The organism is Demequina sediminicola (assembly GCF_000975055.1).
Lineage (GTDB): Bacteria > Actinomycetota > Actinomycetes > Actinomycetales > Demequinaceae > Demequina > Demequina sediminicola.
Window position 1 is genome coordinate 114,082 of record NZ_BBRB01000001.1, and the last position, 389,096, is coordinate 503,177.

Genomic DNA, 389,096 nt, shown 5'->3' on the forward strand with positions numbered 1-389,096 from the left:
CTTCACACCCAACACCTACACGGTGACCTACGACTCAACGCACGGCAGCGCAGTTCCCAGCGAGGACGTCACGTACCCCGCGACAGCGGCAGCGCCCACCGATCCCTCAAGCGAGCACTACACGTTCGCCGGATGGCTGGACAGCGCCGGTCAGCCATGGAGTTTCAGCACCACCGTCACATCGAACATGACCCTCACGGCGGCATGGGCTCCGTTGACGTACACCGTCACCTTTGACCCAGCCAACGGCGATGCCGTGGAAAGCGTCGAGGCGACGTACCCGTCGCCGGCCGCTCCGGCATCGGCGCCCTTCAAAAGCGGGTACACCTTCTCGCACTGGACGGACAACGCGGACTCCACGTGGGACACCACTGCGACGGTGACGGCCGATGCGGCACTGACCGCCGTGTACACCGAGAACGAGCGTATGGTCGCTGGCCCGCAAAGCGCACTGCCAGGAGAGACCATCACCATTGCAGGGCGCGGCTTCGACCCCGGCGAGTCCGTGGAGGTTGAGTTGCACTCGACGCCCGTCCTACTCGCCAGCACTACGGCCGATGCCTCGGGCGCCTTCTCGATAGAGGTCACCATCCCAGAGGACATCTCCCCCGGCGAGCACACATTGGTCTTGGCCGCAGGTACGGGAACGGCGGAAATGCCATTCACCGTGACCGCACCGACCGTGATGGCACAGGCAGGTGAGATGCTCGCGGCCACCGGTGCGCAGGCCTGGCGCTCCACCGCTGTTGTAGCGTTCGCCGTGTTCCTTCTGGGCCTGGCGCTGGCATGGCGTGGACGCCGCATCGCAGGTATTTGAGTGATTGCGGCACGCCCGCGAAAAAGGGGTGACAACTAACCTACGGTCGCGTAGGGTGTAGTTATCCGCGTGAGTTCTGCTGACGCATACAGCGGCTGGGAAGTCGATACGCCCCCATGATTTTCGGAGACGCATGACTCGATCGCCCAACGTTGGCAACGTCATACCCCTCAACCACGTGACGCACCGCTTTGCGGAGCTTGCGGCAACCATCCGCGACACCGGGTTGTTGCACCGCGCCTACGGCTTCTACGCCGGGTTCGGCGGCGCACTGGTTCTTGCGATGGCTGGAGTCATCACTGGGTTCATCTTGCTGGGCGACTCGTGGTTCCAGCTCCTCATTGCCGCAGCGTTGGGCATCGTGCTCACTCAGGTCGCATTCCTGGGCCACGAAGCCTCCCACCGCACCGTATTTAAGTCAGGCCCCGCCAACGACCGCCTGGGCCGCGTGCTGAGCGCCCTCGTCGTGGGCATCAGCCACCAGTGGTGGATGAACAAGCACTCCCGCCACCACGCCAACCCCAACAAGCTTGGCGCCGACCCCGACATCGAGAAGGACACCATCTCCTTTGTCGAGGAAGACGCCCGTGAGGCCCGCGGCATCGTCCGCTGGATCACGCAACGCCAGGGATGGCTGTTCTTCCCCCTCCTCACCTTCGAGGGCCTCAACCTTCACTACCGTTCCGTGGCTTCGCTGTTCGCCTTCGGCACCCGCAAGCAGCGCTGGACCGAACTCCCGCTGATTGCCGGCCACTTTGTGCTGTACCTCGTACCGGTGTTCATGTTCCTGCCACTCGGACTCGCCTTCGCCTTCATTGGCGTGCAGATGGCCGTATTTGGCGTCTACATGGGCGCCTCCTTTGCCCCCAACCACAAGGGCATGGGCATTGTGGCCGAGGACGCCAAGATGGACTTCCTGTCCAAGCAGGTCCTGACCAGCCGCAACATCAGCGGCGGCTGGGGAATGAGCATCCTCACCGGTGGCCTCAACTTCCAGATCGAGCACCACCTGTTCCCCAACATGGCGCGCCCACACCTAATCCGCACCCGCGAGATTGTGCGCGAATACTGCGAACAGCACTCCGTGCCTTACACGGAGACCACGCTCTTCGAGTCCTACGCGATCGTCATCGAATACCTCAACCAGGTAGGCCTCGCAGCACGAGACCCCTTCGACTGCCCCGAGCGGGTGTCAATGGGGCGTTAAGCCTCCACGCCTCCACCAAAGACCCCTGGTGCACCTGCTGGTGCGCTGGGGGTCTTTGCGTTTCTGGGGCCTTCGGACACACGTGGGCCTTTTGTGTGCACTCAGGGACTCCGAGGGCAAAGGGGATCGACTGTTCGAGCCGATGACGCCACCTATCGAGTGCCCCAAGGCGGCCGGCGCGACTCCGAGATTGGCCTGACGAGGGAAAGGGTTTCGACCATGTCTGGCATACAGTCGCGGTCGACGTCCGCGAGCAACGCGTCGCAGTGCATCACCTGCAAGCAAAGTTGGGCTGCGATCACAATCTCATCGGCAAGACGAGGTCTGTCGATACTTTTTGGGACGCTAAGGGTCCCGTCGTCTTGCAAATCTACGTAGAACCCGCGTTGCTTGTCAGCGTCGGCCGCGCGAGCGAACCTTCGGTAGAGGTCTCTCACCTCACCGTCGCTTAGAGCGACAGTTTCGCCGAAGTTCTCGTCAGGAGGAACCGTCCAGAAGAACCGAACGATCTCCGACGCCTCGTGCGCGGTTGCAAACTTTTCTATGTGGCTTCGCCCGTGGTCGCGCAGCCGGGGCACGTTCACGGGCTCGCCTGACCCAGACTTCCACCCCTCCCAGCACGCGTCGAAGACCCATTCGGACTTACCGAGCTCCTCCTGCGCAAGCACTATGAGCGACTGAGCGCGAGCAGGCGAGGTTGGGTACAGCACGTAGGCATCAACGATGAGGCCAGCAGCGTTGTCCACGAGCGACCGCCACAACGCGCGCCCTCGCTCTGGAGTAAACATCGTCATATCGCCAGGCTAAGGGGTCAACTGGCCAGGTTCGTAGGAGGACTGCCCAGGAGGGTGCAATCTCGAGCCACTCCGGCACCACGGGGCCACGGGGCCACGGGGCCACGGGGCCACGGGGCCTCAACACGGACATACCGGACATCGCTTGATTAGATACATGGGCGTATGTAATGTATTGCCTGCATCCGCACATGCCCACGTCTGACCGCAATACACCTGAGGACCACACCTATGCGCACCGCCGCCAAGGCCCTATCCGCCCTCGCCGCCTCCGCCCTCGCCGGAGCCGCACTCATCGCCTCCGCTGCGCCAGCATCGGCCTCCCTTCGTGATGACGACAGCGAACTCGTTTTCACCGACAACGGCGACGGGACCGCCACCATCATTGGCTGCGCCAGTTGGTGCCCCGCAAACCTCACCATCTCTGAGGAAGTAAGCGTTGGCGGATCAACGTGGCAAGTCACCCACATTGGAGACGACGCGTTCGAAGACGAGTACATGGATTCCGTGGACCTCCCCGAAGGCATCATCTCCATCGGCAACAATGCCTTCGACGGCAACAGCTTCACCGAGATCGACCTCCCCAGCACCCTCACCTCAGTGGGTTCCAACGCATTCTCATGGAGCGAGCTCGGGGACCTCACTATCCCCGCTGCACTCACCAACATGGGCACCGATGCGTTCAACTTCGCAGGAATCACCAGCATCACCTGGGAGGGCTCACCCACCACGATTCCCGCGGGCGCCTTCAGCTACAACGCGCTGGACACGCTCACCCTGCCAGCAACCGTGACAAGCATCGGCGACTCGGCCTTTGCGGGCGACGGCCGCCTTTCGACAGTCACGCTCCCTGCTGGACTCCAAAGCATCGGCAACGGTGCCTTCTCAGGAACGTACGGGCTGACCACCGTCACCTACCCCGGCGCACCCGCCGGCATCGCGTTCCCTCCCAACCTCACCAGCATCGGCGACTATGCATTTGAGTACAGCAGCCTCGCTGGTCGACTCACCCTCCCCACAGGGCTCACGACGTTGGGCCAAGGCGCCTTCTCCGACAACTACCTCACTCATGTCACTCTCCCCGAGACCCTGACCGTGCTACGTAACGGCATTTTCTCCAGCAATGAGCTGATGTCAGTAACGATTCCAGCAACTGTGACGAGCATCGAACCGTTCGTGTTCGAAGGCAACCCCCTCGAAATCATCACCTTTGAAGGGTCACAACCGACCATCGGGCAACAGGCACTCGGCACATACTCATTCAGCAACAACGGCTACTCCCCCGCCACAATCATCTACAACCTCGCGAACTCCGGCTTCGGCCACCCCACCTGGAAGCCCTACAACACCGGATGGCCGCAGTACGACGACATCGAGCACCCCACAACCCCGTATGTCACCGTGGCCTTCATCACGGACGGACACCCCTATGGGCCCGACCCGCAGACAGTCCAGCTAGGCGGGACCCTCATGGAGCCCACACCCCTGACCGCGGCGGGCAAGACGTTCCTTGGCTGGTCCACCACTGAAGATGGGCCTGTCCTGTGGGACTTTGACGCGAACGCCGTCGATAGGGTGATGAGCCTCTACGCGCAGTGGGACGTTGAGACGTACGACGTCACTTTCGACTTCGGTCACGGCAACTCCCCCACCGCTATCGAAGTCGAGCACGGCTCCACAGTCACGGCACCCGAGGCTCCGTTCGTGCCAGGCCACCGCTTCTCCGAGTGGCTCCACGCCGGATTACCCGCCGACCTCGACGCAGCAATCACCGGGCCCATGACCTTCACTGCCGCCTACGACGCCAGCGTCTACACACTCACCGGTCCCGCCAGCGCCGAGCCCGGGGACACCATCACCGTCTCAGGCACCGGATTCGACCCACTCGAGCCCGTGGAGCTGGAACTGCACTCCACCCCACAAACGCTCGGCACAGTCAATGCGGACGCCAACGGTGACTTCACTACGGCCGTCACGGTGCCCACAGACGCTACGGCAGGGCAGCACACCGTGGTCGCCATCGGCGCTGCGGGCCAAGCCGAGAGTGCCCTAGACGTCACCGTCCCGGCTACCGATACAGCCGACGACAGCGATACGGATACGGCCGATGCCGGTACAGGTGAGACGACACCCACCGGCAGCTCGCTGGCCGCCACAGGACCAGAGAACCTTGCTGGACTGGCTACGGCCGCAGGAGTTCTGCTTCTGCTCGGGCTCGCTTTGGTTCAGCGACCGCTACGCAGGAAATAGCGACTCAATGAGCCCCACCTGATCCGGGGTGGGACGCCAGTGAGACGATGCCGCATTCTGGGCTACCTGCTCAGGCTTCGTGGCACCAGCAATGACCGATGACACCCCAGGACGCGACAGGAACCATCCGAGCGTGGCCTGCAGCATCGTCACATCCCAGTCATCACAGAGTGCTTGGAAGGCTTCCATAGCGTCCCAGTCAGCATTCTGAGCAATGTGTGGGCGCTGGCGGGCAATGCGGGAGTCCTCGGGCATGTCAGTGCGCGTGAACTTACCGGTGAAGAGGCCGTTGGCCAGCGGGAAGAACGGCAGGAAGCCTGCCCCGGCATCCTCGGCCGCGGCGAAGCGTCCATCATTCTCGACCGCCCGGGCAATGAGACTGAGCTCATCCTGACTCGATGCCAACCCCGGGAATCCGTGGGCGCTTACCGCCGCTGCGGCCTCTCGCAACTGCGCCGCCGTGAACTGGGAGACGCCGTACGCACGGATCTTCCCCGCCTCGACGAGTTCCGCGAGCGCACCCAAGGTGTCCTCGACGGGCACCGAGGGGTCGGGCTGGTGCTGCTGGAACAAATCGATGCAGTCGGTCTGCAAACGCTCAAGAGACGCGTCGAGCGCGGCACGCAGGTACTCGGGGGAACCCTTGGGGCCTAGGCCATCCAAGGGGGTCTCCACTTCCGTGAAACCAAACTTTGTAGCAAGAACCACCTCGTCGCGGCGCCCGCGGAGCGCGTTGCCCATCAGCGTCTCACTGAGGCCCCACTCGCCTCCGTAGAGGTCCGCGGTGTCAAGGAAGGTCACGCCAGCATCGATAGCGGCATCGAGCACCGCAGTGGTGCCTTCCTGGGTGACTGACACCGTTCCGGTGCGGCCAAAGTTGTTGCACCCCAGACCCATCGCGGAGACGGTGAACGGGGCGTGTCCTAAGCGTCGCTGTTCCATACGCCCACGGTAACTGCTGCGCCCACTGTGCGCTTGTACCGTCCCTGACATCGGCAGGACTGGATGTGGCGCCGCACGTGCGTACTCTGGCGCCGTGCCCAGACTGAACAGGTCAGGGGCGGTTCTGCGCTTGCTTGTCAGGCTGCTCGTTTCAGGCCTGGCCCACCTGGACGACTGCAGATCAGGCTCGAGCGGCCTCTTCTGTCAGAGAAACCCGCGCTCCCAACGCATATGCAAGTTTTTCCACTGTGGAGAATGTGGGATTGCTCGCACCGCTCTCGATTCGGCTGATCTCAGCTTGCTGTACTCCGGAAAGTGCCTGCAGCTCGGGTTGAGTCAGTTCTTTCGCTCGGCGCAAACGGGCGATCTCAGCACCAAACTCAGCTCGCTGATTGATCTCTGCGCTAAAGACTTGGCGCGCCGCGGTGTTAACGCTGCGAGCCTCATCCGACCAGCCCGCGCGCGACTCTTCCGCGATGTCGCTGAATTTTCTCCCCACGATGACCACCTCCTCGATCGACTTACTCAGTATGTGTCAAAAGACATAACCGTGTCAATGCTCAGCAATCGGCCTCGATCTCCACCGGGCTAGTCGCTTGCGCGCACGTTGAATCTCACGCTGCTGTCGCTTTGAAGACGCATCGCGCCGCTTGTCATACCCGCCGAGCAAAAGGATGACCTTCGCGCCGTAGAAGGTGCAAAAGACACGGAGGAGTACCTGACGGCCTGCGTCCACAGTGATGAAGGAATCGCTGGTGCCGTATGCGCGAAGGATTGCCGTGAGGGAGCGTCGGACTCGAAACTCATACAGTCCGCCGCCAAGCGATTTGCCCCATTCAGTTGTGCATATGTCGATACCCAGCCGCTCCAGTACATGAGTGACGGCTGCCTCGAGAACAGCTTGCTCATACTCGGGCAGCTTCTTGAAGAACCTCTCAAAGTCACCGTCATCGGTGTCCTGTGCCGACCACTCGCCCATAGTCCCCCTTCTGAACTGCCACCGTCGCCCGTGGACGACACATCGCAGAGGCCCAACGCTGGCAACATCGGGACCCTGACGTCCCTCGACTTGCCAACGGGTATCTAGTGGGCACGTTACCGAGCAGGTCTGACAAGCCCACCGGGCTAGCCCAAGACTAGGAAAATGGAGCACCACGCAGAAACACCTCGGTCGCCACACCCAGCGAGGGGCGTGGCGGCCGAGGGTCACTCAACAGGGATGAATACGTGGAGATGGCGGGAATCGAACCCGCGTCCGCATGTACGACGACAGATCTTCTCCGGGCGCAGTCTGAATAATCAGTGTCTCGGACCCGCACGACCTTCAGACAAGCTGTGCGATAGCCCCAGCCACCTAAGAGTCCCGAGCCGCCCGGTGACGAGGCGACTCAGCAAGTTCCCTAGATGACGCCAGGAACCAGGTCGGGAACTACCCTGGGCTGACGGACTTCGAGGCTCGCTTAAGCAGCGAGGGCGAAGTCGGTGCGCTTGGAATCGGCACCTATTGGTTTGCCACGAGCGTTAACGAGATAACGTGACGTCCTCGGCCCGCTTCCTCTGAGGAAAGCACACACGTCGAAACCGATCATCCCCTGTGCAGTTGTGCTTCTAGTCTACGCGAGGATCCGGTACCGGCGATAGCCCTCTCGGGCACCTCACGCAGGTTCGGGTGCCGTGTCCACACCACCGGGTCCCACGAGGACGTGCCACATCCATTGCGAGGCCACGCCCGCGTCTTCTCTGGGCTCGCGCACCAGCCATGTACCGACAACTCCCACAACTGCTCCGGCCACTCCCGCAGCCATCACCTCGGCTGGCACTTCTGTGCGTCCGGGTTCGCCGCTCTGCTCTGTTCTGAGCACCGCATCGTGAATGTGACCACGAAGGCGTGCAAGGACGATGCCGTAGCCGGGTTCGGTGAAAACGCGACGGTAGAGATCGGCGTGCTCGTCGATGTGGCCCAGGAAGGTCACGAGCGCCTGCGGCGGCTCATCCGTCAGTTCGGAAAGTTCTGGGAGTTGGGCGCCTGCTTCTTCGGCCACGAGGTCGAGGGCGTCTGCGAGAAGCACTTCTTTGTCGGAGTAGTGCTGGTAGAACGTTGAGCGATTCACTCCAGCGGCCGCGGCGATGTCGCCCACGGTGACGTTGTCGAGACCGTGCTCGCGCGCCAGCTCAAACAAGGCACTCTGCAGGCTGCGGCGGGTCCTGGCGACTCTTGCGTCCATCGCACCATTGTGCCTCACCGATGGTCGGTCGAGGCTCCCAAACGCCCCGTTATCCAACACTTGTCGGTTTACTCACATGACCTGGTCTACACTGGACGCCGAGCAACACGCTCCCTGAGTTTTTCCTGTCACTCACCGTGAAAGGTCCCCTTCGTGGCCAACTTCCTCTTTAACCTCGGACGGTCCTCCGCCCGTCGTCCCTTTGTCGCGATCATCGCGTGGGCTGTCGCCCTCATCGCATCGGCAGGGTCGTTCCTCGCCTTCGGCGGTACCCTCACCGATTCGTTCTCCATCCCAGGCACGGAGACGCAACGAGTCACCGATCAGCTCTCCGAAGAGATCGAAGGACTGGACGGCGCCACTGGGCGTGTGGTCTTCCAAAGCACGGACGATGCCGAACTCACCGCCGAGCAGCAGTCACAGATCAGCGCGGCACTGGCTGACGCGGCTGACGTGGACGGCGTCGCTGCAGTGATTGACCCATTCGAGACCGAGGCACAGCTCGAGGAGCAGACCGCACAGCTGGAATCCGGTGCAACTCAAATCGACGAGGGCCGTGCGGAACTCGACGCCGGGCAGGAACAGCTCGATGCTGGCCTCACCGAGGCACAGAGTGGTCAGGAACAGCTTGACGCCGCCCAGGCCGAGCTCACAGCCCAGCAGGAAACGCTCGACGCAGGCCAAGCAGAACTCGACGCCGCCATTGAGCAGGCGCAGGACGCAGGTGTCTACGAAGCAGGCAAGGCACAGTTCGATGCGCAGCAAGCCGAGATCGATGCCGGCCAGGCTCAGATTGACGCGGCCCAGGCTGAGATCGACGCTCAGCAGGAGACACTGACCGAAGCCCTGAACACCGCAGCCGAGCAACAGTCCCAGATCGACGAGGGCTACGCAGAACTCGAAGAACAGGCCACGCAGCTCGACCTCGCCCAGCAGTTGGCAGACAATGCCTCAGAGATCCGCGCCGTGTCCGCCGACGGCACCACTGCGCTGGGTGCTGTGAGCTTCACGGACGACTTGCTGACGCTCCCCCAGGAAGAAAAGGACGCCGTCATGGCGGCCATCGAAGGCGCAGACATCGACGGTGTCGACGTGTTCTTCTCCTCCGAACTGTCGCAGGAAGTTGCCGGAATCCTCGGCCCAGGTGAGATTGTCGGCGTGCTGCTGGCGCTCGTCGTCCTCTTCGTCATGATGCGCGTCGTCTGGCCTGCCCTCACCCCGATCATCACGTCGGTCGTGGGCGTCGGTGTGGGTGTCGCCGCATCGCTGTCGCTGTCCGGCAGCATCACCATGTCCTCAGTGACCCCGGTCCTTGGCGTGATGCTCGCACTCGCAGTCGGCATTGACTACGCGCTGTTCATCATCAACCGCCACCGCCTCAACCTGAAGCGCGGCATGGACGTGTACGAGTCGATCGGGCTCGCCAACGGCACCGCGGGCAACGCGGTGGTGTTCGCCGGCTCCACCGTGTTGATTGCGCTGCTCGCACTCAACGTGACGGGCATCCCGTTCATCGGCGTCATGGGCAACGTGGCAGCGTTCTGCGTGTTCATCGCTGTCCTCGTCGCCGTCACCTTGGTGCCCGCGGTCATGGGCCTGGTGGGCATGCGCGCCATCTCCAAGAAGTCACGCGGCCGCGTTGGTGAAGCAGCAGAGCCCGAGGCCCCCTACACACCGATCAAGACCGGTCGCGCATGGCTCAGAGTCATCGGCGGCGTGGCTGTCCTCGCCATCATCGCGATCCCTTCAGCCAGCATGCGCCTTGGCCTTCCCGGCGGAGACCAGGAACTGCCCGACTCGTCCGCCTACCAGGCGTACACGATCATCGATCAGAAGTTCGGTGAAGGCCTCAACGGCACCCTGCTGGTCACCGCAGACCTGCCCGAGGCAGTCGGCGAAGACGGCGTCCTTCAAGCTCAGGTGGACGTAGAAAACGCCATCATGACCAACGAGGACGTCGCCGCAGTCGCACCTGCAGGGGTCTCCGAGGACTACGACTTCCTCGCGTTCCAGGTCATCCCCAAGGAAGGCCCCAACGCGGAATCCACCGAGCAACTGGTCCACGACCTCCGCGACCAGTCCCCACTCGAGGACGGCACCGAACTCGGTGTCGCGGGCTCCGCTTCCGGAAACATCGACATCTCAGAGAAGCTCTCGGATGCCCTGCCGCTCTACCTCGCAGTCGTCGTGGGCCTATCCCTGCTGATCCTGATCGTGGTGTTCCGCTCCCTCGTGGTGCCGCTCATCGCAACCCTGGGCTTTGTGCTGAGCCTGTTCGCGGCATTCGGTGCAGTGACAGCGATCTACCAGTGGGGCTGGCTCTCCGACTTGTTCGGCGTCCACTCCCCTGGCCCAATCCTCAGCTTCCTGCCCATCATGCTGACCGGAATCCTCTTCGGTCTCGCGATGGACTACCAGCTCTTCATCACCTCAGGAATGCGTGAGGCATACGTCCACGGCAGCACCGCACGTGAATCCGTGGTTGCCGGAATGCGCCACGGCAAGGCAGTGGTGACGGCAGCGGCCATCATCATGGCCTCGGTGTTCGGAGGCTTCGTGTTCTCCCACATCACCATGATCCGGCCCATGGGCTTTGGTCTCGCAGCCGGCGTGCTGTTCGACGCGTTCCTGGTCCGCATGTACATCGTTCCCGCGCTCATGACGATTGTGGGCGAAGGGGCTTGGTGGATGCCCAAGTGGCTCGACAAGATCCTGCCCAACGTGGATGTCGAGGGTTCCGCTTTGGAGCGCGAACACCCCGTCCCCACATCCACGATTGAGGCTGACAGCAAGGACTCGTCGGCCAACTAAAGTCGTGGTCATGGAATCTCTTCTCGATACCGTCCGGGCCTCGCTGCCACAACGCCATGAGCAGGTGATGATCGCCGTCGCAAAGGACGGCGCCACCGCCAGCAAGACCTATGGCGCGGCAGCGGGCGCGGACGGCGAGATCGGGTCCATCACCAAAGGACTCACAGGCCTGCTGTACGCCCAAGCGCTCGCACGCGACGAGATCGACTCGACCACCACACTCGGCGACCTCCTCGACCTTGGGGACTCCCCAGCATCGGCCCTGCTTCTGGGTGACGTAGCGATCCACCGCTCCGGGTTGCCACGGCTACCAGAGTTCCCCAAAGAGACCTCTATGCGGACGCGCGTGAAGGCCATGAAGCGTGACGGCACCGACCCTTACGGCGACACCCTGGACGAGTGGCTGGCCTTCACACGCAACACACGCTTGCGCCGCGCACGATTCCGCTACTCGAACCTCGGGTACTCGCTCCTGGGCCACGCCCTCGCCAAGGCCGCGGACAAGCCCTACGCGACGCTGCTGGACGAGCGGGTGCTCCGTCCCGTTGGCATGCACGATGCGTACGTGGCAGTCACACCGAGCGACCTGCGGGCGTCAGCGCTGGGAGGCAAAGCGAAAAACGGGACCAGCCAGTCCGCCTGGACCGGCGAGGGCATCGCGCCCGCGGGAATGGTCCGCGCCACCGCCAGCGATCTTGAGGCGCTGGTTCAGGGACTCGCAGGAATCACCGAACTTCCGGGGGCCGATGCTCTTGAACCCCAAGCAAAGGGACAGCCGCCTACACAGGTGGGAGCAGCGTGGATGATCACCCCAGCTCGCGGCCGGATGGTGACGTGGCACAACGGGATGACTGGTGGCTTCGCATCGTTCGTGGGTGCAGACCGCGATGCGGGCATCGCCGTGGGAATCATGACGGCCGTGGCCGCCGATGTGACCCACTACGGCTTTAAGGCCATCGACTCCGTACTCGCCTGAGTCTCCGCGCGCTCCTCAGGCTTGACCTCGACGGAGACACTGTCGACGGGCTCTGGCCTCGACGCGGAGTCAAGGTCGTGGCGAGGCTCGTCAGCCGGCTCGGGCGTGACCACGCGGTCGGATGCGTAAGGTCCACCGACGAACGCGTAAGACAAGCCAATCAGTATGAGGCCGCCCGCCAGGTTGCCTAGGCCTACCCACAGCAGCATCCACAAGAAAGAGGACACAGACACGGTGACGGTGCTGGCGCCCACCAGTCCCAGACCAAAGATGGTCATGTTTGCGACCACGTGCTGGAACCCCGAGGCGATGAAGCCAAAGACACCCCAGAAGATAATGATGGCCTTGGCAGCTTCGCTCTGCACTCGTGACGCTGCCCAGATTGCACCGCAAACGAGCACGTTACACATGACCGCTTGAAAGAACATCTGGGTGGGAGGCAAGTCCATCTTCGAGACCAACGCGCCGTCGAGCATCCCCAGGGTTGAAGGCGCGGTGAAGATCCCCGACAAGTGCAGAATCCAGGCCAGGCCCAGTGAGCCCACAAGGTTGCCTACAAAGATGACGAGCAATGTCCATGTGGCTTGCCACCAAGAAATCGTCTTACGGATAGCGCCCATCGGCAGGGTCATCATGGCGGAAGTCGCGAGCTGCCCGCCCGCAAACAACACGAAAGTCAGCGCAATAGCGAAGACCGCGCCTGAGACTAGCTTGGTGGCAGGTGATCCTCCGATATAGAACGGGCCTGCGGCAGAGAACATGACGTAGACACCGGCACCAACCCATATTCCCGCAAGCATCGACGACACGGTGAAGCGCCATGGATGGTTCTTTGCCTGTGCGACTTTAGCGACGGCATCGTCAGCTTGGCCATCAACGGCTGCGGGGATTGTCTTCACGTGTTCAAGATACGTGCCGATCAGATGCCCAGGTAAGGACTTTAGTCCACGCCCAACTAGTCGTGGCGGCGCAGGCTCATGGCCCGCTGGGCCTCGCGAGTATCCTGCTTTTCGCGCAGCGTCTGACGCTTGTCGTAATGCTTCTTACCCCGGCCGATGCCGATCTCCAGCTTCGCTCTACCCTTCACAAAGTAGAGCTTGAGCGGGACGATGGTGAAGCCCTTTTCCCGAGTCTTGATCAGCAGAGCATCGATCTGAGCGTGGTGCAGCAGAAGCTTACGCTTGCGTCGTGGAGCGTGATTGGTCCACGTTCCCTGGACATACTCCGGAATGTGGACGTTCTCCAGCCAGGCCTCGCCATTGTCAATGTGAATGTAGCCGTCGCCAATAGCCGCACGCCCCATGCGAAGCGCCTTCACCTCAGTGCCACGAAGCACCAGGCCAGCCTCGAAAGTGTCGTCGATGAAGTACTCGTGCCGAGCAGCACGGTTGGTCGCTACGACCGAAATGTCGTCAGCCATCCTTCACCTCCATCAATCATCGTGAGTCTTCCACGCCCGTCCACGGCCCACAGTCATCTCACAGGAATCGTGCGCGGGATGCCTTCCCAGGCACCCGCCGTGGTCGTTGGCAGGAACCATGAGTGTAGGTGATGACAGCGAACCCGAGCCACCTCGGACTCCCGTGTTCGCCGTGCACTCAATCTAGTTGAGCACCGACATCGGGTTCACGGTGGGCCCGTTCACATACATCTCAAAGTGCAAGTGGCACGCCGTCGAGGTACCAGTGGTACCCGAGTAACCGATCAACGTCCCCTGCGAAACCCGCTGTCCAGAGCTGACTGCGAAGCTCGACAAGTGGTTCGAACTCGTCATGATGTTGTCGCCACCCACGTTGCCGTGATCGATCAGCACCTGGTTACCGAAACCGCTGCGGTACTTGGACCACACCACCGTGCCTGCCGCCGACGCGTAAATCGGAGTACCGCAGTACGCGCGGAAGTCGGTTCCTGCGTGAAGACGCCAATACCCGAGCACCGGGTGGTAGCGCATGCCATACGAGGACGTGATGTACACGTTCTTGGTCGGGTAATCGAAGTAGCCACTGGAGCTCGCCCCGCCACCGGAACTTCCTCCAGAGCTACCGCCCGAGCCACCACCGTTGTTGGCGTTCGCCTCAGCCTCCGCATCGGCCAATTCCTGCTCGGCTTCGCTCAGGGCATCAGCCGCGGAACTCTTCTGGGCAAACAGCGCCTGGACCTCGTTACGGATCTGCTGCTGCAGTGCGTCGTTTTCCTTCTGCTCCGCCACCAGCCGTGCGCGCTCAGCCTCAAGGGCTTCCTTCGCCTCCGCCTGCTCGATTGCCAACGCCTCAACCTCAGCCTTGGCATCGGCCGCTTCCTGGCGCAGCCCTTCAAGTTCAATCACCAAAGCATCGGCTTCAGCCTTCAGTTCCTCGATGTAGACCCGCACCGCCTCCTGGCGCACCGCACGGTTGCGGTTTACTGCGGCAATCTCCTCGAGTTCCGTCAACGTATTGGACTGCACACGCGACGCCGACTCTTGCGCCATGTACTCATCCACGAACTCACGGGCATTCGCAGCGCCAAGAACGATGCTGAGCGACGCATTGAGCGAGGTGCCCTGATACGCCTCGTAGGCAATGGCGGCTACCAATTCCTGCAGTTCCGCAGTGCGTTCCTCGTCAGCGGCAATCTGCGCGGTGATGGCCTTGTCCTGCGCCTCCGCAGTCGCCAACTTGTCCGCCACAATCCCCTGCTCGATCACTGCGGCATCAACGGCGGCCTGAGCCTCGTCGAGCGCGATCTCCAACTCCGCGAGTTGGGCGTTGAGATCATCGAGCCGCTCCTGCGCTGCGACGAGCTCCTCATCAGTGGTGTCGATAGCGGAGTCCAGAATTGCGGCCTGGTCCTGCGCAGACGCCTTCTGATCGTTCGCATCGGACAGTTTGTCCTCCGCCGCGTCAAGAGCATCCTGCTGCTTCTCGACCTCATCCTCCCAGTCAGAGACGGAAGCGCCCGCGCTCGTGGAATAGCCCACGGCAATACCGCCCACAATGGCAGCCAGCACCACAGCGGCAATGAGGATGAGTTGACGACGTGCGATGTTCATACGCGTGTGTACCTCTTCAAAGTGAACAGCGACGCGATCAGAGCCAGGCCTACCGCGGCAAGGATCAGCCAAGGCGCAACCGCCCAGACATCGTCACTGCTGATGTAATCCACCCACGGGATCGAGCCAGTCAGCCAGCCCTCAACAAAGTAGCGGACGGCAAACCAGAGGCCAGCGATCGCGAGGATCGCTCCACCCGTGGCGGCGACAGCACCCTCCAACATGAAGGGTGCCTGGATCAGGGAACGGGATGCGCCCACCATGCGCATGATGTTGGTTTCACGCTTGCGGCTCAAGGCGCTCAAGCGGATGGTGGTGGTGATCAGCAGCACTGCAGTGAGCATCATCACTCCTGCAAGAACTGCCGCCAAGATCGTGGCCGAGTTAAGCAACGAGAACAGGTCCTGGAAGACCTCACGCTGGTCGTAGACCGACTGCACGCCAGGTAGCCCAGCCGTGGCATCCGCGACCACCTGGAACTGCTCCGGGTCGTGAAGTTTGATGCGCAACACCGGCGCAAAGTCCTCCGGCTCCACATGCGAATACACGCCCGTGTCGTCAGCCTCAACGATGTTCTCGTAGACCTCTTCGCGGGTCTCCACATAGACCGACTGCACGAGGTCCGAGACGTTGCCCTCCTCGAGCACTTCAAGGATCTCGTCTTGCTGGACGGTCGTGACCGGACCCTCGGCACAGTTGTCCTCAAACGCACCCGGCTGGCATAGGAAGATCGACACCTCGACCTGGCCGTACCAGGCATCTTTGAGTTGCTGAACCTGCATCTGCGTCAAGGCAGCCGCACCCACAAAAGTCAGCGAGACAAAGGTCACGAGCGCCACAGACAGCGCCATCGTGGAGTTTCGCCGTAGGCCGTTCCAGACTTCCCCGGCCACAAACCTCAATCGCATCAGACTGTCTCCAGCCCGTAGACGCCGCGGTCTTGGTCACGCACCAGGCGCCCGCCCTTCAGTTCGATCACGCGCTTGCGCATCTGGTCAACGATCTCGTCATCGTGTGTGGCCATCAGCACGGTGGTGCCTGTCCGGTTAATACGGTCAAGCAGACGCATGATGCCCACGGACGTGCCGGGGTCAAGGTTTCCTGTGGGCTCGTCACACAGTAGGATCGGCGGATGGTTGACGAACGCTCGCGCAATGGCGACACGCTGCTGCTCACCACCTGACAGTTCATGGGGGAAACGGCGTTCCTTGCCAGCAAGGCCCACCAGTTCAAGCATCTCGGGCACAGTCGCCTTCACCTCACGGCGAGACTTGCCAATAACCTCAAGAGCGAACGCAACGTTCTGATAGACCGTCTTGTTAGGCAGCAACCGGAAGTCCTGGAACACCGCACCAATCTCGCGGCGCAGTTGAGGCACACGCCAATTGGACAACCGGTTCAGTTGGCGTCCCGCCACCCACACATCACCACTGGTGGCACGCTCTTCGCGCAGGATCAACTTGAGGAACGTCGACTTACCTGAACCTGAGGATCCCACCAGGAACACAAAGTCGCCGCGCTCAATCTCCACGTCGATACCGTCGAGCGCCGGCCGGGCACCACGACTGTAGACCTTGGAGACTTCGTCGAATCGGATCATCGTTCACTTCAGCACGAGTGGTTGGTCACGCGCTTCCGCAAGAATGGTAAGAACCTGTCAAGCATGAAACGGTCAGGCGCGCCGCGCGCACCTTGTCGCATTTGTCACATACTTTCAGCGCTTCGCCGCAGGTGCGGCACACGTGAGGCACTTAAACGGCGCCGACGTCACCTCCGTGGGACACTCACCTCCGTGGGACACTCACCTACGTCCGCGCTCATCTACGTCCGCATTCACGCAGATCGGCACTCGCCACCCGGAGAGGCACCATGACAGACACTCCCCCACTCCCCGCATCGTTCGATGCCGTCATCGCCGCCTACCCCCGCGAAGTCCGCGAGCGCCTCCTGGAACTGCGTGACTTGGTGTGGGATGTCGCGGAAGGCAACCCCAGCATCGGCCCTGTGGTGGAGACCCTCAAGTGGGGGCAACCAAGCTTCCTGACCCAATCCCCTCGCACAGGTACGACGGTGCGCATCGACCGCATCGGCGCCGGCCACGACGTGGCGGTATTCACACACTGCCAGACCACGCTCGTGGACGAGTTTCGCGCCAAACACGGCAAGCAATTTGATTGCGACGGCACGCGAGGCGTCATCGTGCCCGCAAACGGCAGCCCACTCGAACCCGCACGTGAGCATGCCCTGCGCGATCACATCGAGGCGGCACTGACGTACCACCTGCGCTAAGGACTAGCCTTCCTCGGACTCCTGCTGCTTACGCCAACGGATACCAGCATCGATCAGTCCGTCGAGGTCACCGTCAAACACCACCTGCGGGTTACCGACCTCGTAACCGGTGCGCAGGTCCTTCACGAGCTGTTGGCCGTACAAGAAGTACGAGCGCATCTGATCTCCCCAGCTCGCTTTGATGTCGCCAGCCAGTTCCTTCTTCTGCGCCGCCTCCTCAGCCTTCTTCTGCAACAGCAGACGTGACTGCAGCACGCGCATTGCGGCAGCGCGGTTCTGAATCTGCGACTTCTCATCCTGCATCGACACCACAATGCCGGTAGGCAAGTGAGTCAGGCGCACAGCAGAGTCCGTGGTGTTCACAGACTGACCGCCAGGGCCGGAGGAACGGAAGACATCGACCTTCAGGTCAGATTCCGCGATCTCAATGTGATCGGTCGATTCAATCTGCGGAATGACCTCGACCGCAGCAAAACTGGTCTGGCGCTTGTCCGCAGAACCAAACGGGCTGATGCGAGCCAAGCGATGCGTACCCGCCTCCACCGATAGCGTTCCGAAGGCGTAGGGAGCGTTCACCTCGAAGGTCGCAGACTTGATGCCCGCACCCTCGGCATACGACGTGTCAAGCACCTTGGTCTGATAGCCGTGACGCTCAGCCCACCGCAGGTACATACGCAGCAGCATCTCCGCAAAATCAGTCGCGTCGTCCCCACCCGCACCCGAACGGATCGTGACCACAGCGTTGCGCTCGTCCCACTCCCCCGACATCAGCGTGCGCACTTCCATCGCTGCCAAGTCCTTACGCACCTGCGCAAGTTCGGCATCGGCTTCCGCGAGAGTTTCCGCGTCGTCGCCCTCCACCGCCATCTCGACCAGCACTTCTAGGTCGTCAATACGGTTGCGGAAGGACGCCAAGCGTTCGAGCTCACCGTTCGCAGCACTGAGCTGCTGAGTGACAGCCTGAGCGTTGTCCTGGTCGTCCCACAAATCAGGGGCCGAGGCCTGCTGCTCAAGGTCCGCCACCCGGGCCCGGAGCTTCTCAGGATCAGACACCGCCTCAATCTGTGCGAAGGTCGCGCGAAGCGCAGAAATCTCAGCTTGAAAGTCGGTGTCCACGACAGTCGAGTCTAGTCGGCACTCTGCGAAAGGTGCACCGTGCGCCGTATGCTCGCGTCCATGAGCACTGAAACCCCAGTTCAGGCACCTCTAGCGTCCGCACGCGTACGAACCCTCCTGCGGGCGACAGTGCCGGCACTCATCATCGGCGCCATGTGCGGCGCACTGCTGTGGGCCATCGACGAGGCCGCGCACGGCGTCACCGTGTTCATGTGGGAACTCGTGCCCGAATGGACCGGCGTCGATCCGGAAGCACGCTGGTGGCCCATCGTGGTACTCGGACTCGCGGGCCTCGCCGTCGGCATCATCATCCGCTACATCCCCGGACACGGAGGATACGACTCCGCCACCACCGAACTCGTCGCACCCCCGCTACCCCTCAAAGTACTCCCCGGAATCGCGCTCGCACTCATCGTCAGCCTCGGAGCGGGCGTCAGCCTCGGCCCAGAAAGCCCCATCATCTCCATCGCCGTAGGGCTCTCCATGTGGGGCATGACGCGCATCATGCCGCAGATCAGCCACGGCCCCGTATTGCTCATGGCAGGCGCCGGAATGATCGGAGCAATGTTTGGCTCCCCCGTGGCCGCCGCACTGCTCCTGACAGAACTCGTGGCCGGCGTAAAACTGGGCGGCCTGCTCTGGGACCGACTCTTTGCACCCGTAGCCGCCGCAGCATCGGGCGCCCTCGTGGCCAACCTCCTGGGCGTCGCATTCCGCCCGCAAGAAATCGGAGACTACGCCGGACCGCACTGGACAGACCTCACCATCGGCATCCCCATCGCACTCGCCGCCGCCGCAGGTTCACTCCTCGGCGCATGGCTCATGCCGCGCGTCTGGCACCTCCTCCGCAGGTTCCCCAACCCCATCGTGTTCACCACCATCGGCGGAATTGTTCTAGGACTCCTCGGCGCCATCGGCGGACCGCTCACTCTCTTCAAGGGCGCCGAACAAACCGGCGAACTCATCTCCCGCGCCGGAGAGTTCTCCTTCTGGGCACTCCTAGGCATGGCGCTCATCAAAGTGCTGGCCCTCACCGTTTCCGCGGCGTCAGGATTCCGAGGAGGCCGCATCTTCCCCGCCGTGTTCATCGGCGCCGCATTTGGACTTGCCGGACATTCACTGGTCCCCGACTCGTCTCTCGCACTCGCCATCGCTGCAGGCTCCTTGGGATCGATCCTCGCCATTGGCCGAGATGGCTGGCTCGCCCTCTTCATGGGCGTCGCACTCATCGGCGACATCGCGATACTCCCGGTGCTATGCATCATCATCCTGCCGGTCTGGCTCCTCGTGACATCAGCCCCGGCCATGCTCGTCCACAACGGCACCGTGCCGCCCAATGCAGGACACCAACCACCCCCAGAGCCTGAGATCACACCAAGCCAAGCCACTGCGTAGACTCGCGAGAAACGCACAACCTAGTCGTGCACCACAGTCCACAAGGAGTGACACATGAGTGACGTCCTGACCGCCATTGCCCAAGTGTCGATCCTCGTTTTTGTGGTCTCGTCGATGATCGCGCTCGGGTTGTCCCTCACCGTGCAGCAGATTCTCACACCCCTCAAGAACGCTCGCCTCGTCATCACAGGGCTCGTGCTCAGCTTCATCGTGGCACCAGCAGCGTCCTGGGGCATTGCACAACTGTTCGGGTTGGGCGACGACCAAACGCTAGGCCTCCTGCTACTCGGTGTCGCCGCAGGAGCCCCATTCCTGCCAAAGCTGGCGCACATGGCCAAGGGTGACGTGCCCTACTCGGTGGGCCTGATGGTTTTGCTGATGGTCGTCACCGTCATCTACATTCCGCTTGTGCTCCCACTGCTCGTGGACGGCGTGGAAGTCAGCGCATGGGACATCGCCAAACCACTCGTGCTGCTCATGCTGCTGCCGCTGATCCTCGCCCTGATCGTGCGCGGTCGATACCCCGAATCCGCGAATCTCGCACCCCGCATGAATCAGATCTCATCCACCGGCCTCGCGATCGGCCTCGGCGCAGGCATCCTCGTCGCCTTGCCCTCCATCTGGGACCAAATCGGCACAGGTTTGCTGCTCGCCACCATCGTCTTTGTGGTGCTGCTGCTCATCATCGGCTACTTCACAGGTGGCTCCACACGCGAACACAAAGTCGTCACATCACTGGGCACTACCCAACGCAACCTCTCCGCCGCATTGCTGATCGCAGGAACCAGCTTCATCGACACGCCAACGGTGCTCGTGGCCGTCATGGTCGCATCGCTGCTTCTCACCGCCGCACTCCTGCTCACCGCAGGAGAAATGGGCAAACGCGCAAAGCCCAGCGCCGATGCCGCGACGTCAGACGCCAACTAAACCTCCAGCATCGGCCGGGCTGCTCCGGCCGACCACCCGCGTACGACCATCCGCGTCCGGCTTCCGCAGCATCGGCCAGGCAACCTTGAGCGGGCACCCCTGAGCGGGCACCCCTGACCCGTCAGACACGCCACAGGGCCCCGGCTCTCGGAATCACTCCGAGAACCGGGGCCCTGTGATGTCTAGCGAGCCGCTTACTTCTTAGCGGCGCGAGCCTTCTTGGCTGCAGGCTTAGCGGCCTTTGCCTCAGCAACGGCGGCCTCAGCCTCACGTGCGGCGACGTCCTCGTAACGGATGCCGTAATACGCGGCCTGCATCATGATCTTCATGTCAGCCAGCATCGGCAGACGTGGGTTCGCAGGTGCGCACTGGTCCTCGTACGAGTTCAATGCCAACGTGTCGAGCTGACCAATGAAGTCTTCCTCGGCAATGCCGACTTCCTGGAAGGACTTCTCGATGCCGACCTTGTCGCGCAAGGTTTCCACGGCCGATGCGTAAGCCTCGACGGCCTCCTCCGGCGTGGAGTGAGCCAGACCCAGAGTCTTCGCGATCTCCTGGAACCGTTCAGGAGCCACGTAGGTCTCCTGCTTGGGCCACGAGGTCGGCTTGGTCGGAACCTTGCCGTTGTAGCGGATGACGTGCGGCAAGTAGATGGCGTTGGTGCGGCCGTGAGCGACGTGGAACGTCGAACCGGTCACGTGGCTCATCGCGTGGACGAGTCCCAAGAACGCGTTACCGAACGCCATACCGGCGATCGTCGCAGCGTTGTGCATCTTCTCGCGAGCCTTCTCAGCATCGGGTCCACCCGAGACAGAAGTCTCGATGTTGTCGAACACCATGCGGATTGCCTGCAACGCCATGCCATCAGTGAAGTCGTTGGCGTAGACCGAGACGAAGGCCTCAGTAGCGTGCGTCAGAGCGTCGAAGCCGGAGTCCGCAGCCACACGAGCAGGAAGCTGTGCAGTCAGGACCGGGTCCACGATGGCCACAGACGGCGTCAGGGCGTAGTCCGCAAGCGGGTACTTGCGACCAGTCTCGGTGTCCGTGATGACCGCGAACGGAGTCACCTCTGCACCAGTACCGGAGGTGGTCGGGATGCAGACCAGCTGTGCCAGGTCGCCGAGCTTGGGGAACGTGAAGGCACGCTTGCGGATGTCGAAGAACTTTTCCTTCAGGTCGCTGAAGACCACCTCAGGGTGTTCGTACATCAGCCACATGACCTTCGCGGCGTCCATAGGCGATCCACCACCGATAGCGATGATCGTGTCCGGCTTGAAGTCACGCAGCACCTGCGCGCCAGCAGTCACAGTCTTGACCGAAGGCTCGGGCTCCACGTTGTCGAGGATCTGAACGGAAATCTTGTCCGTACGGCGGTTCAGCACGTCCAGGATCTTGTCCACAATGCCGATGCGGGTCATGGTCGAGTCAGTAACGATCGTCACGCGCTCCACATCAGGCATGTCGCGCAAGTACTGGATCGAGTTGGGCTCGAAGTACGTCTTGGCGGGAACCTTGAACCACTGCATGTTGTTGTTCCTCCGGCCGATGCGCTTCACGTTGATGAGATTCACTGCGGTCACGTTGTTCGACACCGAGTTGTGACCGTAAGAGCCACAGCCAAGGGTCAGTGACGGGAGGAAGGCGTTGTAGATGTCACCGATTCCACCCTGAGACGAAGGCGAGTTGCAGATGATGCGAACGGCCTTCATGCGAGTGCCGAACTCTTCAATCAGTTCCTGATCAGTAGCGTGGATCGCAGCCGAGTGACCAAGTCCGTTGAACTCCACCATGCGCTCGGCATAGTCCAGGCCCTGCTCAGTGGTTTCCGACTTGAGCACTGCAAGCACTGGGCACAGCTTCTCGCGGGTCAGCGGCTCCGACTCACCCACAGTCGAGACCTCAGCCAGGATGATCGAGGTTTCTGCAGGAACAGAGAAGCCAGCCTGCTCAGCAATCCACTGAGGAGACTTACCCACCACCGCGGCGTTGAGCTTGGCGCCGCCGCAGTTCTCGCTGTTCGCAGCCACTCCAAAGATGAACTCTTCAAGCTGGGTCTTCTCAGCAGCGGTCACGCGGTAAGCGTGGAGGCGGGTGAACTCGCTGAACGTCTGGTCGTAAATCGCCGAGTCAATAATCACAGCCTGCTCAGAAGCACACACCATGCCGTTGTCGAATGCCTTCGAGATGACAATGTCGTTGACAGCGCGCTTCACGTTGGCAGAAGTGTGGATGTAGGCAGGAACGTTACCGGCGCCGACACCCAATGCCGGCTTGCCGCACGAGTAAGCAGCCTTGACCATCGCGTTACCGCCGGTGGCCAGGATCAACGCGATCCCGTCGTGGTTCATCAGGGCGTTAGTCGCGTCGATTGAAGGGTGCTCGACCCACTGGATGCAGTTCTCAGGAGCGCCAGCCTCAATGGCAGCATCGCGCACAATGCGGGCTGCAGCAACAGACGATTCCTGGGCGCTCGGGTGGAACGCGAAGATGATGGGGTTGCGAGTCTTCAGCGCGATGAGCGACTTGAAGATGGCAGTCGACGTGGGGTTGGTGACGGGGGTCACACCACAGATCACGCCAACAGGCTCAGCAATCTCAGTGATGCCCAGCAGCGGGTCCTCGTTGATGATGCCCACAGTCTTCATGGGGCCCATCGAGTGAGTGACGTGCTCGCACGCGAAGATGTTCTTCACGGCCTTGTCTTCGAAGACTCCACGACCGGTTTCTGCGACGGCCTGGAGGGCGAGGTCTCCGTGCTGGTTGAGCGCCGCAACGGACGCCTTCTTTACTAGCAGGTCAACATCGTCTTGGGTGAATGCGGTGTACGCGTCGAGCGCGCGCTGGCCATTAGCAACCAGGCGGTCAATTTCTGCAGCGATCGACGGCTGAGTCGCAGTGGGGTTGTCCACAGTAGCGGTCATGGTGTTTCTCCCTGTTCATCGTTCCCGAGCGGGAACTTGATACTTCAAATCTAGGGTCAGAAACAGGCGTTCTCTCGTGGCCAAGGTCCCACGGACGAAGGTCCCGGACTAGCCGTTTCACCCACCTCCGTGGGGCCCGCGCTCACCCCTCCCGGCCCGCGCTCACCGCTTCCGGGTCCGCGCTCACCCCACCTGGTCCCCGCTCACCCCACCTGGTCTGCGCTCACCGCTTCCGGGTCTGCTGAAATGGTGCAGAACATGCCATTCAGCGCCGAGAATGGCATGTTCTGCACCATTTCGCGGAGGGTGTGGTGGGGGCGGAGGGTGTGGTGGGAGTGACGGAGTGCGCGGCGGGGTGCAGTGAGCGTGGGTGCGTGGCGGGGTGCGTGTGAGGACGGAGGATGCAGGCGCAGCTCAGTACGTCAGCAGCCCGCGCGCCTCAAACTGCCCGCGCACGCGGTCAATGAGTTCCTTCGACGGCGGCTTGGTGTCTTCAAGCTCGTAGCGCTGGCCTAGTTCGGCCCACTTGTCGCGGCCCATCTGGTGGAACGGCAGCACCTCGACGCGCTCGATGGAACTCAACGATGCGGCGTATTCGGCAACCTTTTCAACGTTGTCCCAGTCGTCAGTGAGGTCTGGCACCAGCACAAAGCGCAGCCAGATGGGGATGTTGTGATCGGCGAGCCTGCGGCCAAACTCCAGCGTGGGGCGCAGAGGCCGGCCGGTGACTTTCTTGTAGGTCTCGGGGTCGCCGGACTTGACGTCGAGGAGCACCAGGTCGGTGTTGTCGAGGAGGTCTTCTGAGGCGCGCGCACCCAGAAAACCTGAGGTGTCGAGTGTGGTGTGGATGCCCTCGGCCTTGCACTCCGCGAAGATCCGCTCCACGAAGGCGGGCTGCAGGAGTGCTTCGCCGCCGGAGAGGGTGATGCCGCCGCCGGAAGCGTTCATGACTGGTGCGTAGCGTCGTACGCGCTTCATGAGGTCATCGACGTGGACGCGGGTTCCGCGCCGCATTTGCCAGGTGTCGGGGTTGTGGCAGTAGAGGCACTTCAGTGGGCAGCCTGCCAGGAAGTAGGTGAGTCGGGTGCCGGGGCCATCGACGGCGGTGACGAGTTCCCAGGAGTGCACTGAGCCGGTATCTCCGCCTTGGCGCTGGGCGCTGAAGCGGTCAACGTCGGCGGGGTCGATGAGGGGCAGTTCCTCGGCGGCCGATGCGGCGGCTGAGGAGGTCTTGGCGTCAACGGGGACTGACATGGCCTGCACTCCTTGGGTAGTGCTGCGGTGTTGCTGGGGACGGGGGTTGAGTACGGGGCTACTGCGGGGTTCAGTCCTCGGCGCCCCGCATGGGGGCGCCGAGGCTGATGAGAGTTACAGGCTTCCGTGGAAGGTGCGGGAGAGCACGTCGAGCTGCTGCTCGCGGGTCAGTCGCACGAAGTTCACGGCGTAGCCGGAGACTCGGACGGTGAGCTGCGGGTAGTTCTCGGGGTGGTCCATGGCGTCTTCGAGCGTCTCGCGGTTGAGCACGTTGACGTTCATGTGGAAGCCCTGGGAAACCGTGTAGGCGTCGAGGACACCGACCAGGTTCTTGATCTGCTCGGCCTTGTCGCGTCCCAGTCCTGAGGGGACGACGGAGGTGGTGAGCGAGATGCCGTCTTCTGCATCGGCGTAGGGCAGCTTCGCGACGGATAGGGCCGATGCGACGATGCCGTGGGTGTCGCGGCCGTTCATCGGGTTGGCTCCGGGCGAGAAGGGCTCACCAGCGCGGCGTCCATCGGGGGTGTTTCCGGTGGCCTTGCCGTAGACCACGTTGGACGTGATCGTCAGCACCGACTGGGTGTGCTTGGCTCCGCGGTAGGTGGGCTGGCGGCGTACCTTCTCCATGAAGCTGCGAACGAGTTCCACGGCGATGTCGTCGGCGCGGTCGTCGTCGTTGCCGTAGGTGGGGAACTCTCCGGTGACTTCGTAGTCGATGGCGAGTCCGGTCTCGTCGCGGATGGGGCGAACCTCCGCGTACTTGATGGCGGACAGCGAGTCTGCGACGACGGACAGGCCGGCGATGCCGCATGCCATGGTCCGCAGGATTTCCTTGTCGTGGAGTGCCATTTCGATGCGCTCGTAGGCGTACTTGTCGTGCATGAAGTGAATGCAGTTGAGTGCGTCTACGTAGGTTTCGGACAGCCAGTCCAGCAGCTTGTCGAGTGCCGCCACGGTCTCGTCGAAGTCGAGGACCTCGGCGGTTAGCGGTGCAGCTGCGGGTGAGACCTGCTTGCCGGAGACCTCGTCACGGCCACCGTTGATGGCGTAGAGGAGGGCCTTGGCGAGGTTCACGCGAGCTCCGAAGAACTGCATCTGCTTGCCTACTTCCATGGCGGAGACGCAGCATGCGATAGCGCCGTCGTCTCCACACTGGGAGCGGATCAGGTCGTCGGACTCGTACTGGATTGCGGAGGTGTCGATCGAGACCTGTGCGCAGTATTCCTTGAACCCGGTGGGCAGCTGGTCGGACCAGAACACGGTGAGGTTCGGCTCGGGGGCTGGGCCCAAGTTGTAGAGGGTCTGGAGGAATCGGAACGATGTCTTGGTCACGAGCGGACGGCCGTCGTCTCCCATACCGCCGATGGACTCGGTGACCCAGGTGGGGTCGCCGGAGAACAGGGAGTCGTACTCGGGGGTGCGCAGGAAGCGGACGATGCGAAGCTTGATGACGAAGTCGTCAATCACCTCTTGTGCGGCGGCCTCGTCAAGGGTGCCTTCGGCAAGGTCGCGCTGAGCGAATATGTCGAGGAAGGTCGAGGTGCGTCCCAGCGACATTGCGGCGCCGTTTTGCTCCTTGACTGCTGCAAGGTAGCCAAAGTAGAGCCACTGGACTGCTTCGCGGAAGTTGCTTGCGGGGCCGGAGATGTCGTAGCCGTAGCTGGCGGCCATCTGCTTGAGTTCGTTGAGCGCCTTGATCTGCTCGCTGTTCTCTTCACGGTCGCGGATCACGTCTTCGACGGAGCGCTCCATGTCGAGGAGTGCGCGCTCGCGCTTCTTGCCTTCGATGAGTGCGTCGACGCCGTAGAGAGCGACGCGACGGTAGTCACCGATGATGCGGCCACGGCCGTAGGCGTCGGGAAGTCCGGTAATGATGTGCGAGCTGCGGCCTGCACGGACATTCGGGGGGTACACGTCGAAGACGCCATCGTTGTGGGTCTTGCGGTACTTGGTGAAGATGGTCTCGAGTTCTGGGTCGACGTCGTAGCCGTAGGTTTCGAGCGACTTGGCGACCATGCGCCAGCCACCGAAGGGCATGATGGCGCGCTTCAGGGGTGCGTCGGTTTGGAGGCCGACGATGACGTCTTCGCCTTCACGGATGTAGCCGGGGGCGTGCGCGGTGATGGTGGCCGGAGTGGTCGCGTCGACGTCATAGACGCCCTTTTCGCGCTCTTCCGGGAACATCCCAGCGATGGTGTCCCAGGCGCGGGTGGTGCGCTCGGTGGGGCCTTCAAGGAAGCTGCTGTCGCCTTCGTAGGGCTGGTAGTTCTGCTGAATGAAGTCGCGGACATCGATGCCGTCGGCCCATGGGCCACGCTCGAAGCCTCTCCACTCGTCCGCGTGCGCGAGGTTGTCGGCCGTGGGACGGGGATCAGTGGCGGTCATGTTGTTCTCCCTTATGCCTTGTAGTGCGATGCCGGAGTCTTGCGGTGGTTCCGCTCGCGCTCTTGCGATCTTCTTTGACAGTAGACCCGGAAAACCGCCGCGGAATGGGACCTTCGGCCCCACACGGTGAGCAGCAGTTGCACAGGACGGCGTGTTGGAGTCCCTGGCACCGGTACGGTGGGACGCATGTCAGCAAAGGCGCTTTCATCCGATCTTCCGCACGCCACAGCGATGCACAGGAACAGCCTGTGCGAGGGGTGGACTCTTACCCATCGTGGTGGCGATGCTCCGGCTTCCGTGGCTGGCGTGACTATCCCTGCTCAGGTGCCGGGAAGCACCCATGTGGACCTCATCAACGCAGACTTGATTCCGGATCCGTATCTGTCCACGAACGAGCACGACCTGGCGTGGATGCATCTGTGTCAGTGGCGCTACACCTGCATGGTTGATGTTGAGCCTGCGGCGCCTGGTGAGCGTGTCGACATGGTGTTTGACGGCCTCGACACGGTGGCGACTGTCAGCCTCAACGGCACAGAGGTAGCGCGGACCAAGAACATGCACCGCTCATACCGCTTTGATGTCCGCGAACTACTCAGCAGTGGCACCGACACCTTGACGGTCGATTTCGCATCGGCCCTCGAATATGCACGGAACCTCACGGAGACCCTTGGCCACCGCCCGACTCCATACCCCCATCCGTACCCCGCTGTCCGCAAGATGGCGTGCTCGTTTGGTTGGGACTGGGGCCCGGACTTGCAAACTGCCGGAATCTGGAAGGACGTGCGGATTGAGCGGTGGCGTACCGCCCGCATTGACTCGGTGCGCCCCGTCGTGACGGTTGATGGCGACACGGGACGGGTCGAGGCACACATCAGCGTGGAACGGGCGGCCGATGCCGACCTCACCGTCCGCGCCCACGTCGCCGGAGTCACGGTCGAGGCCGAGATTGTCGCTGGCGAATCCACTGCGACCGTGGTGATCGAAGCGCCAGGTGTGGAACGGTGGTGGCCGCGTGGCTACGGGCGCCCTCACCTGTATGACCTCGAGGTGAGCGTGCTCCACGGCGACACATTGCTTGACACGTACAGCCGACGCATCGGCTTCCGTACCGTCGAGGTCGACATGGCTCACGACGGCACTGGAGCGGGCTTCACGTTCATCGTGAACGATGTTCCCGTGTTCATCAAGGGTGCGAACTGGATTCCGGACGACCACCTCTTGACGCGCATCACTCGTGAACGACTTGAGCGGCGCATCGGCCAGGCCACTGGCGCCCATATGAACATGTTGCGCGTGTGGGGCGGCGGAATCTACGAGTCCGATGACTTCTACGACCTGTGTGACCAAGCCGGTGTGATGGTCTGGCAGGACTTCCTCTTTGCGTGTGCCGCCTACGCCGAAGGTGCGCCCATCCGCGGCGAGGTGGAAGCGGAGGCCCGCGAGGCCATCGTCCGTCTGATGCCCCATGCGTCGCTCGTACTGTGGAACGGCTCCAACGAGAACATTTGGGGCTGGCATGACTGGGGTTGGCAGGGCAACATCGGCGGTGACGGCACGTGGGGCATCGGCTACTACGAAGAGTTGCTCCCTGCACTGGTGGCGGACTTGGACCCCACACGCACCTACACGCCATCGTCGCCGTTTAGCCCGCATCAGCCGTATGACACAGTGCACCCCAACGACCCCACGTGGGGACCTATTCACGAGTGGCAGGTGTGGAACCAGTTGGACTACACCCACTACGGCTCCTATGTGCCGCGCTTCGCGTCGGAGTATGGCTTCCAGGGTCCGCCCACCTGGGCTACGTTGACCCGCAGTATCGATCCTGAGGATCTGCATCAGGAGTCCGACGCGTGGCTTGCGCACCAGAAAGCTCATGAGGGTAACGACAAACTCAACCGTGGACTACGCCCTCATTTACCTGCTGGCCGTGACTTTGAGGAATGGCACTGGGCGACCTCCCTGAATCAGGCCCGCGCGATTCGGTTTGCCATCGAGCACTATCGCTCATGGTGGCCACGAACCACCGGCTCGATTATGTGGCAACTCAACGACTGTTGGCCGGTGACGTCGTGGGCAGCGATCGACGGTGATGAGCGGCTCAAGCCGTTGTGGTTTGCACTCCGCGACGCTTATGCGCCGCGCCTACTGACCTTCCAACCGCGTGGGGCCGATGGTGGACTGGACACAGCAGGGCTCCCCCACCTGGTCTTGGTGAACGACACTGACGACGACTGGGAGGACACGGTCACCCTGACCCGCATGTCGCTGGACGGCACCGTCCACGCGGCTGCAACTGAGGACGTTCTGGTGCCCGCTCGCACCGCCGTGACACTCGAGGTCCCCGACGATGTGGGCGATATCGACAACCCCACCCGTCAGGTGTTGGTCGCTCAGGCACGCCACGCAGAGGATGGTGCGGCAGGCGGCTCGCGCGGATACGCCATCTGGACCGATGCTGAGGACAAGGACATCGCGTATGCGGGCAGCCCCTTCACAGCGACGGCACGGGTGACGGATGGTGGGTTCGATGTCAGCATCACGGCGCATGAGGTAGTCCGTGATGTGGCTATTTTGCCGGACAAGGTCGCAGCCGATGCGGTGGTGTCCGACGCACTGGTGACGATTCTTCCGGGGCAAACGGTGACTTTCACCATTGCGAACGCCGCCGATGTGAACCCCGAGGACTTCCTGGACCCACGGGTCTTGGTCAGCGCCAATTCGCTAGTCGCGGGAGACCGCTAGAACTCACGAGCACGGCTGGTCACGACCACGTCAATTCCGTCATGCCATGGGGCTAGAGCGTCGAGCCCGAACAGCAGCGGCACCTGGCGCGCCAATGTCACCGACACACCGCCGTCGCCGGTCGCCTCTGCGTCCACGACGACGACCTCTGCGACCCACGCCGAGTTGGAGTGGCCGGCCCGGTTCGCGACCCACGCGGTGGCGGCGGTCACGACGTGCGCATCAACCTGCGCCGCCGTGCTTCCGAAGTACGGAGACGCGCCTGCGGGGTTACCGCCATAGGCGCTGTTTCCACTGAGGGCGGCCAGGGACGCTTCATCGGCTAGCGCCATGAGCCGCACCCGCTGAATGTGCACGTCCGTGGCCGCCGCCACTGTGAGAAGTGCCAGTAGCACCACCACAATCCACCCGAGCGTGAAGACTGCGGCTCCCCCGGCATCGTCCCGTTCCCGGGTAGCCCAGATGCGCGTCACCGCTCCCCCACAGGTGAAACTCCGGTCGCGGAAACCTCGACTTCCAAGGGCACCACCGCCGCGAGCGCATCGGGCACGCCCGGAAGTCTGACTGTGGCCGCGGCGCTGGCAACGATGGCGGTTCCTGGGGCCAGGCACTCGCCTTCGCAGGACAAATCGACGCTGATGTGGTCAACGGAGAAGTTCTCGGCAGAGAGGGCCGCTGCAGCGTTGGCGCTTGTCTGAACGTGATTCATTGCTTCACTTGTCGCGGCTCCGGCCGTGGTCTGTTGGACGCCGCTGACAGCCGCAGTCCTCGCCGCCGTGCGGGCGGTGCTTTCCACCGCGAAGCTCGCGCTTTGAATGTGAGCAAACGCGACTATCAGGTAGATCAGCGGCACAAGGATCACCACCGTCACGCCCAAAAACTCGACGATGGCGCCACCGTCGTCGGACGTGATTCGGTCGCTTCTCGCATTCCTCCACCGAGTGAACCTATCCACCGGTGCCCTCGCTGAACGCTCGCGCTGTCACGCTCATGTCACCTGGACCCCAGAGGCCGACGATGGGGACGCTGGCGCTCAACGTCACCTCAACGGCAGGCTCGGATCCCACCGCGACTTCCCGGGCGGTCGCGCTCACTGGGATACCGCCGATCGTTGTCATTGCCGCGTCCTTGGCACGCTGCGCCCCCTCCGCCACGGTGCGATCGGCCTTCGCCGCGTGGACAGCGCCTTCGTGTGCACTGGAACGCAGGGTATTGCGTACATGGAGCGCGAGGATCAACTGCACGAGGGCGACGGCAATCAACATCACGAGCATCGACACCCCAAGAAACTCCACGACCGCGCTGCCGCGGTCGCTGTCCGTCCTACTGCGTGACGGAAGCAATGGCGTTGTCGAACAGCTCCGCGAGGGCAGGTTCTGCGATAGCCCAGATCACGGCCACGAGTCCGGCGCTCATGAGGGTAATCAGCACCCAACCCGGAACGTCACCCCGGTCCTGTTGGGCTTCGCTACGGCGGTACGCCAGGGCGGCACGAAGGCGTGCGGGGAATGCGGTGGGGTGATTCATAACATCCTTTCTGGGGGTGCACTAAGTGATGCGGAGGGCTGTAATACCTGGAAAGACGGCGAACACCACGGTGACGGGCAAGATGATGAATACGACTGGGATGAGCATTGCGAGTTCGCGCTTTCCGCCTTCTTCGATGAGCTCTTCCCTGCTGGCGGCGCGCGCATCATGGGCTTGGGCACGCAAAACGTGAGACAGCGGCGTACCTCGCTCGACGGCCGTAGCAATGCCGTCTGCGAAACGTGTCAAGGCGGGCACTTGGGCATCGTGGGCCATGGTCTGCAATGCCGCCGGCAGCCTTGCACCGGCATGACAGTCGGCAAGCGCGAGCCTCAATTCCTCACTCAGTGCACCGTCAGTGATGTGGGCAATGCGCTCCAACGCGGCAGCCGCGGATTCACCTGCGGTGACGGCGAGCGCCAGGAGCTCCGCCACGGCGGGGAGTTCTGAGCGGATACGCCGCTCACGCTGATTGACGGCGCGTGTCAGGAGTGCCTCGCGAACCCACACTCCCCCCGCCGTACTCACCACCACCAAAATGACGAGTGGCATCAAGGACGCTCCGCGAGCCATCGCCAGGCCCGCAGCCAGAGCCACACCCACCACGAGCCCAGCAATCCCGCACAACACTTGCTCCGCTCGAAACTGCTCCACCGTTCCGGGCCGTCCCGCTCGACGAAGCCGCGAGCGCACGTGTGCGGCTGGCGACCCGAATCGCACGAGCACTCGGGAGGCATCTCTCACCACGGGAGCGAGGAGCCGCTCCAGTGTGGGCCAGGGCGTGACTGTTACGGCACGGCGTTGGATTTCCTCTTCCACTCCGGCTCGCACGTAGGGGGCGATGCGGGCGGCCAGGGTGTCCCGGCGGGCACGGCTCCACAAGTAGATGAGCCAGATCCCGCTACCCAGCAGCGCGCCCCACAGAGCGTAGGCGGCGGTCATCTGAGCACCCGCTGTTCTGTTCTGAGGCGGCCGGCCTTCATCATGAGTCGGTATGCGGCGACCGTGGCAAAGCCGCCACTGACGAGCACCAGCGCACCGGCGGTGCTGTTGTAGGCGGCGGCGTTGTCGCCACGCGTCGACAACAGCGCCAAGAGAACCCATGGTGCCGCGACCGCGAGCCGGGCGGCGTTGACCGTCCAACTTTGGCGCGCTTCGAGCTCACCTCTGATACGGGCATCGTCCCGGAGGAACTCCGAGAGCGACCGGAGCACCTGTCCGACGTCGGTGCCGCCCACATCGCGAGTCAGCCGTAGCGCTTCAATGATCCTGTCTGCCACGGGGTCTGCGAGGCGCGACTTGAGCAAGTCGAGGCATTCCCCAAAGCGACCGGAGGCGCGATAGTCCGCGGCAAAGAGCAGAAAGGGCTCGCGAAGTTGCGCTGGACCTCTGTCGCCGACGTAAGCAATGGCTTCCGGCAGCGCTAGCCCTGCCCGGATTCCTGAGGTCAACGAGTCCACAACATCGGGCCACAACTGTCGCACCGCAACGGCGCGTTGGCGTGCCCGGACGGCCACGAGCGCCGAGGGTCCGCGAGCCGCCAACACTCCAAAGCACAAGGCGATCACCCACGATCCAGTGAGCGCCACTGCCACCACGGCAATCGCTCCCCCGATTCCGAGCGACGTCGCCACAAGTGCACCTGGAGACACTCCTCCGGCGCCTGCCTGCACCAGGCGGTCACGTGTACGGGCGTGCCAGCCATCCTTACGAGCAGAGCGCGACTCGGGCAGCGGCCACCAACTCCACCACACCAGGAATGCGCCAGTCCCGAGGAGCAGCCCCCATACCGTCGTCACGCTCGCGCTCCAGCGAGAGGTGCACGGTGTGGCGCAGCCACGAGGGTCACGCCGTCGCGGCGAAACTCGACGGTTGTGGTGATGACGCCGCCTTCGACTGTCCCGGGAACGGAGAGGATCTCCTTCACTATCCGGGTTCCATCGCCGTCACGGCCGAGGTGCACGACAAGGTCGATCGCCGATGCCACGGTCGGCACCACGAATCGGTCCGTGACGTTCTCGCCGGCCAGCAGCGGCAGTGTGCAGAGTTTGGTGACGGCATCCCGCGCCGAGTTGGCGTGCAATGTACACATGCCCGGTACGCCAGCAAACGCTAGTGGACCATACATAAAAGAGATGCCCGACTCACCGCGCTAACGGTGGCCGGGCGTACGAGCGAATGGACCGCCCGCATGACAAACGATACCCCCGACCTATCCACCCTCGCCACTGACGCGCGCGACGCAGCTGCGCTGGCCTGGGATCGACTACGCACCGCAGACGCGCGAAGGCTCGAGGCGCTTGCCCTGGGTTACAGCATCGCCGCACAGATGCGCGACCATGCACGCCCCGCTATTGAGGCGGTGGCGGCGTGAGCATCGCAGACGCACTATTTCTATTCGCAGTGGATCGCGGCCTAACCGTGGATGAGGTCGCCACGCGCCTCGAGCCTGAACACATCGCCCCGGGCAGGACGCACGCCATCTTGATCGACGGCATTGACCCGTCACTGTCGGAACTTGCTTGGCTGTGCTCTGCCCTCGAGACGGCACCCAGTCAAATCATCGCCACATCAATCTGAGCGGCCCCGTATCGCCTCCTAGCGACCTGCTAGGCGGTGGTGCAGGGCTTCTCAGTCCCGGCGTCATTCCTCGTTCCTAGCCGCTCTCAGTGAACGCCTGTAAATGCTGTGTGACAGGCCAGCCGCTGCGTTCTCGTTACGTTCCCTGCAGGGACTTGACCGCAGTCCACGCTCAGCACGCTCTCAACCGAGGGGGTGCTACTTGTCGTGGCCTGACTCGATACGGGGACGTGGATCGTGGGAAGCCTGGGATGGGGTCAAGACACGCGCGGGCGTATGCCCTCAATGCCTTTCGCCCGCTACCCATGTGCCAACCGCCCCTTGTCGTTAGGGTGTGGGCATGACTGCGAGCAAGAGCGCGCCGCGTATGCGTGCATGGGGTTGGGTCGGATTCGCGCTGATAGCGCTATGCCTTCTAGGTGCGGTGGTGATGAGTCCAAATGAGGGCGTGTTGCTATTGCTGCTCACGTCGCCTGCATGGATCACCCTCTTGCTGACCGCATTCCTGGTGAAGAAAAAGCCGGCCTAGCCCGCTACACCCTCAGTCATGTCGCCCACGTAGGTCACGGGATACGTCGGCGCGACGGGCTTGGGGTCTGCGGTGGTGGCGGTAAGTGTCTCATGGTGAGACACCTGGACCAGGTCGCGGTGGACCGAGTCCTTCGATGCCCCAACAATCGGGGCGATGGCCCGCGTGCTCATGCCCTCGCCAGCCAGGAATGCAAAAGCGCCCCGCCTGACCGTGATGGCCGGATGGGGCGCCTTGCTAGTGGTCTGGTCTCGAACGTTCGCTGAGCCACGCCGCAATTTCATCGGTCGTATAGCGGTGTTCGACAACGCTTTCAACGAACTCTGCCGCCTCGTCGTTATCGACGGGGTCAAGTGGGGCTCCGTTCAGTCGCAAGAAGACTGTCGTTAGCATCCAGGCCGTCCGTTTGTTGCCGTCGTCGAAAGGATGATTCTGACATAGTGCCTCGAGCATGGCTGCGGCCTGCGATACGAGCGTCGAATGGACCGCTATGCCGTCGTAGGTAGCGAATGGTCTCCCGAGCGCACTGTCAAGTCCGTGCGCGTTAATTAGCAATGCTGAGCGGCCAAGCAGGGTTTCGTTGGCCTTCAGCGCAAGCTTCGGCGAAAGCCGCCGGATCACTGTGCGAGGCGCTCCAGCGTGCGGGTCCACCGGGGCATTTCGGCCTTGAATGCCGCCTCGAACTCTGCCTCGTCAACTGCGTCACCAGACAACTCCGGGCGTGACGGAACTGCGCCGCCGATCTCGGCCAATTCGCTGTAGAAGCGGTACATGTCAACACTCTCAATCAATGAATTCTTGCCACGCTGGTATGCGGATTTCCATGGACGCTCGCCGTGGGTCAAGTTCACGAGCGCCGGCTTGTCGAATCCGCCATAGAAACGCACAACCTCATCTACAATCGCCAACCCGTCCGAGCTGAGTCGCGCCGTATCTGAGCCGGGAACGTAGGTGTCATGAAAATGCGCCCTGTTGTACTTGTTCACTCGAAACAAGGCGGGGGCCACGGGGCCATCTTTCCATGCCTCGATCCGGCCCTCGAAGAGCGGCGTGCCCGTCCAAGCCAAACTCCATGCCTGTGTGTAGTAGGTGAGTTTCTGAAGCTTCCAGGAGTCCACCCAGCCCAACTCATCGTATATTCGCTGAGCGACATCGAGGTCGCGTGCACCAGTCATGGCAACTCCCTCTCCTACTCTCAACTACCGTAAGGCAAACGTACTGCAACCGTCTGACATCCACCGCACCAATCGCACAATCGTACGCGCAAGCACGTCCTTACGCTACCGAGGGGTTCCTGTACAGCGCGTTCGGCTCCATTCAGAGTGAGCGAGAGCCGCGCTGAGGCCTCTGCGATTGGGGGTGACTTGCTAGGCACTGTGGCGGCTCCTTTTCGTGTGTGTGAACCTGAAATCTCCGTGTGTGAAAGTCTTAGTGCCGCCGGGTGAGCGACGTCAGTCCGACCGGGGTCTACCCCCAGGTCAGGGCCGCGCGCTCTTCATGGCCACGCGGCCCAACCTCGGTTAGTCCTCGTAGTGCATTGCTCGGAATGCTTGTGACTGGCGTCGTGCGTGCTCTTGTGCCCGTGCAATGAGGACTTGCTCCTGGGCCTCGGCTTCCGCCCTGGTGGGCCACCACAATTGGCCCCCGGCTGCGATGGTGTCGCATGTCACCGTCAGGGCATCGGCGTCGTGGATTCGTAGCGAAGGTGCGGGGTCTTTCCAGATAGCCACCTCGCTAGGCCATGTGCGGCCCGGTCCGGTGAGTTTTGCCCGCAGTGCGCGCATGGCGGCGAGGTCGTGCAGTCCATTCGTAGCTGCGACCGCGCGAGTGGCGTCCTCTGGTCGGCGCGCCTGGATCATGTTTACCGGGTCACGGTCTGGTTGTACCGCGAGCCATTCAAGGTTCGCAATGTGTTCGTGCGCTACGTGCTCCAGGGCTTCGATGAACGTGTCGATGTTTTCACCGAACGTGCGCCACGCCCTCATGGCGGCAGTCATAACCGCCTCTTGGTGACTGGAGCGACGTATAGCGCTCGAGGCGATGTGTAGCGCGATCTTGTCGATTGCTGCAGGTGTGGCCGTGGGGTCTAGGTAGGCATCGCGTAGCGCGTTGTGCTCGATGGTCTTAGGTGCCAGCTTCTCAACACGCTCGAGTTCGGTCAGTGTCTCCTGTACCGCGTCGGGCACTGGGATTGAGCGAGTGGCGAGGATGGATACAAGGTTGGCAACATTGCTGCGTGCAGTCTCGCGAGTAAAGGCGTGCATGTGTCTAGTTCTCCTGGTCTGAGGTGGGGACAATGAGGCTGCGGAACGCGGCGCTCACCTTGGTCGTTCGTTCGCGCTTGAGTTCAGCCATCTCGGCCTCATATGCGGCTTGGTCTGCTTTGCGGGTCCGTCCGTTGAGAACTGCGTTGCGCAATTTCTCTACAGGGTCGATGCTGCGCTGGTGGGTCACGGTGTCCTCTTTGGTGGTGTGAAGAAATAGCCGGCCTGTCGCTGTTCGGGGCTGCAGTATTGGCCGCACAGTGGCGCTCGGCGTTGGCGTCTGCCTCGCGCTCCCGGTGTCATTGGGTGCGTGTGTTCGCCGTTGCAGTAGGGGCACAAGATCCGCGCCCGCTCATGCGTCGAACTCAGTACGGCTGCCTCTGGGATGGGGATGGGGCTTGTTACGGCTGTCATGGCGCTCTCCTTAGTGCGTTTCCGGCATGCCGATAGTGATGCCGTCTAGTTGCTCTTCGCCGTCGTATCCGGCCTCTATCGCGCGGTCACGTAGGGCCGCTTTGAGTGCCTGGATACGTTCGGCGCGGATGCCGTCTGGCATGGGGTCGCTGGGGTTCATTGCTGTCTCCGATCTGCGGCGGCCTGGGTGCGTTGCCTGGGAGTGAGGCCACCTAGTACGCCTTCCTCTTTGGGGTGTGCGATGCCGTAGTCGCGGCATTGAGTGAGTGCCGGACAGTTGCTGCATGCTTTGGCAGCTGCGTCGCGTTCGGCGCGCCTCTCGCTGGTCCAGGCGCTCGATGGCTCGATATGTCCGTCACGGCACGGGATGGGCTGACGCTGGCCGTAGTGGTCGATCAGGTCATTGAGCGCACGCCAGTCGTGCTCTAGTCCTGGTGGCATGACGGGGAACTTGTCACTCACGGCGACCACCGCCACGGGCTTGATATGCCGGGCAATATTCATCGTGATAGACCGTGATAACCGTGATGTCATCGGCACCCGCCGTGACCATTTGGACCGCGTTGCAGTCGGCACAGCCATCAGGAATCTGGAGCCGAGAGAGCGCCTCGAACATCATGACCGCACCTCGCATCCGGCGTGAGTCCCAGTGCCATCGTCGTAAGTCATTGGCTCACTACAGATAGAGCAGGACTGGTGAGGCGGGTTGTTGTCGCGCGTCCTCGCGCGGGGGGTGTGTTCTAGTTGGGCATGTAGGGCATCTTTGGGCTGTACCTGGGGTGATACATCTGCCTCTGAGAGCAACGCCGGGGCGCTATCCGTCGCGCAGTCTGCATACTTGCCTAACTTGCCCTCCTGAGCGGTCCAGGGAGACAGTGCCGCGTGTGCGCCCTTCCATCCGTCTTCGGGCTTCGACCACCACATCGGGCCTTGGAACACCCCCCGGCGGTCAGTCACTACACCTAGCGACTCTCGAGCCGTGCGCAGCATCTTCTCTGAGTAGTCCAGCTCCCCGGCACGCTTGAGTACGTCGGACTTGAGTAGCCCATGTTCGCCAGCTGTGTCGAGCAGCTCGCGCAGCCATTTCTCGGCGGCCCCGGTTGGGGTCGTGCTTTCGCGGCGTTCCTGGCGTGCGACCTCATGAGCACGGATCTCTGCTTCGCGGATGCTGGTGTCATGACGACCGTGGTCCACATAGCGTGCCGCGATAATCTCGCGCCCATCGTCAGGGTCGGTGCCAACTTCGACGCCTTCAACGGTGTATGCCCACGCCTCGAGGTCGTCTGGTCCAAGGTTCGACTTGGCGATCCCTACAAGGCGGCGGGCCTCGTCCATTGGGTCACGCATGGCCACGAGAACCGCGCGTGCCACAGCCGAGAATGCGCGCGACCCCATGATGCTATTCAGGACGTCACCACCACCACCCTTGTTTTGGTGGATGATCCCAAGAATCGCCGCGCCCGTTGCGTGACCGATGCGCGTTAGCGGCTCGAGGGCCTGGCGTACGTCGCGGTCGACGTGTGTGTCCAGACCTTCGCCCATGCGTGACATCAGTGGGTCGAGCAGGACCGCAGCTGCGTGTTCGTCGCAAATGAGTTGCTCGAGCTCCACGAGGTCACGCGGCAGCATGATCGGCACCTCATGAGGGTTGCCCTCGTCGTCTGTAAGTTCGACGGCTTCAACCTGCACAACCCGATCAAGGTCTGCGCTCTCAGCCATGAGGCGCGGGACGATGGTGTGCGCCCATGAGTCCTCTGTTGCCACAATGATCACGTTGCGGGGTTGGCCTATGTATTCGCCGGTCAATTCGCCCCGCGTGATCTGAGCAACCGTGCGATAACAAAACGTGGACTTACCCACGCCCTCGCGTCCCGCCACCAGGACAACCTCACCCTGAGGGATGTGCTGGTGCCACAGCCAACGCACGGCGCGCGCGGTAATGTCGCCGGCACGTCGCGTCTTGAGTCGAGCGCGGGGCCTTTCAGTCACAGCGACTTCACCAAATGGGCAGCCACAACTCGCGCGGTCAATCGCATGGCGATCACACCAGGACTCAGTGCCGATACCGAAAACAGGCCCCATCATGCGGCGGCCCGTTCCTGGACTCCGACTACCTCAGCAATGAGGGCAGTGTCCAGTCCCTGTTCCCATAGCTCGCGGGCAATCGCGCGCCTATCGGATTCGCACGCACTCTCAGGATTGCGGCTAAACGCCGTGCCGCGAGTGGCACGGCGATAGAACTCACGCACATAGGCAGCGCGGACTTTACGCAGTTCCTGCTGCTTCCAGAATACGAAGGGCCGCGATACAATTAGGGTAGTTTCGTTGCTTGCTTGATCCGCTTCGCCCCTGGTAACCGTCACGTTGCCGGGGGCGGCGGCGGTTCTGGGGTCAGTCATCGCTACCACCGCCCGCATGTGGGCGTAGCAGGGCGGCAACCCTCTCCCGCTGCCCATCGGTGAGCGGTGGAGCATCTGCCAGCACTTTGCTGACGTACTGCTCGAGTTTGGCAGCGGCTAGGTCCGTGCGCGCTGCTACGTAATCGGGATCATCGGCGGCGCGGGATCGACTGAGGGATGCGATCCGAGCGCGTGCGGTGAGGACATCGGACATGAAAAAACGCCTCCGGCATGGGAATGTTTCCCACCCGCTGAGGCGCGTGACACCCGTGGTGTCTCAAAAGTCGGTTTCTTGCGACTATGTGCCGGCCATTACCCAGGTGCGGCTCGGGGCAACCGTGCCAAGGTTGCACTACTACTACTACTGGCTACGTCCCACGCTAGCAGCAATTGCGTCAAGCGCAATGAGTCGTATGCCAACTTGGTCGAATCTGCCGAGAATATCCATGAGGTTCTCATTTCGCAGTGCAACTGGCCGGTGACATTTCCGGCATTCCAGCACCCATCTATTGCGCGCAGTTTCCCTCCCCTCGTCCTCGAACGTTTCGGCAGTTGGAACTTCCTCCCATCTACGATTCCCGTAAAGCGTCTCGCCGGAATCGCCGGAGTTCCCGCCGCCGCGGCGTAGGCGCGGCTTCCCCCTCGTAACCTCGTGCCAGCCTTCGCCCGTCTCGTCATTGTGGGCGAACGCCGCCACGTGGACTTCCCTACCTGCGTGGCGCTCGGAGGTACACACGATTCGCACTGTGCCACTCATGCGGTTCTCCAATCAATTTGGATGGACTCGGGATCAAATCGGCGTTGCTTTCCTGGCGGCGTCTTGAGGATCGTCACTTCACACAATGCGTCGATGATGCGGCGGCGGTCTGTCAGTGTCGTATCGTTCCACGCGGCTTGCGCGTCGTCCGCGCTAACTACGGACTCTAGAGCTGCAGGCAACGGCGTGGCGGTTCGCATCTGTTCTTGTATTCCGTCAAGCGTCTCGCGCATTTTCGCTGTGGCTGCGGTCATTTGTGTCAGCGTGACAGCGCCGTCCGCATAGGCATCGGCGAGATCATCCATGCGGGCCGTGATCGTTCCGGCCTGGCTCTGCAAGCCCGCCAAATCTACTGTCACAGGGTCTACGAGCGAGTCGAGTACATCGGGCATAGATAGGCGCGCCACCATTACGGCGTTCACCACTTCATCGGCATCGGCTTGGCGCTTGCCCACATGCCCCTTCCCCCGTGTGCGGCACCTATAGACAACACGGTTCTCTCCGTCCCGATACTTGACGTGCGAACTGCCAACGACATTGCCGCACTCGCCGCACTTAGCCAGTCCGCTGAGCAGATACTTGGCGCGGTTATCTGTCCCCGTGCCGGGGCGGTTTGGTGACTTGAGTAGGGCGACTACGGCCCTCCACATCTCCTCGTCGATAATTGCGGGGAATGTAGACGGGCCGGTTTCCTCGCCTTTGTAGGTCGCTATCCCCGCATTGCGAGCGCGAAGCAACACCTGGCGCAATGTTGTCGCAGTGAATGGTGCACCTAGTACGCCTCGCAGTCCTGCCGCGTTCCATGTGTCCGCGATGGCAATGAGCGACTTGCCTGCCAATAGTGAGACTGCAGCGGCCCTGATCGCGTCCGCTTCCTCCTGCACCAACACGGGAGGCTTTACGCTCGTATCCCAGCCGAACGCGCGCTTACCGCCGAGCCATTCCCCTCGCATTCCAGCCTCACGCATGCCAGCCGACGACCGCGCGGCCTTATGCTCCACCTCAAACCGCGCCCACGCAGCCAAGGTGCGAGCCACCGCACGGCCCGAAGGCGTCGCCAGGTCCAGGGGACCGGCCTCTACGGTCTGCGTCACGATGCCGCGTGGCTCGCATGCGCTCAGATATCCCTCGAGCTCAACGGGACGGCGATGTAGCCGGTCGGTGTGCCATGCAAGGACGCCTTGGACTTGGTTGCGTTCGATAGCCTCCATGAGTGCCGTGTAGCCCGGGCGTGCGCTGCCCGTCGATGCACTCACATCGTTGTCGGTAAAGACGTAGGCAACTTCCCAACCCAGCGCATCGGCGAGCGCTCGACACTCTCGTTCCTGACGTGCAACCTTGACGCCAGCACCCTCCCGATCCTGCGACATGCGGCAATAGATGGCACATTGGGTCGTCATATGTGTATTGTATATCTCGATATCCCGGTACGCCAGCATTTAGCGCGATGAGCATGTCGAGGGCCTCTGCTTCACGTACCTCGCCGACGATGATGCGGTCGGGGCGCATGCGCAGCGACTCCTTCACCAGGCGTCGCAGAGGTATCTCCCCGGTGCCTTCAAGCGAAGCCTGTCGACACTGCATCGCGACCACGTCACGGCATGCCAGAGCGAGTTCAAACACTTCTTCGCAAGTGATCACCCGTTCGCGCGGCCCGATCGAACCGGCAAGCGCGTTCAGCATCGTTGTCTTTCCGGCTTGCGTGGCACCAGAGACGAGGACGTTCGCCCCGCCGGCCACGGCATCGGCAAGGAAGCGGGCCGCTGCGGGAGTCAGTGATTGCCGCGTTACCAAGTCACTCAAGTCCGATGCCCGCACTACAAACTTACGAATGTTCACTGACCAGTGGCGCCGGGTCACATCAGGGATGACGACGTGAAGTCGCTCACCGCCAGGCAGGGTGGCGTCGACGAAGGGCGAACTGAGGTCGAGCCGCCGCCCTGAACTTTTCAACATGCGTTCGACGACGTCGTACACCTGCTCGTCAGTGAGCACGGTGGTGGTGAGTTCCGCGCGCCCGCTGCGGGCCACAAACACTTGGCTAGGGCCGTTGATCCAGATCTCTTCAACCTCAGGATCATCCAGGTACTGCTGCAAGGCACCCAAACCGGATACGGCATCGACGACGGCTCGTGACACACCAGCGGTATCCGTCACCGGCACTACGGCGCCAGTCAGAGATCGCTCATCCCACTGCGCTAGTGCCTCCGCGACCATCGTCCGCACGGCCGCCACATCGGCTACCGGATCGATTCCCGTCTCACGCACCTGCTGGCGCACGCGCGCCTCAATATGCGCGACTGCCTCCCCCGTCATGGGTCACGACACTAGAGACATCGCTCACTCAAAGTCGATGGCAGTCCTCGATCTGTGGATAACTCCCAGCGACGCTCGCTCCACATCACGGCGTGAGAAGCTCAGCCGTGCGGCCACACTCTCCCTCATACACGCCTAGCAATGTCCATGAGCGAATCCATTGCACGCGTGGCCCGCCGCACTCGGTCACTTCGGATCGTTGTCGTGCCGTACCCGGCCATCGTCTTCAGACTCAACAGTGCGCTGAGGTCCTTTGCCGCCTCCGGATCCACCGTCCTCACCAACGCCACAGCCTCGTGGTGACTGTCCCCACGCGCATACTCACCCCGTCCCGCAGCACACAGCACATCGGCCGCAGCGATTCCCGCGTGCACGCAGAGTGTCACGTAGGCATTTGTGAGGTCCTCGTCGTCATCTGCGAGTTCGCGGACAATCTCGGCCGCGGCAAAAAACTGTTGCGCCACTTGCATACGGCCTGCTTTCGCGTGAGCATCCGCCTTCACTGTGCGCGGTGCCATCGGCGCGCATCTCTGACGGTGGTGCGAAGCCAGCTACTCAAGCCGGACAGGACAAGCGCGTCGTCAAGGAGAGAGCCGATGATCGGGTCGCCTTTGGCCGCACCGTGACGAACCTCGTCCTCGGTAAGGCTGAGAATTCGAGCGTCGTTACCTGTCCAAGTCGCCACCTCGGAAGCAAAGACGCTGCAGTTGTGCTCCCAACGGTCCGTGTGAAGCCCTGGGTCCACCAGAAAAATGTCGATGTCGGAATCCACACGCATATCGCCGCGCGCCGCCGAGCCGAACATCGCAGCCCACACCGGTTGCGGGGACCACATTTCGAGGTGCTGTTGCATCCGTGTCATCAAGGTCTCCTGCAAACGCGCGAGCGCGATGATGTGCTCCGCCGCGAGGTGTAGGCGGTTGAGGCTATACCCGTACGACGCGCCGATCTTCTCGGAACCTACGATGCCTTGAGACTCGAGGCGCCGCAGCACCTTTTTGACTCCCTCATACGACCCGTGCCCGAGCACACCGCGAATCTGGTCGACAGTGAGTTTCGCGTCGACCCGCGCCAAGACAGTAAGGACGTCGCCGTCAAGGCTTCCTGTCACCACATTGAGTGGGCGTTGTAACAACATCGAGCACCTCCTGATTCCCACTATAGTAGGCAAAGTCCTACTTTTGTGGAACAAAGAGCTCCCGATGTGCCCACTCGCCCCGGCAACACTTAACGCGGCGCGGTGGGCTCCAACGAGATCGGCTGCGGCGCGACCGAGGCTGGCGAGCAGCACGCGTCGTCCTGAGCATCGGCCTTCTCCGTGGCCTGAGGTGCCGGCGCACAGCATCCGCCGCTCACCTGCGAACCTGCGGGCGCGTCAAACTCACCCGCTCCGCCACATACACCGGTGTCGGGCAGCACCAACTCGATGCGCTCAGCAGCGGCTTTGTCGCCCGCGAGTAGTGCGACCACGGAGCGCACCTGCTCGTATCCGGTCAGCGCCAAGAAGGTGGGGGCGCGTCCGTAGGACTTAGCTCCCACGATGAAGAAGTCGGGCTCGGGGTGGACGAGGTCTGCCGCGCCGGTCGCGCGGACCGAGCCACATGAGTGCTCGTTGGGGTCGACCTCGGCAGCAACCTTGGCGGGAGCTTGAAGGCGCAGGTCAAGGTCTAGCCGGATCTCGGAAAGGAAGTCGAGATTTGGCCGAGCGCCGGTGAGAACATAGACCTGGTCAGCGGCGGGCAGTTCCCTGCCGTCTTCCGCGGTGACCACGGCTTGGTCCCCCACGAGCGCGATGCGTTCGGTGCGGAAGGCCGTCACCATTTCGACGTCACCGAGACGCACGGCCTGGCCCGCACGCTTGCCCAGGGCTCCGCGCTCGGGAAGTTCATCGGCGGCACCGCCACCGAAGGTGTTACCCACGGTGCCACGACGCAGTACCCAGGTGACCTTCGTGGAGGGATCCTTCTTCACTACGTCTGCAAGAGTCGTGATCGCCCCTGCAGCGGAGTGCCCATTGCCAACCACGACGATGTGGCGCCCATCGAGGCCAGCCGCTTCCTCGGCGGTCGGGATGCGTGAAGCGACGATGCCGGTTTCGCGGGCAGCGACCTCACCGAGCGCCGGGAGACCTTCTGCTCCGGCCGGGTTGGGCGACGTCCAGGTGCCGGAAGCGTCGATCACAGCACGAGCTTCCACACGTTCCTCAGTACCGTCAGCGAGTGCGACGTTCACGATGAACGGCTCGTTGGCACGGCCCGCGTCAACAGAGAGGTCGCGCCCCTTGCGGCCCACCCCCGTCACGGTGGCGCCGCAACGGACGCGCTCACCGAGCGCATCGGCGAGGGGTGCGAGGTAGCGCTCGATCCACTCAGCACCTGTGGGATAGACGGTGCCGTCAGCGGCCTGTGCGGGCTCGGTCCATCCGGTGGGCTCGAGGAGGCGCTTGGCTGAGGCGTCGATCAATTCTGGCCACGCCGAGAACAGCCGGACATGCCCCCATTGGGCCACGGATGCGGCGGGACCTGTGCCCGTTTCCAGCACGAGGGGCTCCAGGCCACGCTCGAGAAGGTGGGCAGCGGCAGCGAGACCCTGTGGGCCAGCTCCGATCACAACAACGGGACGCATCAGACGGCTCCAGACATTTCTTTACATCGATGAACATCAATGTTTGAACTATCCCGCACACATCGATCATTGTCAATGTCCTGCATGGCGCCCCCATCACAGGCTCGAGGCCAGACGCCGCTAGCGCCGCTCCTCCACCACCTGAGCCGTCGCCGTCTTGGCATGCCGGCGCGGGCTAAAGATCAATTGAGGCACCCCGTCAACATCCACCCTCCGCATATCAATCTCATAGACCGGCTCGAGCACCTCAGGCACCAGCACGTCCCCGGGGTGACCGGCCGCCACCACCTTGCCGCGCTCAAGCAACACCACCTCGTCGCAGTACCGCGCAGCCAAGTTCAAGTCATGAAGGACGACTATCACCGTCGCAGGCAGCCCCGCAACCAGCGACAACACTTCATGCTGATACCGCACGTCCAGGTGATTCGTGGGCTCATCCATCAGAATGTGACCCGCCTCCTGCGCCAACGCACGTGCAATCAGCACGCGCTGACGCTCACCTCCGGAGAGGTCATCGACGGACCGATGAGCAAGATGAAGAACACCGGCTCGCTCCATGGACGCCGCCGCAATCTCATGATCGTTCTCGCCGTAGCTTCGCCACGCGGAGAGCCGCGGGGAACGCCCCAGCAACACCGAATCCCAAGCGGTCAACGGCAGACCGCTCGGCTCCTCCTGCGCCACCACGGCGACACGCTGTGCCCTGGCGGTCGGCGACAGAGCATCGACAGGCTCACCATCAATCTCTACCCTTCCACCATCGCGTGGCACGGACCCAAGGATCGCTTTCAACGTTGTGGTCTTACCTGACCCATTGGGACCAATCAGCCCCAACACTCCCCCGGTTGGCGCCACCACATCGACAGCGTCCACGGCGACCGTCCGGCCATACCGGACGGTCAGCCGCTCCGCCACAATCATTGCTACAGCGCTCCGGTTCCTTCAAGCACGGTGCGCAGACCCTGGATCGCACCTGGGTCGGGCGCTAAGTCGCTCGCGGGGACTCCCACAACGCGACCTTCCTGAACCGCGGTGAGTTCCGCTACACCCGGCTCGGACTCAAAGTTTGCGCGCGCATCCTCGAAGCTCTCGCCGTAGAGCCCGTACGCCACGACCACCGTGTGAGGATCGGCGTCCAGGAGAGTTTCGATGTTCGCCTCCATGTAGACGCTGGCCTCATCGCCGTAGACGTTCTCAAATCCCGCACGGGCGAGGACATCGTTGGCGATTCCCAAGCCTCCACGGGCGGACATGGTCGCGTCCTCGGAGAAGTAGTACACGACAGCTGCCTGCTCGCCGTCGCCCGTCGACGTCGCCGCAGCCGTGAGCTCATCGAGCTCGGCACGCAGATCGGTCAGATTGGCTTCAGCCGCATCGGTAGTTCCAAACACCGACGCCAAACGCTCAACGTCGCTGAAGATCGCTTCAAAATCTGTCGCGCCAGCAAGCCCAGCATCGTGACTGCATTCACCGTCGATGACGATGTTCTGGAGGCCGGTTGCGGCGACGTCCTCGGGCGAGGCGTTGAACAGCCCGTATCCCACGATGATGTCCGCCTCTGTGCCCACGATCACCTCAATGGCAGGGTCAGCAGAGTCGATGATGGGGGCTTCGGTGGGAGGAGTCTCGAGCCCTGCAGGGAGGTCCGCTCCGAACTCGCCGGCACGGGCAACAATGCGGTCCGATGCGCCTGCCGCGTCCAGCAAGGACACCGCGGACGTTCCGATGCTCAGAATCGTCTCAGGCTCAGACTCGATCGTGAGGTCGTTGCCGCAGTTTGCGACGGTGACCGGGTATTCAGCTTGTGCCTGGACGCTCTCCGCAGCGCCCGAGGCCTCGATGGGCTCGGAACTCGTGGAGCATGCGGCAAGCAGAGCGGTGGAGGCGAGGGCACCAAGCCACACGCGTGAGGAAGACAGCGCCGATGCGCGTCCGGGGACGGAGGGTTTCATCATGTTCCTTCTTTGTTGTGGGTGTTTTTCTTGCAGGAGTACGGCGGGACGGGTCTCGGCTACCGACCAAACGAACGCCGCACCAAAGCGATGAGGAGTGGGGTTCCAATCAGTGCGGTGAGGATGCCGAGCGGCAACTCTCGCGGCGCAAAGAGAATTCGGGCGAGCATGTCGGCAGAGACCAAGAGCAGCGCCCCCAAAAGCGCTGCGGTGGGAAGCAGGATCCGATGACGCCCTCCAACGAGCCGCCGGGCGATATGCGGAACGACGAGTCCAACGAAGCCAATGAGGCCTGAGACCGCCACTGCGGCAGCAACCGTCAAACTCACGACGAGCGCCGCTGTGGCGCGGAATCTTGTGGGGTTTGCCCCCAGCGCATGCGCCGTGTCGTCGCCGATCGCGAGCGCATCCAGGCGCCTGGACCACAACACGAGCACCACGGAGGCGGCGAGGACCGCAACCACCACCAGTGGCACAGACGTCCATCGCGATTGGGCGAGCGAGCCAAGCATCCAAAACATGACCGCGCGCGCCCCGTCGCGTGATTCGCTGGCGAAGACGAGGAAGTTGGTCGCGGCGGTCAGCGCGAAGCCCACAGCGATGCCCGCGAAGACCAGGCGCGACGTGATGAGCCGCCCACCAATGCGCGCGACAGACAGGACCAACGCAACGGCCACCAATGCTCCAATGAATGCACTGCCGGTGAGCGCGATGGCCCCCAAACTGCTTCCGACTCCGAAGAGGATTGATGCGGCGGCACCCGTTGAGGCGCCCGACGAGATTCCGAGGAGGTAGGGATCGGCGAGCGGGTTTCGCACGAGTGCCTGGACGACGACTCCGGAGATCGCAAGCGCTGCGCCCACCGCCAAGCCAATCAAGACTCGCGGGAGCCGGATGAGCCACACGATCGAGTCCTGGGCAGCCGTCCAAGTCTGAGAAACATCAATGCCGATGTGCGAGGCGACAATCCGAACAACCTCGACGGGGGCGATCGCCACAGGGCCCACGCCGACGGCAATGACCGTTGCCGCCAGGACACCTGCACTTAACGCGACCAGCACCCAGAGTTGCTGCCGCCGGCCCCGGGTCACGATGACCGGTGCGGCGATTGTTTGCGCGGCCACCCCTAGCCAACCCTCGGTCGGATGGTGTACAAAAGGGACCAACTTCCATTTTGAGAACGATTATCGCTCTCACAATAGCAAAGGTCCCCGTGCTTCACTACAGCCTGTTGAAACTCATCACCCCTGGTGGTCGCGGCCTCGCTGGCGCCATAGCCACTGGGCTCACTATTAATGCTCTAGCCCTGACCCAGGCACTCGCCATGGCCACTCTGTTCACACGGATTGTCGACACCGCACCGCTGGCGGACCTCCGCACCCCAGCGCTCATCCTCGCCGCAGCGCTGGCGATCCGCCCTCTTGCGACGGCAACTCGCGAGCTCGTCGCGCACCGTGAAGCAAGCCGTATGAAGACCCGCACTCGCGCGCTGCTGCTAGATCACGCCGCCACGCAAAGCCCCTTCGCAGGCGAGAAGAACGACACCGGCACCCGGCACGCGCTCATCGTCGACGGTGTCGAGAACCTCGAACCGTACGTCACGCGCTACGTGCCCCAAGTGGCAGTGACCGCCGTCACAGTGGCAGTCGCGGCGGCAATTCTGATAAGCATCGACCCCGTGGTCGGCACGGTTGCCGCCGCACTCGCCCTCGCCACACCATTGGCACCACGCCTCTGGGACAAGGCACTCCGCTCCACAGGTTCCGCTCACTGGAACGCGTACTCATCGATGCACGCGGACGTCTCCGACTCCATCAAAGGCATGGAAACGCTCTCGCTCCTAGGCGCCACACCCCGCCAGCGCGCGCAGCTCACCCAAGCCAGCGACACACTGCTCGCCACCACCCTCAAGCAAGTGCGCATGTCGCTCGCCGAATCAGGGCTGACCGGATTCCTCCTCGTGGCAGGACCTGCAACCACCCTGCTCGTGGCGTTAGCACGCACCTCCTCCGAGAACATTGCACCCACCACGCTGTTCGCCATCACCTTGGTCAGCTTTGAACTCTTCCGGCCATTCCGCGATCTCTCCCAGCACTGGCACGCCGGATACCTCGGGGTGACCGCCGGAAGTCGGATCCTCACCGCTCTCCGGCAGCCGCGCGGCAAGCCACCCACACCGCCACAACATTCCACCGCACATCACGCGGCGGCCATCACCTTCCGCGACGTCACAGCGACGTACCCCAACAGCACTACGCCCGCCCTGAAAGGCTGCAGTTTCACCGTTCCCCGCGGCACCGTCACCGCCATCGTCGGCCCCTCGGGTGCCGGAAAGTCGACAGTCGCGAACGTCACGATGGGACTCCTCGCCGTCGAGGAAGGCTCCGTAGAAATCTCCACCACGGCCCCATCGGCCTCCCCCGCATCGGCCACCACAACGCTCATCTCACAGGACCCGGTGCTCTTCGCCGGAACCCTGCGCAGCAACCTGATCCTCGTCGCACCCCAAGCCACCCAATCCGACCTCGAAGCTGCGCTCACCCAAGCGCAAGCGCCCGAACTGGCAGAGGCACTGGACAACGAGGTTGGCGACGGAGGATCGCTCCTGTCAGGTGGCCAACGGCAACGTGTCGCGATCGCCCGTGGCTTCCTCCGCCACTCGCCCATCATGGTCTTCGACGAGGCCACATCGGCCCTCGAAACCCAGCGAGAACATGCACTACTCGCGTCCCTCGCCACTCAAGCAGCCACGGCACGTGACTTCACGGCCATCGTGATTGCCCACCGACTTACATCCCTGACAGGCGTGGACCACATCATCGTCGTCAACGAAGGCCGCGTCGTTGAGTCAGGAACCTATGCGGAACTCGTTCAGCGCGATGGCGTCTTTGCCACCATGCTCGCAGCCCAAGAAGACCAGGTATCCGCATGACCACCACACGCACACTCTTGTCACCGCTGAAGCAGCTCCTCGGAACCGTCAACGATGAACGCGGGCTCTTCGCTCGGTCAACCCTGTCGATGACAGCCGCACAACTCGGCACAGCGGCAACAGCCGCACTCAGCGCCCTCCTCGTCACAAATGCGGTCACCGGCGCTAGCCCCACGATCCAGGCAGCCCTGACATTCGGGCTCATCGCAGCAGTCACAACGGTTGGCCTCTTCACCTGGATCGAGTCATGGCTCAGCCACGTGCTGGCATACCGCGTCATCGCGGCCCTACGCATGAAAGTCTTCGATGCCGTCAAGCGAGCCGTCCCATCAAAGCAAGGCAAGCAACGCACCGGCGAGATCACCGGCACCGCATTGGCCGATGTCGAAGCCCTGGAGTGGTTCTACGCCCACACCTTGGGCTCCGGTATCAACGCCATCGTGACCCCGGCTCTCATCAGTGGCGCACTGGTGGTGATGGTCGGACCGGTTGGCCTCGTGGTCCCCGCCGGAATAGCGCTACTGCTGGCGATCCCCTGGTTCCTCACACCGGTTCAGGTCACGCAAGGCCGGAGAATCCGCGAATGCCTCGGAGAACTCAACGCCATGGCCTTTGAAGGTTCACATGCGCGACGCGAACTCGCCACACTCAACCTCACTAGCCACCACGCACAAGAAGTCCTCAAGGTGACCGGCACCGTGCAGCACGCCAAGCGACAGTTCGCGCTGCGAGCAGCCGGCGAAACAGCCATGGCCGACATCGTCATTGCCGCAACAAGCCTGGGATTCCTCGCGCTCCTGGTCACCGAATCTCAACGCGGCCACGTCGCACCCACAATGATCCCCGTCGCAGTGGTGCTCGCGACCGCGGCCATCGCACCAGCATCGGGTGCGTTCATCATGGTTCAGCGGCTCGGCGAGATGTCCGCTGCCGCACAACGTGTACTGCGACTCCTCGCACTCGGCGCTGATCACCGTGAAGGAACAGACGACATGCCGGAGGGCGGCGCAGGGCGAGGCGCCATGTCCCACGTGACATTCGGATACACGCCCAACGCACCAGTATTGAAGGACCTCGACCTCACCATCGAGCCGGGCGAACACGTCGCGCTGGTCGGTGCATCCGGCGCGGGGAAATCCACCATCGCCCGGCTCCTGACGGGCCTATGGGCACCAGACTCCGGCACCATCGAGATAGACGGATTCGGCATCGGCTCCGCTACCGAAGTCTCCCTCCGACGCCACGTCGCGATGGTGTCACAACACCCGTATGTGTTCCGAGGAACGGTACGCAGCAACCTCTTGCTCGCCGACCCAACAGCACCCGACGAATCACTCTGGAAAGCACTGTCACAGGCAGGACTGGCCGCCACCGTCACCACGTGGGAGAAGGGCCTCGACCATCCCGTAGGCGACGGCGGCTCAACCCTCTCCGGCGGACAACGCCAGCGCCTTTCGATAGCGCAAGCACTCCTGCGAGACCCCGCCGTCATGATTCTCGACGAAGCATCCGCTCAACTCGACACCATCCACGAGGCGCACCTCGCTCACACTCTGGCCGAGGTCCGCAAACACCGCACCACAATCGTGATCGCCCACCGGGTCTCCACCATCCGGCGCGCGCACAGAGTCATCCTCATCGATAACGGTCATGTTGCCGCCACCGGCACGCATGACGCCCTCATCGCCAGCAATGAGCGTTACCGGTCACTCATCGCCCATACGACTCCCACGGACGTCCGACCCGGAACCCCGGCCGGATCCCCCACTCACCACTATTTGTCCAGTGCCGAGCCCGGTCCGGTCCTTTAGGCATAGCCGTCGTGTGTCAGCCTGCTATGCGACGATGAAACCATGTGCGGTCGCTACGCGAATTTTCTGAGCGAACAGGCGCTCGTGGACCACTTCCACCTCGCCCGCGTCGCCGATGAACCTCGCCTTCTCGACCCCAATTGGAACGTCTCCCCCACCCAACAGGTAGCAATCATCGTCCCGGGCAAGCCTGACGACCCGGGCCGGCGGCTCGAGGCCGCCCACTGGGGCCTGGTGCCGTCGTGGGCGAAGGACCCCAGCATCGGTTCGCGGATGATCAATGCCCGGTCCGAGACAGCCGCCGAGAAGCCCTCGTTTCGCTCAGCCTTTGCGAAGCGCCGATGCCTGGTTCCGGCGAGCGGATACTACGAGTGGCAGACGGGCGCCGACGGGAAACAGCCGTTCTACATCCACGCTGTGGACGACGCTCCACTCGCTTTCGCGGGACTGTACGAGTTTTGGCGAGATAAGAGTCTGGGCGACGACGCTCCGTGGCTTGTGACAACGACCATCATGACAACCGCAGCGCGCGGGGACATGCGCGACATTCATGACAGGCAGCCGGTCATGCTGGGGGCCGATGCCGTGGAGACCTGGCTAGACCGCGACGCAGCTCAGGGAACGCTGTTTGATGTGATCGCCATGCCGGCTCCAGAGGTTGAGTGGCATGCAGTACATAAAGCTGTAGGTTCGCCGCGGAACAACGGCCCGGAAAACGTCGAGCACCGCTCTTAGCCGGCCAAGCGTCAGCACCGAGCCCTTGCCCTCGCGCCCACTTATGCCCGTTTATGTCTTGACATGCCCGTTTATGCCCGGTAGTGTCACACTATAGTTCCACAGGAACGGGCCCAAACGGGCATACTTGTGACATTCCTCCGCAATGAGGCGGAGGGGGAGGGTAGGACACCGATGTCCTTCAACGACGCTCAGGCGCAAGCCCAGGAAAAGAAGCACCGAACAGGGCCCGGAATCGGCGCCCAAATTCAACGTCTCGGCCGGTTCATGTCGGCCATGATCATGCCCAACATCGGCGCATTCGTGGCGTGGGGCCTCATCACCGCACTCTTCATCGAGGCGGGCTGGGTCAACAAGATCGCAGAAATGTTTAACGGCGGCCCGAACCAGAGCGTCATGGACTGGACTGCAAGCATCGCCGTGATCGTCGGCCCGATGATCACCTACTTGCTGCCCATCCTGATCGGCTATACCGGCGGAAAGCTCGTCTACGACACCCGTGGTGCCGTCATCGGTGCGGTCGCCACCACCGGTGTCATCGTCGGCTCCGACGTCCCCATGTTCTTGGGCGCAATGATCATCGGCCCGTTCGCGGCATGGCTCCTGAAGATCGTCGAGGGCTCATGGTCCGGCAAGGTCAAGCCCGGGTTCGAAATGCTGATCGACAACTTCTCGCTCGGCACTATCGGCGCTGTTCTCGCCATCCTCGGAAAGATCGTGATCGGACCTATCGTGTCCAAGGGTGTCGAATGGGCCGGCCAAGGCGTTGACTTCCTCGTCGAACACAGCCTCCTTCCGCTGGCATCAATCGTTGTCGAACCCGCCAAGGTCCTGTTCCTCAACAACGCCATCAATCACGGTGTGTTCACGCCCCTTGGAACCGCGGAAGCCGAGGACACCGGCAAATCACTGCTCTTCATGATCGAATCCAACCCTGGACCCGGCCTAGGAATCCTGCTCGCATTCATGTTCTTTGGCCCCCGCATGCTCAAAGCAGCGGCCCCAGGCGCATCGATCATCCACTTCTTCGGCGGTATCCACGAGGTCTACTTCCCCTTCGTTCTCGCCAAGCCCAAGCTCATTGCAGCAGCCATCCTCGGCGGAATGACCGGCGTCTTGGTCGGCGTGATGTTCAACGGCGGCCTCGTCGCACCCCCATCACCCGGCTCCATCTTTGCCTGGATCGCCTTCACCCCTCCGGGGTGGACCAACTACCTGGTGATGTTCAGCCAGGTCCTGCTCGCGACCCTCGTGTCATTCGTCGTCGCTGCATTCCTCATGGGATTCGGCCGTGAAGCACGTCGTGAAGACGCTCCCACCGACGACACGGCCGACGTGGCCACCCCCGTTCCAGCCACCACCGCCTAACTGGATCCCCAAGAGGACGACACGGTCGCCCAACACCACAAGGAGAAACCAATGCCATCGATCAACGGATCCGAAGTCACCAAGGTCATCATCGCCTGTGACGCGGGTATGGGCAGTTCAGTCATGGTCGCGAGCAACCTTCGCTCCAAACTGAGCGCCAAGGGCGTGGAGGTAGTCCACACCCCTGTCAACGAGATCCCCGAGGACGCCAAGCTCGTGCTTTGCCACCAAGGGCTCGCCGCCCGCGCGCAAAGCACCGCACCCAACGCAGTCGTCGTGCCCTTCACAATCTTCATCGGCGACCCTGCATTCACTCGCGTAGAAGACGCCATCATCCAAGGGCAGACCCTTGAATCCTGACGCGCGGCTCCTCCGTTCGGACGCCATCAAACTTGGGCTCACGGCACACGACAAGACGGATGCGCTCACCCAAGCAGGTGCGTTGCTCGTGGAGATAGGCGCAGCCACAGACGCCTACGCCGCAGCAATCCACGAGCGCGAGACGTCCATCTCGACGTACATCGGCGAAGGCGTTGCGATTCCTCACGGCACCAACGAATCTCGGGAGCACATCGAGCGCGCAGCACTGGGCTTTCTCCAGTATCCACACGGCGTCGACTGGGATGGCGAAACGGTCTATGCATGCATCCCGATCGCCTCGAAGTCTGAAGAACACGTCGACATCCTGTCCACGCTTGCCCAAGTCCTGATGGATCCAACCAAGGCCTCACAGTTGCGCGAAGCATCAACCATCGAGGATGTCCTCTCACTGCTGTCACCCACCACCACCAAGGAGTAACCCATGAAAGCCCTCGTCTTCTACGCACCGGAAGATGTCCGCATCGAAGACGTCCCGGAGCCCGAGGTCGGACCCGGTGAGGTCAAGATCCGCGTGCGCAACTGCTCAACCTGCGGCACAGACGTCAAGATCTTCCACAACGGCCACCAGAACCTCTCACCCCCACGGATCATCGGCCACGAAATTGCCGGCGAAGTAGTTGCCACCGGCGAAGGAATTGAAGGCTGGGTGGAAGGCGACCGCGTGCAAGTCATCGCCGCCGTCCCGTGTGGTGATTGCTACGAGTGTTCACGCGGTTGGATGGAGGTGTGTCAAAACCAGACCTCCATGGGATACCAATATTCTGGCGGCTTCGCTGAATACATGATCGTCCCAAAGGAAGTGATGAAAGTCGATGGCCTCAACCGCATCCCCGAAGGGGTCGGCTTCGACGAAGCCTCTGCAGCCGAGCCCCTTGCTTGCGCGATCAATGCGCAGTCAATCCTGGGGATCGAGCAAGGCGACACCGTCGTAGTCTTTGGCGCTGGCCCTATCGGCGCCATGCACATCCGTCTTGCACGCGCCAACGGGGCGGGCCGAGTGTTCCTCATCGACGTCAATGCTGAGCGCCTCGCCATGACAGCCGATGCCGTTCACCCGGAGGAAGTCATCGACGGCTCGGAGGTCGATGTCGTGGAAAAGGTCAAGGAACTCACCGGCGGGCGCGGCGCAGACTGCATCATTACCGCAACTGCAGCCAACATTGCTCAAGAACAAGCCATAGAAATGGCCGCCCGAAACGGACGCATCTCCTTCTTTGGCGGACTCCCCAAAACCAACCCCACCATCACGTGCGACTCCAACTTGGTGCACTACCGCCAGCTGCGCCTCTTTGGTGCGAACGGTTCTGCACCCCACCACAACAAGGAAGCTCTACGCAAAATTGCATCCGGAGAAGTGCCAGTGAAGGACCTCATCACGGAGCACATCCCACTGAGCCGTGTACTCGATGCGATTGGCATCGTTCAGCGCGGCGAAGCTATCAAGGTCACTGTCGAACCTTAGACAGACCCGCTCACCCATCAGGAAGCAGGAACACTCCGCCATGTATGCCCAGGAACGTCAGCAGTCAATCGTCGCGACCGCTCGCTCGCGCGGGCGCGTCGAGGTCGGTTCACTCGCCGAGGAACTCGGCGTGACGGTTGAAACCGTCCGCCGTGACCTCACCGCGTTGGAACGACTCGGGGTCTTGCGCCGTGTCCATGGCGGAGCCCTGCCTGTCGAACGACTGACCCTCGAACCAACACTCGAGTCTCGACAAGGCCACTCGGCAGATGCCAAACGTCGTATCGGAGCCCGCGCCGTCATGGAGATCAAAGAGGGCGACTCAATCCTCCTTGACTCCGGAACCAGCACACTCTCCATCGCAGAAGCGTTGCCGCCCGAACTGCGGGTGACCGTGGTCACGAACTCCGTTGCCATCGCCGCCCGGCTCGCCGATCGCCCTCGCACCGAACTCATGGTGCTTGGCGGCCGAGTCCGCCGACGCACAGGGGCTGCCGTGGGCGAATGGATCGCGACCTCACTCGTTGACGTCAGTGTCGATGTCGCCTTCATGGGAACTAACGGATTCACGCTTGAACGTGGCCTGACAACCCCGGACCAAGCCGAATCGGCCGCGAAACGCGCGATGGCGTCGGCCGCTCGCCGTGTGGTGTGCGTAGCAGATTCCTCTAAGGCCGGCCAGGTTCACATGCATCGGTTCCTCGAGACCGAGGAAGTTGCACTTCTCATTAGCGACTCGGACCTCGACGACGACACTGTCCAAGACTTCGAAGACGTCGGCGTGGAGGTAGCGCGCACATGATTGTCACCGTGACCCCAAATCCGAGCATCGACCGCACCATCACTCTTGACCGGCTTCACCGCGGGCACGTGAATCGCGCCATTGGGCTCCGAGACGATCCCGGCGGTAAAGGAGTCAATGTCTCACGTGCGCTCGCTGCCCACGGCACAGACACGCTCGCCATTCTTCCGGTAGGACGTGAGTCCGCTACGCTCGTCAGTTCACTCCTGGACGACGCCGCCGTGCGCCACAAACTGATCGACCTCCCTGGAGCCGTGCGTCAGAACATCACCGTGGCCGAGGCTGACGGGACAACGACCAAGATCAACGAACCGGGCAACCTCTGTAGTCCTGAGGATGCGGATGCAATGCTCTCCGCCATCGATCGACAACTCCCGCGGGCGACTTGGCTCGTGGGGAGCGGCTCCCTACCGCCTGGATTAGGAGATGACTTCTACTCCCGGCTGGTAGACCTGGCACGCAGACACAACCTCCGCAGTGCAATCGATACCTCCGGCGCTCCTTTCGCGCACGTCGTCGCGGCTGGCCCCGACATCGTCAAGCCCAACCACCACGAGTTGACCGAGTATGCAGGGCGAGAGCTTCCACAACTCGCGGATGTAGTGCTCGCGGCTCAGGACATCGTTGCCTCGGGCATTCACACCGTGGTCGTGAGCCTCGGAGCGCATGGAGCGATCGCCGTCACAGCCGACGAAACCTTGCATGCGACCGCTGAGGCCCCCACGTCCCGCTCCACTGTGGCAGCTGGCGACTGCCTCCTTGCGGGCTATCTTCACGCTACCGAGAACGGCGCCAACACCAGCGATGCACTCATCACTGCTGTCCAGTGGGGCACGGCATCGGTGGGTCTTCCAGGCTCGGCTGTACCCGGCCCCAGTGACGTGTCGGGGATCGATTGCAGGCTACTACCTGGACCCGCACTCCACCTTGCTATGACCACCGATTGACCCCACCCCGCAAAGCGCCATCAAAGGAGATGACATGTCCACTCGTACCGCAACCATCGGATCCACCGTCGGCCTCCACGCACGACCCGCAGCTATCTTCGTCAAAGCTGCTTCTGAGGTTCAAGTCCCTGTCACCATTGCCACGGTGGATGGGTCACCCGTACCCGCCAACAGTATGATTGCCGTCATGGCGCTGGGCGCCAAGCACGGAGATGAGGTCATACTCACCGCAGACGGCGAAGGCGCTGACGATGCGCTGGACACACTTGCAGAGCTCCTCGCACGGGACCTCGATGCAGAGGCGTCATCATGACAGTCGCCCAAGGAATCGGGGTGTCGGCAGGAATAGCCTTCGGCCCCATTGTTGTGGTGGGCAGTCCCATCACTCCCCCAGCCGATGAAGCCCCCACCGCCGACGCGGAAAACAAGATTCGCCACGCATTCGCCGCCGTCGCCTCGGATCTTGAGAGTCGCATCGCGCACGTGGACGACACCGCAGCTGGGATACTGTCCGCGACCGCAATGCTGGCGCGCGATCCAAGCCTCGTCGACGGCGCGATCGCACGCGCCAAGGCCGGGAACGGACCCGCCACGGCAATCGACGGCGCCACTCGCGAATTCATGGACCAGTTCGAGGCCCTCGGCGGCTACTTCGCAGAACGCGCCACGGATCTCCGGGACGTCGGCGACCGAGCCATCGCTGCAATACTCGACCATCCCGCACCGGGCGTGCCCACGCTTCAGGGTGAATGTGTTCTTGTCGCCCATGATCTTGCGCCCGCGGAGACAGCAACTTTGGACCGCACGAAAGTCCTAGGGATCATTACGGAGGCAGGAGGTCGGACTTCCCATACCGCCATCCTCGCCGCGCAAATGGAGATTCCTGCAGTCGTCAAACTCGCGGAGGCCGCGCACCTCCACGATGGTGACCTCGTCATGGTTGATGGCGACGCCGGCACCGTGCACCTCGACCCCACGGAAGAGACAGTGACGCAGCACCGTGCCAGAGTTGACCGCAGGAAGTCAGTGTTGGCGAGCTCCACAGGACTTGGGATGACCCGCGATGGCAAACAGGTCAAATTGCTCGCCAACATCGGCGGGGTCGAAGATGCCACGATCGCCGCGGGGTCAGGCGTCGAAGGCGTTGGCCTCTTCCGAACCGAGTTTGTCTTCCTTTCTGCCAGCAGTGCGCCGTCCGTCGACGAGCAGGCAGAGATCTATCGCCAAGTCTTCTCCCCGTTCACGGGACAGCGAGTCGTCGTCCGAACGCTTGATGCAGGTGCAGATAAGCCCTTGCCCTTTGCCAATCTGGGCGTGGAAGAGAATCCTGCTCTTGGCAGGCGCGGCTTGCGGCTCTCCGCCGAGCGGCCAGAACTCCTCGACGCTCAACTCGAAGCGATTTCCATTGCAGCGAAGGACACAGGCGCCGATGCCTGGGTGATGGCGCCCATGGTCGCGGATGCCCAAGAAGCGGCGTGGTTCGCGCGTCGCGTCCGCGAGAACGGGCTCGGCACGGTTGGCGTCATGATTGAGGTCCCGTCAGCAGCTCTGCGTGCACACCACGTGATGGCCGAGGTTGACTTTGGCTCTCTGGGAACCAACGATCTCGCTCAGTACACCATGGCAGCCGACCGGATGCAGGGCGAACTGGCTGAGCTGCTCGACCCATGGCAACCCGCAGTTCTTGACGTGGTCGCAGCGGCATCGGCGGGGGCATCAGTCAACGGCAAGCCCATGGGAGTGTGCGGCGAGTCAGCCGGCGACCCCCTCATGGCTCTTGTCCTTGCGGGGCTCGGAATCTCCAGCCTCTCGATGGCCCCGTCGCGAGTCCCACTCGTACGGTTTGCGCTGTCCCAGCACACTTTCGCCCAGTGCGCCCGGCTCGCGCACCTTGCCCGATCTGCCCGCACGCCCTACGACGGGCGCGAGGCAGTTAATGCAGCCTGCGATCCGGAACTGGCGAGTATCCTTTAGCCACACCACGTCAGCACAGGCGGGGCTGCTATGCCCTCCGCACCGTCACGTCGCCCGCAAGGATTTCGCGCTCGCCCTCGCGGGTCGCGACCACCAAAGCACCTGACGGCGAGAGCCCAGTCACACGCCCCATCACACTCTCGCCCGAGGGCGTCGCGACTGTCACATCCCAACCAATCGACGCGCACACACCCTCAACGGCGGCATGAACCTGCGGAAAGTCCTCATCGGCCTCCCACATCGCCACGCCGTCACGCAGGTGCGCCACCAGAGACTTTACGAGAGCGACGCGATCCAGCCAGCCAGCACCTAAGGTGTACAGCGATGCAGCATGGGGCACAGGCAACTCACCAGATGACTGAGACACGTTGATACCGATTCCAGCCACCACTGCGGCTTCCTGATCGACTCCCGAGCGGGGTGCCATCTCGCACAGAATCCCTACGACTTTGCGCCAGCGCCCCCACCCTGGGATCGGCTTCACTCCCGACTCGACCACCACGTCGTTGGGCCATTTGAGATACGCGCCCACACCCGCATCACGCAACGTGCGCACGGTCGCCAGCCCCACCACGAGCGGCGCCCAGCCCAGTTCATCCCCCGGAACCTCGGGCCGCAACAGGAACGATGCCGTCAGGGCAGCACCCTGGGGGGTCGCCCACGAACGCCCTGAGCGACCACGCCCGGCAGTCTGATGATCAGCGACGAGGGCGGAGAACGCGGGCCACGCACCAGCATCGCGTCGCACCGCCTCGAGCATGGCCGTGTTGGTCGATGCGGCAGTCTCACGCACGTCAAGGCGCGACAGTTGGCGACCTTCGCCGACAAGCCCGGCCAGGGCATCGGCCGTCAAAGGCTTGCGCGAGGCGGATACGGTGGCAGGCAAGGTCGGGGTCACCCGGCTAGGCTAGCCGCCGAAGCGACAGCACAAGGAGTATCGTGACCGATTCCCAAGGACAGGCCACCACCCAGGGCGCGTTGGAAGCACTGCGCAGCAAGGTGGACGAGGCCGTCACCCAGCGTGAAGCAGTGGCAACCGAGAAGCAGCACGCCCGCGGCAAGAAGACTGCCCGCGAGCGCGTAGAGCAACTCCTCGACGAGGGCTCTTTTGTTGAGCTCGATGCTTTGACACGCCACCGCAGCCGCAACTTTGGACTCGACAAGAACCGCCCCTACGGCGACGGCGTCGTCACTGGCTACGGCACCATTGATGGCCGACAGGTCGCGGTGTACTCCCAAGACTTCACCGTGTTTGGCGGGTCGCTGGGTGAGGTCCACGGGCAGAAGATCACCAAGGTTCAGGACTTCGCCCTGCGCACTGGAGTTCCACTGATCGGCATCTCTGATGGTGGCGGTGCTCGCATCCAGGAAGGCGTTGCTGCGCTCACGCAGTTCGCTGAGATTTTCCGTCGCAACGTGGCCGCGTCTGGTGTGGTGCCGCAGATCTCCATCATTCTTGGCCCTTCGGCCGGAGGCGCGGTGTACTCCCCTGCGCTCACCGACTTCATTGTGATGGCCGATGGCACGAGCCAGATGTTCATTACCGGACCCGATGTCATCAAGTCGGTCACGGGTGAGGACGTCACGTTCGAAGAGCTCGGTGGCGGGCACGCCCACAACACCAAGTCCGGAGTCGCGCACTATCTCGCGTCCGACGAGGACGACGCCATCGAGTACGTGCAGCAGCTGCTGCAGTTCCTGCCTGCGAATAACCTGACCGATGCCCCCACGTGGAGTGCGGAAGCAGACTTCGAGACCACCGGTGACGACGAGGCGCTCAACACGCTGATCCCCGACTCCCCCAACCAGCCTTACGACATGAAGAGCGTGGTCGAGGCAGTGCTCGATGAGGGTGAGTTCTTTGAGATTCAGCCCCTCTTTGCTCCGAACGTGCTCGTGGGCTTTGGCCACATTGAGGGCCAGTCTGTAGGCATTGTCGCCAACCAGCCACAATCCATGGCTGGCACGCTCGACATCAATGCTTCCGAGAAGGCCGCACGTTTTGTGCGCACCTGCGACGCGTTCAATATCCCCGTCATCACTTTGGTGGATGTGCCCGGGTTCCTGCCGGGCGTGAACCAGGAGCACCAGGGCATCATTCGCCGTGGCGCCAAGCTGATTTATGCCTATGCCGAGGCCACGGTGCCGCTCATTACGGTCATCACTCGCAAGGCTTACGGCGGCGCGTACATCGTGATGGCGTCTAAGCAGTTGGGTGCTGACATCAACCTCGCGTGGCCCACCGCACAGATCGCCGTCATGGGTGCTGGCGGCGCGGTCAATATTCTCCAGCGCCGTCCGTTGGCGAAGGTGGCTGAGGAAGGCGGAGATGTGGAGGCCGAGCGCGCCCGCCTTACGGCTGAGTACGAGGACGAGATCGTCAACCCCTACGATGCCGCTGACCGCGGTTATGTTGACGCAGTGATTGAACCCTCGGAGACCCGCGAGCAGATCACTCGGGCGCTCCGTGCACTACGCACCAAGCGCGCATCGCTGCCTCCGAAGAAGCACGGGAACATGCCGCTATGACCGCTACACCGTCTGAGGATCCGTTTGAGGTCGCCGCGCAGTTGCGTGTGATCTCCGGAAGCCCCGATGCTGAAGAGCTAGCGGCCCTGGTTGCGGGCGTAGCCGTGGTAGCCGCCTCCAACACTGAGGACGAGGCGCCCGGTTCACCAACATCGGCCTGGATGGACCGTACTCGCACGATGCGCGGACGGCGCATCATTGCCCCGCTCGGCCACGGCGACTCCGCCTGGCGTCACTCGCTGAGGTAGAGCCGATGCCACGGCTGGCTTCCACGCTCGCACTCACCGCGGCGGCGGCGTCCGCCGCACTTGTGGCTCCGCAGGTGTATGCCCGGGCAAGTGCGCGAGGCGACGTGCATTTGGCATCGTCTGGTGACTTTGCGCCGGCCGACGCGGCTTTAGTGTTGGGAGCGCGGGTCTGGCCCGATGGCCGTCCCAGTCGTTTTTTACGCGAGCGCGTGGCCACGGGTGCCGAGCTCTACCACCGTGGCGATGTGAACTTGTTGTTCCTCACGGGCGCAGGCCATAACCGTGAGGGCCTTGATGAGACGAAGGCCATGCACACCGCCGCGCGGGAACTGGGAGTGCCCGACGAGGCACTGGTCAAAGACCCGCACGGCTATGACACCCGCGAATCCGCACGCAATGCCTGGGACGCGGGTGTCAGTAGCGTCATTGTCTGCTCGCAGGAATTTCACCTGCCCCGGGCCATGTGGCTCTGCCGTTCAGTGGGCTTGGACGTCCAGGGAGCCCACCCTCCTGTGCTTTCCACTCGCTGGCACACCGCTCGCGGCTATGTGCGGGAGGTCCCAGCGACGTGGAAGGCTGCACTCGAAATCGCGCACGACGCCCTGTAGCGGGCGGCCGCGCGCGACTATCGAGACACCGGTCGTTACAGCCAGACCACGAAGCCCAGCACGGCGACGACAGCAGCCGCCACAGCTAGCGCCAATGCGGGTACGAAGGCTTCCTTGTTCTTGGCGTGGTCCACGACGGCCACCACCATCAAGACGGTGAGGGCCACTGCGGCGATAGGGGCAAGGATCACGGCGATGGAGGTCAGCGGCGGCACAATGAGGCCGATGGCGCCAAGCACTTCGAGCGCGCCAATCGTGCGCTGTTGAGGCAGGGAGCGGCGCTCGGGCAGGATGCCCGACGAGCGGAGGTCCTCCTCCGACTTCACGATCTTGTTCATTCCGGCGGCGAGGAAGACGAGGGCGAGCAGGCCGCCGACGATCCAGTAGGCGATTTCCATGTGGGGCTCCTTAAGCGTGGACTGCTACGAACGATTTAGTTGATGCGTCAATTATTGACTCTACAACCAAAGTATGCAAATCTAGCGCTATGAGCCAGACGCCTCCGCACAATCAACCCGTCACCGTCGAGGCTCGCCCTGCCCCCAATGCCCAGGACGAATTCTTGTGGCGCAGGTTCTCAGCGATGCTCACCACCGTTCCAGCGGCCCTCGATGAACGCGTGCGCGAAGCCACTGGCCTGAACCACCACCAGTTCATGATCCTGTCGACACTGGCGGCGCAACCTGATCGCACCCAGCAACTCGCGCGGGTCGCACAGGCCGCCGATTCTTCGCTGTCGCGCCTGTCTCACACGCTCGCCAAGCTTGAAGCGGAAGGGCTCGTGGAGCGGCGCACCTGCGATCATGACCGTCGAGCCACCTGGGCGGTGCTGACAGACAAAGGCGCCGCGGTGGTCGCGGAAGCAGCCGAAGCCTACGAGGCAGTAAAGCGCGAGGTACTGCTCGACCACGTTCCCGCGGACAAGCGCATGGCTCTCGCCACGCTGCTCACGCATATCCTTCCGGACAAGGTCGCACAGCAGTGCCAGGAGATCGACTCGGACCTCACCTAGGCCGGTAGCGAGTGGCGGCGTCTACCCTTCAGCCGCCCCTGCGTCGATGAATGTCTGCAAGATTCCTCGGAGCTGCTCAACTTGCTCGTCCGACAGCACATTGAGGTGCTCGATAAACCCCTGCTCGGCTTCCGAGACAGCCTGATTCACCAGTTCGTCCCCCTCGGACGTAAGTGACAACAGCCGGACGCGCCCGTCCTCAGGCGACGGCTCGCGTGCAACCCAGCCCCGGTCAACCAAACGCTGCACCACACCAGTGGCGATGTTTGCCCGCACTCCCATGGCATCGGCCGCCTCCGCCGTGGGAATCCCGCGGTGAGAGTGCAGGAAGAGCAACAGGTGGAACTGGACGGGGGTCAAGTTGGCGCCCACCATGGTCTGCGAGTGGTGGCGCATCGACGAGCGCATCATCTGCGCTTGCAGATCAAGCACTTGCGCCACGGTTTCTTCGCGCGACAAGCCCACACCTCATTTCTCTTCGCTGGAGTCCACCTCAAGAATCCCGCCGACCTCTAGACTGCCGATAGAAGCTTGAGACAGCCCTTGCGACGGCTTCTAGATCCGCCCACCCTGGCCCACATGCCTGGCAATCCTGCGACCCACAGTCTCATTCACACCCTTGACCGAAACACCCACCCACATAGTAAAGTCGCGTTGGGGCATCGAGATGGCCAACCCCTCAGCCCAGAGTAACGATGGCGTTTCACTGAGATGAGGAAAACACGAGTGACGACCAAGACACGCACTTGGACGACAGCGGCGATGTTAACCATCCCACTGCTTGTTGGCAGTAGCGCGACGGCCGCGGCAACCGATTCAGGATGGGAGGAGTAGCGAGTCGAACTAGCCCTGGAAAAGGTAGACGACGGGACCTGGACGGAGAGCGACCTCGCGACCCTCCGAGAGTTTCCCGAGGTTGCGCAACGCGTTGCGGATCCGTCCGCAGCGGTAGAAGTGACAGCCGGGGATCGCGTCGTGAGCCCTCCTCGCACGACTGCCCAGCTCAAGGACACTTCACCCGCCTCGCCCTTACTAAAGCCCTCCCGGACATGCAGGAACACGTGGGTAACTTACACCAAGCGAACGCTGTTGGGAGACATCGCATACAAATGGACCCACTTCGTTGATTGGTGCCACTCTGGCGGCAAAGTTGTGGCAATCAAGGAACGCTACGATTATGCACCCAGCATCTCAGCCTTCTACTACGTAGAGGGCCTCGTGCAGAACTCGAATAGTGGCGTGGGCACTTCTACGGCTTCCTCGATGTTCCAGCGACGCATCGACAACTGTATTGCCAAGTATGGTTGCGTCGCATCTCACACTCCATGGTCAAAGATCACGCTCAAGGGCAACGGCACCTACACCTATCGTGGCAGTGCTGGGTAGGGTGGAACAGTGAAAGTTCTACTGTTCTTGCTGTTGTGGGCACTTCTAGTATTCGTCGTGGTTTTCGTAATGTCCCTGTTTGGCGGCATAGGCACTATCGAACTCGGCCTCGCCGCAGCACTCGCTGCGCTCGTGGCAGCTGGGATCAACCGAGTGTTCTGGCGCCAGCGTCGCAACACCTAGGAATCCACAACTCCTGGCCTAGCGCCGGCTCCGCCATCCCTTGCGGGTGTGCGGGGTCGGCGCTTCGCTGTTTCACTGCGTTGTCCCCTTCCGCAAATTAGTTCACTTGAGGCGAAGTTGATTATTCGTGTCATGCGAACTAATGTGGCCCAGTTGCCGAGCCACCGCTACGCAACCGCGAACGCTAAGGAGTCCCCGCTTGTCCAAGCCAGCCGCAGACCGCGCCTCACTGCAAGACGCACTCGACGAGGGAATTCCCGAGTCGACCTACCGCCGCCGCTGGGGAATCCTCGCGACTCTGTGTCTTGGCCTCATGACAGCGATGGTCGCCAACATGAGCCTCAACCTGGCGCTCCCTGACCTCACTGTGGAGTTCTCACTCACGCAGCTAGAGCTCACCTGGGTTGTTGAGGCCTTCGCTCTGGTCTTCGCGTCACTGCTTTTCATCGCCGCCGCGATCGCGGACCGGTACGGGCGCAAACGGACGATGCTCGTGGGACTCGTCGTCTTCATCCTCGCCTCGGCCTACGCTCCCCTGTTCGCCACCACGGGTGGAGAGCTCATCGCCTCCCGTGCCTTCATGGGCATCGGTGGCGCACTCGTGATGCCCACGACGTTGTCGATCGTCAACGTGGTGTTCCCCACGAAGGAACGCCCCAAGGCCATCGCCATCTGGGCCGCAGTGGCCGGTGTCGGCATGATGATCGGCTCCGTGCTGACTGGCATCCTGCTGCACTTCTTTGACTGGCACGCCGCGTTCTATCTTGGCGCGGTGCTAGGAGTCATCGCCCTCTTTGCTTCGTGGCGCATCGTCCCCGAATCCGTCGACGAGAAGGCCACCCCGGTGGACTGGGTCGGAGGTGCATTCATCACCGCGGCCCTCGCCGGCATCGTCTACACGATCATGGAGGTCCCATCGCACGGCTGGAGCGACCCCGTCACGATGATCGCCGCCACGGTGGGCGCCGCGTCGCTCATCGCGTTCATCTGGTGGGAGAACCGTGTCGAGCACCCGATGCTCGACCTCAAGCTCTTCAAGAACCGCCGCTTCTCACTGTCTGTGGTGTCCGTCACCTTGACCTTCTTCGCCATGATTGGCGCGTTCTTTGGCATGACCCAAATCTTCCAGCTCGTCATGGACTACGGGGCACTCAAGACTTCGCTCGCCATGATTCCGCCGATGCTGCCAATGATGGTCGTGGGGCCGATGGTGCCGCGCCTCGTTGCCGCTGTCGGCACGCGCTGGACGGTTGTCCCTGGCCTCGTAGCGGTTGCCACCGGGTTCCTACTGATGACCACCTGGCCAACGGTTCCGTCGTATTGGGACTTCTTCATTGCCATGTCGATCATCACGCTCGGTATGGCGCTGGTCATGACGCCCGCAACGAACATGATGATGGCTTCCGTGCCGCGCAACCGGTCCGGCATGGGTTCCGCCATGAACGACACCACCCGGGAACTTGGCGCCTCCCTGGGCATTGCCCTGTTGGGTTCGATGATCGCCACCCAGTACACCCAGAACATCTCCTCAACGGCGGCGCAGGTGCCCGGCGAGGCAGGCGGAGTGATCGAGGATTCTCTCGCGGGTGCGCTGGCCGTCACAGATCAGATGGCCACCGCGGGCGGCGAGGCCGCAACGGCTGCCGCGCAGATCGCGCAAGCCGCTCAGGCAGCATTCATGGATGCCAACCAGTACGCCATGATGGTGTCCGCCGTCATCGCGATCGCTACGGCCGTGCTCATGCTGTTCGCCCTGCCACGCGGCGAGAAGTCCCTCTCCGCCGAGCCCGAGGATGACGAGATCCGCGAGGAAGTCAAGACCACAGCCTAGAACTCCCGCCAAATGGAGCCATCTCGCTGTTTTGGCGTGCCAAATCAGCGAGATGGCTCCATTTGGCGAGGGGGCAGAGGGGCTAGGGTCAGTGCCATGACAGTGCCGCTCCTGCTTGCCTCCCAGTCCCCCGCCCGCCTCGCCACCTTGCGAGCGGCAGGGGTAGAGCCCGACGTCATTGTCTCTGGCGTCGACGAAGATGCGATCCTCGACAAGCTCCGCACCGAGCACCCCGACGCTGAGCCTGGGGACGCCGTTCTCGCGCTCGCGCGGGCCAAAGCAGAGCATGTCGCGGCCGAGTACGAGACCAACGCCATCGTCCTTGGCTGTGACTCCATGCTGGAGATAGACGGCGCCATTTACGGCAAACCGGGCGATGCTGAAACCGCCGTTGCACGCTGGCGCACCATGCGCGGACGCTCGGGCATCCTGCACAGCGGTCACTGGCTTGTCGATGACCGCGAAGACGGCACGCGCGGCTCCGTGGGTTCGTCGTCCGCAACGGTCGTGCACTTCGCGAAGCTCACCGACGACGAGATCGAGGCCTACGTCGCCACGGGCGAACCGCTCAAGGTCGCAGGCGGCTTCACGGTCGATGGTCTCGGAGGCCCGTACGTCGAACGCATCGACGGCGACTTTCATGGCGTCGTAGGCGTTTCACTCCCCTTGCTCCGCACTCTCCTGGCGGAACTTTCGGTTCCCTTCCACACCTTGCGCGAGTAGTCCCGCGTCAGGACGGCGTACGCCACGAGGACCAGGCAGATTGTGGGGTCTGCACAACCTACGGCCCCGTAGCCCATGTAAATGTCAAGTCGATTGTAGATACCCTACAAACGCAGTGCCGCCGCGTGTGACCGCTTTCCAAAGTTGATGCACCGCATCGCATTCACAGGTGCTGGTTGGTAACCAGGCGCTACGGTGACGGGGTGTCTGCATTCTCTTCTGTCCTCATTGCCAATCGTGGCGAGATCGCGGTACGCGTTATTCGCGCGTGCAACGACGCTGGCCTACGTTCCATCGCCATCTACGCCGATTCGGACCGTGACGCCCCACACGTGCGTCTAGCGGACGAGGCTTTCGCGCTGGGAGGCGAGACCGCAGCACAGACCTACCTCGACATCGAGAAGGTCGTCGACGCCGCACGCCGTAGTGGCGCGGAGGCAATCCACCCCGGATACGGATTCCTCTCAGAGAACGCCGACTTCGCCCGGGCCGTCATGGATGCTGGGCTGGTGTGGATTGGCCCGCCTCCCGCAGCGATCGAGGGTCTCGGCGACAAGGTCAGCGCACGCCACATCGCGCAACGGGCGGGCGCTCCCCTGGTCCCTGGCACTAAAGACCCGGTAGCAAACGCCGATGAGGTTCTTGCGTTCGCCGACGAGCACGGGCTTCCCGTTGCGATCAAGGCAGCGTTCGGCGGCGGTGGGCGCGGCCTCAAGGTGGCCCGCACCCGCGAAGAGATCCCTGAACTTTTTGACTCCGCCACTCGTGAAGCGGTAGCCGCCTTCGGCCGCGGTGAGTGCTTTGTGGAGCGCTTCCTCGATAAGCCTCGCCACGTCGAAACCCAGTGCCTTGCAGACACGCACGGCAATGTCGTCGTGGTGTCCACCCGCGACTGCTCGCTGCAGCGTCGGCACCAGAAACTCGTCGAAGAAGCGCCAGCACCCTTCTTGACTGACGAGCAGAATGCACGCCTCGTTGAGTCGAGCCAGGCCATTTTGCGCGAAGCCAACTATGTGGGTGCCGGTACGTGCGAGTTCCTCGTGGGCGTTGACGGCACCATCTCCTTCCTTGAGGTGAACACTCGCCTGCAGGTGGAACACCCCGTGACAGAGGAAGTCACGGGTGTAGACCTGGTGCGCGAGCAGTTCCGCATTGCTGCAGGCGAGCCCATCCAGAACCTCTCACCCGTCACGCGTGGCCACTCATTCGAGTTCCGCATCAACGGTGAAGACCCGGGCCGCAACTTCATGCCCGCTCCTGGCCGCATCTCCAAGCTCCGCTTCCCCACCGGCCCCGGTGTCCGCATCGATGCTGGCGTGGTCGAGGGCGACACCGTCTCTGGCAACTTTGACTCGATGATCGCCAAGGTCATCGTCACTGGCGCCACCCGCACCGAGGCAATCCAGCGCGCACGCCGCGCTCTCGCCGAAATGTCGGTCGAGGGAATCCCCACCGTCGTACCCTTCCACCGCGCTGTGTTGGATACCCATGAGTTCGCCGCACCCACGGGCACCTTCGGCGTGTACACCACGTGGATTGAATCCGAGTTTGCGGACACGGTCGCTACGCTCGGCAGCACAGGCTCCGGTGTAGAGAATGAAGCCGATGCCGTCGCCACGGAGCGCGTTGTTGTGGAAGTGGGCGGCAAGCGCCTAGAAGTGGTCCTGCCGGCAGCCTTGGCGCAGGCCGGGCGAGCGAACGCACGCAAGGGCGGTCCTGCTCGCCGTACGGCTCGCCGTGGCGGTACAACCCGATCCGCCGCGAGCGGCAACTCACTGACCTCGCCCATGCAGGGCACGATCGTGAAGGTCGCTGTCGAAGATGGTGCGACGGTTGCCGAGGGCGACCTGGTGGTGGTGCTGGAGGCCATGAAGATGGAGCAGCCGCTGGTGGCACACCGCGCTGGCACCGTCACGGGCCTGTCGCTTGCAGTGGGCGGTTCCGTGAGCTCCGGCACAGTCATCTGCGACATCGCCGACCCCGCCTAGCGTCACTTCTTCGCGGCGTCACAGCACACGGTGCTGATGGCGTGGGCGAGGCCTGCGTTGTTCACAGAGCACGGCCCCCGCGTCGCGGCTCTCATTGTTGCGGCGGTACCGTGACAGGCATGACCGATGTGAGACGTGCCCTGGGCCTGATCGCTGTGGCGTCGTGGCTGTTGATTGATTCGCTTCGCACCGCAGGCCCATTACTGCTCGACCTGTCCGAGCCCAATACCGCCACTGCACTGATCGCTATCGTCGCAGTAGGCGCTGGCGGTGCCGCAGTGGCGTGGCTGGCATCGATGGCCGCACAGTTCTTCAGCCAAGGTGGCACCGTGTGGTTCCTCCTCGGCATCACGGCCATTGCTCGCTTCAGCCTTCCGCTCCTCGACGGGGGTTGGCTCATCGGCGCTGGGCTCTACATCGCGGCGCTTGCGATCGCCACCGTGATCATGTGCGCGCGGGTCGCCGTCGGTAACGGCTCGGGGGCCACACTGGTGACCGGAACTGCGCTGGGTGCAGCCGCCGCCGTGGCAGAGCAGGCGCTACTGCGCACCTTCGATGCGGCGTGGAGGACCGATGTGTGGGGGTGGGTCGCCATCGGCGTGGTTGCCGTTTTGGCCTTGGTCAATGGCTGGCGATGCCACGACCTCACTCCCGCCAAGCACACCCGGGGCTGGTGGGGCTACGGCCTCTACTGGGCCTTCCTGATGTATGCCTTTGCCAACCTGGGCTACGTGACATCGCAAGCATCCGTGCGCATGTCCGTTGCTGTGGTGTTCTCCATGGTGGGCCTCTTGCTGGCTGCGCGTCTCGCGTCGGCAGCGATCGCCATGAAGGGCCCTGTTCACATCGCACTCGTAGTGATCGGCGTGGCAGCGCTGGCCGTGCTGCTGTCCGTTCCTGGACTCGCCGCGCTGATCGCGTTGCCCATTGCTTCCGCGACCAGTGGCCTCGCAGCAGCACTCATGATGCGGGCGGACAAGGGCTCCGCTGCGCGCAGCCTCGGGGCTTCGTTCGCATTCGTTGCAGCGATGCTGGGACCGTTAGTGATTGCTGAGATCGACAGGCTCTCGGTGACCCCCGTCCGGCACGGGATCTTGCTGATCGCCGTGGGCATCGCCCTCATGATAGGAACGGCCTTCCGTGTGGGTACGCGTCACACGGCGCCAGCCCTACCCGGCGTCCTGCCGCGCCTTGCTGTGGGTGCCGTCGCCGTTGGCGGATTGTGGTGGTGGACAAGCGCCACCTATGAGCAAGAGCAGCTGTACTCCGAGAACTTCCTGTCCTCCCCCACGGCTATGTCCTGGAACATTCACCACGGCGTGACCCCGGCAGCACAGGGCAGGCTCGGCGTCAACGCTCAGGACGTCGCACACACACTTCGCGACAATCCCGCCGATGTGACGATGCTGCAAGAGGTCGACCGCGGCGGCTTGTTGTCGGGTGGGGTCGACATGGTGGAGTACCTTGCTGGCGAACTACAACTACCCATCTCCTACGCTGGCGCCCACACCGAGCAGACGGGAAATGCCATCCTCACCTCGCGGCCCCACAGTGAGGTGCGCGCCCTCAAGCCGGACAGCGACCTCGGCCCCCGCCACGGCGCACTCGCGGTGACATTTATGGGCGCAACGTACGCGTCAACGCAAATCGATGGCGATGACGGCACCGATCCCGAGGCGCAAGCCGCACGCCTCGTGGAGTGGGGAACGGCCATCGGCCCTGTGGTCATTGGCGGGGACTTTGGCGATGGCCCCGATTCCGCCACGCTCGCAGTGATGCTGGACTCTGGCTATGCGATTGCTGCCGAAGCACTACCTGCCGGCGCAGCCGCACAGGATGGTGCCCGGGTGGACTTTATTCTGGGCCGTGAAGTCGTCCTTGAGGACTTCGCGCTGCTCGATGTCCCGTGGTCCGACCATCTGCCGCTCACCGCGCACGTGCGTACCGGTCTAGGCGGCGATGTCGCGCCTCACGTCGAGCGTGACGAGGATGCCGGCGCCGCCACGTCTGAACCGTCGCCATCAGAGAGCGCGTCCGGCACGCCGTCAATCAGTGAGTCACCGTCAGCGTCACCATCGCCCAGCACAAGCTAGGTCCGCCCTGGTGTCACGCATCGTCGATGGGTGACACCAGGCGCGCTAGACGCGTGCTTGGTCGGACAGGTGGTGCAGACGCCGCGCCACCTCTGCCGTGGTCCCTGAGAGGGACGGGTACACGGTGAACACGCCTGCGACATCGTCCACCGTCAAGTGGTGCGTCACGGCGAGCGAGAGCGGGAAGATGTGCTCGCTGGCACGGGAGCCCACGATGACGGCGCCCAACACTTGTCCGGTAACGGTGTGACCGAAAATCTTGACGAAGCCCTGATCGATTCCGAGCATCTTGGCCCGGGGGTTGCGCGCCAAGTCCAAGCGCGAAACCTCATAGAAGAGACCGCGCTCCTTCAGCTCCTCCTCGGAGGCTCCCACGGTGGCGATCTCGGGGGCGGTAAACACCGCCGACGCGACGTGCCGCAAATCAAGTGGGGTGACGGCGTCGCCGAGCGCATGCGCCATAGCAATGCGTCCCTGGGTGGCCGCGACGGAAGCCAGCGGGAGCACCCCGGTGCAGTCGCCGGCAGCATAGATTCCGCGAGCGGACGTGCGTGAGACGCGGTCGACGGTGATGTAGCCGCGCTCGTCGAGTTCAACGCCCGCTTCTTCAAGGCCAAGTGAGTCAGTGTTGGGGATAGATCCCACGGCCATCAAGCAATGGCTTCCCGTGACCACGCGGCCGTCGGCCAACGTGACCTCAACTCCGACGCCGGTGTTCTTCACGCTCTGCGCGCGGGTTCCACCCATCACATTCATGCCGCGTTCCGCGAACACTTCCTGAACAAGCGCGGCCGCCTCAGGGTCCTCGCGCGGCAGCACTCGGTCACCGGAGGACACGAGGGTGACCTCGGATCCGAGCAGACTGTAAGCACCCGCGAACTCTGCGCCCGTGACTCCGGAACCCACCACGATCAGATGTTCGGGGAGCTCGGCGAGATCGTAAAGCTGCGTCCACGTCAGGATGCGATCGTTGTCAGGCTCTGCACCTTCAACAACACGAGGCCGCGCACCCACCGCGAGCAAGACCACATCGGCGTCAAGCGTCTCGCCGTCGACCACGACGTTGCCCTCGGGCGTCAGCGTCGCGCTGCCATGGAGCACCGTGATGCCGTTGTCTGCCATCCGGCTTGAAATGTCACCCGACTGCTTGGCGACGAGCGCCCGGATGCGCGCATTGACGGCGGCCACATCGACCACATGTGCAGTCGATTCGGAGCCATGCGCATCGCGGATTCCTAGTTGCGGTGCGCGGTCTGCGATGGTGCGCCACTCAGCCGTGGCGATGGCCGTCTTGGAGGGCACCACATCGGTGAGGACGGCGTTACCGCCCATCCCTTGACGCTCGACCAAGGTGACATCTGCACCGGCTTTGCGGGCGACGAGGGCCGCCTCGTATCCTCCAGGGCCGCCACCAATAATTGCCACGTGTGTCGTTGCCATAAACTCCATTGTCTCTCACTCGCGGCAGGCGAAACTCACCTCTGGCAGGTTACGCTCGATGTATGACACACGCCTCAGCACACGCATCCGAAGCCGCCGCCGCCATTGCCGCCGCCACGGGCGTAGAAAAGCACGACATTGCCCTTGTTTTGGGATCAGGTTGGGGAGGTGCAGCCGAACTCATTGGAGAGGAAGTCGCGTCTGTTCCTGCCAATGAAATCCCAGGCTTCGCCGGACACGTTGTCGCCGGCCACCACCCGACGCTTCGGTCGTTGAAGACGGCCGATGGTCGCGCAGTTTTGGTCTTGGGGGCGCGCCAACACTTCTATCAAGTGCGCGATGCCGCGAAGGTGGCACACGGTGTGCGCACCGCGGCCGCGACTGGCTGCACGCAGCTCGTGCTCACCAACGGATGCGGCTCCACTCGCCCCGAGGTAGGCCCGGGAGAGGTCGTGCTCCTCACGGACCACCTGAACCTGACCGGCGCCACGCCTCTCGAGGGTGCGACGTTCGTTGACTTGACCCAGACGTATTCGCCACGGCTGCGGGCGCTCGCGCGCGAGATCGATGCGAACCTCAAGGACGGCGTGTACGCACAGTTCACCGGCCCTCAGTACGAAACCCCTGCAGAGGTGCGCATGGCTTCCATTCTTGGCGCCGACCTGGTGGGTATGTCGACAGCGCTCGAGGCCATCGCCGCACGCGAAGTGGGGCTCGAGATCCTGGGTCTGTCACTGGTCACCAACCTTGCAGCAGGCATCGGCGGGGAAACCCTCAACCACCAAGAAGTCATTGACGCCGGCACCGCTGCCGCGCCTCGGATCTCCCGACTGCTGGCTGACGTGGTGGAGCGCATGTCATGAGCGAAACCAGTGCTCTGATTGACCTCGCAACAGCGTGGGCGGCCGACGACCCGGACCCTGCGACTCGTGAAGAGATGGAAGCCATCATCCATGCGGCCCGGGCTGGCTACGACGATGCTGTCCACGAACTTGAAGACCGCTTCCGCGGCATGCTCGAGTTCGGGACAGCGGGCCTACGCGGAGCCTTAGGCGCCGGGCCCAATCGGATGAACCGCGCGGTAGTGATTCGTGCCGCAGCGGGCCTTGCGGCGTTCCTCACCGAGGCTCTCACGGAAGCGGGTTTCGAGCCACGCGCCAAGGTCGTGATTGGTTTTGATGCCCGTCATGGTTCGCATGACTTCGCTGTCGACACCGCAGCGGTCATGACAGCCGCAGGCCACGAGGCTCTGCTGATGCCTCGCCTGTTGCCGACCCCCATGCTGGCGTACGTGACGCGCGACCTCGACGCGGATGCGGGCGTCATGGTGACCGCGTCCCACAATCCCCCACAAGACAACGGCTACAAGGTGTACCTCGGCGGCCGCGTTGTCACTGGAGACGGCCAAGGCGCGCAGATCGTGTCGCCCTACGACGCTCAGATCGCTGCAAAGATCGCCAATGTCATTGCAGTGGCCGACGTCCCGCGCGCGGAAGACGGCTGGGAGCTGATCGAGTCGCCCGTACTGATGGGCTACATCGACAACGTTGCGGCTCTCGCCGGACCACCACTGGAAAAGTCGCCGCGCCACGACGTGCGGATAGTTCTCACCCCGCTGCACGGTGTGGGCGGTGCCCTCGTCGAGACAGTGCTGAGCTCTGCAGGGTTTGGTGACCTGCACACAGTCCCCGAGCAAGCCGAGCCCGACGGCGACTTCCCTACAGTCGCGTTCCCCAACCCTGAGGAAAAGGGTGCCATCGACTTGGCGCTTGACCTTGCCCGTTCCATCGATGCGGACCTCGTCATTGCTAACGATCCCGATGCGGATCGCTGCGCTGTCGCCACCATCATTGATGGTGAATGGACCATGCTCCACGGCGACGTCGTAGGTTCGCTCCTCGGTGAGCGCATCGCCTCACGTGGCGGGCACCCCGAGGGTGCAGTCCTCGCAAACTCGATCGTGTCGTCGCGGATGCTTGGCCGTATCGCGGAACACCACGGCCTCCAGCACGCCCACACGCTCACAGGGTTCAAGTGGATCGCTCGCGAGCCCGGCATCGTGTTCGGCTACGAGGAAGCGCTCGGGTATTGCGTTGCTCCTGACCTGGTTCGGGACAAGGACGGCATCTCAGCGGCAGTGCTGATGGCCGACTACGTGGCCGAACTCAAGGCCGAGGGCCGTACTTTGAGCGACGCCATCGACGACCTCAACCGGACGTACGGCATCCACCTCACGCGCCAGGTCTCGGGGCGGTTCAGCGACCTCTCGCAGATTCCTGCACGCATGGAACGGCTGCTTGCTGACCCTCCCACGTCGTTGGGCGGGTCGCACGTGGTAGCAACCGACGACATGAACGAAGGCTTCCAGGGCTTGCCCCCGACCAATGGCCTGCACTTGGCCACCAAATCCGGTGCCCGTGTCATCATCCGCCCCTCAGGGACAGAGCCAAAGATCAAGGCCTATCTCGAAGTAGTGCACAAGCCCACGGACAAGCTCGATTCAGCGCACGCCCATGCCGTCAAGGACATGGACGCGCTGGAAGCCGACGTCCGTCAGGCGCTTGGCCTCTAGCCTGGCCGCGAGTTCCACGACGCTGGGACCTGCATCACGCAATGAAGGCCGGGATGCTCCGAGGAGCAGCCCGGCCTTCGCCGCGTTCACGCATGGTGCGAGTCAGTACCCGCCGTCGCCGGCATCGTCCGTCTGCACGCCGTCGAGGCCGTCGAGGACTCCCCGAGTTCCCGACAGGCCCAAGCGGCTGGCGCCAGCGTTGATCATGGCGATCGCGTCATCGGCAGTCCGCACTCCGCCTGAGGCCTTGACCCCAAGCGCATCACCTACGGTTTCGCGCATCAGTCGCACAGCGTGCTCGCTTGCGCCACCCGCCGGGTGAAAGCCCGTCGACGTCTTCACAAAGTCCGCGCCCGCATCCGCTGCGGCACGGCACGCGCCCACAATGGCCTCGTCGCTTAGTGCCGCAGACTCGATGATGACCTTGAGAATCTTGCCCTCGGGCACTGCCGCACGAACTGCAGCGATGTCCTTCTGGACGTCCTCGAAGCGAGACTCGATGGCGGCCGCAACATCGATGACCATATCCACCTCGTCAGCACCCTGAGCTACGCTCAGCGCGGCCTCAGCGGCTTTGATCTGCGAGTGGTGCTTGCCCGAAGGGAAGCCGCAGACAGTGGCAACAGCCAGGCCCTCGGGAACCTCGACGGGCAGCATGGAGGGCGACACACAGATCGAGAAAGCCCCAAGTTCGTGGGCCTCGGCGATGAGCGCGTCGACATCCGCCGGAGTCGCTTCGGGCTTCAACAACGTGTGGTCAACGTAGCTGGCCAGGCTGGCGCGGGACAAAGTCATGAGTGACGCTCCTCTGAGTACGGAATAGGTGCCGCTGCGGCAACAGCGGTGCTACCCACCAGCCTACGTCGGCTTAGCCCGTCACGCGCCGCGCACCACCCAGAACATGACTTGAACCTTCATACCAAGCGTGCGATCATTCCAGCAGAGCCCCCATCGGCTCCCGGACGAGGGTGACGTACCCGGCAACGCGACAAGACGTCACACGGGAGTTCTCATGCCGTGGCTCATTCTCATTCTTTCTGGTGTCCTCGAAGCCGTGTGGGCAACAGCCCTTTCGCGTAGTGAAGGCTTTTCACGCCTCTGGCCCAGCGTCGTCTTTCTGGTGGCGCTCACGCTCAGCATGGCCGGGCTCGCCTGGTCGCTGAAGTACCTTCCCGTGGGCACGGCCTACGCGGTCTGGGTCGGCATCGGCGCAGCGCTCACCACTGGCTGGGCCATGTCTACTGGCGCTGAGCCATTCTCCATCGTCAGGGTTCTCCTCATCCTGGGCATTGTCGGCTGCGTCGCAGGACTCAAGGTGACGTCGTAAACCTGCCGCCTGGCCGTAAGCCCGCTCGGCGTCAGCGCAGGCTCGGATCGCTTCAGACAACGCACAACGCCCGCCCGTCGCGACCGGCAACGAGCCGGAAAGCGAAGGGCGGGCGTTGGTGTCTGCGGTGAGGAACTACAGCTCGATGCCGTAGGCCTCCAGAATCATTTCAGCGAGGTCACCACGGTCCTGGTAAGGCAGGAAGACGCCCCAGGCAGCACTCAACGTGGCCTCAAGCAAGTCGTCCTTGGTCCAGCCGTTGTCGACCAGTGCCTTGTACTCGCCGCTCATCGACACGCCGGACACCAGACGGTTGTCAGTGTTGATGGTCACCGCAAAGCCCAAGTCGCGCAGCGTGTGGATGGGGTGCTCCTCCACCGACTTCGCGGCACCCGTCTGCACGTTGGAGGTCGGGCAGCATTCGAGGGGGATCTGCAGGTCGAGAGCGTGCTGAGCGATGTGTCCCAGGTTGGGCTCGTCCGAATCGAAGTCCTCGATGTCCTCCCAGATCCGCACACCGTGACCGATGCGACGGGCACCCTGGACCAGCGCATCCGAGACCGAGGCAGCGCCGTCGGCTTCGCCCGCGTGAATAGTGACGGGCAGGTGGTTCTCACGCAGGTAGGCAAACGCCTCGGCGTGGTTCGCGGGCGGGAAACCCAACTCCGGGCCAGCAATGTCGAAGCCCACACAGCAGCGCTCACGGTTAGCAACAGCCAGTTGCGCGACCTCAAGGGAGCGGTCCAGGTGGCGCATGGCGTCCAAGAGTGCGGCAGCGCGGATCACGCGGCCGCTTTCGACGGCCTCCGCAACGCCCTCGTCGATGCCAGCCTGAACGGCTTCAACGACCTGCTGCATGCTCAACCCACCAGCGACGTGCTGCTCGGGGGCGTAGCGCAGTTCCGCGTAGATGACGCCGTCATCAGCGAGGTCGACCACGGCCTCGCGGGCCACGCGACGCAGGTTGTCCTCGGTCTGCATCACAGCGGTGGTGTGCGCGAATGCTTCGAGGTACTTCACGAGGTCGCCTGAGTTGGCGTTCTCCGCGAAAATCTTGGCAAGCTCATCCGGGTTCGTTGAGGGCAGTTCGTGCCCAATCTCTCCGGCGAGTTCAATCAAAGTAGTGGGCCGCAGGCCTCCATCGAGGTGATCGTGGAGAACAACCTTGGGCAGGGCAACGATGTCGTCATAGGTAAGACTCATTGTTCAAGGTTACCTGCGCATCGGCTCTCCCGCGGGCAGAGCCCCTCGAGCTGCCCACCGGAGCCCGGCTGCTACTACGAACGGTGGCGGCGTTGGCGCGGCAACACCATCCAGCACACTCGGGTCCACTGCCCCAGTGCGGGCTCCTTGGGTCCGCCGCCCACCATCCGCTCGGCGGTCAAAGGCAACGAGCGTCCTGTGCCAGGTTCATAGACCCGGTAGCCGCCTTCGATGCGCCCCGTGAGGAGCACGACGTGGCGAGGGACTGCCTGGCTCCATCCGCCTGCACTGTCGCCTCCGGTGTACATCGGCACCGGAATGCCGTCACGGAGTGCGGCCGATGCATGTGACATCGCAGCGTCCATCATTGCCGGATCGGTGTCATCGATCACAGCACCACGGAACTTGACGCCAGCAAAGCGAGTGGCGTTGTCGAGTCGCCAGGGCGGCGTCCCCAGCGATGTGGGCCACGGTGCGATTCCCAGTCCCCTCGACGTCGCGGAGCGGTGCAGGACCCGCTGCAATGCGGCCCAGCGCCCGTCGATCGTGCGAGGGTTCTCTTCTTCAACCGTGACGGCCAACGCTTCAGCTGGCAAGTGGTCACCGAACACGCGCCCAGTCATGACCCACGCGGCAACGAGCGGGTCACCCATCATGAGCATCATGGCCATCACGGCAGCGCCACAGGTGGTCTCATCGATCTGGGTCGCCTTCACTGACCCCAAGCGCACAGCGCCGATGCCGGTACCGGCGGGGGCGCGAATCACGTCTTTGGCGCTCTCGGAGAGTTTTTCCCACGAGGCAGCCAGTGACGCCACCGCAGTCACAGTCGCACCGGCAGCAAAAGCCCTTTCAAGGACATCTGCGTCGGTCACCATCTCTGAGCGCGCGGCTTCAAGAGCCTTGCGGTCTGCACTCGAGCATTCCGCAAGTCGACGCGTATAAGCCCTGGCAAAGACAGTGTCGCCCTCGCGCCGTGGGCCACGTTGGGCAAGTCCGGCAGCGTGCGACGCCGCGTAGGGCTTAGCCCACGAACCGCGAAGTCCGAGGGCGCCGGCTGTACGCGCCGCGAGCGATGTCAGAGTCCAAGCCACTAGGACACAGTACCCACAGACGTCGTTCCAAGAGTCTCCATCACGATGCGACGTTCCGGAGCAGAGTCCGCAATCTCGATGGCGCCAGCACCATCGCATGCCTCCGCGATGGCTTCGAGTCCACGAGGCATACGGCCTTCAGTCTCAGTGTGCAGCGTGAGGATCGGTTCGCCCTTACGCACGGTATCGCCCACGGTCCGATGCACCGTCACACCGGCCGATGCTTGGATCGGGTCTCCCTGACGGGCCCGTCCCGCACCAAGTCGCCACGCGGCCACTCCAGTACCGAGTGCGTCGAGGCGGCTCACCACACCATCGCGTTCTGCGAGCACCTGATGCTGATGGGGCGCCTCAGGCATCGGCGCATCTGCATCTCCACCCTGAGCCTCGATCATGCGGCGCCAGGCGTCCATGGCACGCCCGTCCTGCAATGCCTCAGCAGGGTCAACGTCTGTCACGCCTGCCCCCGCGAGCATCTCCCTCGCCAGGGCGACAGTAAGCTCAACCACGTCGGCCGGACCGCCGCCAGCCAGGACTTCCACCGACTCAGTGACTTCGAGGCCATTGCCGATGGCAAGACCCAGCGGGGTGGACATGTCGGTCAACAGCGCGGAAGTCTTGACGCCAGCGTCCGTGCCCAACTTGACCATGGTGTCCGCAAGTTCACGCGCCATGTCGATGTCCTTCATGAAGGCACCCGAACCGACCTTGACGTCGAGCACCAGAACACCTGTGCCCTCGGCGATCTTCTTGGACATGATCGAGGAGGCAATGAGCGGAATCGCCTCAACGGTGCCCGTCACGTCACGCAGCGCATACAGTTTCTTGTCCGCGGGGGCCAAACCAGAACCGGCCGCGCAAATCACTGCGCCCACATCGCGCAACTGATCCATCATCTGCTCATTGCTCATCGATGCCTGCCACCCAGGGATGGACTCGAGCTTGTCCAGAGTGCCGCCTGTGTGTCCGAGACCGCGCCCAGACAACTGAGGGACAGCCACGCCATAGACAGCCACCAGGGGTGCCAGCGGCAAGGTGATCTTGTCACCCACTCCCCCGGTCGAGTGCTTGTCAGCTGTCGGCATGCCCAGACCAGAGAAATCCAGGCGTTCACCCGTGTTGATCATCGCGTGCGTCCACCGAGCAATCTCTTCACGCGTCATACCGCGCTGCAAAATCGCCATCGCCAACGAACTCATCTGCTCATCTGCAACCACGCCACGGGTGTACGCGTCAATGACCCAATCAATCTGCGGGTCGCTCAGCACTCCACCATCACGCTTAGTGCGGATAACATCCACAGCATCGTGGGCCTCTGTCTTGGTCGAATCGCTCACGTGACCTTCTCCAAATCCTCGGGCCCGAACGCGCCGGGCAACATCTGATCCATGGTGACCACACCATCGGCCGTTTCCAGCAGCAGGCCGCGCCCGCCATGTTCAAAGAGCAACTGACGGCAACGCCCACACGGAGCCAAGATGTCGCCGTTCGCATCCACGCAGGTGAACGCGACGAGGCGTGACCCCATTCCGTCGGTATGCAACTTCGACACCAGCGCGCACTCGGCACACAACGTCAAGCCGTAACTGGCGTTCTCCACGTTGGCACCCACCACCACCTCACCGGTGTCGGTGAGCGCAGCCACGCCTACGGGAAACTTCGAATACGGGACGTAGGCACGCGCCGACGCCTCGACGGCAGCAGCACGCAATCCGTCCCAATCAACCTCGGGCATCGGCCCTCCTACTTCTTGTAGGGAATGTTCTCCGCAGCAGGTGCCCGTGAGTGACCCACGAGACCGGCCACAGCAAGGATGGTGGCGAGGTACGGCGTCATGGCCAAGAACTCGGACGGGATGTCCGAGCCGATGATGCCAAGTTGCACGCGAAGCGCATCGGCGAAACCGAAGAGCAACGCAGCCACCAGCGCACCGCGCGGACTCCAGCGGCCAAGGATCATCGCAGCAAGGGCGATATAGCCCTTACCGGCCGACATGTTGTTACCGAACGCCAACCCCGAAGCCACCGTAAAGAACGCACCACCAAGGCCAGCAACCGCGCCGCCCAGAATGGTATTGCGCAGGCGAGTGCGGTTGACCTTGATTCCCACGGTGTCAGCAGCCTTGGGGTGTTCACCAACGGCCCGTACTCGCAGGCCCCAGCGGGACTTGAACAGCATGATCTGCGTCACGATCACGGTGACGTACAGGATGTAGACCAACAGGTTCTGTTGGAACAAGACCGGACCAATGATCGGGATGCTCGAGAGCACAGGAATGTCGATGCTCTGCATGTTGAGCGACTGGTTCAGGTTCGGGTTGTCCGACATCACGGTGTTGAAGAAGAATCCTGTCAGTCCCAACACCAGCAGGTTCAGCACCACACCGACAACGATCTGATCGACCCAGTACTTGGTGGCAAAGACCGCCAGAATCGCACCCACGGCAGCACCTGCAAGAGGCGCCACGACCATACCGATGTACGCATTGCCTGCCATGGATCCCACAAGGGCCGCGAGGAACGCACCAGCGAGCAGCTGGCCCTCAATGGCGATGTTCACAATTCCGGACCGCTCGCAAATGGTTCCCGCAAGAGCACCAAAGACCAGCGGCACAGCGAGGAACAGCGAACTCGTCAAAAGGCTCGTGAACTGGATACTGGTGTTGTCGCGGCCCGCACCCGCAGTCGTCAGCAGTGCGCCGATGATGGCGATGCCGTACACCACAGGGAGCCAGATTCCCGGCTTGCGGTGATTGGTCGCCAGCACCAATGAGTACACCGCCAGAAGCAGTGCGATGACAGTCAACACAATGACGGCCATCAGCGATGGCACGGTGAGATCAGGAATCGTGAAGAAGTCCGAATTCTTCGCAAACGAGAACGTCGTCTCCGTGTCCGAACTGGTGAAGAACCCCAGCCCCACCAGAGCCACGAGGGCAATCACACCCAGGGCAATCGGCCCCTTGTACGAGCGCGGCCTCTTGCGACCTTCACCCGACTCGGGGTGTGCGAGTGCATCTGGTTCTACGACTGGGGCGCTCATGCTGCCACCACCTTCTCGTGAGCAGGGACAGGCAAGCGGAACATCGTTCTGACCAGAGGCGGAGCAGCGATGAACAACACCACCAGCGCCTGGATGACAAAGATGATGTCAGGGCGAAGGTCCGCCTGCGTCTGTAGCGTCGGCCCAGCGGCCTGAAGCCCGCCAAAGAGGATCGCTGCGAAGACAGTTCCGACCGGTCGCGACCTGCCCAGCAATGCCACCGTAATGGCGTCGAAGCCCACCGTGCCGCCCGTAGCGTCGGTCAACGCCTTCTCAGTTCCAAGCACAAAGGTGGATCCCGCCAGACCCGCGAGCGCACCGGCGATGGTCATCACCAAGATGGTGGTCTTGGTGACGCTCATTCCAGCGGTGCGGGCGGCGCGGGCGTTCGCGCCTGCAGCACGAATCTCGAAGCCAAGCGTGGAGCGCTCCATGAGCCACCAGACGCCCCACGCACACACGAGTGCGAGTACAAAACCCCAGTGAAGGTTGAAGTTACCCCCAAGCAACAGCGGGTATTGGGCGCTGGTCTCCACAAGGGGGGACTTTGGATTGCTCTGAACGTCATTGACCTTGAACGCGTCGAGGCTGAGGAGCCAGGCCACGAGGTTGAGCGCGATGTAGTTGAGCATGATCGTCACGATCACCTCATGTGCACCGGTCTTTGCCTTCAAGATTCCGGGGATGAAGCCCCAGATCGCACCGCCGACGGCACAACCAAGGATGGCAAGCACCAGGTGTAGCGGGAACGGCAAGTCCCATGCGAAACCAATGTAGGCACCGAGGGTCGCACCAATGAGCAGCTGACCCTGAGCACCAATGTTGAACATTCCGGCGCGGAAACCAATGCCGAGTCCCAGGCCCGCGAAGATCAGCGGGGTCGCTTGGGTCAGCGTCTGGGTGAATGGCCTGATAGTTCCGGCGAAAGTCGACGAGTCCAGGTTGACGACTGCACCCTGGAAGATTGCTGAGTAGACGGACCACAGCGCATCCCACGCCGCCTTGAAGAAGTCAGCTGGCTGTGCGAAGAAGTACTTGGCGGCATCCTGAACGGCGGGGTCCACGATGATGACCAACAGTCCGGCGATGAGGAGGGCCGCCAGGATTGCCATCGCGACAACGAGTCCTGAGCTCTCAACGACGTGGCGCCATGCGGTGCCCCAATCGCGGCGAGGGGCTTCAGGCTCGGGAGCCTCGGGGGGAGTCTGAGTGACGGGTTGTTCGCTCATGCCACTTCCTCCTTGCTGTGAGCTCCGGCCATCATGAGGCCCAGAGTGTCGCGGTCAGTGTCAGGTGAAACGATGTCGACGATCTTGCCGTGATACATCACGGCAATGCGGTCTGCGAGTGCATACACCTCGTCGAGTTCCGAGCTCACCACAAGAACGGCCACGCCCTTGTCTCGCTCTTCGATGATGCGCTTGTGGACAAACTCGATTGAGCCGACATCTAGGCCGCGGGTGGGCTGGGACGCGATCAGGAGTTTCAGGTCGCGGGAGAGTTCACGAGCGAGCACCACTTTTTGTTGGTTACCGCCTGAGAGCGAGCCCGTCAGCGCATCGATCGACGTGGTGCGCACGTCAAAGTTCTCCACTTGTGTGTCTGCGTTCTCACGCAACACACTGGGCTGAAGCGAACCGCGCTTGGAGTAGGGTGCCCGGTCGTAGAGGTCCAGGATCAGATTGTTGATGATCGTGAAGTCCGCCACCACACCGTCTTCGGTGCGGTCTTCCGGGACGAAGCCGACGCCCGCGTCGAGCACACTACGGATGGAGCGTCCGGTGAGTCGCTCACCATCGAGCGTGACACTTCCGGCATCGGTCTTGGTCAGTCCGAGAATGGCCTCTGCGAGCTCTGTCTGCCCGTTGCCTTGCACACCGGCAACCGCGAGTACCTCGCCCGCACGCAACTCAAAGCTCACGTTGTCGAGCAACGTGATGTCCGTCTCTTCATCCACGACGGAAAGTCCGTCGACGGTCAGGGCCGCGTCACCGGGCTCAGCGGGTTCCTTGTCGACAGCCATAGAGACGCTGCGGCCCACCATGAGAGACGCAAGTTCCTCTTGGGAATCGGACGGGGATGCGGTGCCGACAACTTTGCCGCGACGGATCACAGTGATGTCATCTGCGATGGCCTTGACCTCGCGGAGCTTGTGGGTAATCAACACCACAGCCGTACCGGAGTCGCGCAGCTGACCCACGATTTCTAGGAGTTCGTCGGTTTCCTGGGGCGTGAGCACTGCAGTGGGCTCGTCCAGGATGAGCACCTTGGCGTCGCGAGAGAGCGCCTTGATGATCTCGACACGCTGTTGCGCGCCTACGGAGAGGTCCTCGATGATCGCGTCTGGGTCGATGTGGAAGCCAAAGCGCTCAGACAGCTCCTTGACCTTGTCGCGAGCTGCATCGAGGTTGAGCAGCTTGGCGGGGCCTTTCACGTCCTCGTGCCCGAGCATCAGGGACTCAGCGACGGTGAAGACCGGTACGAGCATGAAGTGCTGGTGCACCATGCCAATTCCCGCGTCCATGGCGTCACCTGGGTCGGAGAACACCGTGGGTTCCCCGTCGAGGAGAATTTGGCCGCCATCCGCGTCATAAAGACCGAACAGCACGTTCATCAATGTGGATTTACCAGCGCCGTTTTCGCCCAGCAAAGCATGCACTTTACCTGGGGAGACCACTAGGTCGATGGCGTCATTGGCGGTGAAGTCACCAAACTTCTTGGTGATTCCCTGAAGCTCCAGTTTCACGCGAGGATCCTCTCAGCGGTGCACCCGTCTTTGGGTGCTCTTCAGTCAAGCACGAGGGGCGCGCCGCGTCTACGCGGCACGCCCCTCGTGTCGTCTCAGGGGTGTACCCCTTGGTACTGCTTTTTACTCTTTATCTTTACTCTGCTCCGGATGCTTCGATGTCACCCGCGATGATGCCTGCGGTGATCTCATCGAGTGCCGCAAGGGTGTCGTCGCCGACGGTGCCTTCTGCGAAGTCCGAGACGCCAACGCCCTCGTTCTCCAGGTTTCCGAGGTAAGCGTCGGTCGAGAAGCCGGAGTTCACGGTCTCGTCGATGGTGTCGAACACTGCGTTTGCGATGTTCTTCAGCACCGAGGTGAACACGATGTCCGAGTACTCAGGAGCGGTCTCGGTCCAGTCGGAGTCAACGCCGACGAGCCACGAGTTGCCAGCGGACTGGATCGCCGAGGCGGCACCCAGGCCCACAGGGCCGGCGACGGGCATGACGATGTCTGCACCCTGGTCGAGGAAGCCCTGCGTGATGTTCTGACCCTGCGTCTGGTCGTCGAAGCCACCGGAGAAGGAGTTGAGGCCCAGAACCTGGACGTCGCCTTCCATCTCCTGGTTGTAGTACTCAACGCCGGCTGCGTAGCCCTCCATGAAGATGGTGACCGAAGGGATCTCGAGGCCACCGAAGGTGCCGACCGTGCCGGTCTGCGTTGCCGATGCAGCTGCGTAGCCAGCAAGGAACGCAGCCTCGTCGGTCTCGAAGGTGATGGGCTTGATGTTCGGTGCGTCGATCTCGCCGTCAAAGTCGTTGTCGGCGAGGTCATCGATGATCGCGTAGTGAACGTCTGGGTTGGCAAGAGCCGAGTCAACGGTGGCCTGGCTCAGCAGGAAGCCCACGGTGATGATGAGGTCACAGCCAGCTGCCACCTGAGCCTCGAGGTTCGGGCCGAAGTCCGATTCGGAGTTCGACTCTGCGGTCACAATCTCGATGCCGAGTTCACTCTCAGCACGAGTGAGGCCCTCGTATGCGGACTGGTTGAAGGACTTGTCATCGAATCCACCGGCATCCGAAACCATGCATGCCGTGAAGTCGACTGATTCTGCTGCAGCCTCAGTTTCGCCGCCCGCAGTGCTCTCTTCTTCGGGCGCGGTACCGCATGCCGCCAGCACCAGCGCGGACGCTGCCGCTACTGCACCAAAGCGAATTGTGTTGCGCATCTGTTGCTTCCTCACGTGTCGTGGTTGCCTGTTGGGTACGCCAGGCACATTGCGTTAGTCACAATGCTACGCAGTACCACGTACTGCCTCGCGCTGGAACAGGTCTGGTACGGCAACGTTTCGGTATCAATCCGCTACTCGGAGTACCGCATATCTCCCCTCCCCACCCCCGCCAAATGGCTCCATTTGCCGGTTTTGAGGCCACAAGACTGGCAAATGGAGCCATTTCGCAAACAGGGGACAGGGGTGAGTGGCCGCTCGCGGTTAGAGCGACACGTCCTTCACTTTCTGAGCCTGTGCCCGCGTCGTGACCAGGATCGCTTCCTCCGTCTCGACCACCACAGCGTCGTCGATTCCGACGACCGCCACAGGCTTGGTGCCGCCGATCACCACGGCGCCATCGGCCGCCACCGCGTCCACGGCAGCGTCACGTCCCATCGTGATCGTGCCCGAGGCATCGGCCGTCAACAGTTGAGCAAGTGAGTCAAAATCGCCCACGTCGTGCCAGGCGAAACTCCCCGGGACCGTCGCCACTCCCCCAGCGGCCGCGACCGGTTCAGCAATAGCGTGGTCGATCGCAATCTTGGTCAACGTAGGCCACACCCGCTCCACGACAGTGTCGCGATCCGCGCTATCCCAGGCGGCCGCGATCTCTCGCACACCTGCTTCCAGAGTGGGCTGCAACCGAGCCAAGTGCCCCAACAGCACCGACGTCGACACCACGAACATGCCCGCATTCCACGTGTATCCACCGGCGGTCAACATCCGCGCCGCCGTGGCCTCATCAGGCTTCTCAGTAAACGCTTCGACAGCGAACGCCCCTGGCGCATCGGCTAGCGCCTGCCCAGCCTTGATGTACCCAAATGCACTCGACGGACCCGTGGGTGCAATGCCGAGTGTCACCACCTTGCCTGTGCGCGCGGCCTCGACGGCAGTCCGCACCGTGGTGCGGAACTCCTCGCCGTCCGGAATCACATGGTCCGCGGCAAAGGACCCCATGATCCGCTCGCCGTGGCGTTGCTCAATCACCGCAGCAGCAAGAGCGATCGCCGCCATCGAGTCGCGCGGAGAGGGCTCGGTCAAGAGAGCCGATGCTGGGAGGCTGGGGACCTGCTGAGCGACGGCATCGGCGTGCCGCACTCCCGTGACGACCAGTGTGGACTCTGTCAGTGGGGCGAGCCGGGCCACCGTCTCCTGGATCAGGGTCCGCCCGGTTCCCAGCAAATCGATGAGGAACTTGGGCCGATGCGGCTGAGAAAGTGGCCACAAACGGGAACCCACCCCTCCGGCAGGCACGACGGCCACGAAGTCATCAATGGGGTTTCTACCGTTGTCCAAGGAAGTCATGGCACCACATTAGGATGGACGGCAAGACACCAAGGAATTCGAAGGAGAGTCCGTGTCACCAGCGCCCACCCTCTACCGAGGAGCAGAGGGGATGTGGATGTGGGTTGTGCACCGCACAACCGGCGTCGCCATCTTCTTCTTCCTCATGGTCCACGTTCTCGATACCGCATTGGTTCGAGTGTCCCCCGAGGCCTACAACGATGTGATCGGTCACTACAAGACCCCGCTCTACACCTTCATTGAAGCGGGCCTCGTCGCCGCCATCGCCCTCCACGCGCTTAACGGTCTGCGCGTCATCGCCGTCGACAGGTCGACATGGGCGTTGCGCCACCAGAAGCAGTTGGTGTGGGCGGTGTGGATCGGCTTTGCGATCATCATGCTCGGCTTCCTTCCCCGCCACCTCATGCACGCGTTTGGTGGTGCGTAATGGCTCCGGCACCTGAACTGAAGGCCCCCAAGAAGGGCATCAGCCACTCGACGTTGGGACGCACGCAGCGGTGGTCCTGGATCTTCCAACGCGTTTCGGGCGTAGCCCTGATTCTGCTGATCACGATCCACCTGACCGTCAACCTCATCATGGGCGACGGCATCAACCAGATCGACTTCGCCTTCGTTGCGGGCAAGCTGGCCAACCCGTTCTGGCAGTGGTTCGACTTCGTGATGTTGGTCCTTGCCATGGTCCACGGCTCCAACGGCATGCGCATGATCATCGATGACTACGCACGCACCAAGTGGATGCACGCAACCCTGCAATGGGCGCTACGCATCGCGACCGTGGTGATCATCGTTCTTGGCACCCTGGTGCTCTTCACCTTTGACCCCTGCCCAGCGGGCGCAGACGCGTCCCTTCTTCCTAGTTTCTGCGAGGGAATCTAAATGGCAACCGAGCACGATTTTGACGTCGTTATCGTGGGCGCCGGTGGCGCTGGCATGCGTGCCGCGCTGGAAAGCTCACAGCGCGCCAAGACGGCCGTGATCACCAAGCTCTACCCCACGCGTTCGCACACCGGTGCAGCGCAGGGCGGCATGGCAGCAGCGCTCGCCAACGTCGAGGACGACAACGCCGAATGGCACACCTTCGACACCGTCAAAGGTGGCGACTACTTGGTGGACCAAGACGCCGCAGAGATCCTGTGCAACGAGGCCATCGACGCGGTCCTGGACCTCGAGAAGATGGGGCTGCCGTTCAACCGCACCCCCGACGGCACTGTTGACCAGCGTCGCTTTGGTGGCCACACGCGTAATCACGGCGAGGCTGCGGTGCGCCGCGCCTGCTACGCCGCAGACCGCACCGGCCACATGATTCTGCAGACCCTCTACCAACAGTGCATCAAGCAGGAAGTGGAGTTCTTCAACGAGTTCTACGTTCTGGACTTGATCCTCGACGGCGACCCCCAGGCTGCCGGCGAAGATGGCGAAGTCGCTGCAGCGGGTGTCGTGGCGTACTCGCTGGCAACCGGCGAGATTCACACCTTCCGCGCCAAGTCAGTGGTGTTTGCCACCGGTGGCGCAGGCAAGGTCTTCAAGACCACGTCGAACGCTCACACCCTGACCGGTGACGGCATGGGCATCGCGCTCCGTGCAGGCCTGCCGCTGGAGGACATGGAGTTCTTCCAGTTCCACCCCACAGGCCTCGCTGGCTTGGGCATCCTGCTGTCTGAGGCTGCACGTGGTGAGGGCGGAATCCTCCGTAACTCCGAGGGCGAACGCTTCATGGAGCGTTACGCCCCGACCATCAAGGACTTGGCTCCTCGTGACATGGTCGCGCGCGCCATGGCCAACGAAGTGCGCGAGGGCCGCGGTTGTGGCCCCAACAAGGACTACGTGCTGCTAGACCTCACGCACCTCGAGCCCAAGCACATTGACGAGAAGCTCCCCGACATCACCGAATTCGCACGCACTTACCTGGGCGTCGAGCCTTACACCGAACCTGTGCCGGTGTTCCCGACGGCGCACTACGCCATGGGCGGCATCCCCACCAACGTTCAGGGTGAAGTCCTGCGCGACAACACCCACGTCGTCAAGGGCCTCTATGCGGCCGGCGAATGCGCCTGCGTGTCGGTGCACGGCGCCAACCGCCTCGGCACCAACTCACTGCTCGACATCAACGTCTTTGGGCGCCGCGCGGGCATCGCCGCAGCGGAGTATGCAAATGCCACCGAGACGACGCCGGAGCTCCCGGCCGATGCCGCGGCACGCCTCGAGAACACGGTGGCCCACCTGCGGAACACCGTAGGTGGCGAAGGCACGGAGCGCATCGCGCAGATCCGCAAGGAACTGCAGGAAACCATGGACCGCAACGTCCAGGTGTTCCGCACCGAAGAGTCACTTGCCGAGGCCCACGGCATCGTCAAGGACCTTCAGAAGCGCTACGAGAACATCGCGATCCACGACCGTGGCACGCGCTTCAACACCGACCTCCTGGAAGCCATTGAACTGGCCTTCCTGCTGGAGTTGGCGGAAGTCGTGGTGCTCGGTGCCGAGGCTCGCAAGGAGTCGCGCGGTGGTCACTACCGTGAGGACTACCCCACGCGTGACGACGAGAACTTCATGCAGCACACCATGGCGTACAAGCGTGCCGATGGCACGGTGGACCTGGACTGGAAGCCCGTGGTGATCACGAAGTACCAGCCCATGGAACGTAAGTACTAGGAGGGACCGACATGACTGCGACAGCTGAGAAGCCTGCGGAGGTGGGCGCTATCCCCACCATGACGGTCACGCTGAAGATCATGCGTCACGACCCCGACGGTTTGGACGGACGCGAGCCCGGCACCGACTACTGGGAAGAGTTCCAGGTCGAGGCACACGCCACCGACCGCGTCCTCGACGCCCTGCACAAGATCAAGTGGGAGCAGGACGGCACACTTGCGTTCCGTCGTTCCTGTGCACACGGTGTGTGCGGTTCTGATGCGATGCGCATCAACGCCCGCAACCGCCTTGCCTGCAAGACGCTCCTCAAGGATCTCAACCCCGCCAAGCCCATCCAGGTGGAGCCCATCAAGGGTCTTCCCGTGGAGAAGGACCTGATCGTGGACATGGAGCCATTCTTCGCCTCCTACCGCGAGATCATGCCGTTCCTGATGACCTCGGGCCCCACCCCGGAGCGCGAGCGCCTTCAATCGCCAGAGGACCGTCAGCGCTTTGATGACACGACCAAGTGCATCATGTGTGCTGCCTGCACCACGAGCTGCCCCGTGTTCTGGACCGACGGACAGTACTTTGGTCCACAAGCCATCGTGGGCGCACACCGCTTCATCTTCGACTCACGCGACGAAGGCGAATGGGACCGTCTGGAAATCCTCAACGACAAGGCCGGTGTGTGGAAGTGCCGCACGGCTTTCAACTGCACCGAGGCTTGCCCCCGTGGCATCGAGGTCACCAAGGCCATCTCCGAGGTCAAGCACGCACTCAACACTGGTGAGATCTAAAGATCCGATGCGGTGACCGTACCTCGCGAGAGGTGCGCACCCCCACACAGAAGCCGCGGGCGAGACACAGAAGCCGCGGGCGAGAGGGTCAACCTCTTGCCCGCGGCTTTTTAACTATGAGCCGCGTTGCCGCTCCGTGGCCCGCGCGGTCGTCACTGAACCCTTGTCCCGGCGCGACGTGGGCTCGGCTGGCTGAGTGGGGATCAACTGCGTGTCAAGAATCTTGTCCTCGGGAAGCGTGCCTAGCCAGGCGGCAACGAACAACATGATTTTGGCCACCCAATCCGCAAAGATCAGGATGGTCAGCACCGCAGCGAACGATCCCAGCACCGGGTTATCGCCCACGCCGCCGACCACAAACGACACTCCCTGACGGAGGATGCCAATCGCGATGGCACCAGCAATGAGCGCGATGAACAGTTCCTTCTTGGCGCCGCGGTAGCGCCCCAATACCACCATCGCCAATGCCAAGAAGGCCATGTCGACGAGGACACCCACAAGCAGTGCTGGCCCGCGGATAATCCATTGCGAAGCGACCTCGCCTGGAATCCAGCTCGCCAAGACCTCTGCAAACTGCGAGGCAAGCACCTGCACAGCCATGCCCACGACAACAATCACACCAATGGCCAGCAGGGCGCCAAAATCACGCAACTTGCCCTGGACAGGCGCGTTGCGCTCCTTACCCAGCATGGTGCGCGTACCGACGCGGACAGCAGTGAGATAACGCGCGGCCGTATTGAAGAGAATCAAGAAGGAGACCACACCCACCACACCCGTGATGGTCTGTGGCTGGATGGCTCCGGGATCGATGAGTCCACCGGTATCACCGCTGTCATCCTTGACTACCCCCGGAATGGTGTCGTCAATGAACGAGTAGAACGTGTCATTCCAGTTCTCGTTGAACTGCACCATGAAGCTGGAGATTGTCACACCGATGACGAGGGCCGCTGACAGTGCGGTCAGGGAGAAGTACGCCATGCCTCCGGCGAGGACATTCGAGTTGCCCTCAGCCGCACGAGTGAGCATCTTTCCGAGATGGGTCCCGTCAAAGCGCTTCTTCTTCGCTTTGGCATCCGCAATCGCCGCTTTGGTCTTATCGATGGCACCTGAGCCTTCAAGTGATTGGCGGCTCCGCCGGACAGTCTTGGACCCGTCGAACGCGTCACGCATAGACCTACGCTCGGGCGACTGGGCTTCGCCGGCCGTGCCGTCGGTGGACCTGGATTCGTCGGTGTCTGCCATCGGCTACCCCTGCAGTTGTGGTGCGATGAGGCCTACGCGGTCGTAGAGACGTTCAAGCGTGGGACGGGCCATGCCGCGGGCCTTGCTGGCACCGTCCGCGAGCACCCCGTCCAACTTGTCAGGTGACTCGATCCAGTCCATTGCACGCTCGTGGACAGGCGTCAGATACTCCACCACGACATCGGCGAGGTCGACCTTGAGGTGGCCATACATTTTGCCTTCGTATTCGGCGACGATGTCCTCGACCGTTCGCCCGGTGAGCGCCGAATAGATTGTCAGAAGGTTCGATACGCCGGGCTTCTCTTCCCGGTCGAACGACACCACCGTGCCGGAATCCGTCGCAGCTGACTTGATGTTCTTCGCGACCTTCTTGGGGTCATCGAGGATCTCGATCAAACCCTTCGGGCTTGAGAAAGACTTGGACATCTTCCTCGTCGGATCCTGGAGGTCATAGATCTTCGCAGTCTCCTTGACGATGTGCGGTTCAGGGACCACGACGGAGCCATCTCCGAGCCGGGTGTTCAGACGCTCTGCGAGGTCTCGGGAGAGTTCAAGGTGTTGACGCTGATCTTCACCCACGGGCACCACATTGGTGTCGTAAAGGAGAATGTCAGCGGCCATCAGCACTGGATAGGTGAACAGCCCGACGTTAGTACCGGACTCCCCCACCTTTGCCGACTTGTCCTTGAACTGCGTCATGCGGCCGGCCTCGCCCATGCCAGTGAACGTCGACAGCAACCACGCAAGTTGAGTGTGCTCAGCCACATGCGACTGCACAAACACCGTGGAGCGCTCGGGGTCGACTCCCGCAGCGAGGAACTGCGCGGCCGTGCGGCGTGTGCGTTCTCGAAGTACAGCGGGGTCAGGCGCAACAGTCAACGCGTGCAGGTCAACCACGCCGTAGATCGCGTCATGCGTGTCCTGAAGCTTGACCCACTCCACCAGTGCACCCAAATAGTTGCCGAGCTGGAGGGAATCAGACGTCGGCTGCATGGCCGAAAACACGCGAGGCTTCATGCGCGCCATTATTGCGCACGCACCCAACGTGGCGAAACCGCTGGTGCCTAGGTCGCCTCGTCGTCGAACGGAGCTACGGCAGTCTCGGCGGGACCTGTCGGAGGCCCGTGCGACGCCGCGCCACCTGACGTCGCGCCGCCTGAAACGGCACCTTCCGCAACAGCAGCACTCGACAGCGCGCTAGACGCCGCCGCGGTGGTGGCAGTGCCCGAGGCCGCCGCCGTCGCGGAGCGTGAAGCGGCCGGGGGTTCCGCTAGCGCTTCCTTCACGATCCTGCGCGGGTCGTACTGGCGAGGGTCGAGCTGCTTCCAGTCCACGTCGTCTCCGACCTCAGACTTCAGCGACTCCTTGCCCTCGTTGACCATGTCGCGCCCACGCACAATCCACTCACGGAACTGACGGGCGTATTCGGGCATACGCTCGGGGCCGATCACGAGAATCGCGACCAGCACAATGATGAGGAGTTCTCCTCCATTGATGCCCAACACAGTTCTATTGTGCCGCCTTATCCCAACTGCGCAGTGCCTACCCCTGCTGAGCGTCGAGCGTCGCGGAGGAAGCCAAGGTCACCGTGATGTCCTCTTGCTCGCCATCGCGGAGCACAGTGAGGACGACGTCGTCGCCGGGTGACTGTGCACGGATTGCCACCACGAGTTCATCGACCTGAGTGATGGGACGCCCGTCGATTGCCGTGATGACGTCTCCAGGTTCGATGCCAGCTTCCGCTGCTGGCAGGCCCGGGGTCACACCCTCCGCATCGTCCACGACCTTGACGCCCTCGCCTACATAGCGACGGTCAAGCTGGACGCCGATGAGCGGATAGGTAGCCTCGCCAGTTTCGATCAGCTCGTTGGCAGTCCGCTCCGCCTGGTTGGACGGAATGGCGAAACCCAGACCGATGGAACCCGTGCTGTCAACACTGTCGGAGAGCGTGGCAATCGCCGAGTTCACACCGATGACCTCGCCGTTGGCATTCAGCAGCGGGCCACCAGAGTTTCCAGGGTTGATTGCGGCATCGGTTTGAATCGCGTCGATGAACGCGAACCCATCCGTATTGTCTCCGGCAGTCACCGGTCGGTGCATGGCAGAGACGATTCCCGTGGTTACCGTGGCCTGCAGACCCAGCGGAGACCCCACGGCGATAGCGTCGTCACCGACGACGACCTCATCCGAGTCCGCGAAGGCGAGAGGAGTGAGGCCTTCGAGGTCAACCTGAAGCACCGCAAGGTCGTAGTCGCTCGTGGCACCCACCAGATCTGCGGGATACTCCGATCCATCCGAGAAGATCACCGTGATGTCATCGGCCCCTTCCACGACGTGGTTGTTCGTCATGATGTAGCCGTCTTCACGAATGACGAACCCTGAACCTGTGGACCCACCCACCGAACTGATGCTTGCCTCGATAGACACCGTCGACGGCATCACTTCAGCAGCCACTGCCGCAACCGATCCCTCAGGACGATCAACCGGCTCGGAAGTTGCAGTAGCGATGGTGGCCTCGGCCCCATCGCCGTACTCATCCCACGCCCACGAGCCCAACACCCCGCCACCTAGGCCCAAGAGCAGTGCTCCGGCGGTGATGCCGGCGACGGCACCCTTACCGACTTTTCCGCGCTTCTCCTTCGCAGGCTTGGCGCCAGCTGCTGGGTCTGACGGGGGCGTGCCGTATGCGGCACCGTCATACGCTGGCGCAGCGGTCGAGAACGTTCCGTCGGGCCGCACTGCTGCGGGGTCGTGAGGGGCCATAGCCGACTGTGCGGGGACCTGGTGAGCGGCGCCATAGGGCGTGGCGGTTGGCCGCTCAGCCGCAGCCTGCTGCTGAGGCGCGGGCTGCTGCTGGATGGGGTACTCAAGCTTCTCGGTGTCGTACTGCGGCCCAGCCGGCGCGCCGGTGGGAGGCGTAGGCGGCACCGCATCGGCAACGGGCGACGCTGCGCTTGGCGGCGTTGTCGACTCGGCAGAATCGTGGTCCGCGTTCACATCAGGACGCTTTCCCTCAGGGTCGCTCGGGGAGGCGAATGGGTTGTCAGACATGATGCTCCTTGAGGTCAGTCCCCTGCGACGGTTGCCGCAATGCGCTGCGCGCCTTGTCCAAGTCGCGCAAAGAATCCAGGGGGTTCAGCGGAAGGAAAACTCGAAGCGGCTGCCTCGAGGGTAGAACGACTACATTCACATGCCGCAGAGATGACGATATCGCCGGTCTGCCAGATGTAGTGGAGTGGGTTCTCACCCACCTGGTACGCAGTGGCCTTGCCCAACTGCACGCTGGGAAGATCCTCAATAGACCCGTCGAGTGACCCGTGCTGCTCCGTCACGACGATGAGATCCGAGCCTGCCAGCACCTGTGCGGCCAAAATGTTGCTGCCGTCGGCCCGCTTCAGTACACGTGCCTCGATGGGGACCAAGTCGGCCTCTTCCCAGTCGGGGTGTGCCCAGGCCGCAAGCGAATCACCTGTACGCATGGAACTCGACGAGATAAAAGAGACCCCGCCGTCGGCGGTGCCAGACTCGGCTCCATCTGCGAACGCTAGTTCTACTTCATGCGGTGCACCAGCGGCGTAGCACGCCACTACCCCCGACGAGACGAGCATGAAGACCAACATCATCACCAGCATCGGCCGTTGTCCCTGGCCCGCAGCGGCGCGGACCTGAGCTTTACTCTCGTGCTGCGCGATCTCTGCCATGCGTTGCCGATCCAACAACTGTTGAGTGAAGCGCATGTCAATGCCAGCATCGGCCGTCTTCAACGCCTCGCGAGCGTCTCGCAACTCTTCCCAGCGGGTGCGGCAGTCCTCGCACGACTCCAGGTGAGCCATGGCGTCAGTGGTCGCTTCTCGACTCAAACGGTTGTCAAGAAGGTCGTGGACCGAATCGCCTAGGTGCTTATCACTCACACGCCACCTCGCACCGGCGCACGGTGGGCCAACGACCCACGGAGCTTCGCGCGGGCGCGAGACAGTCGAGACCGGACAGTTCCCATCTTGATGCCAAGGGTGGCAGCAATTTCCTCATACGACAGACCTTCAATATCGCTCAGCACTACTGCAGCGCGGTACTCAGGGGGAAGGTCTGCCAAGGCGGCGATGATGTCATCGCCTAGATGGGACATGTCAAAGGCGTCCTCGGGCTGTCCCGAACGCTCGTGGCGATCGAAACTGTCCGACGTGGCAACGGCAACATCATCTTCGGCCATGAAGTCGAAGCGGATGCGCTTTTTGCGACGCATGCGGTCAAGGAACAAATTGGTCGTAATGCGGTGAAGCCATCCCTCAAACGTTCCCGGCTTGAACTGGGACAACGAGTTGAAGACGCGGATGAAAACATCCTGCGTCAGGTCCTCAGCATCGTGCTGATTTCCTGTGAGGTGATAGGCCAATCGGTATACCCGGCCAGAGTGGTCCTCGACGATGCGTTCCCACGTCAATTCTGGTGGGAGCGTCGGGGTCGCGGAAGTAAGGCTCTCACTTTGTGATTGAGTCACACTTTGTGTCTGAGTCATCTCAGTTACCTTCCTCCACACCACGTCCAACGGATACCAATAACTTCATGTTCCCACGCAATCCTGGGAGTTTGCTGAGACAAACGTCCCTCGCACCGGACTACGATGCAAGGGTTGAAGGAGGCTGCCATGAGTACAGAGGCCGCAAACTGGGCATACAGCGAGGACTTCCTGCCGGAGGACCGGGTATTGCTCACGGCACGAGACATCGCCGACGAGCTCGGGTGCATTCCCGTTCTGCCCGGCGCAGGGCAAGCGCTTCAGCTCCTCACCCAAGCTTCTGGCACCCGCTCGGCTGTCGAAATCGGCACCGGAGCAGGCGTGTCACTCGTCTACCTCCTCAGGGGTATGACCCAGGGTGGCGTTGTCACCACCATCGATGTCGAGCCCGAACACCACAAAGCCGCGCGCAAGACCCTTGCGGCAGCGGGCTTCACTCCTGAGCGAGCCCGCATGATCACTGGACGTGCACTCGACGTCCTCCCACGCCTCACCGACGGCGGCTATGACCTTGTCTTGATCGATGCTCGCAAGGTCGAATACCCCCAGTACCTCGAACAGGCGCTCAGGCTCGTGCGCATCGGCGGAATGATCGCGATCGACAACTCCCTGTGGCACGGTCGCGTTCCCGACCCCGCGCAACGCGACCAGGAAACCACCGCGATCCGCACCACCTTGAAGCACATCCGCGAAAACGAATCACTCACGACAGTCCTGTTGCCATCTGGGGACGGCCTGCTCGTGGCCATCCGCAACGCCTAGGCCACTCACGGGCAATTGCGGGGTAGGCACCGCCATCGGGGTTGACGAGATCGCAGTGCCGTCGGGAGCGAAGGTCGCCGACCATTGGATATGACAACGGCCGCGCCCCCAATGGAGCGCGGCCGTCGCGAAGGTATTGAATTAAGCGTTACTGCAAGGCGCCTGCGAGTGCATCGCGTAGCGACGCAACCTCGTCAGCGTTCACCTCAACGACGAGGCGTCCACCGCCTTCAAGCGGCACTCGCATCACATACCCGCGACCCTCCTTTACGACCTCCATGGGGCCGTCGCCGGTACGGGGCTTCATCGCAGCCATATGTGTATCTCCTCGGAAGTTCGCGTGGCCACGCTTCGCGCGGCGCTGGGAACTATTCTACGATGCCGGGCGTATTCCCCAAAACCCCGGTCGAAGTTCTTGAGGGCGTGTCTCCCGGCACCCCTACATCGGTTCGGCACGCGGTGGGCTCGACGGTGCCTCGGGCCCCGTACCTTCACCCCGCGAGTACTCCGCCACAATCCGGATTGCCTCTTCGATGTCGTCGGTCACGTGGAACAAGTCGAGGTCAGTGGCTGCCGCTTTCCCGTCTGCGACGACGGACTCGCGCAGCCAGTCCACCAAGCCATCCCAATACTTGTGACCAACGAGGACCACAGGGAACTTCGTGATCGTCCTGGTCTGCACCAGCGTGAGCGACTCAAAAAGTTCGTCCATCGTTCCAAAGCCGCCAGGCAACACGATGAAGCCCTGGGCATACTTCACGAACATCGTCTTGCGCACAAAGAAGTAGCGGAAGTTGATACCGAGATTCACGTACTGGTTGACACCCTGCTCGAAGGGCAGTTCGATTCCCAACCCCACGGAGACTCCCCCGGCATCGTGTGCGCCTTTGTTGGCCGCCTCCATGACGCCAGGGCCGCCACCTGTAATGACTGCGAACCCCTCCTCCACAAGCCGGCGGCCCACCGTTTCACCTTGCTGATAGTCGTGAGCATCGTGCTTGGTGCGCGCGGAGCCAAACACCGAGATCGCGGGACCAAGCTCAGCGAGCGCCCCGAAACCCTCCACAAACTCCGACTGAATCCTGAGCACACGCCACGGGTCCCCGTGCAACCAATCGGCGTGCTCCTGCCCTCCAAGGAGGCGTCCCGATGTTGATGTCTGGGGGATGTTCTGTCCGCGCAACAGGACCGGGCCCTTGCGGTACTCACTCATGGTGTCCTCCTCGGTTGTGGCCGCTAGGCCGTTTCTCGATGTGGCTTGGTGACAGCGCGGGGGTGTGGGTGACGACGGCGGTTACCCCACCGCTATGCGGTGAGCCAACGCTCCAGACCCGCCCGGCACGCATGGATTTCGCTCACGGAGCAGTGCTCGTCGTCCGCGTGCGCAAGTTCCGGATTCCCTGGCCCGTAATTGACAGCGGGGATGCCCATCTCGCCAAAGCGGGACACATCGGTCCAGCCCTCCTTGGCACGCGGGTCGCCTCCACCAGCCTCGCGCACAGACTCTGCGAACGACTGAGCAAGAGGCGCCTCAAGACCAGGCCGGCACGCGGCAGACTCATCGGTCCACACCACCGTGTGCTCACTGTGAAGGGCATCGGCGACGACCTGCTCAACATGCGCCTTGGCCTCGTGGAGAGACTTGTCCGGCGCAAACCGATAGTTCACCGTCACCGTCGCGGCATCTGGAATGACGTTGCCGGCAATGCCACCGCGAACACCCACGGCGTTGAGCCCCTCACGGTAGTCCAGCCCGTCAACGGACACCGTGGCGGGCCGATAGCCCGACAGCGCGCTCAAGACGGGCGTCAACCCATGAATAGCGTTGATCCCCTTCCACGCACGCGCACTATGGGCAGCCTTGCCCGGCACAGTGATCTCCGCACGAATGGTGCCGTTACAGCCACCCTCGATGGCAGCAGACGTAGGCTCACACAGCACAGCGAAATCTGCGTGGAACAACTCAGGATGCTTGCGCACCAGACGGCCCAGGCCGTTCTTAGTCGCCTCAACTTCCTCGTGGTCATAAAAGACCCAAGTGATGTCTCGCGCGGGCTCATCCAGCTGCGCAGCAAGCGACAGCATCACAGCCACGCCAGCCTTCATATCGACGCTGCCGCGACCCCACAACACCGCACCGTCGTCATCAAAACGGCTCGGCACGTTGTCCTTAATCGGCACAGTGTCCAAGTGGCCCGCAATGATGACCCGCTCCGCGGCCCCCGACTCCGTCCGCGCGACCATCGCGTCTCCGTCACGAGTCACGTTCAGGTGACGCAACCCCACGAGTGCTCTCTCAACGGCATCGGCGATGGTGTGCTCACCTCCCGATACCGAAGGGATGTCGATCAGATCCGCTGCCAGCTGGTCAACAGGAACGGTGAGGTCAAGATCAGCCATACCGCCAGCGTAGCCGCGCACATCTGCCGGATGCTCTCGCGGCGCGCCAAGGCAGGTCCCGCACCTCAACTAGGCTTGCCCCATGACTCGACCTGCCTACGGATTCGGACTGGCCACTTACGACGCGAACGGTGTTGCACTCGACACCTGGTACCCCTCCCCCACATTGGGTGAGGCCCCGAGCGACAGCGTTCCCGCGGAACTCACTGCCGCAGAACGCGAGGACTCGCTGCGCGGTGTCACCATCCGTGCAGTCCGCACTGTGATCGACCTCGACGATGCACCTGCCTCAGTAGAAGACGCGTACCTGCGCCTTCACCTGATCTCCCACCGCCTCGTGCAGCCCCACGGCCTCAACCTCGATGGCGTCTTCGGCGCACTCACCAACGTGGTGTGGACCTCCATGGGCCCATGCGCCATCGACAGCTTCGAAGACACGCGCCTGCGTCTGCGCACCGCCGGCCAGCACGTCGCGGTCTACGGCATCGACAAGTTCCCTCGTCTCGTCGACTACGTGCTGCCCAGCGGCGTCCGCATCGCAGACGCAGACCGTGTTCGCCTCGGTGCGCACTTGGCCGAAGGCACCACCGTCATGCACGAGGGATTCGTGAACTTCAACGCCGGCACCCTTGGCCAATCGATGGTCGAGGGCCGCATTTCTGCTGGCGTCGTGGTCGGCGATGGCTCCGATGTGGGCGGCGGCGCCTCGATTATGGGGACGCTCTCGGGTGGTGGCAAGGAAGTCATCTCCATTGGCGAACGCTCCCTCCTCGGTGCGAACTCCGGACTCGGCATCCCACTGGGCGACGACTGCATCGTCGAGGCAGGGCTCTACGTCACCGCTGGTTCCAAGGTCATTCTTGCCGGGCAGACGGACGAGAGCGGTAAGCCCGTCACCGTCAAGGCAAAGGAACTCGCCGGCAAGAACGGCATCTTGTTCCGCCGCAACTCCCTGACCGGCGCCGTTGAAGCGGTCGTTCGCGAAGGTAAGGGCGTCGAACTCAACGCAGCATTGCACGCAAACTAACGTGTCACGCAGGCAGGGCTCACGCGGATCACGCGGATTCGCGTGGGCCCTGATTCTTGCGGTCACGATTGCAGCGGTCGTGTGGGTTCCCCAACTCTGGGACCGGTACGCCGACCAACATTTCGCGACGTCGCGCTGCACCGTCACTCTTGGCGAGCGCACGGACACTAAGACTGCGGAGCAGGCGAACAACATCGGCCTCATCGTGGCCGGATCGATGCGTTGGGGCCTGCCCGCCCGCGCTGCCACCATTGCCGTGGCCACAGCCATTCAAGAGTCCAGTTTGCGCAACATCGACTATGGGGACCGCGACAGCGTTGGGCTGTTTCAGCAACGGCCATCGCAGGGTTGGGGGTCTGTTGAGCAAATCATGGACCCCTACTACGCGACGGATCAGTTCTACGAGAACCTCATCAAGGTTGATGGTTGGGAAACCATGGACGTCACCGACGCGGCTCAAGAGGTACAGCGCTCTGGCTTCCCGTTGGCCTACGCAGACCACGAAGAGGAAGGCCGTCTGTGGGCCTCGGCGCTGACAGGCAACGGTGGTTCCGTCACCTGCGACCTTCCGGACCCCGAGGGCACGACCACCGCACGCGATCTTGCTGACCGCATCAGTGCGGACTTCGGTTCTGACGCCTATGCGGTCGAGGTCGTGGGCAGCGACGGCGATGACACGGTGATGCGCGTCACCGCAACAAGTGGCGACACCAACGCTAACCACGCCTTGCAGGAGTGGGCAGTGAGCGTAGCGGCATATGAGGCGGTCACATCGTCAACGGGGACGGCCGATGCTTGGGTCAGGGGCGGCGCGGAGCCGACAGAGGCGCCCGAGGCCGGAACGTTTGTGACGATCCGCACCACGACGCCGTAGCACCTCAGCTCCAAGGACCCCATGCGAAGGCGCTAAAAGCACACGCGAAAGCACTCAGAACATACGCGAAATGGCTCCATTTTGCTGTCATGAGCAGTCATAACAGCGAAATGGAGCCACTTCGCGTGAAAAGGTGGGGGGGGGGGGGGGTTAGCGGGACTCGATCGGCGTGTAGTTGCGGTCAGTCTCGCCCGTGTAGATCTGGCGCGGACGGCCGATCTTGGTCTGTGGGTCGTTCAACATCTCACGGTAGTGCGCGATCCAGCCGGGCATACGTCCCAGTGCGAACAGCGGGGTGAACATCGCCTTGTCGAAGCCCATCGCCGAGTACAGCAGACCGGTGTAGAAGTCGACGTTCGGGTAGAGCTTGCGCTCGATGAAGTACTCGTCGGACAGTGCGATCTCTTCGAGGCGCTGTGCCATCTGGAAGGTCTCATCGTTGCCACCGAGCTCCGCAAGGATCTGGTTAGCGACCTTCTTGACCTGAGCTCCGCGCGGGTCATATGACTTGTACACACGGTGTCCGAAGCCCATGAGGCGTGCGCCCTCGGCCTTGTCCTTCACCTTCGCAACAAAGGTCTCGACGGTGTCGCCGGACTCCTTGATCTGATCGAACATGCGCAGTGCAGCCTCGTTGGCGCCTCCGTGGAGGGGGCCTGAGAGAGCACCGACGCCGGCAGAGATCGAAGCATAGATGTTGGCCTGCGACGAGCCCACGATGCGAACCGTCGAGGTCGAGCAGTTCTGCTCATGGTCAGCGTGCAGGATCAGGAGCAGGTCGAGTGCCTTGCGCATGACCGGGTCGATGTCGAGCTCGCCGTCCGCGCCGGAGAAGCCGATGCGCATGAACTCGTCGACGTAGCGGCCGCCCTGGCGAGGTTCGATGAGCTCTCCGCCTGTGGAGCGACGCTGCAGGTATGCAATGACCGTGGCTGACTTAGCTAGCAACAGTACGGTTGCGAGCTCAAGTTCTTCCTCGGAGGTGCCCACGGACTCGGGGTAGAACGTCGACAGCGCAGAGATTGCGCCGGACAGGACTGCCATGGGGTGTGCGTCTCGGGGGAATGCGCCAAGGAATGTCTTGATGCCTTCGTGCACGTGCATGTGGCGTGCTACGCGGTTGTTGAACGCGTTGAGGAGGTCTTCGGTGGGAAGTTCGCCGTGGATCAGAAGGTAGGCAACCTCGAGGAACGTCGAGTTCTCGGCCAGCTGCTCAATCGGGTAGCCGCGGTACTTGAGCACTCCAGCGTCGCCATCGATGTAAGTGATGGCGCTCTCGCAGGAGGCAGTGTTGGTGAAGCCTGGGTCCACGGTCACCAGGCCGGTGTCGCGCATCAGGGTCGGAATCTGGATTCCGTCATTGCCAACAGTTGCCCGCGAGATGGGCAGTTCACGGGACGTACCGTCCACCGTGAGACGTGCGTCGACTACTCGAGTCATACTTTCGGATACCTCCGTGCGCCGCAGCGCCATTGTGTGCGTTCGCTCGGGAGCGAGTTTACCTACTTTTTTGCAATCGTTTGACAGCCTGTGCAATGCGTTCGTCAGACGCTGTCAGTGCGATGCGCACGTACTGCTTGCTCGCTTCCCCGTAGAACGCCCCCGGTGCGGCGACGATGCCGAGGCCAGCGAGAAAGTCGATGGTATCCCAGCAATCCTCTCCGCGTGTACACCACAAGTACAGTCCGGCCTCAGAACCGGCCACAGTGAAACCTGCTGCTTCCACCGCAGGCTTCAAGGCAGAACGGCGTGCCCGGTAGACCTCTCGCTGCGCGGAGACATGCGCGTCGTCCCGCAAAGCCGCGGCCATGGCCGCTTGGACGGGGGCCGGGACAATCATGCCCGCGTGCTTGCGGGTCTCGAGTAGTCCTGCGACGACGGCCGGGTCACCGGCGACAAACGCTGCGCGGTATCCGGCCAGATTCGACTGCTTGGACAAGGAGTACAGCGCAAGGAGACCCTCGTGGGACCCTTCGCAGACCTCAGGGTCGAGTACCGACGGCACACCATCATTGATCCACGGCTCATTCCATGGCAATGCTGCGTAGCACTCGTCGGACGCCACGATCGCTCCCATGGAGCGCGCCTGGCGTACGACGGCACGGAGCTGTTCCTTCGACAGGACCTCCCCCGTGGGGTTGGACGGCGAGTTCACCCACACCAAGCGAACATCGTCACGATGCGCCCACAGCGCCGGGTCGTCGGCCGCAATCGGCGTCGCACCACTGAGCGTCGCCCCCACCGCATATGTGGGGTACGCCGATGCTGGATGTACGACCGCATCGCCGTCGCCTAGCCCGAGGAGTGCCGGCAACCACGCCACCATCTCCTTGGATCCCACCGACGGGATGACGGCGTCAAGCCCCAGACCCTCCACACCGCGGGTGCGGGCAAACCAGTCAACGATGGCCCGACGCAGGTCTTCTGTTCCCTGAGTCGTGGGATAGCCCGGCGCGTCAGAGGCAGCACGCAGCGCCTCTTGAACGTGCTCCGGCGTGGGATCGACTGGAGTACCGACGGAGAGGTCGACAACGCCGTCCGGGTGCGCGCGAGCGCGGTCGCGGAACGGGACCAGACTGTCCCAGGGAAAGTCAGGAAGAGCGCGCGGGTTCAGGCCCATGCGCGCGAATCAACCGTTCGGGTTCGGCGGAAGCGCCTTGATCAGGTCGTGATCGTGCTCGATGAGACCCATCTTGGCGGCGCCGCCAGGCGAGCCAATCTCCGAGAAAAACTCGACGTTGGCGTCGTAGAAGTCTGCCCACTTGTCGGGGGTGTCATCTTCGTAGAAGATCGCCTCAACGGGGCAAACGGGCTCGCAGGCGCCACAGTCAACGCACTCGTCGGGGTGAATGTAGAGAGACCGTTCACCCTCGTAGATGCAGTCAACGGGACACTCGTCGATGCAGGCCTTGTCCTTGACATCCACACAAGGCAATGCGATGACGTACGTCACTTTGACTCCTCCATCCGGGGTACAGGGCTAGGCCATCATACCGCTGTGCGATATGACAAAGCACACAACAATAGGCAACGACTTCTAGTCGTCTTCGTCTTCCTCAGACAAGCATTTGATCGCGTCGTCGGGTGCATAGGTCCAGGTATCGACGTTGCGGTCTACTTCCTCGCCGTCAAGCAGCACAGACCGGGTGTTCGTGATCGTGAAGCCGGGGTGGCCCGCGTTTTTGGACTCGCAGCCCTCGGCAGTGACTTCCTTGACGCCAGGCTGACGAATGTTGGTTTTGTCCGACGCAAACGTCTCGACCTCGAAGTGCGGCGTGGACCACACTTCGACGTACAGCCTGCCGTTGCTCACGTAACTATTCATCACGGCGGCATAAGGCGTGTTGTTCTCGAAAACCACGTTGATGGTTTCGCCCCACAGGGTCGACTCGCGTCCTGCCGGATAGCGCTCAAACCACACCGAGTGCGGCCGGTGCTGCAGGAGTTCAAACCCAGCGAAGTAGGCCGCGTTGTAGCTTGTGGTCGCCATTTGGGAGAGGCCGCCACCCATGCCATTCGTGAGGATGCCATCCACGATGACGTGCGCCTCGGCGTACCCCTCTTCTACCGTGATAGGCGCCAAGGTTTGCGCAAGGTTGAACTGATCTCCGGGGAGCAGCGTGGTGCCTTGCACGTCAGCGGCCGCAGTAATGAGGTTCTGGGTTCGGACATACTCGTTCGTGAGCGGCGTATCGAATGAGGCGACGACTTCCTTGAGGTCCTCGACGCCCAAATCCTCAGACCGCACGGCTGGCTCGGTGGTCACCACCGGCAGTTCTCCCGAGCGTGAGGCACTGAACGATGCTTCGACGAGGGCCTCGCCGAGGTTGTCCGCATCGACGCTTTGGCCATCGACGCCCGCAGTGGCTTGAATCTTCTGGCTGGAGTCAAAGGACACCTTGGCGTCCTTGGGCTCCGTCTCGAGCTCCGGTTGCGCGCTGACGATCTGGGCGGCCAGGGGCTCACCATTAATGACCAGTTCGAGTGCCCCGCCGGACGATTCGACAGACGCGTTCTCGGCAAGATCCTCGGCGCTGACCGCGACCTCGCCGGCATCGGAGACCAGCGTGACGGGTCCAGCCAGCGCTACGTCCGTCACTTCCCGTGCGAAGAGCTCAGCGGTCCCGTCTGTCACGGCCGGCTCGATCACGACAGCGTCAGCTTCAACATCGAGGGAGTCGGGCCATTGGTCAACGACAATCTCGGCCGTGGCGTCAGCATCTACCTCGATACCGGTGGACCCCGGCTCCGCAACAGCGACCGTTCCCACGATCTCCACCGTGGCATCGGCCGGTTCACTGTCGAGCTCCCGCGCTACACCATCGATCGCAGCGCTCAGGGCGTCATCCTCAACGGTGGTGACGACGTCGAGGTCACCCCCGCCCACAATGTGGCTCCACATGCGGTCAAGACGCCAGGTGAACCCCGTCGTCGCCTCCACTGTGGACTGCGCGTCAACACCCAAACCAGCGTCGCCGGCTGGAACCTGCGCTGTCGCTTCCCCGGCAGAGATCACCAGGTCCTGGGCAACCAATTCGTCTGCGGCCTCGTTGACAGCACCTACGGCCTGACCTGTCGACATACCGCCGATGTCGACACCCAGTGCGGTGGTACCGCGAGGCACGGTGTTGGACAGCAAGGCGGCACCCCCGACGTAGGCCACACCGAGGAGTGCGATGGCCGCGATCCCGACAATCCATCCCTTGCCACGGCGCTGAGGGCTTTCCTCGGTGACGGCTTCAGCCTCTGCGGGTTCCTCATGCGCCGCAGAGGAGGACTCGACGGCAGAGGACTCGGCGGCGGAAGACTCAACAGCGCTGGAGTTGTCGGAAGCAGGCACGGGCTCGGCCATGACGGCCGTTTGCTCAACGGCGGGTTCGGAAGTCTCCGAATCCTCGGGGGTACCAGCGTTGGGCGATGCCGGCACCGGTGCAATGACTTCCGTCGGAGCATCGTCACTCTCCGGGACGTTCTCGGCCTCCGCCTGGCCCTCCGCCTGGCCCTCCGGCTCTGGCACGGATGCGTCCTCACCTGCGTGAGAGCGTGCCAAGTGTGCGGCACCCGCGGCCGCAACAAAGCTCACCCGACCCACTCCGGCATCGGCCGGTGTCGCGCCGTCCTCATCGGTTGCTGCCTGCTCGGCCTTGTCATCGTGCAGAGGTGGTGCGGTGGGAGTTTCCGAGGCAAGCCACGTGGGCGTCGCCAGTTCCGCCGTGGGCGTGCGCTCGTACACCACCGCTTCTGGAGCGACGTCCGGTCCCGTCGACCCGGCGATGAAGCCACCCTTGCCGCGTGCTGCCCTAGACCGCAGTGAGCGATGCGCAGCGGAACGGCGCCGCCGCTCTACTTGCGCTTGGACTTCCCTGAGCTGTGCGTCCTTACGCCGTGACATCGTCCCCCACCAAAAGTTTCACGGGCACTACAGCCGCAGCCACGATCGCAAGGACCGAACCCAACAGCCATGCCACTCCAAGCCCATCCTGAGCAATCAACACGGAATTGCCTGGGCCATTCAATGACCACACAGCAGTCGCCACGACCCACAAACCCGCAAAAACTCCAAGACCGTTCCATGACAACCAGGTCCGAGCAAAGATCGCGGCAGCCAGAACCATCACGATCGCAAGCACCACGCCAAACGGTGGGATCGAGCGATACGCCACCGCACCGACCGTCGCCGTCAGCAGGCCTGCGAGCGCGACAACGACATACCCCACGGAGTCCTTCATGCGCTCAAGGATAGGCGCATATCCACATTTCTCAGATGCACACAGCATCGATGTGATAGTTCCGTGACCCGCGCGGCGTATCGGCGAGCTCAAAGCGCACAGTTCACTACACGCAACAGGGCCGATGCCCCACTCAAGTGAGTGGGGCATCGGCCCTTGAAGCTGTGCGAAAGACTCGTTACATCTTCTTCGCGCGCGAGGCGGCACGAGCACGCGTGGTTGCGTCCAAGTTCACCTTGCGGATGCGGATGTTCTCCGGAGTGACCTCAACGCACTCGTCTTCACGTGCGAACTCGAGGGATTCCTCCAACGTCAGTGTGCGAGGAGGCGTCAAGCGCTCAAGCTCGTCACCCGTGGCAGAACGAATGTTGTTGAGCTTCTTCTCCTTGCAGATGTTGATGTCCATGTCCTCGCCGCGCGAGTTCTCACCAACAACCATGCCCTCGTACACCTCTTGGGTGGGCTTCACGAAGAACGTGCCGCGGTCCTGCAGCAGGAGCAGCGCGTTCGTAGTGACGGCACCGGTACGGTCTGCCACGAGCGAACCGTTGGTGCGGTACTCAATGACGCCGGCCCACGGTGCGAAGCCGTGCGAGATGGACGATGCGATGCCGGTTCCGCGAGTCTCCGTCAAGAACGTAGAACGGAAGCCGATCAGGCCACGGGCAGGAACGATGAATTCCATACGCACCCAGCCGGTGCCGTGGTTAGACATCGAGTCCATACGGCCCTTACGCGAGGCAAGCAGCTGGGTGACAGCACCCAAGTGCTCCTCAGGAACGTCGATGGTCATGTGCTCCATGGGCTCGTGAACCTTGCCGTCCACGTCCTTGGTCACTACCTGCGGCTTGCCGACAGTCAGCTCGAAGCCCTCGCGGCGCATCTGCTCCACAAGAATCGCCAGTGCCAGTTCGCCACGGCCCTGAACTTCCCACGCGTCAGGACGCTCGGTGGGCAGCACGCGGATCGAGACGTTACCGATCAGTTCCTTGTCAAGGCGGTCCTTCACCTGACGAGCCGTGACCTTGGCCCCCTTCACGCGGCCAGCAAGGGGCGACGTGTTGATACCGATGGTCATCGAGATTGCTGGGTCATCGACAGTGATGCGAGGCAACGGACGCGGGTCGTTGAGGTCCGTCAAGGTCTCACCAATGGTGATGTCCTCGATACCGGCGACAGCAACAATGTCGCCAGGCTGTGCCACCTCAGCGGGAACGCGCTCCAAGCCCTTGGTCTGCAAAAGCTCAGTGATCTTCACGGTCTGGACCGAACCATCGGCCCGTGCCCATGCCACCTGCTGGCCCTTACGGAGCTCGCCGTTGAAGACACGCAGCAACGCGAGACGGCCCAAGAAGGGGCTGGCGTCAAGGTTGGTGACGTGCGCCTGCAGCGGGTGACCCTCCTCGAACACGGGTCCAGGGATGCGCTCCATGATGGTCTTGAACAGAGGCTCAAGGTTCTCGGAGTCAGGCAGTTCGCCGTCTGCGGGCTGGTTCAACGAGGCGCGGCCAGCCTTCGCGGAAGCGAAGACAACAGGCACTTCGAGCAAAGCGTCGATGTCAAGATCAGGAACCTCGTCCTGCAAGTCCGCAGCGAGACCCAGCAGGAGGTCGTGGCTTTCCTCGACCACAGCGCTAATGCGCGAGTCGGGGCGGTCAACCTTGTTCACCACAATGATGACAGGGAGCTTGGCCGCGAGCGCCTTGCGCAGCACAAAGCGAGTCTGCGGCAGCGGACCCTCGGACGCATCCACGAGCAGCACGACGCCGTCCACCATGGACAGTCCACGCTCAACCTCGCCACCGAAGTCAGCGTGGCCAGGGGTGTCGATCACGTTGATAGTGACGCCGCCCTCGGTCGCTGCTTCACCGGTGTAACGGATCGCGGTGTTCTTCGCGAGGATGGTGATGCCCTTTTCCCGCTCAAGGTCACCCGAGTCCATGGCACGGTCTTCGATGTGGGCGTGGTCGCCGTAGGCGCCGCCCTGGACGAGCATGCCGTCCACCAGGGTGGTCTTACCGTGGTCAACGTGGGCGACGATCGCGACGTTGCGCAGGTCGGAGCGCACAGGCATGAGAAAAACTCGATTCGTTGAGATGAGAAGTCGGGCGCAAGGGGCGCACCGCCGATACAGTCTAGCGGGTCTCGTCAAGAGTCACCGATGAATGGCCTCCGTCGAGGGCGACGCACATCCGTGGCACGATGCTCTCATGCGTTCCTACCGCTCCCCCAGTGCACCCATGTGGGGCTGGATCGGCATTGCCGCCGGCGTGCTCATCGCAGTGCTCGGCACACTCGTTGAGGGGTTCCCCGTCGCCTTCGTTCCGATCACGCTCGGGGCAGCGATAGCGCTGATTGCCGTGGCGTGTTTTCTTCGTCCCAAGGTCGAAGTGGACGATCACTCAGTCATCGTCCACAACATCACTCAGGTGGTTGAGGTGCCCTTTGCTCGCCTGGCCGATGTGGAGACGCAGTGGGGTCTGGAACTCGTCACCGATGACGGCAAGAAGGTGGGCGCATTTGCGGCACCTGACCCCAATCGACGTGATCGGCGCAAAGCCCCACACGAACACAAGTCAGCCGACCTCGTGGCCATGGTGCGCGGCGGCGAGTCAGCATGGCTCGAAGGGCCTCATCGGGCACAGGACGAGCAGGCGTGGGCAGATGCGCCGTCGCGCGTCCGGCACTGGGATTTTGTGGGGGTCGCTCTTCTCGCGAGCGCCGCGGTGTTGATCATTGCGGGTATTGCTCTCGTTTAGTCTCGCCTCCCCCACACCCCGCGCTGCTCCACATCTCTTCGCGAATCCTCGTGAGATGGCCACATTTCGTCGTTATGAGCCCTCATAGCAGTCAAATGGAGCCATTTGGCGAGAGGCCGCGTGCATCCTCACGCGAAATCTCGTCGCATACGGGCCGCGACCTCCACAGACTCTCCACCTCGCCCACTCATGCCTTCCGCGACCGCCTTGCGGTCAGCATCGGCCCGGTTCTGGCTCAACTTATCCTTCGCAACGACGCGTGAGACAGCGATATCGACCCCGACGATGCCGTGAAGTTGCCCCTCGATGAAACGACCCGGAGCATCGTCAAGACTCCAGGGAACTGACTCCGCGGATTCATGGGTGTCCGTCAGCCGCGCAACCGCTCCACGCAACCATGCGGGGTCGCGTCGAAGCGTGACGGTTCCGCGGATCTGCACTGTCGAGTAGTTCCAGGTTGGCACGACCCTGCCGTGTTCTGCCTTCCCCTGGTACCAGGAGGGAGTCACGTACGCTTGCGGCCCTGTCACGATGAGCAACACTTGCTGTCCGTCCCCGATCGCATCCACGTGCGGATTCTTTAATGCCAGATGGGCCTCGACGGTGTCGTCGCGCCACACGATCGGGAGTTGCGTCGCATGCAGCTCTCCGGCATCGTCCACCGTCACCATCTGTGCCGAGCCGATGCTCGCGACGAAGTCTCGTACGTCTGCAGGCGGCATCTCGTTGAAGTGTGGGACATACATGCCGTCACAGTATCGACGGACCGCGCGCCAGTCTCTCGTGAAGTGGCACTTTCTGGTCGTTATGAGCCGTTAAAACAGTCAAATGGAGCCATTTGACGGGGGTGGGTCGGAGGCGTGGGACTCCAGAAACTCGTGGAGCTCACGATCATCCACACCGGGGTAGGTTCCGTGAGGGAGCGGCGCAAACAAGTACGGCCGCACCCGCGGCGACGCCCATGAGCGCCCATGCCACCGCTCCGCCAAGCCATCCTCGGGCCTACGGCAACACGTCACATCAGGGCATCGTGACACTTCATGCGCCGGCGACTCACGCCCACGGAACCACTTGGACTCCGCGTAAGGAACGCCCACCGTGATCGAGTATTCGTCAGAGCCGATGCCGGTCTGAGTCGCTTCAAAGAACGTGCCCGCAGGGGTGTCCGTGTACTGGTAGTGCTCGGTGGTTCGCGTCGCCTGCGCGAAGGCCTTGCGGGCGCTCCAGTATCGACACACCACCTCACCTTCCGTTGACCCCGTGGCATCGAGCGGAAGCGGCAGATTGTCGTTCTCATACGCACCCGACACGGTGCCGTCCCCGGCCACCCGCACATAGTGCAACCGAATACCCAGGTGCTGTGTGGACAGATTCGTAAACCGGAGCGCTGCCGCCTCATGCGTGACGCCGTACACGTCACGGAAATCATCGATCGCAATAGCGCGATCACGCTTGGCCTGCTCCAAAAATGGCACGGCCGTCGAACGCGGCATTAAACACGCCGCCGCGTAATAGCTCGCCTCGAGGCGTTGCCGAAGGAAATCGCCGTAGTCGGCAGGTTCGCCGTGTTCCAGAAGCGTCTGCGCCACCGCCTGAAGCGCCAACGATCGGAGCCCATGCCCACCCGGGATGGACGCTGGCGGGATGTAAATCCTCCCGTGTTCCACGTCAACGACAGCCCTCGCTGAATGCGGCAAATCGTCGGTATGGACAATGGTTAAGCCCACACGCTCGGCCATCTCAGCCACGGTGCGGTGAGTCAGTGCTCCCCCACTGTGACCCACGGCAGCCACAGCCTCATCGGCCAACACCTCGATGTCTGGCAGGTAGTTGTTGATGGAACGCATGTGCGCACGGAGGTCAGTGTTTTCCCGCCGCGCCAATTCCGGGGTTGCGATCGCTTGCCGTGCACGCCGGTCGAGCTCTCGATGCAGACCGACGAGAGTCCGTAGCGTCTCATCCGTCATCGACCGTGTGGGACGAAGTGCGGGCAGCCCCAACTCTCGGTATGACGGTGAACGCTGTGCATGCTCAAGTTCAAGTTCGAGGGCATCGCGGCCTGTCGGAGCATCGTCTCGCAGAAGATCGGACACGCTCACGTCGACCGCCTCCGCGATCTTGCCCAAGAGCGAGAGCCGGGGCTCCCGTTTGCCGTTCTCGATGAGCGACAGCACACTCGGCGCCACATCGCATGCGTTCCCGAGTTGATCCAACGTCAGCCCTGCACGCGTGCGGAAGTGCCTCACGCGACGCCCCAGTACGTCTAACTCCGCCATGGTTTTCACGTTACGTCAAAAACGCCCAAAATTCACGGCATCGGCCCTCCCCGAACCCCCCACCCGTGTGTCTAACGTCAAAGTACACGCAGTTTTCATCTCGACGAGGAGCCGCCATGACTGTGACCGCCACCGCCATCCGCCACGATTGCCCCGCCTATGCCGACGCTCGCGTGGTGGCGTGGGTCGAGCGCATCGCCGCGCTGACGGAACCGGACGCGGTCTACTGGTGCGACGGCTCCGCCGCCGAACGCGAGCGCCTCATCGACACGATGGTGGCTCGCGGGACGCTGCTCCCCCTCAACGAAGAGAAACGCCCCAACTCATACCTTGCCCGGTCTCGTCCAGACGATGTCGCACGCGTGGAGTCACGTACATTCATCTGCTCACGCGACGAGGCCGATGCGGGACCAACGAACAACTGGGCCGACCCCGAAGAAATGCGGGCCACGCTCGACGGTCTGTTCCACGGTGCCATGCGTGGACGCACGATGTATGTGGTGCCATTCTCAATGGGGCCGGTAGGGAGCCCGTTGGCTCGAGTCGGAGTCCAAGTCACTGATTCGCCGTACGTGGTCGTCAGCACAGGAACGATGACCAGAATGGGTGCCGATGCCCTGCGCCAGATCGCTCCGACGACCCCGTGGGTGCCTGCCGTACATTCCGTGGGGGCACCGTTGGGTCCGGACGATGCTGATGTGGCCTGGCCTTGCTCCGACACCAAATACATCGTTCACTATCCAGAGGACCGGGAGATCTGGTCGTACGGATCGGCATACGGCGGCAACGCGATCCTCGCGAAGAAGGCATTCGCACTGCGGATCGCCTCAGCCATCGGCAAGGACGAGGGATGGATTGCGGCACACATGCTGCTGCTGAAAGTGACCAACCCGCAAGGCCGTGTGTTTCACGTCGCAGCCGCGTTTCCCAGCGCGTGCGGCAAAACCAACTTCGCCATGCTCAAGCCATCCATCGCCGGTTGGGACGTCGAAACCATCGGCGATGACATCGCCTGGCTCGCCCCCGGAGCCAACGGCGAACTGCGAGCGATCAACCCCGAAGCGGGGTTCTTTGGCGTCGCACCTGGCACTGGAGCCGACACGAACCCCGTCGCAGTCGACATGCTGGAGCGTGACGTCATCTTCACCAATGTCGCCCTGACAGATGACGGTGACGTGTGGTGGGAAGGGCTGACTCCTGACACTCCCTCGCACCTCACAGACTGGCAAGGCAATGACTGGACCCCAGACTCCCCCACCCCTGCCGCACACCCCAACTCTCGCTTCACCGTCTCCGCGGACCAATGCCCGACCATCGCCGACACCTGGGATGATCCAGCCGGCGTACCCATCGACGCCATCATCTTTGGAGGCCGCCGCGCCACCAACGTCCCACTCGTTGCCCAAGCACGGAGCTGGGAGCACGGCGTCTACATGGGAGCCACCCTGGCGTCGGAACGCACGGCTGCGGCTGAGGGCACTGTAGGAGAACTCAGGCGCGATCCGTTTGCGATGTTGCCGTTCTCTGGCACCCATATGGCAGACCACTGGCAGCACTGGCTCGATGTGGGCGAGCGTCTGGCGGAGCAGGGGTCAGCACCGGCTATCTTCCAGGTGAATTGGTTCCGCAAGGGTGATGACGGCTCGTTCTTGTGGCCCGGCTTCAGCGAAAACGCCCGGGTCCTCGAATGGATCCTTGATCGTGTTGCAGGCAACGTCGATGCGACGGACTCCCCCGTGGGCCTGCTGCCGTCCGAGGGCAGCATCGACTATGAGGCCGCGGGCGTGGCGCCCGAGCAGTGGTCGCAGTTGTTCGCACTCCACTCTGAGCCCCTTGCTGCGGAGGTCGCGGACACTGAGGGCTTCCTCGCCGGCTACGGCGACGCGGTACCCACGGAGGTATGGGGGCAGCACCGCGAACTCGAGGCGCGACTGCGCCGCTAGCCGTCCACAGACGACTGCAGGGCCGATGCGTCTGCCATCAACGCATCGGCCCTGCAGGACGGGGGAAGAGAAGTTACGCGTCTTCCGCCGTCAACGTTGCTTCAGACACCTTGGTCAGGAGTCCTTCGAAGGACCACCGGTCCACGATGACAATGGTGCCGTCGGCGGTGTCCAGAGTCCATTGGTTCTGAGGCACAGTGACCTGTTCAACTCCATCTTCGTCAGAGCACGTCACCTCAAACATGTACATCGTGCCCTCTTGGCCAGCGACCGTGGACGGATGCTCGCTGAGGAGCTTTCCACCCGATCCGGTAGTACCCGGGACAGGGCACGCCACGCCATCATCGAAGTACGGCTCGGCCGGATTGATGCCGCTGGCCGTCTCCCCTGTGATCACTGCGAACCCTGGGCACGGCGCATCGTCCTGGCAGCCACCTGCCGTCACCGTCGTCACGTCACCTTCAGTGGTGCCCGGTGACCAGAACTCGGCTGCGTCCATCTCGAGGGGACCCACAGGCATCAGCGTGGCCGCTTCGGAGACCTGAGCCTCCGCGTCGCCTGTTGGTTCTACTGAATCCCCCGGTGCGGGGGCGCTCCCCGTGCACCCCGCTGCGAGAAAACTCACAGCGAGGGCGACGGGGAGCGTCCGCACGGCAATGCGATTTAGCAAGCGCCGAGGTCCTTCCATGGACCCCACTGGGAGGCGCCAGGCGTGTCGCCAAGCGTCCACCAGTTTGCGCTGTAGTTACGGCCCTGGTGCGAGACGATGTCGCCGCCCACGTAGGTCGTGCCAGCAGCCCAAGCGGCTTCACAAGTGCCGGGGTCAGTGGTCGGGTCGGTCGTCGGATCCGTGGTGGGATCCGTGGTCGGGTCCGTCGTGGGATCGGTGGTGGGATCCGTGGTCGGGTCCGTCGTCGAACCGCACGCTCCCTTGGAGACCCAGGGGCCCCACTGCGAAGCACCGGGCTCCTCGCCCTGCGACCACCACTTGTTCTCCCAGGTCTCACCGTTGTGAGCCACCTGGCTGCCTCCCGGGTAGGACGTCGTGGCGTTCCACGGTGCGGCGCACGCGGGGTCGGTGGGGTCAACGGTGGGAGTCGTCGTTGGCGTCGGATCCGTGGTGGGGTCCGTCGTGGGGTCCGTCGTCGGGTCGACGGTCGGGGTCGGAGTGACAACTGGGCCACCTTCGATGGGTCCAGCTACGCCAGCCTCAAGGTCATCCATCAGGATCTTGGTGAGTTCACCGTTGCGGTCGCCATCCAGCTCCCACCACATGCCTCCACCGAGGCCCTTCTCGCGGATGTAGTCCGCCTTAGCCGGGATGGTCTTGTCGTCATCAAGCGACCACCACTGGTTGCCGTCATAGCGCCAGGAGGCGACTACATCAGCGTCGTAGTACGAGGTGCCGGCGTTCTTCAGCTTGTAGTAGTCCTCGATACCGGCTTCCCATGTACCGTTTCCGCCACCGTTCGCAGCGTTCCAGGGCTGCTCATCGGCAACACCCTTCCAGCCACGGCCGTACATGGCCATACCAAGTCCGAGCTGTTCGGGAGCAACACCGTTGTTGATGTAGGTGCGCACAGCCTTGTCCACCGAGAACTGGCGGTCAGCCGCACGAGTGTCATTGGGGTCGTCGTACAGGTTGATCTGGTGACCGGTCAGTGCCGGGTCCCAAGCGCCGTGCAGGTCATAACCCTGCACGTTTCCGAAGTCGAGCGACTGGAAAATGCGTGGGTCGTTCCAACCACCGGCCTCGATGACTGCGGGGCTTGCGGGCAGGAACGCAGACAGCAGGTAGTTCTTGCCCGTCTGTGCACCGTAGGCGTCAAGCTGCGTGCGGAACTCCTCGAGGAGGAGACGGAAGTTCTCCTTGTCGTTTGCCTCGTCGACGTGGTTGCCTTCAAGCCCAGCGTTGCTGCCTGGCCACTCCCAGTCGATGTCGATGCCGTCGAAGACACCCGCAGCAGCGCCCGGGCCACCCTTGCCGTCAATCGTGGGCAGGTTGCCCTTGATGTAGAGGTCGATGCATGACGACACGAACTTCTTGCGCGAAGCGTCCGTCGCGGCGGCCTTGGAGAAGTTCTTGGACCAGGTCCATCCGCCCAGCGAAATCATCGCCTTGAGGTGGGGGTGCTTCGCCTTCAACTGCTTGATCTGGTTGAAGTTACCCGCGAGAGGCTGGTCCCACGAGTCGGCGACACCGGCCACCGAGTTGGCGGGAGTGTAACCCATACCGAAGTCAGCCCAGGCATCGCCGGCACCGTCGGAACCGTTAGGCCCAGTGCCCTGAGCCTTGTTGGCAATAAAGCACTCAAGGGTCTGGTGGTGGATGTTTCCGAATGCGTAGTTCAAGTGCGTCAGGTCCGCGGCGGCACCCGACTTGTCGAGTTGGTGAAGCTTGAAGTCGCGGCCGTAGACGCCCCACTGGGCGAAGTAGCCGACGTTGCGGTATCCGTTGATGCTGCTATCGCCGTCTGGCGTCGATACCGCATTGGTGGCGACTGCCGCCCGGGTGTCGACTGTCGTGGCGCTTGCAGAAGCTGCGACGGCTGCAGTGCCGACCAGCGCAAGCGACGCGACGACGGCACCAAAGCGCGTCAGAGCGCCTTTGCGGTTCGTCCTCGTCGATGAGGTCATGTTTTCTGTGTCCTTTGTTCTCGTGTGTGCTTCGAGATGTCCAGCGATCCGGCCAAGGGTTCTCCTGACCGCTGATCACTGGTGTTGGCGCTGAGGGCTGAGGGGCCTCGGTGCGCCGCGTCCGAGTGTGTCGCTCGGAAGTGTGGGATGCAGTGGCGGGCCAAGGGCTTCAAGGCCCGCCACCGCACGTGTGTTGTTAGCAGGCGCCAGCGCTGGTCCAGGGGCCCCAGGTGTTGGCTGAGCTGGGCTCGTTACCCTGCGTCCAGTAGTTAGCGGTCCACTCGTAGCCGTTGTGGCTCACGCGAGCACCACCGTTGTAGACAGTGGCCGAGTCCCAGGCAGCTGCGGAGCAGGTGCCGTCTCCGCCACCGTTGCCACCGCCGTTATTGCCGCCGCCGTTGTCACCGCCACCGGTTCCGGTGCCGGCTTCCACAACCTCGACACCACGCGGGTGGTCGTAGGTGGTGGCGTAGTCCACACCGTCGATAGTGATGATGACGTTGGAGAACTGAGCGATCGGGAGCGTCCACTTCAGGTTGTTCACGATCTCACCGCCGGCGGGGATGCCGCCCATGGGAACGGAGAACTCTGCGGTGTGGAAGTCACCGTTGAGCCCACCGATGTTGTCTCCGGTGTGACCCTCGTTGACTGTGGTGGTGCCGAAACCGGACCAGTCACTCATGTCACCAAGGTCAGAGGTGGCGTACTGGAAGGACACCGTTGCCCCTGCGGGGATGTCGGTGGTGCCGTTGTTGGTGAAGACCACCTTGGGCGCGATCGGGTAGTTGTTGTCACCCATCGCGAACTCGGTGTAGTCGATCGAGACATCCAGTGCCTGTGTGGGCATTGGACGATCAGCGTTGGCCTTGGTGGATCCGTAAGCACCAGAGCTCTGGAACTTGCCGGCCATGAGGTCCACCAAGGTCGATCCCATCTCGTACTGGCCCTTGGTCTGGTTGTACTCGTAGTCACCTGCGAGTTCCCAGATCATGAGGCCGCCGAGACCGGTGTCGTTGACGTAGTCAGCCTTGGCCGTGATGGCCTCGTTCGAGTCTCCCGAGAGGAAGGTCTTGGTGGTGTCATTCCACCACCACTCGGCCTTGGACACGTTGTCGAAGTAGCGGACGTACTCGCCCTCGATGGCTTCGCTCACTCCGTAGGAGTCAACGTAGTCGCCGCGGACCCCGTCTTCGAGGTTCAGCATGTGCCAGATGGGGTTGACACCTGCAGGGATTGCGTTGCCCTGGGGGTCGGAGTCGAACCACAGGTTGTTGATTCCTTCACCACCGTAGCCACAGGCGTTGTTGGTCCCTGGGGGGCAGTTGAAGCCAGCAGGCGGGGTTGCAGTTCCACCCATGCCGTTGACTCCACCCTTGACGTCCTCGAAGCCACGAGTGTAGAAGGGCACACCGAGGTTGATGCGTCCGGCCTGCATGGCGCCGCGGAAGTAGTGCGCTGCCCAGTCGGCGTTGAGGTAGCCGATGTTGTCGTAGGCACCGTAGATGCCGGCAGCTGCCAGTTCAGGGTCCTTGCCGTCGTCGTAAAGTGGGCCGTTGCCACCGACGTACTTGTTCCACGCGCCGTGGAGGTCGTAGGTCATGAGGTTCAGGTAGTCCACGTATTCGGTGATCTGGAACGCTTCCATACCGCGCAGCAGCCATCCTGATGAGGGAACTGCAGCGGTGAGCATGTAGTACTCGCCGTCCTCGGCACCAGCCTGGTCCAGCTTTTCGCGCAGGAGCTTCATGAGCTCCTCAAAGTCGGCGAAGAGCTCACCTCGCTTGCCCTCGGCGATGTGGAAGTCGTCAGGGTTTCCTGCACCGACGTTCGACGTGGGGTATTCGTAGTCGATGTCGATGCCGTCGAAACCGTACTCACGGATGAAGTCAACAACCGAGTTGGCGAAGATTTCGCGACGCTCAGCGGTCTCGGTCATCGAGTAGAAGCCGCCGTTGGCGACGCGGTCGCCATTGCCGTCGAAGTAGCCGCCAGTCTCAGCCCAGCCACCGACTGCGGGAAGAATCTTCACGCCAGGGTTGGCAGCCTTGTAGGTGTTCAACAGGTTGAAGTGACCGGTGTACGGGAGAGCGGGGTCCATCTCTGCGCCCGGGGTGCCGTCCCACGTCATGTCTGTCGCGGCGTTACCTGCGACGTCCTCGTTGACTGACACCTTCCAGTCATCACCGATGTGCGCAAAGGCGTAGTTCAGGTGAGTGACGGAGTCCCATGGGATGTCGCTGGCAAGGTACTGCGGCTGATCGTTCTTGCCGGTGCGCCATGAGGTGAAGTAACCGATCACGCGACGGTCGAGCCCGTTGGGAAGGAGTTCCACACCGTTCTCGTCGTAGATGTCGCAGTAAGGAGTTTCAACGCCCGGGGTCTGTGCCATTCCATCGGGACGGCACACCTCATCGGGGTACGACGGCTGCGGGTCAGTCGTCGGATCCGTCGTGGGATCCGTGGTCGGGTCCGTCGTGGGATCCGTGGTGGGATCCGTAGTCGGGTCGGTCGTGGGGTCTGTGGTCGGGTCCGTGGTGGGATCCGTGGTGGGATCCGTGGTCGGGTCCGTCGTGGGATCGGTGGTGGGATCGGTGGTGGGATCCGTCGTAGGCCCACACTCGCCCTGTGATGCCCAAGGGCCCCACTGGGTTGACCCAGGCTGCTCGTTGAGCGTCCACCACTTGGCGGAGTAGTTGACACCGTTCAGGGAAGCGGTGTCACCGCCCGTGTAGGTGGTCCCTGCGGACCATTCCGGCGCACACTCCGCCGCATTTGCGCCCGTAGCTGTCGCGGTCACCGCAACAGCCGTGAGCGAAGCGCCAAGCAGGGCAGTCGCCGCCGTAGCAGCTACTCCTCTGCGCGCTCGTGTGAAGGTGGGAAGCATCTTTGCTGCCTCTCTTCCTGTCCGCACCTGCAGGCGGACGTAGGGGAACCGTCGCCTTACGGTAAGGAAAAATTCACCTCAGCGGAATGAGCATTCCCCACACACTTCTGCCCCCACTACGCATGCTCTACGTACGTAAGTACCCGTAGGTAGTACAGAGAGGTACCTGGCCTTGGGACGGCTTAGCGGTGCTCGGTGAAGCGGTGAGCCAGCACTGCCAACTCAACACGACTGCGCAGGCCGAGCTTGCGGTACACGCGCCCCAGGTGGACCTCGACAGTGCGCACACTCACGTAGAGGCGCTCGGCGACATCGCGGTTCGCGTACCCTTGCGCCACCAGCTTCGCGACCTGACGTTCGCGCTCGGTGAGGTCGGCGTCCCACCCGTCCCCAGAACCAGAAGCCGAACCAGCGGGGCCGCCATCGTGGTGCGGCGCTGCGCGGCCCGAAGCACCCGAGTGCCCGTCGCCTTGCAACATCCCTTCGGGAACCGAGGTGTGATTTGCCAGAACACGCGCTTCCTCGCGCACCAGGGTGACCCAAGCATCGGCCCCTGCCTCGTCAAAGAAGTCCTGAGCAGACATGAGGAATGACAAAGCCTGGTCGCCGCGACCCAACCGCACCAACGCACGACCAATACTCAACTCTGTCCGGCCACGGTCATAGGCGCTCGTCAAATCACGTGCGGCTCGGTGCGCGTTGTCAACACGGTCCTCAATGTCGTCCACCGTGGCAATCGCTAGCTCCGCCCGCGTCAGCGTGACCGAACGCGTCAATGGCGACATCGTCCCGATGCGTGAGCGCAACCGCATCAACGCCCGGTGCGCCTCATGGCCCCTGCCTGCCATCGCCCACGACTCCACGATGTCAAGACCTGGAACGGCGATCCCAATCTGCGACTCTCGGAGTTCGCGTTCAGCCGCAACCTCGAGGAGTGTCGCAGCCTGCACATAATCCATGTCGAAGGACGCTTCCATGGCTCGGTCAACCAGCAGACCCAATCGCGCCTGAGTGGTCGCCGCGCAGGGAGACGTGGCCGCGAGCGCCTCACTCAGCACGCCCACAGTGCCATCACGGACGATGTCGATACGCCGGCTCAAGGTGACACCCAAACCTGCGAGCACCATGCCGACAGGAAGAGTCTCCGCTGCCTCGCGCAACGTGGTCGCCGCACGAGCGATATCGCCAGACCGGAATTCGACCAACGCCTGCACGACCCGCACGTGAGCGATCGCGATGGGCGATGCTGCACGCTGCGCTCCAGAGAACCACTGATCCCCCTGATGCGCTGGGGACAGCTCGGCAACCGCACTCGCCAGGAGGCGCGCGGCAGCATCTGAATCGTCGGCATGCATGAGGGCCACGCCTCGCGCGACGGCGCCCAGCGCGTCATCATCTGCCACGGCCGACTTCACCGGCAGATCAATGTCGCCGTTGTTCTCCCCCGCATAGATCGCGAGCCAGGCGCGCGCTAGGCGGGTCCCGTCCCTATCACCAGAACGCCCGCCGCCCACCAGCTCTTGGGCCTCGTCGAGGTGGCGCCACGCCGCCGACGCCGCTCCGCGCTCCATATGGAGGCACGCAGCCGACGACAAGCCCCGTGCAACATCGGCCCGGATCTGTTCACCGTCGGGCGCATCGTCGAGCGCCGCCGCCTCAGCGCGAGTCCGTTCGACGACATCGTCCGGTACACGGCCATCCGTCATGGTCAGCGTCAGGACTGTGGCCAGGAGCGTGCGTGCCCGTGCGCCAAGATCGCCCGACCTCGCCGCATACGGCAGCCAATGTGCCGCATCGTGGGTGAACCCGCTGAGGATCGCGGCCACACCCGAGAGTTCACAGGCACGCAGTCTCTGGGCCCCTGAAGCATGGCCCACGGCTTCACGGGCGACCGTCTGAGCCCAAGCCGTGTCGCCCCTGCGCAGGTGCCGCATGGCGAGCGAAAGCAGGTCTGGCACGACGCTTGGCTCTCCGGCGATGCGCGCCAACGCGGTGTGCCATGACGCGAACTCGTGCTCGCCCGCCTGTGCGTGTGCTAGGGCCAGCGCCTCGTGCGCCGCAGTGCGCTCGGCCAGGCTTGCCTCGCCGTGGATGAAGGACTTCATGCGCGCGTCGGCGAGCGCGAAGCCTCCGGAAAGGAGGTGAAAGTGTGGCGCCACCGACCCGGAGACGAAGTAGCTGACGTCCTCCCCTGTCGCGGCCGTCAGGGTGTCGATGCGGTCAACAACGGCCACGGAGGCGATGAGAAGGGCGGCTCGGTCACGGTCAGAGAGGTCCTCGACCTTGGAGGCGAGCGCCGTCTTGACGGCAGGGACCAATGGCAACGGGTCGGGCAACAGCGATGTCCCCGCCAGGTGGTGAGGACTGAGGCGGCGTGCGGTGTGGACGATGCAGCCAGGGTTTCCCTCAAGCCTCACCGCCAGCGCTCGCGCGACATGGGGCGCGACGGGTTCACTCCCGGCCTCGGCCAACACACGCAGCGCGCCTTCCGCCCCGACGCCCGGCAGTTCGCGCACAGAGACATCGTGAGGGGGCCGCTCACCGAAGGGAGAGATCATTGCGGTTGCGAGTACCACCGTGGTGGATCCGCCGTGTCCCAACAGTTGCAGGAGCGAATCGAGCGCTTCAGGCGACAGTTCGTCTGCATCGTCGATCATCAGGACGAGGGAGCGCGCGCCAGCAACTTTGCGGATCTGGCTTGCGATAGCGGCCTCAAGTCCGCGCTCCGTGGGCAGTTCAATCTCTGCGTGAGTACGTTGCTGTTCCACCTGGCTCAGGACGGCAGCGAGAAACGCATCCCGCGAGCGCTCGCTGTCGAGCCGTTCAGGTGCCACGCGAATCGCAATCGGGCTCTGGTGTGACGCGGTTGCACTCAACGTGGCGGCAATCACGTCGAGGAGGGTGGACCGCCCCATGCCGTGCTCGCCGGTCCACAAGATGACTCCCGAGCCTTGATCTACCAGAGCCAGTGCGTGTTCAACTTCTGCCTGGCGTGCGGGTGGGAGGTCCGATACCGCGTCATGGGGGTTGCGGGCATGCCAAGGACCGCCTGGTACCTCGGACGTCGCTGCCATCGCCGACCCTCTCGACCGCGCTGCGTTGGTGCGGCGCGGCACATCGTAGCAAGGCTAGAGACGTAGTGCCCCTCGCCCTTCACACCACTGCGTCGTGGTGCGGTTTTCCGTCATGAGAGCTGTTGCGGTCAATCTAGGTCGGCAAATCGTTTCGACTCCAAAGACTGACACGATTAGCGAGTCGCGGCGTGCGGATCCTCCGGCAACATCGCCACCGGAACGGGCATTCCAGCAGATGTCGGGGCGTCCAGTGTGGGCACCTCTGCAACCAACCCGCGGTCCGCCACGACGTCATCGGCGGGAATTGCTTCCGGTACGGACAGCGGCTCGAGCCGTCGCTCCCCCAACTTCACGATGATAACGCCCGCCAACACAAGCGCGGCGCCAGCGATCTGGATGCCCCCAGGCGCCTGCCCCAGCAGGAACCAGGCGAATAGCGCAGCGGCCATGACCTCAGTGAGGGCTACGAACGAACCCAACCGCGCACCGAGCCGCCGCGTCGCAGCGATGCCCGAAACGTATGCCACCGCCGCCGTGACGACACCCAAGAGCAGCACGACAACCCACCAGGGCACGTCCCCTGGCGCAAAGTGTGCGGTCCCGGTGGCGAACGACATGGGCAAGAGTCCGGTCACTGCGGCAAGGGTCAAGACGACGAGGCCAACGATCAGTGCACCGGCGGCAAGCGTCAGCGGCGGGAGGCCGTTCGACTCGTCTCCGGAGATCACGAAGTACACCGAGAGCCCAATCATGGCGCACAACGCCCAGCCGATGCCCACAATGCTGACTTCTCCACCGCCCACCACGTCCAGTAGCAGGACGAGACCGCCAAAGGCGACCCCCGCGCCCGCGAGAGTAAGGCGCGTAGGTCGATTCCCATGCCGCAACCACATCCACAACACCACTGCGATCGGCGCCAGGTATTCGATGAGGAGGGCAACGGACACGTCCAGGTGCTGGACGGCGAAGAAGTAACACAGCTGGGCGCCAGCGACGGCAAAGAGGCCGTAGGCCACGATAGGGCCGATGCCACGACGCACCAGATACCACCGGCCGCGAAGCGCGACGATGCCGGGGAGGGTCAGCACCGCCGCCGCAATCGCGACGCGGACAAGGGTTGCTGAACCTGCGGTCCAGCCCATGTCCATCATGCCTCGACCAAGACTTCCTGCGACGCCGAACGTCGCCGCCGAGAGCAAGGCAAAGCCGAGCCCCGAGGCGAGGCGCGAGCCACGGATGTCATGAGTCAAAGCCGTCATGACTCATGACAGTAATTCCCGTTTGGTAATGTGTCAACATGGTTTTTGCCGATGACACCGCCCTCGCGCTCGAGACAGGTGTGTGGCTGGCCAACTCAGAGCTCGAACCCGATACGCTCACGACATTCGAGCAACTCGAAACCTTCTACGACGAGTGGAACTACACGGGCGCGCGACCCACACACAAAGACCTCGAAGAAGTGCGCGCGATCCGCAGCCGCCTCCGCGCGATGTTCAAAGCAACGCGCGAGGGAGCCGCACCACTCGTCAATGCCGCACTCGCCGAAAACCACGCACTCCCCCAAGTCGTCCGACACGGCGACGTTGACTGGCACATTCACGCCACCACCGACGACCGCCCACTCGCAGAGCGCATCCTCGTTGAAGCCGCCATGGGCATGATCGACGTCATCCGCGCCGACGAGATGAGCCGATTCGACCGCTGCGAAATGGAAGATTGCGACGGAGTGGTCTTCGACCTCTCGCGCAACCGTTCCCGCAAGTACTGCTCAACAACCTGCACCAACCGCGCCGCCGTCCAGGCCTACCGTGCTCGCCAAGCCGAGGACGACGACTAAGCCAACCCGAGCATCGGCCGCATGCAAGAACGACGCATCGCGCGCTACGCGCGCTGAACCTTCACCGCCCCATAGCCCGTGTGGACATGAAGCTCAACAGGCGCCTCGCCGTCCAGCGGCCCACCGTCAACGTCAAGATCAGTGCGCACTGCACCATGGTCTGAGGCTGCATCGAGCCACAAAGGGACCCCCGAGCGCACCCCTACTGTCACCGAACCCATCGAGGACACACAGCGGCTCACGCCACCACTCAGGTCACGGACGCGAATAGATCCGTTGGTCGTGCGAGCCTCGACCCCGCCGGCGACGGCACCCACCTTGATGGCACCATTCGTGGTCGCCAAACGCGCAGGCCCCGTCGCACGATCCACGCGAATAGAACCGTTGGAGCCTCGCACGTCGAGCGTGCCGCGCACCGATTCCACGTGAACGGAGCCATTGGTCAGGGCGACCGATCCGTCACCCGCCACGTCGCCAATGCGCACAGCTCCGTTGCCACCATCAACTTCCAGGTCACCCACAGCATTGATGTTGACCGCACCGTGCGAGGTCGACGTGCGGGCGCTCGCCACTGTGCCAAGGACGTAGATGTCGCCGTACTTCGTCGCCGCATCAACCCTCAGTGTCTCGGGACCCTCAACCACCACATCGACGGCATCCGGTCGCCCAAAGATTGAGGTACGGGATGGCACCGTCACCACTAGGGCATCACCCACACGTTCGATGCGCGCATTCTCGGCTGCCTCCCGATCCCCACTACGGGAGCGATTCGCGGGATTCACCACGACAGCAACATCTTCCCGCCCCGGCATGCCGACAACCTCAATCCTGCCCGCAGGAATGTCAACACGAACCTCGGCGATCGGCGTGGAGGTCATCGGACCCACCCCGTGTAACGAGCCGATGCCATTCCCCGCCGCGACTGCGGTGCAGGCGTCACAGCCCCTTGCACCGCGCGCACAATCCAGGCGTTGAGTGAGATGCCCTCGGCTGCGGCGGAGGCCTCGGCACGCTGCTTGAGCGCATCGGGAAGCCTTAGCGTGGTGCGGCTCGACACCTCCTCCTCCACGGCCTCCGGCTCCGCGCCGACAGTGGCCGCATGCGCCGCGGCCTCCTCAGGAGTCGCGGTGTCGCTTGCCGAGCCGGTCACGTCGGCTTCGCTCAGGGCTCCCGTCACAACGAAGTCGACCCCTCGCCCACGCACGCGCACGTCGACTGCACCGGGTGCGATTGCATGGGAGATCTCTCCAGCGGCTTCCGATAGCGCCTCCAGAATGACCATCCGCGTTGCAGATTCGAGTGCGGTAGCGAGGCGCTCAGCTGTTTGCTGGGTCTCTTCGGTGCCAGCGGCAGATGCTGCCACGAGCTGGCGCTGCAAGTCTTCGACATAGTGCTCAAGTTCCATGACATCATTATGCCACCAACGTGACACCACGGCGACGCATCGATGCGTCACGGGCGCTTTGGAACGCGGGACGAGCGGGGGCTACAGTGCCCAGGTGACTATCGTGCTCTCCATCCTGCTGCTGACCAACGCTGCGTTCTCCTTCATCGTGTGGCCGCCGTTCATGAAACGCATCGCCGCCGACGAACGCTCCACGGATGCCGAAGGGAACCGCACGAAGTTCTACACGGTGCACCGCAGGCTCATCACCATCGCGTACGTTCTCGCAGGCATCTCCGCAGTCGCAGGCGCGGCCGGGTTCATCTTCGGCTAACGCGCCCCAGCGGTACCTGAGTGCCCAAGAGATGCGCGAGTGGGCACTGACGCACCGCCAGGGAGCCAAGCAGGAGCCCGGGGGCCAAGCAGGAGCCCGGGGGCCAAGCAGGAGCCCGGGGGCCAAGCGCAGGATTATTCCGATGCCACATCAATAAAGGCCCTCGCCGCTGGCGACGGATTGAGAGCACTCCAGGCAAGAAACTCATGCCGAGTAGGACCGTCTGTCACCGGCACCACCGCGATGCCGTCGCGCGGCTCGACTGCTGCCCGCGGGAGCAGCGACACGACGAGCCCATGGGCGACGAGGTCAAGCATGAACGCGCTCGAGATTGCCTCGAATGCCACATCCCGGTGAAGGCCAGCTTGCGCGAAGGCGAGGTCGGACTGAGCACGGCCGGGAGTACCGTCAGGAAAGTCAACAAACACCTCTTCCGCGAGGTCCCGAAGAGACACTTCCGGGTGCGTCGCGAGCGCATGAGTGTCCGGCACCACAGCGACAAGCCGCTCAGCTGACAACAGTCGAGTGGCAACCCCAGCACGGGCCACGCGGTCTTCGCGCAGGCCCAGCACGGCGACGTCGAGGTCGCCCGTCGCGAGCGCTGCGATGAACTGGTCGCTGCCACCACCGCGCATATGAATCCGGACCCCGGGGTGAGATCGGTGGAAATGTCCCAAAACTGCCGCCAAGTCGATCATGGTCACCGTCGGAATGACGCCGACCGACAGCGTGCCGCGCACCTCCCCCGTGGTAGCGACGGCGTCCGCGGCCGCACGTTCGGCGGCAGCGAGCGACTCCCGGGCCGATGCTACGAAGGCTGCGCCGGCATCGGTCACTTCGACGCGGCGAGAGGTTCGAGCAAACAGTGGCGTACCCAGTTCGCGTTCGAGTGCTTTGATTTGGTGACTGAGCGCCGACTGGACGACGTGGCAGCGTTGAGCGGCGCGCGTGAAGTTTCGCTCTTCCGCCACGGCGATTGCGTATCGCATCTGTTGAAACTCCACGCATTCATGATGACAGTTCATTGGTTGTATGTCGACAATGCGTTGGACTCATCGTTGGTGCGCGCCGCACGATGGGTTCATGACCACTACCACCGCGCCAGACGCGACACCAACCACCACCGCAGGGGCCGCCCCGAGCATCGGCCCGTCACACGTCCCCGCCGCATCCGGCCACCGGGCCGGCTGGACACTGCTCACCGCGTTAGCACCCGCCGTGTGGGGCACCACCTACATCGTGACCACCCACCTGCTGCCCGAGGGTCACCCGCTGTTCGCAGCGCTCATGCGCACGCTCCCTGCCGGCCTCATCGCCTTGGCGATCGCTCGAACGCTGCCGCGCGGCGACTGGTGGTGGAAGTCCCTCGTCCTCGGCACTCTGAACATGGCCGCGTTCTTTCCGTTGTTGTTCATCTCGGCTCAACACCTGCCCGGAGGGGTCGCGGCCACCCTCGGCGCGTTCCAACCCATGCTGATCGCGCTGCTCGCAGTGGGCCTGCTGCACGAGAAGCTATCGTGGTGGCGCCTGGCCTGGGGCGGGGTGGGAGCCTTCGGTGTCGCGCTCGTGGTCCTGGGACCTGCGGCTGCACTGTCGCCAATCGGCGTTGCCGCCGGGCTCGCGGGAGCGCTTTCGATGGGGTTCGGGGTGATCCTCACCAAGAAGTGGGGGCGTCCGCAGGGCGTGTCAGCCGTAGGCTTCGCCGGATGGCAACTCACCGCGGGCGGCCTCGTCCTGCTCGTCCCCGCACTCGCCATCGACGGCATCCCCACCATCGATGCCCCAGCCGTCGCGGGCTACCTGTGGCTCGGCGTGATGGGTGCCCTGGTGACGTACAGCCTGTGGTTCGCCGGCATCGGCCGGCTGCCCGTGGCCGCAACCGCACTGCTGGGACTGCTCGCGCCGCTGGTGGCTGCGGCGCTTGGCGCGACCGTTGCAGGGGAAACGCTCACAGCAGTCCAGGTCACAGGCTTCGCGCTGGCGCTCACCGCCATGGTTGCCGGCCAACTCACGCCAGGCGCGAGGCGGTAGGGGTCACGCTGTTCGCTAGCGGTGTCTCAGTGCCCACAGTGCGCGTCGTTGGGCACTCAGGCACCGCCAGAACGCGAAGGCCGCTGATACCGTCGTCGTCATGAGAACTCTGCGTCACGCCGCGCTCGCCGCCCTGGCATGTGCCGCGATTGCGGGCTGCTCCACAGCGCCGACGGCTACCGACGCCACTACGCAGTCCAGTTCCCAGACCCAGTCCAGTTCGCAGACCCCGGCCGCGACAGCATCGGCCGGTGAGACCACCGCCCAGACCGAGCAAGAGTTCCCCGACGTCATCGGTGTGGAACTCGCTCCCAGCGGGGACGAGTTCACAGTGGCAGTGACGCTGTCTTCGCCCTACGACACTCCCGAGCGCTACGCCGATGGCTGGCGCGTCATGACCGCCGAGGGAGACGTGCTCTCCGAGCACACCTTGGGGCACGACCATGCCAACGAGCAGCCCTTCACTCGCACGAGCGCACCGTTCGCAATCCCAGACGATGTTGACGAAGTGACCGTTGAGGGCCGCGACCAGGCCAATGGCTATGGCGGCGGCACCGTCACGGTAGAAGTGCCACGGAACTGACACCGGCCGATGCCGCCACGCTCACCGCTCCCCCAACGCCACGGCCTCGATGCAGCGTGGGTGCGCACACCCGACACCGTCCCGGAGGACGTACCCCCGTGGGAAACCATGCACGACTTCCTCATGTGGCGCCTCCCGGCCAAAGCTGAGGTTGCGAAGAGGCTCGCGGCTGGAGAGTTTGTGAACCAGGCAGGCGAGCCATTGAACGGCGGCGAGCCCTACCGAGCACGCCAGTTTGTATGGTTCCACCGGCCGCTCACACCAGAAACTCCTGTCCCCTTCCCCATCACCGTGCTCGAGCAGACCGAGAATCTGCTCGTCGTCGACAAGCCTCACTTTGTTGCCACCACCCCGCGCGGGGCGCACGTGCAGGAATCGGCGTTGGTCAAGATGCGTCTGGCCCGCGACCTGCCGGAACTGTCCGCGGCGCATCGGCTGGACCGCTTGACCGCTGGCGTCCTGGTGTTCACCACGCATCGCGCATGCAGAGGAGCGTACGCCGGCGTGTTTCAGTCACGCAGGGCGGTCAAGACTTACGAGGCGCTTGCGCCGTTCGACCCCTCCCTGGAATTCCCGCGCCGACTCGTGGGGCGCATCGAGAAAGATCGCGGCAGCCTGCAAGCACGACTCGTTCCAGGCGAACCGAATGCCGAAACCCTCGTGGAGCTCGTCGAAGTGCGGGGCAACTACGGCCGCTACCGCCTGTCGCCCATCACAGGCAAGACTCACCAGCTGCGCCTCCAGATGGCGGACATCGGGTTACCCCTCGTGGGCGACTCGCTGTATCCGGAAATCAAGCAGGTCGCCGCAGATGACTTCAGTTCACCGCTGCAGTTGATCGCGCGCCGACTCCAGTTCACCGATCCGATTGACCGTGTCGAGCGGGAGTACGTGAGCGCGCGAAGCCTCGAGTGGCCAGCCCTCTCACCCACGGCACCCCCGTACGGACAAAGCTAGAGGTACATCGGCGTCAATGCTTCGTACTCCTCCACTGAACCGTCACGCAAGCACACCTCGATGATCTGGCGGCCAAGAGGGTCGAGGTCGTCGGTCAGGAACTGCTGGAGTTCTGACTTGAAGAAGCCCGTCAGGATGGCGGCTCCCGCGTCGTACGCTTCGACCCCCACCTGGGACTGCAACTCCGGCCGCAGCAACGTGCGCCGCACCGGCTGGCCATCCAAGGTGATCTCTTTGGGCGCATAGCCGAACAGCGGACACCGCGAGGGAGTCAACAGGTCCGCACGCATGCGACCTCCACCTTTGCGGGCCAACCATTCGCGAGTGAGCCACTCGGCCGAGAACCCCACCTTGTATGCGCCAATGTGCTGGTTAGGCGTCAGCACATAGCGTGTCCGGTCGGCAGCAAGCAGTTGCTTGAGCAGAAGATTGGCAGCGGCAACCTTGGTTCCCGTGGAGAAAGGCCAGTACGAGCCGACGCCCTCCGAAACCATGCCTCCATGCTCGAGGGATTTCACGGCATCGGCCGCTTCCCCGATCGATGGATTCTTGTCACCGCGCGGTGCGATGAGACGCCAAAGCCAGGCGATGGCAGGCGGCACAAAGTGAGTCATTCCCATCACGCCATACGTGGGCTTGGCGCGTGTGCACGCCGGCATCCTCACGCCAAAGGTGCGCACGTCGACCGCTTGAGGCTCGTCAATAACCTCGTCGATCATGCGGCGCGCGATCACCACGCGCGGGTTTGGGCAGGGCTTCCCGGTGGAATCTAAGGTGTGCTCCCAAGGAAGCACCGTGGCATCGGCCACGCCATGCAGGTTGAAAAACACCAGTGGCGTCTCGGGGTGGATGACCGCACGCTCAAATTGAGGGTCCTCGCCGTATGCCGCGAGGTTGTCGACCCGAACAAACCAGCCGTCCTCAGCATCGGCGACGACGAGCTTGCCAGAGTCGTCTTGAACATCCGTGTGGCACAGCGTCATGTCGTCGGTGACGGGTGCCAGGTGCGAGGTCTCCGACAGCGTCACCAAGTACGGCTCGTCCGTCACAACATTGGTTCCCAGAAGGATGCGTCCATCATGTTCGCGGCGGAGGTCCTGGCACATCTCCGACTTGCCGCCACCCGACGCACCTTCGTGCATAACGACAGTCTCGTTGTCGTAGGGCGTGGTGACGCGGACGGACGATGCGTGGGCTGTGATCCAGCCCTCGCTCTCGCCGATGTCGAGCAGCACCGAGAACACGCCCTTCTTGGCGCTTGGCCCCGGGTAGAGGTTGTAGGCAAAAACCTCGTGAAGCGACTCGGTCCGGTCGTGGACCACGACCTGCTTCCCTTCGAAGTGGGTGTGACGGAACGGCGGCGCCACGTAGATGATCGAGCGGGGTGTGAACGCGCCGAGTTCGTCAAACGTGGTCCAGCCCTGCAGGTCCACCAAAGCAGTGGCAAAGAATGCGGCGTTCACGGGCACGATCGCGATGGACGGCGAACCGAACGTGAGTCCGCCCGCCATGAAGGGCACCACCACCAGGTCTTGCTCGGCCAGCCACTGCATCGTGTCGCCACGGGTGGACTCAAAACTGGCGCCAAAGCGGTCGGCATAGCGCGTCTTGTCCGTGGGCCGATCGTCGGCGATGATCATGCACTGCGGGTCGCGGCGTCGCATGTAGTCCTCCGGATAGTTCACCGCCATGCCGTTGCGGCAGCGCGTGACGGTCGCCTCGGTGACGGAGCGCTCTCCCACGGTGTAGTCGACAGAGAACTCCGGACCGCCGTCGGGGCCCAACGACAACTCATACAACTCCGCGCGGGTCGAGGGAATCACCACGGACCGCGCCGACTCCAGAACCTGACGGACCTCTGGGGCCACATCAACCTGTTCAAGCATGCCTGTCTCCTTGCCGGGTATCGGACGGTCGCGTCAAGAGCGACCCCAGTAATGACCGAGTATCCCGACATCAAAGGAACAGCAAAGGGGACTTAGGTCACGGGTCAAGCGCGGAGCCCACAGCAAGGTCGCTGCCCGCTCCTGCGCAATCACCAACTCACGGCGGTCCCTGGAGGAGCGCTACTGGAGACAGAACTCGTTACCCTCGGGGTCGCGCATTTGGTAGTACAGCTCAGGCCACTCGCCCCACGTTTGATCGACGAGCCGCGCCACTCCAGCGCCTAGCTCAACCAGCCGGTCCTTTTCGGCATCAAGTTCTTCCCTCGTAGGACGACGACCGGGAGTAGCTCGGATATCGAGGTGCAACCGATTCCGCCCAGCCTTTGTGCCACCGGCATGGTGAAAGAACAGTCGAGGCCCCTCCTGGCCCTCCCCCGGTTCCGCGAGGCCCCGCTTGGCCAGGTCAGCCTCTGTGAGGCCCGCCGCCATGAGCTGTCCCTTGAGCGGCTCCTCCCACCGCTGCAGCGGATACCCCAACACGGCTGCCCAAAAATGCGACAACCCTTCAGGATCGTCGGCATAGAACGTAATGTTGCCCAACTTCGATGACATATCTGGCCCTCCTCGTGCTCGTGCCGCTAGGAGCAATCCGCTGGAGCGTGCGCCGGCTCGCCGACCCGCCACACAAGTGTCGCGCTCATACGGCACGTATGTCTCGCCACGCATCAGCCGTGAGCGCACAACGAGCACATGCGAGCGAATGCCCGAGCCATGCAAGGTGCGATGGCCGGCCGCCTTCACGCGCGGTACTTGGTCAGCAGTTCTCGTGGAAGGTGGCAGGAATCGTCCGGAAACCGAGCGAGCCGGTGCTGATGCTCATCCGCGCTTGGCACATAGTTCGTGAGCGGTAACACCTCCACGGCGATGCGGTCGGCGTCCTCTCTTGCCGCGATGAACGCTCGCGCCGCTTCAAGGTGAATCACGTTGTCGGAGTACACCCCAGTGCGGTACTTCGTGCCGATGTCTGGGCCCTGTCGGTTCGCACTGTACGGATCGATGATCTCAAAGAGGTACGCCATCATTTCCTCGACGGCCACGACGTCAGGGTCAAACCGAGTCTTCACACACTCCGCGTACCCGTCATAATCGCCCTCGAGTCGCGCACTCGAGCCATTGGCCCGGCCAGCCTCCGTGGAAGTCACGCCCGGAAGTGTCGCGACGAACCCCTGCACACCCCAGAGGCAGCCACCCGCGAAATAAATCTCCTCGCACTTGCGCCCTGTCTCCACGACACAATCGTACGGGCCAGCAGAATCACACATTGAAGTGGAAAACCGTCACGTTACGCGCCGGTCAGACTGTCAGCGTTACTTGCTGGGTGTGACCGGCCCGGCCATCGTTCGGGTGTGCCACAACGCGGCCACGACACCGATCACCAGGATCGTCACAGCAGCCAGCCAGCCGAACTCACCCATGAGCTCGTCGCTGCCGGCGAACGCCGGGACCCGCTCGCCTCCCTCAGTCGCAGCAAAGCTGGTGGCGACGAGCCCGTTCCAGGCGCCGTGCGTGACGACACTCGGCCAGACGGCGCGCGACCGGTCGGTGATGACGCCAATAAAGAGCGTGATCCCGACAATCGCGACAGTGAACGCAGGGAGGTGAGCCACGTCGCCGTACCAGCCCAAGATGATCAGGGGCACGTGGTAAACCCACCAGATGACCATCATGATCAGGCTCGTGACCCAGAAGCCCGAGCGGCCGCGAAGCATCGGCCACAGGAAGCCGCGCCAGCCGATCTCTTCGCCAACCGCGGACAACGAAGCCGAAAGGATTGCAGCGGGCGCCGCAACCAGCGCGGCGCGCAGCAGGCTCGGATCCTCAGTGTCCCAGCCGATGCTCGCACCGAGCAGGTAGACGCCTAGGACCGCTACCGCGGGGATCAGCCCGGCGAGAAGCCACAGGTTCGGCCGGCCCCATTGGATGCGCCCGCCCCCGAACAACCTGGCGAGGATCGCACCCACCGTGGGCGCAAACATCAGGACCACGAAGATCGCCTGGCTCGGTTGCTCCCCGGCGGGCGGCCAAAACATGGCCACACCTGCCACATACGTGACAATCAAGCCACCGAAGAACCACACCAATGGGCGCACCATCGAGGCGTTACCTGTCCGTTTAACGCCGGTGTTCATGAGATTCCCCTCGACTCAACCCTGCGATGTTGCCTTGTCACCCGCGAGATTCGCACATGCGGATCGCGGCATGGCCGGATGGGGGCCTGTGCAAACAGGCAAAGCCCCGGGTCGCCAACACGCGACGACAACCCCCGAACGGGCACGCATAAGCACGCTGCCCCTCGAGCGATGCGACGGGAAGCTGCGGCTACACGTTAAAGCGGAACTCCACCACGTCCCGTAGCCGAATAACCTCTGGTCGCAATCGGCTATCGACTGAACCGCCGCCTAGCCGAGCTCGTTACCCTCAGGTCGAATGGCCAGTTTCGGGTGCGCCGCCACCCGTGGACTAGTTATCAGTGAAACGGATCACCTTCGAAGCATCTCCCGGCCAAACGACGAAGTACTCGCCTACCTCAACTCTTACCTGCGGCTCGTCCCCGCCCTGCACATCTTCGAAAACCCCGACCGCTATAGATGTACCTGCGACTGGCACCAACCCCTCCTTCTTTTCAGGAGCTCGGCAGACATTTAGCGTTGTCCTACCGTCGAACAGAATCGCCTCTCCACTCAGCACTGAAGTTTCGAAGTGGGATACGGTTCTCAGTACCTCTCTAAACCCGCTCGAGTACCACCCGTCCGAATCCTCCATACCTCCGCAAGGAGTAAGTAGGACGTAGTGTGCAGCTTCCTTTCCGAGCGCATCGATCGACTCTCTGATAGTCCGACCAGACGGTTCAAGTAGTCTGCCCTGGATAGAACGCAGCGCCTGGACGATCTTCGCGTCCTCGCTCTCCATGAAGCCGCGGGCGATCATCGTGCCGAGCTCTGCCGGGTCGGCGTAGGTGCGGTTGAAGGTCTTTTCGACGAGGTAGTGCCTCGGTACGCGCAAGTTCATCCCGAGAATTGGGGTGGATGAGTCTGCGTGATCTGGAATGGCATTCGTAACCGGAACCTTGTCCGTGATTCGCTCGCCGCCTTCCAGAGCCTGCCTTAGCGCGATTCGCAGCGCATCAAATCGGGCGTCAGAAAGAGGTTCACTTGCCAAACGCTGGTCTTCGGAGCACTGCCACTTGGCAATCTCATCGCGGAGCCGCCCCTCCAATTCACGCTCGTTCCTGCCTAGTCCGTCGCCGGAGTCCTTGAAGAGCTCGACGAGCCTCTGGTACTCCGAAGCGGTCTCTTGGTCGCGAGCCGGCGGGAGCGTTCCACGCGATGATGTGAGAGCGGCCAACTGGGCCTTGTCGACGTAGTGCGAGAGCTCTAGCACCTGCGCACGGGAGGTGCCGCCGGACTTCATTTCCCACCAGTCCCAGCGGCTGAACGGGTTTGCGCCTCGCTGCGCCAGTCTTCGCGCAGCGAGAATCTCGTCGATTGTCCCTCGAGGCGAAACCAGTTCCCGTAGGACGGCATTCGACGGGTCCCGTTTGTCCTTCTTGTCGGCAAGGTAATCTAGCCAGCCTGCGAGAACGAGTTGGCCCGCTCTGACTTGTGGCCGGTGGATGTTGAGCCTATCGGAGTACTCGAAGAGTCCGCTGAGTTCCTCTGCGGCGAGAACTGCAGCACTGACGCTTCCCGCGTCCAACGCGAGCTTCACCATCTCAACCATTGCCCAGGTGGCGCGGCTCGCGAGGTCCTCACGCGGTTCGGGAGACGAAAAAGCGGCAAGATTCTGAACGCAGACAACTATCCGCGAGGCAATGTGCTCGTACTCGTCACCCCCTACCTGCAGGACGTCTGACCAGATTCTCGTGAAACTGCGGAGACATTCGTCAACGTACTCGGTCGGACCAGTACGAGGCGCTTCAAGTGCCCTAGTCATGGCTAGACCGACGAAAATTCCGGCAACCCGGGGCGATAGGACAGCGTCCCTCTCGACCTCTCCTACGCTACGAAAGAGCCAATCCTCACGGACGCGCAGAGAGCGACGAGACGAGTCGAGGCCGTCCGCTTGAGCGGTCCAAACACCCCGCACAACGGCGCCGAGTAACTCGAGGGCTCGCTCCGCAGTGGCAAAAGCGCCGGAGCGAAGGTTAGTCCCAATCGCGTCTTTCAGGTTCGCGATCTCACGGTCAGTCTCCTCATCGGGCGTCACTGCACCAGAGGGCTCAAAATCGACACTTGCCTGCAACACTTGGATCACTCTGTCCTGCGTCGGTTCGTCGAGCGATTCGGACATGATGATCCGAAACGCAGTCTCGCCAAGGCGAGTTCGATCGCCGGGCTCGACGTCCAAGAGGACTCTCGGTGCAGAGTAAATGCCGACTTGCTGGGGCTCGGTTACGCGAGTTTCGTTCGCACGGGGCGCGAGCAGATCGAGTGCTTGCCGCACCAAATCTGGCCTTATAGCCTTGATAACAGCGCCAACGCGTGGAACTGGTACTCGGACTGTGACGGTCGCGGACCCTAGATCCAAGTGCGACCAACCAGAAGCTACAAGGCCGTCCAGCTGACGCGTCGCCTCGGCATAACTGCGCGCCACGTCTTCAAAACGGCTGGATAAGGCCCCAACAAGTGACAGCTTCACGACCTCGTCCAGCAGGGACGGGTGCCCGAACAACTCCGTAAGCCTCACCGTCGATCGCACCAAGAACACGACTGTCGGCAAGAACCAGAAGAGTGCGACGCCGAGGACGCCGAGCTGGCTCGACAGCCAAATCGTCTCGATGGCGATGACTATGTTTCCGACTAGCCCGATGCCGACAAACCGGCCTGCGCCGATGTACTTGAGCACTCTGCCTCGGGAGGCCCCGATTGCAAGCGGAGCTTCGGCGAACAACTGCGCAGCTATGGCAACGCCAGCGAATCCGACTGACAGGAAAGTGGTCTGCACCTGCCACAAGGCCCCATCACCACCGGGGGCAGCTGAGAGGCGTGCTGTGAGCCAATACGGGTCACCGGTCTGGTGAGCGAGAGCAAGCAATGTCACACTGATGAAGAACGAGACACCAAGCAAGACTGGGCCACGCCATCTCCTAAACCGCCTGGCGAGCGACGTAGTCCATGCCATACCGCACCCCTCTCTGGTCCGCCTTTGCAAACTTTAGCGGCGCACGCCGCAATCGGCCGTACCTCGCCGGAGAACCTCGTTGAGCAATGTGGCGATGATCGCCCTTCGCCGCAGTACCGTGCCCGCCGCTACCCGATGTCGACCGCGCACCGCTTGCCGAGGGGCTCGATCAAACAGCGGTTGAGGTCTAACCTCGGCGGATGTGGTTAGTGCTGGGAGCCCCGCCAAAGGTTAGACCGGAACTACAAACTGAAACGAAAGTCGACCACGTTCCAAAGCCGAATAACCTATGACTGTCCAGGCCCGCAACGACCCGGAATCGACGAAGGCGCGCCTCAGACGGAGTCCCCAGCGGGATCATCCTCCCGGCCCATGCCAAGCCATACGTGGTCTGTAGCACTGCGAAAGGGAATGACGCAGATCTTCTCGCCCAACTCATGCTCTTCTTTACGCTCCACGCCAGCCACTTTGAAGAACGTGCCCAGCGCGTCGTCAATCGCATCCTGGCGGTCCTCTGAACTCCACCAGTACAAGACAAGCGCGTTCTCCCTGTCGGCGCGAAGCGCCTGAACGATCATCTTCCACCACCACTCGTCCGTCGCGCCGAGCGAACACCCGAACACAACGAAGACAGAGGTGTCATCAAACAAGTGCTGGTACTTCACATCATTTTGCGCCCAGTACGGCTTGCTGATTCGCTCTCGGCGTCGATCACGTGAGTCCATGTCACCGGTCCCGAACAGCAGCGATCGTGGAATGTCTTGATACCCGTGCGGATGGACTACCTCCGTCACGAGGTAGCTCGAGGACTTGTAGTTCCATCCCTTGCTGGCCCTGAGCCTCCGCGGATTGGTATCGAATCTGAAGTTGGTAGCGGCGGTCGAATGTGGGCGGGGGTCGAACTGCTCTTGGTCGAGGTACAGGTAATTATCTAGTAGCGCCGTGAAGTTAAGATTGATGAAGTAGAAGTTGAAGAGATCGTAGTTTGCCTTGCGGCTCCCGAACGGAATCTTCGCGAGTTCGTCCGCGTCTTCGATGTCTCGGAGAAACGAGGACAGGCACCGCTTGGACCAGCCACAACTCATCGCATCGTCATTGAGCCGTGCGAGCACAGAGCTATCAGAAACCAGATTTAGGAACTCCGAGAACTCGTGCTGGATCTCGGCGAGCGCCTCACGGATTCCGAAAGTCCCGCTGTCGCGCACAAGGTCAGCGACACAGTCCTCAACATCACTCCAATTCGCTTCCTGCCCAACGCGTCTGCGAGTCATCTCCTGAATGATGGCGTTGTCGCTACCGACACGTCTCATCTGAAGGAAATGGTAAAAGTCCTGATAGCGCGTCGAGGGTGCTCGCCCGTACTCGGCCAGCACCTGAATGTCGAACCCATTTCCGACCAGCGCCATCACGTTGAACTGCTGGGTGACTGTTCCACCCACCAGCGCGCTGTAGTCCAAGTACGCCATGCCACCCCTGTCCGCAAAACTGTTTCTCAATACTGACGGACCCCGGAGCCTCCGCTACTCGAAATGGACCGCAGCTGATTCTTCCCAGGTGCTCGCGACCACCGCAACGCGCTAACCGTGCGCGCCGCTCACTCTCAAGCAGCAACGCTACCGAGTAGTGAGGCGACGCGGCTCACACGGTACGTCCAGCCCCCTGGCTCGGGCTACACGTTAAAGCGGAACTCCACCACGTCACCGTCGTGCATGACGTAGTCCTTACCCTCCATGCGCACCTTGCCCGCAGCCTTGGCATCGGCCATCGAGCCGTACTGCATGAGGTCGTCGTAGGCCACCACCTCGGCCTTGATGAAGCCCTTTTCAAAGTCCGTGTGGATGACTCCCGCGGCCTGCGGTGCTGTCCATCCCTTGCGGATGGTCCACGCACGCGCCTCCTTGGGACCGGCGGTGAGGTACGTCTGTAGGCCCAGGGTGTCGAAGCCAATGTGAGCCAACTGCGAGAGCCCGGACTCGGACTGCCCTGTCGATTCAAGCATCTCGCGAGCCTCGTCCTCGTCGAGCTCGATCAACTCTGACTCAAACTTGGCGTCCAGGAAAATGGCCTTTGCCGGTGCGACCAAGGCCTCCAGCTCGGCCTTCTTGGCCTCGTCAAGCAAGCCAGCATCGTCCGTATTAAAGACGTAGATAAACGGCTTGACCGTCAACAGGTTGAGCTCGCGAAGGTCGCTATTGTCGAGGCCCGCAGCCGCGGCGCCAGCAAAGAGCGTCTGACCAGCCTCAAGAATCTCTTTGGCCTGAGTGACCGCAGCAAGCTGCTCCGCAGGCGCGCGCTTGATCTTGACTTCCTTCTCCAGGCGCGGAAGGACCTTCTCGATGGTCTGCAGGTCCGCGAGGATCAGCTCGGTCGAGATGGTCTCCAGGTCACCGGCCTCATCGGTAGAGCCGTCGACGCGCGTCACATCAGTATCAGCGAAAGCACGCGTCACCTGACAAATGGCGTCAGCCTCGCGAATGTTCGCCAAGAACGCGTTACCTAGACCCTCACCCTCGGATGCGCCCTTCACAATGCCCGCGATGTCGACGAAAGACACTGTTGCGGGGACCTGCTTCTCCGACGAGAACACCTTGGCGAGTTCGCCCAGGCGCGCGTCCGGAAGGGGAACCACACCCACGTTGGGTTCGATCGTCGCGAACGGGTAGTTCGCGGCAAGAACCTCAGCGCGCGTCAGAGCATTGAACATGGTGGACTTGCCAACATTGGGCAGTCCGACGATTCCGATAGTAAGAGCCACGGGCAACAAGTCTAGTTCTTTGCGCGCACCGCCGTGTGCAGAGCCTGCAGGCCACTGGCGACTGTACGCCCTTACAACTCCGCACAGTCACCGGATACGCGTCAGGGCCGCCCGCGAACGGACGGCCCTGACGCGACTCAAACTCACGGACTATCGACTGCTCTTGGGTGTCTCCGCATCGATGTGCAATCCGAAGTCCTTCTCTCCAACTTCCTTCAAGAATGCGTGGCGAGCCTCACGGCGCTCACGCTGCTCGTCAGGATGAGGGACCGGAGCGGCCATCAGTAGTCGCTTGGTGTACTCCTGTTGCGGGTTACGCAGAACCTGTTCACGGTCGCCCTGCTCAATCACGACACCGTCCTTGAGCACGACGACGCGATCGGCAAGGGTATCGACCACTGCGAGATCGTGACTCACGAACAAGCAGCCGAAGTTGTACTCCTCCTGAAGCGCCGTGAACATCTGCAACACAGCGGCCTGGACAGAGACGTCCAATGCCGAGGTAGGCTCATCAGCCACCAGCAGCTCCGGATCGAGACTCAAGGCACGGGCGATCGACACGCGCTGACGCTGACCACCCGAGAGTTCGTGCGGATAGCGGTTCGCTACCGAGCGCGGCAGTTCAACCGCCTCAAGCAACTCGGCCACCTTCTCGCGGCGAGACTTCTTGTCGCCAACGTCGTGGACGTCCATCGGCTCAGAGATGCAGTCACCCACGGGTAGGCGTGGATTCAGCGAGCTCGCCGGGTCCTGGAACACCACGCCCACACGCTTACGCAACGCCTTCAGCGGTGCGCGCTTCATCTTCGTGATGTCCTCACCCAGAATGGCCACCTCACCCGAGGCTGCGGGGATCAGACCCAGCGCTGTACGCGCAATCGTGGACTTACCGGAGCCGGATTCGCCCACAAGGCCAACGATCTCGCCTCGAGACACGCTGAGTGACACATGGTCGACTGCACGGAAAGGCTCCTTGCCCTGGCGGTGGAACTCCACCACCAAGTCAGTGACCTCCAGAGCCTTGGGGCCCTCGGACTCCACCGGCGGAGTCTCGCCTCGCGCGCCCAACCGCGGAACGGCTGTCAACAAACGCTTGGTGTAGTCATGCTGGGGGTTGACGAGAACCTCGTGAACAGTGCCCTGCTCAACCAAGTCGCCCTTGTACATGACGGCCACACGGTCAGCCATGTCCGCAACGACACCCATCGAGTGCGTGATCAGCAGGATTCCCGTGTTGAGTTCATCCTTGAGGGAACGCAGCAGATCAAGAATCTCCGCCTGAACGGTGACATCGAGGGCCGTGGTCGGCTCATCCGCGATGATGACCGTCGGGTCACAGGAGAGCGCCATCGCGATGACAATGCGCTGGCGCTGACCGCCTGAGAACTCGTGGGGGTACTGGAAGAGGCGTCGCTCAGGGTCAGGGATGCCCACCATGCGTAGCAACTCGATCGCCCGGGCGTCAGCTTCTTTACCGAATGCCTTGCCGTGCAGTTCGAGTGCTTCCACCATCTGGGTCCGCACAGTCAGCACTGGATTCAAGGCCGTCATCGGCTCCTGGAACACCATCGCGACGTCATCGCCACGCATCTTGCGCAACGCGGAGCCCGACATCTCATCCACGCGCTTGCCTGCAACGCTGATTTGGCCGTCAATGGACGCGTTGCGTGGCAGGAGTCCGAGTGCGGACGTTGACGTCACCGACTTACCTGATCCAGATTCACCCACGAGCGCGAGCACCTCGCCGGGCTTCACCTCAAGCGAGATGCCCTTCACGGCATGGACCCGACCGAACTCGGTGTTGAACTTCACATCAAGGTCGGTGAACGACAGGACCGCTCCGCCGTCAGGCTGCTGTTCGGTCGTGTTGTCAATTGCGGTCATGATCAACCGTCCTTACCCTGGCGGGGGTCAAATGCATCACGCAACCCGTCACCAATGAAGTTCACGCTGAGCGCGATCGCGAGAATGAAGAGACCGGGGAACCAGAACAACCATGGACGCGACGTGAACGCCGTCTGGTAGTCGCTGATGAGCGAGCCCAGTGAGATGTCCGGAGGCTGGACACCAAAGCCTAGGAACGACAACGAGGTCTCCAGCAGGATGGCCGATGCGATGGCGAAAGTTGTCGCCACGATGATCACGCCGATGGTGTTGGGGAGGATGTGGCGCAAAATGATGCGCCAGTTGCCGGTACCAATGGCCTGGGCCGCAGAAACGAACTCCCGTTCACGCAGCGAAAGCACCTCACCACGGACCAGCCGGGCAAGACCTGTCCACGTCACCGCGGCCAGCACCAAGCCCAAGGCCCAGATTCCCGAGCCGCTCGCGATGCTTCCCAGCACCGCAGCAAACACCAGCAGGGGGATGATGATGAAGAGGTCAGTGACACGCATCAAGAGCGACTCGGCCCAGCCACGGTAGTAGCCGGCCACTGCGCCGATGATGGTGCCGATGATGGTCGATCCAATACCCACGATGAAGGCGATCACCAGCGAAATCTGGGTGCCGCGCATCACCAAGGCAAAGTAGTCACGACCTGTCGTGTCCTGGCCAAAGGGGTGCTCGCCCCAGGTCAGCCATCCCATGGTGGGCCGCCCACCGTCGACGACGGTGCCCGTGGTGGCGAAGTCCTTGTCCCACCAGCCGGGGATCGAGCCAATACCGATCGAGCTAAACGCGAGGACAGTGATGAAGATCAACACCGCCAGTCCCGCGAGAGCGCCCTTGTGCCGGAAGAAGCGCCGGCGTACTAGCTGGCCCTGGCTGAATGACTTCTCAGCGAACTTGACTTCCTCAACCTCGCCACCTGCGTGAGGCAGTGGCTCAGGAGCTCCTTGCATTGCGCTGTCGCGCCGGTCCTCACTCATGAGCACCTCCGTTCATACGAGCCACGAAGTAGTTGCTTGTCATGTCACTACCTCCTGATCCGCGGGTCGAGGGAAGCGTACGCAAGGTCAGCGATGAGGTTCATCAAGACTGCTGCGGTTCCCGTCACCAGGAAGAACGCCATCACCGGGTTGGGGTCGACATGCTCAAGGCCTTCCTTGAACATTGCGCCCATACCCTTCCAGCCGAACACCGTCTCCGTGATGACCGCACCGCCAATGAGTGCCGCGAAGTCCAGCGCCACGATGGTCGTGATCGGGATCAATGCGTTGCGGAACGCGTGCTTGACGATCACGGTGCGCTCCGACAGGCCCTTGGAGCGGGCGGTGCGCACGTAGTCCTGATTCATGGTCTCGAGCATCGAGGAACGTGTGTAGCGCGAGTAGGTCGCGACCGAAATCAACGTCAGCAGGATCGACGGCAAGATGAGCTGGGTTCCCCAGTCCAGCGTCGTCTCCCAGAAGTCGCCTTGGAAGTTTGGCGTCGAAGCACCGATGGTCGAGATGGGACGCGGCTTGAGGTCAAGGAAGCCGGCCCACGCGAACACCAGGTGATCCAGGAAGGTCATGCCCGCCATGAAGATGGCCGTGACAACCGACAAGCCCATCGCTTGTCCACGCGAGTAGCCGCCCCAGAAGTAGCCCACTGCGAGCCCCACGAGGATCGCGGACACCAGCAGGCCAATGAGAATCCACCAGTTGGGTTCAGCCAGAACCGGCTGGAGCGCGAAGTACAGCACCGCACCCACGCCCACGGTCGTCAGCGTCGAGTACAGCACTCGCTTGTTGCCGAGGCCAGTGATCAGTGCGGTGAGACCCACGGCGAACGCCGCGGACACCAAGACAACAATGACCGGTCCGAGCGCGGGGCTCCGCCACCAGCCGACGTACGTGAAGTACAGCAAGGCGGCGATCACGAAGATGGCGGTGGCGCCTCCAGTGAAGAGCCGACGTTTGATGTGCCCACCCATGATGCCCTGCAGTATGAACCCGAGTATCACTCCGGTCACGATCGCTTGCAGGACAGATATCTGTGGGTCGGCTATCCAGTCATTGAACCGGATCGCGCCGTACTCCTTGAGGAGCACCGCTGCCCAGAACACTGGCAGCGAGAAGAAGAGGAACGTCAGGAACGTCACGACATAGTCAAAGCCGGAGTACTGACGAATCGCGGTAATGATACCGACGAGGACACCGATGATGATTGCGGCGAACGTGGCAATGGTCACCAGGCGCAACGTTGCGCTTGCCGACTGCTGCAGAAGTGACAGTACGTCCGTGCCGGAACGGTCGGTTCCAAGGTCACACGCGCCGTAGAAACAACCGGCGACACCTGTGAGCCAGCCCCAGTAGCGTTCGTACCAGGGAAGCTCAAGTCCCATGGTGTCGATGCGCCCCTGGATCAGGACGTCGCGGTTATTCGCGGTGGACTGGCGAAGGTCCTCGAGCGGGTCGCCCGAGTTGATCACCATGACATACAACAGGAGTGAACCGACGAGAAGAACTCCGAAGGAGATCGCCAGCCGCCTGAGGATATAGCGGGTCATAAAGAGACTTCCTCTTGAACAGTGAACTGAATGCGCACTTTACCGCCATTGGTCATAGTGCGAATACAGCCCACATGAAACCGGTGGGGGTGGGGCGATGTGCCCCACCCCCACCGGCGAGTGCTGTGCTAGAAGGTTAAGCCTAGCGGACCCACTCTTCAGCGTTCCAGACGATCGCGGACTGCGACGGGTTCGGGATCACGTTCTGGATCGACGAGTCCCAAGCTGCGACACCGGGGTGTGCGAACAGCGGGATACCGTGCAACGAGTCCCACAGCTCCTTTTCGATCACGATGGTCTCTTCAAGCTGAGCATCGGAATCGAGGGTGCTCGTCAGAGCGTCCCAAGCAGTGTCGACAGTCTCGTTCGAGTACAGGGTGTAGTTCTGCGGACGCTCGGTCGCGTAGATGTTCTGACCCGAAGTGATCTGGCCGGAACCGGACCAGGCGAACATTGCGACGTCGAAGTCACCAGCACCAAGGTCGTTCGAGAAGAACTCGGCCGAACCGTTGTCGACGATCTCGAAGCCAGCCTGGTCACAGGAGTCCTTGATCAGGGCAGCCACGTCGGTACGACGGGGGTTCGGGGTGTTGTAGCCAAGGCGAACCTGGACCGGGGTCTCAACGCCGGCTTCGGCAATCTTGGCTGCAGCGCCTTCGATGTCGACCTCGTCGTAACGGCCGTCGTACGAACCAGCAACGATGTCCTCGTAGCCTTCCTGGAAGGGAAGACGCTCGCGAGCGTTCATGACCTCAGCCTCAGGAGCAACCGGAGCGATCAGGTTGTCAACGATGAGCTGACGGGGAACACACATGGCGAAGGCTTCACGCAGCTCCAGGCTGTCAGCGAATGCTGCGCCCTCACCGAAGTTGAAGTCGAGGTGCTCCCACACGAGGGTGTCGAAGGTTCCCACGGTGACGGTGTCGCCAATGGCCTCAAGCTGGTCGAGGGTGTCAACCGTGGCCTGGGGCTCAATCACGTTGAGGTCACCGTTCTGCAGTGCCTGCACGTGCGTGTCGGCAGCAGCGAAACGGAAGGTGAGGTTACCGGTGGCAGGTGCATCGCCCCAGTAGTTCTCGTTGGGAACGAGAGTCAGCGACTGGCCAGCTTCCCACGAACCGTAGGTGTAGGGGCCCGAGGACAGCGCAATTGCGGGGTCGGGGAGTTCACCTGCGGTGGGCGAAAGCCATCCGGTGTTCCAGAACTCAGCAACGGGAGCCAAGGTGTCGGTGTCGCCGGCCTGGATAGCGGTCACCATCTCTTCGAGCGTGATGCCGCCCTGCTCCGCTGCGATGTGAGCGGGGAAGTCGACGACAGTCGTCAGAAGGTAGTCCGGGTACGGGTTGGCGTACTCGATGGTGAAGGTCTTTCCACCGGGCTCGCCCTGCGGGCCATCGACGACGCGCTCGCCGTAGTCCACACCACTGACGTGGTTGAACATCGGTGCGTCGTCAACGGTGAGTGACTGTGCAGCCCACGTGAGGAGGACGTCCTCGTACTTGATGGGCTCGCCGTCGGACCAGACAGCGTCTTCGTTGATGGTGTACTCGACGACCATGGGGTCTTCCGAGATGAGCTCAACGTTTCCAAAGTCCTCATTGACCTGGATGGCGGAGTTCTCATCGAAGTACGTAAACGTCTGACGCACGCGCTCGTTGATCACCGAGTTGTACGTCGAGTAAGTGTCGGGGGTGAGGTCGTTGTAACCATCCCACTGGTCTTCACCAACTGACACAAAGATGGTGTCGTCGTTGGAACCAGTTGCGCTGTCCGCCGTGGGGGTTTCGGAGGTTTCCTCTTCACCACTGTCCGACGTGCAGGCGGCCAGTGTGAGCGTCGCGGCGGCAAACAACGCCACCGTCTTTCCCATCGTGCCGATCTTCATACCTATTCCTCTCGCAGCACGCATCATCGATGCCTCACGGGTAGGGGACGACATCAATGTGCGTGTAGGGCAATCGGGGAGTTTCCCCGCTTGTAGTGACAAGAGTAGGAAATATGGCCGAATGGTCAACGCCAAGTTCAGGGCTTGACCATGGATTGTTCCTTAATTGTGACATTTTGACCGTGCGGTCAACATACCTGGATTCGCTCCAAATGCCCTGGTCTCCGTTGGTGCCAGGCACATATCGGGCACGATGTCTGGGACTTACGTCCGATGTCAGTCCCGCGTGCGACAGTGTCCTCATGGCTGAAACTCTTCTTGTCGTGCTCGCTCTCGCCGCTGGTCTTGCCGTCGGGTACGCGCTCTCCGCACGCCGGGCATCGGCCCTCCGCAGTGACACCGCGGTGGCCCAGGCGCGTGCTCAGCACCTCGAACAACAGATGGCGGCCGATGCCTATGCGGCCCGGGAGCGCGAGGCACACTTGGTTGCGGAGCACGAGCGCTACGTCGCCCAGGTGCGTGGAGACCAGGAGCTACTGCGGCGCGAGTTCGAAGCACTGTCCGCAAAGACCCTGCGGGCCTCACAAGAGTCGCTGCTTGAAGTGGCACAGGAGCGCCTCACCAGGGAGCGCGAAGTCAGTGATGCTGCACTCGCTCGCCGCGAAGAGTCCGTGAAGAACATGGTCGAGCCTCTAGCCAAAGCGCTCGAACAGATGCAACGCCAGTCGAGCGAGGCCGACAAAGCGCGATCCTCCGGCCAGGCGCAACTCTCAGAACAGGTCCGGCAGATGCTCGAGGCCTCCGCGAAACTCGACCAACGCACGTCCGAATTCGTCAATACTCTGCGACGCTCAGACGTGCGCGGCAATTGGGGTGAAGTCCAATTGCGTCGCGTTGTCGAACTTGCCGGGATGGTCCCCTACGTCGACTTCGTCGAGCAAGAGTCGGTGCGCGACACCGACGGCACAGTGATGCGTCCTGACATGACCGTCAAACTTGCAGGCGGCCGCACGATCGTCGTGGATTCCAAGGTTGCACTCGCAGCGCTCCTCGAGGCGTTCGAGACCGACGATGAAAATGTCCGTGCAGAACGGCTCCAAGCCCACGCACGTCACGTCAAGCGCCACGTCGACGACCTCGCGGCGAAGCGCTATTGGGATCAGTTCGACTCCGCCCCGGAGTTCGTCGTCATGTTTGTACCCTCGGAGGCGTTCTATCAGGCCGCGCTCGAGCAAGACCCGCACCTCCAGGAGTATGCGTACGGCAAGCGGGTCTTCATCACCAGCCCCACAACCCTGGTCGCGATGCTCCGCACCGTGGCCCATGCGTGGAAAGAGGATGCACTCGCCAAGAATGCACAGGATGTCCTCGCCACCGGGCGGGAGCTCCACAGCCGACTTTCCACTATGGGTGATCATCTGGCCAAGGTCGGACGCTCAATTGAAGCCGCAGGCAAGGCCTACAACAACACTGTCGCATCGCTAGAGTCTCGCGTCCTCGTCACGGCACGGCAGTTCGGACAGATGCAACACATCGATTCCGAACTCAGCAGTCCAGCACAGGTCACCACCGAAGTACGGTCCCTGGCCGCCCCGGAAATCGCGGAGAGCCATGGGCCGCTCCACGGAGACGAAGCGCGCGAGGCAGAGGAAGGTCGCTAAGCCTTCATCGCTTGGTCAGCAGCCTTGAGATCGGCACGGATCTCGCGGGGCAACGAGAACATCAAGTCCTCGGTGGCGGTCTTCACCTCGTCAACGTCGGCATAACCCAATCCCGCAAGTCGCTCAAGAAGGTCGCGGACCAGGATCTCAGGCACCGAAGCACCGGAACTCACGCCCACCGTTGTCACACCCTCGAGCCACGACTCGTCCATCTCCGAAGCGCGGTCAATGCGGTAAGACGCATCAGCACCCGCCTGCAAAGCGACTTCGACAAGGCGCACCGAGTTCGACGAGTTCGCCGAACCGACAATGATGACCAGTTCACACTCCGGGGACAACTTCTTCACAGCCACCTGACGGTTCTGCGTCGCGTAGCAAATGTCATCGCTAGGCGGGTCCTGAAGGTTGGGGAAGCGAGTCCGGAGGCGGCGCACCGTCTCCATCGTCTCGTCGACTGAAAGAGTGGTCTGCGACAGCCACACAACGTTGTCGGGGTCAGGAACCTCGACGAGGTCAGCCTCTTCAGGCGAGTTCACCACGATGGTGTGCTCAGGAGCCTCACCGGCAGTTCCCTCAACTTCTTCGTGCCCGTCGTGGCCGATCAGCAAAATGGTCTGCTCGTCGCGAGCGAATCGCACTGCCTCTTTGTGGACCTTCGTCACCAGCGGACAGGTCGCATCAATGGTCAACAGGTTGCGCTGCTCTGCGCTGTCACGCACAGCTGGAGAAACCCCGTGTGCAGAGAACACGACGCGAGCGCCCTCGGGCACCTCATCGGTCTCATTCACAAAAATGGCGCCGCGTTCCGACAGAGTCTCCACCACATACTTGTTGTGGACGATCTCCTTACGGACATAAATCGGCGCCCCATGAAGTTCAAGCGCCTTCTCGACAGCAATCACGGCACGGTCGACACCGGCGCAATAGCCACGAGGGGCAGCAAGGAGGACACGCTTGGCAGAAGTCTCGGGCATGTGTCCCATCCTACGTGGCACGCTAGGACTCGTGACCGACCCCACGGATGCCTCGACCTCCCACAGGGCGACCCTGCCCGCAACAGCGGCAGAGACATCGCCAGAACGCCCGTGGCCAGTCCGACACCTCTCGCCCAAGATCCGTGATTACGTGGCCCGACTGCCCGAGGTCTGGATTGAGGGTCAGGTCCTCAACGCGAAGCGCTGGAAGCACATGGTGTTCCTCACGCTGCGCGATACCGACGAACAGATGTCGCTCAAGGTCACGGTTCCCGCCAGCCAGGTCGATGCGCTTGGCATGCCGTTCGAGGACGGCGCCCGCGTGGTGGTTCACGCCAAGCCATCCTGGTGGGTCAAGAACGGCGATCTGCAGATGGCCGGCGACGCCGTCAGAGCCGTCGGCCTAGGCGACCTGCTCGCGCGCATCGAAATGCTGAAGGAGGCCCTCGCTGCAGAAGGCCTGTTCGACCCCGAGCGCAAGCGCCCCCTCCCCCTCGTTCCCCGGCGCGTCGGACTCGTGTGCGCCAATCAGGGAGATGCCGAGCACGATGTGATTGAGAACGCCCAGCGCCGCTGGCCGGCCGTGCAATTCACAGTGCGGCGTGTCACCGTCCAAGGTGCGCGCTGTGTGCCTGAGACCACGGCCGCTATCGCAGCCCTGGATCAAGACCCCGACATCGATGTGATTGTCGTGGCCCGCGGCGGCGGGTCGTTCGAGGACCTACTGCCTTTCTCAGACGAAGCGCTCGTGCGCGCAGCAGGTCGCTGTGAAACACCTCTGGTGAGTGCGATCGGCCACGAAAAGGACGCGCCACTGCTCGACTTGGTTGCTGACTACCGGGCCTCCACTCCCACGGACGCTGGCAAGCGCATCGTCCCAGACGCGGAAGTAGAACGCGCCATCGTGTCCCAAGCCGTGACCGATGCCATGGCGGCCCTACGTGCACGCATTCATCGCGAGCGCGAGGGACTCGCACAGTTTCGTTCCAGGCCCGTGCTGACACACCCGCAGCGCATGCTGGATCCGTACAAGGAGCAGCTCGCTCAGGCTCGGGAATCGTCGCGGCGCGCGCTCGTGACCTCCCTCGATCAATCACAAGCTGTCATTCGCGAGTGGGGAGCATCGCTACGTGCACTCAGCCCACAAAGCACTCTCGACCGCGGCTACTCAATCGTCAGGGACTCCTCAGGCGCAGTGGTGACTGACGCATCGGCCCTTTCCTCCGACGCGTCACTGCACATCCGGTTCGCCGACGGTAGCGCCGATGCCACCGTCACCGAAGTCCATTAGCCCGCGGCAATACCCAACTTGCCAAACACCTTGGCCGCGCCGCCCTTCGAGGACAGACGCTCGCGGGCTGCGCTGGAGTACTCCTTGCCGAACTTGCGAGCGAGCTTGGCAATGATGGCGTCAGGGACCTGAGGGTTCGCGATCAGTGCGTAAACAACCTCCGGCGTCCGGTCGGTGGCGAGGTCAATGTAAATATCCTCGGGCATGTCCGGGCGCGGGTTGCGAGCGAGTCCGGCACGCACCGTCGCAGACTCATCCCGCGTCAACTTCAAAAGGATGGTGAGCGGCGTCTTGGGGTGTGCTGCGGCGGCGGCACGAATCATGGCTTCGTCAGAACGGGCGAACTGAACGAGTTCCTGATCGGACAGGTTCTCATCCATGTCCTTGAGGCTCGCGAGAGCAGTCTGACGAGAGTAGTTTTCACTAAACATATTCACTCCGTTGTGAATGAAAGGGGAAGGCAACCTTCTCATGGGGCGTGCTCAGCACCAAGCAAAAGGTTGTAGTTTGAGACATATGCCACAGAATTCCGCCGATGTGAATGACCTTGCATACGAAGAGGCCCGCGACGAACTCATCGCCATTGTTGCCAAGCTTGAAGCCGGTGCCGCAAATCTTGATGACTCGGTAGGTCTGTGGGAGCGGGGCGAAGCTCTTGCTGCCCGATGCCAGGAACTCCTTGACGGCGCGAACGCCCGCATTGCTCACGCCCAAGGCAACACCGACGACGCCGATGACAGTGCCGCCGACGAAGGGGATCTGGACATTGCAGATGCCGGCGTGATCGGCATCGTCCCCGCAGATGAACCCGCAGATGAAGAGGACAACGCATGACCGACCACGCACTTGTCATTGGAGAAGCTCTTGTCGATGTCGTCGTGAACCCTGAGGGATCACGCACGTCACACCCGGGCGGCTCCCTCGCGAATGTGGCCCTCGGTCTAGGCAGGCTTGGCAGGCCGGTGTCGCTACTGACACAACTCGCTGATGACGCCCACGGAGCAGCTGTTGCCGCCCACCTGCACGAGTCTCATGTCACCCTCGCACCTGGTTCGATCAGCGCGGAACACACCTCGGTGGCCACAGCAACGTTGGACAGCACAGGCGCGGCGACCTACGAGTTCGACCTCACGTGGGAACTCAATCCCGACGCTGTGGCCGCCGCGACAGCGTCCGACGCCCCTCCCAGCATCGTCCACACCGGATCGATCGCAGCAGTGCTTGAGCCGGGAGCTCACGATGTGGCAGCGATCGTCGAGAAGCTCCGCGACACCGCCACAGTCACCTACGACCCCAACGCACGTCCCACACTGATGGGAGAACCGGCCGATGCCCGGGTCGCCGTGGAACGCATGGTGGCACTAGCCGACGTCGTGAAGGTTTCCGACGAAGATTTGGAGTGGCTCACGCAGCCGGGCGAAAGCATCGAGGACCTCGCGCAGCAGTGGCTGTCCGCGGGGCCTTCCCTCGTCGTGATGACGCGAGGCGGCGACGGAGCAACTGCGTTCACCAACGCTCTGCGCGTCGACGTTCCCGCGGCGCCCGTCACTGTGGCCGACACGGTTGGCGCCGGAGACTCCTTCATGGGAGGGCTCATCGACGGGTTGTGGGACGCGAACCTGCTGGGAGCCGAGCGGCGCGAGGCACTGCGCACCGTTGACGAGCCCGTACTGACGGGAATCCTTCAGCAGTGCATCCGCATCGGCGCCATCACTGTCTCCCGCCCTGGTGCTAACCCGCCCACCCGAGCGGAACTTATCAACTAACCTCGGTTCCCCGCCAAATGGCTCCATTTCGCCGTTTTGAGGGCACAAGACGACGAGAAACAGCCACTCGGCGCGACGGCAACGCAAGGTGGGCGCCTCGCCAAGGCGCCCCAAGCATCGGCCCGTCAAAAGATGCCTCCGCGAGGTGTCAGAATGTTTGCCATGGCTAGCAATGAGGCAACCGAATACCGTATCGAGCACGACACCATGGGTGAAGTTCGCGTACCCGCGAATGCCCTCTACCGCGCACAAACCCAACGCGCCGTCGAGAACTTCCCCATCTCCGGAACCACACTCGAACGCCGCCACATCGAGGCGCTCGCTCGCGTCAAGAAGGCCGCCGCCCGCGCCAATGCTGAACTGGGCGTGCTCGACCAGGGCATCGCCGATGCCATCGTGGCTGCCGCAGACGAAGTCGCCTCCGGCGCACACGACGAGCACTTCCCCGTCGACGTCTTCCAAACCGGCTCCGGTACCAGCTCAAACATGAACACCAACGAGGTGCTCGCCACGCTAGCCACCGCGAAACTCGGTGCCGACGTCCACCCCAACGACCACGTCAACTGCTCGCAGTCCTCCAACGACGTATTCCCCACGTCCGTGCACGTCGCCGCTACGTCACAGCTGGTCAATGACCTCCTCCCCCAACTCGACCGCCTGGCGCAGTCGCTCGAAGCCAAGGCATCAGAGTTCTCCGAGGTCTACAAGTCCGGACGCACGCACCTCATGGATGCGACGCCCGTCACGCTCGGCCAGGAGTTCGGGGGCTATGCAGCTGCCATCCGCTACGGGATTGAGCGCCTCGAGGCTGCTCTCCCCCGTGTCGCCGAGGTTCCTCAGGGCGGCACCGCGGTCGGCACGGGCATCAACACGCCAGCCGGATTCCCCCAGCGCGTCATCGCACTGCTGGCAGAAGACACCGGCCTGCCCATCACCGAGGCACGCAACCACTTCGAGGCACAATCCGCACGCGACGGCCTCGTCGAAGTCTCCGGCGCCCTCAAAACCATCGCCGTGTCGCTCACCAAAATCTGCAACGACCTGCGCTGGATGGGCTCCGGCCCCAACACCGGCCTGGGCGAAATCGCTCTGCCCGACCTCCAGCCCGGCTCGTCAATCATGCCCGGCAAGGTCAACCCCGTCATCCCAGAAGCGACCCTCATGGTGTGTGCCCGCGTCATCGGAAACGACGCGACCGTCGCATGGGCAGGAGCATCCGGAGCATTCGAACTCAACGTCCAGATTCCCGTCATGGCACTCGGTGTCCTGGAATCCATGCGCCTCCTCGGCAACACGTCCCAAGTCCTTGCGGAACGCACAATCGACGGCATCACCGCCAACGTGGACCGCGCGCGACGTCTCGCCGAAGCATCGCCCTCAATCGTGACGCCACTCAACCGTGTCATCGGCTACGAAAACGCCGCCACAATCGCCAAGCACTCCGTCAAAGAAGGGCTCACCGTCCGTGAAGCCACCATTGACTTGGGCTTCGTGGAACGCGGCGAGATCACCGATGAACAGCTCGATGCACTCCTCGACGTCACCACCATGGTCGGCGACAACCGCTAGCCACCTCCACACAGGCTGCGCAGCCTGTTCCATGGGGTAGGAGACGTGCGAGGCGCTGCACGATAGGGTAGAAGCCTTCGCATCGGCGCATTTCCTTGCACACTTCCCACTTCATGGAACAGGGCGCCGCGTTGCGCGGTTGCACCTGTCAGGAGGTTTTCTCATGACAGCAACACGCGTATTGATCCTCGGCGGCGGCTACGTAGGGCTCTACACCGCCCTCACGCTCAAAAAGAAGGCCGGCAACCACGTCGACATCACCCTCGTTGACCGCCGCGCCTACATGACGTACCAGCCGTTCCTCCCCGAAGCCGCAGCCGGATCCATTGAACCCCGCCACGTGGTGGTGCCGCTGCGCAAGGAACTCCAAGGCGTACGAATCATCCAAGGGAAGATCACGGACATCGCTCACGAAGAGCGCCGCGTCCGCGTCGAAACCGACTTTGGAGGCGACCAGGACCTCGAATACGACGAAGTCGTCGTCGCATTGGGCGCCGTCCCCCGCACCCTGCCAATCCCCGGCCTAGCCGAGATGGGCATCGGCTTCAAATGGGTCGAGGAAGCCATCAACCTACGCAACATAGTGCTGGGCCGCATCGCACGCGCCGCGACCACCGACGACCCGCACCTACGCCGCCGCCTCCTGACCTTCGTCTACGTCGGAGGAGGATTCGCCGGCATCGAAGCCTTCGCAGAAACCGAAGACATGGCACGAGCGGCGCTGCGTCACTACCCCGAACTCGCACCATCGGACCTGCGCTTTGTGATGGTCGAAGCAGCCACCCGCATCCTCCCCGAAATGGGTGAAGAAATGGGCGGCTACACCCTCGAAGTGCTACGCAAGCGCGGCATGGAGATCTACCTTGCCACCCGCCTCGAAAGCTGCGTAGACGGACGCATCGAACTCTCCGACGGACAGAAGTTCGACGCCGACACCGTGGTGTGGACCGCAGGAGTCAAGCCCAACCCCATCCTAGGTGCATCCGACCTTCCCACCGGCCCGCGCGGACACGTCAACGCACTCCCCAGCCTCCAAGTCGCAGACGAAGACGGCAACGTCATCCCCGGCGCCTGGGCAGCCGGCGACTGCGCACAGATCCCCGACCTTGCTCAAGGAGAAGGCGCGTGGTGCGCCCCGTCCGCTCAGCACGCAGTACGTCAGGCACGCCTGTTGGGCGCCAACATGGCAGCACAGATTCACGGCCAGGCGGTCAAGGACTACAAGCACAAGCACCTCGGCACCGTGGCATCGCTTGGATTGAACAAGGGCGTCGCTCAAATCATGGGCGTCAAACTCCGTGGATGGCCCGCCTGGTTCATGCACCGGACCTACCACATGAGCCAGATCCCGTCCTTCAACCGCAAGGCTCGCGTGGTCGTGGACTGGACGACGGCACTGTTCTTCCGTCGCGACCTGGTGTCCCTTGGACGCATTCACGAGCCACGGAGGGCATTTAAGGAAGCGGCCGACAGCTAGTCGCATCCCGGGCTCGAGCCCGAGTTGCGGGCTGCGCGGGTGGCGGCGTTGGGCCGGGCCGGGCCGGCGGGTTGCGGCCTGCGGGTTGCGGGCTGTGCGGGTTGCGGGTTGCGGGTTGCGGGTTGCGGGTTGCGGGTTGCGGGTTGCGGCCGACGCTGCGCTCGGTGCTCGTGCACTACGAACCGGCGGGCGCCCCGACATGCCGTACCGGCGCCCCTCTGGGCCGTGGCTAGCGGCGTGTTGCGTCCACCTTTGGTTCAAAGTGTCGGGGAGGCGGAGGCGGAGACGGATGCGCCCAATCCCCTACTGGAGTTGTGCGGCACCGATGAGGTGCGCGACTTCACACCCTGCATAGGCGGCGATGGCGATGTCGTCGAGGGCCGCATCGTCCATCTGCGAAGACTCCATTCGCACCACGGATAGCCCCAGCACAGTGTCAAAGCGGACTTGAACGCTGATGCCGGAGGAGCGTGGTTTCGATGCACGCAACACGCTCACGGTTTGCTCCGCGCTGAGGTCTGTGGCGAACCAGCGCACAGGCCCGGTGGCGAGGACCGGCCCGCGCTCGTCGGCGCCGTCAAACACGACCGTCTCGACGCACGGGTGGTGGTCCGAATGCGCAGGCCACTGAGTCACCACCTGTCGGAACGCGTGGGAGCACATGGAGGCCTCAGGAAAGTCGCCCACGATGACGGTGGAGCCTCCGTGGGTGTCGAGTGACACAGTGAGGTGTGGGATGGCTGCGGCCAGCGCTGCGATATGTCCGAGTGTGGAGACTGGCATTGACATGACGGCTACGTTAGCGACACATCCACCATTTACGCAATACCTTCATTGCGTAATCCTGCCACTAGGTGGAGATATCTCGCTGTTATGGCCACTCAAGACAGCGAAATGGCTCCATTTGGCGAGTTAGGCGAGGGAGAGGAAGGCCTTCTCCAGCCGCGCCAGACTTTCCTCGCGCGCGACCTCGTCAGGTGAATCGAGGCACTCGCGCACTGACGCCGAGATAATCATGAAGCCTGCACGATCCAACGCCTTCGAGACCGCCGCGAGCTGGGTGATCGTTGGCTCACACTCCCGCCCTTCCTCGACCATCCGGATCACGCCATCGAGCTGACCTCGAGCACGCTTGAGGCGGTTCAAAGCTGCCCTCTGAACCTCAACATCGGCCGCCATGTCACTTACCCCGCAGGCGGGAGAAGAAGCCAGATCCGGCAGGCTTCTCGTGGCCTTCGCACCACTGGCCGGCGGGTACACGAGCCTTCACTGAATCGACGTGCTGGCCGCAGCCGGTCCAGGTGGTCTTTCCGCACTGACGACAGGTGATGGGTGAGCACATACTGCTTCTCCTTCTCGAGGTTGCGCGACGGGCATTCCGTCGCCGTGTTGCATTCACGATACCCCCAGGGGTATCCTCGTCGCAACACCAAGGAGGAACTTCATGGCTCACACCACAGTCATCATCGGAGCGGTCGCGGCAGGCATGTCCGCTGCCACGCGCCTGCGCCGCCAAGACGAGAGCGCCCGCATCATCGTCCTCGAAGCAGGCGAGCACGTCTCCTTCGCCAACTGCGGACTCCCCTACTACGCAGGCGGCGTCATCGAAGAACGCGACGCCCTCCTCCTGCAGACTCCCGAGTCACTTCACGCTCGCTTCAACCTCGACGTCCGCACGCACTCGCGCGCCACGGCGATCGACCCGGCAGCCAAGACCGTCACCATCGCCACACCATCCGGCGACCACACTGAGTCATACGACTCACTCATTTTGGCGCCAGGTGCTCGCCCCATCGTCCCTCCCATCCCAGGAGCCGAGCGCGCACTCACCCTTCGTGATGTCGCAGACGTCGACCGCATTGTCGCCGCCATGGCCGATGCCTCAACCGCCGTCGTCATCGGCGCCGGCTTCGTGGGACTCGAGGTGGCAGAAAACCTCGCCCACAAGGGCATCAGCGTCACTGTTATCGAGATGGCCGACCAAGTCCTCAGTGCACTCGACCCCGAACTTTCCATCCGCATTGAGCAACGGCTCGCCGCCAACGGCGTCACCGTTCACACCGGATCACAGGCCACCGCCATCACAGCCGATGCCGTCACGACGGAAGGCCCCAACGGCACCACCGAGGTGCCCGCCGACCTGGTCATCGCTTCTATCGGAGTTCGCCCAGACACCACCCTCGCGGCCGATGCCGGAATCACCTTGGCCGCCAACGGCGGCATCGCGGTCGACGACCGGATGCGCACGTCCGCAAAGGACGTGTATGCCGTCGGCGACGCTGCAGCCAAAGCGGACGCATTCAGCGATGAGCCGACGCTCATCCCTCTCGCCAACCTGGCCAACCGGCACGGCCGACGGGTAGCCGATGCCATCACGGGCCGCGCTATCGCAGCAGGAGGGTCCGTGGGAACCGCCGTCGTCGGCGTCTTTGGCCTCACGGCCGCCGTGACGGGGCGCACCGAGCGGCGCCTCCGCGCCGAGGGACGCGCCTTTCGTGCCCTCCACACGCACCCGCTCAACCATGCTGGCTACTACCCCGGCGCATCGGCCCTTGCCCTGAAGCTGCTCTTCGACCCCGAAACCGATCAAATTCTTGGGGCCCAGGCCGTGGGCGAGGACGGCGCGGACAAACGCATCGATGTGATCGCGACCGCCATGCGCGGTGGACTCAAGGCAGCTGAGCTCGCGGACCTCGAACTTGCTTATGCCCCCGCGTACGGCTCGGCCAAGGACCCCATCAACATGCTGGGATATCTCGCAGAGAACGCGGCGTCCGGGGACAGCCCGACGATCGCCTGGAACGAGATTGACCCCACCGACCTCGTGGTGGATGTGCGTAGCGCCGACGAGCACTCCCGGGGCTACGTTGACCATGGTGGAGATACCGCCCTCATTCCAGTGGACGACCTCCGCGTGCGTCACGGTGAACTCCCGCGCGATCGGCGCATCGTCGTGCACTGCCAGGTAGGCGTGCGCGGACACACCGCGACAAGGTTGCTGCGCCAGTTGGGGTACGACGCCGTCAACCTGGGCGGCGGCTATCTCACCTGGCGAGACGCTCAGCTCGCCCGCTAATGCGAAATGGCTCCATTTCGCTGTCTAGAGCAGTCAAAACAGCGAAATGGAGCCATCTGGCGGGAAAGAGGTCGGGGGTGGGCGGGGGCGCAGAGAGAGGGCGCTCGCCTACTGACGACGCAGCGACTCCCCCTTGGCGTACGCCTGATCACGCAACTCGACCTGGAAGGCGCGCATCTTGTCGCGGATCGCGGCGCCCTCCTCCGTGTCAGCAGAGCCCAAGATACGTGCCGCCAACAGGCCAGCGTTGCGCGCCCCACCCACAGACACCGTGGCGACCGGAACGCCAGCAGGCATCTGCACGATCGACAGCAGTGAGTCCATGCCGTCCAAGTACTTCAGTGGCACCGGCACACCAATCACGGGCAGCGTCGTCACAGATGCCAACATGCCCGGCAGATGTGCAGCACCGCCGGCGCCAGCGATGATCGCCCGCAGACCGCGCTCTTCCGCCTCACGCCCGTAGGCAATCATCTCCTCGGGCATGCGGTGAGCCGAAACCACGTCCTTCTCGAACGCAATCCCAAACTCAGCAACCGCATCGGCCGCTGCCTGCATCACGGGCCAGTCCGAGTCCGACCCCATCACGATGCCAATCTTCACTGCATCCGTCACGACTGCACTCCATCCCGCACCACTGCGGCGGCAGCCACGGCACGATCGTAGGTCTCGGCCCGGTCCGCACCGGAAAGGTTGACGTGTCCCACCTTGCGGCCAGGGCGCACACCCTTGCCATAGAGGTGGATCTTGGCGCTCGCGTCGGTCACGTCACCTAGAGCGGATTCGAGATCCTCGCGGGCACCGCCCAACACATTCGCCATGACGGTCCACGCTGCTGTGGGGCAGGGGTCTCCCAGTGGCAAGTCCAGTACGGCGCGCAGGTGCTGCTCAAACTGGCCCGTGACGGCGCCGTCCATGCTCCAGTGGCCCGAATTGTGCGGGCGCATCGCAAGCTCATTAATCAGAATCGCCCCGTCGACTTCAAACAGCTCGACAGCGAGCGCACCGGTGACATCAAGCTCATCCGCGATGGTGCGTGCGATGCCCTCGGCCTGACGCGCGAGTGTGGGTGACAGGTCGGGAGCGGGTGCGATCACTTCGGAGCACACGCCGTCGCGCTGGATCGACTCCACAGTCACCCAGGTCCGCGTCTCTCCTGAGGGACGGCGCGCGATCTGCACAGCGAGTTCACGTGCGAAGGGCACCTTCTGCTCAAGCAGCAGGCGGGGGCCACCCTTGGCGGCAGCGTCTAGCCACGCCTTGGCATCGGCCGATGCTCGGATGACCTTGACGCCCTTGCCGTCGTAGCCGCCGCGCGCAGTCTTGAGGATGGCCTCGCCGCCGTGGGCGTCGAGGAACGCCTGGACATCGTCCTCGGACTGGGCGATGGCCCAGGCGGGGTTAGGGAGTCCGAGTTCGTCCATGCGCGTGCGCATCTCGATCTTGTCCTGTGCGAAGCGCAGCGCAGCGAGGCCAGGCCGGGCTGGGACTCCGAGCGCCTCGGACGCTTCGAACACTTCGGCAGGGATGTGCTCGTGTTCCCATGTCAGGACAGCGGGGCGTGGGTGGTCGAGGAGACGCTCAATGGCCTCCGGGTCTGTGGGGAGCCCCACAACGGTCTCGTGGGCGGGGGCGGCCGCGGCGGCTTCATCAGATTCGACGAGGACGCGAAGCGTGACGCCCAGAGCGGTGGCCGCTGGCGCCATCATGCGCGCAAGCTGACCGCCGCCGACGACGGCAACAATCGGGGAAGTCATGGCTACAACCTACCGGCGCTACGCTCTTGTCTCGTGACAATGGTGACCAAGGTGCGCGCGCGGCTCAGTGAGCTGTTGCGTTTTGGCGCGGTCGGAATCGCTGGCATCGTCGTGAATCTGGGTGTCTTCAACCTGTTGCGCCTGGGGCCGTTGGCGGCAGATGCCGAGGTGATTGGGGACAGCGACCGCGTTGTCACAGCAAAGATCATCGCTACCGTCGTGTCGATTTTGTTTGCCTGGTGGGCCCATCGCGGATGGACTTTCCGCGGCCCCAAGCGACATACCCCTACGCGCGAACTGTTGTTGTTCCTCGCTGTCAACGGCGCGGCTCTGGTGATCGAGGCTCTTGCCGTTGCTGTGAGCCATCACTGGCTTGGATTCCACTCGCATGTGGCTGACAACGTTGCCTCGCTGGTGGGCATTGGGCTCGGGACCATCGCCAGGTATGTGGGGTACAGCCTGTTTGTCTTCACCTCAGAGGGGAAGGTCGCTGTCGCGCCCGACCTCCCGGCCGATGCTGCACCGAGGAGCGCTACCGGCGACGACGAGGCTTGACCTTACGTCCGTGCGGCACCACGGAGTCAAGGTCCACCATTTGCGGAACGCCCTGGAGGAACACAGCGAAGGCGGCCGGAACACGCTGTGCAAGTTCCAGTCGTCCGCCGTCGGCTGTAACGAGGTCGCGGGCTAGGGCAAGCCCCAGTCCGGTGCCGCGCCCACTGGTCACTTCACGTTCGAAGATCCGCGGGGCGAGTTCCTCGGGGACACCGTCGCCTTCATCGCGCACCTCAATGACGACGGCGTGGCTGGTCCCGGACTCGCGTGCCGACACGCTCGTGGTGCCATCGCCGTGGTGAAGAGAGTTTTCGATCAGTGTCGCCATCACCTGCGCTAGTCCGCCCGGAGTGGCGAACGCCGTCGCATCGGTGTCATGAATCACCAGGCGGCGCCCTGCCGCTTCAAACGCAGCGTCCCACTCTTGATGCTGCTGCTGAAACACTGTCGCGAGCTCGACCGGCTCGGTGCCAGAGCCCAGCGCCTTGCGGGACCGTCCCAGCAGGTCATCCACGACACCCACCAGTCGCTCGACCTGTTCCAGCGACTTCTCCGCCTCTTCACGCACATCGTCCTGGTCGCTGAGAGCGGCAATCTCTTCCAGGCGCATGGTGAGAGCTGTCAATGGCGTACGCAATTGGTGTGAGGCATCCGAAGCGAACTGGCGCTCTGTGGCCAAGCGTGCGGCCATCCGGTCAGCGGACCGCGACAATTCATCGGCCACCTGGTCAATCTCTTCAATGCCTGTGTGCTCAAGTTTGGGTCGCACCTGGCCGGTCCCGAGTTGCTCTGCAGACGCCGCCAGATAGACGAGCGGCGCTGAGAGTCGGTTGGCCTGCCAGATCGCCATTGCGACACCGGCGGCGACAGCCACCATTCCTGCACCAATGACGAGCAAGACAAAGCGCGCTGCGGACCAGAACACGTCCCACCACGGGACATACATGACCACCGCAAGTCCGTCATCGGTGACGTGACTGTCGGAGATCGCTGGTTGAGGCTCCTCACCTGCCGTCATGATTTCGCCGTTGGGAAGGCTGACGTAAATGTAGGAGGGCGCCCCTGCAGCATCGGACACATACGAGTCCAGGACGCTCGGGGTGATGGTCTCGCCAACGGTGTACCGGACGTCGAGCGCCCGGGCAGCAGTGGCCGTCCTCAGATCAAGGTCCCGCAGCGCGTCGGTATGCACCAACTGTGCTGCGGCAATTCCCAAGGGGATACCGAGCAGGATGACCGCGACCGCGAGCGCGGAGACGGTGGCACGGAGAACTCTCCGCCGCATCGGTGGGCCTTACTCGTCGTTCTCGAAGCGGAATCCCATGCCACGCACCGTGGTGATGTAGCGCGGCGACGTAGCGTCGTCGCCGAGCTTGCGGCGCAGCCAGGAGACGTGCATGTCCAGTGTCTTGGAGGGCGCGCTCGGGTCTGCGTCCCACACTTCCCGCATCAGGGTGTCGCGCGACACCACAGAGCCGGCATGTGCCACCAGCAGGTGGAGGAGGTCGAACTCCTTGCTTGAGAGGTGGAGTTCGCGGTCGTCCAAGAACGCACGGTGTGCGGAGACATCGATACGCACGGAGCCAACGGAGAGTTCGCCGCCGCTTTCACCTACGACGCCACGGCGCAAGAGGGCGCGGACGCGCGCCAAAAGTTCCGCGAGGCGGAAAGGCTTGGTGACATAGTCATCCGCACCAGCATCAAGCCCGACCACCAAGTCAACCTCGTCCGCACGAGCGGTGAGCATCAGAATGGGCACGTGAAGGCCCTTGTCGCGGATGCGGCGGGCGACATCGACTCCGTCGATATCAGGCAGGCCCAAGTCGAGGATGACGAGATCAGCATCGTCTGCTGCTCCCACGCCGCCCATACCGGTCCCGTGCCACTCCACGTCATACCCCTCACGACCCAAAGCACGGGTCAAGGGTTCTGAAATGGTCGGGTCATCTTCGACCAAGACAATTCGAGTCATGAGGCAACGATACCCGTGGGCATCGAGTTTGCAACGTTCCGACTCGGGCGGTTGGGGACAGTCGTGTCAACGTCCGGCGATAGGGTGGCGCTCGTGAGGGACAACGACTCGGCTGTGCGCAGTAGTACGGCGATCCGCATCATCAGCGCAGCACCGGAACGAGTGGTGCTGATGACGGTTGCCCTGGCTCTCGCCGCGGGGTTGGCCGTCACCGTTGGGGCCCACTATTGGTGGACGGTTGTTCCCGGCGCAATCGCGCTGACTGCCCTCGGTTGGCGGGCGTGCGCACCGCAACCTGCGACACCTCGTGCGGCGCTGGCGTCCGGAATTGCCTTGATTGGCACTATCGCGTGGACTGTGGTGAACATCGCCATGGCGGCGGAGTACGTCCTTGTGGTGCGTGATCCCGGATTCTTGTCGCTGTCCGGGTTGTGGCTTGTGGACCACGGTTCGACTGACATTCCCGCGGCTGCGGCCATTGACGCATCGGCCGGCACCACCCAAATCGTGCCCGATGCGAACGAGGCGTGGAACCTCAAGGGGGATGTGGTGCAACCCCAGGGGGCAAAGATGCTTCCGGCCACGATCGCTGTCGGCGGGTGGCTTGCTGGCGAGACCGGAGTGCTGGGCGCCAACGCAGTGATCGGTGCGGTAGGAATCCTTGCTGTCTTTGCCCTCGCACGCCAGTTCCTCTCCCCCATGGCTGCCCTCGCGCCAGCCGGCGCCCTCGCTTTGACTGTCTCCCACATCGGCCTGTCCCGCCCCGCCTACACGGAGCCCCTGACGCTGTTGTTGGTGATTGCGGGAATCTTGTGGGCGTGGCGCGGTGTAGCGGAACGTTCGACGAACCTGCTCGTGACCGGTGCCATCGCATCCGGAGCGACGATGCTGGTGCGGGTTGACGGGCCCAGTTACGCCATCGGCGCACTCGCTGGTGTGGGTATCGCGCTCGCGAGTATGGAAGCCGACGCACGCTGGCGGCGCCAAGCCGCACTGACGTTCGCGGCGTGGCAGGCGATCGCAGTGGGCGTGGGGTATCTCTCAGTCGCGGTCTGGTCCACCGAGTACCTTCAACGGCTTGCCGATGAGACGCACGCTCTCCTTGCCGTCTATGCCGTCCTCGTCCTCGCGCTTGCAGTGTGGGCGTGGACCTGGACTGGTGGGCCTGGGCAATGGCTGGCACGGCTCTCTGTCACCTTGGGCCGCACGGGTGCCATGGTGGCCGGTGGGGTGATCGTCGCGGGGCTCCTGGTTCTCGCGTCACGGCCGTTGTGGACCACCGTGCATCGCAGTACAGACAACCCTCGTCATCAGTTCACCAACGGCGTTGTCGAGAGTTTTCAGCAGTCCCAAGGCCTCCCCATTGAGCCGACGCGTACCTATGCCGAATCTACGGTCACGTGGCTGTCGTATTACCTGACGTGGCCCATCGTGATCCTCGCGATACTTGGCCTGGGCTGGGCCACGATGCGGATGATCCGGCGCGACGCACGTTGGGCCGTCTTTGTCGGAGCAATTCTGGCGCCAACCTTGCTGTACTTGTGGCGCCCGTCGATCGTGCCAGACCAGATTTGGGCAATTCGCCGCTTTGAGCCCGCGACACTGCCGGGCTTCATCCTTGCCGCCGCGGCAGCTGGGTGGGCTATCGCCGCCCACCTTCAAGGTGAACGACTGCGCCTCACCGTTCGACGCACCGTGGGAGTCGCCATGCTGGTGCTGCCGCTGTCGACATGGATCAGCATCTCTCCCGGGGCAGAGTTCCCAGTGGGCGGCGCAGTGAATGTGACGACGCGGGAGATGATCGGCGCGCGCGATCAGATTGACGACCTGTGCGCCGTTGCCGATGGACGCCCCATCGCGCTGTTGGGGGACGGCTCACACTTTGGTTCCTTGCGCGTCACCTGCGACGTCCCGGTGGTGCTGGTCTTCAGCACTCCGACGGAATCGCAACTGTCGACCATGGCACAGGGCTTTGGCGAGACGCCGGTGGTGGTGACTCGCAAGTCCGAGAAGGTCACGTGGACAGAAGAACCCACCGTGGCGGTGCAGTCGACCGTCAAGCACTCGGCTTACACCTTGCAAGGAATCCCGCGTTCCATCATCAGCCGCAACTACTCCTGGTACGCCGGAACGGTGAATGCGGACGGTTCCGTGACACCCATCACCACGGGTCACACCGCCACCGCTGACTAGCGGCTATCCACAGATGTAGCACGCAACCCGCGGATGCCACCTCCCTCACGGCACCGTGGCGTCCATGCGCATCACTGATCCTCACGGCACAGACTGGGAACTCCGGCCCGGAACCACAGTCGGTGACATCGCGACGGCCTGGAACCAGCCGATGCTGTGGTGCGGTTCCACTCGGCTCAGCCCGGATCATCGCGCGGGCATGGCGCCGGTCGTCGAAGGCGCGTCCCTCACCACCACACCTGGTGACCTGACCCACACTCCAAGCGGTCCGTATGTGTACGTCGACCGCGGCCCCGACGCCGGTGCGATGGCGTCGTTGGCGACACCCATCACCGTTGGCGCGTCCACCGATGCCGACCTTTCGATGGATGACCCCACCATGTCGCATGTCCACGCACGCATCGACTCCGGCCAGCGGGTGCGTGTCACAGACCTGCGCTCCACCAACGGAATCGGGACGCGCCTGGCAAGCAAGAAGTGGTGGGCACCGGGCGAGCATCTGGTTTTGGGCCTGTCGCATCTTCGCCTGGGTGGGCTGGAGGTGCCCGACCCGGATAGCGCCCAGGGCTTCTCCATGCCGTGGCCAAGCCTGATCGGTGGAGTAGTGAGTGGCGCAATGATTGCCGTGCTGACCGGACGCTGGTATCTGGCCCTTGTTGGTGTGGCATTCCCGCTGATCATGATCACCACCCAAGTCGTTCGACGCCGCCGGCACCGTCCCGCTCCACATCAACCACTGCCGTCCGGCCCGCTCGCGGTCCGAGGCGAGGAACCCTGGACCAGCGGATACCTCAGAGCCATCATGATTGACCGCCAAACACGGCTCGCGCAGTGGGATGAGCAGTGGACCCGCTGGCTCCCTCATGAGGCACCGCGGGACAGCATTGCTGTGGTTTCGCCGGGCGTTGAGGCACCCTCATGGTGCACGACCGTGGTCGACGTGAGCGCGACCTCCACCACGGAACATTCCCCTTCAGGCACCACAGAAGGCCCACCCATGCATGTCAGCGCCACACGAGCCGATGCCGCGGCACGGCGCATTGCCGCGATGCACTCGGGCGACGACGACCTTCCCGCCTGCGTGCGCTGGGCTGATCTCACCGACCTCGGGATAGCTTCACGCCAGGGCCATGGCCAGCGTTCCATGATGGCGACCGTCGGGGTCGCTGCCGGTGGCCCGCTCACTCTTGACCTCGATCACCACGGGCCACACCTGCTCGTGGCAGGGACCACGGGTGCTGGCAAGTCCGTGTTCCTCGAGACACTGGTCACCGCACTGGCAACAGCACACGGCCCCGCGGACCTTGCTTTGGCCATCATGGACTTCAAAGGCGGCGCAGGGCTTGGTCCATGCCTCGAACTGCCCCACGTCGCGGCCACAGTAACGGACCTCGATCCCGAACAAGCGCGCCGTGCACTGGCAGGCCTGGCCTACGAGGTGACAGTGCGCAAGCAAGCGCTCGCGGCCGCAGGCATGGCGTCCATTGCACAGTGGGAAGAGACAGGCGGTGCACCCGCGCGCCTCGTGGTCGTGATCGACGAATACCAAGAGATCTCACTGCGCATGCGTGACTTCATCCCCGAGCTCGCCCGCATCGCGGCGCAAGGGCGCTCTCTAGGCCTACACCTGGTGTTGGCGACTCAACGCCCTTCCGGCGCCGTCACGCCCGAGGTCCGCGCCAACATCGGCTCGACCATCGCGCTGCGGGTCGCTAGCGAGAATGAGTCACGCGACCTGCTCGGAACGGCCGACGCCGCGCTGATCCCGCGCACCTCACCGGGCCGAGCAATCCTGTCCGGACCCGATGGTCCCGTCTCATTCCAGACCGCGAGCCCCGACGCAGTCCCCTCACCCCCGATGTATCCCGCTGACTCCCCTCCACCCTCCGGCGCACCGCTCGCTGCCACCGCCGCCCAACGTTGGCGGGCTCACACGAGCGCCACGCCGCTATGGTGCCCGCCACTGCCAGACACGTTCACACCCACGCCAAGCGACCACATCATCGTGGGAGTCGCCGATGACCCCGACGTCCGGGCCCAACACACCATCGCCTGGGACCCAGCCGCAGGCCCGTTCATCGCACTTGGGCCCTCACGGTCAGGGCGCACCAGCGTATTGAACTCCATCAGCGCACAAAGCCGCCGCGCGGGACTCACCTCCGTGTGGTTACCCACATCTCCGCGCGAGGCGGCCCGCACCATCGCACGCGCCTCAAGTCGACCCGACGTGCTGTTGCTCATCGACGACGCGGACAGAGCACTCGCGACGCTCCAGACGGTCGACGACGGCGCCGCGTCCGAAGCCCTGATGGCACGCACCTCACTGGGCTTGCCCACCGCTATGGCGGCCTCACCGTCACTGCCGGCGCGCATCGGCACACGCGCGGCCACCACCGTGCTCTACGACGGCATCGACACCCACCAAGGAGCGCTCTGGGGCGTCCCGCGCGAAAGCCCCACGAGCAGCGAACGCCGCGGACGCGGATGGATCAAAACGACCCACGGAATGTGGCGAGGGCAAAGCGCCTACTCTCCCGAGCGCACCCACAGTGCTCTCGTCACTCCGCTTCCCACCACCGTCACCTCCCCCACCTGGGGCATCGGCGGAGACGATGCCCAACCTGTCGCGGCCCCCACCCACGCCACCGTCGTAGGCCCCGACACACCGTGGCGCGCGGCAGTTGTCGCGTCACTCGACGGCACGGCCACCACCACAGAAGTAGCGACGCTGGCGCCCGCAGGAAAACCCATCATCCTCGCCCACCCCAGGGCACGCGATGTTCGCACCCTGACCAGGGCAGACCCCCTAGGTCATGTCGATCACTCGGAGGTCCCTGGACGAGTCGTCGTCATCACCCACGGCACAGCACAAGCAGTGCAGCTCAGCTCACTCGTCGGGCAAGTCCCCCATGGCGTCAATCACCACAGCGGCCAACGCGAGAAGGCCCACCACGATCGCAGATGACGCAATGATGGGGGCCTGGGTGATCATCAAAGCTGCTGAGGCAACCTGCAGGATCTGCCACATGATGGCGTAGGAGCGCCCCCAGCGTTGCTGACGTTGAATCGCACGTGCGGCCATCGCCAAAGCGATAGCGAAAATGCCCAACGTGGCAGCCACAGCAAGCGCGAGATCACCCCCACCGGTGACGCCTTCGGCAACGTTGACCCCGGCAAACAGCAGCAGAGCAAGCGACTCAATGACCACGAGTGTCAGGGCAACGGGACGCGCGCTCGCGGACACAAAAGAGGGGATCTTGTCCATGCCGTCCAAAGTACCGGCCCCCGATTGTGATTGATCACACATCGTTCACCTCTTGTCAACGTGACAGAACAGTGAGAACCTAGATCTAGTGACATTCGCAATGGCTGCGGCACAGTCTCCCTCCATCACAAATTTGGTTGACTTAGCCGCGCCTCCCCATTACCCCTGGAGGATCTCATGGACTGGCGCAACACCGCAGCCTGCCTAGATGTTGACGACCCCGAACTCTTCTTCCCCGTGGGAAACACGGGGCCTGCGCTAGTGCAGATCGAAAAGGCTAAGGCCGTGTGTGGCACGTGCGAGGTGCGCGAGGTCTGCCTCAAGTGGGCCATGGAACACAACCAGGATTCTGGTGTGTGGGGCGGTCTGTCCGAGGACGAGCGCCGCTCGCTGAAGCGTCGCGCAGCACGCGCACGTCGCGCAGCCAAGTAGTTTTCCACAGCCTTCACGGCTGAACACAGAGGGCCGGTACCGCAAATGCGGTACCGGCCCTCTTGTGCGTGCACGCCCTTCGGCGGACTATCAGCCCGCTTCCCCGACACCCTGCCCAATGCGCGCGGAGCGTGACCGGAAGTGTCCAGCCCTACTCGCCCACCTGGACCTCGAGATCGACCGCTGACCCAGTGTCGGTGACGCTCCAGTTGATCTTGCCGCTGAGCTCGTTCTCCACCAACGTGCGAACAATCGACGAGCCCAAGCCAGACGGCTCTGTTTCGAGACCCACACCGTCGTCTTCAATCCTGATCTTCAGATGCTCCCGATCACGTTCGGCCGTCACCGTGATGGTGCCCAAGTCCCGGTTCACAAAGCCATGCTCCACGGCGTTTGTCACGAGCTCGGTGATGATGAGCGCCAGCGACGAAGCGTACTGCGCGGGAATCAACCCAAAGTCGCCCTCACGCACAATCTTGACCTGCACCCCTGGAGACGCGATTTCTGCGGCCATACGCATCGACCGTGCTGCGAGGTCATCAAAATTCACCAGCTCGTCCAACGTGCCAGACAGGGTTTCGTGAACCAGCGCAATTGTGGAGACACGACGCATCGCCTCAGCCAGCGCCTCCTTCGCTTCCGGCGCCTCCACTCGGCGCGACTGCAATCGCAGCAAGGCGGCCACCGTCTGCAGGTTGTTCTTCACGCGGTGGTGGATCTCACGAATGGTCGCGTCCTTGGTGATGAGTTCGCGTTCACGGCGACGTAGATCCGACACGTCGCGGCAGAGCAGTACGGCACCCACGCGGTCCCCGTTTTCAGTGACCGGGATTGCCCGCAGCGACAGCGCCGCATTATTGGCCTCGAGGTCGGTGCGCCAGGCGGCGCGTCCCATGACGACCATCGCAAGCGTCTCGTCGATGTGCCCTTTGTTGTGCACCAGTTCGCTGGTCACGCGCGGCAGCGACCTGTTCATAAGCGAGCCGGTCACACCGAGGCGGTGGAAACAGGACAGTGCATTGGGGCTCGCATAGGTCACGTGTCCGGCGGCGTCGAGGCGCAGTACCCCGTCCCCCACACGTGGCGCACCGCGGCGCGGGCCGGTGATGGATGTCGCCACGGGGAACTCGCCGCGAGTAATCATGTGCAGCAGGTCGTCAGCGGCGCCCTTGTAGTTCAGTTCTAGACGGCTCGAGGAACGTGACACCGCTTGTGACACTTCGCGCGTGAGAACAGCAATCGGTTTACCGTCCATGACCACTGGCAAGGCATCTTCCCGGACGGCGTAGGTCTCGTCCCACCGAGGCTCGCGCGACGCGGTGATCCCGCCCTCATCGAGAGCCCGCTGCAGGTGAGCGATGCGGCCGGACGCGGCCATCGTCCCCACCACATCGTCCTGGTGAACAGTGGGGCCGGTCGATGGACGGCACTGAGCGATGGCGGCAAAGCCGTCGTCAACTGCGCGCCACAACACGAGGTCGGCGAACGAAAGGTCCGCAATGATCTGCCAGTCGGAGGTCAGTAATGCGAGCCATTCGGCCTCCGCATCCGTCACGGCACCGAAGTTCTCTGCTGTCTCTCTCAACGTGGCCACTGCTCTAGCCTAATTGCCAGGATGCCTCGGGGTAGCCTGGTTTCACCATCATCAAGGGGACTGCCATGAAATTCACGCATTCGCATCGCTTCGATGCGGACGTCGCTGCGGTTATTGCGATGCTTGCCGACGCCGAGTTCGTGCAACGTCGCGGCCGTTCGGCCTCGAGCGCACAAGGTGAAGCGCTCCTCAGCGGAACGGTTGAGGACGGCTTTGCTGTGTCTGTGCGACGCGCCGTCCCGTCATCGTCGATTCCTGCGGAGTTCCGCGGCATGGTGGGCTCTGACGTGACCGTGCGCTACACCGAGGTGTGGCTCGCGAGCGATGACGCAGTCCGAACTGGCACGTTCTCCGTCGAGATTGTGGGAGCGCCCGGACATGCCAAGGGCACCCTCGAACTCACACCTGACGACGAGGGTTCAGTACTGACCCTCGACGGCACCGTTGACGTGAAGATCCCTCTCGTCGGATCCATGATCGAGAAGCAACTGGTCAAGGCAGTCTCGTCCAACCTCGAAGATGAATTCGCGATGGCGGACGAATGGCTCTCCGAGCACAAGTAATCCGCCACCCCATCGTCCTGGTTTTTCTGGGAGGAACCATCGGCGGCGCGGCCCGTATCGCCATCGACGTGTGGGTGGGCGGCAGTGGATCCCTCCCCTGGGACCTGCTCGCCATCAACGTCATTGGCTCCCTGGTGCTGGGCGCCGTCACTGGCTGGGCACTCGTCATGGGGCGCCGCTGGTGGCTTCCCCTCGTGGGGCCCGGCATGCTCGGCGGGTTCACAACGTTCTCATCGATCGCGGCGCTGTCGTACACCGCTGAGTTGAGCGCACTGTGGGCCGGCGTCACCCTTGCAGTCACGATGGTTGCGGCGGTCCTCGCTGCAGCACTCGGCTGGCGCTGGGGCGTGAAACGGGCCGATGCCGTGGAGGCGCGCCTATGAGTCTCGCCTTGTACGTTGCAGCGGCCCTGGGGTGTGGCCTGGGTGCGGTCGGTCGCTATGCGCTGGGGCGGATTGACTTCCGTATGGATTTTCCCTGGCACACCGTCATTGCTAACGCTGTGGCTGCGGCGTTGGTGGGCGCCGTGGCGGCTGTTGGGCCGGCTCACCCCGGGTGGATGTTGGTCCTCGGGGCTGGTGTCGGGGGCGGGCTTTCCACGTTCTCATCGCTCGCAGTCGATGCCGTGACTCTCTGGAATGAGGGGCGGCGTGCGCGTGCGGGCATGTACCTCGCGGTGACCTGGGGAGGTGGCCTCATCGCAGCGTGGGCTGGATGGGCCATTGCCTCCGCGCTGAGTTAAGAGTCGACCCCTAAGTTAAGAGTCGACGACGTCAACGCCTCGCCAGAAGGCGACGTGGTCACGGATGTTCTCTGCGCGAACCTTGGGTTCGCGGTAGATCCACACTGCGTCGGGGTTTGTCTCACCATCGACCACGATGTCCCAGTAGGTGGCCTCGCCCTTCCACGGGCAGCGCGACACCATGTCAGATTCGCGGAGCAACTCGGTGTTGACGGATTCGAGCGGGAAGTAGTGGTTGCCTTCCACAACGACGGTGTCGTCGGATTCGGCAATCACGGTGCCATTCCATAGTGCCTTCATGAGCGTCTCCATTCCTTGCGGCACTCGCGTGCCAGCGTTGACTCGGGTAACGCTGGACTAGCGCGGTGCATTCCGTCCCTTACGTATGGCGGCTGCGACCAGTGGCCATCCGACGACGATCACCAGTAACGCCACGGTGGGCCACACCGACGCGGCCGAGCTCTGGACAGCCACCACAGCGAGCAGGGCCGATGCTGCAAGGCCCACGATCGACACCGCCACAGGGACGCGTAGGGCCGCCGTACGCCCACCTCGCTGTTGACTCACGGCTGCGATGTTCGCTACGGCGTAGTACGTCAACACGCTGGCAGCAGAGACGAGAATCAGCGACACTCCTTGAGTCCACACCAACGCGATCGCCACTAACGCAATGGCGCCCTCTGCACGCCATGGGGCGCCGCTTGTGCCCTGGTGGGCAAGCCTTGCCGGGAGGTCTCCTTCACGTGCCATTGCCATCGCGGTCCGCCCTGCGCCCGCCATGACGGCTAGGAGGGCCCCACCGATGCTGAGCGCGGCAGCTACGGTGATGATCCACACCGGCATGCCCACGGCCGCTGCCAACGCGTCGAGCGGTGCCGCTGCGAAGTCCTCGTCCACGGTGATGGCGCCATCGGTATCGATGAGGAACGGTGCTCCGAAGTGGCGGTGCAAAGCGAACGCAACGCCAAGGTAGACCACCACGACGATGGCGAGCGCTGTCACGATTGCACGAGGAATGTTGCGTGCGGGTTCACGAACCTCTTCCCCCAATGTCGCGATGCGCGCGTAGCCCGCGAACGCAAAGAACGTCGCGGCCACGGCCACCAGGAACGGCGGCCCTCCGGCATCGGCCGCTCCGGCACTGTCATCGAGCAGAGCAACACTGGGAGCCCAGGAGACGGTGGGGTCGCTAGCAACCGTGGCCATCACCACCAAGGCCACGAGCGCCGTCACCACCACGATCGCAATTACAGTGGCACCGGCAGCAGTGCGAGTGATACCGCGCGAGTTCAACGCCCACGCAAGGACGATTGCCGCAGTGGCGATGCCCGCTGCATTCCCGGGGAGCACGTATGCGCCCAGAACTCCGGCACCCACGGCAACTGACACAGTCTTGCCCCCCACGAACGCGGCACCCGCGATATGGCCCGCGATAGGGCCTAGCTCTGCTCGCCCATACGAGTACGCTCCCCCAGCAACCGGGTAGCGGGAAGCCAACTGCGCAGTGGACAGGGCGTTGGCGAGAGCGACAAGGGCCGCGACAACAATCGCCAACCAATACCAGCGGCCTACCGCGAGGACATCGACCCACAGGTCGGAGAAAACTCCGGCCCCGATCATGGATCCCACGCCGATGCCGATGGCCGCCAGAAGCGAGATGCGTCGCTGAGAGGTCACGGCGCAAGCCTAGGGCGCGAGTGGCCCGGCGCCAAGGAATGCCCCCAGACATGACGAAACCCCCCGGTCCAAGGACCAGGGGGTTTGTCTATCTCGTAGCGGGGACAGGATTTGAACCTGCGACCTCCGGGTTATGAGCCCGGCGAGCTACCGAACTGCTCCACCCCGCGTCGGTAGATGCAACTCTATCCGACGCGGGGCAGATGACCAAATCGCTACTCGCTTGCCGTCGCTGACGGGGATGGCTCGGCAGCAGCCTCATCCTCGTAGTTGATGCCCTGGAGTTCAGCAATGCGGTCGTCAGCCGCGACTGCCTCATCGAGGGCGATGGCCAGCGCATCTTGTGCTTCGCCATAGGCAGCGAAGTCACCCGCTGCGAGAGCAGCTTCACTGTCAGCGATGGCCTGCTGAGCGTCAAGCAACGCGTTGTGCAGGTCGAGTTGCGCCTGCTCGAGGTCCGCGTTGCTGACATCCGTTCCCGTGTCGGTATCAGTGTCGGTGCCGGTGTCGCCGTCCGTGGTGTCTTCACCTTCAACATCGGCTTCATCGACCACTTCACCTTCATCGGTGATGGTTTCCGTCTCATCGGGCAGCTCGGGGGCCGCACCTTCACCGAAGACCTGGTCAAGTGCTTCCTGGAGGGTGTCGGCGAAGCCCACCTCGTCACCGAAGGACACAAAGACCTTTCGGAGGAGCGGAATCTGCGTACCTTCAGATGCCTGCACGTACACGGGCTGCACGTACAGCAGTCCGCCACCGACAGGCAGGGTCAGGAGGTTTCCGTTGATGACGTCTGTCTCTCCCTGACGCAGCAAGTTCAGCGTTGTCTGTGCATCAGAGTTCGAGTTGAAGTCGTTCTGCACCTGACCTGGTCCCGGAATCGTGGTGTCACGCGGCAACTCGAGGAGTCGCAACGTTCCATAGTCATCAGCGACTTCACCATCCGCATCACCTGTTTCGGAGTCCACCGCAAGGTAGCCGGTCAGGATGTTGCGGTCGGTGTTACCACCGGGGATGTAGGTCGTGTACAGCGAGAACGACGGATCGTTCTGGCCGGGCATCTGCAGCGTCAGGTAGTACGGGGGCTGCAAGACCGATTCGCCCACAGTGGGGTCGTTCGGCGTGGCCCACTGGTCCTGGCCGGAGTAGAAGGCCGATGCGTCGGTCACGTGGTAGCGCTGCAGTTGAGCACGCTGCACCTGGAAGTACTCCTCCGGGTAGCGCAGGTGGCTCATCAGGTCGCCGGTGATCTCCGACATCGGCTCGAGTGCCGCCGGGAACACGTTGTTCCACGTCTGCAAGATGGGGTCGTTCTCATCCCAGGCATACAGCGTGACGGAACCGTCATATGCGTCGACGGTTGCCTTCACCGAGTTCGCCATGTAGTTGAGCTGCGATGGGAGGTTGTTGATTCCCGAGCTTGCGAACAACGAGGACGAATCCACTGGGGCCGAGTACGGGTAGCGATCGGTGGTGGTGTATCCGTCAACAATCCAGACCACGCGACCATCAACCACGGCCGGGTAGACCTTGGAGTCCAGTTCGAGATACGGAGCGACCTTGCCGACGCGGTCGAGGGGATCACGGTGATACATGATCTGCGATTCCTCGGTCACACGGTCGGAGAACAAGATCTGCTCTTCGCCGAACTTGATGGCGTACATCAGCTTCTCGAAGAAGTTGCCGATGCTCGGTCCGCCTTCGCCGTCATAGGTGGTGTTCACCTGGCCGGTGGCAGCGTCATCGTCCGGGTAGTCAAGCTCCCACGGCTCAGTGCCTTCCGGCGCGCCCACAATCGAGTAGTCAGGCAAGGTCTCACCGAAGTACACGCGAGGCTCGTCCAGATTAAGTTCACCGACCGAGGGGATACCGCCCTCGAAGAACGACGGCTGGCCATCCTTCGTGGTGCGGTTGCCATACGCGGCAGCGACTCCGAAGCCGTGGGTGTACACGGTGTGGTCATTCACCCAGGTGCGGTTCTCGTCAGACAAGCCATCGAGGTCGAGTTCACGAACCGCGATCACGGTGTCCTGGATCTCGCCGTCGATGTTGTAGCGGTCAACTGCCAACTCGTCTGGGAAGTTGTAGTACTGCTTGTTCTGCTGCAACTGACGGAACGCCGGAGAAACGATGTTCGGGTCAAGCAAGCGAATCTGAGCGGTGGTGTCGGCGTCAGACCGCAGAGCTTCAGCATCGGCTTCCGTGGCCGCGGCATACGGAGTGGTCTCCACCTCGTCGATGCCGTACGCGGCGAGCGTTGCGTCAATGTTGCGCTGGATGTACTCGCTTTCGAGTTCCTGGGCATTGGGCTCGACCTGGAAGTTCTGCACAATGGCCGGGTAGACCCCGCCAATCACCACAGCGGAGAGCACCATCAGCGCCACACCCGTGGTGGGGATACGCCAGTCGCCCCTCCAGATGACAGCCAGGAACAGCAGCGCCACCAGGATGGCGATGCCCACCAAAATCATGCGGGCTGGCAGGACCGCGTGAATGTCGGTGTAGCCAGCGCCATAGAAACGGTCGCCCTGCGAGTTCAGCAGTGCATACCGGTCCAGCCAGTAGTTCATCGCCAGACCCAGCATCACCAATGCGCCGGACACCGCGAGCTGAATACGAGCGCTTCCGGATGCCACGAAGGCGCGGCCGCCGCCAGCAATACCCCCGTAGACCAACTGGACAAATGCAGCAAGCAGCGTGCACAGGATCGTGAGCACAAGCCAGAATCCCACGAGGGACTGCAGCACAGGCAGAGTAAAGACGTAGAAGCCGACGTCGAGACCAAACTCAGGGTCGACGACGCCAAAGGGCTCGCGGTTCCACCAGGCGAGGTACTGCTCCCACTGGCTCGACATCGAGAAGCCGGCGATGACGCCGACAAACGTGGGCAGTGCCCACATGATGCCGCGCTCGAGTGGCTGCACCTGTTCGCGCAGTGAGCTGGCGGCAGTCTGGCGGCCACCCACTGCGGGGCGCGCGCGCTTCGCGAGCCACAACGACAGCCAGACGGCACCTGCGGCAATCAGTCCGAAGACCACAAACGTGATGGCGCGCACCACCCACTGGATCCAGAACACGGACTCGAAGCCCAACTGCTGGTACCACGCCACTTCAGTCCAGACCTGAGCAAAGATCACGGTCAGCAACATGAAGATTCCGACTGCCACCAGGGCAACCAGAAGAGGTGAACGGCGGCGTGGTGGTTCTGCCGCGGGCCGGGAGGGCCGGGGTCGGTCGGCGAATCTATCGTCGAAGGTCACGGATGAAGTCCTTTGGTATCGCTACTGCGTGTGTGGGGTCAAGCGTAATCAAGGTGCGGTGCAGCTGGCTAGTGCGGAAGTGTCGTCGGCGCCGATGGCCTGAATGGCCTCATAAGCATCGTCGATGGTGTCCACTGCAAAGACCTCGATGCCATCTGGCACGTGGTCGACGACCTCGTTGCAATTCTCGACGGGAGCCAAGAAGAATGCGGCACCGGCATCTCGCGCCCCGTACATCTTCATCTGGATGCCGCCGATCGGACCTACATCGCCATCGGCGGCGATCGTTCCAGTACCGGCGACGTGCTGGCCGTTAAGTTCGTCCTCTTCGGTGAGTTTGTCGAGGATGCCTAGCGAGAACATCATTCCCGCACTGGGGCCACCCACCTTGTCGATCTGAACGGTCACATCGATCGGCAGATCAAAGTCGGGGTTGATGTACAACCCCATGATGGCGTTGCCTTCACCATCGTCGCCCAACTCAAACGTCGCTTCGTCGTCTGTCCCATCGCGCTCGTAGCCGAGCGTGATGGTGTCACCAGGACTGTGGGCAGTCACGGCATCGGTCAGTTCCGTGAAGGTGGAGATTTCCGCACCGTCGACCGACGTCACGATGTCTCCAGGCTCGACGAGCCCTACAGCGTTCGACTCTGGGGACAGTTCCGCCACCTCAAGCACAGCCGGAACTGGTTCACCCAGCACTTCGAGCGCAGCTACCGTGGCGGCTTCTTGCGACGTCACCCATTCCACCTGCGACTGCTCGTCGAACTGCTCTTCCTGATCGGGCGTGCCAAAGACCGCCTCCTCTGGCTGCGTGTAACGCTCTGGCGACATCCAGCCGCGCAGCACCGGGCCCAAGGTAAACATCTGTGAACTCGACCGCGCCACAGACACCGTAGTCAGGCGTAACTCACCTGAAGCGGGGTACGTCTCGGCTCCGTCGATCTGAACGAGCGGCGTACCTTCGTCGTCTTCGGAAAGAGTGTCGTAGGTGGGACCAGGTCCACCGATAGCGAATTGAGCGGGAAGGACAGACAACAGCGCCAGCAATACAGCCGCAACCAGGCCGGCCGCAGACATCACGGCGTAGCGGTGCGGACCGATCTCCCCTGAAGCGGGAGCGGCGGAGTCAGTCTCGTCGACGGGCATCACCTGCCCATCATTGCTTATAGCGAACGATGCGCCCAATCCATGTGGAATCGGGATACTTTGGACGCGACGCACTTGCCGTGCGCCCGCCACTGAATTCAGGAGATCCGCGTGAGCGACGAGAACACCCCATGGATGCGCCTGCTGCGTGAACTCTTCGGAGACGACGCTGAAGAGGCCATGGAGCAGCTACAGCGCATGGGCATGGACCCCAGCGCGTTGGCGCAGGCATCCGGCATGCTCGAAAACCCCGCGATGATGGATCACGTCCTCTCCCAGATCCGCTCCTTGGTCACGCAGTCCGCGGGCGAAGACGTGAACTGGACCCTCGCCCACGACGTCGCCCGCGGCGTCGCCGCTCAGGGTGGCGACCCCACGATCACCGAATCCGTGGCACACGACTATCGGCAAGCGGTTTCACAAGCCGAGCTGTGGCTCGATGCCGCCACGGACTTTGACCCCTCGCACCTCACTCCGAAGGTGTGGAGCCGAGCAGAATGGATCGAAGCCACGCTTCCTACGTGGCAAGTCATCACGGGACCCGTCGCAGTCAGCGTCTCTCAAGCGTTGGGCTCGATTCTCCGCGGAGCGCAAGAGGACCCCGCCATGTCCGCGATCCTTCCCGGGAGCGACGCCTCAGGACTGGTGGGTTCTGTGAGCCCCACTGTCTGCGGCATGCACATGGGACAGGTCGCGGGACAGATGGCTCGCGAATCGTTCGGCGCCACAGATCTGGGCTTCCCCCTCCTGGCGGAGTCCCGAGTGGCCCTTGTTCCCAGCGCCATTGACGAGTTTGCCACTGGCCTCGACATCGACAAGAACGAGGTCATCACCTTCCTCGCCCTCCGCGAGGCAGCACACGTCCGCCTGTTCAATGCGGCACCGTGGCTCCCCGGCCACCTGCACCACCTCATCGAGCGCTACGCCAGCGGCATCAACATCGACCTCGAAGCGCTCGACAGCGCGGTCAACGACATCGGCATGTCTGACCCTGCCAAGCTTCAGGAGGCCCTCACGCGCGGCATCTTCCAGCCCCACCACTCGGAGGAGCAGGAAGCAACACTGGGGTCGATCGAGACACTGCTCGCCCTCATCGAGGGATGGGTGGATGAGGTCACCCTCCGCGCCGCTGCGCCACACCTGCCTTCTATCGGTGCGCTCAGTGAGATGCTGCGCCGCCGTCGCGCGGCAGGCGGCCCCGCAGAGGACGCGTTTGCCACGTTGCTCGGGCTCGAGCTCCGCCCCCGTCGCATGCGCGAAGCCACGGCACTGTGGCGGGAACTGACGATTCGCGCGGGAGAAGAAGAACGCGACCGCGTGTGGTCGCACCCCGACGTCATCCCCACCGGGGACGACCTACAGCAGGCCAGCGCCTGGATTGATCGGTGGCTCTCTGGTCCTGACGCAGAGGACGAGGTTGACCGCGAACTCGAGGCCATGTTGAACGCAGCGACGTCCGACGACGACCCCAGCGACACTGGACCAGACACCGGCACGGACCCAGACCGCCCGTAAATCTCCACAAAAACGACACGACGACAGGCCTGTTCAGCGCGAATTGCCGCGCGCGCGTCTACGCTGTGTTGTGATTGGCCCCTGTGGTCACCAGGTGCGAGGCGTTCATCCGCCTTGCAGAACCTAACAAAGGAGAAGGCTATGGCCGACAAGTACCAGGGTGAGTTTTACTGCGTGAAGTGCAAGGACAAGCGCACCACTGAGGGCGATGTCGTCGTATCCGAGAACGGCCGACGCATGGCGAAGGGCACCTGCCCCGAGTGTGGCACCAAGCTCAACCGCATTCTTGGCAAGGCCTGAGCACCAGCCTCACGCAACTTTTGAGAACGGCCGTCCCACTTCGGGGCGGCCGTTTCGCGTCTCAGCGAGGGCTCTACAAGGCATCGACGCATCCGCCTGTTCATGCGTGCTTCCCTTCACATTCGAGGCAGCGAACGCTCGTGCGGGCGCCCACGTGCGTCATGCGATGTGACCGTGCGCCACATCGATGTGGATAACCCGCGACGGGCGCGGGCGACCTGCCACGGTGGTGCCTATGGAACCCCAGCCGCTTCCTCCCGTCCTTTTCCTCCCCGGTGGAGCTGTGCGCATCGGCATTCATAGCCACACTGTGGTGGAAGGTTTGACGGTAGACGAGCAGCGAGCGTGGGCTCGGGCGGAGACAGCCCTCTCTCCACCACCGGACCTCTCCGCTCTGAAATCTCTGGACCCCGCGATGGAGTTCACCACAGGCGCAACAGTTCGGGTGCGCGGGGCCGATGCCGTGGTCGGGCCATGCGCGCAGGCCCTCACCGCACGCGGCATCACCGTAGGAGTGGATTCGCTCGACGGCACACGCCACTACCCCCACTTTCCGGCTGTCACGCGTGGACTCCTAGGCACCGTTCCAGCATCCACACCACCACTCCACGACCATCAGCGCGTCGACATCGAAGTGTTGGTGTCAATGGCAAGCCCCTCGCCTATCGCGGCGAGCCTTCTCCCCCAGGACCAACCTCATCTCTTGGTGCTCACTGATGAGGCTGGTGTCACCGTCGGGCCTCTCGTGGTGCCCGGCTCCACAGCCTGTGGCACATGCCTCGACCTGCACCGCACCGACGAGGACCCGACCTGGCCGTACGTCGCAATCCAGTGCCAGGGCCGTCCCGCTCAGATTGACCCCGCCATTGCGCTCGATGTGGCGTGTGCCGTGGCACGCGCATGCGAGGCGCACCTCGCTGGCCAGGAATCCATGGTGTGGCGCATTGAGCGCCACCAGACATATGCAACGCCTACCCCGGCGCCCCACCCGTGGTGCGCGTGCACTGACGTCGCCCACGACGGCTAGCCTCAACAACGCACCCCGCGTGCGCCGCGAGACCGCTAGTGCTCGGCGACGACCTCAAGAATCTGAAGGCCATAAGTCTCAAGCTTCGACGACCCGATGCCTCTCACAGTCGCCAACTCGCCCAGTGTCCCGGGCCGCAGGCGCGCAATCTCCGCCATCGTCGAGTCCACCATCACCGTAAACGCGGGCTTGCTCACCGCTTGGGATACGGCGAGGCGCCATGCTTTCAGCGACTCGTACAGGCGTAAATCTTCCGGCCCCATATCGGCGAGGCCCTCCTTGACCGATGTGCGCCGTGCCCGCGGGGCCGCGCCATCGGGCCAGAAGGACTCCAGAAAACGGGTGCGCTTGCGCGTGGCACGTCCTCCGACCTTGCGTGCACGCGCGAAACTCAACGACAAATGCTCACGTGCACGGGTGATGCCGACGTACAGCAGACGCCGTTCCTCCTCGATCGACTCGGAGCTCTCAGCCATCGAGATCGGAATAAGTCCTTCTGAGCATCCCGCGATGAAGACCGCATCCCACTCCAAACCCTTCGCGGCATGGATCGTTGTGAGGGTGACGCCCTCCACCGTGGGTGCGTGCTGCGCCTGTGCGCGCTCCACCAAATGCTCCACGAACTCACGCATCGTCGCACCACCGGAGCCACTGCTCGCATCACCGGGTTCAGGGGCAGCGCCCGCATCGGCTTCACGGGCAGGAGCGCCACCCGCGTCCGCATCGAAATCATCGGCGAGTTGCACGAGCGATTGGAGCGACTCCCATCGGTCTCGCACCGCGCCACGAGCCGCAGGGGCCTCTTCCGCCCACCCAATGTCCTCGACCGCCTCGCGCACCGCCTGGCCTAGAGGCTTGGAATCAGCTGTCACAGCTGCTCCGCGCAAAAGGACCATCGCCTTGCGCACCTCTTCCCGGTCGAAGAACCGCTGGCCACCGCGGATCAGGTAGCCGATGCCGCGTTCAGCCAGCGCCTCTTCGAGCACCTCCGACTGACCATTGATGCGATACAAGATGGCGATCTCCGACGCGGGCACGCCACTAGCGGTAAGCCTGCCGATAGCGCTGGCGATGCCTGCCGCCTCAGCGTGCTCGTCTTCGTAGGCGGTGAAAACAGGTTCGGGTCCCCGTGGACGTTGTGCCACGAGCTCGACGCCCGCTTGACCCGCTCCGCGTTGCGCCATCAGGCCGTTGGCGAGACGCACAACCTGCGGCGTTGAGCGATAGTCACGCACCAAACGCACCGTCTGCGCCGCTTCATAGGTGCGGGTGAAACCCAAAAGGTGCTGAGGAGATGCGCCAGCAAAGGAGTAGATGGTCTGAGCGGGATCGCCCACGACGCACAACTCTTCACGGCCACCCATCCACTGCTCAAGGAGAAACTGCTGGAGAGGAGAAACGTCCTGGTATTCGTCCACGACAAAGTGGCGATACTGGCGGCGAATCTGGTCGCCCACCTCGACATGGCGGCCAATAATGTCGGCAAGAAGGAGCAGGATGTCCTCAAAGTCGAGGACCACCGCCTGCGTCTTTGCGTCCTCGTACGCGCGCATCACATCAGCCATCTGCGTGGCCTCAACCCCTGCGGGGGTTGGCCGTCCCACTCGCGCAATGTGGCTCGCATAGTCTTCTGGTGCCACGAGCGACACCTTCGCCCACTCGATCTCACTGGCGAGGTCTCGTACGGTCAGTCGGTCAGGTTTGAGTCCCGTATGGCGAGCCGCACGTCCCACGAGCGGTGCTTTCTGCTCAACGAGTTGCGGCATCTGGCCACCCACGACCTGCGGCCAGAAGTAACTGAGCTGGCGCAGCGCGGCGGCGTGAAAGGTGCGGGCTTGCACCCCTTCCACGCCTAGAGACTTGAGGCGCTGTCGCATTTCCCCAGCTGCCCGCGCAGTAAACGTCACGGCAAGCACCGACTGCGGGTTGTAGGCGGAGACGCGCACGCCGTAAGCAATGCGATGGGTGATGGCGCGCGTCTTTCCTGTGCCAGCTCCGGCGAGGACACAGACGGGCCCGTGCAGGGCAGTCGCCACCTCTCGCTGTTCAGGATCGAGGGCCTCAAGGATCTTGTCAGCAGACATCGCGCATCATCATCTCAGGCACCAGCGGCCCCGGTAGACCGTGCATCAGCGACATCGGCATCTGGATTCTCAGGCGTCACGAACGGCTTGCCATGCCAGTGCTCAACCATGGCACGCGCGATCGAGCCCCGCGGCGGCGGGACAACCTCGCCCAAGGCTATGGCCGCAGCAAGTTCGTCGCGGGTGAGCCACTGCGCGGCTTCGATCTCGTGCTGGTCGAGATCCAATTCAGTGGTGACAGCACGCGCGTGAAAGCCCGTCATGAGCGAAGCCGGGAATGGCCACGGCTGCGAACCTACATACGTCACATCCGTCACTTCGATGCCGACTTCCTCGCGTACCTCACGGTGAACCGTTTGCTCCAGGCTTTCACCGGGCTCGACAAACCCAGCAAGCAACGAGAAGCGACGGGTCGAAAAACCCACTCCGTGGGCCAACAAGATGCGATCCTCCGCATCTGTGATCAGCACGATCATCGCCGGATCCGTACGGGGATAGTGATCGCGATCGCACCTGTCGCAGTGGCGGATCCAGCCCCCATGTCGGATCGACGTCTCAGTTCCACACGAGGCACAGAACCTGTTGTGGTGGTGCCACGCCGCCATGCCGGCGGCCGTTCGGGCGACCTCAACATCGCCAGCCGCATCGGAATCCGTTGCGGCACTCTCGATAAACGTACGCAACGGCACCATGCGACTGTTGCGGGCATCGGCCTGGCCAACAGCGGCCTCGAGATCGTCAGGAACCACAAGCACAACTGGCAGATCGTCACGGATTCCGAGGAGCACCCTGACATCGCCAGCAGGGGCGTCGCCAGGTGCCCTGCGAGCTAACCGTGTGCCCTGCGCTTCAATGGCTCCGTTGGCCACCACCACCGCTTCGGCGGCCGCGAGCGGGTAGTCGTCGCGGTGCAGCGCTGCCCGATCCAGCAGCAGGGCCGAGGTCAAGAACGGAGAAGCAGTCACCCGCACACGCTACGGCACCGCACTGACACCGCGTCGCAGAATCCCTCTCTGCGGCGTGGAACCTGGCGTATCACCGTGTTTCGCTCTACCGTGAGCACGTGCCTCGTTCTCCGCTCGCGCTCGCCGCGCTCGCGTCGGTCGCCATTCCCGGCCTCGACGTCTACAACGTGTTGCGTAGCCCCAACTCGGACAGCGACTTCGACGTTGTTGTCGTCAAGGACGCGACGGGGCAGCGGTGGATTGTGCGAGCGCCCTTACGGGCCGCCGCTGGAGCCGCCCTTGAGGCTGAGAGCGGGCTCCTGAAGGCGCTTGGTCGCGCACACGACACGAGTTTGGTCTCGTTCGACGTTCCCCGCCCCAAGGGTGCGGCATCGATGTCGAACCCGGACGACGGCCGTGCCGTGGTGTACACCGAGGTTCCTGGAGCGCCGCTGGTGCTGGCGCGGCTTGAACCGGGGCCTGGCCTCACAGCAAACCTGGGCCGCGCTCTCGCTGAGATTCATGAACTCCCACCGACCCTCGTCGAAGACGAGGGGCTACCCATGTACGACGCGGAAGAGTACCGCCAGCGCCGCATGGCGGAACTGGATGCAGGCATCGCGACCGGCAAGATCCCGCCTCGCCTCGCGGATCGCTGGGAACGTCAACTCGAGAACGTCTCGTGGTGGCGCTTTGAACCCTCGGTCGTCCATGGAGATTTGGGCGAGCACCAGATCATGGTGAGCGGCGACAGCGTGCGCGGCATTGTTGACTGGATGGATGCGCGGGTGGCAGATCCGGCGGACGACCTCGCGTGGCTCGTGGCTTCCGCGCCTGAGGACATCCTGGACACCATCATGGAGGCGTACCGCATGCGTCGCCGCGAGACCCCTGACGCTCACCTGCTTGACCGCGCCCGCCTCGCCTCAGAATTAGCGTTGCTCCGGTGGCTCATGTACGGCGTCCGCACCGACAACGCGGACGTCATTGCGGATGGCGAAGGCATGCTCGCTGATCTTGAAACTTTGCTCTTCGATTCCGATGACGACGACCTTACTTAACTGCGGTCCCACATCTGTGAGTCTTCTCCCCTGACAAGGGCCACGAGCTCTTGCCTCGACAAGAGCCGCTCAGGCCTCACTGTCTGATTCGCGCCCGCATAGTAGAACGCCGCGTCCACGTCCTCAACAGGAATGCTCTTCCATTCCGACCACGCCAGGCGATAGACCGCAAGCTGCACTTCGCGCGCGGCACGTTCAGCATCGTCACGCGGTGGCCGACCTGACTTCCAATCCACCACCGTGACTTTGTCGAGTCCTCGCCCGGGAGGGAACACCGCGTCGATGCGGGAGCGAATCGTCACGCCACCCATCGGCAGCTCGACTGCAACCTCGATGTCGCTAGGCGCCCTTCCGAACCATTCGGACTCAGCAAAGGCTTCTTTGAGTCGATCCAGATCAGGGCTAGTCATTGCGACTGCATCGCCGTCAAGGTCGTCGAGTGTAAACAATGCACTGCGCCCGTAGTGCGCTTCAACCCACGCGTGAAAGGCGTTGCCTACTTCAGCAGCGACAGTCGGTTCTTGTGGCACGGGACGCCGCAATTGCTGGGCATACGCGTCCCGGTCACGCTGGAGCGCCACAAGTGCCGACGTCGTGAGGTGTGCGGGAATCGTGACCTCGGGTCCGCTGCCTCGCTGAAGGTCACGTTCCACGAGGAACGCCTCGGCCTCGGTAGCCCACGGCAATGAGGGGTCGACCACACCTGCAAGCGCCTCGGGAGAGTCCAGAGCTTTCACGACTTCAGCAGCCAACACACGCCGACGCTCCTGTTCCGCAGTCGCGGGAGCAGGCCACCACTGTTCTGTGGGCGGCGGCACGACGCGCTCGGCGTCGGGCTCCGGCTGAGGACTCCAGCCGTCGGTGTCGACGAGCCCTGCTTCGATGCATTCGCGCAGGAAGAGGGACGGGCGCGCCAGAGCTTTCCCGGAAGTCCACCACGAGCCCGAGAGCAGGACGTGCGAACGGGCGCGAGTCAAAGCAACGTAGAAGAGCCGGCGCTCCTCGTCGACACGATGGAGTCCCGCCTCTGCCCTGAAGGCGTCAATCGACGCACGCAGACTCGGACGGTCATGAACTTCCGAGAGGTCCCAGAGCGGCAGATCTTCTTTGTCGAGCCTCAGCGGGTACGGAAGGTTTCCGGCACCGGACAGCCATCCCGAGTCATTGACCTGGCACTCGCCCTCGTCGGTGAACTTGGGAACTCCCCCAGAGGGGAACTGGCTCCGGGAACTCCGCCCTGTTCCTTCAGTCAGGCCGGGGACGGCCACGACGTCCCATTCGAGACCTTTGGCGCTGTGACACGTCAGCACTTGTACTGCGCCCGGCTCGGGTTCCTTGACGGGCGCGGTGAGGCCCCGTTCCTCATTCGCTGCGGCGGTGAGCCACGAAAGGAAGGCGCCCAGCGTCGCGCGTTCGGCTCCTGCCGCGAATCCGCGTGCGGCATCAACAAAAGCATCGACGTTGCGAGTGGAGCGCCCATCGGGATGCGCGACAGCGGCCTCGATGTCGAGACCCCAGGCGCGCTCCGCGAAAATGATCAGCTCTGTGAGGGTCAGGTAGCTGTGCTCCCGGATGCTCCGCACAACTGTGTGGAGGGATTCCAACCGGCGACGGGCCACTGCCGTGAGTTGTCGACCTTGCTGCGACACCCACTCTGGATCCGGGAGATCGTCGAGCGCATCGACAATCGTGACAGCCTCATCGTCATCTCGTCGCGCATCCCTCATCGCCCAATCCTTGAGCGCCATGAGGTCTCCGGGACCTAGCGCGACCCGCTCCCCCGTGAGTAGACGCATCAACGAGTCACCGCGTGATGGGTCATGGACCACCTGGAGCAGCGCAATCAGTTCCGCAACTTCCGGGGTGTCAATGAGCCCGCCAAGTCCCACGACTTCATGGTCAACGCCTGCCGCGGTGAGCGCCGCCACGATTGCGGGGAACTGCGCCCTACGGCGGCACAAGATCGCTGCCGTCACGGGCCGGGAGCGCCCTCGGTGTTGCCCGAGTTCGGCCGAACGGCGCTGAATGTACTCGACGACGGATGCCGCCTCGTCAGGAATGTCCGTAGCCATCATGCTTTGCACTGCCGGGGCTACGCGCGACGGCTCGGGCGTTCCCAGGAACTGTCCCTTGGACTTGAGTGGCTCCACCGTGACTTTGGGATGGACGGGCAGTGCGGAAGCCACGCCGTTAGCAGCCGCCAGTATCGCGGCCTCGTTGCGCCACGACACTGACAAGGTGCGGCTACGGACGATGTCGGGTCCGCCAAAGAGGTCGACGAACGATGACAATGCGCTCGCAGACGCCCCGCGGAAACCATAGATGGCCTGGTTGGGGTCACCCACTGCCATGACGGGGTGATCCTGGCCAAAGATTCGTGCGAAGAGTTGCAGTTGCGCGGGCGAGGTGTCTTGGAACTCATCGAGGAGCACCACTCGGTAGCGGCTCCGTTCGATGGCTTGCACGGCTTCGACATCGGCGAGTTGCACGCCGTAGGCCACTTGATCTGAGAAGTCGAGGTATGCGCCCAGGCGCTTGCGTCGCTGGAACTCTTCGACCATAGGCATCAGTTCTGCCAGGCGCGCGACCTGCGCGAGGTCTTTCGCCTCGGCCGTAGGGGTGCCAGTTCTGGTCTCCAGGGCAGTCCCCGTCTTGGAAGGCATCGCGCCAAGGTCTGTGAGGAGGCCGGTGGCCCACGTGCGCGCTTGAGCGGGCGTCACGAGATGCTCCCGCAACTGGGAACTCAACTGCACGATCGCGCTGGTGAGCGTGCTCTGCGCAGAGGCCACGTTCACCGGCTCGGTCCAATGGGACACGATGTCATGGGCTATCTGCCACAGTGCAGCATCCGTCAGCGTGACCGACTCTGGGTCCACCCCGAGGCGCAGACCGTGCTCAGCGACCAAAGCGGCCGAGTAGCCGTTGTAGGTTGCGACGGACGCTGGTGGGCGTGCGGGATCGTCTCCAAATACCGCTCGGAATCGTTCTGCTGAGCGCTCGGAGATCTCGGCTGCAGCCTTGCGCGTAAAGGTCAGGCAGAGGATCTCGTCGGGGCTGATGGGCCGCCCGCACAACTCCTCTGCGTGGTCCAGCAGGTACACCATGCGCATGGAGAGGGTTTCGGTTTTGCCGGACCCGGCTCCGGCCACCACGAGCGTCGGTTCGAGTCCTGCACCGATGATGGCTTCCTGCTCGGGCGTCGGTGGGGCATCGGGATTGATCAGCGCGGCGAGTTCCGCAACGCTCCTGGCTTGTCCGAGGACCACTCCGTCATCGCTCATGCGCCACTCACCTGCGTACCCTCAGGCTGGATTGGGCAGGAGCGCCGTACCGGACACATCCCGCACATGTCGTTCTCGACCGCCAAGAATTGCGGTGCTCGCATGGCGTCAACGATGCGCTCCAAACGCTGTTCCTGCTCGGGGATATCGATGGCTTCCTGTGCATGGCGGGTGGAGCCCACTTTCGAGCCACCGACAAAGGCTAGGGCGGCACCGCTTGCCTTCTCTACACCGGCGAAGGCATGGTGAGCAGCAGCGAGTTGATACATGGAAAGTTGTGCGTGAGTGGCCACGTCGCCGCTATACGTGGGGTCACCGGTCTTGAGGTCCACGATCGTGACTGCTTCTCCGAGGCGTTCGACGCGGTCCGCACTTCCTGCAAGTTCCGCGTCACCAATGGTGACCGAGAAGCGCTGCTCCAACAGCACCTCGTCTACGGGGTTCTTCATGAAGTAGTCAGCAAGGCGTCGCACCATCGCATCCGCCTTGGTGCGCAACTGCTTGTCCGGCAACGTCTCTGTTCCGGCGATCTCTGGCCAGCGACGGTCAAGTTCCGCAGAGAGTTCCTCGTGGCTTCCCGCTGGAAGGGTCTGCGCGATCTCGTGGATCAAGGTTCCGAGTTGCTGTTTATCTGAGTCGGCACCCACTCCTCCTGCTGACTCAAGTGCCCAGCGGAGCGTGCACCGTTCGACCCCTTCAACGCGCGATGGCGACACTCGCACCGCATCAGCGTGAGGGAAGTAGCCGGTAGTGGTTGATTGCTCCGGCACACCATGCCAGGTGCGCGGGTGTGCCCATGGGACACCCCTGATTGACAGCCGCGCGAGGGCCTGCGCGTACCGTGCACGATCCTCGGACTCAGCGGTGGCACCGTCAGCCCGAAGCCGAGCCACAACGTGCCGCAGGTCAGCCACGTACGGCACAGTTCCCGCATGTTCTCGCTGAACGCCTGCCGCGGACTCCACCCAGTCAACGAATCGCGACGGCCGTGTTTCCTCATCCTCCACGCAGGTGAGGACCAACTGGCGCCGCGCCCGCGACACGGCGACAGCAAATGATCGGGCTTCGTCATCGGCGATGACCTTGCGAGATGAGGCGGCGATGTGGGTGCGCCTTTGTGCTGTCAGGAGTTCGGGGGTGGCGCGGCCGCCGATGATTTCTGCGAGGTGTTGAGACCCTAGGACGGAGTCACGCAACCGCAGGTTCGGCCAGACCCCTTCTTCCACACCGACCACCACAACGACGTCCCACTCACGCCCTGCGGCCGACGCAGGAGTCACGAACTCGACCGCGTCGACGCCCTGCGCGCGAGCACCCAAACTATCGACGGCGAAGTCCTGGGATTCCAAGTGGTTGATGAACGGCCGAGCCCCTGCAGCAGGCATCCGTTCCTCGAAGTTCTGGGCCTCGCGCAGGAGCGCCATCACCGCGTCGAGGTCTGCATCGTCACGCGCTGATCCGGCCAAGGCGTGCTCACGCCAACGGTCGACCACCTCAAGAACGGTCCACAGGGTCCAGATCACGCGCCGTGGACCTGCGGATTCCTCGCGGATCGCATGCCGAGCGGCTGCCACTGCCCGGCTCGCACGCTCTGCCGCACGACATTCTGCTCCTTGCACACTTGCCCACATTTCTGGCGCGGCCATGGCTGCTGTGAGAAGTTCAGCCGAACTTCGTGTACCTCCGCCCGCGCGTTCCTCGCGCACCAGGCCACGACGCAGGCGTCGGAGGGCAACAGGGTCGAGGCCCACGAGACGCGAGGACAGGATCATGGTGACGTCGTCCTCTGTCCACTCGTCTCCACTCGACGCGAGCGACATCATCGTCAACAGCGGCGCGATCGCACCGTGTTCATGGAGGGCAACCCCGTCACCGAGCGACGCGCACGGAATGTCGGCGCCCAGAATGTCCGATCGGACGTCGCGCAAGAGTCTATTGGATCGAGCGATGACAGCCATGGTCGACCACGGCATCGGCTTACCTTCACTGCCTTGTTGGCGCGCACGCCTGAGCGCGGCCGCAATGGCGCGTGACTGCGCATAGCGGTGGGGCGCCACGATGATGTCGACGGGCGCATCGGTGCTCGGGCGCGCCGGCACTCGTGCTGACCCGACGGATTGGGTTCCGATGTGTTCAACGATGGCGTCGGTCACGCCGTGCAGCGCAATGGCCTGACGGTGTGGGTGGGTCAGCTTGGACAGTGTGGCGCCAAAGCCGCCGTTGGCGACGTCCTGTGTGGCGTCCGCGAGCGCGCTCGGGACGGCGCCGCGATATCCCTGGACGGATTCGTCGGCATTGCCCACGAGCACAAGCCGGGCACCTCGGGTTGCAATCGCCTTGACCATCGCGATGACGGCGGCCGTCGCATCGTGGTAGTCGTCGATGATGACGAGATCCCACGAGGGTTCCGGTCCGTCGTCGTCGCTCCATGTGTCCAGCGCGAATGCCGCTTCGCGAGCCACGCTCGCTGGATCGTATTTGAGACCTTGATCGCCTGGCAGGGTACGTAGCCAAAGGTTGTCGAGATAGTCGTCCATGACGTTGGCGGCGGCAACCCACTCGCGCCTGCCCGTCTCGCGGGCCCAGCGGCGCAGGTCCTCGGGGCCTGCCCCTGCCTCAGTGGCACGCATCAGCAGATCTCGCAGTTCGTGTCGGAATCCCGGTAGCGCGGTCGCCTCGTCCGGCACTACACCGGTCCAGTCGGGGACACGGCCGTCTCCGGCGCGATGGCCCGCCAGGATGTCGCGGAGTAGCGCGTCTTGATCGGCTCCCGTGATGAGCGATGGGGCGGGTTGGTTGCGGGCCGATGCACGACTCGCCAGAATGGCGTGCGCGACCGACGCTGCCGTGCGGGCCACGGGGACACCGGTGGGAACGTCAACGGCGGCCGACACTGTGTCGCGCAGAGACGCCGCTGCCATACGCGTTGGTGCGAGGACAAGGAGTCGCTCCGGCCGGACCCCGTCACGCACGGCCTGCCGGGCAACGGCCGCAACCACGCTCGTCTTTCCGGAACCGGGTGTGCCGACCACCACGTGGTGCCCAGTTCCAGTGAGTATGGCGTCAAGGGCGGCTTGCTGCTCGGGGTCCAACTCCGGAATGGAGGAGCGGCCCTCGGGCGGCAGCAACGTCACGTTCATAAGGAGTACTTCACCACAACGCGCTGACATGCGGCGTCCCATGCACGGCTCACGCGTGGAGGACAGCTCATCGTGTCTTAGCTGTCGCTATCGGGCTCGGGTGTGGGGCTGGGCGCGGGCACCGGCTCGTCAGGATATGGCCACGGATTGGCGGTGCAATTGTCCGGCAACTGAGCTTGGTCCGTCATGATGAATGCGACACCGCTTGCGCAAGTGCCGTCCTCTTCTCCCATCACGTGGCCCAAGCCATGCGAGACCAGATACGCACGTGAACCGGCCCTGTCGTCGCCGTACGTAGGGATTCCTGCAGACCAGTCGTAGGCGCTGATCATGACGAGTCCCGCATCGGCGCAACTCTTGTTGTCATCTTCGGCGGTAGGCGAGGGTTCGACCGACGGTTCGGGAGTGGCGCTCGCATCGCCGACAGCACCCTCTTCAGGAGCGTCATCCGTGATTCCTAGCGACGACGCCGCGTGTGGGTTGGGGCACGTGGCAGCCGCGGTGTAGGGCGACGCAATCGCCACTCGGATATCTGCAGCACCCGAGGTCGGCACGTACTCGTAGCGGCCACGCGCACCCCAGCCGCGTGGGTCATTGAGAATGCTCAAAACGTAGTCAGCGAGCGCATCCCCGTTCATCGCAAGGCCCTCTTCGTAGTCAACCCGCACGTATCGCACACCTTGCGCGTCTCCTGTGGGCTCCCCATCCTGGGTTGCGGTGACGTAAACGCCGTTACTGGCCGATGACACGGTGAAAGTGGTAATCCCTGCGAGCCGGTCACCGTCGTCAAGTTCGCGCGTGATGGGCTCCATCGGGGGGAGCGAAACCTCGACAGTGGGGGCGACGTCGGGCGTCGGAGAGGTGGAAGGGGTGGCTTCAGGCTGTGCGAGATTGGATCCGACCAACCCGGTCATCCATCCCACGGCTATACCGGCGATGAACGCCGCAATCACCGTCACTGCAATGGCTTTCGCGGGAGGAAAGTGGATTCCCCTGGCCGCGAACAGGCCCTTGCTCCGTGCTTTCACCCCTCTACGATAGTCAACACATCGACTTATCCATGCATCTATGGAACTGAGCATCAACGGAGGCGGCAGTGGAGATTCGTATCGGCGTGCAGAACGTGGCACGCGAGATTGTTATCGAAACCGACATGAGCAGTGACGACGTGGCAGCTGCCGTTGCCGATGCCGTAGGCGGTGCCACGCTTGATCTTTCCGACTCCAAGGGGCGTCGCTTGGTGGTGCCTGCTGGCGCTCTCGGCTACGTCGAGATCGGGGAAGAAGAGAAGCGCCGCGTCGGCTTCGGCGCCTGACTCACCGCGCCTCTTGAGGCTCTGCGCGGACGACACGGTAGACTGAGGACTGACCCGGGGTTGACCGGTCGTCATGTGAAGCGCGGCGCCGCTATAGAGAGCGCAGGCCGCTAGCCCAAGATGATTCGCGATCGGCTACCCGCCGATGAAGGACGCTCAAAAGAGAAGCACCTTCCGAATCCTCGAAGGATGACATGACCGAGACACACGCCAGTGTGCAAACTGCAGACCAAACATTCGCCGATTTCTCAGTGAATCCTCGCATTGTCGAGGCGCTCGCCGATTCCGGCATTATCTCCCCCTTCCCCATCCAGGCGATGACGTTGCCCGTCGCGCTGTCGGGACACGACATCATCGGCCAGGCCAAGACTGGAACCGGTAAGACCCTGGGCTTTGGTGTCCCGGCTCTCCACCGCACCGTCTCGCCTGGCGAAGAGGGCTTCGACGAGTTGGACGAGCCGGGCAAGCCGCAGGCGCTGATCGTCGCTCCTACCCGTGAGCTCGCCGTTCAGGTGGCCGGAGACCTCGAGACCGCTTCCAAGAAGCGCTCCACCCGCATCGTCCAGATTTACGGTGGCCGTGCGTACGAGCCCCAGATCGAGGCGCTCAACCGTGGCGCTGAAGTGGTGGTGGGTACGCCCGGCCGCATGATCGATCTGCTCAACCAGGGCCACCTGGACCTGCGCTATGTGCGCACCGTGGTCTTGGACGAGGCCGATGAGATGCTGGACCTGGGCTTCCTGCCCGACGTCGAGAAGCTCCTCGCAGCAACGCCCGCATCGCGCCACACCATGCTGTTCTCCGCAACGATGCCTGGTGCGGTTGTCTCGCTGGCTCGCCGTTACATGATTCAGCCGACCCACATCCGTGCCGCCGAGCCTGACGACGATGGCGCCACCGTGAAGGCCACCACGCAGTTCGTGTACCGCGCCCACGCCTTGGACAAGGTTGAGGTGCTCGCACGCATCCTTCAGTCCGAAGGCCGCGGCCGCACGGTGGTCTTTGCCCGCACCAAGCGCACCGCCGCCAAGGTGTCCGATGAACTGCAGACCCGCGGATTCGCCGCTGGCGCTATTCACGGCGACCTGGGTCAGGGCGCCCGTGAACAGGCACTGCGAGCGTTCCGCAACTCAAAGATCGACGTTCTGGTCGCCACCGATGTGGCAGCACGCGGCATCGACGTTGATGACGTTACCCACGTCATCAACTACCAGTGCCCCGAGGACGAGAAGACGTACCTGCACCGCATCGGCCGCACCGGCCGCGCTGGCAAGACGGGTACGGCAGTCACCTTCGTAGACTGGGACGATATTCCGCGCTGGACGCTGATCGACAAGGCCCTTGACCTGGGCTACCCAGAACCCACCGAGACGTACTCGACGTCGCCGCACCTCTACGAGGACCTGGGGATCCCCGAGGGCACCAAGGGACGCCTGGCACGCGACAAGCGCACGCTGGCTGGACTGGACGCGGAGAAGCTCGAAGACCTCGGCGAGACAGGCAAGAAGCCTTCCTCCGGTGGGCGTGATGGTGGTCGCGGCGGCAACGGCGGTGGACGTCAGAGCCAGGGCCGTGGAAACGGTGGCGGACGGGGCGGTTCCGGTGGCGGACGCGGTCGTGGTCGCACTGGGGGCCAGAGTTCGCGCGGCGGTGACGGTAGCGACAAGCAGGCCGATGCCGCGAAGACAGCGAGCACCACACGTTCCGGTGGCAACTCCGAGGGCGGCCAGCGCCGTCGTCGTCGCCGTCGTTCCGGTGGCGGCCAGGGTGGCAACGCTCAGGGCAACCAGAGCACGGCCCCCGCAACCTCGGAGTAACGCGTCATGGCCGACTACAAGGTCCTCCTGTTTTACATTTTCACGCCGCTGAGCGACCCCGATGCAGTGCGCCTGTGGCAACGTGATTTGTGTGAGTCTCTTGGCCTCGGTGGCCGGATCATCCTGTCCAAGGACGGAATGAACGGCACCGTGGGCGGAGAGATCAAGGCGGTCAAGCAGTACCTCCGCAAGACGCGGGAGTACGCGGCCTTCAAGCCCATGGACGTCAAGTGGTCGATGGGCACGGGCAACGACTTTCCAAAGCTCAGCGTCAAGGTCCGTGACGAACTGGTGAGCTTCGGCGCACCCGGTGAGTTGAAGGTCGACGAGAACGGCGTGATCGGCGGCGGCAAGCATTTGACGCCCGATGCTCTCCACGAGTTGGTCGAGGAGCGGGAGGTCACGTTCTTCGATGGCCGTAACGCTGTCGAGGCGGAGATCGGACGCTTCAAGAACGCTGTCGTTCCCGATGTAGAGACCACGCGTGACTTTGTGGCCGAACTCGAGTCCGGCAAATACGACCACCTCAAGGACTCCCCTGTGGTGACGTACTGCACCGGCGGAATCCGTTGCGAAGTGCTCAGTTCACTGATGATCAATCGAGGCTTTAACGAGGTCTACCAACTCGACGGCGGCATCGTCCGTTATGGCGAGGCGTACCGTGACTCCGGTTTATGGGAAGGCTCACTGTACGTGTTCGACGGCCGTGAGGCTGTCACGTTCAGCGACGATGCAGCGGTGATCTCAACGTGCACCATCTGCGATGAGCCTTCAAACCGTCTCCAGAACTGTGACGACCCCGCCTGCCGTGAGCAGTTCGTGGTGTGTGTGACGTGCACTGAAGAAGATCGCTTTTGTGACGCCCACGCAGCACTCAAGCAATAACGAGCCGCACGCAGCCAAACTGTCGCCCTTCAACGATGGACGGCAAGAAAGTAACAATGAACGGCCTGAGAGCGCAGTTTCAGATGCGGCGAGGTGGTCACCGCGCGTGAGCGGTGGCCACCAAGGCCGTCACCTGTCGCGCTAGCCGCGTCAGTGCTTGTTCCGTGACAGCCGGGTTCATTGCCTCGGCAAGCGGAAGCGGCCGCTGGTGGATCGGCAAGACAGCGTCGATCCCATCGAGGCTCTCGGTCCCCACGGCTCCTCCCAGAGCGACGATCACCGGTGCTCCGTGCCGCCGCGCGACCACCCCGACACCGTGAGGGACCTTTCCCCACGCACTTTGCTCGTCGATGTGCCCCTCACCGGTGAACACCACATCAGCATCCGCCCACACGTGTGCGCCGGCATTCTCAAGGACCCATTCGGATCCGCTCGTGAGGTGCCCACTAAGGGCAAGCACTGCCGCCCCAAGTCCGCCGGCCGCACCTGCCCCCGGGGTCTCCCCCACTCCCGCGGGGAGGGCCGCTTCCCATACCGCCATCGCGGCCTCGAGCTGCTCAACCATCGCGGCCTGTGCGCCCTTTTGTGGCCCGAACATCCGCGCAGCTCCCGCAGGGCCACGCAACGGCGCACGCACGTCGGTCAGCCCCTGAACGGTGACCCCGCCCAGGTCAGGCAGCTCAACCGACGCGGCATTTCTGAGCAACGGATTTCCGTCAGCCGGATCGATAGCGTGACCGTCAGCATCGCGCACCAGGCCACCCAGGCCCGCCAGCATGCCGGTGCCACCGTCGGTGGTGCCGGTGCCACCGAGCCCGACCATGACAGTTCGGGGCGCGTGCTCCTTAATCACCGCGCGCATCAGCTGGCCCAACGGCAGGGATGTCGCGATCTCGGGGCTCGTTGGGTCGACGACGCCGTGCTCATCGTGGGCAAGGAGTGGCAGCCCGAGGACGGAGGCTGACTCCACGATCACGGTCTCGCCCCACAGGACATAGGGAATGTCACGCAGGGCTCCGCGCATGTCGCGCACGGCACAGGTCAACGTCTGCACACCGGGGACGCTCGCGAGCGCAGCAACGGTCCCCTCTCCACCATCGGCCACGTCAAGCACCGTGACGTCAGCATCTGCGCGGGCCGCCAGGACACCTCGTGCGACGGCGTTGCCTGCCTCAGTGCTGGTGACGGAACCCTTGAAGGAGTCCATGGCCACGACGACCCGCATCGGCTGCTTGTGCATCATCACCCTTCCTTGAGCCACACCACACCATCGGGTTGCAGATCGATCGACCCGACGGAGTCGCCCGTCAGTACATCGATGCGGTCGCGGCCTTCAATGCGTGCGGGTGTGCGTGACACGTTCACGACGACCGTCACCGCCTCGGCACCGGAGCCGCGCCGGATTGCGTAAACCTGGCTTCCCCAGTCAAGCACCTCTTGAGGCGACGTGGGAGCGAACGCCGCGTGGCGCCGGCGCACGGTCAGCATGTGAGAGAGCGCCTCAAACACGCCCCGCCGGCGAGCGTCGTGCTCAAGGCCTGACACGAGGGCGTCGGCATCGAGCTTCTCGCGGTTGATGCGCCGGTTGACCCCCGATTCCACCATTCCCGCAATGTCCGCGCGGGAACCGAACAGAGAGTGGACGTAGATCGCAGGAACTCCGATCTGGGCGAGCAGAATCGCATGTGCCGCGCGCGCACGGCTGGCAACCACAGCATCGTCCTGGCGTTCGTTGTCATCCACCAGAGCGTCGAGGTAATTCACGTTGAGCTCGTAGACACTCTGGGAGCCGTCCGGCTCCGCCGCGTACGACGCCCGGCCACCGCTGCTGTGTGCACGGTCCGCGAGCGCTTCCTGCTCTTCGGCCGTCAGGATTCCGCGTGAGGGTCGCATCCCCACGCCGTCGTGGCTTGCCAGGAAGTTGAACCAGGTGGCGTGCTCGCCCAGGTCTTCCAGATGGCGTGACCATTCGCTCAGACGGCTCGCGGAGCCTGACAGGAAGGAGTGGAGCACAAGCGGCGGCAAGGCGAATTGGTAGACCATGTGCGCCTCATCGGTAAGGTCCCCGAAGTACGAGATGTTGTCCGGGTGCGGCACATTCGTTTCCGTGAGGAGTTTCACTCCCGGTGCTACGTGATCGAGGATCGCTCGCCATATCTTGACGATGGCGTGGGTGCCGGGCAGGTGGATGCAGGATGTTCCGGATTCCTTCCATAGGTATCCGATGGCGTCGAGCCGGATGGTGGTGGCTCCTTGTGCGACGTAGGCAAGCAGAACGTCGGTGAGCGCTTCAAGCGTCGCGGGATTGGCGGCGTTGACGTCAACCTGGTCTCGCCCAAAGGTGCTCCACGCGCGGACGATGGAGCCATCAGGACGCTCATAGCGGTGAGTCAAGGGGCTCGTCCGGGGCCGCACCACCTGGCTGGTGTCGAAATCGTCAGCGGGCGTGACAAAGAAGTCGGCGTATTCGGGGTCGCGCTCAAGCCAGCCGCGGAACCAGCCGGCCTCCGATGACATGTGATTGGCAACAAAGTCCAGGGCAATTCCGCGATTCTGGGCGAGGGCAGTGACGTCATCCCAGTCTCCGAGCGCCGGGTCAACCTGGTGGTAGTCCGTCACTGCGAAGCCGTCATCGGAGGTCCACGGGAAGATCGGCAGCAGGTGGACATCGGAGATCAACGGGCCGACGGTGGCGTCTAGCGTGTGGCGCAGGGTCGCCAGGGGTGCCTGGTCCGGGCGCCGTATGGAGTCGCCGTAGGTGATGAGGTAGGCCGTGCGTTCCGTCATGGACGCCGATGCCGGGGCTCCGCCCTGGGCGACAAACCGGGCTGTCGCTGCGAGCAGGCGCTCACGGATGTTGGCCGCTTGCGCAGTGTCGTCGGTGAGGACCGCGATGAGTGGCTCGAGGTTCTTGGAGAGATCGCCATTGATCGTAGGCACGGAAGTCATCCTTTGCTTCATGTCATGAGTGGTGACGTGAGAGTCACGCTTTAGTAACAGTGTTGCACACCTTTTGTCTAACTGTTATACATATCTCATGGCGCAGGTGCCAAGCCTCCGCCACCCACCAAAGTGAGGAAGCGAAAGATGTCAACGAAGACACCCACCCGAATTCGTACGGTGGCCGTCGCCGGAGCCGCAGCACTGACGCTCGCGGCCTGCGGCAGCGGCGGAACCGTCAACGACGCCTCAGACGGCCTCCTGATGTGGACCCTCGAAGTCCAGCCAGACCGTCTCGAGACGCAACAATCAATCCTCGACAACTTCACCGAAGCGTCGGGCATCGACGTGGAACTCGTCCCCGTCGAGCAGGATCAACTCGCTCAGCTCATGGCCTCCGCGGCACTGTCGAGCGAAATGCCCGACGTCGTGGGCGGCACCACCTTGGGCCTCGTCCGGTCCTTCGACACGGAGGGTTACCTGAACCCCGACATCGCAGCGGACGTCGTTGAATCCCTCGGCGCCGACACCTTCACCGAGGCATCACTAGCACTCACCCAGGACGGCGATACCCAGTTGAGCGTCCCGGCCGATGCTTGGGCTCAGATTCTGGTCTACCGCACCGACCTCTTCGAGGAAGCAGGCCTCGAACCGCCAACGTCCTACGACGCCGTGATGGCAGCCGCACAGGAACTCACCTCCGGCGACCAGTTCGGAATCACGCTCGCTACCGATCCCTCAGGAACGTTTACCCAAGAGACCTTCGAGTCACTGGCACTGGGCAACAGTTGCGAACTCGTCGACGATGAGGGGGCGGTCACGCTCGACTCCGCCGCGTGCACCACGACCACGAGCCTCTACACCGACCTCGGCACTGACTACTCCCCCGCCGGAACCCAGACGGTCGAGTCGACCCGCGCATCGTACTTCTCCGGACAGTCCGCGATGATCCTGTGGTCGACCTTCCTCCTGGACGAGCTCGCTGGACTGCGCGACGACGCCGCACCAAGCTGCGACGAATGCACCACCAGCACGTGGCTCGCAGAGAACTCCGGCATCGTCCCCATGGTGTCCGGCCCCGACGCCACCGACGGTGGTGGCGCATTCGGTGAGATGACCTCCTTCGTGGCTTCCTCGGATGCCTCCCCTGAAGAGTCAACGCAACTCATCGAATACCTCATGACCGACGGCTACGTGGACTGGATGTCCATGGCGCCCGAGGGCAAGATGCCGGTCCGTCACGGTGACACCGCAGGGTCCACCGAATACCTCGACGCATGGAGCGAGCTCGAAGCCGGCGTCGACACCAAGATGCCGCTCGGCGAGATCTACTCAGAAGAGACCATCGCCTCGCTGCTCGATGTGACCGAAAGCATCTCCCGCTGGGCACTCACCGAAGGACAGGGCTCGATCATCGGCCCCCTGAACGCCGAACTGCCCATCTCGAAGGCCATCGCTGAATCCACGTCAGGATCCATCGACGCGGCAACCGCACAGGCCGACATGGTCGACGCTGTCACGGAAATCGCTGACAACTGATCATGACCACCACAGTCGACACTCGTCCGGCGGGGGCCCGTCGCTCCCGCCGGACCGAGTCCGAACGCCGGGACAATCGAGCCGGTTGGAGCATGGTCGGGCCACTCGTTGCCATCGTCACGATGGTCATCGTTATCCCGATCCTGTGGACCTTCATCCTGTCCTTTCAGGACGCGCGCTACTCCGACGTTGCACGCAACGGGCTCGCCAACCCCTTCACGCTCGACAACTACATTGACACCCTCACCTCGTCCGGGTTCTGGGAGTCAATCTGGGTCACCGTCGTGTACACCGTGTGCACAACCATCGGATCGATCGCCCTGGGGTACATCGCGGCCCTCGCCATGCGAGACCGCTTCCGTGGCCGTGGAATTATGCGGGCCGCGTTCCTGCTCCCGTATGTGGCACCCGTCGTCGCCACTGCCTACGTATGGAAGACGATGCTCAACCCCCAGTACGGCGTGATCAACGCCATGGGCGTCGAGTACCTCGGTTGGGACCAAGGCATCGACTTCCTCGGTCGCGAGCCCTACGCCCTCGCGACGGTCATTGTCTACGAGATCTGGCGTTACTTCCCATTCGCGTTCATCTTCTTCGCGGCAGCCCTCACCGGACTCAGCCGTGACGTCGAAGAAGCGGCGCTCGTCGATGGTGCGACCCCGTGGCAAAAGTTCTGGCACGTCATCACCCCGCAGATGATGCCGGTCATCGTGCTACTCACACTGCTGCGCATGGTCATGACCTTCAACAAGTTCGACGACATCTACCTGCTCACCGGAGGTGCCGCAGGGACCGAAGTGGCGGCCGTCCGGGTCTATGACCAACTCACCGGTTCCTCGGACATCGGTGCAGCATCAGCCAACTCCGTCATCCTCGCCATCATTCTCGCCATCGGCCTGGGTGCATACATGAAGATCACCAAGAGGATGAGCGCATCATGACCATGATCTCGTTTCAGACCACCCTGTTCCGGGTCCTCAAATGGGTCTTCCTGGCACTGCTGGCCCTCACCGTCATCTTCCCGTTCTATTACATGGTCGTGATGAGTTTTGTGCCCATCCAGGACCTGCTGCGGGAACCCCTGACACTCGTACCCGAGATTCAGCAACTCACCGTGGAGACGTACCGCCAGGTTGTTGCCCCAGAGAGCGAAGGCGGCTTTGGCTTCGCCCGCTTCATGCGCAACTCCGCAGTCGTCGCCACGGCAGCCACCCTGCTCACCATGGTGCTGGCCATCCCCGCGTCCTACGCCATGACCCGTATGCGCTTCGCGGGAAGCAAGAAGATCGGCGCGCTGTTCATCGCCGTCTACATGTTCCCGCAGATCATCATCGCTGTGCCCGTGTTTGTCGGATTCCAGATCCTCGGACTGGGCACATCATTGGTGGGCCTCACCATCGCGTACATCGCGCTCACAGTGCCCGTCTCGGTGCACATGCTGCGCTCATATCTGCGAGGCATCCCCGAGTCGATCGACGAGGCCGCCATGATTGACGGCGCCACCCGCTGGCAAATCATGCGCAAGATTACGGTGCCGCTGGCGATGCCCACCATCATCTCCACCGCCCTGTACTCGTTCATGATTGCGTGGAACGAGTTCCTCTTTGCACTGCTATTCCTGTCCGCAAAGCCCGAACTGTGGACCGTGTCACTGGGTCTGACACGCCTGGCAGATGGACAGGAAGTGTCGCGCACAATTCTGATGGCCGGTAGCGTTCTCATCACAGCGCCGATCATCCTGTTGTACGGACTCGTCGAACGCTGGCTGACCGAAGGCCTGACGGCGGGCGCGGAGAAGGGATAACTGGCGTGAAGCAAGGACCAGGCGACCTTCTGCACCTGATTCGCACAGGTGAAGCCACCACTCGCGGTGAGCTTCAAGCAGCGACTGGTTTGTCCCGGGTCACTGTAGCTAAACGGCTGGATGCTCTGGCCGACGCCGGCATCATCAGCGAGGCGGGCACCGGTTCAGCGACCGGTGGCCGCCGCGCTGGCACCTTCTCCTTCGCCCCGGCGGGCATCGTCATGGTTGCCGCACTCGACGCCGTCGGTGGCACCACCGCCGCTGTCGACTGCCACGGGACCGTGGTGATGCGCGGGAACATCAACACCTCTGTCGCACAAGGCCCCGAGGCCACGCTTGACGCCGTCGTTGAGGCGCTCAGGGCGCTTGCAGCCGAGGCGGAATTCGCCTGGACAACCGTGGTGGCCATCGCCATCTCAGTCCCCGGCCCCACGGACCCCACCGACCACCGCCTCAACGATCCGCCCATCATGCCCGGATGGTCGGGCTGGCCCATCATCGAATACGTCGGCGAAACCACCGGAGTTCCGGTGTACGTCGAGAACGATGCCGACGCGATGGCCTACGGAGAGGCCTTCGCTCACGGCACTCCCCCACGATCACTCGTGCTGGTGAAGGTCTCGGACTACATCGGTGCGGGTCTGGTGCTCGATCAACGAATCTTCCGCGGGGAGGATGGCAGCGCGGGAGACATCGGCCATATCCATGTGGGCGGCACTCGCACCTGCCGCTGTGGCCGGACGGGATGCCTTGCTGCCGAGGCATCGGGGGCTGCCATCGCCAAGGAAATGGCCGAGTCGGGATACGCCATCTCGCGCCCTGAGGCGATCGTGAATCTCGCGGCAGAGGGCGACACTCGCGTCACGCAGGAGTTGCGCCGCGCGGGCGAACTCATCGGGACTGTCGTGTCCTCGATGGTCAGCATGCTCAACCCGGCCACCCTTGTCATCGCGGGCCCGCTCGCGAGCCCTGACCTCATCGCGACCATTCGCTCCACGGTGTACGCACAGTCCCTCCCTCGCGCTACCCGTCACCTGACGATCCGTCCGTCTGAACTCGGGGACGATGCGGGAGTCGTGGGACTGGCCACGGTCGCAGTCAATGACTTTTACTCGGCGGAGTCCGTCAATCTCCGTCTCGACACCGAAACCGCGCCTGCGTAGTTAGCCGCGTGCCGCTTCGAGCCGCGCGAACTCCGCGGGTTCGGTGAGGTTCTCGCCGAGCACATTGGGCTTACCCGTGCCGTGGTAGTCCGAACTACCCGTCGGGACTAACACCAAGCGCGTCGCCAACTCGCGGAGCCGCCCCCGCTGCTCAGCAGTGTGGTCGCGGTGGTCGACCTCGATGCCCACCAACCCGGCATCACGCGCGCGCTCAATGACGCGGTCTGACAATTCAGCACCAGACCGCCCGGCATACGGGTGCGCAAGAACCGGGACACCACCGGCGGCACGCATTGTGGTCACCGCCGCGGTCAGCTCGGGCGCATAGTGGGGAACGTAGTACGCGGATCCGGGGCGCAAGAGTTCGGTGAAGGCCGCAGAACGATCGGGCACCACTCCTGCCGCAACAAGAGCATCGGCCACGTGGGGCCGGCCAAAGGTCTGAGCCCCGCCCGCCTGCTCCACCACGCTCTCCCAAGTAATGGGGTAGTCCCGTGCGAGGAGTTCAACAATGGCCTGCGTCCGGCCCACTCGAGCGTCACGCGTTTTCTCGACCATGGCGACTACACCCGGATCGACGCGGCGGTGCCAGTAACTCAGCAGATGCACCGACGTGCCACGCACCCGGGTCGAGACTTCCATGCCCGGAATGAACTGCAGCCCGAACGCTTCGGCGGCGGCAGAAGCCTCATCCCACCCTGCCATCGAATCGTGGTCACACAATGCGACCACGTCCAGGCCAGCCTCGACGGCGCTGGCCATCACCTCACGCGGCGCTTGGGTGCCGTCAGAAACTGACGAGTGGGTGTGGAGGTCGATGCGCATCGTTTCAGCCTAGTCTGCGGGATCTCCAGACATGACGATGCCCTGGTCACCTGCGTAGCGCAGGTGACCAGGGCATCGGCGTTCAGCGGTCTTTAGACCTCCATGCGGCGGCGCGCGATGAGCAAAGCGCCACCGAGGGTGATCAGCAGGGCGGCCGGGAGAACCAGACCGAGGTCACCACCGGTCTCTGCGAGCGAGTCAGTGGCGGCGGCATCGTCTCCGGCGTCAGCTGCTGTCACGTCGGCGGCGGCCGCTTCCTGAGTCTGGATGACCGGCAACGCCTCAACATCGAAGCTCACGGCGTGCGAGGTTTCGATGAGCGTCCGGCCGCCTACATTCGTCGAGCGCGGGTTTCCCGGACCCAAGGGCAGGTAGCCGGCCAGACGCACCTCAAAGGTGACGGTGCCCGAGCTGACATCAGCCTCAGTGACTTCATAGGAGAGCGTGCAGTCCACAGACCCGTTGACGGGCACAGTGCCGTCAGCCGGGATGTCGCAGTCAGCGGCAAGGCCGGACGGCGAGTCCACGCTCACAGTCACATTCAGAAGCGGGTACAGCGATGATCCGGGAACGGTGAAGCTCACGGAAACGACGTCCCCAGGACGTGCCACACCGGGGTTGTCCCCAGCCTTCCACTGCACTTCGCTACGTACCGTGGCCAGGTCTTCCAGGTCGGCACGACGGTCTGCCACGTCCTCCTCAGCAGTAGCCAGGCCGTCCACGAGTGCGACAATCGCGCGGAACTGCTCGCGTGCTGCGTTGCGCACATCTCGCGCGTCGTTGCGTACATCCCGTGCGTCGTCGCGAGCATCACGTGCATCGATGCGGGCCTGAGTAGCGTCACGCTTGACCTGTGCCAAGCGAGCGCGCTCGTCCTTGGCATCAGCCAGCGCCGCGGCAGCATCCGCTGCGTCCTGTTGCGCAGTACCAAGTGCGGCTTGTGCCGCGTCCACTGCAGCGTGCGCATCGGCCGCAGAACCGTCAGCGGCATCAAACGCCACCTGTGCGGTTTCCAGGTTGGCGTTGGCATTCTCGTATGCGACCTTGCGATCGGTGGCGCCAATGCCGTTTGCTACTTCGTTCAATGTGGTGACCCAGGACTGCAAGCCAGAGAGTCTAATTTCGGCGATGCCGATCTCGATACCAAGCTCGGCGCGCTCGCCAGCGTTGCTCACAAGGCACCACCAGTCTCCGTTGCAACTCGCCCGGAGCGCGTCACGCTCGGCCTTGAGGTCCGCTACTTCGCTCTGCTGAGTGGTGACCGCGTCCTGTGCGCGGGTGATCTCATCGAAGAGTTCCGCGATGGTGGCGGGTGCAGTGTCCACGGTGTACCAGACAGCAGGAACGTCGAACAGTTCCACGATGGGTGCGTTGTATGCACCTGCAGCGGTTTCCTGCGCGGTCTGTGCGGCAGTGAGATTGCCCTGCTCCGTGGCCTGAGTCGCCAACGCATCGGTCAATGCCGTCTGCGCGGCAGCCAGAACAGCCTCAAGTCGAAGCACCTCCGCCGCGGTGTCGCGCACTGCTGTGCGGGCCGCCGGAAGGACGGTGTTGACCTGGTTGTCGAGCGCATCTTGAGCAGCATCTTCAGCGTCTTGGGCCGCGGTGAACGCGCTCTGCGCGGCAGTCAGCGCATCGTTGGCGGTGTCGAGTGCATCCTGTGCGGCGTCACGTTCATGACGTGCTGCGGCTGCCAGCATGGTCAGCGTGCCGAACTCTGCGTCGAACGCGTCTGCGTGCGTGGTGACAGCGTCCCAGTCTGCATCGATGAAAGCTTGGTTGGTGGCATCTGCCGCTGCCTGAGCGGCGCTTGCCACGGCAGCGGGATCGATTGGTGCGGGTGCGTCGTCGGCAAGAGCCGGCGTCGCCACCACAAAGGTCAGTGCAGTCACGGCGCTGGTGGCCGCAACGGACGCGCGAAAGCGTGTCATTTTCATGTGTTTCTCCCCTCGATGGGGCAGCCCTCAGCGCATGCCCCTGGAGCACATTAGTCCGGAAACCGAGCCGACCACAAGCACAAAATCAGTCTTTTATCCAGGTAAACTGCAAATTCGTACGCGATAATATGTAAATGTCCGGTTCGCACTTTCCCGATATGAAGAATGAGACGATAGAAGCGTGAGCGACACAACAGATAACGCATCGAACAAGGCCCGTACCCTGCGGCCGGACAACGACGAGTTCAAGTCATGGATCGGCTCCCACTGGGCTGAACCAGACGACCTCTCCACACAACGCTTGGCGTCCGCGGTGTACGCGGCCCAGCGCAGGCATCGGCTCTCCGAAGCGTTCCCCGGCGAGCGCATCGTCGCACCCGCCGGCGACCTCAAAGTCCGCTCCAACGACACGGACTACCGCTTCTCCCCGTCACGAGACTTCGCATACTTGACCGGCCTCGGAAGCGACCACGAACCCAGCGCTGTCCTCGTCCTCGAACCCACGGACAACGGACACGACGCCACGCTCTATCTGGTGCCGCCAGCAAGCAAGGACGACGACGGCTTCTACACCGACCCACGCTCCGGCGAATTCTGGATCGGCCGGCGCCCGGGCCTCGCAGAGTTCGAAGCGATGACGGGCATCGCCACCGCTCCACTGGACCAGTTGCCAGAGGACATCGACCTCGAGGCCCACCCTGCCGAGGCCGTGGCAACCACCCTCGCCGAGATGCGCCTCGTCAAGGACGAATGGGAAGTCCAGCAACTTCGCGACGCAGTCGACGCCACCATCGCGGGATTCGAGCGGGTAGTCGGGCAACTCCCCCGTGCCATCGCACACAAGCGAGGCGAGCGCGTCGTCGAAGCAACGTTCGACGGCCACGCGCGCGAAGAAGGCAACGCCGTGGGATACGAGACCATCGCCGCGTCCGGCCCCCACGCCACCACCCTGCACTGGATCACCAATCACGGCCAGGTCCACGACGGCGACCTCCTCCTGCTTGACGCAGGCGTCGAGGTCGAATCCCTCTACACGGCCGATGTCACTCGCACCATGCCCGTCAACGGCCAGTTCTCCCCGGTCCAGCGACGGGTCTACGACGTAGTGCTCGAAGCGGCCGATGCCGCATTTGCCGTCGCTCGCCCCGGCGCCACGCTGCGCGAGGTGCACGAGGCCGCCATGGACGTGATCGAGCGTCACGTGACGAGTTGGGGAATGGTTCCTGAGGCCCAGGACGAAGATTCCCGCCTCTACCGCCGCTGGATGGTGCACGGGACATCACACCACCTGGGGCTCGACGTCCACGACTGTGCGCAAGCCAAGCGTGAAACCCACATCGACGGCATCCTCGAACCAGGCATGGTCTTCACCATCGAGCCCGGCCTGTACTTCAAGCCCGACGACCTCGCTGTTCCTGAGGAACTACGCGGCATCGGCATCCGCATCGAGGACGACATCCTTGTCACTGAGGACGGCATCGAGAACCTTTCGGCAGCACTGCCACGTGAAGCCGATGCGGTCGAGGCATGGATGGCGAAGCACCGCCTCTAACACCCCGGCACGCACGAACGGCAGTCGCGCACGAACGGCCGCGCCGTTCTCCTTACCTGACATCCGGTGAGAAGAACGGCGGGCCGGCCAGGGACTTAAGCCCCGCGTGAAACTACGTTTGCGCTCATACTCTGCGGTCACGACCACCAGAGGAGAGCGCCGTGACTGCAGCCCGCCGAGCGACACCGTCGTCGTCCCCTGCTTCGCGCACCGGAAGCTTCATCGTCGGACTGCTGCTGGCACTGGTGCTCCTCGGTATCGCAGGCGCCAACGCCGCGAGCGCCTGGATGAGCGCTACCCACAGCGACGCGGACGGTGTCGCCATCACCGCATCGGCCGCACATGCCGCCGCGCTCACCACCGATGCCACTCACGCCACCACGTCTGAAGCCACCACCTCCGACGTCACCCCCGGCATCGACCCCGATGCCGACATCGTCCTGTTTTGGGGAGACGGCTGCCCCAACTGCGAAAAGGAACGCGCCTGGCTTGAGAGCGTGGCAGATACCCACCCAGACCTGGTGATCGCCGAATACGAAGTGTGGAACAACGACACCAACCGGGACCTCTTCGCTTCCGAGGCGCAGCGGCTCGGTTTCGAAGCAGGCTCCGTGCCCACCACGATCATTGACGAACGCGTCTGGGTTGGCTGGACAGATGCCATCGAACAGGACATGGCGGGCGCAATCGCCATCATTGAACGCGGCGCAACCCCCACTGCCGGGGTCTATGGCACCGCCGGCGCAGGCACCTGTGCCGAGGACGGCGCCCTCTGCACCGCTGATGCCCCCGAAACCGTCATCGATGTCCCCCTGTTCGGCGACGTCACCGTGTCCGCGGACTCGCTGCTGATGTCGACCATCGTGATCGGCTTCGTGGACGGCATCAACCCGTGCTCGCTCTGGGTGCTATCGGTACTGCTGACGATCGTGCTGCGCACCAACTCACGCAAGCGAGTCCTCGCGATCGGCACAACGTTCCTGACAGTCACCGCCATCATGTACGCGCTGTACATGGCCGCGTTCTACTCAGCGCTTGCCGTGGTGGGAATGCTGGGCTGGATACAGATCGTCGTCGCGCTCATCGCGGGAGTGTTTGGCGTGGTGTCCGTGAAGGACTACTTCGCGATGGGCAAAGGAGTGTCCTTCACCATCCGCAAAGAAGACAAGCCAGGAATCTACTCAAAGATGCGTGCGGCGGCCGGCAAGAAGGCGCTCCTGCCGGCGCTGGGCGCGACCATCGTGCTGGCCGTCGGAGTGTCCCTCCTCGAAACCCCGTGCACCGCCGGCTTCCCAGTGCTGTGGACAGGCATGCTTCACGCCAACGGCGTAGGGCCCGCAGAAACCGCCGGGCTCTTCATCGCTTACATGGTGCCGTTCCTCCTGGACGAACTCATCATCTTTGGCATCGCAGTGGCCACCATGAAGGCCACCAAGATGCAAGACAAGCACGGCGAACTCCTCAAACTCTTCGCCGGCGTGACGATGCTGGTGCTCGCGGCCGTCATGGCCTTCGATCCCACGCTGATGGAGAACCCCTGGGCAGCATTGGGACTGTTCGCCGGCGCATTTGTGCTTGCGTTGCTGATCCACCTGATCACCGTGCGGGTCGTCGCGTCCAGACGAGTGAGAGCCGCATCACATGAAGGAATCTCCCAGTAGTAAGTGTCGTTGACGTCCATGCAGGGTTCTCTCGGTGCAGAGATCCCCGCTCAGAGTCATCCACTACCCGCAGGAGTTCCCTTGCCCACTCACGTGCCGCTGTCCGTTCTCGACCTCGCCCCGATTGCGGACGGCCAAACCGCCAGCGATTCGCTCGCTCACTCGGTGGCGTTGGCGCAGGCGGCCGAGCGCGCAGGCTATGAGCGCGTCTGGTACGCCGAGCACCACAACATGGCACGCATCGCCTCCTCGGCTACCAGTGTGGTGATCGCCCATGTGGCCGCGAACACAGAGTCGATTCGCTTGGGCGCTGGGGGCGTGATGCTCCCCAATCACTCCCCGCTCACGATCGCCGAACAGTTCGGAACGCTGGAAGCGCTCCACACTGGCCGCATTGACTTGGGACTTGGGCGGGCTCCCGGCGGCGACCGCGCAGTGTTTGCAGCTCTGCGTCGCACCCCAGAATCGTCCGACCGCTTCCCCCAAGATGTCCTGGAACTCCAGGGATACCTGGGCGACACCTCCCGCGTCGAAGGAGTAGACGCGACCCCCGGCAAGGGCTCTCATGTACCGCTGTACATTTTGGGTTCGTCACTGTTCGGCGCCCAACTGGCCGCACAACTCGGACTCCCGTACGCCTTTGCCTCGCATTTTGCACCGGCCGCTATGACGGAAGCGATTGCCGCCTACCGCGAGGGTTTCACGCCGTCCGAGCAGTTGGCTGAGCCCTACGTGATCTTGGGAGCGAACGTGTTTACCGCCGACTCGACGGAGCGTGCCGAAGAGCAGTTCCTGTCCTCTCGCCGCTCACGTGTCCGGTGGATGATTAAGCGCGGGCCATCGACCCCGGACTATTCCGATGCGGACATTGATGCCTTCCTCACGACACCCCAGGGCGCTCAACTCGCGGACATGATGCGGTACACCGCGGTGGGCACTGGCGAAGAGAACTGCCAGTGGCTCGATGACTTCGCCGCGACACATGGCGCGGACGAGGTCATCACGGCACACGGCGCGGTGGAGGCCGACGCACGGGTCGAGTCAGTGCGGCTCATCGGCACCGGCGGCGCGTGAAGTGGAAAGAAATGCCCGTTATGCCTCGACAAAACAGCGGAATGGAGCCATTTCGCGAAAGAGGGAGGGGTGGGAGGGGTGGTTAGGCAGCGCGGTCGGCCAAGACCTTGACGCCCAAGCGCATATCTTCCGCTGGCAGATAAAACGGCAACCGGAAGTATGACGTCCCGCCCCCGGGAGCGACCTCGAAGGCGCTGCCGGGAGCGACGGGCACTCCCGCATCCTCGGCCCGCGCCGCGAATCGATCCGTGTTAATGCCGGGAACCTCGACCCACAAGCTGGGACCGCCATCAGGCATGCGCACCTTCCACTCCGGCGCATGCTCGCGCATGGCATCAACGGTGGCGTCGAGCGATTCGCGCAGTGCCTCGCGGCGCCAGGCCAGGGTCTCGTCGTAGCAATCAGCCATGAGTTCACGCGCAATGCGCTGCATGAACCCCGAACTACCCAAGTCCATCGCGGCCTTACGCTGCCGCAGATGTGCCGCCAACGTGGCATTGGTGAGCAGCCAGCCGATGCGCATTCCACCCCAGAACACCTTCGACAGCCCGGAGATGGTGACGACGGACGCTCCCGTGCCAAGCGAGGCGAACGGCGGTGCCGCCTGTCCCCCCAGCGCGAGGTCAGCGGTGATGCGGTCGTCAATCAGCGTGGTCTCGGTGGCCGCGGCGGCTTCCGCAATCGCCTGCGCGCCAGCAGGTGTGAGAGTGGTGCCCGTGGGGTTGTGGAATGTCGTCACATACGCAACGCCAGGTCTGGCGGCGCGCAACAGTTTGACCGATGCCAGCACATCGAGTCCGTCGGGACCCATGGGAAGTGCCAGCGGGCGCGATCCGGCCGCAGAGATTGCGTCAAACACTCCGGGATACGTGACCGATTCGAGCGCGACCGGCGAGGTGGGCCCTGCGAGCGCGGTCAGCGCAAGCCACAGCGCCTGTTGTCCGCCGCTGGTAATCACCACTTCGTCAGGGTTCGCATCGATGCCGTCGGCGCGGAGCCGTTCCACCACGACCTCCACCAACTCTGGGTCGCCGAGCGCGGCGTAGCCCGTTCCAAAGGTCGGTGACGACTCGAGCGTGGCGCGCGGATCAGCGAACGCTTCGACGACGGAAGGCGCGGGTGGCGGGCAGGCAGAGGACAGGCCCACGAGTGGGGCCTGCGCGCCGGGGAGGATCTTTGCGAAGCGGTCTTGGAGGCTCATGGCGTCGAGCCCCCGAGCACGCGAGCCCAGCGTGGGTGCTGCTCCTGCGCGTACATCCAGCCAATCGTCATCTCGCAAGTGCTGATAGGCGGCCGTGACGGTATTGCGCGACAGGTGCAAAGACTCGGCGAGGGCTCGCTCGGAGGGAAGCCGGGTGCCGTGTTCGAGCGAGCCCGATTCCGCGAGCGAGACGATGGCGTCAGCAAGCTGGATGTACAGGGGCCCCGTACCGGAGCGCCAGTGGTCGAGGACGTCGCGAAGCTGATCTGCTGTGGTGCGCATGGGGCCATCTCACCGCAAACTGGCCCCCTCTGACAAGGGCCAGACGCACGTTAACTGGCCCTGGCCTCAAGGGGCCAGTCCCGGCACCATCGATGGCATGACCACCACCCCGCTCACTCGCGTACAGACCAACCCCGCCTCCCGCGCGCGCCGCCGCGAGCGCATCGGCCTGATCACCGAGGCCTCGCGCCGAGCGGGTACTTACGCTGCCGGGGCGGGCGACCGCGCCATCTTTCCCCAGGCCGATGCTCTCGCTGGCCTCGACGCGTTCCGTCAACCCCTTCCCCAGGATGGCCGTCCCGCACGCGAAGTGCTGGCAGAACTCGACACCTTTGGGTCCCCCGCCACCACGGTGGTGAACGAAGGCCGATACTTCGGCTACGTCACCGGCGGCACTGACCCAGCAGCCCAAGCCGCTGCCATTCTGGCCGGTGCCTGGGACCAAAACGTCGGCAGTGGCTCCACCGCAGGCGAAGCAATTGACGCAGTTGCTTGCCAATGGATCGTTGACGCGCTCGGACTCCCCTCCCAGTCCGTAGCAGCATTCAACGGCGGAGCCACTGTCGCGAACCTCACCGGCATCATCGCCGCGCGAGACGCCCTCTACGCTCGCGCTGGCTGGTCAGTCGCGGAACAAGGACTCGTCGGCGCACGCCCTCTCCGAGTGATCGTGGGCGAAGAGGTGCACACCTCCGCTCTCAAGGCGCTACGGCTGGCAGGGTTCGGTGCGGCGCAGGTCGAGCGCGTCCCCACGGACGCCACTGGCGCAATCCGAGCCGATGCGTTTCCCCAGGACACCGACGATCACACCTTGGTGTTGCTCCAGGCAGGCAACGTCAATACCGGTGCGTCCGATCCGTTTGCCGACATCATCCCGGGCGTTCGCGAGCGCGGTGGATGGGTCCACATTGATGGCGCCTTCGGGCTCTGGGCGGCCGCGTCGCCGCAACTCGCCCACCAGGTAGCCGGAGTCGAACACGCCGACTCGTGGGCCACTGACGCGCACAAGTGGCTTTCCGTTCCCTACGACAGCGGCATCGTCATCGTGCGCGACGGCAACGACCTGGCGCGTGCCATGTCAGCCGACGCAGCCTACCTTCACCCCACTGCGGAAGCTCCAATGAACAAGGGCATTCAGATGTCGCAGCGCGCCCGCGCCATCGAGACCTGGGCGATGCTCGCCACCCACGGGCGCACCGGGCTGGCAGACCTGATCGAGCGCTCCTGCGCGCACGCTCGCCGGTTCGCTGCAGGGCTCGAGGAGGCCGGCGCGGAGATCTTGGCGCCAGTGGCGCTGAACCAAGTGCTGGTGGCCTTCGGTGACGCGGAACGTACCGCAGCCACCATCGCTGCGATCCAGGCCGAGGGCACATGCTGGGCTGGCTCAACCGTCTGGCACGGTAGGCCCGCCATGCGCATCTCCGTCTCCGACGCAGCCACCACTGCCGACGACGTCGATGCCTCCGTCGAGGCCATCGTCCGCAGTTGGGCATCCATCTAACGGCCCCGCGAACTTTTTCTCCGTCAAATGGAACCATTCTCGCGTCTAGGTCGAGCTAGACAGGCGAATGGTTCCATGTGACGGGGCGGAGTGGGGGCACTGGCGCACGCCTCCCGGTTAGGCTAGCCACCATGAGCCAGCCAGCCGAGCGCGTCTACCTTGCCCGTCTTGTCGGCACCGCTGTTTTCGACCCCATTGGCGACGCCGTGGGGCGTGTTCGCGACGTTGTCCTTCTCATGCGTCGAGGGGCCGCACCGAGCGCGGTCGGACTCGTGGTGGAGGTACCAGGGCGCCGCCGCGTATTCCTGCCCCTGACGCGGGTGACGTCGATCGCACCCGGCCAGGTCATCTGCACTGGAGTGTTGAACCTGCGACGCTTCCAAGCGCGCGCATCCGAAACTCTGGCCATTGCGGAACTCTTGGAGCGTTCGGTCACCATCAAGGATGGCAAGCACCCTGCGTTCATCGAAGACCTCGCGATGGAACCCAAACGTGGTGGGACGTGGCAGATCACCAAGCTCTGGGTTCGCAAAGCCGAGCGACGCAAGGGCGTCCTCGGTTTCTCACGCCGCGGCGAAGCACTCGTGGTGAACGTGGACGAGGTCACTGGCTTGCTCAGCCGCGACCAAGTTCAGGGCGCGCAACTGGTGATCCAATCGTTCGTTGACCACAAGCCTGCGGACCTCGCCGCAGCGCTGATGGAGATGTCGCCATCACGGTCAGCAGAGATTGCCGCTGCCCTTGACGACGAGCGCCTGGCCGATGTGCTGGAAGAGCTCCCCGAGGAAGATCAGGTCACTCTTCTGGGCACGTTGCGTTCGGAGCGCGCCGCCGACGTGCTCGAGGCGATGGACCCTGATGACGCTGCCGACTTGCTCGGTGACCTGCCTGAGGCACGCGCGCAACAACTGCTCGAACTCATGGAGCCCCAGGACGCAGACCAGGTCCGTCAGTTGCTTCACTACGAAGACGACACGGCTGGCGGTCTGATGACCACTGAGCCCGTGATCGTTGGCCCTGAGACTTCCGTAGCCGCGTGCTTGGCAATGGTGCGTAAGCAACAGTTGCCGCCGGCATTGGCATCAATGGTCTTCGTTGTTCGACCGCCGCTTGAGACCCCCACGGGACGCTTTATTGGCCTGGTGCACACACAGCGCCTCCTGCGTGAACCTCCCCACGACTCCGTGGGTGGCCACACCGACCCCGCAATTGAGCCCCTCGCGCCAGATGACTCCCTCCAAGAGGTGTCCCGCCGCATGGCGGCCTACGACATTCTCGCGATGCCCGTGGTCGACGACGACAACCGCTTCCTGGGCGCAGTCTCCATTGACGACGTGCTCGACCACATGCTGCCCAGCGACTGGCGCGAGCACATGGACGATGAGGAGGACGCACTATGAGCGAACGCCTCGACCGGCCCAAGGCTGAACAGTCACGCCTGTCTCTCAAGCGTTTCAAAAAGAACCGTCCGAGTGACCCCGACCGCATGGGAGCGATGACTGAGGGCATCGCACGCTTTCTGGGCACCACCCGATTCTTGATCTACCTGACGGTCTTTGTGTTGGTGTGGCTCGTATGGAACACCTGGGGACCCGAGAACCTCCGCTTCGACTCAGCCGCGAACGGATACACCGCGCTCACGCTAATGCTGTCGCTGCAGGCCTCCTACGCGGCACCGCTGATTCTGCTGGCACAGAACCGCCAGGACGACCGCGACAGGGTTGCCGCGGAGCAGGACCGTCAGCGCGCCGAACGCTCCCTCGCTGACACCGAGTATTTGGCACGTGAGGTAGCCGCTTTGCGTCAGGCCGTCAGCGAGACTGCCACGCGCGACTTCCTGCGCTCAGAACTGCGTGCGCTTCTGGATGAGCTCCAGCGCGACGACGAGAACGAGCAAGCCAAAAACGACGCTTAGAACACTTCTCGCTGCGATCGCCGACGCGCATACGTGTGAGTGGCGGTGGCAGCGCCGCACAGTGCAAGCATGACCGCCACGAGCGCAATCAAGGGCTCATCAAACAACCCTGCAGTCGTGCTCAGCGGATCTACCAAGGCGTCGTACAGCGCAACTCGAGGATCAGCGGCCGTGGCAACTGCAGCAGCCGACACTCGGCCCACGACGGCCCCGAGCCACAAGAACACCAACGCCAAGACCATCGAAACGGCCGACGCCGTGACACCGCGGCGCACTCCGCCGGAACGCAGTCCCGCACCAGCAAGAACACCAATCACCACTGCAGTGGGATATATCTCCCAGCCCACCAGAATGTGCAGGCTCACATAGAGCACAGCACCCAATGCACCCAAGGCCATCCCTGCCACCAGGCCACGAGCCCACCGCACACCCCACCGAGCATCGTCCGTCTCCACGAGGGGTAGATCGCTTTGAGGCATGCCCGGAGGCGCGGGGAACCTTCCTGCCCAGTCAGGAATACGAGCGGTGACGGGATAGATGCCCTCGGGGTACTTCACGTCCGCGACATCCGCGCGCGCTGAATCCGCATCGCTGCGCGCGTCAGTCCCCTCAGTCACCGTGCCCCCATACACCTTGGCGTTCCCCTCACGATCGGCCCCACCGTTGCATGTCAACGGCTAGCCGACAATAGCCAACGGACCTGCTGTGACGCACCTCACAGCACAAAACTGTGGATAACGGACAAGCCGCCCGTCGAAGAGGACTCCCTATAGCACCTACGATGGGGGCATGCCTATCGTCGATCTAGTTCGCGACGCCCTATCCACGGTCATCGACCCCGAGATCCGCCGCCCGATCACTGAGATCGGGATGGTGCGCTCCGTCGACGTCGAAGGATCCACCGCCCACGTTGGCATCGATCTGACCACCTCCGGTTGTCCCATGAAGGACCGCATCACCGGGGACGTGAAGGACGCCGCCATGCGCGTTGAGGGCATCGACGAGGTCACCGTCGAACTGGGCGCCATGAGCGAGGAGCAGCGCCTCGAATTGCGCTCCAAGCTCCGCGGCGGCAAGCCCGAACCCGTCATTCAATTCACTCAGCCCGGCAACATGACCCGCGTTTACGCGATCGCCTCCGGTAAGGGTGGAGTCGGCAAGTCCACGGTCACCGCGAACCTCGCTGCTGCCATGGCTGCCGATGGACTCAAGGTCGGCGTTCTCGATGCCGACATCTTTGGTTTCTCCATCCCCGGCATGCTTGGCGTTGAAGGACAGCCCACACGGCTCGACGACATGCTGCTGCCGCCCATCGCTCACGAAGTGAAGGCCGTCTCAATCGGCATGTTCGTGCCCGAAGGCCAGCCTGTGGTCTGGCGTGGACCGATGCTGCACCGCGCCATCGAACAATTCCTCGCGGATGTGTACTGGGGAGACCTCGACGTCCTCCTCCTGGACCTGCCGCCTGGCACTGGAGACATCGCGATCTCCGTGGCGCAGCTGCTCCCCCACGCAGAACTCGTCGTGGTCACCACCCCGCAGTCGGCTGCATCCGGTGTGGCCGAGCGCGCTGGCTCCATCGCGACGCAAACATCGCAGAGTGTTGTGGGCGTCATCGAGAACATGGCCTGGATGGAACAGCCCGACGGCTCCCGCTTGCATGTGTTCGGTGAAGGCGGCGGCCAAATTGTTGCTGACCGTCTCTCCAAGACACTCGGCACAGATGTTCCCGTCCTCGGACAGATTCCGCTCGACATCACGGCCCGTGAAGCCGGCGACGCGGGCACGCCTGTGGTCATCAGTGACCCGGACACGCCTGCGGCAGACGCCATGCGTGAGGTTGCGCGACGCCTCACTGGGCGTCAGCGTGGGCTTGCCGGGCGGTCGCTTGGCGTGACCCCGGTCAAGAAGTAGAGCGCACGTCTCGGTAGAGCGCACGGCTCAGTAGTACTGCGCCGTTCTCAGTGGGGAACTGAGTCACATCACGCGGAGGTGTGACCGGACTCTCCTGCCGGCGCGGATGGCTTTGCCCACCCAGCGATGATTGCTGCGACGAGGCCAGCCAGCAGTGTCCCTGCGCTGACCGGAGGCGTCGCCAGCGCAGTCTGCAACGCAGTGTCAAAGGACACCATTTCTACTCCGGTGAACCGTGCCAGTGGCAACACGGTCCCGGTCAACGTGCCTACCACTCCCATCAGGTGGACCCCAATGACGGCTGGAACAAACGCGCTCAGTTGCGTCTTCCACCCGCGCGCGGACGTCAGGTAGCGCACTGTCACTCCCACGCCGGATGCGACGAGGGCACCGAGGACGATGAGCGCAAGTGACCCGGTGTCTGCGGGCACCAAGAACGACAGCAGCAGTCCCACCAGGACCGCAACGCCAAGAGCCGTCGCGAACGGACCCATCGCCGTCGAACGCACGGAGTCCAGAATGGATGGGCGGGGCTGTGGCGACTGCTCGGTCATACGACTCTCCTGGTCTCAGATGAGGACTGGGTGCCTCACCATCGTACGGCGCAGATTCCCCTAGAGGGTGTAGTCGACCACCAAGGGTGCGTGGTCCGACCAACGCGAGGCATAGTCGGCGGCACGGTCTACGCGGACGTCCGTCACCGCAGCAGCAAGCGCTTTCGTCGCCAATTGATAGTCGATGCGCCAGCCAGCGTCGTTGTCGAAGGCCTTACCGCGCATCGACCACCACGTGTAAGGACCTGGCTGGTCGCCTGCATGCACACGGTGCACGTCGACCCAGCCTGCCTCGAGCCAACGGGTCACGTATGCGCGCTCCTCGGGCAAGAACCCGGAGGACTTCAGGTTGCCCTTCCAGTTCTTGATGTCGTTGTTGCCGTGGGCGATGTTGATGTCCCCCATGACAACGACCCGCTCGTAGGTCTCGGCCAGTGCGTCCAGACGTGCGGTCATGAGCTCCAGGAAGGCGTACTTGTCCGCCATCTTCACTGGGTCTTCGGCATTGCCTGAGTGAACGTAGACGCTCACCACGCGCACGTCGCCAGCGGGTGACGGCACAGTGGCCTCCACCCAGCGTCCAGTGTGTGTCGCTGCTGTCGCATCGCTGCCCAGCGCTTCAGCACCCAGCACGATGTCCGTCAATGGCTCGCGAGAGAGGATCGCGACACCGTTGCGGCCCTTCTGCTCACTGATGTGGTCGGCCACATGCCAGGTCTCGCCCAGCTGCCCGGCCACCAAATCCTGCGGTGCGCGTACCTCCTGCAGGCACACGACATCGGCTTGGACCTGGTCCAACCAGTCGCCCATGCCCTTACGCATCGCTGCACGGACACCATTGACGTTGACAGAAGCAATACGCATTAGCGGATACCGGCCTGACGTTCACTGGCTTCCACCACGTTGGCAAGCAACATGGCGCGGGTCATTGGCCCCACTCCCCCAGGGTTGGGTGAGAACCATGCAGACTTGGCGACTGCATCGGCTGAGATGTCACCGGCGACCTTGGACTTGCCGGTCTCCGGGTCCGTGATGCGTGACACGCCCACGTCGACCACCACGGCACCGTCCTTGACCATGTCCGCACCGATGATGTCGGGCACACCTGCGGCGGCAACAATGACGTCGGCGACGCGTGTGTGAGACGCAAGGTCCTCGGTGCCGGTGTGGCACAGGGTCACGGTGGCGTTGACGTCCTTACGGGTAAGCAACAGGCCGATGCTGCGGCCCACTGTCGTACCGCGGCCCACGACGACCACGTGTTTGCCTCGCAAGTCGACACCGTGACGTTCGATCAGTTCGATGATCCCCTTTGGTGTGCACGGCAGGCTCGACTCGACCGGCTCGGACGTGCGCAACACGAGGCGCCCCAAGTTGGTGGGGTGAAGCCCGTCCGCGTCCTTGTCAGGGTCGACCAGTTCGAGCACACGGTTGGTGTCGATGCCGTCGGGCAAGGGCAACTGAACAATGAAGCCGGTGCAGGTCGGGTCATCGTTGAGACGCTGAACTGCCGCTTCGATCTCCTCCTGGGAGGCCGATGCGGGAAGGTCCTCGCGAACGGAGGTGATGCCCACTTCTGCGCAGTCGCGGTGTTTGCCGGCGACGTACCAGGTGGAACCTGGGTCCTCGCCGACGAGCAACGTGCCGAGGCCCGGAGTCACGCCGCGGTCCTGAAGGACCGCGACGCGCTCGGCAAGCTCGGACTTGATGGCTGCCGCAGTGGCCTTGCCGTCGAGTCGCTGGGGGGCCATTACTGCTGCAGGCCCGGGTACAGCGGGAAGTTGTCTGCGAGCTTCTTGATGCGTGCACGCAGTGCGTCGATGTCCGCGCCACCCTTAAGGGCGGTGGCGATCACGTCGGCAACCTCGGTGAACTCTTCCGCGCCAAAGCCGCGGGACGCGAGTGCCGGGGTGCCCAGGCGCAGGCCGGAGGTCACCATCGGGGGACGTGGGTCGAAAGGCACCGCGTTGCGGTTGGAGGTGATGCCGACCTGGTGCAGGAGATCTTCGCCGTCCTGACCGGTGAGTTCGGAGTTGCGCAGGTCAACGAGGACCAGGTGAACATCGGTACCACCGGTGACGACGTTCACGCCAGCCTCAATGGCATCGGGCTGCGTGAGGCGTTCCGCGATGATGCGTGCACCCTCGAGGACGCGCTCCTGGCGCTGCTTGAACTCGGGAGCAGCGGCGGCCTTCAGCGCGGTGGCCTTGGCGGCAATCACGTGCATCAGCGGGCCACCCTGCTGGCCAGGGAAGACCGCAGAGTTAAGCTTCTTGGCGTATTCCGTGTCGCGCGACAGGATCATGCCGGAGCGTGGTCCGCCAATAGTCTTGTGGATGGTCGTGGACACAACGTCCGAGTGCGGCACGGGGCTGGGGTGCAGGCCCGCGGCGACGAGGCCCGCGAAGTGGGCCATGTCGGTCCACAGCTTGGCGCCCACCTCGTCCGCGATGGAGCGGAATGCTTCGAAGTCGATGTGGCGGGGGTATGCCGACCAACCGGCGATGATGACCTCAGGACGCTCGGCGAGAGCCTGCTCACGCACCTGCTCCATTTCGATACGGTGCGACTGCTCGTCCAAACCATAGGCAGCAACTTCGTAGAGCTTGCCGGAGAAGTTCAGCTTCATGCCGTGCGTGAGGTGACCACCGTGAGCCAACGACAGGCCCATGATCTTGTCACCGGGGTTGATCAGCGCGTGCAGCACCGCAGCGTTAGCGGTGGCACCCGAGTGGGGCTGGACGTTCGCGTACTCAGCACCAAAGAGGCTCTTGGCGCGGTCGCGTGCGATGTTCTCCGCAACGTCGACCTCTTCGCAGCCACCGTAGTAGCGGCGGCCGGGGTACCCTTCCGCGTACTTGTTCGTCAGGACCGAACCCTGAGCCTGCAGCACCGAACGGGGAACGAAGTTCTCCGAGGCGATCATCTCAAGGTAGGTGCGCTGGCGGTCGAGTTCCCGGTCAAGTACCTGGGCAATCTCGGGGTCAAAATCCTGCAGCGTGGCGTTCATCACGTCTGCGGTGGCGCTGGAGTCGGTGCTCATGCGTTCCCTTTCTGAAGGCGGCGGGCCGCCGTGTGTCCGGTGACTTCGGCCCAGGCGTACGACCAACAGTCTGAGAAAATGCCGCTCCCTCGTGGTGTCCCACTGCGCCAGTCACGACGCGCGCCAGTCTAGCAACGTGAACGCACCCCCGCATCTACGTCAACGGCGCACCAGATCACGCCAAAACATGTAGTCCATGAGGGGACGCGTAGCTCGTACCACCGCCGGCCTCGACACCACGTAGGAGAATCCCGCAGCAAAGGCCATTAGTCCCAAGAGCATCAGCGATTCCGGCCAGTCGACGCCATAGCCGTCGAGGTGCGCGGGGTACAACACCAGGGGGTGGAGCAGGTAGACCGGCAGTGTCGCAGCCCCGATGGACGCCACCACGGTGTTGCTACCGCCACTGAGGGCGAGGATTGCCAGGGTCAGCACGGCACCCGCGACAAGTACGGCTGCACGTTGCGCCATCCCCTCCCCGTTGGTCTGGCCGATGTCGGCATAGCTTTCCGAAAGGAAAAAGATGGACCGAATCACGGTGTCCTCGCTAAACCAACTCCACACGAGCGCACCAGCCAAAGCGGCGACGGCGAGCACACGCATGCGGGCTGCCCGGATACGCGGCCACCACGAGTCACGCCACATCAGTCCAGCCGCGAAAAACGGAGCGAAGCACACGATGCGCTCCACAGAGAGTTCCTGTCCCACCATTCCCACGGTTCCCAACGCGACACCCGCGATCGCGAGCCCCGGCACTACCCACCACGAGGAGCGCAACAGGGGCGCGCTCAGGCGCCAGGCTCCCAATGCCACGAGGTACCACAGAGTCCACGAAGGGGTCAGGAAACTCACAGAAAGTGGCTCGCCCGTTAACGCTGCGTTGAAGACTGCTTGCGCCAACGTGAACACCACATAAGGAAAAGCCAACTTTAGGAACGTGCGTCCCGGTGCCCATCGGCTGGAGTAACGGGTCACGTAGCCAGAGACAAAGACAAACGCCGGCATGTGAAACATGAACAGCCATTGCGCGGCCGTTTCGGCGAACTGACCCTCCAGGGGCTCGATGGCATGGCTGAACACCACCAGGATGATGAGCACGCCAGCAAGGGAATCGACCGAGCGATCACGCTCGGTACGGCGAACACCTGCCGTGTGCGAAGTAGATGCAGTCACCACACCAGTGTGCGATGGTGTCGTTCTCAGAGCGACTCAGTTATCGCCGCGCACCGCATTCACATCGGCGTCATCGTCAACGATTGCGCCTGATTCGAGGACCTTTCGCAAGTATGCGTAGGTAAGGTCACCGTTCACCTGGTCAAACTGGTAGTCGTACCCAGCCTTGTTGTACATCGAGATGTTGTGCTTCGAGTTCTGGCCTGTAAAGACCCATACTTCACGGGTCGACTCCGGCAAATAGCCCAGCACCGCAAACAGCAACTGCGTTCCGATGCCTTGGCCCTGCAGGTCAGGAACCACTGCGAGACGACCGATGGTGGCCTTGTCCCCCTCAAGCCCCACACGAATCGACCCAATGAGTCGATGCCCTTCCCAAGCACCCAAGGTGACGACGTCGTCGGACTCAAGGTCCACAATCAACTCGTCAAGGCTCTGCGTCAGCGCAGGAATGTTCGGATCGTTGTACAACTGCGCTTCAGTGACGAACGCGGCACGCCGCACCGTCAAGAGCTCACCTGCTTGGCTCGCACCAATCACGTCAATTCGCACGCTGTCTGACTCGGTCATAGTCCTATCGTGGCACGTTTCCGCCCTCGGGTCAGACGCCACGCTTAGGTACCTCGTGCCTGCGACCATGCACCGCACGCCCCCCGCGAACCACCTTGACGCGCGCCATTACTGTAGGGGCATGAACGCCGTCCCCCTCGAGCCCCGCCTGGGCCGCCAGAACCCCACAGTCGCTGAGGTAAAGCTTGAGGGACAGCCCGTCCATATCCGCACCCGCGCCAACGCAGAGCACTGGTCCGCTGATCTGTGGTGGCGCCACCTCTCCCCCTACATCTCAACCGCCGCAATCCGTGCAGGACTGAGCGCCAACAGCGTCTCCCTCATCATGGTGGCGTGTGGGTGGGCAGCCGCACTCAGCCTTCTCACTGGAAGTTGGTGGGGCGCACTACTGGCCGTATTCTTCGCTCACGCCCAGATGCTCATTGACGCAGCCGACGGCGAGGTCGCCCGATGGCGCCGCACCATGTCACCGCGGGGAATCTTCATCGACCGGCTCGCCCACACCACCACCGAATCGTTCATGCCGCTGTGCTTCGGCATCGGATGGGGCCTCGCCCACCCTGACCAGGTGTGGCAGGGAGTCGCCGGCGGTGCAGTCCTGGCGATGTTTGTCCTCATCAACAAGTCCGTCAACGACGCCGTGGCAGTGTCCCGCGCATACGCCGGCCTCGGCAAGCTCCCCGACACCCAAGCGGCTGGAACCCCCAAGCCGGGCCTCGTGGCCACCGCACGCCGAGCAGCACGACTCCTGCCCCTGCATCGGCTCTATCACTCCGTCGAGCAATCCCACCTGTACTTTGTCGCGATGCTCATCTCGCTTGCCGTTCCCGCAGTGTGGGGATGGACCCTCGTCGCGCTTGTGGCGATCACGCCCCTCGTGGTGGTCGGACACGTCGCGTCGGTCTGGCAGTCGAGCCGCCTCACCGCGTCCTAGCCCACCGGCGCGAATCGTTACGCTGTAGCACTATGAGCACCGCCGAGACCCGCTACGTCCTCGCACTGTCATGCCCCGACCAGCCCGGCATCGTCCACGCTGTCTCAGGCTTGCTTGCCGAGCACGGAGGAAACATCACCGAGTCTCAACAGTTCGGCGATCCCGACACTGGACTCTTCTTCATGCGGGTCGAGGTCATGACGGTCGCTGCAGATAGCGAACTGCGCGCCGCGGTCACCTCCCTCGCAGAGCGATTCTCGATGACGTTCAAACTCGACCGTGCGGGACGCCCCATGCGCACACTCGTCATGGGCTCGAAGTCCGAGCACTGCGCCAACGACCTCCTCTTCCGCGAACGCGCCGGAACTCTCCCCATCGACATCGTCGCCATGGTGGGCAACCACACCACGCTGAGCGATCTCGCGGGCTTCTACGGGAAGAACTTCCACCACATCCCAGTCACCCCCGAGACCAAGGCCGACGCCGAAGCGGAGCTCCTCGCGCTCGTGGCAGAACTTGATGTGGAACTCGTTGTCCTCGCCCGCTACATGCAGATCCTCTCCCCCGAGCTCTCCGCAGCGCTGCACGGGAAGGCGATCAACATCCACCACTCGTTCCTGCCGTCATTCAAAGGCGCGCGCCCGTACTTCCAGGCCCACGATCGCGGCGTCAAACTCATTGGCGCCACCGCGCACTATGTGACGAGCGACCTCGACGAAGGTCCCATCATTGAGCAGGAAGTAGAACGCGTCGATCATTCGCACACGCCCCAGAGCCTCACCGCCGTGGGAGCCGACGTGGAACGCCGCGCACTCGCACGGGCCGTGCGCTGGCACGCAGACCACCGCATCCTCCTCGACGGCCACCGCACCATCGTCTTCCGGTGACGAACGGGCCATTCACCCACGCCCGTCCCCGCTTCAGTAGCGAAGGCGCGGTTCACTAGCGAGCACAAAGTTTGGCAGCAACGACGGGCTGCGCTCATGCAACCGGACGGGAAGCCGCCTCACGCTAGAGGATCAGCAATCGACCGTTCTTGGCGCAGTAGCAAATCGTGTTCCACCCCATCTTGGGTTGCGATCGCGGACAATGACGCCATCCCTCGCGGAAGCCACCAAACCATGCGCTGATGGCCTCACGCTCCTTGGGTCCGCGGATCAGTTGGAGCAACGCCCACAACACGGTGTAGACCACGGCGAGCAGGCCAGGGAGGTTTCGCCGTGCAACCCACACCCGGTTTCGCGCCGAAAGGCGGTAGTAATCCTGGTGACGCGTAGGCGCCTTGACTGGGTGGTACACGTGCAGATCGGGGTCATAAATGACCTTGAGGCGTTGCTCCCACACCCGCCAGGCAAGTTCAATGCCCTCATGGGCGTAGAAGAAATCAGCTGGCCAACCGCCCGCCTCGATGAACGCCGACCGACGCACGGCGACCGCGCCTTCCCACAGCGAAAACACTGAGAGCGGCTCGTCGGGAACTCGAGAGCCGATGCGTGGCACCCAGCGCGACGGAGGAGGATTGCCCTCCCGGTCAGAGACACGGCCCTGCAGCGCGCCATACTCGGGGTTCTCCTCGAAACGCGTACGCACATCCCTCAGGAAATGATCGTCGGCAAGCTCAGCGTCATCGTCCAAAAAGAACAACAGTTCGCCAGAGACGTGCTCGACACCCGCGTTACGCCCGGCCGGAATCCCCACGTTGTAGGGCAGAGCCAAAGTCCGCACCCCAGGGAAACCGATCGCTTCCTTCGGATCCCAGCCATTTCCCACGACAAGGATGTCCATCGAGACATCCGTCTGGCGCATGACGGAACCAATCGCTTGGGCAAGCCCCTTTTTCCGCTTACCCATGGTGAGAATGATGACCCCAAAATCCGGTGCGGAGGTAGGGGACATAAACAGAGTTTACTGGCCGTGGCGCTAGGTCAGGTGCGCCAGGAACTACGCAAGGCCCAAAAGTGCGCGGGGAACGGTCGACGCGGCCGCCACGGCCTGGTCCCGCGGCACGCCTGCCTCGACACACACCTCAATCGCGCGCGTCAGCGTCAACGTTGAGCCCGCGATAGTGTCCGTCCCCTTCAGGACTGCTTTGCCGTTGCTCACGGTGACGTCAAACTTCCCGAGCCGGTACTCACCCTCAGGTGCCGCCGCAGCGGCCATGGCATCAGTGACAAGCACAACCCGCCCAGGTGCAGCGCGGAACACCGCGGCAATGAGCGCCGGGTCAACATGAATGCCGTCAGCGATGATTTCAATGTGGGCACGCTCATCGTCCATTGCAGCGCCCACAGGCCCGATTTCCCGACCAACGATGCCCTTCATCGCATTGAAACCGTGTGTGAGGAGGGTCGCACCGCGATCAAACGCCTTGCGCGTCAGTTCCGCGTCGGCCTCCGTATGTCCCACTGCGACAACGACGCCCGCGTCAACAAAACGCTCGATCGCATCGAGGGCGCAGTCCCGCGCAGGATCCATCGTGATCTGCCGGATAGCGCCACCGCCGGCGGCAAGAATTCGCTCAACGACATCAGGCGTGGGATCGATCAAGTTCTCTGGAGCGTGAGCGCCCTTACGCTCCAGGGCCAAGAACGGCCCTTCAAGGTGGATTCCCTCAATCGACGCATCCTCAGACATCGCCTCACGGACCACACCCATCGCGCGATCAGTCTCGTCCAAGGGCAACGAGACTAGCGACGCCACGACCGCTTCAGTACCGGTGGCGCGGTGCGCGGCTGCGGCGGCGAGAGTGTCCTCGACGGTGCCGCCGAAACTGTATCCGCCGCCACCGTGGTTGTGAATGTCTGTCAGGAGCGCCATCAGAATTACCTCAGATTCCTTGCCACGCCGGCTTGTTGCGCTGCGCGTGACGGTAGTAGTCAGCGAACTTGAGCTTCGAAGCCGCGGCCTCATCAATTACTACTGTCGCACGCGGGTGCAACTGAATTGCGGAACCGGGCATTGAGGCCGAGACTGCGCCTTCTACCGCACCGGCCACAGCCTCTGCCTTGCCCTCACCGAAGGCCAGCATCACCAGGTGTCCCGCGCGCAGAATGGTCCCCAGCCCCTGCGTCACACAGTGCATGGGGACATCGTCAATGGAGTCAAAGAACCGCGCGTTGTCCTCACGGGTCTGTTCCGTCAGAGTCTTCACGCGTGTCAGCGACCCGAAGCTCGAACCGGGCTCGTTGAAGGCAAGGTGGCCGTCAGTGCCAATCCCGAGGAGCTGCAAGTCGACGCCACCGTGTGCACGGAGCGCTTCTTCGTAGCGTGCACCTGCGGTCTGAACTCCCTCGGCAGAGCCGTCGGGAACATTGACACGCTTGGGGTCGAGGCCCAAGGGCTCCGTCACCTCGCGGTCAACAACAGCGCGGTAGCTCTCAGGGTGGCCTGCGGGGAGACCCACATATTCATCGAGGGCAAAGCAGGTGATCTGGGTGAAGTCCACGCCCTGCTCAGATTGAGCTGCCAGAGCGCGGTACACGGGCAGCGGGGTGGATCCCGTCGCCACACCTAGCGTGAACTCAGCGTTCGCCTTCACCTGCGATGCGATGTGCTCGGCAACCAACGCACCGGCCTCGTCTTTGTCCTTAACAATCAGTACTTCAGCCATGTTCGACTCCCAACAGAGCCGCACCAATAGCAGGCACATGCCTGTGTCCACTCAGGGTGCGCGTGCGCTCAACTAGTTTCAGTGAATTTACGAATGCAGACTGCGAGGCCCAGTCGTTGAGCACGCGTGAGGTGCCCTCCATGAGGCTATCTCCCAGTCCAGTGAGGCCACCGCCGAGGATCACTTCCTCGACGTCGTAGGCCAAGACAAGAGCGCGGATCGCCGATGCGACACCAAAGTAGAGACGTTCCTGGATCTCGACGGCGCGGGCATCACCCTGGGCCGCGAGGAGCAGGATGGATCGCGCATCAACTCCGGGCTCGGGCCACTGCGACACAATGCCCGATCCCGACGCATACGTTTCAAGGTTGCCAGGGCAGCCTTCAAAGTCCTTGGGACCCATGGGGTCCACGCTGAGGTACCCGATTTCACCGGCAGCGCCATAGGCGCCGCGCCACAGCTCACCGTTGAGAATGATGCCAGCAGCCAGGCCCGTGCCAAGGTTCAGGTAGGCGACGGAACGTGCGTCCCCACCCACAAGCTTCCAGGCACCCACAGCGGCGGCCGAGACATCGTTCTCGACGTAGACCTTGCGTCCCCAGACCTCGCGCAACGCGGAGGCGAGGTCGAGTTCGTTCAACTCCAGGTTCTGTGCGTATCGCACCACACCGTCGGTGACGGTGCCCGGAATGCCGATGCCTACCGTGACTGCGTCGGCCACCGAGATACCGGCTTCCTGCGTCAGCGTGCCGACGGCCTCGACCGCTGCGGAGACCACACCTTCCGCGCCCTTGCGTACGGGAATGCGGTGACGCCCCAAAACTTCCGCGTTCTCGTCAACTACCACTGCGTCAATTTTGGTGCCGCCAATATCGACACCAATGTGCACGCCGCTCACGCGAGCACCTCCTTAAGGGCCTCGCCTACAGCACGCGAAGCGCCGTAGGTTGCAATGTCTACATACGGCTCAGTCAGGTCTGGCCAGCCCATGTCAACAATCACCGCGCCGTGGCCACGAAGCTCATCAATCGCTTCACGTGCCCAGGGGTGACGGTGGTTGTCTTTGCCCACCACGACGACAACACAGTCGGGGTTCGGCACAAAGTTCTTCAGAGGGGTCTCGGGGGAAACGACGAGATCCGCGACGACACCGGAGGCAAAAGGACCCCAAGGACTGTCGCCGACTGCCATGTTGGCGGCAGGTTCGAGGCGCACCCACTGCACGCCCTTGACTGCGCCCCGCGCCGCGAGCCGCGTGCGTGCCGTCTCGGAGACGGAGAACGCGCTCTTCAGTTGCTCGAATCCCATGCCGGGCACTGCGCCGTGGGTGAGATCCTCGGGGATTAAGGCCTCAGCGGCGCGCTTCGCGGATGCCTTGACCATGGCGAGAATGCGCGTGTGGGCCTCGCTGACGCGGGCCTCCGTGAGCTCACCGGCCTTGATCGCATCCTCGATAGCCGTCACGATCTGCTCAATCTCTTCTTCAGTGTTGGAGTACCCCACGCAAAGAAGGTCAACGCCTGCGGCAAGTGCTTTCACCGACGCACCGGTGTAGCCACCGTAAGCCTGCGCCCCGGCCATATTGAGTGCGTCAGACACCACAACGCCAGTGAAGCCCAACTCGTCTCGCAGGAGGTCAGTCATGATCGGCTTCGAGAAGGTTCCTGCGTTCTCTGCGTCAAGTGCGGGAACATCGATGTGAGCGCTCATGAGGGAGGCGACACCCACCGCGATGTTCGCCTCGAACGGCACCAGTTCCCGGGTACGCAATTCGGGTTCTGATGCATTTACCACGGGGGCATCGTGGTGAGAGTCGAGCTCCGTGTCACCATGCCCTGGAAAGTGTTTGGCGCATGCAGCGACACCAGTCGACTGCAGTCCTTGGGTCCACGCCGCACCGTGTCGCGCGACGAGCTCGGTGTCCGCGCCAAAGGCACGGACGCCGATCACCGGGTTGAGGGGGTTGGAGTTCACGTCAACGTCAGGCGCGAGAGTGAGATTCACACCCGCCTTGCGGAGTTCCCACCCCACTTGAGCCCCTGCGGCCCGGGTGAGATCGACATCGTCCAGGATGCCCAAAATCGCGCTGCCTGGGTACGGAGACCCCTCACGCTGGTAGAGCCGCGAGACGTCTCCGCCCTCTTCGTCGATTGCAATAACTGCATCAGGGTTAGCAGCATAGATGCTGTCTGTGAGGGAACGGAGTTGCGCCGGAGATTCAACGTTGGTGCCGAAGAGGCACACACCGCCCATCCCCTGGCGCAACTTCCGCTCCACCCACCTCGGCAACTCAGGGCCGAGGAACCCCGGCATGAGTACCGAGAGGGGATTCATCCCTTAACCGCCCCGCCAACCAGACCCTGGGTCATACGGCCCTGAACGATCAGGAAGAAGATCATCACGGGGATAGCAACCAGCACCGAGCCTGCCATGACCTGTCCCCACGGGACAGGGCCAGAGAGCGAGGGTTCCGAGAAGCCAGCCAGCCAGAGCGGTAGCGTCTCAGCACTGTCCTTCTGGAGCAGCACGGAAGCCAACGCATACTCGTTCCACACCTGGATCAACGCGAAGACCGACGAGGCGACAAGGCCCGGAGCCAGCAGCGGGAAGGTCACCCGCATGAACGCGCCGAAGCGGGTGCAACCGTCAACCATGGCTGCCTCTTCGAGGTCTGCCGGGATACCGGCCACGAATCCACGGAGCATCCACGCCGTAAACGGAATCACCGTCGCAACGTAGATGATCGAGACACCAAGAACGGTGTTGAGCAGGTCCATAGCGGCGATCATCTTGTACTGAGCGATGAACATTGCTTCCGCAGGAAGCATCTGCACCAGAATGATGGCCACCACAAAGGACTTGCGTCCGCGGAACTTGAACCGCGAGATTGCCACCGCTGCGAGGAAGGCAAACACCAGGCAGACAACGATTGAGAGCGCCGTCACCATGATCGACATGCGGAACGCGCTGCCGAAACCGGTCTGCGGGTCGAGCACTGCGGTGTAGTTGTTCAGCGTTCCACCCGGGAACGGGAACCATGTCGGCGTCAGCGCGTTGATGTCTGTCGAGGACTGGAACGACGAGTTGATCATCCAGTAGACGGGGAAGACCCAGAGGGCCGCCACGAGAACGGTGAGAATATTCCTGATCGTGTGTGAAGACTTGGTCTTAGTAGCCATCAGTTGTCCTCCTTCAGGAGCTCACGTACGTAGAACCAGCTCAGTGCAACGGTGAAGAACATCACGAGCATTGCCGCTGCGGAAGCCATACCGAAGCTTCCCTGACCAACACCGAGGCTGTAGATGTACGTTCCGAGCAGGTCGTATTGGTCACCGGCGGACCCGAAGCCTTGCAGAAGGTCGATCTGCGCGTACACACGCAGGTCCCAGATCATCTGAAGCAGGATCAGGATGACGAGAATCGGGCGGATAATCGGCAACGTAATGCGCCAGAGCATCTGGAAACCGCCTGCACCGTCGAGTGCGGCGGCCTCCTTGACTTCGCCCGACACCTGCGTGAGCGCGGCGTAGACCGAAATCGCGACGAAGGGCACTGCGGCCCAGGTGATGATGACCGATGCAACGGCGAAGAACGACAGCGGCGAGACGAGCCAGTTGTGGCCGAGCATGTCAACGCCGGGGATCCAACTCAGCACATAGTTGAAGAGACCATTGCGCTGGTCGATCATCCAGTTCCACACCGTCATCTGAGCGACGATCGGCATTGCCCACGCAAGAAGCAACGCAACCTGAAGGCAAATACGCGCGAAGTTACCGACCGACTTCATCAGCAGCGCGAGGCAGACACCAAGCACCACGGTGACAGCTGCGGTGACAAACATAAAGACGACGGAACGTCCGAGGACTGCCCAGAAGTGGCTGTCCGTCAGGAGGGCCGTGTAGTTTTCCAGGCCAATCCAGGCCGGCGGTGCGCCGAACTGTTGCTGGAGTCCGTATTCACGGAAAGAGTTAACGACCTGCCAGAGAAGGGGGTAGCCCATTCCCACCACCAGCGCAACAACTGCGGGGGCGAGGAGGATGTATGGCAGGAGCCGCTTGCCACGGGGTTTCTTTGGCGAGACCGGCGAGTCGTCGAGCCGACTGGGCGCGACCGCGGGGGTAGTCATGGTGTGCCTCTCAATGGTGCTGAGAATATTTGAGGAGGGGCGGGGAAACCCCCGAAACGTGGGGCCCAGTCCAGTGCGGACGGACCGGGCCCCACGCGGGGTGACGACGCTAGGTCGCCACGGGGAGTGCTTTAGCCGTTGATCAGAGCGTTGATCTTGTCGTCGTACTCAACTGCGAGCGACGCAACATCTCCACCCTCAGCAACTGCGGTGAAGTACTGCTCCAGGATCTGCTGCTCTTCGATTGCTGCCCAGCCCGGTGCGGCAGGGGTCAGCTTGGCTGCTTCTGCAGTCTCGAGTGCAACTTCGTTCTGCGGAGCAAGGCCCGCGTAGATCTCACCGAACTCAGAGTTGGCAGGACCCCAGCCGGACTCGGCAAGAAGGGTCTGGTACTCGTCGGAGAAGATGATCTCGAGGAGCTGCTTAGCACCCTCGATGTTCTGCGAAGCTGCCGAGATGGCGATGTTCGAACCACCAGCGAACACGGGGGCGATGCCACCGTCGACGCCAGGCAGTGCGTAGAAGCCGTTGACGGCGTCATCCCACACGGGTGCAGGGTTGCCCTCGTCGTCTTCACCGGTCAGCGGGCCAATGCAGCATGCTGCCCAGTTCGGTGCCATCTGAGCTGCGGCAGGGGTGCCCTGCAGCGAGCCGTCGTTGATTGCGTTGAACAGTTCGTCAGTGTCCGTGACCTGAGCAACGCTCGCGGTCGTGAACAGTTCCTGCCACTGCTCCATACCGGCAACCGACGCGTCGGAGGACAGTGCGGAGGTCCAGGTGTCACCCTCGAACGTAGCGATGTCACCACCGTTAGCGAAGATCCAGGAGATACCGTTACGCCAGTCCTGGCCACCCATGTAGAAACCAGCAATGTCCTGGTCCTTCAGCGAAGCGTGCACCGTGGTGACCTCTTCGAGGGTGGTGGGAACCTCAACGCCGCCCTGTTCGTACAGGTCCTTGCGGTACCAGGCGAAGCGCGAACCGAAGTAGTAAGGCAGTGCGTAGATGGTGTCACCCACGGAACCGGCCTCAACGAATCCCTGCAGCAGGTTGTCGCCGCCGAGGTCTTCGTACATGTCGGTGACGTCCAGGAACGCGCCCACCGTGGTGAACGTAGCAGCCTGGGTGTTACCGACCTCAGTCACGTCAGGAGTGTTGGACGAGTCCGGGAGAGCGGTGGTCAGAGCCGAGATAGCGTCGCCCCAGCCCACGTACTCAACGGTGAGCTCGCCACCGTTTTCAGCAGCATAGGTCTCCTGCAGGTACTCACGGTATGCGGCGGTGGTGTCGTCTTCCTGACCCATCCACCACATGGTGAGGTCCTGAGCAACAACTTCAGTCTCTTCGCCGGATCCGGCGGTGTTGCTCTCTTCTGCGTCGGAGTCGTCGGACGAGGAGCATCCGGCGAGGACGACGGCTGAGGCTGCAGCGAATGCTGCGATGCCACGAGTCATCTTCTTCATTGTGCTATTCCTTCTTTGTTGTGTGTGCCGTCCGTGACTAATTCGGGCCACGACGTTGTGGGTTGCGGGAGTTAAGAAACCCCCAGTTGTCCGGTAAGGACCATGACCACGGCTCCCAGCACGACAATGTCGCGCCCAAGTGTGGTCATCCGCAGTGTGAGATTGCCGTGGAGTTCGGCCATCGTCCTACTGCGGAGCGTCTCGGCAGTTCCCTCCAAGAGGGGTCCAGCGAGAAGATTGTGAGGCCCGGCGAGAACGACCTCGCCGAGGTTGAGGGCTGCAACGATGGGTGCCAGCGAGATGCCGAGGCGTTCGCCGGCCTCGCGCAGCGCCGCTTCGCGCGCTTCGTCACCGTGCTCTGCCACGACCTGTTCGAGTCGCGGCGACGAAAGCCACACTTCGAGGCAGCCGGACTTGCCGCAGGCGCACTTTTCGCCACCGTCGGTTCCTACGACGACGTGGCCGATTTCCCCTGCCGCGAAGCCTGAGCCGTACACCAGGTTGCCGCCGACAACGACGCCCGAACCGACACCTCGGCCGACGCGGATGAGCATCATGTCGGTGCTCGCGCCGCCAAAGCTGCGCTCGCCTTGTGCGGCCATGTTGGCGTCGTTCGCGACCTGGGTGGGAAGCTTGAAGCGTTCTGCAACGAGGTGCTGAAGCGGCACTTCGGTCCACCCAAGGTTGGGGGCGGAGACCACGGTGCCGTCAAGGTCGACGATGCCGGGGCTTCCGATGCCCACGCCGATGATGGGGGCCGTGGCCCGTCCGATGAGGTCCTCGAGAAGGGCGAAGACAGCGTCGACAGCCTCTTGGCCTCGTGTCCCACCGACGGAAACTTCGGCCCGCTCGACCACGACTCCGTCGAGGTCGGTGACCACACCGCGGAATACGGCGCTGTTGGACAGGTCGAGGCCGACGATGGAAAAACCAGTGCGGTTGATGTCCAAGAGCGTGGCGGGCTTGCCCGGGCGTGCGTCGGGGCGGATGCCGAGGTCGATGACCAAGCCCTCATCGAGGAAATCGGAGACCAAGTCAGAAATCGTGACGCGAGTGAGTCCGACTTCGCGCGCCAGATCCGCACGAGAAAGTCCGTTTGCGCGATACAGGGTCTGAAGGACGAGTGCGCGATTGTGGCGGCGAGCATGCTCGGGACGGACGCGCGCGCCAGCAGGCACAGCACCAGCAAGCGCTGTGTTGCGCTGCTGTGCAACGGTGCTGTCCACTCCGGTTTCAGCGACTGTGTCAACTGTGGCACCGGAGGAACGCCGTTGAGCGTCCTCGATCGTCATAGTTAGTTAGTAAAGGTTACTAACGAACTAATTGCAAGCCCGTCGAATCGATTTGATGAGAACTGTTACGTTCTCGTGACCGAGCATCGTGGTGTCCAGTACGGTTGCCCCCTCTCAAGCCCAATGCACAAGCAAAAGGAGGGTGCAACCGTCGCCGGTTGCACCCTCCTTCAGAGAAATCAGTCGGACTAGATCAGTCCAAGTTCCTTCACTGCATCGCGCTCTTCAACCAACTCAGCGACCGAAGCATCGATCTTTGTGCGTGCATCATCTGCAACCGAGAGGCCCTGAACAATCTCCCACGCGCCTCCACGAGACACGGCCGGGAACGAGGACACGAGTCCCTCTGGCACCCCGTAGGAGCCATCGGACGGCATTGCGACCGACGTCCAGTCGCCCTCCGGCGTTCCTGCAACCCAGTCGCGCACGTGGTCGATCGCAGCGTTGGCGGCCGAAGCCGCCGACGATGCACCACGTGCCTCGATGATCGCGGCACCACGCTTCGCGACCGTAGGCACAAAGGTGTCCGCAACCCAGGCATCGTCCCCGATCACCTCGGGAGCAGGGCGGCCAGAGATTTCGGCGTGGGCCACATCCGGGTACTGCTTCGCGGAGTGGTTTCCCCAGATCGAGACCTTCTTGACGTCGGCCACGGTAGTACCGGTCTTGGCTGCCAACTGCGCGAGCGCACGGTTGTGGTCGAGTCGCATCATGGCGTTGAAGCGATCCGCCGGGACATCAGGAGCGTGAGCAGACGCGATCAGTGCGTTGGTGTTGGCAGGGTTGCCCACCACCAGCACACGCACATCATCGGCGGCTCCTGCATTGATCGCTTCACCCTGCGGAGCGAAGATACCGCCGTTCGCAGCAAGCAGGTCACCACGTTCCATGCCCGGGCCGCGAGGGCGTGCACCCACGAGCAAACCGACGTTGACGCCATCGAAAGCCTTCTTGGCGTCGTCGAAGATGTCCACGCCAGCCAACAGCGGGAATGCGCAGTCGTCGAGCTCCATTGCGGTGCCCTCCGCCGCCTTGAGCCCTTGAGGGATTTCAAGCAGGTTCAGCTTGACGGGCACATCAGCGCCCAACATCTGACCGGACGCGATGCGGAACAGCAGCGCGTAGCCAATCTGGCCGGCGCCGCCGGTGACGGTAACGGTGACAGGTGCGGTACTCACAGCAGTGTGACTCCTTGTGTTCTAGACCCGGGCGTTACGCCAGGCGAGCGGAAAGGTTCGCGTCGAGCGCGGCGAGGAAGTCCTCGGTGGTCAGCCATTCCTGCTCAGGGCCAACCAGCAGTGCGAGATCCTTGGTCATCTTGCCGCTCTCAACGGTCTTGATGACAACATCCTCAAGGGTCTCCGCGAACTCGGTGACAGCAGGAGTGCCGTCGAGCTTTCCGCGGTGCTTCAGGCCACCGGTCCACGCAAAGATCGACGCGATCGGGTTGGTCGAGGTGGGCTTGCCCTCCTGGTGCTGGCGGTAGTGCCGCGTCACCGTGCCGTGCGCAGCTTCTGCCTCGACGGTCTGGCCGTCCGGCGTCATCAGCACGGAGGTCATCAGACCAAGCGAACCGAAGCCCTGAGCCACGGTGTCTGACTGCACGTCGCCGTCGTAGTTCTTGCAGGCCCAGACGTAGCCGCCTTCCCACTTCATCGCTGCGGCGACCATGTCGTCGATCAGGCGGTGCTCGTAGGTGAGACCGGCCTCAGCGAAAGCCTCGGCATACTCGTTGTCGAAGACCTCCTGGAACAGGTCCTTGAACTGGCCGTCGTAGGCCTTGAGGATCGTGTTCTTGGTCGACAGGTACACGGGATAGTTGCGCTTCAGACCGTAGGCGAAGGATGCGCGGGCGAAGTCCTTGATGGACTCGTTGAAGTTGTACATACCCATCGCGACACCGCCGCCCTCGGGATATGCCACGACCTGCTGGTGGATGGGCTCGGAACCGTCATCCGGGGTGTACGTCATGGTCAGCGTGCCAGCGCCGGGCACCTTGAAGTTGGTGGCCTTGTACTGGTCACCGTGTGCGTGGCGCCCGATGATGATGGGCTTGTTCCAGCCCGGCACCAGACGCGGAATGTTGGAAATGATGATGGGCTCACGGAAGACCACGCCACCGAGGATGTTGCGGATGGTGCCGTTAGGGCTCACCCACATCTTCTTCAGGCCGAACTCCTCGACGCGCGCCTCGTCGGGCGTGATGGTCGCGCACTTGACACCAACACCGTGCTTCTTGATGGCGTGTGCAGCGTCGATGGTGATCTGGTCGTCAGTCGCGTCGCGGGACTCGATCCCCAAGTCGTAGTACTCGAGATCGATGTCCAGGTAGGGGTGAATCAGGCGGTCCTTAATGAACTGCCAGATGATTCGCGTCATCTCGTCGCCGTCGAGTTCGACGACCGTGCCTTCGACCTTGATCTTCGCCATTGAGTGTGCCTCGTTACGTCTATTTGGGGGCTAATACAACGCACTTAGGCTAGTCCACATTGGGCCTGAGGAGAACTCAGCAAATACGACTGTGTGCGTCGCGTCACCCGGCACGCGACGGCAAGACGTGCCACGATGCCTACGGGACGCCGGGGAGCGTCCCCAGAATCAGTGAAAGGCACAGTCACTATGACCACTCAAGATGCACCCGTCGAGGACACCCCTGACCCCGACCTCCACGGAATCCTCGCTGAGGATCAAGCTGAGGTCGACGAATGGGTGGAGGACACCTCTGGCCCAGGGCTCTTGCCTCGCATGGCCGCCGAGTTGGTAGGAACCTTCATCCTGGTATTCATGGGCGTTGGAACCGCTCTCTACTTCTCCACCGGTGACAACGGCACGCTCGCCGTGGCATTCGGGTTCGCCCTAGGTGTGCTGATTGCAGCGCTCATCTTCGGGGGCGTCTCCGGGGCTCACCTCAACCCGGCCGTCACATTCGGTCTCTGGGTAGCCGGCCGATTCCCTGGCCGCGACGTGGCTTCATATTGGCTTGCCCAGGTCGTCGGAGCGGCATGTGCCGCTGGCATTCTCTTCTTGACCGCATCGATGCACCCCGAGTCCGGCGACGCAGCACGCGCCTTGATCTCTACGGCGTCCAACGGCTACGGCGATCACTCACCTACCGGGTTTGGCTGGGGTGCGGGCATGATCATCGAGATCATCATCGCTACCCTGTTGGTCGGTGTGGTCCTTGCGGTCACATCGGTCTTCGCCAAGGACGGCGCGGCCGCCGCACCGTTCGCGATCGGCCTGACGGTGGGCTTCCTTGTCCTCATCGCCATTCCCTTCACGAACGGCGCACTCAACCCGGCTCGTGCCCTGGGAACAGCGCTCTGGTCTGACACCTGGGCGCTGCAGCAGGTGTGGTTGTTCTGGATTGCTCCGCTGATCGGTGCGGCCATTGCTGGCCTGCTTTATCGTGCGTTGGGCCCGACCGAGGATCTCATCGCGGTTGAACGTATCGAAGAGACGGTTGTCGTCGTCGAGAACTAAGTCCCCAGCCTCACGCTAGAAGGGCCCTGGCAACGCGAAAGTTGCCAGGGCCCTTCTAGCGTCTTAAAGCGTCTGCGAGTCCATCACACGGGCGAGACGATTGTGCCCTCCCAGGCATACTTCTGGTTGGCCTCGTCGATCGGGGTCTGCGCGAGGTGGTTGGTGTAGTTGGACATCACCTTCTGTGCGATGGCAAGGACCACCTCGAGCACCTGCTGCTTCGTATAGCCGGCGTCGAGGAATGCCTGAACGGTGGTGTCCGAGACTTCTCCGCGCTCACGCACCATCTCAAGCGTGAAGGTCCGCAACGCTTCCAGGTGCTCCGTAGGCAACAGGGTGCCGTCGCGCAACGCATCGATGATCGCGTCATCCACCTTCATCTTCTTTGCGATGCCCGTGTGCGCGGGCACGCAGTAATGGCACTTGTGCTCGACATTGATCGTCTGCCACACGACTGTGAGCTCGTCCTTGTCGAAGCTGGAGTTGAGGAGGAGCTCATGGAGCTTCTTGTAGCCCTCGAGTAGTCCCGGCGCTTCGGCCATCGTCGCGTGGAGTCCGGGAATGCGGCCAAAACTCTTCTTGGAGTCCGCCAGGAACGGCACGCTCTGCTCCGGCGCAGTGGTCTCGTCGTGCAATGTGAAATCAGTCATGAGGTGTCCTCTCTGTGTGCGGTTGGTGGGGCCTTAGGCGCAAACGCGTCGCGCGGGCCGGATCTTCCGACTCAGATGCTGCGGTGGTCCTTCACGGCGGCTTCGAGGTCGTCCAGACCCGGAACGATGGCCGCATCAACCTTGAGCGGGTCGGTGGCATTCAGCCGATGCGTGTCGTGGGCCTCGGGCGCGGTGGCCGTGATCTCGTGTTCGTCTGCGGCCAGGCCTGCGAGCACATCGGCCACGACTGCCGAGACTGGCCGGCGCTCCCAGTCCGCGTTCTGGCTGGCCATCATGTCCGTGTCAGTTGCGCCGGGATAAACGGTCGCGACGTGGACACCGGTGCCCGACAGTTCTCGACGCATCGCCTCACCGAAGGCCGCGACTCCGGACTTCGTCGCCGCGTAGACGGCGTAGAACGGCATGGCGACCAGCGCGATCTCGCTGGAAATGTTGAGGATCAGGCTGCCGGACTCGCCGGTGGAGGCACGAAGCTTTGGCAACAGCGCACGCGTCAACTGCAGTGGTGCCACCAGGTTGAGGTCAATCATGGACTGGACGTCTGCGGCCGTGGTCTCTTCCAAGCGGCCTGCGCGCACGTTGCCCGCATTGTTGACGAGGGTGTCCACGGTGTCCCAGGGCTCGACTGCGGCAAGTACGGCGTCGATGGCCTCGGGACGGCCGAGGTCCTGAACCAAGATTTCGGCGGTGCCGCCTGCGGCCTCCACTCGCTTGGCCGTCTCCGTCAGAGTCTCCTCGGTACGGCCCACCAGAAGCAGGTGACCACCCTGGCCCGCCAGTTCCACGGCGAGCGCTCGTCCAATGCCCTGCCCGGCTCCGGTCACGATGCCGTGTCGATTGTTGAGATCCATAGGGAATGCTCTCCTTTCGTGGGGCCCCGGGGTTCCCGGGACGAACTCAGACAAGTTCTGTACCAAACGGTAACATAGTGGCTTTCCGTTTGCTAACGGTCAGTACCAAAGCCTCCGATTGCGCGATATCGTGGTCGCATGACCACACGCGAGAAGGCGGCAACTGGCCGCCCCCGACTCTTCGACGAGGAGGCCGTACTCGCCACGCTCACCGCCCTGTTCTGGAAACAGGGCTACGGCCAGACGTCCATGTCAGACATCGTGGAGAGCAGCGGCGTGCACAAGCCGAGCCTCTACCGCACCTTCGGCAGCAAGGAACAGCTCTTTGCCCTAGTACTGCGGCGCTATCTGACCGAACGCATGGCGATGTTCGACGCACTGATCGACCGGGCCGGGCCTGGCGTCGAAGGCGTCCACACCTTCCTGGAGCTTTTTGAGCGCGACGCGCTGTCCGCGCGTGGCCGCGACGGCTGCCTCATGGTGATGGCCTCCAACGAACTGAGGGGCTCGATCGCTGACTTCGACTTTGCGAAGGCGTACCGCACCGAGATGCGCGCTCGCATCAGCCGGCTGATCGCTCGGACTGTTCCGGCAGGCGGCGAGAACGCGGAGTTAGCCGATGCGCGGACAGACCTGTTCACGACGTACCTGTTGGGGCTGCATGTGATCATGCGGTCGGACGCGGACGCCGACGAGATCCACCGCTACCTGAACGCGATGCACGCCACCGCCGAGCAGTGGTGACGAACCGCTACCCGGCGACCGGGGCGAGCGACGCCCAGTGTGGCATCGCCGTCACCTAGCCACCAGCCGCGATCACTCAAATCCCTGGTATCGCAGCAATGCCGCGCCCTCACCATTGTTCGCTTCCGGTAACATCCGGATGTTCCGTGATTCACGTGCCGCAAGGGAGTGTGCCGCCATCGCCACCGCCGCCGCTGGACCCCACAAGCCCGACTCTGACGAGGCCGGCCACGAATCAAGGAGCGGCACCCCCGAGACCTGGCTCTCCCCAGGGTCGCGCGCCTACTTGCCAGCGATCCACGGAGTTCGCGGGCTCGCCCTCGCGCTCGTGGTGGCCTTCCACCTCTTTGGCCAAGGCCGCGTCTCCGGCGGAGTCGATGTCTTCCTCGTCATCTCCGCGTTCCTGATCACCCGGTCACTGAGACACACGCGAACAGGACGGCCGATGCATCGGCTTGGCCAACGCCTCGCACGCACCTTCAGTCGGCTCACCCCGGCCGCGCTCCTGACGCTCATCGTGGTCGGAGTCAGCGCCCCCTTCATCTTCGTTGACACCACTCTCGAGGCCGTGTACCGCCAGGTCACCGCATCAGCGCTGTACGTCGAGAACGTCGAGCTCGCGCACAGCCAATCGGCATACGATGCCGCCAGCATCACCACTAGCCCGCTCCAACACTTCTGGTCCCTCTCAATGCAAGGCCAGTTCTTCCTCCTGTGGCCGCTCGCGCTGGCCTTGTTCGTCGTAGTTGCCCGCGCCCTCACCCTGCGGCAGCGCCACAGCATCGTGGTGGGCGTCGTTGCCCTCGCGACTGTGGCATCGTTCCTCTACGCCCTCAAGGCTGTCTCCGTCGACCAACCGAGCGCCTACTTCTCCCTCGCCGCACGCGGCTGGGAATTTGGCCTCGGAGCACTCGCCGCGCTGGTCCCCAGCCGCTGGACCGTGCGCGGCCGCGGAGCGAACGTCACCGCATGGGCCGGCACCGTCATCATCATCAGTTCCGGGTTCCTCATCGACGGCGCAACCGCGTACCCCGGCGCCGCAACCCTGGTTCCCGTTGCGGGCGCTATCGCCATCCTGATGAGCATCGACACTGGAGCTCGCGGCACCCTTTCCCGAGTGTTGTCCGCACGCCCCATCACGCACATCGCAGACATCTCCTACGGCCTCTACCTCTGGCACTGGCCCGTGCTGATCGCATTCCTAACACTCTCCGGAAACGCCACCATCGGCGCGACAGCGGCCATCGCCGTCCTCGCAATCTCCTATCCGCTGGCGCTCCTCACACGCACGTTCTCCACCACAGCTAGCGCATGGCTACTCGCCGTCCGTCGACCGCCGCGAGTCACCATCGCAATGATCGTTGGCGGGATTCTCGTGGTTGCCGCCCCCAGCGCGGCGTACGCGCAACACCTGTCCACCGCGTCAGAGCGCGAACTCAACCAAAGCCAACAACCCACCGGCACAGCCACCAGCACCCCATCGCCCGACGGCTCAGCAGCACCAGGCACAGGCATCGAGGTGTCCGGCAACCCTGGCGCTAGCGCATGGGAAGCGCACCAACCGCCCCAGGCAGACATCACCTACGCCGACCCCACGCTCCCCTCGGCACGAGCCGCCATCGACGACCTACCGCCGGATCTCTACTTCCGCGGCTGCGTTCAAAACTGGCAAGACCAACCAAGCTTCACCGACGTCCTCGTCTGCGACGACCCCATCGCGCCAACAGAACCCACCCGCACCATCGTCATGTCTGGCGGCTCCCACACGCTGCAGTGGTACACGGCGCTGCAGGTCGTGGCAGAGCAACAGCAGTGGGAACTCATCGTCATCGACAAGGACGGTTGCCGCCTGCAAGACCCCGGCGCCACGTTCTACGGCAGCGACTCATGCCGCACCTGGAACGACAACGCCGAAGACGTCATCACTTCATACAGCCCCGATGCCGTGGTCACAGTGGGAACACTCACGCCACCGGAACTGTCGTCCGAAGCCGTCCTCGCATCACAGGCCGAACTCTGGCAACGCTTCATCGACGAGGGCATCGACGTCATCACCATTCGCGACACCCCGCGCTTCGGGTTCGACGTGCCGACATGCGTCAGCCAAACCTCCGCCACCGAAGCGGAACAGGCCGACTGCACTCAGCACCGCTCCACGGCACTCGCAGACACCAGTCCCCTCTCCCCCGGCGCAGGCACCACCAACGGCGCCGACGTGCCTGGCGGCGGGTCAAATCCCGATGCGACCGACCCAGACGCCGCCCAGACCGAAATAGCGGTCACCGACGACGTCATCATTCCCCACGACATCACCGCAATCGATCTCTCACCCTGGATCTGCAGCGACACCACGTGCCCAGTGATCTCCGGAAACGTCCTGATGTACAGGGACGATGACCACCTCACCGCCACCTATGTCCGCACCTTGGTGCCGTGGTTCGAGCAGGAACTCCGCGCGGAGGCACCCGCCCTGTTCGACTAGTGCCCCGTAGCGCCGATGCTCGGCCCTGTGCACCTCAACCAATGCGCACCTCAACCAGTGTGCGCCTCAACCGAGCGGCGTCGTCAGCCCCAAGAACGCCAACGCCACCCCAAAAGTCACCATGATGGTCACATCAACGGCCCGCCGGCGCACCGTGAACGCCACTCCAGCAGGCAGCACCAGCCGGAGAGCCGCACCGCAGAAGGCCACCGCCGCCAACAGCAGCGTGGCGACCTGAGCACTGGCCAACACCCCTACCGCGACACACACAGACACAGCAAGAAGAGCACTCACCGCAGCGAGCAACTTGGTCTGAGGGGTATTGGATTCCATGGGCCTAGTGGAAGAAGTGCCTGGTGCCCGTGTGATAGAGCGTGATACCGGCAGAGTTCGCAGCCTCGATCACCTCTGCATCGCGGACCGAACCACCAGGGGAAACGACCGCGGTCACACCGGCATCGATCAGAGTCTGCAAGCCATCCGCGAACGGGAAGAACGCATCCGAAGCCGCGACTGCACCAGCCGCACGCTCCTCACCAGCGCGGGAGACTGCGAGCCCGCACGAGTCCACACGATTGACCTGGCCCATGCCGATGCCAACCGCCGCGCCATCCTTGGCTAGCAAGATCGCGTTGGACTTCACCGCACGGCAAGCGCGCCAAGCAAAGTCGAGGTCAGCCAGCGTCGCGTCGTCGGCCGCAGTACCCGCGACCAACTCCCAGGTGTCCACGGGGTCTCCCGGGGCGTCGATGGCATCGGCCTGCTGAACAAGCAAGCCACCCGTGATGCGGCGCCACTCCTCCGTGATCGGTGCGGGGTCAACCACAAGAAGGCGGATGTTCTTCTTAGCCTGGAGAACCTCAGCCGCGCCGTCTTCGAATGCAGGAGCCACCACCACTTCGGTGAAGATCTCCTTGATCTGCTCAGCAGCCTCCACCGTGATGGGGCGGTTCGCAGCAATCACGCCACCGAAAGCCGAGACCGGGTCGGTCGCGTGAGCCTTTGCATGCGCCTCAGCAATGGTCCCCGCAGTCGCAATCCCACAAGGATTCGCGTGCTTAATGATGGCAACGGCAGGACCCTCAAAGTCATACGCGGCACGCAAAGCGGCATCAGCGTCCACGTAGTTGTTGAAGCTCATCTCCTTGCCGTGCAACTGGTGAGCCTGAGCGAGGCCGCCACGAGCAGAAGGGTCCACGTACACCGCAGCCGACTGGTGCGGGTTCTCGCCATAACGGAGCGACTGAGTGCGGTCGAAGGACGATGCAACCCAGCCAGGAAGGTCCGCAAACGGGTCAGGAGCGACCTCGGAACTCATCCACGACGCCACCGCGATGTCATAGTCGGCAGTGTGGCGGAACGCCTCCGCAGCCAACTCACGACGCTCGTCAAGCGTGAAGCCACCCTCAGCCAACGCATCGGTGACATCCGCGTAATAGGCAGGATCCACGACCACGGCCACTGACGGGTGGTTCTTGGCAGCAGCACGCACCATCGACGGACCACCAATGTCGATCTGCTCAATGATCTCGTCCTGCGCGGCGCCCGAGGCAACCGTCTCAACGAACGGATACAAGTTCACCACCACGAGATCAAACGGCGCGATCTCAAGCTCGTCCAACTGCGAACGGTGCGACTCGAGGCGACGGTCAGCCAAAATTCCGGCATGCACCCGCGGATGCAACGTCTTCACACGGCCATCGAGGCACTCTGGGAAACCCGTGATCTCCTCCACCGGCGTCACCGGTACGCCTGCGGCAGCAATGCGCGTCGCCGTCGACCCCGTTGAGACAATCTCAACCCCAGCATCGGCTAGGCCCCGAGCCAGATCCTCGATGCCAGTCTTGTCATACACCGAGATCAATGCCCTGCGCAGTGGCAGCCGTTCCGTCATGCTGTGCCTTCCGTTGAGCCGATGGTCACTCGGCGTCCGACAATCGTCCATCCTTCGCGCGCCATACGACCCACCGTCTGGGCCACCAACGCGCGCTCCACGACCTTGATGCGTTCGTGGAGGGAATCTTCCGTGTCATTGTCCCAGACCTCAACCGCGCTCTGAGAAAGAATCGGCCCGGTGTCGACGCCCTTGTCGACCAACATGACCGTGCACCCCGTGATCTTGGCGCCATTGGCAAGCGCATCACGCACTCCATGCGCACCCGGATACGAAGGCAAGAGCGCAGGGTGCGTGTTCACAATGCGACCGCCATACGCACTCAACGTGGGCTCGCCCAGGAGCTTCATGAACCCCGCGCACAACACCAGATCCGGCTCAAAAACCTCAATCGCCCTGACCAATGCCTCATCCCAAGCAACGCGGTCCGGGAAGTCACTCAGATCCACCACCGCCGTGGGAATCGAGGCCTCACGCGCAATGTCCAGACCAGCAGCATCGGCCCGATCCGAGACAACGCCAACGACACGCGCACCGTAACCCTCGGCTACGCTCGCCTCAAGCACCGCCCGCATTGTGGATCCGGCGCCAGAAATGAGCACCACGAGTCGCTGAGTATCACTCCGGTTTGTCACGAGGGCGAGCCTATCGGCATGCTGGTGTCACCACCTACCTCTGGAGCACCGTGGACGACAAAGAACCCACACGTCCTGCCGTACCTGACAACGCACGCAAGTACCTCAACGGATTCATGCTCGCTTTGGCGCTCACGGTAGTGCTGTACCTGTTCTCCGTCCCCCTCGCCTATGGCATGTTCCTCACGGCACCCATCGCAATCGTGCTCGGAATCATCGTCCTCATCCGCACCAACGGCATCAAAGAACTCAGCGCCATGCGCCTCGCCGTTGTGTTCGGCCTCGCAATGTCAGGCTTCGCCATGTTCGTAGGCGCCGGCCTCGCACTCTTTCACGACACCATCGATGAACTGAGCACCTGCATGGCCCGCGCAGTCACCAACTCAGCAGTCCAAACCTGTGAGAGCAATTACGAAGAAGGACTCAATGACACCATCGACGGCCTGTACGACCGCTTTGGCATCCCCAACCCCAACGACTCATCATCGCCATCCGCCACGCCCTCACCCTCAGCGTCGGCTACCGCATCCGCGAGTAACTAAGAGCGCTTCTCCGCTTTCGGAGCCGTGCGCGGTGCAGTGCGCGGTGCCTTACTCGGTGAGTTGCCGCGCGCGCTGCTCGGTGCCGAGGGCGTCGCGCGGGAACCCACCTGTGCGCCCTGAGTCACTGGCGACTCAGCAGACGTCGCATCGCCGCTGGTTGCGCGACTGGTGGCTACCGGGCTGGGAGGTGCTGGACCGGCGGCTGGACTGGCGGGCACCGCAGCTGTGCGCATCGTGGATCTGCGAGATTCACCCTCTCGCTGCGATTGCCGCCCTTGCCACCACAACCACGCCGCAAGCACACCCGTCGCGATCACATACCCCGCGAAGACAAGCATGCCCATCGCAGCCATCAACGAGACAATGTCAGGCCCCGTCGTCTCCAAACGCCCCGGCCCGATAGCGCCCGACGCCATCGCCGCCAACCCCGCCGTCACCACGATCACCACCACCAGTGCAACAGCATCGGCCGCGGCATCGGCCCACTCCAATGGTTTCCCTGTCCGCGTCAACCCGCGTGCGACACCCGCCACTACGACCACGAGCAGCGGAAGCCACACCAACCACGACGCCTCCGCCGTAGGAAGAGCCGCGAACAACGGCAAATCCGGAAGCGCATCGGCCTGAACAACTCCCGGCGCATACGCCGTTCCCTCACCCACCGAGAAACCCGGCCCCGCAATGTACGCCAACATCCACACCATGAACGTGGGCACGAACGCGAGCTGCCCCACAGCAAGCACCACGCCACCCACCACATCCACACCCAGACCCGTCGCCGATGCAGCAACCTCATCGCCGTGCATCACCACAGTGACCACAGACGCCACCCCAGCCGCAGCCATGAGCCACGCCAGCGTTCCCGCGCCGCGGCGAAGACCCCGCACAAACCAATCTGACAGATCGAGCAGCCACTCAAAAGTCGCACCATGCGCACGCCAAATACCCCACGCCGCAGACGCCCCCGCCATCAGCGCGGCCACCGTCGCAGCGCGCACCACCTGACCGCCCCCCTCGGGCGTCGATCCCAACGAGATAGAGCCAATCACCACCACCCACGCCACATACGTGCCCGTCGCTAGGCCCCAACTCATCCAACTGCGAGTCGCAAACCGGCGCGCGCATGCCGCCACTACTGCGCAGCACAGCACCGTGAGGCCCGCAGGAAGCAAGGTGAACGTCACTCCCCCTGCGGTCGCTGGCAGCCCATGAGCCATCAACCAGATCATGCTTGCTGCGCTGAAGGCCGAGTTCCATTCCACGCCAGCGCTAGTCGACGCTCCAGGATCAGAAACAATCACCGCGAGCGACAGCACCACCACCGTGAGGTACGGGATGAGCGCGCCCTGCAAACCAGTCAACACTCCGCCAACCCAACCGGGGTAGCCCTCCAAGAAAGTGCGGGCCTTGCCAACGAAGGCACGCACGCGATGCTGGGAGGAATAAGGCATGGATCTATGGTCGCTCACTGCGCCACGGTTCCTGGGGAGCGGCTCGCGCACGGGTGTCGTCAGGGTGCTGATCGCGCGCTATGGGCAACGCGCGCCCGCGCACAGCGCTCGCACCCGCACTGCACCCGCACCCGCACCCGCACCCGCACCCGCACCGAAGCCGAAATGGTGCAGAACATGTCATTCCGGCCCGTTTTTGGCACATTTCGCACCACTTCGCGGGGAGGTGGCGCGGAGTGGCGTGGAGTGGCGCGGAGCGGGCGGGGAGGTGGCGGGGAGGTGGCGCGGAGCGGGCGGGGAGGTGGCGCGGCGCGGGCTCAAGCAGAAACGCCAACGGCCCGCCACCCAGAGCGCTGGGTGGCGGGCCGCGTCAGACTGTACGGGAGTTAGCCGTTGATGATGGCTCGCATCAGGTCGGCCGTCTCAGTGGGCGTCTTACCCACCTTGACGCCGGCAGCCTCAAGGGCTTCCTTCTTGGCCTGCGCGGTGCCAGCGGAGCCCGACACGATGGCGCCAGCGTGGCCCATGGTCTTACCCTCGGGCGCCTCGAAGCCAGCAACGTAACCCACGACGGGCTTCGTGACGTGCTCCTTGATGTACGCCGCGGCGCGCTCCTCAGCGTCTCCACCGATTTCACCGATCATGACGATCGCCTCGGTCTCGGGGTCGTTCTGGAACGCCTCAAGGCAGTCGATGTGCGTGGTGCCGATGACGGGGTCGCCACCAATACCTACAGCCGTGGTGAAGCCGATGTCGCGCAGCTCGAACATCATCTGATAGGTCAGCGTGCCGGACTTGGACACGAGGCCGATCTTGCCCGAGCCCGTGATGTTGGCGGGGGTAATGCCGACGTTGGACTGCCCGGGAGTGATGAGGCCGGGGCAGTTGGGGCCGATGAGGCGAACGCCCTTGGACTGCGCGTATGCGAAGAACTCAGCGGTGTCCGCGACGGGCACGCCCTCGGTGATGATGACGGCCAGTTCGATGCCGGCGTCAACAGCTTCGATGACGGCGGCCTTGGTGAAGGCCGGGGGCACGAACAGCACGGTGACGTTAGCGCCGGTCTCGGCCATGGCATCAGCCACGGATCCGAACACGGGGATGTCTGTGCCATCGAAGTCAACGGAGGTGCCGGCCTTGCGGGGGTTCACGCCGCCGACGATGTTGGTGCCGGAGGCGAGCATGCGCGCGGTGTGCTTCTGCCCCTCCGAACCCGTCATGCCCTGGACAATGACCTTGGAGTCAGAGTTGATGAAAATCGCCATGTCAGTTGCTCCTTAGGCGTTGGCCAGCTCGGCGGCCTTGGCCGCTGCGCCGTCCATGGTCTCGACGATGGTCACGAGCGGGTGGTTGGCGGCTGCGAGGATCTCGCGGCCCTCGTCCACAGCGTTGCCGTCCAGGCGGACAACCAGCGGCTTGGTCGCCGAAACGCCCAGCTGCTGCAACGCACCCACGATGCCCTTGGCAACCTCGACGCAGGACGTGATGCCACCAAAGACGTTGACGAAGACGCTCTTGACCTGCGGGTCGTTGAGGATGACATCGAGGCCGTTAGCCATGACGGCGGCCGATGCGCCACCACCGATGTCGAGGAAGTTCGCAGGCTTGACGTTGCCGTGCTGCTCGCCTGCATAGGCGACGACGTCGAGGGTCGACATGACCAGGCCGGCGCCGTTTCCGATGATGCCGACGGAGCCGTCGAGCTTCACGTAGTTGAGGTCGAGTGCCTTGGCCTTCGCTTCGAGCGGGTCGGCGGCGTCCTTGTCTTCGAGACCTGCGTGGTCTGCGTGACGGAAGTATGCGTTCTCGTCGAGCGTGACCTTGCCATCAAGCGCGATGATGTCGCCGTCCTCGGTGCGGACCAGGGGGTTCACCTCGACGAGCGTGGCGTCCTCTTCGGCGTAGACGGTCCAGAGCTTGATGATCGACTCGGCGACAGCGTCCTTGAGGTCTTCTGGGAAGCCAGCTGCATCGACGATTTCCTTGGCCTTGGCCGCGTCGATGCCGACCAGCGGATCAACCGCCACGCGGGCAAGCGCGTCGGGGCGCTCGACGGCCAGTTGCTCGATCTCCATGCCGCCTTCAACAGAGCACATAGCGAGGTACTGACGTTGTGCGCGGTCGAGCAGGACGGAGAAGTAGAACTCCTCGGCGATCTTGGCGCCAGCGGCAATCATCACGCGGTGCACCGTGTGGCCCTTGATGTCCAGACCGAGGATTTCCTCGGCAGCAGCCTCTGCCTCAGCAGGCGAGTGTGCCAGCTTCACGCCACCGGCCTTGCCGCGGCCGCCGGTCTTCACCTGAGCCTTCACGACGACGGTGCCGCCGCCCAGTTTTTCTGCGGCAGCTTTTGCTTCCGCGGGGGTTTCGGCGACGATGCCGGGAAGCACGGGAACACCGTGCTTTTCGAACATATCGCGCGCTTGGTACTCGTAGAGATCCATGTGCGTCCTTGCTTGTCGCGAACGGCACGCAGGTTTTGCGCGCCGCGGTTCGTGGGCCACAGCCTAATGCCTGCCACTGAATGATGAGTAACTGACGGCAGCTACTCAGGACTCATAGTTTGGCGCTGTCCCCGCCTTCACAAATCCGGATTCGGACGCCACGATTACCAAGGGGGTACGATCGCCAACCTCCAGCTTGGTGAGAATTGATGCCACCTGGGATTTCACCGTCTCTAGAGAGGCAACCAGCCCCGTCGCGATCTCTTGGTGAGAGCGCCCTTGAGCCAGCGCCGCGCCACCGAAGAAGGCCTCGTGCCCGCGTATCCCAGGAACACTGCGTCCACGGTGAGCGTCGTGCCGGCTTCTGCTGCGCTTGCGGGCTCGGCGCTCGCCAGGTAATCCAGGCATCCCATTTATCCCATTTTGTACCTTTTCACAAAGTTCGTTCACACTCACTTCGACAACCCCTCGTGGCCCAATAGTGTCAATTCACGGTCAAGACAAGGTCTGGCCGTGCGTTGGGCGCGATCGCTGCAGGGGGGATAGAACCTCGAACGCTATCGCGTGAACCGAACTCGGCACTGGTCATATGGAGTTGCGGTCCACCGATGCAACTGGAAAACCTCGAACCGTTACAAGGGTCACGAAATGAAGATAACTCAGGACAAGACACTCCGGAACGTGCTCATCGGCTTCGGGGTAGCAGTCCTCGTAGCAATCCTCGCTGCCATGGCGTGGTTTGCGACCGCGGGCTTTGCTGGATCACTGACCGTGGCGGATCTTCTCACCAATGAGGAAGAACTCAACCCCGTCGAGGACACTGCGGCGCTGTGCGGTGACCTCGGATGCGTAGAAGCCTGGCGCACCGATTCCGGGAACTTTCTCGAATTCGCCTCAGAAGAGTCTGCTGAGCATTGGGCCCTCGTCCTCGGAGATGAAGGCAGGCGATGGGAGCAATTCGTACTCGACATGAGGGAAGTAGACCTCAGTTTCGAGGAGCGCGAAAACGTCATTGCCGTGCTCTACAACTACGACTCCTAGCGAGACACAAAGAGTCCGGGATGTGGGCGCCGAACGCACCCATGTCCCGGACTCTGCCGGCAGGAAGTTAGACGCCAAACTTGTCTGCGGTCTCCCGAATGGAGCGGGCCGAGGCTTCGAGCGCGGCGCGTTCGGCCTCGTTCATGGGGACGTCTGCATGGTGTTCGATGCCGTTGCGGCCGATGACGGCAGGCATGGACATGCAGACCTCGCCTACGTTGGGATAGTTCAGGAGCGTCGAGACGGGCATGATGCGGCGTTGGTCGCCCAGGATGGCTTCAACAATGCGTGCGCCAGCAGCGCCGACGGCGTAGTTGGTCGCGCCTTTGCCCTCGATGATGGTGTACGCGGACCGCATGACGTCGTGATGGATCTGCTCGCGTGCTGCGTCGTCCATGACAATGTTGCCGTCGCGGTCGCGCCACTCGGTGAGCGGCTGTCCACCGATCGAGGCGGAGGACCAGAGCGCGACCTCGGAGTCTCCGTGTTCACCTGCGATGTAGGCGTGCACATTGCCGACGGCAACATCGCATTTGGCGGCCACTTGGTGGCGCAAGCGGGACGTGTCCAGTGCCGTGCCGGATCCGAACATCTGTTGGGGGTCCATGCCGGACTTCTTGATAGCAGCAAGGGTGACCACGTCGACGGGGTTCGTCACGAGCAGGTAGATCGCGTTGGGTGCCACGTTGAGGAGCGGGGGGAGGACTTTGTCCATCAGGCCGATGGTTGCGCCGGCGAGATCCATTCGGGTTTGGCCCGGCTGCTGCTTGGCGCCGGCAGTGACGACGATGACGTCGGAGTCGCGGCAGACCTCGACATCATCGGACCCCAGCACGGTGGCCTCGGGCATGAACTGGATGCCCTGTGCGAGGTCAAGTGCTTCTGCTTCGACCTTCGCCTTGTTGATATCGTATAACGCTACGGTGCGCGCGAACCCGCGCATCAGCCCTGCGTAGGCGAGGGTGGACCCCACCGCTCCCGCACCAATGATTGAAACTTTTGAGGTCCTGGTTTCCACGACATTCCTCCTGGGTACGAACGACTAGAACAGCAACGCCGCCAGCCTAGCGCCACACTCGTCCCGGCGTGGGCCCCGCTCTCCTCCGCGAAATGGCTCCATTTCGCTGTTGTGCGAGCCCATAGGGGGCAAATCCTTCCACTAGAGCCGATGCTCCGGCCGGGGCGTGGCTGCGCAGCCAGCGAGACTGGGCAGACCAGCAGTGCGAAGCCAGTCAGCACCGCGAGGCACGTCAGTCTGGGGACGCCATCCGGCAAGGCGAGGCACGTCAGCATGACGAGGCGGTCCGGCAAGGCGAGGCAGACCCGCCAAACACCGCCGAGGCAGCACTACGGAGAGGCGTCGCGTACAGGGAGATGTGCACGCGACGCCTCTCCCCGGCATCGGCCCTAGTGGCTAAAAATGCCCGTTAGGTGGCGCCTAGACAGCGAAATGGAGCCATTTGGCGGGGAAGAACGGGGGGTGGTTAGAGCTTCTCGACGTTGTTGAAGCGCAGGACCAGACGCTTGACACCTTCCGAGCCAAAGTCGACCTTGACGACAGCGTTGCGCCCAGCGCCTTCAGTGCCGACCACCTTGCCCATGCCGAACTTGTCGCTCATGACTCGGTCTCCCACCTCAAAGCCAACATCACCGGCACCGCCGCCTGGAGGGCTCGGCGGCACCCGCCGCGTCGTGACGGCTCCTGCACGGCCATACGTGTTGCCATCGGCCCGGTCCTGCGAGCCGCCATAGCCACCTGATCCATAACCCATGCCGGTCCACGAACTGGAACGACTAGTGCCGCGATCCGATTGGGCACGTAGTTGCTGCATCGAGGTCTGCGCGATCTCCCATTCGACAAGCTCCGCGGGGATTTCCTCCGCGAAGCGTGAAGGCCCAAAGTACTGGGGCGTGCCCCAGCTTGAGCGGACTTGTGCGCGCGTCAGATAGAGCTTCTGGCGTGCACGCGTCAGCCCCACATACGCGAGCCGGCGCTCCTCTTCCATGTCCTTGGTGACGCCGGATTCGATTGACCGCATGTGCGGGAACGTGCCGTCTTCCATTCCGGTGAGGAACACCACGGGGAACTCGAGTCCCTTGGCGGTGTGAAGCGTCATCATTGTGACGACGCCGCCGCCTCCGTCGTCGTCAGGGAGCTGGTCGGCGTCTGCCACCAGGGCAACCTTCTCGAGGAAGTCCTCGAGGGTGCCATCGGGGTTCTCTTCCGAGAACTCGCGGCCCACGGCCACCAACTCCATGATGTTCTCGACTCGCGACGCATCCTGAGGATCGTCCGACGCACGGTATGCGGTCAGCATGCCGGAGCGGTCAGCGATGGCATCGAGCACACCGGCAGGGCCGTTGTCGACGGCCAGGGCACGCAGATCGTCCATCAGCGAGGTGAAGTCCCCGAGCGCACGCACGGCACGGTTCTGGAGCCCCGCCTCGTCCGCACGGCGAAGCGCGACACCGAAACTCACCGAGGCATCGGCCGTGGTCAATGACCGACGCAGGTCGTCAATACCTTGAACAGCGGTGTCGCCGATGCCCCGCTTGGGGACGTTGATAATGCGCCGCGTAGCGATGTCGTCGTCTTCATTCACGACGGCCGCGAGGTAGGCCATCATGTCTTTGATTTCCTTGCGCTCATAGAAGCGCGTGCCGCCGATGACCTTGTAGGGGATGTCGGCGCGCATGAAGCGCTCTTCCAGTGCACGCGACTGTGCGTTGGCGCGGTACATGATGGCCATGTCGCCAGGCGCATAGTCGCCGCTGTCACGCAGTGCGTTGATCTGGTCGGCAATCCACTTGGCCTCGTCTTGCTCGCTTTCCGCGGCATAGCCCGTGATGATCGCACCCGCACCAGAGTCGGTCCATAGGTTCTTTGGACGGCGATCCGAGTTGTTCTTGATGACCGTGTTGGCGGCCGTCAGGATGTTCTGCGTCGAGCGATAGTTCTGCTCCAACCGGACGATGTGGGCGTTCGGGTAGTCCTTCTCGAACTCCATGATGTTGCGGATAGTCGCGCCACGGAAGGCATAAATGGACTGGTCCGCGTCACCGACGACGGTGAGTTCACCGGGAGGCAACGAAGCGTCGCCTTCGCGACCGATCAGTTCACGCACCAACGTGTACTGAGCGTGGTTGGTGTCCTGGTACTCGTCGACAAGCACGTGGCGGAAACGTTCGCGGTAGCGGCGTGCGACGTCCTCGTTGTTCTGGAGCAGGCGCACTGTCCGCACAATGATGTCGTCAAAGTCCACGGCGTTGGCGGCCTCAAGGCGCTTCTGATACTCGCCGTACGCGCGCCCGGCGGCGTGCTCAATGGAGAACTTGGAGGCTTTCTCGGTGGCAATGAGTGCTTCCTGAGGCGTGATCAGCTCGTCCTTGAACTTGCCGATCCGGTTCAACAGCGCCTTGGCGTTGAACTTCTTAGGGTCGATGTCCAGTTCCTTGGCCACCAACTTCATCAGGTTCGCTGAGTCGGACGAATCGTAGATCGAGAAGGTCGACTTCAGACCTGCCGCCTCGTAGTCGGCGCGCAACATGCGAACACACGCCGAGTGGAAGGTCGAGACCCACATGCGGCGGGCTTCAGGCCCCACCAAATCCTCGACGCGCTCGCGCATCTCGCCAGCTGCCTTGTTGGTAAACGTAATCGCCAGGACCTCATGAGGGCGCGCACGGCCAGACTCCAACAGGTAGGCGATGCGGTGCGTCAGCACACGGGTCTTTCCGGAGCCAGCACCGGCCATGATGAGCAGCGCTTCACCGTGGTGCATCACTGCCTCTGCCTGCGCGGGGTTTAGCCCTTGGACAAGCGGTGACTCTGTTCCCAACGCCCGTGCAGCCGGCGCTGGCGCTGGCGCTGGCGCAACAGGCTCTGATGCCGGCGGAGTCCACGCCTCCTCGGGCATCGGCTCTTCTTCGGGCTCAGGCCACGGCTCAGGCTCGGGGCCGGGATCGGGTTCAGGCGTGGCGCCCGTGACGTTCGGGCGTGCGGGCTGGGGCTTCGAGGAGTCGGAGCCGTCGAGTTCAAAAAGCGCATCCATGACGGCCACGAGTCTAGGCGCTCACGCCGACATCAGACACTCGCTGTGGACTGACCGGCACAGCGATGCGGGACGGCCCTAGCGCGAACGGCGTGCGAGGGAACCGTACTGCTCGAATGCTCCGAGGGCCTCGTCTGCGGCAGCGCGCACCACCGGATCGTTGTCATATCTCGACATGTCGAGGAGCACTCGCCACACTTCGCGATCGGCGGGACCACGACCTGCCTGGGCCAACATGGCAAAACCCTTGGCGACCGTGGTTCTCACCTGAACGCGGCGGTCCGAGGCCAAGCGTTTGAGCTCGGGCACCATCGACTCGAGCTCGCTGATGCGTCGCGAGATGGCCTCTTCACGAGCCTTCCACTCGCTGGTGCGAGACTCCACAGGTGGTGCCGGCTCGGAAGCCTGGTGGTGTCCCACCCAGAAGGCGAGGGCGCGCAGTCGCTCGTGGCTGTCATCGTGACGCGTGGGCGCGCCTGGCATGAGTACCGTCATGGTCTTTGCACCTGTTCTGGAAGACCCCCGGCCCATCCACCGGGGTGCTACGCGCAAAAATAGCGAGATCGTGACTCAGGTACCTGTGAGCCGCTGCAGCGTCTAAACGATGCGCCTCTGCGCCGCCCAATGCGCCAGTTCATGCCGGTTGGAGAGTTGCAGTTTGTGTAGCACCTTCCCCACGTGGGTTTCCACGGTCTTGATAGAGATAAAGAGCTTCTCCCCCACCTCTCGGTAGGTGTATCCGCGTGCGATGAGTCGCATGACTTCTTGTTCGCGGGCTGTCAGTTGATCGAGTTCGTCATCTGCGGCTGCCACCTCACCGCCAGCGGCGCCAAACGCATCGAGAACAAAACCGGCCAGGCGTGGGGAGAACACGGCATCTCCTTGCGCTACGCGTCGCACGGCGTCGGAGAGGTCGGGGCCGGAGATCGATTTGGTGACATAGCCGCGAGCGCCTGCTCGGATCACGGACACCACGTCTTCGGCGGAATCGGACACGCTCAGTGCCAACACGCGGGTGCCATCGATGCGGCCGCGTGTGTGGGAGAGCACGTCGAGTGCGCCGGCACCAGTACCGCCGGGGAGGTGCACATCGAGGATGACGACATCGGGCCTGAGGTCAAGGATTTCCGCCACCGCTGACTCGACGTCTCGTGCCTCGCCAATCACCTCGATGGCGTCGTCAAGGCTCTCCCGCACACCTACGCGAATCACGTCATGGTCGTCGACGATCACTACGGATACCGACATCAGTTCTCCTCTCGCGGCACGGAAATGGTGACTTCCGTGCGACTTCCTGGGGCAGAATTCACCGTTGCACGGCCACCGTAGCGTTGCACTCGGCCCACGATGGAATGGCGGATTCCAGCGCGGTCTTCTTCAATGCTGGCAGGGTCAAACCCTGGGCCTGCGTCGCGCACAAAAACCTCGAACCCTGTGGCCGTGAGTTCCGCATACACAGAAATCGGGCCGATGCCGTGACGAGCAGCATTGGCTGTCGCCTCGCGTGTGGCGGCCACGGCCGCAGCCAACGTATCGCTCAGCGGTGCGTCGCCCACCGTCACTGTGTCGACGACGACGCCGTACGCGTCTTCAATGTCCGCAACGGCATCGGCGATAGCGGTAGCAACCGACTGTGAGGGGTCGGCGCGCCCTGCGTACAGGTATGCGCGGAGGTCGCGCTCCTGGGCGCGCGCTAAACGCGCCACGGTGTCTGGGTCGTCGGCGCGGGCACGGATCAGTGTGAGTGTTTGCAGGACTGAATCGTGCAGGTGGGCAGCGATCTCTGCGCGCTCGTGTTCCCGCACACGTTCCGTACGCTCAATCGACACTTGCCGAATCAGGCGCATCCACCACGGCGCAAGCATGAGCGCCAGCCCCAGCACCACCACGAGCGACGCGACCGTGGAACGCACCACCACCGACTCGGTGAACTCCCACGTCGCAAACCATCCAAGCGCGGCAAGCCCCACCACAAAACCGACAAGCAGTCGCACCCAATCGGCACGCTGGAAAAGTCCATGCATGTCGAGGCGCCGCGCATCCTGACCAAAGGCGCCGTCGAGTGGGCTCCACATCAGACCAAGCGACACGATGAAGAGGAGAGCGGGAAACACCCACGGCGGAAGGTCCTCTGCACCCCACCGCTGAACCGCGAGCGCACCAGCACCACTGAGCGCGGCAAGCCCTAAGAGTGCGCGCCACCACGCGGGCGCACTCCGGCGTTGCTCAAGGGGTGTGGCGATGCGGGTCGCCTGCGGGGTGCTCACGGGAACATCGTCACACACGCACCACCACGGTTGGCCCCGCTCTGGTGAATCTCAGGGTGTGCTGCGCCTCAGGGTCAGGGCACAAATCAGGGTGTCCCCTCATAGCGTGACCCGGCGGCCGAGCGTGAGACTTGAAACAGACCCCGGCCCTACGACGTTGCAAGGAGCATCATGAGCGACAACCCGCAGCCCCCTCAGGAGGCCGCATTTTTCACTGCCATTCGAGAGTGGGGACTCGTCCGCGAGACAGGTGGCATGGGAGGTGTGACATCCGGCCTTGGTTCAAGGATTGGCTTGGCACCAGCTCCCGCACGGCTACTGACGGTGCTCGCAGCTGTGGTCCTGACAGGGCCTGTGCTCTTGGCCTATGGTGCCGCGTGGGGCCTGTTGCCTGACCGCCATGGACGCATCATCATCCAGGACTTTGGACGTGGCATCACGAATGTTGGAGCGCTTCTCGGTATCGCGATCTTGTCGATCGTGGGTCTGATCTTTATCGATGACAGCCCACTTCTGGGAATCCCCGGAGTGAATTGGGCTGGTGGAGCATGGGGACACATCGGAGACACCTTCGGGTTCTTTGCAGTGCTTGCTCCGCTCGCACTCCTGATTGGCGCCACCGTGATTGTGGTGACATTGATTCGTCGCAAACGCGACAACGCCACAGACTTCGAGCCCACCCGCTACTCGTCGGCCGACACCGATGCCCCAGCTCCTGCATCAGCCGCCCACGCGACCTCCACCCCAGCCGACTCGGGTGCTGCGTCGCATTCCACATCACCTCAGTACGCCCAGCCTCCGGTCACGCGAACGGCAGCCGCCACCGCGCCGCCGGCATCGGCCGGGCCACGCCCTCCCGCATACGACTACCACTACAAGCCCAAGCCACCCGGCCCAGGTAAGCCCGGATGGCTTGGATTCCTCGGGGTTCTCGTAGTCAGCGCCGCCATTGTCTTGTGGCTCGACCGCAACGGCGAACTTGGCGTGGCACCGCTAGTCGCGTGGGGAGCTGCTATCACCATCGGCCTGGGAGCAGTCCTTGTCGTGGTGGCACTGTCCGGCCGTCGGCTCGGGTTCTTGGGATTTGTTTCCGTGTGTGCCGTCCTCCTGGCGGGGCTCTTCACCGTGAATGCTGACAGCGTCCGCGATCACTACAGCAGTGACTGGTACGGCTGGGCAATCCTGGGAGACGGCAGCGTCCACGTCGAATATGGAAGCTCCGACGAGTCTTCAACCTCGACATCAATCTCAGCCGAGCCGTTTGACCCTGCCGAGTCCACGGACGCCACGGTCGACGCCTTCACTGACGACTACTCGCGCGTGGTCTTGCCGGAGTACTGCATGGCTGGCGACGCGGGCCACGGCACTGGTGAGCCGAGCAGTGCCCTCGCTGTGACCGACCTCACGGCCGACGAGACCATCGGCGTGGGTCCAGGCCTCACCCGCATCACGGTCGCCGCTGGCACCAACCTCGTCATCGAAGGCACTGGGACCGGCATGGTGATCTGGGAGGATCGCGATGTTTCATGCGAACTCTGGGAACACGACGGCGTTGATAACTGGCTCGGCGACACATGGATTTCCCTTGTCAATCCCGGAGAACCCACGCTGACCATCAACTCCTCCAACGGAGGCACCATCTACATCGAGGAGGTCGCCAAATGAGTACCGCAACCACCATGGGGCGCCCACGCCGGCGCATTGGTCAGCGCATCTCTAGTGCGCTGTGGGGCCTGGTCGTGATGACCGCTGGCGCTGTGATGGCGCTTTCACTGTCCGGCTACGAGATCGATTTTGAACTCGCCATCATTATTGGGCTCGCGGTCTTTGGCACGTGGATGCTGTTGTCCGCTGCGGTGTCGGGTCTCGGGCGCAAGCGTGAGACCCGGCAAGCAACAGCTCCGGTCGTGGAAGAGCCGGCGGAGCCAGACGCCTCAAAGCCTGACACTTTGAACCAAAGGTGGCCGGGACACGCCGGCGATACGGCCGATGCTGATGCAGTTGACGGCGAGTCGGCCCCTTCACCGGTTCGTAGTGATGAGGGAAGCGCCGGAATCGACGGCGGCACGGTCGCTCTTGACGCGGCTGACTCCGAGACGGCCGATGCTGGCGCAGGCGACATCCCGACAGCGGATGCTGACGCAGCTAACTCTGAGACGGCCAACACAACCGACAAGTAGCGTCGCAGCGCCCACCGATCGGGGTACTCCACGTTGACATAGCAATGGCGGCCAGGATCACCTGGCCGCCATTGCTGTATGCCGCTGTGACGCGACTCGCCTTACTCCCACTCGATGGTGCCTGGCGGCTTGCTGGTGACATCAAGCGTGACGCGGTTAACCTCAGGGACCTCATTGGTAATGCGGTTCGAGATGTGCGCGAGGGTCTCATAGGGCAGACGGGACCAGTCGGCTGTCATCGCATCCTCGGAAGAGACCGGACGCAGCACGATGGGGTGACCATAGGTACGGCCGTCCCCTTGGACACCGACAGAGCGGACATCCGCCAAGAGCACCACGGGGCACTGCCAAATCTCGTTGTCCAAACCGGCACGTGTGAGCTCTTCGCGAGCGATCGCATCGGCCCGGCGAAGGATCTCCAGACGTTCCCAGGTCACTTCACCGATGATGCGGATGCCCAATCCAGGCCCCGGGAACGGCTGGCGTCCCACGATCTCCTCAGGGATGCCGAGTTCACGGCCCACTGCGCGAACCTCGTCCTTGAACAGCGTCCGTAGCGGCTCCACAAGGGAGAACTGCAGGTCATCTGGGAGGCCTCCCACGTTGTGGTGGCTCTTGATGTTCGCAGCACCTTCGCCGCCGCCGGACTCAACAACGTCGGGGTATAGCGTTCCCTGCACGAGGAACTCGACGTCCTCGCCGTCGGCCCCTGCTTCCTCAACAACCTGGCGCGCAGCGTCCTCGAAGACACGGATAAATTCGCGGCCAATGATCTTGCGCTTGGTTTCCGGGTCAGACACGCCTGCGAGCGCGCTGAGGAAGCGCTCCTTCTCGTCACGGATGATGAGGCGCACACCGGTGGAGTCGACGAAGTCCTTCTCGATCTGCTCCACTTCCCCGGCTCGCATGAGCCCATGGTCGACGTGGATGCAGGTGAGCTGATCCCCGACCGCCTTCTGCACGATGGCCGCAGCAACGGCGGAGTCCACACCACCGGACAGTGCACAGATCACACGCTTGTCCCCGATCTGGGCGCGAATGCGCTCGACCTGTTCGTCGATGACGTTCTCACTGGTCCAGTCAGGCTTGAGGCCCGCGACGCGGAACAGGAAGTTCTCGATGGATTCCTGACCCAGCGGCGAGTGCTTGACCTCGGGGTGCCACTGCACGCCACACATCTTGCGCTCGAGGTTTTCGAAGGCCGCGACGGGGGCGCCCTCGGTCTGGGCCAGCACCGTGAAGCCTTCGGGCGCAGCGTGAACGGCGTCGCCGTGGCTCATCCACACGGTCTGCTCGACCGGGCTGCCTGCGAGCGCGGCACCCTGTTCCGCGACCTGCGCGGTGGTGCGGCCGTACTCACGGTTTCCGGTGTTGGCGACGTGGCCGCCCAGCACCTGTGCCATGGCCTGGAAGCCGTAGCAAATACCCATGACGGGCACGCCTGCGTCAAAGATCGCGGGGTCGATGTGCGGGGCGCCCTCGGCGTACACGGAGGACGGTCCGCCCGACAGGATGATGGCGGAAGGGTTTTTGGCGAGCATGCGTTCCGCACTCATGGAGTGGGGGACGATCTCGGAGTAGACGTTGGCTTCGCGAACGCGACGTGCAATCAACTGTGCGTATTGGGCGCCAAAGTCGACGACCAGAACTGGCCGATGCTCGGTGGGCTGGGCGGTCATGCGGCGGCCTCCTCGGCAACGGCGGGGTCGAGTTCGCGCGCGACGCGCTTTTCAATGAAGAAGGACAGCAGCGGGACCACGCCGCCCAAGAACATCGTGGCAAGGCGGCCGTATCCCCAGCGGGCCTGCATCCACAGCTGCATCACCGTGATGACGTAGACGATGTACACGAATCCGTGCACCTGGGCGAGGATCGAAAAACCCGACTCCCAGGACTCTGGAGGGTTGAACAGTGAGGTGTAGCGAAGCATCGCGAGGAACACGATGATCAGCAAGGTACCCGTGATCATGGCCATCACTTTGTAACGCTTGAGTGCGCCGGGGGTGACGGCCGATGCCGTGGTGGGCTTGGCAGGCTGGGTCACGAGGATCCTTCCTTCAGGGCGGGGTCAACGGCGCCCGCATCCGCGTCATCGGGAGCGGGCTGCACGCGTCCATTGTCCCGTATCCATCGCACCGCAATGAACGCGAAGAATGCCCCGAAGAGCCACCACTCGAGGGCATACGTAATGGACCGGAAGTTCACGTCGCGGTCGGGTTCGGGTTCAGGCATCGCGTTGAGGCCCTCTTCGGGCGTCTCGGCGATCAATGGTGCTGAGTAGAGCGGGCTCTCCCAGTGTTGTGCGAAGACAGCTGGTGACAGGGTGGGCGCCCAAAAAGCGCCGGCGACCTCACTGTCGGGAAGTTCACCAATCCCCGAGACGCCCTCGGATCCACGCACATACCCCGTGATGTCGGACGCAGGGTCCGGTGCCGGAAGGTCGTGGACCTCTTCGGGAGGAAGCCAGCCGACCACCACCGCAAGCGTGGCCTCTCCTCCCGTGCCAGTGGCGTCCGCGGAAACCGTATATGGACGCACGACCACCACCGCATCGGCCCCCTCAACGGTCCGGCCCGCGACGAGCGCGGCGTCCTCATCCGCCCAGCGACCCTCAGCAGTCACGCTCTTGCCAACTGCGCCGCCCGCACCCGTGGCGGGCTCAAACTCATCTGCGATCGGAACGGGATCACCAGTCGCAACGACCTCGCCAGTGGTAAAGCCTCGCGTCCATTGCCACAATCCGAGCGCCACGCACACCGTGATGACGATGATTCCGAGCACACTGACACCGGCGATCGTGCCCCACTTAATGTCGCCAGGCTTGCGGGCGCTCGACCCGCCGCCGTCCTGCCCGCCACTACCAGTGCTCACGGTGTCGCTGTTGCTCACGCCCCTGCCCCGCGGGGGTCTCGCCTATCTGCGGCCTGCGGCATCGGCTCGTTTTCTGTTGTCTCCGGCCACACGACACTCACCCGGTCTCGCCCTTCTTGCTTGGACTGATACAGCGCGTCGTCAGCTCGCTTGATCGCATGGTGGGCAGTACCCACATGCTCTCCTTCGGTGACGCCGATGGACACCGTAGCCCGGTGCACATGGTCCGCGCAGGTGATGTCATGTTCACCGATGGCACGACGTACTCGATCCATGGTGGCGGCAGCATCCTCCAACGCGGCATCGGGGAGCACAAAGATGAACTCCTCGCCACCCCATCGTCCCACGGAATCGGAGACCCTCATCTCTGCGCGAGCGCGCACCCCAAGCTCAGCCAAGACCGTGTCCCCACAGGAGTGACCGAACTCGTCATTGAGGTTCTTGAAGCGGTCCACATCTGCGATCGCCACACAGTAGGGGATGCCGTTGGGTGCCGACAAGGTCTCGAGAATCTCCAGAACCGGACGTCGCGTCGCCAGGCCCGTCAACGCATCAGTGTTTGCCAAGTACTCGGCTCGCATGGCGTTTTGCGCGGCAACCTTGCGCGCAAGCTCCGAGCGATAGTGAAAGACCGCCGCCAGCGTGAACAACAACAACGCCGTGGCTGCTGCCGCCACTGAGAACATGCCGTTGAGGACTGTGCGAGGCATCTCATACAACGCGCGCGACGCCGGCATCGTGAGTTGACACACCAAGAACGCAGTCAAGCTGATCGCCATCCACACCACGCGCCAGATGCGCTGCCGCTCCGTCAAAATCAAGTACAGCAATGGGGCCGCCGTCAGCAGGAACAGATGGACTCCCGCTTCCCAGCCCAAGTAGTACGACGAATAGACCATCTGCATCGCCGGCACAATCAACGCCACAAAAGCCGCCGCAAACTGATAGCCCAACCGCGCCAACACAATGCCGCCCAGGTACAGCGCGATCCACACGTTGTGCACCAAGATCAACGTGGACAAGCCTTGCGCATCAAAACTCAAGTAGAAGATGTCGTACGCAATAGTGAGCGAGAGGCACAACAGCAGGAATGCGTGCGCGCTCGCGACCGCGCGCCCTACCTCACCGGAGCGTCCACCAATCCGACGCTCCAGAAAGCGTGACACGACGGCAGCAAACGCGCCTCCAGAACGGTGAACGTGTCCCTCAGCAGCCATACGGCCTCGATTCCCTACAACGCACCCCTGCGTTGTTGTGCTTCCCCATTGGCACCCCTCCGCCAACCCTCAGATACACCAGCGTACGCAGTTGCCTGCATATCCTCCACCGGAAGCAGCACCTGGGACTACCGTCACAAGCGCACACCGTCCCAGCATGGAAGGATGGTGCCGTGGCTAGGAGCATCTACATCGCATCGGCAGAGGGCGACACGGGTAAGTCAACCGTCGCCCTAGGAATCACGACCTTGCTGGCACGCACAGCAGAACGGGTAGGCATCTTCCGTCCGGTGGCTCGTGTCGCGGACGGTTCAGACTTTGTCCTGGACTTACTGCTTGACCTCAACAGCGTCGGCCAGTCCTACGAGGACGCCGTGGGCGTCACCTATGAGGACGTGCACCGCGACACGGAGGCGGCACTCGCCACCATCGTGTCTCGCTACCGCGAGGTAGAGCGCCGATGCGACGTGGTTGTCATCGTCGGCACCGACTACACCGACGTCTCCGCTGCCGCAGAACTCGAATTCAATGGCCGGATCGCCGCCAACCTGGGCGCCCCCGTCGCCCTGGTCGTGCACGGCCGCGAGCGCACTCCCGACGAGGTTGGGCGCGTCGCCGAGCAGGCCCGCACTGAGTTGGTCAACTCACATGCGCGCGTCGCGGCAGTATTCGCCAACCGGTGCGACCCCGACCAGCTCGATGCAGTCCGCGCAAGCCTGCCCACGGACCTCGTCATGGGCGCACTTCCTGAGGACGCCCTCCTCCAGGCACCGCAACTAAGCGCACTGGCAGAAGCTGTCGACGGCACGCTCATCTCCGGCGATGCCACACTGTTGGCGCGCGAAGTGCGCAAGGTTCTGGTGGGCGCCATGTCCACCGAGCACTTGTTGAACCACCTCAAAGACGATGCCGTCGTCATCACTCCCGGCGACCGCACCGACGCTCTGATCGCCCTCCTGGCAGCCCACGCGGCCGAGGGTTTCCCCACACTGTCCGGCATCATCCTCAATGGCGGACACACCCCGCCGCCGCTGTTGATGGACCTCGTCGCGGGCTTCGGGTCACCGCTACCCGTGATCACCACAGAACTGGGAACATACGAGACCGCGCACCGCTGCTGGAACACTCGCGGCCGACTGTCACGCGAATCCGCAGTCAAGACGGACGTCGCCCTCAGCCTCTTTGAACGTCACATTGACCTCGAAGCACTCGCAAACCTTCTCGACGTCGCGGACACGCAAGTCGTCACACCGCTGATGTTCGAATACGACCTCCTGGTGCGCGCACGCAGCTCGCGCAAGCACATCGTCCTGCCGGAAGGTAGTGACGACCGCATCCTCCGCGCCGCATCTACGCTCCTCACCCGCGACGTCGTTGACCTCACGATCCTCGGCCCCGAAGCCCCCACCCGTCAGCGGGCCGCGGAGCTCGGTATCGATATTGATGCAGCCACCATCACCTCTCCCGAAGACCCCGAACTCGTGGAGCGCTTCGCACAGAAGTACGCGGACATTCGCTCCTCCAAGGGCGTCACCGTCGAACAGGCCCGCGAACTCGTGCAGGACGTCAGCTACTTCGGCACCATGATGGTCCTCGAAGGCCTTGCCGACGGCATGGTGTCAGGCGCAGCGCACACCACCGCCCACACCATCACCCCAGCGTTCCGCGTCATCAAGACCGCGCCCGACGTTGGCGTCGTCTCGTCCGTTTTCTTCATGTGCCTGTCCGACCGCGTTCTGGTCTACGGCGACTGCGCGGTGAACCCCGACCCCACCGCGGAACAGCTCGCCGACATCGCCATCTCCTCCGCGGAGACGGCCGCGCAGTTCCACATCGAACCCCGCGTCGCGATGCTGTCATACTCCACCGGCGAGTCAGGATCCGGACAAGATGTCGACAAGGTCCGCGAAGCCACCCGCATCGTCCGGGAGCGCCGCCCCGACCTCCTCGTCGACGGCCCAATGCAATACGATGCCGCCGTGGAGCCTTCCGTTGCCGCATCAAAGGCACCCAACTCCCCCGTTGCCGGTCAAGCCACCGTGCTGGTGTTCCCCGACCTGAACACCGGAAACAACACGTACAAGGCTGTGCAACGCTCGGCAGGCGCCGTCGCCGTCGGCCCCGTCCTGCAGGGTCTCCGCCAACCCGTCAACGACTTGTCCCGCGGGGCACTCGTCCAAGACATCGTCAACACTGTCGCGATCACCGCGATCCAAGCACAAGGCCTTGAGGACAAGAAGAACCTCGCCGCCAAGGAGGACAACGCGTGAGCGCGAACATCGATGGGATCGCACTGGTCCTCAACTGTGGATCCAGTTCCATCAAGTACCAGGTGGTTGACACCACCCGCGAGGAGCCTCTGGCTGTTGGCCTCGTAGAGCGCGTGACGGACCACAGAGAGGGCGTACAGGAGGTCATTGCGTCGCTCAACGCCCCCGGTTCAGGTGTGAACGTTGCAGACATCACTGTGGTGGGTCACCGAGTTCTTCACGGTGGCGAGGAATTCTCTGCACCAACGATCATCGACGACGCCGTCGAACGCACCATCACCCGGCTAGCCCCACTCGGCCCTCTTCACATTCCTGCGAACCTCGCGGGAATCTCTGCCGCACGAGCGGCCTTCCCGCACCTTCACCACGTCGCAATCTTCGACACCGCCTTCCACGCGACGCTCCCGGAAGCTGCCTACACCTACGCCATCGACCGCGACATCGCCGCGACCTACGGCGTCCGCCGCTACGGCTTCCACGGCACCTCACACGCCTACGTCTCCCGCGAGACCGCGCGGCTCATGGACCGTCCCGTCGAGGACGTCAACACCATCGTGTTGCACCTCGGCAATGGAGCATCGGCCTGCGCCGTTGCCGGTGGCGTCTCCGTAGACACGTCCATGGGTCTCACGCCGCTCGAGGGCCTCGTCATGGGCACCCGGACCGGCGACATTGATGCCGCAGTCGTCACCCACCTGGCCCGCACCGCGGGCATGAGCGTCGACGACATCGACACACTGCTCAACCGCAAGTCCGGCATGGTCGGCCTCACCGGATTCTCGGACATGCGCGACGTCAATGCCGCCATCGCAGACGGCTCCCACGAGGCCACTGTCGCCATGGAGGTCTACTGCCGGCGCATCCGCGGCTACGTGGGCCAGTACTACGCACAGTTGGGCCACCTCGACGCCATCACCTTCACCGCAGGGGTAGGAGAGAACGACGCCGTCGTCCGCGCTGGCTCGCTAGCAGGCCTCGAAGAACTGGGCATCAAGATCGACGAAACGCGCAACACCACCCGCTCCAAGGGCGCGCGCCTGATCAGCACCGATGACTCGCGCATTCAGGTGTGGGTGATTCCCACCAACGAAGAGCGTGAAATTGCTACGCAGTCCATCGCTGCTGCTGCCGCTGGGTAGCAGCCAGCACTTGGCGCAGGTGCCCGCGCACCCGAGACAGCGCGCAGGCACCTACCCTTGACAGGTGGCTCATCTCATTGGCGCGCAAGGCGTCCACCTGGACTTCGGCACCGGCACGGTGCTTGACGACATCACCATTGGTTTGGAAGACGGCAATCGCATTGGCATTGTCGGCGCTAACGGTGCTGGTAAGTCGTCTCTCATGGCGATCTTGGCGGGACGGCTGGAACCTCACGGTGGCTTTGTCACCACGTCGCGCGGTACCACCGTGAGTGTGTTGGACCAGTCGGACCACGTCGATGGGTCGTTGACCGTTGTCGAGGCGATCGTGGGCGATGCGGACACGCATGAGTGGGCATCGGACCCTCGCGTCCGCGACATCATGTCTGGCTTGGTGCCGGACCTACCGGCCGATGCCATTGTGGGGAACCTCTCTGGTGGACAACAGCGTCGCGTCGCTCTCGCGCACGTATTGGTGGGCGAACACGATGTTGTCTTTCTGGACGAGCCGACGAACCACCTCGATGTTGATGGCGTGGCGTGGCTTGCCGAGCACTTGAATCGCCGTTGGGCCAGGGGTCGTGGCGCCCTTGCCGTTGTCACGCACGACCGGTGGTTCCTCGACGCTGTCACCACTGACACGTGGGAAGTGCACGACGCTACGCTTGATCAGTACGAGGGCGGCTATGCGGCGTACGTGCTGCAACGCGTCGAGCGCGACCGGATTGCGGCAGCCACGGAGTCCAAGCGCCAGAACCTGATGCGCAAGGAACTCGCGTGGCTACAGCGCGGTGCTCCTGCCCGGACGTCGAAGCCTAAGTTCCGTATTGACGCCGCCAACACATTGATTGCTGATGTGCCCCCGGTGCGCGACAAGGTTCAACTTGCCCGCATGGCGGCTTCGCGCCTCGGCAAAGATGTCGTGGAACTCATCCGCTGCTCGGTGTCGTACCCCACTGTCGATGGCGGCACCCGTGAGGTGCTCAGCGAGGTGGATTGGAACATCGGTCCTGGTGAGCGCACGGGCATCCTGGGTACGAATGGTGCCGGTAAGTCGACGTTGCTGAAACTCATTACCGGCGATCTTGAGCCGACCTCGGGCCGAGTCAAGACGGGCAAGACCGTTCGCGTCGCGACGTTGTCGCAGCAGCTCGCCGAGTTGGACGATGTGGCCGAGGAGCGCGTCTCGGCGCTGGTCAAGCGCTACCGCTACATTGAGCTCTCCGATGGTTCGGACATGACGCCCACCCAGTTGCTGGAGCGTCTGGGCTTCACGAGTGCGCAACTCAAGACCCAGGTGGGACGCCTCTCCGGTGGCCAACGCCGCCGCCTCCAGTTGCTGATGGTGCTGCTCACGGAACCCAACGTTCTGGTGCTGGATGAGCCCACCAACGACCTCGACACCGACGTGCTGGCGGCGATGGAAGATCTGCTCGATTCGTGGCCCGGCACCTTGTTGGTGGTCAGTCACGATCGCTACTTGCTGGAGCGCGTCACGGATCAGCAATACGCAGTTGTGGATGGCGGCCTCCGCCACCTTCCGGGCGGCATTGACGAGTACGTGAACCTCACTCGCGAGCGCCGGGCTGGGGCTGGTGGTGTGGGCACGTTTGGTTCGGGAGCGGCCGATGCTGGTGCGAGTTCGGTGTCTGGCGCCGAGCGTCGCGCTCTTGAAAAGGAACTGTCGGCGGTGGAGCGTCGCATCAAGCGCCTCGACCGGGATGCGGCCGCGGTACACAAGAAGATGGCCGATCACGACCAGAGCGACTTCGAGGCGCTGGGCGAGATGAACAAGCAGCTGAAGGACTTTGCTGACGAGACGTCGCAACTCGAGGAGCGCTGGCTGGAACTCTCCGAGACTCTCAGTTAGAGCGCGCTCCCACCTGCACTATCCATGCCTGGTGTATCAGCCGCGTGCAAAGGCCTCACGGAACTTCATTCGCCCGCCCGTGTTGAGCACGGCGCCGGCGTAAACCTTGCCTGCAATCCACGTCAGAATCGGGATCGTGACCAGGCAGATTCCGATCGCCAATACTGTCTCCCCGGTACTGATGGTGCCGAAGGCGGCGCGCATCGGGACCAGGAACGGCGCGAAGAACGGCACCTGCGTCAACACTGTGGTGGCGACACCATCGGGGTTGTTCGGCACTAGGTAGATCGACAGGTAGAGCGGCACCATCATGAGGAACATCATGGGGGTCGTCACTGCGCCGATGTCCTCCTGCCGCGACACCAAAGCCGCGATGCCGCCAAAGAACACCGTGTAGATCGCGAATCCGAGCAGGAACCAGATCACAAAGTTCGCGACCAAGGGCCCTGCTTCCATGTCGAGCGTGGTGAAGAGGTCCAGGTACCAGCCGGCAAACAAGAGCGGTATCAGCATGGTGGCGGCTTGCACGAGCGAGTACAGCCCCACTCCCAGGACCTTGCCACCCAACAGTGTCGCCGGCTTCACGGTGGCCAGAAGAATTTCCACGACCCGCGAGGACTTCTCCTCCACCACGCCCATCATGATTACGGAGGCACTCTGGATCAGCACAAAGAACAGCAGCAGGATCACCACCATGCCGGCAAAGAACTGGCCTGAGTCAAATTCTCCTGAGTCCCCCACGATGGTGATACTCGGGACTGCTTGAGCGATGGCTTCGCTGACCTCTGCCGTATCGCCGCCAAGGTCGGTCAGAGCCCGGTCTAGCACCATGTCTCGGCTAGCGTCGCTTGCGATCGACATCACTTCTTCGTCGGCGTCCTCCAGGTACAGCACTGGTTGAGCGGCCGGGCCCACGAGGATTGCTGTGGTGCCGTCAGGCAGTTCCAGATCCTCATCCGGAGTCTCACCAAGGTCGGTGGCATTGACGGGCTCGAAGACCACAAGGGCGTTACGCGCCTGTGCTTCGGCTTCCAGATAGGGGATCAGCGTTTCTGCGCCCGGGCCTACTTCGACAAGTTTGGCGTCTTCCTCTTCGGACAGGAACGGCTTGGCGATCAACGCACCGCCGATCACGAGCACGATGGTGATGGCGGACACGATCAGGTTCGCTTTGGCGAAGGTGCGTGTGCGGAATTCACGCTGGGCGATGAGCCACATCATGCTGCGACCTCCTGCTCGTTGACGACGCCTTCAAACAGATCAGTGAGCGACGGACGGACTGGCGTGAACTCGCTCACCACCCCTACGGACAGAGCCGATGCCACGACGGCTTGGGCGGCATCGTCGCGTTCGGCTTTAACCAACCACGCACCGGGGCCGTCGGGTTCGACGGTGACTCCGGGCCATTGGGCAATGCGACCATCGGCCCAGCCTGCTGGCATGGTTCCGGACAGCCGCCACTGACGTTGCTCGGTTGCGCGCAGTTCGTCGATGCTTCCCAACGCCACCAGGCGACCGTCCTTGACGATGCCCACCCGGTCACACATACGCTCCACCAGTTCGAGTTGGTGGGAAGAGAAGATCACGGGGACCCCGGCATCGGCTTGGCCTCGCAAAACTTCACTCATGACGCGCACGGCGACGGGGTCAAGTCCAGAGAACGGCTCATCGAGTACAAGAATGTCCGGCTCATGGACCAAGGCGGAGGCCAGTTGGACACGCTGCTGATTGCCAAGAGACAGCTTTTCGACTTCGTCTCCGCGGCGGTGGTCAACTCCCAGCACTTCAGTCCAGTGCTCCGTCGCACGGTGCGCTTCCGTCGCACTCAGCCCGTGGAGACGGGCCAGGTAAGTCAACTGCTCGCCGACCTTCATCCGCGGATAGAGTCCACGCTCTTCCGGCATGTAGCCGATGCGTCGGCGTACTTTCAGATCAATGCTGTCCCCGTTCCACCGCACAGCCCCCGCATCTGCGTTGAGGACGCCCAGGATTATGCGCATTGTGGTGGTTTTGCCTGCTCCGTTGGAGCCCACAAAGCCAAAGATCTCACCTGCCGGAACGGTGAACGACACACCGTCGAGCGCGCGGACTTCCCCATAGGACTTGGTCAAGGAGTCAATTTCTAGCGCTGACACTGCGCCCCCATTTCTGCCGGTCTCCACTGAGCGTGCGCACCCACTGTAACGACGCCCTGCGGGGTGAGCCATCATCCGCGGGAATGATCCGCGGCTTTCACCGTGCGGGTTGGCGTCCAAGGTGGAATTCTGTTGACGATGGTGTTCCCCAATCATGGAGGCAAGCATGAGCACGTGGATGTCCCGGACTGCCGAATCAGCAACAGATCAAGAGATTGAGGCGATCGACAAGTGGTGGCGTGCCACGAACTACATGTCCATTGGCCAAATTTATTTGCTCGACAACCCACTGCTGCGTGAGCCGCTGAGCCGCGACCATGTGAAGCCGCGGCTTGTGGGGCACTGGGGCACCACGCCCGGCCTGAACTTCCTCTACGCACACCTGAACCGCATGATTCGCGCACGCCACCAGCCCACGATCTATGTCACAGGCCCTGGCCACGGCGGTCCCGGTTTGGTGGCGTCGAGCTTCCTCGACGGCACGTACACGGAGACCTACCCCCACATCTCTACTGATGAGGAAGGCCTCAAGCGACTGTTCACGCAGTTCTCCTTCCCGGGTGGAATCCCGTCACACGTGGCCCCGAGACTCCTGGCTCGATTCACGAGGGCGGCGAACTCGGGTATTCGCTGTCTCATGCGTACGGTGCTGCCTTCAACAACCCGGACCTCCTGGTGGCGGCCGTTGTCGGCGATGGTGAGGCCGAGACTGGCCCGCTCGCCACCAGTTGGCACTCCAACAAGTTCATCAATCCCGCCACCGATGGTGTGGTGCTGCCGATCCTGCACCTGAACGGGTACAAGATCGCCAACCCCACGGTGCTTGCCCGCATCGGCGATGACGAGCTTGAGGCGCTGATGCGCGGCTACGGCCACACCCCACACATGTTTGTCGCCGGGTTCGACGAAGAACCTCACGCTTCCATTCACGCCCGCTTTGCGGCGATGGTCGACGACGTCATGGACGAGATTGCCGCGATCAAGGAGGAGGCGGCGAGCAATCCGGATATGCCGCGCCCCGCATGGCCGATGATCGTGTTCCGCACGCCGAAGGGGTGGACGTGCCCGCCCGAGATTGATGATGAGGTCACCGAGGGCTCGTGGCGCGCTCACCAAGTGCCGCTGTCCAATGCGCGCGACACAGATGCGCACCTGCAGACCCTCGAGGACTGGCTGCGGTCCTACGATCCCGACGACCTCTTCGACGATGGCGGCGCCCCGTATGCCGCCACTCGGGCTATCGCCCCTGAAGGCGAACTACGCATGTCAGCACGCCCCGAAACCAACGGTGGGCTGGTCCTCCGCGATCTGGTGATGCCGGACTTCCGAGACTTTGCCGTCGACGTCCCCAACCCCGGCTCAGGCCCGGTCGAGGCGACACGTCAACTCGGCGAGTTCCTCCGCGCCGTCATGGAAGCCAATATGGACAACTTCCGCATCTTCGCCCCCGATGAGCTGGCATCGAACCGGCTCCAGGCAGTGCTCGAGGTGACCGACAAAGTCTGGGAGGGCGAGCGCGAGGACGACGGCACGCACACCGCAGCCTCGGGGCAGGTTGTCGAGATGCTTTCCGAGCACCAATGCCAGGGCTGGTTGGAGGGCTACCTCCTGACTGGGCGGCACGGACTGTTCACGTCGTATGAGGCGTTCATTCACATCATCGACTCGATGTTCAACCAGCACGCCAAGTGGCTCAAGGTCTCCCGGGAACTCCCCTGGCGCCGGCCCATTGCCTCGCTGAACTACTTGTTGTCCAGCCACGTGTGGCGCCAAGACCACAATGGCTTCTCACATCAGGACCCCGGCTTCATCGATCACGTCGTGAACAAGAAGGCCGAAGTAGTGCGGGTCTACCTCCCCGCCGACGCCAACACGTTGCTGTCGACCTACGACCACTGCTTGCGTTCCCGGGACTACGTGAACGTCGTGATCGCAGGCAAGCAGCCCGCCCCACAGTGGCTCACCATGGAGCAGGCAGAGGACCACTGCACACGCGGTCTGGGGATCTGGGACTTCGCTTCCAACGTCGAGACAGGCGAAGAACCCGACGTGGTGATGGCCGCGGCAGGGGACGTGCCGACGCTAGAGATTCTTGCGGCCATCGACATCATTCGTCACGAACTTCCCGACCTGAAAGTTCGCATGATCAACGTCGTCGACCTCATGCGTCTCCAACCGGAAGGCGAGCACCCGCACGGCATGAGCGACCAAGCCTTCGATCAACTCTTCACCACGGACAAGCCCATCATCTTCAACTATCACGGCTACCCGTGGCTCATCCACCGCCTCACTTACCGCCGCACCGGTCACGAAAATCTGCACGTCCGTGGCTTCAAGGAGGAGGGCACCACCACGACGCCCTTTGATATGGCGATGCTCAACGACATCGACCGGTTCCACTTGGTGATGGACGTCATCGACCGAGTCCCGGGCCTAGGGACGCGGGCGGCGCTACTGCGTCAACGGCTCTCAGACCAGCGTTTGGCGGCGCGCCGCTATGCGCGCGTTCACGGCGCAGATCTTCCGGAGGTAGCGAACTGGGTGTGGCCCGATGCCGGGGCTGAGACCCGCGAGGCTATGGCCGGCACACAGGACACTGGAGGAGACAACGAGTAGTCGTCCACGTCGAGCACGACGACAGACGTGACGGAGGGCCGATGCGCGGGTAGTCACATCGGCCCTCCGTCACGTAGTCGCGAGAAACGCTCCTAGGAGTGCGGCACAACGACCGCGCGGCCCAGGATCTCCTGGTTGATGAGCTTCTCGTAGGCGGTCAGGGCCTCGTCCATGGTGAAAGTCGTGATGTCCATGGTGATGTGGCCATCGCGGTAGAGCATCGCTACCTCGTGGAGGTCCTCGATGGTTCCCCAATACGTGTTGGTCAGGATCGACTCGTAGGGGGTGGTGAAGAAGTTCCACTCCACCGAGCCATTGGCGATACCCGCAACGGTCACCGAACCCTGAATGGCGACTACTGCGCGCGCTAACTCGATGGTGGAGGTGATGCCGACGAAGTCAAAGACCGCATTGACGCCGGTCCCGCCAGTAATCTCGCGAATGCGCTCAGCCTGACCCTCACCGCCAGCCACCGTGACAGCGCCGTTGGCCTCGGCCGCCGCCATCGCATCTTCCTTCATGTCCGTGGCGATGACCGTGGCACCAGTGATCGCCTTGAGGATCTGAACGGCAACCTGACCCAAGCCACCGAGTCCAATCACGAGCGCGTAGCGACCGCCACCCACCAGGTGAGGAGCCGCATTCTTGATCGCGTGATAGGGCGTCAGCCCAGCATCAGCCAGTGGCGCAGCAGCAATGGGGTCGGCGTCGCCGAGCGCGACCAGATTGCGTGCAGGAACCACCATGTACTCCGCCATACCACCATCGCGTCCGAGCCCGATCGCAGCATACGGATTGGTGTACTGGTTCTCACAGTAGGTGTCCTGGCCGCGCGAACAGGCGGCGCACATGCCGCACCCAATCGGGCCATAGACAAGGTATGCCTCGCCCCGATTGACACCGAGGACGCCTTCGCCAACTTCCTCGACCCAACCGGAGCTCTCGTGCCCCAGCGTGTACTCCGGTGCCATGAGTTTTGCAGTCGGCAGCGCGTCGTCATAATCCTGAAAAACGGAAACGTCTGAATGGCACGCCCCTGCGCCAGCCACCTTCAATAAGACTTCACCGGGGCCAGGAGTGGGCCGCTCAATGTCCTTGAGCACAGGAGGGTTGTGCCATGCTTCAAATCGTAGAGCCTTCATCAGAGTCATCCATCCTCCGCGGGGGAAGATTCCGCAAAGCGGACATGCCTCACGAAAATACCGCGGACTCTTCACCCTAACCCCGCGCTACGGGCACGATTGACCGGGCGAGCGTCACGACGATGTGAAGGTGTGCTCCCACAGTTCTGTGCCTTCAGAATCGAAGTAGATGTAGGTCACGGCAGGATCGACGATGCCGGCCGCTTCCATGCCGGGAAACACCTGCGTATCGCAAAGGTCTTGAATCTCGCCGATGGCTCCGTCGAAGTACTCCACAGCCGCATCGGGGTCAATGGGCTCCGCGTAGTAGTAGACATACTCGACAGTGCTGGGCGGCACTGCGGCGATGTTGATGTCTGTGTAGAGCCCGTCGAAATCCTCGAGCAATCCCGGAACAGTTGCTTCTTCGGATGCGACATAGTCCGCGAGCGCCGAGTCCTCGACCTCCGCGACGTTCGCGTCGCTGGACCCATTCGACGAACATCCGGCAAGAATCATGGCGGCGATACCGGCCACCACGACCGTTGTGCGCATTTCACTCGTGACGATCATCTGACCTTCCCCTCATGTGTGATGACTACTCACTGTCGTTCGCAGGTGCGAACACCGTGACCTCTATGCGGGATCGTATGGCGACACGACGACGTCGACGCGCTGGAACTCCTTGAGATCTGAGTATCCCGTGGTCGCCATGGAGCGCCGGAGCGCACCCATAATGTTCGTGCTGCCGTCCGCGGACTGCGCCGGGCCCGACAAGATCTCTTCTAGCGTGCCCCCGGTCCCCACCTCAACGCGAGCACCTCGCGGCAGCTCCGAGTGGTAAGCCTCCTGGCCCCAGTGGAATCCACCGCCTGGCGCCTCCGACGAACGCGCGAGCGCGGAACCCAACATCACAGCATCGGCTCCACACGCGATGGCCTTCACGATGTCACCCGCACGGCCCAAGCCACCATCAGCAATCACGTGCACATAGCGCCCACCGGACTCGTCCAGATAGTCACGCCGCGCAGCAGCAACGTCCGAGATCGCAGTCGCCATGGGAGCGTGAATACCCAAAGTGTTGCGCGTGCGCTGAGCAGACCCGCCACCGAATCCGACCAGGACGCCCGCAGCGCCAGTGCGCATCAAGTGCAGACCCGCCTGGTAGGTGGCAGCACCGCCCACAATCACGGGAACATCGAGGTCATAGATGAACTTCTTGAGGTTCAGCGGCTCCACGTGTTCAGACACGTGCTCCGCAGACACCGTGGTGCCACGAATCACGAACAAGTCCACGCCAGCCTTCAGCACCGTCTCGTAGTGTTCCTGAGTACGTTGCGGGCTCAACGCGCCCGCCACAGTGACGTCGGCCGCACGGATCTCACGCAGGCGCTCCGTGATGAGTTCATCCTTGATGGGCTCGCGGTAGATCTCCTGCATGCGCGCAGTGGCCGCGGCCCCATCAAGCTGGGCAATCTCGTTCAGCAGCGACGTCGGGTCCTCGTAGCGAGTCCACAGCCCTTCAAGATCGAGCACACCCAGACCACCAAGCCGCCCAAGCGCAATCGCAGTCGCCGGACTCATGACGGAGTCCATCGGCGCCGCAATCACAGGAATCTCGAACTGGAAGGCATCGATCTGCCAGTTCAGCGACACCTGCCTAGGGTCGCGCGTACGGCGCGAAGGCACCACAGCGATGTCATCAAAGGAAAAGGCGCGGCGACCGCGTTTGCCGCGGCCAATCTCGATCTCGTTGCTCACCACCCCACCCTATCGCCCGCACGGATAAACCTGCAGGCACAGACGCGCTCACCACATCACCCAAGGTTCGCTACGGTATAGCCATCGGTGCCGCACCACCGTCGGAAAGACTTCACAGGGGGAACATCATGAACGCGCCCACGCCCGCAGGCTGGTACAACGACCCGTACGCACCGCACACTGGAGTGCTGCGCTACTGGGACGGTCAACAATGGACTGGCCACACCCACAATCCGCACACCGCCGCACCGCCGCAGCCACAGCCACAGCCACAGCCACAGCCACAGCCACAGCCACAGCCACAGCCAGCGTCCCACCAGGCCGCACCCCAGGTGCCCCCAACATCGGCTTCGCTCAAGCCCCACAAACGCCGCACCGCCATCATCGTGAGCTCCGTGAGTGGAGCGATGGTGCTACTTCTCGCTGCCACCGGCATCATTTGGTACAACGCAAACGACTTCGGCAACGGAGGCGGTCTCGCCGGCGGCGACAACCAAGGCACCTCGGGACTACCCCTGTGCGGAACGGAAGACGTCCCCCTCATCGAGCAGGCCGCGTTTGCCGATGCGACCATCGCGGAACCCGTCTGCGAACAAGCGGACACTGGGTATCTCTACACCACCCCCATCACTGGCATTGAGGACCGCTCAGCCACCATTCACTTCCCCGCAACCGTGCGGCGTGCCGAAGCCCCGGCCGGCGCAAACGTGCCTTTGCCCTACGCAACCAACTGGGGTTTCGAACTCTACGCGGATGCCGCCCTGACCAAGAGGGTCAACCTCCGCGTCACAAACTCACCGGAAGGTGAGGGGTGGGAAATCGACGCCGTCGAGTGCCCGACCATCGCTGCGCAATACAGCGCGGACTACCGTGAAGCGGCCGGCATCGAGACGCCAACTGAGGTGTTCCAGATCCGGGACAACTACACGGAACTCGTTCCAGGGTCAGAGCCGCTCAGCGCAGAATGTGAAGGCTGGGGTTTGAGGGACAACTACTTCCTGGTACGCCACGTTGACGAAAACGCCGAGCCGCTCGACGCGCCCATCGTGTCCCAATTCAACTTCACCCACCACCTCGACACCCCGCGCGTTGCCTGGTCTGTAGATCCGGATTCGCCCGGAACCTTGCGGGCCGACTGGGAGCCCATCGACGGCGCCAAGAGTTACGCCGTCATCAAGACGTGGGCTCAGCACGACGAGGACGGCAACTTCCTGCAACGCCAGTACGAGGTGGTAGGTGCGTCCTTCGAGAACTGGTGGCGCGCCTCTGAGTCGTTTGGGTCCGATGTACTGACCGATGATCTCTACTACTTTTATCGCAACCAGAACGAGTCAATGCAGTTAGCGATTCACACCGACGATGACGCAGACACCGACGATGCCCAAAGCGATCCCTACGTCGAGTTCGAGTATGCGGTTGTCGCCTTGATGAATGCTGACGACGGTTCCACGGATTGGTGGGGTTCAGCGCTCGGCGCCACCGATGCCTCGGACATCGCGGCCGACCTTCCGTACAGCTTTGCCTACAACGCCTGGGATGAGGCCTATCCCGACAACAAGACTGGCGAGGAACTCCTCGGCCCAGACTTCGCGACTGTCGAAGACGTCCCCACCACCGTGCCAATCTCGCTACTCAGCGGAGACTCCACCGACACCACCGCTTTGCTCGGTAGCGCCACGCTCAGCGATCCGGACGAGCGCGACGGTGAGACATGGTTCCAAGTAGGCCTCTTCGCGTCCGGGTCCCGTCTGGGCACACCGGTCAATATCAAAGCGGACTCCACGAGTAGCGCCATCGAGTTCATCGAGGACTTCAACGCGTACTCAATCGCGCAAGCACCCCCGACAGGCGCCACCGAAACGACGGTGCAGATTTTTGAACTCCCGGAAGCAGAAGTCAAGAAGATAGCGCCCGCGGTCGACTACCCCATGCAGCCGGGCTCACACCCATTCGTTGAGTTCGTCGCCGCACACCTGCTGGCCCGAACCGAAGCGATTGACATCAGCGGGTGGACGGATCAGCCAGGACTCCCTGACCTATGGGACGCCGTGGACGAAGCCGCATCTCAGAACCCTTATGCATACGCCGATGCGTTCAGCGCTTCAGAGTCCATCCTCTACGTCGACTACTCGTACGAAGACGGGGTGTATCAGGAGCATCAAGCGGACCTCGCGGCCGATGTCAAGGAGGCAGTCGCCGCCGCTGTGCCGGACGGGGCTTCCGATCGCGAATCTGCCATCGCAATCAACAACTGGATTGCAGACAAGGTGGATTACGACTACAACACCCTCGACCTCGCGGTCCAGTTCGAATCCTCGGCCCAAGCAATGACGTGGGACGAGTTCAAGGACGCCAACGACCTTCGGCACGCATGGGAAGCCAACGGTGTTTTCGACACCGACGCAGTGGTGTGCGCAAGCTTCTCCATGGCGTACACGGTGATGGCGTGGGAGGCGGGGCTTGATGTCCGCTATGTCACGGGCACTGTGGATGCCGGCGGGCGGCACGCGTGGAACAAGGTCAACATTGACGGCGATTGGCTCGCGCTGGACTCCACCTGGAATGAGGGGGCTGGCGAGAACTTGTGGATGCTCATCACTGACGATCAATTTGTTGACAGTGCGTCGCGCTCAGAAGACCTGTGGTGGATCTTGGACGCCCACATCGGCGACTACGCGACGCCGTAGGGGCTGATCGGGCGGTCGATGTCTGTTGCTCGTGGCAGAGTGTCCCCATGAGTTGGTTAGACGAGACCTTGGTGGGCTTTGACACTGAAACGACGGGAGTGTCGACGTCCAAGGATCGGATCGTGACCGCCGCCATCCTCACCCGAACGGGCGAGGAGACCACCACACGGACATGGCTGATCGATCCGGGTATCGACATTCCTGAACGCGCCACCGAGGTTCACGGCATCACCACCGCTTACGCCCGGGAAAACGGCGTCAGCCCAGCCGATGCTTTGGAAGAGATCGCCTCGGTCCTCGCCTCCGCGATGGCGGCGGGGTTTCCTGTGGTCGCGTTCAACGCCCAATATGACCTCACCATCGTGGAGAACGAGTTGGCCCGCCACGGGCTGGCCTCACTCGCCTCCCGTCTGCCCAGTGGCACGGTGGGACCCGTCGTTGACCCCCTCGTGCTTGACCGTCACTTGGATCGCTACCGCCGCGGGCCTCGCAAACTCATCAATATGTGCGAGCACTATGGGGTTTCTGTGGTTGCTGACGACCTGCATGCAGCGGATGCCGATGTCGCGGCCACCCTTGATCTCTTACCCGCCATGGCAAAGGCGCACACCGCGCTCGCTACCGTCGAGGTCGCTGATCTCCAGGGGCAACAGGTAGAAGCGCACCGTGTCTGGGCCACCGATTTTGCCGCCTGGCTCCGGTCTAAGGGCCGCACGGAAGATCTCCCTCAACCTGAATGGCCAGTCGCCGCGACCTGAGTCGGGTTCCGCACGCACCCGTGCTGCACGTTAGAGTCGAAGTGACTCAACGAGGAGGCGTGCATGACCGCGATTAGCAGTGCAGACCCCATCCCTACAGGTGGTCCCCTAGACGATGCGCAAGCTCAATTGGCTGCGGCCGTCGCTCACTTGAAATGTCCCCCAGGTCTGCACGAGATGCTAGCGATGCCGCGGCGTGAACTTCAGGTCGCAGTTCCTTTGCGCCGAGATGACGGCACCACTGCGGTGTACTCCGGCTATCGCGTGCAACACAATCTGTCTCGCGGACCAGCCAAAGGTGGTCTGCGGTACTCCACGGCGGTCGACCTGGACGAAGTCCGGGCTCTCGCCATGTGGATGTCGTGGAAGTGCGCGCTCGTTGACGTGCCGTATGGCGGCGCTAAGGGTGGAATCGCTATCGAACCCCGCGACCACTCTGATGGTGAATTGGAGCGCGTGACTCGCCGCTATACGTCCGAGATCCTGCCCATCATCGGCCCCGATATGGATATCCCAGCCCCCGACATCGGCACGGATGAGCGCACCATGGCCTGGATCATGGACACCTACTCCACTACCAAGGGGTACACCGTTCCGGGAGTGGTCACAGGTAAGCCCATTTCCCTCGGTGGTTCCCTTGGTCGCGCCACCGCAACATCCCGCGGCGTTGCACACGTGGCGCTCATGGCGCTGTCAAGCACCGGTATGGAGGCAAGCAAGGCCAGCGCGGCAGTTCAGGGTTTCGGAAAGGTGGGCCGCGATGCAGCGCGTCTGTTGAATGAGGCGGGCGTGAGCGTCAAGGCCGTGTCCGATGTGGATGGCGCCGTGTTCGCTCCGGACGGCCTTGATATCTCGCGGCTCAGTGCGCACGTGGACCGTGAGGGCACTGTGTCAGGCTTCGACGGCGCAGAACCTCTCGCCCCCGCGGATCTGTTGACGCTCGATGTCGATGTCTTGGTGCCAGCGGCTATTGAAGGGGTGCTGACGGAACACAATGCTCACGACGTTCAAGCGTCGATCGTTGTCGAAGGTGCGAACGGTCCGACTACCCAAGCGGCTGACGAGATCCTGACGACACGAGGCGTCACGATTGTCCCTGACATCTTGGCCAACGCTGGCGGTGTCATCGTCTCCTACTTTGAATGGGTGCAGTCGAACCAGGCATACCAGTGGCGTGAGGCTGAGGTCCGTGACCGCCTCGAGGAGCGGATGACGCGTGGCTGGCGCGATGTCGCCGATTACGCGGGCGCACATTCGTTGACGTACCGCGAGGCAGCCACAGCGCTGTCGGTGAGCCGAGTGCTCGAAGCTCACAAGCTTCGCGGCCTCTACCCATAAACCCCTCACCCTTCCCCGACACTTTGAACCAAAGGTGACACCAACACGCCGCATATGACGGCTGCTCGGCGTGCTGCCATCGGCGTGCCACGGCATTCTTTGGTTCAAAGTGATGGCGATGGGGTCGCAGTGAGCGCGGTGGGGTCGCAGCGAGGGCTAGATCAGTTCGCGAGCACGTTCCACAGCATCGTGAGGGACACGACCACGATGAGGACTCGAAGGACTATCGGCGAGACACGCAAGAGCAAGTGCGACCCGATGTAGGCGCCAATGAGTTGACCCACGACCATGACCCCGCCGACGATCCACACCATTTGGCCAGCAACTGCGAACACCAGCAGCGAAGCAAAGTTGGTGGCGAAGTTCAGCGTCTTGGCAGTGGCTGTGGAGCGCCTCAGGGGCAGCGCCCGCAACGCCACTCCAGAGAGCGCAAACAGGGAACCAGTGCCGGGACCGAAGGCCCCGTCATAGGCGCCGATGGCCGGGACCACGGTCCGACGATACGCCTTCGCACCGATGCGGGTATGAGCGGGAGGCTCGTGAGACTTTGGCACAAACAAGAAGTACGCCGCGATGATCGCGAGGACCACGGGGATCACGATCTCCAACGCATCGGTCGATACGAACTGAATCACGACCGATCCCACTGCCGAGCCGCCGAACGCCCACAGCATCGGCCGTCTGACATCGACCCACTTCACCCCATGGCGTTTGATCACCTGCGTGGTTGCCATGAACGTTCCTGCGGAACTTTGAAGTTTGTTAGTGCCCAACGCCTGCAGTGGCGGTACACCTGCCAGCAGCAGCGCGGGCACCGTAATCAACCCGCCGCCACCAGCGAGCGTGTCGAGACACCCGGCTACTAACGCGACGAGCGCCAGGAGCGCAAGCAACTGCCAGGTGATCTCCACGATGTCTCAGGCTGTTGTCATCAACGCCCGGTGTAGTTGGGCGCCTCGACCGTCATCTGGATGTCGTGGGGGTGAGATTCCTTGAGGCCGGCCGGGGTGATTCGCACAAACTTGCCGCGCGAACGCAACTCGTCGACTGTGCGTGCACCGACGTAGAACATCGACTGCCCAAGGCCACCCACCAACTGACGTGCAACATCGTGGAGCGATCCCTTGAACGGCACGCGGCCCTCAATGCCCTCGGGAATGATGTCGTCGTCGCTCGGGGCGTCCGACTGGAAGTAGCGGTCCTTGGAGTACGAGACTCGGCCTCGCGATGCCATGGCCCCCATGGAGCCCATTCCGCGGTACATCTTGTACTGCTTGCCGCCGACGAGCACGAGGTCGCCAGGCGCCTCGGCGCAGCCAGCAAACAACGAACCGATCATCACTGACTCCGCCCCGGCAACTAGTGCCTTGGCGATGTCACCCGAGTACTGGAGTCCGCCGTCGGCGATCACGGGAACGCCCGCGGGGCCCGCTGCTTGGTATGCCTCCCACACTGCTGTCACCTGCGGGACACCGACACCTGCGACCACTCGCGTGGTACAGATCGAACCCGGTCCAACGCCTACCTTGACGGCGTCCACGCCTGCGTCGACCAGTGCCTGTGCGCCCTCACGGGTCGCGACATTGCCGCCGATGACCTGCACGTGGCTGGTGGTCGGGTCGGACTTGAGCCGGGAGATCATGTCGATCATCGCTTGTGCGTGACCGTGAGCGGTGTCGACAACGAGCGCATCCACGCCGGCCTCGACCAGCGCGGTAGCACGCTCCCAGGCGTCGCCGTAGAAGCCCACGGCGGCAGCCACGCGAAGGCGCCCCTGCTCATCCTTGGTGGCCTTGGGATAGCGCTCCGTCTTGACGAAGTCCTTGACTGTAATCAGTCCGGTGAGGCGGCCTGCCTCGTCGACGAGGGGAAGCTTCTCGACCTTGTGCTGCGCGAGCAGTTCAGCAGCCTCGGAGTTGGAGATGCCTTCGTGCGCGGTGACGAGGGGCATGGGCGTCATGGCTTCGCGGACCTTGAGTCCGTCGTAGGCGTCGTGGTCCACAAAGCGGAGGTCGCGGTTGGTGATGATGCCCAGGAGACGGCGGTCTTCGTCAACAACGGGCAACCCGGAGACTCGGTACTTGCCACAGAGGGCATCGAGTTCAGTGAGTGTCGCCTCGGGCCCCACGGTGACGGGGTCGGTGATCATGCCGGATTCGGAGCGCTTGACGATCTCCACCTGGTGCGCTTGGTCGGCGATCGACAAGTTGCGGTGCAGAACACCGATGCCACCCTGACGTGCCATAGCAATGGCCATACGGGCTTCGGTCACGGTGTCCATGGCCGCGCTCAGCAGGGGAATCTCGAGTGAGATGCCGCGCGTGAGGCGGGTGGTGGTGTTGACCTCGGAGGGGATGACGTCGCTTTGCCCGGGCAGGAGGAGGACGTCGTCGTAGGTCAGACCGGTGAAACTGAAGGGATTGTTCTCAACTGGCGCCATTGCGCAAGTGTATTGCGTCGCGGTGTCGGGAGCGAACACTTCAAAGTTCGCTCAGAGTTCACAGAATTGGGGGTAGCCAAGGCGCAAATGAGAGAGTACAAATAGGAGAGATGGCAACGTTTCACCTGGTTATCGGCGGTTGGAGTCGATAACGCTGAGGAGCGAACAATTACACACAGCCCGTGACGCAATGGTGGGTCGCGGTGCGTCAGCCCGACACGATGTAAGGAGCGCCATGAGTACAGTCGCGAAACTCCCGGCACCAACGCAGGACCAGTGGGAGTGGCAGTACAGCGGAGCTTGCCGCGAGGCAGACCCCGATCTCTTTTTCCACCCCGAGGGGGAACGTGGCGCAGCGAGGCGCCGCCGCGCTGAAGCCGCTAAGGCCTATTGCGAAACGTGCCCTGTCTTGGACATGTGCCGCGAGCGCTCTATGGATGCTCGCGAGCCGTTCGGAGTCTGGGGTGGAGTCAGTGAAGACGAACGCCACTCAATGCTGGTGAACCGCTTGCAGCGGGCAAGTTAGGCCCTATGCTGATAGCTGTTCGGAGCCGCCGCTAGCCCCCCTTGCGAGCGCCCGAACAAAGAAGGCCCCGGACGACATTGTCGTCCGGGGCCTTACTTTTCTCGGTGTGAGAGGTGCTTACTGCACCACGCCGAGGAGATCACGCGCCGAGAGAATCAGCAGCTCTTCGCCGCCATATTTCACCTCGGTGCCGCCGTACTTGCTGTAGATGACCTTGTCACCGACCGCGACGTCCAGCGGGATGCGGTTGCCGTTGTCGTCGAAACGACCCTGGCCGACTGCCAAGATTTCACCCTCCTGGGGCTTCTCCTTGGCAGCATCGGGAATAACGAGTCCGGACGCGGTGGTCTGCTCGGCGGCAGAGGGCTTCACCACGACCTTGTCCTCAAGAGGCTTGATAGAGACCGACACAGCGGACCTCACCTTCCATAATCCTTGACAGATGTGTGCCGCAGTCCTTGGCGTCTACCCTGCCGTCGCGGGGGTCAGAGTTGACTTATGGACCTACGGGCTCCATTGCTGGAGCACGCACTAATTTAGCACTCACACCCCCCGAGTGCTAACTATGGGCACCGATGTTCACGCACCGTGAAAGACTCACCTCATGGATGCCGCCACCGCACGCATGCTGACCACCCCAGATGGCCTGGCACTCGTGGACGCGTTGCCTCAATATGACGAGCAGCGCTCATTGGCCTTGGGCACGTCAATGCGGGAGCAGGGCGTCGACGCGGATCTTGTCGCGGCCGTTTTAACGCAGTCGCGTCTGAGAGCCGATGCCTCGGCAAAGTTTGGCGATTTCGCCGCAGGAATGCTCTTCACACAGGCCGGCCTCGAGCAAGCGACAAGGCTTGAGGTGGCGGCTCGTCATGGTGCCCGTTTTCGCGATGCCGGGATCACTCGCGTTGCAGACTTGACGTGCGGCATCGGCGCTGATGCGATGGCGCTGAGTGCGCTGGGAATCTCAGTGACGGCTGTCGAGCTCGATGAGGCCACCGCTCTGCTGGCCGATCACAACCTGCGGCATTGGCCGGATTCACAGGTGGTGCACGCCGACTCCATGCAGGTCGCCGCGCATCTGGACGTTGACGGCTTCTTCGCGGATCCTGCACGCCGCAATGCCCGTGGCCGGCGTCATGACCCTCGCGACTACTCCCCCGCCCTTGATGACGTCTTGGCGCTGCGGGAGGTGCACCAGGCCCTCGGGGTCAAGGTGGGCCCGGCGATCCCCCACGAGGCAATTCCCTCCGGCGTGGAAGCCGAATGGGTGAGCGTCAACGGCAGTGTCGTCGAGGCGGCACTGTGGTGCGGCCCGCTTACCTCCGAGCCAGGACACGCGGCTCTCGTGATCCGTGACGGCCAGGCCCATCGCCTCACCGGCGATACACATCGGGCCGATGCCGGGACCCTGGGCGAGTACCTCTATGAACCCGACGGAGCCGTGATTCGTGCCGGGCTCATCGGCCAAGTCGCGGAGGCGACGGGTGCTCACCTCATTGACGAGTCAATCGCGTATCTGACGGCCGATGCCGTGATCGAGTCGGCGTTCATGCGCGGCTATCGGATTCTCGAGACGGTGCCTCTGCATGCCAAAGCAATCGCGACGGCGTTGGCGGCTCGCAATGTTGGCACGGTCGACATCAAGAAGCGCGGCGTTGACATCACCCCAGAGCAGTTACGCCCCAAACTCAAACTGCGCGGGTCTGAGCGCCTGACGCTCGTGTTGACACGCGCGCAGGGGAAGCGGCTCGCGGTCATTGCAGAGCCCCTGTAGGCGCGTTACGACTCTGCCGAGCCCTCGGTCGTTCTGAGCACCTTACTCACCATCTGTTGACTCGTGCCGATGTCGCGGGCGATCGCCGACTGTGACGTGCCTGCTGCATGCGCCGCACGAATGCGCTCCCGCGTCTCAGAGTCCAGAGAGCCCGATCTGCGGCTTGCGGATGCACCTCCACGCCTGCCGGACATAATCGAATCCACGCTGGCTTTCGAGATACCAAGCCCCTGGGCCACAGCCACTCGAGACTCCCCAGCAGCGACACGTTCCTTCACTTCGGCCACGACAGCATCGGTGATGCGGGTGCGCTTCTTGGCCGCGCCCTGCTTGCTTCGCGGCGCCCGCGCGCGCTGCGGCGTGGCAAGAGGTCCACCTGCGGCGGCGCGGATCCGCCCAGACACCAACGCCGAGACCGTCGTTTGCGCGATCTGGAAGTCACGAGCGAGGTCCACCTGACGCTCCCCAGCGGCGTAGCGCTCGCGAAGGTGAACGACGTCAGCGTCGGAGAGAGTGGCCATAGTGACAGCGTAGAGCCCACAATACTCAGAGCCCAAGGATGAGCAGGACTGCCAGAAGCGCCATCATCGCGGCCACGAGCCAGTCGACAATGACCCAGGCCCGCGGGCTCGCGAGCACCCCGGACAGGAGCCGTGCTCCATATCCCAGCACTGTGAACCACAGGAGGGAGCCGGTCATCGCCCCGAAGGCAAAGAGCCACTTCTCGGCCCCATAGGTCGCCGCGACAGTTCCCAGCAACACCACGGTGTCGAGATACACGTGTGGGTTGAGCCACGTGATCGCAAACGTCGTCAGCGCCACGGCCCAGATCGTGGGGCCCGCACTCGGCGCCGTAGATACATCGAGTCCGTTGTCGGGGCCCTTCATCGCGCGCATGGCAGCCATGACGGCATACGTCGCGAGGAACACCGCTCCGCCGATGCGGGCGACCGTCTCAATCCATGAATGTGCACCGATGATCGCACCCAGGCCCGCTGTGCCGGCCGCGATCAGCACGGCATCGGAGAGCGCACACACCAGCACAACTGCCACCACGTGCTCACGGCGGATGCCTTGACGGAGAACAAAGACGTTTTGTGCGCCAACGGCAGCGATGAGGGAGAGGCCCAAACCCAGGCCTACAAAGAAAGTCATGCTGGTGACGCTAGCCGCGCCACACATGAAGCACCACCAAGAGTTTCTTCACTTCCATTAGCCTGACTGTATGAAAGTTCCGGTAGATCTCGCGCTCACCCTCGCTGCGGCCGTCGAGGAAGGAACGCTCGATGCCGCGGCACGAAAGCTCCACCTGACCCAATCCGCGGTGAGCCAGCGCCTCGCGACCCTCGAACGATTGACCGGACAAGTCCTCTTGGTACGCTCCCGGCCCGTGCGCTCGACAGCGGCTGGGGACCGCATCATCCGCTACGCACGGCAAGTCGCCCACCTCGACGCTGACCTTGCCCACAGCATCGGCCTGGATGACACGTCGACGCCAATGCCGCTTGCCGTCAATGCGGACTCACTTGCCGCATGGATACTTCCCACTCTTTGCGCCGAGGCCGCGGAGCGCGGAATCTTGCTTGAACTCCACCGCGAGGACGAGGGACACACATCACACCTCCTCGCAGACGGCACCGTCGCAGCCGCCGTCACCACCGATGCCGAACCGGTCCCCGGATGCTCAGTCACGCCCCTCGGGAGCCTGCGCTATCAGGCCGTCGCAGCCCCAGAGTTCGCACGCCGCTGGTTTCCCGATGGCCCCACCCCGCAAGCAATCTCCGCGGCACCCGCAGTCGACTTCGATAGCAAAGACGTCATTCAGAACCGCTACCTCGCGGCTCTGGGACTGAACCCCACGGACACACCTCGCCACCTCGTCCCGTCATCGACCGAGTTCGCACAAGCGATCGCCCTCGGGCTTGGCTGGGGGCTTCTTCCAGCGGTGCAACGCGAAGGCCATGAACTCATCTCCCTCGGTGGGCCTGACATCACCGTCACTCTGTACTGGCAACAGTGGCGCACGCACTCAGCCACTCTTGCAGCCCTCGCTCACGCAGTGCGGACTGCTGCGCACGCACACTTAGAACCATTGAAGGCAGAAGGCGCTGCCTAGCCGGCCCAGTGCGGGGCTTGGCCCTCAGGCAGACCTATTCGCAGGTGTCGTAAGGCAACTCAAGGCTCACCGGCCACTGCCCCCCAGGGGGTGCGGACCCGGTCAGCACGTCCACCAAGCCCGCAAAGGCCTCACTCGACCGGCCGTAGATACCGACATAGGTTGTTGCGGTCGAGGACTGCAGGCCCCACGGCCCGGCGAGCGCCACCACGATGTCGGCGTTGAGCGCCGACGAGTCTCCGCCCAGCAATCCAATCGAGGTACCGGACCCGGCCACAGTGACCCCGCGTTCACTCAAGGCAGCAGTGAGGTGTGCCCGGTCACTCTCGGTGCCGCCCACCACCCTCACGCTGTCGCCGATCCACGGTGCCGTGCAGGACTCCGCCGCCACCGTTGCACCAGCCACCGTCAAGTCACGGGCATACGTCTCGGGAGCCTCCGCGTTGCGTGCCTCGGCCTCACTCGCCAGCCGCTCTTGCCAGCGCCCCGCCACAATCATCCGAGCCACAGCACTGTCCAGGCGCGCGCGCGGGACATCGCCTGACGTCACCGCCGCAACAATCGCATCTCGCGCAGCGCGCGGGTCGGGAGGCAGGAGCAGCACGTCCGCACCCGCGGCAAGCGCAGCGACTGCTGCTTCGCCCGGTGAATGGTTGCTCTGCAATGCAGCCATGTTGAGCGCATCGGTCATGGCTAGGCCGGTGAATCCCAACTCATCGCGCAGATACTCATAAGCGTTCGGGTTCACCGATGCGGCCTCGCCGCCCCACTCAGACACCACCAGGTGGGCCATCATCACCCCAGGCACTCCCGCGTCGACGGCATCACGGAAGGGGACGATGTCCGTAGTCTCCAGCTGCGCGAGCGTCTTCTTTTGCACGGGAAGACCTTGATGAGAGTCGACATCGACAGAACCATGGCCGGGGAAGTGCTTGATGACCGGAACGATGCCGCTCGAGACGTAGCCGGCGACGGCAGCATCGACGGTCGCGGCGACGCGCTCCGGGTTGCTTCCTGCCGAACGTGAGCGGATGGTCGGGTCGCTCAGACCAGCTGTGACGTCGGCGACGGGCGCGTAGTCAGTGGTGAAACCCAGGCTCTGTAAGTCGGCGCCCTGTCCCGCATAGGCGTCGGTCACCGACTCCTTGTCACTCGCCGCGCCTGCCGACATGAAGCCGGGCATGGTGGGAATCACACCCCCCAGGCGAGCGACACTGCCACCCTCTTCATCGACACCGATTATGGTGCCCCAATCGCGGTCGCCGCCCGCTGCGTGGATTTTGTCAGTGAGCGCGCTCACTTGAGTTGCGGTGTCGATTGCGCCACCCATCAGAATGACACCACCCAGATTGAGGTCGCTCACCAACGCAGCGGCCCCCTCGGCATCCGTACTGTTCCATGCGGCCACAATGACCTGGCCCGCGGCATCCTCAAGACTCATGGATCTCGCATCGGCCTGCGCGGCTGCCCACTGCTCAAGAGTGGGCCCCCAGGCGAGGCGGTGCGTCACCTGAACGTCAGGAAACGATGCCAACCAATCTCCGGCATCGGCCGTCACCTGCGGAAACGGCTCAGGCGACGGAGCCACCCCGGAAGTGTCGCTCGTCGCTGAGCGCGTCCCGCCCGGACCACTGCCCGCAGAGGTGAGAGCGAATGTCGCGATCAGCCCCGCGGCGACCAATGCCGCCACCGCTCCCCACACGGGGACGTGCCTGCGACGGGACATTGAGTCAGGCAACCACGCGAGTCAAGGGCATCGACGAGTCAACGCCGTAACCCAAAGCACTCGGCGCCACTCCACGGCGAGCAACCGCTGACCCCAGCGCCGCGATCATCGCGCCATTGTCTGTGCAATAGCGAATGGGCGGGATGCGCACATCGATTCCGGCGGCCGCGCCCCGCTCCGCTGCCATCTCTCTCAACTGCGAGTTCGCGGAAAAACCTCCGCCGATCACCAATGCGTCAATGTCGTGCTCGCGGCAAGCATTCAAGGTCTTCATCACCAGAACATCCGCCACTGCATCAGCGAACGAGGCCGCAACATCCTCAATCGGAATGTCACGTCCGGCATCTCGCTCGCGCTCCACCCAGCGAGCCACGGCAGTCTTCAACCCGGAGAAGGAGAAGTCGTAGGCGTGCTTCTCTTGAAACTTGGGGGCGGTCAGGGCCCGAGGGAACGCGATCGCTGTCGGGTCTCCCTCACGCGCCAGGCGATCGATGTGCGGCCCACCTGGATACGGCAACTCCAGCAGACGGCCGACCTTGTCAAAGGCCTCACCGGCAGCATCGTCGAGGGTGTGACCCAACTCCACCACATCGGTAGCGACATCGTTGATCTTGAGCAGCGAGGTGTGCCCACCGGACACCACCAGCGCCATGGTCTGCTCGGGAAATTCGCCGTGCACCAACTCGTCGACAGCGGCGTGACCAATCACGTGGTTCACCCCGTGAAGCGGCTTGCCCAATGCGACCGCAAGAGACTTAGCGGCGGCATTGCCCACCGTCAACGACCCCACGAGACCAGGACCAGCAGCAACGGCGATCGCGTCCACATCACTCAGCGTCTTGCCAGCCCGGCTCAGTGCCTCATCAAGAGTCGGGATAAAGGCCTCAAGGTGGGCGCGGCTCGCCACCTCCGGCACGATGCCGCCAAAGCGCGCATGCTCATCCATCGACGAGGCGGTCACGTCGACCAGCAGCTCCGTGTCTTCCACGAGCGCCACACCCGTCTCGTCGCAGGTGCTCTCGATTCCCAGTACCAATGTCACGCGCACGATTCTAGTTGCTACGGCCAACCCCTGGTCGACAGCAAAGGTGTGCAGCCCGCACCCGGGCCCGAACCACGACCTGGCCCAGCCTGTGGACCTTCCCTGACCTGCCAAGACACCTACGAGCGCCAATGCGCGCACCCCGGCGCAAGTTCCGGGAGTCCACGACCGCTGCGAGGGTCGGGGACGGTACGGAATAGATGGTGGTCACGAGACACTTCCGAGTCACGTGACAATGGAGGGCATGTCTCCATTCATTCTCGATGACGACGCGCGCGAAGCCTTGTTTGTGGGCGCGCGCTCTAACCTCAAGTTCGCTGACCGCCCAGTATCGATGGACACCATCATCGAAGTCTGGGACCTCATCAAGTGGGGTCCGACCGCGAACAATACGGTGCCGCTGCGATTGGTCGCCGCGACCTCGGACGATGCTCGCGCTCGCATCTCCAGCCACGCCGCCGAGGGCAACCGCGCCAAACTCAAGGCTGCTCCGCTGATTCTCGTGGCCGCTCGCGATGAGCGCTTCCACGATCACTTCGCCGTCACAGGCGGCACCGAGACGGCTGCGGCACGCTTCGATGCGGACCCTGAGGCACGCACTCGCTTCTCGCACACCAACGCCATGCTCCAGACCGGCTACCTCATCCTCGGCCTTCGTAGCGCGGGTCTGGCAGTTCGCCCTGTCGGAGGATTCGACCGCGCGGGCGTGGACGCGGACGTGTTCGCCGACTCACCTTGGCGCTCCGAAGTCCTGCTCCTCGTGGGCTACCCCACAGATGATCACGGTGCAGGCGACCGCAAGGGCCGCATCGACGCTACCGCCGCTATTCGGGAGATCTGATGACGACCACTCACACCGCCGACTCCACCACCACCCAGCGCTCCGACTTTGGCGACCTCCCGGGAATCTCCCGCGCCTATGTCGTCATGGCTTTCGTGGAGGGCTTTACGTGGGCCGGGCTCTTGGTGGGCATGCTGCTCGAGCACGTATTGCACGTCACTGAGTGGGGCGTCACGATCTTTGGCCCCCTGCATGGCGGCGCATTCATGCTCTACGGATTGGTGACACTCATTGCCGCAGTGAAGCTGCGCTGGGGCTTCTGGGTGACGATCACGGCCCTGTTCGCCGCGATTCCGCCGCTGACGACTATCCCGATGGAGATCTGGCTGCGCCGCAAGGGTTACCTCAGCGCCCGGTAACTCTTCACGCTGAAGCGCGCCCCGGCGGTGCGTGAGTGCTCAATGCAAGTCGATATGAACACTGATGCACCGCCAGCGCGCGGCGGCCCGCTAGTGCCCAGCGCCCAGGTTCCCCGACAAACGCCCGTGGCGCTCGGCGGAGTCGTCGTTGAGCCCGACGATCGTCACGGTCTTGCCGCGCGACTCGTACTTGGTCTTCACCGCATCGAGTGACGCCACCGTGGAGGCATCCCAGATGTGCGCGCCCGACATGTCGATCACGATGCGCTCGGGGTCACCCGAGTAGTCGAACTGGTACACGAGGTCATTCGAGGACGCGAAGAACAGTTCGCCTTCGACGGCGTACACGCGCTCGCCATCGTCATCGGTGGCGTCGAGCCGCTTGACCGTCGTCAGGTGCGCCACGCGACGGGCGAACAGCACCATCGCGACCAGCACGCCCGCAACCACGCCGTACGCGAGGTTGTGCGTGAACACGGTCACCGCGACCGTCACGAGCATCACGAAGGTTTCCGACTTGGGCATGGCCTTCAGCGTTGCTGGCTGGATGGAGTGCCAGTCGAACGTTCCGACCGAGACCATGATCATCACGGCCACGAGCGCCGCCATGGGGATCGCGGCGACCACATCGCCCAGCCCGACCACGAGGATCAAGAGGAACACGCCGGCAAGGAACGTCGAGATACGGGTCCGCGCACCGGAGGCTTTCACGTTGATCATGGTCTGACCGATCATCGCGCAACCACCCATGCCACCAAAGAACCCGGTGATGATGTTCGCGGCGCCCTGGCCCCAGGCCTCGCGGGTCTTGTTGGAGTGGGTGTCGGTGACGTCATCCACGAGCTTCGCGGTCAGCAGCGACTCCAACAGACCCACCAGGGCCATGGCCAGCGCGTACGGGAAGATGATCTGCAAGGTCTCCCAGGTGAGCGGCACGTCGGGGAACAGCAGCGACGGCAGGGACTCGGGAAGCGCGCCCTCGTCGCCCACGGTCGGGACGTTGATCGCGGCGATCACGGCGGCCACCGTCAGCAGCACAATCGCCACGAGCGGCGCGGGGATGACCTTGGTCCAGCGCGGCATCAGCACCATGATGATGAGCCCAATCGCGACCATGGGGTACACGGCCCAGGGCACGTCGATGAGGTGCGGCAGTTGTGACGTGAAGATCAGGATCGCGAGCGCGTTGACGAAGCCCACCATGACCGAGCGTGGGATGAAGCGCATGAGCTTGGCGACTCCGAGCAGGCCGAACGCCACCTGGATGATGCCGCCCAGGATCACGGTCGCAATGAGGTAGTCGACCCCGTGCGAGGCCACGACGGGCGCCACGACGAGCGCGATCGCGCCGGTTGCGGCGGAGATCATGGCGGGGCGGCCGCCGAGGAAGGCGATCGACACGGCCATGGTGAAGGATGCGAAGAGGCCGATGCGTGGGTCGACGCCGGCGATGATCGAGAACGCAATGGCCTCGGGGATCAGCGCGAGCGCGACAACGAGGCCTGCGAGGACCTCGGTGCGCAGGAGCCGCGGCGATCGAAGCGCGGCACGCACCGAGTAGGAGGCGTCCGCTTCGGGGGCGCCAGTGACCTCGACGGGTTCGGGCAGGCGGTCGGACGGGGGTGTTGACACGTAAGGTCCTCAGGTAGTGCGGTCAGGTGCGGCATCACGCGCAACGGTGCTGGACCGATGCCGGGTGCCAGAAGTCTGGATGAGCGCGGCATCGCGCTGGGCCCGGGCGCGGTGTTGCCGCCAGCGGACCGCGGCCAACCCTACCCTAACGTCAGGGTAGAGTCGACCCCACCCACATGAAGGAATAATGACCCGCATGGCCGCATCACAGTCTTCGTCTCACTCCCCCTCCAGCGCTGCACAGACCCATCACATTGGTGCTGTTGCGGAGCGCACGGGCCTGTCGTTGCGCACGCTGCGTCACTATGACGAGGTCGGTCTAGTGACACCCTCGGGGCGTTCAGACGGGGGCTTCCGCCTCTACACGGACGCGGATATCGAGCGCATCCTGCTCGTGAGGCGCATGAAGCCGCTGGGCTTCACGCTCGAGGAGATGGGCGATCTGCTGAGCCTCGCATCAACCCTGGAGTCCGACCCGGGCGCCGATGCCCGGGCGCGGCTGGACGACTACCTCACCTCCGCGCGGGAGCGCCGCGAAGCCCTCCAGAGCAAGCTCGACATGGCCGACGAGTTCATCGCACTGCTGGAAAGCCGTCGCGAACCCATCTGAAGCTCACTATGGTGCGAAACCTGCCATAGACCACCCCCTCCTGGCATGTTTCTCACCACCTTGGTACCGCCCACCGGGCAAGCGTGGACTAACACCGCAGGCGCTTGCGCATCACGAGGGCGTCGAGGCCCTCGGGTTGGTAATAGCGGGGTCGTACGCGGACGTCTTCGAATCCATAGGCCCGATACAGCGCCAGTGCGCCACGGTTGATGGTCGCTACTTCGAGCCAGGCGTCGGGTGCCTGGAGTCGTTGAGCTTCAGCGAGAAAATCTTCGAAGAGCCGTCGCGCGACGCCTTGTCGACGCATCTCCGGGACCACCGCGAGGTTCATCAGGTGGAACGCGTCGCCTTCGTATCCGTATACGGCGTAGCCCGCGAGTAGCCCCTCCACTTCGAGGCCGCGCCATCGCGAGAATCCGTAGGTGAAGTCTTCGCGAATCAGAGACAGCGACCACGCCGAGGCGCCAAAAATGTCATGCTCCCGCTGAGCGACCCACTCAAGATCCTCGTCGGTGAGATCACGGATCTCGACTTGTTCGTCTTCGGCGGGGGCACCAGTCATGCCGATCAAGCGCCCGGGACTCCGTGAACGTCGGGCCGGCGTAGATACATCGGCTCTACGGGGAAGTCGGTTTGCCCGGCCGATGCCTGGGCCAGGTAAACACGAGCGAGCCACGCGGGATCGGGGTCACCACCCTCGGCGGTGGGGAACGTCTCGGGGTAGACGAGTGCGCCACGGCCGATCACGGGGCCCAAGGTATCCACGTCGCCAGGGGTACTGACGTGGGGGCCGGCAAGCCGCTCGCCGTCACGGTAGGTGGCCCAGTAGACCTCCTTGCGTCGCGCATCGGCGATGACGGTCACGTCCCCACCGTGGGCGGCCGCGAGGGCGTCAAGCGAGCACACCCCGTAGACGGGCACGTTCCAAGCGAAACCGAGGGTCCGTGCGGAGACGAGCCCGACCCGCAACCCGGTGAACGGCGCGGGGCCGGTCCCCACCACGATGGCGTCAATGTCGTCACCGCTCACGTTGGCGTCGGCAAGCATCGAGTCCAGGAATGTCGCTAAGAGTTCGGCGTGCCCGCGCGGCGCGAACTCTGCGCGCTCTGCGAGAACTGCATCGTCTTTCACAAGTGCTGCGGAGACGGCTCCGGAGGTGTCAATCGCGAGAATCACGGTGTCAGCCTAGTTGCGCTCGAAGGTCACGTCGGCCCACCGGTCTCCATGGGCTCGGATGCGGACTTCGCGGACGCCATAGTCAGGGTTCACCATGTCCACCTCACCACCACGCTCACGTTCCAGAGTGATGTGAAGCCGGTCCTCGGCAAGTGCCTCAGCCTTGCCCTCTCCCCATTCCACGACCGTCACCGAGGAGTCGAGCGACGAGTCAAGGTCCAGATCATCGAGCTCGGCAAGCGAGCCCAGGCGGTAGGCGTCGACGTGAATGAGCGAGGGGCCACCGACCTCCGAGGGGTGCGTGCGCGCAATGATGAACGTGGGGCTGGCCACCGGGCCTCGCACTCCGAGAGCCTCTCCAAGGCCCTGAGTGAAGGTGGTCTTACCTGCGCCCAAGTCGCCGGTGAGGATCACCAGATCACCGTGCGCGAGTTGCGGCGCAATCACCTCAGCAGCGAACGTGCGCATGGCCTCGGCGTCAGGGATGGTGATGGTCGCGGAAGTCACGCGCTGTCCTTGTCTCGCAGTCCGCCAAAGCGGCACACAATCTCATAGTCAATGGTCCCCGTGGCAGTGGCCCAGTCCCGGGCTGACGGACCTTCTGGCCCAATCAATGTCACGGTGTCGCCCGCCACAATATCGGTAGCAGGGCCTAAATCGACAACGAACTGGTCCATGCAGACCCGTCCTGAAATCTGGAAACGAGTGCCGCGGATCGCGACCTCGGCGACATTCCCTGCATTGCGGAATACTCCATCGGCATACCCAGCCGAGACCAGCCCGAGCGTGGTGGCGTAGGGCGTCACGTAGTCGTGCCCATAACTCACGCCCTGGCCAGCAGGTACGTCCTTCACAAGGATGACCTCGGAATGCACCGCCATCGCCGGACGCAAACCAAAGGCATTTCCCTCAGGGTCCGCGACAGGCGGCAATCCGTAGACAGCGATACCGGGACGCACCAAGTCAAAATGCAAGTCTGAGCGCGTCAACGTGCACGCAGAGTTCGCGAGGTGGCGCACTTCAAAGTCGATGTCGCGTTCCTCCGCACACACCACGGCGGCGCGGAAGTTCTCCGCCTGCAGATCAATAGTGGGATGGCCAGGCTGGTCTGCCCACGCCAGGTGGGACCAGATGCCCACCACGCGCACCAAGCCATCGCCTTGCGCTTGGACCGCAGCGTCGAGCAGCGCAGGAAGGTCGTGGATTGTCACACCTTCGCGGCCGAGCCCCGTATCCACGCAGATGTGCACGCGGGGAGTCCCCTTGGCATCGCGACCCGCCTCGACAATCGCGGCAAGCACCTCTTCCGAACTCACGGACACATCAATGTCCGCAGCGATCAAATCCGCCGCAGGAACGTCTGGACCGTAGAGCCAGGTGAAGATGCGGCCGGTGTCGCCTGCCACGCGAAGTGCGAGCGCCTCGCGCGGTTGAGCCACGCCCACCCATGCCGCTCCCCCGTCACGCGCAGCACGCGCCGCTTCGGCCAGGCCGTGACCATAGGCATCGGCCTTCACTACCGCCATGACCTCCGCACCGTTCGCATGCTTGCGTAGTGTCGCGACGTTGTCACTGATCGCTTGATAGTCAATCTCGATCTGTAGCGCGCTCATCAGTCTCCCTCCGCCACGACCACAGCCGAGGCAATGCCAGCATCGTGCGACAGCGACAAATGGAAGGTCGTCATCCCTAACTCCGCTGCGCGCGCAGCCACCGTTCCGCGCATGACGAGACGAGGCCGCCCTCCATCTTCTCGCACCACTTCCGCGTCATGCCAATGCAGTCCGGCAGGAGCACCCAGCGCTTTGGCGAGCGCCTCCTTGGCGGCCCAGCGAGCAGCCAGAGAATGCGTACCCAGTTCACGCTCTTGGGGCGTAAATACACGCTCGGCAAATGTTGGCGACGACTCGAGAGTCGCCTCAAAACGATCAATGGCCACCACGTCAATACCTAGACCCAAGACGGCCACGAGCGCTCCCTATTCGACGGTTACCGACTTCGCTAGGTTACGCGGCTGGTCGACGTCATACCCCTTCGCCGCGGCCAACTCCAGTGCGAAAATCTGCAATGGAATGACGGACAGCAATGGAGTCATCAACACTGGCGCGCTGGGCACGTAGAACACATGCGCGGCATGGTCGGCGGCTTCGGTGTCGCCTTCTTCCGCAATCACGAGGGTCCGTGCACCGCGAGCGCGCACTTCCTGGACGTTTGAGAGCACCTTGGCGTGGAGCGATTCGCGGCCTCGCGGGCTTGGCACCACGACGAACACTGGTTGGTCTTGTTCGACGAGTGCGATGGGGCCGTGCTTGAGCTCACCTGCAGCGAATCCTTCTGCGTGGATGTACGCCAACTCCTTGAGCTTGAGGGCTCCTTCCATTGCGACCGGGAAGCCCACGTGGCGCCCCAGGAACAGGACGGTGCGCTCATCCGCCATAGAGCGCGCCACATCGCGAATCGGGTCTGCGGTGTCCAATACATGCTGAATCTTGGCGGGAATGGCGTCGAGTTCACGCAACAGCGCGTCAATCTCGTCGGGGAACTTGTTGCCACGCAGTTCCGCCAGGTAGATACCCAGCAGGTAGCCGGCAGTGATCTGCGCCAAGAACGCCTTGGTGGAGGCCACCGCGATCTCCGGGCCTGCGCGGGTATAGAGCACGGCGTCAGCCTCACGCGCAATGGTCGAGCCTTGGGCGTTCACGATGCCGATCACGGTCGCGCCCTGCTGCTGTGCGTGGCGGACGGCCATGATGGTGTCCATGGTCTCGCCCGACTGGCTGACGGCCACGACGAGAGTCTTGACCGAGACGATGGGATCGCGGTAGCGGAACTCGTGCGCGAGTTCCACCTCGACAGGCACACGAGTCCAGTGCTCGATCGCATAGCGCGCGACCTGGCCCGCGTACGCGGCAGTTCCACACGCGATGATGATGATCTTGTCGACGGACTTCAGGATGTAGTCATCGACAATGCCCTCATCGAGTTTGAGTCGGCCCTGTTCATCGAGGCGTCCGCGCAGTGTGTCCGCGACTGCCGCTGGCTGGTCGTGGATCTCCTTGTCCATAAAGGTGTCGAAGCCACCCTTTTCTGCTGCCGCGGAGTCCCAGTCCACGTGGTACGACTCACGTTCTACGATCTCGCCGTTGACGTCGGTGACGGTCACGGTATCGGCCGTCATCACGACCACCTCGTCTTGACCGAGTTCCAGCGCGGTCCGAGTGTGCTCGATGAACGCCACCACGTCGGAGCCGAGGAAGTTCTCTCCCTCGCCCAAGCCGACGACGAGCGGTGAGTTGCGGCGGGCGCCGACGACGGTGTGGGGGTCGTGAGCATCGACAGCCAAGAGCGTGAAGGCACCCTCGAGACGCTTGGTGGCGGCGCGCATGGCGTCGGGCAGGCTGAGCCCCGATTCGACGAGCGAGCCCAACAGGTGCCCCGCAACCTCGGTGTCCGTGTCAGACAGAAAGTCGATGCCCTGGCCCGCGAGTTCGTTGCGGAGGGCGTTGTGGTTTTCGATGATGCCGTTGTGGATGATCGCGATTCGACCACCGGCAGCGAGGTGTGGGTGGGCGTTGGCGTCGGTGGGAGGTCCGTGGGTCGCCCACCGCGTGTGGCCGATGCCTGCAGGACCGTCTGCGATGGGGTTGTCCGCGAGAGCGTCTGCCAAGACCGCGAGCTTTCCAGCCCGCTTTGCCGTGGCGACCCGCTCGGGGTCGCTACCAGCGACAGCGATGCCCGCCGAGTCGTATCCGCGATACTCCAGCCGTGCCAGTCCGCCCATAATGACGTCCTGCGCACGACCGCCGTCGCCCAATTTGCCGATATATCCAACAATTCCGCACATGGGATGAGTCTACGGCCGCTCACGGACGCCCTTGGCATCGGCGCGCGATCACATCCCCCAGCCACGCAGCCCAACCCCCGCAAGCCAGCACGGCATACGAGCGCACCATCACTGCGCCGATGCGCAAGAATAGGCCAGTGAGCGAACGTACCTCAGCGGACAACGTCAGCCCCTTTGCCACCTTCACACGTGACCAATGGGCTGCACTGGCGGACTCCACCCCACTCCCCCTGACGCAAGAGGACATCACTCGTGTGCGCGGGCTGGGCGACCCCATCGACCTGCGTGAAGTAGACCGCATCTACCGACCACTCTCACGGCTCCTCGACCTGTACTCCTCGGCCGTAGGAGGACTGCACGATGCCACCAGCGCCTTCCTCGGTGAACGCTCCCGCCGCACGCCCTACGTCATAGGCGTGGCCGGATCCGTCGCCGTCGGCAAGTCCACCACCGCCCGAATCCTGCGTGAACTCATGGCCCGCTGGCCCAGTTCACCACGAGTTGAACTGCTCACCACAGACGGCTTCCTCTACCCCAACAAGGTGCTCCGAGAGCGCGACCTCCTGACCCGCAAAGGCTTTCCCGAGTCCTACGACAGGCGCGCACTCCGCCAGTTCATCGCCGACGTGAAATCCGGGGTTCCCGAAGTCACGGCACCGGTGTACTCCCACATCACCTACGACATCGTCCCCGATGAGTCCGTCACCGTCCGCCAACCAGACATCCTCATCGTCGAAGGACTCAACGTTCTCCAGCCCGCTTCCCCACGCGACCTCGACGAAACAGCCCTCGCCGTGTCCGACTACTTCGACGTCTCGATCTACGTCGACGCCGAACCCACCAACGTGCGCCAGTGGTACATCGATCGATTCCTGTCGTTGCGCAAGACCGCCTTCACCATGCCCGACTCGTACTTCCTCGAATACGCGGACCTGTCCGATGCCGAGGCGACCGAGAAGGCCGGGCATATTTGGGACTCCATCAACGCACCCAACCTGGCGCGCAACATTGCCCCCACTCGCTCACGCGCCACGATCATTTTGGCCAAAGGTGCGGACCACAAAGTTGAGTCCGTTCACATGCGCAAGCTGTGACGCCTGCTCTCTGTTCCCGCGGACGGATGCGGTGAAACTAGCGGAGCCCTGCACGCTGAAGTGTGTCCACGATGCGTGCCACCTCGGCACGATCGGTGGATGACTCCCGACCGCCGCCCGCATCGTCTCCCCTGTGACTGAAGGGGGCACGCATGTGAATCTCGCGCAGTCCAGCCTCGGAGACCACCTGCGCGACGTTCGCCGCCCGCACACCCCCTGAACCGAGGATCGCAAGACGCTCTCCAGCGATCCCCTGCATCGCGCGCAACCCCTGAGTATCGGCAACACTCGGCGCTCCGCCCGTCGTCAGGATCAGGTCGAACCCGAGGTCAGCGACCGTCTCAACTGCATCGTGCGGGTCACGCGCCGCATCGATGGCGCGATGGAAGGTCAGCCGTGCATCGCCTGCAGCCTCACGCCAACGCTGTGCGGCCCTGACATCAACGGAGCCTCCGCGTGTCAGTGCACCCACAACAAAGCCAAGCCGCGCATCGCCTGCTCGTGCACGCATCTGTTCAATCGACCGCGCCATCGACTCAATCTCAGCGGACGAGTACACAAAGTCTCCAGCGCGCTCACGAATCAGCACCTGCACCCCATCCGGGGGCGCTGCTTCAAGCGCGGCCTCAATCAGGCCGGCAGGCGGCGTCAGCCCACCGCACGAAAGATCACTACACACCTCGAGCCGGTCAGCCCCCGCGGCCACGGCACCCAACGCGCCAGGAGTGTCTTCTACGCAGATCTCGACTGTCACGGTCATGGTGAACGCCTCACCGCGGCTCGTCATCGCGCGCATCTGTCGTCACGTCACCGTCGTCAGGGTCCCCATCATCGTGAGCCCCATGACGCTCGTGGCGCTCTTCCCGGCGCTCATGACGTTCCTCACGCCGCTCCTGCCGCTCCTCACGGCGTGCGGCACGCTCACGTTCAAGTTCCTCAGCCCGCTCACGCTCTTCGGGGGTCAGCATCTCGTCAATGTCGCTCACGAGGTCAGGAAGTTCAGGCTGCTTGAAGCCATACCGCGCCAGCAACTTCTCCACGAGAAAGCCGATCACCACGCCACCAAGCAACCCCATGATGATCGAGAACAGCAGGTTCGACTCGAACAGAGCCCCAAAGAACCAGCCCAGGAACACTGTGTACGTTGCCCACACCACGGCGCCCACGGCATCGGTGCCCATGAAGAGCCGCTGGGGATAGCGCAGTGCGCCGGCTGTGATGTTGACCGCGAAACGACCCATAGGGATAAAGCGGGCCGCGATGATGAATGACGTGCCCCGACGCTCGAGTGCGCCCTCTGCCCAGTCAATGGTGTTGCGCCCGCGCGCAGTCCTGAAAATGCGGAACTTACGAGGATCAAGCTTCTTGCCAATGAGGTAGGCAATCTGGTCCCCGACCCACGCGCCCAGCGCGGCACCGAGCCAGATGAACCATACGATCGGCACGCCCTCATGCACCCAGGCAGTCGTCGTAGCGATGATGACCGATTCGCTCGGCACCACGGGAAAGAAGCCATCAATGACGGTCAGCAAGAACACTGCCGGATAAATCCACAACGACTCCGTGATGGACAGAATGTATCCCTCGACATTGGACGAGAAGTGGATAATCCAATCCGAGAAGGTGGGGTCGCTCACTGCATCAGTCTGTCAGTAGCGACGCTGCATGGCGATGGGGGCATCCCCTGATATTGGGTCCGATGAAGGCTCAGGGCTGACGCTCCCCACGAGGCAGAACAGGCCACCCCGACCACAGGAACGTGCGGTTCACTCACGGCAAGGCGAGGGAGTTACGCACCACCGCGGCAAGGTCGTCTGCATGCCGTCGTGCGATCTCGTCGGTCTCAGCTTCGACCATGACACGCACCAACGGCTCTGTCCCCGAAGGCCTCAACAGCACCCGTCCTGCGTCGCCCAGTTCCTTGCGCACCGCGGTGACCGCCGCTTGAACGCGCGGGTCGCTGTACACGCGCGCGCGATCGACATCCTTGATGTTGGTCATCACCTGGGGCAACGACTCGATTGCGTCGCAGTGTTCCCGCAGGGAGACACCATCGCTGACGCACGCTCCCATCAACAGTGATGTGAGGATTCCATCGCCCGTGGTGGCGTATTGGGAAGCGATCACATGCCCTGACTGTTCGCCACCGAGCGTGTAGCCACCTTCGCGCATCGCTTCGAGGACGTATCGGTCGCCCACCGCCGCTTCAATCACAGAGATACCGGCGCGGGTCATTGCTCTGTGAAGACCAAGGTTGCTCATCACCGTCGCCACGAGAGTGTCGTGATAGAGCGTGCCGGACTCCTTCATGGCAATCGCCAGGAGACCCATAATCTCATCGCCGTTGACCATCGCACCGGTGTGATCGACTGCCAGGCAGCGGTCGGCGTCACCGTCGTAGGCCACACCAAAGTCAGCACCTCGGGCTACGACTTCGACACGCAACGCCTCCATGTGGGTCGACCCTGCGTTGTCATTGATGTTCAGCCCGTCGGGTGAGGCGTGCATGACATGCACCTGCGCCCCTGCCCCGCGGAGCGCAGCCGGTCCCACGACACTGGCTGCACCGTGTGCAGCATCGATCACGAGAGACAGACCCTCGAGTGGCCGGTCCTTGCCAGAGAAATCCTGGACCGCAGCCACGACGTGATCGACGTATTGTTGCGCCAGATCGGAGGCATCGCGGATGGTGCCGACGGCTTCACCGGTTGGACGAGACCATTGCACGCCAAGTTCAGCCTCAATGGCGTCTTCGATGCCGTCATCGAGTTTGTGTCCACCGCGTGCGAAGAATTTGATGCCGTTGTCAGGCATCGGGTTGTGCGAGGCGGAAATCACCACGCCCAAGTCCGCGCCGGTGGAGGCCGTCAGGAATGAGATTCCAGGAGTCGGCAATACTCCGACATCGAGAACCTCAACGCCCGCCGATGCGAGCCCAGCCGCAACGGCATGCGAAAGAAACTGTCCAGAGACCCGCGTGTCTCGCCCAAGGATGGCTCGCGGGCGATGCCCGGCGAAATCTCCTCGTTGAGCGAGTACACGGGCTGCAGAGACGGAGAGGTCCACGGCCAGCTCTGCCGTGATATCACGGTTAGCTAGGCCGCGGACCCCGTCCGTGCCAAATAGTCGCGCCATGCGCGACAGATTAACGCTTCGAGTACTGCGGTGCGCGACGGGCCTTCTTCAGACCAGCCTTCTTGCGCTCCACCACGCGTGCGTCGCGAGTCAAGAAGCCAGCCTTCTTGAGTGCGGCACGGTTGGTGTCTTCGTCAATCTCGTTCAGTGCGCGCGAGACGCCCAGGCGCAGTGCACCGGCCTGACCCGAGGGGCCACCGCCATCGATGCGTGCGTGGACATCGAACTTGCCCTCGATGTCGAGCAGGGTGAACGGGTCGTTCACGAGCTGCTGGTGCACCTTGTTGGGGAAGTAGTCTTCGAGCGTACGGCCGTTGACCTTCCACTGTCCGGAGCCGGGGACCAGGCGCACGCGCGCGATGGCTTCCTTGCGGCGTCCGAGGCCAGCGCCCGGTGCGATAGCCGAGGTACCCTTGCCGCGCTCGGGCGCGGTCTCAGAGGTGTACTCGGTGGGAGTTTCGGTCTCTTGCGTTTCAGTCACGTCTGCCATGTTCGATCAGTCCTTTACGCCGCGCTTACTGCGCAACCTGAGTAATCTCAAACGCCTGCGGCTGCTGCGCGGCGTGGGGGTGCTCGGGGCCGGCGTAGACCTTGAGCTTGGTCAACTGAGCGGCGCCGAGCTTGGTGTGGGGCAGCATGCCCTTCACAGCGTTCTCGATCACGCGCTGGGGGTTCTTCTCGAGCAGTTCGCCGATCGGCACTGCCGACAGACCGCCCGGGAAGCCCGAGTGGCGGTAAACCATCTTGTCGCTGGCCTTGTTGCCCGAGAGGGAAACCTTGCCTGCGTTGATCACGATAACGAAGTCGCCGTTGTCAACGTGAGGTGCAAAAGTCGCCTTGTGCTTGCCGCGGAGCAGCACAGCAGCCTGAGAGGCCAGACGACCGAGAACCACGTCAGTTGCATCGATGACGAACCACTGACTGGTCACATCACCCGGCTTGGGGGAATACGTACGCACTGTTAAGCCTTCTTCACTGGTCAGAGTGGGTGGTAGCCATGGGTGGCTACCAAAAATGTCGGTCGGCGGATCCTTAAGGCTCAGGCGAGTGGGAGGCACCATTCCTCGTGGAACGCACAACGACAGACGAGTCTACCGGCGCGCCCCCTTGACGGTCAATTCAGGATCCAACTTTGACCGCAGGACAAGTCTACTCCCCTGGGCCTAGGGCCGTTACTCCCGCCGAGCTCTGGTCAGCTGTGCACGGGCCGCAAGGTCGGCATCGGCCGGGTACCGCACCTCTTCAAGCGTGAGGCCGTGGGCCTGGGCCACGGCGACGGCCGGGGAGCGGCGCTCTTCGCCCGCGACTCTCAACAACCACCCGAGGTCACGTCTGCCCTGTCCCACAGGGAGTACGGCGCCCACCAATGAGCGGACCATCGAGTGACAAAACGCATCGGCACGGACTGTGGCTACGACCAAGCCCGCATCGGGGCCGTGCGTCTCGCGCCTCCACGAGAACTCCTTGAGTTCACGGATCGTGGTGGCACCATCACGCGCCTTGCAAAACGGCACAAAGTCCCTCAGACCGGTGAGGAGAGCCGATGCCTCGTTGAGGGCATCGACATCGAGCGCTTCATCGGCCCACAGCACGTGACGTCGCGTCAGCGGATCGCGGAGTTCGCGTTGATCGCAGATCCGGTAGGCGTATCGACGTTCAGTCGCAGAGAAGCGGGCATCAAATCCCGGTGCGGCAACGGCGGCATCGTGCACCGTGATGTCGGCAGGTGTGAGGCCGTCGAGGCGATCACGGAAACCCTGCGCGTGGCTGCGCCCAGACTTACCGGGCATGCGGTCCCACACAGGGCGCGCCACATCGAGGTGAGCAACCTGCTGGCGCGCGTGGACCCCGGCGTCAGTACGTCCAGCGACAGTCATACGGACGTGATCGACCGCGCCGGTGTGGGGATGCCGCAGAAACCTCGCGAGAGCGTCTTCCATGACGCCCTGCACCGTGCGCAGACCTGGTTGCGCGGCCCAGCCTGCGAAGTCGGTCCCGTCATACGAAAAAACGAGGCGGACCCTCACAACGTCACTGGAATCCAGATCAGTCATGAGAGCCCGCCTCGTGGTGCGACTATGCGCGTGCGTGACGCGCCCAGCCGGTACTACTTGTCGTTGCTCTCGGCAGCGTCGTCAGCACCCTCTGCAGGTGCCTCAGTGTGCTCGCCTTCAACCTCTTCAGGCTTAACCTCGGGCTCGGGAGCCGATTCAGCCTTGGGAGCAGCAGCCTTCTTGGTTGCCTTCTCGGCTTCCTTCTTAACTGCCTTCTTGGCGGGAGCGCCGAACTCAACGAGCTCGATCACTGCCATGGGAGCGTTGTCACCCTTGCGGGGACCAATCTTCGTGATGCGGGTGTAGCCGCCCTCACGCTCAGCGAAGCCGGGGCCGATCTCGGTGAAGAGTGCGTGCACGACGCCCTCGTCCGAGAGGATTCCCAGAACCTTGCGGCGCGAGGCGAGGTCGCCGCGCTTGGCGAAGGTGACGAGACGCTCAGCGTAGGGACGGAGGCGCTTGGCCTTCGTCTCAGTGGTCGTAATGCGGCCGTGCTCGAACAGGCTCTGCGCGAGGTTTGCCAGGATCTGGCGCTCGTGCGCAGGACCGCCTCCGAGGCGGGCACCCTTGGTGGGGGTAGGCATGATGCTTAGTTCTCCTTGTTACTGTTCGCTGCCCGAGAAGTACACGCCGGCAGAGCCACCGTCATAATCCGCGCCGCCGTCCTTGAGGGTGAAGCCCAACTCCTGGAGCTTCTCCTTGACCTCGGTGATCGACTTCTGACCGAAGTTACGAATGTCCATGAGGTCAGCCTCCGAGCGAGCGGTGAGCTCGCCTACGGTGTGGATGCCCTCACGCTTGAGGCAGTTGTACGAACGCTGGGTGAGGTTCAGCTCCTCGATGGGCTGGTTGTAGTCCTCTTCCAAGGTCTCGTCCGAGTCCGAGGGGCCGATCTCGATGCCTTCGGCAGCCTCGTTGAGGCCCTTAGCAAGCGAGAACAGCTCGACGAGCGTCGAACCGGCCGAGGCCAGTGCGTCGCGGGGCGAGATGGCGTTCTTCGTCTCGACGTCAATGATCAGCTCGTCGAAGTCGGTGCGCTGGGCCACACGGGTGGCTTCCACCTTGTAGGTGACCTTGAGCACCGGCGAGTAGATCGAGTCAACGGGGATCTGGCCGATCTCCGCGTCGTAGCTCTTGTTCATCGAGGCGGGAACGTATCCACGTCCACGCTCGACGGTGAGCTCGACCTCGAACTTTGCCTTCGAGTTGAGCGTCGCAATGTGCAGCTCGGGGTTGTGAACTTCCACACCCGCGGGCGGCGCGATGTCTGCGGCAGTCACGGCGCCAGCACCGGACTTACGCAGGTACATGACGACGGGCTCGTCGTTCTCCGAGGAGACCACGAGGTTCTTCAGGTTAAGCAGGATCTCGGTCACGTCCTCCTTCACGCCCTCAATGGTCGTGAATTCGTGGAGAACGCCCTCGAAACGCACTGCCGTCACAGCCGCGCCCGGGATGGACGACAGCAGGGTGCGGCGGAGCGAGTTACCAAGGGTGTAGCCAAAGCCAGGCTCAAGCGGCTTGAGCGAGAACTGCGAACGGTTGTCCGAAATGACCTTCTCGGTCAGCGTGGGACGCTGTGCAATCAGCACGGTTCATTTCCTTTCCGAGCACCCGCTATTTGATGCTCGCAAACCTGTCGGGTTCTGTCCGCCAGGGTGGGAGTTCTTGAGTTGAAAGGCATCGGGCCGATGCTGGTGCATCGCCCGAACGATGGAGCCGTGGCCGCCGCGTCCGTTGAGGACGCGGCAACCACCGTTCGCTAGTTGCGGCGACGCTTGGGGGGACGGCAGCCGTTGTGCGCCTGAGGGGTGACGTCCTTGATGGAGGTCACTTCCAGGCCAGCAGCCGTCAGTGAGCGGATCGCGGTGTCGCGGCCCGAACCCGGGCCCTTGACGAACACGTCAACCTTGCTCATTCCAGCGTCCTGCGCACGGCGTGCAGCAGCCTCAGCGGCCATCTGCGCGGCATAAGGGGTCGACTTACGCGATCCCTTGAAGCCCACCTGTCCCGACGACGACCACGACACCACGGCGCCCGAAGGATCCGTGATCGAGATGATCGTGTTGTTGAAGGTCGACTTGATGTGTGCCTGACCGTGCGCGACGGTCTTCTTGATCTTCTTGCGCGGCTTACGCGTAGGTGCGGCCATGGCTTACTTCTTCTTTCCGGCGACGGTCTTCTTGGAGCCCTTGCGGGTACGTGCATTGGTCTTGGTGCGCTGACCGCGGACCGGCATGCCACGACGGTGGCGCAGTCCCTGGTAGTTACCAATCTCAACCTTGCGGCGGATGTCGCCCTGCACGGTACGGCGCAGGTCACCCTCGACCTCGAAGTTCGCCTCGATGTAGTCACGGATAGCGACGAGCTCTGCGTCGCCTGCATCCTTGACGCGCAGGTCTGCGCTCACGCCGGTAGCGGCGAGAATCTCGTGGGAGCGGGTACGGCCGATGCCGTAAATGTAGGTAAGCGCGATCTCCATGCGCTTGTCGCGCGGGAGGTCAACGCCAACGATGCGTGCCATTGTGTTTTTTCTACTCCTTGAGTGTCGGAGGTCTGACGCTCAGACTTCCCGCGAGTTCTGTATGCGGGCCTCGGCCTCCGAGCCGAGGGCTGCCTTTCGGCTGCCTGAACGCTGTCTTCTTGAGTTGTCTAGCCCTGACGCTGCTTGTGGCGCAGGTTTTCGCAGATGACCATAACTCGGCCGTTACGGCGAATAACCTTGCACTTGTCGCAGATGGGCTTGACGCTGGGCTTTACCTTCATGATTCCTTCTTCGCTCTCGGCGTGCCGTTAGGACGCGTCCCAAATGGCCGCGCCGAACGAGCGACGATCACTTGTAGCGGTAGACGATGCGGCCGCGGGACAGGTCATACGGGCTCAACTCGACGACCACTCGGTCCTCAGGGAGAATCCGGATGTAGTGCTGTCGCATCTTGCCCGAGATGTGGGCGAGGACTAGGTGCCCGTTGGTCAGTTCCACGCGGAACGACGCATTGGGCAGTGCCTCAACGACACTGCCTTCGACCTCGATGACTCCGTCTTTCTTGGCCATGAACTCCACTCACATTAGTTGACTGGTTTTCGGGCGCGGCAAAACGCCCGAAGATCCACTATACGCGAAGTTGGGTAGCTCTTCAACCGCGGTCGTCATCACGCGGCAGGAGCGGCATGCCATACAGATTCAGAGTGAGCCTGGTGAAGCGTTGTCCTCCGGTGAAGGAGAGCCGCACCTGGTTCATCGCCTCGTTGACGGCGATCGTTCACCGAGACGTCTGTGACTTCCTCCGATTCTACCTGCTGATGAACGTGGCTCAGTGCTCTACGGCCGATACGAGTGCGCCTGCTCGGCTTGTGGAGCGTCGATAGGAACCCAATCTTGGAACTCGAACGACTCTGCACCTGCGGGCAAGGCCCTATTGGTCGCTGGCGCAATAGGTGTTTCGCCAGTTGCTGCCGTGGCATGGATGTCGGCCTGCGAATCGTCGGAAGCTTCCACAGCGGGCTGAGTTGCGACCGTGGGGGCGCTGTCGGGCGTGGTTGTGAGTGGGACCGACGGTGCCGGTGGTGACGTGGGTGCCGCGAGCCTTGCCTCCGCAACATCTCGCACCGCAGGCTTGCGGTGCGAAGCGAGTTCGCTGACCAATTCCATGGGTGTCGATGCATTCCCAAGCACGGCGAGCACTACTTCTACGTGCCGGTCCCCAGCCAGGTGTTCGAGCACGCTCGACGTCACATGGGGATTGCTAGCGAGCGCGCACCGCACATCTACAGAACGATCGTGTGCGAGTGTCGCCATGACTCCGATGGGGATGTCAAGCCTGCCCGCAACGGTCTCGCGCACCACTGCGTTCTTACTTTGCGCGAGCGTTGGCAACTCGCCTTTCAGCACCGTTGCCTCGCGAGCGTGCACGACCTCGTCACTAGCCCCCGGGGCGTACTGGAACCCGCGCGCCATGGCTCACCTCCCTGTAGCGCCAGGAAATGTTGCTGTGCGCCACAATTTGAGGTTAGCAACGGTGCATGTCAGTCAAATGCCGCCGATGTCACAAACGTGTGAACTCGACGGCGACTTACCTGAGTGGCGCTGGAACGACACCAAACGGAGCCAAGCCGGACGCACCACCGTCGCTCGCGGTCAGTACCCAGATGCCTCCGTCGTGCACGGCGACTGAGTGCTCCCAGTGAGCACCGCGCGAGCCATCAGCCGACACCACGGTCCAGTCATCGTCCAACACTCGGCTGTCCTCTGTGCCGAGGACGAGCATCGGCTCGATGGCAACGCACAACCCCGGCTTCACACGAGCGTGACGGCCCTTGGTGCGGTAGTTCACTACTTCAGGGGCCTGGTGCATCGCCGTCCCGATTCCATGGCCCACATAGCCCACGAGGGGGTGGAGGCCAGCAGCATCGGCAACATCCTCAATCGCAGCACCCACGGCGTCGAGCCGTTGCGCGCTAGCAAGCGCGGCAATACCGGCCCACAATGAGCGCCGAGTCTCCTTGACGAGCTTGGAGTCCGCAGCGGACAGCGCTTCTCCGACAATGAAGGTGATTGCGGAGTCTCCGTGCCAACCGTCCACGATCGCTCCGCAGTCGATAGACACCACGTCTCCCGGGGAGAAGACTCTCTCACCAGGGATCCCGTGCACGATCTCTTCGTTGACCGAGACACACGCCGTTGCGGGGAAACCGTAGTAACCCAAGAAATTCGATGTTGCGCCAGCCTCCGCGATGACCCGCGAGGTGGCTGCATCGATGTCCCCTGTCGTTGCGCCGGCTACAGCTGCCTGACGTCCAGCGGCCAATGCGCGTTCGACGATCACGCCGGCCTGCGCCATCAAGCGCATTTCCTCGAGGGACTTGTACTCGATCCGGTTAGCCACGTACCCAGCCGTACTTACAGCGCTTCGACTGCGGCGACGATACGCTCGGTGACCTCATCGATCTCGCCAAGACCGTCTACCTGGACAAGCAGCCCACGACCCTCGAAGAACGCGGTCAGTGGCGCGGTCTGCGTGGCGTAGACCTCGAGGCGCTTGCGAATCACGGGTTCAGTGTCATCCGAGCGGCCCTCGATCTTGGCGCGGCCCAGAAGGCGCTGAGTAACCTCATCCGAATCTGCAGTGATCTCAATGGCCACATCCAGCTTGACCTTGAGGTCCGAGAGCATCCCGTCCAGCTCGACGGCCTGATCAGGGTTGCGAGGGTAGCCGTCCAAGAGGAAACCACTGGCCACGTCGTCTTGATCCAGGCGGTCACGCACCATGGCGTTAGTGACCTCGTCAGGAACCAACGCGCCTGCCGTCATGTACTCCTGAGCCTTCAGGCCCAAAGGAGTCTTGCCGGAAACGTTGGCGCGAAAGATGTCACCAGTAGAGATGGCGGGGATGTTGTAACGCTCAGCCAAGCGAGCGGCCTGCGTCCCCTTACCTGCTCCGGGAGGTCCAAGAAGAACAATGCGCATTACTTGAGGAACCCTTCATAGTCGCGCTGCTCCAGCTGAGACTGGATGCGCTTGACGGTGTCCAGACCCACACCCACGAGGATGAGGACGGACGCACCGCCGAATGGAATCGAGGCGCTGAGACCCAGGGCCACGAACGCAATGGTGGGCAACAAGGCCACAATCGCCAGATACAGCGAACCAGCCGCCGTAATACGTGACAGGACATACGCCAAGAAGTCTGCGGTGGGCTGGCCCGGGCGAATTCCGGGCACAAAGCCGCCGTACTTCTTCATATTGTCCGCAACATCGTTCGGGTTGAACGTGATCGCGGTGTAGAAGTACGCGAAGAAGATGATCAGCAACGTGAAGAGCAGGGTGTTACCCCACGAGCCAGGCGTTGCGATATGGGTTTGCATCCACAGCACCCAGTCAGACGGTGAATCGCCCGAGAACTGAACGATGACTGTAGGCAACATCAGGAGCGAAGAAGCGAAGATGACAGGGATAATTCCCGCCATGTTGATCTTCATCGGAATGTAGGTCGACGAGCCGCCCAGCATGCGGCGTCCCACCATGCGCTTGGCGTACTGCACGGGGATGCGGCGCTGCGACTGCTCGACGTACACGACAGCCGCAATGATCGCGAGCACCAACAGACCCACAAGGATGGTGTTGCGCACACCGTCCGACGAGTTCCAAATGGTGGACGCGGCACCGGGGAACGATGCGGCGATGGAGGTGAAAATCAAGAGCGACATTCCGTTGCCGACACCGCGCTCCGTGATGCGCTCACCGAGCCACATGATCAGGATGGTTCCCGTGGTCATCGTGAGGATCATGGTGGCGATCACGTACCAGGAGTCATTCGGGATGATGGGGATGTCGCATCCGGGGAAGAATGTGCCGTTTCGTGCCAGCGTGATGTACGACGCCGACTGCAGGGCGGCAAAGCCCAACGTGATGTAGCGGGTGTACTGCGTCAGCTTGGCCTGGCCTTCAGGGCCTTCCTTGTACAGCGTCTCGAAACGGGGAATCAACACCCGGAGAAGCTGAACAATGATCGACGCGGTGATGTAGGGCATGATGCCCAGCGCGAAGATCGACAGCTGCAGCAGCGCACCACCTGAGAACAGGTTGAGGATGGCAAATGCCGAGTTGGATGAGACAAGCGACGCACATTGCTGAACGTTGCCGTAGTCCACACCCGGTGTTGGAATCGCGACGCCCATGCGATAGACGACGATAATTCCCAACGTGAACAGTAGCTTGTTGCGCAGATCCGGCGTCCGGAATGCGCTCACGAAGCCTTTCAGCATTGATCCTCCACAGATTGGGCCCGACATTGGGCCGGGTGAGCGAAGCGGGTCACGCTGGTGCGTGACCCGCCCCTGACTCTAGCCCTGCTAGCGCTCGGAAACCGAACCGCCAGCTGCCTCGATCTTAGTCTTCGCGGACTGCGAAACCTTTTCCACATCAACGATCTCGACCTTGACGTCGATCTCGCCGTTGCCAAGAACCTTGACCGGCTGGTTGCGGCGTACCGCACCCTTTTCAACGAGTTCGGCCTTCGTCACCTTGCCACCCTTGGGGAAGAGCTCGGTCAGGTCGCCCACGTTGACGACCTGGAAGGTCACCTTGTTGGGGTTCTTGAAGCCAGGAAGCTTCGGAATACGCATGTGGATTGGCGTCTGGCCACCCTCAAAGCGCTCAGGAACCTGGTAACGAGCGCCAGTTCCCTTGGTTCCGCGACCTGCGGTCTTACCCTTCGATGCCTCACCACGACCCACACGGGTCTTGCGGGTCTTGGCACCCTCAGCAGGACGCAGGTGGTGCATCTTCAGCGTCGACACGGTGGTCTCCGACTTCTCTTCCTTGGCAGCAGCCTTCTTAGCAGGAGCCTTCTTGGCTGCCGGCTTGTCAGCTGCATCGGCCTTCTTGGCCGCGGTTGCCTTCGAAGCCGCAGGCTTCTTGGCGGCCGGCTTCTTCGCAGCAGTTGCCTTCGAAGCCGCAGGCTTCTTGGCAGCTGGCTTCTTAGCAGCTGGCTTCTTGGCCGCGGTCTCGTCGGCGGGAGTCTTCTTCTCCTCAGCCATTACTCAACCTCCTCAACGGCGACCAGGTGGTCCACCGCCTTGACCATTCCGCGAATCTCGGGACGGTCTTCCTTTACGACAATGTCGCCAATGCGCTTCAGACCGAGTGACCGAAGGGTCTCACGGTGCTGGGGCTTGGTGCCGATGCCCGACTTCTTCTGCTGAACTTTGAGTCGTGCCATGTCACTTCACCCCCGCTGCCTGTGCGCGGAGCATCGCGGCCGGAGCAACGTCCTCCACGGGCTTGCCGCGGCGTGCCGCGACAGCCTCAGGCTGCTCGAGGCCCTTGAGCGCTGCAACGGTCGCGTGAACGATGTTGATCGCGTTCGAGGAACCGAGCGACTTCGAGAGCACGTCGTGAATACCTGCACACTCGAGTACGGCGCGGACCGGTCCACCGGCGATCACACCGGTACCGGGGGACGCGGGGCGGAGGAATACAACTCCGGCAGCCGCTTCACCCTGGACGACGTGAGGGATGGTGCCCTGGATGCGGGGAACGCGGAAGAAGTTACGCTTCGCTTCCTCGACACCCTTGGAGATTGCCGAAGGCACCTCCTTGGCCTTGCCGTATCCCACACCGACGTTACCTTCGCCGTCGCCCACGACCACGAGGGCGGTGAAGCTGAAGCGACGACCACCCTTCACGACCTTGGACACGCGGTTGATCGTGACAACGCGCTCAATGAACTTGTTGTCAGGCTCGTTGCCGCGGCCATTGCCGCGGCGGTTGCTGTTGTCAGCCATACGAATTCCTTATCCTGGACCCGGCTACAGAGCCAGGCCACCCTCTCGGGCGCCGTCTGCGACCGCGGCCACACGACCGTGGTACTTGTTGCCTCCGCGGTCAAACACCACGGTGTCGATCCCAGCAGCCTTGGCGCGCTCGGCGACGAGCTCGCCTACCTTGCTGGCCTTGGCGGTCTTGTCGCCGTCTAGTGCTCGGACATCGCCTTCGAGAGTCGAAGCGGACGCGAGGGTCTTGCCCACGGTGTCGTCGATAACCTGAGCCACCATGTGGCGGGATGAACGGGTAACGACCAAACGAGGACGTGCAGTCGTGCCCGAGATCTTCTTGCGCAGGCGGAAGTGGCGGCGCTTGCGCTGAACCGTCTTCCCCTTGCCCTTGATGCTGATAGCCATGGCTTACTTACCCGTCTTTCCTGCCTTGCGGCGAACGTGCTCACCCGCATAACGCACACCCTTGCCCTTATAGGGCTCCGGGGGGCGAACCTTGCGGATGTTGGCAGCGACCTCACCGACCTGCTGCTTGTCGATACCAGCAACCGAGAACTTGGTGGGACCTTCCACGGCGAACGAGATGCCCTCAGGGGCATCGATCACCACGGGGTGCGAGAAACCAAGAGCGAACTCCAGGCTCGAGCCCTTAGCCGTGACACGGTAACCCGTGCCAACGATCTCGAGCTTCTTCTCGTAGCCGTTCGTGACGCCCTCAACCATGTTGGCGATGAGTGTGCGCGTCAGGCCGTGAAGCGACTTTGAGATGCGCTCGTCGTTGGGGCGGTCGACCTTGATGCCGTCCTCGCCCTTTTCGACGACGATCGGAGCGGCGACAGTGTGCGTCAGGGTGCCCTTCGGGCCCTTAACGGTCACAACTGCACCATCGATGGTGACGTCCACGCCGCTGGGAATCGACACGGGGTACTGTCCAATGCGTGACATAAGAGTGTTCCTTCCCGACTTACCAGACGAACGCGACGACTTCGCCGCCGACGCCCTTCTTTTCTGCCTCGCGGTCAGTCAGAAGACCGGAGGACGTGGACAGAATCGCAACACCAAGACCGCCGAGCACCTTAGGAAGGTTGGTCGACTTTGCATACACACGCAGGCCCGGCTTGGACACGCGGCGCACACCAGCGAGCGAACGCTCACGGTTAGGTCCGTACTTCAGGGTGAGGGTAAGGGTCTTGCCCACCTCGGCATCGGTCACTTCCGAGCCGGAGATGTATCCCTCAGCCTCAAGAATCTTGGCAATGTTTGCCTTGAGCTTGGAGTGCGGCATGGACACGGTCTCGTGTACAGCCGCATTCGCGTTACGCAGACGCGTCAGCATGTCTGCGATGGGGTCAGTCATCGTCATGAGTTTTGAACTCTTCCTCGCCATGGTTTCCGCTGAGAACAGCGGACCTGCGGCGTAGTGGTTTTACCAGCTGCTCTTGGTGATGCCGGGAAGCTCACCTGCGTGTGCCATCTCACGGAAGCACACACGGCACAGGCCGAACTTGCGGTACACGGAGTGCGGACGACCGCACTTCTGGCACCGAGTGTAGGCACGCACAGCAAACTTCTGCTTGCCGGCGGCCTTGTTCTTCAGGGCAGTCTTCGCCATGTCACTTCTCCTTGAACGGGAAGCCCAGCTGCTTCAGCAGCGAGCGACCCTCGGCGTCGTCAGTGGCGGTGGTCACAACAGTGATGTCCATGCCACGAACGCGATCAATCTTGTCCTGATCGATCTCGTGGAACATCGACTGCTCCGTGAGTCCGAACGTGTAGTTGCCAGTTCCATCGAACTGCTTTGGGCTCAGACCGCGGAAGTCGCGGATACGAGGCAAAGCAATCGACAGCAGGCGGTCCAGGAACTCCCACATGCGGTCGCCACGAAGGGTGACGTGCGCGCCAATGGGCTGGCCCTCGCGGAGCTTGAACTGTGCAATGGACTTGCGAGCCTTGGTGACCTGCGGCTTCTGGCCGGTGATCGCCGTGAGGTCTGCAATTGCGCCCTCAATCAGCTTCGAGTCCTTTGCAGCATCGCCCACGCCCATGTTGACCACAATCTTGGTCAAGCCAGCAACCTGGTTGATGTTCTCGTGGCCGAACTCCTCCTGGAGCTTGGCCACAATCTCCGAACGGTACTTGTCCTTCAGCCGTGGCTGAGCGGTAGCGGTGCTCATTCGACGTCCTTACCCGAGCGCTTGGCCACGCGCACACGCTTGGTGCGAGTGCGGCCGTCCTGCTCGACCTCCTCCGTGCGGTAACCCACACGAGTGCCCTTCTTGGACTCCGGGTCCACGAGCATCACATTCGAGATGTGCAGCGTCGACTCAACGTTGACGATGCCACCCGACTGGTTGTCGCGGTTCGTGCCCGGCTTGATGTGCTTGGTGACGCGCTGAACGCCCTCGACCAGCACGCGCTCACGCTCCGTGTCGACCTTGAGCACGCGGCCCTGCTGGCCACGGTCGCGTCCGGCGATGACGACAACGAGGTCGCCCTTCTTGATCTTCGCCATCAGATGACCTCCGGTGCCAGCGAGATGATCTTCATGAACTTGCGGTCACGCAGCTCACGGCCCACAGGGCCGAAGATGCGCGTGCCTCGGGGGTCGCCCGATTCCGCGTTCTTGAGGATCACCGCTGCGTTCTCATCGAACTTGATGTAGGACCCGTCGGGACGACGGCGTTCCTTGGCGGTGCGGACGATAACGGCCTTGACCACTTCGCCCTTCTTGACGTTTCCGCCAGGGATTGCATCCTTGACGGTGGCGACAATAGTGTCACCAATGCCGGCGTAGCGGCGCTTAGATCCACCGAGCACACGAATGACAAGGATCTCCTTGGCACCTGTGTTGTCGGCGACCCGCAGCCGCGACTCCTGCTGAATCATGTCTGTCTCCTGTCGTCTGGTTCTCGCCCGGAACTACCCCGGCGAGCCTGGTCGAACGCTAGTTACTTGGCCTTTTCGACGATTTCGACCAGACGCCACCGCTTAGAAGCGGATAGCGGACGGGTCTCCATCACGACGACGAGGTCGCCGATTCCGGCGGTGTTGTTCTCGTCGTGTGCCTTGATCTTGCTGTTACGACGAATCACCTTGCCGTAGAGAGGGTGCTTAACGCGGTCCTCAACTTCAACGGTGATGGTCTTCTCCATCTTGTCGCTCACGACGTAGCCGCGACGCGTCTTACGCTGCGCGCGTGCCTCGTCGGAAGCGGTGCTGCTCTTGCTAGTCGACATAGTTCTGTCTTCCTTACTCGGCCGACGCCGTGGGGGCCGTGCGGATTCCGAGCTCGCGCTCGCGCAGGATCGTGTAGATGCGGGCGATGTCACGCTTCACAGCCTTCAGGCGCCCGTGATTCTCGAGTTGGCCAGTGGCCGACTGGAACCGCAAGTTGAACAGTTCCTCTTTGGCCTTACGCAACTCTTCCAGGAGACGCTCGTTCTCCATGGCATCGAGCTCGCTGGGCATGAGGCCCTTGGTACCGATGGCCATTAGATGTCACCACCCTCACGGGAAACGAAACGGGTCTTCATGGGCAGCTTGTGCTGTGCGCGGCGAAGCGCTTCACGAGCAAGTGTCTCGTCGACACCGGCGAGCTCAAACATGATGCGGCCGGGCTTGACGTTGGCGACCCACCACTCGGGCGAACCCTTACCGGAACCCATGCGGACTTCGGCAGGCTTCTTGGTCAGCGGACGGTCGGGGTAGATGTTGATCCACACCTTTCCACCACGCTTGATGTGACGGGTCATTGCGATACGAGCCGCCTCAATCTGGCGGTTCGTGACGTACGCGGGCTCCAGAGCCTGGATGCCGTAGTCGCCGAACGAAATCTGCGTGCCGCCCTTAGCAGAACCCGAACGCTTCGGGTGGTGCTGCTTGCGGTACTTCACACGACGGGGAATAAGCATGGTGCTTAAGCCTCCTTCTTGGCCTCGGCCGGAGCCTCAGCCGCGGGGGCCTCGGCCTTGGGAGCCTCGGCAGACTGCTGGCGGTCACGCGAACCACCGTCACGGCGGGCACCACCGCGGCCGCCACGGCCACGCTGGGGACGAGGAGCCTTGGCCTGCTCAGCAGCCCATTCCTTCTCAGTCATGTCACCCTTGTAGATCCACACCTTGACACCGATGATGCCGAACGTGGTGCGGGCCTCAAAGAAGCCGTAGTCGATGTTCGCACGGAGCGTGTGCAGCGGCACACGACCCTCACGGTAGAACTCGGAGCGCGACATCTCGGCGCCACCAAGGCGGCCTGCGCACTGGACACGGATGCCCTTGGCGCCGGCGCGCAGCGAGGACTGAATGCCCTTGCGCATGGCACGACGGAATGCGACACGAGAAGCAAGCTGCTCGGCGATGCCCTGAGCAACGAGCTGGGCGTCAACTTCAGCGTTCTTCACCTCGAGGATGTTCAGCTGAACCTGCTTGCCCGTGAGCTTTTCCAGGTTGGCGCGAAGCTTGTCAGCCTCAGCACCACGGCGTCCAATGACGATGCCAGGACGTGCAGTGTGCAGGTCGACGCGAACGCGCTCACGAGTGCGCTCGATCTCAACCTTGGAAACACCGGCACGCTCGAGGCCAGTCGACATCAGCTTGCGAATCTTGACGTCCTCATCCACGTAGTCGCGGTAGCGCTCGCCAGGCTTGGTCGAGTCCGCGAACCAACGCGAGCGGTGGTCGGTCGTGATTCCCAGGCGGTAGCCGTGCGGGTTGATCTTCTGACCCATTACTTGGCCCCTTCCTTCACGGCAACCTCGGGCGTTGCGACGACCACGGTGATGTGGCTGCTTCGCTTAAGGATGCGGTTGGCACGACCCTGAGCACGCGGCTGAATGCGCTTCATGGTCGGGCCCTCGTCAACGGTGATTTCCTTAATGACGAACTCGTTCTCGTCAAAACGTTCGCCTGCTGCCTCGGCCTTAACCCGAGCGTTAGCGATCGCGGATGCGATGAGCTTGCGCACGTCGGTGGCCACAGCCTGCGGCTGGAACTTCAGCGAGGCAACTGCCTCGACGGCGTTCTGACCGCGGACCAGGTTCACGACACGGCGAGCCTTCTGGGCGGTCACGCGAAGGTATCGCGTCTGCGCCTTGGCTTCCATCTCTACTCCTCTAACCTTCGCCGGGCGCCTTAGCGGCGGCCCTTGCGGTCGTCCTTGATGTGGCCCTTGAACGTGCGCGTGGGTGCGAATTCACCCAGCTTGTGCCCAACCATCGACTCGGTGACGAACACCGGGACGTGCTTGCGGCCGTCGTGCACGGCAAAGGTGTGACCCAGGAAGTCCGGCGTAATAACGCTACGGCGCGACCAGGTCTTGATGACGTTCTTGGTACCCGCATCGTTCTGGGCGTCCACCTTCTTCTGAAGGTGGTCGTCGACGAAGGGGCCCTTCTTAAGACTGCGTGGCATTCCTCAGGCTCCTTAGCGCTTGTTCTTGCCAGTACGACGGCGGCGGCGGACGATGAGCTTGTCGGATTCCTTGCCCGGCTTGCGGGTACGGCCCTCAGGCTTGCCCCACGGCGAGACTGGGTGGCGACCACCGGAAGTCTTGCCCTCACCACCACCATGCGGGTGGTCCACCGGGTTCATGACGACACCACGCACGGTTGGGCGCTTGCCCTTCCAGCGCATACGGCCGGCCTTACCCCAGTTGATGTTGGACTGCTCGGCGTTGCCGACTTCGCCCACAGTTGCACGGCAACGAGCGTCGACGTTGCGGATCTCGCCGGAAGGCATGCGCAGCTGCGCGAAACGGCCTTCCTTAGCGACGAGCTGCACCGAGGCGCCTGCGGAACGAGCGATCTTTGCACCGCCGCCGGGCTTGAGCTCGATGGCGTGGATGACCGTACCGACGGGGATGTTGCGCAAAGGCAGGTTGTTACCGGGCTTGATGTCAGCGCCGGCGCCAGCCTCAACAGCAGTGCCCTGCGACAGCTTGTCGGGAGCAATGATGTAGCGCTTCTCACCATCTGCGTAGTGCAGCAGTGCGATGCGAGCGGTGCGGTTGGGGTCGTACTCGATGTGAGCGACGGTAGCCGGCACGCCATCCTTGTCGTGACGACGGAAGTCGATCACGCGGTAGGCACGCTTGTGGCCACCACCCTGGTGACGAGTAGTGATACGGCCGGTGTTGTTACGGCCGCCCTTCTTGTGAAGGGGACGGGTCAACGACTTCTCGGGCTCCGAGCGCGTCACCTCGACGAAGTCGGCGACTGACGAGCCACGGCGGCCCGGTGTCGTCGGCTTGTGCTTGCGAATAGCCATGGTTGCTTGAGTCCTTTACCTAGCCCACGTGGCCCGAGAAGATGTCGAGCGCTTCGCCGCCACCAACGGTGACGATTGCACGCTTGACGTCCTTGCGCTTACCCATGCCGAAGCGGGTACGGCGCGTCTTGCCCTTGCGGTTGATGGTGTTGACCGAGGCGACCTTGACGCCGAAGACCTGCTCGACTGCGATCTTGATCTCAGTCTTGTTGGCTCGGGGGTCGACCTCGAACGTGTACTTGCCCTCGTCCATGAGCGCGTAGCTCTTCTCCGACACGATGGGTCGGATCAGGATGTCGCGGGGGTTCTTGTTGAGAGTGCTCACTTGGTCTCCTCCGCCTCAGACTCGGTAGCAACCGCAGTTGCCGACTTGCCCTTGGCTGGGCCGGCCAGGAACGCCTCGAGTGCACCCGACGTGAAGACAGTGTCGTCATTAATCAGGACATCGTAGGTGTTGAGCTGGTCAACCGCGATGACGTGGATCCACGCTGCGTTGCGCAGCGACTTCCAGGCGACAGTGTCCGTGCGCTCGAGCACGACCAGGGCGCTACGGCCGTTGGTCAGGTTCGAGATGGACTCAAGCGCCTGCTTGGTCGAGGGAGTGTCACCCGCGACGATGCTCTTCAGCACCTGCACGCGTCCAGCACGTGCCCGGTCGGACAAAGCGCCACGTAGTGCGGCAACCTTCATCTTCTTGGGGGTGCGCTGCGAGTAGTCGCGGGGCTGAGGGCCGTGAACCGTGCCACCACCAGCGAACTGGGGTGCGCGGATCGAGCCCTGACGAGCACGACCGGTGCCCTTCTGCTTGTAAGGCTTACGTCCACCACCCGCGACCTCGCCGCGAGTCTTGGTGGCGTGGGTGCCCTGACGAGCAGCAGCACGCTGTGCCACCACAACCTGGTGGATCAGCGGAACGTTGGTGACGGCGTCGAAGATCTCGGCGGGGAGGTCAGCAGTGCCGGCCTTCTTGCCCGAGGCGTCGCGCACGTCGACAGTCAAAGTTTCAGCCATGGTGTCACGCACCCTTCACGGCGGAGCGGATCAATACGACGCCGCCCTTGTTACCGGGAACCGCGCCCGTCACGAGCAGCAGGCCCTTTTCGACGTCGACCGAGTGAACGGTCAGGTTCTGGATCGTCTTGCGGTCGTTACCCATGCGTCCGGCCATCTTCAGGCCACGGAAAACGCGCGACGGCGTCGAAGCGCCACCGATCGATCCGGCCTTACGGTGGTTGCGGTGTGCACCGTGGGATGCGCCAACTCCGTGGAATCCGTGGCGCTTCATGACACCAGCGGTGCCCTTACCCTTCGTGGTACCGGTGACGTCGACCTTCTGGCCGGCCTCGAACACCTCAGCAGTGAGCTCCTGGCCCAGCGAGTAGTCGGCGGCATCGGCAGTGCGAACCTCAGCCACGTGGCGGCGCGGCGTCACACCGGCAGCTTCGAAGTGGCCCTTGAGGGGGTCGGTCACACGGCGGGGGTCAACAGTGCCGAACGCGAGCTGAACAGCTTCGTAGCCGTCCTTGTCTGCGCTGCGCACCTGGGTCACGACGTTGGTGTCTACCTGGACGACTGTCACCGGAATAACCCGGCCTTCGTCGTCCCACACCTGCGTCATGCCCAGCTTCGTACCCAACAGCGCACGCGTGGTGCGCTGGGCATTGGAAGTTGTAGTCATGATCTGTGCAGTCCTTTGTGAAGCTCTAGAGCTTGATCTCGATGTTCACGTCCGCAGGCAGGTCGAGACGCATCAGCGAGTCAACAGCCTTGGGCGTGGGGTCCACGATGTCGATGAGGCGCTTGTGAGTGCGCATCTCAAAGTGCTCGCGGGAGTCCTTGTACTTGTGGGGCGAACGGATCACACAGAACACGTTCTTTTCGGTGGGCAGCGGGACGGGTCCCACCACCGACGCACCGGCGCGCGTGACCGTCTCAACGATCTTGCGGGCTGACGAGTCGATGACCTCGTGGTCATAGCTCTTCAGCCGAATGCGGATCTTCTGTCCCGCCATGGCGTGGTTCTGCCTTTTCTCTCGTACAACTATGGTCTCCACCTCCGACCCCCGCGCTCGGGCGTGTCGCATATCTGCGATGCACACGGGCGCATATCCGCCTGCACGGATCGTCGTGGGTGGTGTGTGGCTGCCCGCGATAGGCAACCTGTACATTGTGCCAGATTTCCGCGGCAGTTGCCAATCGGATTACTGACAGACGATGCCGGCCGTGGCCGGGCATCGAAGTGGTAACACACAGATGCGGGGTCTAGCCGAGGCCAGACCCCGCATCCGAGGAGTTACAAAGAACTACTTGATGATCTTGGTGACGGTGCCTGAACCGACGGTGCGGCCACCCTCACGGATCGCGAAGCCCTGACCCTCTTCGAGAGCGATGGGCTGGATCAGCTCAACGGTCATCTCGGTGGTGTCACCCGGCATGACCATTTCGGTGCCCTCAGGCAGCGAGATGACGCCGGTCACATCCGTGGTGCGGATGTAGAACTGCGGACGGTAGTTCGTGTAGAACGGGTTGTGACGGCCGCCCTCATCCTTGTTGAGGATGTAGACCTTGCCCTCAAAGTCAGTGTGAGGCGTGGTGGTGCCAGGCTCAACGATGACCTGTCCGCGCTCGACGTCCTCGCGCTTGGTACCGCGAAGCAGCAGACCACAGTTCTCGCCAGCCCAAGCCTCGTCCATCTGCTTGTGGAACATCTCGATACCGGTGACGGTGGTCTTCTGGGGCTCACGGATACCGAGGATCTCGATGTCCGAGTTGATCTTGAGCTTGCCGCGCTCGACCTTACCGGTGACAACGGTTCCACGACCGGTGATCGTGAAGACGTCCTCAACGGGCATCAGGAAGGGCTTGTCCATGTCACGCTCAGGCTCGGGAACGTTCTCGTCCACAGCAGCCATCAGGTCCTTGACGGACTGTGCCCACTTCTCGTCGCCTTCGAGTGCCTTCAGTGCCGACACCTGGATGACAGGAGCGTTATCGCCATCGAAGCCCTGCGAGGACAGCAGTTCGCGGACCTCCATCTCGACGAGGTCGAGGATCTCTTCGTCGTCGACCATGTCGGACTTGTTGAGTGCGACCAGCAGGTAAGGAACACCAACCTGCTTGGCGAGCAGCACGTGCTCGCGGGTCTGCGCCATAGGACCATCGGTTGCAGCAACCACGAGGATTGCGCCGTCCATCTGGGCAGCACCGGTGATCATGTTCTTGATGTAGTCAGCGTGACCAGGGGCGTCAACGTGTGCGTAGTGGCGCTTCTCGGTCTCATACTCAATGTGAGCAATGTTGATCGTGATGCCGCGCTCGCGCTCTTCAGGAGCCTTGTCGATGTCTTCGAAAGGCGTGAAGGGGTTGAGGTCGGGGTACTGGTCGTGCAGCACCTTCGAGATTGCAGCGGTCAGCGTGGTCTTACCGTGGTCAACGTGACCAATGGTGCCGATGTTGACGTGCGGCTTGGTCCGCTCGAACTTGGCCTTAGCCATGAGGGGTTCCTCCTGAATTTAGTGAGACTCGGGTAAAGATGCTACTGCCTTAGGCGACATTGCGTCGTCCGGGGCGATCATCCCTACTGGTCGTATTATTTCTGATTTTCAACCGGTGGGGTTACTCGCCCCGGGTCTTGGCGATGATTTCCTCGGCAACAGCCTTCGGAACCTCCGCGTAGCTGTCGAAGACCATCGAGTAGACAGCACGGCCTGACGTCTTGGAACGCAGGTCGCCGACATATCCGAACATCTCCGACAACGGAACGAGCGCGTCGACCACCTTGACGCCGGAGGCATCCGACATCTGGCGAATCTGACCGCGACGCGAGTTGATGTCGCCGATCACATCGCCCATGTACTCCTCAGGCGTGCGCACCTCAACGGCGAACACAGGCTCAAGCAGCACGGGCTTAGCGATACGGGCAGCCTCCTTGAAGGCCATCGAACCAGCGATCTTGAACGCCATCTCCGAGGAGTCGACGTCGTGGTACTGACCGTCCAGGAGCGTTGCCTTCACGCCCACGACCGGGTAACCGGCCTGGATTCCCAGTTCCATCGAAGCCTTGATTCCAGCGTCGACGGAAGGAATGTACTCGCGAGGCACGCGACCACCGGTAACGGCGTTCACAAACTCGTAGGTGACCTCGGAATCGGCCTCGAGAGGCTCGAGCGAGATCTGCACCTTCGCGAACTGGCCAGATCCACCAGTCTGCTTCTTGTGCGTGTAGTCGTACTTCTCGACCGTCTTGCGAATGGTCTCGCGGTACGCGACCTGAGGCTTACCAACGTTGGCGTCCACCTTGAACTCGCGGCGCATACGGTCAACGAGGATGTCGAGGTGAAGCTCACCCATACCGCCGATGACGGTCTGGCCGGTCTCCTCGTCCAGACGCACACGGAAGGTGGGGTCCTCCTCCGCAAGCTTCTGGATAGCGGTCGACAGCTTCTCCTGGTCACCCTTGGTCTTGGGCTCAATCGCCACATCGATCACGGGCTCGGGGAACGTCATCGACTCAAGCACAACAGGGTGCTCGGGGTTGCACAGGGTGTCACCCGTAGTCGTGTCCTTCAGGCCGATGACCGCATAAATGTGGCCAGCGTGAATCGACTCGACCGGGTTCTCCTTGTTGGCGTGCATCTGGAAGAGCTTTCCGATGCGTTCCTTCTTGCCCTTGGTGGAGTTCACGATCTGTGCGCCCGTCTCGAGGTGACCCGAGTAGACGCGAACGTAGGTGAGGCGACCGAAGAACGGGTGCGTCACAACCTTGAATGCCAGCGCCGAGAAAGGCTCGTTGACATCGGCGTGGCGCTCGATAGCAACGTCCGAGTCCTTGGCGTCCACACCCTGGATGGCGGGAACGTCAAGGGGCGAAGGCAGGTAGTCAACAACAGCGTCGAGCATGGGCTGCACGCCGCGGTTCTTGAACGCCGAGCCACACAGCACGGGGTAGAGCTCGGAAGCGATCGTCATCTTGCGGATCGCGCCCTTGATCTCCTCCAGCGTGAGCTCTTCGCCACCGAGGTACTTCTCGAGCAGCTCGTCATCGGCCTCGGCAACAGTCTCGAGCAGCGCAGCACGGTACTCGTCAGCCTTGTCCTTGAGTTCCGCGGGGATCTCGGTGGTCTCGTACTCGGCGCCCATGGTGACATCACCCTTGGCGTCGCCAGGCCAGACCTTGGCGTTCATTTCGACGAGGTCGATCACACCAAGGAAGTCATTCTCGGCACCAATGGGCAGCTGGATGACCAGAGGCTTGGCGCCGAGGCGCTTCACGATGGTGTCAACGGTGAAGTAGAAGTCAGCGCCGAGCTTGTCCATCTTGTTGACGAAGCAGATACGCGGAACGTCGTACTTGTCAGCCTGACGCCACACGTTCTCCGACTGGGGCTCAACGCCCTCCTTGCCGTCGAACACTGCAACAGCGCCATCGAGGACACGGAGCGAACGCTCCACCTCGACAGTGAAGTCAACGTGACCGGGCGTGTCGATGATGTTGATCTGGTTGTTGTCCCAGAAACACGTCACAGCAGCAGACGTGATCGTGATGCCACGCTCCTGCTCCTGCTCCATCCAGTCAGTCGTTGACGCACCGTCGTGCGTTTCACCGATCTTGTAGTTCACACCCGTGTAGAACAGGATGCGCTCGGTGGTAGTGGTCTTGCCGGCGTCAATGTGCGCCATGATGCCGATGTTGCGGACCTTACTGAGGTCCGTGAGCACGTCCTGTGCCACGAGTGGTTCTCCTTGGGTGTGTTCGGTCGAACAGAGTTAGCGACTACCAGCGGTAGTGCGCGAACGCCTTGTTCGACTCGGCCATCTTGTGCATGTCCTCGCGACGCTTCACTGCGGCACCAAGGCCGTTTGAAGCATCGAGGATCTCGTTCATCAGACGCTCGGTCATGGTCTTCTCACGGCGTGCGCGGGAGAAGTCAACGAGCCAGCGCAGGGCGAGCGTGGTCGAGCGCGTGGGACGCACGTCAACCGGCACCTGGTAGGTCGCGCCACCCACACGGCGGCTGCGGACCTCAAGGGCGGGACGGATGTTCTCCAGCGCGCGCTTGAGCACGACAACTGCGTCCTGACCGGACTTTTCTCCAACACCCTCGAGGGCGCCGTAGACAATGGCCTCAGCGGTGGACTTCTTGCCGTCGAGCAGGACCTTGTTGATCAGCTGCGTGACGATCGGTGCACCGTAGACCGGGTCGTTGATGATGGGCCGCTTAGGGGCCGGTCCCTTGCGAGGCATTACTTCTTCTCCCTCTTCGCGCCGTAACGGCTACGAGCCTGCTGGCGGCCCTTGACACCCTGGGTGTCAAGCGAGCCTCGGACGATCTTGTAGCGAACACCGGGAAGGTCCTTCACACGACCGCCGCGCACGAGCACAATCGAGTGCTCCTGGAGGTTGTGACCCTCACCGGGGATGTATGCCGTGACCTCGATACCGCTGGAGAGGCGCACACGTGCGACCTTTCGCAGGGCCGAGTTCGGCTTCTTGGGGGTCGTCGTGTAAACGCGCGTGCACACGCCGCGACGCTGGGGGCTCGACTTAAGGGCAGGGGTCTTGGACTTCCCCGGCTTGTCCTGCCGGCCCTTTCGAACCAGCTGCTGAATCGTAGGCACTACTTCTCCGTTTGTTCGTTGGACGAAAACTCATGGTGGTCCGACCCCCGCGCCCGGGCGTGTCGTACCGTTGGTGTGTGTGACCGTTGAGGGCACACAAGAAGGCCCGACGGAGCGGGCACGAAGATCAACAATACTCTCCACATGCGCGCGCGTCAAAGCGGTTGTCGCTCAGACACCAGCCGCCGCGCCGAAGATGGTCAGACTAACTGCCATATTTGATCGTTGTGCCTGGGTCTGAACCGAGCGCCGCCCCATGTGGCGGCTCGCTCCCGGCTTCTTCACCGAACCACTAGTCTAACGCGCCACGATAGGGCGATGTTCCGCAGCGGCCCCCTGCGTGCCCTACCGCAGGCGGCCCTCCCTCCTGTACCTTGAGACTCCTATTTCCTCAGGGGGGACAGATGGAAGGCTCGGCACCACCAGGGTGGTACCCAACTGGCACGGATCCGCACGGTGAAGTGCGCCGTTGGGATGGACAGGCATGGACTGATGACTTCTTGCCGGATCGGCCGATCCGCACTGCGGACCTGTGGATGCCGGCTCCTGGAACTAGCCCGGCCCCGGAATCGAGTGAGGCCCACGTGGGTTTCGGTTCCGCGCACTCGGGCAGTGGCTACCCGCAGCACAGCCAGGCCCCAGCTCTCGGCCAGGACCCATCTTTCAGTCACGGGCAGGGCTTCACTCATCATCAAGTAGTGATGCAGGGCACCGGGCCCAGCCAATCCCCTGGGGTCAGCCAGGCTTCCCCGGCCAGCCACTACTCTCCGCCGGCCTCTCCTGCCGGGGCCTCTTACTCCGCGGGAGAAGCAGCCCCACAGCTTCACGCCCCAGTACATGCCGAACTCCCCGCTCCCCCATCTCGCGGCAACGCAAGACTTCTCAGCCTCGTGGGACTTGCAGCAGTCACGGCACTCACGTGGTTCGGCCTCAACTACCTCACAGATGATGGGATGCCGCCGCCAAACGAGCGCGTCATGCTCGATGTCCGCCTCGCAGTAGATTCAGGGATCGATCCCACTGACCTCGATGCCGCAGAAGCCTACGTCGCCGCTCTTCCACGTGAACGTGACGACAAAGGCTCCTATGTGACCACCGGCGCCCTCATGGCCGATGCCTTTGGATCCCACATGGAATGGCACCCGTACGAGAGCTACGGACTCTGCAGCGGCGCCGACCCTGGCGATGAGTACTTTGTGATCGCGGCCTACTGCCCGCTCTCTCCAGAGTCATTCATGTTGAACTCCACGCATTCCTCGTACCCCGACTACCTCTATAAGGAAGATTTCACGTGGACCGTCGCACATGAACTGGCCCACAAAATCATCCACGCCCGATGTGGCACCGTCCACCCAGACTTTCCTGGTGCCGAGACCGAGGGCATCACCAACTCATATGCCGTCGCATTCCTAGGCTCACCGCCGCACTCTGCAGACTCCGCGGTGTCCGTCTCTCCCGAGTACGCGATGAACGCCGCAACCGACGCCGCGGCACAGCGCATCCAGCGAGGCGACTGCGGCTAGCCCTGACTCCCGAGCATCGTCCCTCTCCGAAGCCGGCGAAAGCCCACCGCAACCTCTCAGCACCCGAAGAGCGGGGTCCTCTCCCGGCCTTGCACGGTCCCCAACCGGCCTCAGCCGGGCAACGCGCACTCTGCCGCCCATTCCGCCCAAGAAACGCGTCAGGCCCGGCCCCGCACAATGCGGGACCGGGCCTGACGTCAATCACACGTGATTAATCGCGCGGGATCTCGAACTCCTCCAGCGGAACAGCCTCGCCGGTGCCTTCGGAGAAGAACTGACCATCCCATTCCTCGTACCCGAAGGTCGGGAACAGGTTGTTCTTGGCTTCTTCCGTAGGATCGACCGTCGCCGAGCGGTACTGGTGCAAACCGGTACCGGCCGGGATGAGCTTTCCGAGGATGACGTTTTCCTTGAGGCCCAGCAGCGGGTCGGACTTGCCCGACAGTGCTGCTTCCGTGAGGACACGGGTGGTCTCCTGGAACGACGCGGCGGACAGCCACGACTCGGTCGCAAGCGATGCCTTGGTGATACCCATGAGCTCGGGGCGAGCCGAAGCTGGCTTGCCGCCCTTCGTCACGGTCGCACGGTTGGCGTTCTCGAACCGGGCGCGCTCAACGAGCTCACCTGGCAGCACCGGCGCATCGCCGGCTTCGAGAATCGTCACGCGACGCAGCATCTGACGAACGATGACCTCGATGTGCTTGTCGTGGATCTCCACACCCTGCGAGCGGTACACGTTCTGAACCTCGTCCACCAGGTGCTTCTGGGTGGCACGGGGGCCCAAGATACGCAGCACCGACTTCGGGTCAACGGCACCCGTGATGAGCTGCTGGCCCACCTCGACGTGCTCGCCGTCCTGAACAAGCAGACGCGAACGCTTGGTCACCGGGTACTCGACAGGCTCGTCACCGTTGTCAGGGGTAACGATCAGGCGGCGCATGGCCTCCGAGTCGTCAACCTTGAGCTTTCCAGCAACCTCCGAGATAGGCGCCTCACCCTTGGGGGTACGGGCTTCGAAGAGTTCCTGGACACGGGGCAGACCCTGCGTGATGTCATCAGCCGATGCCACACCACCAGTGTGGAAGGTACGCATCGTCAGCTGGGTTCCGGGCTCACCAATCGACTGAGCCGCGACAATACCCACAGCCTCACCGATGTCGACGAGCTCACGGGTAGCAAGCGAGCGACCGTAGCAACGCGCACACGTACCCACTGCAGACTCACAGGTCAGGACGGAACGCACCTTGATGTCGGTAGCACCGCTGGCGATCAGCGCGTCGATCACGACGTCACCGATGTCTTCACCAGCCTTGCCCACCACGGTGCCATCAGCATCGGTCACGTCCTGCGCGAGCGTACGAGCGAAGACCGAAGTCTCCACACGCTCGTGCTTGACGACCTCGCCACCGGCAGTGGTCTCGACGATAGGCATCGACAGTCCGCGCTCAGTGCCACAGTCATCTTCACGCACGATGACGTCCTGCGACACGTCCACGAGACGACGGGTCAAGTAACCCGAGTCAGCGGTACGCAGCGCGGTGTCAGCCAGACCCTTACGCGCACCGTGGGTCGCGATGAAGTACTCGAGGACAGACAGACCCTCGCGGTAGTTCGACTTGATGGGCCGAGGGATGATCTCACCCTTCGGGTTGGCCACCAGGCCTCGCATACCGGCGATCTGACGGACCTGCATCCAGTTACCACGAGCACCCGAACCCACCATGGTGTGCACGGTGTTGTACTTCGGGAACGACTCACGCATAGCGCGGTCGACCTCGTTGGTGGCCTGGGTCCAGATCTCGATGAGTTCCTGACGACGCTCGTCGTCAGTGATCAGACCGGTCTCGTACTGGACCTGAACCTTCTCAGCCTGAGCCTCGTAGCGGTCCAGAATGTCCTGCTTGGACGCGGGCATCGCCACGTCGCCAATACCGATGGTCACACCCGAGCGAGTAGCCCAGTGGAAACCAGCCGACTTAAGCGCGTCAAGCGAGGCAGCAACCTCGACCTTGGGGTAACGCTCAGCGAGAGTGTTGACGATGTCGCCAAGCACCTTCTTGTCGACGTCGTTATTGACGTACGGGTACGACACGGGCAGCAGTTCGTTGAAGAGCGCACGGCCAAGCGTGGTCTCAAGGATGAACGGCGTACCTTCGACGTGGTCCTCAGGCAACGACACACCGCGCGGGGGCACAGTGTCACCGTCGACGCGCAGCTTGATCTCGGCGTTAAGCGAGATTTCACCGGCATCGAATGCCATACGAGCTTCGGCAGTAGAGGTGAAGGCCAGGCCCTCACCCTTGTCACCAGGCTTGTGCAGCGACAGGTGGTAGAGACCAATGATCATGTCCTGCGAAGGCATGGTCACCGGACGGCCATCCGACGGCTTCAGGATGTTGTTGCTCGACAGCATCAGCACACGTGCCTCTGCCTGAGCTTCAGCACTCAGTGGCAGGTGGACTGCCATCTGGTCACCATCGAAGTCAGCGTTGAACGCACCACACACCAGCGGGTGCAGGTGAATAGCCTTACCTTCAACCAGCTGAGGCTCAAACGCCTGAATACCAAGGCGGTGCAGCGTGGGTGCACGGTTCAGCAGCACGGGGTGCTCGGTGATGACCTCTTCGAGGACATCCCACACCTCGGGACGCGAACGCTCAACCATACGCTTGGCGGACTTGATGTTCTGAGCGTGGTTGAGCTCAACCAGACGCTTCATCACGAAGGGCTTGAAGAGTTCCAGCGCCATCTGCTTAGGCAGACCACACTGGTGCAGCTTCAGCTGCGGACCCACCACGATGACCGAACGGCCCGAGTAGTCCACACGCTTACCAAGCAGGTTCTGACGGAAACGTCCCTGCTTACCCTTGAGCATGTCGGAGATCGACTTGAGCGGACGGTTACCCGGTCCGGTCACGGGGCGTCCACGACGTCCGTTGTCGAACAGTGCGTCAACAGCCTCCTGAAGCATGCGCTTTTCGTTGTTCACGATGATCTCGGGAGCACCGAGGTCAAGCAGACGCTTCAAACGGTTGTTGCGGTTGATAACACGACGGTAGAGGTCGTTCAGGTCGGAGGTCGCGAAGCGGCCACCATCCAGCTGCACCATGGGACGCAGGTCCGGCGGAATAACTGGAACAGCGTCCAGCACCATGCCGACAGGCGAGTTCGTGGTCGTCAGGAATGCGCTGACAACCTTGAGACGCTTGAGTGCACGAGTCTTCCGCTGGCCCTTGCCGTTGGCGATGATGTCGCGCAACAGTTCAGCCTCAGCGGCCAGATCGAACGTCTGGAGGCGCTTCTGGATTGCCTCCGCACCCATCGAACCCTTGAAGTAAGGGCCGTAGCGGCGCGAGAGCTCCCGGTAGAGCAGCTCGTCACCCTCGAGGTCCTGGACCTTGAGGTTCTGGAAGCGGTCGAATACCTGGTCGAGGCGGTCGATCTCGGCGTCGGCACGCTTGCGGAGATTTGCCATCTCGCGCTCAGCGCCGTCCTTGACCTTGCGCTTCACATCGGCCTTGGCGCCCTCGGCTTCGAGTTCTGCGATGTCCTTTTCGAGCTTCTCAGCACGATTGTTGATGTCAACATCGCGCTGGTTCGAGATGTACTTCTTCTCGTTCTCGATCTCGTTACGCAGTTCAGGAAGGTCGCGGTGGCGTGCTTCCTCATCCACCTCGGTAACCATGTAGGCAGCGAAGTAGATGACCTTTTCGAGGTCCTTCGGTGCCAGGTCGAGGAGGTAGCCCAAGCGCGAGGGAACGCCCTTGAAGTACCAGATGTGCGTCACAGGAGCAGCAAGCTCGATGTGGCCCATGCGCTCACGACGAACGCGCGAACGGGTCACCTCGACACCACAACGCTCACAGACGATGCCGCGGTAGCGAACACGCTTGTACTTACCGCAACCACATTCCCAGTCGCGAGTAGGTCCGAAGATCTTCTCGCAGAACAGGCCGTCCTTTTCAGGCTTCAGCGTACGGTAGTTGATGGTCTCCGGCTTCTTGACCTCGCCGTGGGACCAGCCGCGGATTTCATCCGCAGTTGCCAGGCCGATGCGCAGGTCGGCGAATTCATTCACGTCAAACATATAGAGACGCCTACTTTCAGATCTCGTCGACGCTGGATGCGTCCGGGCGGCTGGACAGGGAAATACCGAGCGACTCGGCAGCCTGGTATGCGTCATCTTCTGCTTCACGCATTTCAACAAGCTGGCCTTCAGCGTTGAGCACCTCAACGTTCAGGCAGAGCGACTGCATTTCCTTCATCAGGACTCGGAAGGACTCAGGCAAACCTGGGTCGGGAATGTTCTGACCCTTCACGATTGCCTCGTAGACCTTCACGCGGCCCACCACGTCATCCGACTTGATGGTCAGGAGCTCCTGCAGCGCGTACGCCGCACCGTAAGCCTCAAGGGCCCACACTTCCATCTCACCAAAGCGCTGGCCACCGAACTGTGCCTTACCACCCAGCGGCTGCTGCGTGATCATCGAGTACGGACCAGTGGAACGCGCGTGAATCTTGTCGTCGACCAAGTGGTGCAGCTTCAAGATGTACTTGTAACCCACAGCAACGGGCTCGGGGAACGGTTCGCCGGAGCGGCCGTCGAACAGACGTGCCTTACCGTCGTCGTTGACCAGACGGTCGCCATCGCGGTTGGGGTGGATGACCTCACGCAGGTTGAGCAGCGTGGACTCTTCCAGACCATCGAACACCGGGGTCGCGACCGGGGTACCGGGCTCCGACTTGATAGCGCCCTTGGGCAACTTGGAAGCAATCTCCGGGTTGTCCGTGGCGTCCCAGCCGTTCTTGGCTACCCAACCGGTGTGGGTCTCGAGGACCTGACCGACGTTCATACGACCAGGAACACCCAGCGGGTTCAGGATCACGTCGACGGGCGTGCCATCTTCGAGGAACGGCATGTCCTCGACAGGCAGGATCGTCGAGATGACGCCCTTGTTACCGTGGCGACCAGCGAGCTTGTCACCCTCGGAGATCTTGCGGCGCTGTGCGATGTAGACACGAACCAGCTGGTTCACGCCTGCAGGCAGATCGTCGCCGTCCTCCTCGGTGAAAACACGGACGCCGATGACGGTGCCGGTCTCGCCGTGGGGAACCTTAAGCGAGGTGTCGCGAACTTCACGAGCCTTCTCACCGAAGATGGCGCGCAGCAGGCGCTCTTCGGGGGTCAGCTCAGTCTCACCCTTGGGCGTGACCTTGCCGACGAGGATGTCACCGGCGCGAACCTCGGCACCAATACGGACGATGCCGCGCTCGTCGAGGTCTGCAAGGACCTCTTCCGAGGCATTGGGGATCTCACGAGTGATCTCCTCAGGGCCCAGCTTGGTGTCGCGAGCGTCGACTTCGTGCTCCTCGATGTGAATCGAGGACAGGGTGTCGTCCTGAACGAGGCGCTGCGACAGGATAATCGCGTCCTCGTAGTTGTGACCTTCCCAGCACATGAATGCCACGAGCAGGTTCTTACCGAGCGACAGCTCTCCACCATCGGTCGAGGGACCATCGGCGAGGACTGAACCCTCGACGACCTTGTCGCCCTCGTCCACGAGCACGCGCTGGTTGTAGCTGGTGCCCTGGTTGGAACGCTGGAACTTCGAGATCTTGTACGAGCCGGTCGTGGCGTCGTCGTGAGCGATGGTGACGAGGTCAGAACTCACCTCGGTCACCACACCGGGCTTGGTGGCAACAACCACGTCGCCAGCGTCGATCGCCGCACGGCGCTCCATGCCAGTTCCCACGAGCGGAGCCTCGGAACGCACCAACGGCACAGCCTGACGCTGCATGTTGGCACCCATGAGGGCACGGTTGGCGTCGTCGTGCTCGAGGAATGGGATCAGGGCCGTAGCGACCGACACCATCTGGCGCGGCGACACGTCCATGTAGTCCACAGCCTCACGAGGCACGAACTCGACCTCGCCGCCCTTCGAGCGGACCAGGACGCGGTCTTCCGCGAACGAGTTGTCGTCATCCAGCGCTGCGTTGGCCTGCGCAATCACGAAGTGGTCTTCGTCATCAGCGGTCAGGTAATCGACCTTGTCTGTGACCTTACCCTTTTGAACCTTGCGGTAAGGGGTCTCGACGAAGCCCAGCGGGTTGACGCGTCCGTAAGAAGCGAGAGCACCGATCAGACCAATGTTCGGTCCTTCAGGGGTCTCAATCGGGCACATGCGGCCGTAGTGCGAAGTGTGAACGTCTCGCACCTCCATGCCTGCGCGGTCACGAGACAGACCACCGGGGCCCAGCGCGGAGAGACGACGCTTGTTCGTCAGACCGGCCAGCGGGTTGTTCTGGTCCATGAACTGCGACAGCTGCGAGGTTCCGAAGAACTCGCGGATGGCAGCAACCACAGGGCGGGTGTTAATCAGGGTCTGCGGCGTGATGGCCTCGACGTCCTGGGTGGTCATGCGCTCACGGACCACGCGCTCCATGCGCGACAGACCGGTGCGGATCTGGTTCTGGACCAGTTCACCCACAGCACGGATACGACGGTTACCGAAGTGGTCGATGTCGTCGGTCTCAACCTCAACAGTTCCTTCGAGGCCCTCGAAGGTTTTGTGTCCGGCGTGAGCGGCAACGGTGTACTTCACGGTCGCAATGATGTCGTCGACACTCAGGACCGAGTCCGACAGCTTCTTGCCGACCTTGAGCTTCTTGTTCAGCTTGAAGCGACCGACCTTGGCAAGGTCATAGCGCTTCGGGTTGAAGTAGAAGTTGTCGAGCAGGTTCTGGCCAGCCTCGACCGTGGGCGGTTCGCCCGGACGCAGCTTGCGGTAGAGGTCCACGAGGGCCTCTTCCTGGGTGTGGACAGTGTCCTTTTCCAGAGTCTCGAGCAGCGCGGGGTAGTCCTTGAACTCCTCCGCGATTGCCTCGTCGGTCATTCCCAGTGCCTTCAGGAACAGCGTGACAGGCTGCTTACGCTTGCGGTCGACACGCACGCCGACTGCATCGCGCTTGTCGATCTCGAACTCAAGCCATGCACCACGTGACGGAATCATCTTCGCGGTGAAGATGTCCTTGTCCGACGTCTTGTCTGGAGTGCGCTCAAAGTAGACACCTGGCGAACGGACCAGCTGCGACACGACAACGCGCTCGGTGCCGTTCACGATGAACGTGCCCTTGGGGGTCATCAGCGGGAAGTCGCCCATGAAGACCGTCTGGGACTTGATCTCGCCGGTGGTGTTGTTCATGAACTCTGCAGTCACGAACAGCTGTGCGGCGTAGGTGAAGTCCTTCTCCTTGCACTCATCGGGAGTGTAACGAGGGTCCTCGAAGTACGGGTCGGAGAAGCTCAGCGACATAGTCTCGCCGAAGTCTTCGATGGGGGAGATCTCTTCAAAGACCTCCTCGAGACCAGCAACCTCAGGAACGTCGTTGCGGCCAGCCTTGGTGGCGGCAGCTACACGAGCCTTCCAGGATTCGTTGCCGACGAGCCAGTCAAAGCTCTCGGTCTGAATGCCCAGGAGGTTGGGGATCTCAATGGGCTCGTCGATCTTCGCGAATGAAATACGTGGAGATGCGGAGCGGTTAGCAATTGCAGTTGCCGAGGGGGTGCGCGAGGCAGCCAAGGGCGGTTCCTTCCCTTTTGAGAGCGTGCGTGTCACGTGTCACAAGCCGCGGCTCCACCGGATCCCAGGGCCTAACCGCTACGGAGCGGAGGCACGCCAGGTAGGTATCTGAGGGCAGGGCAATAGACAGCGCAAAGCAAGAGCCTACTCGCTTGCCGGAGAAATGTCCAGCCGCGCAAGTCGCCGCGCCGGGCTCGTGCCACATTGCAATAGAGCCCGCGTTGCGTATCGCTTGCCTAGAGAGTACCCGCTCCCCCACGCCACCCGAGCATCGGCCCTCATTGGCGACGAAATCGTGATGCTCCACAACGACGAAAGCCGGGCCGCCCTGAAGGGCAACCCGGCTTTCGTGAACCGAACTATGCGGCGAGCTTACTTGAGCTCGACGGTAGCGCCGGCGCCCTCGAGGGCTTCCTTTGCCTTCTCGGCGTCTTCCTTGCTTGCACCCTCGAGGACGGCCTTGGGAGCCTCGTCCACGAGTGCCTTGGCCTCGCCGAGTCCGAGCGAAGTGAGCGCGCGAACTTCCTTGATGACCTGGATCTTCTTGTCGCCAACCGAAGCGAGGATGACGTCGAACTCGCTCTTCTCTTCAGCTGCGGGAGCGTCGCCTGCTGCGGGGCCGGCAACGGCCACTGCTGCCGGAGCTGCTGCGGTGACGTCGAAGGTCTCTTCGAATGCCTTGACGAACTCGGACAGTTCGATGAGCGAGAGCTCCTTGAACTGTTCGATGAGCTCTTCGGTGCTGAGCTTAGCCATAATCTTTTTCCTTAACTTTTTTCTGCGTGACGCAGGTTATTGCGATGGGGTGTGACGTTGCGGTTAGGCAGCGTCTTCCTGCTTGGCACGCAGGGCGTCGACGGTACGCGCTGTCTTGGACAGCGGTGCCTGGAACAGGTATGCAGCGTTGACGAGCGATGCCTTGATAGCACCAGCCGCCTTCGCAAGCAGCACTTCGCGGGACTCGAGGTCTGCGAGCTTGTTGATCTCTTCTGCCGAGATCACCTTGCCTTCGAGGAGTCCGCCCTTGATAACGAGGTTCTCGTTGTCCTTGGAGAATTCCTTCAGACCCTTTGCAGCCTCCACCGGGTCACCGGTGATGAATGCAATAGCCGTAGGACCAACGAAGAGGTCGTCAAGACCTTCCACGCCGGCTTCCTTGGCCGCGAGCGCCGTCAGAGTGTTCTTCGCAACCGAGTAGGTTGCGGCGCCACGGATGTCGCTGCGCAGCTGTGCCAGCTGCGGGACCGACAGGCCGCGGTACTCGGTGACAATGACAGCATCGGAGTTACGGAACTGCTCCGCGATCTCCTTGACTGCCGCCACCTTGTCTGGCGTCGCCATAGTTGTCCTTCCTTAGGGTGCCCGCCGATGCCTCCGTGATGGAGACACGTTGCCCCTGACAGCAGAAAAGCCCCGCACAGGCGGGGCTGAGAGAACTCGGCACTCACAACAAAGGCGGCCCTAGAGCCGCCCGTGTGACATGCCTTCGCACTGTCAATCTCACCTGCGCTGGCCTCCGCTGTTGCGGAACTTCGGTGAAACTCAGGGAATCTGAATCTCGTGACCGGCGGTCTTGGGCAAAGAGCAGTGTACGTCGCTGACGCGTCCGAGCGCAAATCGCTCCGGCATCGGCGCTGATGCCCCACTTGCCCCACTGCCTCACTTGCCCCGCTGCCTCACCTCCCCCGCTGCCTTGCCTCCCCCCGACACTGCGAACCGGTACACAGGTCGCCACGCCGTGACGGACGGCCGATGCCCGCTCGGGCAAGGCGTGTCGGGTGCACCTTTGGTTCAAAGTGTCTAGAGGTGGCGAGAGGTGGGGAGGGGAGGAACGACAAAGGCCCAGCTCCCTTGCGGGAACTGGGCCTTTGCTGAGTAAAACTCGTTCGACCTTAAGCCTCGGGCTTGGCGGTGGCGTCCACGAGGATGCCAGGGCCCTGCGAAGCAGAGATCGCGGTCTTGATGATGTAACGACCCTTGGAAGCGGAAGGCTTCACACGCTGGACCTCATCGAGGACAGCGTTGAAGTTCTCGAGCAGCTTCTCATCGCCAAACGACGCCTTGCCCAGCACAGTGTGCAGGTTGGCGTGCTTGTCGACACGGAACTCGATCTTTCCGCCCTTGATGTCGGAAACAGCCTTCGCGACATCCATGGTCACGGTGCCAGTCTTGGGGTTCGGCATGAGGCCACGAGGACCCAGAACCTTACCCAAGCGGCCGACCTTGCCCATGAGGTCAGGGGTAGCAACAACGGCGTCAAAGTCCTGACGGCCTTCCTGCACCTCTGCGATAAGCTCGTCGCCACCGACAATGTCGGCACCGGCGGCCTTAGCTGCTTCCGCCTTGTCACCGTTGGCGAAGACCAGGACCCGAGCGGTCTTGCCTGTGCCGTGGGGCAGGATGACGGTGGAACGGACAGCCTGGTCCGCGTGACGGGGGTCGACACCAAGCTTGAAGACGACGTCGATGGTGGCGTCAGTCTTCTTGGAAGATGTCTTCTGAGCGAGGCGCACAGCCTCGATCGGGGTGTAAAGCTGGCTACGGTCGACGAGCTGTGCTGCGTCGCGGTAAGCCTTGGAGCGCTTAGTCATCTGCTTTCTTCTTTCTGCAGTCGTGGTGGCGGGTCAGCGCGACCCCTCCCACTAAATGATTGGGTGGTCTTAGGAGACCGTGATGCCCATCGAGCGAGCGGTGCCCGCGATGATCTTCGATGCGGCGTCGATGTCGTTAGCGTTGAGGTCTTCCATCTTGAGTTCCGCGATCTCGCGAACCTGCGACTCGGAAATCGAGCCGACCTTGTCCGTGTGAGGAACTCCAGAACCCTTCTTGACGCCAGCTGCTTTCTTAATCAGCTCAGCGGCGGGAGGGGTCTTCGTGATGAACGTGAACGAGCGGTCTTCGTAGACCGTGATCTCCACGGGAACCACATTGCCACGCTGCGACTCAGTAGCCGCGTTGTAGGCCTTGCAGAACTCCATGATGTTCACGCCGTGCTGACCCAGCGCGGGGCCAACCGGAGGTGCCGGGTTTGCGGCGCCGGCCTGGATCTGAAGCTTGATCAGACCAGCGACCTTCTTCTTAGGGGCTGCCATGTTTCGGGTCCTTCTATTGCTTGGGGCGGCTGGCGCCGCCAGATGTGCTGGTGTGAACTAGATCTTGGTGACCTGGTTGAACGCCAGCTCGACCGGGGTCTCCCGGCCGAAGATGGAGACGAGAACCTGGAGTTTCTGGGACTCAGCAGAGATCTCGGAGATGGTGCCGGGCAGGGTCGCGAACGGCCCGTCGACAACAGTGATGGATTCGCCGACCTCAAAGTCGACTTCGATGGCGGCAGACTTGGTTGCTGCCGTCTCCTCAGTCGAGGCGTCCTCGGCAGACTCCTGGGGAGCCATCATCGAGTAGACCTCGTCAGGGGTCAGCGGTACTGGCTGGTGAGCGTGGCCCACGAAGCCGGTCACACCGGGCGTATTACGCACAGTGCCCCAGGACTCATCCGTGAGGTCCATGCGAACGAGGACGTATCCAGGCATGCGGACACGGGTGACGAGCTTGCGCTGGCCATTCTTGATCTCCGCGACCTCTTCCATCGGAACCTCGACCTGGAAGATCGTGTCTTCCTGGTTCAGGCTCTCGCGACGGTGCTCGATCGACTGCTTCACGCGCTTCTCGTGACCCGAGTAGCTGTGGACGACGTACCAGTCGCCTTCCTGCATACGCATGTTCGCGCGGAACTCTTCGATCGGGTCAACCTCGTCCACGACGGGCGCCTCGACCTCGTCGACCGCAGCAACCTCGGGCTCGTCGCCCTCAGGTGCATCTGCTGGAACGGTGTCGTCGTCCGACTCCACGACAGCATCGGCCGGAGCGTCGCTCAGGGTCGCCTCATCAACGGGGGCGATGGCGTCGTCCTGCACAGCCTCAGGCTTGTCGTCACTCACAGTCATCTCTCCTAGTACCTTGACGGCGTTAGTCGCCGAACACATTCGACGAGAGCCAGCTAAATCCGAAGTCCAACACGAAAACCAACAGCATCATGACGGCCACAAACGCGAGAACGATCCAGATGTACTGAATCCATTCTTCGCGCGATGGGGTCACGACACGACGGAGTTCGGAGATCACCTGGCGCACGAACAGCGCGATGCGTCCGAAGATGTTCCGGCCCTCGCGGGATTCGTGCCGCGGGTCCTTCTCTCCGGAATCCGTCACGGCAGATTCACTCACCAGGAAGTCCTTTGCTCGGAATTGGGGATCTCTTGTGTACACGGTTTCCCGCGTCAGCAGGGCAGGAGGGACTCGAACCCCCAACCGTCGGTTTTGGAGACCGATGCGCTACCAATTGCGCCACTGCCCTCCGGAGGTGGTGGGACCTCCGCGACGCTTCACGTCAACCACGATTCCCTACGCACTCGGGCACAGGTCATCATGGCATCTGTCAATCGCCGACTTGCAATACTACGGGTTCACGTCCTGAAATGCGAACCCGTCCACAGGACCGGCTCAGGACGAGGTGAAGCACCACACCTAGGGTCGCATGCATCGGCTCTGTGAAAAACTCCCGTTCACCTGCGTCGTCCCTCATGGAACAATGGCCCCATGACCTCTCCCAGCCGCGTTTCTGCTCGCCTCGGCGCCATTGCGCCGTCTGCCACGCTCGCCGTCGATGCCAAGGCCAAGGCCCTCAAGGCCGCCGGTCGTCCCGTGATTGGTTTTGGCGCCGGCGAACCCGACTTCCCCACGCCGCAGCACATCGTGGATGCCGCAATCGACGCAGCCCGTGATCCCAAGAACCACCGCTACACCCCAGCGGGAGGCCTGCCCGAACTCAAGCAAGCCATCGCAGACAAGACCAAGCGTGACTCGGGCTACGACATCGACCCCGCAAGCGTCCTGGTCACCAACGGCGGCAAGCAGGCTGTGTTCCAGGCTTTCGCATCCATCCTCGATCCGGGCGACGAGGTCATTCTCCCCGCGCCGTACTGGACCACGTACCCCGAGGCGATTGGCCTCACCGGCGCATCGGCCGTCGAGGTCTTCGCCGGCGCAGAGCAGAACTACCTTGTCACCGTTGAGCAGCTCGAAGCCGCTCGCACAGACAACACCAAGGCGCTGCTGTTCTGCTCCCCCTCGAACCCGACGGGCGCGGTCTACACCCCAGAGCAGACCAAGGCCATCGGCGAATGGGCACTCGAACACGGCATTTGGGTCATCACCGACGAGATCTACGAACACCTGCTCTATGACGGCGCACAGTTCACGCCGATCCTGCGGGAGGTTCCCGAACTCGCCGACACCACGCTCGTGCTGAACGGCGTCGCCAAAACCTTCGCCATGACCGGTTGGCGCGTGGGCTGGATGCAGGGCCCCCAGGACGTCATCAAAGCAGCAACCAACTTCCAGTCCCACCTCACATCCAACGTGGCGAACGTCTCCCAGCGAGCGGCCATTGCTGCGCTCACTGGCCCGATGGACGAAGTGCACGCGATGCGCGAGGCCTTTGACCGTCGTCGTCAAACCATGGTGTCGATGTTGCGCGAGATTGACGCCTTCACGGTCCCAACTCCGCAGGGCGCGTTCTATGCCTATCCGTCCGTCGAAGGTTGGATTGGTCGCACAGTCGCAGGCCGCGACATCACCTCATCGATCGACCTTGCCGCTGTCATTCTGGAAGAGGCAGAAGTTGCGGTAGTACCGGGCGAAGCGTTTGGACCGTCCGGATACCTGCGACTGAGCTACGCGCTCGCCGATGCTGACCTCGCGGAAGGCGTAGGCCGTATCCAAAAGTTGCTGGCGGACGCGTAAAACTACGTCACCACGAGTCAAGGCGAGGGAGGGCTCCGTACATCGGAGCCCTCCCTCGCTTCATCTGGAGCATTCGCGATTGGCCGATGGGCGACTGGAGGTTGTGCGAGAACGCCGGACTCCCGGGATACCCTGGCGCGCATGACCGATGCGGCAATTCAGATTTCTGGGCTCGTCAAGTCTTACGGCGGCGTGAGGGCCGTCAACGAGCTTGACCTCACCATCCCTCGCGGCGAAGTGTTTGCACTGCTGGGGCCCAACGGCGCAGGAAAATCGACCACCGTCGAGATTCTCGAAGGATTCCGCGGACGTGACAGTGGCGACGTGACAGTGCTCGGGATCGACCCCGTCATGGCAACGCGATCCTGGCGGGAAAAGGTCGGCATCATGCTGCAGTCAACCTCTCCCCGATCCTTTCTCTCAGCCCGTGAAGCACTCGAACATGCCAGCCGTCTCTACACCCACCCCCGCGGTGTTGACGAAATGCTAGAAGCCGTGGGCCTCATGGAGAAGGCAGAAGACAAGCCACAGGAACTCTCCGGAGGTCAGCGTCGACGACTCGACGTGGCGACCGCGCTCATCGGCCGCCCGGAGTTGGTGTTCCTCGACGAACCGACCACAGGGTTCGACCCCGAGGCCCGCCGCCAGTTCTGGAAGCTCGTGGAATCGATCGCCGCAGACGGCACCACAGTGCTTCTCACCACGCACTACCTGGACGAGGCGGACTACCTCGCCGACCGCATCGGCATCATCGCCGCCGGCGAACTTGTCGCGCTAGACACCCCCGAAGGCCTTCGCAACCGCGCTACCGGCGCCCGGGTCTCGTGGCGCGAGGGCGCTACCACCCGCACCGAACACACCGAGACACCCACAGCGTTCCTTCGCGACCTTCTCTCCCATCATGACGGGGAAATCGACCGGCTGGAGGTTACCCACCCGAGCCTTGAGGATGTCTACCTCGATCTCATTGGCGGAGGTGAGCAGGCATGACCACCACCGCAGCCACAAACATCGCCAAACCGCCGTCGTGGTGGTCCATGACAGCTGACCGCACCGTCGTGGAACTCAAAGAGTTCCTGCGATCACGCGAACAGATGATCTTCATCTTCTTCTTCCCGATGATCTTGCTCGCCCTCTTCGGCGCAATTTTCAACTCGGACGACCTCTACGGCACCGGGGTCTCGTTTGGCCAGTACTTCGTTGCCGGAATGATCGCCTCCGGCATGCTGAACACGGGGTTCCAGTCACTCGCTATCTCTATCTCGATTGACCGCTCGGAAGATGTGCTGAAACGCATCCGCGCCACACCGCTTCCCCCGACCGCGTATTTTGCCGGCAAGATCCTGCAGGTCATCCTCGTCTCCATCGTGCAGGTCGCGCTGCTCCTCGCCATGGGCGTGTTCATGTTCGACGTCGCACTCCCCACCGACTCCCAACACTGGGTCACGTTCGCGTGGGTGTTCCTCCTTGGACTCGCGACGTCGACAGCATGGGGCATCGCGACGTCCTCGCTTCTGCGCAACGGCAAAGCAGCATCGGCCCTGCTGACCCCGATCGTGCTGGCGCTGCAGTTCACCTCGGGTGTGTTCTTCGTCTTTACCGAACTCCCCACGTGGCTACAGAATGTCGCGCAAATTTTCCCCCTGAAGTGGCTCGCTCAAGGCATGCGTGCCGTCTTCCTCCCGGAGGAATTCGCTGCCGCAGAGGCGGCGGGGTCGTGGCAGTTGCCGATGGTAGCCATCATGTTGACCGTGTGGCTGGTCGCTGGCCTTCTCATTTCCGTCAAAACGTTTCGCTGGTTGCGGGTCGAGGACCGCTAGATTTGCGCACCGGCCCAACCTGAGTGCGCGCTCAGAAAAGTTACGCCACACTGTTGAACCATGACTGTCCCTGCCGCCCGCACGCTGGCCATTGTTGCCGGATTTTTTACCGTCAGTGTGGTGGTCGCTGGCACCGCGAACGGGATGGCCGAACCCAACGTCGAGCGCGAGGTAGGCACGGCGATCCACCTCACCGTGCCAGAGGTCACAAGCAACTCGGCGGCACAGGGCTCGACGGACTACTCCACGATCGCAGCGCCCATCGAAGTCGTCGCGGCACCCATCGAGTGCGCGGAGGACGGCACCTGCGACAACGAAGCACCCACCCCGCCCCGCAACGACGACGCGGACCATCTCGACAGCGAGTGCTCGTTCCCCGACACTCCGCGACTCGACAGCGACACCTCTCGACGCGACCTCGACGCCATGGCGAGTGCATTCGTGTCAACGATCGAACAGCTCAAGCACCAATGCGACGACGCATTCGTCCAGCAACTCTCCTACTTCCCCCACGACGCCGCGGCACTGGCCAGCGTATGGGCCGAGGAACTCGAGGCACGCAAGCACGCATCAGATTCCGATGACGACGCATTTGACCCGGATTCAGGCGAGTGGAACGACGACCTCTGGGGCGACAACTCGGACTGGTGGGACTTTGGTGGCTGGGATCCGGACAGATGGGGATCCGGGGAATGGGACAGCGACCTGTGGGGGAACGACAACTGGAGTTCGGACTGGTCGGACAACGACCGTGACTCCGACAAGCGTCACCGCCGCGACCGCGATGACGACGATGACGACGACTCGGACCGCGACTAACGCAGATCCCGGCGCCGCTTCACCCCCAAGTGCGACATCCGGGCACGCGACAACTGAGCTAGCAGCGCCCGGTCCACCGACCCCAGAGCCTCTCTCCTCGCTGCGGCGGGACACCGGCGCGCTAGCGTAAGCCCGGAAATGGCGAGGAGACACACCATGACGCACACTGTCGAAGCACTAGCTTCAGCAGCGCGCCGCATGACCGTGCGCACTCGTCTACTCACGTACCTCATCGCGCTCACCGGAGCGGCACTCGCGATCTCCGGGTTCACCGCCTACGCCATCGAAAGTTCCCGGATCGACAACCAGATCTCCGATGGACTAGCGCTCCGGACACAGTCCTTCATCGACCTCGCGACCGCAGACAACCCCAGCACTGGTGCGCCGTTCGCATCCTCAGACGACCTCATGCACGAGGCGATGATCCGGGTAGTCGCTAGCCCCACCGAATCCGCCGTCGCACACGTCGGCACCACAGCGCGGTTTGTCCCATCAGCCCCGGGACGCCTGCCGCTCGAGGAGGACGCACAGCTACTCGCGGCCGCTGCGGACACCGCTACCAACTCCGTTGTCGTGCGCTCCGTCACCACGGACACGGCCGACTACCGCTACGCCGCCGTCCCCATCGTCGAACCCGACGGCACCAGCGCGGGCGTATTCACGATCGCGACTGACCGGGGTGCCCTGCAAAGCAATCTGACCTCGACGTTTCGGCTCTACGGACTCGTCGCACTGTTGGCGCTCGCGATGATTGGCGCGGTGGCATGGACCACGGTCGGGCGAACCCTCAAGCCCATTGGGGTTCTCGAGGAGCGCGCACGCCGCATCTCCGAACATGATCTCTCAGAACGGATCCCCGTCGAAGGGCACGACGACCTCGCCCGCCTCACTGCGACATTCAACGCGATGCTCAACCGACTCGAAGGTGCCTTCGCCGACCAGCGCCGCCTCCTGGACGACGCCTCTCACGAGTTGCGCACACCACTAGCCATCATGCGCACCAACCTTGAGTTACTTGAGCCACGGGATCCAGACGAAGTGATCCGCTCGCAGCACAACCTGCTCGAAGAGGTATCGATGATGTCCCGCCTGGTCGACGACCTCGTCACACTCGCGAAATCTGACCGGCCAGAGTTTGTGCAAACGCAGCTCGAAGACCTCATGTGGATGACAGAAACCACGTTCGGGCGCGCCCGGGCACTCGGTGACCGCGACTGGCGCCTCGAATCAGTAGGCCAAGGCCACATCGCAGTCGACAGTCAGCGAGTTACCCAAGCGTGGCTGCAACTCGCATCGAACGCCGTCAAGTTCTCCGAGGAAGGGTCAACCATCTGGATGGGCTCCACCGTCACCGATCGTGACGTGCGCCTCTGGGTACAAGACCAAGGCATCGGAATTGCGCCGGCCGATCAAGCCCACGTGATGGAACGGTTCCATCGGGTGAACCCCGACGCAGAAGGCGCGGGGCTAGGACTCACCATCGTTGCCGCCATTGCCCACGCTCATGGTGGGTACCTAGAACTTGAGTCCGAGCTCGCCGTGGGCTCGGTGTTCACTATTGTGCTTCCGAGAGAAGGGGTCGGTCCATGATCCGATTGCTGTTGGTTGAAGACGAAGACAAGCTCGTTGCGTCACTTGTGCCCGGACTCAAAACCGCGGACATCGAGACGCACGCAGTGCGAACCGGCCGCGAAGGCCTGGAACGTGCGCTTACAGATGAGTACGACATCATGGTGCTGGACATTGGCCTGCCTGACCAAGAAGGCTTCACGGTGCTGCGCAAACTTCGTGCCGCCAGCTCCGACCTCCCCGTCATCATCCTCACCGCCCGCACCTCGGCAGAAGACACGGTGCGCGGACTTGAGCGCGGAGCCGATGACTACATGCCCAAGCCCTTCGTCTTCGACGAACTCGTGGCGCGGATTCGCCTGCGGGCACGTCCGCCGGCCGAAGGCGACGCGCCGGAGGGCATCATCAGGGTCGGACGCTGCGACCTTGACCCCGTGGAACGCACCCTCACCTGCGAGGGAGGCGAAGTTCCCCTGAGCCCCCGCGAATTCCAGCTCGCGCACCTCCTCATGTCACATGGGGGCGACATCGTTCCCCGCAGCGACGCCCTCTCCCACGTGTGGGGATCCGCGGCACGTGACAACGTCCTCGACGTCTACATCCGTTACCTCCGCTCACACCTCGGCACCGAAGCAATCGAGACGGTACGCGGCGTCGGATACCGCTTCGTCGGCTAACCGTTCGTCGGCCCGCGTCCCGCGCATCGTCCCTGCGGACGATTCACAAAATCCTTCAGCCGCCTAGTCTGATGCCATGAAGTTCACGATGCCGCGCGCCTCCGACATGTGGGTTGTCGCGGCACTCCTCGTCCTCAGCGTGCTGTGGGCGTTACCCGCCGCCGAGCTCCAAGTGCAGGACTTGCGTCCGATGGACGCGCTGGGGTGGGCCCTCGTGGCCGCGGTGGTGCTGCCGTTGATGTGGCGCCACAAGTACCCCCGAGCAGTCCTGTGGTTCACGTTTGTGGCCTGGATGGTCCTTGTCGGCCTCAGTTACGAATCGGCCCCGGCAACGCTTGCACCCTTTGTCGCGATCTATTCGATTGCGTCCTACACACCACGTTCAACGGCGCTCCGCCACACGGGCGCCATGCTGGGCCTGATGATGCTGTGGACAGCGTTTGGTGTGATCGCCACTGACGTAGTAGACCCGTGGGCCCTCTTGGTCGAGCCTCTCGCAATCCTGATCCCCTTCATCCTGGGCTCAGCAGATCAGCGTCGGCGGGTGCGCTTGGGTGAACTAGAACTTGCGCACGCGCGCCGTGAGCAAGCTGCGTACGAAGCGGCTACTGACGCAGTGCGTGCCGAGCGCGCCCGCATTGCACGCGAACTGCACGACGTCGTCGCCCACGAGATCACCGTCATGACCCTGCAGGCCGAAGGGGCACGCAGGCGCGTCGACCCTGACTCAGCGACGGCGGAAGCGCTGGCCACGATCAGTGCGTCTGGGCGTCGAGGACTCGAAGAGATGCAGTCAATGATCCGGGTGCTGCGCGCCTCTGAACAAGAGGCAACGGAGCGGGTTGAGAGTGACCAGGCGATCGTCGGCGGGCCTGGGGCATACCGACAGCCCCTCAACGACGAGCTCTCCCCGATGCCCTCCCTGGCCGCACTGCCCGCTCTCGTGAAGCAAGTCCAAGAATCCGGGCTGCCCGTGACACTAGAGATCTCAGGATCAGCTCACGTCCCCGCGGGCGTCGAAGTGAGCGCATACCGAATCATTCAAGAGGCCCTCACCAACACGCTCAAGCACGCGGGCCGTGGCGCCCAAGCTCACGTCACCGTCATGCGGACAGCCGATGCCGTACGCATCTCGGTCGAGGACGACGGCAAGGGCGTCACTGGAGCCAAGGGGCGTGCCGTCGGTGGGCACGGACTTCCCGGGATGGCTGAGCGCGTGCAAGCATTGGGAGGGTCGCTTTCACACGGACCGCGCAGCGGCGGAGGATTCCAGGTTCATGCCGTACTGCTGTCGAGTGACGACCAGATTCGAGAGGCCGCAAGCAATGCGACCCAATCCACGACTAAGGGGGACGAATGATCCGCGTAGCACTCGTGGATGACCAAGCGATGGTGCGCGTCGGCCTGCGCATGATCCTCGAAAGTGAAGACGACATCGAAGTATGCGCCGAGGCTTCCGACGGTGCTGAGGCAGTGGGCCTCGTGCGGGAACTCTCCCCTGACGTGGTGTTGATGGACATCCGCATGCCCGGAATGGACGGGCTCACCGCCACACGTGACGTCATCGCCGCGCACCCCGAAGCGCGTGTCGTGATCCTCACGACCTTTGACGATGACGAGTATGTATACGAAGCGCTCAAGGCCGGCGCTAGTGGGTTCCTGCTCAAGAGTGTGGAAGGCGACGCGCTCATCGACGCCGTTCGTGTCATCGCCGGCGGAGAAGCTTTGCTGGCACCGGAAGTGACGCGCACGGTCATCGAGCGATTCGCCTCGGCACAGCCCAGCCCCGCGGACCCTGAGAACTACACGCCACCCGCAGAGGCCATCGGAGATCTCTCTGAGCGTGAAGTCGAAGTCCTGCAACTCCTTGCCCGCGGCATGTCTAACCAAGAGATCGCCGAGGAACTCTGGGTATCAGCGACCACCGTGAAAACGCACGTCAGCCACATCCTGACCAAACTGGGAGTACGGGACAGAGTGCAAGCCGTCGTCGAAGCGTACGACAGCGGCATCGTGCTCCCCCGCGGGTAACCCCCACACACTCCCCCGCCGACCACCCTGAGCGGACGACCCTGAGCCGACCACCCTGATCAGAGCCCCACCACAACCATCCTCACGGACGATACCCAGGCATCGTCCCTCTTTGACACAATCATTCCCGTTCACCTACGCCACCACGACCGCGCGAAAGGCATCACCATGACCATCACAGACACTCCCGAGCTCGCCGCTTCGATGCGGCTTGGGTACAAGGACTATGGGCACGGCGAAGCCGCAGTCCGCGCACTCGATGGTGTCAACGTCGACATTGCACGCAGCGAGTTCACTGCCATCATGGGGCCCTCCGGATCCGGCAAGTCGACCCTGTTGCACACCCTCGCAGGTCTGGACCGGCTGTCCTCGGGTGAATCGACCATTGCCGACACCACCATCACCTCGCTCAACGAGGCACAAATCACTGAGGTGCGCCGCAAGTACATCGGCTTCGTGTTCCAGTCCTTCAACCTGATCCCGTCCCTGACGGCCAAGGAAAACATCACCCTGCCGCTGGACATCTCCGGAACCGACGTTGACCCGGCCTGGTTCGACGAGATCATCGGCATCCTGGGACTTAAGGAACGCCTGACGCACCTGCCCGCCGAGCTCTCCGGCGGTCAGCAGCAGCGTGTGGCCGTGGCACGTGCGCTCGTCGCTCGCCCCGAGATCATCTTCGCTGACGAGCCCTCAGGAAACCTCGACTCCAAGTCCGGCTCCGAACTGCTGTCCTTCATGCAGAGCGCCGTCAAGGACTTCGGACAGACCATCGTCATGGTGACTCACGACCCGACAGCCGCCGCCTACGCGGACCGGATCCTGTTCCTCGAAGACGGCCAGATCGTCGACGAAATGCGTGAGCCCACCGCCGACAAGGTCCTCGACCGCATGAAGCAGATGGGTCACTAATGTTCCGCCTCGCAGTCAAGTCGGTTCGCCACAACCCCAAGCGCCTCATTCTGACCGCCATCGCGGTCGCGCTTGGTGTGTCGCTGGTGGCCGCAACACAAGTCTTTACGAACTCACTGTCCTCCGGATTTAACGACCTCTTCGGAGACATCTACGGTGGCACCGACATCATCGTCGAAGCCGCCCCCAACGCGGAAGAGTCCGGCGGTGACCCCTTTGCCGCAGCCGAAGGAATCTTCACGCCCGAAGACATCGACGCTATCGCCGACGTCGACGGCGTCGACAAAGCCATCGGTGGAATCCAGGTTCCGGGCGAAGTACTGCCAGCCGACTATGCCGACGGATCCGACAGTGATCCCTTTGGCGGTGGCGGCGCACCCAGCCAAATCTTCAACTGGTCTGGCGAAGAAGCAGTCGACCAAGCAACCGTCATCGACGGGCGGGGTGTCGAAAACAACGGCGAGATCGTTCTCGACCTCGACTCCGCACCAGCCCTTGGCTACAGCATCGGCGACGATGTCACGGTCGCCACAGGCACTGGTGTCGCCACCTTTGAACTCGTAGGCACCATCCGGTTCGGCGACAGCAACAACCTGCAGGGCGCAACCCTGGCGTTCCTGACCGCCGACGACGCACACACACTCGCCGATGACCCCAACTACTCATCCGTGGGAGTCATCGCTGAAGAAGGTGCCGACCTCGACCAGACCGTGACCGCCATTGACGAGGTCCTTCCCGAAGGCACCCGCGCCATCACTGGTGAAGACAAGGCCGCCGAAGAGACCGAGGCACTGGACGAAATCCTCCAGTACGTCGACATCTTCGCCATCGCCTTCGGCCTCATCGCACTGTTCGTCGGCGCCTACATCATCGTCAACACCTTCCGCATCATCGTCACCCAACGCACCCGTGAGTTTGGCCTCATGCGCGCCATCGGTGTCACCGGATCCCAGATCCGGAAGATGATCCTCCTGGAAGCGCTAGTGATTGCGTTGCTGGCGTCCACCCTCGGCATCATCCTCGGATATCTGCTGGCATTGGGCTTCGCCGGAGTGGTGAGCCTCACTGCGGGAGACATCTTTGGAACCCTGACGCTGCCGCTTGATGCAGTGCTGTGGAGCTATGGCCTCGGCACGCTCGTGACATTGATTGCGGCATTCATGCCAGCGATTCATGCCTCGCGCATCGCTCCGATGGAAGCGCTCCGAGAGTCCGCGACCAGTGGCAAGAAGAGCCTTAAGGTACGCAACATCGTGGGTGCCGCCATGTTCCTCGTGGGCGCTGGACTCATCACCATTGGCCTGTACGGCGACTTTGAGCGTCCGTACATCTGGGTGGGTGCAGGTGCGGTGACCCTCGTCATCGGCGCCACCCTGTTCTCCGCACAGTTGCTCTCGCCACTGGCAGGCGCAATGCGGCCGATGCTGACCAAGTGGTTCCGTGTCGACGGCAAGTTGGCCGCGAACAACATTCAGCGCGAGCCGCGCCGCAGTTCCAATACTGCAGCGGCACTGATGATCGGTGTGATGCTGCTGGCCCTTGTGGCAACATTCACGGAGTCGCTCAAGACAGTCGTCACCGACGAGTTCGCGTCCAACCGGGCCGATGCCTTCGCACTGTCCACTCAAGGCCCGATCGCTCCCGAAGCGATCGACCTCATGGAAAGTGTCGACGGTGTGGCGTTCTCCAGTTCGCTGGGCTTCAGCGAGGCTGGCTACGACGGCATGCAGCGTTCCGTCGCGATCATTGACCCCGAGACGGCAAGCGACGTATTCGAGTACCCGAGCGACCCAAGCATCGACGACCTCGGCAGCGGGGAAGTTTATGTGGACCCCGCGATCGTGGAGTCCGGCGTTGACGTGGGTGACGACATCACCCTCGAAGGCCCCGAAGGCGACGTGACGGTGGAAGTCACCGGCACCATCGACAACAGCGGACAGGGCAACTTCTGGGTTGACTTCGCCACCGGCGAAGAGCTCTTTGGGGACGTCCCGATTGCTCAGACGATGCTGGTGTACGACGACGACATTGTGGCCGATGACGCAGAAAACGCGGACGATGCGACGACGGTTTCCGAACAGACGGCACTGGTGCAGGAAGCCCTCGCGGAGGACTACCCGCTCATTGCCCTCGCTCAGCCCGGACAGTTGGAGCAGTTGGCCAACACCTTCATCGACCTGCTGCTGGGTGTGATCTCGGCACTGCTGGGCTCCGCACTGGTGATTGCACTCCTGGGTGTCGCCAACACGCTGCTGCTGTCCGTCACCGAGCGGACTCGCGAGATCGGCCTGCTGCGTGCGGTGGGACTCAAGCGCCGTGCGGTGTGGCGCATGATCACGGTGGAATCGATGGTCATGGCATTGTTCGGCACAGTTCTGGGAATGATCCTGGGTGTGGCGCTCGGTTCCGCACTGGTGCTGTCGTTGTCCGACTTTGGCTTCGACGGAGTCACACTGCCGTGGGTATGGCTGATCGTGTACACGGTGATGGCCGCCATTGCGGGTGTGCTCGCCGCGATCTGGCCTGCGTGGCGTGCCTCGCGTCTGGACATCCTCCAGGCGATCGCCGCCGACGGCTAAGCCGCGACCGCTCTTCAACCCCCGTCCCTGACTCCAGGGGCGGGGGTTGTTGCGTTCCAGCAGGCACGAGCGGCTGGTGCGTGGCACACTGCACTGGTGAGCGAGGTTCAGCCCCACACGGATCGGGTCACGAAGGTTGACCTCAAGAAGACCCTGCCCCGTTTCGCTGCCCGTCGCGGCCGCATTGACGTGATCGAAGTCCCGGCCGTGCGCTACCTGGCGGCGGATGCCACCGGGGCACCGGGCGAGGATTCGTTCGCGAGCGCCATCGAGGCCCTCTACCCGCTGGCCTATGCCATCAAGTTTGTGTCGAAGGCGCACGGGCGTGACTACGTGGTGCCGCCGCTTGAGGCCTTGTGGTGGGCAGATGACATGGCAGTGTTTACGTCTGAGCGCGACCCGTCACAGTGGAAGTCGACAGTGCTCCTGATGCTCCCCGACTGGATCGGGAGCGAGACCGTGGAGGAGGGGCGGGCCAAGGCTGCGCGCAAGCTGGCCCCACCTCAGCTCGAACGCGTGCGGGTTGAGGTTCTCCAGGAAGGCACTGCTGCACAGACGCTCCACATTGGGCCATTTTCCGACGAGGGGCCGGTCATCGAAGCTCTTCACGCTCGGATTGCCGATGACGGCCTCACCTTGAGCGGCAAACATCACGAGATTTACTTGAGCGACTTCCGAAAGACAGCGCCCGAGAGACTTCGCACCATCCTGCGGCAACCCGCTCGTTAGATGTCCACACCCACGCACACAGGTTCAGGCACCAGGGTGACACCGAACTGAGCCTCGACGCCTGCACGTACCGCGCGCGCCAACTGCACCACATCCTCTGCACGGGCACTTCCCCGGTTCGTCAATGCCAAGGTGTGCTTTGTGGACAGCGAGGCTGGGGCATCGGCCGTCACCGAGTACCCCCGTCCAAAGCCCGCCTGCTCGATCAGCCATGCCGCGGAGGTCTTGACGCGCTCCCCCGTGGCCGGGAACCGAGGTGCGGCCTCCGGTAGCCGGGCGGCATCGTCCACCGACAGGATCGGGTTCGTGAAGAACGAGCCCGCACTCCACGTGTCATGATCGCCGCTATCGAGCACCATGCCCTTGCGTGAACGCACCTCAATGACTGCGCGACGGACGTCACCCAGTGGAGCGCGGTCACCTTCAGGGACGTCGAGGGCAGCAGCGAGTTGGCCATACCGGATGGGGGCCGAGAGGGTGCCCGCACGCATATGAAACGTCACATCAAGGACGATGTACCGGGGACTCGGACGCCACAAGGCGCCATCAGGGGCCTCACCCCGCATGGACTTCTTGAGGAGCGAGTCGCGGTAGCTGAAGCCACAGGCGATCTGCGGCAGCGACCTGACCTTGGACTCGTTCCGGTCCCACACTCGTACCGTGGCAACGGTGTCCGCTACCTCGGCTCCGTAGGCACCCACATTCTGAACCGGGGTCGCGCCGGTAGAACCGGGAATCCCCGAGAGCGCCTCCACGCCCACCCAACCTTCTGTACAGGCTTGCTCGACAAACGCATCCCAGGGAAGGCCCGCCGTGGCGGTGGCGCTGATTCCACCGCACATACCGTCGTCTTGGACGGTCACGTCCTGCCGAGTGTCACGGATGACGGTGCCGTCAAATCCCGCGTCCCCGACCAGCACATTGGAGCCCCCGCCGAGCATCAGTACGGGCGTAGCAGCGGCATCGGCCTCACGGACAGCGTCGATGAGTTCACTCTCGGTGCTGACGTCAACGAATGTGCGGGCGGGTCCGCCGACGCGCAACGTGGTGAGATCCGCTAGGTCAACAGTCATGCGTCAAGCGTAGTGCGCGAGCGCGCGGCACCGGCCGATCCCGCTTCACACGCCCGCACCTCAATGGTCACCGTTGGACTGGTCCGGAGCGTTCTTGCGTGCCTGGGCCGGGCTCACGCCGGTATCCGCTGCAAGCGTGGCTGCCTCAGCGGACACAGTCGACTTACGACGTCCAGGCAACCGAATGTTGCCCTCGCCGCGCACTCCCTGAGCAAAGATCAACGTGATGGTCGATGAGACGGCGACCACCAGCAGTGCCTCGCGCAGTGGGAAGAACTCGCCCAACTGACCCACGATCTGCGGTACCAGCAGACCGGCGACCGTCGAGAACGACGTGATCGCAGCAACGCGCGCTGCAGCGTGAGTAGGGTCATCTGCAGCCGCTGAGATGAGGATCGGGACACCCAGCGCGGCGCCCACGCCCCACAGCGCCACGGCTACCGCGACGAGCCACGGCACGGGAGTCAGGGCAAAGATCAGCAGGCCGATGATGACGCTCGAAGCGGACACCCGCAACACCACGACGCGACCGAACTTCGCGATGATGGGCGCGCCCCACCAACGCACCGTGACCATGGCCACCACAAAGACCCAATACACCACTGCGCCAATCGCCTCGGTGCCCCCGAAGTCTTGAACGATGCTGAGCGCAAGCCACTGCCCGGCAGTCATTTCCGTCATCGACGCCGCAGTTATCAGCAAGCCAAGGAGGAGGACGTGCTTGTTGCGGTACTCCTTCTTGGCTGTGGCGAACGGGCCACCAATGCTCGCAGCACGGGTGTCCTCGTTCGCGGTGCCATCAATCGTGGCCGCGGGGATGATGAGGATGCGGGCTATGGTCATGAAGATCGCGGCACCAACAAAGTGCCATGCCGGCGCAATCCCCAGTTGCGACGCAGCGGCACCAATCGCCAAGCCCACTGCGAGTCCCACCGAGAATGCCGCGTGAAACTGGCTCATGACTGCACGGCCCATGTGCCGCTCAATGACAGCCGCCTCGGCGTTCATACCCACGTTGATGAACGAGTAAGAGAAACTCATGCAAAAGTAACCGAGTGCGAACAGCCACCGTGACGGCATCTCGACGGACATGACGATCGTCAAGTACGCCACCAGCACGCCCACGTTCGCCCAGGTCAAAACCAGGCGCGTGCCAAAACGGGCTACGGCCCACCCCGTAACCAACAGGCCCGCGAGCGCACCAAAAGCGCCGAACATCACAAGCGTCGCCAACTCACCGGTACTGGTGTCGAGGGCGTCGCTAACCGACGGCAACCGCGCCATCAGCGTCGCCATAGAGAAGCCCATCAACGCAAACAGCCCCAGTACGGAGAACCGCGCAATGCGTACCCGAGAAGCATCGGGAGTCGCGGTCGGGGTGAAGGTCAAGCGGCTAGACATAGGGTCCTCAAGAAAGAGATGGGATTCCCACACGAACGGTAGACAACCTGCGTTCGCGGGCGCGATACGATGCGCATGAAGAGGGAATCACTCCATGGTAAACGCGTGCCATGGGCAAAGGAGACACAGTGGCCGGCAAGCGACGCCCAACAATGGCTGACGTAGCATCCCGTGCGAAGGTGTCATTGTCGACCGTGTCGTTGGCTTACTCCGGCGCTGGCCCCATTTCTCCTGACATGAAGGCGAAAGTGATGAACGCCGCCGAGGAGCTGAACTACAGCGGCCCCTCCGCTCAAGCCCGTGCGCTCCGTTCTGGCCGCTCTCATGTGGTGGGACTTGTCGTTCACGATCAACTGTCGCTTGCGTTCCGAGCGCCGCTCGTCTTGAACGTCATGGATGGCCTGATCTCGGATCTCGGCGAGATGGGCCTCGGTGTCCTTCTCATTCCATCGCCTAGCGGCAACGAGAGCGAGACGTCGTTGTTGGAGTCGGCACCGATGGATGCGGCCGTGTTGTTGCGTGTGCGTGACCACGACGAGCCCGCGTTGGAGATTCTGCGCAAGCGCTCCATTCCGACTGTAGTGATGGATGCGGAGGCACCCAAGGGCGGCGCTGCGGTCAGCATCGACGATGGTCCCGCGACGGTGGAACTCATTCAACACTTGCGGGACTTGGGGCACGAACGGATCGGCACCATCACTCTTCCGCATGGTCCTGGCACGGCAACCGAGTTGCGTGCCAACGACTACGACCCTGAGTCAGCGTGGGCACCGATGCACAATCGCCTCCGTGCCTTCGCGCAGGCAGGTGTTGAGCCGTGCGTTGTCGTGGAGACTCGCGAGTCAATGGTTGCGGAAGGTATCGCTGCGGGGCACATCGCCCTGACGCATGAATCCAAGCCCACAGCGCTCGTGGTTCAGTCTGACGTCCTTGCCGCTGGCGCGATCCTGGCAGCGCGGGAACTGGACCTTGCTGTCCCTCACGACGTCTCCATCGTTGGTTTTGATGGGCTCGACTTCCCGTGGCTTGCACCCCATCAGCTCACGACTGTTTCCCAGGACGGTGTGGCCAAGGGTCACGCGATGGCCCGTTTGGTGCGCGAATTCCTCGACGGCCAGACACCAGCCGATGCGAAAACACCTTTGGAGTTCCAGGTAGGGTCCACGTCCGGTCCGGTCAACCCGGAACGCTAGTGGCATTCCGGGCCGAGCCCGGTTTCGGTTACTCGCAGTCGACGATTGCTTGGGCTTTGCCCAAGACCTTGGCACCTTCGAACTCGACGGTGAGGTCGACTCGAGCAGTGCGTCGTTCCTCGTCGAGAGCGCCGATGCGCGCCACCACGGCCACAGAAGCAGCACCGGGGTTGGGCACGGGAATCGGGCGGGTAAAGCGCACCTGATAGTCGGAGACGTTGCCGGCTCCAGCCCACTCTTCGACCACAGAAGCGCCGATGCCCATGGTGAGCATGCCGTGCGCAATAACGCCGGGAAGGCCCACTTCTTCGGCAATGATGTCGTTGTAGTGGATGGGGTTGAAGTCCCCGGATGCGCCGGCGTAGCGGACGAGGGTGTCACGTGTGATCGCCACCTCACGCTCTGCAACGGTCTGGCCCTTTTCGAGGCCGTCGAAACTTGGGCTCGTTGACTCGGTCATCAGGCCTCTCTCACAGCCAGGGTCGAATACACGGTGGAGACGGGGGCACCGTCGGCATCGACGAGCTCGGATCGCGTGGTGACCATCGAGATTCCTGCGCGTTGCTTGATGGAGTCGATGTGGACAGTCGTGGAGATCACGTCACCTGCAACGAGTGGCCGCACGTGTGTGAAGCGTTCTTCACCATGGACGACCATGGAGAAGTCGACGCCCACCTCGGGGTCGGTGACGACATGGAATTCTGCCTTTTGGGCGATCACCACGGCAAACGTGGTGGGTGCGACGAGGTCGGCGTACCCCTCGGCCTGCGCGACCGCGACATCGCGGTAGGCGCCTGAGTAGGCGTCAACGGCATCGGCGAACTCACGGATCTTGACCCGGGTCACCTCGTACGGTTCAAAGGGGCCGTACGAGCGGCCCACGGCATCTGCGTTTACTGGCACATGGCCAGCCTAGCGAACTCGCCGCTTTGGTCGCCGGCCTCACCCGCCACCCCTTCGCCAAATGGCTCCATTTCGCTGTTTTGGCATGCCTAGACAGCGAAATGGAGCCATTTAGCGGGAAGAAGAGGGAGGGGTTGTTAGCCCAAGGCGCTGAGGATTGGGCCAAGCGCGAAGTACAGCACAAACGCTCCCGCCGCTCCCCACATCAGTGGATGCACCTTCCTGGCGCCACCAGTGAAGACCTGCAGCACCACGTAGGAAATGAACCCCACACCAATTCCCGCGGAGATCGAGTACCCGAACGGCATGATGATGAAGGTCAAGAAAGCCGGGATAGCGATCCGGTAGTCCTTCCAATCGATGCCCGCGACCTGGGCGACCATGAGAAATCCGACCACGACGAGGACGGGTGTGGCGGCCTCGAACGGCACCAACGCGTAGAGCGGCGTCAGGAACGTCGACAGCAGGAACGCGACACCCGTCACCACGGAGGCCAGACCGGTGCGCGCGCCATCGCCCACACCGGCGGCCGACTCGATGTACGACGTGTTCGAGCTGACCGAACCCAGACCACCGGCGGCGGCGCCGACCGAGTCGACGAGCAGGATCTGCTGGGTGCGCGGAGGGTTGCCGTCCTTGTCGTTGAGGCCGGCCTCGGAGCCCACGGCCGTCATGGTTCCCATGGTGTCGAAGAAGTCGGTGATAAGCAGCGAGAAGATCATCAGCAGCGCCGTCAGGAGAGGCAGCGACGTGAAACCGCCGAAGAGGTCGACCTGGCCCACGAGCGAAAAGTCAGGTGCGGAGACCACCGAGTCGGGGATGGCCGGCACGACGAGAGCCCAGCCGTCTGGGTTGTCGGTGCTCTTGGCACCCAGGCCGGCCACGGCCTCGACAATGACCGCGATCACGGTGGCGGCAACGATCGACAGCAAGAGCGCGCCGCGGACCTTCTTGGCCATCAGCACGATCGCGATGAACAGGCCAATAACGAATACGACCATGGGCCAGGTGGAGATGTAGCCACCGTTGCCGAATTGGGTGGGGGTGCCTGCGCCGGTGGTGACAATGCCTGCGTCGTAAAGGCCGATGAAGGCGAGGAAGAGGCCAATGCCGACGGCGATCGCCTGCTTGAGGAACGTCGGGACCGCGGCGAAGACCGCCTTGCGGAAGTTTGTCAGCACCAGGACGAAGATGATGATGCCCTCGATGACCACGAAGCCCATGGCCTCCGGCCACGACATGCCTTCGCGCGAGGCGATCGAGTAGGCGAGGAAGGCGTTGATGCCCAGGCCAGCGGCCATGGCGAGCGGGAAGCGCGCCCACACGCCCATGAGGATGGACAACAGGCCCGCAACCAGCGCGGTGGCTGCGGCGACTAGCGCGAGATTGGGCTCGGAGCCGCCGCCCAGGAAGTTGCCCTCACCATCGGCGACCGTGCCGATGATGAGCGGGTTAAGGACCACGATGTAGGCCATCGTGAAGAAGGTGGTCAGACCTCCCCGAATCTCCTGCCCGAAGGATGATCCCCGGGCGGTGACGTCGAAGTAGGTATCGATTTTGCCGGCAAAGCCGGTGCGCGCGGGCGCGGTCATGCGATCTCCTCAGTAGTTCATGGGCGCTGAGTTCCCAAGAGTGTTGGCCATCAGGGTGCGCGGCACACGGGTTGACCCACGGGCGTTGCGCGATGACAGCCTACTGGCGCTGAGAACCACTGCTGTCAATGGCCTGCACGGGGCAGACGACAAAGGGAGAAGCACCACCACGTTTCCCTCCCGGCGCATACTTCGTCACCGGTCACAGCGACTGCTAAGTGCGCGCCTCGGGTCACGAGTCCGGTACTCGCTAGGACCCTCCAGCGACTTCCCGTCGAAATGCCTCTGCAAGTTCCGGTCTGTCTACGTACTCCAACGCACTCACATACTGGTCCATGTAGTCATCGAGCAAGGCGGATTTGAAGTCGGAGACCTCAGCGTGAGTCATGTCGTCAGAAACTCCTATGAGCGAGTCACTGAGGAATGCATCGAGCCGTGAATCCATCGCCACGTAACCAGCACCGATCGCGGCGTTGGTTTTTGCACTCGCGCTCTCAAGTTCGTTGCCCCACGTCGCCACCACACCGTCCTCGACGCCACTTTGCAGCATCCCCGTGAGCTGGTCGAATCCCCATGCCATCCCCTCAGGGATCTTCTCACTCATTGGAATCGGGATAAGTCCGACCACAGCACCGGCTCCATTCACTCCATCAGCGACAAGTTCGTCATTGATGCGCGCCTGCAACTCTTCGACGCCGCCGATAGACCCAAGATGGAAGGCCTCCAGTTCCACGTAGTCGTTGAACGCCGTCTCCCACTTCACACCGGTCACGTCGCTCAGCGATGCGGCTTGCAACACCTGAATCTGGTGATTCCCCACTGCATTCGACAGCGCCACGAGTCCAGCGTCATTGCCACCAACAGTCCCCCACAACCGCGCAAGGTCACCCGAGTCAGTCACGGGCATCACGGTCTGGTCTCCGACGCCTAAGAAGTACGCACCGCCGCCGTCATCTAGGCCGCGCCCAGCGATGGTGGTCTCCATGAGCCAAGGAAGTGCAACGTTGAGCGAAGTCGCCATGCTCTCTGCGCCCCTATCGGAAAGCCCCTCCGGAGCAAACTCAGCGCCTTCTCTGCTGCCTAGAGCGGCGACCACCTCTTCCGTAAGGTAAACCTGCGCATCGTAGACATCGCCGGCAGTGCTTCCTTCATGGAACCCGCCTGGTGTAAGCATCGCGCTCTCCCATGCACTTGCCGCACCAGCCCAGCCATCGTCAATCCACTCCCGCGTCCCGTAATAGTGCGCTATGCGGCTATCCCCCAGCGTCATGCCGTCGTTGAGCGGGTCGACCGTGGTGTCGGTGAGCCATTGCAACGACAGCCCAGGATCATTCGACATTGTCGTGAAGATCTGAGCCATCGGGTCGAAGACTTGTGCCCTTTCGTCATGAGGATCGTGCGAACTGCGAGAAAGGGCGTACAACTCGGGTTGAAGCGCCGAAGACACACGCAGCCCTGCCTGTTGATCACCGCGGGGCAGCCCACGCTCGATAAGGTCCAATCGCGTGGCGAAAGCGGTTGCCAGCGTGGCACTCATCGGAGCCTCGTCTGGCGCCGCGAACAAGAAGTCAAGAGCGTCGAGCCCTGTACCATGCAAAATGACGAGACCCTCATCAGGCATGAAATCGTCGGCGAACCTCCCGGCGTCCGCGGGAGTCCAAAGTGCACTTCCACTGCCTATCGAGGCACGGACCGCCAACAAAGCCGCCACTGGAACAGCCTCCGCACCAAGATCGTTGGAGTCCAAGTCGTCAGCCAACGCCCAGACGAGATCGCGAGCCTTCTCGCCACCCACCTCAAGCCACACCTGGCTCGCGAGCTCAGGATCGCTCTCCAACGATTCCAACAGGCCGATCAAGCGCGCACGGTCTTGCTCCGAAATTTTGCCCGATACGGCCTCACCAACCAGATCCTTCACCTCAGTAGTCACCGCTTGTTGACGCGTGCGAAAAGCCCCATAGGTACCTGTCAGAGCCCCAGCCCCATAGATTGCCTTGGCTACGTCCCACGAAAGGACGCCCTCGACGTCAAGTGAACTGTCAAGCGCGGCTTGAAAGGTGCTGTCGGCGCTGGCCCGTTCGTCCGCTAAACCGCGAAGGATTGACCTTTCGTAGGACGTCTGCGCATCCAACTCTGCCAACCGCGCGTCCATCGCACCCTCTGGGATCGGCTGTGCTTGCACCTGACGATAGGCGTAACTCAAACTCGCAATTCGTTGCCGGACTTCCGATGTTCGCGTCGCGATCGAGTCAACCGTCTCTGCATAAACATCGGCTGCTAGCTTCCGCGCATCAAGCCAAGCGATAGTCCTGCGGAACTTGGGCTCGAAGTCGCTCACTCGTGAGGCCCACGCGTCCACCGCGGCACCAGTTGCGCCTGCGGTCACGGTCCCATTGATACTCGTGATCCCCGAGATCGCAGTTTCAAGTCTCCTGGCACGCCGGTCTTGCTCCGCAGCAAACGTCGAAACCACACTCATGTCACCCACGCCGGGGTCTTCCTCACTCCACAGCGCCATCAGCGTGCCACTTCCACACCCAAAGTGGTGTCCACACTTTCGAAAAGTGCGCCCACGCTCGTCAACGTGGTCGCGGCGTCATGTGTCTCCCCACCAAGATGCAACATCGCGAGCGCCGCGACCCGTTCCGAGTCACGAGCACTCTGCGCGACCGCCGTTGCTCCACACGCGCTCAAAGACTGTTGCGGTGCGCTAAATTCCGCGGCCGCATTTTTCATTCCGTTACCCGCCTCGACGAGCATGCCGCCATCGATGACCAATTCGTTGCCCAAGATCTCCCCCTCTAATCAAGGATGACGATAGCGCAAAGAGCGGGAAGCGATACGGGCACACCGTGCAGACGGGCTCGTAGCTCAGGCTCCGTGGAGACGACAAGGCGCCGGGCAAAGCCAGTGCTGGGGAACACGAAGGCCCGCTACCAATCGGCAGCGGGCCTTCGTCGAGACTAGAGAGTCTTAGCGCGTCTCACGGTGCGCAGTGTGCTTTCCGCACTTGCGGCAGAACTTGGAGAGCTCCACGCGGTCGGGGTTGTTGCGACGGTTCTTGCGCGTGATGTAGTTGCGGTCCTTGCACTCGGTGCAAGCCAGCGTGATCTTCGGGCGTACGTCGTTCTTTGCCATGGGTCTCTCCCAGCCTTGTGATGACACGCCCAGAAGGCGCGGTTGCAGGAAGACTTCCTGCGTCGTAGCGAGGGCGGGACTTGAACCCGCGACCCCACGATTATGAGTCGTGTGCTCTAACCAACTGAGCTACCCCGCCGCGAGAATGGGACAGCCGCCGGTCTTTCGCAAGACCGACGGCGACTCATCCTTGGAGCCCCGACAGGGAATCGAACCCTGGACCTTTTCCTTACCATGGAAACGCTCTACCGACTGAGCTATCGGGGCCAGCCGGACTAGGGTACACGGAGTTTGGGGTGGAAGTGAAATCGGCCGATGCTGGCTCTTCGAGAGCGGCGTTCTCGCCTGTCGCTACAGTCTCGCGGGAGAGCGTCCAGCAGGTGTCGGACGTCACCCTTAGGGTGACATCGTGACCGTCGACCTCAGTCCCAGAGAAGCTCGTCGCGTCTTCCTCCATGCCCAAGGGCTGTCCCGTGCACGACCCCGAGGCAGCGTCGGCCCTTCCGCCGTTCAGGCGTACCTCGAGCGCCAAGGGATCCTCCAACTCGACAGCGTCAACGTGCTGACCAGGGCCCACTACATGCCCCTGTTTTCGCGACTTGGCTCGTATGACCTAGGGATGGCAGAGGAAGCGTTATGGGGTCACCATGCGGGCCACGCAACTGAGGCGTTTGAGCATTGGGGGCACGAAGCTTCCGTCATGCCGCGAGACCTACTGCCCGCGATGCATTGGCGCATGCAGTCCCGCAGCTCGTGGAAAGACCGCACGGGCCAGCGCCTCGAGGCAGAACGCCCTGGCCTCATCGACTCCGTGCAGGCCGCCGTGGAGGAGTCGGGCCCTGTCATCGCGAAGGACCTTGACCACATGGCGCCTCGCGAGCGCGCGAAAGGCCCCTGGTGGGATGCCAGCCATGTGAAGAGCGCCCTCGAGTACCTCTTCATTACTGGTCGCGTGGCAGCCTCTCGCGGACCACATTTTGCGCGGACCTACGATTCGACACAGCGTGCCTGGGGTCTCCCGCCAGCCGACGAAGGCGACTGGGGGCTATCCGCGAATGTGGGCCAACAACTCTTGTTCGATCGCGCGATCAGCGCATGCGGCATCGGCGCCTTGAAGGATCTGTGCGACCACTACCGCCTGCCGTATCAAGCGAGAGATGGCGTGGCTGGCGCTCAGGCGTGGGCGGCCTCAGCTGTGGAACGTGGACTTGCGCAGTGGGTCACGGTCGAAGGCTGGCTCGAGCCGACGCTCATGGCAAGTGGCGCCTCTGATCCTGGCCGGGCCACCGGCACAGCACTGCTCAGTCCCTTTGACCCGGTGTGCTGGTTTAGGCCGCGCTTGGAGCGCATGTTCGGTATGGAATACCGCATCGAGATCTACACTCCGGCTGCCAAACGCCAGCACGGCTATTACTGTTTGCCCCTGCTCGTTGGTGACCAAATGGCGGGGCGCTTTGACCTCAAAGCTGACCGCACATCCAGAGTTCTCGACGTGCGTGCGTCATGGCGTGAGGAGCGTCCAAGTCCAAGCGCCCCGGCGCTTTCTGACGCACACATCGCTGCGGGTGCGGCTAAGGACATTGAGCGCATGCGCGCGTGGCTTGGGCTTGAAGACATTCACGTATCCCCCCAGGGAAATCTTGCCTCCGCAGTTCGCACAGAAATATCCCTCATCCATCGATAGTGTGTGGATGATGAACGCAGCACCCCGGCTAGCGCACCATAAGGAGTACGCATGACTACCGCCAATGAAGGCGCCACCGCTCCACCTGCCAAGTTGAATGGAAAGGTCATTGCGATCTCCATCGGCGCCGCGCTGGGTGGATTTCTCTTCGGTTTCGACTCGTCCGTCATCAATGGTGCCGTCGACGCTATTTCTGAAGAATTTGCACTGAACGACGCTGTCACCGGCTTCGTTGTCGCTTCTGCGCTCTTGGGCTGTGCGGTGGGTGCATGGTTTGCCGGCACCATTGCAGATAAGTACGGGCGCATCCGTGTGATGGTGATTTCAGCGATGCTGTTCTTCCTGTCTGCGTTTGGCTCGGCATTTGCCTTTGGAGTACTTGATCTCACGCTGTGGCGCATCGTCGGAGGCTTGGCTATTGGTGCCGCCTCGGTGATTGCCCCGGCGTATATTGCGGAGGTTGCGCCATCCGCCTTCCGTGGCCGGCTCGGCTCACTGCAGCAGATGGCCATCGTCCTCGGTATCTTCGCCGCTCTGCTCAGCGACGAGATGATCGCCACGGGCGCGGACGGCGCTGCCAATGAGTGGTGGCTCGGTCTGGACGCATGGCGCTGGATGTTCCTCATGGCGGCCATCCCCGCGGTCATCTACGGGCTCGCTGCGCTGCGACTGCCAGAATCCCCGCGCTACCTCGTCGGCAAGGGCCGGCTCGACGAAGCCGCTGTCGTGCTGCGTTCCTTCACAGGAACCTCCGATGTCGACACGAAGATCCACGACATCAAGGTCACCCTCGGCGAGGATTCCAAGCGATCCCTTGCAGACCTGAAGGGCAGCACCCTCGGCCTCAAACCGATTGTCTGGACGGGAATCCTGCTGTCCGTCTTCCAACAGTTCGTGGGCATCAACGTCATCTTCTACTACTCGACCACGCTGTGGCAGTCCGTGGGCTTTGACGAGAGCGAAGCGTTCACCACCTCAACGATCACGTCGGTGACCAACATCATCGTCACCATCATTGCGATCATGCTGGTCGACAAGATCGGCCGTCGATTGCTGTTGCTCATCGGTTCCGTGGGCATGACCTTCTCCCTCGGGCTCATGGCGTTCGCGTTCTCGACGGGAACCCTGGACAGCGAGGGCAACGCGATTCTTAGCGACAACTGGGCACTCACCGCACTGATCGGTGCCAACGCCTTCGTGGTGTTCTTTGGCGCCACATGGGGCCCAGTGGTCTGGGTCCTGTTGGGTGAGATGTTCCCCAACCGCATTCGTGCCACTGCGCTCGCAGTGGCCGCAGCCGCTCAGTGGCTCGCCAACTGGGCCATCACGATGACGTTCCCCATCTTCGCGGGAATCGGGCTCACGTTCGCCTACGGCTTCTACGCCAGCATGGCGTTGCTGTCGCTGTTCTTCGTGTTCTTCCGAGTGCCGGAAACAAAAGGCATGGAACTCGAAGAGATGTCGTCCGACGTCCTCGTCAAGCGCGGAAAGTTCGTGCACCCCGACGGCGACGTCATCGAGGGCTAGTTCCGGCCCCAAAGTCCTACCCGGTCACGGTCGCATCCGCATGGGGTGCGACCGTGACCGGTTATACAGCGCACAACGGATGTGCAATGCCGTCAGGACTTCTTGCGCACCAAGTGCACGAGCGACGCCCCTGCCAAGCCGACCCAAAAGCCCACGGCAACGGCACTCACGAGTAGTGAGCGTTCAGGTGCCCAACCTGCGGCGATCAACAGGCAAATGCCAAATGCAACAAGTGCTCCATAGGTGAATGCAGTGGGGCGCGTGGACCACGGGTCGGATCCTGTGAGCTGAATAACGGAAACCGCAAGGGCCGCCGTCGAGAACGCGAGGATGAGGCTCCACCAGATCATCGGCCGTACCCGCCCGCGACGAGCAGGACAACGAGGAGCGACGCATTCCCGGACACTCGTGACTTCACAAGCCCAACCCCCTATTTCAACAACCACACCCTCTTGCGCGATCGTGAATCACACATTAGGTCTCAGCAGACAAACTGTCCATAGGTAAGTTTCAATAGTGAGCGCATGCATCCCAGGGGCTAGTTCCGGCCCCAAAGTCCTACCTGGTCACGGTCGCATCCGCATAGGGTGCGACCGTGACGTGGTTTTACGACCCTTTGGCGACCTACGAGGACAACCTCGAGCATGGTCCGTTTGGGGCGTTCGCTTCAGTACCACCCATCGCTCACGACACGCGACGCGATCACCAGTTTCTTGGACACCCCGTCAATCGGCCCTTTGGGATTCCCGCAGGGCCGCTCGTCAATGGAACGTTCTGCGCTGCGGCGTTTGAGCATGGCTTTGACCTTCCCATCTACAAGACCGTGCGCACCAGCCTCCGTCGCCCACACCGCTTCCCTCACACACTGGCGGTGCGCGTGGATGGAGACCTGCCCGCGCGCTCTACAGAGCCTGTTCTCGCCGACTCACGCTTGAGCACCGCGACGTCGATCTCCAACTCCTTTGGTGTGCCCTCCCGCGATCCGGACGAATGGCAGCCAGACATGGCGCGAGCAGTGGCATCGGCGGGGCCTGGACAGGTGCTCATTGGGTCCTTTCAAGGGACGCGGGTCACAGCGACGGCCGCAGATCCAGACGAGTCCTACATTGCGGACTGGGTGGCTGCGGCCCGACTGGTTATCGAGACTGGCGCGCCAATATTGGAGATGAATCTCTCCTGCCCGAATGAGGGCACGGGCAATCTGTTGTGCTTTGACGTGCCTCTTGCCGCACGCATTGCGGCCGCGGTCAAGGAGGCTGTGGGCGACACGCCGCTCATTCTCAAGATTGCCTACATGGATGACCACGACCTGGAACGCCTGGTTTCTGCGACGGCTGGGATTGTTCAGGCGTACGCCGCGATCAACACACTGCCGGCCCGCTTGGTGAACAAGCGCGGGACGCCCGCACTGCCCGGTCCTGGCAGGGAGGTCGCGGGCGTGTGCGGCGCAGCTATTGCATGGGCCGCCCGAGAGATGGTGACGCGATTGGCTCGGAACAGGGACGATGCTGGGGCTGAGTATTCGATCATTGGTGTAGGCGGCGTGATGAACGTCGGCGACGCTCACACGTTGGCGGGGCTCGGCGCGGACGCGGTCATGAGTGCCACGGGAGCGATGATTGACCCACTCTTGGGCGCCCGCGTTCAGTTGGAACCTTGGCCGCAGCGCCGCTAGCGGCAACAAGCGAGCCCCCTTCCCCACTGCGCGACCCGCGTCACTGACCCCATGTGGGACTTTAGGCCCACATCCTCACGGCAACTACATCTAGTGTCGATTCCAGCCGGAACCACTAGATGTAGTAGTCGCTCGTGCGAGAGCGACCTCGGCATCGGCTCCCGGCAACGACGCCAGCACAGCCGGAGGGGACCCCATGAGCATCACCGACATCGACACCACCACACCCACGTCCGCGACACTCGACTCCACGCCCACAGGCGACGTTCTCCAAGTCGTCAAACGCGATGGACGTGTCCTCGACTTCGAACCCGCACGCATCACGGAAGCGCTCCGCAGAGCTTTCTCCGCCGTTCACGGTGAGGCAGCCGCGGCAGACCACCACGGCATCGGCCCTCTCACCGCCCGTATTGTCTCCGAGCTCAAAGCAAGCCACTCCGGGGCAGTCAAGATCTACGAGATCCAGTCCACCGTCGAGCACGAACTCCTCGAAGCCGGCGAATACGACGTCGCACGCACCTACATCGACTACCGCGTCCAGCGCGACTTTGCCCGCGCAAAAGCCACCGACCTCAACCACACCATCACGACCCTGCTCGACAAAGACTCCGCCGTCGTCAACGAAAACGCCAACAAGGACGCCGACGTCTTCAACACCCAGCGCGACCTCACCGCCGGAATGGTCGGCAAAGCCATCGGACTGCGCCTGCTACCCCCACACGTCGCCAACGCCCACACCAAAGGCGACATCCACTTTCACGACCTGGACTACCAGCCGTACTCCCCCATGACCAACTGCTGCCTCATCGACGTGCCCGAAATGCTCTCGCACGGCTTCCGCATGGGCAACGCAGAAATCGAGCCACCAAGGTCAATCCAAACCGCGACCGCGCAAATCTCGCAGATCATCGCCAACGTGTCCTCCAGCCAATACGGCGGCTGCACCGTCAACCGCATCGACGAAGTGCTCGCGCCCTATGCGCAACTGAACTACGACAAGCACCTCGACGAGGCTCGCGAATGGATCCGCGACACAGACACCCACGAGGACTACGCCCGCGAGCGGACCATCAAGGACATCTACGATGCGATGCAGTCCCTCGAATACGAGATCAACACGCTCTTCACCTCGAACGGCCAAACGCCCTTCACGTCCGTAGGTTTTGGGCTCGGCACCACATGGCTCGAACGCGAAGTGCAACGAGCCATCCTCGCCATACGCCGACGCGGTCTCGGCAAAGAAGGCCGCACCGCCATCTTCCCCAAGCTGCTCTTCACCCTGCGCCGGGGCGTCAACCTCACCCCAGAAGACCCGAACTACGACATCAAAGAACTTGCAGTCCAGTGCGCCACCGAACGTATGTACCCCGACGTGCTCAACTACGACCGCATCGTCGAACTCACCGGATCCTTCAAGGCCCCCATGGGCTGCCGCTCCTTCCTCCAAGGATGGACCGACCCTGACGGCAACGACGTGGTCAACGGGCGCATGAACCTCGGCGTCGTGACCTTGAATCTGCCTCGCATTGCCCTCGAATCCGACGGCTCACTCGACACGTTCTGGACACTCTTTGACCAGCGCCTCGAAACCATCCACGACGCCCTCAAATTCCGCATCGAACGATGCAAGGAAGCAGTACCAGCGAACGCACCAATCCTCTACGTCCACGGCGCCTTCGGCCGACGCCTCGCAGTAGAAGACAACGTCGACGACCTCTTCCGCGACGGCCGCGCCACCATCTCCATGGGATACATCGGGCTGTACGAAGTGGCCGCCGCGTTCTATGGCGGCGCCTGGGAAGACAACCCAGAAGCCAAGGACCTGACACTGACCGTCTTGCGCCGCATGGCAGAAGCAGCAGCCGCATGGAAGGCGGAATCCGGCTACCACTACTCGGTGTACTCCACACCATCGGAGTCACTGACCGACAGGTTCTGCCGCCTCGACCGCGAGCGCTTTGGCGCCGTCCCAGACATCACCGACAAGGATTACTACACGAACTCGTTCCACTACGACGTGCGCAAGAACCCCACGCCCTTCGAGAAGCTCGACTTCGAAGCGCCGTACCCGCAATATGCCGCCGGGGGCTTCATCCACTACGTCGAATACCCCGTGCTCCGCACCAACCCCAAAGCCCTCGAAGCCGTGTGGGACTACGCGTACGACCGCATCGGCTACCTAGGCACCAACACACCCATCGACCGCTGCTACGCCTGCGGATTCACCGGCGACTTTGACCCCACCGCGCGAGGCTTCGCATGCCCCTCCTGCGGCAACGACGATCCGCGCACATGCGACGTGGTGAAGCGCACCTGTGGATACCTGGGCAACCCGCAACAACGGCCGATGGTTCACGGGCGCCACGAAGAGATCTCGGCACGTGTGAAGCACCTGCCCAACGCTGCGGACTAGCCATGGGCCTCGACCCCATCCCGCGCCTGTGGAAGGCAGAAAAGGTCTCGCACTCCTACGTTGCGGACTACAAGCCGTTTAGCTTTGTGGACGGCGAGGGCGTGCGGTGTTCCCTCTACGTCTCTGGCTGCCTGTTCAAATGTGTGGGCTGCTACAACGAGGCCGCCTGGTCCTTCAAACTCGGCCAACCATTCACGACCGAACTAGAAGACCGCATCATGGAAGACCTGGCACACCCCGCCGTACAGGGTCTCTCACTCCTGGGCGGGGAACCATTCCTCAACACCCAAGTGGCGCTCTCCGTAGTGCGGCGCATGCGCGCAGAGTTTGGCCGCGAGCGCGACCTGTGGGCATGGACCGGCTACACGTACGAGGAACTCCTCGAGGACTCCGATGACAAACTCGAACTCCTCAGCGAGCTCGACGTCCTCATCGACGGGCGCTACGAGGACGAGTTGCGTGACCTCTCGCTAGCGTTCCGCGGCTCCACCAACCAGCGAGTCCTGGATGCGCGCGCCTCCTGGGCGGCCAAAGAGCCTGTGCTGCACTACTCGCAGACGGTCCCGTCGCCGTCACGGTCCTGATAGAACTCGTATTCGGGGTCAATGCCCTTCACATAGGGGCCCTTGCCGGCGGGAACTTTGTAACAGGCCCCGTAGTCAGGATCGACATCGCCGGAAGGGGTGTTCGGCTCGCTCTTGCCGGTCTCGGCAGTCTCTTTGGGAGCAGGCTTCGCCGCCGGTTCCTCGATGTCTACATCAATCGTGGCACCCGCGTCAGGCAACGGCTCGTCGGGGCAGGTCTCTAACACGCGCGTCATGGCGCCGTGCTCGGTGGAGGTGACCCAGAGTGCATATTTGGTCTTGATGGCAACCTGGCGGGCCACGTACTGACAGTGGAACTCGCTGTGCGGTGGCAGCCACTCAGAGGCGTCGTCATCGCCCTTCGAACGGTTCTCCCCCGCGTCCACAGGTTCGAGGTTAAGCGGGTCGTTGGCGAACGCCACACGGGTCGAGTAATCCCACTCCGACGCACCCGTCACCCACGCCGCCGACAACGCCACCAGGTGATCAATATCAACCTCCGAAGCACCGCCACGTTCAAACCAAATCGACACCCCCGTAAACGGGTCTGCAAGCCTGCCGGAGAGCACGGTGCACGAGCCGTTCATGTCACGCTCCTCGAGACGCACAATCAGCATGTCGTTGCGCGTATCGCAGCCGTTGCGATCAACATCCACCCAGCCGTTGCCGAAGGCCTCGCGCTCATAGGGGGTAGTGGCCTGTTCCGGCTTGATGTCGAGTGCCGCCAGGGCCGCGGCGGCAGTTCCAGCAGCAAGCGTCTCCGTGGGGCTCGGGGTTGGCGTGGGGGTAGGAGTGGGAGTAGGGGTTGGCGTGGGGGTAGGAGTGGGAGCCGAGGTGCTGGCGCTGGGTGTGGGTGATGTGGACGCTTGCGCGGCAACGTGCTCGGAATCGGCGCTACCGCCGGCGGCCCCGATCCCAATGAAGATCAGCACAACGAGCGCCGTTACACCCAGTTTCACGATCACACGAGGTCCCCGTCGCATCCACAGCAACACCACCCCGGGGATGAGACACAGCATGAATCCGATGACGATGACGGGCCATGTGGTGAACCATCGGCGAGTAGCGCCGTCGGTCTCAAGAGACGTTGTTTCGGGGCCCGTGACGTGTGGTCCGGGCGCGGCGTTGCCGCTGTTCGTCATTGCGCTCCCTCAGCGTGGTCACGCTCCCTCAGCGTGCGACTTGACCGCACTCTATGGGAGCACCCCATGCAAGTTCACGCTCGTGTGACAAAGCCCGCACTACGACCGAACACTGGCACTCAGCGACCCGTACCGTCCCTGACTTGTGCGCGACGGGCCCGACCAAGGACGCAGCGTGGCGACGCGGGTGGCGCGGCCTTCGAAGGTCAGGGACGGTACACCGGCAGCGATCCACGCAGGGACGGCGGGACGGTAACGCCCCACGCGTCCGCCGGTGAGTGATCGAGGGCGCCTATGCACGGGGAATGCGAAAGGCCCGGCACTGGGCCGGGCCTTTCGCGTTGTGTGGCAGGTGAGGGATTCGAACCCCCGAAGTCAGTGACGGCTGATTTACAGTCAGCTCCCTTTGGCCGCTCGGGCAACCTGCCGTGCTCCTGGTTCAACTGCAACCCGGCGCGCATGGAAGGATAGCAAGTAAATAGCCCCCAGCGCGAACTCGCCTTGGCGCATGGCCACGGAGTTCGTCTTGAGGGTCCACATTCGCACGAGTGCAGGAGGACACCATGGCAGGTGACAGCAGCTTCGACGTCGTTTCCAAGATTGACCGCCAGGAGGTCGACAACGCCGTCAACCAGGCATACAAGGAGATCAATCAGCGCTACGACTTCCGTGATGTGGGCGCCTCCATTGAGCCCAGTGGCGACGCGATCCTCATGAAAGCGAACTCCGCGGAGCGCGTGAAGGCGATCCTGGATGTGCTCATCGGCAAGCTGGCAAAGCGCGGGATCTCGATGAAGTCGCTCGACTATGGCGACCCGGTGGCGTCTGGCAAGGAGTTCCGCCTTGTTGCTGACCTCAAGGAAGGCATCAACCAGGAGACGGCCAAGAAGTTGGGCAAGATCATCCGTGACGAGGGCCCAAAGTCTGTGAAGTCGCAGATTCAGGGTGATGAGTTGCGCGTCTCGTCGAAGTCCCGTGACGATCTGCAGAAGACCATCCAGCTCCTCAAGGGGGCGGACGTCGACGTTGACCTGCAGTTTGTGAACATGCGCTGATGGCTCGCTCCGCTGTTGTCAGCGGAGCTCCTGCGGAACGTCCCCGACGCAAGCGCCGCTCACTACGTTCGTGGATCCCGCCCCAGCATGGGGTGTGGGCCATGTTGCTCCTGCCATTTTTGGCGGGCCTCCGCTTCGGCACTGACTGGTGGCAGATTCCGCTCCTCGTGGGCTGGCTGACGGGCTGGCTGGCGAGCCACCATTTCTTGGTGTGGGTGAAGACCGGCCGATGGTCGCGGGTCCAACGCCAAATTCTCACCTTTGGCGCGGTATGCGCGGCGTCACTGATTCCTGTGGCGTTCGCACGTCCCGCCGTGTTGTGGTTCGTGCCGGTGTTTGCCGTGCTGGTGGGCGTCAACATTGTGCTGACTCGAATGGGCCAGGAACGTTCGACCATCAATGGGATTGCCTCGGTCACGATGGCCTCCCAGATGGCGCTCATTGTCCCCGTGACTGCGGGGCTCGAGTGGCGGGTGGGCCTTCCCCTCGCGGTGGTCACGTGGGTGTACTTGGCGGGCACGGTCGTCTATGTGAAGTCCATGATTCGCGAGCATGGATCCGTCGTGCACTATCGAGTCTCGGTGGGCTATCACGCCGTCGCCGTGGCGGGCTGCACCATCTGGCAACCGTGGTTGGCGATCCCGTTCGGTCTGCTGCTGGTCCGAGCGGTGTGGCTACCGCGGCGCGCCCGCATGAAGGCACCCGTCATTGGCGCCATAGAGACGGTCCTTGCGCTCGTGGTACTCGCGACCGAACTCCTGATGCCACTGTGAGTTGCGGTTAGCGGCTCTCCACGGCTTCCGTGACCTTGGCCACCGCATACCCCCATGCCTGCGACACCTTGGGATGGGGCGGCACAGCAACTTCGTTGGGGTTGGTGACGACGTCAAGCACTACAGGTCCGTCTTGTGCGAACGCCCATTCCAGGGCGCCGTCGAGGTCGTCGGCATCCTCGACGCGGCGGCTGTGGAGCCCCAGCGCGGCTGCAACAGCTGCGAAGTCAGGGTTGTCCAAGGTGGTGCCGTAGGACGCGATCCCACCCTCTTGCTGTTCGAGTTGCACCATCCCCAGCGAAGCGTTGTCGAACACCACGACGACCACGGGGAGGCGATAGCTCACTGCGGTCCTCAGGTCACCAAGCAGCATCATGAGCCCACCGTCACCCGACAGCGACACCACTGGGCGCTCGCGGTCCAATGCCTGAGCACCCAAGGCTTGTGGCATCGCGTTGGCCATGGAACCGAGGTTGAAGGAACCCAGGAGTTCGCGCTCTCCCCGCATCTCGATGAAGCGCGCCGCCCAGGTGGTGGACATTCCCGTGTCTGACGTGAAGATCGTGTTGTCGGGTGCGTGACGGTCGACGGCAGCCGCGAGCACCTCAGGCCGGATGCGGTCGTCGGGGTTTTCCAGCGCGGAACGCACCTTAGCGACCACACCTGAATCCTCGTAATCGGGGTCAGCAATGTTGTCTTGCCGTTCGCGCCAGTCGTCATAGGTCGAGCGAGTCTTGTCGAGAAAGCCCGTGTCGTCATGCGCCGCGAGGCGCGGCAAGAGCTCTCGCAGTGCCTCGCCTGCATCCCCGGCGACGGCCACGTCAACACCTACCCGGCGCCCGATGTGGGTGGCGGCTTGGTCGATTTGAATGACCGTGGCATCGGCCGGATAGAAGTCGCGGTACGGGAAATCCGTGCCGACCATCAGCAGGACATCGCAGTCCTTGAGGGCATCTGCCGCTGCGGGGTTTCCGAGGAGTCCAGCCTGCCCCACGTTGAAGCGGTTGTCTCCATCGAAGCCGGTCTTTCCTTTGAGCGTCACGACCATGGGTGCGGCCAGACGTTCAGCGACGGCGAGGGCATCGTTCCGGCTGTGCTCCGCTCCGCGGCCCACCAGCATCGTCACTTTCTTGGCATTGTCGAGGGCCGATGCCGCAGCAGCGAGCGCTTCCTCGCTGGGTTGCGTAGCGGCAGGCTCGGCGGCGAACGCGGCAGGTCGCGTTCCCTTGGGAAGTTCAAGTTCTCCGACGTTGCCAGGCACCGTGAGTACCGCCACACCGCGTTGGGCGTAGGCCGCGTTCACGCCTTGCACGAGCATCTGGGGCAACTGATCCGGGGACGTGAGGGTCTGATTCCATACGGCGACGTCGTCGAAGACTCGGTCGTTGTGCACTTCTTGGAAGTAGTCAGTGCCAATCTCTTCGGTGGGGACCTGCCCGCAGATCGCGAGCACGGGCGCATGAGACTTCTTTGCGTCGTACAAGCCGTTGATGAGATGGAGCGACCCAGGTCCCACAGTGCCCATGACCACCCCAATGCGGCCAGTCAATTGGGCCTGCGCCGCTGCGGCAAAAGCACCCACCTCCTCGTGACGGACACCGACCCACTCAACCCGGTCCTCGGTACGAATGGAATCAGTGAACGGGTTGAGGGCGTCCCCGACCACTCCCCAGATCTGCGTGACACCGTGATCTGCGAGGGCATCGATGACGTGCCGTGCAACTGTTGTACTCATGCGGGATCTCCTCTCGTGGCGAATTTCACCTACCTGGTGAACGGGCTGGCTGGGCTACAGATTCCATGCGCAAGCGTGGAGCATCCCGGACGCTTACCTCGGCCGCGGGGGATCGCCTGTGCCAGGATGGAAGGGTCCGATGCACGAAGGGGTCACTACCAGGCCAGACAACGGTAAAGGTCGCCGATGAGTTCGCTGACGCCACAACGCGAGGCACTTGCCGAATCGGTGAGCGCGTCCGCAGAGTCGACACTCATCATCGCCCCTCCCACGCACGGCGTCACCACATGGCTCTCCGCTGTGTCCGCACGGCTGGACCCCACGCCATGGTGCATCGATGTTCACCCTGACGATCCACCCCGCGCGGCGTGGGCGCGGCTCCTGGGACGCCGCTCAGAAGACCTGCGTGCCGCCGCCCCGGACGCCCGCGCATTGCTCGCGAGTTTCACGCGCGGCGACAGCCACGAGCCGGAAGCCGTCGCCGAAGCATTGTGTCGTGTTCTGGCAAGCGACAGCAGCCGTGTGCCATGGATGATCGACTGCCTCAGCGACCTCGACACGGACTCGCAGGCGGTCGCAGTGGCAGTCGCCGCCAATCCCAACGGACCCCGCGTCATCGCCTCGTCCCACCACCCCGTCGACCACTGGCCAGGCACTCAGGTCGACCTCCCGGACGTGCCAGCATCGGACCTGCGCGCACTGCTCGTCGATACCTACGGATTCGCACCCCAAGTGGCAGAGACCATCGCTCTCACCAGCAATGGCAACCCAAGCGTCGCACTCGGATGCGCCACGCTTCTCACCACCTCCCAGCGGCGCGGTACGGACCTGCTACCCATCCCGCTACCGATGACCGACGCCCACCTGCAGGCCGTGCGGCGGGACATCGACACCACCAGCTCGGACGCCCCCGACCCGGACAGCTACCACCAGCGCGGACGGCAAGCCGTGCAAGCGTGCTTCGCTTTCCCCACGGCTGGCGCGGCAGGTGCGGAACTTGTCGGAGCATCGGCCGTCTGGACTGACCACGCACTCATCGAAATAGCTGATCCCGAGACTCGCCGCCGCTGGCATGCAGAACTTGACGTTGACGACTCCCCCACCTCCTTGATGCATCGCGCAGCGGCAAGCATCGCGGCCGACAGCGACCTCGCAGACCACCTCAGCGCCGCCTCCCGCGACGCACTCGCCCACCAAGACACCATGACTGCAGAACGGCTCCTCGTTGCAGCCACCGGACTCACCAGTACAGGGCCAACACGGTGGGCACGGCTACGCGAACTCGCGGTTCTCGCGGGGCTCGCCGGAAGGCCCGGCGGTGTTGACCGCTGGCTCGCACTACGGCAACACGAATCAGGCGTCAGCGACCCAGTTCTCAGCGCAGGCGCATCGGTCAAACTGGCGCTTTCCCCTGAACAGCGAGACGAACTTCGCCTCGTACGCGATGACGTCACCGCCACTGCGCCAGAACGCGCCGCCGCAGCGGTCAACTGCGTCGTCATCGGCATCACGGGATGCATGCCAGGAATTGTTGAAGACACGGACGCCATGGAGCGCTTGGCAGTGACGCTGGTGGACTCAGGAGCAGTCGCCGCAGACAGCCCACAACTGAGGTTCTTGACCGCCTGTGTTCGATATGCCCGCTTCCTCGCGGGCGGCGACCTTCACCAGGGTCCCCTCGTTCACGCGTCCGCCCCGGCCATCATTGCGCTCATGAACGCATCCCAGTCGGTTCCCGATGTCAGAAGCGTCGACTCTGCCCCCACGCGCGCCGCCATGCATTGGGGCATCGCGGCACTAGCAGACGAGCAATGGGACGATGCCGAGAAGTTGCTACGGCTCGCGGCCGAGGTGGAGGGCAAGAACGGTTGGCACGGGCTACGTCTCAGCACCACCGGATGGCTCGCCGAAACACTCTGGCGGCGCGGCGAATGGGAAGAGAGCGAGAGCGTAGTGCGCGACGCCCTCACCCAGTTCCAACTCGAGAATGAGCGATCCGTCGTCCTGCGCATCGTTGCGGAAAGAGCCGGCGCGCTCCGAGAGGACCGGGCTGACCCCTCGGCCGGCCACGACGACTCCCCAAGTTTGTGGTCTGCACTACGTCAACACGGGCTCGGAATGGCCGCTGCCAGCCACCTCCGGTTCGACGACGCGACAGTACACCTGTGGCGCGCACACGCACTCATGAACGACACTGTCACCCACGACGGACTGATCTGGTGGCGCCCTGAGCTCATCGAAGCCCTTGCCTACGCCGGTCAGATCGACGCCGCGCAGGACCTCACCAAGTCCTACTCGGACCGAGCATCGGCCTTCCCTCCGCCCCCGTCCGGCTTTGCTCTGGCATGGCAACGTGCCTGCGCAGCGTGTCATCCCAACCAGCGCAGCGTCCGCGCGCTCACGCAAGCCATCGACGAACACCGCTCCCAAGCATCGGCCTTCTGCGTAGCCCGCACAGAACTTGCGCTCAGCTACCTCCAACGTGCCGAGGACCCCGACGCCGCCCGCGCCCTCGCCACGCAAGCCGCAACGGTCTTCGACCAACTCGGCGCCACAGGTTTCGCCCACCAGGCCCACGTCCTAGCCCAAGAAGCCATCACCGACTGGGGCGTCGCACAGCGCGCACTCACCCACAAAGGTAAAGACGTGGTGTGTCATGTCGCCAACGGGCTCACCAACCGAGAGATCTCGCGGACGTTGCGGCTCTCAGAAAAGACAGTCGAGTTTCACATTTCAAAGGCGTACCGCACTCTTGGGGTGAACCGCCGGACCGAGATTGCCGCCATCGCCCGACCATGACGCGGGCAATGACGCCGACCATGACGGACGTGCGGTAGTCGCCTCCGACCCGTCTCGTGCGCCGGTCACCAGCCAATCGATGTCAGGCCATGCAGTTCGCCACGATGGCCCCACGGGTGGAGCCCCATCGTCGCGATACCGCACATGACATCGCCCTCAGCGGCAGGTACCGCTTGTGCACGAGACGAGTGGGCGACTACCGCCGACGGGTAGCGAAGCAGACGCGCCACGTCGCAACGCAGCGCCCCTCCGCTTCTTGTCCGCTCCGCTCCTGTTCGTCACACGTACAACAGTGGCCCCGTGGTGGACGCACTTCAACGAGGACTTTCCCTAGTCACCATCACATTCGCATTGCGCCGGCGCTGGAGCGGCCCCGTCCCTGGTGGGCACCACCACGCCCGCCTCGACTGCCTAGAAGTACTGCCCGTTCTGACGCGCCATCTCTTCGAGCCGGCCGATGCGCTGATCCATGGGCGGGTGGGTCGCGAACAGGTTTGCCATGCCTTCAGGCTTGAACGGGTTCGCGATCATCATGTGTGACACGTTTTCCAGCTTGGGGTCGGCCGGTAGCGGACGTGACGCCACTCCGCTCTCGAGTTTGCGCAGGGCCGATGCGAGGGCCAACGGGTCACCCGTCAGCGAAGCCCCGTCTTCATCGGCGTCGTATTCGCGGGTGCGGGAAATCGCCATCCGGATCAGGGTTGCCGCGATGGGCGCAAGGAACAGCATGGCCAGCATCGCGAAGGGGCCAAACGGATTGTCACGGTTGTTTCCGCCGCCGCCAAAAAAGAACAGCATCTGGGCGAGCGCGGTGATCATTCCCGCAAAAGCAGCGGCAACGGAGCCGATGAGAATGTCGCGGTTGTAGACGTGCATGAGTTCGTGGCCAAGCACCCCACGGAGTTCCCGCTCGTCGAGGAGCCGCAAGATTCCCTCGGTACAACACACGGCCGCGTTCTTGGGGTTGCGCCCGGTTGCGAATGCGTTGGGAGCTTGGGTCGGGGAGACATAGAGCCGGGGCATCGGCTGGTTTGCTTCGGCTGACAGTTCGCGGACGATGCGATACATCTGCGGGTGTTCGACCTCGGTGACGGGGCGCGCTTGCATGGCGCGGATCGCGAGTTTGTCGGAATTCCAGTAGCCGTAGAACGTACCGAAAACTCCAAAGAGCGCAAACGCCCAGAGGTACTTTCCGCCACCTACAAAGGAGCCAATACCTAAGAGCACCATCCACATCAACACGAACAGACCCATGGTCTTAACGCCGTTGAAGTACTTGCCTGCCACCAGTGCCCTCCGTGTCGCTATGTGCCTAGAAAGAACGCGCGGTGAGGCGCGCGCGTTCCCCACCTATTTTCGCTGAAGGAATGCACCCCAAGAACACCTCGTGTCCCCGACCACCGGGATGCAAAAAACCGGCAGACGCTTCCTAGTGGAAGTTTCTGCCGGTTTTGCGCCCGCTTAACAGCGAAATGGAGCCATTTGGCGGGGAAAGAAGGGTGGGGTTAGGCGTCGCGCTTGAGAGCGATATCGATCATCTCGTCGCGCGGGACAATCTTGAGTCGTTCGCGGCCGTCTGCTTCACCGAGGGCACGCTCGTGAGCGTCGAGAACTTCCCAGTCATTCCACTCAATGACATCGACGCCGCGCTCCTTGAGCAGGTGCATCACGTTGTCAGGGCTGCGCTGCTCGGCACCCGCAGAGGAGTTCTCGTACAGCGCGTCAGCGTCCTCGACGATGTTCGCGATGGTCTCCTGGGCATCGGACTTGGTGTGGCCGATGAGGCCCACAGGTCCACGCTTGATCCATCCCGTGGTGTACATGCCGTGAACCTGGTTGCCATCGGCGTCCATGACGCGGCCACCCTCGTTGTTGATGGTGCCCTTGGCGTCGTTGAAAGGCAGGCCGTCAATCGGAGTGCCGTAGTAGCCCACCGCGCGGTACACGGCCTGAACCGGGTAGTCGATGAACTCACCGGAGCCCTTGACTGTGCCATCACCGTTGAACTCGGTGCGCTCGACACGCACGCCAGTGACCTTGCCGTCTTCACCCAGGACCTCGTGAGGCGACTGCATGAAGTGCAGGTGGATGCGGCGCGATGCCGTGCCTGGCTCACGAAGCGCGTAGTCCGTCAGGGTCTTGACGACCTGCTTCTGCTGCTTGTTGGTCTCGGCGACCTCCATTGAAGCTTCGTCGAACTCGTAGTCCGTCTCGGGGTACACGACGATGTCTACGTCAGGCACGTGGCCGAGTTCGCGCAGCTCGAGGGGAGAAAACTTCACCTGTGCGGGTCCGCGGCGACCAAACACGTGGACGTCGGTCACGGGAGAGGTCTCAAGGATCTCCATGACGTTTGCCGGAATCTCGGTCGACGCTAGATCCTTGGGGTGCTTGGCCAGGATGCGCGCCACGTCAAGGGCCACGTTGCCGACGCCGAAGATGGCGATCTCCTTGGCTTCGAGCGGCCAGGTGCGAGGCACGTCAGGGTGGCCATCAAACCAGGACACAAAGTCTGCAGCGCCGTACGATCCATCGAGCTCGATGCCTGGAATGTTGAGGTCGGCGTCCTCGAACGAACCGGTGGCGAAGATGACAGCGTCGTAGTGCTCGCGCAGGTCATCGAGGGTCAGGTCGGTGCCGATGTTGACGTTGGCGAGCAGGCGGATGTCACCGCGTCCCAGCACGTTCGCGAGCGCCACGATGATCTGCTTGATGCGCGGGTGGTCCGGCGCAACTCCGTAACGTACCAGGCCAAACGGTGCAGGCAGGCGCTCGATGATGTCGATCGACACGTCGATGTCGGACTTGGTCAAAATGTCGCTGGCGTAGGTTCCGGCAGGCCCGGCTCCTACGACGGCAACACGCAATGGGCGTTCCGTAGTCACGGCGAATCACAATCCTTGGGGGATGGGGATGGCGAGCCAGGGACGCTCCCGGTCGCAATGGCCACGATTATAGACACCCTCGTCAAGCAGAATTCGCCGTTGTCTCAGGTATCGCTAGTTGGACTGGTCCGATTCGGCATCATCGAGTGACTGATATCCGGCCAGTCCCACCGTGATGGAGACTGTCTGAGCGGTCAGATTTGAGCCCCGTGCCAGGCAGTCGTCGATCATTGCGGCGTAGAGCTCGAGCGTCGCGGACGAGTACGTGCCAAGTTCCCCGCGCAGATAGGTTTCGAACGACGTGTCGTCGAGCGTGTCATCCGCGGTGTGCAGGAGCCTCATGTTGGCTCCGAGCCGCGGATACTCGTGATGGAAGTCCTGAGCCCACTGCACCTGTGTGGCGATGATGCGCTCTTGGGCGGCAATGCGCTCCTCACTCAATGTGGGCAGATGCGGTTCGATCTCGGAGGCATAGCGTTCCGGCTCTGTGGACGCCATCATGCGCGCGTACTTCTCGGTGAGCAGGTTGCGTCCGGAATCGTCGGCGGCATCCAGGTCCGCGGCGTAGGAGTGCAGCAGTTCCGCGGGCCAGGTGAGGAACTGCCCGAGGCGCTGAGAATGAAACGTGGGCCAATCGTCTTGGCAGTAGGCGCGACCGCCCTCGGAGTTCACCTGATCGAACTGAGTGAACTCGTGTTTCACGATCGCCTCGGCAGCGTCCAGCTTTGCCACCATCGCCGCCCGATCCATGGCGCCGCTCACTGTTGCCTCAACCAAGCATCGTTGATTCGCAATTGGATCTCCTCGCGGTGGTGTTCCAGGAACGTGCTGTCGGAACCCGACAGCCCTTGGGTACGCAACTCCTCGGCGAACGTGGCACACACGGCATCGACGCGTTCGACCAACGCCGCGCGCGATTCCGGATCGTGGGCGAGACCGCCGCTCAACTCCATGATGGCGCCCAGGTCATCGACGATGCCGCCTAGACGCGCCAACGGGCGTCGCGTCAGTTCGCGCAGTGCCGCGGCCCGCCACTTGTAGTACGGCAGGTACCCCACTTGGGCGGGACGGTTGAGCAGGTAGACCAACGACGACGCCGCGGAGACAAACTCACTCACGCTCATCCAGGCTGCTTGCGGATCGTCACGCTCGAGCATCCGTGGCACGTTGTATTGGCCCGCCTGGGACACCATGCCGGCGCGGCGCGAAATGTGGGCGAGCCACACGTCGCGCGGCATCCTCTGGAAACCAGAGCGAGCAGCACCAAACGCACCGTGCGGGTCGGCAAAAACCTCGCCGTTGGTCGCGGCGGCGAGCGTGGACTCTTCAAGCGTGAGCCACAGGTGGGGTTCGTCGGCGTGAGGGGCCTCGCGTAAGCCGGTGATGGACTCAAAGAAGTCCCCGATCTCAAACACTCCCGAGCGTTGCTGCCCGTGTGCCGCAAGCGCGGGCCGCACTCGGTAGCCAAGGAACTCTTGCGGCAGGGATTCGTAGTCCGCCTGCAGATCAGAACCGATCAGCATGTAGTCCTCAGCGGTGAGCCACAGGCAGAACCCCACACCAAAGTCGTGGTCAGCACTCAGGGCATCATCAAACCCGTAACACTCAGAGCCATGCCCCACCAGCCCCGCCGCGATGCGTCCCACGTGCGAGGGATAGCGCTCTTCGAGCATCGGCTTGCCGTGCGCTTCCCAGTAGCGGCGGGCAAGTTCAAGGCCAGGGGTATGGACGGCCGATGCCGACACGGGTGCCGTGCCGTGGCTCGTGTGAGGGGTGGCGGCAGCAGCGCGTTCGGCTTCTGGGGGAGACAACGGGCTCGTAGAGGTACCGCGCGGCGGGGCGGACGATGCTGGTGAACGCTGCGTGGGCGGTTGTGAGGTGGCCCGTGGACCCGAACCATTCGCGCCTAGCGCGTCACGGATGGCGGTGGCCTCAGTGAGGTTCGCGGCCGTCACGCGGTAGGCCTCGGAGTCCTCGCCATAGGTGCGGTGCACCATGTCACGGGCCCGCTGTAGATCACGCACGGCACTCTCGGCGTCCCCCTGGCGTAACGCCATGGATGCGCGCGCAGCGATCACCGCGGCAAAGCGCGGATCATCCTCGGCATCGGCCGCCTCGAAAATTTCAAGCGCCACATCCGCGTGGGTCAGCGCAGCCTCAGCGTCACCGGCAGCCTCGCACGCATGCGCCAAGTTGGTGCGGGTGATCGCGATATCGAGGTCACGGTGAGGATCATCTGCGGCCTCCTGAAGGACTGCGAGCGCCTTCTCCTGTTCCACCACAGCGGCGGCGAGTTCACCATCGTCCGCAAGCGCGAGCGACACGTTGTTGTGGAGCGCCGCAACGCGCCGGTCACTCGGACCAAAAACCCGCTGCCCAACCGCGAGGGCCGAGCGATACGTCTCGCGAGCATCGGCCGTATGCCCTGCGGCGCGTTGTGCGGTCGCCATGTTGATCAACGTCGTGGCCTCCGCCTCAGAGCCCTCCAGCTCCAGCGCATCGATGAGACCCAGCGCTGCCCGGCCGGCCGCGAGCGCCTCGTCGTGCGCGCCAATCGACCGGTAAAAACCTGCCGCCTCGTTGTGCAACGTCAGCAGAGCGGGCCGGTCTCCAAGGGCCTGGGCACGCGTCACTCCGGACTCAATGTGCGCACGCGCCACATCCGGCCCAGCATCAGTGGCGAATATCCGGTCAAGGCGCTGCAAAAACTCTGCGACGGCAAAGTGCGCGTCGTCCACCTCACTGCTCACCCAGGGGCCTCCAAGTCGTGGTCACGCTTCGGTCGCCACCGTGACACTCCATTATCAAGTCTACGAAAGATCGGGGCTAGTCAGTGGTTCCTGAATGTGGCACAATCACAGCCATGTCCCAGCACTTTGCAATGCGCGCTTTCATGATGTGCCGTTGCTGCTGTGCCATGTGTCTGCAGGCCTAGTCGCCCGCGGATACGCAAAGTAACCCTGGGCGCTCGGCCTACGAGCGCGAACCAGACACGCTCTCGTGGCCTTGCTTCCACTGATCAGTAAAGAACCATCAGCGAAGAACAAGAGTCGAGGAGTCTCGGTGACCAACACCGATGCCGCTAGTCAAGGCACCACCGCCGCACAGACGGAAGCTGAAGAGCGCCGCCGTCACCGCGAAGAAGCCCGCAAGATCCGTACCCGTGAGGCTGCTGCGCGCAAGAACACGGCCTCCAAAGACGGTCAGTGGGCTGCGGGCGACCGCACCCCGTTGAACCCCAACGAGGAGATGAAGTCCACCGGTGACCCTCTCCTGGTGCGCGAGCGCATCGAGTCGATGTACTCCAAGTGGGGCTTCTGGTCGATCCCTCCGGGCGACCTACGCGGCCGCTTCCGCTGGTGGGGCCTCTACACCCAGCGCCGCCAAGGCATCGACGGCGGTAAGACCGCGATTCTTGAGCCGCACCAGCTCGACGACGAATACTTCATGCTGCGCATCCGCTCCGACGGCGGACAACTCTCCGCAGCACAGGCGCGCGAGATCGGCGCATTGTCCGAGGAGTTTGGCCGCGACACCGCCGACGTCTCCGACCGCCAAAACATCCAGCTGCACTGGATTGCTATCGAGAACGTCCCCGAGATCTTCCGCCGCGTCGAAGAAGTAGGCCTCCTGTGCACCGAGGCTTGCGGCGACGTCCCCCGCGTCATCCTCGGCTCCCCCGTGGCCGGCGTCTCTGACGACGAGCTGATTGACCCCACGCCGCAGATGCGCGAAATCATGGACAAGTACATCGGCTCTCCCGAGTTCTCGAACCTGCCGCGCAAGTTCAAGACCGCGTTCACCGGGCAGCCGATCCCCGACATCCTGCACGAGGTTCAAGACATCGCCTTTTGCGCCGTCGAGCACCCCGAACTCGGCATCGGCTACGACCTGTGGGTGGGTGGCGGTCTCTCCGTCAACCCGTTCCTCGGCAAACGCCTTGGCGTCTTCGTCAAGCCCGAGCAGGCCGCCGAAGTGTGGGCAGGCGTCGCAGGAATCTTCCGTGACCACGGCTACCGCCGCCTACGCACCCGTGCCCGCCTGAAGTTCCTCCTCAAGGCATGGGGCCCAGAAAAGTTCCTCCAGGTGCTTCAAGACGACTACCTGGGTTACGCCCTGCCCGAAGGCCCCGAGCCCAAAATTGCCAAGCCCGGTGACCGCGGCGACCACGTAGGTATTCACCAGCAAAAGGACGGCAACTACTACGTCGGCGTCGCACCCGTCGCTGGCCGCGTCTCCGGCACCAAGCTCAAGAAGATCGCGGACATCGCTGAGTCCGTCGGCTCCGACCGCATCCGCCTCACGCCGCTGCAGAAAATCCTCGTGCTCGACATCCCCGAAGACCGCGTATCCGACGTCGTCAACGGACTGCGCGCACTTGAACTCGAATCCGACCCCGGCGAGTTCCACCGCAACGTGATCGCTTGCACCGGCATCGAGTACTGCAAGCTCGCCATCGTCGAAACCAAGCAAACAGCACGCGAAGTGGTCAAGACCCTCGACGAGGTGTTCCCCGACCTCGACAACCCCATCACCGTGCACGTCAACGGCTGCCCCAACTCCTGCGCCCGCGTACAGATCGCGGACATCGGCTTCAAGGGCCAACTCGTGCTGGACGAAGAGTCTGGCGAACAAGTCCCCGGCTTCCAGGTTCACCTCGGTGGACGTCTCGGACGCGGCGAGGACAACGACTTCGGTCGCAAGATTCGCGGCCACAAAGTCACAGAGAAGGGCATGCCCGAATACGTCGAGCGTGTCACCCGCAACTACCTCGCGGACCGCAACGCGTCAGACGAAACCTTCGCTGACTGGGCGTTCCGCGCGGAAGAGGAGCTCATCAAATGACTTCCCCGCTACTGTCCGGTGCCGCCGCACTCACGCTGCTCAACCCTGCCGAGTGGACCGCTGACACCTGTGCCGACGTCAATGCGCGACTGGAGTCGGCATCGGCCGCCCACATCGCCGACTGGGCCGTAGCGACCTTTGGTGACCACCTCATTGTGGCGGCATCGATGCAGGACACGATCCTTCCGCACATGTTCGGCACGCGCCACGAAGGCGTTGACGTGCTGTTCCTCGAAACGGGCTACCACTTTGCCGAGACCATCGAGACGCGGGACGAGGCAGCACGCCGCTTCCCCATCACGATCGTCAACGCGGAATCAGAACTCAGCATCGAGCAGCAAACAGCAAAGTACGGCAAGGACCTTTTTGCCACTGACCCCAACCTGTGCTGCCAACTCCGCAAAGTCGAGCCACTCAAGCGCGCCCTCAGCGGATACGACGCCTGGGTCACCGGCGTCCGCCGAGTCGATGCCGTGACGCGCTCCGAGATGCCAGTGGTCTCGTGGGATGCCAAGCACGGCCTCGTGAAGATCAACCCCCTTGCGCTGTGGGATGACGCCGCTGTCGAGAACTACCAAAACCAGCACGACCTGCCACGTAACCCGCTCGTCGCCGCCGGCTACCCCAGCATCGGCTGCGAACCATGCACGCGTAAAGTGGCCCCCGGCGAAGACCCGCGTGCGGGCCGCTGGGCTGGACAGAACAAAACCGAGTGCGGACTCCACTCGTAAGGGATAAGGGACAACAACACACGTGAGTACTGATACCAACGCGCCCGCTCGCCTGAGCACGCTCGATTCGCTTGAGGCAGAGGGAATCCACATCATCCGCGAAGCCGTGGGCACTGCACGCAAGCCCGTGCTCCTGTTCTCTGGCGGCAAGGACTCCGTGGTGGTGCTGCACCTGGCCACCAAGGCCTTCTGGCCCGGCAAGGTGCCCTTCGAACTGTTGCACGTCGACACCGGCCACAACTTCGAGGAAGTCCTTGAGTTCCGCGACCGCACAGTAGAGAAGCTCGGTCTGCGCCTCCAAGTAGCGAAAGTCCAGGACTACATCGACGACGGCCGCCTGCGCGAACGCCCCGACGGCACCCGCAACCCCCTACAAACAGTCCCGCTGCTCGATGCCATCACCCAGCACAAGTACGACGTGGTCTTTGGTGGCGCTCGCCGCGATGAAGAAAAGGCCCGCGCCAAGGAACGCGTCGTGTCCCTGCGCGACGAGTTCGGCGCCTGGGACCCCCGCAACCAGCGCCCGGAACTGTGGAACATCTACAACCCCCGCCACCTGCCCGGCCAACACGTCCGCGTGTTCCCACTGAGCAACTGGACGGAGCTTGACGTATGGCGTTACATCGAGCGCGAAGGTATTGAACTTCCCCCGCTGTACTACGCCCACGAACGCGAAGTCTTCGCACGCGATGGCATGTGGCTCACACCGCACCACAGCGTCCGTGTCGCAGACACCGACGTCATCGAAACCCGCACCGTGCGCTACCGCACCGTCGGAGACGCATCCTGCACCGGTGCCGTCGAATCACCCGCACAGTCCATTCAAGACGTGATCGCCGAAGTGGCTTCCACGCGCATCACCGAGCGCGGAGCCACCCGTGCAGACGACCGCCTCTCCGAGGCCGCCATGGAAGACCGCAAGAAGGAGGGCTACTTTTAATGAGTACTGCACCCGAGACCACCGGCGTGACCGACGCATCGGCCATCCCCGACACGAACGTCACCTCCCTCCTGCGCTTCGCCACGGCAGGCTCCGTTGACGACGGCAAATCCACCCTCGTCGGCCGCCTTCTTCACGACACCAAGTCGATCCTCGCCGATGCCTACGAGGCCGTCGAGCGCGTATCCAAGGAACGCGGCTCCGAGGAAGTCGACCTGGCGCTCCTCACCGACGGCCTGCGCGCCGAGCGTGAACAGGGCATCACCATCGACGTGGCGTACCGCTACTTCTCGACGCCCAAGCGCACCTTCATCCTCGCTGACTGCCCCGGACACGTGCAGTACACCCGCAACACCGTGACCGGCGCCTCGACGGCCGATGCCCTGGTGGTCTTGATCGACGCCCGCTACGGAGTCGTTGAGCAGACCAAGCGACACCTCGCCGTCGCGGCACTTCTGCGAGTTCCGCACGTCATCGCAGCCGTCAACAAAATCGACCTGCTGGACTATGCGGCAGGCCCCTTCCGGTCGATTGCACAGCACGTGCAGTCCCACGCCGAATCTTTGGGTCTGCCCAACGTCATCACCGTTCCCGTGTCCGCACTCAAGGGCGACAACGTTGCCGAGCGCTCCGAGAACACCCCCTGGTATGACGGCCCCACCGTCCTCGAAGTACTCGAGACCGTGCCCTCCATCGACCAAGGTGCCGACGCCTTTGCCGCAGCACACCGTCACGGAGTGGTCCACCCCACTGCAGATGACGCCGTGGCAGAAGAGACCGGCTGGCGCCTGCCCGTCCAACTGGTGCTGCGCCCCCAGGACGCAGCCGTCTCCGAGGACTACCGCGAATACCGTGGCTATGCGGGACAGGTCGCCGAAGGCACCATCCGCGTCGGCGATGAGGTCGTCGTGCAGCCCTCCGGCAAGCGCACCACCATCGCCGGAATCGACACCGCCACCGGCACCCTCGACGAAGCCCACGCAGGACAGTCCATCGCCGTGCGATTGGCCGACGAAGTGGACATCGCGCGCGGAGACCTCCTGTCCTCCGCCAACGATGCCGTCACCGCCTCCAAGACGTTCCACGCTCACGTGGCCTGGCTCACCGACCGCCCGCTGCGAGAACGCAACCGCGTCCTCGTTCAGCACGGCGCCGCCACAGTGCAGGCAATGGTGACGTCCATCGATGGAATCCTCGACATCTCCCTCCCCGGTGGGACACTCGACACCTCCATCGCCAAGGGCAAGGAACTGCAGCTCAACGACATCGGCGTAGTGACTTTGCAACTCGCCCAGCCACTTGCCGTCGAAGACTACGGAACACACCGCCGCACCGGCGCGTTCTGCCTCGTCGACCCACAGGATGGCAACACCCTCGCCGCGGGCACTGCACGAGCCCAGGTCCCCGGCACCGAAGACGAGACCTACATCTCCATCTAATGAGCGCATCCGTCACCATCACCGACGTCGCCCAGGCGTTTCCCGGGCGTGCGAAAGCGCGCCTCGCCCTGGACGGCATCGACCTCGACATCGCCCCCGGCCAGTTCGTCTGCGTCGTGGGGCCGTCGGGGTGCGGCAAGTCCACCCTCCTGGACCTCGTCGCAGGCCACACACGGCCCGCGCGCGGCTCTGTGACGGTTGACAGTGCGCGCATCTCGGGGCCAGGACCCGACCGCGTCATGGTGTTTCAAGACCACGCGCTCTTCCCTTGGCTCTCCGTCGAAGACAACGTCGGATTCGGACTCAAGCACTCAGGCGTCCCTGAAGCCGAGCGGCGCGCCACAGTCGCCACATGGCTCGACAAAGTCGGACTGACTGATGCCGCTGCCTTGCATCCACATCAGCTCTCCGGCGGTATGCGCCAACGCGCTGCGCTCGCCCGAGCCTTCGCCATGCGGCCCAAGGTGCTCCTCATGGACGAGCCGTTCTCCGCACTCGACGCACCCTCCCGCGACCGCCTCCACGTCGAACTCCAGCAACTGTGGGCCGACACGGACACCACCATCATCTTCGTCACCCACAACGTGCGTGAAGCGATCGCTTTGGGCGACCGCGTCATCGTCCTGTCCTCAGGACCCGGCCGGATCATCGGCGATGTACCCGTGACCCTCAACCGCCCGCGCGTGGTCGAATCCGAACGCGTCGTTGCCCTCGCCCACCGCGTCCGCGGACTCCTGGACGAGGCCGATCAGCTCGGCATCACCACACCACGCGAAGGCGGGGACTCCTATGTCAGCATCTGACGTCTCCGCCACGGTCGACACCACGGCACAGGCGGTCCAAGCACGCTCCCGAGCGCCCTGGTGGAAGACCGCCGGCCCCATCGTCATCACCGGCATCGTTCTCCTGGTCTTGTGGGCAGTGTTCGCCATCTTTGCCGACGCCCTTCCCGGCCCAGCAGACACCGCTGCCGAACTAGGCCGGATGACTGCAGACGGTGAACTGTGGTCCATCTTTGGCCGCATCACCCTGTTCATGGGCACCTGCTTCGCGATTGCCGCGGTGGGAGGTGTCGCATTGGGCCTTCTGCTGGGCTCCAACTCCTTCCTTGACCGTGGGCTCTCCCCCTACCTTGCGGCCCTGCAGGGCATGCCCACCTCGATGTGGATTCCTGTGGCGGCGGTGCTCCTGGGGACGTCCCCATGGTCGCTCGCTGCGGTGGTGTCCATCGGGGCCATGCCCGCCATCATGCTGGGCACCCGCTCTGCCGTGAAGAACGTTCCCCCACTGCTGGTCCGCGCCGGCCGCACGTTCGGCGCAGACCGCGGGACATTGCTGCGCCACGTGGTGTTGCCTGCAGCACTCCCCGGGATCTTTACGGGCCTCGAACTGGGTTGGTCGATTGCGTTCCGCTGCCTCGTCGCAGGAGAGATCTTCTCCGGTGCGCTCTCCGGCACCGGCATCGGCGATGTGATTGACCGCTCCCGTGCCACCGGCGACCTCACCGAAATGATGGCCACCATCATGATCGTGCTGACATTCACCCTGCTGGTTGACCGGCTGGTGTTCGCCAAGGTTCAGCACAAGCTCCGGGTGTCCCGCGGGCTCGTCGACACCGGCCTGCCCCACTAGCTGGCCCGCCGGCCCGCCCACGCCCACACCGGCACCGCCACCCCGCTGCGCTGGCCCGCCACCCCTTCTTTGCCACCGAGATGGTGTGAAACCTGCCAAAAAACGTCCTGGCTGGCATGTTTTGCACCATTTCGCGCAGATTGGAGGGCGGGGCGGGGGGCGGAGGGCGGGGC

Annotated in this window: 364 protein-coding genes, 5 tRNA genes, 1 other RNA gene, 2 pseudogenes and 2 riboswitches (1 of these 374 running past the window's edge); of the genes and pseudogenes, 132 read left to right on the forward strand and 240 right to left on the reverse strand. The window is 63.0% G+C overall.

Annotated features, from left to right (window positions below; genetic code table 11):
• Positions 1-817: the 3' end of an InlB B-repeat-containing protein gene (locus AOP79_RS00545; RefSeq protein WP_062069344.1), read on the forward strand. It extends 1,739 nt beyond the left edge of the window; only the last 817 of its 2,556 coding nucleotides appear in the window; its start codon lies off the left edge, out of view; it ends in the stop codon at positions 815-817.
• 133 nt (positions 818-950) lie between these two features.
• A complete protein-coding gene (locus tag AOP79_RS00550; protein ID WP_082093241.1) occupies positions 951-2,024 on the forward strand; it encodes a fatty acid desaturase family protein in 1,074 nt (357 codons plus the stop codon).
• A 152-nt stretch (positions 2,025-2,176) separates the two neighbouring features.
• Here the strand turns inward: AOP79_RS00550 and AOP79_RS00555 are convergent, their stop codons facing one another.
• Entirely contained in the window at positions 2,177-2,818 is a 642-nt protein-coding gene (locus AOP79_RS00555) for an AbiV family abortive infection protein (protein ID WP_062069347.1), read from the reverse strand.
• 231 nt (positions 2,819-3,049) lie between these two features.
• Between AOP79_RS00555 and AOP79_RS00560 the strand changes: the two genes are divergently transcribed.
• Positions 3,050-5,068 (forward strand): leucine-rich repeat protein, encoded by a 2,019-nt coding sequence (locus tag AOP79_RS00560; RefSeq protein ID WP_062069350.1) that lies wholly within the window; start codon positions 3,050-3,052, stop codon positions 5,066-5,068.
• Here the strand turns inward: AOP79_RS00560 and AOP79_RS00565 are convergent.
• From AOP79_RS00565 to AOP79_RS00585, 5 genes are all read right to left on the reverse strand, one after another.
• The gene (locus AOP79_RS00565) at positions 5,054-6,010 is read right to left on the reverse strand and encodes an aldo/keto reductase (RefSeq protein ID WP_062069353.1); all 957 of its coding nucleotides are present in this window, start codon (positions 6,008-6,010) and stop codon (positions 5,054-5,056) included. The genes AOP79_RS00560 and AOP79_RS00565 overlap by 15 nt on opposite strands.
• 181 nt (positions 6,011-6,191) lie before the next feature.
• Entirely contained in the window at positions 6,192-6,518 is a 327-nt protein-coding gene (locus AOP79_RS00570; protein WP_201774422.1) for a helix-turn-helix domain-containing protein, read from the reverse strand.
• A 45-nt stretch (positions 6,519-6,563) separates the two neighbouring features.
• On the reverse strand, positions 6,564-6,989 hold the full coding sequence (locus tag AOP79_RS11905) for a type II toxin-antitoxin system RelE/ParE family toxin (RefSeq protein WP_174435648.1): 426 nt from the start codon (positions 6,987-6,989) through the stop codon (positions 6,564-6,566).
• Between the two features lie 246 nt (positions 6,990-7,235).
• Positions 7,236-7,603, reverse strand: a transfer-messenger RNA (tmRNA) gene (gene ssrA, locus AOP79_RS00580).
• Between the two features lie 62 nt (positions 7,604-7,665).
• Positions 7,666-8,235, reverse strand: coding sequence for a TetR/AcrR family transcriptional regulator (locus AOP79_RS00585; protein ID WP_062069356.1), 570 nt, complete (start codon positions 8,233-8,235; stop codon positions 7,666-7,668).
• A 153-nt stretch (positions 8,236-8,388) separates the two neighbouring features.
• Between AOP79_RS00585 and AOP79_RS00590 the strand changes: the two genes are divergently transcribed.
• Together AOP79_RS00590 and AOP79_RS00595 are read left to right on the forward strand one after the other, a co-directional pair.
• Positions 8,389-11,046, forward strand: coding sequence for an MMPL family transporter (locus AOP79_RS00590; protein ID WP_062069359.1), 2,658 nt, complete (start codon positions 8,389-8,391; stop codon positions 11,044-11,046).
• Between the two features lie 10 nt (positions 11,047-11,056).
• Entirely contained in the window at positions 11,057-12,022 is a 966-nt protein-coding gene (locus AOP79_RS00595; RefSeq protein WP_161794199.1) for a serine hydrolase domain-containing protein, read from the forward strand.
• Here the strand turns inward: AOP79_RS00595 and AOP79_RS00600 are convergent.
• From AOP79_RS00600 to ftsE, 5 genes are all read right to left on the reverse strand, one after another.
• Positions 11,986-12,921, reverse strand: a complete 936-nt coding sequence (locus AOP79_RS00600) for a formate/nitrite transporter family protein (protein WP_062069362.1) — start codon at positions 12,919-12,921, stop codon at positions 11,986-11,988. The two genes, AOP79_RS00595 and AOP79_RS00600, sit on opposite strands and share 37 nt — an antisense overlap.
• A 56-nt stretch (positions 12,922-12,977) precedes the next feature.
• The gene (gene smpB, locus AOP79_RS00605; RefSeq protein WP_062069365.1) at positions 12,978-13,442 is read right to left on the reverse strand and encodes an SsrA-binding protein SmpB; all 465 of its coding nucleotides are present in this window, start codon (positions 13,440-13,442) and stop codon (positions 12,978-12,980) included.
• A gap of 183 nt (positions 13,443-13,625) precedes the next feature.
• Positions 13,626-15,053: a M23 family metallopeptidase gene (locus AOP79_RS00610; RefSeq protein WP_062069369.1), complete on the reverse strand. Its 1,428-nt coding sequence runs from the start codon at positions 15,051-15,053 to the stop codon at positions 13,626-13,628.
• Positions 15,050-15,961: a permease-like cell division protein FtsX gene (ftsX, locus tag AOP79_RS00615; protein WP_062069372.1), complete on the reverse strand. Its 912-nt coding sequence runs from the start codon at positions 15,959-15,961 to the stop codon at positions 15,050-15,052. Before ftsX ends, AOP79_RS00610 begins: the two co-directional genes overlap by 4 nt.
• The gene (gene ftsE / locus AOP79_RS00620) at positions 15,961-16,653 is read right to left on the reverse strand and encodes a cell division ATP-binding protein FtsE (protein WP_062069375.1); all 693 of its coding nucleotides are present in this window, start codon (positions 16,651-16,653) and stop codon (positions 15,961-15,963) included. The genes ftsX and ftsE overlap by 1 nt, the downstream gene beginning before the upstream one ends.
• 269 nt (positions 16,654-16,922) lie before the next feature.
• Here ftsE and AOP79_RS00625 point away from each other — a divergent pair, with 269 nt between their 5' ends.
• Positions 16,923-17,342, forward strand: a complete 420-nt coding sequence (locus AOP79_RS00625; RefSeq protein WP_062069378.1) for a DUF1801 domain-containing protein — start codon at positions 16,923-16,925, stop codon at positions 17,340-17,342.
• A 3-nt stretch (positions 17,343-17,345) separates the two neighbouring features.
• Here the strand turns inward: AOP79_RS00625 and prfB are convergent, their stop codons facing one another.
• Positions 17,346-18,458: a peptide chain release factor 2 gene (gene prfB / locus AOP79_RS00630; protein WP_062069381.1), complete on the reverse strand. Its 1,113-nt coding sequence runs from the start codon at positions 18,456-18,458 to the stop codon at positions 17,346-17,348.
• Positions 18,459-18,518: 60 nt separating this feature from the next.
• Between prfB and AOP79_RS00635 the strand changes: the two genes are divergently transcribed.
• Together AOP79_RS00635 and AOP79_RS00640 are read left to right on the forward strand one after the other, a co-directional pair.
• Positions 18,519-19,853, forward strand: a complete 1,335-nt coding sequence (locus AOP79_RS00635; protein WP_082093353.1) for an ion channel protein — start codon at positions 18,519-18,521, stop codon at positions 19,851-19,853.
• A gap of 54 nt (positions 19,854-19,907) precedes the next feature.
• The gene (locus AOP79_RS00640) at positions 19,908-20,780 is read left to right on the forward strand and encodes a bile acid:sodium symporter family protein (RefSeq protein ID WP_062069384.1); all 873 of its coding nucleotides are present in this window, start codon (positions 19,908-19,910) and stop codon (positions 20,778-20,780) included.
• 194 nt (positions 20,781-20,974) lie between these two features.
• Here the strand turns inward: AOP79_RS00640 and adhE are convergent, their stop codons facing one another.
• The 3 genes from adhE to pflB all read right to left on the reverse strand — a co-directional run bounded on the left by adhE (position 20,975) and on the right by pflB (position 27,340).
• A complete protein-coding gene (gene adhE / locus AOP79_RS00645) occupies positions 20,975-23,701 on the reverse strand; it encodes a bifunctional acetaldehyde-CoA/alcohol dehydrogenase (protein ID WP_169746063.1) in 2,727 nt (908 codons plus the stop codon).
• A 414-nt stretch (positions 23,702-24,115) separates the two neighbouring features.
• Positions 24,116-24,955, reverse strand: a complete 840-nt coding sequence (pflA, locus tag AOP79_RS00650) for a pyruvate formate-lyase-activating protein (protein WP_082093244.1) — start codon at positions 24,953-24,955, stop codon at positions 24,116-24,118.
• Between the two features lie 114 nt (positions 24,956-25,069).
• On the reverse strand, positions 25,070-27,340 hold the full coding sequence (gene pflB / locus AOP79_RS00655; RefSeq protein WP_062069387.1) for a formate C-acetyltransferase: 2,271 nt from the start codon (positions 27,338-27,340) through the stop codon (positions 25,070-25,072).
• Between the two features lie 231 nt (positions 27,341-27,571).
• Here pflB and AOP79_RS00660 point away from each other — a divergent pair, with 231 nt between their 5' ends.
• Positions 27,572-30,085 (forward strand): glycoside hydrolase family 2 protein, encoded by a 2,514-nt coding sequence (locus AOP79_RS00660; RefSeq protein WP_062070966.1) that lies wholly within the window; start codon positions 27,572-27,574, stop codon positions 30,083-30,085.
• Here the strand turns inward: AOP79_RS00660 and AOP79_RS00665 are convergent.
• Genes AOP79_RS00665 through AOP79_RS00695 form a run of 7 tightly spaced genes read right to left on the reverse strand, consistent with a single transcriptional unit; the run spans position 30,082 to position 33,704 of the window.
• Positions 30,082-30,558, reverse strand: coding sequence for a pilus assembly protein TadG-related protein (locus AOP79_RS00665; RefSeq protein WP_062069390.1), 477 nt, complete (start codon positions 30,556-30,558; stop codon positions 30,082-30,084). The genes AOP79_RS00660 and AOP79_RS00665 overlap by 4 nt on opposite strands.
• Positions 30,555-31,040, reverse strand: coding sequence for a hypothetical protein (locus AOP79_RS00670; protein WP_062069395.1), 486 nt, complete (start codon positions 31,038-31,040; stop codon positions 30,555-30,557). Before AOP79_RS00670 ends, AOP79_RS00665 begins: the two co-directional genes overlap by 4 nt.
• Positions 31,033-31,380, reverse strand: coding sequence for a TadE/TadG family type IV pilus assembly protein (locus AOP79_RS00675; protein WP_152647942.1), 348 nt, complete (start codon positions 31,378-31,380; stop codon positions 31,033-31,035). Before AOP79_RS00675 ends, AOP79_RS00670 begins: the two co-directional genes overlap by 8 nt.
• Positions 31,381-31,408: 28 nt before the next feature.
• On the reverse strand, positions 31,409-31,612 hold the full coding sequence (locus AOP79_RS00680; RefSeq protein WP_062069401.1) for a hypothetical protein: 204 nt from the start codon (positions 31,610-31,612) through the stop codon (positions 31,409-31,411).
• A gap of 21 nt (positions 31,613-31,633) precedes the next feature.
• Positions 31,634-32,554: a type II secretion system F family protein gene (locus AOP79_RS00685; protein WP_062069404.1), complete on the reverse strand. Its 921-nt coding sequence runs from the start codon at positions 32,552-32,554 to the stop codon at positions 31,634-31,636.
• On the reverse strand, positions 32,551-33,411 hold the full coding sequence (locus AOP79_RS00690) for a type II secretion system F family protein (RefSeq protein WP_062069407.1): 861 nt from the start codon (positions 33,409-33,411) through the stop codon (positions 32,551-32,553). Before AOP79_RS00690 ends, AOP79_RS00685 begins: the two co-directional genes overlap by 4 nt.
• On the reverse strand, positions 33,408-33,704 hold the full coding sequence (locus AOP79_RS00695) for a hypothetical protein (protein WP_062069410.1): 297 nt from the start codon (positions 33,702-33,704) through the stop codon (positions 33,408-33,410). Before AOP79_RS00695 ends, AOP79_RS00690 begins: the two co-directional genes overlap by 4 nt.
• A gap of 99 nt (positions 33,705-33,803) precedes the next feature.
• On the opposite strand from AOP79_RS00695, the gene AOP79_RS00700 reads away from it, so the two are divergent.
• From AOP79_RS00700 to AOP79_RS00710, 3 genes are all read left to right on the forward strand, one after another.
• Entirely contained in the window at positions 33,804-33,986 is a 183-nt protein-coding gene (locus AOP79_RS00700) for a hypothetical protein (RefSeq protein ID WP_062069413.1), read from the forward strand.
• Positions 33,983-34,192: a hypothetical protein gene (locus AOP79_RS00705; RefSeq protein ID WP_062069416.1), complete on the forward strand. Its 210-nt coding sequence runs from the start codon at positions 33,983-33,985 to the stop codon at positions 34,190-34,192. Before AOP79_RS00700 ends, AOP79_RS00705 begins: the two co-directional genes overlap by 4 nt.
• A gap of 340 nt (positions 34,193-34,532) precedes the next feature.
• Positions 34,533-34,721, forward strand: coding sequence for a hypothetical protein (locus AOP79_RS00710; protein ID WP_062069419.1), 189 nt, complete (start codon positions 34,533-34,535; stop codon positions 34,719-34,721).
• Here AOP79_RS00710 and AOP79_RS11740 read toward each other — a convergent pair.
• The 19 genes and pseudogenes from AOP79_RS11740 to AOP79_RS00795 form a co-directional block, all read right to left on the reverse strand.
• The gene (locus AOP79_RS11740) at positions 34,718-34,894 is read right to left on the reverse strand and encodes a hypothetical protein (RefSeq protein WP_161794200.1); all 177 of its coding nucleotides are present in this window, start codon (positions 34,892-34,894) and stop codon (positions 34,718-34,720) included. The two genes, AOP79_RS00710 and AOP79_RS11740, sit on opposite strands and share 4 nt — an antisense overlap.
• A 64-nt stretch (positions 34,895-34,958) precedes the next feature.
• The gene (locus tag AOP79_RS00715) at positions 34,959-35,372 is read right to left on the reverse strand and encodes a type II toxin-antitoxin system death-on-curing family toxin (protein ID WP_369401006.1); all 414 of its coding nucleotides are present in this window, start codon (positions 35,370-35,372) and stop codon (positions 34,959-34,961) included.
• Entirely contained in the window at positions 35,339-35,896 is a 558-nt protein-coding gene (locus AOP79_RS00720; protein ID WP_062069425.1) for a Panacea domain-containing protein, read from the reverse strand. Before AOP79_RS00720 ends, AOP79_RS00715 begins: the two co-directional genes overlap by 34 nt.
• Positions 35,897-36,241: 345 nt before the next feature.
• Positions 36,242-36,985 (reverse strand): hypothetical protein, encoded by a 744-nt coding sequence (locus tag AOP79_RS00725; RefSeq protein ID WP_062069428.1) that lies wholly within the window; start codon positions 36,983-36,985, stop codon positions 36,242-36,244.
• Between the two features lie 4 nt (positions 36,986-36,989).
• The gene (locus AOP79_RS00730) at positions 36,990-37,175 is read right to left on the reverse strand and encodes a hypothetical protein (RefSeq protein ID WP_062069431.1); all 186 of its coding nucleotides are present in this window, start codon (positions 37,173-37,175) and stop codon (positions 36,990-36,992) included.
• A 234-nt stretch (positions 37,176-37,409) separates the two neighbouring features.
• A complete protein-coding gene (locus AOP79_RS11745) occupies positions 37,410-37,559 on the reverse strand; it encodes a hypothetical protein (RefSeq protein ID WP_161794201.1) in 150 nt (49 codons plus the stop codon).
• The gene (locus AOP79_RS00735; protein ID WP_161794202.1) at positions 37,556-37,861 is read right to left on the reverse strand and encodes a WhiB family transcriptional regulator; all 306 of its coding nucleotides are present in this window, start codon (positions 37,859-37,861) and stop codon (positions 37,556-37,558) included. The genes AOP79_RS11745 and AOP79_RS00735 overlap by 4 nt, the downstream gene beginning before the upstream one ends.
• Positions 37,854-38,018, reverse strand: a complete 165-nt coding sequence (locus tag AOP79_RS11750) for a hypothetical protein (protein ID WP_161794203.1) — start codon at positions 38,016-38,018, stop codon at positions 37,854-37,856. The genes AOP79_RS00735 and AOP79_RS11750 overlap by 8 nt, the downstream gene beginning before the upstream one ends.
• Positions 38,015-39,388: an AAA family ATPase gene (locus AOP79_RS00740; RefSeq protein WP_161794204.1), complete on the reverse strand. Its 1,374-nt coding sequence runs from the start codon at positions 39,386-39,388 to the stop codon at positions 38,015-38,017. Before AOP79_RS00740 ends, AOP79_RS11750 begins: the two co-directional genes overlap by 4 nt.
• A gap of 92 nt (positions 39,389-39,480) precedes the next feature.
• Complete coding sequence (locus tag AOP79_RS00745; protein WP_062069440.1) at positions 39,481-39,798, reverse strand: hypothetical protein; 318 nt, start codon at positions 39,796-39,798, stop codon at positions 39,481-39,483.
• Positions 39,791-40,012 (reverse strand): hypothetical protein, encoded by a 222-nt coding sequence (locus AOP79_RS00750; protein WP_062069443.1) that lies wholly within the window; start codon positions 40,010-40,012, stop codon positions 39,791-39,793. Before AOP79_RS00750 ends, AOP79_RS00745 begins: the two co-directional genes overlap by 8 nt.
• Positions 40,013-40,551: 539 nt before the next feature.
• Positions 40,552-41,994 (reverse strand): recombinase family protein, encoded by a 1,443-nt coding sequence (locus AOP79_RS00760; RefSeq protein WP_152647943.1) that lies wholly within the window; start codon positions 41,992-41,994, stop codon positions 40,552-40,554.
• Positions 41,978-42,871: pseudogene (locus AOP79_RS00765) on the reverse strand (TadA family conjugal transfer-associated ATPase); the annotation flags it as partial. The gene AOP79_RS00760 and the pseudogene AOP79_RS00765, both read right to left, overlap by 17 nt.
• 125 nt (positions 42,872-42,996) lie before the next feature.
• Positions 42,997-43,389, reverse strand: coding sequence for a hypothetical protein (locus AOP79_RS00770; RefSeq protein ID WP_201774423.1), 393 nt, complete (start codon positions 43,387-43,389; stop codon positions 42,997-42,999).
• Positions 43,371-44,009 carry a nucleotidyltransferase domain-containing protein gene (locus AOP79_RS00775; protein WP_062069453.1) on the reverse strand — a complete coding sequence of 213 codons (639 nt, stop codon included), beginning with the start codon at positions 44,007-44,009 and terminating at the stop codon, positions 43,371-43,373. Before AOP79_RS00775 ends, AOP79_RS00770 begins: the two co-directional genes overlap by 19 nt.
• An 89-nt stretch (positions 44,010-44,098) precedes the next feature.
• Positions 44,099-45,496 (reverse strand): NAD(P)-binding domain-containing protein, encoded by a 1,398-nt coding sequence (locus AOP79_RS00780; RefSeq protein ID WP_082093249.1) that lies wholly within the window; start codon positions 45,494-45,496, stop codon positions 44,099-44,101.
• A 120-nt stretch (positions 45,497-45,616) separates the two neighbouring features.
• The gene (locus AOP79_RS00785; RefSeq protein ID WP_062069457.1) at positions 45,617-46,417 is read right to left on the reverse strand and encodes an ABC transporter ATP-binding protein; all 801 of its coding nucleotides are present in this window, start codon (positions 46,415-46,417) and stop codon (positions 45,617-45,619) included.
• A gap of 2 nt (positions 46,418-46,419) precedes the next feature.
• Positions 46,420-47,451, reverse strand: coding sequence for an ABC transporter substrate-binding protein (locus AOP79_RS00790; protein WP_082093250.1), 1,032 nt, complete (start codon positions 47,449-47,451; stop codon positions 46,420-46,422).
• A 56-nt stretch (positions 47,452-47,507) separates the two neighbouring features.
• Positions 47,508-48,572 carry a FecCD family ABC transporter permease gene (locus AOP79_RS00795; RefSeq protein ID WP_062069463.1) on the reverse strand — a complete coding sequence of 355 codons (1,065 nt, stop codon included), beginning with the start codon at positions 48,570-48,572 and terminating at the stop codon, positions 47,508-47,510.
• Positions 48,573-48,661: 89 nt separating this feature from the next.
• On the opposite strand from AOP79_RS00795, the gene AOP79_RS00800 reads away from it, so the two are divergent.
• From AOP79_RS00800 to ptsP, 11 genes are all read left to right on the forward strand, one after another.
• Positions 48,662-50,380 (forward strand): ABC transporter ATP-binding protein/permease, encoded by a 1,719-nt coding sequence (locus tag AOP79_RS00800; protein ID WP_062069466.1) that lies wholly within the window; start codon positions 48,662-48,664, stop codon positions 50,378-50,380.
• A complete protein-coding gene (locus AOP79_RS00805) occupies positions 50,377-52,191 on the forward strand; it encodes an ABC transporter ATP-binding protein (protein WP_062069469.1) in 1,815 nt (604 codons plus the stop codon). Before AOP79_RS00800 ends, AOP79_RS00805 begins: the two co-directional genes overlap by 4 nt.
• A 42-nt stretch (positions 52,192-52,233) precedes the next feature.
• Entirely contained in the window at positions 52,234-52,926 is a 693-nt protein-coding gene (locus AOP79_RS00810; protein ID WP_062069472.1) for an SOS response-associated peptidase, read from the forward strand.
• Positions 52,927-53,100: 174 nt separating this feature from the next.
• A complete protein-coding gene (locus AOP79_RS00815; RefSeq protein WP_062069474.1) occupies positions 53,101-54,294 on the forward strand; it encodes a PTS transporter subunit EIIC in 1,194 nt (397 codons plus the stop codon).
• Positions 54,295-54,345: 51 nt separating this feature from the next.
• Positions 54,346-54,654 (forward strand): PTS sugar transporter subunit IIBC family protein, encoded by a 309-nt coding sequence (locus AOP79_RS00820; RefSeq protein WP_062069478.1) that lies wholly within the window; start codon positions 54,346-54,348, stop codon positions 54,652-54,654.
• The gene (locus AOP79_RS00825) at positions 54,644-55,093 is read left to right on the forward strand and encodes a PTS mannitol transporter subunit IIA (RefSeq protein ID WP_062069481.1); all 450 of its coding nucleotides are present in this window, start codon (positions 54,644-54,646) and stop codon (positions 55,091-55,093) included. Before AOP79_RS00820 ends, AOP79_RS00825 begins: the two co-directional genes overlap by 11 nt.
• Before the next feature lie 3 nt (positions 55,094-55,096).
• Positions 55,097-56,137, forward strand: a complete 1,041-nt coding sequence (locus AOP79_RS00830; protein WP_062069484.1) for a zinc-dependent dehydrogenase — start codon at positions 55,097-55,099, stop codon at positions 56,135-56,137.
• Positions 56,138-56,177: 40 nt separating this feature from the next.
• Complete coding sequence (locus AOP79_RS00835; RefSeq protein ID WP_062069487.1) at positions 56,178-56,939, forward strand: DeoR/GlpR family DNA-binding transcription regulator; 762 nt, start codon at positions 56,178-56,180, stop codon at positions 56,937-56,939.
• Positions 56,936-57,886: a 1-phosphofructokinase gene (gene pfkB, locus AOP79_RS00840; RefSeq protein WP_062069490.1), complete on the forward strand. Its 951-nt coding sequence runs from the start codon at positions 56,936-56,938 to the stop codon at positions 57,884-57,886. The genes AOP79_RS00835 and pfkB overlap by 4 nt, the downstream gene beginning before the upstream one ends.
• A gap of 34 nt (positions 57,887-57,920) precedes the next feature.
• On the forward strand, positions 57,921-58,199 hold the full coding sequence (locus AOP79_RS00845; RefSeq protein WP_062069493.1) for an HPr family phosphocarrier protein: 279 nt from the start codon (positions 57,921-57,923) through the stop codon (positions 58,197-58,199).
• Positions 58,196-59,860, forward strand: coding sequence for a phosphoenolpyruvate--protein phosphotransferase (gene ptsP / locus AOP79_RS00850; RefSeq protein WP_062069495.1), 1,665 nt, complete (start codon positions 58,196-58,198; stop codon positions 59,858-59,860). Before AOP79_RS00845 ends, ptsP begins: the two co-directional genes overlap by 4 nt.
• 28 nt (positions 59,861-59,888) lie before the next feature.
• On the opposite strand, the gene AOP79_RS00855 is transcribed toward ptsP, so the two are convergent.
• Positions 59,889-60,758 (reverse strand): biotin--[acetyl-CoA-carboxylase] ligase, encoded by an 870-nt coding sequence (locus AOP79_RS00855; protein WP_152647944.1) that lies wholly within the window; start codon positions 60,756-60,758, stop codon positions 59,889-59,891.
• Positions 60,759-60,838: 80 nt separating this feature from the next.
• Here AOP79_RS00855 and AOP79_RS00860 point away from each other — a divergent pair, with 80 nt between their 5' ends.
• The 3 genes from AOP79_RS00860 to AOP79_RS00870 are packed head-to-tail and all read left to right on the forward strand — an operon-like array spanning position 60,839 to position 63,245.
• A complete protein-coding gene (locus AOP79_RS00860) occupies positions 60,839-62,389 on the forward strand; it encodes an acyl-CoA carboxylase subunit beta (RefSeq protein WP_236683219.1) in 1,551 nt (516 codons plus the stop codon).
• Entirely contained in the window at positions 62,386-62,637 is a 252-nt protein-coding gene (locus AOP79_RS00865) for an acyl-CoA carboxylase epsilon subunit (RefSeq protein WP_062069504.1), read from the forward strand. Before AOP79_RS00860 ends, AOP79_RS00865 begins: the two co-directional genes overlap by 4 nt.
• Before the next feature lie 5 nt (positions 62,638-62,642).
• The gene (locus AOP79_RS00870; RefSeq protein ID WP_062069507.1) at positions 62,643-63,245 is read left to right on the forward strand and encodes a SanA/YdcF family protein; all 603 of its coding nucleotides are present in this window, start codon (positions 62,643-62,645) and stop codon (positions 63,243-63,245) included.
• A gap of 35 nt (positions 63,246-63,280) precedes the next feature.
• On the opposite strand, the gene AOP79_RS00875 is transcribed toward AOP79_RS00870, so the two are convergent.
• Positions 63,281-63,643: a DoxX family protein gene (locus AOP79_RS00875; RefSeq protein ID WP_062069510.1), complete on the reverse strand. Its 363-nt coding sequence runs from the start codon at positions 63,641-63,643 to the stop codon at positions 63,281-63,283.
• Positions 63,644-63,732: 89 nt separating this feature from the next.
• Between AOP79_RS00875 and AOP79_RS00880 the strand changes: the two genes are divergently transcribed.
• On the forward strand, positions 63,733-64,257 hold the full coding sequence (locus AOP79_RS00880; RefSeq protein WP_082093251.1) for a MarR family winged helix-turn-helix transcriptional regulator: 525 nt from the start codon (positions 63,733-63,735) through the stop codon (positions 64,255-64,257).
• A 21-nt stretch (positions 64,258-64,278) separates the two neighbouring features.
• On the opposite strand, the gene AOP79_RS00885 is transcribed toward AOP79_RS00880, so the two are convergent.
• Positions 64,279-64,716, reverse strand: a complete 438-nt coding sequence (locus tag AOP79_RS00885) for a MarR family winged helix-turn-helix transcriptional regulator (protein WP_152647945.1) — start codon at positions 64,714-64,716, stop codon at positions 64,279-64,281.
• Between the two features lie 780 nt (positions 64,717-65,496).
• On the opposite strand from AOP79_RS00885, the gene AOP79_RS11755 reads away from it, so the two are divergent.
• From AOP79_RS11755 to AOP79_RS00910, 6 genes are all read left to right on the forward strand, one after another.
• On the forward strand, positions 65,497-65,643 hold the full coding sequence (locus AOP79_RS11755; protein WP_161794206.1) for a hypothetical protein: 147 nt from the start codon (positions 65,497-65,499) through the stop codon (positions 65,641-65,643).
• Between the two features lie 9 nt (positions 65,644-65,652).
• A complete protein-coding gene (locus AOP79_RS11760) occupies positions 65,653-65,826 on the forward strand; it encodes a hypothetical protein (RefSeq protein WP_161794207.1) in 174 nt (57 codons plus the stop codon).
• Positions 65,827-66,025: 199 nt separating this feature from the next.
• On the forward strand, positions 66,026-67,657 hold the full coding sequence (locus tag AOP79_RS00895) for an MFS transporter (RefSeq protein WP_062069523.1): 1,632 nt from the start codon (positions 66,026-66,028) through the stop codon (positions 67,655-67,657).
• A 96-nt stretch (positions 67,658-67,753) separates the two neighbouring features.
• On the forward strand, positions 67,754-68,380 hold the full coding sequence (locus tag AOP79_RS00900; RefSeq protein ID WP_062069526.1) for a Maf family protein: 627 nt from the start codon (positions 67,754-67,756) through the stop codon (positions 68,378-68,380).
• Between the two features lie 203 nt (positions 68,381-68,583).
• Positions 68,584-70,368, forward strand: a complete 1,785-nt coding sequence (locus AOP79_RS00905; protein ID WP_062069528.1) for an acetyl/propionyl/methylcrotonyl-CoA carboxylase subunit alpha — start codon at positions 68,584-68,586, stop codon at positions 70,366-70,368.
• A 119-nt stretch (positions 70,369-70,487) separates the two neighbouring features.
• On the forward strand, positions 70,488-72,461 hold the full coding sequence (locus tag AOP79_RS00910; RefSeq protein ID WP_062069531.1) for an endonuclease/exonuclease/phosphatase family protein: 1,974 nt from the start codon (positions 70,488-70,490) through the stop codon (positions 72,459-72,461).
• Between the two features lie 45 nt (positions 72,462-72,506).
• Here AOP79_RS00910 and AOP79_RS00915 read toward each other — a convergent pair whose 3' ends face one another.
• On the reverse strand, positions 72,507-73,910 hold the full coding sequence (locus AOP79_RS00915; protein WP_082093253.1) for an NAD(P)H-quinone dehydrogenase: 1,404 nt from the start codon (positions 73,908-73,910) through the stop codon (positions 72,507-72,509).
• Between the two features lie 53 nt (positions 73,911-73,963).
• Between AOP79_RS00915 and AOP79_RS00920 the strand changes: the two genes are divergently transcribed.
• On the forward strand, positions 73,964-74,764 hold the full coding sequence (locus AOP79_RS00920; RefSeq protein WP_062069536.1) for a purine-nucleoside phosphorylase: 801 nt from the start codon (positions 73,964-73,966) through the stop codon (positions 74,762-74,764).
• Positions 74,761-76,473 carry a phospho-sugar mutase gene (locus AOP79_RS00925; RefSeq protein WP_062069538.1) on the forward strand — a complete coding sequence of 571 codons (1,713 nt, stop codon included), beginning with the start codon at positions 74,761-74,763 and terminating at the stop codon, positions 76,471-76,473. Before AOP79_RS00920 ends, AOP79_RS00925 begins: the two co-directional genes overlap by 4 nt.
• A gap of 102 nt (positions 76,474-76,575) precedes the next feature.
• On the opposite strand, the gene deoC is transcribed toward AOP79_RS00925, so the two are convergent.
• Positions 76,576-77,268: a deoxyribose-phosphate aldolase gene (deoC, locus tag AOP79_RS00930; RefSeq protein ID WP_062069540.1), complete on the reverse strand. Its 693-nt coding sequence runs from the start codon at positions 77,266-77,268 to the stop codon at positions 76,576-76,578.
• 144 nt (positions 77,269-77,412) lie between these two features.
• Positions 77,413-77,476: riboswitch (guanidine-III (ykkC-III) riboswitch) on the forward strand.
• 9 nt (positions 77,477-77,485) lie between these two features.
• Here deoC and AOP79_RS00935 point away from each other — a divergent pair.
• Positions 77,486-77,800, forward strand: coding sequence for a DMT family transporter (locus AOP79_RS00935; RefSeq protein WP_062069543.1), 315 nt, complete (start codon positions 77,486-77,488; stop codon positions 77,798-77,800).
• Positions 77,801-77,935: 135 nt separating this feature from the next.
• Here the strand turns inward: AOP79_RS00935 and AOP79_RS00940 are convergent, their stop codons facing one another.
• The 9 genes from AOP79_RS00940 to AOP79_RS00980 all read right to left on the reverse strand — a co-directional run bounded on the left by AOP79_RS00940 (position 77,936) and on the right by AOP79_RS00980 (position 88,439).
• On the reverse strand, positions 77,936-79,003 hold the full coding sequence (locus AOP79_RS00940) for an adenosine deaminase (protein WP_062069547.1): 1,068 nt from the start codon (positions 79,001-79,003) through the stop codon (positions 77,936-77,938).
• 74 nt (positions 79,004-79,077) lie between these two features.
• Entirely contained in the window at positions 79,078-80,097 is a 1,020-nt protein-coding gene (locus AOP79_RS00945) for a hypothetical protein (protein WP_062069550.1), read from the reverse strand.
• Positions 80,097-81,434: a thymidine phosphorylase gene (locus tag AOP79_RS00950; RefSeq protein WP_062069553.1), complete on the reverse strand. Its 1,338-nt coding sequence runs from the start codon at positions 81,432-81,434 to the stop codon at positions 80,097-80,099. Before AOP79_RS00950 ends, AOP79_RS00945 begins: the two co-directional genes overlap by 1 nt.
• On the reverse strand, positions 81,431-81,832 hold the full coding sequence (locus AOP79_RS00955) for a cytidine deaminase (RefSeq protein ID WP_062069556.1): 402 nt from the start codon (positions 81,830-81,832) through the stop codon (positions 81,431-81,433). The genes AOP79_RS00950 and AOP79_RS00955 overlap by 4 nt, the downstream gene beginning before the upstream one ends.
• 8 nt (positions 81,833-81,840) lie before the next feature.
• Positions 81,841-83,139 (reverse strand): ABC transporter permease, encoded by a 1,299-nt coding sequence (locus AOP79_RS00960; RefSeq protein WP_062069559.1) that lies wholly within the window; start codon positions 83,137-83,139, stop codon positions 81,841-81,843.
• Positions 83,136-84,368 (reverse strand): ABC transporter permease, encoded by a 1,233-nt coding sequence (locus AOP79_RS00965; protein ID WP_062069562.1) that lies wholly within the window; start codon positions 84,366-84,368, stop codon positions 83,136-83,138. The genes AOP79_RS00960 and AOP79_RS00965 overlap by 4 nt, the downstream gene beginning before the upstream one ends.
• Entirely contained in the window at positions 84,365-85,885 is a 1,521-nt protein-coding gene (locus AOP79_RS00970) for an ABC transporter ATP-binding protein (RefSeq protein ID WP_062069565.1), read from the reverse strand. Before AOP79_RS00970 ends, AOP79_RS00965 begins: the two co-directional genes overlap by 4 nt.
• Before the next feature lie 136 nt (positions 85,886-86,021).
• Positions 86,022-87,092 carry a BMP family lipoprotein gene (locus AOP79_RS00975; protein ID WP_062069569.1) on the reverse strand — a complete coding sequence of 357 codons (1,071 nt, stop codon included), beginning with the start codon at positions 87,090-87,092 and terminating at the stop codon, positions 86,022-86,024.
• 264 nt (positions 87,093-87,356) lie between these two features.
• A complete protein-coding gene (locus AOP79_RS00980; RefSeq protein ID WP_062069573.1) occupies positions 87,357-88,439 on the reverse strand; it encodes a mannose-1-phosphate guanylyltransferase in 1,083 nt (360 codons plus the stop codon).
• Positions 88,440-88,530: 91 nt separating this feature from the next.
• Between AOP79_RS00980 and sdhC the strand changes: the two genes are divergently transcribed.
• The 4 genes from sdhC to AOP79_RS01000 are packed head-to-tail and all read left to right on the forward strand — an operon-like array spanning position 88,531 to position 91,870.
• Positions 88,531-88,866, forward strand: a complete 336-nt coding sequence (gene sdhC, locus AOP79_RS00985) for a succinate dehydrogenase, cytochrome b556 subunit (protein WP_062069576.1) — start codon at positions 88,531-88,533, stop codon at positions 88,864-88,866.
• A complete protein-coding gene (sdhD, locus tag AOP79_RS00990; protein ID WP_062069578.1) occupies positions 88,866-89,315 on the forward strand; it encodes a succinate dehydrogenase, hydrophobic membrane anchor protein in 450 nt (149 codons plus the stop codon). The genes sdhC and sdhD overlap by 1 nt, the downstream gene beginning before the upstream one ends.
• Positions 89,316-91,091, forward strand: a complete 1,776-nt coding sequence (gene sdhA, locus AOP79_RS00995) for a succinate dehydrogenase flavoprotein subunit (RefSeq protein WP_062069580.1) — start codon at positions 89,316-89,318, stop codon at positions 91,089-91,091.
• 11 nt (positions 91,092-91,102) lie between these two features.
• On the forward strand, positions 91,103-91,870 hold the full coding sequence (locus AOP79_RS01000; RefSeq protein ID WP_062069582.1) for a succinate dehydrogenase iron-sulfur subunit: 768 nt from the start codon (positions 91,103-91,105) through the stop codon (positions 91,868-91,870).
• A 114-nt stretch (positions 91,871-91,984) separates the two neighbouring features.
• On the opposite strand, the gene AOP79_RS01005 is transcribed toward AOP79_RS01000, so the two are convergent.
• The 6 genes from AOP79_RS01005 to sigE are packed head-to-tail and all read right to left on the reverse strand — an operon-like array spanning position 91,985 to position 97,628.
• Positions 91,985-93,112 (reverse strand): YihY/virulence factor BrkB family protein, encoded by a 1,128-nt coding sequence (locus AOP79_RS01005; protein ID WP_062069584.1) that lies wholly within the window; start codon positions 93,110-93,112, stop codon positions 91,985-91,987.
• A gap of 3 nt (positions 93,113-93,115) precedes the next feature.
• Positions 93,116-94,138, reverse strand: coding sequence for a tryptophan--tRNA ligase (gene trpS, locus AOP79_RS01010; protein WP_062069586.1), 1,023 nt, complete (start codon positions 94,136-94,138; stop codon positions 93,116-93,118).
• Positions 94,139-94,176: 38 nt separating this feature from the next.
• Positions 94,177-94,617, reverse strand: a complete 441-nt coding sequence (locus AOP79_RS01015; RefSeq protein WP_082093254.1) for a twin-arginine translocase TatA/TatE family subunit — start codon at positions 94,615-94,617, stop codon at positions 94,177-94,179.
• 37 nt (positions 94,618-94,654) lie between these two features.
• Positions 94,655-96,163, reverse strand: a complete 1,509-nt coding sequence (locus AOP79_RS01020) for a S1C family serine protease (RefSeq protein WP_062069588.1) — start codon at positions 96,161-96,163, stop codon at positions 94,655-94,657.
• 14 nt (positions 96,164-96,177) lie between these two features.
• Positions 96,178-97,023 (reverse strand): anti-sigma factor family protein, encoded by an 846-nt coding sequence (locus AOP79_RS01025; RefSeq protein WP_062069591.1) that lies wholly within the window; start codon positions 97,021-97,023, stop codon positions 96,178-96,180.
• Positions 97,020-97,628 (reverse strand): RNA polymerase sigma factor SigE, encoded by a 609-nt coding sequence (gene sigE, locus AOP79_RS01030; protein ID WP_082093255.1) that lies wholly within the window; start codon positions 97,626-97,628, stop codon positions 97,020-97,022. Before sigE ends, AOP79_RS01025 begins: the two co-directional genes overlap by 4 nt.
• Before the next feature lie 129 nt (positions 97,629-97,757).
• Here sigE and AOP79_RS01035 point away from each other — a divergent pair, with 129 nt between their 5' ends.
• On the forward strand, positions 97,758-98,390 hold the full coding sequence (locus AOP79_RS01035; RefSeq protein ID WP_062069593.1) for an O-methyltransferase: 633 nt from the start codon (positions 97,758-97,760) through the stop codon (positions 98,388-98,390).
• A 148-nt stretch (positions 98,391-98,538) separates the two neighbouring features.
• Here the strand turns inward: AOP79_RS01035 and AOP79_RS11490 are convergent, their stop codons facing one another.
• The 3 genes from AOP79_RS11490 to dapE all read right to left on the reverse strand — a co-directional run bounded on the left by AOP79_RS11490 (position 98,539) and on the right by dapE (position 100,790).
• Positions 98,539-98,706 (reverse strand): DUF3117 domain-containing protein, encoded by a 168-nt coding sequence (locus AOP79_RS11490; protein WP_082093256.1) that lies wholly within the window; start codon positions 98,704-98,706, stop codon positions 98,539-98,541.
• A gap of 123 nt (positions 98,707-98,829) precedes the next feature.
• Positions 98,830-99,603: an LOG family protein gene (locus AOP79_RS01040; protein WP_062069595.1), complete on the reverse strand. Its 774-nt coding sequence runs from the start codon at positions 99,601-99,603 to the stop codon at positions 98,830-98,832.
• A gap of 92 nt (positions 99,604-99,695) precedes the next feature.
• On the reverse strand, positions 99,696-100,790 hold the full coding sequence (dapE, locus tag AOP79_RS01045) for a succinyl-diaminopimelate desuccinylase (RefSeq protein WP_062069597.1): 1,095 nt from the start codon (positions 100,788-100,790) through the stop codon (positions 99,696-99,698).
• A gap of 82 nt (positions 100,791-100,872) precedes the next feature.
• On the opposite strand from dapE, the gene dapD reads away from it, so the two are divergent.
• Complete coding sequence (gene dapD / locus AOP79_RS01050; protein WP_062069599.1) at positions 100,873-101,817, forward strand: 2,3,4,5-tetrahydropyridine-2,6-dicarboxylate N-succinyltransferase; 945 nt, start codon at positions 100,873-100,875, stop codon at positions 101,815-101,817.
• A 1-nt stretch (position 101,818) separates the two neighbouring features.
• On the forward strand, positions 101,819-102,691 hold the full coding sequence (locus AOP79_RS11910; protein WP_062069601.1) for a hypothetical protein: 873 nt from the start codon (positions 101,819-101,821) through the stop codon (positions 102,689-102,691).
• Positions 102,692-102,841: 150 nt separating this feature from the next.
• On the opposite strand, the gene AOP79_RS01060 is transcribed toward AOP79_RS11910, so the two are convergent.
• The 6 genes from AOP79_RS01060 to typA all read right to left on the reverse strand — a co-directional run bounded on the left by AOP79_RS01060 (position 102,842) and on the right by typA (position 110,494).
• Positions 102,842-104,131 carry a citrate synthase gene (locus tag AOP79_RS01060; RefSeq protein ID WP_062069603.1) on the reverse strand — a complete coding sequence of 430 codons (1,290 nt, stop codon included), beginning with the start codon at positions 104,129-104,131 and terminating at the stop codon, positions 102,842-102,844.
• Between the two features lie 58 nt (positions 104,132-104,189).
• Positions 104,190-105,311, reverse strand: coding sequence for a succinyldiaminopimelate transaminase (dapC, locus tag AOP79_RS01065; protein ID WP_062069605.1), 1,122 nt, complete (start codon positions 105,309-105,311; stop codon positions 104,190-104,192).
• 9 nt (positions 105,312-105,320) lie between these two features.
• A complete protein-coding gene (fdxA, locus tag AOP79_RS01070; RefSeq protein ID WP_062069607.1) occupies positions 105,321-105,644 on the reverse strand; it encodes a ferredoxin in 324 nt (107 codons plus the stop codon).
• Positions 105,645-105,728: 84 nt separating this feature from the next.
• Positions 105,729-108,083 carry a VanW family protein gene (locus AOP79_RS01075; protein WP_062069609.1) on the reverse strand — a complete coding sequence of 785 codons (2,355 nt, stop codon included), beginning with the start codon at positions 108,081-108,083 and terminating at the stop codon, positions 105,729-105,731.
• Positions 108,070-108,420 carry a hypothetical protein gene (locus tag AOP79_RS01080; RefSeq protein ID WP_062069611.1) on the reverse strand — a complete coding sequence of 117 codons (351 nt, stop codon included), beginning with the start codon at positions 108,418-108,420 and terminating at the stop codon, positions 108,070-108,072. Before AOP79_RS01080 ends, AOP79_RS01075 begins: the two co-directional genes overlap by 14 nt.
• 178 nt (positions 108,421-108,598) lie before the next feature.
• Positions 108,599-110,494: a translational GTPase TypA gene (gene typA / locus AOP79_RS01085; RefSeq protein WP_062069613.1), complete on the reverse strand. Its 1,896-nt coding sequence runs from the start codon at positions 110,492-110,494 to the stop codon at positions 108,599-108,601.
• A 136-nt stretch (positions 110,495-110,630) separates the two neighbouring features.
• Between typA and AOP79_RS01090 the strand changes: the two genes are divergently transcribed.
• The gene (locus tag AOP79_RS01090) at positions 110,631-111,179 is read left to right on the forward strand and encodes a hypothetical protein (RefSeq protein ID WP_152647947.1); all 549 of its coding nucleotides are present in this window, start codon (positions 110,631-110,633) and stop codon (positions 111,177-111,179) included.
• 128 nt (positions 111,180-111,307) lie between these two features.
• On the opposite strand, the gene AOP79_RS01095 is transcribed toward AOP79_RS01090, so the two are convergent.
• Positions 111,308-111,925 (reverse strand): FMN-binding negative transcriptional regulator, encoded by a 618-nt coding sequence (locus AOP79_RS01095; protein ID WP_062069617.1) that lies wholly within the window; start codon positions 111,923-111,925, stop codon positions 111,308-111,310.
• Between the two features lie 78 nt (positions 111,926-112,003).
• The gene (locus AOP79_RS01100; RefSeq protein ID WP_062069619.1) at positions 112,004-113,455 is read right to left on the reverse strand and encodes a helix-turn-helix domain-containing protein; all 1,452 of its coding nucleotides are present in this window, start codon (positions 113,453-113,455) and stop codon (positions 112,004-112,006) included.
• Between the two features lie 116 nt (positions 113,456-113,571).
• On the opposite strand from AOP79_RS01100, the gene AOP79_RS01105 reads away from it, so the two are divergent.
• Positions 113,572-115,398, forward strand: coding sequence for a phosphoenolpyruvate carboxykinase (GTP) (locus AOP79_RS01105; protein WP_062069621.1), 1,827 nt, complete (start codon positions 113,572-113,574; stop codon positions 115,396-115,398).
• A gap of 73 nt (positions 115,399-115,471) precedes the next feature.
• Here AOP79_RS01105 and AOP79_RS01110 read toward each other — a convergent pair whose 3' ends face one another.
• From AOP79_RS01110 to AOP79_RS01130, 5 genes are all read right to left on the reverse strand, one after another.
• Positions 115,472-116,068: a hypothetical protein gene (locus AOP79_RS01110; RefSeq protein ID WP_152647948.1), complete on the reverse strand. Its 597-nt coding sequence runs from the start codon at positions 116,066-116,068 to the stop codon at positions 115,472-115,474.
• Complete coding sequence (locus AOP79_RS01115; protein ID WP_082093257.1) at positions 116,062-118,035, reverse strand: glycosyl hydrolase family 18 protein; 1,974 nt, start codon at positions 118,033-118,035, stop codon at positions 116,062-116,064. The genes AOP79_RS01110 and AOP79_RS01115 overlap by 7 nt, the downstream gene beginning before the upstream one ends.
• Before the next feature lie 196 nt (positions 118,036-118,231).
• Positions 118,232-120,832: a glycosyl hydrolase family 18 protein gene (locus tag AOP79_RS01120; protein WP_201774424.1), complete on the reverse strand. Its 2,601-nt coding sequence runs from the start codon at positions 120,830-120,832 to the stop codon at positions 118,232-118,234.
• A 269-nt stretch (positions 120,833-121,101) separates the two neighbouring features.
• Positions 121,102-123,993: a helix-turn-helix transcriptional regulator gene (locus tag AOP79_RS01125; RefSeq protein ID WP_062069627.1), complete on the reverse strand. Its 2,892-nt coding sequence runs from the start codon at positions 123,991-123,993 to the stop codon at positions 121,102-121,104.
• 173 nt (positions 123,994-124,166) lie between these two features.
• Complete coding sequence (locus AOP79_RS01130) at positions 124,167-125,252, reverse strand: EamA family transporter (protein WP_082093258.1); 1,086 nt, start codon at positions 125,250-125,252, stop codon at positions 124,167-124,169.
• A 38-nt stretch (positions 125,253-125,290) separates the two neighbouring features.
• Between AOP79_RS01130 and AOP79_RS01135 the strand changes: the two genes are divergently transcribed.
• The gene (locus tag AOP79_RS01135; protein WP_062069629.1) at positions 125,291-125,830 is read left to right on the forward strand and encodes a CGNR zinc finger domain-containing protein; all 540 of its coding nucleotides are present in this window, start codon (positions 125,291-125,293) and stop codon (positions 125,828-125,830) included.
• 44 nt (positions 125,831-125,874) lie between these two features.
• Here AOP79_RS01135 and AOP79_RS01140 read toward each other — a convergent pair whose 3' ends face one another.
• Together AOP79_RS01140 and AOP79_RS01145 are read right to left on the reverse strand one after the other, a co-directional pair.
• Complete coding sequence (locus AOP79_RS01140) at positions 125,875-126,708, reverse strand: DUF4097 family beta strand repeat-containing protein (protein ID WP_062069631.1); 834 nt, start codon at positions 126,706-126,708, stop codon at positions 125,875-125,877.
• Positions 126,705-127,235: a YlcI/YnfO family protein gene (locus AOP79_RS01145; protein WP_062069633.1), complete on the reverse strand. Its 531-nt coding sequence runs from the start codon at positions 127,233-127,235 to the stop codon at positions 126,705-126,707. Before AOP79_RS01145 ends, AOP79_RS01140 begins: the two co-directional genes overlap by 4 nt.
• Before the next feature lie 94 nt (positions 127,236-127,329).
• Here AOP79_RS01145 and AOP79_RS01150 point away from each other — a divergent pair, with 94 nt between their 5' ends.
• Entirely contained in the window at positions 127,330-127,548 is a 219-nt protein-coding gene (locus AOP79_RS01150; RefSeq protein WP_062069636.1) for an SCO4848 family membrane protein, read from the forward strand.
• 134 nt (positions 127,549-127,682) lie between these two features.
• On the opposite strand, the gene AOP79_RS01155 is transcribed toward AOP79_RS01150, so the two are convergent.
• On the reverse strand, positions 127,683-128,552 hold the full coding sequence (locus AOP79_RS01155; RefSeq protein ID WP_062069638.1) for a LysR family transcriptional regulator: 870 nt from the start codon (positions 128,550-128,552) through the stop codon (positions 127,683-127,685).
• Between the two features lie 79 nt (positions 128,553-128,631).
• Here AOP79_RS01155 and AOP79_RS01160 point away from each other — a divergent pair, with 79 nt between their 5' ends.
• The 3 genes from AOP79_RS01160 (at position 128,632) to AOP79_RS01170 (ending at position 131,119) form a co-directional block, all read left to right on the forward strand.
• Entirely contained in the window at positions 128,632-129,579 is a 948-nt protein-coding gene (locus tag AOP79_RS01160) for an EamA family transporter (protein ID WP_062069639.1), read from the forward strand.
• Between the two features lie 100 nt (positions 129,580-129,679).
• Entirely contained in the window at positions 129,680-130,162 is a 483-nt protein-coding gene (locus tag AOP79_RS01165) for a hypothetical protein (protein WP_062069642.1), read from the forward strand.
• Positions 130,163-130,222: 60 nt separating this feature from the next.
• Positions 130,223-131,119, forward strand: coding sequence for a pseudouridine synthase (locus AOP79_RS01170; protein ID WP_236683193.1), 897 nt, complete (start codon positions 130,223-130,225; stop codon positions 131,117-131,119).
• Here AOP79_RS01170 and AOP79_RS01175 read toward each other — a convergent pair.
• The 11 genes from AOP79_RS01175 to AOP79_RS01225 all read right to left on the reverse strand — a co-directional run bounded on the left by AOP79_RS01175 (position 131,116) and on the right by AOP79_RS01225 (position 147,261).
• Entirely contained in the window at positions 131,116-133,005 is a 1,890-nt protein-coding gene (locus AOP79_RS01175; RefSeq protein ID WP_062069646.1) for a DUF4914 family protein, read from the reverse strand. The genes AOP79_RS01170 and AOP79_RS01175 overlap by 4 nt on opposite strands.
• 180 nt (positions 133,006-133,185) lie before the next feature.
• Positions 133,186-133,617 carry a VOC family protein gene (locus AOP79_RS01180; protein ID WP_062069648.1) on the reverse strand — a complete coding sequence of 144 codons (432 nt, stop codon included), beginning with the start codon at positions 133,615-133,617 and terminating at the stop codon, positions 133,186-133,188.
• A 185-nt stretch (positions 133,618-133,802) separates the two neighbouring features.
• On the reverse strand, positions 133,803-134,327 hold the full coding sequence (locus AOP79_RS01185) for a peptide-methionine (S)-S-oxide reductase (protein WP_062069650.1): 525 nt from the start codon (positions 134,325-134,327) through the stop codon (positions 133,803-133,805).
• 45 nt (positions 134,328-134,372) lie between these two features.
• Positions 134,373-135,194: a CPBP family intramembrane glutamic endopeptidase gene (locus AOP79_RS01190; RefSeq protein WP_082093260.1), complete on the reverse strand. Its 822-nt coding sequence runs from the start codon at positions 135,192-135,194 to the stop codon at positions 134,373-134,375.
• A 331-nt stretch (positions 135,195-135,525) separates the two neighbouring features.
• Complete coding sequence (locus AOP79_RS01195; RefSeq protein ID WP_152647950.1) at positions 135,526-137,910, reverse strand: hypothetical protein; 2,385 nt, start codon at positions 137,908-137,910, stop codon at positions 135,526-135,528.
• A 611-nt stretch (positions 137,911-138,521) separates the two neighbouring features.
• The gene (locus AOP79_RS01200; protein WP_062069656.1) at positions 138,522-139,652 is read right to left on the reverse strand and encodes an AbiH family protein; all 1,131 of its coding nucleotides are present in this window, start codon (positions 139,650-139,652) and stop codon (positions 138,522-138,524) included.
• A gap of 203 nt (positions 139,653-139,855) precedes the next feature.
• Positions 139,856-140,941, reverse strand: coding sequence for a redox-regulated ATPase YchF (gene ychF, locus AOP79_RS01205; RefSeq protein WP_062069659.1), 1,086 nt, complete (start codon positions 140,939-140,941; stop codon positions 139,856-139,858).
• A 150-nt stretch (positions 140,942-141,091) separates the two neighbouring features.
• Positions 141,092-142,825 (reverse strand): ABC transporter ATP-binding protein, encoded by a 1,734-nt coding sequence (locus AOP79_RS01210; RefSeq protein WP_062069661.1) that lies wholly within the window; start codon positions 142,823-142,825, stop codon positions 141,092-141,094.
• A 2-nt stretch (positions 142,826-142,827) separates the two neighbouring features.
• The gene (locus AOP79_RS01215) at positions 142,828-143,811 is read right to left on the reverse strand and encodes an ABC transporter permease (protein ID WP_062069663.1); all 984 of its coding nucleotides are present in this window, start codon (positions 143,809-143,811) and stop codon (positions 142,828-142,830) included.
• Positions 143,812-143,858: 47 nt separating this feature from the next.
• A complete protein-coding gene (locus AOP79_RS01220; RefSeq protein WP_062069665.1) occupies positions 143,859-145,376 on the reverse strand; it encodes an ABC transporter permease in 1,518 nt (505 codons plus the stop codon).
• Positions 145,377-145,518: 142 nt separating this feature from the next.
• The gene (locus AOP79_RS01225; RefSeq protein WP_062069667.1) at positions 145,519-147,261 is read right to left on the reverse strand and encodes an ABC transporter substrate-binding protein; all 1,743 of its coding nucleotides are present in this window, start codon (positions 147,259-147,261) and stop codon (positions 145,519-145,521) included.
• A gap of 302 nt (positions 147,262-147,563) precedes the next feature.
• On the opposite strand from AOP79_RS01225, the gene AOP79_RS01230 reads away from it, so the two are divergent.
• Entirely contained in the window at positions 147,564-148,922 is a 1,359-nt protein-coding gene (locus AOP79_RS01230) for a DNA recombination protein RmuC (RefSeq protein ID WP_062069669.1), read from the forward strand.
• Here the strand turns inward: AOP79_RS01230 and AOP79_RS01235 are convergent.
• Positions 148,919-149,896: a 4-hydroxy-3-methylbut-2-enyl diphosphate reductase gene (locus AOP79_RS01235; RefSeq protein ID WP_236683194.1), complete on the reverse strand. Its 978-nt coding sequence runs from the start codon at positions 149,894-149,896 to the stop codon at positions 148,919-148,921. The two genes, AOP79_RS01230 and AOP79_RS01235, sit on opposite strands and share 4 nt — an antisense overlap.
• A gap of 31 nt (positions 149,897-149,927) precedes the next feature.
• Between AOP79_RS01235 and xseA the strand changes: the two genes are divergently transcribed.
• Positions 149,928-151,187, forward strand: a complete 1,260-nt coding sequence (gene xseA, locus AOP79_RS01240) for an exodeoxyribonuclease VII large subunit (protein ID WP_062069673.1) — start codon at positions 149,928-149,930, stop codon at positions 151,185-151,187.
• Here the strand turns inward: xseA and AOP79_RS01245 are convergent.
• Positions 151,184-151,618: a hypothetical protein gene (locus AOP79_RS01245; protein WP_062069675.1), complete on the reverse strand. Its 435-nt coding sequence runs from the start codon at positions 151,616-151,618 to the stop codon at positions 151,184-151,186. The genes xseA and AOP79_RS01245 overlap by 4 nt on opposite strands.
• Positions 151,619-151,703: 85 nt before the next feature.
• Between AOP79_RS01245 and AOP79_RS01250 the strand changes: the two genes are divergently transcribed.
• From AOP79_RS01250 to AOP79_RS01265, 4 genes are all read left to right on the forward strand, one after another.
• Positions 151,704-152,021, forward strand: coding sequence for an exodeoxyribonuclease VII small subunit (locus tag AOP79_RS01250; RefSeq protein ID WP_062069677.1), 318 nt, complete (start codon positions 151,704-151,706; stop codon positions 152,019-152,021).
• Positions 152,018-152,953: a carbohydrate kinase family protein gene (locus AOP79_RS01255; RefSeq protein ID WP_062069678.1), complete on the forward strand. Its 936-nt coding sequence runs from the start codon at positions 152,018-152,020 to the stop codon at positions 152,951-152,953. The genes AOP79_RS01250 and AOP79_RS01255 overlap by 4 nt, the downstream gene beginning before the upstream one ends.
• Positions 152,954-153,115: 162 nt before the next feature.
• Positions 153,116-154,522 (forward strand): class II fumarate hydratase, encoded by a 1,407-nt coding sequence (locus AOP79_RS01260; RefSeq protein WP_236683195.1) that lies wholly within the window; start codon positions 153,116-153,118, stop codon positions 154,520-154,522.
• Positions 154,523-154,685: 163 nt separating this feature from the next.
• The gene (locus AOP79_RS01265; protein WP_062069681.1) at positions 154,686-155,999 is read left to right on the forward strand and encodes an NAD(P)/FAD-dependent oxidoreductase; all 1,314 of its coding nucleotides are present in this window, start codon (positions 154,686-154,688) and stop codon (positions 155,997-155,999) included.
• Positions 156,000-156,302: 303 nt separating this feature from the next.
• Here AOP79_RS01265 and AOP79_RS11660 read toward each other — a convergent pair whose 3' ends face one another.
• The 3 genes from AOP79_RS11660 to AOP79_RS12105 all read right to left on the reverse strand — a co-directional run bounded on the left by AOP79_RS11660 (position 156,303) and on the right by AOP79_RS12105 (position 157,341).
• The gene (locus tag AOP79_RS11660) at positions 156,303-156,788 is read right to left on the reverse strand and encodes a hypothetical protein (RefSeq protein WP_152647952.1); all 486 of its coding nucleotides are present in this window, start codon (positions 156,786-156,788) and stop codon (positions 156,303-156,305) included.
• Positions 156,789-156,911: 123 nt separating this feature from the next.
• Positions 156,912-157,178 (reverse strand): metal-sensitive transcriptional regulator, encoded by a 267-nt coding sequence (locus AOP79_RS01275; RefSeq protein WP_062069685.1) that lies wholly within the window; start codon positions 157,176-157,178, stop codon positions 156,912-156,914.
• Position 157,179: 1 nt separating this feature from the next.
• Positions 157,180-157,341 carry a DUF8730 family Cys-rich protein gene (locus tag AOP79_RS12105; RefSeq protein ID WP_500778231.1) on the reverse strand — a complete coding sequence of 54 codons (162 nt, stop codon included), beginning with the start codon at positions 157,339-157,341 and terminating at the stop codon, positions 157,180-157,182.
• 102 nt (positions 157,342-157,443) lie between these two features.
• On the opposite strand from AOP79_RS12105, the gene AOP79_RS01280 reads away from it, so the two are divergent.
• Positions 157,444-159,075 carry an FAD-dependent oxidoreductase gene (locus AOP79_RS01280; RefSeq protein WP_062069687.1) on the forward strand — a complete coding sequence of 544 codons (1,632 nt, stop codon included), beginning with the start codon at positions 157,444-157,446 and terminating at the stop codon, positions 159,073-159,075.
• A 108-nt stretch (positions 159,076-159,183) separates the two neighbouring features.
• Here the strand turns inward: AOP79_RS01280 and purE are convergent, their stop codons facing one another.
• Together purE and AOP79_RS01290 are read right to left on the reverse strand one after the other, a co-directional pair.
• The gene (gene purE / locus AOP79_RS01285) at positions 159,184-159,690 is read right to left on the reverse strand and encodes a 5-(carboxyamino)imidazole ribonucleotide mutase (RefSeq protein ID WP_269078439.1); all 507 of its coding nucleotides are present in this window, start codon (positions 159,688-159,690) and stop codon (positions 159,184-159,186) included.
• Positions 159,687-160,832: a 5-(carboxyamino)imidazole ribonucleotide synthase gene (locus AOP79_RS01290; protein WP_062069689.1), complete on the reverse strand. Its 1,146-nt coding sequence runs from the start codon at positions 160,830-160,832 to the stop codon at positions 159,687-159,689. Before AOP79_RS01290 ends, purE begins: the two co-directional genes overlap by 4 nt.
• 39 nt (positions 160,833-160,871) lie before the next feature.
• Here AOP79_RS01290 and AOP79_RS01295 point away from each other — a divergent pair, with 39 nt between their 5' ends.
• Complete coding sequence (locus AOP79_RS01295; protein ID WP_062069691.1) at positions 160,872-161,387, forward strand: GtrA family protein; 516 nt, start codon at positions 160,872-160,874, stop codon at positions 161,385-161,387.
• Here AOP79_RS01295 and AOP79_RS01300 read toward each other — a convergent pair.
• Positions 161,365-162,672 carry an ATP-binding protein gene (locus AOP79_RS01300; RefSeq protein ID WP_062069693.1) on the reverse strand — a complete coding sequence of 436 codons (1,308 nt, stop codon included), beginning with the start codon at positions 162,670-162,672 and terminating at the stop codon, positions 161,365-161,367. The genes AOP79_RS01295 and AOP79_RS01300 overlap by 23 nt on opposite strands.
• 9 nt (positions 162,673-162,681) lie before the next feature.
• Positions 162,682-163,359, reverse strand: coding sequence for a response regulator transcription factor (locus tag AOP79_RS01305; RefSeq protein WP_062069695.1), 678 nt, complete (start codon positions 163,357-163,359; stop codon positions 162,682-162,684).
• Between the two features lie 93 nt (positions 163,360-163,452).
• Here AOP79_RS01305 and AOP79_RS01310 point away from each other — a divergent pair, with 93 nt between their 5' ends.
• Together AOP79_RS01310 and AOP79_RS01315 are read left to right on the forward strand one after the other, a co-directional pair.
• On the forward strand, positions 163,453-165,552 hold the full coding sequence (locus AOP79_RS01310; RefSeq protein WP_152647954.1) for a hypothetical protein: 2,100 nt from the start codon (positions 163,453-163,455) through the stop codon (positions 165,550-165,552).
• 64 nt (positions 165,553-165,616) lie between these two features.
• Positions 165,617-168,517 carry an FHA domain-containing protein gene (locus AOP79_RS01315; protein ID WP_062069700.1) on the forward strand — a complete coding sequence of 967 codons (2,901 nt, stop codon included), beginning with the start codon at positions 165,617-165,619 and terminating at the stop codon, positions 168,515-168,517.
• Here the strand turns inward: AOP79_RS01315 and AOP79_RS01320 are convergent.
• Positions 168,440-168,817, reverse strand: coding sequence for a hypothetical protein (locus tag AOP79_RS01320; protein ID WP_062069702.1), 378 nt, complete (start codon positions 168,815-168,817; stop codon positions 168,440-168,442). The two genes, AOP79_RS01315 and AOP79_RS01320, sit on opposite strands and share 78 nt — an antisense overlap.
• Positions 168,818-168,994: 177 nt before the next feature.
• Here AOP79_RS01320 and AOP79_RS01325 point away from each other — a divergent pair, with 177 nt between their 5' ends.
• Positions 168,995-169,249, forward strand: a complete 255-nt coding sequence (locus AOP79_RS01325) for a WhiB family transcriptional regulator (protein WP_062069704.1) — start codon at positions 168,995-168,997, stop codon at positions 169,247-169,249.
• 151 nt (positions 169,250-169,400) lie between these two features.
• Here the strand turns inward: AOP79_RS01325 and AOP79_RS01330 are convergent, their stop codons facing one another.
• Positions 169,401-170,843: a sensor histidine kinase gene (locus AOP79_RS01330; protein ID WP_062069706.1), complete on the reverse strand. Its 1,443-nt coding sequence runs from the start codon at positions 170,841-170,843 to the stop codon at positions 169,401-169,403.
• A 65-nt stretch (positions 170,844-170,908) separates the two neighbouring features.
• Between AOP79_RS01330 and AOP79_RS01335 the strand changes: the two genes are divergently transcribed.
• Genes AOP79_RS01335 through AOP79_RS01345 form a run of 3 tightly spaced genes read left to right on the forward strand, consistent with a single transcriptional unit; the run spans position 170,909 to position 172,148 of the window.
• Positions 170,909-171,406 carry a DUF2505 domain-containing protein gene (locus tag AOP79_RS01335; protein ID WP_062069708.1) on the forward strand — a complete coding sequence of 166 codons (498 nt, stop codon included), beginning with the start codon at positions 170,909-170,911 and terminating at the stop codon, positions 171,404-171,406.
• Complete coding sequence (locus AOP79_RS01340; protein WP_062069710.1) at positions 171,385-171,789, forward strand: fluoride efflux transporter FluC; 405 nt, start codon at positions 171,385-171,387, stop codon at positions 171,787-171,789. The genes AOP79_RS01335 and AOP79_RS01340 overlap by 22 nt, the downstream gene beginning before the upstream one ends.
• Entirely contained in the window at positions 171,786-172,148 is a 363-nt protein-coding gene (locus tag AOP79_RS01345; RefSeq protein WP_062069712.1) for a CrcB family protein, read from the forward strand. Before AOP79_RS01340 ends, AOP79_RS01345 begins: the two co-directional genes overlap by 4 nt.
• Positions 172,149-172,163: 15 nt before the next feature.
• Here AOP79_RS01345 and AOP79_RS01350 read toward each other — a convergent pair whose 3' ends face one another.
• The 5 genes from AOP79_RS01350 to AOP79_RS01370 form a co-directional block, all read right to left on the reverse strand.
• The gene (locus tag AOP79_RS01350; RefSeq protein ID WP_062069714.1) at positions 172,164-172,448 is read right to left on the reverse strand and encodes a DUF427 domain-containing protein; all 285 of its coding nucleotides are present in this window, start codon (positions 172,446-172,448) and stop codon (positions 172,164-172,166) included.
• Between the two features lie 57 nt (positions 172,449-172,505).
• Positions 172,506-173,825 (reverse strand): APC family permease, encoded by a 1,320-nt coding sequence (locus tag AOP79_RS01355; protein WP_062069716.1) that lies wholly within the window; start codon positions 173,823-173,825, stop codon positions 172,506-172,508.
• Between the two features lie 96 nt (positions 173,826-173,921).
• Positions 173,922-173,995 (reverse strand) — tRNA-Met (locus AOP79_RS01360).
• 45 nt (positions 173,996-174,040) lie between these two features.
• Positions 174,041-177,085, reverse strand: a complete 3,045-nt coding sequence (locus AOP79_RS01365) for a UPF0182 family membrane protein (RefSeq protein ID WP_062069718.1) — start codon at positions 177,083-177,085, stop codon at positions 174,041-174,043.
• A gap of 48 nt (positions 177,086-177,133) precedes the next feature.
• Entirely contained in the window at positions 177,134-178,234 is a 1,101-nt protein-coding gene (locus AOP79_RS01370; protein WP_062069719.1) for a YlbL family protein, read from the reverse strand.
• Between the two features lie 111 nt (positions 178,235-178,345).
• Here AOP79_RS01370 and AOP79_RS01375 point away from each other — a divergent pair, with 111 nt between their 5' ends.
• The 3 genes from AOP79_RS01375 (at position 178,346) to AOP79_RS01380 (ending at position 181,076) form a co-directional block, all read left to right on the forward strand.
• Positions 178,346-179,749 (forward strand): zinc-dependent metalloprotease, encoded by a 1,404-nt coding sequence (locus AOP79_RS01375; protein WP_062069721.1) that lies wholly within the window; start codon positions 178,346-178,348, stop codon positions 179,747-179,749.
• Positions 179,750-179,890: 141 nt separating this feature from the next.
• Positions 179,891-180,049 (forward strand): DUF5679 domain-containing protein, encoded by a 159-nt coding sequence (locus AOP79_RS11885; protein ID WP_162836184.1) that lies wholly within the window; start codon positions 179,891-179,893, stop codon positions 180,047-180,049.
• Positions 180,050-180,284: 235 nt separating this feature from the next.
• Positions 180,285-181,076, forward strand: coding sequence for a hypothetical protein (locus AOP79_RS01380; protein WP_062069723.1), 792 nt, complete (start codon positions 180,285-180,287; stop codon positions 181,074-181,076).
• Positions 181,077-181,111: 35 nt separating this feature from the next.
• Here the strand turns inward: AOP79_RS01380 and AOP79_RS01385 are convergent, their stop codons facing one another.
• Positions 181,112-183,160, reverse strand: coding sequence for an ATP-dependent DNA helicase UvrD2 (locus AOP79_RS01385; protein ID WP_062069725.1), 2,049 nt, complete (start codon positions 183,158-183,160; stop codon positions 181,112-181,114).
• A 14-nt stretch (positions 183,161-183,174) separates the two neighbouring features.
• Positions 183,175-184,125: an NAD(+) diphosphatase gene (gene nudC / locus AOP79_RS01390; protein WP_062069727.1), complete on the reverse strand. Its 951-nt coding sequence runs from the start codon at positions 184,123-184,125 to the stop codon at positions 183,175-183,177.
• 98 nt (positions 184,126-184,223) lie between these two features.
• On the opposite strand from nudC, the gene AOP79_RS01395 reads away from it, so the two are divergent.
• Complete coding sequence (locus AOP79_RS01395) at positions 184,224-185,165, forward strand: phosphotransferase (RefSeq protein WP_062069729.1); 942 nt, start codon at positions 184,224-184,226, stop codon at positions 185,163-185,165.
• Here AOP79_RS01395 and AOP79_RS01400 read toward each other — a convergent pair.
• The 3 genes from AOP79_RS01400 to AOP79_RS01410 all read right to left on the reverse strand — a co-directional run bounded on the left by AOP79_RS01400 (position 185,162) and on the right by AOP79_RS01410 (position 192,614).
• Positions 185,162-188,446 carry an ATP-dependent helicase gene (locus AOP79_RS01400; RefSeq protein ID WP_062069731.1) on the reverse strand — a complete coding sequence of 1,095 codons (3,285 nt, stop codon included), beginning with the start codon at positions 188,444-188,446 and terminating at the stop codon, positions 185,162-185,164. The two genes, AOP79_RS01395 and AOP79_RS01400, sit on opposite strands and share 4 nt — an antisense overlap.
• Positions 188,443-191,586, reverse strand: coding sequence for a UrvD/REP family ATP-dependent DNA helicase (locus tag AOP79_RS01405; protein ID WP_062069733.1), 3,144 nt, complete (start codon positions 191,584-191,586; stop codon positions 188,443-188,445). Before AOP79_RS01405 ends, AOP79_RS01400 begins: the two co-directional genes overlap by 4 nt.
• A 77-nt stretch (positions 191,587-191,663) precedes the next feature.
• Positions 191,664-192,614, reverse strand: coding sequence for a DUF3152 domain-containing protein (locus AOP79_RS01410; RefSeq protein WP_062069735.1), 951 nt, complete (start codon positions 192,612-192,614; stop codon positions 191,664-191,666).
• Between the two features lie 68 nt (positions 192,615-192,682).
• Between AOP79_RS01410 and AOP79_RS01415 the strand changes: the two genes are divergently transcribed.
• The 3 genes from AOP79_RS01415 (at position 192,683) to trhO (ending at position 195,603) form a co-directional block, all read left to right on the forward strand.
• Positions 192,683-192,901, forward strand: coding sequence for a DUF3107 domain-containing protein (locus AOP79_RS01415; protein WP_062069737.1), 219 nt, complete (start codon positions 192,683-192,685; stop codon positions 192,899-192,901).
• A 194-nt stretch (positions 192,902-193,095) separates the two neighbouring features.
• Positions 193,096-194,718 carry a DEAD/DEAH box helicase gene (locus tag AOP79_RS01420; protein ID WP_062069739.1) on the forward strand — a complete coding sequence of 541 codons (1,623 nt, stop codon included), beginning with the start codon at positions 193,096-193,098 and terminating at the stop codon, positions 194,716-194,718.
• 6 nt (positions 194,719-194,724) lie between these two features.
• Positions 194,725-195,603, forward strand: coding sequence for an oxygen-dependent tRNA uridine(34) hydroxylase TrhO (trhO, locus tag AOP79_RS01425; RefSeq protein ID WP_062069741.1), 879 nt, complete (start codon positions 194,725-194,727; stop codon positions 195,601-195,603).
• A 97-nt stretch (positions 195,604-195,700) separates the two neighbouring features.
• On the opposite strand, the gene AOP79_RS01430 is transcribed toward trhO, so the two are convergent.
• Both AOP79_RS01430 and AOP79_RS01435 read right to left on the reverse strand, forming a co-directional pair.
• Positions 195,701-196,846 carry a glycerate kinase family protein gene (locus tag AOP79_RS01430; RefSeq protein WP_062069743.1) on the reverse strand — a complete coding sequence of 382 codons (1,146 nt, stop codon included), beginning with the start codon at positions 196,844-196,846 and terminating at the stop codon, positions 195,701-195,703.
• The gene (locus tag AOP79_RS01435; protein WP_062069745.1) at positions 196,846-198,552 is read right to left on the reverse strand and encodes an alpha-amylase family glycosyl hydrolase; all 1,707 of its coding nucleotides are present in this window, start codon (positions 198,550-198,552) and stop codon (positions 196,846-196,848) included. The genes AOP79_RS01430 and AOP79_RS01435 overlap by 1 nt, the downstream gene beginning before the upstream one ends.
• A 138-nt stretch (positions 198,553-198,690) precedes the next feature.
• Between AOP79_RS01435 and AOP79_RS01440 the strand changes: the two genes are divergently transcribed.
• From AOP79_RS01440 to AOP79_RS01455, 4 genes are read left to right on the forward strand one after another with little or no spacing between them, the layout of a single operon-like run.
• On the forward strand, positions 198,691-200,082 hold the full coding sequence (locus AOP79_RS01440) for an ABC transporter substrate-binding protein (protein ID WP_062069747.1): 1,392 nt from the start codon (positions 198,691-198,693) through the stop codon (positions 200,080-200,082).
• Between the two features lie 2 nt (positions 200,083-200,084).
• The gene (locus AOP79_RS01445) at positions 200,085-201,023 is read left to right on the forward strand and encodes a carbohydrate ABC transporter permease (protein ID WP_062069749.1); all 939 of its coding nucleotides are present in this window, start codon (positions 200,085-200,087) and stop codon (positions 201,021-201,023) included.
• Positions 201,020-201,886, forward strand: a complete 867-nt coding sequence (locus tag AOP79_RS01450) for a carbohydrate ABC transporter permease (RefSeq protein ID WP_062069751.1) — start codon at positions 201,020-201,022, stop codon at positions 201,884-201,886. The genes AOP79_RS01445 and AOP79_RS01450 overlap by 4 nt, the downstream gene beginning before the upstream one ends.
• Before the next feature lie 5 nt (positions 201,887-201,891).
• Positions 201,892-203,049 (forward strand): ROK family transcriptional regulator, encoded by a 1,158-nt coding sequence (locus AOP79_RS01455; protein WP_062069753.1) that lies wholly within the window; start codon positions 201,892-201,894, stop codon positions 203,047-203,049.
• Here AOP79_RS01455 and AOP79_RS01460 read toward each other — a convergent pair whose 3' ends face one another.
• Together AOP79_RS01460 and AOP79_RS01465 are read right to left on the reverse strand one after the other, a co-directional pair.
• Entirely contained in the window at positions 203,050-203,874 is an 825-nt protein-coding gene (locus AOP79_RS01460; protein WP_062069755.1) for a PHP domain-containing protein, read from the reverse strand.
• 92 nt (positions 203,875-203,966) lie between these two features.
• Positions 203,967-205,811, reverse strand: a complete 1,845-nt coding sequence (locus tag AOP79_RS01465; protein ID WP_152647956.1) for a hypothetical protein — start codon at positions 205,809-205,811, stop codon at positions 203,967-203,969.
• Between the two features lie 181 nt (positions 205,812-205,992).
• Here AOP79_RS01465 and AOP79_RS01470 point away from each other — a divergent pair, with 181 nt between their 5' ends.
• The 3 genes from AOP79_RS01470 to AOP79_RS01480 all read left to right on the forward strand — a co-directional run bounded on the left by AOP79_RS01470 (position 205,993) and on the right by AOP79_RS01480 (position 210,098).
• Positions 205,993-207,363, forward strand: coding sequence for an aminopeptidase P family protein (locus AOP79_RS01470; protein ID WP_062069759.1), 1,371 nt, complete (start codon positions 205,993-205,995; stop codon positions 207,361-207,363).
• A gap of 161 nt (positions 207,364-207,524) precedes the next feature.
• Complete coding sequence (locus AOP79_RS01475; RefSeq protein ID WP_062069761.1) at positions 207,525-209,024, forward strand: thioredoxin domain-containing protein; 1,500 nt, start codon at positions 207,525-207,527, stop codon at positions 209,022-209,024.
• A gap of 81 nt (positions 209,025-209,105) precedes the next feature.
• A complete protein-coding gene (locus AOP79_RS01480) occupies positions 209,106-210,098 on the forward strand; it encodes an LLM class flavin-dependent oxidoreductase (RefSeq protein ID WP_236683196.1) in 993 nt (330 codons plus the stop codon).
• 82 nt (positions 210,099-210,180) lie between these two features.
• Here AOP79_RS01480 and AOP79_RS01485 read toward each other — a convergent pair whose 3' ends face one another.
• Positions 210,181-211,581 carry an aminotransferase-like domain-containing protein gene (locus AOP79_RS01485; protein WP_062069763.1) on the reverse strand — a complete coding sequence of 467 codons (1,401 nt, stop codon included), beginning with the start codon at positions 211,579-211,581 and terminating at the stop codon, positions 210,181-210,183.
• A gap of 97 nt (positions 211,582-211,678) precedes the next feature.
• Between AOP79_RS01485 and AOP79_RS01490 the strand changes: the two genes are divergently transcribed.
• The 3 genes from AOP79_RS01490 (at position 211,679) to AOP79_RS01500 (ending at position 214,997) form a co-directional block, all read left to right on the forward strand.
• A complete protein-coding gene (locus AOP79_RS01490) occupies positions 211,679-213,082 on the forward strand; it encodes a pyridoxal phosphate-dependent decarboxylase family protein (protein WP_062070976.1) in 1,404 nt (467 codons plus the stop codon).
• Positions 213,083-213,213: 131 nt separating this feature from the next.
• Positions 213,214-214,482 (forward strand): magnesium transporter MgtE N-terminal domain-containing protein, encoded by a 1,269-nt coding sequence (locus AOP79_RS01495; RefSeq protein WP_062069765.1) that lies wholly within the window; start codon positions 213,214-213,216, stop codon positions 214,480-214,482.
• Complete coding sequence (locus AOP79_RS01500) at positions 214,479-214,997, forward strand: DUF1003 domain-containing protein (RefSeq protein ID WP_062069767.1); 519 nt, start codon at positions 214,479-214,481, stop codon at positions 214,995-214,997. The genes AOP79_RS01495 and AOP79_RS01500 overlap by 4 nt, the downstream gene beginning before the upstream one ends.
• On the opposite strand, the gene AOP79_RS01505 is transcribed toward AOP79_RS01500, so the two are convergent.
• Positions 214,994-215,614 carry a hypothetical protein gene (locus tag AOP79_RS01505; protein ID WP_062069769.1) on the reverse strand — a complete coding sequence of 207 codons (621 nt, stop codon included), beginning with the start codon at positions 215,612-215,614 and terminating at the stop codon, positions 214,994-214,996. The two genes, AOP79_RS01500 and AOP79_RS01505, sit on opposite strands and share 4 nt — an antisense overlap.
• 172 nt (positions 215,615-215,786) lie before the next feature.
• Between AOP79_RS01505 and AOP79_RS01510 the strand changes: the two genes are divergently transcribed.
• Entirely contained in the window at positions 215,787-216,911 is a 1,125-nt protein-coding gene (locus AOP79_RS01510; RefSeq protein ID WP_062069771.1) for an Mrp/NBP35 family ATP-binding protein, read from the forward strand.
• A gap of 68 nt (positions 216,912-216,979) precedes the next feature.
• On the opposite strand, the gene AOP79_RS01515 is transcribed toward AOP79_RS01510, so the two are convergent.
• The 6 genes from AOP79_RS01515 to AOP79_RS01540 all read right to left on the reverse strand — a co-directional run bounded on the left by AOP79_RS01515 (position 216,980) and on the right by AOP79_RS01540 (position 222,251).
• Positions 216,980-217,465 carry a hypothetical protein gene (locus tag AOP79_RS01515; RefSeq protein WP_062069772.1) on the reverse strand — a complete coding sequence of 162 codons (486 nt, stop codon included), beginning with the start codon at positions 217,463-217,465 and terminating at the stop codon, positions 216,980-216,982.
• Between the two features lie 60 nt (positions 217,466-217,525).
• Positions 217,526-218,329 (reverse strand): exodeoxyribonuclease III, encoded by an 804-nt coding sequence (locus AOP79_RS01520; protein ID WP_062069774.1) that lies wholly within the window; start codon positions 218,327-218,329, stop codon positions 217,526-217,528.
• A complete protein-coding gene (locus AOP79_RS01525) occupies positions 218,329-219,216 on the reverse strand; it encodes a bifunctional methylenetetrahydrofolate dehydrogenase/methenyltetrahydrofolate cyclohydrolase (RefSeq protein WP_062069777.1) in 888 nt (295 codons plus the stop codon). The genes AOP79_RS01520 and AOP79_RS01525 overlap by 1 nt, the downstream gene beginning before the upstream one ends.
• Positions 219,216-220,508, reverse strand: coding sequence for a serine hydroxymethyltransferase (glyA, locus tag AOP79_RS01530; protein WP_062069779.1), 1,293 nt, complete (start codon positions 220,506-220,508; stop codon positions 219,216-219,218). Before glyA ends, AOP79_RS01525 begins: the two co-directional genes overlap by 1 nt.
• 41 nt (positions 220,509-220,549) lie before the next feature.
• Positions 220,550-220,633: riboswitch (ZMP/ZTP riboswitch) on the reverse strand.
• A gap of 34 nt (positions 220,634-220,667) precedes the next feature.
• Positions 220,668-221,681 carry an acyltransferase family protein gene (locus AOP79_RS01535; protein WP_062069780.1) on the reverse strand — a complete coding sequence of 338 codons (1,014 nt, stop codon included), beginning with the start codon at positions 221,679-221,681 and terminating at the stop codon, positions 220,668-220,670.
• 36 nt (positions 221,682-221,717) lie between these two features.
• Positions 221,718-222,251 carry a GNAT family N-acetyltransferase gene (locus AOP79_RS01540; protein ID WP_062069782.1) on the reverse strand — a complete coding sequence of 178 codons (534 nt, stop codon included), beginning with the start codon at positions 222,249-222,251 and terminating at the stop codon, positions 221,718-221,720.
• Positions 222,252-222,372: 121 nt separating this feature from the next.
• Here AOP79_RS01540 and AOP79_RS01545 point away from each other — a divergent pair, with 121 nt between their 5' ends.
• Positions 222,373-223,185 (forward strand): CDP-alcohol phosphatidyltransferase family protein, encoded by an 813-nt coding sequence (locus AOP79_RS01545; RefSeq protein WP_062069783.1) that lies wholly within the window; start codon positions 222,373-222,375, stop codon positions 223,183-223,185.
• A gap of 32 nt (positions 223,186-223,217) precedes the next feature.
• A complete protein-coding gene (purU, locus tag AOP79_RS01550) occupies positions 223,218-224,072 on the forward strand; it encodes a formyltetrahydrofolate deformylase (protein ID WP_062069784.1) in 855 nt (284 codons plus the stop codon).
• Between the two features lie 124 nt (positions 224,073-224,196).
• Here the strand turns inward: purU and AOP79_RS01555 are convergent, their stop codons facing one another.
• The 11 genes from AOP79_RS01555 to AOP79_RS01605 all read right to left on the reverse strand — a co-directional run bounded on the left by AOP79_RS01555 (position 224,197) and on the right by AOP79_RS01605 (position 236,106).
• Positions 224,197-225,081 (reverse strand): glycosyltransferase family 2 protein, encoded by an 885-nt coding sequence (locus tag AOP79_RS01555; protein WP_062069786.1) that lies wholly within the window; start codon positions 225,079-225,081, stop codon positions 224,197-224,199.
• A gap of 45 nt (positions 225,082-225,126) precedes the next feature.
• The gene (locus AOP79_RS01560) at positions 225,127-226,002 is read right to left on the reverse strand and encodes an N-acetylglucosamine-6-phosphate deacetylase (protein WP_062069788.1); all 876 of its coding nucleotides are present in this window, start codon (positions 226,000-226,002) and stop codon (positions 225,127-225,129) included.
• A gap of 10 nt (positions 226,003-226,012) precedes the next feature.
• Entirely contained in the window at positions 226,013-226,795 is a 783-nt protein-coding gene (nagB, locus tag AOP79_RS01565) for a glucosamine-6-phosphate deaminase (RefSeq protein ID WP_062069790.1), read from the reverse strand.
• The gene (locus AOP79_RS01570; protein WP_062069793.1) at positions 226,788-227,693 is read right to left on the reverse strand and encodes an ROK family protein; all 906 of its coding nucleotides are present in this window, start codon (positions 227,691-227,693) and stop codon (positions 226,788-226,790) included. Before AOP79_RS01570 ends, nagB begins: the two co-directional genes overlap by 8 nt.
• A complete protein-coding gene (locus AOP79_RS01575; protein ID WP_161794208.1) occupies positions 227,690-229,072 on the reverse strand; it encodes a glycoside hydrolase family 3 protein in 1,383 nt (460 codons plus the stop codon). The genes AOP79_RS01570 and AOP79_RS01575 overlap by 4 nt, the downstream gene beginning before the upstream one ends.
• Before the next feature lie 53 nt (positions 229,073-229,125).
• On the reverse strand, positions 229,126-229,974 hold the full coding sequence (locus AOP79_RS01580; protein ID WP_062069797.1) for a carbohydrate ABC transporter permease: 849 nt from the start codon (positions 229,972-229,974) through the stop codon (positions 229,126-229,128).
• Positions 229,974-230,921, reverse strand: a complete 948-nt coding sequence (locus AOP79_RS01585; protein WP_062069799.1) for a carbohydrate ABC transporter permease — start codon at positions 230,919-230,921, stop codon at positions 229,974-229,976. Before AOP79_RS01585 ends, AOP79_RS01580 begins: the two co-directional genes overlap by 1 nt.
• A gap of 131 nt (positions 230,922-231,052) precedes the next feature.
• A complete protein-coding gene (locus AOP79_RS01590) occupies positions 231,053-232,384 on the reverse strand; it encodes an extracellular solute-binding protein (protein ID WP_062069801.1) in 1,332 nt (443 codons plus the stop codon).
• A 71-nt stretch (positions 232,385-232,455) separates the two neighbouring features.
• Positions 232,456-233,676 carry an ROK family protein gene (locus AOP79_RS01595; RefSeq protein WP_082093267.1) on the reverse strand — a complete coding sequence of 407 codons (1,221 nt, stop codon included), beginning with the start codon at positions 233,674-233,676 and terminating at the stop codon, positions 232,456-232,458.
• Between the two features lie 188 nt (positions 233,677-233,864).
• Positions 233,865-234,854, reverse strand: a complete 990-nt coding sequence (locus AOP79_RS01600) for a malate dehydrogenase (RefSeq protein WP_062069803.1) — start codon at positions 234,852-234,854, stop codon at positions 233,865-233,867.
• A gap of 34 nt (positions 234,855-234,888) precedes the next feature.
• Positions 234,889-236,106, reverse strand: a complete 1,218-nt coding sequence (locus AOP79_RS01605; RefSeq protein ID WP_062069805.1) for an NADP-dependent isocitrate dehydrogenase — start codon at positions 236,104-236,106, stop codon at positions 234,889-234,891.
• A 189-nt stretch (positions 236,107-236,295) separates the two neighbouring features.
• Here AOP79_RS01605 and AOP79_RS01610 point away from each other — a divergent pair, with 189 nt between their 5' ends.
• On the forward strand, positions 236,296-237,159 hold the full coding sequence (locus AOP79_RS01610; RefSeq protein ID WP_201774425.1) for an MIP family channel protein: 864 nt from the start codon (positions 236,296-236,298) through the stop codon (positions 237,157-237,159).
• Between the two features lie 83 nt (positions 237,160-237,242).
• Here the strand turns inward: AOP79_RS01610 and AOP79_RS01615 are convergent, their stop codons facing one another.
• Both AOP79_RS01615 and AOP79_RS01620 read right to left on the reverse strand, forming a co-directional pair.
• Complete coding sequence (locus AOP79_RS01615; RefSeq protein WP_062069809.1) at positions 237,243-237,809, reverse strand: carboxymuconolactone decarboxylase family protein; 567 nt, start codon at positions 237,807-237,809, stop codon at positions 237,243-237,245.
• A 71-nt stretch (positions 237,810-237,880) separates the two neighbouring features.
• Positions 237,881-238,681: an SDR family NAD(P)-dependent oxidoreductase gene (locus tag AOP79_RS01620; protein ID WP_062069810.1), complete on the reverse strand. Its 801-nt coding sequence runs from the start codon at positions 238,679-238,681 to the stop codon at positions 237,881-237,883.
• A gap of 138 nt (positions 238,682-238,819) precedes the next feature.
• Here AOP79_RS01620 and AOP79_RS01625 point away from each other — a divergent pair, with 138 nt between their 5' ends.
• A complete protein-coding gene (locus tag AOP79_RS01625; RefSeq protein WP_062069811.1) occupies positions 238,820-239,425 on the forward strand; it encodes a TetR/AcrR family transcriptional regulator in 606 nt (201 codons plus the stop codon).
• A 139-nt stretch (positions 239,426-239,564) separates the two neighbouring features.
• Positions 239,565-241,907 carry an acyltransferase family protein gene (locus AOP79_RS01630; protein ID WP_152647958.1) on the forward strand — a complete coding sequence of 781 codons (2,343 nt, stop codon included), beginning with the start codon at positions 239,565-239,567 and terminating at the stop codon, positions 241,905-241,907.
• Positions 241,908-241,973: 66 nt separating this feature from the next.
• Here the strand turns inward: AOP79_RS01630 and AOP79_RS01635 are convergent, their stop codons facing one another.
• From AOP79_RS01635 to purN, 3 genes are read right to left on the reverse strand one after another with little or no spacing between them, the layout of a single operon-like run.
• A complete protein-coding gene (locus tag AOP79_RS01635; protein ID WP_062069813.1) occupies positions 241,974-242,240 on the reverse strand; it encodes a DUF3017 domain-containing protein in 267 nt (88 codons plus the stop codon).
• Positions 242,241-242,244: 4 nt separating this feature from the next.
• The gene (purH, locus tag AOP79_RS01640; protein WP_062069817.1) at positions 242,245-243,801 is read right to left on the reverse strand and encodes a bifunctional phosphoribosylaminoimidazolecarboxamide formyltransferase/IMP cyclohydrolase; all 1,557 of its coding nucleotides are present in this window, start codon (positions 243,799-243,801) and stop codon (positions 242,245-242,247) included.
• The gene (gene purN / locus AOP79_RS01645; protein ID WP_062069818.1) at positions 243,798-244,436 is read right to left on the reverse strand and encodes a phosphoribosylglycinamide formyltransferase; all 639 of its coding nucleotides are present in this window, start codon (positions 244,434-244,436) and stop codon (positions 243,798-243,800) included. The genes purH and purN overlap by 4 nt, the downstream gene beginning before the upstream one ends.
• Positions 244,437-244,486: 50 nt before the next feature.
• On the opposite strand from purN, the gene AOP79_RS01650 reads away from it, so the two are divergent.
• On the forward strand, positions 244,487-244,978 hold the full coding sequence (locus AOP79_RS01650) for a hypothetical protein (RefSeq protein WP_062069819.1): 492 nt from the start codon (positions 244,487-244,489) through the stop codon (positions 244,976-244,978).
• Here the strand turns inward: AOP79_RS01650 and AOP79_RS01655 are convergent.
• From AOP79_RS01655 to AOP79_RS12070, 4 genes are all read right to left on the reverse strand, one after another.
• Positions 244,975-246,429 carry a cell division protein PerM gene (locus AOP79_RS01655; RefSeq protein ID WP_062069820.1) on the reverse strand — a complete coding sequence of 485 codons (1,455 nt, stop codon included), beginning with the start codon at positions 246,427-246,429 and terminating at the stop codon, positions 244,975-244,977. The two genes, AOP79_RS01650 and AOP79_RS01655, sit on opposite strands and share 4 nt — an antisense overlap.
• Before the next feature lie 386 nt (positions 246,430-246,815).
• A complete protein-coding gene (sucD, locus tag AOP79_RS01660) occupies positions 246,816-247,694 on the reverse strand; it encodes a succinate--CoA ligase subunit alpha (RefSeq protein ID WP_062069821.1) in 879 nt (292 codons plus the stop codon).
• A gap of 12 nt (positions 247,695-247,706) precedes the next feature.
• Positions 247,707-248,873 carry an ADP-forming succinate--CoA ligase subunit beta gene (gene sucC, locus AOP79_RS01665; RefSeq protein WP_062069822.1) on the reverse strand — a complete coding sequence of 389 codons (1,167 nt, stop codon included), beginning with the start codon at positions 248,871-248,873 and terminating at the stop codon, positions 247,707-247,709.
• Positions 248,874-248,978: 105 nt separating this feature from the next.
• Positions 248,979-249,281, reverse strand: coding sequence for a response regulator transcription factor (locus AOP79_RS12070; RefSeq protein ID WP_082093268.1), 303 nt, complete (start codon positions 249,279-249,281; stop codon positions 248,979-248,981).
• Between the two features lie 240 nt (positions 249,282-249,521).
• Between AOP79_RS12070 and AOP79_RS01675 the strand changes: the two genes are divergently transcribed.
• Positions 249,522-249,914: a hypothetical protein gene (locus tag AOP79_RS01675; RefSeq protein ID WP_062069824.1), complete on the forward strand. Its 393-nt coding sequence runs from the start codon at positions 249,522-249,524 to the stop codon at positions 249,912-249,914.
• 67 nt (positions 249,915-249,981) lie between these two features.
• Here AOP79_RS01675 and AOP79_RS01680 read toward each other — a convergent pair whose 3' ends face one another.
• The 5 genes from AOP79_RS01680 to AOP79_RS01700 all read right to left on the reverse strand — a co-directional run bounded on the left by AOP79_RS01680 (position 249,982) and on the right by AOP79_RS01700 (position 256,233).
• Positions 249,982-250,932: an L-lactate dehydrogenase gene (locus AOP79_RS01680; protein ID WP_062069827.1), complete on the reverse strand. Its 951-nt coding sequence runs from the start codon at positions 250,930-250,932 to the stop codon at positions 249,982-249,984.
• A gap of 466 nt (positions 250,933-251,398) precedes the next feature.
• Positions 251,399-253,966, reverse strand: a complete 2,568-nt coding sequence (gene pcrA, locus AOP79_RS01685; RefSeq protein WP_062069832.1) for a DNA helicase PcrA — start codon at positions 253,964-253,966, stop codon at positions 251,399-251,401.
• A gap of 78 nt (positions 253,967-254,044) precedes the next feature.
• Positions 254,045-254,461 carry a hypothetical protein gene (locus tag AOP79_RS01690; protein WP_062069833.1) on the reverse strand — a complete coding sequence of 139 codons (417 nt, stop codon included), beginning with the start codon at positions 254,459-254,461 and terminating at the stop codon, positions 254,045-254,047.
• Between the two features lie 102 nt (positions 254,462-254,563).
• Positions 254,564-255,214, reverse strand: a complete 651-nt coding sequence (locus tag AOP79_RS01695; RefSeq protein WP_062069834.1) for a response regulator — start codon at positions 255,212-255,214, stop codon at positions 254,564-254,566.
• Positions 255,214-256,233: a sensor histidine kinase gene (locus AOP79_RS01700; protein WP_152647959.1), complete on the reverse strand. Its 1,020-nt coding sequence runs from the start codon at positions 256,231-256,233 to the stop codon at positions 255,214-255,216. Before AOP79_RS01700 ends, AOP79_RS01695 begins: the two co-directional genes overlap by 1 nt.
• Positions 256,234-256,404: 171 nt before the next feature.
• Between AOP79_RS01700 and AOP79_RS01705 the strand changes: the two genes are divergently transcribed.
• Together AOP79_RS01705 and AOP79_RS01710 are read left to right on the forward strand one after the other, a co-directional pair.
• On the forward strand, positions 256,405-257,898 hold the full coding sequence (locus AOP79_RS01705) for a PspC domain-containing protein (protein ID WP_062069836.1): 1,494 nt from the start codon (positions 256,405-256,407) through the stop codon (positions 257,896-257,898).
• On the forward strand, positions 257,895-258,413 hold the full coding sequence (locus AOP79_RS01710; protein ID WP_062069838.1) for a hypothetical protein: 519 nt from the start codon (positions 257,895-257,897) through the stop codon (positions 258,411-258,413). The genes AOP79_RS01705 and AOP79_RS01710 overlap by 4 nt, the downstream gene beginning before the upstream one ends.
• 101 nt (positions 258,414-258,514) lie before the next feature.
• On the opposite strand, the gene guaA is transcribed toward AOP79_RS01710, so the two are convergent.
• The 4 genes from guaA to AOP79_RS01730 are packed head-to-tail and all read right to left on the reverse strand — an operon-like array spanning position 258,515 to position 262,501.
• Complete coding sequence (gene guaA, locus AOP79_RS01715) at positions 258,515-260,092, reverse strand: glutamine-hydrolyzing GMP synthase (RefSeq protein WP_062069840.1); 1,578 nt, start codon at positions 260,090-260,092, stop codon at positions 258,515-258,517.
• Positions 260,089-260,457 carry a DUF3817 domain-containing protein gene (locus AOP79_RS01720; protein WP_062069842.1) on the reverse strand — a complete coding sequence of 123 codons (369 nt, stop codon included), beginning with the start codon at positions 260,455-260,457 and terminating at the stop codon, positions 260,089-260,091. The genes guaA and AOP79_RS01720 overlap by 4 nt, the downstream gene beginning before the upstream one ends.
• The gene (locus AOP79_RS01725; protein ID WP_062069847.1) at positions 260,454-261,302 is read right to left on the reverse strand and encodes an SURF1 family protein; all 849 of its coding nucleotides are present in this window, start codon (positions 261,300-261,302) and stop codon (positions 260,454-260,456) included. The genes AOP79_RS01720 and AOP79_RS01725 overlap by 4 nt, the downstream gene beginning before the upstream one ends.
• Positions 261,299-262,501, reverse strand: coding sequence for a GGDEF domain-containing protein (locus tag AOP79_RS01730; RefSeq protein ID WP_062069848.1), 1,203 nt, complete (start codon positions 262,499-262,501; stop codon positions 261,299-261,301). Before AOP79_RS01730 ends, AOP79_RS01725 begins: the two co-directional genes overlap by 4 nt.
• A gap of 173 nt (positions 262,502-262,674) precedes the next feature.
• On the opposite strand from AOP79_RS01730, the gene pta reads away from it, so the two are divergent.
• The 3 genes from pta to AOP79_RS01745 all read left to right on the forward strand — a co-directional run bounded on the left by pta (position 262,675) and on the right by AOP79_RS01745 (position 267,780).
• Positions 262,675-264,771: a phosphate acetyltransferase gene (pta, locus tag AOP79_RS01735; protein ID WP_201774426.1), complete on the forward strand. Its 2,097-nt coding sequence runs from the start codon at positions 262,675-262,677 to the stop codon at positions 264,769-264,771.
• Positions 264,768-265,910 (forward strand): acetate kinase, encoded by a 1,143-nt coding sequence (locus tag AOP79_RS01740; protein WP_082093270.1) that lies wholly within the window; start codon positions 264,768-264,770, stop codon positions 265,908-265,910. Before pta ends, AOP79_RS01740 begins: the two co-directional genes overlap by 4 nt.
• A 64-nt stretch (positions 265,911-265,974) precedes the next feature.
• Positions 265,975-267,780 (forward strand): ABC-F family ATP-binding cassette domain-containing protein, encoded by a 1,806-nt coding sequence (locus AOP79_RS01745; RefSeq protein ID WP_062069851.1) that lies wholly within the window; start codon positions 265,975-265,977, stop codon positions 267,778-267,780.
• A 36-nt stretch (positions 267,781-267,816) separates the two neighbouring features.
• On the opposite strand, the gene AOP79_RS01750 is transcribed toward AOP79_RS01745, so the two are convergent.
• Both AOP79_RS01750 and AOP79_RS01755 read right to left on the reverse strand, forming a co-directional pair.
• Positions 267,817-269,001 (reverse strand): ABC transporter permease, encoded by a 1,185-nt coding sequence (locus AOP79_RS01750; protein WP_062069853.1) that lies wholly within the window; start codon positions 268,999-269,001, stop codon positions 267,817-267,819.
• Complete coding sequence (locus AOP79_RS01755; RefSeq protein ID WP_062069855.1) at positions 268,998-269,915, reverse strand: ABC transporter ATP-binding protein; 918 nt, start codon at positions 269,913-269,915, stop codon at positions 268,998-269,000. The genes AOP79_RS01750 and AOP79_RS01755 overlap by 4 nt, the downstream gene beginning before the upstream one ends.
• A 253-nt stretch (positions 269,916-270,168) precedes the next feature.
• Between AOP79_RS01755 and AOP79_RS01760 the strand changes: the two are divergent.
• Positions 270,169-272,531: pseudogene (locus AOP79_RS01760) on the forward strand (phosphoketolase family protein).
• Positions 272,532-272,623: 92 nt separating this feature from the next.
• Here the strand turns inward: AOP79_RS01760 and AOP79_RS01765 are convergent.
• From AOP79_RS01765 to AOP79_RS01775, 3 genes are all read right to left on the reverse strand, one after another.
• Positions 272,624-273,673 carry an NAD(P)-dependent alcohol dehydrogenase gene (locus tag AOP79_RS01765; protein ID WP_062070984.1) on the reverse strand — a complete coding sequence of 350 codons (1,050 nt, stop codon included), beginning with the start codon at positions 273,671-273,673 and terminating at the stop codon, positions 272,624-272,626.
• 114 nt (positions 273,674-273,787) lie between these two features.
• Complete coding sequence (locus tag AOP79_RS01770; protein ID WP_062069860.1) at positions 273,788-274,225, reverse strand: hypothetical protein; 438 nt, start codon at positions 274,223-274,225, stop codon at positions 273,788-273,790.
• Between the two features lie 63 nt (positions 274,226-274,288).
• Positions 274,289-275,413, reverse strand: a complete 1,125-nt coding sequence (locus tag AOP79_RS01775; protein ID WP_062069862.1) for a GuaB3 family IMP dehydrogenase-related protein — start codon at positions 275,411-275,413, stop codon at positions 274,289-274,291.
• Positions 275,414-275,541: 128 nt separating this feature from the next.
• On the opposite strand from AOP79_RS01775, the gene AOP79_RS01780 reads away from it, so the two are divergent.
• The 3 genes from AOP79_RS01780 (at position 275,542) to AOP79_RS01790 (ending at position 280,196) form a co-directional block, all read left to right on the forward strand.
• Entirely contained in the window at positions 275,542-278,100 is a 2,559-nt protein-coding gene (locus tag AOP79_RS01780) for a transglutaminase domain-containing protein (protein ID WP_082093271.1), read from the forward strand.
• 47 nt (positions 278,101-278,147) lie between these two features.
• Positions 278,148-278,858, forward strand: a complete 711-nt coding sequence (locus AOP79_RS01785) for an exonuclease domain-containing protein (RefSeq protein ID WP_062069866.1) — start codon at positions 278,148-278,150, stop codon at positions 278,856-278,858.
• Positions 278,859-278,921: 63 nt separating this feature from the next.
• On the forward strand, positions 278,922-280,196 hold the full coding sequence (locus AOP79_RS01790) for a Glu/Leu/Phe/Val family dehydrogenase (RefSeq protein ID WP_062069868.1): 1,275 nt from the start codon (positions 278,922-278,924) through the stop codon (positions 280,194-280,196).
• A gap of 161 nt (positions 280,197-280,357) precedes the next feature.
• On the opposite strand, the gene AOP79_RS01795 is transcribed toward AOP79_RS01790, so the two are convergent.
• Together AOP79_RS01795 and guaB are read right to left on the reverse strand one after the other, a co-directional pair.
• Positions 280,358-281,107 (reverse strand): TSUP family transporter, encoded by a 750-nt coding sequence (locus AOP79_RS01795; protein WP_062069870.1) that lies wholly within the window; start codon positions 281,105-281,107, stop codon positions 280,358-280,360.
• Between the two features lie 20 nt (positions 281,108-281,127).
• Positions 281,128-282,636, reverse strand: a complete 1,509-nt coding sequence (guaB, locus tag AOP79_RS01800; protein WP_062070986.1) for an IMP dehydrogenase — start codon at positions 282,634-282,636, stop codon at positions 281,128-281,130.
• Between the two features lie 235 nt (positions 282,637-282,871).
• Here guaB and AOP79_RS01805 point away from each other — a divergent pair, with 235 nt between their 5' ends.
• On the forward strand, positions 282,872-283,162 hold the full coding sequence (locus AOP79_RS01805; protein ID WP_062069871.1) for a WhiB family transcriptional regulator: 291 nt from the start codon (positions 282,872-282,874) through the stop codon (positions 283,160-283,162).
• 117 nt (positions 283,163-283,279) lie between these two features.
• Here the strand turns inward: AOP79_RS01805 and groES are convergent, their stop codons facing one another.
• Positions 283,280-283,573 carry a co-chaperone GroES gene (gene groES, locus AOP79_RS01810; RefSeq protein WP_062069873.1) on the reverse strand — a complete coding sequence of 98 codons (294 nt, stop codon included), beginning with the start codon at positions 283,571-283,573 and terminating at the stop codon, positions 283,280-283,282.
• A 193-nt stretch (positions 283,574-283,766) separates the two neighbouring features.
• Here groES and AOP79_RS01815 point away from each other — a divergent pair, with 193 nt between their 5' ends.
• Entirely contained in the window at positions 283,767-284,936 is a 1,170-nt protein-coding gene (locus AOP79_RS01815) for a THUMP-like domain-containing protein (protein ID WP_062069875.1), read from the forward strand.
• Between the two features lie 5 nt (positions 284,937-284,941).
• Here AOP79_RS01815 and AOP79_RS01820 read toward each other — a convergent pair whose 3' ends face one another.
• Positions 284,942-285,457 carry a hypothetical protein gene (locus tag AOP79_RS01820; protein WP_062069877.1) on the reverse strand — a complete coding sequence of 172 codons (516 nt, stop codon included), beginning with the start codon at positions 285,455-285,457 and terminating at the stop codon, positions 284,942-284,944.
• Positions 285,458-285,482: 25 nt separating this feature from the next.
• The gene (locus tag AOP79_RS01825; RefSeq protein WP_062070987.1) at positions 285,483-286,091 is read right to left on the reverse strand and encodes a LysE/ArgO family amino acid transporter; all 609 of its coding nucleotides are present in this window, start codon (positions 286,089-286,091) and stop codon (positions 285,483-285,485) included.
• 70 nt (positions 286,092-286,161) lie between these two features.
• Between AOP79_RS01825 and AOP79_RS01830 the strand changes: the two genes are divergently transcribed.
• The gene (locus AOP79_RS01830) at positions 286,162-287,052 is read left to right on the forward strand and encodes a LysR family transcriptional regulator ArgP (protein ID WP_062069879.1); all 891 of its coding nucleotides are present in this window, start codon (positions 286,162-286,164) and stop codon (positions 287,050-287,052) included.
• A gap of 34 nt (positions 287,053-287,086) precedes the next feature.
• Here the strand turns inward: AOP79_RS01830 and AOP79_RS01835 are convergent, their stop codons facing one another.
• Both AOP79_RS01835 and tsaD read right to left on the reverse strand, forming a co-directional pair.
• The gene (locus AOP79_RS01835; RefSeq protein WP_082093272.1) at positions 287,087-288,778 is read right to left on the reverse strand and encodes a glycoside hydrolase family 3 N-terminal domain-containing protein; all 1,692 of its coding nucleotides are present in this window, start codon (positions 288,776-288,778) and stop codon (positions 287,087-287,089) included.
• Between the two features lie 4 nt (positions 288,779-288,782).
• Entirely contained in the window at positions 288,783-289,826 is a 1,044-nt protein-coding gene (gene tsaD / locus AOP79_RS01840; protein ID WP_062069883.1) for a tRNA (adenosine(37)-N6)-threonylcarbamoyltransferase complex transferase subunit TsaD, read from the reverse strand.
• Positions 289,827-290,064: 238 nt separating this feature from the next.
• Between tsaD and AOP79_RS01845 the strand changes: the two genes are divergently transcribed.
• On the forward strand, positions 290,065-290,661 hold the full coding sequence (locus tag AOP79_RS01845) for a malonic semialdehyde reductase (RefSeq protein WP_062069885.1): 597 nt from the start codon (positions 290,065-290,067) through the stop codon (positions 290,659-290,661).
• Positions 290,661-291,020 (forward strand): DUF3817 domain-containing protein, encoded by a 360-nt coding sequence (locus tag AOP79_RS01850; protein ID WP_082093274.1) that lies wholly within the window; start codon positions 290,661-290,663, stop codon positions 291,018-291,020. Before AOP79_RS01845 ends, AOP79_RS01850 begins: the two co-directional genes overlap by 1 nt.
• Before the next feature lie 90 nt (positions 291,021-291,110).
• On the opposite strand, the gene AOP79_RS01855 is transcribed toward AOP79_RS01850, so the two are convergent.
• Positions 291,111-292,628 carry a SulP family inorganic anion transporter gene (locus AOP79_RS01855; protein WP_062070992.1) on the reverse strand — a complete coding sequence of 506 codons (1,518 nt, stop codon included), beginning with the start codon at positions 292,626-292,628 and terminating at the stop codon, positions 291,111-291,113.
• Positions 292,629-292,848: 220 nt separating this feature from the next.
• Here AOP79_RS01855 and AOP79_RS01860 point away from each other — a divergent pair, with 220 nt between their 5' ends.
• Positions 292,849-293,262, forward strand: coding sequence for a MerR family transcriptional regulator (locus AOP79_RS01860; protein ID WP_062070996.1), 414 nt, complete (start codon positions 292,849-292,851; stop codon positions 293,260-293,262).
• Positions 293,263-293,350: 88 nt separating this feature from the next.
• On the opposite strand, the gene AOP79_RS01865 is transcribed toward AOP79_RS01860, so the two are convergent.
• From AOP79_RS01865 to glmS, 6 genes are read right to left on the reverse strand one after another with little or no spacing between them, the layout of a single operon-like run.
• Positions 293,351-293,824 carry a GNAT family N-acetyltransferase gene (locus tag AOP79_RS01865; protein WP_062069887.1) on the reverse strand — a complete coding sequence of 158 codons (474 nt, stop codon included), beginning with the start codon at positions 293,822-293,824 and terminating at the stop codon, positions 293,351-293,353.
• A gap of 5 nt (positions 293,825-293,829) precedes the next feature.
• Complete coding sequence (gene tsaB, locus AOP79_RS01870) at positions 293,830-294,438, reverse strand: tRNA (adenosine(37)-N6)-threonylcarbamoyltransferase complex dimerization subunit type 1 TsaB (RefSeq protein ID WP_062069889.1); 609 nt, start codon at positions 294,436-294,438, stop codon at positions 293,830-293,832.
• 9 nt (positions 294,439-294,447) lie between these two features.
• Complete coding sequence (tsaE, locus tag AOP79_RS01875) at positions 294,448-294,906, reverse strand: tRNA (adenosine(37)-N6)-threonylcarbamoyltransferase complex ATPase subunit type 1 TsaE (RefSeq protein WP_062070998.1); 459 nt, start codon at positions 294,904-294,906, stop codon at positions 294,448-294,450.
• A 35-nt stretch (positions 294,907-294,941) separates the two neighbouring features.
• Positions 294,942-296,051: an alanine racemase gene (alr, locus tag AOP79_RS01880; RefSeq protein WP_062069891.1), complete on the reverse strand. Its 1,110-nt coding sequence runs from the start codon at positions 296,049-296,051 to the stop codon at positions 294,942-294,944.
• On the reverse strand, positions 296,051-296,407 hold the full coding sequence (locus AOP79_RS01885) for a holo-ACP synthase (RefSeq protein WP_062069893.1): 357 nt from the start codon (positions 296,405-296,407) through the stop codon (positions 296,051-296,053). Before AOP79_RS01885 ends, alr begins: the two co-directional genes overlap by 1 nt.
• 9 nt (positions 296,408-296,416) lie before the next feature.
• Positions 296,417-298,282: a glutamine--fructose-6-phosphate transaminase (isomerizing) gene (gene glmS / locus AOP79_RS01890; RefSeq protein WP_062069895.1), complete on the reverse strand. Its 1,866-nt coding sequence runs from the start codon at positions 298,280-298,282 to the stop codon at positions 296,417-296,419.
• 119 nt (positions 298,283-298,401) lie between these two features.
• On the opposite strand from glmS, the gene coaA reads away from it, so the two are divergent.
• Positions 298,402-299,376 carry a type I pantothenate kinase gene (coaA, locus tag AOP79_RS01895; RefSeq protein ID WP_062069897.1) on the forward strand — a complete coding sequence of 325 codons (975 nt, stop codon included), beginning with the start codon at positions 298,402-298,404 and terminating at the stop codon, positions 299,374-299,376.
• 37 nt (positions 299,377-299,413) lie between these two features.
• Here coaA and AOP79_RS01900 read toward each other — a convergent pair whose 3' ends face one another.
• The 41 genes from AOP79_RS01900 to rpsL all read right to left on the reverse strand — a co-directional run bounded on the left by AOP79_RS01900 (position 299,414) and on the right by rpsL (position 325,723).
• Entirely contained in the window at positions 299,414-300,136 is a 723-nt protein-coding gene (locus AOP79_RS01900; RefSeq protein WP_062071000.1) for a copper homeostasis protein CutC, read from the reverse strand.
• A 10-nt stretch (positions 300,137-300,146) separates the two neighbouring features.
• Positions 300,147-301,013 carry a DedA family protein gene (locus AOP79_RS01905; RefSeq protein WP_062069899.1) on the reverse strand — a complete coding sequence of 289 codons (867 nt, stop codon included), beginning with the start codon at positions 301,011-301,013 and terminating at the stop codon, positions 300,147-300,149.
• A gap of 133 nt (positions 301,014-301,146) precedes the next feature.
• On the reverse strand, positions 301,147-302,511 hold the full coding sequence (gene glmM, locus AOP79_RS01910; protein ID WP_062069901.1) for a phosphoglucosamine mutase: 1,365 nt from the start codon (positions 302,509-302,511) through the stop codon (positions 301,147-301,149).
• 10 nt (positions 302,512-302,521) lie between these two features.
• The gene (gene rpsI, locus AOP79_RS01915) at positions 302,522-303,001 is read right to left on the reverse strand and encodes a 30S ribosomal protein S9 (RefSeq protein ID WP_062069903.1); all 480 of its coding nucleotides are present in this window, start codon (positions 302,999-303,001) and stop codon (positions 302,522-302,524) included.
• 25 nt (positions 303,002-303,026) lie between these two features.
• Positions 303,027-303,470 (reverse strand): 50S ribosomal protein L13, encoded by a 444-nt coding sequence (gene rplM / locus AOP79_RS01920; protein ID WP_062069906.1) that lies wholly within the window; start codon positions 303,468-303,470, stop codon positions 303,027-303,029.
• A 213-nt stretch (positions 303,471-303,683) separates the two neighbouring features.
• Positions 303,684-304,565 (reverse strand): tRNA pseudouridine synthase A, encoded by an 882-nt coding sequence (locus tag AOP79_RS01925; protein WP_062069908.1) that lies wholly within the window; start codon positions 304,563-304,565, stop codon positions 303,684-303,686.
• 53 nt (positions 304,566-304,618) lie between these two features.
• Positions 304,619-305,149, reverse strand: coding sequence for a 50S ribosomal protein L17 (gene rplQ / locus AOP79_RS01930; RefSeq protein ID WP_062069909.1), 531 nt, complete (start codon positions 305,147-305,149; stop codon positions 304,619-304,621).
• 18 nt (positions 305,150-305,167) lie between these two features.
• Positions 305,168-306,157, reverse strand: a complete 990-nt coding sequence (locus AOP79_RS01935; protein ID WP_062069911.1) for a DNA-directed RNA polymerase subunit alpha — start codon at positions 306,155-306,157, stop codon at positions 305,168-305,170.
• A gap of 170 nt (positions 306,158-306,327) precedes the next feature.
• Positions 306,328-306,717: a 30S ribosomal protein S11 gene (gene rpsK / locus AOP79_RS01940; protein ID WP_061963598.1), complete on the reverse strand. Its 390-nt coding sequence runs from the start codon at positions 306,715-306,717 to the stop codon at positions 306,328-306,330.
• A 3-nt stretch (positions 306,718-306,720) separates the two neighbouring features.
• Positions 306,721-307,089, reverse strand: a complete 369-nt coding sequence (gene rpsM / locus AOP79_RS01945; protein ID WP_062069914.1) for a 30S ribosomal protein S13 — start codon at positions 307,087-307,089, stop codon at positions 306,721-306,723.
• A gap of 128 nt (positions 307,090-307,217) precedes the next feature.
• Entirely contained in the window at positions 307,218-307,331 is a 114-nt protein-coding gene (gene rpmJ, locus AOP79_RS01950; protein WP_062069916.1) for a 50S ribosomal protein L36, read from the reverse strand.
• Between the two features lie 67 nt (positions 307,332-307,398).
• Entirely contained in the window at positions 307,399-307,620 is a 222-nt protein-coding gene (gene infA, locus AOP79_RS01955; protein WP_061963594.1) for a translation initiation factor IF-1, read from the reverse strand.
• A gap of 267 nt (positions 307,621-307,887) precedes the next feature.
• On the reverse strand, positions 307,888-308,523 hold the full coding sequence (locus tag AOP79_RS01960) for a hypothetical protein (RefSeq protein WP_062069918.1): 636 nt from the start codon (positions 308,521-308,523) through the stop codon (positions 307,888-307,890).
• Positions 308,524-308,638: 115 nt separating this feature from the next.
• Positions 308,639-309,451 (reverse strand): type I methionyl aminopeptidase, encoded by an 813-nt coding sequence (gene map / locus AOP79_RS01965; protein ID WP_082093276.1) that lies wholly within the window; start codon positions 309,449-309,451, stop codon positions 308,639-308,641.
• Positions 309,452-309,465: 14 nt separating this feature from the next.
• Positions 309,466-310,032 carry an adenylate kinase gene (locus AOP79_RS01970; protein WP_062069923.1) on the reverse strand — a complete coding sequence of 189 codons (567 nt, stop codon included), beginning with the start codon at positions 310,030-310,032 and terminating at the stop codon, positions 309,466-309,468.
• Entirely contained in the window at positions 310,032-311,330 is a 1,299-nt protein-coding gene (secY, locus tag AOP79_RS01975; RefSeq protein ID WP_062069925.1) for a preprotein translocase subunit SecY, read from the reverse strand. The genes AOP79_RS01970 and secY overlap by 1 nt, the downstream gene beginning before the upstream one ends.
• 87 nt (positions 311,331-311,417) lie before the next feature.
• Positions 311,418-312,104, reverse strand: coding sequence for a 50S ribosomal protein L15 (gene rplO, locus AOP79_RS11515; RefSeq protein ID WP_082093277.1), 687 nt, complete (start codon positions 312,102-312,104; stop codon positions 311,418-311,420).
• Complete coding sequence (rpmD, locus tag AOP79_RS01985; RefSeq protein ID WP_062069927.1) at positions 312,104-312,286, reverse strand: 50S ribosomal protein L30; 183 nt, start codon at positions 312,284-312,286, stop codon at positions 312,104-312,106. The genes rplO and rpmD overlap by 1 nt, the downstream gene beginning before the upstream one ends.
• A 1-nt stretch (position 312,287) precedes the next feature.
• Positions 312,288-312,851: a 30S ribosomal protein S5 gene (gene rpsE, locus AOP79_RS01990; RefSeq protein ID WP_062069929.1), complete on the reverse strand. Its 564-nt coding sequence runs from the start codon at positions 312,849-312,851 to the stop codon at positions 312,288-312,290.
• 24 nt (positions 312,852-312,875) lie between these two features.
• Positions 312,876-313,247 (reverse strand): 50S ribosomal protein L18, encoded by a 372-nt coding sequence (gene rplR, locus AOP79_RS01995; RefSeq protein ID WP_062069931.1) that lies wholly within the window; start codon positions 313,245-313,247, stop codon positions 312,876-312,878.
• Between the two features lie 3 nt (positions 313,248-313,250).
• Positions 313,251-313,787, reverse strand: a complete 537-nt coding sequence (rplF, locus tag AOP79_RS02000; RefSeq protein ID WP_062069933.1) for a 50S ribosomal protein L6 — start codon at positions 313,785-313,787, stop codon at positions 313,251-313,253.
• A 19-nt stretch (positions 313,788-313,806) separates the two neighbouring features.
• The gene (gene rpsH / locus AOP79_RS02005; protein ID WP_062069935.1) at positions 313,807-314,205 is read right to left on the reverse strand and encodes a 30S ribosomal protein S8; all 399 of its coding nucleotides are present in this window, start codon (positions 314,203-314,205) and stop codon (positions 313,807-313,809) included.
• Positions 314,206-314,268: 63 nt separating this feature from the next.
• Positions 314,269-314,454: a type Z 30S ribosomal protein S14 gene (locus AOP79_RS02010; RefSeq protein ID WP_062069937.1), complete on the reverse strand. Its 186-nt coding sequence runs from the start codon at positions 314,452-314,454 to the stop codon at positions 314,269-314,271.
• Position 314,455: 1 nt separating this feature from the next.
• Positions 314,456-315,016 carry a 50S ribosomal protein L5 gene (gene rplE / locus AOP79_RS02015; protein WP_062069939.1) on the reverse strand — a complete coding sequence of 187 codons (561 nt, stop codon included), beginning with the start codon at positions 315,014-315,016 and terminating at the stop codon, positions 314,456-314,458.
• On the reverse strand, positions 315,013-315,354 hold the full coding sequence (rplX, locus tag AOP79_RS02020) for a 50S ribosomal protein L24 (RefSeq protein ID WP_062069941.1): 342 nt from the start codon (positions 315,352-315,354) through the stop codon (positions 315,013-315,015). Before rplX ends, rplE begins: the two co-directional genes overlap by 4 nt.
• Entirely contained in the window at positions 315,354-315,728 is a 375-nt protein-coding gene (rplN, locus tag AOP79_RS02025; protein ID WP_062069943.1) for a 50S ribosomal protein L14, read from the reverse strand. The genes rplX and rplN overlap by 1 nt, the downstream gene beginning before the upstream one ends.
• A 62-nt stretch (positions 315,729-315,790) precedes the next feature.
• A complete protein-coding gene (gene rpsQ / locus AOP79_RS02030) occupies positions 315,791-316,078 on the reverse strand; it encodes a 30S ribosomal protein S17 (protein ID WP_062069945.1) in 288 nt (95 codons plus the stop codon).
• A gap of 13 nt (positions 316,079-316,091) precedes the next feature.
• Complete coding sequence (gene rpmC, locus AOP79_RS02035; protein ID WP_062069948.1) at positions 316,092-316,334, reverse strand: 50S ribosomal protein L29; 243 nt, start codon at positions 316,332-316,334, stop codon at positions 316,092-316,094.
• Positions 316,334-316,753 carry a 50S ribosomal protein L16 gene (rplP, locus tag AOP79_RS02040; protein WP_062069950.1) on the reverse strand — a complete coding sequence of 140 codons (420 nt, stop codon included), beginning with the start codon at positions 316,751-316,753 and terminating at the stop codon, positions 316,334-316,336. The genes rpmC and rplP overlap by 1 nt, the downstream gene beginning before the upstream one ends.
• A gap of 5 nt (positions 316,754-316,758) precedes the next feature.
• Positions 316,759-317,568, reverse strand: a complete 810-nt coding sequence (gene rpsC / locus AOP79_RS02045; RefSeq protein ID WP_062069952.1) for a 30S ribosomal protein S3 — start codon at positions 317,566-317,568, stop codon at positions 316,759-316,761.
• The gene (gene rplV, locus AOP79_RS02050) at positions 317,568-317,942 is read right to left on the reverse strand and encodes a 50S ribosomal protein L22 (RefSeq protein WP_062069954.1); all 375 of its coding nucleotides are present in this window, start codon (positions 317,940-317,942) and stop codon (positions 317,568-317,570) included. Before rplV ends, rpsC begins: the two co-directional genes overlap by 1 nt.
• 29 nt (positions 317,943-317,971) lie before the next feature.
• Entirely contained in the window at positions 317,972-318,250 is a 279-nt protein-coding gene (rpsS, locus tag AOP79_RS02055; RefSeq protein ID WP_061960972.1) for a 30S ribosomal protein S19, read from the reverse strand.
• Positions 318,251-318,262: 12 nt separating this feature from the next.
• Complete coding sequence (gene rplB, locus AOP79_RS02060; RefSeq protein WP_062069956.1) at positions 318,263-319,105, reverse strand: 50S ribosomal protein L2; 843 nt, start codon at positions 319,103-319,105, stop codon at positions 318,263-318,265.
• 19 nt (positions 319,106-319,124) lie between these two features.
• A complete protein-coding gene (gene rplW / locus AOP79_RS02065; protein WP_062069958.1) occupies positions 319,125-319,430 on the reverse strand; it encodes a 50S ribosomal protein L23 in 306 nt (101 codons plus the stop codon).
• Complete coding sequence (rplD, locus tag AOP79_RS02070) at positions 319,427-320,116, reverse strand: 50S ribosomal protein L4 (protein ID WP_062071004.1); 690 nt, start codon at positions 320,114-320,116, stop codon at positions 319,427-319,429. The genes rplW and rplD overlap by 4 nt, the downstream gene beginning before the upstream one ends.
• A 4-nt stretch (positions 320,117-320,120) precedes the next feature.
• A complete protein-coding gene (gene rplC / locus AOP79_RS02075) occupies positions 320,121-320,783 on the reverse strand; it encodes a 50S ribosomal protein L3 (RefSeq protein ID WP_062069960.1) in 663 nt (220 codons plus the stop codon).
• A gap of 25 nt (positions 320,784-320,808) precedes the next feature.
• A complete protein-coding gene (rpsJ, locus tag AOP79_RS02080; protein WP_042213186.1) occupies positions 320,809-321,117 on the reverse strand; it encodes a 30S ribosomal protein S10 in 309 nt (102 codons plus the stop codon).
• 291 nt (positions 321,118-321,408) lie between these two features.
• The gene (tuf, locus tag AOP79_RS02085) at positions 321,409-322,599 is read right to left on the reverse strand and encodes an elongation factor Tu (protein WP_062069962.1); all 1,191 of its coding nucleotides are present in this window, start codon (positions 322,597-322,599) and stop codon (positions 321,409-321,411) included.
• Between the two features lie 121 nt (positions 322,600-322,720).
• Complete coding sequence (gene fusA / locus AOP79_RS02090; RefSeq protein ID WP_062069964.1) at positions 322,721-324,835, reverse strand: elongation factor G; 2,115 nt, start codon at positions 324,833-324,835, stop codon at positions 322,721-322,723.
• 43 nt (positions 324,836-324,878) lie between these two features.
• Positions 324,879-325,349 carry a 30S ribosomal protein S7 gene (gene rpsG, locus AOP79_RS02095; RefSeq protein WP_062069966.1) on the reverse strand — a complete coding sequence of 157 codons (471 nt, stop codon included), beginning with the start codon at positions 325,347-325,349 and terminating at the stop codon, positions 324,879-324,881.
• Complete coding sequence (gene rpsL, locus AOP79_RS02100) at positions 325,349-325,723, reverse strand: 30S ribosomal protein S12 (protein WP_062069968.1); 375 nt, start codon at positions 325,721-325,723, stop codon at positions 325,349-325,351. Before rpsL ends, rpsG begins: the two co-directional genes overlap by 1 nt.
• A gap of 890 nt (positions 325,724-326,613) precedes the next feature.
• Here rpsL and AOP79_RS02105 point away from each other — a divergent pair.
• The gene (locus AOP79_RS02105) at positions 326,614-327,246 is read left to right on the forward strand and encodes an ImmA/IrrE family metallo-endopeptidase (RefSeq protein WP_062069970.1); all 633 of its coding nucleotides are present in this window, start codon (positions 326,614-326,616) and stop codon (positions 327,244-327,246) included.
• Positions 327,247-327,457: 211 nt separating this feature from the next.
• Here AOP79_RS02105 and AOP79_RS02110 read toward each other — a convergent pair whose 3' ends face one another.
• The 9 genes from AOP79_RS02110 to AOP79_RS02150 all read right to left on the reverse strand — a co-directional run bounded on the left by AOP79_RS02110 (position 327,458) and on the right by AOP79_RS02150 (position 339,180).
• Positions 327,458-331,333, reverse strand: coding sequence for a DNA-directed RNA polymerase subunit beta' (locus tag AOP79_RS02110; RefSeq protein WP_062069972.1), 3,876 nt, complete (start codon positions 331,331-331,333; stop codon positions 327,458-327,460).
• Positions 331,334-331,349: 16 nt separating this feature from the next.
• A complete protein-coding gene (gene rpoB, locus AOP79_RS02115) occupies positions 331,350-334,826 on the reverse strand; it encodes a DNA-directed RNA polymerase subunit beta (protein WP_062069974.1) in 3,477 nt (1,158 codons plus the stop codon).
• Between the two features lie 372 nt (positions 334,827-335,198).
• The gene (rplL, locus tag AOP79_RS02120) at positions 335,199-335,582 is read right to left on the reverse strand and encodes a 50S ribosomal protein L7/L12 (RefSeq protein WP_062069976.1); all 384 of its coding nucleotides are present in this window, start codon (positions 335,580-335,582) and stop codon (positions 335,199-335,201) included.
• Between the two features lie 63 nt (positions 335,583-335,645).
• Positions 335,646-336,167, reverse strand: coding sequence for a 50S ribosomal protein L10 (gene rplJ, locus AOP79_RS02125; protein ID WP_062069978.1), 522 nt, complete (start codon positions 336,165-336,167; stop codon positions 335,646-335,648).
• 551 nt (positions 336,168-336,718) lie between these two features.
• The gene (gene rplA, locus AOP79_RS02130; RefSeq protein WP_062069980.1) at positions 336,719-337,417 is read right to left on the reverse strand and encodes a 50S ribosomal protein L1; all 699 of its coding nucleotides are present in this window, start codon (positions 337,415-337,417) and stop codon (positions 336,719-336,721) included.
• A gap of 69 nt (positions 337,418-337,486) precedes the next feature.
• On the reverse strand, positions 337,487-337,918 hold the full coding sequence (rplK, locus tag AOP79_RS02135; RefSeq protein WP_062069982.1) for a 50S ribosomal protein L11: 432 nt from the start codon (positions 337,916-337,918) through the stop codon (positions 337,487-337,489).
• Between the two features lie 57 nt (positions 337,919-337,975).
• Positions 337,976-338,770, reverse strand: coding sequence for a transcription termination/antitermination protein NusG (gene nusG / locus AOP79_RS02140; RefSeq protein ID WP_062069984.1), 795 nt, complete (start codon positions 338,768-338,770; stop codon positions 337,976-337,978).
• 22 nt (positions 338,771-338,792) lie between these two features.
• The gene (gene secE, locus AOP79_RS02145; protein ID WP_082093278.1) at positions 338,793-339,050 is read right to left on the reverse strand and encodes a preprotein translocase subunit SecE; all 258 of its coding nucleotides are present in this window, start codon (positions 339,048-339,050) and stop codon (positions 338,793-338,795) included.
• A gap of 57 nt (positions 339,051-339,107) precedes the next feature.
• Positions 339,108-339,180, reverse strand: a tRNA-Trp gene (locus AOP79_RS02150).
• Positions 339,181-339,422: 242 nt separating this feature from the next.
• Between AOP79_RS02150 and AOP79_RS02155 the strand changes: the two genes are divergently transcribed.
• The 11 genes from AOP79_RS02155 to AOP79_RS02205 all read left to right on the forward strand — a co-directional run bounded on the left by AOP79_RS02155 (position 339,423) and on the right by AOP79_RS02205 (position 351,764).
• Positions 339,423-340,628 (forward strand): pyridoxal phosphate-dependent aminotransferase, encoded by a 1,206-nt coding sequence (locus AOP79_RS02155; RefSeq protein ID WP_062069986.1) that lies wholly within the window; start codon positions 339,423-339,425, stop codon positions 340,626-340,628.
• Between the two features lie 141 nt (positions 340,629-340,769).
• Positions 340,770-341,618: an ABC transporter ATP-binding protein gene (locus AOP79_RS02160; RefSeq protein WP_062069988.1), complete on the forward strand. Its 849-nt coding sequence runs from the start codon at positions 340,770-340,772 to the stop codon at positions 341,616-341,618.
• Positions 341,615-342,448 (forward strand): ABC transporter permease, encoded by an 834-nt coding sequence (locus tag AOP79_RS02165; RefSeq protein ID WP_082093279.1) that lies wholly within the window; start codon positions 341,615-341,617, stop codon positions 342,446-342,448. The genes AOP79_RS02160 and AOP79_RS02165 overlap by 4 nt, the downstream gene beginning before the upstream one ends.
• A gap of 60 nt (positions 342,449-342,508) precedes the next feature.
• Positions 342,509-343,267 carry a hypothetical protein gene (locus AOP79_RS02170; protein WP_062069993.1) on the forward strand — a complete coding sequence of 253 codons (759 nt, stop codon included), beginning with the start codon at positions 342,509-342,511 and terminating at the stop codon, positions 343,265-343,267.
• Between the two features lie 156 nt (positions 343,268-343,423).
• The gene (locus AOP79_RS02175; protein ID WP_062069995.1) at positions 343,424-344,857 is read left to right on the forward strand and encodes a sensor histidine kinase; all 1,434 of its coding nucleotides are present in this window, start codon (positions 343,424-343,426) and stop codon (positions 344,855-344,857) included.
• The gene (locus AOP79_RS02180) at positions 344,854-345,513 is read left to right on the forward strand and encodes a response regulator transcription factor (RefSeq protein ID WP_062069997.1); all 660 of its coding nucleotides are present in this window, start codon (positions 344,854-344,856) and stop codon (positions 345,511-345,513) included. The genes AOP79_RS02175 and AOP79_RS02180 overlap by 4 nt, the downstream gene beginning before the upstream one ends.
• Positions 345,514-345,589: 76 nt before the next feature.
• Entirely contained in the window at positions 345,590-346,873 is a 1,284-nt protein-coding gene (locus AOP79_RS02185) for a sensor histidine kinase (RefSeq protein ID WP_062069999.1), read from the forward strand.
• Complete coding sequence (locus AOP79_RS02190) at positions 346,870-347,544, forward strand: response regulator (RefSeq protein ID WP_062070001.1); 675 nt, start codon at positions 346,870-346,872, stop codon at positions 347,542-347,544. The genes AOP79_RS02185 and AOP79_RS02190 overlap by 4 nt, the downstream gene beginning before the upstream one ends.
• Positions 347,545-347,712: 168 nt before the next feature.
• Positions 347,713-348,456 carry an ABC transporter ATP-binding protein gene (locus AOP79_RS02195; protein ID WP_062070003.1) on the forward strand — a complete coding sequence of 248 codons (744 nt, stop codon included), beginning with the start codon at positions 347,713-347,715 and terminating at the stop codon, positions 348,454-348,456.
• Positions 348,456-351,035, forward strand: coding sequence for an ABC transporter permease (locus AOP79_RS02200; RefSeq protein WP_062070005.1), 2,580 nt, complete (start codon positions 348,456-348,458; stop codon positions 351,033-351,035). The genes AOP79_RS02195 and AOP79_RS02200 overlap by 1 nt, the downstream gene beginning before the upstream one ends.
• A 96-nt stretch (positions 351,036-351,131) precedes the next feature.
• Positions 351,132-351,764, forward strand: coding sequence for a GyrI-like domain-containing protein (locus AOP79_RS02205; RefSeq protein WP_062070007.1), 633 nt, complete (start codon positions 351,132-351,134; stop codon positions 351,762-351,764).
• Here AOP79_RS02205 and AOP79_RS02210 read toward each other — a convergent pair.
• Positions 351,761-352,837: a UDP-N-acetylmuramate dehydrogenase gene (locus AOP79_RS02210; RefSeq protein ID WP_062070009.1), complete on the reverse strand. Its 1,077-nt coding sequence runs from the start codon at positions 352,835-352,837 to the stop codon at positions 351,761-351,763. The genes AOP79_RS02205 and AOP79_RS02210 overlap by 4 nt on opposite strands.
• A gap of 60 nt (positions 352,838-352,897) precedes the next feature.
• Positions 352,898-354,238: an MFS transporter gene (locus tag AOP79_RS02215; protein ID WP_062070010.1), complete on the reverse strand. Its 1,341-nt coding sequence runs from the start codon at positions 354,236-354,238 to the stop codon at positions 352,898-352,900.
• Between the two features lie 152 nt (positions 354,239-354,390).
• On the opposite strand from AOP79_RS02215, the gene AOP79_RS02220 reads away from it, so the two are divergent.
• Positions 354,391-355,431, forward strand: a complete 1,041-nt coding sequence (locus AOP79_RS02220) for a LacI family DNA-binding transcriptional regulator (protein WP_062070012.1) — start codon at positions 354,391-354,393, stop codon at positions 355,429-355,431.
• A gap of 28 nt (positions 355,432-355,459) precedes the next feature.
• Here AOP79_RS02220 and AOP79_RS02225 read toward each other — a convergent pair whose 3' ends face one another.
• The 8 genes from AOP79_RS02225 to AOP79_RS02260 form a co-directional block, all read right to left on the reverse strand.
• Positions 355,460-355,891 (reverse strand): MaoC family dehydratase, encoded by a 432-nt coding sequence (locus AOP79_RS02225; RefSeq protein WP_062070014.1) that lies wholly within the window; start codon positions 355,889-355,891, stop codon positions 355,460-355,462.
• Positions 355,891-356,334, reverse strand: coding sequence for an FAS1-like dehydratase domain-containing protein (locus AOP79_RS02230; protein WP_062070016.1), 444 nt, complete (start codon positions 356,332-356,334; stop codon positions 355,891-355,893). The genes AOP79_RS02225 and AOP79_RS02230 overlap by 1 nt, the downstream gene beginning before the upstream one ends.
• Before the next feature lie 137 nt (positions 356,335-356,471).
• Positions 356,472-357,926: an NCS2 family permease gene (locus tag AOP79_RS02235; protein WP_062070018.1), complete on the reverse strand. Its 1,455-nt coding sequence runs from the start codon at positions 357,924-357,926 to the stop codon at positions 356,472-356,474.
• Positions 357,927-358,176: 250 nt separating this feature from the next.
• Entirely contained in the window at positions 358,177-360,444 is a 2,268-nt protein-coding gene (locus AOP79_RS02240) for a DUF6571 family protein (protein WP_062070020.1), read from the reverse strand.
• Positions 360,444-360,716 carry a hypothetical protein gene (locus AOP79_RS02245; RefSeq protein WP_062070022.1) on the reverse strand — a complete coding sequence of 91 codons (273 nt, stop codon included), beginning with the start codon at positions 360,714-360,716 and terminating at the stop codon, positions 360,444-360,446. The genes AOP79_RS02240 and AOP79_RS02245 overlap by 1 nt, the downstream gene beginning before the upstream one ends.
• A 183-nt stretch (positions 360,717-360,899) precedes the next feature.
• Positions 360,900-361,064: a 50S ribosomal protein L33 gene (gene rpmG / locus AOP79_RS02250; RefSeq protein WP_042213233.1), complete on the reverse strand. Its 165-nt coding sequence runs from the start codon at positions 361,062-361,064 to the stop codon at positions 360,900-360,902.
• A 65-nt stretch (positions 361,065-361,129) separates the two neighbouring features.
• Positions 361,130-361,203 (reverse strand) — tRNA-Met (locus AOP79_RS02255).
• A gap of 52 nt (positions 361,204-361,255) precedes the next feature.
• A tRNA-Thr gene (locus AOP79_RS02260) sits at positions 361,256-361,331 on the reverse strand.
• A 142-nt stretch (positions 361,332-361,473) separates the two neighbouring features.
• Here AOP79_RS02260 and AOP79_RS02265 point away from each other — a divergent pair.
• Both AOP79_RS02265 and AOP79_RS02270 read left to right on the forward strand, forming a co-directional pair.
• The gene (locus tag AOP79_RS02265) at positions 361,474-362,748 is read left to right on the forward strand and encodes a winged helix-turn-helix domain-containing protein (RefSeq protein ID WP_062070024.1); all 1,275 of its coding nucleotides are present in this window, start codon (positions 361,474-361,476) and stop codon (positions 362,746-362,748) included.
• Positions 362,749-362,799: 51 nt separating this feature from the next.
• Positions 362,800-364,275 (forward strand): sugar porter family MFS transporter, encoded by a 1,476-nt coding sequence (locus AOP79_RS02270; protein WP_062070026.1) that lies wholly within the window; start codon positions 362,800-362,802, stop codon positions 364,273-364,275.
• A 92-nt stretch (positions 364,276-364,367) separates the two neighbouring features.
• Here the strand turns inward: AOP79_RS02270 and AOP79_RS02275 are convergent, their stop codons facing one another.
• Entirely contained in the window at positions 364,368-364,625 is a 258-nt protein-coding gene (locus tag AOP79_RS02275) for a hypothetical protein (RefSeq protein ID WP_062070028.1), read from the reverse strand.
• Positions 364,626-364,870: 245 nt separating this feature from the next.
• Here AOP79_RS02275 and AOP79_RS02280 point away from each other — a divergent pair, with 245 nt between their 5' ends.
• The 3 genes from AOP79_RS02280 (at position 364,871) to nrdG (ending at position 368,947) form a co-directional block, all read left to right on the forward strand.
• On the forward strand, positions 364,871-365,950 hold the full coding sequence (locus AOP79_RS02280) for a tRNA-dihydrouridine synthase (protein ID WP_062070030.1): 1,080 nt from the start codon (positions 364,871-364,873) through the stop codon (positions 365,948-365,950).
• Positions 365,951-366,146: 196 nt separating this feature from the next.
• Complete coding sequence (gene nrdD / locus AOP79_RS02285) at positions 366,147-368,363, forward strand: anaerobic ribonucleoside-triphosphate reductase (protein WP_082093283.1); 2,217 nt, start codon at positions 366,147-366,149, stop codon at positions 368,361-368,363.
• A 2-nt stretch (positions 368,364-368,365) separates the two neighbouring features.
• Positions 368,366-368,947 carry an anaerobic ribonucleoside-triphosphate reductase activating protein gene (gene nrdG / locus AOP79_RS02290; protein WP_062070032.1) on the forward strand — a complete coding sequence of 194 codons (582 nt, stop codon included), beginning with the start codon at positions 368,366-368,368 and terminating at the stop codon, positions 368,945-368,947.
• Here nrdG and AOP79_RS02295 read toward each other — a convergent pair.
• A complete protein-coding gene (locus tag AOP79_RS02295) occupies positions 368,911-370,089 on the reverse strand; it encodes a GmrSD restriction endonuclease domain-containing protein (RefSeq protein WP_062070034.1) in 1,179 nt (392 codons plus the stop codon). The two genes, nrdG and AOP79_RS02295, sit on opposite strands and share 37 nt — an antisense overlap.
• A 346-nt stretch (positions 370,090-370,435) precedes the next feature.
• A tRNA-Tyr gene (locus AOP79_RS02300) sits at positions 370,436-370,517 on the reverse strand.
• Between the two features lie 135 nt (positions 370,518-370,652).
• On the opposite strand from AOP79_RS02300, the gene AOP79_RS02305 reads away from it, so the two are divergent.
• A complete protein-coding gene (locus AOP79_RS02305; RefSeq protein WP_062070036.1) occupies positions 370,653-371,144 on the forward strand; it encodes a YajQ family cyclic di-GMP-binding protein in 492 nt (163 codons plus the stop codon).
• Positions 371,144-371,917, forward strand: coding sequence for a YwiC-like family protein (locus AOP79_RS02310; RefSeq protein WP_082093284.1), 774 nt, complete (start codon positions 371,144-371,146; stop codon positions 371,915-371,917). Before AOP79_RS02305 ends, AOP79_RS02310 begins: the two co-directional genes overlap by 1 nt.
• 7 nt (positions 371,918-371,924) lie before the next feature.
• Here AOP79_RS02310 and AOP79_RS02315 read toward each other — a convergent pair whose 3' ends face one another.
• Complete coding sequence (locus tag AOP79_RS02315) at positions 371,925-373,652, reverse strand: thiamine pyrophosphate-dependent enzyme (protein WP_062070040.1); 1,728 nt, start codon at positions 373,650-373,652, stop codon at positions 371,925-371,927.
• 186 nt (positions 373,653-373,838) lie between these two features.
• Here AOP79_RS02315 and AOP79_RS02320 point away from each other — a divergent pair, with 186 nt between their 5' ends.
• Complete coding sequence (locus tag AOP79_RS02320) at positions 373,839-376,451, forward strand: helix-turn-helix transcriptional regulator (RefSeq protein WP_062070042.1); 2,613 nt, start codon at positions 373,839-373,841, stop codon at positions 376,449-376,451.
• Positions 376,452-376,862: 411 nt separating this feature from the next.
• On the opposite strand, the gene htpX is transcribed toward AOP79_RS02320, so the two are convergent.
• The 4 genes from htpX to AOP79_RS02340 form a co-directional block, all read right to left on the reverse strand.
• Entirely contained in the window at positions 376,863-377,738 is an 876-nt protein-coding gene (gene htpX / locus AOP79_RS02325; RefSeq protein WP_439644663.1) for a zinc metalloprotease HtpX, read from the reverse strand.
• A gap of 218 nt (positions 377,739-377,956) precedes the next feature.
• On the reverse strand, positions 377,957-379,336 hold the full coding sequence (locus AOP79_RS02330) for an FAD-dependent oxidoreductase (protein ID WP_062070045.1): 1,380 nt from the start codon (positions 379,334-379,336) through the stop codon (positions 377,957-377,959).
• Positions 379,337-379,450: 114 nt separating this feature from the next.
• Complete coding sequence (locus AOP79_RS02335; protein ID WP_062070046.1) at positions 379,451-380,071, reverse strand: DUF4125 family protein; 621 nt, start codon at positions 380,069-380,071, stop codon at positions 379,451-379,453.
• 23 nt (positions 380,072-380,094) lie between these two features.
• Positions 380,095-382,086: a DUF4037 domain-containing protein gene (locus AOP79_RS02340; RefSeq protein ID WP_062070048.1), complete on the reverse strand. Its 1,992-nt coding sequence runs from the start codon at positions 382,084-382,086 to the stop codon at positions 380,095-380,097.
• Positions 382,087-382,489: 403 nt separating this feature from the next.
• Here AOP79_RS02340 and AOP79_RS02345 point away from each other — a divergent pair, with 403 nt between their 5' ends.
• The 6 genes from AOP79_RS02345 to AOP79_RS02370 are packed head-to-tail and all read left to right on the forward strand — an operon-like array spanning position 382,490 to position 388,923.
• Positions 382,490-384,181: a nitrite/sulfite reductase gene (locus AOP79_RS02345; protein WP_062071015.1), complete on the forward strand. Its 1,692-nt coding sequence runs from the start codon at positions 382,490-382,492 to the stop codon at positions 384,179-384,181.
• Entirely contained in the window at positions 384,178-384,912 is a 735-nt protein-coding gene (locus AOP79_RS02350; protein WP_082093285.1) for a phosphoadenylyl-sulfate reductase, read from the forward strand. Before AOP79_RS02345 ends, AOP79_RS02350 begins: the two co-directional genes overlap by 4 nt.
• A 22-nt stretch (positions 384,913-384,934) precedes the next feature.
• Complete coding sequence (gene cysD / locus AOP79_RS02355) at positions 384,935-385,852, forward strand: sulfate adenylyltransferase subunit CysD (protein ID WP_062070050.1); 918 nt, start codon at positions 384,935-384,937, stop codon at positions 385,850-385,852.
• Positions 385,852-387,291, forward strand: coding sequence for a sulfate adenylyltransferase subunit 1 (locus AOP79_RS02360; protein ID WP_062070052.1), 1,440 nt, complete (start codon positions 385,852-385,854; stop codon positions 387,289-387,291). The genes cysD and AOP79_RS02360 overlap by 1 nt, the downstream gene beginning before the upstream one ends.
• Complete coding sequence (locus AOP79_RS02365) at positions 387,291-388,094, forward strand: ABC transporter ATP-binding protein (protein WP_062070054.1); 804 nt, start codon at positions 387,291-387,293, stop codon at positions 388,092-388,094. The genes AOP79_RS02360 and AOP79_RS02365 overlap by 1 nt, the downstream gene beginning before the upstream one ends.
• A complete protein-coding gene (locus tag AOP79_RS02370) occupies positions 388,081-388,923 on the forward strand; it encodes an ABC transporter permease (RefSeq protein ID WP_062070056.1) in 843 nt (280 codons plus the stop codon). The genes AOP79_RS02365 and AOP79_RS02370 overlap by 14 nt, the downstream gene beginning before the upstream one ends.
• Positions 388,924-389,096: the final 173 nt, after the last annotated feature.

What these genes read in the sequence shown, in the direction of transcription:
- AOP79_RS00550 (WP_082093241.1), top strand. Translation starts at nt 951, where the DNA reads ATGACTCGATCGCCCAACGTTGGCAACGTCATACCCCTCAACCACGTG.
- AOP79_RS00555 (WP_062069347.1), bottom strand. Translation starts at nt 2,818, where the DNA reads ATGACGATGTTTACTCCAGAGCGAGGGCGCGCGTTGTGGCGGTCGCTC.
- AOP79_RS00560 (WP_062069350.1), top strand. Translation starts at nt 3,050, where the DNA reads ATGCGCACCGCCGCCAAGGCCCTATCCGCCCTCGCCGCCTCCGCCCTC.
- AOP79_RS00565 (WP_062069353.1), bottom strand. Translation starts at nt 6,010, where the DNA reads ATGGAACAGCGACGCTTAGGACACGCCCCGTTCACCGTCTCCGCGATG.
- AOP79_RS11905 (WP_174435648.1), bottom strand. Translation starts at nt 6,989, where the DNA reads ATGGGCGAGTGGTCGGCACAGGACACCGATGACGGTGACTTTGAGAGG.
- AOP79_RS00585 (WP_062069356.1), bottom strand. Translation starts at nt 8,235, where the DNA reads ATGGACGCAAGAGTCGCCAGGACCCGCCGCAGCCTGCAGAGTGCCTTG.
- AOP79_RS00595 (WP_161794199.1), top strand. Translation starts at nt 11,057, where the DNA reads ATGGAATCTCTTCTCGATACCGTCCGGGCCTCGCTGCCACAACGCCAT.
- smpB (WP_062069365.1), bottom strand. Translation starts at nt 13,442, where the DNA reads ATGGCTGACGACATTTCGGTCGTAGCGACCAACCGTGCTGCTCGGCAC.
- AOP79_RS00610 (WP_062069369.1), bottom strand. Translation starts at nt 15,053, where the DNA reads ATGAACATCGCACGTCGTCAACTCATCCTCATTGCCGCTGTGGTGCTG.
- ftsX (WP_062069372.1), bottom strand. Translation starts at nt 15,961, where the DNA reads ATGCGATTGAGGTTTGTGGCCGGGGAAGTCTGGAACGGCCTACGGCGA.
- ftsE (WP_062069375.1), bottom strand. Translation starts at nt 16,653, where the DNA reads ATGATCCGATTCGACGAAGTCTCCAAGGTCTACAGTCGTGGTGCCCGG.
- AOP79_RS00625 (WP_062069378.1), top strand. Translation starts at nt 16,923, where the DNA reads ATGACAGACACTCCCCCACTCCCCGCATCGTTCGATGCCGTCATCGCC.
- AOP79_RS00635 (WP_082093353.1), top strand. Translation starts at nt 18,519, where the DNA reads ATGAGCACTGAAACCCCAGTTCAGGCACCTCTAGCGTCCGCACGCGTA.
- AOP79_RS00640 (WP_062069384.1), top strand. Translation starts at nt 19,908, where the DNA reads ATGAGTGACGTCCTGACCGCCATTGCCCAAGTGTCGATCCTCGTTTTT.
- adhE (WP_169746063.1), bottom strand. Translation starts at nt 23,701, where the DNA reads ATGACCGCTACTGTGGACAACCCCACTGCGACTCAGCCGTCGATCGCT.
- pflA (WP_082093244.1), bottom strand. Translation starts at nt 24,955, where the DNA reads ATGTCAGTCCCCGTTGACGCCAAGACCTCCTCAGCCGCCGCATCGGCC.
- pflB (WP_062069387.1), bottom strand. Translation starts at nt 27,340, where the DNA reads ATGACCGCCACTGATCCCCGTCCCACGGCCGACAACCTCGCGCACGCG.
- AOP79_RS00660 (WP_062070966.1), top strand. Translation starts at nt 27,572, where the DNA reads ATGCACAGGAACAGCCTGTGCGAGGGGTGGACTCTTACCCATCGTGGT.
- AOP79_RS00680 (WP_062069401.1), bottom strand. Translation starts at nt 31,612, where the DNA reads ATGAATCACCCCACCGCATTCCCCGCACGCCTTCGTGCCGCCCTGGCG.
- AOP79_RS00685 (WP_062069404.1), bottom strand. Translation starts at nt 32,554, where the DNA reads ATGACCGCCGCCTACGCTCTGTGGGGCGCGCTGCTGGGTAGCGGGATC.
- AOP79_RS00695 (WP_062069410.1), bottom strand. Translation starts at nt 33,704, where the DNA reads ATGTGTACATTGCACGCCAACTCGGCGCGGGATGCCGTCACCAAACTC.
- AOP79_RS00700 (WP_062069413.1), top strand. Translation starts at nt 33,804, where the DNA reads ATGACAAACGATACCCCCGACCTATCCACCCTCGCCACTGACGCGCGC.
- AOP79_RS00710 (WP_062069419.1), top strand. Translation starts at nt 34,533, where the DNA reads ATGACTGCGAGCAAGAGCGCGCCGCGTATGCGTGCATGGGGTTGGGTC.
- AOP79_RS11740 (WP_161794200.1), bottom strand. Translation starts at nt 34,894, where the DNA reads ATGAGCACGCGGGCCATCGCCCCGATTGTTGGGGCATCGAAGGACTCG.
- AOP79_RS00720 (WP_062069425.1), bottom strand. Translation starts at nt 35,896, where the DNA reads ATGACTGGTGCACGCGACCTCGATGTCGCTCAGCGAATATACGATGAG.
- AOP79_RS00725 (WP_062069428.1), bottom strand. Translation starts at nt 36,985, where the DNA reads ATGCACGCCTTTACTCGCGAGACTGCACGCAGCAATGTTGCCAACCTT.
- AOP79_RS11745 (WP_161794201.1), bottom strand. Translation starts at nt 37,559, where the DNA reads ATGAACCCCAGCGACCCCATGCCAGACGGCATCCGCGCCGAACGTATC.
- AOP79_RS11750 (WP_161794203.1), bottom strand. Translation starts at nt 38,018, where the DNA reads ATGATGTTCGAGGCGCTCTCTCGGCTCCAGATTCCTGATGGCTGTGCC.
- AOP79_RS00745 (WP_062069440.1), bottom strand. Translation starts at nt 39,798, where the DNA reads ATGACTGACCCCAGAACCGCCGCCGCCCCCGGCAACGTGACGGTTACC.
- AOP79_RS00750 (WP_062069443.1), bottom strand. Translation starts at nt 40,012, where the DNA reads ATGTCCGATGTCCTCACCGCACGCGCTCGGATCGCATCCCTCAGTCGA.
- AOP79_RS00760 (WP_152647943.1), bottom strand. Translation starts at nt 41,994, where the DNA reads ATGCTGGCGTACCGGGATATCGAGATATACAATACACATATGACGACC.
- AOP79_RS00770 (WP_201774423.1), bottom strand. Translation starts at nt 43,389, where the DNA reads ATGGCACCGCGCACAGTGAAGGCGGATGCTCACGCGAAAGCAGGCCGT.
- AOP79_RS00775 (WP_062069453.1), bottom strand. Translation starts at nt 44,009, where the DNA reads ATGTTGTTACAACGCCCACTCAATGTGGTGACAGGAAGCCTTGACGGC.
- AOP79_RS00780 (WP_082093249.1), bottom strand. Translation starts at nt 45,496, where the DNA reads ATGCGTCCCGTTGTTGTGATCGGAGCTGGCCCACAGGGTCTCGCTGCC.
- AOP79_RS00785 (WP_062069457.1), bottom strand. Translation starts at nt 46,417, where the DNA reads ATGATTGTGGCGGAGCGGCTGACCGTCCGGTATGGCCGGACGGTCGCC.
- AOP79_RS00790 (WP_082093250.1), bottom strand. Translation starts at nt 47,451, where the DNA reads ATGATGAAACCCTCCGTCCCCGGACGCGCATCGGCGCTGTCTTCCTCA.
- AOP79_RS00805 (WP_062069469.1), top strand. Translation starts at nt 50,377, where the DNA reads ATGACCACCACACGCACACTCTTGTCACCGCTGAAGCAGCTCCTCGGA.
- AOP79_RS00810 (WP_062069472.1), top strand. Translation starts at nt 52,234, where the DNA reads ATGTGCGGTCGCTACGCGAATTTTCTGAGCGAACAGGCGCTCGTGGAC.
- AOP79_RS00815 (WP_062069474.1), top strand. Translation starts at nt 53,101, where the DNA reads ATGTCCTTCAACGACGCTCAGGCGCAAGCCCAGGAAAAGAAGCACCGA.
- AOP79_RS00820 (WP_062069478.1), top strand. Translation starts at nt 54,346, where the DNA reads ATGCCATCGATCAACGGATCCGAAGTCACCAAGGTCATCATCGCCTGT.
- AOP79_RS00830 (WP_062069484.1), top strand. Translation starts at nt 55,097, where the DNA reads ATGAAAGCCCTCGTCTTCTACGCACCGGAAGATGTCCGCATCGAAGAC.
- AOP79_RS00835 (WP_062069487.1), top strand. Translation starts at nt 56,178, where the DNA reads ATGTATGCCCAGGAACGTCAGCAGTCAATCGTCGCGACCGCTCGCTCG.
- pfkB (WP_062069490.1), top strand. Translation starts at nt 56,936, where the DNA reads ATGATTGTCACCGTGACCCCAAATCCGAGCATCGACCGCACCATCACT.
- AOP79_RS00845 (WP_062069493.1), top strand. Translation starts at nt 57,921, where the DNA reads ATGTCCACTCGTACCGCAACCATCGGATCCACCGTCGGCCTCCACGCA.
- ptsP (WP_062069495.1), top strand. Translation starts at nt 58,196, where the DNA reads ATGACAGTCGCCCAAGGAATCGGGGTGTCGGCAGGAATAGCCTTCGGC.
- AOP79_RS00865 (WP_062069504.1), top strand. Translation starts at nt 62,386, where the DNA reads ATGACCGCTACACCGTCTGAGGATCCGTTTGAGGTCGCCGCGCAGTTG.
- AOP79_RS00870 (WP_062069507.1), top strand. Translation starts at nt 62,643, where the DNA reads ATGCCACGGCTGGCTTCCACGCTCGCACTCACCGCGGCGGCGGCGTCC.
- AOP79_RS00875 (WP_062069510.1), bottom strand. Translation starts at nt 63,643, where the DNA reads ATGGAAATCGCCTACTGGATCGTCGGCGGCCTGCTCGCCCTCGTCTTC.
- AOP79_RS00880 (WP_082093251.1), top strand. Translation starts at nt 63,733, where the DNA reads ATGAGCCAGACGCCTCCGCACAATCAACCCGTCACCGTCGAGGCTCGC.
- AOP79_RS00900 (WP_062069526.1), top strand. Translation starts at nt 67,754, where the DNA reads ATGACAGTGCCGCTCCTGCTTGCCTCCCAGTCCCCCGCCCGCCTCGCC.
- AOP79_RS00910 (WP_062069531.1), top strand. Translation starts at nt 70,488, where the DNA reads ATGACCGATGTGAGACGTGCCCTGGGCCTGATCGCTGTGGCGTCGTGG.
- AOP79_RS00915 (WP_082093253.1), bottom strand. Translation starts at nt 73,910, where the DNA reads ATGGAGTTTATGGCAACGACACACGTGGCAATTATTGGTGGCGGCCCT.
- AOP79_RS00920 (WP_062069536.1), top strand. Translation starts at nt 73,964, where the DNA reads ATGACACACGCCTCAGCACACGCATCCGAAGCCGCCGCCGCCATTGCC.
- AOP79_RS00925 (WP_062069538.1), top strand. Translation starts at nt 74,761, where the DNA reads ATGAGCGAAACCAGTGCTCTGATTGACCTCGCAACAGCGTGGGCGGCC.
- deoC (WP_062069540.1), bottom strand. Translation starts at nt 77,268, where the DNA reads ATGACTTTGTCCCGCGCCAGCCTGGCCAGCTACGTTGACCACACGTTG.
- AOP79_RS00935 (WP_062069543.1), top strand. Translation starts at nt 77,486, where the DNA reads ATGCCGTGGCTCATTCTCATTCTTTCTGGTGTCCTCGAAGCCGTGTGG.
- AOP79_RS00940 (WP_062069547.1), bottom strand. Translation starts at nt 79,003, where the DNA reads ATGAGTCTTACCTATGACGACATCGTTGCCCTGCCCAAGGTTGTTCTC.
- AOP79_RS00955 (WP_062069556.1), bottom strand. Translation starts at nt 81,832, where the DNA reads ATGCCCGAGGTTGATTGGGACGGATTGCGTGCTGCTGCCGTCGAGGCG.
- AOP79_RS00960 (WP_062069559.1), bottom strand. Translation starts at nt 83,139, where the DNA reads ATGAGCGCCCCAGTCGTAGAACCAGATGCACTCGCACACCCCGAGTCG.
- AOP79_RS00965 (WP_062069562.1), bottom strand. Translation starts at nt 84,368, where the DNA reads ATGAGCGAACAACCCGTCACTCAGACTCCCCCCGAGGCTCCCGAGCCT.
- AOP79_RS00975 (WP_062069569.1), bottom strand. Translation starts at nt 87,092, where the DNA reads ATGCGCAACACAATTCGCTTTGGTGCAGTAGCGGCAGCGTCCGCGCTG.
- AOP79_RS00980 (WP_062069573.1), bottom strand. Translation starts at nt 88,439, where the DNA reads ATGACTTCCTTGGACAACGGTAGAAACCCCATTGATGACTTCGTGGCC.
- sdhC (WP_062069576.1), top strand. Translation starts at nt 88,531, where the DNA reads ATGTGGATGTGGGTTGTGCACCGCACAACCGGCGTCGCCATCTTCTTC.
- sdhD (WP_062069578.1), top strand. Translation starts at nt 88,866, where the DNA reads ATGGCTCCGGCACCTGAACTGAAGGCCCCCAAGAAGGGCATCAGCCAC.
- sdhA (WP_062069580.1), top strand. Translation starts at nt 89,316, where the DNA reads ATGGCAACCGAGCACGATTTTGACGTCGTTATCGTGGGCGCCGGTGGC.
- AOP79_RS01000 (WP_062069582.1), top strand. Translation starts at nt 91,103, where the DNA reads ATGACTGCGACAGCTGAGAAGCCTGCGGAGGTGGGCGCTATCCCCACC.
- AOP79_RS01005 (WP_062069584.1), bottom strand. Translation starts at nt 93,112, where the DNA reads ATGGCAGACACCGACGAATCCAGGTCCACCGACGGCACGGCCGGCGAA.
- trpS (WP_062069586.1), bottom strand. Translation starts at nt 94,138, where the DNA reads ATGGCGCGCATGAAGCCTCGCGTGTTTTCGGCCATGCAGCCGACGTCT.
- AOP79_RS01020 (WP_062069588.1), bottom strand. Translation starts at nt 96,163, where the DNA reads ATGTCTGACAACCCATTCGCCTCCCCGAGCGACCCTGAGGGAAAGCGT.
- sigE (WP_082093255.1), bottom strand. Translation starts at nt 97,628, where the DNA reads ATGACTCAGACACAAAGTGTGACTCAATCACAAAGTGAGAGCCTTACT.
- AOP79_RS01035 (WP_062069593.1), top strand. Translation starts at nt 97,758, where the DNA reads ATGAGTACAGAGGCCGCAAACTGGGCATACAGCGAGGACTTCCTGCCG.
- AOP79_RS11490 (WP_082093256.1), bottom strand. Translation starts at nt 98,706, where the DNA reads ATGGCTGCGATGAAGCCCCGTACCGGCGACGGCCCCATGGAGGTCGTA.
- AOP79_RS01040 (WP_062069595.1), bottom strand. Translation starts at nt 99,603, where the DNA reads ATGAGTGAGTACCGCAAGGGCCCGGTCCTGTTGCGCGGACAGAACATC.
- dapE (WP_062069597.1), bottom strand. Translation starts at nt 100,790, where the DNA reads ATGGCTGATCTTGACCTCACCGTTCCTGTTGACCAGCTGGCAGCGGAT.
- dapD (WP_062069599.1), top strand. Translation starts at nt 100,873, where the DNA reads ATGACTCGACCTGCCTACGGATTCGGACTGGCCACTTACGACGCGAAC.
- AOP79_RS01060 (WP_062069603.1), bottom strand. Translation starts at nt 104,131, where the DNA reads ATGACTCGAGTAGTCGACGCACGTCTCACGGTGGACGGTACGTCCCGT.
- dapC (WP_062069605.1), bottom strand. Translation starts at nt 105,311, where the DNA reads ATGGGCCTGAACCCGCGCGCTCTTCCTGACTTTCCCTGGGACAGTCTG.
- AOP79_RS01075 (WP_062069609.1), bottom strand. Translation starts at nt 108,083, where the DNA reads ATGTCACGGCGTAAGGACGCACAGCTCAGGGAAGTCCAAGCGCAAGTA.
- AOP79_RS01080 (WP_062069611.1), bottom strand. Translation starts at nt 108,420, where the DNA reads ATGAAGGACTCCGTGGGGTATGTCGTTGTCGCGCTCGCAGGCCTGCTG.
- typA (WP_062069613.1), bottom strand. Translation starts at nt 110,494, where the DNA reads ATGCCTGTGCGCTCCGACCTGCGCAACGTCGCGATCGTCGCCCACGTT.
- AOP79_RS01090 (WP_152647947.1), top strand. Translation starts at nt 110,631, where the DNA reads ATGCGTTCCTACCGCTCCCCCAGTGCACCCATGTGGGGCTGGATCGGC.
- AOP79_RS01095 (WP_062069617.1), bottom strand. Translation starts at nt 111,925, where the DNA reads ATGTATGTCCCACACTTCAACGAGATGCCGCCTGCAGACGTACGAGAC.
- AOP79_RS01100 (WP_062069619.1), bottom strand. Translation starts at nt 113,455, where the DNA reads ATGGCGGAGTTAGACGTACTGGGGCGTCGCGTGAGGCACTTCCGCACG.
- AOP79_RS01105 (WP_062069621.1), top strand. Translation starts at nt 113,572, where the DNA reads ATGACTGTGACCGCCACCGCCATCCGCCACGATTGCCCCGCCTATGCC.
- AOP79_RS01115 (WP_082093257.1), bottom strand. Translation starts at nt 118,035, where the DNA reads ATGACCTCATCGACGAGGACGAACCGCAAAGGCGCTCTGACGCGCTTT.
- AOP79_RS01125 (WP_062069627.1), bottom strand. Translation starts at nt 123,993, where the DNA reads ATGGCAGCGACGTCCGAGGTACCAGGCGGTCCTTGGCATGCCCGCAAC.
- AOP79_RS01130 (WP_082093258.1), bottom strand. Translation starts at nt 125,252, where the DNA reads ATGACGGCTTTGACTCATGACATCCGTGGCTCGCGCCTCGCCTCGGGG.
- AOP79_RS01135 (WP_062069629.1), top strand. Translation starts at nt 125,291, where the DNA reads ATGGTTTTTGCCGATGACACCGCCCTCGCGCTCGAGACAGGTGTGTGG.
- AOP79_RS01140 (WP_062069631.1), bottom strand. Translation starts at nt 126,708, where the DNA reads ATGACCTCCACGCCGATCGCCGAGGTTCGTGTTGACATTCCTGCGGGC.
- AOP79_RS01145 (WP_062069633.1), bottom strand. Translation starts at nt 127,235, where the DNA reads ATGGAACTTGAGCACTATGTCGAAGACTTGCAGCGCCAGCTCGTGGCA.
- AOP79_RS01160 (WP_062069639.1), top strand. Translation starts at nt 128,632, where the DNA reads ATGACCACTACCACCGCGCCAGACGCGACACCAACCACCACCGCAGGG.
- AOP79_RS01165 (WP_062069642.1), top strand. Translation starts at nt 129,680, where the DNA reads ATGAGAACTCTGCGTCACGCCGCGCTCGCCGCCCTGGCATGTGCCGCG.
- AOP79_RS01175 (WP_062069646.1), bottom strand. Translation starts at nt 133,005, where the DNA reads ATGCTTGAACAGGTTGATGTGGCCCCAGAGGTCCGTCAGGTTCTGGAG.
- AOP79_RS01180 (WP_062069648.1), bottom strand. Translation starts at nt 133,617, where the DNA reads ATGTCATCGAAGTTGGGCAACATTACGTTCTATGCCGACGATCCTGAA.
- AOP79_RS01185 (WP_062069650.1), bottom strand. Translation starts at nt 134,327, where the DNA reads ATGTGTGATTCTGCTGGCCCGTACGATTGTGTCGTGGAGACAGGGCGC.
- AOP79_RS01190 (WP_082093260.1), bottom strand. Translation starts at nt 135,194, where the DNA reads ATGAACACCGGCGTTAAACGGACAGGTAACGCCTCGATGGTGCGCCCA.
- AOP79_RS01200 (WP_062069656.1), bottom strand. Translation starts at nt 139,652, where the DNA reads ATGGCGTACTTGGACTACAGCGCGCTGGTGGGTGGAACAGTCACCCAG.
- AOP79_RS01210 (WP_062069661.1), bottom strand. Translation starts at nt 142,825, where the DNA reads ATGACCGCAATTGACAACACGACCGAACAGCAGCCTGACGGCGGAGCG.
- AOP79_RS01215 (WP_062069663.1), bottom strand. Translation starts at nt 143,811, where the DNA reads ATGAGTGAGGACCGGCGCGACAGCGCAATGCAAGGAGCTCCTGAGCCA.
- AOP79_RS01220 (WP_062069665.1), bottom strand. Translation starts at nt 145,376, where the DNA reads ATGACCCGCTATATCCTCAGGCGGCTGGCGATCTCCTTCGGAGTTCTT.
- AOP79_RS01225 (WP_062069667.1), bottom strand. Translation starts at nt 147,261, where the DNA reads ATGAAGATCGGCACGATGGGAAAGACGGTGGCGTTGTTTGCCGCCGCG.
- AOP79_RS01230 (WP_062069669.1), top strand. Translation starts at nt 147,564, where the DNA reads ATGGCTGAAACTCTTCTTGTCGTGCTCGCTCTCGCCGCTGGTCTTGCC.
- AOP79_RS01235 (WP_236683194.1), bottom strand. Translation starts at nt 149,896, where the DNA reads ATGCCCGAGACTTCTGCCAAGCGTGTCCTCCTTGCTGCCCCTCGTGGC.
- AOP79_RS01245 (WP_062069675.1), bottom strand. Translation starts at nt 151,618, where the DNA reads ATGTTTAGTGAAAACTACTCTCGTCAGACTGCTCTCGCGAGCCTCAAG.
- AOP79_RS01250 (WP_062069677.1), top strand. Translation starts at nt 151,704, where the DNA reads ATGCCACAGAATTCCGCCGATGTGAATGACCTTGCATACGAAGAGGCC.
- AOP79_RS01255 (WP_062069678.1), top strand. Translation starts at nt 152,018, where the DNA reads ATGACCGACCACGCACTTGTCATTGGAGAAGCTCTTGTCGATGTCGTC.
- AOP79_RS01260 (WP_236683195.1), top strand. Translation starts at nt 153,116, where the DNA reads ATGGCTAGCAATGAGGCAACCGAATACCGTATCGAGCACGACACCATG.
- AOP79_RS01265 (WP_062069681.1), top strand. Translation starts at nt 154,686, where the DNA reads ATGACAGCAACACGCGTATTGATCCTCGGCGGCGGCTACGTAGGGCTC.
- AOP79_RS11660 (WP_152647952.1), bottom strand. Translation starts at nt 156,788, where the DNA reads ATGTCAATGCCAGTCTCCACACTCGGACATATCGCAGCGCTGGCCGCA.
- AOP79_RS01275 (WP_062069685.1), bottom strand. Translation starts at nt 157,178, where the DNA reads ATGGCGGCCGATGTTGAGGTTCAGAGGGCAGCTTTGAACCGCCTCAAG.
- AOP79_RS12105 (WP_500778231.1), bottom strand. Translation starts at nt 157,341, where the DNA reads ATGTGCTCACCCATCACCTGTCGTCAGTGCGGAAAGACCACCTGGACC.
- AOP79_RS01280 (WP_062069687.1), top strand. Translation starts at nt 157,444, where the DNA reads ATGGCTCACACCACAGTCATCATCGGAGCGGTCGCGGCAGGCATGTCC.
- AOP79_RS01290 (WP_062069689.1), bottom strand. Translation starts at nt 160,832, where the DNA reads ATGACTTCCCCGATTGTTGCCGTCGTCGGCGGCGGTCAGCTTGCGCGC.
- AOP79_RS01295 (WP_062069691.1), top strand. Translation starts at nt 160,872, where the DNA reads ATGGTGACCAAGGTGCGCGCGCGGCTCAGTGAGCTGTTGCGTTTTGGC.
- AOP79_RS01300 (WP_062069693.1), bottom strand. Translation starts at nt 162,672, where the DNA reads ATGCGGCGGAGAGTTCTCCGTGCCACCGTCTCCGCGCTCGCGGTCGCG.
- AOP79_RS01305 (WP_062069695.1), bottom strand. Translation starts at nt 163,359, where the DNA reads ATGACTCGAATTGTCTTGGTCGAAGATGACCCGACCATTTCAGAACCC.
- AOP79_RS01315 (WP_062069700.1), top strand. Translation starts at nt 165,617, where the DNA reads ATGCGCATCACTGATCCTCACGGCACAGACTGGGAACTCCGGCCCGGA.
- AOP79_RS01320 (WP_062069702.1), bottom strand. Translation starts at nt 168,817, where the DNA reads ATGGACAAGATCCCCTCTTTTGTGTCCGCGAGCGCGCGTCCCGTTGCC.
- AOP79_RS01325 (WP_062069704.1), top strand. Translation starts at nt 168,995, where the DNA reads ATGGACTGGCGCAACACCGCAGCCTGCCTAGATGTTGACGACCCCGAA.
- AOP79_RS01335 (WP_062069708.1), top strand. Translation starts at nt 170,909, where the DNA reads ATGAAATTCACGCATTCGCATCGCTTCGATGCGGACGTCGCTGCGGTT.
- AOP79_RS01340 (WP_062069710.1), top strand. Translation starts at nt 171,385, where the DNA reads ATGGCTCTCCGAGCACAAGTAATCCGCCACCCCATCGTCCTGGTTTTT.
- AOP79_RS01345 (WP_062069712.1), top strand. Translation starts at nt 171,786, where the DNA reads ATGAGTCTCGCCTTGTACGTTGCAGCGGCCCTGGGGTGTGGCCTGGGT.
- AOP79_RS01350 (WP_062069714.1), bottom strand. Translation starts at nt 172,448, where the DNA reads ATGAAGGCACTATGGAATGGCACCGTGATTGCCGAATCCGACGACACC.
- AOP79_RS01370 (WP_062069719.1), bottom strand. Translation starts at nt 178,234, where the DNA reads ATGCCCGTCGACGAGACTGACTCCGCCGCTCCCGCTTCAGGGGAGATC.
- AOP79_RS11885 (WP_162836184.1), top strand. Translation starts at nt 179,891, where the DNA reads ATGGCCGACAAGTACCAGGGTGAGTTTTACTGCGTGAAGTGCAAGGAC.
- AOP79_RS01380 (WP_062069723.1), top strand. Translation starts at nt 180,285, where the DNA reads ATGGAACCCCAGCCGCTTCCTCCCGTCCTTTTCCTCCCCGGTGGAGCT.
- AOP79_RS01385 (WP_062069725.1), bottom strand. Translation starts at nt 183,160, where the DNA reads ATGTCTGCTGACAAGATCCTTGAGGCCCTCGATCCTGAACAGCGAGAG.
- AOP79_RS01400 (WP_062069731.1), bottom strand. Translation starts at nt 188,446, where the DNA reads ATGAGCGATGACGGAGTGGTCCTCGGACAAGCCAGGAGCGTTGCGGAA.
- AOP79_RS01405 (WP_062069733.1), bottom strand. Translation starts at nt 191,586, where the DNA reads ATGAACGTGACGTTGCTGCCGCCCGAGGGCCGCTCCTCCATTCCGGAG.
- AOP79_RS01420 (WP_062069739.1), top strand. Translation starts at nt 193,096, where the DNA reads ATGACCGAGACACACGCCAGTGTGCAAACTGCAGACCAAACATTCGCC.
- trhO (WP_062069741.1), top strand. Translation starts at nt 194,725, where the DNA reads ATGGCCGACTACAAGGTCCTCCTGTTTTACATTTTCACGCCGCTGAGC.
- AOP79_RS01430 (WP_062069743.1), bottom strand. Translation starts at nt 196,846, where the DNA reads ATGATGCACAAGCAGCCGATGCGGGTCGTCGTGGCCATGGACTCCTTC.
- AOP79_RS01435 (WP_062069745.1), bottom strand. Translation starts at nt 198,552, where the DNA reads ATGACTTCCGTGCCTACGATCAATGGCGATCTCTCCAAGAACCTCGAG.
- AOP79_RS01440 (WP_062069747.1), top strand. Translation starts at nt 198,691, where the DNA reads ATGTCAACGAAGACACCCACCCGAATTCGTACGGTGGCCGTCGCCGGA.
- AOP79_RS01445 (WP_062069749.1), top strand. Translation starts at nt 200,085, where the DNA reads ATGACCACCACAGTCGACACTCGTCCGGCGGGGGCCCGTCGCTCCCGC.
- AOP79_RS01450 (WP_062069751.1), top strand. Translation starts at nt 201,020, where the DNA reads ATGACCATGATCTCGTTTCAGACCACCCTGTTCCGGGTCCTCAAATGG.
- AOP79_RS01460 (WP_062069755.1), bottom strand. Translation starts at nt 203,874, where the DNA reads ATGCGCATCGACCTCCACACCCACTCGTCAGTTTCTGACGGCACCCAA.
- AOP79_RS01465 (WP_152647956.1), bottom strand. Translation starts at nt 205,811, where the DNA reads ATGAAAATGACACGCTTTCGCGCGTCCGTTGCGGCCACCAGCGCCGTG.
- AOP79_RS01485 (WP_062069763.1), bottom strand. Translation starts at nt 211,581, where the DNA reads ATGCGCACCACAGCAGATCAGCTTCGCGACGTCCTCGACCACTGGCGC.
- AOP79_RS01490 (WP_062070976.1), top strand. Translation starts at nt 211,679, where the DNA reads ATGACCACCACCCCGCTCACTCGCGTACAGACCAACCCCGCCTCCCGC.
- AOP79_RS01495 (WP_062069765.1), top strand. Translation starts at nt 213,214, where the DNA reads ATGAGCCAGCCAGCCGAGCGCGTCTACCTTGCCCGTCTTGTCGGCACC.
- AOP79_RS01500 (WP_062069767.1), top strand. Translation starts at nt 214,479, where the DNA reads ATGAGCGAACGCCTCGACCGGCCCAAGGCTGAACAGTCACGCCTGTCT.
- AOP79_RS01510 (WP_062069771.1), top strand. Translation starts at nt 215,787, where the DNA reads ATGCCTATCGTCGATCTAGTTCGCGACGCCCTATCCACGGTCATCGAC.
- AOP79_RS01515 (WP_062069772.1), bottom strand. Translation starts at nt 217,465, where the DNA reads ATGACCGAGCAGTCGCCACAGCCCCGCCCATCCATTCTGGACTCCGTG.
- AOP79_RS01520 (WP_062069774.1), bottom strand. Translation starts at nt 218,329, where the DNA reads ATGCGTATTGCTTCTGTCAACGTCAATGGTGTCCGTGCAGCGATGCGT.
- AOP79_RS01525 (WP_062069777.1), bottom strand. Translation starts at nt 219,216, where the DNA reads ATGGCCCCCCAGCGACTCGACGGCAAGGCCACTGCGGCAGCCATCAAG.
- glyA (WP_062069779.1), bottom strand. Translation starts at nt 220,508, where the DNA reads ATGAGCACCGACTCCAGCGCCACCGCAGACGTGATGAACGCCACGCTG.
- AOP79_RS01540 (WP_062069782.1), bottom strand. Translation starts at nt 222,251, where the DNA reads ATGACCGAGTCAGACAGCGTGCGAATTGACGTGATTGGTGCGAGCCAA.
- AOP79_RS01545 (WP_062069783.1), top strand. Translation starts at nt 222,373, where the DNA reads ATGAACGCCGTCCCCCTCGAGCCCCGCCTGGGCCGCCAGAACCCCACA.
- purU (WP_062069784.1), top strand. Translation starts at nt 223,218, where the DNA reads ATGAGCACCGCCGAGACCCGCTACGTCCTCGCACTGTCATGCCCCGAC.
- AOP79_RS01555 (WP_062069786.1), bottom strand. Translation starts at nt 225,081, where the DNA reads ATGTCCCCTACCTCCGCACCGGATTTTGGGGTCATCATTCTCACCATG.
- AOP79_RS01560 (WP_062069788.1), bottom strand. Translation starts at nt 226,002, where the DNA reads ATGGCGCTCCTGACAGACATTCACAACCACGGTGGCGGCGGATACAGT.
- nagB (WP_062069790.1), bottom strand. Translation starts at nt 226,795, where the DNA reads ATGGCTGAAGTACTGATTGTTAAGGACAAAGACGAGGCCGGTGCGTTG.
- AOP79_RS01580 (WP_062069797.1), bottom strand. Translation starts at nt 229,974, where the DNA reads ATGGCTACTAAGACCAAGTCTTCACACACGATCAGGAATATTCTCACC.
- AOP79_RS01585 (WP_062069799.1), bottom strand. Translation starts at nt 230,921, where the DNA reads ATGACTACCCCCGCGGTCGCGCCCAGTCGGCTCGACGACTCGCCGGTC.
- AOP79_RS01590 (WP_062069801.1), bottom strand. Translation starts at nt 232,384, where the DNA reads ATGAAGAAGATGACTCGTGGCATCGCAGCATTCGCTGCAGCCTCAGCC.
- AOP79_RS01595 (WP_082093267.1), bottom strand. Translation starts at nt 233,676, where the DNA reads ATGACGATCGAGGACGCTCAACGGCGTTCCTCCGGTGCCACAGTTGAC.
- AOP79_RS01605 (WP_062069805.1), bottom strand. Translation starts at nt 236,106, where the DNA reads ATGGCGAAGATCAAGGTCGAAGGCACGGTCGTCGAACTCGACGGCGAC.
- AOP79_RS01610 (WP_201774425.1), top strand. Translation starts at nt 236,296, where the DNA reads ATGACCACTCAAGATGCACCCGTCGAGGACACCCCTGACCCCGACCTC.
- AOP79_RS01615 (WP_062069809.1), bottom strand. Translation starts at nt 237,809, where the DNA reads ATGACTGATTTCACATTGCACGACGAGACCACTGCGCCGGAGCAGAGC.
- AOP79_RS01620 (WP_062069810.1), bottom strand. Translation starts at nt 238,681, where the DNA reads ATGGATCTCAACAATCGACACGGCATCGTGACCGGAGCCGGGCAGGGC.
- AOP79_RS01625 (WP_062069811.1), top strand. Translation starts at nt 238,820, where the DNA reads ATGACCACACGCGAGAAGGCGGCAACTGGCCGCCCCCGACTCTTCGAC.
- AOP79_RS01630 (WP_152647958.1), top strand. Translation starts at nt 239,565, where the DNA reads ATGTTCCGTGATTCACGTGCCGCAAGGGAGTGTGCCGCCATCGCCACC.
- AOP79_RS01635 (WP_062069813.1), bottom strand. Translation starts at nt 242,240, where the DNA reads ATGGAATCCAATACCCCTCAGACCAAGTTGCTCGCTGCGGTGAGTGCT.
- purH (WP_062069817.1), bottom strand. Translation starts at nt 243,801, where the DNA reads ATGACGGAACGGCTGCCACTGCGCAGGGCATTGATCTCGGTGTATGAC.
- AOP79_RS01655 (WP_062069820.1), bottom strand. Translation starts at nt 246,429, where the DNA reads ATGCCTTATTCCTCCCAGCATCGCGTGCGTGCCTTCGTTGGCAAGGCC.
- sucD (WP_062069821.1), bottom strand. Translation starts at nt 247,694, where the DNA reads ATGGCGATTTTCATCAACTCTGACTCCAAGGTCATTGTCCAGGGCATG.
- sucC (WP_062069822.1), bottom strand. Translation starts at nt 248,873, where the DNA reads ATGGATCTCTACGAGTACCAAGCGCGCGATATGTTCGAAAAGCACGGT.
- AOP79_RS12070 (WP_082093268.1), bottom strand. Translation starts at nt 249,281, where the DNA reads ATGCCTGGATTACCTGGCGAGCGCCGAGCCCGCAAGCGCAGCAGAAGC.
- AOP79_RS01675 (WP_062069824.1), top strand. Translation starts at nt 249,522, where the DNA reads ATGAAGATAACTCAGGACAAGACACTCCGGAACGTGCTCATCGGCTTC.
- pcrA (WP_062069832.1), bottom strand. Translation starts at nt 253,966, where the DNA reads ATGGATGCGCTTTTTGAACTCGACGGCTCCGACTCCTCGAAGCCCCAG.
- AOP79_RS01690 (WP_062069833.1), bottom strand. Translation starts at nt 254,461, where the DNA reads ATGACGGTACTCATGCCAGGCGCGCCCACGCGTCACGATGACAGCCAC.
- AOP79_RS01695 (WP_062069834.1), bottom strand. Translation starts at nt 255,214, where the DNA reads ATGTCGGTATCCGTAGTGATCGTCGACGACCATGACGTGATTCGCGTA.
- AOP79_RS01705 (WP_062069836.1), top strand. Translation starts at nt 256,405, where the DNA reads ATGAGCGACAACCCGCAGCCCCCTCAGGAGGCCGCATTTTTCACTGCC.
- AOP79_RS01710 (WP_062069838.1), top strand. Translation starts at nt 257,895, where the DNA reads ATGAGTACCGCAACCACCATGGGGCGCCCACGCCGGCGCATTGGTCAG.
- guaA (WP_062069840.1), bottom strand. Translation starts at nt 260,092, where the DNA reads ATGACCGCCCAGCCCACCGAGCATCGGCCAGTTCTGGTCGTCGACTTT.
- AOP79_RS01730 (WP_062069848.1), bottom strand. Translation starts at nt 262,501, where the DNA reads ATGGCTGCTGAGGGACACGTTCACCGTTCTGGAGGCGCGTTTGCTGCC.
- AOP79_RS01750 (WP_062069853.1), bottom strand. Translation starts at nt 269,001, where the DNA reads ATGATGTGGCTCATCGCCCAGCGTGAATTCCGCACACGCACCTTCGCC.
- AOP79_RS01765 (WP_062070984.1), bottom strand. Translation starts at nt 273,673, where the DNA reads ATGAAGGCTCTACGATTTGAAGCATGGCACAACCCTCCTGTGCTCAAG.
- AOP79_RS01770 (WP_062069860.1), bottom strand. Translation starts at nt 274,225, where the DNA reads ATGATCGTCACGAGTGAAATGCGCACAACGGTCGTGGTGGCCGGTATC.
- AOP79_RS01780 (WP_082093271.1), top strand. Translation starts at nt 275,542, where the DNA reads ATGAACGCGCCCACGCCCGCAGGCTGGTACAACGACCCGTACGCACCG.
- AOP79_RS01785 (WP_062069866.1), top strand. Translation starts at nt 278,148, where the DNA reads ATGAGTTGGTTAGACGAGACCTTGGTGGGCTTTGACACTGAAACGACG.
- AOP79_RS01790 (WP_062069868.1), top strand. Translation starts at nt 278,922, where the DNA reads ATGACCGCGATTAGCAGTGCAGACCCCATCCCTACAGGTGGTCCCCTA.
- guaB (WP_062070986.1), bottom strand. Translation starts at nt 282,636, where the DNA reads ATGGCGCCAGTTGAGAACAATCCCTTCAGTTTCACCGGTCTGACCTAC.
- AOP79_RS01805 (WP_062069871.1), top strand. Translation starts at nt 282,872, where the DNA reads ATGAGTACAGTCGCGAAACTCCCGGCACCAACGCAGGACCAGTGGGAG.
- AOP79_RS01815 (WP_062069875.1), top strand. Translation starts at nt 283,767, where the DNA reads ATGGATGCCGCCACCGCACGCATGCTGACCACCCCAGATGGCCTGGCA.
- AOP79_RS01820 (WP_062069877.1), bottom strand. Translation starts at nt 285,457, where the DNA reads ATGGCCACTCTCTCCGACGCTGACGTCGTTCACCTTCGCGAGCGCTAC.
- AOP79_RS01825 (WP_062070987.1), bottom strand. Translation starts at nt 286,091, where the DNA reads ATGACTTTCTTTGTAGGCCTGGGTTTGGGCCTCTCCCTCATCGCTGCC.
- AOP79_RS01830 (WP_062069879.1), top strand. Translation starts at nt 286,162, where the DNA reads ATGAAAGTTCCGGTAGATCTCGCGCTCACCCTCGCTGCGGCCGTCGAG.
- AOP79_RS01835 (WP_082093272.1), bottom strand. Translation starts at nt 288,778, where the DNA reads ATGTCCCGTCGCAGGCACGTCCCCGTGTGGGGAGCGGTGGCGGCATTG.
- AOP79_RS01845 (WP_062069885.1), top strand. Translation starts at nt 290,065, where the DNA reads ATGTCTCCATTCATTCTCGATGACGACGCGCGCGAAGCCTTGTTTGTG.
- AOP79_RS01850 (WP_082093274.1), top strand. Translation starts at nt 290,661, where the DNA reads ATGACGACCACTCACACCGCCGACTCCACCACCACCCAGCGCTCCGAC.
- AOP79_RS01860 (WP_062070996.1), top strand. Translation starts at nt 292,849, where the DNA reads ATGGCCGCATCACAGTCTTCGTCTCACTCCCCCTCCAGCGCTGCACAG.
- AOP79_RS01865 (WP_062069887.1), bottom strand. Translation starts at nt 293,824, where the DNA reads ATGACTGGTGCCCCCGCCGAAGACGAACAAGTCGAGATCCGTGATCTC.
- tsaE (WP_062070998.1), bottom strand. Translation starts at nt 294,906, where the DNA reads ATGCGCACGTTCGCTGCTGAGGTGATTGCGCCGCAACTCGCGCACGGT.
- alr (WP_062069891.1), bottom strand. Translation starts at nt 296,051, where the DNA reads ATGAGCGCGCTACAGATCGAGATTGACTATCAAGCGATCAGTGACAAC.
- glmS (WP_062069895.1), bottom strand. Translation starts at nt 298,282, where the DNA reads ATGTGCGGAATTGTTGGATATATCGGCAAATTGGGCGACGGCGGTCGT.
- coaA (WP_062069897.1), top strand. Translation starts at nt 298,402, where the DNA reads ATGCGCAAGAATAGGCCAGTGAGCGAACGTACCTCAGCGGACAACGTC.
- AOP79_RS01900 (WP_062071000.1), bottom strand. Translation starts at nt 300,136, where the DNA reads ATGACCGTGACAGTCGAGATCTGCGTAGAAGACACTCCTGGCGCGTTG.
- glmM (WP_062069901.1), bottom strand. Translation starts at nt 302,511, where the DNA reads ATGGCGCGACTATTTGGCACGGACGGGGTCCGCGGCCTAGCTAACCGT.
- rpsI (WP_062069903.1), bottom strand. Translation starts at nt 303,001, where the DNA reads ATGGCAGACGTGACTGAAACGCAAGAGACCGAAACTCCCACCGAGTAC.
- AOP79_RS01925 (WP_062069908.1), bottom strand. Translation starts at nt 304,565, where the DNA reads ATGACTGATCTGGATTCCAGTGACGTTGTGAGGGTCCGCCTCGTTTTT.
- rplQ (WP_062069909.1), bottom strand. Translation starts at nt 305,149, where the DNA reads ATGCCTACCCCCACCAAGGGTGCCCGCCTCGGAGGCGGTCCTGCGCAC.
- rpsK (WP_061963598.1), bottom strand. Translation starts at nt 306,717, where the DNA reads ATGGCCGCACCTACGCGTAAGCCGCGCAAGAAGATCAAGAAGACCGTC.
- rpsM (WP_062069914.1), bottom strand. Translation starts at nt 307,089, where the DNA reads ATGGCACGCATCGTTGGCGTTGACCTCCCGCGCGACAAGCGCATGGAG.
- rpmJ (WP_062069916.1), bottom strand. Translation starts at nt 307,331, where the DNA reads ATGAAGGTAAAGCCCAGCGTCAAGCCCATCTGCGACAAGTGCAAGGTT.
- infA (WP_061963594.1), bottom strand. Translation starts at nt 307,620, where the DNA reads ATGGCCAAGAAAGACGGAGTCATCGAGGTCGAAGGCAGTGTCGTTGAG.
- AOP79_RS01960 (WP_062069918.1), bottom strand. Translation starts at nt 308,523, where the DNA reads ATGGCGCGCGGGTTCCAGTACGCCCCGGGGGCTAGTGACGAGGTCGTG.
- AOP79_RS01970 (WP_062069923.1), bottom strand. Translation starts at nt 310,032, where the DNA reads ATGCGCATTGTTCTTCTTGGACCTCCCGGAGCAGGTAAGGGGACGCAG.
- secY (WP_062069925.1), bottom strand. Translation starts at nt 311,330, where the DNA reads ATGCTGAAAGGCTTCGTGAGCGCATTCCGGACGCCGGATCTGCGCAAC.
- rplO (WP_082093277.1), bottom strand. Translation starts at nt 312,104, where the DNA reads ATGGCTGAGGAGAAGAAGACTCCCGCCGACGAGACCGCGGCCAAGAAG.
- rpmD (WP_062069927.1), bottom strand. Translation starts at nt 312,286, where the DNA reads ATGGCACGACTCAAAGTTCAGCAGAAGAAGTCGGGCATCGGCACCAAG.
- rpsE (WP_062069929.1), bottom strand. Translation starts at nt 312,851, where the DNA reads ATGGCTGACAACAGCAACCGCCGCGGCAATGGCCGCGGCAACGAGCCT.
- rplR (WP_062069931.1), bottom strand. Translation starts at nt 313,247, where the DNA reads ATGGCTATCAGCATCAAGGGCAAGGGGAAGACGGTTCAGCGCAAGCGC.
- rplF (WP_062069933.1), bottom strand. Translation starts at nt 313,787, where the DNA reads ATGTCACGCATTGGACAGTACCCCGTGTCGATTCCCAGCGGCGTGGAC.
- rpsH (WP_062069935.1), bottom strand. Translation starts at nt 314,205, where the DNA reads ATGACGATGACTGACCCCATCGCAGACATGCTGACGCGTCTGCGTAAC.
- AOP79_RS02010 (WP_062069937.1), bottom strand. Translation starts at nt 314,454, where the DNA reads ATGGCGAAGACTGCCCTGAAGAACAAGGCCGCCGGCAAGCAGAAGTTT.
- rplE (WP_062069939.1), bottom strand. Translation starts at nt 315,016, where the DNA reads ATGAGCACCGCTACCGCTCAGCCACGGCTGAAGGACAAGTACCGTTCG.
- rplX (WP_062069941.1), bottom strand. Translation starts at nt 315,354, where the DNA reads ATGGCGAAGATCAAGAAGGGCGACCTCGTTGTCGTCATCGCCGGACGC.
- rplN (WP_062069943.1), bottom strand. Translation starts at nt 315,728, where the DNA reads ATGATTCAGCAGGAGTCGCGGCTGCGGGTCGCCGACAACACAGGTGCC.
- rpsQ (WP_062069945.1), bottom strand. Translation starts at nt 316,078, where the DNA reads ATGTCGACTAGCAAGAGCAGCACCGCTTCCGACGAGGCACGCGCGCAG.
- rpmC (WP_062069948.1), bottom strand. Translation starts at nt 316,334, where the DNA reads ATGGCCATCGGTACCAAGGGCCTCATGCCCAGCGAGCTCGATGCCATG.
- rplP (WP_062069950.1), bottom strand. Translation starts at nt 316,753, where the DNA reads ATGCTTATTCCCCGTCGTGTGAAGTACCGCAAGCAGCACCACCCGAAG.
- rpsC (WP_062069952.1), bottom strand. Translation starts at nt 317,568, where the DNA reads ATGGGTCAGAAGATCAACCCGCACGGCTACCGCCTGGGAATCACGACC.
- rplV (WP_062069954.1), bottom strand. Translation starts at nt 317,942, where the DNA reads ATGGAAGCCAAGGCGCAGACGCGATACCTTCGCGTGACCGCCCAGAAG.
- rpsS (WP_061960972.1), bottom strand. Translation starts at nt 318,250, where the DNA reads ATGCCACGCAGTCTTAAGAAGGGCCCCTTCGTCGACGACCACCTTCAG.
- rplB (WP_062069956.1), bottom strand. Translation starts at nt 319,105, where the DNA reads ATGGCTATTCGCAAGCACAAGCCGACGACACCGGGCCGCCGTGGCTCG.
- rplD (WP_062071004.1), bottom strand. Translation starts at nt 320,116, where the DNA reads ATGGCTGAAACTTTGACTGTCGACGTGCGCGACGCCTCGGGCAAGAAG.
- rplC (WP_062069960.1), bottom strand. Translation starts at nt 320,783, where the DNA reads ATGACTACAACTTCCAATGCCCAGCGCACCACGCGTGCGCTGTTGGGT.
- rpsJ (WP_042213186.1), bottom strand. Translation starts at nt 321,117, where the DNA reads ATGGCGGGACAGAAGATCCGCATTCGGCTGAAGAGCTATGACCACGAG.
- tuf (WP_062069962.1), bottom strand. Translation starts at nt 322,599, where the DNA reads ATGGCTAAGGCCAAGTTCGAGCGGACCAAGCCGCACGTCAACATCGGC.
- rpsG (WP_062069966.1), bottom strand. Translation starts at nt 325,349, where the DNA reads ATGCCTCGCAAGGGACCGGCCCCTAAGCGGCCCATCATCAACGACCCG.
- AOP79_RS02110 (WP_062069972.1), bottom strand. Translation starts at nt 331,333, where the DNA reads ATGTTTGACGTGAATGAATTCGCCGACCTGCGCATCGGCCTGGCAACT.
- rplL (WP_062069976.1), bottom strand. Translation starts at nt 335,582, where the DNA reads ATGGCTAAGCTCAGCACCGAAGAGCTCATCGAACAGTTCAAGGAGCTC.
- rplJ (WP_062069978.1), bottom strand. Translation starts at nt 336,167, where the DNA reads ATGGCGACGCCAGACAAGGTGGCGGCAGTCAAGGAGATCGCGGAGCAG.
- rplA (WP_062069980.1), bottom strand. Translation starts at nt 337,417, where the DNA reads ATGACTAAGCGCTCCAAGGCTTACCGCGACGCAGCACAGCTCGTCGAC.
- rplK (WP_062069982.1), bottom strand. Translation starts at nt 337,918, where the DNA reads ATGGCAGCCCCTAAGAAGAAGGTCGCTGGTCTGATCAAGCTTCAGATC.
- nusG (WP_062069984.1), bottom strand. Translation starts at nt 338,770, where the DNA reads ATGACTGTGAGTGACGACAAGCCTGAGGCTGTGCAGGACGACGCCATC.
- AOP79_RS02155 (WP_062069986.1), top strand. Translation starts at nt 339,423, where the DNA reads ATGACCTCTCCCAGCCGCGTTTCTGCTCGCCTCGGCGCCATTGCGCCG.
- AOP79_RS02160 (WP_062069988.1), top strand. Translation starts at nt 340,770, where the DNA reads ATGACCGATGCGGCAATTCAGATTTCTGGGCTCGTCAAGTCTTACGGC.
- AOP79_RS02165 (WP_082093279.1), top strand. Translation starts at nt 341,615, where the DNA reads ATGACCACCACCGCAGCCACAAACATCGCCAAACCGCCGTCGTGGTGG.
- AOP79_RS02170 (WP_062069993.1), top strand. Translation starts at nt 342,509, where the DNA reads ATGACTGTCCCTGCCGCCCGCACGCTGGCCATTGTTGCCGGATTTTTT.
- AOP79_RS02175 (WP_062069995.1), top strand. Translation starts at nt 343,424, where the DNA reads ATGACGCACACTGTCGAAGCACTAGCTTCAGCAGCGCGCCGCATGACC.
- AOP79_RS02180 (WP_062069997.1), top strand. Translation starts at nt 344,854, where the DNA reads ATGATCCGATTGCTGTTGGTTGAAGACGAAGACAAGCTCGTTGCGTCA.
- AOP79_RS02185 (WP_062069999.1), top strand. Translation starts at nt 345,590, where the DNA reads ATGAAGTTCACGATGCCGCGCGCCTCCGACATGTGGGTTGTCGCGGCA.
- AOP79_RS02190 (WP_062070001.1), top strand. Translation starts at nt 346,870, where the DNA reads ATGATCCGCGTAGCACTCGTGGATGACCAAGCGATGGTGCGCGTCGGC.
- AOP79_RS02195 (WP_062070003.1), top strand. Translation starts at nt 347,713, where the DNA reads ATGACCATCACAGACACTCCCGAGCTCGCCGCTTCGATGCGGCTTGGG.
- AOP79_RS02200 (WP_062070005.1), top strand. Translation starts at nt 348,456, where the DNA reads ATGTTCCGCCTCGCAGTCAAGTCGGTTCGCCACAACCCCAAGCGCCTC.
- AOP79_RS02210 (WP_062070009.1), bottom strand. Translation starts at nt 352,837, where the DNA reads ATGACTGTTGACCTAGCGGATCTCACCACGTTGCGCGTCGGCGGACCC.
- AOP79_RS02215 (WP_062070010.1), bottom strand. Translation starts at nt 354,238, where the DNA reads ATGTCTAGCCGCTTGACCTTCACCCCGACCGCGACTCCCGATGCTTCT.
- AOP79_RS02220 (WP_062070012.1), top strand. Translation starts at nt 354,391, where the DNA reads ATGGCTGACGTAGCATCCCGTGCGAAGGTGTCATTGTCGACCGTGTCG.
- AOP79_RS02225 (WP_062070014.1), bottom strand. Translation starts at nt 355,891, where the DNA reads ATGACCGAGTCAACGAGCCCAAGTTTCGACGGCCTCGAAAAGGGCCAG.
- AOP79_RS02235 (WP_062070018.1), bottom strand. Translation starts at nt 357,926, where the DNA reads ATGACCGCGCCCGCGCGCACCGGCTTTGCCGGCAAAATCGATACCTAC.
- AOP79_RS02240 (WP_062070020.1), bottom strand. Translation starts at nt 360,444, where the DNA reads ATGGCGCTGTGGAGTGAGGAAGACCCCGGCGTGGGTGACATGAGTGTG.
- rpmG (WP_042213233.1), bottom strand. Translation starts at nt 361,064, where the DNA reads ATGGCAAAGAACGACGTACGCCCGAAGATCACGCTGGCTTGCACCGAG.
- AOP79_RS02270 (WP_062070026.1), top strand. Translation starts at nt 362,800, where the DNA reads ATGACTACCGCCAATGAAGGCGCCACCGCTCCACCTGCCAAGTTGAAT.
- AOP79_RS02275 (WP_062070028.1), bottom strand. Translation starts at nt 364,625, where the DNA reads ATGATCTGGTGGAGCCTCATCCTCGCGTTCTCGACGGCGGCCCTTGCG.
- nrdD (WP_082093283.1), top strand. Translation starts at nt 366,147, where the DNA reads ATGAGCATCACCGACATCGACACCACCACACCCACGTCCGCGACACTC.
- nrdG (WP_062070032.1), top strand. Translation starts at nt 368,366, where the DNA reads ATGGGCCTCGACCCCATCCCGCGCCTGTGGAAGGCAGAAAAGGTCTCG.
- AOP79_RS02295 (WP_062070034.1), bottom strand. Translation starts at nt 370,089, where the DNA reads ATGACGAACAGCGGCAACGCCGCGCCCGGACCACACGTCACGGGCCCC.
- AOP79_RS02305 (WP_062070036.1), top strand. Translation starts at nt 370,653, where the DNA reads ATGGCAGGTGACAGCAGCTTCGACGTCGTTTCCAAGATTGACCGCCAG.
- AOP79_RS02310 (WP_082093284.1), top strand. Translation starts at nt 371,144, where the DNA reads ATGGCTCGCTCCGCTGTTGTCAGCGGAGCTCCTGCGGAACGTCCCCGA.
- AOP79_RS02315 (WP_062070040.1), bottom strand. Translation starts at nt 373,652, where the DNA reads ATGAGTACAACAGTTGCACGGCACGTCATCGATGCCCTCGCAGATCAC.
- AOP79_RS02320 (WP_062070042.1), top strand. Translation starts at nt 373,839, where the DNA reads ATGAGTTCGCTGACGCCACAACGCGAGGCACTTGCCGAATCGGTGAGC.
- AOP79_RS02335 (WP_062070046.1), bottom strand. Translation starts at nt 380,071, where the DNA reads ATGGTGGCAAAGCTGGACGCTGCCGAGGCGATCGTGAAACACGAGTTC.
- AOP79_RS02350 (WP_082093285.1), top strand. Translation starts at nt 384,178, where the DNA reads ATGACTTCCCCGCTACTGTCCGGTGCCGCCGCACTCACGCTGCTCAAC.
- AOP79_RS02360 (WP_062070052.1), top strand. Translation starts at nt 385,852, where the DNA reads ATGAGTACTGCACCCGAGACCACCGGCGTGACCGACGCATCGGCCATC.
- AOP79_RS02365 (WP_062070054.1), top strand. Translation starts at nt 387,291, where the DNA reads ATGAGCGCATCCGTCACCATCACCGACGTCGCCCAGGCGTTTCCCGGG.
- AOP79_RS02370 (WP_062070056.1), top strand. Translation starts at nt 388,081, where the DNA reads ATGTCAGCATCTGACGTCTCCGCCACGGTCGACACCACGGCACAGGCG.